This window comes from Micromonospora sp. CA-263727, assembly GCF_050942455.1.
In the GTDB taxonomy this organism is placed as follows: Bacteria; Actinomycetota; Actinomycetes; order Mycobacteriales; family Micromonosporaceae; genus Micromonospora.
Map to the genome: position 1 here is coordinate 1083835 of NZ_CP192031.1, position 461373 is coordinate 1545207.

The 461373-nt window shown below is 72.0% G+C and carries 394 protein-coding genes, 5 tRNA genes, 1 other RNA gene and 3 pseudogenes (2 of these 403 cut by a window edge); 245 read left to right on the forward strand and 158 right to left on the reverse strand.

Going from position 1 to position 461373, the window contains the following annotated elements; all coding sequences use genetic code 11:
• Both ACQPYA_RS05120 and xseA read right to left on the reverse strand, forming a co-directional pair.
• Positions 1-99 carry the beginning of an exodeoxyribonuclease VII small subunit gene (locus ACQPYA_RS05120; protein WP_433531487.1) on the reverse strand. 126 nt of this gene lie to the left of the window's left edge, so only the first 99 of its 225 coding nucleotides appear in the window; its start codon is at positions 97-99; its stop codon lies off the left edge, out of view.
• 72 nt (positions 100-171) lie between these two features.
• Positions 172-1395: an exodeoxyribonuclease VII large subunit gene (xseA, locus tag ACQPYA_RS05125; protein ID WP_433531488.1), complete on the reverse strand. Its 1224-nt coding sequence runs from the start codon at positions 1393-1395 to the stop codon at positions 172-174.
• A gap of 52 nt (positions 1396-1447) precedes the next feature.
• Here xseA and ACQPYA_RS05130 point away from each other — a divergent pair, with 52 nt between their 5' ends.
• Both ACQPYA_RS05130 and ACQPYA_RS05135 read left to right on the forward strand, forming a co-directional pair.
• On the forward strand, positions 1448-2440 hold the full coding sequence (locus ACQPYA_RS05130) for a 4-hydroxy-3-methylbut-2-enyl diphosphate reductase (protein ID WP_433531489.1): 993 nt from the start codon (positions 1448-1450) through the stop codon (positions 2438-2440).
• Between the two features lie 55 nt (positions 2441-2495).
• Positions 2496-2945: a hypothetical protein gene (locus ACQPYA_RS05135; RefSeq protein WP_433531490.1), complete on the forward strand. Its 450-nt coding sequence runs from the start codon at positions 2496-2498 to the stop codon at positions 2943-2945.
• 81 nt (positions 2946-3026) lie between these two features.
• Here ACQPYA_RS05135 and ACQPYA_RS05140 read toward each other — a convergent pair whose 3' ends face one another.
• The 6 genes from ACQPYA_RS05140 to ACQPYA_RS05165 all read right to left on the reverse strand — a co-directional run bounded on the left by ACQPYA_RS05140 (position 3027) and on the right by ACQPYA_RS05165 (position 13245).
• Positions 3027-6293, reverse strand: a complete 3267-nt coding sequence (locus ACQPYA_RS05140; protein ID WP_433531491.1) for a S8 family serine peptidase — start codon at positions 6291-6293, stop codon at positions 3027-3029.
• A gap of 160 nt (positions 6294-6453) precedes the next feature.
• A complete protein-coding gene (locus tag ACQPYA_RS05145; RefSeq protein WP_433531492.1) occupies positions 6454-7626 on the reverse strand; it encodes a DNA recombination protein RmuC in 1173 nt (390 codons plus the stop codon).
• Positions 7627-7714: 88 nt separating this feature from the next.
• The gene (gene ppc, locus ACQPYA_RS05150) at positions 7715-10501 is read right to left on the reverse strand and encodes a phosphoenolpyruvate carboxylase (RefSeq protein WP_433533382.1); all 2787 of its coding nucleotides are present in this window, start codon (positions 10499-10501) and stop codon (positions 7715-7717) included.
• A 162-nt stretch (positions 10502-10663) separates the two neighbouring features.
• Positions 10664-11692 carry a hypothetical protein gene (locus tag ACQPYA_RS05155; RefSeq protein WP_433531493.1) on the reverse strand — a complete coding sequence of 343 codons (1029 nt, stop codon included), beginning with the start codon at positions 11690-11692 and terminating at the stop codon, positions 10664-10666.
• Between the two features lie 66 nt (positions 11693-11758).
• On the reverse strand, positions 11759-12709 hold the full coding sequence (locus ACQPYA_RS05160) for a cyclase family protein (RefSeq protein WP_433531494.1): 951 nt from the start codon (positions 12707-12709) through the stop codon (positions 11759-11761).
• A 17-nt stretch (positions 12710-12726) separates the two neighbouring features.
• Positions 12727-13245, reverse strand: a complete 519-nt coding sequence (locus ACQPYA_RS05165; RefSeq protein WP_433531495.1) for a hypothetical protein — start codon at positions 13243-13245, stop codon at positions 12727-12729.
• A gap of 452 nt (positions 13246-13697) precedes the next feature.
• On the opposite strand from ACQPYA_RS05165, the pseudogene ACQPYA_RS05170 reads away from it, so the two are divergent.
• From ACQPYA_RS05170 to ACQPYA_RS05190, 5 genes and pseudogenes are all read left to right on the forward strand, one after another.
• A pseudogene (locus ACQPYA_RS05170) lies at positions 13698-13877 on the forward strand (hypothetical protein); the annotation flags it as partial.
• A gap of 105 nt (positions 13878-13982) precedes the next feature.
• Positions 13983-17597: pseudogene (mfd, locus tag ACQPYA_RS05175) on the forward strand (transcription-repair coupling factor); the annotation flags it as partial.
• A gap of 111 nt (positions 17598-17708) precedes the next feature.
• Positions 17709-18452 carry a hypothetical protein gene (locus ACQPYA_RS05180; RefSeq protein ID WP_433531496.1) on the forward strand — a complete coding sequence of 248 codons (744 nt, stop codon included), beginning with the start codon at positions 17709-17711 and terminating at the stop codon, positions 18450-18452.
• A 2-nt stretch (positions 18453-18454) separates the two neighbouring features.
• Positions 18455-19492, forward strand: a complete 1038-nt coding sequence (locus ACQPYA_RS05185) for a nucleoside triphosphate pyrophosphohydrolase (protein WP_433531497.1) — start codon at positions 18455-18457, stop codon at positions 19490-19492.
• 56 nt (positions 19493-19548) lie between these two features.
• On the forward strand, positions 19549-21168 hold the full coding sequence (locus tag ACQPYA_RS05190) for a DUF885 domain-containing protein (RefSeq protein WP_433531498.1): 1620 nt from the start codon (positions 19549-19551) through the stop codon (positions 21166-21168).
• A gap of 34 nt (positions 21169-21202) precedes the next feature.
• Here the strand turns inward: ACQPYA_RS05190 and ACQPYA_RS05195 are convergent, their stop codons facing one another.
• The gene (locus ACQPYA_RS05195) at positions 21203-21895 is read right to left on the reverse strand and encodes a hypothetical protein (protein ID WP_433531499.1); all 693 of its coding nucleotides are present in this window, start codon (positions 21893-21895) and stop codon (positions 21203-21205) included.
• Between the two features lie 221 nt (positions 21896-22116).
• Here ACQPYA_RS05195 and eno point away from each other — a divergent pair, with 221 nt between their 5' ends.
• From eno to ACQPYA_RS05215, 4 genes are read left to right on the forward strand one after another with little or no spacing between them, the layout of a single operon-like run.
• Positions 22117-23400, forward strand: coding sequence for a phosphopyruvate hydratase (gene eno / locus ACQPYA_RS05200; RefSeq protein ID WP_433531500.1), 1284 nt, complete (start codon positions 22117-22119; stop codon positions 23398-23400).
• Positions 23401-23429: 29 nt separating this feature from the next.
• Positions 23430-24056 (forward strand): FtsB family cell division protein, encoded by a 627-nt coding sequence (locus ACQPYA_RS05205; RefSeq protein WP_433531501.1) that lies wholly within the window; start codon positions 23430-23432, stop codon positions 24054-24056.
• A gap of 23 nt (positions 24057-24079) precedes the next feature.
• Positions 24080-24637: a DUF501 domain-containing protein gene (locus tag ACQPYA_RS05210; protein ID WP_433531502.1), complete on the forward strand. Its 558-nt coding sequence runs from the start codon at positions 24080-24082 to the stop codon at positions 24635-24637.
• Positions 24634-25173 (forward strand): amino-acid N-acetyltransferase, encoded by a 540-nt coding sequence (locus ACQPYA_RS05215; protein WP_433531503.1) that lies wholly within the window; start codon positions 24634-24636, stop codon positions 25171-25173. The genes ACQPYA_RS05210 and ACQPYA_RS05215 overlap by 4 nt, the downstream gene beginning before the upstream one ends.
• Before the next feature lie 122 nt (positions 25174-25295).
• On the opposite strand, the gene ACQPYA_RS05220 is transcribed toward ACQPYA_RS05215, so the two are convergent.
• Positions 25296-26552, reverse strand: a complete 1257-nt coding sequence (locus ACQPYA_RS05220; RefSeq protein WP_433531504.1) for a dihydrofolate reductase family protein — start codon at positions 26550-26552, stop codon at positions 25296-25298.
• Positions 26553-26835: 283 nt separating this feature from the next.
• Positions 26836-27669 (reverse strand): GntR family transcriptional regulator, encoded by an 834-nt coding sequence (locus tag ACQPYA_RS05225; RefSeq protein ID WP_433531505.1) that lies wholly within the window; start codon positions 27667-27669, stop codon positions 26836-26838.
• Between the two features lie 1422 nt (positions 27670-29091).
• Here ACQPYA_RS05225 and ACQPYA_RS05230 point away from each other — a divergent pair.
• The 5 genes from ACQPYA_RS05230 to ACQPYA_RS05250 all read left to right on the forward strand — a co-directional run bounded on the left by ACQPYA_RS05230 (position 29092) and on the right by ACQPYA_RS05250 (position 36692).
• Positions 29092-30864, forward strand: coding sequence for a glycoside hydrolase family 3 N-terminal domain-containing protein (locus ACQPYA_RS05230; RefSeq protein ID WP_433531506.1), 1773 nt, complete (start codon positions 29092-29094; stop codon positions 30862-30864).
• Positions 30865-30920: 56 nt separating this feature from the next.
• Positions 30921-31931, forward strand: coding sequence for an Ldh family oxidoreductase (locus ACQPYA_RS05235; protein WP_433533383.1), 1011 nt, complete (start codon positions 30921-30923; stop codon positions 31929-31931).
• 40 nt (positions 31932-31971) lie between these two features.
• Positions 31972-33564: a hypothetical protein gene (locus ACQPYA_RS05240; protein ID WP_433531507.1), complete on the forward strand. Its 1593-nt coding sequence runs from the start codon at positions 31972-31974 to the stop codon at positions 33562-33564.
• Positions 33561-35732 carry a hypothetical protein gene (locus ACQPYA_RS05245; RefSeq protein WP_433531508.1) on the forward strand — a complete coding sequence of 724 codons (2172 nt, stop codon included), beginning with the start codon at positions 33561-33563 and terminating at the stop codon, positions 35730-35732. The genes ACQPYA_RS05240 and ACQPYA_RS05245 overlap by 4 nt, the downstream gene beginning before the upstream one ends.
• 126 nt (positions 35733-35858) lie before the next feature.
• Entirely contained in the window at positions 35859-36692 is an 834-nt protein-coding gene (locus tag ACQPYA_RS05250; protein WP_433531509.1) for a sugar phosphate nucleotidyltransferase, read from the forward strand.
• Between the two features lie 116 nt (positions 36693-36808).
• Here the strand turns inward: ACQPYA_RS05250 and ACQPYA_RS05255 are convergent, their stop codons facing one another.
• Complete coding sequence (locus tag ACQPYA_RS05255) at positions 36809-36940, reverse strand: hypothetical protein (RefSeq protein ID WP_433531510.1); 132 nt, start codon at positions 36938-36940, stop codon at positions 36809-36811.
• Positions 36941-37181: 241 nt separating this feature from the next.
• Here ACQPYA_RS05255 and ACQPYA_RS05260 point away from each other — a divergent pair, with 241 nt between their 5' ends.
• The 10 genes from ACQPYA_RS05260 to ACQPYA_RS05305 all read left to right on the forward strand — a co-directional run bounded on the left by ACQPYA_RS05260 (position 37182) and on the right by ACQPYA_RS05305 (position 46312).
• Positions 37182-38123: an exopolyphosphatase gene (locus ACQPYA_RS05260; RefSeq protein ID WP_433533384.1), complete on the forward strand. Its 942-nt coding sequence runs from the start codon at positions 37182-37184 to the stop codon at positions 38121-38123.
• 114 nt (positions 38124-38237) lie between these two features.
• Entirely contained in the window at positions 38238-38735 is a 498-nt protein-coding gene (locus ACQPYA_RS05265) for an LppU/SCO3897 family protein (RefSeq protein ID WP_433531511.1), read from the forward strand.
• Positions 38736-38955: 220 nt separating this feature from the next.
• Positions 38956-39642 carry a dienelactone hydrolase family protein gene (locus ACQPYA_RS05270; RefSeq protein ID WP_433531512.1) on the forward strand — a complete coding sequence of 229 codons (687 nt, stop codon included), beginning with the start codon at positions 38956-38958 and terminating at the stop codon, positions 39640-39642.
• Between the two features lie 19 nt (positions 39643-39661).
• Complete coding sequence (locus tag ACQPYA_RS05275; protein WP_433533385.1) at positions 39662-40375, forward strand: uracil-DNA glycosylase; 714 nt, start codon at positions 39662-39664, stop codon at positions 40373-40375.
• A 79-nt stretch (positions 40376-40454) separates the two neighbouring features.
• Positions 40455-41174 carry a DUF4129 domain-containing protein gene (locus tag ACQPYA_RS05280; protein ID WP_433531513.1) on the forward strand — a complete coding sequence of 240 codons (720 nt, stop codon included), beginning with the start codon at positions 40455-40457 and terminating at the stop codon, positions 41172-41174.
• Positions 41175-41178: 4 nt separating this feature from the next.
• Complete coding sequence (locus tag ACQPYA_RS05285; protein ID WP_433531514.1) at positions 41179-41772, forward strand: hypothetical protein; 594 nt, start codon at positions 41179-41181, stop codon at positions 41770-41772.
• Positions 41772-42779 carry an AAA family ATPase gene (locus tag ACQPYA_RS05290; protein ID WP_433531515.1) on the forward strand — a complete coding sequence of 336 codons (1008 nt, stop codon included), beginning with the start codon at positions 41772-41774 and terminating at the stop codon, positions 42777-42779. The genes ACQPYA_RS05285 and ACQPYA_RS05290 overlap by 1 nt, the downstream gene beginning before the upstream one ends.
• Positions 42780-42786: 7 nt before the next feature.
• Positions 42787-44175 carry a DUF58 domain-containing protein gene (locus ACQPYA_RS05295; RefSeq protein ID WP_433531516.1) on the forward strand — a complete coding sequence of 463 codons (1389 nt, stop codon included), beginning with the start codon at positions 42787-42789 and terminating at the stop codon, positions 44173-44175.
• Positions 44176-44280: 105 nt separating this feature from the next.
• The gene (locus ACQPYA_RS05300; protein ID WP_433531517.1) at positions 44281-44844 is read left to right on the forward strand and encodes a hypothetical protein; all 564 of its coding nucleotides are present in this window, start codon (positions 44281-44283) and stop codon (positions 44842-44844) included.
• A gap of 154 nt (positions 44845-44998) precedes the next feature.
• Positions 44999-46312, forward strand: coding sequence for an NAD(P)/FAD-dependent oxidoreductase (locus ACQPYA_RS05305; RefSeq protein WP_433531518.1), 1314 nt, complete (start codon positions 44999-45001; stop codon positions 46310-46312).
• A 59-nt stretch (positions 46313-46371) separates the two neighbouring features.
• Here ACQPYA_RS05305 and ACQPYA_RS05310 read toward each other — a convergent pair whose 3' ends face one another.
• On the reverse strand, positions 46372-48261 hold the full coding sequence (locus ACQPYA_RS05310) for a hypothetical protein (protein WP_433531519.1): 1890 nt from the start codon (positions 48259-48261) through the stop codon (positions 46372-46374).
• A gap of 101 nt (positions 48262-48362) precedes the next feature.
• Here ACQPYA_RS05310 and ACQPYA_RS05315 point away from each other — a divergent pair.
• The 3 genes from ACQPYA_RS05315 (at position 48363) to ACQPYA_RS05325 (ending at position 49967) form a co-directional block, all read left to right on the forward strand.
• Positions 48363-48443 (forward strand) — tRNA-Leu (locus ACQPYA_RS05315).
• 191 nt (positions 48444-48634) lie between these two features.
• A complete protein-coding gene (locus ACQPYA_RS05320) occupies positions 48635-49468 on the forward strand; it encodes a Bax inhibitor-1/YccA family protein (protein ID WP_433531520.1) in 834 nt (277 codons plus the stop codon).
• 178 nt (positions 49469-49646) lie between these two features.
• A complete protein-coding gene (locus ACQPYA_RS05325; protein WP_433531521.1) occupies positions 49647-49967 on the forward strand; it encodes a hypothetical protein in 321 nt (106 codons plus the stop codon).
• Positions 49968-50084: 117 nt separating this feature from the next.
• Here ACQPYA_RS05325 and ACQPYA_RS05330 read toward each other — a convergent pair whose 3' ends face one another.
• From ACQPYA_RS05330 to ACQPYA_RS05340, 3 genes are all read right to left on the reverse strand, one after another.
• Positions 50085-51344: an acetyl-CoA C-acetyltransferase gene (locus tag ACQPYA_RS05330; protein WP_433531522.1), complete on the reverse strand. Its 1260-nt coding sequence runs from the start codon at positions 51342-51344 to the stop codon at positions 50085-50087.
• 64 nt (positions 51345-51408) lie between these two features.
• Entirely contained in the window at positions 51409-52212 is an 804-nt protein-coding gene (locus ACQPYA_RS05335; RefSeq protein ID WP_433531523.1) for an SGNH/GDSL hydrolase family protein, read from the reverse strand.
• Positions 52209-53261 carry an SGNH/GDSL hydrolase family protein gene (locus tag ACQPYA_RS05340; RefSeq protein ID WP_433531524.1) on the reverse strand — a complete coding sequence of 351 codons (1053 nt, stop codon included), beginning with the start codon at positions 53259-53261 and terminating at the stop codon, positions 52209-52211. The genes ACQPYA_RS05335 and ACQPYA_RS05340 overlap by 4 nt, the downstream gene beginning before the upstream one ends.
• Before the next feature lie 140 nt (positions 53262-53401).
• On the opposite strand from ACQPYA_RS05340, the gene ACQPYA_RS05345 reads away from it, so the two are divergent.
• The 5 genes from ACQPYA_RS05345 (at position 53402) to ACQPYA_RS05365 (ending at position 58515) form a co-directional block, all read left to right on the forward strand.
• The gene (locus ACQPYA_RS05345) at positions 53402-53758 is read left to right on the forward strand and encodes a YkvA family protein (protein ID WP_433531525.1); all 357 of its coding nucleotides are present in this window, start codon (positions 53402-53404) and stop codon (positions 53756-53758) included.
• 85 nt (positions 53759-53843) lie between these two features.
• Complete coding sequence (locus ACQPYA_RS05350; protein ID WP_433531526.1) at positions 53844-55214, forward strand: cystathionine beta-synthase; 1371 nt, start codon at positions 53844-53846, stop codon at positions 55212-55214.
• Positions 55215-55766: 552 nt separating this feature from the next.
• Complete coding sequence (locus ACQPYA_RS05355; protein ID WP_433533386.1) at positions 55767-56768, forward strand: glycoside hydrolase family 11 protein; 1002 nt, start codon at positions 55767-55769, stop codon at positions 56766-56768.
• A gap of 150 nt (positions 56769-56918) precedes the next feature.
• Entirely contained in the window at positions 56919-57818 is a 900-nt protein-coding gene (locus tag ACQPYA_RS05360; RefSeq protein WP_433531527.1) for an intradiol ring-cleavage dioxygenase, read from the forward strand.
• Between the two features lie 127 nt (positions 57819-57945).
• Positions 57946-58515 carry a hypothetical protein gene (locus tag ACQPYA_RS05365; protein WP_433531528.1) on the forward strand — a complete coding sequence of 190 codons (570 nt, stop codon included), beginning with the start codon at positions 57946-57948 and terminating at the stop codon, positions 58513-58515.
• A 123-nt stretch (positions 58516-58638) separates the two neighbouring features.
• On the opposite strand, the gene ACQPYA_RS05370 is transcribed toward ACQPYA_RS05365, so the two are convergent.
• The 5 genes from ACQPYA_RS05370 to ACQPYA_RS05390 form a co-directional block, all read right to left on the reverse strand.
• Positions 58639-59148: an N-acetyltransferase family protein gene (locus ACQPYA_RS05370; protein WP_433531529.1), complete on the reverse strand. Its 510-nt coding sequence runs from the start codon at positions 59146-59148 to the stop codon at positions 58639-58641.
• The gene (locus ACQPYA_RS05375) at positions 59145-60074 is read right to left on the reverse strand and encodes a ribonuclease Z (protein ID WP_433533387.1); all 930 of its coding nucleotides are present in this window, start codon (positions 60072-60074) and stop codon (positions 59145-59147) included. The genes ACQPYA_RS05370 and ACQPYA_RS05375 overlap by 4 nt, the downstream gene beginning before the upstream one ends.
• 398 nt (positions 60075-60472) lie before the next feature.
• On the reverse strand, positions 60473-61663 hold the full coding sequence (locus tag ACQPYA_RS05380; protein WP_433531530.1) for an osmoprotectant NAGGN system M42 family peptidase: 1191 nt from the start codon (positions 61661-61663) through the stop codon (positions 60473-60475).
• Complete coding sequence (ngg, locus tag ACQPYA_RS05385) at positions 61660-63558, reverse strand: N-acetylglutaminylglutamine synthetase (RefSeq protein WP_433531531.1); 1899 nt, start codon at positions 63556-63558, stop codon at positions 61660-61662. Before ngg ends, ACQPYA_RS05380 begins: the two co-directional genes overlap by 4 nt.
• A gap of 2 nt (positions 63559-63560) precedes the next feature.
• Positions 63561-65345, reverse strand: a complete 1785-nt coding sequence (locus ACQPYA_RS05390; protein WP_433531532.1) for an N-acetylglutaminylglutamine amidotransferase — start codon at positions 65343-65345, stop codon at positions 63561-63563.
• 404 nt (positions 65346-65749) lie between these two features.
• Here ACQPYA_RS05390 and ACQPYA_RS05395 point away from each other — a divergent pair, with 404 nt between their 5' ends.
• A complete protein-coding gene (locus ACQPYA_RS05395; protein WP_433531533.1) occupies positions 65750-71995 on the forward strand; it encodes an RHS repeat-associated core domain-containing protein in 6246 nt (2081 codons plus the stop codon).
• Between the two features lie 289 nt (positions 71996-72284).
• On the opposite strand, the gene msrA is transcribed toward ACQPYA_RS05395, so the two are convergent.
• Together msrA and ACQPYA_RS05405 are read right to left on the reverse strand one after the other, a co-directional pair.
• Positions 72285-72947 carry a peptide-methionine (S)-S-oxide reductase MsrA gene (msrA, locus tag ACQPYA_RS05400; protein ID WP_433531534.1) on the reverse strand — a complete coding sequence of 221 codons (663 nt, stop codon included), beginning with the start codon at positions 72945-72947 and terminating at the stop codon, positions 72285-72287.
• Between the two features lie 85 nt (positions 72948-73032).
• Positions 73033-73449, reverse strand: coding sequence for an HIT family protein (locus tag ACQPYA_RS05405; RefSeq protein ID WP_433531535.1), 417 nt, complete (start codon positions 73447-73449; stop codon positions 73033-73035).
• 168 nt (positions 73450-73617) lie between these two features.
• On the opposite strand from ACQPYA_RS05405, the gene ACQPYA_RS05410 reads away from it, so the two are divergent.
• The 4 genes from ACQPYA_RS05410 to ilvA all read left to right on the forward strand — a co-directional run bounded on the left by ACQPYA_RS05410 (position 73618) and on the right by ilvA (position 78364).
• On the forward strand, positions 73618-74760 hold the full coding sequence (locus ACQPYA_RS05410) for a cystathionine gamma-synthase (protein WP_433531536.1): 1143 nt from the start codon (positions 73618-73620) through the stop codon (positions 74758-74760).
• A gap of 16 nt (positions 74761-74776) precedes the next feature.
• Positions 74777-76186 carry an amidase gene (locus ACQPYA_RS05415; RefSeq protein WP_433531537.1) on the forward strand — a complete coding sequence of 470 codons (1410 nt, stop codon included), beginning with the start codon at positions 74777-74779 and terminating at the stop codon, positions 76184-76186.
• 124 nt (positions 76187-76310) lie between these two features.
• Entirely contained in the window at positions 76311-77147 is an 837-nt protein-coding gene (locus tag ACQPYA_RS05420; protein ID WP_433531538.1) for a DUF4328 domain-containing protein, read from the forward strand.
• Positions 77144-78364, forward strand: a complete 1221-nt coding sequence (gene ilvA / locus ACQPYA_RS05425) for a threonine ammonia-lyase (protein ID WP_433531539.1) — start codon at positions 77144-77146, stop codon at positions 78362-78364. Before ACQPYA_RS05420 ends, ilvA begins: the two co-directional genes overlap by 4 nt.
• A gap of 70 nt (positions 78365-78434) precedes the next feature.
• Here the strand turns inward: ilvA and greA are convergent, their stop codons facing one another.
• Both greA and ACQPYA_RS05435 read right to left on the reverse strand, forming a co-directional pair.
• Complete coding sequence (greA, locus tag ACQPYA_RS05430) at positions 78435-78932, reverse strand: transcription elongation factor GreA (RefSeq protein ID WP_433531540.1); 498 nt, start codon at positions 78930-78932, stop codon at positions 78435-78437.
• Positions 78933-79082: 150 nt separating this feature from the next.
• Complete coding sequence (locus ACQPYA_RS05435; protein ID WP_433531541.1) at positions 79083-79517, reverse strand: DUF4307 domain-containing protein; 435 nt, start codon at positions 79515-79517, stop codon at positions 79083-79085.
• 217 nt (positions 79518-79734) lie between these two features.
• Between ACQPYA_RS05435 and mca the strand changes: the two genes are divergently transcribed.
• The 3 genes from mca to ACQPYA_RS05450 all read left to right on the forward strand — a co-directional run bounded on the left by mca (position 79735) and on the right by ACQPYA_RS05450 (position 83671).
• Entirely contained in the window at positions 79735-80616 is an 882-nt protein-coding gene (gene mca, locus ACQPYA_RS05440; RefSeq protein WP_433531542.1) for a mycothiol conjugate amidase Mca, read from the forward strand.
• Between the two features lie 48 nt (positions 80617-80664).
• Entirely contained in the window at positions 80665-80958 is a 294-nt protein-coding gene (locus tag ACQPYA_RS05445; protein WP_433531543.1) for a hypothetical protein, read from the forward strand.
• A gap of 250 nt (positions 80959-81208) precedes the next feature.
• Complete coding sequence (locus ACQPYA_RS05450; RefSeq protein ID WP_433533388.1) at positions 81209-83671, forward strand: putative bifunctional diguanylate cyclase/phosphodiesterase; 2463 nt, start codon at positions 81209-81211, stop codon at positions 83669-83671.
• Between the two features lie 137 nt (positions 83672-83808).
• Here ACQPYA_RS05450 and ACQPYA_RS05455 read toward each other — a convergent pair whose 3' ends face one another.
• The gene (locus tag ACQPYA_RS05455; protein WP_433531544.1) at positions 83809-84840 is read right to left on the reverse strand and encodes a phosphatidylinositol-specific phospholipase C domain-containing protein; all 1032 of its coding nucleotides are present in this window, start codon (positions 84838-84840) and stop codon (positions 83809-83811) included.
• A 139-nt stretch (positions 84841-84979) separates the two neighbouring features.
• Between ACQPYA_RS05455 and ACQPYA_RS05460 the strand changes: the two genes are divergently transcribed.
• From ACQPYA_RS05460 to purE, 3 genes are all read left to right on the forward strand, one after another.
• Positions 84980-87019 (forward strand): thioredoxin domain-containing protein, encoded by a 2040-nt coding sequence (locus tag ACQPYA_RS05460; RefSeq protein ID WP_433531545.1) that lies wholly within the window; start codon positions 84980-84982, stop codon positions 87017-87019.
• 52 nt (positions 87020-87071) lie between these two features.
• Positions 87072-88265 (forward strand): 5-(carboxyamino)imidazole ribonucleotide synthase, encoded by a 1194-nt coding sequence (locus tag ACQPYA_RS05465; RefSeq protein ID WP_433531546.1) that lies wholly within the window; start codon positions 87072-87074, stop codon positions 88263-88265.
• A 107-nt stretch (positions 88266-88372) separates the two neighbouring features.
• Complete coding sequence (purE, locus tag ACQPYA_RS05470) at positions 88373-88864, forward strand: 5-(carboxyamino)imidazole ribonucleotide mutase (RefSeq protein ID WP_433531547.1); 492 nt, start codon at positions 88373-88375, stop codon at positions 88862-88864.
• 67 nt (positions 88865-88931) lie between these two features.
• Here purE and ACQPYA_RS05475 read toward each other — a convergent pair.
• Positions 88932-93873 (reverse strand): annotated as a pseudogene (locus tag ACQPYA_RS05475) (SCO7613 C-terminal domain-containing membrane protein).
• A 186-nt stretch (positions 93874-94059) separates the two neighbouring features.
• Positions 94060-95487, reverse strand: coding sequence for a UDP-glucose dehydrogenase family protein (locus ACQPYA_RS05480; RefSeq protein WP_433531548.1), 1428 nt, complete (start codon positions 95485-95487; stop codon positions 94060-94062).
• A gap of 248 nt (positions 95488-95735) precedes the next feature.
• Here ACQPYA_RS05480 and ACQPYA_RS05485 point away from each other — a divergent pair, with 248 nt between their 5' ends.
• The gene (locus ACQPYA_RS05485; protein ID WP_433531549.1) at positions 95736-96899 is read left to right on the forward strand and encodes an acyl-CoA dehydrogenase family protein; all 1164 of its coding nucleotides are present in this window, start codon (positions 95736-95738) and stop codon (positions 96897-96899) included.
• An 84-nt stretch (positions 96900-96983) separates the two neighbouring features.
• On the opposite strand, the gene ACQPYA_RS05490 is transcribed toward ACQPYA_RS05485, so the two are convergent.
• Positions 96984-97637, reverse strand: coding sequence for a hypothetical protein (locus ACQPYA_RS05490; protein WP_433531550.1), 654 nt, complete (start codon positions 97635-97637; stop codon positions 96984-96986).
• 23 nt (positions 97638-97660) lie between these two features.
• On the opposite strand from ACQPYA_RS05490, the gene ACQPYA_RS05495 reads away from it, so the two are divergent.
• Together ACQPYA_RS05495 and ACQPYA_RS05500 are read left to right on the forward strand one after the other, a co-directional pair.
• The gene (locus ACQPYA_RS05495; protein ID WP_433531551.1) at positions 97661-98179 is read left to right on the forward strand and encodes an acyl-CoA thioesterase; all 519 of its coding nucleotides are present in this window, start codon (positions 97661-97663) and stop codon (positions 98177-98179) included.
• Between the two features lie 209 nt (positions 98180-98388).
• The gene (locus tag ACQPYA_RS05500; RefSeq protein WP_433531552.1) at positions 98389-100419 is read left to right on the forward strand and encodes an acetoacetate--CoA ligase; all 2031 of its coding nucleotides are present in this window, start codon (positions 98389-98391) and stop codon (positions 100417-100419) included.
• 208 nt (positions 100420-100627) lie between these two features.
• Here ACQPYA_RS05500 and ACQPYA_RS05505 read toward each other — a convergent pair whose 3' ends face one another.
• Positions 100628-101317 (reverse strand): TIGR03089 family protein, encoded by a 690-nt coding sequence (locus tag ACQPYA_RS05505; protein WP_433531553.1) that lies wholly within the window; start codon positions 101315-101317, stop codon positions 100628-100630.
• Between the two features lie 151 nt (positions 101318-101468).
• Between ACQPYA_RS05505 and ACQPYA_RS05510 the strand changes: the two genes are divergently transcribed.
• Positions 101469-102614: a glycosyltransferase family 4 protein gene (locus ACQPYA_RS05510; RefSeq protein WP_433531554.1), complete on the forward strand. Its 1146-nt coding sequence runs from the start codon at positions 101469-101471 to the stop codon at positions 102612-102614.
• Between the two features lie 47 nt (positions 102615-102661).
• Positions 102662-103753: a mannose-1-phosphate guanylyltransferase gene (locus ACQPYA_RS05515; RefSeq protein ID WP_433531555.1), complete on the forward strand. Its 1092-nt coding sequence runs from the start codon at positions 102662-102664 to the stop codon at positions 103751-103753.
• Here the strand turns inward: ACQPYA_RS05515 and ACQPYA_RS05520 are convergent.
• Complete coding sequence (locus tag ACQPYA_RS05520) at positions 103722-104336, reverse strand: NUDIX hydrolase (RefSeq protein ID WP_433531556.1); 615 nt, start codon at positions 104334-104336, stop codon at positions 103722-103724. The two genes, ACQPYA_RS05515 and ACQPYA_RS05520, sit on opposite strands and share 32 nt — an antisense overlap.
• Before the next feature lie 320 nt (positions 104337-104656).
• Between ACQPYA_RS05520 and ACQPYA_RS05525 the strand changes: the two genes are divergently transcribed.
• On the forward strand, positions 104657-105646 hold the full coding sequence (locus ACQPYA_RS05525; RefSeq protein WP_433531557.1) for an ArsR/SmtB family transcription factor: 990 nt from the start codon (positions 104657-104659) through the stop codon (positions 105644-105646).
• A gap of 114 nt (positions 105647-105760) precedes the next feature.
• Here the strand turns inward: ACQPYA_RS05525 and ACQPYA_RS05530 are convergent, their stop codons facing one another.
• Both ACQPYA_RS05530 and cofD read right to left on the reverse strand, forming a co-directional pair.
• Positions 105761-106849, reverse strand: coding sequence for a coenzyme F420-0:L-glutamate ligase (locus ACQPYA_RS05530; protein WP_433531558.1), 1089 nt, complete (start codon positions 106847-106849; stop codon positions 105761-105763).
• Complete coding sequence (cofD, locus tag ACQPYA_RS05535; RefSeq protein ID WP_433531559.1) at positions 106846-107793, reverse strand: 2-phospho-L-lactate transferase; 948 nt, start codon at positions 107791-107793, stop codon at positions 106846-106848. Before cofD ends, ACQPYA_RS05530 begins: the two co-directional genes overlap by 4 nt.
• 97 nt (positions 107794-107890) lie before the next feature.
• Here cofD and ACQPYA_RS05540 point away from each other — a divergent pair, with 97 nt between their 5' ends.
• The 6 genes from ACQPYA_RS05540 to ACQPYA_RS05565 all read left to right on the forward strand — a co-directional run bounded on the left by ACQPYA_RS05540 (position 107891) and on the right by ACQPYA_RS05565 (position 114745).
• Positions 107891-109012, forward strand: coding sequence for a hypothetical protein (locus ACQPYA_RS05540; protein ID WP_433531560.1), 1122 nt, complete (start codon positions 107891-107893; stop codon positions 109010-109012).
• 23 nt (positions 109013-109035) lie between these two features.
• On the forward strand, positions 109036-111609 hold the full coding sequence (locus ACQPYA_RS05545) for a bifunctional FO biosynthesis protein CofGH (protein ID WP_433531561.1): 2574 nt from the start codon (positions 109036-109038) through the stop codon (positions 111607-111609).
• A 156-nt stretch (positions 111610-111765) separates the two neighbouring features.
• A complete protein-coding gene (locus ACQPYA_RS05550; protein WP_433531562.1) occupies positions 111766-112047 on the forward strand; it encodes a hypothetical protein in 282 nt (93 codons plus the stop codon).
• Positions 112048-112251: 204 nt separating this feature from the next.
• Complete coding sequence (locus ACQPYA_RS05555) at positions 112252-113646, forward strand: DUF4331 domain-containing protein (protein ID WP_433531563.1); 1395 nt, start codon at positions 112252-112254, stop codon at positions 113644-113646.
• A 14-nt stretch (positions 113647-113660) separates the two neighbouring features.
• Positions 113661-114017, forward strand: a complete 357-nt coding sequence (locus ACQPYA_RS05560; RefSeq protein WP_433531564.1) for a phospholipase — start codon at positions 113661-113663, stop codon at positions 114015-114017.
• A gap of 470 nt (positions 114018-114487) precedes the next feature.
• Positions 114488-114745, forward strand: coding sequence for a WhiB family transcriptional regulator (locus tag ACQPYA_RS05565; protein ID WP_013731688.1), 258 nt, complete (start codon positions 114488-114490; stop codon positions 114743-114745).
• Between the two features lie 137 nt (positions 114746-114882).
• Here the strand turns inward: ACQPYA_RS05565 and ACQPYA_RS05570 are convergent, their stop codons facing one another.
• On the reverse strand, positions 114883-115332 hold the full coding sequence (locus ACQPYA_RS05570; RefSeq protein ID WP_433531565.1) for a metallopeptidase family protein: 450 nt from the start codon (positions 115330-115332) through the stop codon (positions 114883-114885).
• Positions 115333-115531: 199 nt separating this feature from the next.
• Here ACQPYA_RS05570 and ACQPYA_RS05575 point away from each other — a divergent pair, with 199 nt between their 5' ends.
• Positions 115532-115897, forward strand: coding sequence for a DUF3499 domain-containing protein (locus ACQPYA_RS05575; protein ID WP_433531566.1), 366 nt, complete (start codon positions 115532-115534; stop codon positions 115895-115897).
• 47 nt (positions 115898-115944) lie between these two features.
• Here ACQPYA_RS05575 and ACQPYA_RS05580 read toward each other — a convergent pair whose 3' ends face one another.
• The 3 genes from ACQPYA_RS05580 to ACQPYA_RS05590 form a co-directional block, all read right to left on the reverse strand.
• Positions 115945-117321 carry an NAD(P)/FAD-dependent oxidoreductase gene (locus ACQPYA_RS05580; protein ID WP_433531567.1) on the reverse strand — a complete coding sequence of 459 codons (1377 nt, stop codon included), beginning with the start codon at positions 117319-117321 and terminating at the stop codon, positions 115945-115947.
• 80 nt (positions 117322-117401) lie between these two features.
• Positions 117402-118748 carry an aspartate aminotransferase family protein gene (locus tag ACQPYA_RS05585; protein ID WP_433531568.1) on the reverse strand — a complete coding sequence of 449 codons (1347 nt, stop codon included), beginning with the start codon at positions 118746-118748 and terminating at the stop codon, positions 117402-117404.
• Positions 118749-119097: 349 nt separating this feature from the next.
• Positions 119098-119610 (reverse strand): Lrp/AsnC family transcriptional regulator, encoded by a 513-nt coding sequence (locus tag ACQPYA_RS05590; RefSeq protein ID WP_433531569.1) that lies wholly within the window; start codon positions 119608-119610, stop codon positions 119098-119100.
• A gap of 206 nt (positions 119611-119816) precedes the next feature.
• On the opposite strand from ACQPYA_RS05590, the gene ACQPYA_RS05595 reads away from it, so the two are divergent.
• The 8 genes from ACQPYA_RS05595 (at position 119817) to ACQPYA_RS05630 (ending at position 127113) form a co-directional block, all read left to right on the forward strand.
• Positions 119817-121001, forward strand: a complete 1185-nt coding sequence (locus tag ACQPYA_RS05595; protein WP_433531570.1) for an extracellular solute-binding protein — start codon at positions 119817-119819, stop codon at positions 120999-121001.
• The gene (locus ACQPYA_RS05600; protein ID WP_433531571.1) at positions 121001-122155 is read left to right on the forward strand and encodes an ABC transporter ATP-binding protein; all 1155 of its coding nucleotides are present in this window, start codon (positions 121001-121003) and stop codon (positions 122153-122155) included. The genes ACQPYA_RS05595 and ACQPYA_RS05600 overlap by 1 nt, the downstream gene beginning before the upstream one ends.
• A 67-nt stretch (positions 122156-122222) precedes the next feature.
• Positions 122223-123137, forward strand: a complete 915-nt coding sequence (locus ACQPYA_RS05605) for an ABC transporter permease (protein WP_433531572.1) — start codon at positions 122223-122225, stop codon at positions 123135-123137.
• 55 nt (positions 123138-123192) lie between these two features.
• Positions 123193-124035: an ABC transporter permease gene (locus ACQPYA_RS05610; RefSeq protein ID WP_433531573.1), complete on the forward strand. Its 843-nt coding sequence runs from the start codon at positions 123193-123195 to the stop codon at positions 124033-124035.
• 103 nt (positions 124036-124138) lie between these two features.
• Positions 124139-125341, forward strand: a complete 1203-nt coding sequence (locus ACQPYA_RS05615) for a saccharopine dehydrogenase family protein (RefSeq protein WP_433533389.1) — start codon at positions 124139-124141, stop codon at positions 125339-125341.
• A gap of 1 nt (position 125342) precedes the next feature.
• Positions 125343-126356 (forward strand): agmatinase, encoded by a 1014-nt coding sequence (gene speB / locus ACQPYA_RS05620; protein ID WP_433531574.1) that lies wholly within the window; start codon positions 125343-125345, stop codon positions 126354-126356.
• 56 nt (positions 126357-126412) lie between these two features.
• Positions 126413-126805, forward strand: a complete 393-nt coding sequence (locus ACQPYA_RS05625; protein ID WP_433531575.1) for a type II toxin-antitoxin system RelE/ParE family toxin — start codon at positions 126413-126415, stop codon at positions 126803-126805.
• Positions 126802-127113, forward strand: coding sequence for a helix-turn-helix domain-containing protein (locus tag ACQPYA_RS05630; RefSeq protein WP_433531576.1), 312 nt, complete (start codon positions 126802-126804; stop codon positions 127111-127113). Before ACQPYA_RS05625 ends, ACQPYA_RS05630 begins: the two co-directional genes overlap by 4 nt.
• A gap of 96 nt (positions 127114-127209) precedes the next feature.
• Here ACQPYA_RS05630 and ACQPYA_RS05635 read toward each other — a convergent pair whose 3' ends face one another.
• From ACQPYA_RS05635 to ACQPYA_RS05645, 3 genes are read right to left on the reverse strand one after another with little or no spacing between them, the layout of a single operon-like run.
• Positions 127210-127611, reverse strand: a complete 402-nt coding sequence (locus ACQPYA_RS05635) for a DUF779 domain-containing protein (protein WP_433531577.1) — start codon at positions 127609-127611, stop codon at positions 127210-127212.
• Complete coding sequence (gene adh, locus ACQPYA_RS05640) at positions 127611-129116, reverse strand: aldehyde dehydrogenase (protein ID WP_433531578.1); 1506 nt, start codon at positions 129114-129116, stop codon at positions 127611-127613. Before adh ends, ACQPYA_RS05635 begins: the two co-directional genes overlap by 1 nt.
• Before the next feature lie 40 nt (positions 129117-129156).
• Positions 129157-130458 carry a GAF domain-containing protein gene (locus tag ACQPYA_RS05645; protein WP_433531579.1) on the reverse strand — a complete coding sequence of 434 codons (1302 nt, stop codon included), beginning with the start codon at positions 130456-130458 and terminating at the stop codon, positions 129157-129159.
• 163 nt (positions 130459-130621) lie between these two features.
• Here ACQPYA_RS05645 and ACQPYA_RS05650 point away from each other — a divergent pair, with 163 nt between their 5' ends.
• The 7 genes from ACQPYA_RS05650 (at position 130622) to ACQPYA_RS05680 (ending at position 137363) form a co-directional block, all read left to right on the forward strand.
• On the forward strand, positions 130622-131287 hold the full coding sequence (locus tag ACQPYA_RS05650; RefSeq protein ID WP_433533390.1) for a response regulator transcription factor: 666 nt from the start codon (positions 130622-130624) through the stop codon (positions 131285-131287).
• The gene (locus tag ACQPYA_RS05655) at positions 131284-132342 is read left to right on the forward strand and encodes a sensor histidine kinase (protein WP_433531580.1); all 1059 of its coding nucleotides are present in this window, start codon (positions 131284-131286) and stop codon (positions 132340-132342) included. The genes ACQPYA_RS05650 and ACQPYA_RS05655 overlap by 4 nt, the downstream gene beginning before the upstream one ends.
• Before the next feature lie 185 nt (positions 132343-132527).
• Positions 132528-133652 (forward strand): acyltransferase family protein, encoded by a 1125-nt coding sequence (locus ACQPYA_RS05660; RefSeq protein WP_433531581.1) that lies wholly within the window; start codon positions 132528-132530, stop codon positions 133650-133652.
• Positions 133653-133672: 20 nt separating this feature from the next.
• A complete protein-coding gene (locus ACQPYA_RS05665) occupies positions 133673-134722 on the forward strand; it encodes a threonine ammonia-lyase (protein WP_433531582.1) in 1050 nt (349 codons plus the stop codon).
• Positions 134719-135897 carry a D-alanine--D-alanine ligase family protein gene (locus tag ACQPYA_RS05670; RefSeq protein ID WP_433531583.1) on the forward strand — a complete coding sequence of 393 codons (1179 nt, stop codon included), beginning with the start codon at positions 134719-134721 and terminating at the stop codon, positions 135895-135897. Before ACQPYA_RS05665 ends, ACQPYA_RS05670 begins: the two co-directional genes overlap by 4 nt.
• A complete protein-coding gene (locus tag ACQPYA_RS05675) occupies positions 135894-136529 on the forward strand; it encodes a M15 family metallopeptidase (protein WP_433531584.1) in 636 nt (211 codons plus the stop codon). The genes ACQPYA_RS05670 and ACQPYA_RS05675 overlap by 4 nt, the downstream gene beginning before the upstream one ends.
• 147 nt (positions 136530-136676) lie before the next feature.
• A complete protein-coding gene (locus ACQPYA_RS05680; RefSeq protein ID WP_433531585.1) occupies positions 136677-137363 on the forward strand; it encodes a hypothetical protein in 687 nt (228 codons plus the stop codon).
• A 58-nt stretch (positions 137364-137421) separates the two neighbouring features.
• Here the strand turns inward: ACQPYA_RS05680 and gabT are convergent, their stop codons facing one another.
• Positions 137422-138693 carry a 4-aminobutyrate--2-oxoglutarate transaminase gene (gabT, locus tag ACQPYA_RS05685; RefSeq protein WP_433531586.1) on the reverse strand — a complete coding sequence of 424 codons (1272 nt, stop codon included), beginning with the start codon at positions 138691-138693 and terminating at the stop codon, positions 137422-137424.
• An 8-nt stretch (positions 138694-138701) separates the two neighbouring features.
• Positions 138702-140138, reverse strand: coding sequence for a gamma-aminobutyraldehyde dehydrogenase (locus ACQPYA_RS05690; protein WP_433531587.1), 1437 nt, complete (start codon positions 140136-140138; stop codon positions 138702-138704).
• A gap of 140 nt (positions 140139-140278) precedes the next feature.
• On the opposite strand from ACQPYA_RS05690, the gene ACQPYA_RS05695 reads away from it, so the two are divergent.
• Positions 140279-141718: an aldehyde dehydrogenase family protein gene (locus ACQPYA_RS05695; RefSeq protein WP_433531588.1), complete on the forward strand. Its 1440-nt coding sequence runs from the start codon at positions 140279-140281 to the stop codon at positions 141716-141718.
• Positions 141719-141781: 63 nt separating this feature from the next.
• Here the strand turns inward: ACQPYA_RS05695 and ACQPYA_RS05700 are convergent, their stop codons facing one another.
• A complete protein-coding gene (locus ACQPYA_RS05700) occupies positions 141782-143014 on the reverse strand; it encodes an SUKH-3 domain-containing protein (protein ID WP_433531589.1) in 1233 nt (410 codons plus the stop codon).
• Positions 143015-143273: 259 nt separating this feature from the next.
• Between ACQPYA_RS05700 and ACQPYA_RS05705 the strand changes: the two genes are divergently transcribed.
• The 7 genes from ACQPYA_RS05705 to ahcY all read left to right on the forward strand — a co-directional run bounded on the left by ACQPYA_RS05705 (position 143274) and on the right by ahcY (position 151437).
• Positions 143274-144542: a hypothetical protein gene (locus ACQPYA_RS05705; protein WP_433531590.1), complete on the forward strand. Its 1269-nt coding sequence runs from the start codon at positions 143274-143276 to the stop codon at positions 144540-144542.
• A 69-nt stretch (positions 144543-144611) separates the two neighbouring features.
• Positions 144612-145991, forward strand: coding sequence for a phosphomannomutase/phosphoglucomutase (locus ACQPYA_RS05710; RefSeq protein ID WP_433531591.1), 1380 nt, complete (start codon positions 144612-144614; stop codon positions 145989-145991).
• Positions 145992-146053: 62 nt separating this feature from the next.
• On the forward strand, positions 146054-146236 hold the full coding sequence (locus ACQPYA_RS05715; protein WP_433531592.1) for a Trm112 family protein: 183 nt from the start codon (positions 146054-146056) through the stop codon (positions 146234-146236).
• Complete coding sequence (locus tag ACQPYA_RS05720; protein ID WP_433531593.1) at positions 146233-147429, forward strand: SIS domain-containing protein; 1197 nt, start codon at positions 146233-146235, stop codon at positions 147427-147429. The genes ACQPYA_RS05715 and ACQPYA_RS05720 overlap by 4 nt, the downstream gene beginning before the upstream one ends.
• 99 nt (positions 147430-147528) lie before the next feature.
• Positions 147529-148482: a cation diffusion facilitator family transporter gene (locus tag ACQPYA_RS05725; RefSeq protein WP_433531594.1), complete on the forward strand. Its 954-nt coding sequence runs from the start codon at positions 147529-147531 to the stop codon at positions 148480-148482.
• Between the two features lie 3 nt (positions 148483-148485).
• Entirely contained in the window at positions 148486-149646 is a 1161-nt protein-coding gene (manA, locus tag ACQPYA_RS05730) for a mannose-6-phosphate isomerase, class I (RefSeq protein WP_433531595.1), read from the forward strand.
• 291 nt (positions 149647-149937) lie between these two features.
• A complete protein-coding gene (gene ahcY, locus ACQPYA_RS05735; RefSeq protein ID WP_433531596.1) occupies positions 149938-151437 on the forward strand; it encodes an adenosylhomocysteinase in 1500 nt (499 codons plus the stop codon).
• 73 nt (positions 151438-151510) lie between these two features.
• Here the strand turns inward: ahcY and ACQPYA_RS05740 are convergent, their stop codons facing one another.
• Both ACQPYA_RS05740 and ACQPYA_RS05745 read right to left on the reverse strand, forming a co-directional pair.
• The gene (locus ACQPYA_RS05740) at positions 151511-151669 is read right to left on the reverse strand and encodes a hypothetical protein (protein WP_433531597.1); all 159 of its coding nucleotides are present in this window, start codon (positions 151667-151669) and stop codon (positions 151511-151513) included.
• A complete protein-coding gene (locus ACQPYA_RS05745) occupies positions 151669-152694 on the reverse strand; it encodes an RDD family protein (protein ID WP_433531598.1) in 1026 nt (341 codons plus the stop codon). Before ACQPYA_RS05745 ends, ACQPYA_RS05740 begins: the two co-directional genes overlap by 1 nt.
• Before the next feature lie 41 nt (positions 152695-152735).
• On the opposite strand from ACQPYA_RS05745, the gene ACQPYA_RS05750 reads away from it, so the two are divergent.
• Positions 152736-153689 carry a stage II sporulation protein M gene (locus ACQPYA_RS05750; RefSeq protein ID WP_433531599.1) on the forward strand — a complete coding sequence of 318 codons (954 nt, stop codon included), beginning with the start codon at positions 152736-152738 and terminating at the stop codon, positions 153687-153689.
• A gap of 80 nt (positions 153690-153769) precedes the next feature.
• On the opposite strand, the gene ACQPYA_RS05755 is transcribed toward ACQPYA_RS05750, so the two are convergent.
• From ACQPYA_RS05755 to ACQPYA_RS05775, 5 genes are read right to left on the reverse strand one after another with little or no spacing between them, the layout of a single operon-like run.
• Positions 153770-155080: a DUF58 domain-containing protein gene (locus ACQPYA_RS05755; RefSeq protein WP_433531600.1), complete on the reverse strand. Its 1311-nt coding sequence runs from the start codon at positions 155078-155080 to the stop codon at positions 153770-153772.
• On the reverse strand, positions 155077-156063 hold the full coding sequence (locus ACQPYA_RS05760) for an AAA family ATPase (RefSeq protein ID WP_433531601.1): 987 nt from the start codon (positions 156061-156063) through the stop codon (positions 155077-155079). The genes ACQPYA_RS05755 and ACQPYA_RS05760 overlap by 4 nt, the downstream gene beginning before the upstream one ends.
• Complete coding sequence (locus tag ACQPYA_RS05765; protein WP_433531602.1) at positions 156060-157436, reverse strand: DUF4350 domain-containing protein; 1377 nt, start codon at positions 157434-157436, stop codon at positions 156060-156062. Before ACQPYA_RS05765 ends, ACQPYA_RS05760 begins: the two co-directional genes overlap by 4 nt.
• On the reverse strand, positions 157433-158023 hold the full coding sequence (locus tag ACQPYA_RS05770; RefSeq protein WP_433531603.1) for a DUF4129 domain-containing protein: 591 nt from the start codon (positions 158021-158023) through the stop codon (positions 157433-157435). The genes ACQPYA_RS05765 and ACQPYA_RS05770 overlap by 4 nt, the downstream gene beginning before the upstream one ends.
• Positions 158020-158865, reverse strand: coding sequence for a hypothetical protein (locus ACQPYA_RS05775; protein WP_433531604.1), 846 nt, complete (start codon positions 158863-158865; stop codon positions 158020-158022). The genes ACQPYA_RS05770 and ACQPYA_RS05775 overlap by 4 nt, the downstream gene beginning before the upstream one ends.
• 210 nt (positions 158866-159075) lie before the next feature.
• Between ACQPYA_RS05775 and mtrA the strand changes: the two genes are divergently transcribed.
• From mtrA to hpf, 5 genes are all read left to right on the forward strand, one after another.
• Positions 159076-159765 carry an MtrAB system response regulator MtrA gene (gene mtrA / locus ACQPYA_RS05780; protein ID WP_013731734.1) on the forward strand — a complete coding sequence of 230 codons (690 nt, stop codon included), beginning with the start codon at positions 159076-159078 and terminating at the stop codon, positions 159763-159765.
• 27 nt (positions 159766-159792) lie between these two features.
• On the forward strand, positions 159793-161538 hold the full coding sequence (gene mtrB, locus ACQPYA_RS05785) for an MtrAB system histidine kinase MtrB (protein WP_433533391.1): 1746 nt from the start codon (positions 159793-159795) through the stop codon (positions 161536-161538).
• Positions 161535-163337, forward strand: coding sequence for an LpqB family beta-propeller domain-containing protein (locus ACQPYA_RS05790; protein ID WP_433531605.1), 1803 nt, complete (start codon positions 161535-161537; stop codon positions 163335-163337). The genes mtrB and ACQPYA_RS05790 overlap by 4 nt, the downstream gene beginning before the upstream one ends.
• Positions 163338-163343: 6 nt before the next feature.
• Positions 163344-164078 carry a ComF family protein gene (locus ACQPYA_RS05795; RefSeq protein WP_433531606.1) on the forward strand — a complete coding sequence of 245 codons (735 nt, stop codon included), beginning with the start codon at positions 163344-163346 and terminating at the stop codon, positions 164076-164078.
• A 216-nt stretch (positions 164079-164294) separates the two neighbouring features.
• A complete protein-coding gene (gene hpf / locus ACQPYA_RS05800) occupies positions 164295-164918 on the forward strand; it encodes a ribosome hibernation-promoting factor, HPF/YfiA family (RefSeq protein WP_433531607.1) in 624 nt (207 codons plus the stop codon).
• Positions 164919-164983: 65 nt separating this feature from the next.
• On the opposite strand, the gene ACQPYA_RS05805 is transcribed toward hpf, so the two are convergent.
• Both ACQPYA_RS05805 and ACQPYA_RS05810 read right to left on the reverse strand, forming a co-directional pair.
• Positions 164984-166093 carry a GNAT family N-acetyltransferase gene (locus ACQPYA_RS05805; RefSeq protein WP_433531608.1) on the reverse strand — a complete coding sequence of 370 codons (1110 nt, stop codon included), beginning with the start codon at positions 166091-166093 and terminating at the stop codon, positions 164984-164986.
• Positions 166090-167235 (reverse strand): GNAT family N-acetyltransferase, encoded by a 1146-nt coding sequence (locus ACQPYA_RS05810; RefSeq protein ID WP_433531609.1) that lies wholly within the window; start codon positions 167233-167235, stop codon positions 166090-166092. Before ACQPYA_RS05810 ends, ACQPYA_RS05805 begins: the two co-directional genes overlap by 4 nt.
• A gap of 171 nt (positions 167236-167406) precedes the next feature.
• On the opposite strand from ACQPYA_RS05810, the gene secA reads away from it, so the two are divergent.
• Entirely contained in the window at positions 167407-170328 is a 2922-nt protein-coding gene (gene secA / locus ACQPYA_RS05815) for a preprotein translocase subunit SecA (RefSeq protein ID WP_433531610.1), read from the forward strand.
• A 127-nt stretch (positions 170329-170455) separates the two neighbouring features.
• On the opposite strand, the gene ACQPYA_RS05820 is transcribed toward secA, so the two are convergent.
• Both ACQPYA_RS05820 and ACQPYA_RS05825 read right to left on the reverse strand, forming a co-directional pair.
• Positions 170456-171070 (reverse strand): Rv3235 family protein, encoded by a 615-nt coding sequence (locus ACQPYA_RS05820; RefSeq protein ID WP_433531611.1) that lies wholly within the window; start codon positions 171068-171070, stop codon positions 170456-170458.
• Positions 171071-171211: 141 nt separating this feature from the next.
• Positions 171212-171439 (reverse strand): helix-turn-helix transcriptional regulator, encoded by a 228-nt coding sequence (locus ACQPYA_RS05825; protein ID WP_433531612.1) that lies wholly within the window; start codon positions 171437-171439, stop codon positions 171212-171214.
• Between the two features lie 221 nt (positions 171440-171660).
• On the opposite strand from ACQPYA_RS05825, the gene ACQPYA_RS05830 reads away from it, so the two are divergent.
• Entirely contained in the window at positions 171661-172179 is a 519-nt protein-coding gene (locus ACQPYA_RS05830; protein ID WP_433531613.1) for a DUF6912 family protein, read from the forward strand.
• An 89-nt stretch (positions 172180-172268) separates the two neighbouring features.
• Here ACQPYA_RS05830 and ACQPYA_RS05835 read toward each other — a convergent pair whose 3' ends face one another.
• Positions 172269-173402: a hypothetical protein gene (locus ACQPYA_RS05835; protein WP_433531614.1), complete on the reverse strand. Its 1134-nt coding sequence runs from the start codon at positions 173400-173402 to the stop codon at positions 172269-172271.
• Positions 173403-173702: 300 nt separating this feature from the next.
• Between ACQPYA_RS05835 and pruA the strand changes: the two genes are divergently transcribed.
• From pruA to ACQPYA_RS05880, 9 genes are all read left to right on the forward strand, one after another.
• Positions 173703-175331 carry an L-glutamate gamma-semialdehyde dehydrogenase gene (gene pruA / locus ACQPYA_RS05840; protein ID WP_433531615.1) on the forward strand — a complete coding sequence of 543 codons (1629 nt, stop codon included), beginning with the start codon at positions 173703-173705 and terminating at the stop codon, positions 175329-175331.
• Between the two features lie 180 nt (positions 175332-175511).
• On the forward strand, positions 175512-176027 hold the full coding sequence (locus ACQPYA_RS05845) for a PadR family transcriptional regulator (RefSeq protein ID WP_433531616.1): 516 nt from the start codon (positions 175512-175514) through the stop codon (positions 176025-176027).
• Between the two features lie 235 nt (positions 176028-176262).
• On the forward strand, positions 176263-177384 hold the full coding sequence (gene prfB / locus ACQPYA_RS05850; protein WP_433531617.1) for a peptide chain release factor 2: 1122 nt from the start codon (positions 176263-176265) through the stop codon (positions 177382-177384).
• A 118-nt stretch (positions 177385-177502) separates the two neighbouring features.
• Positions 177503-178183, forward strand: a complete 681-nt coding sequence (gene ftsE, locus ACQPYA_RS05855; protein WP_111219257.1) for a cell division ATP-binding protein FtsE — start codon at positions 177503-177505, stop codon at positions 178181-178183.
• Positions 178184-178252: 69 nt separating this feature from the next.
• Positions 178253-179128, forward strand: a complete 876-nt coding sequence (gene ftsX / locus ACQPYA_RS05860) for a permease-like cell division protein FtsX (protein WP_433531618.1) — start codon at positions 178253-178255, stop codon at positions 179126-179128.
• A 207-nt stretch (positions 179129-179335) separates the two neighbouring features.
• Positions 179336-179815 carry an SsrA-binding protein SmpB gene (gene smpB / locus ACQPYA_RS05865; RefSeq protein ID WP_433531619.1) on the forward strand — a complete coding sequence of 160 codons (480 nt, stop codon included), beginning with the start codon at positions 179336-179338 and terminating at the stop codon, positions 179813-179815.
• 106 nt (positions 179816-179921) lie between these two features.
• Positions 179922-180297, forward strand: a transfer-messenger RNA (tmRNA) gene (gene ssrA / locus ACQPYA_RS05870).
• Positions 180298-180461: 164 nt separating this feature from the next.
• Entirely contained in the window at positions 180462-181430 is a 969-nt protein-coding gene (locus ACQPYA_RS05875) for a hypothetical protein (RefSeq protein WP_433531620.1), read from the forward strand.
• A gap of 126 nt (positions 181431-181556) precedes the next feature.
• Positions 181557-182507, forward strand: coding sequence for an IS630 family transposase (locus tag ACQPYA_RS05880; protein ID WP_433529491.1), 951 nt, complete (start codon positions 181557-181559; stop codon positions 182505-182507).
• A gap of 82 nt (positions 182508-182589) precedes the next feature.
• On the opposite strand, the gene mdlC is transcribed toward ACQPYA_RS05880, so the two are convergent.
• Entirely contained in the window at positions 182590-184185 is a 1596-nt protein-coding gene (gene mdlC / locus ACQPYA_RS05885; RefSeq protein WP_433531621.1) for a benzoylformate decarboxylase, read from the reverse strand.
• Between the two features lie 403 nt (positions 184186-184588).
• On the opposite strand from mdlC, the gene ACQPYA_RS05890 reads away from it, so the two are divergent.
• On the forward strand, positions 184589-185179 hold the full coding sequence (locus tag ACQPYA_RS05890; RefSeq protein ID WP_433531622.1) for a YqgE/AlgH family protein: 591 nt from the start codon (positions 184589-184591) through the stop codon (positions 185177-185179).
• 100 nt (positions 185180-185279) lie between these two features.
• A tRNA-Ala gene (locus tag ACQPYA_RS05895) sits at positions 185280-185352 on the forward strand.
• A 236-nt stretch (positions 185353-185588) separates the two neighbouring features.
• Here ACQPYA_RS05895 and ACQPYA_RS05900 read toward each other — a convergent pair.
• The 4 genes from ACQPYA_RS05900 to ACQPYA_RS05915 are packed head-to-tail and all read right to left on the reverse strand — an operon-like array spanning position 185589 to position 189396.
• Positions 185589-185858 carry a hypothetical protein gene (locus ACQPYA_RS05900; protein ID WP_433531623.1) on the reverse strand — a complete coding sequence of 90 codons (270 nt, stop codon included), beginning with the start codon at positions 185856-185858 and terminating at the stop codon, positions 185589-185591.
• A gap of 14 nt (positions 185859-185872) precedes the next feature.
• Entirely contained in the window at positions 185873-187147 is a 1275-nt protein-coding gene (locus ACQPYA_RS05905) for an ATP-binding protein (protein WP_433531624.1), read from the reverse strand.
• On the reverse strand, positions 187104-187790 hold the full coding sequence (locus ACQPYA_RS05910) for a DUF6933 domain-containing protein (protein ID WP_433531625.1): 687 nt from the start codon (positions 187788-187790) through the stop codon (positions 187104-187106). The genes ACQPYA_RS05905 and ACQPYA_RS05910 overlap by 44 nt, the downstream gene beginning before the upstream one ends.
• A gap of 13 nt (positions 187791-187803) precedes the next feature.
• Positions 187804-189396, reverse strand: a complete 1593-nt coding sequence (locus tag ACQPYA_RS05915; RefSeq protein WP_433531626.1) for a plasmid pRiA4b ORF-3 family protein — start codon at positions 189394-189396, stop codon at positions 187804-187806.
• 33 nt (positions 189397-189429) lie between these two features.
• Here ACQPYA_RS05915 and ACQPYA_RS05920 point away from each other — a divergent pair, with 33 nt between their 5' ends.
• From ACQPYA_RS05920 to ACQPYA_RS05930, 3 genes are all read left to right on the forward strand, one after another.
• The gene (locus ACQPYA_RS05920) at positions 189430-190251 is read left to right on the forward strand and encodes a nucleotidyl transferase AbiEii/AbiGii toxin family protein (RefSeq protein WP_433531627.1); all 822 of its coding nucleotides are present in this window, start codon (positions 189430-189432) and stop codon (positions 190249-190251) included.
• A gap of 146 nt (positions 190252-190397) precedes the next feature.
• On the forward strand, positions 190398-190901 hold the full coding sequence (locus ACQPYA_RS05925; RefSeq protein WP_433531628.1) for a DUF3375 family protein: 504 nt from the start codon (positions 190398-190400) through the stop codon (positions 190899-190901).
• A 138-nt stretch (positions 190902-191039) separates the two neighbouring features.
• The gene (locus ACQPYA_RS05930; RefSeq protein WP_433531629.1) at positions 191040-191489 is read left to right on the forward strand and encodes a hypothetical protein; all 450 of its coding nucleotides are present in this window, start codon (positions 191040-191042) and stop codon (positions 191487-191489) included.
• A gap of 416 nt (positions 191490-191905) precedes the next feature.
• Here the strand turns inward: ACQPYA_RS05930 and ACQPYA_RS05935 are convergent, their stop codons facing one another.
• The 5 genes from ACQPYA_RS05935 to ACQPYA_RS05955 are packed head-to-tail and all read right to left on the reverse strand — an operon-like array spanning position 191906 to position 197145.
• On the reverse strand, positions 191906-192664 hold the full coding sequence (locus ACQPYA_RS05935; RefSeq protein ID WP_433531630.1) for a YwiC-like family protein: 759 nt from the start codon (positions 192662-192664) through the stop codon (positions 191906-191908).
• Between the two features lie 8 nt (positions 192665-192672).
• Complete coding sequence (locus tag ACQPYA_RS05940) at positions 192673-194049, reverse strand: multicopper oxidase domain-containing protein (protein WP_433531631.1); 1377 nt, start codon at positions 194047-194049, stop codon at positions 192673-192675.
• Positions 194046-195287, reverse strand: a complete 1242-nt coding sequence (locus ACQPYA_RS05945) for a hypothetical protein (protein WP_433531632.1) — start codon at positions 195285-195287, stop codon at positions 194046-194048. Before ACQPYA_RS05945 ends, ACQPYA_RS05940 begins: the two co-directional genes overlap by 4 nt.
• On the reverse strand, positions 195284-196426 hold the full coding sequence (locus ACQPYA_RS05950) for a hypothetical protein (protein WP_433531633.1): 1143 nt from the start codon (positions 196424-196426) through the stop codon (positions 195284-195286). Before ACQPYA_RS05950 ends, ACQPYA_RS05945 begins: the two co-directional genes overlap by 4 nt.
• Positions 196423-197145, reverse strand: a complete 723-nt coding sequence (locus tag ACQPYA_RS05955) for a helix-turn-helix transcriptional regulator (protein ID WP_433531634.1) — start codon at positions 197143-197145, stop codon at positions 196423-196425. Before ACQPYA_RS05955 ends, ACQPYA_RS05950 begins: the two co-directional genes overlap by 4 nt.
• A gap of 50 nt (positions 197146-197195) precedes the next feature.
• Here ACQPYA_RS05955 and ACQPYA_RS05960 point away from each other — a divergent pair, with 50 nt between their 5' ends.
• The 3 genes from ACQPYA_RS05960 (at position 197196) to ACQPYA_RS05970 (ending at position 199308) form a co-directional block, all read left to right on the forward strand.
• A complete protein-coding gene (locus tag ACQPYA_RS05960) occupies positions 197196-198011 on the forward strand; it encodes a DUF2249 domain-containing protein (RefSeq protein ID WP_433531635.1) in 816 nt (271 codons plus the stop codon).
• Between the two features lie 174 nt (positions 198012-198185).
• On the forward strand, positions 198186-198629 hold the full coding sequence (locus tag ACQPYA_RS05965) for a hemerythrin domain-containing protein (protein WP_433531636.1): 444 nt from the start codon (positions 198186-198188) through the stop codon (positions 198627-198629).
• 34 nt (positions 198630-198663) lie between these two features.
• Entirely contained in the window at positions 198664-199308 is a 645-nt protein-coding gene (locus ACQPYA_RS05970) for a nitroreductase family protein (protein ID WP_433531637.1), read from the forward strand.
• Positions 199309-199407: 99 nt separating this feature from the next.
• Here ACQPYA_RS05970 and ACQPYA_RS05975 read toward each other — a convergent pair whose 3' ends face one another.
• Positions 199408-200913: a nitronate monooxygenase gene (locus tag ACQPYA_RS05975; protein WP_433531638.1), complete on the reverse strand. Its 1506-nt coding sequence runs from the start codon at positions 200911-200913 to the stop codon at positions 199408-199410.
• 353 nt (positions 200914-201266) lie between these two features.
• Between ACQPYA_RS05975 and ACQPYA_RS05980 the strand changes: the two genes are divergently transcribed.
• On the forward strand, positions 201267-202847 hold the full coding sequence (locus ACQPYA_RS05980; protein WP_433531639.1) for a GDSL-type esterase/lipase family protein: 1581 nt from the start codon (positions 201267-201269) through the stop codon (positions 202845-202847).
• A gap of 282 nt (positions 202848-203129) precedes the next feature.
• Positions 203130-204068, forward strand: a complete 939-nt coding sequence (locus tag ACQPYA_RS05985; protein ID WP_433531640.1) for a lytic polysaccharide monooxygenase auxiliary activity family 9 protein — start codon at positions 203130-203132, stop codon at positions 204066-204068.
• Between the two features lie 21 nt (positions 204069-204089).
• Here the strand turns inward: ACQPYA_RS05985 and mgrA are convergent, their stop codons facing one another.
• Positions 204090-205085: an L-glyceraldehyde 3-phosphate reductase gene (gene mgrA / locus ACQPYA_RS05990; protein WP_433533392.1), complete on the reverse strand. Its 996-nt coding sequence runs from the start codon at positions 205083-205085 to the stop codon at positions 204090-204092.
• A gap of 71 nt (positions 205086-205156) precedes the next feature.
• On the opposite strand from mgrA, the gene ACQPYA_RS05995 reads away from it, so the two are divergent.
• The 7 genes from ACQPYA_RS05995 to ACQPYA_RS06025 all read left to right on the forward strand — a co-directional run bounded on the left by ACQPYA_RS05995 (position 205157) and on the right by ACQPYA_RS06025 (position 213653).
• The gene (locus tag ACQPYA_RS05995) at positions 205157-206125 is read left to right on the forward strand and encodes an aldo/keto reductase (protein ID WP_433531641.1); all 969 of its coding nucleotides are present in this window, start codon (positions 205157-205159) and stop codon (positions 206123-206125) included.
• 175 nt (positions 206126-206300) lie between these two features.
• Positions 206301-207545, forward strand: a complete 1245-nt coding sequence (locus tag ACQPYA_RS06000; protein ID WP_433531642.1) for a histidine kinase — start codon at positions 206301-206303, stop codon at positions 207543-207545.
• Entirely contained in the window at positions 207542-208192 is a 651-nt protein-coding gene (locus tag ACQPYA_RS06005) for a response regulator transcription factor (RefSeq protein ID WP_433531643.1), read from the forward strand. Before ACQPYA_RS06000 ends, ACQPYA_RS06005 begins: the two co-directional genes overlap by 4 nt.
• Positions 208193-208269: 77 nt before the next feature.
• Entirely contained in the window at positions 208270-209331 is a 1062-nt protein-coding gene (locus ACQPYA_RS06010; RefSeq protein ID WP_433531644.1) for a hypothetical protein, read from the forward strand.
• 229 nt (positions 209332-209560) lie between these two features.
• Positions 209561-211054, forward strand: coding sequence for a sigma 54-interacting transcriptional regulator (locus tag ACQPYA_RS06015; protein ID WP_433531645.1), 1494 nt, complete (start codon positions 209561-209563; stop codon positions 211052-211054).
• Positions 211055-211056: 2 nt separating this feature from the next.
• A complete protein-coding gene (locus ACQPYA_RS06020; protein WP_433531646.1) occupies positions 211057-213009 on the forward strand; it encodes a VWA domain-containing protein in 1953 nt (650 codons plus the stop codon).
• Between the two features lie 176 nt (positions 213010-213185).
• Entirely contained in the window at positions 213186-213653 is a 468-nt protein-coding gene (locus ACQPYA_RS06025; protein WP_433531647.1) for a hypothetical protein, read from the forward strand.
• 54 nt (positions 213654-213707) lie between these two features.
• Here ACQPYA_RS06025 and ACQPYA_RS06030 read toward each other — a convergent pair whose 3' ends face one another.
• Positions 213708-214658: an IS630 family transposase gene (locus tag ACQPYA_RS06030; protein ID WP_433529491.1), complete on the reverse strand. Its 951-nt coding sequence runs from the start codon at positions 214656-214658 to the stop codon at positions 213708-213710.
• A 180-nt stretch (positions 214659-214838) separates the two neighbouring features.
• Positions 214839-215816, reverse strand: a complete 978-nt coding sequence (locus ACQPYA_RS06035) for a GlxA family transcriptional regulator (RefSeq protein WP_433533393.1) — start codon at positions 215814-215816, stop codon at positions 214839-214841.
• A 1-nt stretch (position 215817) separates the two neighbouring features.
• Between ACQPYA_RS06035 and ACQPYA_RS06040 the strand changes: the two genes are divergently transcribed.
• Complete coding sequence (locus ACQPYA_RS06040; RefSeq protein ID WP_433531648.1) at positions 215818-217170, forward strand: MFS transporter; 1353 nt, start codon at positions 215818-215820, stop codon at positions 217168-217170.
• A 31-nt stretch (positions 217171-217201) separates the two neighbouring features.
• Here ACQPYA_RS06040 and ACQPYA_RS06045 read toward each other — a convergent pair whose 3' ends face one another.
• On the reverse strand, positions 217202-217900 hold the full coding sequence (locus ACQPYA_RS06045) for an RICIN domain-containing protein (protein WP_433531649.1): 699 nt from the start codon (positions 217898-217900) through the stop codon (positions 217202-217204).
• A gap of 149 nt (positions 217901-218049) precedes the next feature.
• Between ACQPYA_RS06045 and ACQPYA_RS06050 the strand changes: the two genes are divergently transcribed.
• From ACQPYA_RS06050 to ACQPYA_RS06070, 5 genes are all read left to right on the forward strand, one after another.
• Positions 218050-219432 carry an FAD-binding oxidoreductase gene (locus ACQPYA_RS06050; RefSeq protein ID WP_433531650.1) on the forward strand — a complete coding sequence of 461 codons (1383 nt, stop codon included), beginning with the start codon at positions 218050-218052 and terminating at the stop codon, positions 219430-219432.
• 156 nt (positions 219433-219588) lie between these two features.
• On the forward strand, positions 219589-220932 hold the full coding sequence (locus ACQPYA_RS06055) for a class I SAM-dependent methyltransferase (RefSeq protein ID WP_433531651.1): 1344 nt from the start codon (positions 219589-219591) through the stop codon (positions 220930-220932).
• A gap of 102 nt (positions 220933-221034) precedes the next feature.
• Positions 221035-221592, forward strand: a complete 558-nt coding sequence (locus ACQPYA_RS06060; protein WP_433531652.1) for a helix-turn-helix domain-containing protein — start codon at positions 221035-221037, stop codon at positions 221590-221592.
• Positions 221585-222436, forward strand: a complete 852-nt coding sequence (locus tag ACQPYA_RS06065) for an SRPBCC family protein (protein ID WP_433531653.1) — start codon at positions 221585-221587, stop codon at positions 222434-222436. Before ACQPYA_RS06060 ends, ACQPYA_RS06065 begins: the two co-directional genes overlap by 8 nt.
• A gap of 433 nt (positions 222437-222869) precedes the next feature.
• On the forward strand, positions 222870-224108 hold the full coding sequence (locus ACQPYA_RS06070) for a hypothetical protein (protein ID WP_433531654.1): 1239 nt from the start codon (positions 222870-222872) through the stop codon (positions 224106-224108).
• Positions 224109-224145: 37 nt separating this feature from the next.
• Here ACQPYA_RS06070 and ACQPYA_RS06075 read toward each other — a convergent pair whose 3' ends face one another.
• A complete protein-coding gene (locus ACQPYA_RS06075; protein ID WP_433529743.1) occupies positions 224146-225390 on the reverse strand; it encodes an IS110 family transposase in 1245 nt (414 codons plus the stop codon).
• Positions 225391-225629: 239 nt separating this feature from the next.
• Between ACQPYA_RS06075 and ACQPYA_RS06080 the strand changes: the two genes are divergently transcribed.
• The 4 genes from ACQPYA_RS06080 (at position 225630) to ACQPYA_RS06095 (ending at position 231765) form a co-directional block, all read left to right on the forward strand.
• Positions 225630-227168: a hypothetical protein gene (locus ACQPYA_RS06080; protein ID WP_433531655.1), complete on the forward strand. Its 1539-nt coding sequence runs from the start codon at positions 225630-225632 to the stop codon at positions 227166-227168.
• 186 nt (positions 227169-227354) lie between these two features.
• Positions 227355-229682 (forward strand): putative bifunctional diguanylate cyclase/phosphodiesterase, encoded by a 2328-nt coding sequence (locus tag ACQPYA_RS06085; RefSeq protein ID WP_433531656.1) that lies wholly within the window; start codon positions 227355-227357, stop codon positions 229680-229682.
• 39 nt (positions 229683-229721) lie between these two features.
• Positions 229722-230480 carry a MerR family transcriptional regulator gene (locus ACQPYA_RS06090; RefSeq protein ID WP_433531657.1) on the forward strand — a complete coding sequence of 253 codons (759 nt, stop codon included), beginning with the start codon at positions 229722-229724 and terminating at the stop codon, positions 230478-230480.
• A 181-nt stretch (positions 230481-230661) separates the two neighbouring features.
• Positions 230662-231765: a hypothetical protein gene (locus tag ACQPYA_RS06095; RefSeq protein ID WP_433531658.1), complete on the forward strand. Its 1104-nt coding sequence runs from the start codon at positions 230662-230664 to the stop codon at positions 231763-231765.
• A gap of 62 nt (positions 231766-231827) precedes the next feature.
• Here ACQPYA_RS06095 and ACQPYA_RS06100 read toward each other — a convergent pair whose 3' ends face one another.
• Positions 231828-232271 carry a MarR family winged helix-turn-helix transcriptional regulator gene (locus ACQPYA_RS06100; RefSeq protein WP_433531659.1) on the reverse strand — a complete coding sequence of 148 codons (444 nt, stop codon included), beginning with the start codon at positions 232269-232271 and terminating at the stop codon, positions 231828-231830.
• Positions 232272-232350: 79 nt separating this feature from the next.
• On the opposite strand from ACQPYA_RS06100, the gene ACQPYA_RS06105 reads away from it, so the two are divergent.
• Positions 232351-233580 (forward strand): multidrug effflux MFS transporter, encoded by a 1230-nt coding sequence (locus tag ACQPYA_RS06105; RefSeq protein WP_433531660.1) that lies wholly within the window; start codon positions 232351-232353, stop codon positions 233578-233580.
• 37 nt (positions 233581-233617) lie between these two features.
• Here the strand turns inward: ACQPYA_RS06105 and ACQPYA_RS06110 are convergent, their stop codons facing one another.
• Positions 233618-234052 carry a VOC family protein gene (locus tag ACQPYA_RS06110; protein WP_433531661.1) on the reverse strand — a complete coding sequence of 145 codons (435 nt, stop codon included), beginning with the start codon at positions 234050-234052 and terminating at the stop codon, positions 233618-233620.
• A 134-nt stretch (positions 234053-234186) separates the two neighbouring features.
• Here ACQPYA_RS06110 and ACQPYA_RS06115 point away from each other — a divergent pair, with 134 nt between their 5' ends.
• Complete coding sequence (locus ACQPYA_RS06115) at positions 234187-235188, forward strand: hypothetical protein (protein ID WP_433531662.1); 1002 nt, start codon at positions 234187-234189, stop codon at positions 235186-235188.
• Positions 235185-236060: a hypothetical protein gene (locus ACQPYA_RS06120; protein WP_433531663.1), complete on the forward strand. Its 876-nt coding sequence runs from the start codon at positions 235185-235187 to the stop codon at positions 236058-236060. Before ACQPYA_RS06115 ends, ACQPYA_RS06120 begins: the two co-directional genes overlap by 4 nt.
• On the opposite strand, the gene ACQPYA_RS06125 is transcribed toward ACQPYA_RS06120, so the two are convergent.
• From ACQPYA_RS06125 to ACQPYA_RS06155, 7 genes are all read right to left on the reverse strand, one after another.
• Positions 236057-236410: a nitroreductase/quinone reductase family protein gene (locus tag ACQPYA_RS06125; protein WP_433531664.1), complete on the reverse strand. Its 354-nt coding sequence runs from the start codon at positions 236408-236410 to the stop codon at positions 236057-236059. The two genes, ACQPYA_RS06120 and ACQPYA_RS06125, sit on opposite strands and share 4 nt — an antisense overlap.
• Positions 236411-236554: 144 nt before the next feature.
• On the reverse strand, positions 236555-238774 hold the full coding sequence (locus ACQPYA_RS06130; protein ID WP_433531665.1) for a peptidase M6 immune inhibitor A: 2220 nt from the start codon (positions 238772-238774) through the stop codon (positions 236555-236557).
• Positions 238775-239081: 307 nt separating this feature from the next.
• Positions 239082-239645 carry a GNAT family N-acetyltransferase gene (locus ACQPYA_RS06135; RefSeq protein ID WP_433531666.1) on the reverse strand — a complete coding sequence of 188 codons (564 nt, stop codon included), beginning with the start codon at positions 239643-239645 and terminating at the stop codon, positions 239082-239084.
• A gap of 76 nt (positions 239646-239721) precedes the next feature.
• Positions 239722-239895 (reverse strand): hypothetical protein, encoded by a 174-nt coding sequence (locus ACQPYA_RS06140; protein ID WP_433531667.1) that lies wholly within the window; start codon positions 239893-239895, stop codon positions 239722-239724.
• Between the two features lie 212 nt (positions 239896-240107).
• Positions 240108-240383 (reverse strand): DUF5919 domain-containing protein, encoded by a 276-nt coding sequence (locus tag ACQPYA_RS06145; RefSeq protein WP_433531668.1) that lies wholly within the window; start codon positions 240381-240383, stop codon positions 240108-240110.
• 52 nt (positions 240384-240435) lie between these two features.
• Positions 240436-240930, reverse strand: coding sequence for a flavoprotein (locus ACQPYA_RS06150; protein WP_433531669.1), 495 nt, complete (start codon positions 240928-240930; stop codon positions 240436-240438).
• Complete coding sequence (locus ACQPYA_RS06155) at positions 240927-242171, reverse strand: helix-turn-helix transcriptional regulator (protein WP_433531670.1); 1245 nt, start codon at positions 242169-242171, stop codon at positions 240927-240929. Before ACQPYA_RS06155 ends, ACQPYA_RS06150 begins: the two co-directional genes overlap by 4 nt.
• Before the next feature lie 233 nt (positions 242172-242404).
• Here ACQPYA_RS06155 and ACQPYA_RS06160 point away from each other — a divergent pair, with 233 nt between their 5' ends.
• The 7 genes from ACQPYA_RS06160 to ACQPYA_RS06190 all read left to right on the forward strand — a co-directional run bounded on the left by ACQPYA_RS06160 (position 242405) and on the right by ACQPYA_RS06190 (position 245850).
• Positions 242405-242659 carry a hypothetical protein gene (locus ACQPYA_RS06160; RefSeq protein WP_433531671.1) on the forward strand — a complete coding sequence of 85 codons (255 nt, stop codon included), beginning with the start codon at positions 242405-242407 and terminating at the stop codon, positions 242657-242659.
• Positions 242656-242916 carry a DivIVA domain-containing protein gene (locus ACQPYA_RS06165; RefSeq protein ID WP_433531672.1) on the forward strand — a complete coding sequence of 87 codons (261 nt, stop codon included), beginning with the start codon at positions 242656-242658 and terminating at the stop codon, positions 242914-242916. The genes ACQPYA_RS06160 and ACQPYA_RS06165 overlap by 4 nt, the downstream gene beginning before the upstream one ends.
• Positions 242913-243890 carry an FAD-binding oxidoreductase gene (locus tag ACQPYA_RS06170; RefSeq protein ID WP_433531673.1) on the forward strand — a complete coding sequence of 326 codons (978 nt, stop codon included), beginning with the start codon at positions 242913-242915 and terminating at the stop codon, positions 243888-243890. The genes ACQPYA_RS06165 and ACQPYA_RS06170 overlap by 4 nt, the downstream gene beginning before the upstream one ends.
• Before the next feature lie 100 nt (positions 243891-243990).
• Positions 243991-244596, forward strand: coding sequence for a DUF6879 family protein (locus ACQPYA_RS06175; RefSeq protein WP_433531674.1), 606 nt, complete (start codon positions 243991-243993; stop codon positions 244594-244596).
• A 128-nt stretch (positions 244597-244724) separates the two neighbouring features.
• Entirely contained in the window at positions 244725-244994 is a 270-nt protein-coding gene (locus ACQPYA_RS06180; protein WP_433531675.1) for a hypothetical protein, read from the forward strand.
• Entirely contained in the window at positions 244987-245601 is a 615-nt protein-coding gene (locus ACQPYA_RS06185; protein ID WP_433531676.1) for a DUF6879 family protein, read from the forward strand. Before ACQPYA_RS06180 ends, ACQPYA_RS06185 begins: the two co-directional genes overlap by 8 nt.
• A 57-nt stretch (positions 245602-245658) precedes the next feature.
• On the forward strand, positions 245659-245850 hold the full coding sequence (locus ACQPYA_RS06190) for a hypothetical protein (RefSeq protein ID WP_433531677.1): 192 nt from the start codon (positions 245659-245661) through the stop codon (positions 245848-245850).
• A 33-nt stretch (positions 245851-245883) separates the two neighbouring features.
• Here the strand turns inward: ACQPYA_RS06190 and ACQPYA_RS06195 are convergent, their stop codons facing one another.
• A complete protein-coding gene (locus ACQPYA_RS06195; RefSeq protein ID WP_433531678.1) occupies positions 245884-246807 on the reverse strand; it encodes a LysR family transcriptional regulator in 924 nt (307 codons plus the stop codon).
• A 53-nt stretch (positions 246808-246860) separates the two neighbouring features.
• Here ACQPYA_RS06195 and ACQPYA_RS06200 point away from each other — a divergent pair, with 53 nt between their 5' ends.
• The 4 genes from ACQPYA_RS06200 to ACQPYA_RS06215 all read left to right on the forward strand — a co-directional run bounded on the left by ACQPYA_RS06200 (position 246861) and on the right by ACQPYA_RS06215 (position 250204).
• Positions 246861-247931, forward strand: coding sequence for an NADP-dependent oxidoreductase (locus ACQPYA_RS06200; RefSeq protein WP_433531679.1), 1071 nt, complete (start codon positions 246861-246863; stop codon positions 247929-247931).
• A gap of 125 nt (positions 247932-248056) precedes the next feature.
• A complete protein-coding gene (locus ACQPYA_RS06205; protein ID WP_433531680.1) occupies positions 248057-248878 on the forward strand; it encodes an SDR family NAD(P)-dependent oxidoreductase in 822 nt (273 codons plus the stop codon).
• Between the two features lie 258 nt (positions 248879-249136).
• Positions 249137-249769 (forward strand): DUF6082 family protein, encoded by a 633-nt coding sequence (locus ACQPYA_RS06210; RefSeq protein ID WP_433531681.1) that lies wholly within the window; start codon positions 249137-249139, stop codon positions 249767-249769.
• Between the two features lie 66 nt (positions 249770-249835).
• Positions 249836-250204, forward strand: coding sequence for a globin (locus ACQPYA_RS06215; RefSeq protein ID WP_433531682.1), 369 nt, complete (start codon positions 249836-249838; stop codon positions 250202-250204).
• Positions 250205-250277: 73 nt separating this feature from the next.
• Here the strand turns inward: ACQPYA_RS06215 and ACQPYA_RS06220 are convergent, their stop codons facing one another.
• Both ACQPYA_RS06220 and ACQPYA_RS06225 read right to left on the reverse strand, forming a co-directional pair.
• Positions 250278-251297, reverse strand: coding sequence for a hypothetical protein (locus tag ACQPYA_RS06220; protein WP_433531683.1), 1020 nt, complete (start codon positions 251295-251297; stop codon positions 250278-250280).
• On the reverse strand, positions 251294-251644 hold the full coding sequence (locus ACQPYA_RS06225; RefSeq protein WP_433531684.1) for a PadR family transcriptional regulator: 351 nt from the start codon (positions 251642-251644) through the stop codon (positions 251294-251296). The genes ACQPYA_RS06220 and ACQPYA_RS06225 overlap by 4 nt, the downstream gene beginning before the upstream one ends.
• A 212-nt stretch (positions 251645-251856) precedes the next feature.
• On the opposite strand from ACQPYA_RS06225, the gene ACQPYA_RS06230 reads away from it, so the two are divergent.
• From ACQPYA_RS06230 to ACQPYA_RS06250, 5 genes are all read left to right on the forward strand, one after another.
• Positions 251857-253185, forward strand: coding sequence for an AAA domain-containing protein (locus ACQPYA_RS06230; protein ID WP_433531685.1), 1329 nt, complete (start codon positions 251857-251859; stop codon positions 253183-253185).
• Positions 253186-253350: 165 nt separating this feature from the next.
• Complete coding sequence (locus tag ACQPYA_RS06235) at positions 253351-254013, forward strand: hypothetical protein (protein ID WP_433531686.1); 663 nt, start codon at positions 253351-253353, stop codon at positions 254011-254013.
• An 18-nt stretch (positions 254014-254031) separates the two neighbouring features.
• Positions 254032-254292, forward strand: a complete 261-nt coding sequence (locus tag ACQPYA_RS06240; protein WP_433531687.1) for a hypothetical protein — start codon at positions 254032-254034, stop codon at positions 254290-254292.
• Positions 254289-254693, forward strand: coding sequence for a hypothetical protein (locus ACQPYA_RS06245; RefSeq protein WP_433531688.1), 405 nt, complete (start codon positions 254289-254291; stop codon positions 254691-254693). The genes ACQPYA_RS06240 and ACQPYA_RS06245 overlap by 4 nt, the downstream gene beginning before the upstream one ends.
• 218 nt (positions 254694-254911) lie before the next feature.
• Positions 254912-258187: an ATP-binding protein gene (locus ACQPYA_RS06250; RefSeq protein ID WP_433533394.1), complete on the forward strand. Its 3276-nt coding sequence runs from the start codon at positions 254912-254914 to the stop codon at positions 258185-258187.
• A gap of 70 nt (positions 258188-258257) precedes the next feature.
• Here ACQPYA_RS06250 and ACQPYA_RS06255 read toward each other — a convergent pair whose 3' ends face one another.
• The 6 genes from ACQPYA_RS06255 to ACQPYA_RS06280 all read right to left on the reverse strand — a co-directional run bounded on the left by ACQPYA_RS06255 (position 258258) and on the right by ACQPYA_RS06280 (position 263710).
• Complete coding sequence (locus tag ACQPYA_RS06255; protein WP_433531689.1) at positions 258258-259115, reverse strand: ABC transporter permease; 858 nt, start codon at positions 259113-259115, stop codon at positions 258258-258260.
• Positions 259112-260119 (reverse strand): ATP-binding cassette domain-containing protein, encoded by a 1008-nt coding sequence (locus tag ACQPYA_RS06260; RefSeq protein WP_433531690.1) that lies wholly within the window; start codon positions 260117-260119, stop codon positions 259112-259114. Before ACQPYA_RS06260 ends, ACQPYA_RS06255 begins: the two co-directional genes overlap by 4 nt.
• Before the next feature lie 287 nt (positions 260120-260406).
• The gene (locus ACQPYA_RS06265; protein WP_433531691.1) at positions 260407-261393 is read right to left on the reverse strand and encodes an aldo/keto reductase; all 987 of its coding nucleotides are present in this window, start codon (positions 261391-261393) and stop codon (positions 260407-260409) included.
• A gap of 91 nt (positions 261394-261484) precedes the next feature.
• Positions 261485-262336, reverse strand: coding sequence for an aldo/keto reductase (locus ACQPYA_RS06270; protein ID WP_433531692.1), 852 nt, complete (start codon positions 262334-262336; stop codon positions 261485-261487).
• A gap of 46 nt (positions 262337-262382) precedes the next feature.
• Positions 262383-262619 (reverse strand): Rho termination factor N-terminal domain-containing protein, encoded by a 237-nt coding sequence (locus ACQPYA_RS06275; RefSeq protein WP_433531693.1) that lies wholly within the window; start codon positions 262617-262619, stop codon positions 262383-262385.
• A gap of 158 nt (positions 262620-262777) precedes the next feature.
• Positions 262778-263710 carry a ParA family protein gene (locus ACQPYA_RS06280; protein WP_433531694.1) on the reverse strand — a complete coding sequence of 311 codons (933 nt, stop codon included), beginning with the start codon at positions 263708-263710 and terminating at the stop codon, positions 262778-262780.
• A gap of 299 nt (positions 263711-264009) precedes the next feature.
• Between ACQPYA_RS06280 and ACQPYA_RS06285 the strand changes: the two genes are divergently transcribed.
• On the forward strand, positions 264010-265635 hold the full coding sequence (locus ACQPYA_RS06285) for a M20/M25/M40 family metallo-hydrolase (RefSeq protein ID WP_433531695.1): 1626 nt from the start codon (positions 264010-264012) through the stop codon (positions 265633-265635).
• A gap of 54 nt (positions 265636-265689) precedes the next feature.
• On the opposite strand, the gene ACQPYA_RS06290 is transcribed toward ACQPYA_RS06285, so the two are convergent.
• From ACQPYA_RS06290 to ACQPYA_RS06300, 3 genes are read right to left on the reverse strand one after another with little or no spacing between them, the layout of a single operon-like run.
• Entirely contained in the window at positions 265690-266391 is a 702-nt protein-coding gene (locus tag ACQPYA_RS06290; protein WP_433531696.1) for a YqeB family protein, read from the reverse strand.
• A complete protein-coding gene (locus tag ACQPYA_RS06295; RefSeq protein ID WP_433531697.1) occupies positions 266388-267173 on the reverse strand; it encodes an ABC transporter permease in 786 nt (261 codons plus the stop codon). Before ACQPYA_RS06295 ends, ACQPYA_RS06290 begins: the two co-directional genes overlap by 4 nt.
• A complete protein-coding gene (locus ACQPYA_RS06300; RefSeq protein WP_433531698.1) occupies positions 267170-268111 on the reverse strand; it encodes an ABC transporter ATP-binding protein in 942 nt (313 codons plus the stop codon). Before ACQPYA_RS06300 ends, ACQPYA_RS06295 begins: the two co-directional genes overlap by 4 nt.
• A 133-nt stretch (positions 268112-268244) precedes the next feature.
• Between ACQPYA_RS06300 and ACQPYA_RS06305 the strand changes: the two genes are divergently transcribed.
• From ACQPYA_RS06305 to ACQPYA_RS06320, 4 genes are all read left to right on the forward strand, one after another.
• Positions 268245-269486, forward strand: coding sequence for a sensor histidine kinase (locus tag ACQPYA_RS06305; RefSeq protein ID WP_433531699.1), 1242 nt, complete (start codon positions 268245-268247; stop codon positions 269484-269486).
• Between the two features lie 89 nt (positions 269487-269575).
• The gene (locus tag ACQPYA_RS06310; protein ID WP_433533395.1) at positions 269576-270286 is read left to right on the forward strand and encodes a response regulator; all 711 of its coding nucleotides are present in this window, start codon (positions 269576-269578) and stop codon (positions 270284-270286) included.
• 116 nt (positions 270287-270402) lie between these two features.
• Positions 270403-270942, forward strand: a complete 540-nt coding sequence (locus ACQPYA_RS06315) for a hypothetical protein (RefSeq protein WP_433531700.1) — start codon at positions 270403-270405, stop codon at positions 270940-270942.
• 316 nt (positions 270943-271258) lie between these two features.
• A complete protein-coding gene (locus ACQPYA_RS06320; RefSeq protein WP_433531701.1) occupies positions 271259-271888 on the forward strand; it encodes a DUF6642 family protein in 630 nt (209 codons plus the stop codon).
• 36 nt (positions 271889-271924) lie between these two features.
• On the opposite strand, the gene ACQPYA_RS06325 is transcribed toward ACQPYA_RS06320, so the two are convergent.
• The 3 genes from ACQPYA_RS06325 to ACQPYA_RS06335 all read right to left on the reverse strand — a co-directional run bounded on the left by ACQPYA_RS06325 (position 271925) and on the right by ACQPYA_RS06335 (position 275418).
• On the reverse strand, positions 271925-273370 hold the full coding sequence (locus tag ACQPYA_RS06325; RefSeq protein ID WP_433531702.1) for a M20/M25/M40 family metallo-hydrolase: 1446 nt from the start codon (positions 273368-273370) through the stop codon (positions 271925-271927).
• 110 nt (positions 273371-273480) lie between these two features.
• Complete coding sequence (locus tag ACQPYA_RS06330) at positions 273481-274122, reverse strand: NAD(P)-dependent oxidoreductase (RefSeq protein WP_433531703.1); 642 nt, start codon at positions 274120-274122, stop codon at positions 273481-273483.
• Positions 274123-274185: 63 nt separating this feature from the next.
• Entirely contained in the window at positions 274186-275418 is a 1233-nt protein-coding gene (locus tag ACQPYA_RS06335; RefSeq protein WP_433531704.1) for a serine hydrolase domain-containing protein, read from the reverse strand.
• A 72-nt stretch (positions 275419-275490) separates the two neighbouring features.
• On the opposite strand from ACQPYA_RS06335, the gene ACQPYA_RS06340 reads away from it, so the two are divergent.
• The 4 genes from ACQPYA_RS06340 to ACQPYA_RS06355 all read left to right on the forward strand — a co-directional run bounded on the left by ACQPYA_RS06340 (position 275491) and on the right by ACQPYA_RS06355 (position 278342).
• Positions 275491-276087 (forward strand): pentapeptide repeat-containing protein, encoded by a 597-nt coding sequence (locus tag ACQPYA_RS06340; protein ID WP_433531705.1) that lies wholly within the window; start codon positions 275491-275493, stop codon positions 276085-276087.
• Positions 276088-276354: 267 nt separating this feature from the next.
• Positions 276355-277227 (forward strand): hypothetical protein, encoded by an 873-nt coding sequence (locus ACQPYA_RS06345; RefSeq protein ID WP_433531706.1) that lies wholly within the window; start codon positions 276355-276357, stop codon positions 277225-277227.
• Between the two features lie 161 nt (positions 277228-277388).
• Positions 277389-277703 carry a hypothetical protein gene (locus ACQPYA_RS06350; RefSeq protein ID WP_433531707.1) on the forward strand — a complete coding sequence of 105 codons (315 nt, stop codon included), beginning with the start codon at positions 277389-277391 and terminating at the stop codon, positions 277701-277703.
• Between the two features lie 360 nt (positions 277704-278063).
• Complete coding sequence (locus ACQPYA_RS06355) at positions 278064-278342, forward strand: adhesin (protein WP_433531708.1); 279 nt, start codon at positions 278064-278066, stop codon at positions 278340-278342.
• Positions 278343-278353: 11 nt separating this feature from the next.
• Here ACQPYA_RS06355 and ACQPYA_RS06360 read toward each other — a convergent pair whose 3' ends face one another.
• Positions 278354-279436 carry a beta family protein gene (locus ACQPYA_RS06360; RefSeq protein WP_433531709.1) on the reverse strand — a complete coding sequence of 361 codons (1083 nt, stop codon included), beginning with the start codon at positions 279434-279436 and terminating at the stop codon, positions 278354-278356.
• A 92-nt stretch (positions 279437-279528) separates the two neighbouring features.
• Here ACQPYA_RS06360 and ACQPYA_RS06365 point away from each other — a divergent pair, with 92 nt between their 5' ends.
• Entirely contained in the window at positions 279529-280413 is an 885-nt protein-coding gene (locus tag ACQPYA_RS06365; RefSeq protein WP_433531710.1) for a sulfotransferase domain-containing protein, read from the forward strand.
• Between the two features lie 89 nt (positions 280414-280502).
• Here ACQPYA_RS06365 and ACQPYA_RS06370 read toward each other — a convergent pair whose 3' ends face one another.
• From ACQPYA_RS06370 to ACQPYA_RS06380, 3 genes are all read right to left on the reverse strand, one after another.
• Positions 280503-281045, reverse strand: coding sequence for a PepSY domain-containing protein (locus ACQPYA_RS06370; protein ID WP_433531711.1), 543 nt, complete (start codon positions 281043-281045; stop codon positions 280503-280505).
• Positions 281046-281161: 116 nt separating this feature from the next.
• Positions 281162-282436 carry an ATP-binding protein gene (locus ACQPYA_RS06375; protein ID WP_433531712.1) on the reverse strand — a complete coding sequence of 425 codons (1275 nt, stop codon included), beginning with the start codon at positions 282434-282436 and terminating at the stop codon, positions 281162-281164.
• Positions 282433-283128, reverse strand: coding sequence for a response regulator transcription factor (locus ACQPYA_RS06380; protein ID WP_433531713.1), 696 nt, complete (start codon positions 283126-283128; stop codon positions 282433-282435). Before ACQPYA_RS06380 ends, ACQPYA_RS06375 begins: the two co-directional genes overlap by 4 nt.
• A gap of 103 nt (positions 283129-283231) precedes the next feature.
• On the opposite strand from ACQPYA_RS06380, the gene ACQPYA_RS06385 reads away from it, so the two are divergent.
• The 3 genes from ACQPYA_RS06385 to ACQPYA_RS06395 all read left to right on the forward strand — a co-directional run bounded on the left by ACQPYA_RS06385 (position 283232) and on the right by ACQPYA_RS06395 (position 285182).
• Entirely contained in the window at positions 283232-283720 is a 489-nt protein-coding gene (locus tag ACQPYA_RS06385; RefSeq protein WP_433531714.1) for a septum formation initiator, read from the forward strand.
• 256 nt (positions 283721-283976) lie between these two features.
• Positions 283977-284384: a hypothetical protein gene (locus ACQPYA_RS06390; RefSeq protein ID WP_433531715.1), complete on the forward strand. Its 408-nt coding sequence runs from the start codon at positions 283977-283979 to the stop codon at positions 284382-284384.
• Between the two features lie 405 nt (positions 284385-284789).
• Positions 284790-285182, forward strand: a complete 393-nt coding sequence (locus tag ACQPYA_RS06395; protein ID WP_433531716.1) for a cupin domain-containing protein — start codon at positions 284790-284792, stop codon at positions 285180-285182.
• A gap of 17 nt (positions 285183-285199) precedes the next feature.
• On the opposite strand, the gene ACQPYA_RS06400 is transcribed toward ACQPYA_RS06395, so the two are convergent.
• Positions 285200-286393: a threonine synthase gene (locus ACQPYA_RS06400; protein ID WP_433531717.1), complete on the reverse strand. Its 1194-nt coding sequence runs from the start codon at positions 286391-286393 to the stop codon at positions 285200-285202.
• A gap of 126 nt (positions 286394-286519) precedes the next feature.
• Here ACQPYA_RS06400 and ACQPYA_RS06405 point away from each other — a divergent pair, with 126 nt between their 5' ends.
• On the forward strand, positions 286520-287308 hold the full coding sequence (locus ACQPYA_RS06405) for an aldo/keto reductase (RefSeq protein ID WP_433531718.1): 789 nt from the start codon (positions 286520-286522) through the stop codon (positions 287306-287308).
• A 95-nt stretch (positions 287309-287403) separates the two neighbouring features.
• Here ACQPYA_RS06405 and ACQPYA_RS06410 read toward each other — a convergent pair whose 3' ends face one another.
• Positions 287404-288543: a GH12 family glycosyl hydrolase domain-containing protein gene (locus tag ACQPYA_RS06410; RefSeq protein ID WP_433531719.1), complete on the reverse strand. Its 1140-nt coding sequence runs from the start codon at positions 288541-288543 to the stop codon at positions 287404-287406.
• A 356-nt stretch (positions 288544-288899) separates the two neighbouring features.
• On the opposite strand from ACQPYA_RS06410, the gene ACQPYA_RS06415 reads away from it, so the two are divergent.
• Positions 288900-290006 (forward strand): FAD-dependent monooxygenase, encoded by a 1107-nt coding sequence (locus ACQPYA_RS06415; protein ID WP_433531720.1) that lies wholly within the window; start codon positions 288900-288902, stop codon positions 290004-290006.
• Positions 290007-290122: 116 nt separating this feature from the next.
• Positions 290123-291880 (forward strand): aa3-type cytochrome oxidase subunit I, encoded by a 1758-nt coding sequence (gene ctaD, locus ACQPYA_RS06420; protein ID WP_433531721.1) that lies wholly within the window; start codon positions 290123-290125, stop codon positions 291878-291880.
• 250 nt (positions 291881-292130) lie between these two features.
• On the opposite strand, the gene ACQPYA_RS06425 is transcribed toward ctaD, so the two are convergent.
• The 4 genes from ACQPYA_RS06425 to ACQPYA_RS06440 all read right to left on the reverse strand — a co-directional run bounded on the left by ACQPYA_RS06425 (position 292131) and on the right by ACQPYA_RS06440 (position 298056).
• Positions 292131-293396: an MFS transporter gene (locus ACQPYA_RS06425; RefSeq protein WP_433533396.1), complete on the reverse strand. Its 1266-nt coding sequence runs from the start codon at positions 293394-293396 to the stop codon at positions 292131-292133.
• 85 nt (positions 293397-293481) lie between these two features.
• The gene (locus tag ACQPYA_RS06430) at positions 293482-294051 is read right to left on the reverse strand and encodes an isochorismatase family protein (protein ID WP_433531722.1); all 570 of its coding nucleotides are present in this window, start codon (positions 294049-294051) and stop codon (positions 293482-293484) included.
• 24 nt (positions 294052-294075) lie between these two features.
• Positions 294076-295362, reverse strand: coding sequence for a nicotinate phosphoribosyltransferase (locus ACQPYA_RS06435; RefSeq protein ID WP_433531723.1), 1287 nt, complete (start codon positions 295360-295362; stop codon positions 294076-294078).
• A gap of 15 nt (positions 295363-295377) precedes the next feature.
• A complete protein-coding gene (locus ACQPYA_RS06440; RefSeq protein WP_433531724.1) occupies positions 295378-298056 on the reverse strand; it encodes a LuxR C-terminal-related transcriptional regulator in 2679 nt (892 codons plus the stop codon).
• Positions 298057-298343: 287 nt separating this feature from the next.
• Between ACQPYA_RS06440 and ACQPYA_RS06445 the strand changes: the two genes are divergently transcribed.
• The 11 genes from ACQPYA_RS06445 to rdgB all read left to right on the forward strand — a co-directional run bounded on the left by ACQPYA_RS06445 (position 298344) and on the right by rdgB (position 307662).
• Entirely contained in the window at positions 298344-299777 is a 1434-nt protein-coding gene (locus tag ACQPYA_RS06445; protein ID WP_433531725.1) for a hypothetical protein, read from the forward strand.
• Between the two features lie 157 nt (positions 299778-299934).
• Positions 299935-300225 (forward strand): ATP-dependent Clp protease adapter ClpS, encoded by a 291-nt coding sequence (clpS, locus tag ACQPYA_RS06450; RefSeq protein WP_093401920.1) that lies wholly within the window; start codon positions 299935-299937, stop codon positions 300223-300225.
• 120 nt (positions 300226-300345) lie between these two features.
• Positions 300346-300840, forward strand: a complete 495-nt coding sequence (locus ACQPYA_RS06455) for a DUF2017 domain-containing protein (RefSeq protein ID WP_433533397.1) — start codon at positions 300346-300348, stop codon at positions 300838-300840.
• 54 nt (positions 300841-300894) lie between these two features.
• Positions 300895-301383: a Mov34/MPN/PAD-1 family protein gene (locus ACQPYA_RS06460; protein WP_433531726.1), complete on the forward strand. Its 489-nt coding sequence runs from the start codon at positions 300895-300897 to the stop codon at positions 301381-301383.
• A 62-nt stretch (positions 301384-301445) separates the two neighbouring features.
• Complete coding sequence (locus tag ACQPYA_RS06465; protein ID WP_433531727.1) at positions 301446-301862, forward strand: MoaD/ThiS family protein; 417 nt, start codon at positions 301446-301448, stop codon at positions 301860-301862.
• 10 nt (positions 301863-301872) lie between these two features.
• On the forward strand, positions 301873-302838 hold the full coding sequence (locus ACQPYA_RS06470; protein WP_433531728.1) for a PLP-dependent cysteine synthase family protein: 966 nt from the start codon (positions 301873-301875) through the stop codon (positions 302836-302838).
• Positions 302839-303106: 268 nt separating this feature from the next.
• Entirely contained in the window at positions 303107-303853 is a 747-nt protein-coding gene (locus tag ACQPYA_RS06475; RefSeq protein ID WP_433531729.1) for an MBL fold metallo-hydrolase, read from the forward strand.
• A 74-nt stretch (positions 303854-303927) separates the two neighbouring features.
• The gene (locus tag ACQPYA_RS06480) at positions 303928-305067 is read left to right on the forward strand and encodes a glycosyltransferase family 4 protein (protein WP_433531730.1); all 1140 of its coding nucleotides are present in this window, start codon (positions 303928-303930) and stop codon (positions 305065-305067) included.
• A complete protein-coding gene (locus ACQPYA_RS06485; RefSeq protein ID WP_433531731.1) occupies positions 305064-306248 on the forward strand; it encodes a glycosyltransferase in 1185 nt (394 codons plus the stop codon). The genes ACQPYA_RS06480 and ACQPYA_RS06485 overlap by 4 nt, the downstream gene beginning before the upstream one ends.
• 10 nt (positions 306249-306258) lie before the next feature.
• On the forward strand, positions 306259-306990 hold the full coding sequence (gene rph / locus ACQPYA_RS06490) for a ribonuclease PH (protein WP_433531732.1): 732 nt from the start codon (positions 306259-306261) through the stop codon (positions 306988-306990).
• A 54-nt stretch (positions 306991-307044) separates the two neighbouring features.
• Positions 307045-307662, forward strand: a complete 618-nt coding sequence (gene rdgB / locus ACQPYA_RS06495; RefSeq protein ID WP_433531733.1) for an RdgB/HAM1 family non-canonical purine NTP pyrophosphatase — start codon at positions 307045-307047, stop codon at positions 307660-307662.
• A 99-nt stretch (positions 307663-307761) separates the two neighbouring features.
• Here the strand turns inward: rdgB and hutH are convergent, their stop codons facing one another.
• From hutH to ACQPYA_RS06525, 6 genes are read right to left on the reverse strand one after another with little or no spacing between them, the layout of a single operon-like run.
• Positions 307762-309297, reverse strand: a complete 1536-nt coding sequence (gene hutH / locus ACQPYA_RS06500) for a histidine ammonia-lyase (protein ID WP_433531734.1) — start codon at positions 309295-309297, stop codon at positions 307762-307764.
• On the reverse strand, positions 309294-310505 hold the full coding sequence (hutI, locus tag ACQPYA_RS06505; RefSeq protein WP_433531735.1) for an imidazolonepropionase: 1212 nt from the start codon (positions 310503-310505) through the stop codon (positions 309294-309296). Before hutI ends, hutH begins: the two co-directional genes overlap by 4 nt.
• Entirely contained in the window at positions 310502-311863 is a 1362-nt protein-coding gene (locus tag ACQPYA_RS06510; RefSeq protein ID WP_433531736.1) for a formimidoylglutamate deiminase, read from the reverse strand. The genes hutI and ACQPYA_RS06510 overlap by 4 nt, the downstream gene beginning before the upstream one ends.
• Positions 311860-313077, reverse strand: a complete 1218-nt coding sequence (locus tag ACQPYA_RS06515) for an allantoate amidohydrolase (protein ID WP_433531737.1) — start codon at positions 313075-313077, stop codon at positions 311860-311862. Before ACQPYA_RS06515 ends, ACQPYA_RS06510 begins: the two co-directional genes overlap by 4 nt.
• Before the next feature lie 11 nt (positions 313078-313088).
• Positions 313089-314741: a urocanate hydratase gene (locus tag ACQPYA_RS06520; RefSeq protein ID WP_433531738.1), complete on the reverse strand. Its 1653-nt coding sequence runs from the start codon at positions 314739-314741 to the stop codon at positions 313089-313091.
• 13 nt (positions 314742-314754) lie between these two features.
• Entirely contained in the window at positions 314755-315603 is an 849-nt protein-coding gene (locus tag ACQPYA_RS06525; RefSeq protein WP_433531739.1) for a MurR/RpiR family transcriptional regulator, read from the reverse strand.
• Positions 315604-315776: 173 nt separating this feature from the next.
• On the opposite strand from ACQPYA_RS06525, the gene ACQPYA_RS06530 reads away from it, so the two are divergent.
• Positions 315777-317636, forward strand: a complete 1860-nt coding sequence (locus ACQPYA_RS06530) for a trypsin-like peptidase domain-containing protein (RefSeq protein ID WP_433531740.1) — start codon at positions 315777-315779, stop codon at positions 317634-317636.
• A gap of 42 nt (positions 317637-317678) precedes the next feature.
• On the opposite strand, the gene ACQPYA_RS06535 is transcribed toward ACQPYA_RS06530, so the two are convergent.
• The 8 genes from ACQPYA_RS06535 to ACQPYA_RS06570 all read right to left on the reverse strand — a co-directional run bounded on the left by ACQPYA_RS06535 (position 317679) and on the right by ACQPYA_RS06570 (position 328562).
• Entirely contained in the window at positions 317679-318824 is a 1146-nt protein-coding gene (locus ACQPYA_RS06535; protein ID WP_433531741.1) for a glycosyltransferase family 4 protein, read from the reverse strand.
• Between the two features lie 82 nt (positions 318825-318906).
• Positions 318907-321018, reverse strand: coding sequence for an acyltransferase family protein (locus ACQPYA_RS06540; RefSeq protein WP_433531742.1), 2112 nt, complete (start codon positions 321016-321018; stop codon positions 318907-318909).
• 72 nt (positions 321019-321090) lie between these two features.
• Positions 321091-322443 (reverse strand): O-antigen ligase family protein, encoded by a 1353-nt coding sequence (locus ACQPYA_RS06545; RefSeq protein WP_433531743.1) that lies wholly within the window; start codon positions 322441-322443, stop codon positions 321091-321093.
• Position 322444: 1 nt separating this feature from the next.
• Positions 322445-323803, reverse strand: a complete 1359-nt coding sequence (locus tag ACQPYA_RS06550; RefSeq protein WP_433531744.1) for a lipopolysaccharide biosynthesis protein — start codon at positions 323801-323803, stop codon at positions 322445-322447.
• A complete protein-coding gene (locus ACQPYA_RS06555; protein WP_433531745.1) occupies positions 323800-324864 on the reverse strand; it encodes a glycosyltransferase family 4 protein in 1065 nt (354 codons plus the stop codon). Before ACQPYA_RS06555 ends, ACQPYA_RS06550 begins: the two co-directional genes overlap by 4 nt.
• Complete coding sequence (locus tag ACQPYA_RS06560; RefSeq protein WP_433531746.1) at positions 324864-325826, reverse strand: glycosyltransferase family 2 protein; 963 nt, start codon at positions 325824-325826, stop codon at positions 324864-324866. Before ACQPYA_RS06560 ends, ACQPYA_RS06555 begins: the two co-directional genes overlap by 1 nt.
• A 3-nt stretch (positions 325827-325829) precedes the next feature.
• Positions 325830-327125: a sugar transferase gene (locus tag ACQPYA_RS06565; protein ID WP_433533398.1), complete on the reverse strand. Its 1296-nt coding sequence runs from the start codon at positions 327123-327125 to the stop codon at positions 325830-325832.
• A gap of 366 nt (positions 327126-327491) precedes the next feature.
• The gene (locus ACQPYA_RS06570; protein WP_433531747.1) at positions 327492-328562 is read right to left on the reverse strand and encodes an LCP family protein; all 1071 of its coding nucleotides are present in this window, start codon (positions 328560-328562) and stop codon (positions 327492-327494) included.
• Between the two features lie 106 nt (positions 328563-328668).
• Here ACQPYA_RS06570 and ACQPYA_RS06575 point away from each other — a divergent pair, with 106 nt between their 5' ends.
• Genes ACQPYA_RS06575 through ACQPYA_RS06585 form a run of 3 tightly spaced genes read left to right on the forward strand, consistent with a single transcriptional unit; the run spans position 328669 to position 331423 of the window.
• The gene (locus ACQPYA_RS06575) at positions 328669-329502 is read left to right on the forward strand and encodes an O-methyltransferase (RefSeq protein WP_433531748.1); all 834 of its coding nucleotides are present in this window, start codon (positions 328669-328671) and stop codon (positions 329500-329502) included.
• Between the two features lie 4 nt (positions 329503-329506).
• Entirely contained in the window at positions 329507-330346 is an 840-nt protein-coding gene (locus ACQPYA_RS06580) for an MOSC domain-containing protein (RefSeq protein WP_433531749.1), read from the forward strand.
• Between the two features lie 54 nt (positions 330347-330400).
• On the forward strand, positions 330401-331423 hold the full coding sequence (locus ACQPYA_RS06585) for an expansin EXLX1 family cellulose-binding protein (RefSeq protein WP_433531750.1): 1023 nt from the start codon (positions 330401-330403) through the stop codon (positions 331421-331423).
• Here the strand turns inward: ACQPYA_RS06585 and ACQPYA_RS06590 are convergent.
• The 3 genes from ACQPYA_RS06590 to bcp form a co-directional block, all read right to left on the reverse strand.
• On the reverse strand, positions 331403-331951 hold the full coding sequence (locus tag ACQPYA_RS06590) for an N-acetyltransferase family protein (protein WP_433531751.1): 549 nt from the start codon (positions 331949-331951) through the stop codon (positions 331403-331405). The two genes, ACQPYA_RS06585 and ACQPYA_RS06590, sit on opposite strands and share 21 nt — an antisense overlap.
• 69 nt (positions 331952-332020) lie before the next feature.
• Positions 332021-332105 (reverse strand) — tRNA-Leu (locus ACQPYA_RS06595).
• A gap of 920 nt (positions 332106-333025) precedes the next feature.
• Positions 333026-333502, reverse strand: coding sequence for a thioredoxin-dependent thiol peroxidase (gene bcp / locus ACQPYA_RS06600; RefSeq protein ID WP_433531752.1), 477 nt, complete (start codon positions 333500-333502; stop codon positions 333026-333028).
• Positions 333503-333644: 142 nt separating this feature from the next.
• Here bcp and ACQPYA_RS06605 point away from each other — a divergent pair, with 142 nt between their 5' ends.
• From ACQPYA_RS06605 to ACQPYA_RS06620, 4 genes are read left to right on the forward strand one after another with little or no spacing between them, the layout of a single operon-like run.
• A complete protein-coding gene (locus ACQPYA_RS06605; protein ID WP_433531753.1) occupies positions 333645-334361 on the forward strand; it encodes an energy-coupling factor ABC transporter permease in 717 nt (238 codons plus the stop codon).
• The gene (locus ACQPYA_RS06610) at positions 334358-334774 is read left to right on the forward strand and encodes a PDGLE domain-containing protein (RefSeq protein ID WP_433531754.1); all 417 of its coding nucleotides are present in this window, start codon (positions 334358-334360) and stop codon (positions 334772-334774) included. Before ACQPYA_RS06605 ends, ACQPYA_RS06610 begins: the two co-directional genes overlap by 4 nt.
• Positions 334775-334781: 7 nt before the next feature.
• On the forward strand, positions 334782-335552 hold the full coding sequence (gene cbiQ, locus ACQPYA_RS06615) for a cobalt ECF transporter T component CbiQ (RefSeq protein ID WP_433531755.1): 771 nt from the start codon (positions 334782-334784) through the stop codon (positions 335550-335552).
• Entirely contained in the window at positions 335549-336340 is a 792-nt protein-coding gene (locus ACQPYA_RS06620; RefSeq protein WP_433531756.1) for an energy-coupling factor ABC transporter ATP-binding protein, read from the forward strand. Before cbiQ ends, ACQPYA_RS06620 begins: the two co-directional genes overlap by 4 nt.
• Here ACQPYA_RS06620 and ACQPYA_RS06625 read toward each other — a convergent pair.
• From ACQPYA_RS06625 to ACQPYA_RS06645, 5 genes are read right to left on the reverse strand one after another with little or no spacing between them, the layout of a single operon-like run.
• A complete protein-coding gene (locus tag ACQPYA_RS06625) occupies positions 336309-336707 on the reverse strand; it encodes a hypothetical protein (protein ID WP_433531757.1) in 399 nt (132 codons plus the stop codon). The two genes, ACQPYA_RS06620 and ACQPYA_RS06625, sit on opposite strands and share 32 nt — an antisense overlap.
• Positions 336635-337414: a hypothetical protein gene (locus ACQPYA_RS06630; protein WP_433531758.1), complete on the reverse strand. Its 780-nt coding sequence runs from the start codon at positions 337412-337414 to the stop codon at positions 336635-336637. The genes ACQPYA_RS06625 and ACQPYA_RS06630 overlap by 73 nt, the downstream gene beginning before the upstream one ends.
• Positions 337411-338127, reverse strand: coding sequence for a DsbA family protein (locus tag ACQPYA_RS06635; RefSeq protein ID WP_433531759.1), 717 nt, complete (start codon positions 338125-338127; stop codon positions 337411-337413). The genes ACQPYA_RS06630 and ACQPYA_RS06635 overlap by 4 nt, the downstream gene beginning before the upstream one ends.
• Positions 338120-338611 carry a MauE/DoxX family redox-associated membrane protein gene (locus ACQPYA_RS06640; RefSeq protein ID WP_433531760.1) on the reverse strand — a complete coding sequence of 164 codons (492 nt, stop codon included), beginning with the start codon at positions 338609-338611 and terminating at the stop codon, positions 338120-338122. The genes ACQPYA_RS06635 and ACQPYA_RS06640 overlap by 8 nt, the downstream gene beginning before the upstream one ends.
• Positions 338608-339198, reverse strand: coding sequence for a sigma-70 family RNA polymerase sigma factor (locus ACQPYA_RS06645; protein ID WP_433531761.1), 591 nt, complete (start codon positions 339196-339198; stop codon positions 338608-338610). The genes ACQPYA_RS06640 and ACQPYA_RS06645 overlap by 4 nt, the downstream gene beginning before the upstream one ends.
• Before the next feature lie 193 nt (positions 339199-339391).
• Here ACQPYA_RS06645 and ACQPYA_RS06650 point away from each other — a divergent pair, with 193 nt between their 5' ends.
• The 3 genes from ACQPYA_RS06650 to ACQPYA_RS06660 all read left to right on the forward strand — a co-directional run bounded on the left by ACQPYA_RS06650 (position 339392) and on the right by ACQPYA_RS06660 (position 342869).
• A complete protein-coding gene (locus tag ACQPYA_RS06650; RefSeq protein ID WP_433531762.1) occupies positions 339392-341056 on the forward strand; it encodes a copper resistance CopC/CopD family protein in 1665 nt (554 codons plus the stop codon).
• A 13-nt stretch (positions 341057-341069) separates the two neighbouring features.
• Complete coding sequence (locus ACQPYA_RS06655) at positions 341070-341828, forward strand: YcnI family copper-binding membrane protein (RefSeq protein ID WP_433531763.1); 759 nt, start codon at positions 341070-341072, stop codon at positions 341826-341828.
• Between the two features lie 120 nt (positions 341829-341948).
• A complete protein-coding gene (locus tag ACQPYA_RS06660; protein ID WP_433531764.1) occupies positions 341949-342869 on the forward strand; it encodes a hypothetical protein in 921 nt (306 codons plus the stop codon).
• 108 nt (positions 342870-342977) lie between these two features.
• On the opposite strand, the gene ACQPYA_RS06665 is transcribed toward ACQPYA_RS06660, so the two are convergent.
• Complete coding sequence (locus ACQPYA_RS06665) at positions 342978-344273, reverse strand: glycosyltransferase family 87 protein (protein ID WP_433531765.1); 1296 nt, start codon at positions 344271-344273, stop codon at positions 342978-342980.
• Between the two features lie 73 nt (positions 344274-344346).
• Between ACQPYA_RS06665 and orn the strand changes: the two genes are divergently transcribed.
• Positions 344347-344937: an oligoribonuclease gene (gene orn, locus ACQPYA_RS06670; RefSeq protein WP_433531766.1), complete on the forward strand. Its 591-nt coding sequence runs from the start codon at positions 344347-344349 to the stop codon at positions 344935-344937.
• A gap of 93 nt (positions 344938-345030) precedes the next feature.
• A tRNA-His gene (locus ACQPYA_RS06675) sits at positions 345031-345103 on the forward strand.
• Positions 345104-345233: 130 nt separating this feature from the next.
• Here the strand turns inward: ACQPYA_RS06675 and ACQPYA_RS06680 are convergent.
• Complete coding sequence (locus ACQPYA_RS06680) at positions 345234-346523, reverse strand: Ig-like domain-containing protein (RefSeq protein WP_433531767.1); 1290 nt, start codon at positions 346521-346523, stop codon at positions 345234-345236.
• Positions 346524-346648: 125 nt separating this feature from the next.
• A complete protein-coding gene (locus ACQPYA_RS06685) occupies positions 346649-347899 on the reverse strand; it encodes an Ig-like domain-containing protein (protein WP_433531768.1) in 1251 nt (416 codons plus the stop codon).
• Between the two features lie 187 nt (positions 347900-348086).
• On the opposite strand from ACQPYA_RS06685, the gene ACQPYA_RS06690 reads away from it, so the two are divergent.
• The 4 genes from ACQPYA_RS06690 to ACQPYA_RS06705 all read left to right on the forward strand — a co-directional run bounded on the left by ACQPYA_RS06690 (position 348087) and on the right by ACQPYA_RS06705 (position 352478).
• A tRNA-Lys gene (locus ACQPYA_RS06690) sits at positions 348087-348162 on the forward strand.
• A gap of 517 nt (positions 348163-348679) precedes the next feature.
• Positions 348680-349756 (forward strand): iron ABC transporter substrate-binding protein, encoded by a 1077-nt coding sequence (locus tag ACQPYA_RS06695; RefSeq protein ID WP_433531769.1) that lies wholly within the window; start codon positions 348680-348682, stop codon positions 349754-349756.
• Positions 349757-349827: 71 nt separating this feature from the next.
• Positions 349828-351366, forward strand: coding sequence for an ABC transporter permease (locus ACQPYA_RS06700; protein ID WP_433533399.1), 1539 nt, complete (start codon positions 349828-349830; stop codon positions 351364-351366).
• Complete coding sequence (locus ACQPYA_RS06705) at positions 351363-352478, forward strand: ABC transporter ATP-binding protein (protein ID WP_433531770.1); 1116 nt, start codon at positions 351363-351365, stop codon at positions 352476-352478. Before ACQPYA_RS06700 ends, ACQPYA_RS06705 begins: the two co-directional genes overlap by 4 nt.
• 215 nt (positions 352479-352693) lie before the next feature.
• Here ACQPYA_RS06705 and ACQPYA_RS06710 read toward each other — a convergent pair whose 3' ends face one another.
• A complete protein-coding gene (locus ACQPYA_RS06710; protein ID WP_433531771.1) occupies positions 352694-353101 on the reverse strand; it encodes a BlaI/MecI/CopY family transcriptional regulator in 408 nt (135 codons plus the stop codon).
• Positions 353102-353192: 91 nt separating this feature from the next.
• Between ACQPYA_RS06710 and ACQPYA_RS06715 the strand changes: the two genes are divergently transcribed.
• The gene (locus tag ACQPYA_RS06715) at positions 353193-354104 is read left to right on the forward strand and encodes a M56 family metallopeptidase (RefSeq protein WP_433531772.1); all 912 of its coding nucleotides are present in this window, start codon (positions 353193-353195) and stop codon (positions 354102-354104) included.
• Between the two features lie 141 nt (positions 354105-354245).
• On the opposite strand, the gene ACQPYA_RS06720 is transcribed toward ACQPYA_RS06715, so the two are convergent.
• On the reverse strand, positions 354246-354899 hold the full coding sequence (locus tag ACQPYA_RS06720; protein ID WP_433531773.1) for an ABC transporter permease: 654 nt from the start codon (positions 354897-354899) through the stop codon (positions 354246-354248).
• 305 nt (positions 354900-355204) lie between these two features.
• Here ACQPYA_RS06720 and efeU point away from each other — a divergent pair, with 305 nt between their 5' ends.
• The 6 genes from efeU to ACQPYA_RS06750 all read left to right on the forward strand — a co-directional run bounded on the left by efeU (position 355205) and on the right by ACQPYA_RS06750 (position 362843).
• The gene (gene efeU, locus ACQPYA_RS06725; RefSeq protein ID WP_433531774.1) at positions 355205-356083 is read left to right on the forward strand and encodes an iron uptake transporter permease EfeU; all 879 of its coding nucleotides are present in this window, start codon (positions 355205-355207) and stop codon (positions 356081-356083) included.
• Positions 356084-356101: 18 nt separating this feature from the next.
• A complete protein-coding gene (gene efeO / locus ACQPYA_RS06730; RefSeq protein WP_433531775.1) occupies positions 356102-357235 on the forward strand; it encodes an iron uptake system protein EfeO in 1134 nt (377 codons plus the stop codon).
• An 86-nt stretch (positions 357236-357321) separates the two neighbouring features.
• A complete protein-coding gene (gene efeB / locus ACQPYA_RS06735; protein ID WP_433531776.1) occupies positions 357322-358584 on the forward strand; it encodes an iron uptake transporter deferrochelatase/peroxidase subunit in 1263 nt (420 codons plus the stop codon).
• 48 nt (positions 358585-358632) lie between these two features.
• Positions 358633-359094, forward strand: a complete 462-nt coding sequence (locus tag ACQPYA_RS06740) for a hypothetical protein (protein WP_433531777.1) — start codon at positions 358633-358635, stop codon at positions 359092-359094.
• Positions 359095-359606: 512 nt separating this feature from the next.
• Complete coding sequence (locus tag ACQPYA_RS06745) at positions 359607-360869, forward strand: DUF4041 domain-containing protein (protein WP_433531778.1); 1263 nt, start codon at positions 359607-359609, stop codon at positions 360867-360869.
• 114 nt (positions 360870-360983) lie between these two features.
• Complete coding sequence (locus tag ACQPYA_RS06750) at positions 360984-362843, forward strand: exonuclease domain-containing protein (protein WP_433531779.1); 1860 nt, start codon at positions 360984-360986, stop codon at positions 362841-362843.
• Positions 362844-362981: 138 nt separating this feature from the next.
• On the opposite strand, the gene ACQPYA_RS06755 is transcribed toward ACQPYA_RS06750, so the two are convergent.
• The gene (locus tag ACQPYA_RS06755) at positions 362982-363692 is read right to left on the reverse strand and encodes an NADPH-dependent F420 reductase (protein WP_433531780.1); all 711 of its coding nucleotides are present in this window, start codon (positions 363690-363692) and stop codon (positions 362982-362984) included.
• A gap of 133 nt (positions 363693-363825) precedes the next feature.
• Between ACQPYA_RS06755 and ACQPYA_RS06760 the strand changes: the two genes are divergently transcribed.
• From ACQPYA_RS06760 to ACQPYA_RS06795, 8 genes are all read left to right on the forward strand, one after another.
• Positions 363826-364224, forward strand: a complete 399-nt coding sequence (locus ACQPYA_RS06760) for a winged helix-turn-helix transcriptional regulator (protein WP_433531781.1) — start codon at positions 363826-363828, stop codon at positions 364222-364224.
• Positions 364225-364415: 191 nt separating this feature from the next.
• Positions 364416-364904 (forward strand): SDR family NAD(P)-dependent oxidoreductase, encoded by a 489-nt coding sequence (locus ACQPYA_RS06765; protein WP_433531782.1) that lies wholly within the window; start codon positions 364416-364418, stop codon positions 364902-364904.
• A gap of 179 nt (positions 364905-365083) precedes the next feature.
• Positions 365084-365272 carry a DDE-type integrase/transposase/recombinase gene (locus ACQPYA_RS06770; protein WP_433531783.1) on the forward strand — a complete coding sequence of 63 codons (189 nt, stop codon included), beginning with the start codon at positions 365084-365086 and terminating at the stop codon, positions 365270-365272.
• A 68-nt stretch (positions 365273-365340) separates the two neighbouring features.
• Entirely contained in the window at positions 365341-365931 is a 591-nt protein-coding gene (locus ACQPYA_RS06775; protein ID WP_433531784.1) for an RNA polymerase sigma factor, read from the forward strand.
• Positions 365928-366635, forward strand: coding sequence for a hypothetical protein (locus ACQPYA_RS06780; RefSeq protein WP_433531785.1), 708 nt, complete (start codon positions 365928-365930; stop codon positions 366633-366635). The genes ACQPYA_RS06775 and ACQPYA_RS06780 overlap by 4 nt, the downstream gene beginning before the upstream one ends.
• A gap of 473 nt (positions 366636-367108) precedes the next feature.
• Positions 367109-369229 (forward strand): M48 family metalloprotease, encoded by a 2121-nt coding sequence (locus ACQPYA_RS06785; protein WP_433531786.1) that lies wholly within the window; start codon positions 367109-367111, stop codon positions 369227-369229.
• A 13-nt stretch (positions 369230-369242) separates the two neighbouring features.
• Positions 369243-369644, forward strand: coding sequence for an effector-associated constant component EACC1 (locus ACQPYA_RS06790; protein WP_433531787.1), 402 nt, complete (start codon positions 369243-369245; stop codon positions 369642-369644).
• Between the two features lie 25 nt (positions 369645-369669).
• Positions 369670-369888 (forward strand): hypothetical protein, encoded by a 219-nt coding sequence (locus ACQPYA_RS06795; protein WP_433531788.1) that lies wholly within the window; start codon positions 369670-369672, stop codon positions 369886-369888.
• A gap of 168 nt (positions 369889-370056) precedes the next feature.
• On the opposite strand, the gene ACQPYA_RS06800 is transcribed toward ACQPYA_RS06795, so the two are convergent.
• On the reverse strand, positions 370057-371577 hold the full coding sequence (locus ACQPYA_RS06800) for a non-reducing end alpha-L-arabinofuranosidase family hydrolase (RefSeq protein ID WP_433531789.1): 1521 nt from the start codon (positions 371575-371577) through the stop codon (positions 370057-370059).
• Positions 371578-372135: 558 nt separating this feature from the next.
• On the opposite strand from ACQPYA_RS06800, the gene ACQPYA_RS06805 reads away from it, so the two are divergent.
• Positions 372136-372546 carry a peptidase inhibitor family I36 protein gene (locus ACQPYA_RS06805; protein WP_433531790.1) on the forward strand — a complete coding sequence of 137 codons (411 nt, stop codon included), beginning with the start codon at positions 372136-372138 and terminating at the stop codon, positions 372544-372546.
• A gap of 18 nt (positions 372547-372564) precedes the next feature.
• On the opposite strand, the gene ACQPYA_RS06810 is transcribed toward ACQPYA_RS06805, so the two are convergent.
• The 5 genes from ACQPYA_RS06810 to ACQPYA_RS06830 form a co-directional block, all read right to left on the reverse strand.
• Positions 372565-373407, reverse strand: coding sequence for a carbohydrate ABC transporter permease (locus ACQPYA_RS06810; protein ID WP_433531791.1), 843 nt, complete (start codon positions 373405-373407; stop codon positions 372565-372567).
• A complete protein-coding gene (locus tag ACQPYA_RS06815) occupies positions 373397-374365 on the reverse strand; it encodes a carbohydrate ABC transporter permease (protein ID WP_433531792.1) in 969 nt (322 codons plus the stop codon). The genes ACQPYA_RS06810 and ACQPYA_RS06815 overlap by 11 nt, the downstream gene beginning before the upstream one ends.
• An 11-nt stretch (positions 374366-374376) precedes the next feature.
• Entirely contained in the window at positions 374377-375648 is a 1272-nt protein-coding gene (locus ACQPYA_RS06820) for an ABC transporter substrate-binding protein (RefSeq protein ID WP_433531793.1), read from the reverse strand.
• Between the two features lie 16 nt (positions 375649-375664).
• On the reverse strand, positions 375665-377290 hold the full coding sequence (locus ACQPYA_RS06825; RefSeq protein WP_433533400.1) for an FAD-dependent oxidoreductase: 1626 nt from the start codon (positions 377288-377290) through the stop codon (positions 375665-375667).
• 74 nt (positions 377291-377364) lie between these two features.
• Positions 377365-378375 carry a LacI family DNA-binding transcriptional regulator gene (locus ACQPYA_RS06830; RefSeq protein ID WP_433531794.1) on the reverse strand — a complete coding sequence of 337 codons (1011 nt, stop codon included), beginning with the start codon at positions 378373-378375 and terminating at the stop codon, positions 377365-377367.
• Positions 378376-378720: 345 nt separating this feature from the next.
• Here ACQPYA_RS06830 and ACQPYA_RS06835 point away from each other — a divergent pair, with 345 nt between their 5' ends.
• The gene (locus ACQPYA_RS06835; RefSeq protein WP_433531795.1) at positions 378721-379740 is read left to right on the forward strand and encodes a hypothetical protein; all 1020 of its coding nucleotides are present in this window, start codon (positions 378721-378723) and stop codon (positions 379738-379740) included.
• Between the two features lie 59 nt (positions 379741-379799).
• Here the strand turns inward: ACQPYA_RS06835 and ACQPYA_RS06840 are convergent, their stop codons facing one another.
• The gene (locus tag ACQPYA_RS06840; protein ID WP_433533401.1) at positions 379800-380627 is read right to left on the reverse strand and encodes a DUF72 domain-containing protein; all 828 of its coding nucleotides are present in this window, start codon (positions 380625-380627) and stop codon (positions 379800-379802) included.
• A 192-nt stretch (positions 380628-380819) separates the two neighbouring features.
• Here ACQPYA_RS06840 and ACQPYA_RS06845 point away from each other — a divergent pair, with 192 nt between their 5' ends.
• Positions 380820-381239 carry a zf-HC2 domain-containing protein gene (locus ACQPYA_RS06845; RefSeq protein ID WP_433531796.1) on the forward strand — a complete coding sequence of 140 codons (420 nt, stop codon included), beginning with the start codon at positions 380820-380822 and terminating at the stop codon, positions 381237-381239.
• A gap of 187 nt (positions 381240-381426) precedes the next feature.
• On the forward strand, positions 381427-382614 hold the full coding sequence (locus ACQPYA_RS06850) for an RICIN domain-containing protein (RefSeq protein WP_433531797.1): 1188 nt from the start codon (positions 381427-381429) through the stop codon (positions 382612-382614).
• 24 nt (positions 382615-382638) lie between these two features.
• Here ACQPYA_RS06850 and ACQPYA_RS06855 read toward each other — a convergent pair whose 3' ends face one another.
• Both ACQPYA_RS06855 and ACQPYA_RS06860 read right to left on the reverse strand, forming a co-directional pair.
• Positions 382639-384645: a hypothetical protein gene (locus ACQPYA_RS06855; RefSeq protein ID WP_433531798.1), complete on the reverse strand. Its 2007-nt coding sequence runs from the start codon at positions 384643-384645 to the stop codon at positions 382639-382641.
• 2 nt (positions 384646-384647) lie between these two features.
• Positions 384648-385670 (reverse strand): hypothetical protein, encoded by a 1023-nt coding sequence (locus ACQPYA_RS06860; protein ID WP_433531799.1) that lies wholly within the window; start codon positions 385668-385670, stop codon positions 384648-384650.
• A 156-nt stretch (positions 385671-385826) separates the two neighbouring features.
• Between ACQPYA_RS06860 and ACQPYA_RS06865 the strand changes: the two genes are divergently transcribed.
• Positions 385827-386354 (forward strand): sigma-70 family RNA polymerase sigma factor, encoded by a 528-nt coding sequence (locus ACQPYA_RS06865; RefSeq protein WP_433531800.1) that lies wholly within the window; start codon positions 385827-385829, stop codon positions 386352-386354.
• A gap of 10 nt (positions 386355-386364) precedes the next feature.
• A complete protein-coding gene (locus ACQPYA_RS06870; protein ID WP_433531801.1) occupies positions 386365-387552 on the forward strand; it encodes a S8 family serine peptidase in 1188 nt (395 codons plus the stop codon).
• 14 nt (positions 387553-387566) lie between these two features.
• Here the strand turns inward: ACQPYA_RS06870 and eccCa are convergent, their stop codons facing one another.
• The gene (gene eccCa / locus ACQPYA_RS06875) at positions 387567-391550 is read right to left on the reverse strand and encodes a type VII secretion protein EccCa (protein WP_433531802.1); all 3984 of its coding nucleotides are present in this window, start codon (positions 391548-391550) and stop codon (positions 387567-387569) included.
• A 134-nt stretch (positions 391551-391684) separates the two neighbouring features.
• Here eccCa and eccD point away from each other — a divergent pair, with 134 nt between their 5' ends.
• From eccD to ACQPYA_RS06935, 12 genes are all read left to right on the forward strand, one after another.
• A complete protein-coding gene (gene eccD / locus ACQPYA_RS06880; protein ID WP_433531803.1) occupies positions 391685-393082 on the forward strand; it encodes a type VII secretion integral membrane protein EccD in 1398 nt (465 codons plus the stop codon).
• Between the two features lie 3 nt (positions 393083-393085).
• Complete coding sequence (gene eccB, locus ACQPYA_RS06885; protein ID WP_433531804.1) at positions 393086-394474, forward strand: type VII secretion protein EccB; 1389 nt, start codon at positions 393086-393088, stop codon at positions 394472-394474.
• 66 nt (positions 394475-394540) lie between these two features.
• Entirely contained in the window at positions 394541-394840 is a 300-nt protein-coding gene (locus tag ACQPYA_RS06890) for a hypothetical protein (RefSeq protein ID WP_433531805.1), read from the forward strand.
• A 49-nt stretch (positions 394841-394889) separates the two neighbouring features.
• Positions 394890-395186: a WXG100 family type VII secretion target gene (locus tag ACQPYA_RS06895; RefSeq protein ID WP_433531806.1), complete on the forward strand. Its 297-nt coding sequence runs from the start codon at positions 394890-394892 to the stop codon at positions 395184-395186.
• Positions 395187-395206: 20 nt separating this feature from the next.
• Entirely contained in the window at positions 395207-395551 is a 345-nt protein-coding gene (locus tag ACQPYA_RS06900) for a hypothetical protein (RefSeq protein WP_433531807.1), read from the forward strand.
• 60 nt (positions 395552-395611) lie between these two features.
• Positions 395612-397894 carry a WXG100 family type VII secretion target gene (locus ACQPYA_RS06905; protein WP_433531808.1) on the forward strand — a complete coding sequence of 761 codons (2283 nt, stop codon included), beginning with the start codon at positions 395612-395614 and terminating at the stop codon, positions 397892-397894.
• Between the two features lie 27 nt (positions 397895-397921).
• On the forward strand, positions 397922-398338 hold the full coding sequence (locus ACQPYA_RS06910; RefSeq protein WP_433531809.1) for a YbaB/EbfC family nucleoid-associated protein: 417 nt from the start codon (positions 397922-397924) through the stop codon (positions 398336-398338).
• A gap of 5 nt (positions 398339-398343) precedes the next feature.
• Complete coding sequence (locus ACQPYA_RS06915; protein WP_433531810.1) at positions 398344-398661, forward strand: hypothetical protein; 318 nt, start codon at positions 398344-398346, stop codon at positions 398659-398661.
• 48 nt (positions 398662-398709) lie between these two features.
• Positions 398710-410931 (forward strand): hypothetical protein, encoded by a 12222-nt coding sequence (locus ACQPYA_RS06920; protein WP_433531811.1) that lies wholly within the window; start codon positions 398710-398712, stop codon positions 410929-410931.
• Positions 410932-411005: 74 nt separating this feature from the next.
• Entirely contained in the window at positions 411006-412037 is a 1032-nt protein-coding gene (locus ACQPYA_RS06925; protein WP_433531812.1) for a hypothetical protein, read from the forward strand.
• Positions 412034-415378, forward strand: coding sequence for an AAA family ATPase (locus ACQPYA_RS06930; RefSeq protein WP_433531813.1), 3345 nt, complete (start codon positions 412034-412036; stop codon positions 415376-415378). The genes ACQPYA_RS06925 and ACQPYA_RS06930 overlap by 4 nt, the downstream gene beginning before the upstream one ends.
• Before the next feature lie 51 nt (positions 415379-415429).
• Positions 415430-418327 (forward strand): helix-turn-helix transcriptional regulator, encoded by a 2898-nt coding sequence (locus ACQPYA_RS06935; RefSeq protein ID WP_433531814.1) that lies wholly within the window; start codon positions 415430-415432, stop codon positions 418325-418327.
• A gap of 42 nt (positions 418328-418369) precedes the next feature.
• Here ACQPYA_RS06935 and ACQPYA_RS06940 read toward each other — a convergent pair whose 3' ends face one another.
• The 3 genes from ACQPYA_RS06940 to ACQPYA_RS06950 form a co-directional block, all read right to left on the reverse strand.
• Entirely contained in the window at positions 418370-421183 is a 2814-nt protein-coding gene (locus ACQPYA_RS06940; protein ID WP_433531815.1) for a helix-turn-helix transcriptional regulator, read from the reverse strand.
• Positions 421184-421337: 154 nt separating this feature from the next.
• A complete protein-coding gene (locus ACQPYA_RS06945; RefSeq protein WP_433531816.1) occupies positions 421338-422084 on the reverse strand; it encodes a hypothetical protein in 747 nt (248 codons plus the stop codon).
• A gap of 121 nt (positions 422085-422205) precedes the next feature.
• Entirely contained in the window at positions 422206-423456 is a 1251-nt protein-coding gene (locus ACQPYA_RS06950; RefSeq protein ID WP_433531817.1) for a ricin-type beta-trefoil lectin domain protein, read from the reverse strand.
• A gap of 186 nt (positions 423457-423642) precedes the next feature.
• Here ACQPYA_RS06950 and ACQPYA_RS06955 point away from each other — a divergent pair, with 186 nt between their 5' ends.
• Positions 423643-424377, forward strand: coding sequence for a Clp protease N-terminal domain-containing protein (locus ACQPYA_RS06955; RefSeq protein ID WP_433531818.1), 735 nt, complete (start codon positions 423643-423645; stop codon positions 424375-424377).
• A gap of 39 nt (positions 424378-424416) precedes the next feature.
• Here ACQPYA_RS06955 and ACQPYA_RS06960 read toward each other — a convergent pair whose 3' ends face one another.
• Positions 424417-424935, reverse strand: coding sequence for a hypothetical protein (locus ACQPYA_RS06960; protein WP_433531819.1), 519 nt, complete (start codon positions 424933-424935; stop codon positions 424417-424419).
• Between the two features lie 90 nt (positions 424936-425025).
• Complete coding sequence (locus tag ACQPYA_RS06965; RefSeq protein ID WP_433531820.1) at positions 425026-425205, reverse strand: DNA repair protein; 180 nt, start codon at positions 425203-425205, stop codon at positions 425026-425028.
• Positions 425206-425378: 173 nt separating this feature from the next.
• Between ACQPYA_RS06965 and ACQPYA_RS06970 the strand changes: the two genes are divergently transcribed.
• Positions 425379-426038 (forward strand): GNAT family N-acetyltransferase, encoded by a 660-nt coding sequence (locus ACQPYA_RS06970; protein WP_433533402.1) that lies wholly within the window; start codon positions 425379-425381, stop codon positions 426036-426038.
• 194 nt (positions 426039-426232) lie between these two features.
• On the opposite strand, the gene ACQPYA_RS06975 is transcribed toward ACQPYA_RS06970, so the two are convergent.
• The gene (locus ACQPYA_RS06975) at positions 426233-426454 is read right to left on the reverse strand and encodes a hypothetical protein (protein WP_433533403.1); all 222 of its coding nucleotides are present in this window, start codon (positions 426452-426454) and stop codon (positions 426233-426235) included.
• 2 nt (positions 426455-426456) lie between these two features.
• Entirely contained in the window at positions 426457-427920 is a 1464-nt protein-coding gene (locus tag ACQPYA_RS06980) for a glycoside hydrolase family 3 N-terminal domain-containing protein (protein WP_433531821.1), read from the reverse strand.
• Between the two features lie 143 nt (positions 427921-428063).
• On the opposite strand from ACQPYA_RS06980, the gene ACQPYA_RS06985 reads away from it, so the two are divergent.
• Positions 428064-429239 carry an ROK family transcriptional regulator gene (locus ACQPYA_RS06985; protein ID WP_433531822.1) on the forward strand — a complete coding sequence of 392 codons (1176 nt, stop codon included), beginning with the start codon at positions 428064-428066 and terminating at the stop codon, positions 429237-429239.
• Positions 429240-429290: 51 nt separating this feature from the next.
• Here the strand turns inward: ACQPYA_RS06985 and ACQPYA_RS06990 are convergent, their stop codons facing one another.
• Positions 429291-430421: a hypothetical protein gene (locus ACQPYA_RS06990; protein WP_433531823.1), complete on the reverse strand. Its 1131-nt coding sequence runs from the start codon at positions 430419-430421 to the stop codon at positions 429291-429293.
• 400 nt (positions 430422-430821) lie between these two features.
• On the opposite strand from ACQPYA_RS06990, the gene ACQPYA_RS06995 reads away from it, so the two are divergent.
• Both ACQPYA_RS06995 and ACQPYA_RS07000 read left to right on the forward strand, forming a co-directional pair.
• Positions 430822-431664 carry an ABC transporter ATP-binding protein gene (locus ACQPYA_RS06995; protein WP_433531824.1) on the forward strand — a complete coding sequence of 281 codons (843 nt, stop codon included), beginning with the start codon at positions 430822-430824 and terminating at the stop codon, positions 431662-431664.
• Positions 431665-431744: 80 nt separating this feature from the next.
• Entirely contained in the window at positions 431745-432644 is a 900-nt protein-coding gene (locus ACQPYA_RS07000; protein WP_433531825.1) for a ribokinase, read from the forward strand.
• Between the two features lie 5 nt (positions 432645-432649).
• Here the strand turns inward: ACQPYA_RS07000 and ACQPYA_RS07005 are convergent, their stop codons facing one another.
• From ACQPYA_RS07005 to ACQPYA_RS07015, 3 genes are all read right to left on the reverse strand, one after another.
• A complete protein-coding gene (locus tag ACQPYA_RS07005; RefSeq protein WP_433531826.1) occupies positions 432650-433279 on the reverse strand; it encodes a hypothetical protein in 630 nt (209 codons plus the stop codon).
• 103 nt (positions 433280-433382) lie between these two features.
• The gene (locus tag ACQPYA_RS07010) at positions 433383-433862 is read right to left on the reverse strand and encodes a DUF6232 family protein (protein WP_433531827.1); all 480 of its coding nucleotides are present in this window, start codon (positions 433860-433862) and stop codon (positions 433383-433385) included.
• A 119-nt stretch (positions 433863-433981) separates the two neighbouring features.
• Positions 433982-434449 carry a DUF6232 family protein gene (locus ACQPYA_RS07015; RefSeq protein ID WP_433531828.1) on the reverse strand — a complete coding sequence of 156 codons (468 nt, stop codon included), beginning with the start codon at positions 434447-434449 and terminating at the stop codon, positions 433982-433984.
• 100 nt (positions 434450-434549) lie between these two features.
• Here ACQPYA_RS07015 and ACQPYA_RS07020 point away from each other — a divergent pair, with 100 nt between their 5' ends.
• Both ACQPYA_RS07020 and ACQPYA_RS07025 read left to right on the forward strand, forming a co-directional pair.
• On the forward strand, positions 434550-435323 hold the full coding sequence (locus ACQPYA_RS07020) for an enoyl-CoA hydratase-related protein (RefSeq protein WP_433531829.1): 774 nt from the start codon (positions 434550-434552) through the stop codon (positions 435321-435323).
• Between the two features lie 98 nt (positions 435324-435421).
• Positions 435422-437044: an acetolactate synthase gene (locus tag ACQPYA_RS07025; protein ID WP_433531830.1), complete on the forward strand. Its 1623-nt coding sequence runs from the start codon at positions 435422-435424 to the stop codon at positions 437042-437044.
• A gap of 25 nt (positions 437045-437069) precedes the next feature.
• Here the strand turns inward: ACQPYA_RS07025 and ACQPYA_RS07030 are convergent, their stop codons facing one another.
• Genes ACQPYA_RS07030 through ACQPYA_RS07040 form a run of 3 tightly spaced genes read right to left on the reverse strand, consistent with a single transcriptional unit; the run spans position 437070 to position 438202 of the window.
• Positions 437070-437483, reverse strand: a complete 414-nt coding sequence (locus ACQPYA_RS07030; RefSeq protein ID WP_433531831.1) for a PLD nuclease N-terminal domain-containing protein — start codon at positions 437481-437483, stop codon at positions 437070-437072.
• 30 nt (positions 437484-437513) lie between these two features.
• Positions 437514-437816, reverse strand: a complete 303-nt coding sequence (locus ACQPYA_RS07035; RefSeq protein ID WP_433531832.1) for a DUF202 domain-containing protein — start codon at positions 437814-437816, stop codon at positions 437514-437516.
• Complete coding sequence (locus tag ACQPYA_RS07040; protein WP_433531833.1) at positions 437816-438202, reverse strand: YidH family protein; 387 nt, start codon at positions 438200-438202, stop codon at positions 437816-437818. Before ACQPYA_RS07040 ends, ACQPYA_RS07035 begins: the two co-directional genes overlap by 1 nt.
• 64 nt (positions 438203-438266) lie before the next feature.
• Between ACQPYA_RS07040 and ACQPYA_RS07045 the strand changes: the two genes are divergently transcribed.
• From ACQPYA_RS07045 to ACQPYA_RS07105, 13 genes are all read left to right on the forward strand, one after another.
• Positions 438267-438683, forward strand: coding sequence for a hypothetical protein (locus ACQPYA_RS07045; RefSeq protein ID WP_433531834.1), 417 nt, complete (start codon positions 438267-438269; stop codon positions 438681-438683).
• Positions 438684-438934: 251 nt separating this feature from the next.
• On the forward strand, positions 438935-439714 hold the full coding sequence (locus ACQPYA_RS07050) for an electron transfer flavoprotein subunit beta/FixA family protein (RefSeq protein ID WP_433531835.1): 780 nt from the start codon (positions 438935-438937) through the stop codon (positions 439712-439714).
• Between the two features lie 12 nt (positions 439715-439726).
• Positions 439727-440686 (forward strand): electron transfer flavoprotein subunit alpha/FixB family protein, encoded by a 960-nt coding sequence (locus ACQPYA_RS07055; protein ID WP_433531836.1) that lies wholly within the window; start codon positions 439727-439729, stop codon positions 440684-440686.
• Positions 440687-440849: 163 nt separating this feature from the next.
• Positions 440850-442025, forward strand: coding sequence for a cysteine desulfurase family protein (locus ACQPYA_RS07060; RefSeq protein WP_433531837.1), 1176 nt, complete (start codon positions 440850-440852; stop codon positions 442023-442025).
• Positions 442026-442101: 76 nt separating this feature from the next.
• Positions 442102-443190 carry a tRNA 2-thiouridine(34) synthase MnmA gene (mnmA, locus tag ACQPYA_RS07065; RefSeq protein WP_433531838.1) on the forward strand — a complete coding sequence of 363 codons (1089 nt, stop codon included), beginning with the start codon at positions 442102-442104 and terminating at the stop codon, positions 443188-443190.
• A gap of 90 nt (positions 443191-443280) precedes the next feature.
• Entirely contained in the window at positions 443281-444282 is a 1002-nt protein-coding gene (locus ACQPYA_RS07070) for a methionine synthase (RefSeq protein ID WP_433531839.1), read from the forward strand.
• A 95-nt stretch (positions 444283-444377) separates the two neighbouring features.
• Positions 444378-444743, forward strand: a complete 366-nt coding sequence (locus ACQPYA_RS07075; protein ID WP_433531840.1) for a VOC family protein — start codon at positions 444378-444380, stop codon at positions 444741-444743.
• A 119-nt stretch (positions 444744-444862) separates the two neighbouring features.
• A complete protein-coding gene (locus tag ACQPYA_RS07080) occupies positions 444863-445867 on the forward strand; it encodes an ADP-ribosylglycohydrolase family protein (protein WP_433531841.1) in 1005 nt (334 codons plus the stop codon).
• An 83-nt stretch (positions 445868-445950) separates the two neighbouring features.
• Complete coding sequence (ligA, locus tag ACQPYA_RS07085) at positions 445951-448086, forward strand: NAD-dependent DNA ligase LigA (RefSeq protein WP_433531842.1); 2136 nt, start codon at positions 445951-445953, stop codon at positions 448084-448086.
• A gap of 156 nt (positions 448087-448242) precedes the next feature.
• On the forward strand, positions 448243-450807 hold the full coding sequence (locus ACQPYA_RS07090; protein ID WP_433531843.1) for a putative bifunctional diguanylate cyclase/phosphodiesterase: 2565 nt from the start codon (positions 448243-448245) through the stop codon (positions 450805-450807).
• 155 nt (positions 450808-450962) lie between these two features.
• Positions 450963-451268 (forward strand): Asp-tRNA(Asn)/Glu-tRNA(Gln) amidotransferase subunit GatC, encoded by a 306-nt coding sequence (gene gatC, locus ACQPYA_RS07095; protein WP_433531844.1) that lies wholly within the window; start codon positions 450963-450965, stop codon positions 451266-451268.
• The gene (gene gatA / locus ACQPYA_RS07100; protein ID WP_433531845.1) at positions 451265-452740 is read left to right on the forward strand and encodes an Asp-tRNA(Asn)/Glu-tRNA(Gln) amidotransferase subunit GatA; all 1476 of its coding nucleotides are present in this window, start codon (positions 451265-451267) and stop codon (positions 452738-452740) included. Before gatC ends, gatA begins: the two co-directional genes overlap by 4 nt.
• Positions 452741-452749: 9 nt before the next feature.
• A complete protein-coding gene (locus ACQPYA_RS07105) occupies positions 452750-454141 on the forward strand; it encodes an AAA family ATPase (protein WP_433531846.1) in 1392 nt (463 codons plus the stop codon).
• Positions 454142-454169: 28 nt separating this feature from the next.
• Here ACQPYA_RS07105 and ACQPYA_RS07110 read toward each other — a convergent pair whose 3' ends face one another.
• A complete protein-coding gene (locus tag ACQPYA_RS07110) occupies positions 454170-455675 on the reverse strand; it encodes an IS1634 family transposase (RefSeq protein ID WP_433528571.1) in 1506 nt (501 codons plus the stop codon).
• 136 nt (positions 455676-455811) lie between these two features.
• Here ACQPYA_RS07110 and ACQPYA_RS07115 point away from each other — a divergent pair, with 136 nt between their 5' ends.
• The 4 genes from ACQPYA_RS07115 to ACQPYA_RS07130 all read left to right on the forward strand — a co-directional run.
• Positions 455812-456420, forward strand: coding sequence for a DUF4276 family protein (locus ACQPYA_RS07115; protein WP_433531847.1), 609 nt, complete (start codon positions 455812-455814; stop codon positions 456418-456420).
• Between the two features lie 172 nt (positions 456421-456592).
• Positions 456593-457789, forward strand: coding sequence for an Ig domain-containing protein (locus tag ACQPYA_RS07120; RefSeq protein ID WP_433531848.1), 1197 nt, complete (start codon positions 456593-456595; stop codon positions 457787-457789).
• Positions 457790-458015: 226 nt separating this feature from the next.
• Complete coding sequence (gene gatB / locus ACQPYA_RS07125) at positions 458016-459509, forward strand: Asp-tRNA(Asn)/Glu-tRNA(Gln) amidotransferase subunit GatB (protein WP_433531849.1); 1494 nt, start codon at positions 458016-458018, stop codon at positions 459507-459509.
• Between the two features lie 259 nt (positions 459510-459768).
• On the forward strand, positions 459769-461373 hold the 5' portion of the coding sequence (locus ACQPYA_RS07130) for a transketolase-like TK C-terminal-containing protein (protein WP_433531850.1). It continues 753 nt past the right edge of the window; only the first 1605 of its 2358 coding nucleotides appear in the window; it begins with the start codon at positions 459769-459771; its stop codon lies off the right edge, out of view.

Sequence of the window (461373 nt, forward strand, 5' to 3'; positions counted from 1 at the left end):
GCCGCCGGCCTCCAGCCGCTCCACCACCGACGCGAGCTCGGCGCGGGCCTGTTCGTAGCTGAGCCGCTCGTCCGGCCCGCTCGTCTTCTCGTCAGTCATCGCGACCATCTCAACACAACCAACCGACACCTCCGGCGACCGCACCGCCCACCCGTGGCGGGCGGGCGGTGGTCAGGTGGTGACGGTGGCGGCGAGTTCGCCGTCGGCGAGGCGTACCCGTAGCGGATCGCCAGGACCGACCTCGGTGGCCGCGCGGACGACGTGACCGTCACCACGCTGCACGATGGCGTACCCACGGTCGAGCGTCGCCGCCGGTGACAGCGCGCGCAACCGGGCCAGGGTGTGCCGCAGGTCGTCGTCGGCGGCGGCGAGGCGGTGCTCCAGGCAGCGCCCGGCGCGCTGCCGCAGGGCGGCCAGCTCGGTGGCCCGCTGCTCCACCATCACCTGCGGTCGGGCCAGCACCGGCCGCGAGCGCAGCGCCTCGATGCGGTGCGTCTCCCGCTCGACCAGGTTGTGCACCGCCCGGCGCAGCCGGTGCCGGGCCTGCTTGATCAGGCGTACCTCCTCGGCCAGGTCGGGCACGACCCGCTTGGCCGCGTCGGTGGGCGTCGACGCGCGCACGTCGGCCACGTAGTCGACCAGCGGCGCGTCCGTCTCGTGGCCGATCGCGCTGACCACCGGCGTACGGCAGGCGTGCACGGCCCGGCACAGCGCCTCGTCGGAGAAGGGGAGCAGGTCCTCGATGCTGCCCCCGCCGCGGGCCAGGATGATCACGTCGACGCTCGGGTCGGCGTCCAGCACCTTGAGCGCGTCCACGATCTGCGGGACGGCGCTCGGGCCCTGGACGGCCACGTTCACCGTGCGGAACTCCACCGCCGGCCAACGGCGGCGCGCGTTGGTCAGCACGTCCCGTTCGGCGGCGCTGGCCCGGCCGGTGATCAGCCCGATCCGCTGCGGGAGGAACGGCGGGCGGCGCTTGCGGGCCCGGTCGAAGAGCCCCTCGGCGGCGAGCAGCTTCTTGAGTTTCTCCAGCCGGGCCAGCAGCTCACCGAGGCCGACCTGGCGGATCTCGTCGGCGCGCAGGCTGAGCGTGCCCCGGGCGGCGTAGAACTCCGGCTTGGCGTGCAGCACCACGCGGGCGCCTTCGCGCAGCTCGGGGGCGCCGGAATCGAGCACGTCCCGATTGGTGGTGACGGTGAGGCTCAGGTCGGCCGACGGATCACGCAGCGTCAGGAAGACCGTGCTCGCCCCGGGGCGGCGGCTGATCTGCGCCACCTGCCCGTCGACCCAGACCCAGCCCAGCCGCGCGACCCAGGCGCCGATCTTCTGGCTGACCACCCGCACCGGCCACGGCTCCTCGGAGCTGCTCGCCGCCGTTCCCCCACCAGTACTCACCCGCCCACCCTACGACCCGGCCGTCTCCAGTCGTGGCACGTACGATGGAGGGGTGACTGAGGCTGAGACGACTTCCCGGACCGGCAAGCGCGTGCTCCTGGCCAAGCCCCGCGGTTACTGTGCGGGCGTCGACCGGGCGGTGCAGACCGTCGAGGAGGCGCTCAAGCTCTACGGTGCCCCGATCTACGTCCGCAAGGAGATCGTGCACAACAAGCACGTGGTGCGGACGCTGGAGGCCCAGGGCGCGATCTTCGTGGAGGAGAACGAGGAGGTGCCCGAGGGCGCCACCGTGATCTTCTCGGCGCACGGGGTGGCACCCGAGGTCTACGAGCAGGCGAAGGAGCGGTCGCTGAAGGCGATCGACGCGACCTGCCCGCTGGTGACCAAGGTGCACCAGGAGGCGAAGCGGTTCGCCGCCGAGGACTACGACATCCTGCTCATCGGTCACGAGGGCCACGAGGAGGTCATCGGCACCGCCGGCGAGGCCCCGGAGCACATCCAGCTGGTGGACGGCCCGGACGACGCCGACCGCATCACCGTGCGGGATCCGAACAAGGTCGTCTGGCTGTCGCAGACCACGCTCTCGGTGGACGAGACCATGGAGACGGTGGCCCGGCTCAAGAGGCGGCTGCCGATGCTCCAGTCCCCGCCCAGCGACGACATCTGCTACGCCACGAGCAATCGTCAGCACGTGGTCAAGGAGATCGCGGCGGAGTGCGACGTGGTGATCGTCGTGGGTTCGCGCAACTCCTCCAACTCGGTACGGCTGGTCGAGGTGGCGCTGGACGCGGGGGCCGGTGCCGGGCACCTGGTCGACTTCGCGCACGAGATCGACGACGCCTGGCTGGCCGGTGCGCGGACGGTGGGCCTGACCTCCGGGGCGAGCGTGCCGGACGAACTGGTCCAGCAGGTGCTGACCCACCTCGCCCAGCGTGGCTTCACCGACGTGGAGGAGGTGGTGACCGCCAACGAACGGCTCACCTTCTCGCTGCCGCAGGAGCTCAAGCGCGACATGAAGGCCGCCGCCGCGGCGGCGCGGGGCTGATCCGTCGGCCCGCGCCGATGGAACGGCTGACCGGCATGCTGCGTCAGAGCTGGGTATGAGGACCCTTCGGATCGCCGCCACCGCGCTGATCGTCTGCACGGCGCTCGTCGCCTGCGGCGGCCAGGACACCGGGGGCGGTTCCGCCACCCCGACCCCGACTGGAGCGTCACCCGTGACCGAGCTGCCGACCCCGGATCCGACCGGCCCGGTGCCCGCCCCCTCCGACCCGGTGGACCCGACCGCTCCGCTCAGCCCGCCCGGCGAGCGCCCGGGTGGCGGCAAGACGAAGCCGCCGGCGACCGGTGAGCTGACCCTCACCGGCCGGATCGAGTCCGGGGTCGAGCCCGGCTGCCTGCTGCTCGACGGCTACCTGTTGCTCGGTGGTCCGCGCGACGTGCTGACCGCGGGGGCGTCGGTGACGGTCATCGGCCAGCCCGCGCCGGACATGCTCACCACCTGCCAGCAGGGCACCCCGTTCAAGGTGACCTCCGCCCGCCGGTCCTGATCCGCCGCCAGGGCGGTCGCAGACAGACGGGAGCCCGCCTCCGGAAAACCGGAGGCGGGCTCCCCTGTGGGTGGTGGTGGGTCAGTTCACCGAGCCGATGGAGACCGCGCCGCGGCCGACGACCGCGCCTTCCGTGGTCACCACGGCGAGTTCACCGGAGAGCGCCCGGCCCGCGGACGGGGCGGACTGGGCGGTCACCGTGCCCGAGAGGCTGCCGGTGGCGCCGTTGGCCAGGGTGATCGTGCTGCTCGACGCCGCGAGCGTGCCGAGCGCCGGGGAGGAGAACGAGTCCCGGTAGTCGTACGCGGTGCTACCACCGGCACCATCGACCGAGTACGCGTCCACGACGATCGTGTAGGTGCCCGCGACCGGGTTGTTCAGGGTCACCGACTCCTCCGAGGAACCGCTGGCCGAGTAGGCGACCAGCGTGCTGCCCCGGTAGACGAAGAGGTCGAGGTCCGCACCCGCGTTCGACGGGTTGCCGATGCGGGCGTTGAAGGTGGTCGCCCCCGCCGGCACCGCGACCGTGTACACCTGCTCGGCCAGCTCGACGATGGTCGGCCGCTCGACGTGCACGCTGGAGAGCGGGCCGCCCTGGCCGGTCACCGAGACCGGGCCGAAGGTGTTCTTCAGCGACCAGGTCACCGGGGTCGCGACACCGGCGGTGACCGCCGGCAGCTCGACCACGGCCGGCTCGACCGCGACACCCTGCACCCGCGCCTGGATCTGGTACGGGTTGTTCAGCGCCGGTGAGGTGCGCCGCGACTCCACCTCGATCTCCCAGACCCCCGGGATCGGGTTCTGGTATGCCCGCGCGAAGGCGTTGCAGACGACCGTGCTGACGAAGTTGGTGTAACAGGCCAGGCTGGAGGTGCTCTCCACCGGGACGCCGTACGGGTTGATGGCGATGAACCGGGTCTGCGACGCGGTGGCGATGCCGGAGAGGTTCACCTGCAACGCACCGGCACCCGGCGGCACCGTCACGAAGTACGACGTGGTGCTGTTGCGGTCCACCGAGCCCTGCGCCGAGTAGGCGAAGTTGGGCTTCGCGACGTCGTTCGAGGCCACCACCACGGCGGAGAACTCGAAGTCGATCGTGTTGGTGGCCGGGTCGTCGACGGTGACGATAGTGCCGTGCACGCCTGCCTTCTTGGGCTTGGCGGTGACCGTGATGGTGACGGTCCGGTTCAGCGGCAGGGTGACGTTCTTCGGCGCGGAGAAGGTGCCGTTGTTGTCACGCAGGCCGACGTTGTGCTTGATGTTGCCGGCCGGGCCGCTGGTCCGGGTCAGGCTGACCTGGTACGACTTCGACTCGTTGACCTTGTGGCCACCGTCGGCCGAAGCGCAACGGTTGTAGACGCCGGTGCCGCGGTGCGGCGTGGCCAGCTGGTTGCTCAGCGGGGTGCAGACCGGGGCGTCGGAGGTGTAGGAACGGGTCTGCACACCCTTGTTCAGCAGCTTCCAGGCGCCCGGCACGTCGAACATGCCGTAGCCCTGCCCCTGCGTCGGGGTGTCGGCGATCGGCTTGGCCGAGGTGTAGATCGCCCGGCGCAGCATCTCCGGGGTGACGCCCTTGTGCGTCGCCTTGGCGGCCGAGAGCAGCAGGGCAGCGGCACCGGTGGCCTGCGGCGAGGCCATCGACGTACCGTTGAACATGCTGTAGCCCGGCGGGAGCGCGTAGCCGGCCTCGGCGACCGGGCCGCCGGCCTGCCAGACCGGGGTGGTGGAGATGGCCGAACCCGGCGCGGCGATGTTCGGCTTGGCGCCGCCGTCCTCGCGCGGGCCGCGCGAGGAGAAGTTGAACAGGGCGTTCTTCTTCTTGACCACGGAGCCGTAGTTGGCCAGCCAGGTGTCCTTGCTGACGCTCGCCGCCACGCTGACCACGTTGCTCGACGCCGACGGGTCGCCGATGGTGTTCACACCCGGGCCGGAGTTGCCGGCCGAGATGAACATCTGCACGCCGTAGGTGGTGATCAGGTTGTTGTAGAGGGTGGCACGGGCGTTGTTGCCGTCGTTGAGCGCCGGCAGGCCACCGATCGACATGTTGATGACGTCGACCCCACGGTTGATCACCAGGTCGGCCATGCCGGTGGTGAGCGCGGCGTACGTGCAGCCGCCGCCCCAGGAGCAGGCCCGGGAGGAAACGATCTTGGCGCCGGGGGCGGCACCGTTGAACGCGCTGTTGCCCATCATGCTGTTGGCGGCGGTGATGCCGGCGACGTGCGTGCCGTGCGCGCTCTCGATGATGCCGATGTTGACGTAGTCGACCAGACCCGGGCCGCCGAGCGGAGTGGTGTCGACGTTCTTGCGGTACTCGACCACGAACGACATCCGCTCCTTGACCGGAGTCGCCGGGTCGTCGGTGCCGAAGTAGCCGACGTCGAACTTCTCCTTGTACGGCCGCATCACGGCCTCGTCGGTGAAGTCGCCGTCCTGGTCGGTGTCGACCCAGACGTTGTTGGTGGCCGGGTCGAAGAGGATGCCGAACTGGTCGGTGTTGTCGCCGTCGCGGTTGACGTCACCGCCGGGCTCGCTGGTGTTCGTCACCGACTCGCTGAACAGGTTGAACCGGTAGGTGCCGGCCGGTGCCGTCCAGGTGCGGCCCGCCACGGTGAAGGTGGGGCCGGTCACCTGGGTGATCATCGGCCGCCAGGTGGCGTCCTCGAACGGGTCGGTCGCGGTGACCCAGTCGACGATCTTCCGATCGCCGGTGGTGGTCTGCTGTAGCGCCGGGTGCTCCAGGTCGACACCCGAGTCCATGATGCCGATGGTGACGCCGCGGCCGTCCCACTTCTTGTTCTGCTTGACGAACTTGACCGCGCCGGTCTCGCCGGTCGGCATGTAGGGGTTGTCGGCGGGCGTCTTGGCGCCCGGGCCACTCAGCGTGGTGCCCTGCTTGTCGGCCTTCTTGCCGCCCTGGACGACCTCCGGCTTCGGGTCGGGTAGCTGGATCTTCTCGTCCAGGTCGACTGCGGCGACGCCGGGCAGGGTGGCCGCCTTGACCGCCTTGCCGGTCGGCACCTTGGCCAGCACGTAGCCGATGGTGTCGTAGCGTTCGGTGACCGCGGCGCCGAGTTCCTTGAGGTCCTCCGCGACGTCCTTCGCCTTACCCTTTTCGGTGGCGACGATCATCGTGACGGTGGGTGCCTTCTTCGCCTCCGCCTCGGCGAGCAGCTTGGCATCGTGCTGGCCCAGCGCCTCGGCGGGGGTGACCTGCGCGGGGTCGGCTCCGGCAGGAGCGGCGCTCGCGGTGGCGGCGCCGCCCACCACGGTCACGGCGCCGGCCGCCATGACCGATGCGAAGAGCGCGGCGGAGGTACGCCGGCTCAGATTCCGGGGTTTACTCACGTTCTCTTTCCTCCAGAGAACAGGGCGCCCTTAGATACGGGGCACGCGTGAGCGAATCTTTCGTGGTGCCGGCCATCGATGTCACTACCGACAAGGCCGTTGTGACCATCTCGTGACATTCATGACTTCCTTTGTCACATGGAGGCTTTCGAGGTGGCGATTAATTCGACCGACTTCGACCATCCGATGCGGAATGGTCGCTAAGCAGTTCCGGTGCCTGCGGCTGGCGGGGCGCCAGCTCCACCTGCCCCGGCGCGGCCAACTCCTGGTCGGAGACGCCCAGCTCGGCCAGCTTGCGGGCGCTGACCAGGACCCGCGCCTCCAGCGACCCCACCGCCCGGTTGTACGCGGTCACCGCACCGCCGAGCGAGGCACCGAGCTTGCCGACGTGGTCACCGAGCGTGGAGAGTCGCCCGTACAGCTCCCGGGCCAGCGAGTGCACCGCCATGGCGTTGCGGGCCAACTGTTCCTGACGCCAGGACCAGGCGACCGTACGCAGCATCGCGACCAGGGTGGCCGGGGTGGCCAGCACCACGTTGCGGGCGAAGGCGTGCTCCAGGAGCGTGGGATCGCGTTGCAGCGCCACGTCCAGGAACGGGTCGGCCGGCACGAAGAGCACCACGAACTCCGGAGTGGACTCGAACGCCGCCCAGTAGGACTTGGCGGCCAGCGCGTCGACGTGGGCCCGCAGGTGCTTGGCGTGGGCGTCGAGGTGGGTGTCCCGGCCGCGCTCGTCGCGCGCCTCCATGGCGGTCAGGTACGCGTCGAACGGCGCCTTCGCGTCCACCACCACGGTCCGGCCGCCGTGCAGGCGGACCACCAGGTCGGGACGGACCGTCTGGTGGTCGGTGGCGGCGGTGACCTGCTCGGAGAAGTCGCAGTGCTCCAGCAGGCCGGCGGCCTCGACGATCCGGCGCAACTGGTGCTCGCCCCACCGGCCGCGTACCTGCGGCGCGCGCAGCGCCGCCACCAGCTGCTTGGTCTCGGTACGCAGCTCACCGGAGACCGTGCTCATCGACCGCACCTGCTCGCGCAGCTCGGCGTACGCGTCGACCCGGGCGTGCTCCAGTTCGGCCACCCGCTGCTCGTAGCGGCGCAGCGTCTCGTGCAGCGGGGCCACCGCGCGGGCGACCGCCTCCTGCGACTGGGCCGTCGCCTCGTAGCTCAACGCCCGCATCGACTGTTCCAGCCGTCCCTCGCCCTCGCGGGTGGCGCGCAGGGTGGCGTCCAGCCGGGCGATCTCGGTGGCCGAGCGCGACCGGGCGGCCAACCAGCCGACCGCCCCGCCGGCACCGAGGCAGACGACGACAACCGCCAGGGTCGAGAACTCCATCTCCCGAGCTTGCCAAAGCCGAGCCGCGAGCGTTAAGAAGGGGCCCCTCCTCTACCGGAGGCGTTAAGAAGGGGCCCTTCCTTACACCTCAGCCGGTGTTGCGCATGCCGGCGGCGATGCCGTTGACCGTGGTGAGCAGGGCGCGCTCCAGGGCGGTGCCGTCGCCGGGGGCACGCCGGCCACCCGGCGCGGTGGCCACCGCGCGTCCGGCGGCGCCGGAGTCGCGGTACTGCCGCAACAGCGCCACCTGGAGGTGGTGCAGCGGCTCCAGGTAGGTGTCGCGCACCGCGAGGGTGCGTTGCAGCACCGGGGAGTTCTCCAGCAGGTCCGGTGAGTCGGTGACCGCCAGCACCTCCCGCCGGGTCAGCTCGTACTCCTGCTCGATCTTGTCGAAGATCGGGTGCAGCTTCTTCGGCACCAGGGTCTCCACGTACCGGCGGGCGATGCCGAGGTCGGTCTTGGTCAGCATCATCTCCACGTTCGACAGAAACGTGCGGAAGAAGTGCCAGTTGCGGTGCATCTCGGCCAGCACGTCGGCCAGGCCGGCCTCCCGGGCGGCGGCCAGGCCGGCGCCCACCCCGAACCAGCCGGGCACGATCTGCCGGGTCTGGGTCCAGCCGAACACCCACGGGATGGCCCGCAGCCCGGCGAGCCCGGCACCGGTGTTCGGCCGCTTCGCCGGCCGGGAGCCGATGTTCAACGCGCCCAGCAACTCGGTCGGCGTGGAAGCCCAGAAGTAGGCCGGCAGATTCGGATCCTCCACCAGCGACCGGTACGACCGGAACGCCGACTCGGAGACCACGTCCATCGCCGCGTCCCAGCGCTCCAGCATCTCGGCCGGCTGCCGGGGCGCGGTGTGCAGCAGCGTGGCCTGGAGCACCGCGGCGACGGTCAACTCCAGGTTCTCCCGGGCCAGCGCGGGCAGGGTGTACTTGTCGGAGATGACCTCACCCTGCTCGGTCACCTTGATCGCGCCGTCCAGCGTGCCGTACGGCTGGGCCAGGACCGCGTCGTGCGTCGGCCCGCCGCCACGGCCCACCGTGCCGCCCCGGCCGTGGAAGAGCCGCAGGTGCACCCCGTGCCGGGCGGCCACGTCCCGCAGCGACCGCTGGGCCCGGTGGATGGACCACTGGCTGGTGGTGATGCCGGCCTCCTTGTTGGAGTCGGAGTAGCCGAGCATCACCTCCTGCACGTCGCCGCGGGCGGCCACCAGCGCCCGGTACGCCGGCAGCGAGAGCAGCTCGTCGAGCAGTTCGCCACCGGCGTTCAGCTCGGCCGGGGTCTCCAGCAGCGGCACGAAGCCGACCCGGGCCCGGCCGCTGTGCACGTCGACCAGCCCGGCCTCGCGGGCCAGCACCACCGCGGCGAGCACGTCGTCCACGCCGAGGGTCATCGAGATGATGTACGACTCGATCACCTCGGTGCCGAACCGGTCCTGCGCCTCGCGGATGGTGCCGAAGACGTCGAACGTCTTGCGCGCGTTCTCGGTCAACGGGGTGTCCGCAGTGGAGAGCGGGCGGCGGCCGGTCAGCTCGTCGGCGAGCAGCTTGGTGCGCTCCAACCGGGTCAGCGCCGGGTAGTCGGAGACCTCGCCGACCGCCGTGTACAACTGGGCCAGCACCGCGTGGTGCGCCTCGGCGTGCTCGCGGACGTCCATGGTGGCCAGGTGCAGGCCGAACGCGGAGACGGTACGGATGGTCGAGGCGAGCCGGCCGACGGCGGTGAGCTGACCTGAGTTGCGGGCCAGTGAGGCGCGCAGCAGCTCCAGATCGGCGATCAGCTCGGCGGAGCCGCGATAGTCACGCCCCGGCACGTGCGGGGTGCCCTGGCGCAGCCGGGCCCGGGTGTTGGCCAGCTTGGCGCGTACGCAGCGGGCCTTGAGGCGGTACGGCTCCTCGGCGTTCACCCGGCGGAACCGGGGTGCCACCTCGGGCAGCGCATCGAGATCCGCGGCGAGGCTGGCGGAGAGGTCCAGCGACACCCCGCGCAGCCGGCGGGAGACGGAGACCTCGTTGATCAGCTCGTCCAGCGCCGCCTCGGTGGCGGAGAGGCCGTGCTCGTGCTGGATGGCCAGCACCTCGCGGGTCACCGTCGGGGTGACGAAGGGGTTGCCGTCCCGGTCGCCGCCGATCCAGGTGCCGAAGGTCAGCGGCCGGGCCGTCGGCGAGGTCTCCACGCCGAGGGTGCGCAGCGTCTCGGCGAGGTCGTCGAGCACCTGCGGGGCCGCCTCGGCGTGCAGGTCACGCAGGTAGTAGATGGCGTTGCGGGCCTCGTCGGTCGGGTCCGGCCGGTCCAACCGCAGCTCGTCGGTCTGCCACATCAGGTCGAGCAGCTCGGCCAGCCGCCGGTTCGCCGGGCCCTCGTCGCTGGCGCCGTAGAGGATCGCGTTGGCCGTCTCGGTGTCCAGCTCGTCGGCGATCGCCCGCAGCTTGGACAGGATCGACCGGCGGGCCGCCTCGGTCGGGTGGGCGGTGAAGACCGGGCGTACCGCCAACCGGCGGGCCACCGCGGCGATCTCCTCGGCCGGCACCCCACGCTCGGCGATCATCTTGGCCGCCTGGTCCAGCCAGCCGCCGTGCACCGCGCGTCGGCGGCGCAGGTCGCGGGCCCGGTGCACCTGCTCGGTGATATTGGCCAGGTGGAAGTAGGTGGAGAAGGCACGGGCCAGCTTGGTGCCGGTGGTCACGTCGAGCCCGCCCAGCCGGCGGGCGGCGGCCGGGGCGTCGGTGCGGACCTGGGCGCGGATCTCCTCGACGAGGTCGAGCAGGGGGCGTCCCTCCTGGCGGGCCAGGGTCTGCCCGAGCAGGGTGCCCAGGCGACGGATGTCGGCGCGCAGGGCGGCGTCGGGGCCGTCGTGATCGTGCTGGTCGGTCACCATGCGCTCCTTACGTGAGTACGAAGGACAGCGCTGTCCGACTACCCCGATCGTATCCGCGCGCACCCGGTTGTAAGGAGGGGGCCCTTGTTATCGCCTTTTGTATAGGAGGGGCCCCCTCCTAACGTCTGGGACCGCCGAGCGTGGGCCGGCGTGGCGGCGTCAGGGCTGGTGGGGCGGGCGATGGCGGCCGGGGCGGTCGGTGGCGTGCCGACCGCGTACCAGGGTCGCGGTGACCAATCCCACGATTCCGGCCGCCACCCAGATCGCCAGCACGGTGAGCGGCCATCCGGCCGCCCGGCGGTCGAAGTAGACCACCGACTTGATCAGGTCGGTGGCCAGTCCCGGCGCGTTCCAGCGGTGCACCCCGCGCAGCGCCGAGGGCAGGAACTCGGGGGCGTACACGCCACCGGAGCCCGAGTTGCCGAGCACCACCAGCAGCAGGATGACCAGCCCGGTGCCGAACACGCCGAGCCAGCCCTGCACGGCCGCGGCGACCATGGCGGCGGCGAACGCGGCGAGCGCTCCCACCGCGGCGACGGCCGGGATGTGGTGATTCCACACGCCCAGCACCGGGCCGACGATCACCGCGCCAACGATGCCGAGCAGGACGGCGTGCACCGCGAGGGAGGCGATCCGCAGCCCGGCGCCGCGTAGGTTGCGCGGCGTGGTGCCCAGCGAGACCCCGAGCACGGTCGAGGAGAGGTAGCCGCCGAGGACGACCCCGACCGCCAGGTAGAACGGCACCACCCCGCGCGGATCGTCGGGCGACACCGGCACCTGGTCGGCCACCTGGATCGACACCCCAGCCTGCTGGCCGGCCGTGGTCACGACCTGCTTGACGACCTCGGCGGCGGCGGGCGCGGAGGCGCTGGCCACGGTGAGGGCCAGGCCGCCGGCCGGGGCGCTGGTCAGCGTCGCGTACACCTCGCGGGCGGTCAGCGCGGCGTCGGCCGCCGCCGGGTCGGCGTAGGAGACCGCCTTGAGGCTCTCGGTACGCTCCCGGACGGCGGTGAGCAGCTCCTGCGCGGCCTGGTCGCCGCGGACCACCCCGACCGGCACGTTTCGGGGCTCGGGCGCGTGCAGGGCGCCGACGTAGGCGACGATGAAGGCGGAAGCCAGGACGAGCGTCCCGAGCAGCAACGCGACGGTACGCGGCAGCCAGCTTCGCACCGCGCTCTCCTCGCCCACGCCGCCAGCCTAGGTGTGATTCCACCCGATTTGTGGTCTTTCAGCGGGGGAAGTCGGGTGACGCGGTCAGGCGTCGAATGTGGCGAAGGCGCGGACCGGGAAGGTGCCCATCTGCGCCACCATCGGCGGGGCGGCGGTGAACCGGAAGCCGGCCGGTGGCAGGGCGTCGAGCCCGGTCAGGTGCTCCACGATCGGGATGCCGGCGGCCAGCAGGAGGCTGTGCGCGGGGCGCTCGCCAGCCGCCGTCGGGCCCATGTCGTCGATGTTGATCGAGTCGATGCCGACCAGGGCGGCTCCCGCGTCCACCAGCGCCCGGGCACCGTCGCCGGTCAGGTAGGGCGCCTCCGGTGCGGCGTACCGGTCGGTGCCGAAGTGCACGTCCCAACCGGTGTGCAGCAGCACGGCCTTCCCGGCGACGTCGTACGGCGCGAGCAGCAGGCGGTCCACCGCGCGGGTGCCGGCGGGCAGCCGCACCACGAGGCCGGGCAGGTCGGCGAGGCGGTCCAGGGCGGTGCCGGCCAGGTCGGCACCGTCGGCGTACCGGTGGGCGGGGGTGTCCAGGTACGTGCCGGTGTTGGCGATCATGTCGATCCGGGCCACCTGGAACTCGGTGCCCGGGGCGTAGCGCTCCCGGGACGCCTCGCGGGTCAGCCACTCGCCGATCCGGGGCGCCGGCCAGCCGGGCAGGGTGGTCATCCCGTCGGTGATCACGTGGCTCAGCTCGAACAGCCGTCGACCGGCGGTCCCGGCCGTGCCACCGCTGCTCGGCTTGGAGGCCGAGCGGGTAGCCGCGACGGCGCGACCGCCCTTGTGGGCCTCCTCGATGATCGTCTTGTTCCTGATCCGTACCTCGGCCACCATCAGCAGGCCGAGATGCCGGACGAAGAGCGCCGCCAGGTCGGCGTCGTCGATCCGGTCACCGGGGATGTCCAGCCGGAATCCCTCGGCCGTCAGCGCGCCGCCGTTGGCGAAGCTGACCTCCGCGTCGAACTGCACCCGCCATTGATCGTCAGTCACCCTGACATGATCCCCGCTCAGAGAATCCGGAAGCGGCCGGCGCTGTGGTATGCGACCGCCGCCACGATCTCTGCCTCCGGCCGGTCCGCGAAGGTCAACGTGGCGACCAGGCCGGAGCCGTAAATCGTGGTCAACATCCCGCTGTCCAGGGCGGTGTACGCGCCGAGGTTCCGTAGGACGCGCGGATCGTGGAGCGTGACGACCAGCATCCTTTCCAGACCCCACCGGCGGCGGGAGATCTGTGCGACGGCCGCCCAGGGCAGCCAGACCGCCTGGCCCCGGGTCGGCCGGGTGCGTATCCAGAGCCCCGCCGGGCCGAACGCCAGCACCGGGCCACCGGAACCGATCAGCCAGAGCTGTAGGCCCAGCGGCACACAGGTCAGGGCCAGCAGGCAGCCGAGGGCGCCGAGGATGCCGAGCAGGGTGGCGTCGCCGGGTAGGAGGCGCACGCCGACGAGGAGGGCGATCGGGAGGTTGAGCGTGAGCGCGAATCCGAGGAAGAGCAGGCCGCGCTTGGCGACGTCGGGGCGTACCACGAAGGGCTGGTCCTCGGGGATGCGCCGGCTCGTCAGTGCCGGCGGTGGTGCGGGCGTGTGCCCCCACGGCGGGGGATGCCCCGGCGGCGGAACGCCAGGCGGGTGTTGCGGCGGATAGCCCGGTGGCGGGGCTGCGTGCGGCGGATAGCTGGGCTGCGGGGCTGGGGGCTGTGGGTAGCCGGGCTGCGGGGCTGGGGGCTGTGGGTAGCCGGGCTGCGGGGCCGCGTGTGGGGGGTGGCCGGGTGGCGGCCAGGGTGGTGGGGTCGTCACCGGAGGTGCTCCCTGCTGCTGGACGGGCCGGCAGGGTTAGCCTAGGAGGTGGCAGCCACGACGCTCCGCACCGATCTGTGTCGCGGAGATTCGCTGGCGAAGCTACCCCTGGTCCGGCACGGACTCGGGGCATTTGTCGTGCGCTCACGCCGATTGCCGATTCCTGTAGGCACCGATTTCTCCTGGAAGTGGCTATGACTACGCTCGCCGGACTGCTCGCCGCCGCGCTCGATGACCCGGCCCTGGCCCGGGTCCGCGACCTGGCCCGCTCCGGTGCGGCGCAGGCCGACGGTCTCGACGTGACCGCCCCCGCGGCGTTGCGCCCCTTCGCGGTGGCCGCCATCGCCGCCGACCCCGGCGCGCCCGACGGGGCCGCCGAGTCTGGCGCGCTCGACGGGGCCGCCGAGTCCGGGGCGCTCGACGGGGCCGCCGAGTCCGGGGCGCTCGACGGGGCCGCCGAGTCCGGGGCGCTCGACGGGGCCGCCGAGTCCGGGGCGCTCGACGGGGCCGCCGAGTCCGGGGCGCTCGACGGAGCCGGAGGCGGCCGGGCCGCCAGGAGTGGCGGGGCCGGGCGGACGGTGCTGGCGGTGACCGCGACCAACCGGGAGGCCGAGGACCTTGTCGCCGGGCTGGGTAGCCTGCTTCCGCCGGAGCAGGTGGCGATCTTCCCGAGCTGGGAGACGCTGCCACACGAGCGGCTCTCGCCGCGCTCCGACACGGTCGGTCGGCGGCTGGCCGTGCTGCGTCGGCTCGCGCACCCGGACTCGGTGGACGCGCACGGGCGTACCGGGCCGTTGCGGGTGGTCGTCGCGCCGGTCCGGTCGGTGCTGCAACCGCAGCTCAAGGGGCTCGGCGACCTGGAGCCGGTGCGGTTGGCCGCCGGGGACGAGGCCGACCTGGAGCAGGTGGCGCGCCGGCTGACCGACATGGCGTACGCGCGGGTCGACCTGGTCACCAAGCGGGGGGAGTTCGCCGTGCGCGGCGGCATCCTGGACGTCTTCCCGCCCACCGACGAGCATCCGTCGCGGGTCGAGTTCTGGGGCGACGAGGTGGAGGAGATCCGCACCTTCGCCGTCGCCGACCAGCGCACCATCGAGCAGGTCCCCCAGCTCTGGGCCCCGCCCTGCCGGGAACTGCTGCTCACCCCGGCCGTCCGGGAGCGGGCCGCCGCGCTGGCCGGGCGGCACCCGGAGCTGGCCGAGATCCTGGACAAGCTGGCCGGCGGCGTACCGGTCGAGGGAATGGAGTCACTGGCCCCGGCGCTGATCGGTGGCGACTCCATGGAGCTGTTGCTGGACTGCCTGCCGGCCGGCACCCACGTACTGCTCTGTGATCCGGAGCGGATCCGCACCCGGGCGCACGACCTGGTGCGTACCTCCGAGGAGTTTCTCCAGGCCAGCTGGGCCGCAGCCGCCGTCGGGGGCCAGGCCCCGATCGACCTCGGCGCCGCCGCCTTCCGCACCCTGGCCGAGGTACGCGCGACCGCCGCGACCCTGCGCCAGCCCTGGTGGACACTTTCCCCGTTCGGCCTGGCCGGCGGCCTTGAGCCGGACCGGAGCGCCGGCCGGCGCGATGGCCGAGCGGCGGCCGGCCGGGACCGGCAGCCCTGGGAGGACGAGCCGGAGGCGGTCGATGTCGCCCCGGACGACGCGATAGCGGTGACCCTGACCGCCCAGCCGGCCCCGCTCTACCACGGCGAGACCGCCCGGGTGGTCGACGACCTGAAGCGGTGGGCCGGCGAGGGGTGGTCGATCGCGCTGGTCTTCGAGGGGCACGGTCCCGCCCAGCGGGCCGTGGAGGTGCTCCGCGACGGCGGCCTGGGGGCCAGGATGACCGAGGCGGTGCCGGCCGCGCCCGCCCCGGGCGAGCTGCTGGTCACCTGTGGCAGCCTGACCGGTGGTTTCGTCGACGAGGCGGCCCGGTTCGTGCTGCTGACCAGCAACGACGTCACCGGCGGCCGGGGCGCCTCGACGCGGGACATGCGCCGGATGCCGAGCCGGCGGCGCAACACCATCGACCCGCTGGAGCTGCGGGCCGGCGACCATGTGGTGCACGAGCAGCACGGCATCGGCCGGTACGTCGAGCTGGTGCAGCGTACGGTCAACGGGGCGTCCCGGGAGTACCTGGTCATCGAGTACGCCCCGAGCAAGCGCGGCCAGCCGGGGGACCGCCTCTTCGTCCCCACCGACCAGCTCGACCAGTTGAGCCGGTACGTCGGCGGCGAGCAGCCGACGCTGCACAAGATGGGCGGCTCGGACTGGCAGAAGTCCAAGGCCCGGGCCCGCAAGGCGGTCAAGGAGATCGCCGCCCAGCTGATCCAGCTCTACGCGGCCCGCAAGGCATCCAAGGGACACAACTTCGGGCCGGACACCCCGTGGCAGCGGGAACTGGAGGACGCCTTCCCCTGGCAGGAGACGCCCGACCAGCTCGCCGCCATCGAAGAGGTCAAACGGGACATGGAGCAGAGCGTCCCGATGGACCGGCTGATCTGCGGCGACGTCGGCTACGGCAAGACCGAGATCGCGGTACGCGCGGCCTTCAAGGCGGTGCAGGACGGCAAGCAGGTCGCCGTGCTGGTCCCCACCACGCTGCTGGTGCAGCAGCACTACAACACCTTCGCCGAGCGGATGAGCCAGTTCCCGGTGACCATCCGGCAGCTGTCCCGGTTCCAGACGCCGAAGGAGGCCGAGCAGACCCTGGAGATGGTCGCCAACGGCACCGCCGACATCGTCATCGGCACCCACCGGCTGCTGGCGGCGGCCACCCGGTTCAGGTCGCTGGGACTGGTCATCGTCGACGAGGAGCAGCGCTTCGGCGTCGAGCACAAGGAGCACCTGAAGTCGATGCGGGCCGCCGTCGACGTGCTGAGCATGTCGGCCACCCCGATCCCGCGGACCCTGGAGATGGCGATCACCGGGATCCGGGAGATGTCCACCATCGCCACCCCGCCGGAGGAGCGGCACCCGGTGCTCACCGCCGTCGGCGCGCAGGACGACCGGCAGGTGGCCGCCGCCATCCACCGCGAGCTGCTCCGCGACGGGCAGGTCTTCTACCTGCACAACCGGGTCGAGTCGATCGAGCGGGCGGCGCGGCGGCTGCGCGAGTTGGTGCCCGAGGCGCGGGTCGCGGTGGCGCACGGCCAGATGGGCGAGGACGCCCTGGAGAAGGTCATGGTCGGCTTCTGGGAGAAGGAGTTCGACGTCCTGGTCTGCACCACGATCGTGGAGTCCGGCATCGACATCCCGAACGCCAACACGCTGATCGTGGAGCGGGCCGACCTGCTCGGCCTGGCCCAGCTGCACCAGATCCGCGGCCGGGTGGGCCGGGGCCGGGAACGGGCGTACGCGTACTTCCTCTACCCGCCGGAGAAGCCGCTCACCGAGCACGCCCACGAGCGGCTGGCCACCATCGCCCAGCACACCGAGTTGGGCGCCGGCATGTACGTGGCGATGAAGGACCTGGAGATCCGGGGTGCCGGCAACCTGCTCGGCGGCGAGCAGTCCGGGCACATCGAGGGGGTCGGGTTCGACCTGTACGTGCGGATGGTCGGCGAGGCGGTGCAGGCGTTCAAGGGCGAGCGCCCGGAGTCCGACGGCATGGTGGACGATGTCCGGATCGACCTGCCGGTGGACGCGCACCTGCCGCACGACTACATCGGTGTGGAGCGGCTGCGCCTGGAGATGTATCGCAAGCTGGCCGAGGCCCGCGACGACGAACGGCTGCGCGAGGTGGCCGCCGAGATGACCGACCGGTACGGCGAGCCGCCGGCCCCGGTGCAGAACCTGATCGCGGTGGCGCGCTTCCGGCTGCTGGCCCGCCGCTACGGTCTGACCGACGTCAGCATGCAGGGCAAGCACCTCCGCTTCGGCCCGCTGCCGCTGCCCGACTCGAAGCAGCTGCGTCTCAAGCGCTACCACCCCGACTCGGTCTACAAGTCCGCGCTGGACCAGGTCAGCGTGCCCCGCCCGACGACCCGCCGGATCGGCGGCGACCCCCTCCGCGACCAACCTCTCCTCGACTGGTGCGCCCAACTCCTCTCCGACGTGCTGGGCCCCACCCCCACCCCGGCTCCGGCGAGTTGATCATGACGTTGTTGCCCCGACCCGTCGATCCGGGCGGCGGCAACGTCATGATCAACAAGGTGGGGCGGGGCGAGGCGGGTGTGGGGTGGGGAGCATGAGAGAGTTGCGGGCATGCGTGCTCGCCGTCTAGTCGCCGTCGCCAGCGTGGCGGTCGGCCTCGTCGCCCTCTCCGGTTGCCGTTCCGAGCCCGGTGTCGCTGCCTATGTCGGCGACCACCGGATCACCGAGGACGCGGTCACCGAGGTCATCGACGACGTGCGGGCGAAGAACGCGACGCCGACCGAGGCGGTCGAGTCGGTACCCGGGCAGGAGGTGCGGCTGCCGGGGCGGACCGAGGTGGTGAGCACCCTCGTGCTGGGTGAGGTCTGCGAGCGGGTCTCCGCCGCCGAGGGTTACCAGCCGCAGGGCCAGGTCGACCCGGAGCAGGTCGCCCAGCAGCTCGGCATGAGCCCCGAGACCGGGTACGTGCGGCAGGTCGCCGAGCTGTACACCTGCCTCTCCGGCATCCCGGTCGGCGCCCCGGTCGCGCCGACCGAGCAGGAGCTGGCCGCGCTGGTGGCGGCGGGCAAGCGGGCCGGGGCCATTCCGGCCGACGTGACCGTCGAGCAGGCCGCCCCGCAGCTCGACGGGGACCAGCTGCGCCAGGCCCTGGCCAACCGCAACTCGCTGGCCGGTGCGGTCGAGGCGCACGACGTGACGGTCAACCCCCGGTACCGGCCGGTGGAGTTCCCGCTGCTCAGCTTCACCGGCAATGTCGTCGCGGTGGGGGTGCCGCTGGGTGAGCCGGGCTCCAACGCGGTCACCGACATCTCCACCCCGAAGCCACGGCCGGCGGCAGAGCCGACCGACGGCTGAGCATGCCCCGGATCGTCCTGCTGGTGACCTCACCCCGGTTGCCGGCCGGTCTGCTGACCGCGTCCGCCTGGGACGTCGTACGGGAGGCACCGGTGTTGGCCGGGGCGGAGAGCGAGCTGACCACGGCGATCCGGTCGGCCGGCGCCGAGGTGCGGGTGCTCGACGGCCCGGCGGCGCCGGCGCTGCTGGAGGCGGTGGCCGCGGGCGGGACGGTGGTCTGGCTGGCCGGCCCGGCCGGTGACGAGACCCTGGCCCGGGAGCTGGGTTTGCGGCTGGCCCGGGAGCCGGGGCTGGCCGAGCTGGAGCTGATGTACGGATCGTGGGATCCACCCGGCGCCCGGCTGCTCGACGCGGTGGCCGTGCTGGACCGGCTGCTCTCGCCGGGCGGTGACCCGTGGAAACGGGCGCAGACCCACCACAGCCTGGCCGGGTTCCTGCTTGAGGAGAGTTACGAGGCGTACGACGCGATCAGCGCCGGGGACAGCGACGCGCTCCGCGAGGAGTTGGGCGACGTGCTGCTCCAGGTGGTGCTGCACGCCCGACTGGCCGAGGAGCTGCCCGAGGGCGAGCGGTGGAACGTGGACGACGTGGCCGGTGGGCTGGTCGACAAGATGATCCGGCGCAACCCGCACGTCTTCGCCGGGGCCGAGGCGGGCAGCCTGGAGGAGATCACCGCCAACTGGGAGCGGATCAAGCAGGCCGAGAAGGCCCGCGACTCGGTGCTCGACGGCATCGCGCTCAGCCAGCCGGCGTTGGCCCTGGCGGCCAAGATCCTGGAGCGTTCCGCCCGAGCCAACCTCACCGTCCCGCTGCCCCATCCCGATGCCCAGCCGGACCCCGAGTCCACCCTCGGCGCCACCCTCCTGGCGCTGGTTGCCCAGGCCCACGAGTCCGGCCTGGACCCCGAGGCAGCTCTCCGCCGCACCACCCTCGCCCACGCCCAAACCCTCCGCATCCACGAACCCACCCCCACCCCGCCCCCAACCTCCAGCGTCGATCATGAGATTGGCGGTTCGGATCCCGGCATTTCGCCCCGCTAACCTCATGATCAACGTAGGGCGGCGCAGGGAGGGGAAGGCGGGGTTAGGGTCGGGGGGTGGAGCGGTTCTCGGTGGTGGGGGAGCGGATTGTCGAGGCGCTGCTGGCTGGTCGGCCGGGGCTGGCGGGGTTGGCGGGGGACCATCGGGTCGACGATCGACTGCCGGATTTCTCCAGTGCTGCGGTTGTTGCAGATCGGGCCATGCTGGGTGATGCGGCGAGCGTGTTGTGCGAGGTCGATTCGGATGTTCTCGATCTCGACGAGCAGGTGGACCATGCGCTGCTCGCCGCCCTGGTCGACCGGGAACTCTTCGAGCTGACCGAGATCCGGGCGCACGAGTGGAATCCCCTCACGTACAACCCCGGCCCGCTGCTGCACGCCCTGGTCGCCCGCCCGTACGCCCCGGTCGACGTCCGGCTGACCAGCCTCGCCGGCCGGCTCGCCGCCGTTCCGGACGCCCTGGCCACCGCGCGGGCGACGCTGCGTGACATGCCGCGCGTGCACGCCGAGACCGCGGTCGGGCAGTTCACCGGCGTGGCGGCGCTGATCCGCGACGAGGTGCCGGCACTGCTCGGGCAGGCGCCCGCACTGGTCGACCGGGTCGAGCCGGCCGCCACCGCCGCGGTCGCCGCGCTGGAGGAGTTCGTCGCCTGGCTGCGGGGCGGCCTGGCCGCCGAGACCGGGCCGGGTCGGGACCCCCGGCTGGGCCGGCGTCGCTGGGAGGCGCGGCTCTGGCACACCCTCGACACCGAGCTGAGCGCCGCCGAGATCCAACGCCGGGCCTGGGCGAACCTCGACCGGGTCAGCGAGGAGATCCGCGCGGCCGCGGTCGAGCTGGTCGGTGGCCCGGCCGACGACGAGACGGTACGCCGGGCGCTGGACCTGCTCGCCGCCGAGCACCCCGACGACCACACCATCGTCGACCTGGCCTCGATCACCCTGGACGAGGCGACCGACTTCGTCCGGGCGTACGACCTGGTGACCGTGCCGGACGATCCCTGCGTGATCCAGGTGATGCCGCAGTTCGCCCGTGGTGTGGCGGTCGCCTACTGCGACGCTCCCGGCGCGCTGGAGACCGCCGAGGTGCCGACGTTCTACTGCATCGCGCCCACCCCGGCGGACTGGCCGGCGAGTCGGGTGGAGTCGTTCTACCGCGAGTACAACGACCACATGATCCGCAACCTGACCGTGCACGAGGCGATGCCCGGTCACTTCCTCCAGCTCGCCCATGCCCGCCGGCACGCCGGCTCCACCCGGGTCCGCGCGCTGACCCGGTCCGGGCCGTTCGTCGAGGGATGGGCGGTGCACGCCGAGGAGCTGATGGTCGGGCACGGCTTCGGCGGCCTACCGGTCCGGCTGCAACAGCTCAAGATGCAGCTGCGGATGACCCTCAACGCGCTGCTCGACCAGCTGGTGCACGCCGAGGAACTGCCCGAGGCCGAGGCGATGGCGCTGTTGACCGGGCGCGGCTTCCAGGAGGAGGGCGAGGCGGCGGGCAAGTGGCGTCGCGCCCTGCTCACCTCCACCCAGCTCTCCACCTACTTCGTCGGCTACAGCGAGGTGGCCGCGATCGCGGCGGCCCGACCGCACGACGTGTCGCTGCGCGACTGGCACGACGAGATGCTCGCCCACGACTGCCCGTCCCCGCGTCACCTGCGGACCCTGCTCGGCATTTGAGTGCGATCGCCCCGGCCCATCGTCCCCGGCGGGGTCAGGAGCCGGCGGGCCGGCGGTCGACCACGCCGGCGCCGGGCGGCAGCTCGAACGCCGCCCCGTCGACCTGCTCCCGGTAGCGGGTCAGCGCCACCTCCACCGGCTGGCCGTCGACCCGGCCGGTGAAGCTGCCCAGGGCGCCGGCCCCGGTCACGCAGGCGGTGAAGCTGTCGGCGTTCTGGCGTACGTCGACGCAGGTGGCGAGGGAGCCGGCGATCGTGGTGTCGCTCTGCGTGATGACCGCGCTCGGATCCAGCGCGGCGGTGGTCAGCAGCCCCATCACCATCGGTGGCGTGACCTGGCCCTCCCGTTCGGCCGCGGCGAAGACGACGATCGAGGGCTTGCTGTTGGGGGCGGGCGGCGCCTCGATGGTGCAGACCGTCCGGCCGCCGTCGGGGCCGCAGTGGGTGGTCGCGTCGGCGGTGACCGTCAACTTCCCGCCGGGCCACTCGTACGCGGACCGGGCCGGGTCCTGGGCCTGGGCGATGAACGCGGTCCGCCCGCCGGGGAGCTGGTACTCCGCCGAGTAGGTCAGTTCCAGTGCCCGGTCCATCCGGGCGGCGAGATCGTTGACGATGTCGGCCCGCCCCATGGCCCGGCCGGCATCGTCCAGGGCCTGACAGCCGGTGACGGTGAGCAACATTACGGCCGACACGGCGATCGCACGGAGGGGGGTCGAGGCGGCGGGCATGGCGACCAGCCTGATCGATCAGGTCCCACTCGTGCAAACCCGTTGCCGGTTGACGCACGAGAATCCGGGAATGTCCGACTCATCTGGGGCCGATCCGGCGGCCACCGCCCGCCCGGTCGCCGCGCCGGAAGGCGGGGACCGATACGCTGCGTTCAACACCTGCCTCAGCCGCACCGTCGCGGCCCATACCGCACGAGACGACACGAACGAGGAGCGACTCAGTGGCAACCATCGAGGTAATCGAGGCTCGGGAGATCCTGGACTCGCGGGGCAACCCGACGGTCGAGGTCGAGGTCGGGCTCGACGACGGCACGATCTCCCGGGCGGCGGTGCCCTCCGGCGCTTCGACCGGCGCCTTCGAGGCGATCGAGCTGCGCGACGGTGACAAGGGCCGCTACCTGGGCAAGGGAGTGGAGAAGGCGGTCGCCAACATCGAGGACCGGATCGTCGACCAGCTCATCGGCTACGAGGCCAGCGAGCAGCGGGTGATCGACCAGAAGATGCTCGACATCGACGGCACCGACAACAAGGCCGAGCTGGGGGCCAACGCCATTCTCGGGGTCTCGCTGGCGGTGGCCAAGGCCGCGGCCGGCAGCGCCGAGCTGAGCCTCTTCCGCTACCTGGGCGGGCCGAACGCGCACCTGCTGCCGGTGCCGATGATGAACATCCTCAACGGTGGGGCGCACGCCGACAGCAACGTCGACATCCAGGAGTTCATGATCGCGCCGATCGGCGCGCCCAGCTTCCGCGAGGCGGTGCGTTCCGGCGCGGAGGTCTACCACGCGCTCAAGTCGGTGCTGAAGAAGAAGGACCTGTCGACCGGGCTCGGCGACGAGGGCGGCTTCGCCCCCAACCTGCCCACCAACGCGGCGGCCCTGGACCTGATCGCCGAGGCGGTGGAGAAGGCCGGCTACCGGCTCGGCACCGACATCGTCTTCGCCCTCGACGTGGCGGCCACCGAGTTCTTCGCCGACGGCAGCTACACCTTCGAGGGGGTCGCCAAGACCGCCGAGGAGATGAGCGAGTACTACACCAAGCTCGCCGACGCGTACCCGATCGTGTCGATCGAGGACCCGCTGGCGGAGGACGACTGGTCGGGCTGGCAGACGCTGACCGCCGCGATCGGCGACCGGATCCAGATCGTCGGTGACGACCTCTTCGTCACCAACCCGCAGCGCATCGCCCGGGGCATCGCGGAGAAGGCGGCGAACGCGGTGCTGGTCAAGGTCAACCAGATCGGCTCGCTGACCGAGACGCTGGACGCGGTCGACCTGGCCCACCGGGCCGGCTTCAAGTGCATGATGAGCCACCGCTCGGGCGAGACCGAGGACACCACCATCGCCGACCTGGCGGTGGCCACCGGTTGCGGCCAGATCAAGACCGGCGCGCCGGCCCGTTCCGACCGGGTGGCCAAGTACAACCAGCTCCTGCGCATCGAGGAGGAGCTGGCCGACGCGGCGCGGTACGCCGGGGCGGGGGCCTTCCCGCGTTACCGTTCCGCCTGACGGGTGGTAAACCTCGGGGGAGGGGTGTGATGCAGCAGCGCCGCACACCAGGTGGTCAGCGCCCGGCCCGCCGGCCGGGTCACACCGGTCGGCAGGGCGCGGGCCGGGGCGCGGTCCGCGACGGCGGCGTCCGCGCCGAGTCGCGGGCCGCCGGCCGGGCACCGTCGACCATCCGCGGCGCCGAGGGCGTACGCTCCGCGAAGCGTCCCGCCGCGGCCCGGCGTACGGCGGCCGGCGGCGTCACGCGCCTCTCCGCACCCCGATCCCGAGGTCTCACCGGGCGGGCCACCGTGCTGTTCGCGGTGTTGATCGCGCTCGCTCTCGCCTACACCTACCCGGTCCGGGTCTACCTCGACCAGCAGGCCGACATCGAGCGGATGGAAGCCTCGCAGGCGGCCCAGCGGGAGCTGATCGCCGAGCTGACCGAGCAGGCGGCGAAGTGGGAGGACCGGGCGTACATCGAGACCAAGGCCCGGGAACGGTTCTTCATGACCCGGCCCGGCGAGAAGCTGGTGATCCTGCTTGAGGATCCGGCCGGTGCCGCCCGGGACGCGGGCGCCGCCGGTGACCCGGCGACGGGAGTCATGCCGGAGGCGTGGTACGACACCCTCTGGTCGAGCGTGCGGGCCGCCGACGCCAACATGATCCACGAGTGAGTACCGAACGAGAGAATGGCACCGTGACTGTCGTACCACCGCAGGAGCCGGCGGCGGCTTCCGTACCCCCACCGAAGCGGGAGCCGGCCACCGAGGCCGACCTGGCCGCGGTGGCCGCGCAGCTCGGACGCCCGCCGCGAGGGACCCGGGCGGTGGCCCACCGGTGCCCCTGCGGCCTGCCCGACGTGGTGGAGACGACCCCCCGGCTGGCCGACGGCACCCCGTTCCCGACGCTGTTCTACCTGACCTGCCCCCGGGCGACGGCCGCGTGCAGCCGGCTGGAGTCGGCCGGCCTGATGCGGGAGATGGCGGACCGGCTCGCCACCGACCCGGAGCTGGCCGCGCAGTACCGTGCCGCGCACGAGGACTACCTGACCCGCCGGGAGGCCATCGGCGAGGTACCGGAGATCGCCGGGGTCTCGGCGGGCGGGATGCCCGGCCGGGTGAAGTGCCTGCACGTCCACCTTGGCCACGCGCTCGGTGCCGGCCCCGGCGTGAATCCCTTCGGCGACGAGACGCTGGAGCTGGTCGAGCCCTGGTGGGCGGCCGGCAGCTGCGTCGACGTGCCGGACGCCGGGTGAGCGCCGCCCCGACACCGGCCGCGACCCCGCCCGACGACATCGTGCTCCGGCGGGCCCGGACCACCGACGTACGGGCGATCCGGCGGCTGGTGGACACCTACACCGACGATCGTCGGCTGCTCAGCAAGGCGACCGTGACGCTCTACGAGGACGTGCAGGAGTTCCGGGTGGCCAGCCGGGTCTCCGACGGCGCGGTGGTGGGCTGCGGGGCGCTGCACGTGATGTGGGAGGACCTGGCCGAGATCCGCACGGTCGCCGTCGACCCGGCCTGCCGTGGGCGTCGGATCGGGCACCGGATCGTCGCCGAGCTGATCGAGGCGGCCCGGGAGCTGGGCGTGGCCCGGATCTTCGTGCTGACCTTCGAGACCGGGTTCTTCGGCTCGTTCGGCTTCACCGAGATCGATGGTGCCCCGGTGCCGCACCCGGTCTACGAACAGCTGCTCCGCTCCTACGACGAGGGCGTCGCCGAGTTCCTCGACCTGGAACGGGTCAAGCCGAACACCCTCGGCAACACCCGCATGCTGCTGCGCCTGTGAAACGTGGCAGCCCTCGGCCTGGTCGAGGGCTGCCGCACCGGTGTGGGCTAAGGCCGGGTCGTGCGCGCGGTCGGCGGCGAGCATGTAGTCCTTCGTGGGCGGTCGACCACCGGTCTCGACCGTCACTCAGCGCGGTTGAGAGGGCCTGTCAGGCGTGCATAGCGAAGAAAGAGGTTGCCCTGCTCATCAAGCAATGACCGGGTGAGCCGCCAATCTCCAGAGGCTGGTAGCGCCTCGGGTCCGGCGGTGATGCGTGGGCCGGACACCGCGAGTAGCTGTGGTGCGATTGTCATGCAGACTTCGTTCAAGAGTCCTGCGCGGGCCATCTGGCCGGCGATGGAGGCGCCCCCTTCGCAGACGATGCGACTGTGGCCCAGAGCGTGTAGTTGTTGGATTGTGTGGCGTAGATCGACGTCGAGGTCGCCGCAGACCAGGATGTCCGCATGCTTGGCGATCTCGGGATTTCCGGTGGGCACGGCTGTGGCCGGGGTTATCAGGATCGGTCGCGGCGGAACATGGCGTCCCGCATGCTGCTGGAATAGCGGGCCGGTGGGATCGAGGTCCAGGCTGCGCGTGATCACGGCGATGGTCGGATACGGCTGGAGGCCGTTGGAACGGCGTCGGGCGACCTCGGGCGCTGACAAGAGCGTGGGACCGTAGCTTTCGGCCCGTGCCGTTCCCGCTCCTAGAAGCAGCAGGTCAGCGTCTCGTTTGATCAATTGATAGACGCGTTGGTCGCCCGGACTGGTGAGGGTGCCGCTGGCCCCCTCGACCGCTGCGAGTCCGTCGATGCTGGCGACAACGACCAGGCGGATATCGGGCTCGGTGTGACCGGACCAGGCGTATCGCTCGTGAAGCTCGTCCTCGTCAAGGTCGACCAGCCCGGCCACCGGCCACATGTCGCGGATGCGAGCACCGGTGCTGGGCACGGGTGGCCCGGCCAGCCGCCAGACCAGTTCTGCGAGCTGATCGGCTAGATCGTCTAGGTAGGGGGTCTTGGCAAGGTCCGCGCCAGCGCTCAGCTGCGGCTCTGGAGACGAACGATGGCCAACCGCCAGATACTCCATACCGGTGCGGTCCATGGCGTAGACGAAGTGCCGCTCGCTGTCCTCAAAGGAGACGCCGATGGCGTCCACTCCGAGATCGCGTTGCACCTCGATGATGCCGCGATGGATGCGGCACTGGCCGATCCAATGTTGAACAAGGTCGGAGGCGGTCTGGCCATCCAGAGCGCCTGCCAAGGTGTAGGGCACCGCGGGTCGTCCGGCCTGTCGGGTGAGCGTGAGTAGCTTGGGCACCGCACCCCAGCGCCACGCGGCGCTGAGCTGGCCGAGGGCTGACAAGATTGCGGGGTCTGCCTGCTCGCTGCGGAGCGTCATCGTGGGCCGTCCAGACTGCTAGTAGCGAGGGGTTGGGAGGTGGCCGGGGGCGCTGCGACGCGCTGGAACCGGGTGCCCCGCCAGCGGTACAGGTTCCGCCCGTAGACAAGGACGAAGGCCGCCGACAATGCGATCATTCCGTGCTGTTCGGTGGCTAGGCCGTAGGTAACCCATATGCCCTGGCTAGCTATGCCGTAGATCCATCCAGCGCGGGGGTTGATGCCGCCGATCCAGAGGCCAGCCATTGAGGCAGCAGCGGCAATCCACGACCAGAGGGCAGGACTCACCGTGCATCCCCGGAGAGCTTGACGTCGATCTCGTAGGCCACCCGGTCACCGGGCACGACTGCGGTGGATACCTCAACGGGCTCGCACGCCCGGTACAGCACTCTCCAGTGCTCGAAGACCGAGGTGCCGCCGGGGATGGCGAGATCGCTGACCTCTGCCGCAGTGGGAACACGAGACTCAAAAGCGAGACTCGCCCGGTCGACCGCGATTCCCCCGTTGATCAGGTGGGCGAGAGTGCCGAGGCCAGGACGCTCGTCATCAGGACTCTTCAGCCCGATTCGCGCGGCCGTCTCCGCTGGCATGTACGACCGCGCTACCTGGTGCGGTGTCCCATCGACCACGTATCGGAAAGACCTGACCAGCAGCCGGTGGTTCAGATCGATGTCGAGCAGCCGCGCGACCCGCTCCGACGCGAAGGCGACGTCATAGGACACCTCGACCTTTGCGTCAGCGCCGGTGATCGCCTCGAACAGACCCGCCTGCATCGACGCGCCCTGTCGTGCAGCCTCGTACTCCATCCGTAGCCCAGCGATCAGGTCGCGGCGCACCACCTGGCGACTGCGAACGTAGATCCCGGAACCGTGGACCACGGTGAGTAAACCCTCGGCGACCAGCTCACGTAGTGCACGGTCAAGCGCCGATCGCGACCGGGTCTCGTAGATGGTCATGAGATCGGCCAGTCTCGGGAGCCGGTCACCCGGCTGGTATCTACCCGATTGGATCTGATTGCGAAGATCGCCCGCAATCTCACCACTTCTGCTCGCTCTCAAGGCCAGCCTCCCAAAGAGTCCCGGGAGAGTTGTTGACTCCCCCGGCTTGTGGCGTGACACTAGCAGTGTCCCGGGACAATCCTAAAGGGTTGTTCGGAGCGGGACGAAGCCCGGCGCTCTGAACACCGGGCTTCGCCAGTCGGGTCGCTGACCTTGGGAGGAGCACGGCCCATGAACATTGTCCACGACCCCCGAGGGCCTGGTCACGGGCAGCAGGCTGTAACACCGCCTGTCACACGGCCCCGCACCAGCCTGCCGTCGGAGCGGGCGTCCGCCATCTCGCGAGCGGCTGATCAAGTGATGTCTGGCCCAGCTATCCATCCTGATCAACGCGCGATAGAAGATGTTGCTGCCTCCGCCTACCGCCCTGGTGATCTGGTTTGGGTCTGGCCGCCCTGCGACGCGCAGTGGTGTCCAGGCATCATCGACGCCGGCTCTCGCCTCGCAGTACTCGCGACTTATCGGCGTCCAGGCGGTGGAACCGGCGTTGACACGCTCCTGCCGCGATACGTCACCCCCCGCGCCACTTCGGATGCCGATCTCGAAGGCGTCGGCGCTGCCCTTCCGGTCCGCACGGCCTTCCCTGCGGCCAACCGTGACTACCCTTCGTGATCTTGCATCTACCGAGAAGGGATCTGGCTAGTGGATCACTCAACCTCAGCCCTTTCCAACCTCCTGGAGCACCCCACGTGGTGCAACCTGGCCGAGTGCAGTGCCCAAGGCCCAACCGAATTCCACCCCGAGTCGTTCCCACCGGCCCATTGGGGTCACCGATACGCCTGTAACCCGTGGCCGGGCCGGTACCCGACCGAGGCGGCCTTCCAACTCGTCCGGTTCGTTGATGACCCACCGCAGACCGACTTTCTCCGCTTGGAGCTGGGCAACTTCGAGGAACGGCGGTCGCACTACGTGCGCCTGGTCCAGGGAGTTGCGATGCGCGATGCCCTAGACAAGATCCTCGTGCAAGCCGGGGTGGGACAGGCCGAGACCAGCGGCATCCCGGCCGCCGGTCACGAGTCAGGGGCGTGACGTGGTGACGCGTGAGACGTATGGGCCCGGTCGGCTACCGCCCGCGGTGCCGGAGCCGATTCCGACCGACCCGGGCGAGCTGATCGACCGGTTGCGTACCACCGCGCCGCCGGAGGCCGGGCCGACCGCTCTGCTGGCCGCGGCCGTCAGTATCAACCGCTCTCACTACCTTGACCGGGACCAGCGGGCAGCGATCCGTGAGGTTCTGGCCAGCATCCCGGCCCTCCGTTTCGACGGTCAGGCCGTGGACATCATTGGCCGTCCCGGAGTCTCGGTGAGCCTGGTCGGGGTCCACTTCGACGCTGACGTTCGATCGCGTCACCGGGGCGCTGCTCGCATACGAAGAGGTCGTCGGTACGCCAGCGTCGCTGTTTCAGTGCGTGCTTTTTGAGCACGGTCGCCGGACGCATCCGGCCGAGTGATCCGTTCCAGGCAAGTGCGGGAGATGACGGCATGACATCAACGAGCGATGTCCTAGCGCGGTATGAGAGTGGTTGGCCGATCCGGTGGATCGCTGCCGAGGCCGGGCGCTCCTACGGATGGGTGTATCGGCAGCTCCAGGACGCTGGCGTGACCATGCGTCCTCGGGGCAGCAGCCGGCGCACGGCGGGCGAGGCTGATCCGCTGGTGGCGGGCGGTGAGGTGTCCACGCTGGTGATGAGGTTGGTTCGCCCGGGATTCCGGTGCCTGCTTGGTGATGAAGAGGATCGAAGGATCTCGGCGCGGTTTGGCGCTCCGGTGGGTCGGCTGTCGAAAGGCGCGGTGCCCACGGGTCGTGCCGCGCGAGCTGCGTTGGTTGGTGCTCTCGCTGGTGAGCCTCTTGCGCTGACGGTCAACCAGGAAGGAGGGCGACTCAACGCGGCGGACTGGCCGGACTTGAGCCTGTTGCCCGGTGCGATGGCGCTCGGCGCTGCGGGGGACCCCGGGTTGGCGCGGGAGGCAGGGGCGGCGATCGGCGGTCAGCTACGTGCTCTGGGGCTGACGTGGAACCTGGCGCCGGTCTGCGACCTGTATCTGGGTCGCGGGAATCCGGCGTTGGGCACGCGGTGTTTCGGCAGCGACCCTGAGCAGGTGGCCGCTCTCGCGGCGGCTTTCGTGGACGGCTTGGAGGGCGCGGGGGTCGCGGCGACGGCCAAGCATTTTCCCGGCCTTGGTGGTGTAGACGTTGACCCGCACGCCAAGGTCGGCAGACTTGATCGGCTGCCGCGCGGGGCGTTGTTGCCGTTCGAGGCCGCGATCGCGGCCGGAGCCAGCGCGGTCATGGTGGGCAGCCACGTGGTCGCCGACGTCGATGACCTGCCGGCGGTGTTCTCCCCGAGGATTGTGCGAGGGCTGCTGCGGGATCGGCTCGGGTTCGGCGGCGTTGTTGTGACGGAGAACCTTTCGATCCCGGCGCTCATCTGTGCTGCCGGGGGTATCGGTGAGGCTGCGGTGAGGGCGCTGGAGGCCGGCGCCGATCTGCTGATGGTGGATTCGGAGGTGTCTCGGCGTAAGCCTGCCGACGTGGCGCGGCACTCCAACACCGCTCTGGCGGTGCGGCGGGCCGCGGTCGTCGCCGCCGTGGTGGAGGCGGTTCAGCAGGGACGTCTGACCCGTGATCGGCTGCTCTCCTCCGCCGCCCGGGTCGACGCCCTCGTCAAGCGACACGGCATCGCCCAGCCAGCCGACCTCGGAGACGAGCTTGCGTTACGCGCCGCGAGTCGCACGGCATCGCAGGTCTGCCTCCGTGTCGCCCAAGCGGCGGTGACCGTGGTGAGAGGCAACGCCCGTATTCTGCCGCTCCGGATGCCGCCAGGTGGTGTGTTAGGCGTCATCCGTGTGCCCGCGGTGCGGGGTCTTCGTGCGGACAGCTCGTGGCAGACGCCCTATGTCCTGCCCGGTTTGCTCACCGAGTTCCACCCGCGCATCGAGGCCGTCACCGTGGACACGAACACCTCACCCGGCGTTCCCCATGCTGCCAAGTGGGAGGCAGTGGTCGTGGCGACGCACAACGCCTGTCACGGCCGCCACGACCACCGGATTACCATCGGCGCACTCGTCGGGCAAGGCCGTCCGGTCATCCACCTCGCCACAGGCGACCCCGCCGACCTGACCGACACACCGGCTCACGTCGCGATAGCCACCTACAGTCCCGACCCGGCCAGCGTCCGCGCTGCCGTCCGCACGATCTTCGGTGCCCATCACTCCACCGGAGCGCTGCCCGTTCCGGCAAGGGGAGATCGGTGACCGGGGTCGGCGAAGCGTCGCCGCCGGTGACGGTGCGTGTGCCGGTCGCCAGGCTGATGGAGTACGTGACTGCCTGCTACCTCCAGCGTGGCCTTCCGGTGACGGCTGCGCGGACAGTGGCGCGGATGCAGGTGGACACGGACCGGCGGGGCGTGCGGTCGCACGGCACCCGGAAGGCTGCCTCCTACCTCGCCAAGCTGGCCGACGGGAGCCTCAATCCGCGACCGCGAATTCGAGCTGTTGAGGGCGCGGGGATGTGCCTGCGGTTGGACGCGGACCGTGCGGTCGGGCCGTGGGCAGCGGCGGTCGCGGCACGACGGGCGGTGCGGTTGGCCGCTGTCGGAGGGGCAGCGGTGGTCGCTGCCGTCCGGTGTGGGCATATCGGCGCGGCCGGGTCGTCCGCCCTGCTGGGAGCGCAGGCCGGCATGGTCACGATCGTGCTCGGCCAGACGGGCAGTGCTTCCGCGGCCCCGCACGGCACGAACGAGGCGGTCCTCGGCACGATCCCGCTGGCGATCGCCATCCCGAACAGCGATCGGCCGCCTGTCCTGGCCGACTGCGCTACCGCATCAACCTCCTGGGGCACGCTGGCCAGCACCTACCGCGATGCCGGCCGCCGGCTGCCGGAGGGCTGGGCGTACGACGGGAACGGATATCCCACGCAGGACCCGCACCAGGCGGCGGTGCTCCGAACGCTGGGAGAAAAGGGCTCAGCGCTGGCCGTGGTCGCCGCCGTCCTCGTCGGACCACTCACCGGCGCATCAGCGCTGCCCTCCGCCGAGGGCCGAGGCTTACTCACCATCGCCATCTCGCCGACCGTCCTCGGCGTCGCCGACCAGTTCGGCGACAAGGTCGAGCAACTCGCACACACCATCCGGACCGCCCGCCCGGTCCCGCACAGCTGCGGAGCGAGGATGCCCGGCGATCGAGCCTGGACAGCCGTAGCCGAGACCGAGCGCAACGGCATTCGGCTCGATCCAGCACACCTCGAATCGCTGCTCGACGCCGGACGCGATCACGGCGTCGATCCTCGCCTGCTCACCGATCACCTCACCGGCACGACCTGACCTGCCGTCGTCCGACAACCCCCACCGTCTTGGAGGATCGATGACCAGCAGCACCACCGCCGGAAGTCCGCTCACCGATCCGGCCGTCCGCGCTCGTCTCTGCGACCGGCTGATGGACCTGCGGCCCCTGACAGACCCGTACCTGGCCGTCGAGGTCGCTCGCCTAGCCCACCAGGGCGGCGGCCCCACCGTCAGCAGCCACCTGGACAGCGCATTCGCTGCCGTTATCCACGACCGGATGCTGCACGAGCCGACCGAGCGGCGGGTGCCGTTCCTCGGAACCGCCAGCCGGATCGTCACCCCGCTCACCGCCACGCACCACCTCGCCCCGGTCGAGGTCGACGCGCTCCAGTTCGCCCTCCACCTGTCGTTTGAGTATCCGGGGCTCGTCGGCAGCCCTATGGCTCCGTTGGCGCTCAAGACCGACCTCGACCCCGGCTTTCAGCCCGTGACGCCGCTGCGGCAGATCCTCGAATCACAGCGCGCTGCCGGTCCCGACGGGTTGAACACAAGCTATCTGGTCAGCCAGATGAAGGGCGGAATGAGCGTCGACATGGGGATCGGCTGCCCGCTGATGTGCGCCTACTGCTACCGCCGTGAGGGCGACACCGTCAACGGCTACCTCGGCACGTGGAAGCCGATCGAGTTCATCGGGGCCGACGAAGCGGTCGACCGGCTCCTGGCCCACCCCTGGTTCACTCCGCACGTAACCCCGGTCGGCCTGCACATGTCCACCTCCGAGGCGTTCATCCCGCAGCTCTGGCCCCGAACCCTGCACGCCCTACAGCGCATGGACGCGCTCGGTCTGACCAACCGGGTCAGCTGCATCACCAAGTACGGCCTCACCGACCAGCAGATCGCCGAGCTGGAGGCGCTGCGCAACGTCGACCTCGACATCAACATCTGCTATGCAGCCATGCCCGAATCCGTAGAGCCACCGAACCGGGCCAAGCGCCTCGACTTCCTGCACCGCGCCCTGCAATCTCGGCTCAACGTACTGGCCTACTACCGGCCGATCGCCGAAGGACTCAACACCACCGACACGCACATCCGTTCCGTCTGGCACACCTTCAAAGACGCCGGCGCCCGCGTCGTCGTCCTCGGCGGCCTCAAGTTCTCCGACGACCACGTCAACTCGTTCATGTCCTACGGCCTACCGCTACCCGTCGGCAGCTTCACCCCCGGCAAGAAGCTGCTCACCCCTGACACCGAGCGGCGCATCATGACCATCTTCGACGAGGTGTATCGCGACGTGCCCGAGGCCGACCGGCCCGCGGTGCTCAAGCGCTCCTCCTGCGGACGGGTCGTCGTACGGGGCAGCTACCTGCCCGACTACAACGCCCACCACGACCAGCCGCAGACGAACTGCCGCCTGCGCTGTCCCCTGACCCAGCACGCCGTCTGCGCCTCCGCCGTCACGCCGACCTCCGAGCAGGTGCGTCACCTGCTGGCCCGCATGCAGCGGCCACACACCAGGTTCACCACCGCGGGCGGCGCGGTCACGATCCACGACGACATCAACCCGTTCGAGCGCACCTTCCTGCGGCAGAACCTGCTCTACCCGGTCGACACCGAGCACCAGGCCGCAACCAAGATCAGCCACACGCTGACGCTCGCGGAGATAGCGCGATGAACCCGGCCAGCCCACTGCTCACCCGCCCCGCACCGGTGACACAGCATCGAGCCCTCGCGCTCACCCTCGCCCGACACAGCACCAACCCCGCAGCGCTCCACAGCCTGCTCACCATCGGCGACCCGGAAACCGCCAACGCGCTCGCACAGATCCTCGACACCCGCGCGACCCTGCCCCTCGACGTCCTCACCGCCCTGGTCGCCCACCACCATGAGCTACAGGCCAGCACGAGCCGACTACGCGCCCTGCTGTTTCCCACCACCGACGGCTGCCACCGATTCGCCCGCACCATCGCCGCACTCGAACACCGACCGGACACCATCGACGCCGCATTCATCGCCACCGACCGGTTCCGCCGACACGCCGCCGCCGTCAACCCGGAAACGTTGGTGCAAACCCTCGCCGCCATGTTGGCCAGCGACCGACTCACCCCCGACCGGCTACCCACCGTCGAGGCTCTCCTCAACGCCCGCCACCGGCAACGACCAGACCCGTTCGCCGACCTCGCCGCACCGCTGGTGACCCGGACCCGGCACGCCATGCTCGTCGCACCACTGACCGAACTACGAGCCGCCATCCTCGATCACTACGCCGCCCAGCACGACGGCCTCACCCGGGCCGGCGAAGCCTTTCTCACCCGCGCGGAAGCTACCGTGCACACCGCGTCTGACCTGACCGCCGCCGCTGCGGCGATAGATGCCCTCCGGCACCAGACCTCCCTCCGCGCAGGCCACACGAGCACGTCCGCCGTCACCGCCGTACCCGATCCCGGCAACCCGGCAGGAGCCCAAGCGTGGGAAGAGGCATGGGCCGCCAACGCAACCACCAACGACGGCGCCGAATACGAGCCACACCAACGGGTCCTCGTCACCGCCTACCAACTCCTCGCCCAACACGCCCGCACCCACCCAGGTACGCCCACCGACTGCTGGGCCACCAACCCCGCCGGACGCCAACTGCTCCACGCCGTCGCCGACCGGCTCACCGGCTACCGCGGCCTTCGCCCCCTCGACCACTTCACCGACGACACCCTCCTGCTCGCCTTCGCCCGCGGCCTAGCCAAACTCCACCGCCACCGCACGCCAGACGACCTGCACATCACCGGATTCATGGCCGCCGTCAAAGCCGCCCGCTCCAAGAGCCACCTCATCGACACCACCAAACCCATCCACGTCGGCATCGTCATCCCCCTGCGCGACGAAACCCGACGCCTCACACCGCCCTCACCAGACAACCCGCACGGCCAAGACGCCGCCCGCGCCAAACTCGCCCAGCTCGCCTGGCTGATCAACACCACACCCGAGGCACGGGTCGGCATCCTCTTCGTCGACGAGAGCCCCACCGGCGACTCTGCCCTACACCTCCGCCGGATCCTGGCCAACCACCCGGCCACCCCTGGACTGGTGACCCATACCGCTGTCTACCCCTATCGAGCTGACGCGACCAGCGACGACAACGCCGCGCAACCCACCAGCGGTCCGGACTACACCGCGAAAGGCGGCGCGGTCCTGTGGGGCCTCGCACGCCTGCTCGACGCCGGATACCCCACCCTCGCCTACACGGACGCCGACCTCACCTTTTCCTTGGACCAGCTCGGGCTTCTCCTCCACGCCCTCACCGCAGCCCCCGACACCGGCGCGGTAATCGGCTCCCGCCGCACCCCCGACGCCCACGGCTACTACCCGCCCACCGGCCCCACCCCCACCAGCCAGCTATACCAACAGGCCATCGCCGAACTACTCGACCTCGACCACGTCAACGACCCCCAGGCCGGCTTCAAAGCCTTCCCCGCCGACCTACTCCGCGACATCATCCCCGCCACCCGCGACCGACACCTCAGCTTCGACACCGAACTACTGGCCCTCACCCACCTCGCCGGACGGGCCATCACCGAAACCGGAATCTGCGCCCTACACCAATGGACCAACCGCCACGTCGGCACACCACGCGACTACGACGCCATGCTCACCCACGTCCGCCAGCAAGCCCACCGCCACCGGTTCACACCCGCCCGTCGACCCACCCCCACCCTCGACCTCATCGCCGACGCCGGGGGCCTCGCACGTGCAGCACGGCGGCAGGCGGGCATCCCCGTCACGATCCGCCCGCTCCGGCGAGCAGACAAGCCGGCTACATCGAGCCAGGACGCCATCGGAAGCCCCACCTGACCGCAACGTGGACCTGCACGGAGCGACGGGACGAGCGCTGACTTCGGTAGACGCGCCACGCCCCACCTCGCCCCTACGTACACTGGCCACCGACAGGGCCAAAATGCGAAGGGGAAGACACTGCCTGTGGTTACCAAAGCCGTTATTGCCGTCGCGGGATTCGGTAGCAGATTTTTCCCCGTCGCGAAAACCCTCAACAAGTGCATGCTGCCCATCCTGAACAAGCCCGTCGTGCAGTACGCGGTCGAAGACTGTCTCTCGGCCGGCATTACCGAGATCGCCATCGTCACTGCCCCAGGTCAGGCCGGAAGCCAGGTTCGCCATTACTTCTCCCCGGATCCAGATACGGAAGCCTACTTCCGCAACAGGGGATGGGCTGACAAATGGGAACCGGCTGCTCGCCTCCAAGACCTCGCTGACTTCACGTTCATCGAACAACCCCGAGACAGCCGGTACGGCACAGCCGTACCCGCCATGGTCGCGAGGGACTTCATCGGTCGCGACGACTTCCTATTGTTGGCCGGCGACGACCTCCTACTCCGCACTGACGGCGGCAGCGATCTCGCCGACCTCATCACCCGCCGAGAACAAGCCGGCACACCAGCAGCCCTCGCCGCCGCCACCGTCGACGGAAAACAAGCCCACCGATACGGCGTTCTGTCTACTCGCGATCGCGATGCCACAACTCACATCCTCGGCGGGATGCTCGAAAAGCCTCAGGACTGGCAAAAGCCCACCTGCTACATCAACATAAGCCGCTATCTACTGCCCGGCGAATTTGTCACATACCTCGACCAACTCAAGCCGAACCCTATCACCGGCGAATACCAGACCACCGATGTAGTCGAGGCATACGCGGCCGACCGCGAGATGCTCGTATCACCCACCACCGGCAGCTACTACGACTGCGGCAACATCAACGGATGGCTTGCCGCAAACAACGCGGCAGCACAAATCTGATCAGTGAGCCTTTCCGCGTCCACACATTCCAAATGATCAACCAGTCGGCCGCCGCCTCCGGGGTTCGACACCCCCCGGCCCCACCGTAACCCTCCCCGACATCACTCGGCGTCACATCAATCGATGTGATCGCTGACTTTTGGGAAGTCTTCCGGGGTGCCGCCGCACCGCGGGAATGAAGACGGCACGAACCGTGTCCGGCTGGCGTCATGGACGGTGACGAGTTGGCCGGTGGTCTGCGCGCGCACGACCGAACCTTCGCGATTGCAAGACCACATGCACGCACATTGGCTAGGTCCGACGCCACGGCCAACAGAAGCGAACCCCACGATCAGACCGACACGTCGCCGATCGGCAGGTCAGCCGCAACGGCCGCCCGCACCCAGGGCGCAGTTTGGGATGCATCCCGCCTCGGGCGTGTCCACGGTGTTTCACCTGCGGACCTGACGAGCCCCGAGCGGACGGTAGGGTGCCGACGTGACGACGCGTGTGGCCGCCATCGACTGCGGCACCAACTCGATCCGGTTGCTGATCGCCGACCTGCCCGAGCCAGCCGGCGAGCCGGTGGCCGTGCCGCTGGTCGACCTGAGTCGGCGGATGGAGATCGTTCGGCTCGGGCAGGGGGTGGACGCCACCGGCCGGCTGGCGCCGGAGGCGATCGAGCGGACCCGGGTCGCGCTCGCCGACTACGCGGCCGAGATCGAGAAGCTGGGCGTCGAGCGGGTACGGATGGTGGCCACCTCGGCCACCCGCGACGCCGCCAACGCGGCCGACTTCCGGGCGATGGTGGAGCAGACCCTGGGCGTCGCCCCCGAGGTGGTCAGCGGTGACGAGGAGGCCCGGCTCTCCTTCATTGGCGCGGTGCGCGGGCTGCCCACCGAGATGCGGTCGCCGTACCTGGTGGTGGACATCGGCGGCGGCTCGACCGAGTTCGTCGTCGGCGGCCGGGCCGGCCAGGTCGACGCGGCGATCTCGGTGGACATCGGCTGCGTCCGGATGACCGAGCGGCACCTGCACGGTGATCCGCCCGGTCTGGCCGAGATCGCCGCCGCGCAGGCCGACATCGCGGTGGCCGTGGATCGCGCGCTGGTGGCCGTGCCGGGGCGGGCGGCGGCCACGCTGGTCGGGCTCGCCGGTTCGGTCACCACCGTGGTCGCGATCGCCCAGGGCCTCACCGGGTACGACCCGAGCCGCATCCACCACGCCCGGGTCTCCTACGAGCGGGTGGCGGAGGTGACCGCCGAGCTGCTGGCGATGACCCGTGAGCAGCGGCTGGCCATCCCGGTGATGCATCCCGGCCGGGCCGACGTGATCGGCGCGGGCGCGCTGGTGCTCCGCGTGATCATGGAGCGGGCGGGCCTGGCCTCGGTGGTCGCGTCGGAGCACGACATTCTCGACGGCATCGCCTGGAGCCTCGCGCCGACCGCTTGACGCCACACCCCGAGCCTGGGAATTGGCTGAACGGATGAGGGCGGCGGGGCAACGGGGGAAGCCGATGATCGCTTACGGTGTCGTCTGCTCATCCACCCGCTGGAAGGAAAATCCGTGTCAGAGCAGGTCGCACCGCCCCCTTCGCCGGACGCTCCGCAGACCCCGTCGAGCGTGCCGGCACCCGCTGGGGAGGCGGGCGTGCAGCCGGCGCAGCCGGTTGAGCCGGAGAAGAAGTCCGGTGGAAAGAAGAAGCTGCTCGGCATCGTCGGGGCGCTCGTGGCGTTCGCGGTCGTCGGTGGTCTGAAGTTCGGTCTCGCCGCCATGTCCGACAAGGACGAGACGGCCGAGGCAAAGGCCGGGGACTGCATCGCCGAACTGCCCGAGGCCCTCGGCGAGGAGGAGACCAAGGTCGATGGCGCGAAGGTGGTGGCCTGCACCGATGCCACCGCCGTGTACAACGTGGTCGGCCGGGTCGACGGGCAGACCGAGGCGCAGGCCAGCTCCGGGGAGGCCTGCAACCAGTACTTCAAGGAAGAGGACGACGGCTACATCTTCTACAGCATCAAGCCGAGTGGCACCGGCTACCTGCTCTGCCTCACCAAGAAGGCCTGAGGCCGACCGGGCGTCATCCCCACCACCGGCGACGGCGGCGCGCACCTCCCGCGCCGCCGTCGCCGCGCCCGCCCGGGGCTGACGCCGAGGCCGACGCGAACAGGAGGTGAATGCCACTGTTCCGGCATCTTCCGGCGGGCGTCACCGCGTGGCAGGCTACCGGCACGTATGAGCACTGGGCGACCAGCCAACGATGACTGACCGCTAGGAGGACGAGCCAATGGGCGAAATGGTTACCTACCGTGGCGGTGGGGGTACCGGCGAGGGATATCTCGCGATACCGGCCACCGGCACAGCCAGCCCTGCGGTCATCGTCATCCAGGACTGGTGGGGCATCGTGCCGCACATCCGGTCGGTCGTGGACCGGTTCGCCGAGGCGGGCTTCGTCGCCCTCGCACCGGACTTCCGGCACGGCGAGCCGGCCGGCCGGCCGAGCGAGCCCCGGCAGATGCTGAACGGGCCGCAGATGGACGAGGCGGCGCACGAGATCGCGGCAGCCGCCGACTACCTCGCCGGCCGTACCGAGGTGGCCGGCAAGGTGGGCTGCGCCGGCTTCTGCGCCGGAGCCAGCCTGGCGCTCTGGGCGGCGAGCTTCTCCGAGCGGATCGTCGCCACCGCCGCCTTCTATCCCCGCCTGCCCTGGGAGGGTATGCGCGCCGAGTGGAGCGACTACGCCGGCAAGGACGCGCTGGTGCACTGCGCGGAGGCGGACGGCACCTCCACCGACCCGGGGGTGCAGGCGGTACGCCAGGCCATCGAGGCCGCCGGCGGCAACTGCCAGCTGCACGACTACCCGGGCACCGCGCACGCCTTCTTCAACGAGGACCGGCCGGAGAAGTTCGACCAGCGCGCCGCCACCAGCGCCTGGGCCCGTACCCTCGAACTCTTCCGGGCGAAGCTTGGCTGAACCGCGTACGCCGGCCGAGGTGGTCGCCCGCGCGGCGCGGGCGACCGATCTCACCCATCTCGACGCGGCCGTCGCGGACTGTTTCGCCTGCCCACGGCTGGTCGACTGGCGGGAGGAGGTCGCCCGGACGAAGCGGGCGGCCTTCCGCGACCAGGAATACTGGGGTCGGCCGGTGCCCGGCTTCGGCGATCCCACGGCCCGGATCGCCATCCTCGGGCTGGCCCCGGCGGCCCACGGCGGCAACCGCACCGGCCGGATCTTCACCGGTGACCGCTCCGGCGACGTCCTCTTCGCCGCGCTGCACCGCGCCGGCCTGGCCAACCAGCCGACCAGCGTGGCCGCCGACGACGGGCTGGCCCTGCGACAGACGCGGATCTTCGCCGCGGTGCGCTGCGCCCCGCCGGACAACAAGCCCACCCCGGCCGAGCGGGACACCTGCGCGCCGTGGCTGCACCGCGAGGTGGCACTGATCCGGCCGACGGTGCAGGTGGTGGTCGCGCTGGGCGCGTTCGCCTGGGCCGCGTGGTGGCCGGTGCTGCGCGACGTGTACGGCCGCCGTCCGCCCAGCCCGCGACCGTCGTTCGGTCATGGGGCACACTGGTCCGGCACGGCCGTACCGGAACTGCTCGGCTGCTACCACGTCAGCCAGCAGAACACTTTCACCGGACGGCTGACACCAGGGATGCTGGACGATGTGTTCACCCGGGCAAAGCGATTGGCCGGCGTGGACTGAGGCTGCGGGGGCGGTGGCGATGGCGGACATGAACTGCGGTTGCCCGCCGTCCCTACCGGTGGCCCGGAGGTAGGCCAGCATGGACTTCCTGCGCAGGTGGTGGCCGGTCGCGGTGGTGGTCGGCCTGCTCGCCGCGACGGCCCTGGCTGCCGCCCACTCGTCGATCGGCGCGAGCCGGGTCCCGCCCGCCGTCCGGGACGCCCCCTTCGTGCTGGACTACCCGACCGACGATCCGCGCCCGTCGATTCCCGCCGAGCCGCGGGAGGCCGCCGAGCAGACCCGCACCGAGATCCCGTCCTGGCTCGGCCGGGTGGCGCTGGTGCTGCTCGGGGCGGTGCTGCTCGCCGTCCTCGGCTATCTGGTCTGGACGCTGCTGCGGGGAGCGGCCCGCCGGGTCACCCGGGCACTGCCCAGGAAACCGGCCCGGCGCAGCGCCGAGGGGACCGCCCGCGAGGTGGTCGCCGCCGTCGACGCCGGGCTGGTCGAGCTGGACGACCGCGCCACCGACCCACGGACCGCGGTCATCGCCTGCTGGGTACGCCTCGAAGAGGCCGCCGCCGGTGCCGGGGTGCCCCGGAAGACTGGTGACACCGCCACCGACCTGGTCACCCGGCTGTTGCGGGGCGACCCGTCCAGCGGCGTACCGGCGATCGTCAGCGCCGACGTGCTGGCCGAGTTCGCGCACGTCTACCGCGAGGCCCGGTACGCCACCCGCCCGGTCGACGAAGAGACCCGTGACCAGGCCCGCACCGCCCTACGCCGGTTGCGCGGCGAACTCGCCGCCACGGTGGCGAGGTGACGCCGTGAGCGAGCGGCAGAGTGGGGCCAGCATCGATGACCTGCTCACCTTCGAGGAGGAGCGGCCGGTCCGGCCGGGGCCACGCCGGGGCGGTCGGCTGCGTACCGTGCTGAGCGTCCTCGGTGTCACCGCCGCCGCCACCGTCGTCCTGGTCGCCGGGCTGCGTGCGGTCGGGTTGCGGGTGTCCCTGCCGGTGCTGGTCGCCGCGGTGCTCACGCTGCTGGTGGTACGCCGTATCGTCGCCACGCTCGCGCCGCCCCGGGCGAGTGCCGGGGTCTCCGCCCGCGGCGGGGAAGAGGACGGCTCCTACAACTGGGCCGCCCGGGACGCGTTGCGCAACGCGATCAACGGCTGGGAACTGCCGCTCAACTGGTCCAAGACCCATCCGGAGCGCTTCACCACGGTGATCCTGCCCCGCCTCGCCGAACTGGCCGACGAGCGGCTGCGCCTCAAGCACGGCGTGACCCGTGAGTCGGACCCGGCCCGGGCCCGGGTGCTGCTGGGCGACCGGCTGTGGAAGTTCCTGGAGAAACCGCCCCGCCGCACCCCCTCGCCGCGCGACCTCGCGGCGATCGTCGCCGAACTGGAGAAGACTTGATGAACGACGTCGACCGGACGATGCCCGTCGCCGAGGTCGGCCGTCTCGCCCGGGCGGTGCTCGACGCGGTCGGTCAGGTCGTGGTCGGCAAGCGGGACGCCCTGGAGTTGGTCCTGGCCGGCATCCTGGCGGGCGGGCACGTCCTGCTGGAGGACCTGCCCGGCCTCGGCAAGACGCTCACCGCCCGGTCCTTCGCGCAGGCGCTCGGGCTGGATTTCCGGCGTCTCCAGTTCACTCCCGACCTGCTGCCCGCCGACGTCACCGGCTCGTTCCTCTACGACCAGCGCAGCGGCGACTTCGCGTTCCGGGCCGGGCCGGTCTTCACCAACCTGCTGCTCGCCGACGAGATCAACCGGACCCCGCCGAAGACCCAGTCCGCCCTGCTGGAGGCGATGCAGGAGAAGCAGGTCTCGGTGGAGGGCGTGACCTACCGGTTGGACGAGCCGTTCCACGTGCTCGCCACCGCCAACCCCATCGAGTACGAGGGCACCTACCCCTTGCCGGAGGCCCAGCTGGACCGGTTCCTGCTGCGGGTGTCGTTCGGCTACCCGGAGCACGAGGAGGAGTGGGAGGTGCTGCGCCGGCGGATGGCCCGCCGCCGGGAGGAGGCCGAGATCAAGTCGGTCGTCGACGCCGGCACCCTGCGCGCCATGCAGGCCGCGCTGGAGGACGTGGTGGTGGAGGACTCGGTCGGCCGCTACATCGTGGCGTTGACCTCGGCCACCCGCGAACACCCGTCGGTGCTGGTCGGCGCCTCGCCGCGCGGTTCGTTGGCGTTGCTGCTGCTGGCCCGGGTCCGGGCGGTGCTCTCCGGTCGGGACTACGTGGTGCCGGAGGACGTCAAGGACGTGGCCGCCCCGGCGCTGGCGCACCGGATCACGCTGCGGCCGGAGATGTGGCTGCGGCGGGTCGATCCGTCCTTCGTGGTCGGTGAGGTTCTCGACGGCACCCCGGCACCGGCCAGCGGAGCGCTGCCCAGCTACGCGGCCGGCCGGCAGGGGCACTGAACCCGTTGTGAGCAGCCAGGACCCGTCGACCGCGGAGCGCTGGACGCCGACCCCGGCGTTCGGCCGGGCCGTGCTGCTCACCGGGCTGCTCCTGATCGCCGCGGTGCTGCTCGGCCGAGTCGATCTGGTCGTGCTGGCCGCCCCGTTCGCGCTCGGCACCGCCTACGCGTTGCACCGCCGGCCCACCGAGCTGCCCCAGGTGTGGATCAGTGGCGAGGAGGAGCACCTGGTGGAGGGGGGCGAGGTGACCGGGACGGTCAGCGTCGGCAACCCCGGCACCGTGCCCTACGACGTGGCGGTGCTGCGGACCCGGGTCTCACCCTGGCTGCGGATCGAACGGGCGAGCCTGGCCGGTGGCACCGTCGCCGAGGGTGGCCGGTCCGGCGGGACCCGCCGGCCGGCCGTGGCCGGCCGGCCGTTCGTCACCTCGGTGGCCCCGGACACCGCGGTCGACCTGGAGTTGGCGGGCACCGCGCTGCGGTGGGGGCGGCACCGGCTCGGCCCGGCCGGTGCCCGGGTCTCCGCCGCCCAGGGACTGCTGGTCTCCCGGGCGGTGATCGCCGAGCCGACCCGGACCCGGGTGTACCCGAAGACCGAGCCCTTCGATGCGGTCGAGGCGATGCCCCGCGCCGCCGGGCTGGTCGGAGCCCACCGCTCGCGCCGGCCCGGCGAGGGCGGAGAGCTGGCCGGCGTACGGGTCTTCGCCCCCGGCGACCGGCTGCGCCGGGTCGACTGGCGGGTGTCGCTGCGCGCCCGGCAACTGCACGTGGCGGCCACCCTTTCCGATCGGGACGCCGAGGTGGTCGTGCTGCTCGACGTGCTCGCCGAGGCGGGCCGCTCCGGCGGGATCAACGGGACGGCCTCGGTGCTGGACACCACGGTCCGGGCCGCCGCCGCCATCGCCGAGCACTATCTGCACCGGGGCGACCGGGTGGCGCTGCTGGAGTACGGCCCGAGCGCCCGACGGCTGCGCCCGGCGACCGGCCGCCGGCAGTACCTGACCGTGCTGGAGTGGCTGTTGGACGTGCGGGCCCAGTCCTCGCCGCACGAGCCGTACGACCTCGTCTTCGGGCCGCAGGTGCTCTCCGCCGACGCGCTGGTGGTGGTGCTCACCCCGCTGCTGGAGGAGCGGTCGGCGCAGATGCTGGCCCGGTTGGCCCGCTCCGGGCGGTTCGTGGTGGCCGTGGACACCCTGCCGGCCGACCTGTCCCCGCCCACGGACCGGGGCTGGGCCGAGGTGGCGTACCGGCTGTGGCGGCTGGACCGGGAGACGATGATCGCCCAGCTGCGCGAACATGGCGTGCCGGTGGTGCCGTGGGCCGGCGCGGGCAGCCTCGACCAGGTGCTGCGGGACGTGGCCCGGCTGGCCGCCGCCCCCCGGGTGGGTGGCCGGTGAGCGCGAGGAACGTAGCGCAGCGGAGTACCGCAGTCGTGAACGAAGGACTGGCCCGGTGAGCGCGAGGAACGTAGCGCAGCGGAGTACCGCAGTCGGGCACGAAGGGTGGGTCCGGTGAGCGGGCGGATCCGGGCGTTGCGGACGGCGGCGGGCCGGGTCACCCTGACCCCGCTGCTGGTCCGCGCCGGGATCTTCGTCGGCACGCTGGTGGGGCTGCTGTTGGCGTACCCCGCCGAGGTCGTGGCGGGGCAGGTGCTCGGTGCCCTGGTCGTGGTCGCGGTGCTGCCCGCGCTGGCCCCGCGCCGGCTCTGGCCGACCTTCGCGGCGCTGGTCACCGTCGCGGGATGGCTGCTCGCCACCGACGGCTACGACCGGCCGATCGCGCTGTGGCGGCTGATGGTGGTCGCGGCGGTGCTCTACCTCACGCACACCCTCTGTGCGCTGGCCGCGGTGCTGCCGTACGACGCGGTGGTGGATCCGGACCTGATTGTGCGTTGGCTCACCCGCGCCGCCGCAGTGTTGCTCGCCACGTCGGTGGTCGGGGTGCTGCTGGTCGAACTGACTCGGGTGGGTGGTGACAACATCGGCCGGCAGGCCGTCACGGTCGCGGGTCTGCTGATCGCGACCGCGGTGACCGCGTTGCTGGCCTGGCTGCTGCGACGCAGGTGACGCCTGGGTCGGCCGGCGGCGGGGTGCGGCCGGCGGCGGCTGGTGGAAAGTGACCCGGGGTCCCACGTTGTCCGGGTCACAGTGAGGTTGTGCTCGGTCACAGAAGCGGGCCGCGAGCAGGATTAGCGCCGCTGGTCGGGGAAAGATGGTAGGCGTGAATCCGAAGCGGATCCTTGTGGTGGGTGCCGGGCATGTCGGGCTCTACGCGGCGCTGCGCCTGTCGAAGAAGCTCAGCTCCCGAGAGGCTGAGGTCATCGTCGTCGACCCCCAGCCGCACATGACGTACCAGCCGTTCCTGCCCGAGGCATCGGCGGGAAACATTTCCCCGCGGCACTCCGTGGTGCCGCTGCGTCGGGAGTTGCGCCGGTGCAAGGTGGTGGCCGGCGCGGTGACGCGGATCGATCATGACCGCAGGACCGCCGTGGTGCAGCCGATCGTCGGCCCGACCCGGGAGATCACCTACGACCACGTGGTGGTCTCCCCCGGCTCGGTCTCCCGGACCCTGCCGATTCCCGGCCTGCACGAGCACGGCATCGGCTTCAAGACCATCGGTGAGGCCATCTACCTGCGCAACCACGTGCTCGACCGGCTGGACGTGGCCGCCGCCACCACCGACCCCGACGTCCGCCGCAGCGCGCTGACCTTCGTCTTCGTCGGCGGCGGGTACGCCGGCATCGAGGCGCTCGCCGAGATGGAGGACATGGCCCGGGACGCCCTGAGGTACTACCCGGAGCTGGAGCCGTCGGACATGCGCTGGGTGCTGGTCGAGGCCACCCAGCGGGTGCTGCCCGAGGTCGACCGGGACATGGGCGCCTACACGGTGCAGCAGTTGCTGAAGCGGGACATGGACATCCGGCTGGACACCCGGCTGGAGTCCTGCGTCGACGGGGTGGTCCAGCTCTCCGACGGCGACAGCTTCCGGGCGGACACCATCGTCTGGACCGCCGGGGTGAAGCCGTCGCCGATGCTGGACGCGACCGACTTCCCCCGCGAGGAGCGGCGTCGGATCACCTGCCTGCCCACTCTCCAGGTGGTCGACGGTGACCGGGTGGTCGAGGGCGCCTGGAGCGCGGGCGACTGCGCCGCCGTGCCGGATCTCACCAAGCCGCCGGGCAACTACTGCTCGCCGAGCGCCCAGCACGCGGTACGCCAGGCGCAGCGGATGGCCGACAACATCGTGGCCGTGATCCGGGGCCGGGCGCCGGTGCCGTACAAGCACAAGCACGCCGGCAGCGTGGCCAGCCTCGGCCTGCACAAGGGCGTGGCCCAGGTCTACGGCATCAAGATGACCGGCTGGCCGGCCTGGTTCATGCACCGGACGTACCACATGAGCCGGATCCCCTCCTTCAACCGCAAGGTCCGGGTGGTGGTCGACTGGACGCTGGCGTTCGTCCTCAAGCGTGAGGTGGTCGCCCTCGGCCAGCTGCACGACCCCCGCGAAGAGTTCGCCGAAGCCTCCCGCAAGTAAGGAAGGGCCCCTTCTTAACGCCTCCGGTAGAGGAGGGGTCCCCTCTTAACAGGCAGGGTTCACACCCGCCAGTACCAGGCGTCGGCGGCCCGGGTCGACGGGCCGTAGAGCGCCTCCAAGGTCAGGCGGAGGTTGTCGGCGTGCGGTGTGGCGGTCGCCAGTGCCAGGCAGGAGGCGTCCCAGTAGCGGACGTCCGCCTCGGCCTGGCGGCGCTGCTCCTCGCCGACGACGGGACGCAGCCCGCTGGCGGACACCTCGGCCAGCAGCGCCGAGGTGGGCCGCTTGGCGACACCCATCGCGGCGCTGCCGTCGAGGCCGTTCGGGCCGATGAAGAAGCCCTCCGGCATGCCGAACCGGGCACCCGCCGCGGTCGCCCAGCGCATCGGGCCCGGCTCCTTCGGCGTGGCCAGCGGCACCGGCACCAGCACGCCGCCCGGCTCGACGCAGGCGCGCCAGTGGCCGGCGGTGATGAACTCCGGCACCGGCGTGCGCGCGGCGGTGGGCAGCGGCGCCGGGACCACCGGCACCAGCGCCACACCGATCGCCGCCAGCACCAGCCGCCGGGGCCGGCCGGTGGCCCGCAACGCCCGGTCCAGGGCCAGCACCAGGATCGTCGCCACCAACGGCGGTACGGCCAGGGCGAACCGCATCGGTAGCGCGCCGTCGACCACCGGGAGCCCGGCCAACAACGCGTACGGACCGGGCACGCCGGTGCCCTCGCGGTCGAAGACGATCTCGGGCCCGAGCGAGAGCGCGCCCATCACCAGGATGCCGACGGCGCAGGCCCGCACCAGCAGGTGACGCCCCAGCCAGAGCGCGCACCCGGCGGTGACCAGCAGCAGCGGCCAACCGAGGAAGGTGTTGTACTCGGCCGGGCCGGTGGTCAGTTCGGCCGAGCGGTCGTTCCCGACCAGAGCGAGCGGCGAGATCGCCCACCAGCTGCGCAGATCGGCCGAGAAGTAGTGCGGGCTGAAGAGACCTTCCGCGACGCCCTGCGGCCCGGCGAACTGGAACCACAGCGGGCGGGCGAGCACGAGCAGGGCCAGCCCGGTGGCGAGCGCCATGCCGCCGGCGAAGGCGGGCAGCGCGCGGCGGGCCAGGTCACGATGTACGGCGATCACCGTCACCGCCATCACCAGCAGGGTGACCGCGCCGAGGAAGAGCACCTCCTCGCCGATGAACACCTGTGCGGAGACGGCCACGGCGAGCCCGACCGCCAGGGCGACCAGCCGTCGCGTCCCGGCCCATCTGGCACGGGACGTGGCCGAGCCGGCCCGGCGGTCCGACCCCCGCCCGCCTGCGGCGAATTCCGGTGACCCGCCGCCGACGGTTCCGGCGGCCCGGAGCAGGCCGACCACCAGCCAGACGATGACCGGCAGCAGCCACTGGGCGGTCATGTGCAGGTGGCTGTTGCTCTGCGAGACGATTCCCGGGCCGAAGCCGCACAGCGCACCGCCCAGCGCCGCGGCGAGCCGGTGGGCGCGCAGCGTACGGCGGTAGAGGAGGTACCAGGCGGTCGCCGTGCCGGCCAGGTTGCCGGCCGTGAGCAGGGCGAAGGTGACCGGTGCGCCGAACAGCAGAGTGGCCGGCGCGAACAGCACGCCGAGGGCGATGACCGAGGTGTTGGCCATCAGGTTCACCCCGTCGGGGGCGTTGAGCCGGTCGCTGAGCAGCCCGAAGTCGCCCAGCAGGGCCCGCGCGTCGACGGTCAGGAACCACTCGTACAGGATCTGGTCATCGGGGTTGAGCGCGAGCGTCCGGCCCGTCGGGTCGGGCCAGAGGCCGTGGGTGAGCCAGCCGGCCAGCGCCGCGAAGAGCAGCCCCACGAGCAGATCGCCCCGATGCCGGGTGACGGCCCGGGGCAGCCGCGGTAGGCGTACCCGATCGATGGTGTGGAGCGCCCGCGTGGCCACATCGTCGTCCCGGGCGGTCGGTGCGCGGCTGCTCACGGCCTCGACCCTAGTGCCGGTGGCCGGCAGGGGACGCCGCAGCGGCCGCGAACCCGCTACCGTGGCACTGCACCGCGCGTGCCGGCGCGTCGGGGTCACCCGCCCGGGTGGTGGAACGGCAGACACGGCCGCCTTAAAAGCGGCTGCCGCAAGGCGTGCGGGTTCGACCCCCGCCCCGGGCACGCAGCGCATCCGTGGCGGCTGACGGCATCGCCGCCCAGGACGCGCGGGGCGGCGGCTCCGACCGCCGTGGCCGGGGGTGTGCGGGCACTCTCAGCGTTCCCTCAGGATTCCGATCACCACCGGACTGTCCCGGACGTTTACTCTTGTAGCGCGCGTTGACGTGCCACGACCCCCTTAGGGAGGCCAGACAGTGAAGACTTCGAACCCGGTGCTCGCCCGGCTCGGCCAGGCGGCCGAGCGCGAGCGTGCCGCTGGGTACGCCCCGACCGGGCCCTACGGGCAGCCCGGATACCCACAGCAGTACCCGCCGCAGGCCGGTTACCCCGGCGCGCCGGGTTACCCGTCCGCGCCGCCGGCGGTCACCCCCATGTCGATCGACGACGTGGTGGTCAAGACGGTCACGCTCCTGGCCATCCTCGGCGCCACCGCCGCGGCGGCGTGGGTGCTGGTGCCCGACGCGCTGCTCGGTGCCGCCTGGATCGGCGCCGCCGTGGTCGGTCTGGTGCTCGGTCTGATCATCTCGTTCTCCCGGATGGCGAACCCGGCGCTGGTCGTCGCGTACGCCGTCGTCGAGGGTGTCCTGGTCGGCGCGATCAGCAAGTTCTTCGAGACGCGCTACCCGGGCATCGTCATCCAGGCGGTCGTCGCCACCTTCGGCGTCTTCTTCGTGATGACCATGCTCTACAAGTCGCGCGTCATCCGGGCGACGCCGAGGTTCACCAAGGGTCTGGTCGCGGTGATGGCGGGCCTCTTCGCCGTCATGCTGATCAACTTCGTGCTCTCGCTGTTCGGTTTCAACACCGGCCTGCGGGACGGCGGCGCGCTGGCCATCGGCTTCAGCCTGGTCTGCATCGTCGTCGCCTCGCTGAGCTTCGTGCTCAGCTTCAAGGAGGTCGAGGACGGCGTCCGGATGGGCCTGCCACAGCGCTACTCCTGGGTCGCCGCGTTCGGCATCCTGGTCAGCCTGATCTGGCTCTACATCGAGATCCTGCGCCTGCTGAGCTACTTCCAGGGCGACGACTGACAGCCCGACGACCGACCGGCGCCCGCCCCCACCCGGGGACGGGCGCCGTCGTCGTTCCCCCACCTTCCCGCCCCGTTGATCATGCAGTTGTGGTGCCCGACAAAGCTCACGATTTACACAAAACGCCCACCACAACTGCATGATCGGCGGCGGAGGGGTGGGCGCGTAGGGTTGGGGGGTGCGGGAGGTGGATGTGGGGCGGGGGGTGGAGTTGCTGGTGCGGCAGGTCGGGCACTGGCAACAGCCGAGATGGTCCGCCATCGCGTCGGGGGGCAACGTTTCCCGGGCGGATCTGGTGCACCGGTTGGTGCAGGAGATCGCCAATCTGGCCGCTGACGCGGAGGGCGAGCCGCGCCGGACCGTACCCCGGCTCGACAACGACATGGCGCTGCCCGATCAGCTCCGGGTGGTCGCGGCCGACCTGCTGGCCGCCGACCCGACCGACCAGATCCTGGCCCGGGCCGCCACCGAGGTGACCGCGACCCGGACCGCTCTCTAGGGGCCGCGGTGTAGGGCCGTGCTCCGGAGTTGCGACCCGGGCCGTGGTCTGGGCCTGGGTCCGCGGGATCTCGCTGGGCCGAGCCGAGATCCAGCGGACACGTCGGGATCGGCGACCTCAGCTGAGGCGTTCGAGGAGCATGGCCATGCCCTGCCCGCCGCCGACGCACATGGTTTCCAGGCCGATGGTCTTGTCGTGCCACTGGAGGGCGTTGAGCAGCGTGCCGGTGATCCGGGCGCCGGTCATGCCGAACGGGTGGCCGACGGCGATCGCGCCACCCATCACGTTCAGCTTCTCCTCGGCGATGCCGAGCTGGCGGTACGACGGGATCACCTGGGCGGCGAACGCCTCGTTGATCTCGACGAGGTCGACGTCGTCGATGGTCATGCCGGCCCGCTTGAGCGCCTGCCGGCTCGCCTCGACCGGGCCGAGCCCCATGATCTCCGGCGACAGCGCGGTGACGCCGGTGGAGACGATCCGGGCCAGCGGGGTGATCCCCAGTTCCTCAGCCCGCTGGGCGCTCATCACCACCACGGCGGCGGCCCCGTCGTTGAGCGGGCAGCAGTTGCCGGCGGTGATCCGGCCATCGGGGCGGAAGACCGGCTTCAGCGCGGAGACCGCCTCCAGGGTCACCCCGGCGCGCGGGCCGTCGTCGGCGCTCACCACCGTGCCGTCGGGCGTGGTGACCGGGGTGATCTCGCGGGCCCAGAAGCCGTCGGCGATCGCCTTCTCGGCGAGATTCTGGCTGCGTACGCCGAAGGCGTCCATGTCCGCACGGCTCACGTCGTACACCTGGGCGAGGTTCTCCGCGGTCTGCCCCATGGCCAGGTAGACGTCGGGGAGCGCGTCCTTCTCCCGCGGGTCGGTCCAGACCGGGGCACCGCCCTCGGCGCGGGCCGTGGAACGCTGGTGGGCCTCGGTGAAGCGGGGGTTCTCCCAGCGGCCCACCAGGGCCTGCGCCTCCGGCGGCAGGCCGTCGGAGTTGCCCCGGGCGTAGCGGGAGACGGCCTCGACTCCGGCGGAGACAAAGATGTCACCCTCGCCGGCCCGGATCGCGTGCATCGCCATCCGGGTGGTCTGCAACGAGGAGGCGCAGTAGCGGGTGAGCGTGGCGCCGGGCAGGCCGTCGAGGCCCATCAGCACGGCGACCACCCGGGCCATGTTGAAGCCCTGCTCGCCGCCGGGCAGGCCGCACCCGAGGTAGAGGTCGTCGATCTGTCGCGGGTCGAGCTGGGGGACCTTGGCCAGGGCCGCCTGCACGATGGTGGCGGCGAGGTCGTCCGGGCGGAGGTCGCGAAGGGACCCCTTGTGGGCCCGGCCGATGGGGGAGCGGGCGGTGGCGACGATGACGGCGTCGCGGGACGACTCAATCGGCATGGGCACACGTTAACTCGCCGGTAACTTGCGGCGGAAGTTTTCCAACGCCGGGAAATGTCACCCGTCAGCGACGGGGGGTGACCGCCGCCGCGGCGACCACCGCCGGCAGTAGGGCGTGGGCCCAGACCCGGTAGCCGTCGGCGGAGGGGTGGAAACCGTCGTGGCAGAAGGTGCCGGCATCGGCCCGGAAAACCGGCCCCGTCTCGGTGTCCAGGTCGACCACCGTCCCGCCGGCGGCCAGGACGGCACCCGTCTGGGCCCGGCCGACCCGGCGGCCGACCCAACCGACGACCTGACGCAGCGGTGGCGCGATCGCCCGTACCGCGCCGAGGTCCGGGCAGGTGCCGACCACGACCTCGACTCCCGCCTGCCGCAACCGGTGCACGGCCGCGCCGAGGTAGGCGGCGGCGTCGGCCGGACGGCGCAGGCTGGTGGCGTCGTTCGCCCCGACCAGGATGACGGCCACGTCCGGCTGCTCACCGAGCAACGCCCGGGCCACCTGGGTGGCCAGGTCGGTGGAGCGCGAACCCGAGACACCGACGCTGGACAGGTGAACCTGTCGCCCAGCCGGACCCTCGGCGAGCAACTCGGCCAGCTGCCCGCCGATGGTGTCGGCGAGGCGGTCGACCCCGACACCGAGGGCGGAGGAGTCGCCGAGCAGCACCAGACGCAGCGGTGGGGCGTCGGCCCGGCCGACGGTCGCCCGCAGCGCGAGACCCAGCTCGGGCTGGGCGTAACGGCGGTTACGGGCAATCACGGCCTGGCCGGCGAGCACGGCCGCGCCGCCGAGCGTGCCGGCGAGCAGGGAGACCGCCACGGTGCGGGCCACCCGCGCGGCGGCCCGGGCGCCCGGCGACAGGCTGGTCATGTGAGTCCCTCCACTGCGGGTGAGTCGGTGGCGGAGGCGGAGTGCGGCACCGCGCCGACGCCGAAGAACCCCCGGCGGCGCAGCTGCGCCCAACGACCTGCCGAACCGCTGTCGCTGCCGCGGATCTGCGTGCCGCTGACCTCCGTCCCCGGATGCCGAGCCGCCTCCTGAGCGGCCTTAGGCAACGACCGTACGCCTTCCACGCGCGTGGGCGAAGGCCTGCTTTCGGCGCCATACCCCATCGCGGAGAGCACCGTGGGCAGCAGGGCGGCGGCGGCCATGGCGTACCCCTCGGCGGAGGGGTGGAACCGGTCCCAGGCGAACATCCGGCCCGGCTCCGCGGCGAACCGTGGCCCGAGCAGGTCGCCGAGGGAGACCGTCCAGCCGCCGGCCGAGACGACGGCGACCGTCTGGGCGGCGGCGAGCTGCCGACTCCACCGGCGGGCCAGCCACCGCAGCGGCGGCTGGATGGGCCGGATCGCACCCAGGTCGGGGCAGGTGCCGACGACCACCTCCGCGCCGGCCGCGCGCAGTGCGCGTACCCCCTCGACGAGGTAGCGCACGGCCAGGGCGGGCGGCGTGCGGTTGGTCACGTCGTTGCCGCCGATCAGGATGACCGCGACGTCGGGATCGCACTCCAGGGCGGCCTCGACCTGGAACCGGAGACCGGCCGAGATGGCGCCCACCACGGCGAAGCGGTGCAGCCGGACCGGTCGCTGGAGCCGCCGGGACAGGCCGGTGGCCAGTAGTGAGCCGGGCGTCTCCCGTCGCCGGTGCACGCCGTACCCGGCGGCCGACGAGTCGCCGAGGATGACCATGGTGACCGCCGGGCCGGGAAACTTGGCGCCGTAGACCCCGTCGCAGCGCGGTGGCGGCGCCTCGGCCATCGGGATCGTCCGCCGGGCCTGACGGGCCTGGCCGAAGAGCACACCGGTGGTCGCCGCCGCGGCGGCCACGGTGGCACCCGTGCCGATCGCCGCCAGGCGGGCCAGCCGCCAGGCGCGCTGCCGGCGCGGACGATCCGGTACGACGGAACCAGCCACCCCCATACCGCGACACTAGCGCGCCCGTCCGACGGGCCGCTGTCGTCACCGATGCTGCCCCGGTGCCTGGAAAACGACCGCTCTGGGTACTTGGATGGTGAGTGTTGCGTCGGGTCGTCACGCTGCACATGGAGAGGAGCACGACGATGGCTAAGACGTTGAAGCGGGGTGCGGCGTTCGTGGCCCTGGCCCGGGCGCTGACCGCCGGCGCCCGGGGCGGCCCGTCGCTCGGCGCGCGGATCGGGGCGCTGCCCCGGATGATCGCGGCCACCGCACGGGGCCGCTACGACGGCGGCCTCCGGCTGGCCATGATGACGGCGGCGACGGCGTACGTCGTCTCTCCGATCGACGCGGTGCCGGAGATGTTCCTCACGGTGTTCGGGCTGATCGACGACGCGGTGATGGTCACCTGGTTGGCCGGCGCGGTGCTCGCCGAGACCGAACGCTTCCTGGAGTGGGAGGCACGTCGCAGCTCTGTGGTCCCCGGCCACGTGGTGAGCTGACCCGACGTACCCTGGGCGCGGGATTTCACGCGAGCAACCCGCCCCGGCCTGCGGCGCCGGCGCCGGAGGAGAAGGGCACAACGAGGTGCAGTACTACGACAACGTCGTCGAGATGATCGGCAACACCCCGCTGGTGCGGCTGCGCAACGTCGCCGAGGGCATCCAGGCGACGGTGCTGGCGAAGGTGGAGTACCTCAACCCCGGTGGCTCCGTGAAGGATCGGATCGCGCTGCGCATGGTGGAGGACGCCGAGGCCGCCGGGATCCTCCGGCCGGGTGGCACCATCGTCGAGCCGACCAGCGGCAACACCGGCGTCGGTCTGGCCCTGGTGGCCCAGCTCAAGGGCTACAAGTGCGTCTTCGTCTGCCCGGACAAGGTCAGCCAGGACAAGCAGGACGTGCTGCGGGCGTACGGCGCGGAGGTGGTCGAATGCCCGACCGCCGTCGCGCCGGAGGACCCCCGCTCGTACTACAACGTCTCCGATCGGCTGGCCCGGGAGATCCCCGGCGCATGGAAGCCCAACCAGTACGCCAACCCGGCGAACCCGCGCTCGCACTACGAGACGACCGGTCCCGAGCTGTGGAAGCAGACCGAGGGCCGGATCACCCACTTCGTCGCCGGCGTCGGCACCGGCGGCACCATCTCCGGCATCGGGCGCTACCTGAAGGAGGCGTCCGGCGGCACGGTCAAGGTCATCGGCGCGGACCCGGAGGGCTCGGTCTACTCCGGCGGCACCGGTCGGCCGTACCTGGTCGAGGGGGTCGGCGAGGACTTCTGGCCGGAGACGTACGACCGGGGGGTGGCCGACCAGATCGTCGAGGTCTCGGACAAGCAGTCCTTCGAGATGACCCGGCGGCTGGCCCGCGAGGAGGGGCTGCTGGTGGGCGGCTCCTGCGGCATGGCGACGGTGGCGGCGCTGGAGGTGGCCCGCTCCGCCGGCCCGGACGACGTGGTCGTGGTGCTGCTGCCGGACAGCGGCCGGGGCTACCTTTCCAAGATCTTCAACGACGGCTGGATGGCCCGCTACGGGTTCCTCGACAACTCGGGCTCCGAGCCGACCGTGGCCGAGGCGCTCGCCAGCAAGCCGGGCGGGCTGCCCGAGCTGGTGCACGTGCACCCGACCGAGACGGTCCGCGACGCGGTCGACTACATGCGCGAGTACGGCGTCTCCCAGTTGCCGGTGCTCAAAGCCGAGCCGCCGGTGGTCACCGGCGAGGTGGCCGGCTCGATCGCCGAGAAGGACCTGCTCGACGCGTTGTTCACCGGCCAGGCGCAGCTGCACGACACCATCGAGCGGCACATGGCGTCGCCGCTGCCGATGATCGGCGGTGGCCAGCCGGTTAGCGAGGCGGTGAACCTGCTGGAGAAGTCCGACGCCGCGCTGGTGCTGATCGACGGCAAGCCCAAGGGCGTGCTCACCCGCCAGGACCTGCTCGCCCATCTCGGCGCCCGCTGACCCACCGATCGACGGCCGGGCGGGTACGCCCGGCCGTCCTCGTCGGCGCCGCCCTTCGCGGGTCGGGCCACGCCGTCATGCCGTGCCGCTGAACAGTGCTGCGACCGTGCCGAGCAGTGCTGCGTGGTCAGGCAATGCGGGCCGGAAGTCTCCGAAACTTTCGGTGTTTCCTTGGTTCAGTCATGATCCATCGATCCGGCCCTGGTGGCCCGGGTCGAGAATTCGCCTGGTTGACGTTGCTACTGGCCAGGCTTGATGACAATCGGAGCCGATCGGTTGCGGTAGCAATGCTTCCGTAGTATTTCCGGAAGTTGTTGACAGTGTGACCGGGCCCGGCCAATACTGTCGCCATCGAAGCAGCTCGATAGCCGTCCGACGGTCGCCCCACCGCGACCCACTCCTCCGGTCGTGCCGGACAGGACGACCGGTCCACCACCACCGCGTAGTGCGATGCCGGCGGCCTCCGGCGGCTGCCACCTGGCCACCGCGAACCCCGCCGGCTCGTACGCGCTGCTGGCCTCCCGCCAGCCGTCACGAGGAGGAAGCACGCAGATGAAGAACATCCCCGTCCAACCGACAGGCCGCCGGCGCGGACGTCTCAGGATGCTGATCGCCGGGGCCTGCGCCGTGGCGCTGGTGGCGACCGGTGCCGCCGCCATCGGGGCCAGCCCCGCCTACGCCCAGACCGTGACGTCGAATTCCGAAGGAAACCACAACGGCTACTTCTATTCCTTCTGGAAAGACAGTGGCAACGTCTCGATGACCATGGGCAACGGCGGCCAGTACAGCGTCCAGTGGAGCAACGTCAACAACTTCGTCGCCGGTAAGGGCTGGAACCCCGGCACCCGACGGTCCGTGACGTACTCCGGCACCTACAGCCCGAACGGCAACTCGTACCTGACGCTCTACGGGTGGACGAGGAGCCCGCTCGTCGAGTACTACATCGTGGACAGTTGGGGCAGCTGGCGTCCCCCGGGTGCGAGTTCCATGGGCACGGTCACCAGCGACGGTGGCACGTACGACATCTACCGCACGCAGCGGGTCAACCAGCCCTCCATCGACGGCACCGCGACCTTCTACCAGTACTGGAGCGTCCGGACGTCGAAGCGGGTGGGCGGCACCATCACCACCGGCAACCACTTCGACGCCTGGGCCAGCCGTGGCATGAACCTCGGCAACCACTACTACCAGATCATGGCCACCGAGGGGTACCAGAGCAGTGGTAGCTCCAACATCACGGTGGGCGGCAGCGGCGGGGGCTCCAACCCCACCACCCCGCCGCCGAGTGGCGGCAACTGCACGGTGAGCGTCAACCGGGCCGACGAGTGGAGCGACCGGTTCAACGTGAACTTCTCGGTCAGCGGCACCAACAACTGGGTCGTCACCATCCGCACGAACGGCAGCCAGAGCCTCCAGAACAGCTGGAACGCGTCGGTCAGCGGCAGCAGCGGCACCCTCACGGCGCGCCCGAACGGCAACGGCAACAACTTCGGCATCACGCTCTACAAGAACGGCAACAACACCACACCCACCGCGACCTGCGCGACCGGCTGAGCTGGCCGGCAGAGCTAGGGGTGCCGGCCGCGTCGGCACCCCTGGCCCGGTGCACGGGCCCGGACGCACAGCGGGCTCACAAGAGCGGCAAAGTGTCCGCTTATCGGCCGTTCCTATCGTCGCTGCCAGGCACGACGACGGGAGGCAACGATGAGGTACGACCACCACGAGGGGCAGCGGGTCAGCCGGCGGCGCATCATCGCCGGGATCGGCTCGGTCGGGCTGGCCGGCCTGCTGGCGGCCTGCGGCCGGGACGGCGGCACCGTCACCACCTCGACCGGTGAGACCGTCGCCCCGCAGGCGACCACCGCCAACGATCTCACCTCGCTGTTCGACGGGGCGAACACCTGCACGCTGACGGCGAGCACCACCCAGGGGCCGTACTACTTCGACGCCGACAAGATCCGTAGCGACATCCGGGAGGACCGCGAGGGCGTACGGCTCCGACTGGCCATCCGGGTGCAGGACAGCGAGCAGTGCGGGCCGCTGCCGAACGCGGTGGTGGAGATCTGGCACTGCGACGCGGCCGGCCTCTACTCGGGTGCCGAGGCCCAGTCGTCCGGCGCGAACGGCGCCTCCGGCGGCGGCACCCCGCCCAGTGGCGGCCCCGGCGGCACCCCGCCGAGCGGTGCACCCGGCGGCGCTCCTGGTGGCAACTCGCCCGGCGGTGACTCCGGTGGCGGGGACATGGCCGATCTGACCCCGGCCGACGACCAGCGCTACCTGCGCGGGGCGCAGGTCACCAACGCCGACGGCATCGTCGAGTTCACCACCATCTGGCCCGGCTGGTACCGGGGCCGCACCGTGCACATCCACGCGATGGTGCATGTCGACAACGCCCGGGTGCTGACCACGCAGGTGATGTTCGACGAGACGCTGAACGCCAAGGTCTATGCCAACCAGCCGTACGCGGTGCACACCGGGCGGGACACCTTCAACGACAACGACTCCATCTTCGCCGAGAGCATGCTGATGACGGTGACCGAGGACGGCGACGGCTACCTCGGCGTAATCAACTTCGGCGTCGACTCCGACCAGGACGGAACCTGACGGCGGCGAGCCCCCACCTTCCGGTCTGGTTCAGTCGACGGATCGGTGGCATATCAATACCCTGGCCGATTATCGTAAGCCCGCACGGGGAAATTTCGATGCCGATAGTTGAGGCCGAGTCGACTCGGTGGCGCACCATCTGGCCGATCGCCTGCTGTCGATCATCAAGGTGCACCATCACACTCGCCAGGTGAGTAGCCCAAAGCCAAAGAAAAATGTAAATCTGCTCCTCAGTGTTGCCGCGGGCATCGTGGCCCTGTGTTGCTGCGGCGGCATCGTCAATGCGTTTTCCGACGACGACAAAGCGGCCAGGCCATCAACTGCGGCCGACGCAAAAATTGTTGACGAGATTTATGCGACGCTGAGCCCGGATGCGACGCCGGATCCGATCAGTACGGCGACAGTTGCGGCCACGCCAGGGCAGTCCGCCACACCGAAGCCGTCCAAGTCCGTCAGCCCCACACCGAAGTCATTCAAGAGTGTCAGCCCCACGCCGAAGCGGACCAGCACGGCACCGAGCGCCGCGGCACCGAAGCCGAAACCGACGCCGACGAAGACCACTGCGAGCGTGCAGCAGGGCGTGCATCCGGGCGCGTTCTGTTCCGTCCAAGGAGCGCGTGGGGTGACGAAGACCGGCAGGGCGATGGTATGCACCACCACCGCAACGGACAGCAGGAAAAGGTGGCGGGCTGCCTGACCAGCGCAGCATTCCTGAATTCGGGTCGCGGATACGAGATCTTGGACAGTTCCTGTTCGGCGCGAACAGGAACTGTCCAAGATCTCGAACGTCGAGCGGGTCGAGGACGTCGACCGGAGTGGGTCAGAGGGGGCGGGTGTAGCGCAGTTGCGGGGTCTGCGTGGTGCCGATCAGTTCGATGCGTTCCGCTCCGGTCGGCGACCAGCCGCCACGCTCGTAGAACCGGCGGGCGGCGGTGTTCTTGCGCAGCACCCAGAGCACCGCGCGACGCCAGCCCCGGGTCCGCATGGCCTCCAGGGCGTCGACCATCAACGCCCGGCCGATGCCCCGGCCACGCTCGGCCGGGGCCAGATGGATCGCGCAGAGCAGCCCGGTGTCCGGTTCGTCCTCGTCGTCCGGCCCGAGGTAGCTGAACCCGACCAGGGTATCGGCCCGCATGGCCAGGATCATCCGGTGGCTGTCGCGCTCCCAGGCCCACCGTTCGGCCCAGTATGCGCCCATGGCCTTCGGCGTCGGGGTGGCCAGCGCCTCCGGCGGCAGGAAGGAGGAGTACGCGGCGACCCGGGACCGCTGGTGGAGCTGGCCCACCGCCATCAGGTCGCCGGCGGTGGCGGGACGCAGCGTGACGGTCATCCGGCCGAGGGTACCCGCCGGGGCGGGACCTGAACCGTGGTCAGGTCCTCGGCGATCACCAGGTCGCCGTCGAAGTGCCGGCGGGCCTCCTCGGCGAAGCGGGTCGGGTCGGCGTACCGCTGGGAGAAGTGGGTGAGCACGAGGCGGCGTACCCCCGACTCGGTTGCCACCCGCGCGGCCTGGCCGGCGGTGAGGTGCCCGACCTCGGCGGCGAGGGCGGCCTCCGACTCCAGGAAGGTCGACTCGATGACGAGCAGGTCGGCCTGCTCGGCCAGCGCGTACACGCCGTCGCAGAGGCCGGTGTCCATCACGAAGGCGAACCGCTGCCCGGGGCGGGGCACGCTTACCTCCTCCCGGGTGACGCGACGCCCGCCGAGGTCGAGGTGGCCGACACGCTGCAACTCGCCGACCGCCGGCCCGACGATGCCGTATGCGGCCAGTCTCTCCGGCACCATCCGGCACCCGTCCGGCTCGACCAGCCGATAGCCGTACGTGTCGATCGGGTGCCGCAGCCGGCGGGCCTCCAGCGTGCCGCAGCGCAGCGCGATCCGCTGCCCGTCCGCCTCGATCGGCTCCACGGCCAGCTCGGCGGTCTCGTAGAAGGAACTGGCGTGGCGCAGCCGGGCGAAGTACTCGGTGCCGGCGGCGGGGAAATGCACCGGGACCGGGTGCGGCACCCGGTCCAGGGAGAGTCGCTGGATGATGCCGGGCAGGCCGAGGCAGTGGTCGCCGTGGAAGTGGGTGACGCAGATCCGGGTCAGATCGGTGGCGGTGACCGTGGTGTGCAGCAACTGCCGCTGGCTGCCCTCGCCCGGGTCGAGGAGGATCACCTCGTCGTCCCAGCGCAGCACGTACCCGTTGTGGTTGCGGACCCGGGTGGGGGCCTGGCTGGCCGTCCCGAGCACCACCAGCTCGCGCATGGACACGTCGATCTCCCCGGACCAGCCCGGGTCTGCCCGGGCATCAAGCGACCCCCGGGCCGGCCCGGCCACGAAGTGGCCCCCGGCCGACCCGGACATGAAGCGACCCCCGGGGCTTCCGCGCTGAAGCGGGCCGACTGGACTGGGCCGGCACCCCGGGGGTCGGGTGGCTGTCGTGGTTTCGCCGCACCGCTGCCACACGGTCTCGACGACTCTTACTGCCCGCCCGCGCAGGGACGGATCACTGTCGAGGACAGCGGCTAGCGGACAGCCACCTCACGAGTCCGATTGCTATACAAGTCTGGACCACCTCCTTTCCCGTGTATGGTCACGCTATCCACCGCCGGGGCCAGCGGCAACGGATTTCGATCACATTCGCCGGGCCGCCCCGGGCGGGCCGCCGGTCAGGCCGGACCGATGCCGATCGGGCCCTCGCGGGGGCCGTCCGCGCTGGCCGGCTGCACCGCCAGCGACGGGAAGTCGGCCAGGTCGCCCTCTGGCTCGGCGTCCCACTCCGGGAAGACCAGGTCGCTCTGGAGGTAGAGGCAGAGCAACTGGGCCAGCTGGCGTAGCCCCTCCAGGTGGGTGCGCTCGTGGCCGTGCGTGGCGTCGACGCCGAAGCCGAGCAGGGCCACCCGGGCGTGGGCCCCCGCCTCCACCGCCGCCGCCACGTCCGAGCGGTAGTAGTCGAAGACGTCCCGGACCAGGTCCACGTCGTGCTCGCGGGCGATCGCCGCCAGGTTGCGGGTCAGGTGGTAGTCGAACGGGCCGACCCCGTCGCCCATCGCCAGGGTGGCGGCGTTCTCCCGGGACTGCTGGCCGGGGGCGACCACCGCGGCGTCCACCGAGACGATCTCGGCCACGTCCGGGTCGAGGCCGTGCGACGCGCCGTGGCCGATCTCCTCGGTCACGGTGACCAGCAGGTGCGCGGTGACCGCCGGCTTCACCCCGGCGTCGACCATCGCCTTCATCGCGGTGAGCACCACCGCCACGCCGGCCTTGTCGTCCAGGTGCCGGGACTTGACGTACCCGCTGGGGGTGACCGTCGGGTTGGGCAGGAACGCCACGAAGTCGCCCGCGTCGATGCCGAGTTCCCGCAGGCCGGCGATGTCCTCCACCGGCTCGTCGACGCGTACCTCGACCTGCTCCCAGCCGATGCCCTGCTCGTCGACCGCGTTGTTGTAACGGTGACCGCTGGCCTTGAGCGGCAGCACCTGACCGGTGGTCACCCGATCCAGGTCGTCGGTGAAAATCCGTACATGGGCCCCTTCGGCGAACCGGGCGCTGTGCGTACCGATCGGCTTCAGCTCCAGCCGGCCGTTCTCCTTCAGCCGCTTGACCATCCCGCCGATTGTGTCGGTATGCACCACGATCGCCCGGTCCGCCCCGGTCTCCCGCGGGCCGGGCAGGCAGGCGCTGAGCGCGCCCCGGCGGGTCAGCGTCGACGGGATGCCGATCGCCGAGAGGCGCTCGCCCACGTACTGCTGCACGTGGTCGGTGCGCCCCGACGGGCTCGGGATGTCCAGCAACTCGATCAGCACCTGGCCCAGGTAGTCCAGGTCGATCGGCAGCCGAGTGATCTTGCGTACGGTCATGCCTGAGATGGTGCCGCACCCGCCGGGGTCCAGAGCCGCTGCGGTGCCCGGGTCCCAGGGAAGAGGAGATCCACGAAACGCTCGGCGGTGGGCTGCGGCTCGTGGTTGGCCAGCCCGGGTCGCTCGTTGGCCTCGATGAAGACGTGCTCGGGTCGGTCCGGAGCCGGCGCCAGCAGGTCCAGCCCGGTCACCGGGATGTCCAGCGCCCGGCTGGCGGCCACGCACGCCTCGGCGATCACCGGGTGCAGCTCGCCCGTGACGTCGTGGATGGTGCCGCCGGTGTGCAGGTTCGCGGTGCGCCGCACGGCCAGCGTCTGCCCCTCGGGCAGTACGTCGTGCAGCTCGTACCCGGCCTCGGCGACCACGTCCCGGGTCATGTCGTCCAGCGGGATGCGGGACTCACCGCCGGTGGCGGCGGCCCGCCGACGGCTCTGCCGCTCGATCAGCTCGGCGACGTCGTGCACCCCGTCGCCGGTGATCGAGGCCGGCCGGCGTACCGCGGCGGCCACCACCTCGTGGTCGATCGCCACGACCCGCAGGTCCTCGCCGGTGCAGCGCTCCTCCAACAGCACCTCGGGGCAGAACCGGGCGGCCAGCTCGACGGCGGCGGCCAGCGCCTCGGGAGTGCGTACCCCCACCGTGATGCCGTTGCCCTGCTCGCCCCGGGCCGGCTTGACCACCACCTGGCCCACCTCGGCCAGGAACTCCGCGTCCCCGGAGCCGCCGGTGGCGGTGCGACCGCGCGGCACCGACAGGCCGGCCTCGGTGAGGATCCGGCGGGTGACCCGCTTGTCGTCGCAGCGGCTCATCGCCACCGCCGAGGTCAGCTCGGAGAGCGACTCCCGGGTGAGGATCGTCCGGCCGCCGCTGGTCAGCCGCAGCTCGCCCCACTCCGGGTCGGTCACCTCCACCCGGATGCCCCGCCGCATCGCCTCGTCGGCGACGATCCTGGCGTACGGGTTGAGCCCGTCGTAACCGGCGGGCATGGCCGGCAGGAACAGCCGCTCGTTGATCGGGTTCTTCCGCTTCACGCAGAGCGTGGCGATGCGGTTGAAGCCGAGCCGCTCGTAGAGCCGGATCGCCCCGGCGTTCTCGGCGAGCACGGAGAGGTCGACGTACGCGCGGCCCCGGGCGACCAGCCGGGCGGCCAGCTCGGTGATCAGCGCCTGGCCGGTGCCCGGCGGGGCCTGGTTGAAGTCGACGGTCAGGCACCAGAGGCTGGCACCGCGCTCGGGGTCGTCGAAGGCCGCGACGTGGTCGATGCCGGTGATGGTGCCGACGATCTCACCGGTCGTCGCCTCCGCCACCAGGTGCAGGAAGGGATCGGTGGCGGCGTTGGCGACCAGCACCTCGACCGGCGCGGTGACCATGCCGTTGGCCGCGTAGATCCGGTTGACCGCGTCCGCGTCGGCGGCGTCGCGCAGCCGGCGGATCCGTACCCCGGGCAGCTCCGGCCGGCCGTCGTCGGGCGTCGGCGTGTCGGCGGTGCCGGCCTCCTCGGTGGTCCCGGTGGCCTGCCCCGGGCCGCGCGGGTTGTCGCCGAGCGGCAGCCGGTAGGTCAGCGACGGGTCGATGAAGAGCTCGTCGGGCAGCCGGGAGACCAGCACGTGCGGGTCGCGCAGGTAGATGCAGATGTCCCGGGCGCCGGCCGCCTCGGAGCGCAGCACGTCCGCGACGGCGGCCTGGTCGGTGAAGGTCTGGCCGAAGACCAGCCGGCCCCAACCGCAGTCGAGGACGATGCCCTCGCCGGCATCCGGGCGTTCCTCGTCGCCGGCCGCGTCCGTGCCGCCGCCCGCGGCCATCGGATCACCGCCCGGCCCGACCCGCTCGTACCGCCGGCCCGCGCCCCGACCCCGGTCGGTCCGGGCCACCCCGGTTGCCAGGGTGTCGGTCACGGTCAGTCGATTCGGTGGCTCTGGAGCCACATTTCCAGGAGTCCGAGTTGCCACAGCTTGTTTCCGTTCAACGGGGTCAGTTCGGCGTTGGGGGCGTCGAGCAGGGCGTTGACGTAGTCGGCGCGGAACAGGTCGCGGCGGCGGGCCTCGGGCGCGCAGAGCGCGTCGCGTACCCGGTCGAGGAGCTTGCCCTCCAGGTGGGTGAGGCCCGGCACCGGGAAGTAGCCCTTCGGCCGGTCGATGACCTCGTGCGGCAGCACCCGGCGGCCGATCTCCTTGAGCACACCCTTGCCGCCCTGGGCCAGCTTCAGCTCGGGCGGGCAGGCGGCGGCCAGCTCCACGAACTCGTGATCCAGGAAGGGCACCCGGGCCTCCAGCCCGTGCGCCATGGTCATGTTGTCGACCCGCTTGACCGGGTCGTCGGTCAGCATGATCTGCGTGTCGATGCGCAGGCCCGCGTCGACCGCCGTCTGCGCGCCGGGCCGGGCCAGGTGCCCGGCGACGAACTCCCGCGCCGGGTCGCCGTCGGCGAGCCAGTCGGGGTTGAGCACCCGGGCCAGCCCGGCCGCGTCGCGGTCGAAGAAGGCCCGGGCGTACGTGTCGAGCGCCCGCTCGCGGTCGACCCCGGCCAGCGGCGGGTACCAGTGGTAGCCGCCCAGGATCTCGTCGGCGCCCTGGCCGGACTGGACCACCTTGACGTGTCGCGAGACCTCCTGGCTGAGCAGGTAGAACGCCACGCAGTCGTGGCTCACCATGGGTTCGCTCATCGCCGCGACGGCGGCCTCCAGCGGGGGTACCAGGTCCTGTGCGGCGACCCGGATCTGGTGGTGGTCGGTGTCGAAGGTCTTGGCGATCACGTCTGAGTAGCGGAACTCGTCGCCCTCCCGCCCGCCGACGGCGTCGAAGCCGATGGAGAAGGTGGCGAGCCGGCGTTGCCCCGCACCGGCGAGCAGGGCGACCACCAGACTGGAGTCCAGACCGCCGGAGAGCAGTACGCCGACCGGCACGTCGGCGACCATCCGCCGGCGTACGGCGGTGGTCAGCGACTCCAACAGCGCGTCCTGCCAGTCCTTCTCGGACCAGCCGGCGTGCCCGGTGTGGCGGAGGAACGACGGGTCCCAGTAGACCCGCTCGTGGCGGTCGCCGTCGGGTTCGTAGACCCGGAGGGTGGCCGGGGGCAGCTTGCTGACGCCACGCAGGATGGTGCGGGGCGGCGGCACGATGCTGTGGAAACTGAGGTAGTGGGCCAGCGCCACCGGGTCGATCGTGGTGTCCACGCCGCCACCGGCGAGCAGGGCGGGAAGAGTGCTGGCGAAGCGCACCATCCCGGGCGACTCGGCCACGTAGAGCGGCTTGATGCCGAGCCGGTCCCGGGCGAGCACCAGGCGACCGGTGTCCCGCTCGCTGATCGCCACGGCGAACATGCCGATCAGGTGGTCGACGAAGTCGAGCCCCCACTCGGCGTACGCCTTGACGACGACCTCGCTGTCTCCCGTGGAGAAAAAGTGGTGGCCCCTGGCCTGCAACTCGGCGCGCAACTCGCGGTAGTTGTAGATGCAGCCGTTGAAGACGCCGGCCAGGCCGGCGGCGGAGTCCACGATGGGCTGGCCGCTCGCGGCCGACAGGTCGATGATCTTCAGCCGGCGGTGACCGAGTGCGACCGGTCCCTGGGCCCAGACTCCGCTGCCGTCGGGCCCCCGGTCGCACATCGTGGCGGCCATCCGTTCCACCGCGGCGACGTCGGCGAGCGTCGCGTCCCGTCGGAACTCCCCAGCCAGTCCGCACATGCCAGCCCATGCTGCCAGAGGTTGTTGCGATTCGCCTGTTGAGACCGTGACGGTCGGGTAACAGCGCTGCTAGAATCCGCGCCCTCGCGATCAAGTTCAACGACACGACACCGGCGACGCCGGCGTTTCGTGTCGCCCTCGGCGCACTCGCACCGATCGACCCCGCCCCGGCGATGTGATATTTGCCGCAATCCCCGTCCCGGGTCCGGGGTCGGCGGGGGCTTGCCGGCCGAGAATCACTGATCGTCCACTCGGCAAGAGCCGAACGGGCGATCTTCGATGGTGAATATAGGGATGCGTCGACGCCCTGCGCCTCATACCGTCTGACCACACGCTGTCACCACGGGGGAGGATCAGTGCGTAGTTCTACGACTATGCCCTTAAGACAAGCAACGTCACATCAGATGCCGCTCAGAGCGCAGCGATGGATCGGCGCCGGGCTGGCTGTCGTTCTCGCCGTGACCATGGCGGACTGGGTCGTGGCCCGGCCTGCTGCGGCGGCGCCGGAGCCGGCTCCCGCGCCGGCAGCCCCACAGACGCTGGAGCGGCCCGACGAGGCCGCTGCGGTGCAGACCGCGCGGCTCACCGGCAAGAAGGTACGAATCAGCGGCATGACCTCGGAGACGTCGGAGTTCTGGGCGTTGCCGGACGGCCGGGTGGAGGCGGAGGTTCACCTGGGCCCGGTGCGGATGCGTGACGACTCCGGTGGCTGGCAACAGGTCGACTTCAACCTGGTCAGGCAGGCCGACGGTTCGGTCCGGGCGAAGGCCCACCCGAACGGGCTGCGGCTCTCCGGCGCTGCCGGGGCGGGCGAGCACGACCTCGTCACGGTCGGCCGCGCCGACGACGAGTTGTCCCTCGGCTGGTCCGGTGCACTTCCGGAGCCGGAGGTGGACGGTGTCCGGGCCACCTATCCGGAGGTGCGTCCCGGGGTGGACCTGGTGGTCGAGTCGACCCGGACCGGGTTCGAGCAGTTCCTGGTGGTCAAGAACCGGTCGGCCGTCGCGCAGGTCCGCAGCATCGCCCTGCCGCTGCGTGGCAAGGGGCTCAAGGCGGTGGCGGACGACCGGGGCGGCTTCGAGATCCGCGACGCCGGCGGCGAGACCGTCGGCGCGTCACCGGAACCGCTGATGTGGGACGCGCGGGTCGATCCGCGCTCCGGCGAACGGCTGCGCCAGACCAGGGTCGGCAAGAAGGTCGGCGCGGCCAAGGGTGGCCGTCTCGCGGTGACCCTCACCCCGGACGAGGCGTGGTTGACGGACAAGGCGACCACCTTCCCGGTGACCATCGACCCCGCGGTGACGCTCAAGCCCAACTACGACGCGTTCGTGCAGATCGGCTTCACCAGCGACCAGTCGGCGGCCACCGAGTTGAAGGTCGGCACGTACGACGGTGGCACGACGAAGGCCCGCTCGTTCCTCAGCTTCCACAACATGGAGTGGTTGCAGGGCAAGCAGGTCCAGGCGGCGACGCTGTACCTGTGGAACCACCACTCGTGGTCGTGCACGGCACGCCAGTGGGAAACGTGGCAGACCAGCTACGTGACCACCTCCGCCCGGTGGACGAACCAGCCGACCTGGATGAGGCTGCTCGGCTACACCACCGCGACGAAGGGTTACAACTCCTCGTGTGCCGCGGGCCGGGTCAACGCCTCGGTCACCGGGGCCTTCGCCGACCAGGCCAACGGCGTCACCTGTTGCAGCACCGTCAACATCGGGCTGCGGGCCGCCTCGGAGACGGACAACCTCGGGTGGAAGAGGTTCCACTCGATGGAGGGTGCGAACGACCCGTATGTGACGCTGACCTACCAGACGCCGCCGACCGTCACGGCGCGGGCGACCGTGCCGTCACTGGCGTGTGCGACCAACCCGAACACGCCGTACGTCAACACGAAGACCCCGCAGTTGCGGGCGCAGATCACCGACGCGGAGGGCTCGCAGGTGCGGGCCGAGTTCGAGTGGCTCACCGGCGGCGGCACCCGCATCGGCGGCACCACCGTCGGCCCTGCCGCGTCCGGTTCCTGGCTCACCGCCACGGTGCCGGCCGGTGCCTTTGCCGAGGGCAGCACCTACTCGTGGCGGGTCCGTGGCAACGACGGCAGCGCGAACGGCCCCTGGACCGGCTACTGCGCGATGATCATCGACACGGTTGGGCCGTCGGCGATGCCGACGGTGTCGTCGACGGCGTACCCGGCCGGTCAGTGGGCCGGTGCGGTGGGGACGGCGGGCAGCTTCACCTTCGGCGCCTCCGGGGTGGGTGACGTCACGGCGTACGAGTACGGGTTGAACGTGGACGCGCCGAGCCAGACGGTGAACGCGCCGAGCCTGGGTGCGAACGCGACGGTGTCGATCACGCCGACGGTGGACGGTCCGCAGACGCTGTACGTGCGGTCGCGGGACCGGGCTGGGAACCGGTCGGCGATCCGCAGCTACACGTTCAACGTCGGCTCCGGGGCAGTGACGGCACCGAAGGAAGGCGACATCACCGCGGCGAAGACCGCGATCACCGGCATCGGCCAGGCGGCGGCCACCGGGGTGACGTACCAGTGGCGGCGTGGTGACGCGGACGCGTGGGTGAACATCCCGACCGGGCATGTCACGGTCGCGGCCGGTGGCGGCGCGGTGACCTGGCCGCTGCCGACCAGCGGCGGGGGCAACTTCGCCAAACTCAACTGGGACGTCGAGGCCACCCTCGCGGCGGCGGACGCGGCCTCGATCCCGCGTAGCGGCCCGTTGCAGCTGCGGGGCACCTTCACCGGAGGCACGGGCGGTACGTCCAGCGCGGTGAAGATCACATTTGACCGGGACCAGGCGTCGGCGGCGTCCCAGCAGGTCGGCCCCGGTTCAGTCAACCTGATCACCGGCAACTACACGCTGGCGGACACCGACGTGTCGGTCAGCTCTTTCGGCAGCGACCTGACGGTCACCCGCTCGTACAACACCCGGCGGGCGGCGGAGACCGACGCGGCGAACATGTTCGGCCCCGGCTGGGTCTCCGGCACGGTGGTCGAGGAGGCCGAGGCGCCGTACACCTCACTGACCGTCTTCGGTTCGCTGGTGCAGGTGGGGTTGCCAGAGGGCGAGACGATCGGGTTCACCAAGCGGACCGCGACCGCCTTCGACCCCGAGATCGGGATGGAGTTCCTGAAACTGGTCTACGCCAGTGGCAGCGACTCCTACACCCTGACCGACGGGGACGGCAACATCGTGGTGTTCAGCCGCGTCGCGGGCACCGCGGCCGGTAAGTACTTCCCGACATCGGTGACCGCGCCGGGTGACACCGAGAGCACCACCCTCAGCTGGGAGAAGACCACGATCGCCGGTAAGGAGATCGTCCGGCCGACCCGGATGCTCGCCCCGGTCGCGGCCGGGGTCGACTGCACCACGCTCGTCAAGGGTTGCCGGGCCCTGACCTTCACCTACGCCAGCACGGCCACCGCCACCGGGACAGGTGAGAGCCAGTGGGGTGACTATCCGGGCCGGGTCAAGGAGATCGCCTTCACCGCCTGGGATCCCGAGGCCACCCCGGCTGCGATGCGTACCGTCGCGATGGCCCGCTACGCCTACGACAACGCTGGCCGACTCCGCGCCGCCTGGGACCCCGGCCTCGACTGGAGCGACGAGGGCGGTGTGCGTCACCTGTGGAGCCGTTACGCCTACGACGGAGACGGGATCATCAACACGGTGACCCCCGCGGCGGAGGAGCCATGGCAGCTGTCCTACACCACCCTGCCCGACGACCCGGGTAAGGGCCGCCTCAAGGCGACTTCCCGGTCGGCGCTGAACGCCGGCACCGCGACGACGACGGTGGTCTACGGGGTGCCGACCTCCGGTGCGGGCGCGCCGTACGACCTGTCCGGCGCCCAGACCGCGCGGTGGTACCAGAACGAGGCACCCACCGACGCCACCGCCGTTTTCCCCGTCACCCAACTGCCGGGCGGAAACCAGGCCGCCGGCACGATGCCCACGTCCTGGGAACGCGCCCTGGTGATCTACATGGACGCCAACGCCCGCGAGGTCAACAGCGCCGAGCCGGGTGGCCACATAGCGACCACCTGGTACGACCAGTGGGGGCACGTCACCCGGGAACTGACCGCGGGCAACCGCAAACGTGCGTTGGACGCCTCGCCCACCGACAACGCCAGTCAGGAGGCGGAGCTTGCCCGTGACCGGTCCACGCTCAACGAGTACTCCGGGGACGGGCAGCGGCTGACGGCGACCTGGGAACCCGGCCACGAAGTGATGCTGGCCGACGGCAGCGTCGAACGAGGTCGCCCCTACACCACGTACACGTACGACGAAGGCGCGCCCGGCACGGGTGGGCCGTACAACTTGCTCACCACGGAGGTGCAGCAGCTGCGGGTGTGGGACAACAACATCGGCGGCTGGGTCACCCACGACCCCCGTACGACGAAGACCCAGTACGACTGGACGCTGCGCCAGCCGACCGCCACGATCGTCGACCCGGCTGGCCTCGCTCTGACCACCCGTACGCGTTACGACGCCTCGGGGGCGGTTGTCGCGACCACCGCGCCGGGTGGCGGCGGAACTGAGACGACGCCGTCGACCCAGGTGGTGGTCTACTACACCGGCACACCCAACTCCGCGTTCCCCGAGTGTGGGTCGCGCCTGGAGTGGGCGGGTCTGGTGTGCCGAACCCATGCCGGTGGCCAGGCGGCGACAGGCCCGCAGGTACCGGCTCGGGTGCTGACCTATGACATGTTCGGGCTGCTCCGCACCGCCGTCGAGAAGACCACGACGGGTGTGCTGCGCACCACCACGATCACGTACGACAGCGGGTACCGCCCGCGTGAGACCAGGGTGGAAGCGCCGGGCCTCGGCGAGCCGGTGTCGACCACCCGGAACGTCTATGACGTGGCGACCGGACAGCCGGTCCGGACCCAGTCGATCACACCCGGTGGTGCCGTTGCCGCGCAGGTGATTCGCGGCTACGACACGCTCGGCCGGATGATCTCGTACACCGACGCGGACGGGAACGTGTCCACCGTCGTCTTCGATGTGGCCAACCGGCCGACCAGCGTGAGCGACGGCCGGGCCACTCGGACCATCACCTACGACACCGGCGGCGAGCGGCGCGGCCTGCCGACCGCTGCGACCGACTCTCAGGCCGGACAGTTCACCGCGACCTACGATGCCGACGGCGCGTTGGTCGGCGAGAACTGGCCGAACGGGGTCCAGATCACGATCGGCAACAACGAGTCCGGGACGCCCGCGTCGATCAACTACACGCAGCCCGGCTGCGGTCAGGACGACTGCACCCTGTACACCGAAGCCCGGTGGGGCGACGCACACGGCCGGATCGTCCGCCGTACGTCGACGCTGTCCGGGCAGAGCTACAGCTATGACCGGGCAGACCGGCTCCGGTCGACGGCCGACACGATCGGTGGCCAGTGCACCACCCGTACCTATGCCTTCTCCTCCGCGACCAACCGGACCGGGATGGTCTCGTACGGCTGGGGTGCGGACGGTGTCTGTCAGACCGATTCGGTGTCCGCGACGCGTTCGTGGACGTACGACGCCGCCGATCGGGTGAACAGTGCCGGCTACAGCTACGACGCCCTCGGCCGCACGTTGACCATGCCCGCGGCGGACAGCGCCATCGCCGATGGCGGTGACCTACAACTGGGCTACCACGTCAACGACATGGCTCACACCATCATCCAGGGAACGCGCAGCGCCACCTACACCCTGGACGTCATCAACAACCGGTTCCGGTCCTGGCACGACACCGACAGCGGCGTCACCAGGCGTCACCACTACAGCGGGGACGGCGACAGTCCGGCCTGGACCGACGAGGGCGACAACACCATCTCCCGACCGATCGTCGGACTCTCGGGTATCGCCGGGGTGTTCAGCACCGCGGGCGGCCTTGTCTGGCACCTCACCAATTTGCACGGCGACTTCGTGGCCGGCATGACGGAGACCGAGCCGGGCCTGGCGTACACCAGCGAACAGGCCGAGTACGGCCAACCGCGCGATGCCGACGATGCCGGCTCGCGCCGTTACGGATGGCTCGGTTCGGCCCGGCGAGCCGCCGACACCCCGGGCGGCCTCGTCCTGATGGGTGCGCGCCTGTACGTATCCGGCACCGGCCGGTTCCTGTCGACCGATCCGGTGGTCGGCGGCAGCTGCAACGACTACGAGTACGGCTGCGGCGACCCGGTCAACAACATCGATGTGACTGGCTGCAATGTGTGCAAGGTGAGCATGCGGTCGACGTCCAAGAGTTGGCCGTGGTGGCGTAGCGCACGTAACGGCGACCGGGTCACCGGCAAGTGGGTGCACCTGTCCACCACCGCGTGGCAGGTCGGTTCGTGGCGCAACAGGCAGGACATCCTTGACCGGCAGCCCTGGCGCTTCATCTTCTACTGGGCCGGGAAGCTCGTGAAGGTCAAGGCCCTTTACCACCAGGACCGCTGGCAGACGGTCAGGCGGGCCCGCTGCATGTTGATCATGAGCGGCGGCAAGTGGTACGCGTGGTACGAAGTCTGGAGCGAGAAACGCCGGCAGTGGCGCGACCGCTGGGTCTACGACGTGTCCGGGCTGTGGACCTTCTCCGAGACGTCGGTGTGGATGAACAGATCATCGATCAACACCTACCAGAGGTCCCGGTGGTACGCCGGTTGGTAAAGATGTAGATGGGACGATCCAACCCGCTGGTATGGGTGGAACCGCAAGTGTTCCACCCATACCAGGGCAGGGGGACCTTCATGAGCAGCCTGGCGCGCTAAGGGAGACTGAATGAAGAAGGCGGGTAGTGCCCTCCTCGTTGTCGGCCTGGTGGTCGGGGCCCTCGGCTTGATACTCATCCCACTTCCTGGTCCCGGGCTCCCGGTTCTCGTCGGGGGGGCCGCGGTCGCGGTGGTGGGATTGATCGTCCGGTTGATCGGGGCGGAGCGGCCTCGGCGGTAGCGTCCGATCAGCCGGCGGTGCGCGCCACCCCGACCGGGCAGCTCAGCCCGTTCGGGCCGTGGTTGCAGTAGCCGTTGGGGTTCTTGGTCGGCGCGAGGTACTGCTGGTGATAGTCCTCGGCGAGAAAGTAGTCACCCAGCCGGCCGATCTCCGTGGTGATCTCACCCTTGCCGGCGCGGGCCACGATCGGCGCGAACGCGTCCCGGGACGCCTGCGCGGTGGCCAACTGGTCGTCCGTGGTGACGTAGATCGTCGACCGGTACTGGGTGCCCACGTCGTTGCCCTGACGCATGCCCTGGGTCGGATCGTGGTTCTCCCAGAAGACCTTGAGCAGGTCCTCGTAGCTGATTCTCGTGGGGTCGTAGACCACCTGGACCACCTCGGCGTGCCCGGTCTCGCCGGAGCAGACCTCCTCGTAGTTCGGGTTCGGGGTGTAACCACCCGCGTAGCCGACCGAGGTGGTGAAGACGCCGGGCAGGGTCCAGAACAGCCGCTCGGCGCCCCAGAAGCAGCCCATGCCGAAGACGGCGACCTGCGAGCCCTCGGGGAAGGGGCCCTTCAGCGGGGTGCCGAGCACCTCGTGCCGGTCGGCGACCGGCATCGCGATCGGGCGGCCGGGCAGGGCCCGGTCGGGGGAGATCATCTCGGCTTTCAGATGGCGGAGGAACACGGTGGAACTCCTTTCGTACCCTTCCCCGCCTGCAACACCGGCGGACCTGACTTCCTTACCCGCCCCGCGTCCGCTCAGGCCCCACTCACGCTCCGAGGGCGGTATGGACACGGTCCGCGTACGAGTCGGCCTCGGTGTCGTCGGCGTAGCGGGTCCGCGGCCAGAAGAAGCCGCGCAGCCCGTCGCCCTTGGTCCGCGGCACCACGTGGGCGTGTAGGTGCGGCACCGACTGGGACACCTTGTTGTTCATCGCCACGAAGGTGCCGCCCGCGCCCAGACCGGCCTCGACCGCGACGGCGAGCCGCCGCACCAGGCCGAAGTACCCGGCGACGGACCCCGGCGGCAGGTCGGCGAGGGTGACCAGGTGCGTGCGGGGCACCACCAGCACGTGCCCCTTGAAGACCGGCCGGGTGTCCAGGAAGGCCACCCCGTCCGGTTCGTCGGCGACCCGGAACGCCGGCACCTCGCCCGCCACGATCCCGCAGAACACACAACCTGCCATCGGCTCAGGCTATGGCCGACCGCGAAATCCCGCTCGCCGGTCTTCAGCGATCAGCTCTGCCTCAACCGACGCAATGGTCACCCTCCGTAGCCTGCCTTCGGGATGGAAGACGCGAGCCGGGCCGGGTTCCAGACGCTGGCACAGGTGGGAAGGACTAACGTCTGCGTAATGAACCACGGCTTCGACACGCTCGCCATCCACGCCGGCCAGGCCCCCGAGGCCCGCACCGGCGCGGTGATCCCACCGATCTACCAGACCAGCACGTACGCCCAGGACGCGGTCGGCGCGCCCCGGCTCGGATACGAGTACAGCCGCTCCGGCAACCCGACCCGCGACGCGCTCCAGGAGTGCCTGGCCGCGCTGGAGGGCGGACCGGTCGGGCTCGCCTTCGCCAGCGGCCTGGCCGCCGAGGACGCCCTGCTGCGTACCGTCTGCGGCCCGGGTGACCACGTGGTCATCCCCGACGACGCGTACGGCGGCACGTACCGGCTCTTCGCCAAGGTGGCGCAGCGGTGGGGGCTGGCGTACACCCCGGCGAAGGTCTCCGACCCGGACGCCGTGCGGGCCGCGATCCGCCCCGGCAGCACCAAGATCGTGTGGCTGGAGACGCCGACGAACCCGCTGCTCGGCATCGCCGACATCGCCACCCTCGCCGCCGTCGCGCACGACGCCGAGGCGCTGCTGGTGGTCGACAACACCTTCGCCTCGCCGTACCTGCAACAGCCGATCGCCCTCGGCGCGGACGTGGTGGTGCACTCCACCACGAAGTACATCGGTGGGCACTCCGACGTGATCGGCGGGGCGCTGGTGGCGGCCGACGGCGCGCTCGGCGAGCAGCTGCGCTACCACCAGAACGCGATGGGCGCGGTCAACGGCCCGTTCGACGCCTGGCTCACCCTGCGGGGCATCAAGACCCTCGGCGTACGGATGGACCGGCACTGCGACAACGCCGAGCGGATCGCCGCGTACCTGGACGGGCACGCCAAGGTCGCCCAGGTGCTCTACCCGGGGCTGCCGTCGCACCCGGGTCACGAGGTGGCCGCCAAGCAGATGCGCCGGTTCGGCGGCATGATCTCGTTCCGGGCCGCCGGTGGCGAGGAGCACGCCGTCGAGATCTGCAACCGGGCCGAGCTTTTCGTGCTCGCCGAGTCGCTCGGTGGGGTGGAATCCCTGATCGAGCACCCGGGCCGGATGACACATGCGAGTGCTGCCGGCTCGCCGCTTGAAGTTCCCGGCGATCTCGTGCGACTGTCTGTCGGCATCGAGACGGTCGAAGACCTGCTCGCCGATCTGGAGCAGGCGCTGGGCTGACCGCTGGCTGGGGAGGATGGCCGTGCAGGACATCATGCCGACCTGGGTCGGGGCGACCGCCAAACAGATCGCCCGGGGCGTACGTCGGGGCGACGTCTCCGCCACCCAGGTGCTGGCCGATCATCTCGACCACCTCGCCCAGGCCGACGCCGGCCTCGCCGCGTTCCGTGCGGTACGCGGCGGGGAGGCGGTCACCGAGGCGGAGAAGGTCGACGAGCAGGAGGAACTGGGCAACCTGCCGCTCGCCGGGGTGCCGGTCGCGGTCAAGGAGAACACCCCGGTGGCCGGCATGCCCACCTGGAACGGCTCGGCCGCGGTGCGTACCCCGGTGGCGGAGGCCGACCACGAGGTGGTCCGCCGGCTGCGCGGCGCGGGCGCGGTGATCCTCGGCGTCACCCGGATGCCCGAGCTGGGCCTCTGGGGCTCGACTGACGACGACACCGCGGTCACCCGCAACCCGTGGGACCTGGGGCGTACCCCGGGTGGCTCGTCCGGCGGCGCGGCGGCGGCGGTGGCGGCCGGGCTGGTGCCGATCGCCCACGCCAACGACGGGCTCGGCTCGATCCGCATCCCGGCGGCCTGCTGCGGACTGGTCGGCCTGAAGCCCGGCCGGGGCGTGGTGCCCTGCCAACTCGGCGCGGAGGACTGGTTCGGGCTGGCCGAGCACGGCATGCTCACCACCACGGTCGCCGATGCGGCCGTCGGCTTCCAGGTGCTCGCCGGCCGGGCCCAGGAGAAGCTGGTCCCGCCGCAGCGGCTGCGGGTCGGTGTGTCGCTGCGGTCCCCGGTGCGCGGCGTCTCGCCCGACGCGCCGAACCGGGACGCGGTCGCCGCCGCCGGCCGGCTGCTCGCCGCGGCCGGGCACGACACCGTGCCGGCCGACCCGGTCTACCCGACCTCCCTCGGCTTGAAGGGCATCGCCACCTGGTTCGCGGCCGCCGCCGCGGACGTGCGCGCGGTCGGGATCGACCGGCGCAGCCTGCAACGCCGCAGCCGACGGCACGTCGCGCTCGGCGAATGGGCGTGGCGGCGCGGGTACGTCCGGGAAGCCGACCGGCTCGGCTGGCGCGAACGGTCGATCGGCTTCTTCGCCGACCACTCGGTGGACCTGCTGCTCACTCCGGCCTTGGCGAGCGCGCCGCCGCCGGCCACCAACTGGTCGGCCCGGTCCTGGCAGGCGAACATGCTGGCCAACATCAGGTACGCCCCGTACGCGGCACCGTGGAACATCGCCGGCCTGCCCGCGCTGGTGGTGCCGGTGGGCCGCCGCCCGGACGGGCTGCCGCTGGCCGTGCAGCTGGTCGGCCCGCCCGGTTCGGAGCTGCTGCTGCTCGGCGTGGCCGGCCAGTTCGAGATGGAGGCCCCATGGCCTCGACACGCCCCGGGCTATCCCCGCGTCGGAACAGGCTCGCCAGCCACCGCGTGATCATTTACGCTCCCGGTGCCGAGCACCGGGAGGACCGTCGATCATGCGCTGCCCCACCTGCGACACCGAGACAGACGTAACCGCCAGGGAGTGTCCGACCTGCCGCACCCCCGCCGGTTCCCCGGTGCTGCATCCCGGCGCCCGGGTCCGGCCGGTCCAGGGCATCGGCCGCGCCGCCGCGGTGGCCGTGGGCGTGACCACCCTGGCCGTCCTGCTGACGCTCGCCATCCAGCCGGTCAACGCGATGGTGGCGCGACGGGCGGCGGCCTCGGCCGACGGCGACGAGCTGCTGCTGACCACCGGCCTGCTGGAGTTCGCGGCGGGGCTGGTGCAGATCGCGGCGTTGCTGGCGGCCATCGTGCTCGTCATCATCTGGAGCTGGCGGGCCCGGACCAACCTGGACGCCTTTCCGGGTGCCGGGCCGACCCTCTCCGCTGGCTGGGCGATCGCCGGATGGCTGGTGCCCTTCGCCAACCTGGTGGTGCCCTACCGGGTGGTGGCCAGCATCGCCCGGGAGAGCCTCTGGCGGCTGAGCACCCCGTGGCTGGTCAAGGTCTGGTGGGCGGCCTGGCTGGTCCACCTGGTCACCGAACAGATGGCCACGCGTTCCGATCTCGCGGACTTCGACGCCCTGCCGTACCCCGAGACCGCGGCCGACTTCGAGGCGTACGTCGACTACTACAGCGCCGCCACCCGGGCGTATCTCCTGCCCACGCTGGCCTGCGTGGTGGCCGGGGTGTCGCTGATCGTGCTGATCGTCCGGATCTCCGCCGCGCAGGCGGCCCGGATCGCCCGGGCGACACCCGCCGGCCCGATCCTGCCCGGCATGACCATGGCCGTGCCGTCCGATCCGGCCGGCACGGCGTCGACCGCGAGCGCGCCGATCGGCAGCCAGCCGGCCGGCGCACCGGCCCAGCCGCCGGCCGCGCCTGACGATCGGGGTGGCACGATCGGGGTATGACGGAACTGGTCAGCCTGGATGACGTGCGGGCCGCGCGGGAACTGCTCGCCGACGTCATCCGCATCACGCCGCTGGAGCCGTCCCGCCCGCTGAGCGCCGCGCTCGGCGGGCCGGCCTGGCTCAAGTGCGAGAACCTCCAGCGCGCGGGGTCGTACAAGGTGCGCGGCGCGTACGTGCGGATCTCGCGGCTGTCGGCGCAGGAACGGGCCCGGGGCGTGGTCGCGGCCAGCGCCGGCAACCACGCCCAGGGGGTGGCGCTCGCCGCCGGGCTGGTCGGCGCGCAGGCCACCGTCTTCATGCCGGTGAACGCGCCGCTGCCGAAGGTGGCGGCCACCAAGGGGTACGGCGCCCAGGTCGAGCTGGCCGGCGCCACGGTGGACGAGTCCCTGGTCGCGGCGCAGGCGTTCGCCGAACGGAGCGGCGCTGTGCTGATCCACCCGTTCGACCACCGGGACGTGATCGCCGGGCAGGGCACGGTGGCGCTGGAGATCCTGGAGCAGTGCCCCGAAGTGAAGACGATCGTGACCGGGGTTGGCGGCGGTGGGCTGATCTCCGGCATAGCGGTGGTGGCCAAGGCGCTGCGGCCGGACGTCCGGGTGATCGGGGTGCAGGCGGCGGGGGCGGCGGCCTTCCCGCCGTCGCTGGTGGCGGGCGAGCCGGTACGCCTGCCCGCCTTCGCCACCATCGCCGACGGCATCGCGGTGGGCCGGCCCGGCGACATCACCTACACCCACGTGCACAAACTCGTCGACGAGATCGTCACCGTCACCGAGGAGGACATCTCCCGGGCGCTGCTGATGCTGCTGGAGCGCGGCAAGCAGGTGGTGGAGCCGGCCGGCGCGGTCGGCGTGGCGGCGTTGCTGGCCGGGGTGGTCGAGGTGAAGGCCCCGGTGGTGGCCGTGCTCTCCGGCGGCAACATCGACCCGCTGCTGATGCTGCGGGTGATCGAGCACGGCCTGGCGGCGGCCGGCCGCTATCTGCGGATCACCGTATGCTGCTCGGACCGCCCGGGGCAGCTCGCCTCGCTGCTCGGCGAGATCGCCGAACACCGGGCCAACGTGGTGGACGTGGTGCACCAGCGGGCCAACCCGCACCTGCGCCTGGGCGAGGTCGAGGTGGCGTTGTCGGTGGAGACCCGGGGCGTCGAGCACTCCGACACGCTGATCGGTGCCCTGCGGGCCAGCGGCTATCAGGTGACCATCGCGCCAGAGGCGTGACACCGCACGGTGTCACGCCTCTGCACGAGCGGGTGGCCGGAGGCGGCGCGTGCCGGGCCGGCGGGGAGTGTCAGCCGGAGAACGGCTCGAAGCTGACCACGGTCACCTTGATGTCCGCGCCGCTGGGCGCGGTGTAGGTGCAGGCCTGGCCGGCCTTGCCGCCCAGGATCGCCTGCCCGATGGCGGACTCGGGGCTGTAGACCGTGAGGTCGGTTGTCGAGCCGATCTCGCGCGAGCCGAGCAGGAAGGTCTCTGTGTCGTCGGCGTCGTCGTCGAAGTAGATCGTCACGACCATCCCGGGTGCCACGGCGTCGACCGTCGGCGCCTCGCCGACCTGGGCCGTGCGAAGCAGCTCCTTCAGGTAGAGGATGCGCCCCTCGGCCTTGCCCTGCTCCTCGCGAGCGGCGTGGTAGCCGCCGTTCTCGCGCAGGTCGCCTTCCTCGCGCCGGGCGTTGATCTCGGCGGCGATGACCGGCCGGTTGGCGATCAACTCGTCGAGCTCGCCCTTCAGGCGGTCGTACGCATCCTGGGACAGCCAGGTGGCGGGCGCCTCGTTGCCATTGGACACAGGCGGTCCTCCTCGGTTGTGCGTGCTGGCTCGGGTGTGCGTGCTGGCTCGGTCGTGCGTGCTGGCTGACAGGTGAACCTTCAAGTTACCAGTGCGGTGCGACAGGAAGTGTCGGCGATCACGTCCCGTGCGTCGTCCCGGCGGGCGGCCTCAGGCGGCTGGTCGACAGCGGACGACCTCGCCGATGAAGGGCCGGGCGCTGGTGGCGAGGCGGTGCCGGACGGTGAGCTGGCGCTGTCCCGCCTCGGCCGTCACCGGCACCTCCTCGCGGGCCACCTCGGCGCCGGCGTTGTCCCGGGCCCGCAGCACGCACACCGCCGACCCGCCGTCCGGCAGGTTGACCCGGAAGTCGATCACCACCTGGCTGTCCGTGATGTCGGTGTAGGTGATCACCTGGGCGTCGTACGCCGGATCGCCGTACTGTCCGTAGAGCCGGACCGAGACGGCGGTGAGCGCCGCGACCACGGCGACCACGAGCAGCGCGGTCAGCACCGGCCGGCGGCGGCCGGGGGCACGGCGGTGGCCGTACCGGCCGGGCGGGAACACCGGCGCGTCCGGCGGAAGTGTGGCGTGCGTCTCGGTCACCGGCGGGTATCTCCTGGCGTTGTTGTCGGCGGCATCGGCAAGAATGACAGACGTCTGTCATCCCCACCCGGCTCGCAACGGTGGCTGGTGTCAAATACGACTGGTGTCAAATATGACAGGCCGACGCGGGCCGGTACCGCGACGGGGAGAATTCCGGCAGGTCAGACGGTTGGCCCGGGGCAGGGCCCACCGATGGCAGAGACGAGGAGCGCCAGCCTTGGCAGAACAACTTCGACTCATGGCCGTCCACGCGCACCCCGACGACGAGTCGAGCAAGGGCGCCGCGACCACGGCGAAGTACGTCGCCGAGGGGGTGGACGTGCTGGTCGTGACGTGCACCGGCGGCGAGCGTGGCAGCGTGCTCAACCCCAAGCTCGACCGGCCCGACGTGTGGGCCAACATCGCCGACATCCGGCGGGCGGAGATGGACGCGGCACGGGCCATCCTCGGCATCGACCAGGCCTGGCTCGGCTTCGTCGACTCCGGCCTGCCCGAGGGCGACCCGCTGCCGCCGCTGCCCGAGGGCTGCTTCGCCCTCCAGGACGTCGCGGTGGCCGCCGGCCCGCTGGTGCGCCTGATGCGCGAGTTCCGCCCGCACGTCGTCACCACGTACGACGAGGAGGGTGGTTACCCGCACCCCGACCACATCATGTGCCACAAGGTCAGTGTGGCGGCCTTCGAGGCGGCCAACGACGCCGAGCGCTACCCCGAGCTGGGCGAGCCGTGGCAGCCGTTGAAGCTCTACTACGACATCGGCTTCTCCAAGGGCAAGATCATGGCGCTGCACGAGGCCATCCTGGCCAGCGGCGTGGAGTCGCCGTACGCGGAGTGGCTGACCCGCTGGGAGGACCGGCCGGACAAGGGCCCGCGGATCACCACCCGGGTGGAGTGCGCCGAGTACTTCCCGGTCCGCGACGACGCGCTGCGTGCCCACGCCACCCAGGTGGACCCGGACGGCTTCTGGTTCCAGGTGCCGATGGAGGTGCAGCAGCGCGCCTGGCCGACGGAGGATTTCCAGCTGGTCCGGTCGATGGTCGACAGTCCGCTGCCCGAGTCCGACCTGTTTGCCGGCGTGCGGGAGACGGCCCGTGACCGCTGATCCGGCCGCGGTCTACCCTGGTGACACACCGCACTCCGGAGGAGTTCCATGCTGACCGTTGCCGAGGTGCTTGCCCAGAACAACTTCGGGGACACCCGCACGGGTGGCCTGGCCGGGCCGATGGGCCTGTTCCTCATCCTGGTCCTGGGCACCGCCACCGTGCTGTTGATCCGCAACATGAACGCCCGACTGCGTCGGCTGCCCGACCATTTCCCCGGTCAGGAGCCTGCCACCGAGACGGGCGCGGTGGAGCGGACGGTCCCAGATCCGACAGATGGGATCGTGACGACGGATTCATCCGCGGATCTTCCCAACGGGCGTCAGCAGCACCGCGACGGCTGATCGGGGCATGATTCACGTCGAACCGGATGGTCGCCCCCTGTTGCGACCATCGGGTTTGGCTTAGCCTCTCGCCGGGGGGACCAGAAGTCCTCCGAGCCGCGCGTGGGAGGGGGGCACCGATGACCATCACACTCGTGCCCGCCCTTCGTGTGTCCTGTTCCCGGTCGGCGGGAGGGGGTCGGTGACCTCCGGCAGGGCCGGTCATTCGCTCGACCGGCCCGCCGGCCGTGGTACACCGCTCAGGGTTCACCTGCTCACGGCCGCCGTGGTCAGCACCGCGCTGATCGCCGCCGTGGTCGGGCTGAGCCTGCCGGTACGGCTGCCGGTCGACGATCCGCTCGGCGGTCTGGCCCGATTCGGCATCGCGGTGGCCGCGTTCGCCCTGGCACAGCTGGCCCGGTTGCGGTTCCGGGCCGCGGCCGGCGTGGTCAGCATCACCTGGGGCGAGGCGGCGCTGGTCGTCTGCCTGTACCTCGTACCGCCCGGATGGCTGCCCGCCGCCGCGCTGATCGGCGTCGCGCTGGCCTGGACGGCGCTCTCCGTGGTGGACGAGGGACGGTCCACCTGGGACGTCGTTCGGATCGCCGGCGTGCAGGCCGCTGCCGTCGCGCTCGCGGTCTCCGTCACCACCGCCCTCGGTCAGCCGATGTCGGCCACCCTGACCCCGTCGCTCGCGCTCGCGCTCGCCGCGGGCGCGGTCACCTACCTGCTGGCCGGCGCCTGGCTGGGCGGGGTCATGCTGGCGCTACGGCACGGGATGCCGATCGGGCGCCCGCTGCTCGCCGCGCTGCGCGGCAAGCTGCTGATGTTCGTCGGCAACGTGCTGCTCGGCCTGCTCGTGGTGGTGCTGATCGAGATCGACACCCGGTGGCTGTTGCTGCTGCCCGCCCCGCTCTGGCTGCTCCAGCAGACCTACCGGCAGCGGCTGCGCGACGGCCGCGAGCGGCGCACCTGGCGGTCGTTCGCCGAGGCGACGGCCGCGCTCAACCAGCTCGACGAGCGCGGGGTGGCCGCCGCGGGCGTCACCGGCGCCCTGGCCCTGTTCGAGGCGGAGATCGTTGACGTGGAGGTGATCCGGGGCGACGGCCGGTGGCGTCGCTACCGGGGTGACCCCGGCGGTCAGGTGGTCGACCGCGAGATCGCGCCGCCGGGTGACGACGGGTCCGCCCCGGAGGAGTTGGTCCGCGAGCTGACCGTGGGCGATGTGCGGGTCGGCCGGTTGCGCGTCCGGTTCCCCCGCACGGCACCGCCCAGCGGACGCGAGCGGGACGCGCTGGCCGCCTTCGCCGACGCCCTCGCCGCCGCCCTGCACGACGCGGCCACCCATCGGGAACTGCGGCTGGTCAGCGCGCGTTCGTCCTATGAGGCGGTGCACGACCCGCTGACCGGCCTGGCCAACCGGGCGGCCATGCTCAGCCAGGGCGACCAGGCGCTGCGGCGGCTCGCCCACGACCACCCCGTCGCCCTGCTGCTGCTGGACATCGACCAGTTCAAGGAGGTCAACGACACGCTCGGGCACGCCGCTGGCGATCAGCTGCTGCGGCTGACCGCCAACCGGCTCGGCGCCCTGGGGCGCTCCGGCGACCTGTTGGCCCGGCTCGGCGGCGACGAGTTCGCCCTGCTGCTGACGTCGGTGCCGGTGGTGGACGACCGCACCGCCCCGGTGGCGTACGCCCTGCGTCAGGCTCGGGAGATCGCCGAGCGGCTGGCCGCCCCGGCCGAGGTGGCCGGGGTACGGATGTCCGTCGAGGTCTCCGTCGGTGTGGTGGTGGCCGCGGCCGGCACCGCCGACCTGACCGAGCTGCTGCGTCGGGCCGACATCGCCATGTACCAGGCGAAGGGCGGCGGCGGCAGCGTGGCCACGTACGACAGCTCTCGGGACGCGGCCAGCACCGACCAGCTGGCCCTGCTCGCCGAGCTGCGGGAGGCGTTGCTGACCGACGATCAGCTGGTGCTGGTGTTGCAGCCAGCGGTGGACCTGACCACCGGGGCGCCGACCGGCGTGGAGGCGTTGATCCGCTGGCGGCACCCGCGCCGGGGCTGGCTCGGCCCGGCCGACTTCGTCCGGTCGATCGAGAACAGCGACCAGTTGGGCGCCTTCACGCGCTACGTGCTGGACAAGGCGCTCGCGGTCGCCGCCGGCTGGGCCCGGGAGGGCCTGGACATCCCCATCTCGGTCAACCTCTCCGCCCGCAGCCTGCTCGACCCCCGGTTGCCGGCGGAGATCGCCGAGGCGCTGCGCCGGCACCAGGTGCCGGCCGGCCGGCTGGTCCTGGAGATCACCGAGACGGTGGTGATGAGCGAGCTGGAGGTCATCGACCAGGTGCTCACCGCGCTGCGGTCGATGGGGGTGCAGTTGGCGGTGGACGACTTCGGCACCGGCTTCTCCTCGCTCACCTTCCTCACCCGGATTCCGGTGGACGAGTTGAAGGTCGACCGGTCGTTCGTGCTCGGGATGGCGGACTCGCCGGCGGCGGCGGCGATCGTACGCAGCACCGTCGGGCTGGCCCACGAGCTGGGCCTGCGGGTGGTGGCCGAGGGCGTGGAGACCGCGGCCCAGCGGTCCGCCCTGGCCGAGCTGGGCTGCACCGCCGCCCAGGGCTACCACTTCTTCAAGCCGATACCGGCCGACAAGATCGCCGCCGTCCTCGGCTCCCTGGCCCGCCAGACCCCCACCAACGTCCTTCCGCTCCGCGCCGACGGCGCCTCCTAGCCCTGCCACCCCACCCCCACCCACCCGGCGGAGCCCGCCTCGCGCGGGTGATCAAGAAGTTCGGTCCGGGGAGAGCGCCCCGCAAGACGCAAACCTCTTGATCACCGCACGGAGGGGTGGGGACGGGATGGTGAAGGTCAGGCGCGGGGGAGGGTTTGGGGGGTTACCTGGGGGAGGGCGGCCCAGTCGGCGGAGGCGATGCTGGCGTGGCGGGCGGCCAGTTCGGTGAGGCGGGCGAGGGCGGCGTCGGGGTCGGTGTTGCCGATCGCGGGCGGTACCTTGTGCGCGTCGGTCATCACCAGCAGATAGTGGTTGGCGGAGTACCAGGCGGTGTCGATGCTGCCGGTGACGTACGCGGTGGCGTCGCCGTCGAAGATGACGAACCAGGGACGCAGGTTGGTCTCGGTGTACTGGCTGCGCGGGTCGCCGGCCCGTGCCCGGTGCACGGCCGGGAACGCCTTCGCGGCGTCGAGGTTGCCGGCCGCGTCCAGCGCGACCAGGTGCCGGGCGTACTCCACGTCGGTTCGGAGCACGTCGGTCGGGTTGCCGTGCTCGATGGTGCCCGGGATCAGGTAGACGATCACCTTTCCGGCGAGCTGCCGGCGGGTCGGCCAGGCGTTGGCGCGGGCAGCGGCGTCCAGCGTGGCGTGTCCGCCGCGTAGCTCGGCCGGGGTGAAGAGCCGGTCGCCGAGCCGGGCGGCGAGCGCGGCGTCGAGCTGGGCCGGACCCTGGCCGGTACGGGCGCTGAACCCCGTCTTCAGCTCGATCTTGAGCAGCAGCGGCCCGGCGTCCGGATGTGCGGCCAGCCAGAGCCGGATGTTGTCCAGGCAGTGCTCCAGGTTCCGGTTGCGGGTGCCGGTGTAGAGCTGGGCGGCGCTGGTGGCGGCCACGCAGTTGTTGTCGTTGCCGAGCGGGTTGGAGTGGCTGACCCGCCACTGGCGGGTGAGGATGTCCGGCCAGACGTCCAGCTCGATCAGGCCGGGCCGGGCGTCGAGCGCCTGCGCGAGGTAGGGGTAGGTGGCCCTCTCGTACGCGTTGTGGGTGCCGACGCCGGTGGTGGCCGAGATCCGGGTGTCCGGGTGGACGGCGGCGCTGGCCGGGGCCGGTGGCGCCAGCGTGGCCACCAGTACGCCGGCCGTGAGGACGGACAGGAGCCGGAGTCTGCGCATGGAATCCTCCTCGTCGCCGTGCCGGCGGGGGTCGCCGGAGGCATGTACAGATCTAAATAGGTCGAAGTGAACGAGGGAAGGCCGATCGGGGCACGGTGTCCGACCGGCGGCCGTGGGGCCGGCTGGATATGGTCTTCGGGTGAACCGACTCGCGGACGCCACCAGCCCGTACCTGCTCCAGCACGCCGGCAACCCGGTGGACTGGTGGCCCTGGTGCGACGAGGCGTTCGCCGAGGCGAAACGGCGGGACGTGCCGGTGCTCATCTCGGTCGGCTACTCCGCCTGCCACTGGTGTCACGTGATGGCGCACGAGTCGTTCGAGGACGAGGCGGTCGGCAAGCTGCTGAACGAGCGCTTCGTCTCGATCAAAGTGGACCGCGAGGAGCGGCCCGACGTCGACGCCGTCTACATGACCGCCACCCAGGCGATGACCGGCCAGGGCGGCTGGCCGATGACGGTCTTCGCCACCCCGGACGGCACCCCGTTCTTCTGCGGGACGTACTTCCCCCGCCCGAACTTCGTCCGGCTGCTCCAGTCGGTCAGCACCGCCTGGCAGGAACAGCGGGAGGCCGTACTGCGCCAGGGCGTCGCGGTGGTGGAGGCGATCGGCGGCGCCCAGGCCGTGGGCGGCCCCACCGCACCGCTCACCGCCGAACTGCTCGACGCCGCCGCCGACCAGCTGGCCAGCGAGTACGACGAGACCAACGGCGGCTTCGGCGGGGCGCCCAAGTTCCCGCCGCACCTGAACCTGCTCTTCCTGCTGCGGCATCACCAGCGCACCGGCTCGGCGCGGAGCCTGGAGATCGTCCGGCACACCTGCGAGGCGATGGCCCGGGGCGGCATCCACGACCAGCTCGCCGGCGGCTTCGCCCGCTACTCCGTCGACGCGCACTGGACCGTGCCGCACTTCGAGAAGATGCTCTACGACAACGCCCTGCTGCTGCGGGTCTACACCCAGCTGTGGCGGCGCACCGGGGACGCGCTGGCGCTGCGGGTGGCCCGGGACATCGCCCGGTTCCTCGCCGACGAGCTGCACCGCCCCGGCCAGGGCTTCGCCTCCGCGCTGGACGCGGACACCGAGGGCGTCGAAGGGCTCACCTACGCCTGGACCCCCGCCCAGCTGATCGAGGCGCTCGGCGAGGAGGACGGCCGCTGGGCCGCCGACCTGTTCGCCGTCACCGAGGCCGGGAATTTCGAGAAGGGCATGAGCGTGCTTCGGCTGGCCCGGGACGTCGACGACGCCGACCCGGCGGTGCGGGAGCGCTGGCAGAGCGTGGTGAGCAGGTTGCTGGCCGCCCGGGACGCCCGGCCCCAGCCAGCCCGCGACGACAAGGTGGTGGCCGCCTGGAATGGCCTGGCCGTCACCGCGCTCGCCGAGTTCGTGCGGCTCGTCGAGACCGCCGGCCGGATCGGCCCCGAGGGGGAGGCGAACCTGCTGGAAGGGGTCACCATCGTCGCCGACGGTGCGATGCGGGACACCGCCGAGTACCTCGCCCGGGTGCACCTGGTGGACGGGCGGCTGCGCCGCGCCTCCCGGGACGGCCGGGTCGGCGAGCCGGCCGGGGTGCTGGAGGACTACGGCTGCGTGGCCGAGGCGTTCTGCGCCATGCACCAGGTCACCGGCGAGGGGCGGTGGCTGGAGCTGGCCGGGCAGCTGCTCGACACCGCCCTGGCCCACTTCGCCGCCCCCGGCGGTTCGTTCTACGACACCGCCGACGACGCGGAGCAGCTGGTGACCCGGCCGGCCGACCCGACGGACAATGCCACCCCCTCGGGGCGGTCCGCGATCGCCGCCGCCCTGGTCACGTACGCGGCGTTGACCGGTGAGAACCGTTACCGGGAGGCCGCCGAGGCGGCGCTGTCCACCGTCGCGCCGATCGTCGGGCGGCACGCCCGGTTCACCGGGTACGCGGCGACCGTCGGTGAGGCGCTGCTCTCCGGGCCGTACGAGATCGTGGTGGCCACCGCAGACCCGGCCGGTGACCCGCTGGTCGCGGCCGCGTACCGGCACGCGCCGCCCGGTGCGGTGATCGTGGCGGGCCAGCCGGACCAGCCCGGAGTGCCGTTGCTGGCCGGCCGGCCGCTGCTCGACGGCCGCCCCGCCGCGTACGTCTGCCGGGGTTTTGTCTGCCAGCGGCCGGTCACCGGTGTCGACGACCTGGTGGCGCAGCTGCGCTGATCAGGTGACCGCCGGTCGGCTCCGCGACCGGCCCGGATAGGCTGGCGCCGCTATGGATTCCCGAACCGGTCTGCCCGTTGTCGGCATGGTGGGCGGCGGCCAGCTGGCCCGGATGACCCACCAGGCTGCGATCTCCCTCGGCCAGTCGCTGCGTGTGCTGGCGCTCACCCCGGACGACGGCGCGGCCCTGGTCGCCGCCGAGGTCCAGTACGGCGACCACACCGACCTGGCCGCCCTGCGTACCTTCGCCAAGGGCTGCGACGTGGTCACCTTCGACCACGAGCACGTCCCGACCGAGCACATCCGCACCCTGAGCGGCGAGGGCGTGAAGCTGTTCCCGCCTGCCGACGCGCTGGTGCACGCCCAGGACAAGCAGGCCATGCGGGAGCGGCTCGGTGCCCTCGGTGCACCGAACCCGGCGTGGCGACCCGTCGCCGCCCCGGCCGACCTGGTGGCCTTCGGCGACGAGGTGGGCTGGCCGGTAATGCTCAAGGCGGCCCGTGGCGGGTACGACGGCCGGGGCGTCTGGCCGGTCACCGACGCCGCGAACGCCACCGAGCTGGCGGAGACGCTGCTGGCCGGCGGCACCAGGCTCATCGTCGAGGAGCGGGTGGCGCTGCGCCGGGAGCTGGCCGTGCAGGTGGCCCGCTCACCCTTCGGGCAGGTCGCCGTCTATCCGGTGGTGGAGACGGTGCAGCGGGACGGGATCTGCGTCGAGGTGCTGGCCCCGGCGCCCGGCCTGCCGGAGGAGCTGGCGGTCTCCGCGCAGCAGCTCGCCATCGACCTGGCCACCGCGCTCGGCGTGGTGGGCCTGCTGGCGGTGGAGCTGTTCGAGGTGGCCGACCCGGCGGTCCCCGGTGGCAGCCGGGTCCTGGTCAACGAGCTGGCCATGCGTCCGCACAACTCCGGGCACTGGACCATCGAGGGCGCCCGGACGTCGCAGTTCGAGCAGCACCTGCGGGCGGTGCTGGACTACCCGATGGGCGACACCGCGTTGACCGCGCCGGTGGTGGTGATGGCGAACGTGCTCGGCGGCGCGTCGGGCGGCATGTCGGTCGACGAGCGGCTGCACCACCTTTTTGCCGCCGAGCCGACCGCCCGGGTGCACCTCTACGGCAAGCAGGTGCGGCCCGGCCGCAAGATCGGGCACGTCACGGTGCTCGGCGACGACCTGGACGAGGTACGCTCCCGGGCCGCCCGCGCGGCCCGCTGGCTGAGCGACGGCATCGGTGAGCGCGAGGAGTGAGCTTGCGAGCCCCGCAGTCGCGAACGAAGGTGGCTCGGGTGAGCGCGAGGAGTGAGCGTGCGAGCCCCGCAGTCGCGAACGAAGATGGCACGGAGGAGGGGGCCGGTATGAGCACCGTCGGCGTGATCATGGGTAGCGACTCGGACTGGCCGACCATGAAGGCGGCGGCCGATGCGCTCGCCGAGTTCGAGGTGCCGTACGAGGTGGAGGTCGTCTCGGCGCACCGCACCCCGGTCAAGATGATCGACTACGGTCGTGCCGCCGCCGGCCGGGGCCTCAAGGTCGTCATCGCCGGTGCCGGTGGCGCGGCACACCTGCCCGGCATGATCGCCTCGGTCACGCCGCTGCCGGTGATCGGCGTGCCGGTGCCGCTGAAGCACCTCGACGGGCTGGATTCACTGCTCTCCATCGTGCAGATGCCGGCTGGCGTGCCGGTGGCCACCGTGTCCATCGGCAACGCCCGCAACGCCGGCCTGCTCGCCGTCCGCATCCTGAGCACCGCCGACCCGCGGCTGCTCGACCGGATGTCGGCGTACCAGGCCGACCTGGAGCAGCTGGTCGCCGAGAAGGACGCCGCCCTCCGCGCCACCCTCCAGTAAGGAAGGGCCCCCTGTTAACGCCTCGTGTATAGGAGGGGCCCCTTATTAACAAGCGTGGCAGGGGCGGTTAGCGCATGCCGCGTAGGGCGGTCTGGAGGCGTTCCTGGGCACGGCGGCGGCGTTCGTTGCTGGCCCCGAGGAGCAGCAGCAGGAAGCCGACCGGGATCAACGCCAGCCACGGCCCGAGGCTGAACAGCGCGTGCACCGCCGCGATGGCGGTGACCGCCGCGCCGATGATCACCGGTGCCTGCTGCTGGCTCATCGACCCGAAGACCAGCACGGCGACGGCGCCGAGCAGCAGCAACACCTGTCGCAACGTGCTCGAATCGGTGGCCAGCACGATCGCCAGGGTGGGCACGAAGGCGGCCACCAGTGCCGGACCGTACGCCACCCAGCTGCTCAGGTCGGGCCGTTGGCGCAACTCCAGGACACCGACCAGCAGGGCCAGCGCGGCGAACGGCAGCGTGTACGCCTCGGGCAGCGCCACGTGGGCGACCCGCATCAGGATCCACCAGGCGGTGATCTCGCAGACCACCACGGCCCAGAAGAGGATCCGCCGTTCCATCGGCCGGCGGCCGGGCCGGGTCGCCGCGAGACCGAGCACCGCGCCCCAGGCGGCCAGCAGGGCGGCGATGTGTCGCGGCGAGTCGAAGGCCAGCGCCAGCGCGATCAGCGCGGCGGCGTACCCGGACCATTCCACCGTGGCCGCCTCGTGCCGTGCCTCCGGGCGACGCAGCCAGGGCAGGGTGGCGGCGAAGACCTGCAACGCCGCGCCGACCGCGAGCACCCCGAACGCCGACCAGACCGCGGCGAGCCCGGCGACCAGGCCCGCGGTGAGGACGAAGAGTTGCGCCATCAGCGAGGCGAAGAGCCAGCCGAGGATGCGCGCCCGTGAGGTGGTGCCGTACAGCGCCGCGACGACGCCGACGGCGACCGCGCCGCCGAGGGTGAACAGGGTCAGCTCCCGGGTGGCGAGGCTGCCGGCGAGGCCAGCCCCGCCGGCGGCCAGGCCGATGGCGAAGACGAGTATCCGGGCCAGCCGCAACGAGCGGGCCCGTTCCTCGATCGGCGGGGGTGGGGTGAGCGCCAGTCCCAGCATGGCGATGGTGAACACGGCCAGCGCCGACAGGGTGCTCGCCGGCCAGCCGCCACCGAGCGCGACCGGGGTGATCAACAGGGTCACCGCGGTCCCGGGCAGCACCACCGGCACCGCCCGGGACCGTCGGCCGCCGCTGAAGCCGGTGGCCGCCAGCGCCGCGGTCACGGTGAGCAGCAGCGCGGTGAGCACATGGGTCGGGTTGACCGCGGCCGGTGGCGGGGTGAGCAGTTCCGGAGGCGGCCCCTGCCAGATCCGCCGGAGCGTGCGATGCGGATCGACCAGAGCCGCCAGCAGCGCCGGGGTGATCGAGACCAGCGCCAGGACGGTCGGCAGGACGGCGGCGGCCAGCGCCCCCGCGGCCGGGCTCACCCGCCACCGGCGCGGGCCGCCGTCGTCGGGCAGCCGCCGCAGCGCCCCGTCGAGCAGCACCGTCCAGCGGCGGACCGGATGCGCCGCGCCAGCCGGCGGCTCGGTGGCCCCCGGACCAGTTCGGCGAGCACGCCGAGCAGGGCCGCGGCGGCGGCGTACACGCCGACCGGCAGGCCGATGGGTACGGCGGCCAGCGCGGTCACCGTCGCTCCACCGACCACCCCGACGCTCGCCCAGGGCAGGTACTGCGGGACCTGCCGACGGGCGGCGGCCACCGCGGCCAGACCGAGGCTGGACGCGGCCAGGCCGGCGGTCAGCACCACCTGGGGAGCGTGGCCGAACTCGGCGGCCAGGGTGGCGGTGGCGCCTGGTAACGCCAGCAACGCCGCGGCCACGCCCGCGCCACCGATCTGCGCCAGGTGCGGCGGCATCCCCTCGGCGTGGATGTCCTCGACGAGCGGCCCGGCCGTGAAGCGGGCCAGCGTGGCCACCACCGCACCGATAACCGCGATGCTGCCCAGGGCAAGCGCGGTGGTCCACGGACGGACCAGGCCGGCGCCGGCCGCGTGCAACGCGACCACTCCGGCGACCGTGATCCGGGACAGCGCGGCCCGGGGGTCGACGGAGGCGACGGCGGCCATCCCGACGACCGCGGCGACCATGCCGCCGATCAGGACCGGCGACCACCATGGCAGGTCGAATGCGGCGGGCGCGCCGATGGTGGCCAGCACGATCGCCGCGCCGGAGACGTCGTAACGCCAGGGCGGCGGCAACAGGATGCCGGCGGCCCCGGCGAGCAGGACCAGGGCGATCGGGCCCTGCCAGGTGGTGCCGCCGGTCGGCGCGGCCGGCCAACCGCTCAGGTCGCCGTGCCAGATCGGGCCCGGGGTGGCCAGCACGCCGACCCCGCCGCGCAGCGCCATCCAGCCGGCCAGCAGCCCGATCAGCACGCCGCCGACCGCGAGGCCGAGCACCGGCCCGCGCCGCGACTGCTCCGGCATCGCCCGTGCGGCCACGGCCACCACCAGGACCAGCGCGGCGGCGATGGCGAGTTGCCCGCCCGGCGCGAGCACCGTACCGATCCGCAGCAGGGTGGCGACCAGGGCCGCGGTCACCGCGGCGGCGGCCAGGTCGGAACCGTCCAGGGTGGCGTCGGAGCGACGGCCGGTGTCGATCGACGGGGCCAGGAAGAGGAGTACGGCGGAGACCAGCAGCAGTGCGGCGACCCAGGCGTCGGCGACGGTGGCCCCCGGGGCCCCGAACCCGGCCGCGGCGACCACCAGGGCGCCCAGGCCGGTGCCGACCGACAGTGGCACCGGGATCTGCCGTTGGGACACCTGGACGACGGCGGCGTAGCCCAGGGTGGCGCAGACCGCGAGGAAGCTGGCCGCCAGCACGGGCACCGTCGCCGCACGCAGGCTCCCCGGCGTCGGAGTGAGATCGACGGGCAGGGTGGCCGCGACGAAGGCGGCCACGGCCCCGGGCAGCGCGAAGGCCGCGCCCCCGCGGCCCAGGCCGAGACGGTGTCCGCGGCGGCCGGAGCGAGTCGGATCCGGGGGGCGGCGGCGATCAGGGCGCCGGCCAGGACGAGGGTGACCAGCACGGCGGCGGTTAGCGCCGGGCGGGCCAGGGCGGCGCCCGCGCCGGCCAACCCGACGCTGGCGGCGGCCACCGCATGGGCCAGCGCCGCCCGCGTGGTGCGGGCGGAGAGCCCGATCGCGCCGATGCCGATCGCGGTCAGCACCATCGGCCACGGCGCGAGCGTCCAGGCCAACCCGAAGGAGGCCGGCACGGCGAGGGCGGTCAGCGCGGCGCCGGTCACCGCGAACTCGCGGCGGATCTCCGGCGGCAGGGCCAGCACCGCGGCTGCGGTGAGCAGGAAGGCGCTGGCGGCGAGCTGCCAGGCGGCCGGGCCCGCCGCGGCGGCCAGTTCGGCCGGATACCGGTCGAGGTCCGCGGCCCAGGCCGGCAGGGCAGCCCTGATCGGGGCGATACCCGCGCGCAGGGCGCTGCCAGCGACCAGCACCCCGCTGACCGTCAGCGCCACCGCGGCGGCCAGCTGCGGGCCGCGACGGGCGGATTCCGGCACCGCGCGTACCGCCAGGCCGGTGACCGTGATGACGGCCGCGATCAGCAGCAGCGAGCGGTTGGGCAGGGCCACCGAGGCGACCCGGCCCAGCGCGCCGATGACGGCGAGGGTGAGCACCCCCGCGCCGATGTCGGGTAGCGGGGGATGCCGCAGCATCAACGTCCCGGCCAGGCAGACGGTGGCGGCCAGCAGCAACACCAGGCCGGCGCCGGTCGCGCCGGCCACGGTGGTGGTCCGCAGCAGGGCGGCCACCGCGTACGCGAGGCCGACCGCGACCGCCACGCCGTGCAGCGCCCAGGTCAGCTCCCGTAGGCCGGGCACCGGCCGGGTTGGTGGGGTCGCCTGGGCGTCGGTGGGGTCGAGCAGCTCACCGGACTCCTCCGGCGCCCCCTCGGGCCGCCCGTCGGCCAGCCGCTGCCGGGGTGTGCCTCCCGGGCCGGGAGGGCCCGGGGTCGGGCCGCCGGAGATCGGCTGCTCCACGGTGACCGGGGAGCGGGCCAGCCAGAGGTCGAGCACGGCCACCACGGTGAGCACCAGCGCCCAGCCCGCCGGACCGGTGATCCGGTCGTAGGCCAGCAGCGGCACCACCGGCTGGGCGGCCAGCACCGTGGCGAACCGGGGGGCGCGTAGCCGGGTCCAGCCGGCGTACCCGGCGGCGACGGCGGCGGTGACCGTGAAGATCACCCCGGCGAAGACGGTGCCGGAGGTGGCGCCGCCGCCGATCCACTCCACCGCCCAGAGCGCGTACCCGGCGAGCGGCACCAGGAGCAGGCCCACCGCGGCGATCGTCTCGGCGGTGCTGGTCAGCCCCCGCCTGACCAGCACCGGCGGGGCGAGCAGCATGAGCACGGTCGCGAACAGCAGGATGCCGAGGCGGGCCAGCGCGTCCATCGAGCTGGTCGCGACCACGGCGAAGACCACCGCGGCGACGCCGAGCAGCAACGCGCCGAGGCCGAGAGGGATGTTCTGGACCTCCCGCGAGGACGCCTCCGGCGGGTGCTCGGGGTCGTCGGCGTCCAGCCAGACGGGCGCGGTCGGTGGCGGCGGGGGTGGGTCATCCGTACCGAGGGTGGCGCCCTGGCGTGGCACCCGTGGTGGTGCGGTGCCCTCGACCGGGTGGTTTCGCAGCGGTGTGGTGCCGCCGTTGCCCGGCGACTTGCGCGGCGGTCGGCGTCGGAGCACCCGCCGGGGGCGGTCGGCCTGCTTGAGCCGTTCGTCGCCGCTGGTGCCGGCGTGCGCGAGGGTGTCGCGCTGGAAGAGCGCGGCCTGCATCTTGGCGGCGAGCTTCCGCTGCTCGCTGGCGATGTCGGCCTCGCGGGCCTTCATCTCCGCGATGGACCGTTCGATCTCCGCCAGGTGTTCGGCCCACTGCGGCTGGTGGGCGCCGCAGTGCGGGCAGCGCACCGCCGGCTTGATCTCCCGGCCGCACGAGGAGCACTGAAAGGTCGCCACGACACCCCTCCACCCGCACTGTGGATTCCCACTGTCGCAGCATGCCCAATGCGAGCCAGGAATTCGACCGTTGTCGGCGGGTCAGCCACCCCGGGAGGCAGCACAGCACGACGCGAATCAGCCGAATTAGACGGCGAGCAGGAAGGCGGCGGGCCGGAAAACCCCACCGCGAGGACTAAGGGAGGACTAAGGCCGGCCCAGGCCGCGGTACTCCCAGCCGGCCTGCGTCCACAGTGCCGAGTCGAGACAGTTCCGGGCGTCGACCACCCGGCGACCCGCGACCAGCTCACCGAGGAGGGTCGGGTCGGCGTTGCGGAAGTCGGCCCACTCGGTGAGGACGCAGACCAGGTCGGCGCCGGTCACCGCTTCGGCCATGTCGGGCTCGTAGGTCAGCTCCGGCACCGCCCGACGGGCGTTCTCCATGCCCTGCGGGTCGTAGACGTGCACGTCGGCACCGGCCTTGTGGAGCAGCGCCGCGACGGCGAGCGCGGGCGCGTCGCGTACGTCGTCGGTGTTGGGCTTGAAGGTCGCGCCGAGCACCGCGATCCGGGTGCCGGAGAGGTCCGGACCGGCCGGGCCGGAGCGGCGGCCGAGCAGCTCCGCGGCGAGCTGGAGCACCCGGGTCCGCCGGCGCAGGTTGATCAGGTCGACCTCGTGCAGGAAGCGCAGCGCCTCGCCGGCACCGAGCTCCTGGGCCCGGGCCTGGAAGGCACGGATGTCCTTGGGCAGGCAGGCGCCGCCGAAACCGAGCCCGGCCTGGAGGAAGCGGTTGCCGATCCGCGGGTCGTACCCGATGGCCCGGGCCAGCTGGGTGACGTCTCCGCCGGAGGCTTCGCAGACCTCGGCCATCGCGTTGATGAACGAGATCTTGGTGGCCAGGAAGGCGTTCGCGGCGACCTTGACCAGCTCGGCGGTGGCGAAGTCGGAGACCACCAGGGGCACCTCGCGGTCCTCGGTGGCGGCCAGGTCGAAGACGCCCTTGTGGGCCGCGTACAGCATGCCGTTGGCCCACTCGCTCTTGACGCCGACCACGATCCGGTTCGGCCGCAGCACGTCGTCGACGGCGAAGCCCTCCTGGAGGAACTCGGGGCTCCAGGCCACCTCGACGCCGAGGTCGGCCGGGGTGTGCTTGCCGACCAACTGCTCCACCCACTCGGCGGTGCCGACCGGGACGGTGGACTTGCCGACGATCAACGCCTTGCGGGTCAGGTGCTGGGCCAGGCTGGTGACGGACGCCTCGACGTACGACAGGTCGGCGCCCATCCCGTCGGCGCGCTGCGGCGTGCCGACGCAGATGAAGTGCACGTCACCGAAGTCGGCGGTCTCGGCGATGTCGGTGCTGAACCGTAGCCGCCCGGCGGCCAGGTTGCGCCGGAGCAGCTCGTCGAGGCCCGGCTCGTGGATCGGCACCTTGCCGGCGTTGAGTTTGGCGATCTTGTCCGCGTCGACGTCGAACCCGAGCACCTCGTAACCGAGTTCGGCGTAGCAGATGGCGTAGGTGGCGCCGAGGTAGCCGGTGCCCAGGAAGGTCACCCGGGGGCGGGAGGCACCCGAGGGCGGGGTCACCGCGGCGATGGCGGGCATCGGCTGGGTGTTCGGGTACGGGATGGTCACGCCTGTCTTCTCCGCTCGCACTGGCGCCGCGTGGTCGCGTCGCGTTCCGCTGCGGCGCCTGCCGGGGCACCGGTGAGAGTGGTTCTCTTGTCTTCCATCATCGCCGAGCGTCGCCGGTGCTTCGTCATGGCCGAGCCTACGCGCCGGTAACAACACCTGAACCGTGGCCGTTATTCTTCAGTCTGCGTGGTGGGCGCCCAGGTGACGCTACCGACTGCGCATGATAGCGGTGAAGGGGAGGGGCCGGCATGGCCGCAGAACAGTCATTCGACGTGTATCGGTTGCCTGAGGAGCACGAGGCGATCCGGGACGCGGTCCGCGAGGTCTGTGCGGCCAAGGTGGCCCCGCACGCCGCTGAGGCGGATGAGACCGGTGAGTTCCCGAAGGCGTCGTACGACGCGCTGCGCGCCGCCGACTTCCACGCGCCGCACATCCCGGTGGAGTACGGCGGTGCCGGGGCGGACGCGTTGGCGACCGCGATCGTGATCGAGGAGGTGGCCCGGGCCTGCGCCTCGTCCTCGCTGATCCCGGCGGTGAACAAGCTGGGCACCATGCCGCTGCTGCTGGCCGGTTCCGACGAACTCAAGCGCCGCTACCTGACCCCGGTCGCCTCCGGTGCGGCGATGTTCTCGTACTGCCTCTCCGAGCCGGAGGCCGGCAGCGACGCGGCGTCGATGACCACCCGGGCGGTGCGTGACGGGGATCACTGGGTGCTCAACGGCGTGAAGCGGTGGATCACCAACGCCGGGGTCTCCGAGTACTACACCGTCTTCGCGGTGACCGACCCCGCCGCCCGCTCCCGGGGCATCTCCGCCTTCGTGGTCGAGAAGTCCGATCCGGGGGTGAGCTTCGGCGCGCCGGAGAAGAAGCTCGGTATCAAGGGCTCACCGACCCGCGAGGTCTACCTGGACAACGTGCGGATCCCGGCGGATCGGATGATCGGTGCCGAGGGCACCGGCTTCGGCACCGCGATGCAGACCCTGGACCACACCCGGGTCACCATCGCCGCGCAGGCCGTCGGCATCGCCCAGGGCGCGCTCGACTACGCCAAGGGGTACGTCGCCGAGCGCAAGCAGTTCGGCAAGTCGGTCGCCGAGTTCCAGGGCGTGCAGTTCATGCTCGCCGACATGGGCATGAAGCTGGAGGCGGCGCGGCAGCTGACGTACGCCGCGGCCGGCCGCTCCGAGCGCGGCGACGCGGATCTCACCTACTTCGGCGCGGCGGCCAAGTGCTTTGCCTCGGACGCCGCGATGGAGATCACCACGGATGCGGTGCAACTGCTCGGCGGCTACGGCTACACCCGGGACTACCCGGTCGAGCGGATGATGCGGGACGCCAAGATCACCCAGATCTACGAGGGCACCAACCAGGTGCAGCGCATCGTGATGGCCCGCCAGTTGCTCAAGGGCTGACCGTTTCCGCCCGCACTGTTTCCGGCCGGTGGTCACCCGCCCGACACCGGGCTAGGGGTGACCACCGGCAGATCTCCGTTGGGGTCAGCTGGTGGCGTCGTCGCGTCGCGGCAGGCTGCCCGGCGGCGCCGACCAGGGCGAGGCGCTGCCGGTACGCCGGGGCAGCGGCTCGGTCGGCGTCGGGTCCGGGTCGGGGTAGCCCAGGCTCAGCGGCGCGGTCTCCCGTTCCGGCTGGCCGGCCGGCCAGTCGGCCAGGGTCAGTTCCTGCGTGGGTGTCTCGGCCACCGGGGGCGGCGTCGGTTCGGTGACCGGGCGCGGCCAACGTCGCCAGCGCTGCCCACTGAACGTCGCCATCAGCAGCAGCATGCCGACCAGGAAGAGCGTGCCGTTCTGCACCGGCAGCCGCAGTGGCAGCGGGTCGCCGAGGAACTCCCAGCCGCCCGGGATGAGGTCGCGTACCTGGAACGGCGCCACGAACAGCCCGACGTACGGGGTGACCAGCAGCAGCCCGGCCACCAGCGGACCGAGCGGCGAGATGCGCAGCGTGCCGAGCAGGCCCAGCACGATGCCGCCGACAGCGAGATAGACGGCCGGTTCGATGAGGTTGGCCGGGTTGGATGTGCCGATCTCCACCCACCGGTCGACGGTGCCGGCCGATCCGTCCTGCCCGAGGGTGAGCAGCACCCAGGTGACCGGTGCCACCACCAGCCCGGCGAGGAGGCTCCACAGATGTCGCATCCGCGCACCGTACCGTTTCCGACATGACCGAGCACCCCTCCGCCACCCCGCCCGGCAAGCCGACGTCGTACTCACGGGTAACCCTCAGTCGGATCATGACGGCGGTCGACGTGAACCTCTACGGCACGGTGCACGGCGGAGTGCTGATGAAATTCGTCGATGACGTCGCCGGGGCGGCGGCGGCACGGCACAGCGGCGGTACGGCGGTCACCGCGGCGATCGACGAGATCGTCTTCTCCGAGGCGGTCCGGGTGGGTGACCTGGTGCACGCGTACGCCCAGGTGAACTGGACCGGGCAGACCTCGATGGAGGTCGGCGTACGGGTGACGGCCGAGCGCTGGGACTCGGCCGAGGAGGCGCCGGTGCGGGTGGCCACCGCGTACCTCGTCTTCGTCGGTGTCGAGGTGGGCGGCGCGCCGCGCCCGGTGCGCCGCGTGCTGCCCGAGACGGCCGAGGACGAACGCCGCTGGCGGGAGGCGGAGATCCGGCGGGCCCACCGGTTGGCCCGCCGCCACGCCATCCAGGCCCACCGCGCACAGTGAGCCGGGTGTTGCCGAGTGCGTGTTAACAAGGGGCCCCGCTACTACCGCAGGCGTTAACAGGGGGCCCCTCCTTATATCCGGTCACGGCGGTGTGGGATGGGCACATGCGCTGGCCGGGGGCGGGTGCGGAGAATGGCGCTTCGAGGTAGGGCAAGATGGCGCCACGGCCAGCGCACAGCGTCGTGCCGGGCCAGGGGAGGAGTGGAGCAGTGACTGACGTGCTGTGGACGCCGCCGGCGGACGTGCTCCAGCGGTCGCGGATCGGAGCGTACCTGCGCTGGCTGGCCGAGCACCGCGGGCTGGAGTTCGTCGACTACGACGCGCTGTGGCGGTGGTCGGTGACCGACCTTGAGTCCTTCTGGGGCTCGATCTGGGATCACTTCGAGGTCGTCGCGCACACCCCGCCGACGGCCACCCTGGCCGGGCGGGACATGCCCGGTACCCGGTGGTTCCCCGGCGCCACGCTCAACTACGCGGAGAACGTGCTGCGGATGCCCGGAAAGGGCGACGACGACCCGGTGGTCATCGCGCACGGGCAGACCCGCGCGCCGGTGGTGCTGACCGCCGGGCAGCTGCGCGAGCAGGTCCGTCGGGTGGCCGCCGGGCTGCGCCGGCTCGGCGTCGGCACCGGGGACCGGGTGGCCGCGTACGCGCCGAACATCCCCGAGACGTACGTGCTGCTGCTGGCCACGGCGAGCCTCGGGGCGATCTTCTCCTCGTGCGCGCCGGAGTTCGGCACCCGCAGCGTCACCGACCGGTGGCAGCAGACCGAGCCGAAGGTGCTGGTCGCGGTCGACGGCTACCGCTACGGCGACAAGCCGGTGGACCGGCGCGCCGAGGTGGCCGCGATCCGGGCCGCACTGCCGTCGCTGCAACACATCGTGAACATCTCCTACCTTGATCCGGCGGGGAGTGCTGACCACGATCCCGTCTTCGCGTCCCTCGGTGGCGCCTCTGAGCGGGGGACGGCCGCGCCGCAGGGCACGATCTCCTGGGCCGAGTTGGCGGCGGAGACCGACGAGCCGCTCGCCTTCACCCCGGTGCCCTTCGACCACCCGCTCTACGTGCTCTACTCCTCCGGCACCACCGGGCTGCCCAAGCCGATCGTGCACGGCCACGGCGGCATCCTGCTGGAGCACCTGAAGATGCTCGCCCTGCACCACGACCTGGGGCCGGCCGACCGCTTCTTCTGGTTCACCACCACCGGCTGGATGATGTGGAACTTCCTGGTCTCCGGCCCGGCGGTGGGTGCGGCGATCGTGCTCTTCGACGGCAACCCGGGCCACCCCGACCTGGGTACGACGTGGCGGCTGGCCGAGGAGACCGGCACCACGTACTTCGGCACCTCGGCCCCGTTCCTGCTGGCCTGCCGTAAGGCGGGCCTGGTGCCACGCGAGATCGCCGACCTGTCCGCGCTGCGCGGGCTCGGCTCGACCGGCGCGCCACTGCCCGCCGAGGGCTTCACCTGGGTGTACGAGTCGGTCGGCACCGACCTCCAGCTCCAGTCGCTCTCCGGTGGCACCGACGTGTGCACCGGATTCGTCGGCGGGGTGCCGCTGCTGCCGGTGCACGCCGGGGAGATCACCTGCCGGGCGCTCGGCGCCAAGGTGGAGGCCCGGTCATCCGACGGCACCCCCGTCATCGGCGAGCTGGGCGAGCTGGTGATCACCGAACCGATGCCGAGCATGCCGGTCGGCTTCTGGAACGACCCGGACGGCGTCCGCTACCGGGAGGCGTACTTCGACCTCTACCCGGGAGTGTGGCGGCACGGCGACTGGATCACCATCAACTCCCGCGGTGGTTGTCTGATCACCGGCCGCTCCGACGCCACCCTCAACCGGGGCGGCGTGCGGCTGGGCACCGCCGAGTTCTACTCGGTGGTGGAGGGCCTGGACGAGGTTGTCGACTCGGTGGTGGTGCACCTGGAGGACGACGAGGGCGGCGCCGGCGAGCTGTTGCTGTTCGTGGTGCTCGCCGAGGGCCTGACGCTCGACGACGAGCTGCGCAGGAAGATCTGCCGCGAGCTGCGTACCGCCCTGTCGCCGCGGCACGTCCCCGACGAGATCCACCAGGTCCGCGCCGTCCCGCGCACCCTCTCGGCGAAGAAGCTGGAGGTCCCGGTCAAGAAGATCCTCACCGGTACCCCCGTCGACCAGGCCGCCGCCAAGGGCGCCCTCGCCAACCCCGAATCCCTCACCGCCTTCGCCACCCTCGCCCACCACCGCACCCCCACCCCCTGATACCCCCACCCCACCCCTTTCCCTTCCCGCGCCCCGTGCCCGCGCCCCGTGCCCGCGCCCCGCGCCCGCGGCCCGGCGTCGATCATGGAGTTGTGGTGCCCCGCACATGGGGCGAATGCGGCTCAACCGCCCACCACAAGTCCATGATCGACGGGGCGACGGGGCGATGGGGGCGTGAGGGGTGGGTGCGGGCGCGGGGTGGTGGGGGTTAGGGGAGGGTTTGGGTGGTTTTTTCGGTGGTTGTGCGGGTGGGCAGGTGGGTGGGGTCGGGGTGGGCGCAGAGGACCAGGGTGGCGCGGGCGGTCAGGGGGGCCAGGAGCCAGTCGACGGGGTCGGGGAGGGCGTCCACGTCGATCAAGACGCGGGCGCCGGGGGTGATGCCCAGCTCCGCGGCGCGGGCGGTCGCCCGGGCGTGCAGGGCGGCGTGGGTCGGGCCGCCCGGCGGGTACGCCCCGAAGTGGTCGCCGTGCGCGCGGACCTCGGTCACGTAGTCGGCGAAACCGGCCGGCACCTCCCGCAGCGGCAGCGCGAACGGGTGCAGCGCCAGGGCGTAGCGGTCGCCGGCCGACCAGGCGTCCGCCCCGGTGACCCGGTCCGCGGCGGCGAAGAGCACGTCCACCTCGCCCGGCTGCTCGACCACGGTCAATCCGGCGGACCAGCAGCCGAGCAGCACCGCGGCGGTCTGCCAGTGCGGCGGGAGCAACACGGCGGCGGTGTCGCCGGGGCCCAGGGCCAACTCGTCGACGAGCAGGTTGGCCGTCTTGGCCACCCAGTTCGCCAGCGTCGCGCCGGAAAGCTCGGTGCGCTCGCCGCTGGCGTCGTCGTACCAGGTCAGTAGCGGTCGGGTGGGGTCGGGCGCGATCGCATCGGCGAAGACCCGGGCAATGTTGTCGGCCATCGGCGCGAACGATACGCGCCTGTCGGACGTATTCGATGACAGCGACAAGTCGGCGTACCGTCGGGTCGCAGTCAGCGTCCGTACCCGGCTCCGGCGTAGGCTTGCCCGGAGTGTTGTTCCCCACAGTCCCGCCAGCGCAAGGAGTCGCCCCGTGACCGCCGGCAGCCCGCCCCGTGTGCTCATCGACGCCACGAGTGTCCCCGCCGACCGCGGCGGCGTCGGTAGATACGTCGACGGACTGCTCGGTGCACTCGGCAAGGTGTGCGGGTCGGCGGTGGACCTGGTCGTCGTCGGCCTCCGCACCGACCTGGAGCGTTACCGCAGGATGCTGCCAGGGGCGGAGATCATCCCCGCCCCCGCCGCCGTCGCGCACCGGCCCGCCCGGCTCGCCTGGGAGCAGACCGGCCTGCCGCTGCTGGCCCAGCAGGTCGGCGCGGAGGTGCTGCACTCGCCCTTCTACACCTGCCCGTTGCGGGCCGGCTGCCCGGTCACGGTGACCGTGCACGATGCGACCTTCTTCACCGAGCCGGAGCACTACGACAAGTCCCGGCGCACGTTCTTCCGCAGCGCCATCAAGACCTCGCTGCGCCGCGCCGACCGGGTGATCGTGCCCAGCAAGGCGACCCGCGACGAGCTGATCCGGCTGCTGGACGCCGATCCGACCCGGATCGACGTGGCCTACCACGGCGTGGACCATGACGCCTTCCACGCCCCCGGTGACGAGGAGAAGGCCCGGGTGCGCGCCCGGCTCGGACTGGGCGGCAGCAGCTACGTCGCGTTCCTCGGTGCCAAGGAGCCGCGTAAGAACGTGCCGAACCTGATCCGCGGCTGGGCCCGGGCGGTGGCCGACCGGCAGGACCCGCCCGCGCTCGTGGTCGCCGGTGGTCAGGGGCACGACGACGACATCGACCGGGCGGTGGCCGAGGTGCCGTCGCAGCTGAGGCTGCTGCGCCCGGGTTACCTTCGCTACGCCGACCTGCCCGGTTTCCTCGGCGGTGCCCTGGTCGCCGCCTACCCGTCGTACGGCGAGGGTTTCGGGTTGCCGATCCTGGAGGCGATGGCCTGCGCCGCACCGGTGCTCACCACGCCCCGGCTGTCGCTGCCCGAGGTGGGTGGCGACGCGGTCGCGTACACCAGCGAGGACCCGGACCAGATCGCCACCGACCTGGCCGCGCTGCTCGACGACGAGCCGCGCCGGTTGTCGCTGGCCAAGGCGGGCTTCGACCGGGCCAAGGAGTTCACCTGGGAGTCCAGCGCCGAGGTGCACATCGCGGCCTGGTCCCGGGCACGGGCCTGACGCACAACCGGTACGCCCGCTCCGGGCGGTTCGGGCATGATGTCCTAGTGATCTATGTCGTCATTCCGGCGGGTGGCAGCGGCACAAGGCTGTGGCCGCTGTCCCGCGCCGGCCATCCCAAGTTTCTCCATCCGTTCACCGGTACGTCCGCGTCGTTGCTCCAGGCGACGGTGGAGCGGGCGGTGCCGCTGACCACCCCGGAGCGGACCATGGTGGTCACCGGAGCGGCGCACGCCGCGGCCGTGGCCCGCCAACTGAGCGGTCTGCCGGAGGAGAACATCCTGGTCGAGCCCTCGCCGCGGGATTCATGCGCCGCCATCGCGCTGGCCGCGGCGGTGATCGCCGTACGGGATCCGGACGCGGTGATGGGCTCGTTCGCCGCCGACCACCTGATCGGCGACCCGCAGAGCTGGGTGGCCACGGTCCGGGAGGCGGTCCGGGGTGCGGAGCGGGGGCTGCTGATGACCGTCGGGATCACCCCGACCCGGCCGGAGACCGGGTACGGATACCTCCAGACCGGCGAGCCGGTCGGCGACGGCCCGATGCGTCCGGTCGTCGAGTTCAAGGAGAAGCCGAGCGCGGATGTCGCCGAGGCGTACCTCGCCTCCGGCCGGTACCTCTGGAATGCCGGCATGTTCGTCTGGCGGGTCTCCGCCTTCCTCGCCGAGTTGGCCCGCCAGCAGCCCGCCCTGCACACCGGGGTGACCGCCATCGCGGCGGTGTGGGGCACCGCGGAGCAGGACGAGGTGCTCGGCGCGGTCTGGCCGACGCTGCCGAAGATCTCGGTCGACTACGCGGTGATGGAGGGCGCGGCGAGCGCCGGTCGGGTGGCGACCGTACCGGGCGATTTCCGGTGGAACGACGTGGGTGACTTCCACACCCTCGGTGAGGTGCTGCCGGCGGACGCCGACGGCAACGTGGTGCTCGGCGTGGACGCGAAGGCCGAGGTGCTGCTCCGCGACAGCGCCGGCATGGTGGTGGTGCCGCAGTCCGGGCGGCTGGTGGCCAGTGTCGGCGTACGCGATCTCATCGTGGTCGACACCCCGGACGCGTTGCTGGTCTGCCCTCGCGACCGCGCCCAGGACGTCAAGGCGATCGTCGACGAGCTCAAGGCGCGGGGCGAGGACGAACTCGTCTGAAGGCGGCCAGTCCCGGTACGACGAGCCGGGCCGTCCCGCCGGCCAGCGGCTCTGGCAGTTGGTCCGGCGGGAACCAGCCGAGCGCCTCGGACTCCGCGCTCACCCGTTCGACCGCTCCCGCCGGGGCGAACACGGCGAAGCGGACGTCGTGGTGCAGCGAACCGCCCTGGCAGGCCACCGGGTGCACGTCCACGTCGATCGGTGCCGGATCGATGCGCAGGCCGGCGATGCCCGACTCCTCGGTCGCCTCGCGCAGCGCCGCTTCGGCCAGCGTCCGGTCGCCCGGCTCGCAGTGCCCGCCGAGCTGTACCCACCTGTGGAACTTGCCGTGCAGGCAGAGCAGCACCCGGGAGCCGGTCGCGTCGAACACCAGCGCGCTGGCGGTGACGTGACCGGCCCGGTGCTCGCGGCGCATCGCGACCGGTCCGGCGGTCAGCAGGTCGACGGTGCGCTGCCGGGCAGAAGCGGCATCCGGCCCGGTCGGCTCCCATCGGCTCAGCACCGCCACGGCGTCGGCGTGCAACGCCGTCCAGCTGCCCTCGTGGTTAGGAGGGGGCCCTTCTACTACACGAGGCGTTAACAAGGGGCCCCTCCTTTCATCACCGCACAGCGTACGGGGGAAGGTGGGGATCTTGTGGCTGGGTTGGGCTGGGCCGGCGGGCGGCACCCCTGCGGAATTCGTGAGCCGCAGACCCTCGTGGTGCCGCCCGGTCGGCCATCCCCGGGCACCACGGAGACTCGGCACGTCCCGACGTGCCCTGCCCCCGGTGGCACGGGAAGCATGGCGGACCCGACCGGCGGCCGTCGAGCTGTTTCAGCTGAGACTTAAGCGGATGTCGCGGCCCGGGTAGAGTGCAGAGGGTCGCCGGGCGCGCCCCCAGCCGGGCGATGGGGAGTCGTTCCATGCTGAAGATCCATTTCTCCGGCGAGGACATCCTGCGGACCCGTGTGGCTCCGGCGGCCGATCCGGTCTGGGAAGTGGTGCTGAGCCTGCACCTGTTGCCCGGGCAGAGCCGGGACCCGTTGCTGGCCGGCTGGCGGCGCGAGGTCATGCGCGACCTGCGCCGGCAGGAGGACGCCGACAGTCTGCGGTTGCTGTTCGCGTTGAGCCCGCCGCGCGGCTACTTCCCGGATTTCCTCACCCCGTACGAGAGCGTGGGCGGGTTCGAGGCGGGGATGGAGGCGTTGCGGCGCACGCCCGTCGCCCTGCTGCACCGCGATCTGACCCGGCTCGCCAGTGGCCGCCGCCTGCCCGCCACCGCCGCCGCCCTCGCCCGGGGCGAGCCGGACGCGCTGGACCAACTCGCCACGACCATGAGCCGCTACCGCGAGCTGGCCCTCGGCCCGTACTGGCCCCGGGTCCAGGCGGCGGTGGAGGCCGACCGGGCGCGGCGGGCGCGGGCCGTGCTCGACGGTGGCATCCAGGGACTGTTGACCAGCCTACGTCCGGGTGTGCGGTGGGAGTCCGGCGTGCTGGAGATCCCCAACTACCCGAACAGCCGTGAGCTGTACCTCCAGGGCCGCGGCCTGCTGCTGGTGCCGTCCTTCTTCTGCGCGGTCACGCCGGTGGCGCTGGTCGACCCGGAGCTGCCCCCGGTGCTGGTCTACCCGGTGGACCGGCTGGGCGGGTTGGCGCCGGCGGAGCCGGGGGCGCCCGACGCGGGGCGGGAGGCGCTGGCCGCCCTGCTCGGGCGCACCCGTGCGGCGGTGCTGGCCAGCACCGAGGACGGCAGCAGCACCGGGGAGCTGGCCCGCAGGCTGCGCATCTCACCGGCCGCCGCCAGCCAGCACACCTCCGTGCTGCGCAACGCCGGCCTACTGGTCAGCCACCGTGACCGAAACACCGTCCTACACACCCTCACCCCCCTGGGCCGCGCCCTCCTCACCCCCTGATCCACCGCACCCCCGCCCCCGCGCTGTTGAGCAAGGGAGGCGTGGGGGCCGGCATGGGGTCGTCGGTGGCGGTGACGCAGGGTCTCTGTCCCGCCGAGTTCCCGGACGCGCACTCTAGAGGGCGAGGGTGGCGGCGGCGGTGGTGGCGGCGGGCGGGGGGAGGAGTTGGGAGGGGACTTCCGCTGCCGCCAGGGCGGTGCGGAGGCGCTGGACGTCGGCACCGAAGCGGACCAGTTGGACCGGACCCACCGGGGTGGGTGGGGAGCAGAGCACCAGGGCCCGGGCCCCGGCCGGCCAGCCGGGCACGGTGGCGACCAGTGCGGCGCGTACGTCGTCGTCGGCGACCTGGGTGAAGACCGTGCCGGGGGCGATCACGTCGGCGACCGCGGCGATCGCCCGGCCGACCACAGCCGGGTCGGGCACGGCGCTGCCCGGGTGGTCCGGCAGCGTGGCGGCGGCGGCGAATCCGGCCGCCCTCGCCTCGGCGGTACCGAGTGAGAACAGGTCCATCGAGGCGTCCCGGACCAGGACCCGCGCGCCCTCGCCGTCGGCCGGCAGTGGTGCGGTCAGGTAGCCGCGGACCACCGCCACCGGCATCTGGTCGCACTTACCCTTGATCAACTCGCCCGCTCCGGCCAACTCGTCGACCACCGCCATCTGGGTCAGCGTCAGCTCGTTGCCGTACGGGTCGACCTCGCCCCGGTGGTCGCGGATGGCGTCCATCCCCGCCACGCCGAGCGCCACGTCGGTCAGTCCGTTGCGCCAGGGCCGACCCATGGTGTCGCTGACGATCACCGCGACATCCACGCCGTACCGCTCGCGGAGCCCGGCGCGCAGCGCCCGCGCCGAGGCGTCCGGATCCTCGGGGAGCAGCACCAGCCGGGTCTTGTCGACGTTGGAGGCGTCGATCCCGGCCGCGGCCATCACGAAGCCGTGGCGGGTCTGCACGATCCGGGTCGCGCCCCGGGCGGCCACCACCCGGACGGTCTCCGCCGCGAGTACCTCGTCCCGGGCGGCCTGCCGATCCGGGCCGTCGGCCGGCACGTCCACCAGCCGCCCCTCCGCCTTCGAGACGATCTTGCTGGTCACCACCAGCACGTCGCCGTCGCGCAGCCAGGGCGCCGCGGCCCCGATCAGCGCCGTCAGGTCGTCGCCCTCGGTCACGTGGCCGATGCCGGGCACCGGCAGGATCTCCAGCCTCACGTCAGCTCCACCGCCGCGCGGACCATCGCCGCCGTCGCCGCCTCGTCGGTCATCCGCAACGGCACCGCACGGACGGTCACGTCCGGCACCAACGTCTCCGTGTCCTCCTCGGCGACCAACCAGCCGTCGAGCAGACCCCCGGTGGCCCGGCTCCCGTACAGCCGACCGACCCCGGCGGCGCTGCACTCGACGCCGAGCACGGCCAGGCAGCGGTCGGCCATGCCCCGCACCGGCGCACCGCCGATGATCGGCGACACGCCCACCACCGGGGCGGGCCCCTCCGCCACCGCCTCCCGCAGCCCCGGCACGGCCAGGATCGGCGCGATGCTGACCACCGGGTTGCTCGGCGCGACCAGCACCACGTCGGCTCCGGCGATCGCCTCGGTCACGCCGGGTGCCGGCTTGGCCGCCTCCGCGCCGACGAATACGAACCGGTGGGTCGGGATCTGCGCCCGGTGCCGTACCCACCATTCCTGGAAGTGGATCGCCCGCTGCCCGTCATCGACATCGATCACGGCGTGCGTCTCCAGGCGGTCGTCGGTCGCCGGCAGCAGGCGTACGCCGGGCTGCCAGCGCTTCGCCAGCGCCTCGGTGACCTGGTGCAGGGGATAGCCGGCGTCCAGCATGGTGGTGCGGACCAGATGGGTGGCGATGTCCTTGTCGCCCAGCCCGAACCAGCTCGGCTCGGCCCCGTACGCGGCCAGTTCTGCCTTGACCGTCCAGCTCTCGCCGACCCGGCCCCAGCCGCGCTCCGGATCGGCGCCGCCGCCAAGGGTGTACATGACGCTGTCCAGGTCCGGGCAGATCCGGAGCCCGTGCAGGCGCAGGTCGTCGCCGACGTTGACCACCGCGGTCACCTCGGCGCCCATCTCACGGGCGTACGCCCGCACCCCGAGCAGGAACCGGGCACCGCCGATTCCCCCGGTCAGAACCACGATGCGCATCCGCCCATCCTCGCCTACGTGACGCCTTCGGCGGCGCGCCGCCCGGAGAGACTAGGCTCACGTCGGCATCTGTCCGCTTTCGCCTCAGGGAGAGCTCGTGACCAGCCCCGCCGAGCCACCGCCTAACGACCCGACTCCGGCCAGTCAGGTGACCCGACCGCTGCGCGAACTCGCCGCCACGGTGCTGCTCGGCGCGAACGCCGTCTTCCTCTTCGTCGGGCTGATCCGGCTGCTGGCCCCGCAGGGCCCCTACAGCACGGTGACCGGGCGCGCCGGCAGCTCGTTCTTCGCCTTCATCGGGGTGGAGGCGATCGTCCTGCCGGTGTTGGCCGTGCTGCTGGCGACCCACGTGGCTCCCGTCGTGCCGAGGGCGAAACCGATCACCCAGGTGGCGCTCGTCCAGTACGCGGCCAGTGCCGTGCTCGGTGGACTGACGCTGCTGGTCTGGATGGTCGGTCGACTGGCCGAGGCGCAGGTCTTCGACGCCATGACGGGCGTGCTCACCCGGACCGCCTGGGTGGCGCTGTTCGGGGTGGCCGTCTACGTGGTCTGGACGGTCTGGCAGCGGCTGTACCACGTGCCCCGGCCGAAGCCGGAACCCGGCGTGTACGGCACGCCGCAGCCGGGCTGGCCGCCGCCGGGTGGGCCGGGGCAGTCCGGTGGCCACCCCGGCACCGGCCAAGCCGGTCACCCGAGCGGCGGCTGGCCGACGGTGGGCCAGCCGAGCGGCTGGCCGGGCGGCGACCAGCCCACCGGCCACGCCACCAACTTTCCGGTCCCCGGCCAGCCCGGTGGCTACCCGGGTTCGGGTCAGGCTGGCGGCTTTCCGGTTCCCGGCCAGGGTGGTGGCTACCCGGGCTCGGGCCAGGCCGGTGGCTTTCCGGTTCCCGGGCAGGGTGGTGCTGCCGCCGAGGAGGGCCAGTCCGCCGGGTGGCCGGTGGCCGGCCAGGCGCCGACCCCGGCCGCCGGACCCTCCTCGGCCCCACACACCTGGCCGCCGCACGGTCAGCCGGCGGTGCCGCCGCAGCCGGCGGCACCCCCCTCGCCGCCGTTCGGGCAGCCCGCCTCGGCCGACCCGACCCAGACCATCCCGCGGCAGAGCGCCGATCCGACCCAGACCATCTCACCCGAGCACGCCGATCCGACCCAGGCGATTCCGCGGCCCGACGGGGACGCCGACCGGACCCAACGGATCGATCCGGGCGAGAACCCGGCCTGACCGGCAGCGCATAGGCTGAGCGGATGGTTGATCGGAGCGAGCCCGCGCCGGGCGAGGCGGGCGTACGGCGGGCGCTGCGCCGGGCCGCCGCCGGGCGGGCGCTCGACGTCGACGAGGCGTCCACCCTGCTGACCGCCCGGGGCCCGGCCCTGGACGAGCTGCTCGGCATCGCCGGGGCGATCCGCGACGCCGGGCTGCGTGACGCCGGCCGTCCCGGCGTGGTGACGTACTCGAAGAAGGTCTTCATCCCGCTGACCCGGCTGTGCCGGGACCGTTGCCACTACTGCACGTTCGCCACCGTGCCGCACCGGCTGCCGGCGGCCTTCCTCGACCGCGACGAGGTCCTCGCCATCGCCCGGGCGGGTGCGGCGCAGGGCTGCAAGGAGGCGCTGTTCACCCTCGGCGACCGGCCGGAGGAGCGCTGGCCGGTGGCCCGGCAGTGGCTGGACGAGCGGGGTTACGGGTCCACCCTGGACTACCTGCGCGCCTGCGCCGTGGCGGTGCTGGAGGAGACCGGGCTGCTGCCGCACCTGAACCCGGGCGTGCTCTCCTGGTCGGAGTTGCAACGGCTCAAGCCGGTCGCGCCCAGCATGGGAATGATGCTGGAGACCACCGCGAGCCGGCTCTGGTCCGAGCCGGGGGGCCCGCACTACGGCTCGCCGGACAAGGAGCCGGCGGTGCGGCTGCGGGTGCTCGACGACGCCGGTCGGGTCGGCGTCCCGTTCACCACGGGCATCCTGATCGGCATCGGCGAGACCCCCGCCGAGCGGGTGGACGCGATCTTCGCGATCCGGCGGGCGCAGCGGGAGTACGGCCACCTCCAGGAGGTGATCGTGCAGAACTTCCGCGCCAAGCCGGACACCGCGATGCGCGGCATGCCCGACGCCGAACTGCACGACCTCGCGGCGACCGTGGCGGTGGCCCGGGTGCTGCTCGGGCCGAGGGCCCGCATCCAGGCGCCGCCCAACCTGATCGCCGGTGAGTACGACCTGCTGCTGCGGGCCGGCATCGACGACTGGGGCGGTGTCTCCCCGGTGACCCCGGACCATGTCAACCCGGAACGCCCCTGGCCGCGGCTGGACGAGCTGGCGGCGCGTACCGCGGCGGCCGGCTTCACGCTGCGTGAACGGCTGACCATCTACCCGGAGTACGTCCGGGCCGGCGAGCCCTGGCTCGACCCCCGCCTGCTGCCGCACGTCGGGGCGCTGGCCGACCCGGCGACCGGGCTGGCGGTGGAGTCGGCCCGGCCGGTGGGCCGGCCGTGGCAGGAGCCCGACGAGACCTACGGCGGGCGGACGGACCTGCACGTCACCATCGACACCACGGGGCGTACCGAGGATCGGCGGGGCGACTTCGACCACGTCTACGGCGACTGGTCGGAGGTGGCCGCCAAGGCAGCCGTACCGCCGGCGCGAGCGGGCACTGGCGACGGCCCGGCGGCGGAGGCGGGCCGGCCGGTCGGCGGCGGCCAGGGGGCGGGCGCGGGTGACGCCGACCTGCGGGCCGGGCTGCGGCTGGCCGCCGACAACCCGGCGGCGCTGCTCGAACCCCGGCACGCCGACGCCGCGCTGGCGCTCTTCGGCGCGGACGGCCCGGCCCTGGACGAACTCTGCCGCACCGCCGACGAGCTGCGCCGGACCGCCGTCGGCGACGACGTGACCTATGTGGTCAACCGGAACATCAATTTCTCCAACGTCTGCTATGTGGGCTGCCGGTTCTGCGCCTTCGCCCAGCGGGAACGCGACGCCGACGCGTACCGGCTCTCGGTGGCGCAGGTCGCCGACCGGGCGCAGGAGGCGTGGGAGGCCGGTGCCAGCGAGGTCTGCCTCCAGGGCGGCATCGACCCGAAGCTGCCGGTGACCGTCTACGCCGACCTGGTCCGGGGGATCAAGGCGCGGGTGCCGGAGATGCACGTGCACGCCTTCTCTCCGATGGAGATCGTCACCGCCGCCGCCAAGGCCGGCGTGCCGGTACGGGAGTGGCTGGCCGGGCTGCGCGAGGCGGGGCTGGACACCATCCCGGGCACCGCGGCGGAGATCCTCGACGACGAGGTGCGCTGGGTGCTGACCAAGGGCAAGCTCCCGGCCGCCGCCTGGGTCGAGGTGGTCAGCACCGCCCACGAGCTGGGCATCCGGTCCAGCTCCACGATGATGTACGGCCACGTCGACCACCCTGGACAGTGGCTGGCGCACTTCCGGGTGCTGGCCGGGGTGCAGGACCGGACCGCCGGGTTCACCGAGTTCGTGGCGTTGCCGTTCGTGCACACCAACGCCCCGATCTATCTCGCCGGCATCGCCCGGCCCGGGCCGACCTGGCGGGAGAACCGGGTGGTGCACGCGATGGCCCGGGTGCTGCTGCACGGCCGGATCGACAACATCCAGTGCTCCTGGGTGAAGCTGGGTGACGCGGGCACCGCCGAGTTGCTCCGCAGCGGCTGCAACGACCTGGGCGGCACGCTGATGGAGGAGACCATTTCGCGGATGGCCGGCTCGGGCAACGGGTCGGCGCGTACCGAGGAGCAGTTGCGGGCCATCGCGACGGCGGCGGGACGGCCGGCTCGTAAGCGGACGACCGCGTACGGTCACATTGGCGCTTAGTGTCGAACCTTCGCGCGCCGCCGGCCGTACCTGTCGATGCCGGCGGCGGTAGCGGCGAGGACCGCCGCCGGCACCCCTCCCGGGGGCCGGCGGCAATCGGTCCGACCCCCGTCCGCTGTTGCGGGCGCGTCCGCGCCGCCGCTGGAAAGGTTGCCCATGAGAACTGAACCGCGCAAGCGACGTTGGCCGAAGCTGACCCGGCGTCAGACGCTGACGGCCGCGGCCAGCGCCACCCTCGGTGCCGCTACGCTCGCGGTGACGGGTCTGTCGGTCGCCGGTGAGCGTGGCGGTAACGCGGCCGGGCTCGATGAGACGATCGTCGTGCACCTGCGCGACGCCCGCAACGGCACGCTGGATGTCTTCGTCGGGGAGTCCCGCCTCCAGGTGCGGGACAAGGACCTGGCCAACCGGCTGCGCAAGGCTGCCGCCCGGCGCTGAGCCGGCGACCATCCCGAGTCTGCTCCGCCACCTCGGCCGATCTTCGGTGCGCTGCCCGTCGGCGCGCCGGTCTCCGTCAGCGGCGCTGAGCGTTTCCGTCGCCCCGTGGTAGCCGAACGGGCCGGCGTTCTCCGGCCCGGCGCGGGCTCTCGGCGCCCGGCCGGCCATCCGATTCATCATTTCGCCCAGTGAGGTGGGTTCGTCATGTCTTCACACCGGGAAGCGCCGGAGATCGCCAAGGATCCGGTCGCCGACTCGTCGGACCTCTACGCGTTCGTCACCCCGGACAAGCCGGACACGGTGACGTTGATCGCCAACTACGTGCCGTTGCAGCTGCCCTCCGGCGGGCCGAACTTCTTCGAGTTCGGCGACGACGTGCGGTACGAGATCCACATCGACAACAACGGTGACGGCCACCCGGAGGTCACCTACCGCTTCGAGTTCACCACCGAGATCACCAACCCGAACACCTTCCTCTACAACACCGGCCCGATCGAGGCGCTGGACAGCAAGAACTGGAACCGGCGGCAGTTCTACAGCCTGACCCGGATCGCCGACGGCAGGAAGCATCTGCTCGCCCGCAAGCTGCCGTGCCCGCCGAGCAACGTCGGTCCGCTCTCCATCCCGAAGTACGGCGACCTGGTTCGCCAGGCCACCTTCTCGCTCTCCACCGGTGAGAAGGTCTTCGCCGGGCAGCGTGCGGACGGCTTCTACGTCGACCTCGGGGCGATCTTCGATCTCGGTACGCTGCGGCCCTTCCAGCAGTTGCACGTGGCCGGTAAGAAGCTCTTCCGGGCCGCCGGTGAGCCGGTCAACGCCCTCGACCGGATGAACGTGCACAGCCTGTGCCTCCAGGTGCCGCTGGAGAAGCTGCGCCGACGCGCCAACCGCTACGGCCGGCGGGACGCCGCCTCGGTGGTCGGGGTCTGGACCTCGGCGTCGCGCCGGCAGGTGAAGGTCCTCGGGGAGAAGGTGGCGGCAGACACCAGCGCCGGCCCGTTCACGCAGGTGTCCCGGTTGGGCAACCCGTTGTTCAACGAGGTCATCGTGCCGATGGCGCAGAAGGACCTGTGGAACACCCTGCCGCCGTCGGAGGACAAGCGGTTCGCCAAGTTCGTCGAGCAGCCCGAGTTGGCGGCGCTGCTGCCCGTGCTCTACCCGGGCGTCTTCGCCAACCTCGACAAGCTGAACAAGTCGAAGAAGGCGCGGGCGGACCTGGTCGCCATCCTGCTCACCGGCATCCCGGAGGGGCTGATCGACGGCTTCAGCAACGCCACCGGCGACGTGCAGGCCGACATGCTGCGGCTGAACACCGCCATCGCGCCGGCTCGCCGGCCGAACCGGCTGGGCGTGCTCGGCGGCGATCTGGCGGGCTTCCCGAACGGCCGGCGGACCACCGATGACGTCGTGACGATCGCGCTGCGGGCGATCGCGGGGCTGACCGTGCCGCTGGTGGACAAGAACTTCAAGCCGGACGAGGCGGCGGCTGCGGTGACCCCGGGCTTGACCGAGGCGGACGTGACCGCGCCCTTCCTGCGGGCCTTCCCGTTCCTCGGCACGCCCTACGACGGGTTCAACAACCCGCCCGTGGCCGCCTGAGCTCGGGAGCGGAGATGACCGAGCATTCCCACGTCCACTCGCACTCGTACGGGCCGACGGCCACCGCGACCGTCATGCTCAACCTGGGTGGCGACACCGGTGCACTGATCATTCACACCGGACGGCAGTTGCTGGGCCGGGAGATCGAGGTGAGTCGGGCCGACCGGGAGGGCGAGCCGCGGACCCACGCCGCGGTGCGCGAGCGCCAGGTCCGGGACGGCACGTTCCACAGTGCCGTCCTTCCGGACCTGCCCGCGGGGGTATATACCGTCTGGTGGGACGACGACACGCCGGCCGGCACGGTCGCCGTGGCCGGCGGCGCGGTCGCCGAGTTCACCTGGCCCACCAGCACCTCTCCGGCTACCGGCTGACGCCGCCGAGGATACCGACGAGCGCGCCCCGTCCACAATGTGGACGGGGCGCGCTCGTCGTTCACCCGCCCGGCGGGCAGGGTTGGCGAAGTCGCGTTAACCTTGCGGGTCAAGATCAACCGATCTTGCCGGGTGGCTTTCCGGGGGCCGCCGCAGGGTCCGTCGCCTCCGGGCGTGCCGTGCGCCACGGGAGAAAACTCGGGCAACTCGCCGGGGAGGGCGTTACTCGGTCGGGGTCTGAATCGATAGGGCAGGGCGAGGCCGGGTGGTCCGGACGACAGTCCGGGTGTGCGTGTCGGGAGGGCGACTCCATTATCAAGTTTGGCTTGACGGCGCACGTATTACACACGTGTAATTTGAATGGGGTTGTTCGCACGGAACGCAACAAAAGGGGACCGGACGGACAAGCACGCCTTTCGCGTGGGGGGTTGCAGCGGCGATGACGCCGGTGCGCGACAAGGAGGCAACTGATGGACGGCCAGCTCGAGGCGGCCGACCTGCTCGGAAACGCGCCGGAGTGGCAGGAGCGGGCGTTGTGCTCGCAGACCGACCCGGAGGCGTTCTTCCCCGAGAAGGGCGGCTCGACCCGCGAAGCGAAGCGGATCTGCTCGCGGTGCGAGGTCAAGACGGAATGCCTCGAATACGCTCTCGGTCACGACGAGCGGTTCGGGATCTGGGGCGGGCTCTCCGAGCGGGAGCGGCGCAAGCTCAAGCGCCGGGCAGCCTGACAGGTCGGGCCTGGGCGGTCGGGGGGCGTCCGCCCGGGTCGGACCGGAGACCGTCGCGGTGGGGGCCGCGGCGGTAGCCGGGTGAGCCTGGCGCCGGTGCCCGGCCGGGGCGTCGGGCGAGACTGACCGGTGACGGCTCAGGACAACTCGTCCGGGTCGACGCCGAGCAGGTTCGCCACCTGCTCGATGATCACGTCGTGCACCAGGTCGGCGAGATCCTCCCGGTCCATGGCCCGGAACTCCAACGGACGCCGGTACAGCACGATCCGGGGCGGCGCCTCCTGCCGGCCCGGTCGTCCCGGCAGCAACCGGGCGAGCGGCACCTCGCCGTCCTCCAGCACGTCGGAGTCGTAGACGTTGAGGTCGGGCGGGACGTCCTCGACGGCGAACTCCACCCCGGCCAGCTCCTTGGCGAACCGGCGTTCGAGCGACTCGACGGTGTCCAGCACCAGGTCGTCGAAGATCTCCGCCTTGGTCCGCGCCAGCGGCACGGTGGCCGGCACCAGCCGCCCGCGCAGGCCGCGTCCGTGCCGGTCGCGGTGGGCACGCCGGCCGGAGCCGGGGCGGCGGTTCTCCGGGCTCGTCATGAGCCAAAGGGTAGCTTCCGGTCGGACCCGGCCACATCAGCGCCGCCATCGTGGCGCGCCGCGTCGCCGTCACCCGGTTCGCGTCTGCCCGCCGCCGGCTGGCGCGCCGCGTCGCCGGACGAGAATTGTGATCACCAAGACGGGCGTGTCGGAACGCGAAGCGGTGCGCCGAAGCCGGTAATGGAGATACCCTGCGCGCGTGAGGTCACCACGGCGCTGCTCCCGTAACGGCTGCCCCCGGCAAGCGGTCGCCACACTGACCTATGTCTACAACGAGTCGACCGCCGTGGTGGGTCCGCTGGCCGCCTTCGCCGAGCCGCACACCTACGACCTCTGCGAGCCGCACGCCCGGAGCCTGACCGCTCCCCGGGGCTGGGAGGTGGTCCGGCACGAGGGCGAGTTCGAGCCGCCGCCGCCCACCCCCGACGACCTGGTCGCTCTCGCCGAGGCCGTGCGCGAGGCCGCCCGTCCCGCCCCCCGGCCGCCCCAGGACGACCAGGACCAGCCCACCACGCCCCCCACCTCCCGCCGCGGCCACCTCCGCGTGATCCCCCCCAGCTACTGACCCCTTGCCGCGCTCCCACTCCCGGCCAACGCGTGGGAGGGGGCGGGTCAGTGGCCCAGGAGGCGGGAGAAGGCGGCGGCTCGGCGGGAGGGGCGGTTGGTGCGGGACTCCGCCTGGTCGGCGGAGGACATGATCCTGAGGCCGGCGTTCACCGCCAGCCAGCGCAGTGGCTCCGGCTCCCAGCGGGGGGAACGGTGGTTGACCCACGGGAGTCGGGTCAGGTCGGTGCGCTCGCCCCGGATCAGGTCGGCCAGCGTACGCCCGGCCAGGTTGCTGGTGCCGACGCCGTCGCCGACGTACCCGCCCGCCCAGGCCAGCCCGTCGGCCCGGTGATAGCCGACCGAGGCGGCCCAGTCCCGGGCCACCCCGAGCGGCCCGCCCCAGGCGTGCGTCAGCGGCACGTCCGGGCCGAGCACCGGAAACAGCTCGCCGAGCGTACGGCGTAGCGCGGCGAAGACCCGTGGCTCCCGGTCGAAGCCCGGCAGGATCCGCGACCCGAAGTGGTACGGCGCACCCCGCCCACCGAACGCGAGCCGACCGTTGGCGGTGCGCTGGCCGTAGATGATGACGTGCCGGTGGTCCGAGAAGGTCTCCCGCTCGGCGAGGCCGATCTGCTCCCAGGTGGCCGCCGGCAGCGGCGGGGTCGCGACCATCAGCGAGTAGACCGGTGCGATGGCGCGCCGGTGTCCGGGCAGGCCCGGGGTGTATCCCTCGGTGGCGCGGACCACCACCGGCGCGCGGACCGTGCCGGCCGGGGTCACCGCCGCACCGGACCGGATCGCCGTCACCGGGGTGCGCTCGTGAATGGTCACGCCCCGGCGTTCGACCGCCCGCGCCAGGCCACGCACCAGCCGGGCCGGATGCACGGCCGCGCAGTGCGGGGTGTACGTGCCGCCGAGTACCCCCTCGGCGGCGCATCGGGCCACCGCCTCGTCCGGTCCGAGCAGGTCGAGATCTGCCGGGCCGAACCCGAACTCCCGCGCCTCGGCGACCGCCGCGCGGGCCCGCTCAAGTTGCGGCCCGCTGCGGGCGAGCACCACCGTGCCGCCGTACGACCAGTGGCAGTCGATCTCCTCGGCCACGACGACCCGGCCGATCTCGCGCACGGTGTCGTGCATGGCGCGTTGCATGGCGATCGCGGCGTCCCGCCCGTGCTGGCGGGCCAGCGCCGGCAGCGACGTGGGCAGGAGCGCCGAGCACCAGCCGCCGTTCCGCCCCGAGGCGCCGAACCCGGCGACCTGACGCTCCAGGACGACGATCCGCAGCGTCGGGTCGGCCTCCGCGAGGTAGTACGCCGTCCAGAGCCCGGTGTACCCGGCTCCGACGATGACCACGTCGGCCTCGGCCTCGCCGGCCAGCGGCGGGCGCGGGGTCAGCGGCTCGTCCACGGTGGAGAGCCAGTAGGACAGGTCCTGGTAGCGCACGGTCGCTCCTGATGGTGCCAGCCGGGCCGCGCCGCAGTCGGCGGTCGGGCCCGGCCGGAAGTGGCTGCGGAGATCAGGGCCTAGAGGCGGGACCACGCCTCGGTCAGCACGGCCCGCAGGATCTGCTCGATCTCGTCGAAGTGCTGCTGCCCGGCGATCAGCGGCGGGGCGAGCTGCACCACCGGGTCGCCCCGGTCGTCGGCCCGGCAGTAGAGCCCGGCGGAGAAGAGCGCGCCGGAGAGGAAGCCGCGCAGCAGCCGCTCGGACTCCGCCTCGTCGAAGGTCTCCCGGGTGGTCTTGTCCTTGACCAGCTCGATGCCGTAGAAGTAGCCGTCGCCGCGGACGTCGCCGACGATCGGCAGGTCGTGCAGCTTCTCCAGGGTGGTGCGGAAGGCACCCTCGTTGGCGCGTACGTGCCCGACCAGGTCCTCACGGGCGAAGACCTCCAGGTTGGCCAGGGCCACCGCGCAGGAGACCGGGTGACCGCCGAAGGTCACCCCGTGGGCGAACATGCCGGTTTCGGTCAGGAACGGCTCCATCAGCCGATCGCTGGCGATCATGGCACCGAGCGGGGCGTAGCCCGAGGTGATGCCCTTGGCGGTGGTGATGATGTCGGGCTGGTAGCCGTAGCGGGTCGCGCCGAAGTACTCGCCGAGCCGGCCCCACGAGCAGATCACCTCGTCGCTGACCAGCAGGACGTCGTACTCGTCGCAGATCTCGCGGACCCGCTCGAAGTATCCGGGCGGCGGCGGGAAGCAGCCGCCGGAGTTCTGCACCGGCTCCAGGAAGACCGCCGCGACGGTCTCCGGCCCCTCCCGCTCGATCGCGCGGGCGATCTCCTCCGCGGCCCAGCGACCGAACGCCACCGGGTCGTCGCCGTGCTCCGGGGCGCGGTAGAAGTTGGTGTTCGGCACCTTGATGCCGCCCGGCACCAGCGGCTCGAAATCGGCCTTGATGCCGGGCAGGCCGGTGATCGACAGGGCGCCCATCGAGGTGCCGTGGTAGGCGATGTACCGGCTGACCACCTTGTGCTTGGTCGGCTTGCCGGTCCGCTTGAAGTACGCCCGGGCCAGCTTCCAGGCCGCCTCGACCGCCTCCGAACCGCCGGTGGTGAAGAAGACCCGGTTCAGGTCGCCGGGGGTGAGCGCGGAGATCCGCTCGGCCAGCTCCACGGCGGTCGGGTGGGCGTACGACCAGAGTGGGAAGTAGGCCAGCTCGCCGGCCTGCTTGGCGGCGGCCTCGGCCAGCTCGGTGCGGCCGTGGCCGGCGTTGACCACGAAGAGCCCGGCGAGCCCGTCCAGGTAGCGCCGGCCCTGCGAGTCCCAGACGTACGCGCCCTCGCCGCGCACGATCGTCGGTACTTCGCCGGCGGAGTAGCTCGCCATCCGGGTGAAGTGCATCCAGAGGTGGTCGGTGGCGTTGGCCATGTCAGCCCCATCGGTTCTCGGGCCGGTCAGGGGTCACCGGCCACTCTGCCCACGGTTATCCCACAGCCCCACGCCGAAAGGCAAGTGCTATCGGTTGACTTCGTGCCCTGATGCAACGGATTTAGCAAGCTGTTGCGACTTCCGCAACGGAATCCGCATCCGGCCTCGCCAACCACCCAACCGCGGCCCCTCCCCCTCCCCGCCTCGCGTTCATGATCCGCACAACTTTCCTGTTGGTGCTGTCTCAGCGTGCGTTGAGGCGGCAACATCCCTGAAGTTGTGGGGATCTTCGGGTCGGCGCCTTCGCCCCGGATGCCGGGCGGGCGTTCGTCGCCGGCACTCCGCGCCGTCAGGCGGTGCCCCAGCTGTAGGTCTGTTTGCGCAGCTTGAGGTAGACGAACGCCTCGGTGGAGAGCACGCCGGAGACCGCGCGCAGCCGTTGCAGGATCTCCAGCAGGTGTTCGTCGTTGCGGCAGACCACCTCGGCCAGCAGGTCGAAGGAGCCGGCGGTGATCACGACGTAGTCGACCTCTTCCAGGGCGGCGATCCGGTCGGCCACCGCCTCCAGGTCGCCGTCGGTCCGCAGGCCGATCATCGCCTGCCGGGGAAACCCCAGCTGGAGCGGGTCGGTCACCGCGACGATCTGCATCACCCCGGCGTCGAGCAGGCGCTGTACGCGCTGGCGTACCGCCGCCTCGGAGAGGCCGACCGCCTTGCCGATGGTCGCGTACGGCCGGCGTCCGTCCTCCTGCAACTGCTCGATGATCTGCTTGGCGACGTCGTCGAGCAGGGCGTGACTCGCACCCTCGCGCACGCTGACCCGGCGTCCACCGTTGCCGCTGTCCTGCTGCCGGTTCGTCATCGACCGCTCCCCATGTCCATCACCGGGCTGAGCCTAGTGGCATCGGGCAGTCTGGCGTAATTCGTCGTCCAGGGCTATCCCAGCAACGGAATCCCTTGTGAGAGAGGTCTCCTCATGTCAGGATCAGTCGTCCATCGCCATTGACCCTCCCGCCGGCGCGCCCACCCCCGTCCCGCCGCCGACGATGACCCTCTAGGAGTCGTCACATGCGTAGTGCCTTCCGGCCCCTCACCCGGCGTGGTCTGCTCACTGGCACCCTCGGCTCGGCCGCACTGCTCGCCGCGGGCGGCACCCTCGCCGGCTGCGGCACCAAGGGCGCCCAGCAGACCGAGGACGGCTGCGTCAGCGAGGACCTGTCCGGTACGGAGAAGAAATTGGCCTTCTCCAACTGGCCGCAGTACATGGACGTGGACGAGGACAACAACGCAAAGCGTCCCTCGCTGGACGAATTCATCAGTAAAACCGGCATCCAGGTGACCTACACCGAGGACATCAACGACAACAACGAGTTCTTCGGGAAGGTGCAGAACCAGCTCGCCGCCTGTCAGAGCACCGGGCGGGACGTCATGGTGCTGACCGACTGGATGGCGGCCCGGATGATCCGGCTGGGCTGGCTCCAGAAGCTCGACAAGGCCAGGCTGCCCAACGTCGAGGCCAACCTGCTGCCGTCGCTGCGTAACCGTCCCTTCGACGTCGACAACCACCTCGCCGTCCCGTGGCAGTCCGGCCTGGCCGGTCTCGCCTACAACGGCCGGGTCACCCAGGAGATCCGCACCGTCGACGAGCTGCTCACCCGCCCCGACCTCAAGGGCAAGGTGACCGCGTTGACGGAGATGCGGGACACCATGGGGCTGCTGCTGATGTCCAACGGGCACAATCCGGGCGACTTCACCGCCAACCAGTTCGACGACGCGCTCAACAAGCTCAAGAAGGCGGTCAGCTCCGGGCAGATCCGCCGGTTCACCGGCAACGACTACGCGCCGGACCTGGCCAAGGGGGACATCGCGGCCTGCATCGGCTGGTCCGGTGACATCGTCCAACTCGGCTTCGACGACGAGCAGATCAAGTTCGTGATCCCCGAATCCGGTGCGACGCTCTGGTCGGACAACATGCTCGTGCCGAACCGGTCCACCCACAAGGCCAACGCCGAAGAGCTGATCAACTACTACTACGATCCGGCGGTCGCCGCCCAGCTCGCCGCCTACGTCAACTACATCTGCCCGGTCCAGGGCGCGCAGGCGGAGATGGAGAAGATCGACCCGGAACTCGCCGCCAACCCGCTGATCTTCCCGGACGAGTCGATGCTCTCCAAGGCGCGGGTCTTCATGGCGCTGGACGAGAAGCAGGAGCGCGAGTACGAGACCAAGTTCCAGCAGGTTATCGGAGCGTGATGATGGCGCGGGAGACTCCGGCCGGCGATCTGCGGCTGGCAAACCTCACCAAGACGTTCGGCGCTTTCACCGCCGTCGACGACCTGAGTCTGACGATTCCGCAGGGCTCGTTCTTCGCCCTGCTCGGCGCGTCCGGCTGCGGTAAGACGACCACCCTGCGGATGATCGCCGGACTTGAGGAGCCGACCAGCGGGCAGGTGCTGCTCGGGGATCGGGACATCGCCCGGCTGCGTCCGTACAAGCGGCCGGTCAACACGGTGTTCCAGAGCTACGCGCTCTTCCCGCACCTGGACATCTTCGAGAACGTGGCCTTCGGGCTGCGCCGGCGCGGCATCCGCTCGTTCGACCAGCAGGTCCGGCAGATGCTGTCGCTGGTGCAGCTCGACGGCTACGAGCGACGCCGCCCCGCCCAGCTCTCCGGCGGGCAACAGCAGCGCGTCGCCCTGGCCCGGGCACTGATCAACCACCCACAGGTGCTGCTGCTCGACGAGCCGCTCGGCGCGCTGGACCTCAAGCTGCGCCGCCAGATGCAGATCGAGCTCAAGCGGATCCAGACCGAGGTCGGGATCACCTTCGTGCACGTCACCCACGACCAGGAGGAGGCCATGACGATGGCCGACACGGTCGCGGTGATGAACGCCGGGCGGATCGAGCAGCTCGGCCCGCCCGCCGAGATCTACGAGTTCCCGGCCACCGCCTTCGTGGCCAACTTCCTCGGCCAGTCCAACCTGATCGCCGGCGAGGTCACCGGCGGCAGCGGAGGCCAGCTCCTGGTGACCGCCCACGGCGCCCGGTTCTCCGTGCCGGCCGCCCGCGCCCGCACCGATCGGGGCCCGGTCCACCTGGGCATCCGCCCCGAGAAGCTGCACCTGACCGGCTCCGCCAACCAGGTGCCCGCCGGCTGCCAGTACCTCGAAGGGACGATCAGCGACGCCTCCTACGTCGGGGTCAGCACCCAGTACCTGCTGCGCACCGGCTGGGGCACCGAGGTGAGCGTCTTCGCCGCCAACAGCGGCGCGCAGCATCGGTTCGTGCCGGGCAGCCGAGCGGTCGGGTACTGGGACCCGCGGCACGCCTTCCTGCTCGGCCGCCGGGCCGACGACGACGACCGCACCACCCCCGTCCTCGACGAGCCGGTGGGGGCGTCCTCGTGAGCGAGCGAACCATCGGGCACCGCAGCGAGGCGTATCACGCCGCTGGCGAGCGGGGCGAGGCGGCGGCGTGACTGCGCTGGCTCACGTCCCCACGGCCTCGGGGCAGCCGGCGTCGCCGCCGCCAGCCGCCCGCCCGGGGCGGCACCGGTTCCTGCCGTATCTGCTGCTGCTGCCCGGCGCGGCCTGGCTGTTCCTCTTCTTCGCCGTGCCGCTGTTGCAGCTCGCCGCCGCCAGCCTCTACGACCCGGACGGCTCGCTCTCCACCGGCTACGAGCTGACCTGGGCGTTCGGCAACTATCCGACCGCGCTCCAGCAGTACTGGCCGCAGTTCGGCCGGTCGTTCCTGTACGCCGGCATCGCGCTGGTGCTGGGGCTGCTGATGGGCTACCCGCTGGCGTACGCGATCGCGCAGAAGGCCGGTCGGTGGAAGAACCTCCTGCTGGTCTGCGTGGTCGCGCCGATGTTCACCAGCTTCCTGGTGCGCACGCTGGCCTGGAAGACCATCCTGTCGGACAACGGGTGGCTGGTCGGGCTGCTGCGCGACGTGCACCTGCTCGGCCCGGACGGGCGACTGCTGGCCACCCCGATCGCGGTGGTGCTCGGCCTGACGTACAACTTCCTGCCGTTCCTGGTGCTGCCGCTGTACGCGAGCCTGGAGCGGCTCGACTACCGGCTGCTGGAGGCGTCGAGCGACCTCTACGCCAGCCCGTTGAAGACGTTCCGGCGGGTCACCCTGCCGCTGTCGATGCCCGGCCTGATCGCCGGCACCCTGCTCTTCTTCATCCCGGCGACCGGCGACTACATCAACGCCGAACTGCTCGGCACCCCGAACCAGTACATGATCGGCAACGTCATCGACTCGGCCTTCCTGGTCCGGCTGGACTACCCGCAGGGCGCGGCGCTCTCCTTCCTGCTGATGTCGGCGATCCTCGCGGTGGTCTTCGTCTACCTGCGCCGGGCCGGCACGGAGGAGGTTCTGTGAGCGCGAGGAGTGCAGCGCAGCGGTGCCCCGCAGTCGCGAACGAAAGGCAGGCGTCGTGACCCGCGTGTCCCGCTGGTTCGCTCAGCACTGGGTGATGGGCGTCGCGTTGCTGGTGCTCGGCTACCTGTTCCTGCCGATCGCGGTGGTCGCCGCGTTGTCGTTCAACCGCCCGTCCAGCCGGCTGTCGTACGACTTCAACGAGTTCACCCTCGACAACTGGCGCAACCCCTGCGCCACCTCGGACATGTGCGACGCGGTGCTGCGTAGCGTGCAGATCGGTTTCATCGCCACGGTGGCCGCCACCGCGCTCGGCACGCTGATGGCGTTCGCGCTGGTCCGGCACCAGTTCCGCGGCCGGTCCGGGCTCAACGTGCTGATCTTCCTGCCGATGGCGACGCCGGAGCTGGTGATGGGCACCTCGCTGCTCGCCCTCTTCGTGGCCGGCGGGGTGCCGCTGGGCTTCTGGACCATCGTCATCGCGCACGTGATGTTCTGCGTGTCGTTCGTGGTGGTCACGGTCAAGGCGCGGCTGGCCGGGATGGACCGGCGGCTGGAGGAGGCCGCGATGGACCTCTACGCCAGTGAGTGGCAGACGTTCCGGCGGATCACCCTGCCGCTGGTGCTGCCCGGCATCGTGGCCGCCGCTCTGCTGGCCTTCTCGCTCAGCTTCGACGACTTCATCATCACGAACTTCAACTCCGGCACCACCGTGACGTTCCCGATGTACGTCTGGGGTGCCGCCCAGCGGGGCATCCCGCCGCAGGTCAACGTCATCGGAACGGCCATGTTCCTGGTCGCGCTGCTGCTGGTGCTGGCAAGCTCGCTGCGCGGCCGGCAGGCCCGGCGGGCGGCAGTGGCCGCGCCCGTGCCGAAACCCCGGGCAGGCAGCCGGCCATGACCCCGTCCAGCTCACGTTCCGAGGCCCGTGCCGATGCGCGGGCGGGACGGCGCGACCGCTGGCTCCGTACTCTCGATCGGTTTGGTTTGGGGTTCGATTCGTGATGCGTATCCTGCTCGTCGGCGCGGGTGGCGTCGGCTCCGCCGTCGTCGCCATCGCCGCCCGACGCGCCTTCTTCGAGACCATGGTGGTCGCCGACTACGATCCCGGCCGCGCGTCGCGGGCGGTCGCCGACCAGGACTCCCGCTTCGTCGCCGCTGCGGTCGACGCCTCCTCCGCGGCGGCGGTCGCCGCGCTCTGCCGCGAGCACCGGATCACCCACGTGCTCAACGCGGTCGACCCGCGGTTCGTCATGCCGATCTTCGACGGCGCGTACGCGGCCGGCGCGGACTACCTGGACATGGCGATGTCGCTCTCCCACCCGCACCCCGACCACCCACACGCGCAGACCGGCGTGAAACTCGGCGACGAGCAGTTCGCGGTGGCCGGGCAGTGGGAGGCCGCCGGCCGGCTGGCGCTCTGCGGAATCGGCGTCGAGCCCGGCCTGTCGGACATCTTCGCCCGGTACGCCGCCGACGAGCTGTTCGGTGAGATCGACGAGATCGGGGTACGCGACGGGGCCAACCTGACCGTGGACGGCTACGACTTCGCGCCCTCCTTCTCGATCTGGACCACCATCGAGGAGTGCCTGAACCCGCCGGTGATCTGGGAGGCGGGCCGGGGCTGGTTCACCACCGAGCCGTTCAGCGAGCCCGAGGTGTTCCACTTCCCCGAGGGCATCGGGCCGGTCGAGTGCGTCAACGTCGAACACGAGGAGGTGCTGCTGATCCCGCGCTGGGTGCCGGCGAAGCGGGTCACCTTCAAGTACGGCCTCGGCGACGAGTTCATCGAGGTGCTCAAGACGCTGCACAAGCTCGGCCTCTCCGCGACGTCCCCGGTGCGGGTGGGCGGGGTGTCCGTCTCACCGCGCGACGTGGTGGCCGCCTGCCTGCCCGACCCGGCCACCCTCGGCGACCGGATGCGCGGCAAGACCTGCGCCGGCACGTGGGTACGCGGCGTCGGGGTCGACGGCCGGCCGCGCGAGGTCTACCTCTACCACGTGGTCGACAACGAGTGGTCGATGCGCGAGTACGGCCACCAGGCGGTGGTCTGGCAGACCGCGGTGAACCCGGTGGTCGCCCTGGAACTGCTGGCCACCGGCGCGTGGTCGGGTGCCGGGGTGCTCGGCCCGGAGGCGCTGCCGCCGACACCGTTCCTCGATCTGCTCACCGGCTACGGCTCGCCGTGGGGCATCCAGGAGCGGTGAGATGACCCGCTATGGCCCGATGTTCGGCCCCGACGTCACGTTCCTCGGCGTGCCGCCGTGCACCATCGAGGAGCCGGCGACGTACGCGGACGCCGACGTGGTCATCGTCGGCGCGCCCTTCGACGGCGGCACCTCGCACCGGCCCGGCACCCGGTTCGGCCCGTCGGCCATCCGGCAGGCCTGCTACCTGCCGCACGACGGCTCCCGACCGTCGCTCGCCCTGCGCGTCGACGCCCTGCGTGACCTGCGGGTGTACGACGCCGGTGACGTGGAGATGTTCTCCGGCGACATCGAGCGGTCACTCGGCGCACTGGAATCGGCCGTGTACGCGGTGGCCTCGGCGGGCGCGATCCCGGTGGTGCTCGGCGGCGACCACTCCATCGCGCTGCCCGACGCCACCGGGGTGGCCCGCCACCACGGGCTCGGCCGGGTGTCGCTGGTGCACTTCGACGCGCACGCCGACACCGGGGACATCGAGTTCGGCTCGCTGCACGGGCACGGCCAGCCGATGCGCCGGCTCATCGAGTCCGGCGCGGTACGCGGCGACCGCTTCCTCCAGATCGGACTGCGCGGCTACTGGCCGGGGCCGGAGACGCTGCGGTGGATGGCCGAGCAGCGGATGCGCTCGTACGAGATGACCGAGATCGTGGCCCGTGGCCTGGACTCCTGCCTCACCGAGGCGTTCGGGATCGCGACCGACGAGTGCGAGGCCGTGTTCCTCTCCGTCGACGTGGACGTGGTCGACCCCGGCATGGCGCCCGGCACCGGTACCCCCGAGCCGGGCGGCCTCACCTCCCGGCAGCTGCTCGACGCGGTCCGCCGGGTCTGCTACGAACTCCCGGTGGTCGGGGTGGACGTGGTCGAGGTGGCCCCGCCCTACGACCACGCCGACATCACCGCCTACCTGGGCAACCGCGTGGTGCTGGAGGCGCTGTCGGCCATCGCCCGCCGCCGCCGCGACGCCACCACCGGAACCCCCTGGAACCCCACCCAACCCCTCCTAGACGCCCGCTGAACCTGGGGGCGTGGCAGAGGCCAGCGGGAAAGTTTAGCTCGGGCTATAGTTGACGCATGCGTGCAGGACGCCGCCGTTGGCAGGTTCGGGTCACCGGAGATGTTCGCCGATGGCTTCAGGAACTGCGGCGACGTGATCCGGAAACCTATGAACGCGTCCGCGTGGCCGTCGACATGCTGGCGGAGACCGGGCCGGGACTGGGACGTCCTCTCGTGGACACGCTCCGCGGAAGCAATATCAGCAACCTCAAAGAGCTTCGGCCGAGATCGGGCCGGGAGGTGGCGATCCGTGTGCTCTTCGTGTTCGACCCCTGGTCGCAGGCGGTTCTCCTGGTCGCCGGCAACAAGTCGCAGAACTGGACGCGGTGGTACCAGGAGAACATTCCGTTGGCGGAGGTCGCGTACAAGGCGTGGCTGGACAACGAGCGCGAGCGAAGGGGGGAGCTGTGACCGAGTTCCACGACTGGGATGAGGTGCGTGAGGAGCTTGGCGGTGACGAGGCAGCCTACGAGAAGGAGCGGGCCAGCACCGAGGCGTGGGTTAACGCCTTTCACCTCGCTGAGGAACGCAAGAGGTTGGGGCTCACGCAGCGGCAGGTGGCCGATTTCATGGGTGTCACGCCGGGACGGGTCAGCCAGATCGAAAACGGTGACCTCGACGTGAACGAGGTGGCCACGTTGAGTCGTTATGCCAACGCGCTCGGTGCCCGGCTCCGCATCATCTTCGACTACGGCGACGATCTCCGTCAGATCGCCTGACAGCGCTGCCCGTCGCCCTGAGTCGATGGTGACCCCCCTCGACAGCCACGGCTGGATCCAGGCCGACGGAGGGATCACCGCCGTACGACGAGCGTGTCAGGGGGCTAGGGTGGAGCGGATCAGGAAGCGGAGGCCTTCGGGGGCTTCCAGGGAGAAGCCGCTGCCTCGGCCGGGGACCACGTCGACGGTGAGTCGGGTGTGCCTCCACAGTTCCCACTGGGCCGCCGACATCCAGAACTCCACCGGCTCTGCAACCCCCTCGATTTCCAGAGCCGCCAGCAGGACGTCGGACGAGCCGGTGCGGAACTCGCCGGCCGGGTAGCACATCGGGGCGCTGCCGTCGCAGCAGCCGCCGGACTGGTGGAACATCAGCGGCCCGTGCTGCCCCCGCAGCGACCGGATCAACTCGGCTGCCGCCGGGGTCACCGAGACCACTGCCGGAGCGACGGTGGCCGGCGGCGGCGCGGCCCTGCGGGCCGCGCCGTCCGGGGCGCTCATCAGAAGAAGCCCAGCTTCTTCGGGGCGTAGCTGACCAGCAGGTTCTTGGTCTGCTGGTAGTGCTCCAGCATCATCTTGTGGTTCTCCCGGCCGATGCCGGAGTGCTTGTACCCGCCGAACGCCGCGTGCGCCGGATACGCGTGATAGCAGTTGGTCCAGACCCGGCCGGCCTGGATCGCCCGCCCGGCCCGGTACGCGGTGTTCATGTCCCGGGTCCAGACGCCGGCGCCCAGCCCGTAGAGGGTGTCGTTGGCGATCTTCACGGCGTCGTCCAGGTCGGCGAAGGAGGTCACCGAGACCACCGGGCCGAAGATCTCCTCCTGGAAGATCCGCATCGAGTTGTCGCCCTCGAAGATGGTCGGCTGGACGTAGTATCCGCCGGAGAGTTCACCACCCAGGTCGGCCCGCGCGCCACCGGCGAGCACCCGGGCGCCCTCCTGCCGGCCGATGTCCAGGTAGGACAGGATCTTCTCCAGCTGGTCGTTCGACGCCTGTGCGCCGATCATCGTCTCGGTGTCCAGCGGGTGTCCCTGCTTGACCTGGCCGGTGCGGGAGACGGCCGCGGCCAGGAAGTCGGCGTAGTGGCCCTGCTGGATCAGCGCCCGGGACGGGCAGGTGCAGACCTCACCCTGGTTGAGGGCGAACATGGTGAAGCCTTCCAGCGCCTTGTCCAGGAAGTCGTCGGACGCGGCACTGACGTCGTCGAAGAAGATGTTCGGGCTCTTGCCGCCCAGCTCCAGGGTGACCGGTTTGATGTTCTCGCTGGCGTACTGCATGATCAGCCGCCCGGTGGTGGTCTCGCCGGTGAACGCGACCTTGGCCACCCGGGGCGAGGACGCCAGCGGCTTGCCCGCCTCGACGCCGAAGCCGTTGACGATGTTGACCACGCCCGGCGGCAGCAGGTCGGCTACCAGCGACAGCCAGTAGTGGATCGAGGCGGGGGTCTGCTCGGCCGGCTTGAGCACCACCGCGTTGCCGGCGGCGAGCGCGGGGGCCAGCTTCCAGGTCGCCATCAGGATCGGGAAGTTCCACGGGATGATCTGCCCGACGACGCCGAGCGGCTCGTGGAAGTGGTACGCCACGGTGTCGTCGTCCAGCTCGCCCAGTGAGCCCTCCTGGGCCCGGATAGCGCCGGCAAAGTAGCGGAAGTGGTCGATGGCCAGCGGGATGTCGGCGGCCAGGGTCTCGCGTACCGGCTTGCCGTTCTCCCAGGTCTCGGCGATGGCCAGGGATTCCAGGTGCTCCTGCATCCGGTCGGCGATCCGGTTGAGGATGAGGGCCCGCTCGGCGACCGGGGTGCGGCCCCAGGCGTCGGCGGCGCCGTGCGCGGCGTCGAGGGCCTTCTCGACGTCCTCGGCGGTGCCCCGGGCCACCTCGCAGAAGGTCTGCCCGGTCACCGGGGTGGGGTTCTCGAAGTATCGGCCGCCGTGTGGCTTGACGTACTCGCCGCCGATGAAGTGGTCGTAGCGGGACTGCCAGTGGGTGGGCGCGTCGTAGCGCGTCATGGTGCACCTCCGCCGTCGGTGTGGTGGTGATGGCGGGAGGCTAGTTACCGGTACGTTGCAGCGACGTTGCGTACGGCAGGCCGTACTCGATGCTGAGCTGGCGGATCCGCGCCACGGCGAGCGGCCGGCGGGGCGCGCCCGGCGGCAGCGCCCGGGCCAGGACCTGCCAGGCGGCCAGGTCGTCGGCACCGGCGGGCGTCGCCGTCCAAGCCGCGAGCAGCGCCGGGTCCCCGGCGGCCAGCACCGCCGCGCGGAGCTGGCCGTCGACCAGCCGGCGCAGTCGCGTCACTCCCGGCGCGTCGGAGCCGGGCAGCAGCGGTCCGGCGTACGCGTCGAGCGCCCCCGCCGGATCGCCACCGGCCAGCAGTTCGGTGACGGTACGGAAGTCGGCGCGGACGGTGCCGCGCAGCCGGTACGGGCGGGAGTCGAGCAGCTCGGGCCCGAGCACCCGGCGCAGCCGGGACAGCTCGGCGCGCAGGGTGACCGGGTGCAGCCGGTCGTCGCCGTAGAGGTCGAGGCCGAGCTGTTCGCCGGTGCGTCCCTCGGGATGGTCGAGCAGCAGCACGAGCAGCTCGCTGTGCCGCCGCCCGAGCCGGATCCGACGCCCGTCCACCCGCAGTTCCGCCTCGTCCCGGCCGAGCGCGGCGATGTGCCGGACGCCCGGCTCGACCGGCCCGTCGGCGGCGAGTTGCGCCTCGGCCGCTCGGGCGGTGGCCCGGACCAGGGCGAGGCTCTGCGGGGTGGCCAGGTGGTCGCCGCCGGTGATGTCGATCGCGCCGAGCAGCCGTCCGCTGGCCGGGTCGTGGATCGGCGCGGCGGCGCAGGTCCAGCGCTGCACCGGCCGGGCGAAGTGTTCGGTCGCGAAGATCTGCACGCTGTGGTCGACGGCCAGGGCGGTGCCGGGGGCGTTGGTGCCGGCGTGCGTCTCGTCCCACCGGGCGCCGGGGACGAAGTTCATCCGCTCGGCGTGCCGGAGCACGCCGGGATGGCCCTCGACCCAGAGCAGCCGCCCGTGCTCGTCGCAGACCGCCATCAGGTGGGCGCCGTCGGTGGCGATGCCGCCGAGCAGGTCGCGGAAGAGTGGCAGGACACGGGCGAGGGGGTGGGCCGCGCGGTAGCTGGCCAGGGCGTTGTCGGTCAGCTCGACCGGCGGGGTGGCCTCCGGGTCGAGCAGCCGGGCCGAGCGGTTCCAGGAGCGCGCCACCACGTCACGGAGGTGCCGGTCGGTGCGTCGGGCCGCCTCCGAGCCGCCGGTGAGGAACGCCTCGTGGGCCGCGCCGACCTGCGCGATCCGCTCTGCCGGATCGGCGCCGAATTCCAGGGCGAGCCACGGGTCGACCACGGGCGACCTCCTCGCGCCCATGGTGACCCAGCTCACCCCGGATCGCCAAATGGGTACGTCGGGCGGTGGCGTGGAGGATTGCTGCGGCAGGCGTTTACGTAGCCCTTAACTTCTGCCTGAGAACGTAGGTCGGATGGCGACGGGCCACGGGGGTGTGGAAAGCGTGCGGGTGCTGGTGGCGGACGACGAGCGGTTGTTGGCGGACACGGTCGCCGAGGGGTTGCGTCGCCTCTCCATGGCGGTCGACGTCTGCTACGACGGCGACGGTGCGCTGGAGCGGATCGGGGTGACCCGGTACGACGTGGCCGTGCTGGATCGGGACATGCCCGGGCACACCGGCGACGAGGTGTGCCGTGGCCTCGCGGCCTCCGGCAGCGGCACCCGGGTGCTGCTGCTCACCGCCGCCGCCGGCATCCGGGACCGGGTGGAGGGCCTGGGGCTGGGCGCCGATGACTACCTGACCAAGCCGTTCGCCTTCGCCGAGCTGGTTGCCCGGGTGCAGGCCCTCGGCCGGCGGTCCGCTCCGGCGGTGCCGCCGGTGCTGGAGATGCACGGCGTCGCGCTGGACGTGGCCCGGCACACGGTCACCCGGGACGGCCACCCGGTCAGCCTGAGCCCGAAGGAGTTCGCCGTGCTGCACGTGCTGCTGCGTGCCGGTGGCCGGGTGGTCAGCGCGGAGGAACTGCTCGAACAGGCGTGGGACGAGTTCGCCGACCCGTTCACCAACACCGTCCGGGTCACCGTGATGACCTTGCGAAAGAAGCTCGGCGCGCCGCAGGTCATCCACACCGTGCCCCGGGCCGGCTACCGGATCGGCGGCCCGGCATGACCCTGCGCTGGCGCATCGTGCTGATCGGCGCGCTCGCCCTCCTCGTCGGGGCCATCCTGCCCGGTCTGACGGTGGTGGTCTTCGACGAGCTGTCGTTCCGGGCTCGCGCGGTTTGCGACGTGGGGCTGCCGGGGTCCGGCGTCGTGTGCGAGGCGGCGCGAGCCCTCGCCGGCCCGGCCGTCCCACTGACCGGGCTCATCGTCCTGCTGGGTGTGCTGGCCGGGATCTGGGCCGCCGCGGTGTGGTGCCTGCGCCCGCTGCGCGACCTCGCCGGGCCGATCTCACACGTCGGGCCACAGAACCTCGGCCACCGGATCCGGCCGAGCGGCAAGGACGAACTGGCCCGGCTGGCCCGGTCGATCGACGAGATGATGGAGCGCATCGCCGCCGGGTACGAGGGGCAGCGCCGGTTCGCCGCGAACGCCTCCCACGAGCTGCGTACGCCGCTCGCGGTGCAGCGGACGCTGATCGAGGTGGGCATGGCCCGGTCGCCCACCGCAGAGCAGCTCGAACTGTTGACCGGTCAGCTGCTGGAGACCAACGAGCGCAACGAGCGGCTCATCGAGGGGCTGCTCGCGCTCAGCGAGAGCGACGAGGGGCTGCGGTCGCGCATCCCGCTGCGCCTCGACGAGGTCGTCAGCACCGTGCTCGCCGCCTACCGGGAGCGGGCCGAGGCGGCCGGGGTGACCGTGGAGACCCATCTCGTGACCCGGGTGGTCATGGGTGAGCGGGTGCTGCTGGAACGCCTGGTGACCAACCTGGTGGAGAACGCGATCAAGTACAACCGGCCGGGCGGGACGCTCACCGTCGCGGTCGGCCGGGATCCGGCGCTGACCGTGGTCAACACCGGCCAGGTGGTGCCGGCCGAGGCGGTGGCGGGGCTCTTCGAGCCGTTCCGCCGGCTGGCCCGGGACCGCACGAACCAGAGCGGTGGCGCGGGTCTCGGCCTCGCCATCGCCCGCTCGATCACCCAGGCGCACGACGGCCTCATCGCCGCCCGACCAGCCGAGTACGGCGGACTGCGGGTGGAGGTCCGGCTACCCAACGCACCCTGACCGCGCCGGCGGTCTGCCGGGCCAGCAACCCTGACCGCGCCCGGTGCGGCGTGAACGCGGCGAAGTACCCCCGGTGCGGAGTGAACCAGCGGGCTTCCGCACTCGACGTACCGCCGGGCGCGGCGTCCCGGCCTTCGGCGTGCCCGATACCGGCCAGCCCCGCCCATCCTGCGAGAGGAGACCCCGTGAGCAACAGCGAGCAGCCGGCGGCACCGGCGGGCGACCGGCTTGACTGGGCGGACGTCGCCAAGGGTGGCTGCATCCTCCTGGTGCTGCTCTGGCATGTGATCATGAAGGACTACCTCCAGATCGACTGGCGGCTCACCGTGCCGGTGGCCGGCGCCTGGGGGACCCTCGGCGAGTTGCTGCTGCCGATGCGGATGCCGCTCTTCTTCGCCATCTCCGGAATGTTCGCGGCGAACGCCGTGCAGCGGCCCTGGCGCGCGGTCGGCCGGCCACGGATCGCCCGCTTCCTCTACCTGTACGGCGTCTGGCTGCTGATCCACACCGCCGTGCTCGCCCTTGCCCCCGGCTTCCCGACCGACCGGGCGACCAGCCTCGGTGACCTGCTGGCACAGCTGACGATCACCCCGTCCAACCTCTGGTACCTCTACGCGCTGGCGCTCTATTTCGTGCTGGCCAAGGCGCTGCGACGGGTCCATCCGGCGGTACCGCTGGCGGCGGCGGGGGCGCTCAGCGCCGTCGCGGCGGCCGGGCTGCTCGACACTCCGGGCAACCGGGGCGGTCTCTACCAGAACCTGGTGTTCTTCCTGGCCGGCCTGTACCTGCGCGGGTACCTCCAGCGGTGGGCCGATGCGGTCACCGGCCGCCGGCTGTGGCTGGCGGCGTGCGCGTACGCCGCCGTGCTGGCCGCCGTGGCGGCGACCGGTGCCGCCCGGCTACCCGGCGTGGCGCTGGTGGTCTCGCTCGTCGCGGTGCTGTTCGGCATCGCCGGGGCGGTCCGGCTGGCCCGATGGTCGGCGGTCGGCCAGCCGCTCGCCGCCCTCGGCCGGCAGACGTTGCCGATCTACGTGATCCACATGCCGGTGCTGGCGTTGCTGCATCGACTGATCGCCGATCCGATCGCCGGTCTGGACGACTCCGCCCGGTTCGCGCTGGCCATCGGCTTCCCGTTCTCGCTCACGGTCGTCGTGCTGGCGCTCAGCCTCGGCCTGCACCGGTTGCTGCTGGCTGCCCGGGCGACGTGGTTGTTCGACCTGCCCAAGCGGAACTCGGCCACCGGTCGGCCGGCAACCCGGCCGTCCCCGCCGGTGGCACCAGCGCCGTCCGTGCCGGCGGCTCCGCGTTGACTGATCTTGAGGGAGTGAACATGTCCCATACCGACCCGTCCGGAGCCGCCGAGGCTCTGATCGACGTGACGGAGGCGGCCCGTTGGCTCGACGGCCGGGTGCTGCGCACCCCGGTGCTGCGGGCGCCGGCCATCGACCGGCTGGCCGGTGCCCGGGTGTTGTTGAAGGCGGAGAACCTACAGGCCGGCGGTTCGTACAAGATGCGCGGCGGGCTGTTCGCGGTCGGCCGGCTGGCCGCGGCCGGGCATGCCGGGGTGGTGGCGCAGAGCACCGGCAACCACGCGGTGGCGGTGGCGCTCGCGGCCCGGCGGTTCGAGTTGGCCGCCACGGTGGTGCTTCCGGTCGACGCGGCGCCGACGAAGGTGGCCCTGGCCCGCGCGGCGGGAGCGAGTGTGGTCCTGATGGGTACCACGGTCGAGGAGCGGCTGAGCGTGACCCGGCGGATCAGCGCCGAGACCGGTTACCCGATCGTCGACGCGTACGACCATCCGGACGTCATCGCCGGGCAGGGCAGTGCCAGTGTCGAGCTGATCGAGGAGGCCGAGCGGCTCGGTACCCCACTGGACGCGTTGGTGCTGCCGGTCGGTGGGGGCGGCGGGGTGGCCGGTGCCTGCCTGGCCGTGGCCGGTCGGCAGATCGAGGTGTACGGCGTGGAGCCGCGCGGCTGTGACTCGCTGGCCCGCAGCCTGGCGGCCGGTCGCCCGGTCCCGGTCGCGCCAGCGCCGACGATCGCCGACGGACTGCGCCCGTCCTGTGTGGGCGGGCTGCCGTTCGCCGTCCTGCGTGACCGTCTGCGCGGGGTGGTGCGGGTGGACGACGACGAGATCGCCGACGCCTTCCGGCTGCTCCTGATGGAGCTGAAGGTGCTGGCCGAGCCCTCCGGCGCGGCCGGGCTGGCCGGCGCCCTGCGGCTGGCGGCCGACGGCGCGTCGGGTGCCGGAGGGGCGTCCGGTGCCGGTGAGCGCCGGCAGCGCACGGTCGGTGTGGTGCTGACCGGCGGAAACGTGGAGGCGGACCTGGTCGCCCGGCTGGCGACCACCGCCCGAGTCGAGGAAGAGGTAACGGCATGAGTAGCGATCGTCAGCAGGCCAGGGACGGAGCGCGGCGGGGCGACGGCCAGCGACCCCCGGTTCGGGTCGGGGTCCTGTTCGGCGGGCCGTCGGCGGAGCACGAGGTGTCGTGTGCCTCGGCGCTCGGCGTGGCGCGGGCGCTCACCGGTGACGGGTACCGCGTGGTCGCTGTCGGGATCACCCGCACCGGTGGGCTGCGGCTGGTCCCGGACGCGGTGCTGGCCGGGTACCTGCATGGCAGCGGGGCGGAGCGGGCCATCGACGACCGGCTGACCGTGGCCGGACCGACCGTGGAGTTGCGGGCCGGGCGGCAGCGGGGCACCGCGGTGGTCACCGCGGTGGACGCGCCCGGCACGGCGCACGCCGAGTTGGACGTGGTCTTCCCGGTGCTGCACGGGCCGTACGGCGAGGACGGCGTGGTGCAGGGGCTGCTCGAATCGCTGGGCGTGCCGTACGTGGGATGCGGCATCCTCGCCTCCGCGGTCGGCATGGACAAGGTGGCGATGAAGCGGGCACTGCGTGCCGAGGGGGTGCCCTGCACGCCGCACGTCTCGTTCGACGGGCAGACCTACCAGGCCACCGAGGACCCGGAGAAGCTGGTGGTGGGCCTGCGCCGGCCACTGTTCGTCAAGCCGGCCCGGATGGGCTCCTCGATCGGCATCTCCCGGGTGGCCGAGGGAGACGACCTGGCGGAGGCGATCGAGGAAGCGCTACGGCACGACAACCTGATCATCGTCGAACAGGGAGTCACCGGCCGGGAACTGGAGTGCGGGGTCCTCGGTGGGGCACGCCCGGAGGCGTCGGCGGTAGGTGAGGTGCGGGTCACCGGCGGCTGGTTCGACTACCAGCAGAAATACCTCGGCGACAGCGACCCGATGATCGTGCCGGCCGTCCTACCCGACGATGTGACCGAGCGGATCCAGGACCTGTCGATACGCGCGTTCGCCGCGATCGGCGGTTGGGGACTGGCCCGGGTCGACTTCCTCTACGACGAGGCCGCCGGCGAGCTGTACGTCAACGAACTCAACACCATGCCCGGCTTCACCGCGCACTCCATGTACCCGAAGGTGTGGGCAGCGGCCGGCGTCGGCTACCGCGAGATCGTGGACCGGCTGGTGGCCCTCGCCTTCGCCCGACACGCGCAGCGGCCCACCGGCCCGCAGGATCCCCGATGATCCTGCTCTGCGACCCGCGAGTCGCGGCGGTGCCCGGATTCGACGACGGCGAGCCGCTGATCGACGTACGCGCGATACCCGACCTGCGGTTGGACGAGCGGGCGGCCGACCCCGCCGGGGCGTACGCCCGGTTACGCAAGGGGGTGGTGGAGCGGCTGCTGGCCGCACAGGACGCGCTGCCACCCGGGCTGCGCCTGCTGGTGGTCGAGGGGTACCGGCCGTACCAGGCACAGCTGGACATCTTCACCGGTTACCGGGACGAGCTGCGCCGCAACCATCCGGAGTGGACATCGGAGCGGGTCTACCAGGAGACCACCAAGTTCGTCTCGCCGGTCGAGGTGGCCCCGCACAGCACCGGGGGTGCGGTGGACCTGACGCTCTGCACCGGCGACGGTGTCGAGCTGGACATGGGTACCCCGGTGGACGCCACCCCCGAGGCCAGCCAGAACGCCTGCTTCACCGACGCGCCGACGGTCGGCGCGACGGCCCGGACGAACCGCCGGACCCTGGCTCGCGCGCTGACCAGCGCCGGCCTGGTCAACTATCCCACCGAGTGGTGGCACTGGTCCTACGGCGACCGGTACTGGGCACTGCTGACCGGGGCCGCCCGCACCCGCTACGGAGCGGTGTGAAGGGGGGCGGTCCGACCTGGGCCGAACGGCCGGCCGGAACGTTCAATCGAAACTTTGTTTTCGATACGGGTCACTGGGCTGAACTGGTTAACGCTCACAGGCCGTACCAGCACCTGAAGTCAGGCTGTGAGGACGGGAGGAAAACAGGTGAGGCTGCAGCGGAAGCACATGCTGGCGGCGGGGGTGGCGGTGGTCGCCACGGCGGCCGTGGCGGTGGGCACCGGACTCGGGTTCGCTGACAGCGCACCGGCCGGGCAGAGCGTGTGCCCGGGTTCGATCACGTTCTCGGCCGAGGGGGGCGCACCGGCCGCCACCAGCAACCAGTTCCCCGTGGGCACCCGGCTGCGGGTGACAAACCTGGACAACAACAAGGCGGCGGAGGTGACCGTCGTCGGCCCCTCGGGTAGCTGCGTGCTGCTCAACTCGGCCGCCATGGAGCTGCTCCGCGAGCCGGGCAAGAACGTCATCCGGCGCAACGTCGTCGAGCGGGTGGGCGGCGCGGTGGCGCAGCCGGAGCGACCGGGCGCGGTCGGCGACCGGCCGGGTTCGGCCTCGCCGCCGGCCGAGCGGCCCGTCGACGGGTCGGCTCCGAGGTCGGCCTGCCAGGGTGCGATCACCTTCTTCGAGGAGGCCGCCGGGCCGGCCGCCACCAGCAACCAGTTCCCGGTGGGCACCCGGCTGCGGGTGACCAACCTGGACAACAACAAGGCCACCACGGTGACCGTGACCGGCCCGTCGGGCAGCTGCGTGCTGCTCAACTCCGCCGCGATGGAACAGATCCGCGAGCCGGGCAAGAACCTGGTCCGCAACAACACCGTCGAGCTGCTGCGCTGAGCTGAGGGTCGGGTGGGTGCCGCGCGGTGCGGACGCGACATCCACCCGACCGGCTTGGTCAGCCGAACGCGGCGTCGAGGATCTCCAGGCCGCGGGCCAGTTCGTCGTCGGAGATGACCAGCGGCGGCAGGAAGCGCAGCACGTTGCCGTAGGTGCCGCAGGTCAGGGTGAGCAGGCCGGCGGCGTGACAGGCCGCCGAGACCGCCGCCGTGGCGGCCGGGTCCGGGGTGAGCGTGCCGGGCTGCACGATCTCGACCGCGAGCATCGCGCCCCGGCCGCGTACCTCGGCGATCCGCGGGTCACGGGCGGCGATGGCCCGCAGCCGTGCGCCCAGCACAGACTCGATCCGCCGGGCCGCGGCGGCCAGGTCCAGCTCGTGCAGGGTCTCGATGGCCGCGAGGGCGGCGGCGCAGGCGATCGGGTTGCCGCCGTACGTGCCGCCGAGGCCGCCGATGTGCACCGCGTCCATCAGCTCCGCCCGCCCGGTCACCGCGGCCAGCGGCAACCCGCCGGCGATCCCCTTGGCCAGGGTGATCAGGTCCGGTTCGACCCCCTCGTGCTGGCAGGCGAACCAGTCGCCGGTCCGGCAGAAGCCGGTCTGGATCTCGTCGGCGACGAAGACCACCCCGGCCGCCGTCGCCCACTCGCGCAGCGCCGGCAGAAACCCCTCGGCCGGTACGACGAAACCGCCCTCGCCCTGGATCGGCTCGATCAGCAGCGCGGCCACGTTCTCCGCGCCGACCTGCTTCTCCACCAGCTCGATGGCACGGGCCGCTGCGGTGGCGCCGTCCAGGCCGCCGTCGCGCAGCGGGTACGACATCGGCACCCGGTAGACCTCACCGGCGAACGGCCCGAACCGGTGCTTGTACGGCATGTTCTTCGCGGTCAACGCCATGGTCAGGTTGGTCCGGCCGTGGTAGGCGTGGTCGAAGACCACCACCGCGGGCCGCCCGGTGGCGTGCCGGGCGATCTTCACGGCGTTCTCCACCGCCTCGGCCCCGGAGTTGAACAGCGCCGAGCGCTTCTCGAAGCCGCCCGGGGTCAGCGCGTTGAGCCGCTCGCAGACCGCCACGTACGACTCGTACGGCGCGACCATGAAGCAGGTGTGGGTGAAGCGTTCGACCTGCGCGCGTACCGCCTCGACCACCCTGGGGGCGGAGTTGCCCACGTTGGTGACCGCGATGCCGGCGGCGAAGTCGATCCACTGGCGGCCGTCGACGTCGGTGATGGTGCCGCCGGCGGCGCTGTCCACGTAGGACGATATGACGCTGCCGACGCCCCGGGCCACGGCGGTGCCGCGCCGCTTGTGCAGCTCTTCTGAGGATGTCATCAGTGGTGTCAGCCCTCGATGTTGTGCATGACGTGCTTGATCCGGGTGTAGTCCTCCAGGCTGTAGACCGAGAGGTCCTTGCCGTGCCCGGAGTGCTTGAAGCCGCCGTGCGGCATCTCCGAGATGAACGGGATGTGGGTGTTCACCCAGACGCAGCCGAAGTCGAGCCGGCGGGTCATCCGCATCGCCCGGCCGTGGTCCTTCGTCCAGACCGAGGCGGAGAGGCCGTAGTCGACGCCGTTGGCCCAGCGCACCGCCTCGTCCTCGTCGGTGAAGCGCTGCACGGTGATGACCGGCCCGAACACCTCGTCCTGGATGATCTCGTCGTCCTGCCGCACCCCGGAGACGACGGTGGGGGCGTAGAAGTAGCCACGCTCGCCGACCTGCGAGCCGCCGGTCTGCACCGAGGCGTGGTCCGGCAGGCGGTCCAGGAAGCCGCGTACCCGGGCCAACTGGTTGGCGTTGTTCAGCGGGCCGTAGAGGACGTCCTCGTCGTCCGGCGCGCCGGTCCTGGTGTTGCGGGCCTGCTCGGTGAGGGCGGCGACGAAGTCCCCGTGCACGCCGGGCGCGGTGAGGACCCGGGTGGCCGCGGTGCAGTCCTGGCCGGCGTTGAAGTAGCCGCCGACCGCGATGGCCTCGGCCGCCGCCGCGATGTCGGCGTCGTCGAAGATCACCACCGGGGCCTTGCCGCCCAGCTCCAGGTGGGTCCGCTTCAGGTCGGGCGCGGCAGCCGCGGCGACCTCCATGCCGGCCCGGGTGGAACCGGTGATCGACACCAGCTGCGGGGTGGGGTGCGCGACGAGGGCCCGGCCGGTGTCCCGGTCGCCGCAGACCACGTTGAACACGCCCGGCGGGAGGTGCTCGGCGGCGATCTCGGCGAGCAGCAGCGTCGACACCGGGGTGGTGTCCGAGGGCTTGAGCACGACCGTGTTGCCGGCGGCGAGCGCGGGGGCGATCTTCCAGACCGCCATCATCAGCGGGTAGTTCCACGGGGTGACCTGGGCGCAGACGCCGATCGGCTCGCGCCGCACGTACGAGGTGTGCCCGGCCAGGTACTCGCCGGCCGAGCGGCCCTCCAGCAGCCGGGCGGCACCGGCGAAGAAGCGGAACTCGTCGACCGCGGGCGGCAGCTCCTCCTCGGCGGTGAGCTGCCGGGGCTTGCCGGTGTTGCGTACCTCGGCGTCGACCAGGTCGGCGGCCCGGGCCTCGACCGCGTCGGCGAGCTTGAGCAGCGCCTTCTGCCGCTCGGCCGGAGTGCTGTCCCGCCAGCCCTCGAAGGCGGTGGCGGCGGCCTTCATGGCCGCGTCGACGTCGGCGGCGCCGGAGACCGGGGCCTGGGCGAAGACCTCACCGGTACACGGGTCGATCAGGTCCGCGTAGCCACCGTCGGCCGGCTCGACGTACGCGCCGTTGACGAAGTTGCGCAGCTTCTGCTGGTCGGTCATGGCTGGATCACTCCGAGGGTCCGGGGGGTCACACGCGGCGGTTATCGCAATCTTCGTGCCATCTTCGCTACTGAATTCGCGGCAGACAAGGGTTGTGGCGACTATTTCCGTCGGCTTCTGGGTGGTCTAGGCTGCGCAGCGTGGAGCCCACACCGTTCTTCGTCGCCGGTCGTCCCACCCAGGGCGCCGGCGAGCTGTCCGTGCATCACCCGTACGACGGGCGCCTGGTCGGGCGTACCACCCTCGCCACCGCAGAGCAGGTCGAGGCGGCCGTCGCGGCGGCGGCCGGGGTGGCCGCCACGGCCGCCGCGCTGCCCGCGCACGCCCGCGCCGCGGCGCTGGACCACGTCTCGCGCCGGCTCGCCGAGCGGGCCGAGGAGATCGCCGCCCTGATCACCGCCGAGAACGGCAAGCCGGTCAAGTGGGCGCGCGCCGAGGTCGGCCGGGCGGTCTCCACCTTCCGGTGGGCGGCCGAGGAGGCGCGGCGCTTCTCCGGCGAGCTGCAACGGCTCGACACCGACCCGGCCGCCACCGGCCGCATCGCCATGGTGCGGCGGGTGCCGAAGGGGCCGGTGCTCGGCATCAGCCCGTTCAACTTCCCGCTGAACCTGGTGGCGCACAAGGTTGCCCCGGCGATCGCGGTCGGCGCGCCCATCATCGTCAAGCCGGCACCGGCCACCCCGCTGTCGGCGCTGCTGCTCGGCGAGATCCTGGCCGAGACCGAGCTGCCGGCCGGGGCGTTCTCGGTGCTGCCGCTGCCCAACGAGCGCGCGGCCGAGCTGGTCAGCGACGCGCGGCTGCCGGTCGTCTCGTTCACCGGCTCCGGTCCGGTCGGCGCGGCCATCCGCCGCTCCGCACCGGAGAAGCACGTGACGCTGGAGCTGGGCGGCAACGCGGCGGCGCTGATCTGCGAGGACTGGGCCGGCGACGAGGACCTGACCTTCGCCGCGCACCGGATCGCCACCTTCTCCAACTACCAGGCCGGGCAGTCCTGCATCGCCGTGCAGCGGGTCTACGTGCACGGGTGGCTCTACGACGGCTTCCTGCCCCGGCTGGTCGCGGCCGTACGGGAGCTGCGTACCGGCGATCCGGCGGACCCGCTGACCGACGTCGGCCCGCTGGTCTCCGAGGCGGCCGCCCGGCGCGTCGAGGACTGGGTGGAGGAGGCGGTGGCGGCCGGCGCCACCATCGAGACCGGCGGTCGGCGGGAGGGCGCCAGCTATGCCCCGACCGTCCTCAGCGGAGTGCCGAAGGAGGCCAGGGTCTGCACCGAGGAGGTCTTCGGGCCGGTGCTCGTGGTGGACCGGGTCGAGAACGACGCCGCCGGCTTCGCCGCCGTCAACGACTCGGCGTACGGCCTCCAGGCCGGCGTCTTCACCCGCCGCCTCGACGTCGCCTTCGCCGCGGCGCGGACCCTGGAGGTGGGCGGCGTGATCATCGGCGACGTGCCGTCGTACCGCGCCGACCAGATGCCGTACGGCGGAGTGAAGGGCAGCGGCGTGGGCCGGGAGGGGCTGCGCAGCGCCATGGACGACTACACCGCCCCCCGCGTAACCGTCCTCACCTCCGTCGATTTGTAAGGAAGGGCCCCCTGTTAACGCCTGCGGTAGAGGAAGGGCCCCCTATTAACGCCGGAGCGGGGTTCACCAGGTGCCGTCGTCGCGTACCCGGGCCGGAGCGCGGCCGAGCAGCAGGGTGGTGAGCGCGGCGTCGATGTCCGACCCGAGAAACCACTCACCGGCCTGGTCCAGCACGAAGATCCGGCCCTGCTCGTCCACCGCGATGATGCTGTGCTGGTCTTCCGTACCGATCGGGAAGAGGCGTGCCCCGATCACCGCCGCGAAGTCGGCCAGCGAGTCGGCGGTGTGGGCGACGGCAAGTGGACGGATGTCGAAGCGGGAGATCCACACCTGCTGACCGGGGCCCAGCCGATTGCTGGCCAGGCTCGGGAAGGCGGCGAGAGTCCGCAGCGCAGCCGGGAACGCCTCGTGTGAGTGGGTCCGCCCGGCGACGGCGACAACGCCTCTGACCTCCTCGGCGGCCACCGTCCGATCACCGAAGTGGGGACGCCAGCCGGCTGCGACGAGCGCGCTCGCCACGTCGGGTGGGAAACGTCCCGGGTCCGGGTCGGTCGCCGGCTCGGGATGGCACGGCTTTGTCGAACCGCGGTCGGCGCTGGGCAGCACGTTGACCTGGACGAGGAAGTTGAGGCAGGAGTCGCAGCAGCGTTTGGCGCGTCCACTGGCCGGATCGCCGGGCTCACGGACGACATAGCACTCGAAGCGGGCGTTGGCCAGGAGCGCCGCGGCGTCTGCGGCGTCCATCGGGGCGATGCCTTCGGCGGCGCGGCGGTGGTCGTACTCGTGCAGGACGTCGGAGACCACGACGACCTCCGCGTGCCGCTCGCCGCCGCGGACCAGATGCCCGGTGGGCAGTTCGTCGAGATACGCGCGGACCAGCGGATGGTGGTTGAGTTCCACGTCCCCCTTGGTGCCGTGCGCGGTGAAGATCCGCCCTTCGAGGGTGAGGTGTGCCGCCGTGGTCGGCGTGGGCAGCCGGTTGATCTCGCGCAGCAACTGGCCGGCGGGTTTCACCGTACGCGGCACCGGAGGGCCACTGTGCCGGTTGCGACGGTAGAGCCGCTCGACCACGTCGGGCGGGACCCGTGGCCAGGTGGTCACCTCGCCGGTCTGTTTGTCGACCACACAGGTCGGCAGGTCGCCGGGGAGCGATCTGACCTGTGTGGACGCTGTGGAGGTGATGACGTACCCGAGATCGAACTCCGCGACGACGGGACGGCATTCGTGCCCCAGCCGCACCGAGTCACGGCGGGCCCACACCGCGGCGATCTGCTCGGCCTGTTCGCGGTCGATCACACCGCAGAACCTATCGGACAACGCGATCCCGTGGCATTGCGTACGGCTGCGCCTACCGACGGTGAGCCGAGCGGTAGGTCTGGCGCGCCGAGCGGCATGGGCCGGGGCGGTCGGCCAGTGGCGTTCGGGGTCGCCGTCGGCCGGGGTGCGTCGGCGTGGCGTGGCGCACATGCGGGGTGTTCGATGATCGGGCGTCGTCGGGCCCCGGTAGTAGCCTGACCGGCGGTTCCCCCGTCCGGGGGAGGAACGGTGGTTGATCATGTCGGTACGTCGCCACGCTGCGCGGCTCGCGACGGTCTGCGTGTTCCTGGGCGGCCTGGTGGTGCTCGGCGGAGCACCCGCGCATGCCGACGAGGACCGGGTGCGGGTGCGGTCGGCGGGCAGCTTCACCGCGGGCCGTTCCGCCCAAGGCGTGACGGTGGAGGTGCGCAGGCGCACCGACGGCTGCGTACGGGTGCGCAGCGCGCTGGGGCTGAGCCTCTCCGGCGTCCGGCCGGACCAGGTGGCGGTGCAGGCCAACGTGGGCGGTCGCTGGGTGCCGGTGACGGTCTCCGGCGACGGCGGGCTGGTGATCACCAGCCCGGTCGCCCCGGTCCGGGACGAGCTCTGCAAGGGCAAGCGCAGCACCATGCGGTACCGCCTCGCCTTCGCTGCCGACGCGCCGGGCGGTCGACTCATCGTGACCGGCGAGGCCACCACGGCGCGGGGTGACCTGCTGGGCCGGGAAGTGGTGGAGTCCCGGGTGGTCGGCGGACGGGTCACGCCACCGTCGTCGTCACCGTCGTCGCCGTCCCCGTCGCCCACCCTTAGCGAAGAGGTCGCCGAGGAGGAGACCGCCGAGGCCACGCCGACCGTGGCGCTCGTCGCGGACGCGTCGGCCGACCTCACCCAGACCGCCAACCAGTCCTCCGGCGGGTCGCCGGTGATGTACTTCGGCATCGCCATGGTCGCCGCCGGCGCGCTGCTCATCGGGCTGCTCATCCACCGCTCCCGGAGGGACCGGCGGCAGGACGGCGGGTCCGACATCCCCCGGTCGGGTAATCCGGGCGGCACCACCTACCGCTCCGCTGGCGGCCCGGGGGCCGCGCCGGTCCGGCCTGCCCCGGGGGCCGCGCCGGTCCCGCCCGGTCAGGTGTACGGGACGAGCCGGCCCGGCACGCCACGGGTGTACGGGGGCACGCCCGCCCCGCGCCCGTCCGGTGGCCTGTACGGTGCGCGGCCAGCCGACGCGGGCGACCAGACCCGGGCGATGCCGCCCGGTGCGGGGTCCGCCGTCCCGCCGACCTCGGCCCCGCCGGCCGCGCCAGCCTCGACAGCGTCGGCCGCGCCAGCCTCGGCCCCGCCGGCCGCGCCGGCCTCGGCAGCGCCGATCTCAGCTCCGCCGGCCGCGCCGGCCGCGGCCTCCTCGGCCGCGCCGACCCCGGCGCCGCCGGGGCAGCCCGGCCACGGTGCGGTGCCGCGGCAGGACCCGCCGCCGCCCACCGGGGAGGGAGATGACCGGGGGCACGGGCGCGGGCTCTCCGGCTGAGCCAGGGCAGGGCCCGCCCCTCCGATACGCTCAGGTTCGTTGGCGGCCCGCAGTCGAGGAGTGGAACCGGTGTCTGATCTGTCCCGGATCGTGAAGGCGTACGACGTCCGTGGGACGGTGCCGGACCAGTGGGACGAGCGTGTCGCCGGGGCTCTCGGCACCGCCTTCGCCCAGCTGCTCGACGCCGCCGGCGAGCCCGGGAAGGCCGTGCTGATCGGGCACGACATGCGGGCCTCCGGGCCGGGGCTGGCCGCCGCCTTCGCCACCGGCGTACGCGCCGAGGGGCGCCCGGTCATCGAGATCGGGCTCGCCTCGACGGACATGGTCTACTACGCCTCCGGCTCGCTCGGGCTGCCCGGGGCGATGTTCACCGCCAGTCACAACCCGGCGCAGTACAACGGCATCAAGATGTGCCACGCCGGCGCTCGCCCCGTGGGGCAGGACAGCGGGCTGACCGAGATCCGCGACCGGGCGCAGGCACTGCTCGACAAGGACGAGCCGCTCGGTGCGGCGATCGCGCCGGCGCAGCGGCGGGACCTGCTCGCCGACTACGCGGCACACCTGCGCACCCTGGTGGACCTGTCCGGCATCCGGCCGCTGACGGTGGTGGTCGACGCGGGCAACGGCATGGGCGGGCACACCGTGCCGAGCGTGCTCGGTGACGCCGTCCTGCCCGCCCTGCCGCTGCGGATCGTGCCGCTCTATTTCGAGTTGGACGGCACCTTCCCCAACCACGAGGCCAACCCGCTGGACCCGGCCAACCTGGTCGACCTGCAACGCGCGGTGGTGGCGCACGGCGCGGACATCGGGTTGGCGTTCGACGGCGACGCCGACCGCTGCTTCGTGGTCGACGAGCGCGGCGAGCCGGTCTCCCCGTCGGCGATCACCGCCCTGGTCGCCGCCCGGGAGCTGGCCCGGCACCCCGGGTCGACGGTGATCCACAACCTGATCACCTCGACCGCGGTGCCGGAGATCATCCGGGAGCACGGTGGCGAGCCGGTGGTGGCCCGGGTGGGCCACTCGTTCATCAAGGCCGAGATGGCCCGCACCAACGCGGTCTTCGGTGGTGAGCACTCCGCGCACTACTACTTCCGGGACTTCTGGTTTGCCGACACCGGCATGCTGGCCGCGATGCACACCCTGGCCGCGCTCGGCGGACAGCCGCTGCCGCTCTCCACGCTGGCCGCCGAGTACGAGCGGTACGTCGCCTCGGGTGAGATCAACTCCACCGTGGCGGACCAGGCTGCCAAGGTCGCCGAGGTGCGGGCCGCGTTCCCGGACGCGGAGGCCGACGAGCTGGACGGGCTCACCCTGCGCTTTCCCGACGGGGCCTGGTTCAACCTGCGTGCCTCGAACACCGAGCCGCTGCTGCGGCTCAACGTCGAGGCGCCCACCGCGGAGCGGATGACCTCGCTGCGCGACGACGTCCTCGACCGCGTTCGCCGATAAGATCGCTCGCGCCGGTCGGCACCGTCGATCGGTGAAGCCGCATACGTGGAAGGAGCCGCGCAGTGGCCCTCGACCCGCAGTTGCTGGAAATCCTCGCCTGCCCGGACACACACCATGCCCCGCTCGACTACGACCCGCAGGCCCAGACGCTGACCTGCACCGAGTGCGGCCGGATCTTCGAGATCCGCGACGACGTGCCGGTGCTGCTGCTGGACGAGGCGCGCGGCCCCGCGGAGCAGTCGTGATCGACGGAACGGCCGGCGTCAGCGGCCACCGCCACGCCGACGACCGGCTCCTCGACGACCCGGAGGCGTTGGCCGAACGGGATCCGGGCGGCATGCTGCGGCACACCGCCTCGGCCGGCGCGCAGGTCCGCGAGTCGGCCGCGCTCGCCGCCGAGGCCAACCTCTCCGTACTCGCCGACGACGGACGTCCCCGGGCGGTGGTCATCGCCGGCATCGGCACCGCCGGGCGTACCGGTGACGTGCTGGCCACCGTCGCCGGGCCGCGATGCCCGGTGCCGGTCATCGCGCACCGCAGCGCGGGCGTGCCCGGCTGGGTCGGCGCGGCGGACGTGGTGATCGCGGTCAGCGCCTCCGGCCGTAGCCCCGAGGCGCTGGGCGCCGCCGAGGCCGCGCACCGGCGTGGTGCCCGGCTGGTCGTGGTGGCACCCCCTGACTCGCAGTTGCAGTCGGTGGCCGAGCGGGCCCGCGCGCCGTTCGTCCCGGTGCCCCGGCGGGCCCCGGCCCGCGCCAGCCTCTGGGGGCTCACCGTGCCGGTGCTGCTCGCCGCCCGGGCGCTCGGCCTGGTGAAGGTGAACGAGGCGGACCTGGCGGAGACGGCGGCCCGACTGGACGCCGACGCCGACCGCAGCCGCCCGAGCGCCGAGTCCTTCGTCAATCCGGCGAAGTCCCTCGCGCTCGGCCTGGCCGGGTCGATCCCGATCGTGTGGGGCTCGTCGCCGCTGGCCTCGGTCGCCGCCCGCCGCTTCGGCGACACGCTGTCGGCCAACGCCCGGTATCCGGTGGTGACCGGGGCGCTCGGTGAGGCGGGCCGGGGGCGGGTCGGTCTGCTCGACGGCGTCTTCGGCGGCCTCGCCGAGGGGGAGCGGGACATCTTCGCCGACCCGGAGGAGTCGGCGGGCGATTCCACCCGGCTGCGGCTGGTGCTGCTGCGCGACGGTGGCCTGAACGCCGAGGACGACGCCGACGAGCCCCTCGCGGTCGAGGAGCGGCGCGCCGACGCGGTGCAGACCCTCGCCGAACGACGCGGCGTACGGTGCGACGTGGTCACCGCCGAGGGCGGCTCGGCCCTGGAACGGCTGGCGTCCCTGGTGGCGGTGCCCGACTTCGCGTCGATCTACCTGGCGCTGGCGCACGGCCTGGACCCGATGGCGGTGCCGGCGATCACCGAGATGAAAGAGCTGTCCAACCAGTGAACGAGCGCGGAGCGGCGGCGTGAGCGAGCGTGGCGAGCGAACCATCGGGCTCAGTAGCGTGGCGTCTCGCGCCGCTGCGGAGCGCTGCGGAGCGGTGGCGTGAGCGCCGAGGGGGGCAACAGGGCGATCATCGCCGCGCTGCTGGCCAACCTCGGCATCGCCGTGACGAAGTTCGTCGCGTACCTGCTGACGATGTCGTCGTCGATGCTCGCCGAGTCGATCCACTCGGTCGCCGACTCGGGCAACCAGGCGCTGCTGCTGATCGGTGGCCGGCGGGCCCGGCGGGCAGCCACCCCGCAACATCCCTTCGGCTTCGGCCGGGAGCGGTACGTCTACGCGTTCATCGTCGCGATCGTGCTGTTCAGCCTGGGCGGGCTCTTCGCGCTCTACGAGGCGTGGCACAAGTGGTCGGACCCGCACGGCATCACCAGCTGGCAGTGGGTGCCGGTGACGGTGCTGCTGGTGGCGATCGTGCTGGAGTCGTTCTCCTTCCGTACCGCCATCAGGGAGTCCAACCTGGTGCGGGGCCGTGAGTCCTGGGTCAGGTTCATCCGCCGCTCCAAGGCGCCGGAGCTGCCGGTGGTGCTGCTGGAGGACTTCGGCGCGTTGGTCGGCCTGGTCTTCGCCCTGTTCGGGGTGGGAATGACCCTGGTCACCGGCGATGGTCGGTGGGACGCGGCGGGCACCGCGATGATCGGCCTGTTGCTGGTGACCATCGCGGTCGTGCTCGCCATGGAGACCAAGAGCCTGCTGCTCGGCGAGGGGGCTGAGCCGGCGGAGACCGCGGCCATCGAGCGGGCCGTCACCGCCGGGCCCGAGGTCGAGCGGATCATCCACATGAAGACGCTCTACCTGGGCCCGGAGGAGTTGCTGGTGGCGGCGAAGATAGCGGTGGCGCGTTGCGAGACCGCCGAGGAGGTGGCGCGGGGCATCGACGCGGTCGAGGCGCGGATCCGTGCCGCGCTGCCGGTGGCCCGGGTCATCTATCTTGAGCCGGACATCTACCAGGCCCAGGCCGGCCCGCCGGAGACGGCCGGGCAGTCCGGGAGCTGACCGGTGGAAGCGTTGTACGGGCCGATCAAGGACTACGCCTGGGGGTCCCGCTCGTCGCTCGCCGAGCTTCAGGGGCGGGCGACGAGCGACGGGCCGGAGGCCGAGCTGTGGCTGGGGGCGCATCCGGGGGCGCCGGCCGCTGTCGAGCGCGACGGCAGCCGGGTCGCGCTGACCGACGTGCTGGCCGCCGCCCCGGTCGACTGGCTCGGGCAGTCGGTGCTCGACCGGTTCGGGCCGCGGCTGCCGTTCCTGCTCAAGGTGCTGGCCGCGGCGGCGCCGCTGAGCCTCCAGGCCCATCCGGACGCCGAACAGGCCCGGTCCGGGTACGCCACGGAGAACGCCCGGGCCGACGGCCATCGCAACTACGTCGACCCGTTCCACAAGCCCGAGCTGCTGGTGGCGCTCGGGCCGATGGAGGCGCTGTGCGGGTTCCGGGCTCCGGCCACCTCGGCGGCGGTGCTCGCCGGGTTGGGCGTACCACAGCTGCGGCCGGTGCTCGACGCGTTGGCTGCCGGTCCGGCGGGGCTGGCTGAGGCCGTACGCCTGCTGCTGACCTGGCCTGCGGCGGAGCGGGCCGGTCTGGTGGCGGCGGTCCGGACGGCGGCGGTCGGCGGGCCGGACGGGGACCTGGTCGAGTTGTTGGCCGAGACGTATCCGGCCGATCCCGGAGTGCTGGTGGCGTTGCTGCTCAACCGGGTGCGATTGGCTCCGGGCGAGGCGATCTGGATGCCGGCCGGGAACCTGCACGCCTACCTGCGCGGCATCGGGGTGGAGGTGATGGCGGCCAGCGACAACGTGTTGCGGGGCGGATTGACCCCGAAGCACGTGGACGTGGCCGAACTGCTCCGGGTGCTCCGCTTCGAGGTGCTGGAGCAGCCGGTGGTGTCGCCGCGGCCGGTCGCGGACGGGGTGGTGAACTGGCCGGTTCCGGTGCCGGACTTCGCCCTGCATCGGGTGACGGTGGACGGCGGACGGCCCGAGGTGACGTTGCCGGTGCCCGGACCGCGGGTGGTGCTCTGCACGTCCGGCCGGCTCACCGTGACCGACGGTGTCGCGCCGGTGGCGCTCGACCGCGGGCAAGCCGCGGTGGGCCCGGCCGCCGCCGGGCCGCTGACGGTGACCGGCGCGGGTGCGGCGTACGTCGCCTCGACCGGCCTGGTCTGACCCGGCCCGCGACCCGGCAGCGCGATGCCCTCCCTGGACAAGTCCGACTTTTCCGGAATAGCTTGACTCTCCTCTTGCGGAGTGTAACTCTATGAGTGCGCAGCGTTGTCGCGACGACGGTCCGAGAACGCGCGGGGAACCAAACCGGGGGGATGCACGGGGCGGGCGGAGGTGGACGGCACACGTCCACGACCGACCGCCCCGTGCGCTGTCCGCAACCACTCCATCCGCCGTCCGCCGGCGCGCGTAAGGTGGGTGGTTGCGCAGCACCATCGTCCGACAGGAGCTTTCATGACCAGCACCCTCCCGGCGTCCACCAGCGGCACGTCGTCCGAGGTCCGGCCGCGCACCCTCGCCGAAGGCGACTACAAGGTGGCGGATCTGTCGCTCGCTGAGTTCGGACGCAAGGAGATCCGACTCGCCGAGCACGAGATGCCCGGCCTGATGGCGATCCGCCGCGAGTTCGCCGACGCGCAGCCGCTCGCGGGCGCGCGGATCACCGGTTCGCTGCACATGACGATCCAGACCGCCGTCCTGATCGAGACCCTGGTCGCGCTCGGCGCGCAGGTCCGCTGGGCGTCCTGCAACATCTTCTCCACCCAGGACCACGCCGCCGCCGCGGTCGTCGTCGGCCCGGACGGCACCCCCGACGCCCCGGCCGGCGTCCCGGTCTACGCCTGGAAGGGCGAGACGCTCGAAGAGTACTGGTGGTGCACCGAGCAGGTGCTCGACTGGCCCGACGGGCAGGGCCCCAACATGATCCTGGACGATGGTGGCGACGCCACCCTGCTCGTCCACAAGGGCGTCGAGTTCGAGAAGTCCGGTGTGGTGCCGCCGGTCGAGTCCGCCGACTCCGAGGAGTATGCGGTCATCCTCGGCGTGCTGCACCGCTCGCTCGCCGCCGACGGCCAGCGGTGGACCCGGATCGCCAGCAGCATCAGGGGCGTCACCGAGGAGACCACCACCGGCGTGCACCGCCTCTACGAGATGCACCGCGCCGGCACCCTGCTCTTCCCGGCCATCAACGTCAACGACTCGGTGACCAAGAGCAAGTTCGACAACAAGTACGGCTGCCGCCACTCGCTGATCGACGGCATCAACCGGGCCACCGACGTGCTGATCGGCGGCAAGATGGCGGTCGTGCTCGGCTACGGCGACGTGGGCAAGGGCTGCGCCGAGTCGCTGCGCGGCCAGGGTGCCCGGGTCGTGGTGACCGAGGTCGACCCGATCTGCGCGCTCCAGGCGGCGATGGACGGCTACCAGGTCGCCACGCTGGACGACGTGGTCGAGCAGGCGGACATCTTCGTCACCGCCACCGGCTGCTTCGATGTCATCACCAACGAGCACATGGCCCGGATGAAGCACCAGGCGATCGTCGGCAACATCGGCCACTTCGACAACGAGATCGACATGGCCGGGCTGGCCAAGCGCTCGGACGTCACCCGGGAGAACATCAAGCCGCAGGTCGACCTCTGGAAGTTCGACGACGGCCACGCGATCATCGTGCTCTCCGAGGGCCGCCTGCTGAACCTCGGCAACGCCACCGGCCACCCGAGCTTCGTGATGTCGAACTCGTTCGCCAACCAGACGATCGCCCAGATCGAGCTCTACACCAAGACCAGCGAGTACCCGACCGGCGTCTACGTGCTGCCCAAGCACCTGGACGAGAAGGTCGCCCGGCTGCACCTGGGCGCGCTCGGCGCCAAGCTGACCGCGCTCACCGCCGAGCAGGCCGCCTACCTCGGCGTCGCCGTCGAGGGCCCGTTCAAGCCGGACCACTACCGCTACTGACCGATCCGCACCGGGCCGGGCCGACCTCAGGTCGGCCCGGCCCGGCGTTTCCGCCCGCCCTCGACGGAGATGGTCAGCGGGGGCGATCGTGGCGGCGGGTGGGGCGGATCCAGGTCCAGACGCACCAGGCCAGCCAGGCCAGCGAGACCACCGCCGCCAGGGTGCGCAGCCGCAGGGCACTGAGCAGCAGCACCACCGCGAGCACGGCCAGCCACGGTCCGAAACCCCTCATCACGGCCTCCCCGCTGTCCACTCGGTGCCGGCCACCGGCACCATCTCCGCATCGGTCCCCGCCGGAGCCGGCGGTCGTACCCGTGGACCGGCCTGTGCCGGCGGCGGCGGTTCTACCCCGGTCGGTGGCGGTGCCGGCGGAGCGGTCACCGGTTCGTCCGATCGGTTCGCGCCGAGTTGCGGCCAGACCGCGGCGGCGAGCACCCGCTCGCTGGCGAGCCGGTGGCGGGCCCGCCGGTGCCGCTCGCCGAGAACGGCGGCCAGGTAGATCGGCTCCGGCAGCCCCGGCGGTGGCGGCGGAGCGGTCACCGCGGCGACCTCCCGCCACAGCCGCCGGCCCAGGTCGCCCCGGGCCGGCTCGGCAAACTGGTGGGACCGGGTCAGGTACTGCCGGGCGGCGAGCGCCAGGCCCGCGTCCAACCGGCTCAGATCGAGGGTGTACGCCCAACCGGCCAACGCCGGGACGGTGGCCGGCGTCGGGCGCCACCTCGTCGCGGCCCGGGTGTGTACCACCAGGGTCCCCGCCACCAGGTCACCCAGCCGCCGGCCCCGGGTGTCGGAGAGCATCACCGTCACCCCGGCGACCCAGGACAACAGCGGCAGCACCAGCCCCGGCCACTCCACGGCGACCCCGACCAGCGCCCGGGTCAGCGACTGCCGGAGCCCGACCGGTGCGCCGTCGACGCTGACCACCCGCAGCCCGACCGCTGCCTTGCCCGGCGTCCGGCCGTGGTTGAGCCGTTCAAAGCACACCGGATAGCCGACCAGCAACAGCACGAGCCCGATGGTGAACAGCGCCCGCTCCAGCGCCGCGTCGATCACGCCGTACGGCAGGGCGGCCAGGGCCACCGCGACCAGCGCGGCGAGCAGCAGGCCGAGCACCAGTTGGAGCAGGACGTCGAGCAGCAGCGCGAGCACCCGGGAGCCGATCCGGGCGGCCCGTACGTCCAGTTCCACCGCCTCCCCGCTGACCAGACCGGCGTCGCCCCAGGCCGGGGCGCTCCACGGCCGCAGTGAGGTGCTCACCCGGACAGTGAACACTATGATCGCGCGGACGGGGGTGGCTGGTGGCGGTGGATCTGGACGCGTACGTCGCGGAGCACGGCGGGGAGTGGCGCCGGCTGGAGCAGCTCTGTGGCCGCCGCCGACTCGACGCCGCCGAGATCGACGAACTGGTCGCGCTCTACCAGCGGGCCACCACCCAACTCTCCGTACTCCGCAGCAGCTCACCCGACCCGGCCCTGATGGCGGAGCTGTCCCAGATCGTGCTCCGGGCCCGGGCCCGGCTCACCGGCCGGCCACGCCCGTCCTGGGCGGCCGTGCAGTGGTTCGTGCTGGTCGGCTTTCCCGGAGCGGTCTGGCGGGCGGCACCGTGGTGGTGTGCGGTGGCGACCGCCTTCACCCTGCTCACCTTCACCCTCATCGGCTTCGTCGCCGACAATCCGGACACGGCGGCGGCGTTCATCGGCGACGCGGAGGCCGCCCATCTCGTCGAGTCCGGCTTCGCCGGCTACTACACCGAGTTCTCCGCGCCGACGTTCGCCTTCCACCTGTGGACGCACAACGCCTGGTTGGCGGCCCAGTGCCTGGCGGCGGGGGTGCTGATCCTTCCGGTCGGCTACCTGCTGTGGCAGAACGCGGTCAACATCGGAGTGGTCGGCGGGGTGATGGTCGCCTACGGTCGGGCGGACGTCTTCTTCGGCCTGATCACCCCGCACGGCCTGCTGGAGCTGACCGGCGTCTTCGTGGCTGCCGGGGTGGGCCTGCGTACCGGGTGGGCGTGGATCGCGCCGCCGGAGAACCTGACCCGGGGGCAGGCGGTGGCCCGGGCGGGACGCGACGCCATCCTGGTCGCCCTCGGCCTGGTCGTCCTCTTCGCGATCTCGGCGCTGATCGAAGCCTTCGTCACCCCCGCCCCCCTCCCGGCGGCGCTGCGCATCGCCATCGGCGCCACCACCTGGCTCGCCTTCCTCGCCTACGTCCTCCTCCTCGGCTCCCGCCCCACCCCCACCCGGCCCTGATCCCGGTTGAGCATGAAGCTCTCGTCACGACACGCCGGTCGAGGTCGCAATAACTCCATGATCAACCGCGTGGGCGTGGGCTAGAGCTGGGCGGTGGATTTCAGGTGGAGGTAGGTGTCGGCCAGGGCGGGGGCGAGGCGGGGGGCGGGGGCGTCGACGACGGTGATTTTGTGGTGGGTCAGGGCCGCCGCCAGGCGGTCGCGTTCGGCGAGGGTGCGCCAGGCGGCGGTGGCGGCGTAGGCGTCCTCGGGGCGGCCCGGCGGCCGGGCGGTGAGGGCGCCCAGCAGCGGGTCCTGTGCCGCCGCCACCAGCACCCGATGTCGGGCGACCAACCGGGGCAGCACCGGCAGCAGACCCTCGCCGAGCGCACCGGGCTCCAGCGCGGTGAGGAACACCACCAGGCTGCGCGGGCGGTGCCGCCGGAGCAACTCGCCCGCGATCAGCCGGAAGTCGGTCTCGACCAGCGCGGGTTGCAGCGGGGCCAGCGCATGCGTCAGCCGGCCCCATTGCGCCGGCCGCTCGGCCCCGGTGACCGACGCCCGCAGCCCGGTGTCGACGGCGAACACGTCCACCCGGTCACCCGCCCGCGCGGCCAGCGCGGTGAGCAGCAACGCGGCGTCGATCGAGGCGTCCAACCGGGGCTCGTCGCCGAGCCGTACCGCCGAGGTGCGCCCGGTGTCCAGCACGCAGACGATCCGCCGGTCCCGCTCCGGCCGCCAGGTGCGGACCAGCACCTCGGCGCGGCGGGCGCTGGCCCGCCAGTCGATGGAGCGCACGTCGTCGCCCGGCACGTACTCGCGCAGGGTGTCGAACTCGGTTCCCGCGCCGTGCCCCCGGCCGACCTGCGTACCGTCGATGACGCGCAACCGGGACAGCTTCTCCGGCAGGTGCCGGCGGGAGTCGAAGCGAGGCAGCACGCGCAGGATCCACGGCGGGGTGGCGGGCCGACCGGCCCGCTGGCGGAACGCCAGCCCGAGCGGCCCGAGCGAGCGGACGGTCAGCGCCACCGCGGGCCGGTCGCCCCGGCGGGTCGGGGTGAGCCGGCTGGGCAGCGCCGCCGCCGCACCGGGAGCGACCTCGACCACCTGGTCCGGCGGTACGTCCGGCCACGCCCCGGCCGACGGCACCCATGCGTCGCGGACCTGGGCGCGCAGCGTACGGCCGGAGGTGTTGTGCAGTTGCAGGGTGACGGTGGAAGTGCCGCCGAGCGGTACGGATCGGTCCCCGTCCCGCTCGACGGCGAGTGCCCGCAGCGGCGCGGCCAGCGCGAGGTCCACGGCGAGCAGCAGCAGGAGCGCGCCGGTCATCGCCGCCACCCCGACGAACGGTGCCGGCCACGCGGGCAGGGTCAGCGCGCCCGCCGCGAGCAGCGCCGCCGCCCGCCAGGTCATCGCGGCGTCGGCACGGCGGCCAGCACCGTGTCCAGCACGGCGTCCACCCCGACACCCTCCAGTTCGGCCTCCGGGCGCAGCCGCAGCCGGTGCCGCAGGGTGGGCCGCGCCATCGCCTTGACGTCGTCCGGCAGCACGTGGTCCCGCCCGGTCAGCCAGGCCCAGGCTTTGGCGGTGCCGAGCAGAGCCGTCGTCCCACGGGGAGAGGCGCCCAACTCCAGCGCGGGGGTCACGCGGGTGGCTCGGCAGAGGTCGACCACGTAACCGAGCAGGGATTCGGCGACGTGCACCCGCCCCACCGCCGCGCGGGCCGCGGCGAGGTCGGCCACGCCGGCCACCGGGCGTACGCCGGCGGCGGTCAGGTCCCGCGGGTCGAAGCCGGCGTGGTGGGCGCGGAGCACGCCGAGTTCCTCGTCGCGGCTGGGCAACGGCACGGTGAGCTTGAGCAGGAACCGGTCCAGCTGGGCCTCCGGCAGCGGGTAGGTGCCCTCGAACTCCACCGGATTCTGGGTGGCCGCGACGATGAACGGGTCGGGCAGCGCACGGCGCTCGCCCTCGACGGTGACCTGCCGCTCCTCCATCACCTCAAGCAGCGCGGCCTGGGTCTTCGGCGGGGTCCGGTTGATCTCGTCGGCGAGCAGCAGGTTGGTGAAGACCGGCCCCTCCCGGAAGGTGAACGCCGCCGTCCGCGAGTCGAAGACCACCGAGCCGGTGACGTCACCGGGCATCAGGTCGGGGGTGAACTGCACCCGCCGTGCCTCCAGGTCGAGCGCGGCGGCCACGGTACGCACCAGCAGCGTCTTGGCCACCCCGGGCACGCCCTCCAGCAGCACGTGGCCCCGACAGAGCAGCGCGACGATGAGCCCGGCGACCACGCCGTCCTGGCCGACGACCGCCTTGGCCACCTCGGCGCGGAACCGGTGCAGCGCGGCCCGGGTGGGGTCGGCGGCGAGCGGGTCGGCGGTCGTGACGGGTCGGGTCACCGGGTGTCTCCTTCGGTTCGAGGCTGCGGGATGCCGCCGGCCGGCGGGGGTGTGTTCGCGGGTGGCGGGCCGCTGGTGGTGCGGTGCAGCTCGCTGGCCAGCTCCAGCAGGTCCTGGTCGGTGGCCGGGGCGTCGCCGTAGAGCAGCTCGTGGACGGTGTCGGGGCGATCGCCGGTGCGGGCCGCCACCGCCGCGGCCACCCCGCGCTGCGGCGTGTCGGTCGGCAGGTGCAGCCGGCGCGCCAGCCGGGACCGGGCGGCGGCCCGTAGCGTCTGCGCGGCGTCCTCCAGGGCCCGGGCCCGTTGGTAGAGCCGGGCCCGGCCGAGCACCGTCTCCGCGGCGGGCACCGCCACCGGCAGCGGCTCGGGCGTGGGCGGGCCGAGCCGGCGGGCCCGCCCGGCGGCGATCAACAGGGCGGCCAGGGCGAGCTGCACCAGCAGTGCCCAGAACCAGGGCGGGAAGGCGGACCAGAGCGGATTGGGCGCCTCGGCTCCGGCCGGGCCGCCGGGGCCGGACGCCTCACCGCCGGGCCGGTCGCCGGGACCGCCGCTCCGGCCGTCGCCGCTGCCCAGCCCGTCCTGGCCGTCGTCGGGCTCGTCGTAGCTCTGGTCCTCGGGGTCGGGCAGCCGTGTGGTGGGGACCGGGCCTGGTCTGGGTGGTGGCGGCGCGGGGCCGTCGAGGTCGAGCCAGACCACCCGACCGGAGATGGCGAGCAGGCCGGTGGCGAAGCTGCGGTTGTCCCACTCGTCGATCCGGCTGTTGCGGAACGGGTCGCTGGCGCCGACCACCACGCTCTCCGCGGGGCCGGGCAGGCGGGCCAGGCCGGCCGAGAAGCAGAGGTCGACGCTGCCCGGCGCGCCGGTCGGGGCGTACCGCTGCTTGGCGACGGCGGCGGTCGCGGCGGCGCCGACCTCGGACAGCACGCAGCGCCCGGGGGCGTGCGGGTCGACGGCCTCTGCCGCCCAGCGTCGGCCGGCCGGTCGCAGTGGCAGCCCGGCGGCGGCCAGCACCCGCCGGGGCGGGTCGACCAGCACCAGCCGGGTGCCGACGGGCAGCCGGCCCAGGTCGTGCACGGTGTCCGGATGCAGCAGCTCCGGTGCCGGGACGAACAGGGTGGACGGGCCGGAGCGGGTGGCCCGTAGCGCCTGGATGGTGTCGGTCTCCCGCTGCACCACGATCCCGCGCCCCGCCAGGCTCGCGGCCAGCCGGCTGCCGCCGTCGTCGCCGGTCGCCACCGGGGAGAGGAAGTCCTTGTCAGCCTGGTCCGGCTGGTCGATCGCGTGGGTGATCAGCGTGGTGGCGAGCAACGACACGCCCAGCAGCAGCGGGATCAGCATCCGGTGCCGGCGCCGGGGCCGGCGTGGGACGGTCACGACGCGCCTTCGGCGGTCTTGTCGAGCAGCTGACGCAGTCGTTCGGCGTGATGCCGCATCCGGTGGTCGTGGTCGGCGGTGGCGGCACGCTGGGCGTACCACACCTCGGAGAAGATAGCCGCGGCGTCGGCCAGGGGTGCGCCGGCCGGCGGGTTGCTGGCGGCGGCGGTGGTGACCACCTCGGCGACGGTCATGCCGGGCCGGATCCGGACCACCTGGCGGGCGGCCAGGTCGCGCAGGATGGCGCGTAGCCGTTCCCGGACCGCCTCGTCGTAGCGGCCCTCGTCGGCCAGCCGGTCGGCCAGCCCGGCGGTGTCGACCGGCGGCGGCGCGTCGGTGGCCGGCACGGCTGCGGTGGGGATGGTGGACGACGGACGGCCGGCGCGCCGCTGACGCCGCGGACGCAGCCGGGGCAACCGACCCAACCTACGTAGCCGGGGTAGCCGGCGAGGCAGCCAGGCGGGGTAGGTGTACCACGCCGCCGAGGCCAGCGCCGTCACCAGCACCAGCAGCAGCGCGGCGAGCGGCAGGGGCAGCCGGTCGCCGAGGGCCGCGGTGGTCTCGGTCCACCACCGATCGAAGGTCATCGTCGCACCGCCAAGAGGGCCGCCGGCGGCATGCCGGCCGGGGCGCGGGAGAGGTGGATGTCCAGTCCCTCGGTGCGGATCCGGGTCTCCAGGTGGAGCACCGCGTCCAGGCAGGCCAACACGGCGTAGGCGACCGCGTTCACGGCCGCCCAGGCGAGCGTGGCCACGGTGACCGCCCAGCCCGACGCGACCAGGCCGAGCGTGGAGAGCCCGGTGAACAGGCCCCAGCCGAGGCCGACCCGGATGATCCACCAGACGAGGTAGCCCAGCACCCGCAGGGCGGCAGCACGGCCGTCGACGCGTAGCGCGAGCGTGGCGGAGCGGGCCAGCGCGCGCAGCGGCCCGACCCGGTCGAGCACCAGCGCCGGGGTCACCGCGCCGAGCAGGGCGAAGCCGACGAACCAGGCCGGGCCGAGCAGGGACGCGAGCAGCATCGCGGCGCCGACCAGCGGGCAGAGCAGGGCGGTGGCACCCCAGCGGGCGCCGGTGGGGCGGAGCAGGCGCCGGGTGGTGGCCCGGTGGCCGAGCAGCGCGCCGGCGGCGGCCCGGGTGGCCGGGTTGCCGAGCAGCATGATGATCATCGCCTCGGTCGCCGCGCCGACGCCGAGCAGGAACCAGAAGGGCGCGAAGTCGTTGAAACCGGATATCCACCACAGCGGCGGGTCGACGCCGGCGGCGGTGCGCAGCGGCAGCAGCAGGAGCTGCTCGCCGAGAGCCAGCGCGGCGGCGAGCGGGAGCAGGGCGGCCACCTGGCCGCGCAGCAGCAGGACGGCGGAGTCGAGCAGTTCGCCGACGGTGAGCGGGCGGCCGGGAAGTACGGCGGTCGGGCCGGCCTCGGGCACGCGTACTCCTGGATGCGGGGGCGGTGGCGCGCGGCGGCGCAGCCAGGGATCATGTTGACACGCGTGGTCCGTCCGGGTGGAGCCCCGCCCGGCACGGCGGCTCGCGCGGCGGTGTAACCGACCGGAGCTGGGCACAGCGCCCTTTGCGGCAGTAGCGTGCCGGGTGACGCCGAACCCACTTGACCTGAACGGGATGGAAACATTAACCCCATGAGAGCCCGGGTACTGGTGGTCGACGACGACCCCGCGCTCGCCGAGATGCTCGGCATCGTGCTGCGCAGCGAGGGCTTCATGCCCTCCTTCGTGGCCGACGGGGAACGGGCCCTGGCCGCGTTCCGCGACAACCGACCCGACATCGTCCTGCTCGACCTCATGCTGCCCGGAATGAGCGGCATCGACGTGGCGCGGGCGATCCGGGCCGAGTCGGGCGTGCCGATCGTCATGCTGACCGCCAAGAGCGACACGGTCGACGTCGTGCTCGGCCTGGAGTCGGGGGCGGACGACTACGTGGTGAAGCCGTTCAAGCCCAAGGAGCTGGTGGCCCGGATGCGGGCGCGGCTGCGACGGGGTGAGGACGCGGCGCCGGAGCTGCTCACCATCGGCCCGCCCGGCAACCAGATCGCCATCGACGTGCCGGCGCACACGGTCAGCCGCAACGGCGAGGAGGTGAAGCTGACGCCGTTGGAGTTCGACCTGCTGGTCGCGCTGGCCCGCAAGCCGCGTCAGGTCTTCACCCGCGAGGTGCTGCTGGAGCAGGTCTGGGGATACCGGCACGCGGCGGACACCCGGCTGGTGAACGTGCACGTGCAGCGGCTGCGCGCCAAGATCGAACCGGACCCGGAGCGGCCGGAAATCATCCTCACCGTGCGGGGCGTGGGCTACAAGGCAGGTACCGGATAACCTGGTCACACTGTGGCCGCCTCCCCGATGCCGGATCTCGACACGACGCCCCGCATGCGCGGTGCCGGGTGGGAGCTGTGGCGTGGGCTCAGTGGCCGGGCCGCCCGATTGCTCGCCGGGCTGCACCAGACCTGGCGGCGCTCGTTGCAGGTGCGGGTGGTGACCATCACGCTGGTGGCGTCCAGCCTGCTGGTCGGCGGGTTCGCGTACCTGATCGCCGACAAGATCACCAATATCCTGCTGGACAACGCCAAGACCGACGTGCAGCTGCGGCTGACCAGCGGCGCGGAGTACGCGGCGAAGCAGTTCAGCCTCTACAGCCAGCCCCAGGAGGCTCAGCTCCAGGAGACCATCGACGGGACGGTCAACTACCTGGCCGCCGGCGGCCCGCAGCAGACCAGCGGCGTGGTGGTGGCGATCACCGCGGAGAACGACGCCGGGGTCATCGAGCCGCGTACCTCACCCGCGGTGGACGTTCGGCCGCTGATCAGCCCGGAACTGCGGGCCGCGGTGGCCGGCGGGCACGTGGCCAACCAGATCCGGACCGGCCGCGTCACCGCCGACGGGGAGACGACGAAATACCTGGTCTACGGCTCGCCGGTGCCGACCCGGTTCGGTCAGGTGGAGCTGTACTACCTCGTACCGCTGACCCTCCAGGACACGACCGCCGGTCAGGCGCGCGCCACCGTGGTGGCCACCGGGATCGCCCTGGTGCTGCTGCTCGGCCTGCTCGCCGCGCTGGTGACCCGGCTGGTGGTGATCCCGGTGCGGGTGGCCGCCCGCACCGCCCAGCGGCTCTCCGCCGGGCTGCTCGACCAGCGGATGGCGGTCAACGGCGAGGATGATCTGGCCCTGCTCGGCGCGTCGTTCAACCAGATGGCCACCAACCTGCAACGGCAGATCCTGCGCCTGGAGGAGATGTCCCGGTTGCAGCGGCGATTCACCTCGGACGTCTCGCACGAGCTGCGAACCCCGCTGACCACGGTACGGATGGCCGCCGACCTGATCTTCGCCGAGCGGGACGAGTTCGACCCGGCGGTGGCCCGCAGCGCCGAGCTGCTCCAGGCCGAGCTGGACCGCTTCGAGGAGCTGCTGACCGACCTGCTGGAGATCAGCCGGTTCGACGCGGGGTTCGCGGTGCTCGACGCCGAGCCGACCGATCTGGTGCCGGTGGTGCACCGGGTGGTGGACCGGCTCTCCGGGTTGGCCGAGCGGGTCGGGGTGGCCATCGAGCTGGACGTGCCGACCGCCCCGGCGATCGCCGAGATCGACCCGCGGCGGGTCGAGCGGGTGCTGCGCAACCTGGTCGGCAACGCCGTCGAGCATGGTGAGGGTCGGCCGGTGCGGATCACCCTCGGCATGGACGAGACCGCCGTCGCGCTCACCGTCCGCGACCACGGGGTCGGGCTCAAGCCGGGCGAGGAAAAGCTGGTCTTCAACCGGTTCTGGCGGGCCGACCCGTCCCGGGCCCGGCAGACCGGCGGCACCGGGCTGGGGCTGTCGATCAGCCTGGAGGACGCCCGGTTGCACGGCGGCTGGCTGGAGGCGTGGGGGGCGCCGGGGCAGGGCGCCCAGTTCCGGCTCACCCTGCCGGCGCGGGCCGGTGACCGGCTGACCACGTCGCCGCTGCGCCTGGTGCCGGCGGACGCCACCCTGCCGTTCGGTGCTGGGCCGGCCAGCGGCCTGCTGGCCATCGGGCCGGGTCCGGGCGGGGCGTTGGCGGTCGGGCCGGCGACGGCGGGGCCGCAGCGGCGCGCGGAGGTGGGCTCGTGAGGCGGCGGCTGCTGGGTGGCGTGCTGGGCGGAGCGCTGGTCATGGCACCGGTCGGCTGCGGCATTCCCGACCGCACCGAGGTGCAGATCGAGCAGCGCGGGCCGGCCGCCGAGACGAACTCCTCGCTGGGTCGGGGCAGCGAGCCGCCGACGCGGGAGGCCAGCGGCAGCGACGCCGAGGCGTTCGTGCGAAACTTCCTGGCCGCGGCGGCGGGCGAACCGGATCGGGCGTACGAGCGGGTCAAGCGGTTCATCACGGTGGCCGACAAGGTCAGGTTGCCGGAGAAGCAGGGCAGCGAGGTGGCGCTGTCGGTGGTGCGGCTCACCGACGATCCGATGATCGAGACGGACGTCGACAGCATGAAGGTCACCATCACCGTGCAGCAGGTCGGCCTGCTGCGGGCCAACGGCATGCTGGTGCCTCCGCTGGCCACCGAGTCGACGTACGAGTTCCGGCTGGTCAGCGCCGGCCCGGCGGGTCAGGATGACGCCGGTTTCTACGTCAGCGATCCGCCGAACGTGCTGCTGCTCAGCGACGAGGCGCTGCGCCGGTACTACCGGGCCGAGTCGATCTACTTCTGGAGTTCCGATCGCACCCAACTGGTGGCGGACCAGCGGTACCTCTCCCTGGCGGTGCCGGTGGAGCGCCGGGTGAGCGAGGTGATCCGATGGCTGACCGCGGGGCCCTCGGAGTGGCTGCGGGTCGGTGTCTCCGGCCTGCCGGACCGGACCGAAATGATCAACAATGCCACCGGCGCGGACGGCCGGTGGGAGGTCAACCTCGACATGCCCGGTGCCGACGAGGAACGGCTGGAGCAACTCGGCATCCAGTTGGCCTGGTCCCTGCGCGAACTCGACGGCACCCTGGAAATCAAGATTCTCAACCAGCCCCGCAAGGAGATCGACCTGGCCGAGCAGCGGGCATCGTTCCGGCCGTACACGCTCGACGACGATCCCCAGCGGTACTGCGTCTACGAGGGGGCGATCCACCCGCTCGCCCTGGCCAACGAGTCCGCCGGGTTGGTGCCGGTGGCCGCCGAGGCGAACCGCAACGTGGTCTCCGCGGGGCTGCGCCGCGTCGACGAGGACGTCCTGGCCGCTCTGGTGGTGGCCGGGGAGGACGGCCGGCAGCGGCTGGCCATCGGCCGGGGCCGGAACGGGGTGGAGGTCCTCACGTCCGGGCCGGACGATCACGCCGCGATGGGGCGGCCGGTCTGGATCCGCGCCGGCGTCGGCCGGTCGTACGGGTTGGTGGTCGCCGACGGCAAGCTGTACCGCTTCGACGACCAGGCGGTGATACGGCCGGTGCAGCTCGGCCTGACGGGCCGGGTCAGCGCGGTGGCGGCGGCCCTGGACGGGCACCGGATCGCCCTGATCGTCGGTGGTGCGCTGCACGTGGCCGCGATCAGTTGGGAGGGTGGGGTGCCCACGGTCGGTCCGGCCCGGCGACTGGTCACCTCCCTGGTCGATCCGACCGCGGTGGACTGGGCCGGGGAGAGCCGGCTGGTGGTGGCCGGCTCGGTCGGCCGCCCGGCGATCTACGACGTCAGCGTCGACGGCGCACTGGAGACCCCGTTGCGCGAGGACGTGGGCACCGAGGTCACCCACCTGGCCGCGTACCCCAGCACGCCGCAGGCCCCCAGCACCCCGCTGGCCGGTTCGTTCATGTACGAGGCCAACGGCGTCTCCTATCGCAGCAACCCGTACGACCGGATCCAGCGGGAACAGGTCCAGGACGTCACGCCGCCGCCGGCCGGGGTGCGTGCCGGCACTCCCACCGCGCCGTTCTTCCTCTACTGAGCCATCGTGCTGGGCGGGCTGTGGGCGGACCTGGCCGACCTGGTGCTGCCCGCCGAGTGCGCCGGCTGCCGGGAACGCCGGTCGGGGCTGCGGCACGGGGTGTGCCCGGACTGCGTGGCCACGCTGCGGGTGTTGCGCCCCGGGCCGGTGCGGCCGGTTCCGGCCCCACCGGGGCTGCCACCCTGTCATGCGTTGGGGCCGTACGGCGGGCCGCTGCGGGAGACGTTGCTGGCGTACAAGGAGCACGGCCGGCACGCCCTGGCCCGGCCGCTCGGTGCCCTGCTGGCCGAGGTGGTGGCGGCGGCGGTCGGTTCGGTGCGCCCGGTGGTGCTGGTGCCGGTGCCGGACACCCCGCAGGCGGCCCGGGCCCGCTACGGCGACCACCTCGCCCGGCTGACCCGGCACTGCGCGCGGCGGCTACGCCGGGCGGGTTGGCCGGTGCGGACAAGCCGGCCGGTACGCGCGGCGGCGCGGCCGGACTCGGTCACGCTGGACAGCGCCGGGCGGGCGGCGGCGGCCACGGCGGCGTTCCGGGTTCGGGCGGGCGTCGGCCCGGCACCCGACGGATCGTGCGTGGTGCTGCTGGACGACATCGTCACCACCGGGGCCACCCTGGCCGCGGTGAGTCGGGTGCTCGCCGTGCACGGGCTGTCGCCGTCGGTGGCGGCGGTGCTGGCCGCAACGGAAAAAAAGGCACCCGTGGTGACCGAATGTGTTTCCGTTTCACCCCTTCGTGTGTGAGCTGTGGAAATTCCCGGGTGGTCTTGGCGACTGGGGGTGACGGCCGGGCAAACAGGAGTTAGCGTTTGCCTGTCGAGGGTAGGAAGGCAATCCCACCCACCCCCGGCGGTGAAAGGAGGCGTAGCCGTATTGACCGGTCGACGCCGAGTGGGGCCATCCCCGGGACGGTGCGACCGGAGTTCTCGGATCAACGACCGTCCGAAAGAGGGAGGTCACGTGGACATCGTGGTCAAGGGCCGAAACGTCGAAGTGCCGGACCATTACCGGGTGCACGTAGCAGACAAGCTCGCAAAGATCGAACGCTACGACCACAAGCTTATCCGTGTCGATGTCGAGCTGTTCCACGAGCGCAATCCGCGCCAGGCCGACCATTGTCAGCGGGTCGAGATAACCTGCTTCTCCCGTGGCCCGGTGATCCGGGCAGAGGCGTGCACCGACGACTTCTACAGCGCGCTGGACACGGCGATCGCCAAGCTCGACGCCCGGCTGCGTCGCGCCGCCGACCGGCGTCGGGTCCACCGCGGTCGGCACGCGCCGCTCTCGGTCGCCGCCGCCACCGCCGACCTCCCGGTGACCGACCTGCCCGCGCTGACCGCGGACGCCGGCACCGCCACCGCGGTCGCCGAGCGACCGCGGGAGGAGTACGACGACGACCAGCCGTGGCACATCGCGCGGGAGAAGGTGCACTCCGCCGAGCCGATGACCATCGACGACGCCCTGTTCCAGATGGAACTCGTCGGCCACGACTTCTACCTGTTCCACGACAAGGAGTCCGGTCGTCCGAGTGTCGTCTACCGGCGGCACGCCTACGACTACGGCATCATCTCGCTGGATATCTGATGTGACAATGTCGGCTCGGGTCGGCCGCTCCGACCCGAGCCGACGACCCGCCCGAGCCGCAGTGGTCAGGGCGCCAGGTCGCCGGGGAGCAGGCCGAACACGGTCGAGTCGGCCCGGCTGCCGGCCCGGCCAAGCAGCCGCCCGCGCAGCAGCCCTTCGCGCCGGAAGCCAGCCTTTTCCAGCACCCGCTGGGAGGGCCCGTTCTCCGGCAGGGTGCCGGCCCAGAGCCGGGCCAGTCCGACCTGGTCGAAACCCCACCGGGCGAGCAGCCGCACGCTGCGGGTCGCGTAGCCGCGCCCGCGCCACTGCGGCAGCAGGCTGTAGCCGAGCATCGCCTGGCCGCCGGGCTGGTCGTGGACCAGCGCACAGCCCCCGGCGACCGCCCCCGACGCCGCGTCCAGGATGGTCATGGTCGCGACCGTGCCGACCAGCCACTGGCTCTCCGCGCCGCGACCGCGTCGGTCGACCTCGTCCCGGGTGGGCGGCTCGGGCGGTACCCGGCTGGCCACCACCTCCGGGTCGGTGTGCAGGCGGTACATCTCGTCGCCGTCGGACGGGGCGAGCCGGCGCAGGATCACCACGCCGTCGGTGAGCCGACCGCCGGGCAGGTCCGGCAGCGGGCGTGGGGAGGGTCCGGGCGGGTCGTCGGCGAGGCGCACCCACACCGTCAGGTCTCGCCGGCTGCCGTCGGCGGACCGGCCGGCCGAGCGGCGTACCCCCTCGGGTCGGAACCCGGCGGCCAGCGCGACCCGCTGGCTGGCCGCGTTCTCGACGTGGGCGAGCAGCTCCAGCCGGGCGGTGCCGGTGGCGAAGGCGTGTTCGGAAAGCGCCCGGGTGGCCGCGGTGGCCACGCCCCGGCCGCGCGCCCACGACGCGATCCAGTAGCCGATCTCGGCCTGGCCGCGCTGCGGCACCGGGTGACTCAGCCCGACCGCGCCGAGCAGCCGGTCGGTGGCCCGGTCGGCGACGGCGTACGCGGCGCCGCCAGCGGTGAACGCCGCCGGCGCGCCCGTGGTGACCCAGTGCCGGGCGTCGGCCTCGGTGTACGGGCTGGGCAGGCTGTCGAGGTAGCGCTGGACCAGCGGGTCGGCGCAGCTGGCGGCGACGTCGGCGATGTCGGCCAGGCGGAACGGTCGCAGCCGCAAGCCGTCCGCCTCGATCGTCGGCGGGGTCATGCCAGATCCTCGGCGAGCAGTGCGCCGACCCAGGCGTCGACCCGGGCGCCCCGGTGGTTGAGCCCGCCCCGGGCCGTGCCCTCGACGGTGAAGCCGGCCTTCTCGGCGACCCGGCGGGAGGCGACGTTGCCGACGTTGGCCTGCCATTCGATCCGGGCCAGCCCGAGCGCGGCGAAGCCCCAGGCGGTCACCGCGGTCAGCGCCGCCGGCTGGTAGCCCCGGCCGCGGGCGTGCGGCGCGGTCATGAAACCGACATCGGCCAGCAGCGGATCGGTGGCCGACAGCCGCAGGTCGACCATGCCGGCGTAGCGGTCACCCGGGTCGGCGATCACGAAGCTGGCGGCGGTGCCGCCGGCCCAGCCGTCCCGGCAGAGGGTCAGGAACGATTCGGCCTGGATCCGGTCGTAGTTCTCCGGGACGGTGGTCCAGCGCAGCGTGTCCGGATCCTGGCAGGTCGTCACCACCGCGTCGAGGTCGCGTTCCTCCAGCGGGCGCAGGCGCAGCTCGTGTTGCCCGGCGGTGGCGAAGAGGATGGGCTGCGGCCGGCCGAAGAGGGCGGCCCGGCGGGCCTCCATCGTGCCCGGGCCGGCCGGCCCGAAGTCGCCGGCGGCCGGCACGTCGCCGGGCAGCAGCGAGCCGAACCACTCGTAGGTGCCGTGCTCCGGGTCGGCGGCGCGCAGCCGTCCCCCGATCCGGAAACCGGCCCGGAGGGCGACCAGCCGGGAGGCGTGGTTCCCGGCCATGGCTCCCCAGAGCAGCCGCCGCAGCTTCAGTTCCTCGAAGGACCACCGGGCCACGGCCCGGACGGCCCGCACGGCGACCCCCTGTCCGCGCGCCCACGGCGCGGTCCAGTACCCGATTTCGCTGAGTTCGTGGTGGCGGTCGACGGTGTTCAGGCCGCAGGCGCCGAGCAGCTCGCCGGTGGCGGCGTCACACACCGCGAAGGGCGCACCAAGGTCAAGCTCCCACTGCCGCGCCCGGTCGGCGACGAACCGCCGCGCGTGTTCGGGCAGGTACGGGCTCGGCACGCTGGTCCAGCGCTGGATGTCCGGATCCTGGCAGGCGCGGTACACCGGGTCGGCGTCGCCGTCTCGCCAGGGGCGCAACACCAGGCCGTCCTCGATGATCTCCACGGGCTCCATTCGATCCATCGTGCCGGATCGTTCGCCCACGGCGTAACCGGAAAAGCGGGGCGCAGGTGGGACCTCGCGCGTGTTATGTCGGTTTCGCGGTCACGGAGCACCGTCACCAGTGACCATCGGCCCGGTGGAACGCCTACGATGGTTCGAGACTGTCTAGGGGAGCGTTGATCCGTGTCGATTCTGGAAAAGGTCCTCCGCGCGGGCGAAGGGCGCATGGTTCGCCGGCTGAAGGCGATCGCCGCCGCCGTCAACTCGATCGAGGACGACTACGTCAACCTCACCGACGACGAGCTGCGTGGCATGACCGACCAGTTCAGGGAACGGCTCGCCGAGGGCGAGACCCTGGACGACCTGTTGCCCGAGGCGTTCGCGGTCTGCCGCGAGGCGGCGGCGCGGGTGCTCGGCCAGCGGCCGTACGACGTCCAGGTGATGGGCGGCGCGGCGCTGCACTTCGGCAACATCGCCGAGATGAAGACCGGTGAGGGCAAGACCCTGACCTCGGTGATGCCGGTCTACCTCAACGCGCTCTCCGGCAAGGGCGTGCACGTGGTCACGGTCAACGACTACCTGGCCCAGCGTGACGCCGCCTGGATGGGGCGGGTACACGAGTTCCTCGGGCTGACCATCGGCGTGGTGCTGCCCAACCGGCCCGCCACCGAGCACCGGGCCGCGTACGAGTGCGACATCACCTACGGCACGAACAACGAGTTCGGCTTCGACTACCTGCGCGACAACATGGCCTGGTCGAAGGAGGAGTTGGTCCAGCGCGGCCACAACTTCGCGGTGGTCGACGAGGTCGACTCCATCCTGATCGACGAGGCGCGGACCCCGCTGATCATCTCCGGCCCGGCGGAGCACTCCGCCCGCTGGTACGGCGAGTTCGCCGCCGTGGTGGCCCGTCTCCAGTCAGGCAAGGACGGCGAGGGCGACTACGAGGTCGACTACTCCAAGCGCACCATCGCGGTCACCGAGCGCGGCGTGGCCAAGGTCGAGGACCGGCTCGGCATCGACAACCTCTACGAGTCGGTGAACACTCCGCTGGTCGGCTACCTGAACAACGCGATCAAGGCCAAGGAGCTGTACAAGCGCGACAAGGACTACATCGTCAACGACGGCGAGGTCCTGATCGTCGACGAGTTCACCGGCCGCATCCTGCACGGCCGCCGCTACAACGAGGGCATGCACCAGGCGATCGAGGCCAAGGAGGGGGTGGAGATCAAGCAGGAGAACCAGACGCTGGCCACCATCACCCTCCAGAACTACTTCCGCCTCTACGACAAGCTCTCCGGCATGACCGGTACGGCCCAGACCGAGGCGGGCGAGTTCAACAAGGTCTACAAGGTCGGGGTGGTGACCATCCCGACCCACCGGCCGATGGTCCGCCAGGACCGGGCCGACGTCATCTACAAGACCGAGAAGGCCAAGTTCAACGCGGTCATCGAGGACATCGCCGAGCGGCACCAGGCCGGGCAGCCGGTGCTGGTCGGCACCGTCTCGGTGGAGAACTCCGAGATCCTGTCCCAGTTGCTGCGCCGCCGGGGCATCCCGCACTCGGTGCTGAACGCGAAGTTCCACGCCCGCGAAGCGGAGATCGTCGCCCAGGCCGGCCGGAAGGGCGCGGTCACGGTGGCCACCAACATGGCCGGCCGGGGCACCGACATCCTGCTCGGCGGCAACGCCGAGTTCCTCGCCGCGAGCGAGCTGCACCAACGTGGCCTCGACCCGCTGGAGAACGCCGAGGAGTACGACAAGGCCCTCGAAGAGGTCCTGCCGAAGTGGAAGCAGGCCTGCGACGCCGAGGCCGAGGAGGTGGCCGGTGCCGGCGGGCTCTACGTGCTGGGCACCGAGCGGCACGAGTCCCGGCGGATCGACAACCAGCTGCGGGGCCGCTCCGGCCGGCAGGGCGACCCGGGCGAGTCGCGGTTCTACCTGTCCCTGCAGGACGACCTGATGAAGCGGTTCCGCTCCGGTGCGGTCGAGGCGGTGATGGAGCGCTTCAACATCCCCGAGGACGTGCCCATCGAGTCGAAGATGGTCACCCGCCAGATCAAGGGCGCGCAGGCCCAGATCGAGGGACAGAACGCCGAGATCCGCAAGAACGTCCTCAAGTACGACGAGGTCATGAACAAGCAGCGCCAGGTGATCTACGCCGAGCGGCTGCGGGTACTCAACGGCGAGGACCTCTCCGACCAGGTCCGCAACATGATCGACGACGTGGTCGAGGCGTACGTGCGGGGGGCCACCACCGAGGGCTACGCCGAGGACTGGGATCTCGACCAGCTCTGGTCCAACCTCAAGCAGCTCTACCCGGTGGGCGTCACCGTCGAGGACCTGGAGGAGGAGGCCGGCGGTTCGCGCGCCAGCATCGACGCCGACTTCCTGGTCGCCCAGCTCAAGGAGGACGCGAACGCCGCGTACGACCGGCGTGAGGAGCAGCTCGGCGCCGAGGGCACCCGACAGCTGGAGCGGATGGTGCTGCTCCAGGTCATCGACCGCAAGTGGCGTGAGCACCTCTACGAGATGGACTACCTCCAGGAGGGCATCACGCTGCGGGCGTACGCCCAGCGCGACCCGGTGGTGGAATACCAGCGCGAGGGCTTCGCCATGTTCACCACCATGATGGACGGCATCAAGGAGGAGACGGTCGGCTTCCTCTACAACCTCGACGTGCAGGTCAACGAGCCTGAGCCCGAGGCCGAGGAGGTCCAGCTGCTGGACAAGCCGGTGGAGATCCGGGCCAAGGGCCTGGGTCGTGCGCCGCAGCAGCAGGGGTTGCAGTACTCCGCGCCGACCATCGACGGCGAGGCGGGTGCCGGTGGGGTCGCCGTGCAGCGCGACGACCAGCGTGCCCCGGCGCTCGGCATCGGCAGCCCGGAGCCGACGGGCCCGGGGCGGACTGCCCCGACCGCGCCCCAGCGGCCGGCCAGCGGCCTGCGTGGCCCGGGTGTCGCGTCGACCACCGCCCGTCAATCGGCGGCCCCGGGGCAGGCGAGCGCCAGCAACGGCCCGTCCCGCAACGCGCCGTGCCCCTGCGGCTCGGGCCGCAAGTACAAGCGCTGCCACGGCGCACCGGGCGGCACCTCGGCCAGCTGACCGAGGCCGGGCCGGTAGCCGACCGGTCCAGGCGCTCACCGTGACGATCTGACGGAGCCGTGGTCCTCAGTGACCACGGCTCCGGCGCGTCCGGGCCAAGGCGGACCTGGCGGGTGGGGCCTCAGGCTCAGAGGACGCGTAGGTCGGTACAGAGCCAGTTGCCGCGCCGGTGTTCCAGGCGCAGCGCCATCGCCCAGCTGCTGCCGGCGGTGCCACTGAGCACCGCCGCGGCCTCGATGGCGGCGGGGCGAGGCTCGCAGACGCGGAGCCGGCGCAGCCGGAGGCCGGGGCGGGTCGAGCGGCGACGCGTCGGGCTGTTACGGGCGGTGGCCCGGGCCAGCTCGGGCAGCAGCTGCGCGGACCGGGCCGGATCGAGTTGACGCCGGAGCTGCACCGGCGGCCGGAAGCCGTTGAACACCTCAAGGCAGCTGGCGACGAAACGGTGGGCGACGCGGGTGGCCGCCGGGGTGGCGGTGGCCAGGGCACCGGGCGGCAGCTGCCGGACCGGGTCGTGGCCCGGCCGGACGGGCACCGGCCGCCCTGCGCTGCGCCGGGCGGGTGGCCGGTCGGGCTCGCGCGGGATGGGCCAGTGCTGGACGGTGAAGAGGTCGAGGGCGAGCTGACCATCGCCCGGACCGGGCCAGCCGGCCGCGCTCTCATCGAGGAAAGGCAGGTCGAACGCGGGCGCAGGCCGTAGCCGCACGGGTGGACGGGCCGGTCCGGGCCGCCGGGGGTCGGTCATCGCGCTGCCCCTCACTCCTCGTGCTGACCGTTGATGCTCGTGTTGGCCATCAATCTCTTTGTTTGCTTTCGTTTGCCTCCGATAGGGTTCATTCTCGGCCATGGCAGAGCTTGTGGTCAATGGCTGGGTGGGGTCGGGCGGCTACTCGGGGTCGCGCTCGGTCAGCGGGTTGCCGCGTACCCACTCGGCGGTCTCCGCGTACTTGTGCTGGATGTATTCCTCCAGTCGGGCGCGTTCCACCCGCCACTGACCCCGCCCACCGATCTTGATCGCGGGCAGTTCGCCACTGCGCACCATGTGGTAGACCTGCGAGTCCGACACGTTCAGCTCGGCGGCCACGTCGGACAGGAGCAGGAACCTCGGCTCCACGAAAGCTCCCCGGGTTGGCGTCGTTTGCCTCAGTTTGCCATTGCTGGACCCTTCCGGCGTAACCTACCGGGGCTGGCCAGGCGCGGTCGACTGGCGCATCGGACACACCGGTCCGCCGCCGGAACTTCCACCGGGACGGGTGCCGGGTGTATGACGGTCACGGCGTACGGCGTGCGCCCGGCCGGCGGCGTCGGCGGCCAGCGGAGCGGAGGAGACCAACGGTGACCCACGAGCTTGTCCGGGTGTACGTGCCGGCAACCGTGCCGATGCTGGCCAGGCTGCCAGAGCACGGCCTCGCCGCAGCGCAGGCGCACGCGGTGACCCCGACACTGCGCGAGTGGTACGCCGAGGGCGACGAGGAGGAGCTGGAGTACGTCGCCTTCACCAGGGCCGCCCAGGACGCCCTGCAACTGATTCGCCACGACCCCGGCGCGCCACGCCGACGGGTGGTGGTCTCGGCGGACCTGCCCGCCGCCGCGCTCGGCCGGGGCGACGGGGAACTGGGCTCCAGCGTGCTGGAGCTGCGCGAGGCGGTGCCGGCCAGTGCCGTGGCCGCCATCCACGTGGACGGCGCGGAGGCCATGCCGGACGTGGCCGCCGCCGCGAACGTGGTGGTGGAGGCGTTGGCCGGCGACCCGGACGCCCAGTTCACCGTCGACGGTGCCGAGGACCACGAACTGGAGTGGTACGACCCGAGCGAACTGGAGTCGCTGCTGCGCGCCGCTTCCGGGCAGAGTTGACCGCGCCGCCCCCGGGCAGAGTTGACCGCGTCGTGCCCGGCCGCGTTGCCCCCGGCCGGAGCTGATCGCGCCGCTCTGGCCAGTCCTGGTCAGCGGGCGGTGGTGCCGGTGGCCGGTTCGTCTGCGGTGGCCGGCTCGGCGTCGTCGTCGCGGGCCGGGCCGAGGGTGCGGCCGAAGGTGACCAGCGCGGTCAACGCGCCGACGAAGAGCACCCAGATGCCGTTGTCGACCCGCGAGGTGCCCATCGAGGTCTGCGCCACCGCGTCCGCCTCGCTCAGCGCCGCGGCCAGGTCGATCAGCGAACGCCCACCGACCCGGATGATCACCTCGGTGAGCAGGAGCAGGAGCCCCGGGCCGGCACCGGCGACGAGGTACGCCGGCCAGCGCAGCCCGCTGGCACCGCTGCGGGCGGCCCGCCGTCGCGCCCAGGTGAGATAGCCGAAGGCCAGCCCGCCGGCGACCAGCCCGGCGAGCAGCGACTCGGTGCGGGAGACCCAGGTGGCCGCGCTGACCAGCGACTGCTGGCTGTCGCCGGCGCCGAAGAGGTCGAAGAGCGGGTCCCGGGCCACGCTGAAGGCCACGACGAAGAGCAACGTGCCCAGCGCGGCGGAGGCCACCGCACCGATCACCGCGCCGGTGCGGGCACCGGCCAGCGCCCCACCGATGATGGCCGCGGCGGCGGTGGTGCCGGCGATCGTGCGAGTGGTGGTGTTGTCGGCGTAGCTGAGGTCGATCGCGAGCGCGGCGCCGAGCCCGACCAGCAGGCCGGCGCCGACCGCCACCGCGAATCGCAGCGTCACCCCGTCGCGTCGGCGGGTGACCGCCTCGCCGGCCGCCAGCCCCACCGCGGCACCGGTCACCAGCGCGGCCGAGATCACGCCGGGCAGCGCGAAGGCCGACAGGCTGACGGCGGTGACCCCGGCGGTGGCCGAGTTGATCGCCTCCCGGGTGGACCAGAGCATCGCGGCCAGCCAGCCCACCGCCAGCAGCGCCAGCGGCAGGGCGCCCGGGGCGCGCGCCGGGGCACCCGCGTCGGCGCCGGCCGGGCCCGGGTCCGGCGAGGTGGTGCCGGCCGGGATCGGGGGCGTGGCGTCGTCGCCCGCTGCGTCGGTGGCGGTACCCGTCCGGTCGGCTGGCGCGGTGGCCGCCGTCCGGTCGGCCGGAGCGGTGGTCTCCGGCCGGTCAGGCTGCGCGGCGGTCGACCCGCCGGGCTGGTTGCTCATCGTCTTCCCTTCGCCGCCGGGCCGACGACCTGGCCCGGGTACGTCACCGGCAACCCAGCGTACGCGGCCACCCGGTGCCGGAGCCCGAACCCCGCTCGCCGCCGGCCGGGCCTGCCTTCCTTCGGTCAGGCGGGACTCCTGAATACGAATCCGTCCCGGACGCGGGTGGATGCCTCCTGATCAACGGCACCCTTGCCGGCCAGGGTGTGATCGACCACCGGTGGGCGTGGGAGGATTGGGCGAGGCCCCGCCGTGTCGGGGCCGGTTTCGCCACCGCTGTCGAGATCGCCAGGAGCCCTGATGGACGCCGTGTTCTCCGTACCCGAGCCACACAACGAGCCGGTGCACACCTACGAGCCGGGCAGCACCGACGCCGAACGGCTCCAGCGGCGACTCGCCGAGCTGGCCGCCGAGCGGATCGACCTGCCGATGACCATCGCCGGCGAGCAGCGGATGGCCGGCGGCGCGCCGATCCAGGTGGTGCAGCCGCACCGGCGCGCCCACGTGCTCGGGGTCACCGGGCACGCCACCCACGACGACGCCCGGGCCGCGGTCAGCGCGGCCAAGCAGGCCGCACCGGGCTGGCGGGCACTGCCCTTCGAGGAGCGGGCCGCGATCTTCCTGCGCGCCGCCGAACTGCTCGCCGGCCCGTGGCGGGACACCCTCAACGCGGCCACCATGCTCGGCCAGTCGAAGACCGTCGTGCAGGCCGAGATCGACTCGGCCTGCGAGTTCATCGACTTCCTCCGGTTCAACGTGCACTTCGCCCGCCGGCTCCTGGCCGAGCAGCCGATCTCCTCGCCCGGGGTGTGGAACCGCTTCGACCACCGGCCGCTGGAGGGCTTCGTCTACGCGATCACCCCGTTCAACTTCACCGCGATCGCCGGCAACCTGCCCTCGGCGCCGGCCCTGCTCGGCAACACGGTGGTCTGGAAGCCGGGCCCGACGCAGCAGTTCGCGGCGCACTTCACCATGCGGCTCTTCGAGGCGGCCGGCCTGCCGCCCGGCGTGATCAACATGGTCACCGGGCGGGGCGAGGAGGTCTCCGACGTGGTGCTGGCCGACCCGGACCTGGCCGGCATCCACTTCACCGGCTCCACCAAGGTCTTCCAGCACCTGTGGCGCACCGTCGGGGAGAACATCGCGGCCTACCGGGGCTACCCGAGGCTGGTCGGTGAGACCGGCGGCAAGGACTTCGTGGTGGCACACACCAGCGCCGACGTCGACGCCCTGCACACCGCGCTGATCCGGGGCGCCTTCGAGTACCAGGGCCAGAAGTGCTCGGCGGCCTCCCGGGCGTACGTGCCACGGTCGCTCTGGGCGGGCGGCCTGCGCGACCGGCTGGCCGCCACCGCCGACGGGCTGGCCTACGGCGACGTCACCGACTTCCGCAACTTCGGCGGCGCGGTCATCGACGACAAGGCGTTCTCCCGGCACACCGCCGCGCTGGAGCTGATCTCGACCGACGACAGCTGCCGGATCATCGCCGGCGGCACCGCCGACGACTCGGTCGGCTGGTTCGTCCGGCCGACGATCTTCGAGTGCGACGACCCCGCCCACGAGACCTTCACCACCGAGTACTTCGGGCCGATCCTCGGCGTGCACGTCTTCGACGACGCCCGCTTCGACGAGGTGGTCAGCCAGGCCGAGTCGATCGCCCCGTACGCGCTGACCGGGTCGATTTTCGCCACCGACCGCCGGGTGGTCGACGCGGTGGCCGAGAAGATGCGGTACGCCGCCGGCAACTTCTACATCAACGACAAGCCCACCGGCGCGGTGGTCGGTCAGCAGCCCTTCGGCGGCGCCCGGGCCAGCGGCACCAACGACAAGGCCGGTTCCTGGCACAACCTGGTCCGCTGGATGTCCCCCCGCACGCTCAAGGAGACCTTCGTCCCCCCCACCACCCACACCTACCCCCACATGCACTGAGATGTAAGGAGGGGCCCCCTATTAACGCCTGGTGTATAGGAGGGGTCCCCTCCTAACGGGGTGTCGGGGCGACGGCGCTGGTGGACCGTCGCGCGCCGACAGTGCACATAGGAAACCCCAATGGGTGGCGAAACCGTGAAATCCTGGACGCCGGCCCAGCAAAGTGGCAGCGTGAGGGGCATGGCGGAATCCGGAGTCAACCCTACGGCGGCGGCCCTACTCGGGCTGCTCCATGAGGGTCCCATGACAGGTGGCCAGTTGATGGCCGCCGCCGAGCGCCGACTGGCGCCGTACTGGTCGATGACTCGCAGCCAGGTCTACCGGGAGTTGCCGGTGCTGGCCGAGCGGGGCTTCGTCCGGCTGGGCAAGCCGGGGCCGCGGATGAGTCAGCCGTACGGGATCACCGCCGCCGGAAAGCGGACTTTTTCCCGCTGGCTCGCCGAGGACCCGGGGCGGGACACCATCCGCAACCCGATCGCCCTGCGCATCGCCTTCGGGCAACTGCACTCTCCGACCCAGCTCAAGAGCCTTCAGGCCGCAGCCAACGAATACCACACCGAGGCCCTGGCCCGGGTCCGTGAGCAGGTCAAGAACGCCAAGAAGGAAGGCGACGCGTACGACGCGAGCGCCCTCGAGTTTGCCGTCGCGTACCACAAGGCGGCCCTGTCCTGGCTGAAGACCGCCACCGTCGGCTGACCTCCACCGCCGACCTCCCGCCACAGATCGCGGGGCTCGCAGGTTCACCTCTCGCCCGAGCGGGGTTGGTTGGCTCGGATTGCGGGGCTTGCAGGTTCGCTCCTCGCCCGAGCAGGGCTGGTTTGGCTCGGACTGCGGGGCTCGCAGGTTCACTCCTCGCCCGAGCAGGGCTGGTTTGGCTCGGACTGCGGGGCTCGCAAGCTCACTCCTCGCCCGAGCAGTACGCTTGTCTGTTGTGACACCTGCCGACTACGCCGAACAGCTCAAGGAACTCGACGCGACGCTGCGCAACATCGAGGCGGTGCTCGACATCGACCGCCTGCGCGCGGACAAGGCCCGCCTGGAGCAGGAGGCGTCCGCCCCTGATCTCTGGGACGACCAGGCCCGGGCCCAACAGGTGACCTCGCAACTGTCGTACGTCAACGGCGAGATCGACAAGCTGGGTAGCCTGCGGTCGCGCCTCGACGACGCGTACGTGCTGCTGGAACTGGCCGAGGCGGAGTCCGACTCCGGGGTGCTCACCGAGGTCGAATCGGAGATCGGCGGGCTCGGCAAGGCCATCCAGGAGATGGAGGTCCGCACCCTGCTCTCCGGCGAGTACGACTCCCGGGAGGCGCTGGTGGCGATCCGGGCCGGCGCCGGTGGCGTGGACGCGGCGGACTTCGCCGAGATGCTGCTGCGGATGTACCTGCGCTGGGCCGAGCGGCACGGCTACCCGACCGAGGTCTACGAGACCTCGTACGCCGAGGAGGCGGGTCTCAAGTCGGCCACCTTCACGGTCAAGGTCCCGTACGCCTTCGGCACGCTCAGCGTGGAGTCCGGCACCCACCGCCTGGTGCGGATCAGCCCGTTCGACAACCAGGGCCGGCGGCAGACCAGCTTCGCCGGCGTCGAGGTGCTGCCGGTGGTCGAGCAGACCGACCACATCGACATTCCCGAGAACGAGATGCGCATCGACGTCTACCGTTCCTCGGGTCCGGGTGGGCAGAGCGTCAACACCACCGACTCGGCGGTGCGGATCACGCACATTCCGACCGGCATCGTGGTGACCTGCCAGAACGAGAAGTCGCAGCTACAGAACAAGGCGTCCGCGCTGCGGGTGTTGCAGGCCCGGCTGCTGGAGCGCAAGCGCCAGGAGGAGCAGGCGAAGCTTCAGGGTCTCAAGACCGAGGCCGCCGGCTCCTGGGGCGACCAGATGCGGTCGTACGTTTTGCACCCTTATCAGATGGTGAAGGATCTGCGTACCGAGCAGGAGACCGGCAATCCGAGCGCGGTCTTCGACGGTGAGCTGGACTCCTTCATCGAGGCGGGTATCCGGTGGCGTAAGCAGCAGCAACTCGCCGGCGACCGTGCGTGATCGATCGGCGGCGGAGTGCGTCCTCGATCTCTACCTGACGTGCTGATTCGATGACATGTCCCGCATCGGCGGGGCGTAGGACTTGGCACGACAGTTACACCGCGTAGACTCACCACCCGTGATTCAGCTTGAGCAAGTGACGAAGACGTACCCGAAGGCGTCGCGGCCTTCGCTCGACAACGTGTCCGTGTCGATCGACAAGGGCGAGTTCGTCTTCTTCATCGGTCCATCCGGCTCCGGCAAGTCCACGATCGTCAAGATGCTGCTGCACGAGGTGACCCCCAGCAAGGGGCGGGTCGTGGTGAACGGCAAGGACGTCACCTCGATGCGGTCCTGGAAGCGCCCGCACTTCCGCCGGTCGATCGGCTGCGTCTTCCAGGACTTCCGGCTGCTGCCCAACCGCACCGCGTACGAGAACGTGGCCTTCGCCCTGGAGGTGATCGGCAAGACCAAGGCGGTGGCCCGCCGGGTCGTGCCGGAGGTGCTGGAGCTGGTCGGCCTCGGCGGCAAGGAGCACCGCTACCCGCACGAGCTCTCCGGTGGTGAGCAGCAGCGTGTCGCGGTGGCCCGGGCGTTCGTGAACCGTCCGCTGATCCTGCTGGCGGACGAGCCGACCGGAAACCTGGACCCGGACACCTCCATCGAGATCATGCGCCTGCTGGACCGGATCAACCGCACCGGCACGACCGTCGTGATGGTCACGCACGACTCCAACATCGTGAACCAGATGCGGCGCCGGGTCATCGAGATCGAGAGCGGCCGCATCGTCCGCGACCAGGCCCGCGGCGTCTACGGGTGACGAGGCCGGCCCACCGCACCCAGATCTGACGACGAACACCTCACGCCGGAGAGCCGGAGGAAAATCCCGATGCGGATGAAATACGTCCTGTCCGAGGTACTGGTCGGACTGTGGCGCAACGTGACCATGACCATCGCGATGGTCATCACGATGGCGGTATCGCTGACCATGCTCGGCGCCAGCGGCCTGATCTACACCAAGGTCGCCGACATGAAGCAGCTGTACTTCGAGAACATCCAGGTCTCCATCTTCCTGAAGACCGAGGTCACCGAAGACCAGCGGAGCGGGCTCGCCGCCCAGCTCGAAGCCGACCCGCTGATCTCGGAAGTCACCTACGTCAACAAGGACGAGGCGTTCAAGCGTTTCCAGGAGATGTTCCGGGACTCCCCGGACCTGCTGAGCGCGGTCAAGGCGGACCAACTGCCCGAGTCGTACCGGATCAAGCTGGTCGACCCGCAGCAGTACAAGACCATCTCTGACCAGTACGCCGCGGTCGAGGGGGTCGACCAGGTGGTCGACCAGAGCCAGGTGCTCGACAAGATCTTCAACCTGTTCACCGCCGGGCAGAACATCGCGTTGGCCGCGGCGGCGGCGATGGCCATCGCCGCGTTGCTGCTGGTGGCCAACACCATCCAGGTCGCCGCGTACAGCAAGCGGCGCGAGGTCGCGGTCATGAAGCTGGTCGGCGCGTCCAACTGGTTCATCCAGGCGCCGTTCGTGCTGGAGGCGGTGGTCGCCGGTCTGATCGGCTCCATCCTGGGCCTCGGCGCCCTGATCGCGTTGAAGATATTCCTGTTCGACGGCGCGCTCAGCGCCTTGCAGGGCCTGTTCGCGCCGGTGAGCTGGGGCGAGGTGCTGCTGACCTTCCCGGTGATGGCCGGCATCGGCGGCCTGATCAGCGCGGCCACCGCCTGGGTCACGCTCCGCTTCTACCTGCGGGTCTAGGGCGGGCCGAGGCGGAGTCCGGGCCGTCGGGTGGGCCCACCGCAGGCCGGCCAGTTCCTATGGAACGCGCCCTGGCTTCCGGTACGCCATTGGCCGAGGGCCCTCCCGCGTCGGAATAAACGGCGCGGGAGGGCCCTTGTGCACCGGGTAGCATGATCTCCGCTCTCCGGCCGGTCGGGGACAGGAACGAGAGGAGGTGGCGCGGCGATGCCACGGGAAAAGGGACGTAAGGTCGTCGCCTCCAACAAGAAGGCCCGCCACGACTACGCCATCCTCGACACGTACGAGGCGGGTATGGCGTTGACCGGCACCGAGGTCAAGTCGCTGCGGGCCGGGCGGGCGTCGCTGGTCGACGCGTTCGCCCAGGAGCGCGACGGCGAGCTGTACCTGCACGGCATGCACATCCCGGAGTACGTGCAGGGCACCTGGACCAACCATGAGCCCCGGCGTACCCGCAAGCTGCTGCTCAAGCGGTTGGAGATCGACCGTCTGATCGGCAAGACCCGGGAGAGCGGGCTCACCCTGGTGCCGTTGCAGGTCTACTTCTCCGACGGCTGGGCCAAGGTGGAGATCGGCCTGGCCAAGGGCAAGAAGGCGTACGACAAGCGCCAGGACCTCGCCAAACGGGACGCGGACCGGGAGATCGCCCGGGCGGTCGGGCGGCGAGGTAAGGGGATGGAAGACTGATTTATCCGGTTCGCTCCCGGGGCTGTGTCGCTGACCGGGCTCGGGATGAATCCGGTTGCGGCAGGCGTTAGGCTTGTCGGAGCCGTCGGATCCGGCGGCCTGTCGAGGGGGTGACTGGTTTCGACTTCGTACGTTGCGGCAGGGGAAGCGAGCCGAGGAAGCCGACGTCGTCTCGAGAATCGTTCGTCGGAAACCAATAAGCGCCAAGAACAATCGCGCTGACTTCGCTCTCGCCGCCTGAGGCGAGTAGCAAGTCTGTCGGCCTGGGAGCGCCTTCGACCCAGCTAGCCGGCATCAGCTAGAAGGCTGGCCAACCGGACCCGGTCGCGGGGTCCGTGCGGCGAGATCAATCAGCGACTGGGCCCGTCACACCGACTCGCTCGCGTGATCGGAGGGGCCGAGTAGAGGCACAGCGAGCTGCGCTCGGAGAAGCCCTGACAAGGCGGCGAAGGACCCGGGTTCGATTCCCGGCACCTCCACCACCTGAACTGCGCGCCCCGGTCACCGACCGGGGCGCGCAGTCGTCTGCGTACCCTCGGGCTGGCTCGACCTCCGGGCTGGGTGGGCTCGACTCCCCGGCTGGGGCTGCCGGTGGCCGGCGGTCGGACGGCGGGAACCCGACCGGGCCGCGAGCCGTCGAACCGGTATGCGCAGATCAGTCGCCCTGCTGGGCCTGCCCCTGATGATGATCGTGGCTGGGTGTGCTCCGGCGGGCACCGGGCAAGCCGGCCCCGACCGTCCGAGCGACAGCAACGAGGCGTTCGACCAGCGGGCGACCGCGGTGGCCGAGGCATGGCAGCCGGGTACGGAGTGGAGCCGGGGCTACGTACCGTTGCAGGAGTCCACGGTGCTCGTCGGCGATCCCGAGTTCACCGCGGCGACCCAGACGGCCTTCCTGGCCGGCTGGTACCGCAACCAGGCCGGTCCGCCCGCCCGGCCGCCCGCCGACGGCACGATCCGCTTCTCCGACGGCGAACTGCGCGTGCCACTGATCAGCGCCGCCGAGGCGTACCGGCAGCTCGCCCCGGGTGATCCGCCGCCCTGCCCCGGCTCGCCCGTGCCGGCCACCCCGCCACCGGCCGTGCCGGGCGGACCGGACGACTCGGTGACCGGCCGGCCGCAGGGTGACCACTGCGTCCCGCTCACCGTCACCAAGATCGAGCTGGGCGTCGCGCCGCTACGCACCAGCCGGGGCGAGGCGCAGGTGCCCGCGTGGCTGTTCACGGTGCCGGAGATCAACGCCGTGATCGCCCGGGTCGCGGTCGCGCCCGGCGCGGTCGGTGCCCTACCCGAACCGACCCCGCCCTCCGGACCCGTGCCGGCCGACCTGGTCACCGCCCAGGACATCCAGGCCGTCGACGGGGCGACGCTGACCTACCGACTCGGCATCGGCAGCTGCGACACCGGGACCACCCCGTTGGTGCAGGAGCACGACCACGTGGTGATCGTCGGCGGCACGGTCGTCCGGGCCACCGGCGGCTGCAACGACATGCTGAACCTTGAACCGGTCGAGGTGACCCTCAAGGCACCGCTCGGCGCCCGGCCGGTCCTGGACGTGATCAACGGAACGCCCCTGCGGCTCGCCGCCGCGTCGCCCGGCTCGGGCGGTTATTGATGGGTAACCCAAACGTCCCGTGATCGTTGAGTGTGTATGGGTGTTGCGGTGACCGATGCGAGGCGGCTTTCCCAGCAGGCGCAAGAGGATCTGCGTCGGCGGGCGGTGGCTGCGTGGCAGGGTGGGATGTCGCAGGCTGAGGTGGCGCGGGTATTTCGGGTCGGGCCGAAAACGGTGTGGGTGTGGGTGGAGGCGTTCCGCCGTAAGGGGAATCGGGGGTTGAACGCCAAGAGACGTGGTCGGCGGCCGGGTGAGCAGAAGGCGTTGACGGCGCGGCAGCAGGCGCGGGTGCGGCGGGCGGTGATCCACCAGTGTCCGGACCAGTTGGCGTTGCCGGGGTTGGTGTGGACCCGTCCGCAGGTGCGGCAGTTGATCCGTGACTGGTTCGATATCGGGTTGTCGCTGGTCACGATCGGCAAGTACCTGCGGTCGTGGGGGCTGTCGCCGCAGAAGCCGATCCGTAAGGCGTACGAGCAGGATCCCGAGGCCGTCACGCGGTGGCTGGAGGTGACCTACCCGGCGATCGCCGGGCAGGCCAAGGCCGAGGGCGGTGTGGTGTTGTGGCTGGATCAGACTGGGCTGCGTTCCACCGCCGCGGTGGGCACCACCTGGGCGCCGGTCGGGCAGACCCCGGTGGTGGCCAGGACCGGCCGACGGTTCTCGATCAACGTGATGGCCGCGATCTCCAACAAGGGCGAGCTGTACTTCACCTGCTACCTGGGCACCCTCAACGGGGAGGTGTTCCTGAAGTTCCTGGACCGGCTCGTCCGCCACCTCGACCGGAAGATCCACCTCATCGTCGACGGACACCCCGTCCACCGCCGTACCGAAGTCCGCACCTGGGTCGCCGAACGTGTTGCCCAGCTTGAGATGCACTACCTGCCCGGCTACAGCCCCGAACTGAATCCCGTAGAACTACTCAACGGCGACATCAAACACCATGTCGCACAAGCCAATCCCGCCAACCAGCAGCAGCTGGCCGCGCAGGCTCGCACCCACCTCCGCCGGCGACAGAACCAGCCCGACCGGATCCGGAGCCTGTTCGGCAAACCAGAAGTCCGCTACGCCGCCGGATGACCACGGGACGTTTGGGTTACCCATCAATAATAGGGGCCCCTTCCTATACACCAGGCGTTAACAGGGGGCCCTTCCTTGCATCTCAGAGGATCGGGGGGATGTCGGTGCGGATCGGGACCGGCAGCACCGTCGGGCCGTCCGCGCGCAGCGCCATGGCCAGGGCCGCACCGAGCTGGTCGGAGGTGTCGACGACGGTGGTGGCGCAGCCGTAGCCATGGGCCACCGCCGTGATGTCGATGCCGGGCAGGTCCAGCCCGGGTACCCCGGGGGTGTGCTTGAGTTCCGCGAAGGCCTTGAGGATGGCGTACTGCTGGTTGACCGGGACCACGACGACCAGCGGCAGGCGCAACTGGGCGGCGGTCCACAGAGACTGCACGGAGTAGTGGAACGAGCCGTCCCCGATCACCGAGATCACCGGCCGGCGCCGGCCGGTGTCCCGTTGCGCCAACGCGATGCCGACCGCCGCCGGCAAACCGTAGCCGAGCCCGCCGCTGGCCATGGTGAAGTACGACCCGGGCCGGTTGAGGCGCAGCCGGCGGCGCAGCGCGGAGAGGTTGGACGGTGACTCCTGCACCAGCACCCCGTCCTCGGGCCAGTGCCGGGCCAGCGCGGCGAAGAGCGCGTCGGCGCTGAGCGGGACGGAATCCTCGGCCGGGGAGGTCCGGGGCCGGGCCGGTGGCGGTGGACGGTCCGCCGCCGGCATCAGGTCGACCAGGGCGGCGAGGGCAAGTCCGGCGTCGCCGAGCAGGCTGTCGCCGACCGGGGCGCGGGCCGCCTCGTCGGGATCGTCGGTGACGTGCAGCAGCCGGGCCCCCTCGGGCAGGGTCTCGCCGGGCACGTGTGGGTAGTAGCGGAACACCGGGGCGCCGACGACCAGCACCGTGTCGTGTCCGCGGAGCCGCTCGGCCAGCGGGCCGGCCGCGAAGGGCAGCACCCCCTGGAACTGCGGATGGTCCTCGGGGAATGCGCCGCGTTCGGGTGCGGGCGCCGACCAGACCGGCGCGACCAGCCGCTCGGCCAGGGCGACCGCGGCCTCCCAGGCGCCGGCCCGGTCCACGGCGGCACCGAACACCAGCGCCGGCGACCGGCTGGCCGCCAGCGCCCCGGCGAACTGACGCAGCCGCTCCGGGTCGGGGGCGAACCGGGTGGCCACCGTACGGACCTGCGGGGGCGGGTCGGCGGGCTGCGCCCAGTCGTCCAGCGGCAGGGAGAGGAAGACCGGCCCGGCCGGCGGCTGGACCGCGGTGGCGTACGCCCGCATCAGCGCCGCGGGGACGTCCTGCGCCCGGACCGGCTCGTGGGCCCACTTGACGTACGGCTGGGGCAGCTCGGTGGGATTGCGGGCGGCGAGCCGGGGTTCGAGGAGCAGCATCTCTCGGGTCTGCTGGCCGGCGGTGATGATCAACGGGGTTCGGTTGTGCCAGGCGGTGACGATGTTGCCCATGGCGTTGCCGGTGCCCGGTGCGGTGTGCAGGTTGACGTGCGCCGGTCGCCCGGTCGCCTGCGCGTACCCGTCGGCGATGCCGACCGCCGATGCCTCCTGAAGCGCGAGCACGTAGTGGAAGTCGTCCGGGAAGGCGTGCAGGAACGGCTCCTCGGTGGATCCGGGGTTGCCGAAGACGGTGGTCATGCCCAGGGCACGGAGCAGGTCGTAGGTGGTGTCGCGAACCGTTGCCATCGCCCCTGAATCTATCCGGGTAACTCGGATGTACAGGGCTTTTCGGCCGCGCCCGGATTCCCCACCCACCGACCCGAGGTGCGGAAAGTGATTAAGTGGTGCACCCAGAGCGACGGTGGCGTCCACGGGTTGGCCCGTGCGGCGTGCCGACCTCCCGCTCCGTGGCGCCGCCCAGCGGCAGCTGAAGCCCTGACCCGCCGATCACCGCAGGTCCCGCCGGGAGAGCCGTCGGACCCTCCGGTCCCCGCTGTCGAGCACCCGGCCGTCAGGCCTTAGCCACGGCCCGGGACGCAAGCTATGGTGCCAGGCATGGCATTGACAGCACAGACGGCACTCGTGGGGCGTGCCGTCCCGAGGTGTGACCGATTCCGCCTCCCGGTGCACGGCTGACGGGGCGCGCGGGATGCAGGGAGAGGGGCAGGCGATCGGCGGACGGACAACGGAGTCGATGACCGGGAAGCTGCTGGTGGCGACGCCGGCGCTGAAGGACCCGAACTTCGACCGTACGGTCGTGCTGCTGGTCGCCCACGAACCTGGCGGAGCGCTCGGTGTGGTGCTCAACCGGGCCACCGAGGTGCCGGTGGCGGACGTGCTGCGCGACTGGGGCGACCTGGCCCGCCACCCTGCGGTGCTGTTCGAGGGCGGCCCGGTGCAGCCCGACTCGGCGATCTGCCTGGCCCGGATGCGCCAACCGGTCCGCCGGCTGAAGGGCTTCCACCAGGTCGCCGGTGCGGTCGGCACCCTCGACCTGTCGGTCGACGCGCAGCGGCTGCGGGAGAGCGTGGAGAGCATCCGGGTCTTCGCCGGGTACGCCGGCTGGGGTACGGGGCAGCTGGAGCAGGAGATCGAGGAGGGCTCCTGGTTCGTGCTGGACGCACTGCCTGGCGACGCCTTCGTTGAGCGCCCCGACGACCTGTGGCCGATGGTGCTGCGCCGGCAGGGCGGCATGATGGCCGCGGTGGCGCACTTCCCGCCGGACGTGGCACTGAACTGACCGGTCCGCGTCGGGCTCGCGGGGCCACCCCGCGAGATGACCATGCCGAAGGGCGTGTGTATAGTTCTTCCAGTGCCCGGGCGACCGGGTAGGACAGCAAGGGGCCGTGGCGCAGCTGGTAGCGCACCACACTGGCAGTGTGGGGGTCAGGGGTTCGAGTCCCCTCGGCTCCACCTCGCGTTTATGCAGGTGAACAGGCATCAGTCATCGACTGGTGCCTGTTTCTTGTGATCTCGTGGTCACAGCCGTGGTCACCCAGCGCCCCACACTGCACTTCGCAGATCGGTGTTGAGATCTCGTCAGAACCGGCCTCTGAACAGGGATCTTTCGACTGCGTGTGTTGTCCGAGTGTTGCCAGGGCGGATTGTGGGCGCAGAACAGTGTGGTACCCGGGTGTCGGCCTGTGTCGTCAGATGCGGGAGCGCCGGTGTGCTGGCGTACCCGGTTGGTGCGCGGCGGGGTAGCGGGCCGTGATGCGAGTCGCGGCGAGCAGAGCGGTGAGTGCCTCGACCTGGGCGATCCGTCGGGCCAGGACGAGACGGTTGCGGCCGCGGGTCAGGGCCGCGGCGACGTCGTCGGCGATCTGGGCGTTGCGGGGCTCGTCGAGGGCCAGTCGCCGGTGGCCCTCGGCGAGCGCGCCGGCCGCGTCAAGGTCGACGTCGCCGCTGAATCGCTGCATGCATGCGCCGGTTGTCAGGGTTCGAGCAAGCAGAGCGGGATCACCGCGATTCCGTCAGCGCGGCGGTACGCCTCAGAACCGGTGGTGATGACCGCCGCATCGAGTAGATCGTCGCCGAGTTGTCCACGCAGCCAGGTGAGGTGACGGACGTCGTCATCGCTCACCGACGGAGACAGCTTGACCTCGAGCGCCACGATCCGTTGATCGGCGCGCTGGATGATGAGATCCACCTCGTGCCGACTGTCCCAGGTACGTAGGTGATGAACCGTGGCTTCAGCTGCCTGCGCGTAGACCCGCACGCTGAGCGTCACCAGCGACTCGAACAAGGCGCCCAGCAGGGGACCGGGCCGGCGGACGGGCGTGTCCGGTGCTGAATCGTCGAGCAGAGCGGGTGCGTCCACACCGAGGAGTCGGGCGGCGAGGGCCGGGTCGGCGAGGTGGTGTTTCGGTGCGGCGCCAAGTCTGCTGAAGGCGCTGCGGCTGGGCAGCCAGCCGGGCACGGGATCGAGCAGCCACAGTTGCGACAGCACGTCGCGGTACACGGTCGTTGTCGTCTTGGCGGGCTTGTTGGTCTCGCCCGGGGTGGCCGCGTCCAGGATGGCGTTGTAGGAACTGGTGGTTGCCGTCGCGGCGGCGTACGCGGCCAGCCACCCGCGCAGGGTGTCGGGGCGGCGTACCAGATGGCCTTGCTCGGGGAAGTCTCGTTCGGCGATACGGTTCAGGTAGCCGTCGAGCTGTGCCCTGCGAGCGCGCGGCGGCAGTTGACGGATGGCGGGGAATCCGGAGCGCACGATCTCCTCGGCGTAGTCGACCAGGCTCAGCGCGGTGCCTCCGCTCACGGCCAGCCGCCGTCCGGTAAGCAACTCCCGAAGACTGACCGTCGGCTCGACCAGGGCCCGCTCGGCGAGGCTCATCGGTCGCATCCGGAGCTGGACGATGCGCCCGGCTCCGGAATGTGTCGGCGCGGACGTGGGGGTGGCGCTGCCGGTCAACAGGAACCGGGCCGGTGCGGGATTACGGTCGACGCTGCGCCGCACAAAGTCCCAGACCGCCGGTTCGCGCTGCCACTCGTCGATGAGGACCGGCGCCAGGGCTCGGTCGAGGCGCTGCGGATCGGCGGTGAGCAGCTCCCGCTGTGTCGCGTCGTCCATGGCGAAGACGGTGGCGGCGCGACGCTGGGCCGTCGCGGTCTTCCCGACGCCCTTCGGCCCCTCGAGACTGATGGCAGGCAAACCGCCGAGCAGCTCATCCAGCTCTTGATCGACGGACCGCAGCTGATATGGCAGCATGCTGAAACGCTACCGCAGAAGCATCCCGAAGGCTACCGTTCACACATCTGCCATGCTCCCATACAGGCATGACTCCGAGACTCCCAACGGTGGGGTCGGCTCCGCCCGGCTCGACACCGACCAGCCAGCTTCGATCCCGCTGGATGGTCATGCCGCCCGCAGGAACGCCTGAGGCTCTCTGTCCGGGCTGGCGTGGTGACGATAGAGCGGGCTGCAGGGGCGTCGCGGCCAGTCTCTTGGCCAGCTCCAGCAGGCTGAGGTCGGGATCGCTACGCCGGTAGACGTCCGCAAGGAAGGAGAAATCCGTCATGAGGCCGACGCCTCTGCGGTTGGCGGTCGCAGCAAACCAGCAGTCACGCATCTGGCTCAATTCCCCGTCGACGAGAGGGACAGGAGCTTGAGGAGCGGCCAAGGCTGCGGCGATTTTTGGGCCGACCCGGGATGACGCGCTAACGGCCGCCGCCAGCGGCATCAGCACTGGCAGCAGCGTCTGCTCGTTGAACAGGAGAACCAGCTGACGCGGCCGCCAGGGGAGAATGGTCGGGCACCGGTCACCGAGCAGGGTGGTGGACGGCTCGTCGCTACCTTGCGAGGCTGAGCCGAGACGCTGGGGCAGCTCCTTGGTCGCGCGCACGATCAGCACAGCACCGACTCGTTCATCCCGCTGCAGCTCCGGACAACTGCTGATTGATCGCGACGAGATCGAACGGTGTTGCATGTCTGTCGCAGCCAGGGAACCAGTCCTCCTCAGGCGCATCGCCCTGGCCGCCGACGCAGGATGCCGAGGTCTCCGGCTCATCTACCTCGATGATCCGCTCGACCACGATGCGGTGCTCCCATTCATCACCAAGGTCGTAGACGTACGTCAGCTCGGCTCCGACACTCGGCGCCAGCTTCCCCAGCCGCGCCCGGGACTCGTCCGCGGTTCCAATAAGGCCGAAGAACGGATCGGCATAGCGTCGCCCGGCCACCGTGAATACGTGCAAATGATCGTCGTCCCAGTCGAAGACGATCTGAATCAGTCGGTGCAGCTCGTCCAAGGTCACGGCGGCTGGGAGCCGAACGCGTCGCCAGACCGGCGGCCGGATCCGAGTAAGAGAGATCTTCAACTGATACGTCGGGATCGGCGGCCCGCCCGCTGCGATGAGTTCGGCCAAGCCATCTCGCAGGGTCGGTTCGTCCGGATGCCCGCTGTTGCTCCAGGCATCGAGGCCGTCGCGCTCGCGAAGGACAAGGTATGCCTCGTTCGGGCCGTCGACAGCCAGCGCCGCAGCAGCGAACTCCACAGCGAGCCACCGCAGGTCGGCCGCGGCGGGCTCCGGCGGTTCATCGTCGTCGCCGTCATCGTCGAATTCGGCAAGCACGAGCCGGGCATGCGACGCCAGCGTCGACACCTCCGCGGCTTTCTGCCACGCGGGCAAGGCCGCATCTCCCAGGCCGGCCACCACGTCGACTGCCACGATCCGCTGTGCCGGCGGAGCCGTAGCCGCCGCGTCGAGCAACTCGGCGGCCGCTTCGCCCGTCTCACGCCCGGCCAGCCATGGCTCTGCTTGCTCCCACACCTCGTCGTCAGGCAAGGTGGCCAGCCGTTCGAGCACTTGAGCGGCAGACACATCGGGAGACAGCGGCGGCGGCCACTCCTCGACCAAACGCTTCCACATCCACCGACCCAACTCGGTCGGACGTCCGCCGTCGTCCACCGCACCGGCCTCGGCGAGCAGTTCGAGTCCGGCATCCACCGGCATGACACTCCGCCGAAAAGCCGAGTAGACCGCGCTCGCATCACCGATGTCGGAGTAGTGGAGCAACTGGTGAACAGCCTCAGAAACGTCGAAGCCAGGCGCCGGCTCGGCAGTCATAGCCGTCAGCAGCATCCGCATCAAGACTGGCGCTCCGCGGCCTCGGCCGTCGTGCGACTCGGCCTGCAGCACCGCCCGAACCGCCGTCCACCAGCGCTCCACCGGGTCATCGTCCGTCGCGGCAGCCGCGACCGCCCGGTTCCCTGAAACATGCAGCCACCCGATTGCCTCAGCCGCTACCCAGGGCCAGTGAACAACCTCGACATCCGCAGCGGTACGAACCCGGGCCGGAACCTTCACCCCCAGAGCGGCACCTACGACAGCGACATCAACCGGCCGCAACACTCCCTTCGGCGTTACCGGTTTCTCTTCGCCGACCCAGTCCGCCATCCGCCGGGCGCGGATGATGAGGCGACAGCTATCCGCCGAACGCTGCAGTTCGAACGTCACGCGGCGAGCATACGGAACTGGCGACGTGCCCAGGTGCAGCGCCAGCTTAGCGCCTTGGTTGTCACCGAAATGCTCTCCCGGGTCGAGCAGCCGATCAGCGGCCCACCACTGCTGGTCAAAGGTGGAACCGCGCTCGAGTTTCGTCTCGGGCTGTCCGCGTCGCGTACCTCCAAGGATCTTGATGCAGTCGTGCGCGGTGACCTCGATGACTTCATGTCCCTCGCGGACGAGGCCGTCAAGGTCCCGTGGGTTGGCTTCACCGGTCGGGTCACCCGCCGTGCCGAGGTGGATATCCCGGGCCTGACCGTCAAGCCCCGCCGTTTCGAGGTCAAGCTCAGCTTCCAAGGCAAGCCGTTCGCCACCGTCCCCGTTGAAATCAGCGCTGCTGAAGCAGGTGCGGCGGCCGAGTACGAAGAAGTCAGTGCGCCACCGCTTGACGGCCTCGGGTTCGAGCCCGCCGCACCGGTTCCCTGCCTGTCGATCCGCTTCCAGATCGCCCAAAAGATTCATGCCTGCACCGATCCGTTAACACCCGGTGTGGTGAACACGCGCGCCCGCGATCTGGTGGATCTACTGCTGATGGAACCACTCGTCGATGATGAACAACTTCCCGCAGTGAGGGAAGCGTGCGCGCAGGTCTTCGCGGCACGCGCACGTCATTCCTGGCCGCCGGTGCTGCAGGTACCCGCCGTCTGGGCGGACCTGTACCCGGCGGCAGCCGAGGGCCTCGAAGACTACGTACCGGCCGATGTGCACCGGGCCGCCACAGCGGTCCAGCTGCTCATCAGTCGCATCGACGCAGCCCAGTCCTGGCGACGGCCAACCAGAGATCGATCTGGCGTGGTCGGTGGATAGCACTCGGTAACAGAATTCCGTAACATCTGTGCGGTCACTGGACGCGGAGTGGAGCAGGAGCGGGCCGGAGTGGATTTCGACAGCCTTGACTGGCTTCGTCGAAACAGCCCCGCGTGGCGTTGCTCCGGGCCGACCACGCTCCCCTGGTGCTGTCGTTTCTGGGGCGGGTTTTTGTCGAGGAGAACATCCGCTCGATCTCTGCGGTCGAGTTGGCCGGGCGACTGGAGGACGAGCTCTTCGCGCTCAACGAGCGGTTCGGGGAGGGTACGTATCCGCGTACGGCAAAGGCGTACCTGGACGAGTGGGCACAGCCCGACGTGGGCTGGCTGCGCAAGTACTACCTGCCCGGATCGGACCAGGTGCACTTCGACGCCACGCCAGCGGTGGAACGCGCGCTTGCTTGGGTGCAGTCGCTGCGCGCCCGCTCCTTCGTCGGCACCGAATCGCGGCTGAACATCGCGCTGGAGTTGCTGCGGCAGATGGCGTTCGGTGCCGAGACCAATCCGGATGTCCGGCTGACGGAGCTGCGGCACCGACGCGAGGAGCTGGACGCCGAGATCGCCCGGGTCTCCGCTGGCGAGGTCGACCTGCTCGATCCGTCGGCGCAACGCGACCGATACCAGCAGTTCGTGACGACCGATGATCTATGAACACGGACTGATGGGAGCGGCCGAGCAGTATCTGCAGGAAGTGGGGGCACTTCCTCGCGGTTATTGTCAAATTGACCCGATGACTTGCACCGCCTAGTTGGGTAAGATAATTTATGGCGAGGGGTAGAGGTGGCTTGCGTGGTTGATGGTGTGCCTGAGCGGGATCGCGTGGAGTGGATTGTCCTGCCGTCATCGGCCGGCGACCCGCAGTTCCCGATGCCATGGAGTTTTGGCCCCCTTGGTGACCTCGTCTGGCTTGCGTTGCCATTCTGCCGCCCTGATCTGGTGGAGTTAGCTTGTCAGCATCTACATTCCTCTCTGCCGGTGCTGGAACCGCTTGGCAGAATCACCGATTTCGACCTGGTGATCCAAGTTGCCCTACCCTGGACGCGGAAGGTGCTGCTCGATCACGATCTGGCCTCTGAGCGCGATCAGCTAGTTAATTTCTTGGGGGCGGTGATCGAACACATATCCATGTTCGAGTACGCTATCGATATGTACTACCTTGACGGGTTGCGGGATCCGCCGTACCGGGAGGCTCTGCGGGAATTAAGCCCTAGACTTTATGAGTCTTTGCTTGATGACTGAATTGGCTCGGCTGGACGCCCTGGCTCGATGTGTGTTTGCCGCTGTTCGGCCAAGTGCGTCCAGCCGAGCCTGAGTTGGCCCACATTTCTGGAGCTAACAGTCTGAGCTGGCCATTCCGGCGTTGCATGACGGGGCACTACACCGCGGGAGGCGCAGATGAAGTTTCCTCTGTGACCACGGCACGAGGGAATCTCGTAACCTCTGCACGGATCCGGCATAGATGGTCACCGCCGGCCGCCGTCACAAGATCAGCGACAGACTTTCATCTCCGTACCTACCTGGGGACACCAACCTGTACGCCGACAGCAGGAACGCGAGGACCTGCGGCACCAGGTCTCGATCGTGGTAGCGAGGCGCTGTAGTTCCGGCAGGTCGGTAGCGGCGCAGTCGAGTAGCCGGTGGACGTGACCGCCTGTTCAGCTCGTGCTGGCGAGCAGCACGAGGGTGCTGGCGAGGATCTCGACGATGCCGACGTGTTTCGGGGTGAGCCTGCGTCGGGGTAGGACGGTGGCGCGGATGAGGAGGAGTAGGAACACGCAGAGCAGGGGGAGACTGAGCCAGGCGGCCAGGGCAACCGAGGCGATGTGATAGCCGACCGAGGCGTGGTAGTAGGTGGTGTTGCCACGTTCGCGGATCATCGTCTTGACGTACAGGACGGTGCCGGTGAAATAGGCGGCGACGGCCAGGAATGCGGTGACGACCGTGTCGGGAGGCTGGCCGGCGGCGGTGGCGCAGACGAAAACCATGAGGCAGCTCTGGGCGACGGAGGCGATGTCGTTGCCGAGAGCGCGTTCGGCTCGCCGCCGCGCGTAGACGATATTGACGACCAACAGGGTGGCGTAGGCGGGGGCGTACCACAGCAGTTCCGGGCGAAGGAGAAGGACGAGGCCACCGAGGAGTCCGGTCGGGATGCTGTAGGTCCACAGTTGGGCGCGGACGCGGACCGGGCGGCGCGTCTTGACGGCCTGTAGCAGGTAGTAGATGAGAAGGTAACCGGTGAGCCAGGCACCGAGTAGTGGCAGGTGTGGCCAGCGGAGTCCGACGGTGAAGACCGCGGCGAGCCATGGCACGAGCAGCATCGCCCACGCGCCGTGCTGAGGCGGGACGAACCGTCGGAGCCTGCGGCGCCGCGGCCGGGCGGCAGATCTGGTGGCGGTGTATCCGGGAGCGGTCATGGGCCCGCTCACCGAACCTGGATCACGCCGCGGGCGCCGCGTTCGGCGTCGACCATGGCATGGGTGACGAAGGGGTACTGACCCGGCTGGGGCAGAACTGTCTCGACGAAGCCGCCAGCGGCCGGAGCGAGGTCGAGAACCTGTGCCGCCCCTGGATCGCTGGGCCGCAGCTGCCATCTGCCCTCCGCGTAGACGGAGTCGAACTGGGTGCCGACGACGTGGAAGGCGCTGGAGCGGTTGGGGCCGGCGTTGAGCAGCCAGATACGGAGCCGTTCGCCGGTGCCGGCGGTCAACGGCTGGTGTGCGTACTGGGAAACGTAGCCGTTGAAGACCACCGCGTCGGGTCGTTCGGCCTGCATCTTGGTCAGGTCGCCGGGTTGGCCGTCAGCGCCGAGGTAGAGCTCGGACTGCACGAGGACGTATTCGTGGTCGACGGCGGGCAGGTCGGGTGGGTCGATGATGACCGCTCCGTACATGCCGTTGCCGATGTGGTGCAGCATCGGCATGGTCGAGCAGTGGTACATCCAGATACCGGCCTTGGTGGCGGTGAACCGGTAGATGAGCCGCTGGCCGGGGTCGATGGGCCGCATGGGCCGGTCGGGGGCGAGGGCGCCGGCATGGAAGTCGATGCCGTGGTCCATGGTGCCGTCGTTGATCAGGGTGACCTCGAAGGTGTCGCCGATCCGCCCACGCAGGACGGGACCGGGTGACCTGCCGTTGAAGGTCCACAACTGCTGCCGTACGCCGGGTGCGACCTCCCGTACGACCTCCCGCACCCGCAGTTCGACGTGGTGGACCCGGCCGGCCGGGGTGGGCGGGGCGGTGGCGTCGCGGGCGGTGAAGCCGGCCGTGGGCGCCGCCATCGCATCGATGAGCGGTGCGGGCGCCGGATCCGTCGTCGGCGCGGCGTGCTGGGCGTGGCGGCCGGTGTCGGCCGACGTCGACGTGGGGGTGATGGTCAGGGTCATGCCCGCTTGGCGGTGCCCGGGCAGTGAGCACCAGCCGGCGACGGCGGTGCCGATGATGCCGGCGTCCAGGCGGGTGGTGCCGTTGCGGGCGAGGGCGGGAGTCTTGACGCCGGTTGCCAGGACGAGGTCGTGGCGGCGTTGGTCGTTGTTGGTCAGTTCGATGATGAGCCGGTCCCCCGTCGGGACGGTGATGCGGTCCGGGTGGAATCGCATGCCGTTCGCGGTGACTGCGACGGTGGTGGTCTGCCCGGTGGGTGTCACGCCGACCGTCGCGGCGGTGTTGGTGGTGGCCGGTGCGGTGGCGCGTTGAGCGGCCACGCCGATCAGGACGGCCAGCAGGACCAGGGCGAGCCCGACCGCTACGCCGCCGATCGGGCGCGTCGCCGGGGTCGGGGGTGCGGCGGCAGGCGGTGTCACGGTTGTCTCCGGGAGGCGAGCAGGACGTGCACGGCGGGGACGAGGAACTGGAGCAGGGCGGCGAGCAGGAGCAGCGAGGTGGTGATCCGTACGGACGGGGGGACTGGCAGGACGAAGACGGCCAGGGCGGCGTTGGCCGTGGCGATGCGTTGTGGCCAGTGCCGGTCGAGTCGTTCGGTGCGCTCGCGTACCAGGGCTGGGCCGCCGCCGAGGGCCACGGGCAGCAGGTACGCCAGCGCGCCGAGGAGAACCTGGCCGACGAAGCCGACGAGGAACGGGACGAGCACGACACCGAAGCGGTCTGCCGCCGCAGCCGGGTCGGGCGCGGACAGCAGCGTCCAGGCGTCGACGCTGAGCGCGACGAGCAACCAGCCGGCGGCGGCCGTGATGGACCAGCTCGGGAAGGAGGCCGGGGTCTTGCGGCGGGCCGCCTGCCCGGCCTGCCCGGCGGTGAGCAGGATCGCCGTGGCCGTCAGTGCCAGCCCACCGGCGGCCAGCGGCGGCCACCAGGCCAGCACACCGATACCGAGCGCGGTGATCCCGGCGACCGCGATGGGCAGGGCCCGACGGGCCGTGGTGGCGGCGCCGTCGGCCATTCGGGTGCGCAGCACGGTGGGCCACAGGGTGAGCAGGGTGCCCAGCACGGTCAACGTCACCCAGCCCAACAGATTGACGTGCGCGTGGAACAGCAGCAGTCGAGGCCGGCTGTCGGCGTCGACGACGAGCATCCAGGCGCCGACCGGAATCCCGATCAGCAGGGCACCGGTGGCGGCCAGGTAGTAGTGCACCGTGACGGCGAAGCGGGCGGGCAGCGTCGCCCGCAGCCGCGCGAGCAACCACAGCAGGTGTGCCGTGACTGCGGCGAACACCGTGCCGGCGCCGATGACGCCGATCCACGGCTGGTCGACGAGGTCGTTGGCGAGCACGCCGGCGATGCCAAGGTTGAGCACGGTGAGCCGGATCCGCTCGCCGTGGCGGTTGGCCGGCGGCGGGCAGCGCAGCACGGCGCTCGTGAAGTGGGCGCTCCAGATCACGATGGCGTTGGTGGCGGCGCCGAGCAGCAGCAGATGAATGCCCAGCCACCGCCAGGACGGCAGGAACGGGTGGGTGAGCGCCACGGCGACGAGCGCGACCAGGTATGCCAGGGGCAGCATGCCGGCGCGGCGGTGCCAGCTCGCCCGGCCCGTGGGACCGCCGCCGCTGGCCGCCGCCGCATCCCTCGCCACGGTGGTTTTCACGACACACCCGCCGCGACCCGCGGCCGGGCCGGTGCCGGCGTCGTCCGCGACGACCGTCCGTGTCGACGTGACAGCGCGACGGCGCAGCCGGCGAAGCCGAGCACAGCGGCCACGTTGGCGACTCCGGCCCAGCGCCACACCTGCTCCACTCCGGCGGCGTCGCCGAGGCCGACGCGTACCAGCAGCGAGGTGTGCAGCACGGCGAGGGGCGCGTAGAGCAGCCGGTGGTAGGGCAGGGGCCGGCGCAGGATCGCGGGCAGGATCACCGGCGCGTGTACGAAGATCATGGACATGACGAAGCCGAGGAAGACCGCGTGCACCGTGGCGTCGTACCGGGGGCCGTCGGTCGCCGGTCCGGCGCCGGCCCACAGTACGCCGGCCAGGGCCAGCCACCCGTAACCGGACAGCAGACCGACCGCGACGTACCGGGGGAGGGCCCTCGCCCGGACGGTGTGGCGGGCGACGTCGAAGATGGCGAGCCACGCCGTCACGGCGAGCACGCCCGCACCCAGCAGATGCGGGCCGGTCGACGGCCACAGCGTGGTCGCCGTGGCTCCGGCCAGCAGGGCGGCCAGCACGGTGAGGAACCACCGTTCGGTGTGCGGGTGGCGCAGCGCGACGTGCGCCAACTCAAGGCGTTCACCGGCGATCGTGGCCACGACGAAGACCGTCAGCCACGGCACGGTCTCGGCGACGGAGTAGCCGGCCAGCCACAGCAGCGTGGCCGCGTACCAGGCGAACGCGCCGGTGGCCTGGGCGAGCAGCGCGACCCCGGGCTGGCGACGCCACAGCGCCCGGTAGATCCCGAGCAGGATCACCGAACCCGCCATGAGCAGCGCCTTGCCAGCCAGGCCCGGTCCGGCGGCCACCAGCACGAGACCGCCGAGCCCGGAACAGGCCGGGGCCAGCAGCGCCCATCGAGCGCCGAGCGCGACTGCGCGTTCCAGCGCGACCAGCGTGCCGACGAAGCCGAGGACCATCAGCGGTCCGTGCACCTGCTCCACCGCCATTGGCGGTGCGGGGATCGGCGTGCCGAGCAGCAGCAGGCCCGCGTACAGGCCGGCCAGCAGCGCGACGGCGGCGGTGGCGAGGGCGGGTAGCCGCCACCGGACGGGGGGCATCGCGGTCGAGACGCTCACGGCTGCTGCCCGGTCGCTCGCGGCGCCGGGGCCGGGGCCGGCAGTCTCACGACGCACGCGGCCGGCGCGCCGAAGGGTTCCAACACCACCGATGCGTCCGGTACGCCGTCGTGTTGCAGGACCCCCCGGACGACGCCGAGGTGCAGCCCGCACATCGCGTCAGGGTTCTGACCCACCAGTTCCAGGAACGGGCAGGTCCGTAGGTGCAACTCGGCCCCGGCATCGCCGTTCTCGGTCGGCTGTCGTTGCGGGCTGAAACCCAACCCGTCAAGCACCGTCAGGACGGTGTCGACCGGGTCTTCGCTGCGTGGCGCCGCGGCGGCCAACTGCCGGCCCCATTCTTGGCCCGCCTGGGCCGCGGTGGCCTTGACGTCACCGCGGCCCAGGCGGGACAGGTGTCTGAGCAGGGCAGCCGCCAGGGCCCGGTAGGTGGCCGGGGCTGGATCGGCCGCCGCCGCCCGGTACCGCCAGGCCGGACGGCCCGGCAGGCCGCCGCTGGCGCGTGCCTTGACCAGGAGCCCGGCCTCGGTGAGCCGGTCCAGGTGGGTGCGGGTCGTGGACAGGTGCTGCCCGGTGCGGGCGGCCACCTCGGCGGCGGTGACGCCGCCCTCGGCGGCCCGTACCAGACGCAGGATCGCCACTCGGCTGGCCGAACCCAGCGCCCGGTGACGCGGAGTGTCGATCGTCTCCCCGCTGGGGCCTATCCGCGGAGTTTCCATGTCGAATAACGTTACAACGCCAAAAGACGTAGAAACCCTGGGAGGGTCTCATGTCACAGTCCGAACTCGTCGCTGACGAACGGGCCGCGCGCGCGGTCGTGCGCCACCACAGCGAGCTGTCCGCCGCACTGACCGGGCATGTGGCGCGACTGGTCGATGCCGTCGACGCCGGTGTCACCAGGCCGGGGTGGACGCACCGCGACGAGTTGGTGACCTGGCTGCACGGTGAGCTGCTGCCGCACGCGTACGCCGAGGAGGCGGCCCTGTATCCGGCCGCCGCCGAGCTGCCGGCGGGCAGGCTGCTGGTGGAGGGGATGCTCGGTGAACACCGCGCCATCACGGCACTGGTCGCCGAGCTGGAGGAGACCACCTCCCCGACGGTGGCGGCTGCTGCCGCCCGAGCGCTACAGGCGGTCCTCGCCATCCACCTGGCCAAAGAGAACGATCTCCTGGTGCCCCTGCTGGTCGACGCCGGGACGGTGTCCCTGGCCGCGCTGCTCGACGGGATGCACGAACTCGTCGGCGCCGAGACCGGCTCGTCGGCAGGTGGCTGCGGCGGCGGTGGGGGCAGCGGATGTGGCTGCGGCGGGGACGCCGCGAGCGCGGCGGCGGACGCCCCGCTGCTGACCATCGATCCCCGGCTCGACGTGCGTGACCTGCCGCACGGGGAGCGTCACGCTCGGGTGCTCGCCGCCATCGATGCCCTGCCCGCCGAAGCGGCGATGGTCCTGGTCGCCCCGCACGCGCCCCGGCCCCTGCTGGCCGAGATCGACGCCCGTTACGCCGGTCAGGTGAGCGCCGAGTGGCTGCAAAACGGCCCGGACGTCTGGCAGATCCGCCTGCACCGGATGTCTGTCGCAGCCTGAGCGTTTCGGCGGCCGACGCCGGATGGTGGAAGGTGTCGCCCCGGCGTCGGCGGGACGATCGACGCCGGGCCCGGCGGCCCCGCCGCCGTGCGGCACAGGCCCAACGGCCCTACTCGCCCGAGGTTTATCGGGGCAACCTGGATGTATCACCACATCGCCGTCAGGAGATCGATCATGTGCAACTACTGCGGCTGCCGGGAGTTCCCGTTGATCGGTCGACTGACCATCGAACACGAGGCGATCGCCAATGCCGCCGGGCGGCTGCGCGCGGCGATCACCTCCGGCACGGGTCACCCCGTCGCCCTCCTCGACGAACTGCTCGCGCTGCTGATACCGCACACCGACACCGAGGAACGCGGCCTGTTCGTCGAGCTGCGCGCCGAGGGCAGCCTCACCGAAGCAGTGGACCAGCTCTGCGACGAGCATGACGACATCCACGGCGTCCTCGGCACCGTCGACCGCGCGGCACCGGACTGGGCGGCGGTGCTGGCCGCCCTGGATCGGCTGCATCGACACATCGACAACGAGGAGCACGGGCTGTTCCCGGCCGCGGTCATCGCCCTGCCGATTCCGGTCTGGGACCGACTCACCCCCCAGCGGCCCACCGCGGCGGCCTGACCGGCGCCGAGGAGGACGACAATCGGGAGGCGCGATGGCCGCCCTTCAGATCACCGGCCGGGACCACGGCGGACCGGCCGGCCGGAGCGAGCGTGTCCTGACACAGGCGACGAGGGCGCCGTCGGTGTTCAACGCGCAGCCGTGGAAATGGCGGATCGGCGGCGGGGTGGGTCAACTGTCAGCGGACCGTGGCCGGCAGATCCCGTCGATCGACCCGGACGGACGGCTGTTGGTGCTCAGCTGCGGTGCGGCGCTGCACCATCTGGGCCTGGGCCCCACGCCGGCCGCCCGGCCGGTTCCGCTCCGGGACTTCCTCGCGCACCAGGCGCGGACCTCGGTCGTACCCGATCCACCGCCCGTTGGTGACCAGCACGCCAGCTACGCGGTGCTGGCGACCGCCGGCGATCGACCAGGCGACTGGCTCACCGCCGGGGAGGCGCTGTCCGCGCTGCTCCTGACGGCGACGGCGCACGGCCTGTCCACATCGCCGATGAGCGACCTCGTCGAGGTCCCGGCGTCCCGGGCGCTGCTTCGCGAGCTGCTCGCCGAGGGTCATCCGGCACTCGTGGTGCGGATTGGCGTGCCCGCGTCCGATCCGCCGGCCACGGCCCTCGCGCCACGCCGTCGGGGCCCGGACGTGGTGCACGTAGCCGATTTTCCGGACCACGACGGCAGCTGACCGGGCCGGTCGGGCGGTGGACCGCCAACACGCAGCGCCGCAGCCGTCACCCGTCCGGCTCGCCGGGTGTCCGCTGCGGCTCTCGGCCGCCGGCAGCGCTCACTCCACGGGGCCCGAGACGGCCTGACGGTTCCGCGGCGACGCCCTGCCGAGCAGGTAGTGCACGACATCGGCGGCACCGTAGTCGTCACCAGTGCCGATCAGTTCCGGCAGGAACGCCAGATCCTGCCCGAGGGTCAGCAGCGGTGGCTCACGGTACCCGTCCGTTCGTCGCTGGCCCAGACCGACGGCGGCGACGAGGCCATTGCACAGGCACCGGCTCCCGACGGTGTCCTCCACCGCGCCACCCTTGCGCAGGTACTCGCTGACGGGTTCAGCGGGACAGCGGTAACCGACCTTGCCGTCGGGGCGCTGGTACGGGCTCCGGAGGTAGCCGAGGTCGCAGAGGCGTGCCCGGTCGGCGTAGACCTCCTCGTCCGCCGCCGTACCCGGCAGATGCACCACCTTGAACGGGAAGCCGGTGGGCGACACCTCGGCATGATTACGCACCACCAGGGAGCCGCGGGTGGCCTCGCGCAGCAATCGTCGGCGCAGCGTCACGTCGAGGCCCGACTCGCGGCACAGCGCGAACGCGGTCCCGATCTGCACGCCGGCGGCACCCGCGGCGCGGGCCGCAGACAGCTCACCGGAGCCGCACTGACCGCCGGCGATCCAGAACGGCAATCCCAACGCGGCGACCTTCGGCAGGTCGACGCGATCGCGCGGCCCGTACACCGGCTCCCCGTCGACGCTCAACCGCAACGCGCCGCGAGGTCGGGCGCTGTGCCCGCCGGCAAGTGGCGATTCCACCACGAAGCCGTCCGGCCGGGTGGTGTCGTCGCGGGCCAGGTAGACCGCGAGCGTGGCGGACGACACGATCGCCAGCAACCGCGGACGCCGTACCGGCTCGGGTGTGACATCCAACAGATCTTGCGGATCGAAGAGAACATGACGCTGCTGGTCGGCTGCCGCACCCTGGACCACCACCGGCAGCCGTACGGGACGGTGCTCAGCCAGAGCGTCGAGCAGGCGGGGGATCTCGGTCGGCAGCCCAGCGCCGATCAGCACGTAGTCGATTCCGGCGAGCATCGCACCGTACACCGCCGCCGGCGTAGCCATCTGGATCTTTTCCAGGTAGTTCACCCCGATCGGGCCGTCATGGCCGTCCTTGGCGAGCAGCACCTCGACGAAGTTCCCCAGCACCGCGAGTTCCAACCCGTCGCGACGGGGACAGACCCCCAGCCGCGGCACCGGCCGGTACGGCTTCCCATCCGGTATCCCGCCAGGCACGAAGTAGCGCTTCAGCACCCGACGTACCAGCGCAGGGACAGGAAAGTGCGCCAGTGCCTGCCGTACTCGCCCGTCCTGGTCGCCGTCCTGGAGTCGACGGGCGAGCAGCGCGTCCAGGGCCACCCCGGAGACCACGCCCAGCTGGCCGGTACGAGCCACCGCCCGGGCCAGCCGCCATCCGGAGACACCGACACCCATACCGCCCTGAATGATCACTGGGCTGGGGACCTGCGTCGGGCTGCTGCCGTACACCGCTGGACCCACCCGGTCCGTCATCTTCGTCTCCTGCCGCCGCTCATCGGTATCGTGCGCCGGTGCCCCGGCACAGTGGATCGCCACGCCCTTACGACCTTGAGGTGCTCGGTGAGCCTGCGGTGTCGTGGTCCGAGAGGAACAGAGCCTTTGGTCACATGACCTCGATCGCTACCGCCGATGTGCGGGCCTGCGCGGTGCACCACGTCACGCACATCTCGTAGCAGCGGGCGCAACGCGCCTCTTTGCGTAATTTCACGGTTCTGCGGCCGCCCGTCGCCTGCCTAGCATCCATGTCACTGATCGTCATGTGGCGATCACATGATGCTGGGAGGTGGCAAGTGACATCACGTAGAGCCGTGTCACCAGGGCGGCGTATGCGGTTGCTCGCCGCAGTCGCGGTCATCGGCGGGCTACTCGCCAGCGCACAGCCCGCGCTGGCCGGGACGCCGGCCGCCGATGACGGCGCTGCGGCCTTACCGGCCGCGCGGGGCGAGGGTTGGCAGCCCGATATCCAGACACCCGATCCGGTGACCCTTCCGGGCACCACCAAGAAGATCACGCCCTTCGCGACACCACTGAGCCCACGTCAGCCCGAGGCGCTGCCGGGCGCCACGAAGGGGCCCGGCGCCACGCTCAAGGCGGACAGCGCGGCCCGCGCGGCGATCCGTAGGGCCGACATGCCGACCTTCCGTGGGGCATCGCCGCAGGCCGGGCCCGACGACCCGCCAACCGGGCTGTACTGCACCGAGGCGATCACGCGGAGCAGCTCCGTCAGCGGCGCCCCCAACCAGACCAACTACGCGGCGAACATCTCCTACCTGGCGGAGTTCGGCTGCAACTTCTGGCTGAACGCGGCCTACATCGCCACCGGGGTGATCGATCGCGGTCGCTTCGACGGCCAGTTCCTCTACACCACGGCGCCCCTGTCGTACGGGCCGACCTACTACGGCGCGACCTCGGGCGGCGTCAGCATTCCCGGTGAGCTCTTCGACGGCGGCCGTAACGTGGAGATCGTCTTCGAGCTTTACCTGTTGGCTCCGGCCGGGGTCTACTGGGGCGGCTGCTTCCCCATACCGGGGCTGCGCTACCTGCTGTGCGAGGGTCTCGGCAGCAACCTGCTGCACATCGTGCTGGGCACCGGGCCGTTCGGGACCGGGCTCCAGTCCCCGGTGATCCGGCACGTCGCGCTGGGTGACTCCTACTCCTCGGGCACCGGCGCGCCACCGTACTCCGACGAATTGTGCCGACGGTCGAATGCGACCTATTCCAACCTCATCACGGGGACAGTCGTGTCGGGACTGCCGGTGGACCGGCCGACCCTGGCGGCATGTCATGGCGGGAAGATCATCGACCTGTACGTGGGCCAGCACCCCGGCGTGCCACCCCAACTGGACGCGATACAGCCACACACCCGGCTCGTCACGCTGACCATCGGCGGTAACGACCTCGACTTCTCGCTCAAGCTCACCGGCTGCTACCTGGGCGCCGACTGCTCCGCGGGAGGACCGTTGGTCACCCCGCAGAAGCTCGACCAGGTACAGGTCCAGCTCACGGCCCTGTACCGGCAGATCAGGTCGGAGATGCATCCCACCGGGAAGCTCATGGTGCTCAGCTACCCGGCCGTCGTGCCCAACCCGGACGACTCCGCGGACCCGCCACCGGCCCAGGACCGTTGCCCGGACCTCGGAAGCAACCTCATCGAGAGCGAACGGAGAGCGATCTACGACGCGACCGCCCAGACCGACCGGATGATCCGGGACGCCGTGGTGGCCACCGGCGACTCCCGTGTCATCTACGTCAACGGGCTGGAGTTGTTCCGCGGCCACCGGCTCTGCAGCACCAGCGGGGTGTGGGCCAACGGCCTCACCTCGCCGGTGAGCGACTCGTTCCACCCCAACGCCCCGGGGTACCAGGCGATGGCGACCCGGGTGGCCCAGGTCCTTCCGCCACTCTGACGGGCTCGGCCCAGCCGTCGGGCGCCCTGGTCCGCCACGGGCGCCCGACACCGGCATCGGGTCGCCGCCTCGAACGACGAGCGGCGCGTGGAGCGCTGCGGCAGCCAACCCTCACCGGTCGGTTGCCGCCCATCTCCACGAGCCTGATCGACTGCCATCGCGATCAACTGTTCGTCGGTGACCGCACCCGACGGATCGGTCGATCAGCCGCGATTTGTACGGCCCCGGCCGTCGAACTGTTGGCCCCTCCTGCCCGTACCAGTGTCTGGGAGGTCCACACTCATGGCCGTACGTCGAGTCGTCGTCGTTCTGCTGGTCGCCCTCGTCGCGGCGACGAGCGGCACGGCGCCCGCCGCCGCGCACGGCGCGCCGACGTACCCGGTCAGCCGGGCTGCCGCCTGCGCGCCCGACGGCGAGCACGTGGACACGCCGGCCTGCCGGGCAGCGGTCAGGGAGGGCGCCGCGCTGCGCGAATGGGACAACATCCGGGTGTTCGGCGTGAACGGCCGCGATCGGGAGCGGATTCCCGACGGGGAGTTGTGCAGCGGGGGACTGTCGGCGTACCGGGGGCTGGACCTGCCGCGTACCGACTGGCCGTCCACGCCGCTGACGGCGAGTGCGCAGTTCCTGGTGCGCTACCGGACCACGATCCCGCACAAGGGCACCTTCCGGCTCTACCTGACCCGCGCCGGTTACTCCCCGACGAAGAAGCTGACCTGGGCGGATCTGGACCGGGTGCCGTTCCTGCGGGCCACCGACCCGCCGGTGCGCGACGGGGCGTACCAGATGTCCGGGCAGTTGCCGGGCGACCGGACCGGCCGTCACGTGATCTACACGGTCTGGCAGAACTCCGACACCGCCGACACCTACTACTCCTGCTCCGATGTGGACATCCGGCCGGCGGGTCCGGGCGCAGGGGCCGAGGGCGAGCCGGCCGGCGCGGTGACGGAGGCCACCCCGGCCCTCGCCGAGGGCGACGCGCCACCCGCCGGGGCGGCCGGCGGAGACACGGCCGGTGATGCCTCGGCCGGTGGTCCCAACGTGCCGGTGGCGGCGGTGACCTACCTGGACGGCCGCCGGTTGCCGCTGATCGCCGGCATCGCGCTGGGCGCGCTGCTGCTCCTGTGGATCGGCATGCGGCTGCGCGGGTCCCGCAGCGGCCCGCCGCCGGGACGGCCCTGCACGGTACGCAATCACCGGGCCAACCCCCGCACCTGGTGACCGCGCCCTCGCAGGTCTTTCTCAGGCGAGCTGGGCTTCGATCTCGGTCAGGTCGTCGGCGGTCAGATCGAGGTGGTCCAGCGCGGCGATGTTCGCCTCCAGCTGCGGCACGCTGCTGGCGCCGATGATGAGGCTGGTCATCCGCGGGTCACGCAGCGCCCAGGCGAGCGCGAGCTGTGCGAGGGACTGGCCCCGGCGTCGGGCGATCTCACTCAGGCCGCGGATGGTGGCCAGCCGCTCCGGGCTCACGTCGCCCTCGCTGAGGAAGACGCTGGTGCGGACCCGGGAGTCGGCGGGGATGCCGTCGAGGTAGCGGTCGGTGAGCAGGCCCTGGGCCAGCGGGCTGTACGCGATGCAGCCCGCCCCGACCCGCTCCAGCGTGTCCAGCAGGCCGTCCTCCTCGGTCCACCGATTGAACATCGAGTACGCCGGCTGGTTGATCAGCAGGGGCGTGCCCAGGTCGCGCAGGATCGCCGCGGCCCGCTCGGTCTGCTCGGAGTTGTAGTTGGAGATGCCGACGTAGAGCGCCTTGCCGGAGCGGACGACGGCGTCCAGCGCGGCCATCGTCTCCTCCAGCGGGGTGTCCGGGTCGTACCGGTGGCTGTAGAAGATGTCGACGTAGTCCAGGCCGAGGCGGCGCAGCGACTGGTCGAGCGAGGCGACCAGGGACTTGCGGGAACCCCATTCGCCGTACGGGCCGGGCCACATCAGGTAGCCGGCCTTGCTGGAGATGACCAGCTCGTCCCGGTACGCCCTGAGGTCGCCGGCGAGCATCCGGCCGAAGTTCTCCTCGGCGGCGCCGGGCGGGGGGCCGTAGTTGTTGGCCAGGTCGAATTGGGTGACGCCGAGATCGAAGGCGCGCCGGACGATGTCCCGCTGGCGCTCGAAGGGGCGGTCCGGCCCGAAGTTGTGCCAGAGTCCGAGCGAGATCGCCGGCAGGCGCAGCCCGCTGGCTCCACTGCGCCGGTAGGTCATCTGGTCGTAGCGCGTGTCGGCGGCAAGGTACGTCACGATCACGACCATAGCCCCAGCCCGATCGCGCGGCTGATCGGCGGCCGTCGTGCTCTGCTGCGGGTACGGTCGGAGCCATGCGCTACGTGCGGCTCGACACGGCGAAACCCCTGTCCAAGATCGGTCTCGGCACCTGGCAGTTCGGCTCGCGGGAGTGGGGCTACGGCCCCGACTACGAACGGTTGGCGGCGGACATCGTCCGGCGCGCCGTCGAGCTGGGCGTCACCGTCTTCGACACCGCGGAGCTGTACGGCTTCGGGCGCAGCGAACGGATCCTCGGCGCGGCCCTGGCCGGCCACCGGGACAAGGTGACGGTGGCTACCAAGATCTTTCCGGTGCTGCCGGTCGCGTCGGTGGTGCAGCAGCGGGCGGTCGCCTCGGCGGCCCGGCTCGGCGTCACCAGCATCGACCTCTATCAGCTGCATCATCACAATCCGGTGGTCGCCGACCAGGCGACCATGCGGGGCATGCGCGCGTTGCAGGACGTCGGCCTGGTGGGCGAGGTCGGGGTGAGCAACTACAGCCTGCGCCGCTGGCAGGTCGCCGAGGCGGCGCTGGGCCGGCGGGTGCTGAGCAACCAGGTCCGCTACAGCCTGCTCGACCGCCGGCCGGAGGAGGATCTGCTGCCGTACGCGGAGCAGGCCGGGCGGCTGGTCATCGCGTACAGCCCGCTGGCCCAGGGGTTCCTCTCCGGGCGGTACGACGCGCAGCATGCGCCGGTCGGGGCGGTGCGCCGGGCCAACCCGTACTTCCTGCCGGAGAACCTGGCGCGCGGCACGGCGCTGATCGAGACGCTGCGCCAGGTGGCCGCCGCGCACGACGCCACGCCGAGCCAGATCGCCCTGGCGTACGTGCTGCGCCACCCGAACGTGGTGGCCATCCCCGGCGCGTCCAGCGTGGAGCAGATGGAACGCAACGCTGCCGCCGCGGAGATCGACCTGACCGAGGACGAGTACGCCGCGCTGGTCAACGCGGCGCGGGCGTTCCGCCCGGTGACCGGGCTGGCCGCCGTACCGCGCCTGATCCGGGCCCGCACCGGCCGCTGAACGGCGGAACCTGTCCACCCCTGCGCCGGTCGGCCGCGAATGCCCGGGGCGGCAACAGAGTGGAGAGGGACCGGCTCCGTGCTCACGGAGGGTGGTCGCCGTAGGGTGTCGCCGCCAGCCCGATCTCCCCGGCGTGGGGGAGCCGCCGGGCAGCGGGCGTAGGCATCATGGTGCGATGGACCCTCGTGCCCTGCTGCGGCCGCTGGTCGCCGGCAGCACCTGGCGGCGGGGCGTGTTCCTGCTGCTCGGCGGGGTGCTCGCCCTGCCGTACGGGGTGCTCGCGGTGGCCTTCGCGCAGCTGTTCGGCAACCCGGGAGCGCCCCGGCCGGTGGTGCTCGTGCTGCTGGTGCCGGCGGCCGTCATCGCCGTCGTGCCGGTCTTCCTCGGCGGCAGCCGGGCGTTGGAGATCGCGGCGGTACGCGGGCTGCTCGGTGTGGACCTGCCCGAGCCGGTGCCCGGTCGGCGGCTCGACCGGGAGACCCGACTGCGCGCCGCGCTCTGGATCGGGCTGCACCTGGTCAGCGGAGCGCTGCTGGTGGCCGCCCTGTTCAGCGCGGTGCCGATGGCCTTGGCGTTCCTCGCCGCGCAGGCCGGCCTGGACGCCGGGATTCCCGTCGACGAGCGATTCGGACCGTTCGACGCAGGAGACTCCGGTTGGTTGACGCTGATCGGCGTGCTCGTCCTGGTCGGCCTCGGTTACGCGGTCGCCGGGCTGGGCGCGCTGGCCGTGTCGATGGCTCCGGTGCTGCTCGGCCCCGCGCTGGCCGAGCGGATCGCTGCGCTGGAGGCCCGGACCGCCCGGCTGGCGGAACGCAACCGGCTGGCCCGGGAACTGCACGACTCGGTCGGTCACGCGCTGACCGTCGCCACCCTCCAGGCCGGTGCCGCCCGCGAGGTGCTCGACCGTGATCCGGAGTTCGTGCGCCGGGCGTTGACCGCCATCGAGGAGACCGGCCGGCGCGCGATGGACGACCTCGACCACGTGCTCGGGCTGCTGCGGGAGACCGGGGACTCGTCGGTCGTACCGCAGCGGACCCTGGCCGACCTGCCCCGGCTGGTCGCCGACACCCGGTCGGCGGGCCAACCCGTGCGTAGCGCGGTTCGCGGGTCGCTGGCCGCGGTGCCGCCGGTGGTCTCCCGGGAGGGGTACCGCATCGTCCAGGAAGGGTTGACCAACGCCGCCCGGCACGGCCGGGGGCCGGTGACGTTGCGGGTCGACGTACCCGCCGACGGGTTGGAGATCGAGATGGTCAACGGCCTGCCCGAGGCCGGGCCCGGCGGTGCGGCGGAGCCGGGCGGCGGCCGGGGCCTGGTCGGCATGCGGGAGCGGGTGCTGCTGCTCGGCGGCGGGATGACCGCCGGCCCGGACGGTGACCGGTGGCGGGTGCGGGTGCGGCTGCCGATCGGGTCGGTCGGATGAGCACCGGCGTGTTGATCGTCGATGACGACGAACTGGTCCGGATCGGGCTGCGGGCGATCATCGATGCCCAGCCGGACCTGCGGGTCGTCGCCGAGGCCGCCGACGGTGCCGAGGTGCCACCGCTGGTCGCCCGGCACCGGCCGCAGGTGGTGCTGATGGACGTACGGATGCCGGGCATCGACGGCATCCAGGCCACCCGGCGCCTGCTGGCCTCCTCCGCCGACCCGCCCCGGGTGCTGGTCGTCACCACCTTCGCCAACGACGAGCACGTCTACGACGCGTTGCGCGTCGGGGCCAGCGGCTTCCTGCTCAAGCGGGCCCGGCCGGCCGAGGTGGTGGAGGCGGTACGGGTGGTGGCGCGCGGGGAGTCGCTGCTGTTCCCGGCCGCGATCCGCCGGCTCGTCGGGGCGTACGGGCGGCGGGGCGCCGACGGGCTGCGGGCGGCCCGGCTCACCGATCGGGAGGCCGAGGTGCTGCGGTTGATGGCCGCCGGACTCTCCAATCCGGAGATCGCCGCCCGGCTGGTGGTCGGGGTCGAGACGGTGAAGACGCACGTCGGCAACGTGCTGGCCAAGCTCGGGGTGCGCGACCGCACCCAGGCGGTGATCGCCGCGTACGAGTCGGGGTTCGTCACTCCCGCTGGGTGACCGGCTCCCCCGCGTGGGGGAGCGGGTTCCCCGCCGGGCGGGAGGATTCCCGAACGTCGCCGGCCGAGGCTGAGGACATGACGACGGATGCCGTGCACCCACTCACCTCGCGTTGGCCGGCCCGGCTCGCCGCCGGCTGGCTCGGTCTCTGGGGCGTCCTCGCCCTGCTCGCCACGATCACCGGGGCGGGTTACCCGCTCGGTGCCAACAATCCGGGTGGCAGCGGGACGACTCTGCTCCGGCTGATCCCGGTCCGCCTCGGGCCACCGCTGTTCGCCGTGCTGTTGCTCGCGGCGGCGGTGGCGGCACTGGTGATGAGCCGCCCCACCGCCGGTGCCGCCGGCCGCTGTCGGATGCCGTTACTCAGCTTCGGCTGGGCGGTGGCGTTCGTGCTGGCGGTCGTGGTGCCGGACGCGTGGGTGCTGGTCATCCTCGGATACGCCCCGATCCTGCTGATCGGCGCGCCGTTCGGCTGGCCGCCGGTGGACTACGCCGACGTCTTCAGCTGGGCGCTGTTCGTGAAGGTCGCGGCGATGGTGGGCGGACTGCTGCTCGGTGGCGCCGTGCTCACCTGGCAGCGGCGTACCGCTGGGGCCTGTGTGGCATGCGGCCGGGACGATGGCGACGGGGGTTGGACGGGGCCGGCGGGCGCCGCCCGCTGGGGCCGGTGGGCGGCGTACCTGGCGGCGGCCGTACCCGCCTTCTACGCCCTGACCCGGTTCGTCTGGGCGGCCGGCATCCCGCTCGGGATCTCCGAGGGGATGCTCGCCGACCTGCGGGACAGCGGCGCGGTCTGGGGTGGCGCGGGGTTGGGCGCGTTCGCGATGGTCGGCGCGATCCTCACCCTCGGCCTGGTCCAGCAGTGGGGCGAGCGGTTCCCGCGATGGATGGTCGGCCTGGCCGGGCGGCGGGTGCCGGTGCGGCTGGCCGTGGTGCCGGCGGCCGTGGTGGCGGTCTCGGTGACGGCCGCCAGCGTGGGCTACCTGAGCAGCCCGAGCTTCTGGGCGTTGAGCGGCGAGATGATCATGGGCGCTGGCCCGATCCTGTTCTTCCCCGTCTGGGGGGTGGCGCTCGGCGCGGCGGCGTACGCGTACCACCTGCGTCGCCGGGGTGCCTGCGGTCGCTGCGGTCGGGGATGAGCCGCTGGCCGGCGGCCCGCACGGGGTGGCTGGCCGGCCAGCACCGCGTCGGACCGGTGGCGGGCCCGGGGTCGGGCCAACTGCGGACCCGGGTCGGGTCCGCCGCCGGTCCCGCCTCGACGTTGGCGGAGAGTTCGATCCCGAATCACCTCGTGTGCTACCCGGTTGGCCGGGGGAGGTCGGGTTTGATGAGGGAGGGTCCGACGGCTGGTGAGCTAGCGTTGGGCGGGTGAGTGCGTCCTCGGTGAACCCGGTCCCGCCCGCCGACCTGCCCGCCACGCTCGGCGCGCTGCGTACGGCCGGCCACCGGTACCGCACCGTCAAGCAGGAGATGCGCGACAACCTGCTGGCCCGCCTGCGCGGCGGCGGGCCGCGGTTCGCCGGCATCGTCGGGTACGACGACACGGTGCTGCCCGAGGTGGAGCGGGCGCTGCTCGCCGGGCACGACATGGTGCTGCTGGGCGAGCGGGGCCAGGGCAAGACCCGGCTGATCCGGTCACTGGTGACGCTGCTGGACGAGTGGACGCCGGTGATCCCCGGTTCGGTGCTCAACGAGCATCCGCTGCACCCGGTCACCCCGGCGTCGCGGGCGCTGGTCGCCGAGGCCGGCGACGACCTGCCGGTGGGCTGGCTGCACCGGTCGATGCGCTACGGCGAGAAGCTGGCCACCCCGGATACCAGCGTCGGTGACCTGATCGGCGACGTGGACCCGATCCGGCTGGCCCAGGGGCGCACGCTCGGCGACCCGGAGACGATTCATTTCGGGTTGGTGCCGCGTACCAACCGGGGCATCTTCGCGGTCAACGAGCTGCCGGACCTGGCCGAGCGGATCCAGGTGGCGTTGCTCAACGTGCTGGAGGAACGGGACATCCAGGTACGCGGCTACCAGCTGCGGCTGCCGCTGGACCTGCTCCTGGTGGCCAGCTCCAACCCCGACGACTACACCAACCGGGGGCGGATCATCACCCCGCTCAAGGATCGGTTCGGCGCGGAGATCCGGACCCACTATCCGGTCGACCTGGAACTCGAACTGGCGTTGATCCGGCAGGAGGCCGATCTGGTCGCCGAGGTGCCGGAACATGTGCTGGAGGTCCTGGCGCGGTTCGCCCGCGCGGTGCGTGAGTCGCCGTCGGTGGATCCACGATCCGGCGTCTCCGCCCGGTTCGCCATCGCCGCCGCCGAGACGGTCGCCGCCGCCGCGCTACGCCGGGCCAGCCTGCTGCTCGCCGCTGCGCCGGCGGGCGAGGTGTTAATAGGGGGCCCTTCCTCTACCGCAGACGTTAACAAGGTGCCCCTCCTTACAGCGGTGGCGCGGGTGGGGGATGCGGTGTCGGTGACGTCGACGCTGCGCGGCAAGGTGGAGTTCGAGAGCGGCGAGGAGGGGCGGGAGGTCGAGATCCTCGGTCACCTGCTGCGTACCGCCACCGCCGAGACGTTCCGGGCCCGGCTCGCCGGCCTCGACCTCTCCGGCTTCACGGCGCTGGTCGCCGACGGCCAGGTGGTCGAGACCGGGGAGCTGGTCTCGGCGGCCGAGCTGCTGCGCCAGGTGGGCACGGTCCCGGGGCTGGCCAAGGTGCTCGACCGGCTCGGCCTCGGTGACGCGCCGAGCCCCGACCAGGCGGCTGCCGCGATCGAGTTCGTGCTGGAAGGGCTGCACCTGGGTCGCCGGCTGGGCAAGGACGTCACCGACTCGGGACGCACCCGCTACGGCGGCCGGGACTGAGCATGGCCGGCAACCGGTTCCGGTACGGGCAGTGGCGCGGCGGCCCCGACCCACTGGCCCCGCCGTACGACGTGCAGGCCGCGGTGGACCAGGTCGGCGCGGAGGTGCTGGCCGGCGGCAGCCTGCGCCAGGCGCTGCGGGACCTGCTGCGCCGGGGCCCGCAGGGCCGGGGCGGCCTGGACGAGCTGACCGCCCGGGCCCGCCGGTTACGGCGCGAGGCGCTGCGCCGGGGCGACCTGGACGGCGCGGTGACCCGGGCGCGGGCCCTGCTGGACCAGGCCCTCGCCGCCGAGCGGGACGAACTGGCCGGACGCCGGGACGACGCGGCCCGGTTCGCCGAGACGGTGCTGGAAAACCTGCCCCGCTCCACCGCCCAGGCGGTTCGGGAGTTGTCCGGCTACCGGTGGGCCAGTGACGAGGCCCGGCAGACCTACCAGCGGATCCTGGACGGGCTGCGCGACGACGTGCTCGGCCAACGCTTCACCGGGCTGCGCTCCGGCGCGCAGCTGGCCGCCGACCCGGCGGTGCAGGAGCGGCTGGCCGAGATGATGCGGGACCTGAACGACCTGCTGGCCCGGCACGCCCGCACGGAGGACACCACCGACGCGTTCGCCGAGTTCATGCGCCGGCACGGCGAGTTCTTCCCGGAACGGCCGGCCAACGTCGACGAGCTGGTCGAGCTGCTGGCCCGGCGGGCGGCGGCCGGGCAGCGGCTGATGAACTCGCTCTCGGAGCGGCAGCGCGAGGAGCTGGCCGGCCTGATGCGCCAGTCGCTCGGCGACCGGCTTGCCGGGGAACTGGCCGCGTTGGAGGGCAACCTGCGGGCGTTGCGGCCGGACCTGCGCTGGGGCCGGGGCGAGCGGATGCAGGGCGGCCGGCCGCTGGGCTACGGCGAGGCGACCGGTGCGCTCGACGAGGTGGCCGAGCTGGACGACCTGCTCGACCAGCTGGGCCAGGCGCATCCCGGGGCCACCCTGGACGACATCGACGTGGACGCGGTGGCCCGGACGCTGGGCCGCGACGCCGCCGCCGACGTACGCCGGTTGCGGGAAATGGAGCGCGAGCTGCGCCGGCAGGGCTGGGTGACCCGGGACGCGGAGGGCCTGACGCTGAGCCCGAAGGCGCTGCGCCGGCTCGGCGGCACCGCGCTGCGGCGGGTCTTCGCCGAGCTGACCGCCGGGCCGCGTGGACGCCACGACCTGCGGTCGGCGGGGGCGGCCGGCGAGGTGAGCGGGGCATCACGACCCTGGGAGTACGGCGACGAGCAGCCGCTGGACGTGGTGCGGACGCTGACCCGGGCGATCCGTCGAGCCGGCCCGGAGGTGCCGGTGCAACTGGCCGTGGAGGACTTCGAGGTCGTCGAGACCGAACGGCGGGCGTCGGCGGCGGTGGCGCTCTGCGTCGACCTGTCGTACTCGATGATCTCGCAGGGCCGCTGGGGGCCGATGAAGCAGACGGCGCTCGCCCTGGCCCACCTGATGGCGACCCGGTTCCCGCAGGACGCCCTCCAGATCATCGGGTTCGGCCGGCAGGCGGCGACGTTGACCCAGCAGGAGTTGGCCGGGGTCGAGCCGGACCTGGCGCAGGGCACCAACCTGCAGCACGCGTTGCAGCTGGCCGGCCGGCACCTGCGACGCCATCCGGATGCCGAGCCGGTGGTGCTCGTGGTGACCGACGGGGAGCCGACCGCCCATCTCGACCCGGACGACGGGGAGGCGGTGTTCTGCTGGCCGTCGTTGCCGGAGACGATCGAGGCGACGATCCGCGAAGTGGACCGGCTCGGCCGGTACCGGGCGACGCTGAACCTCTTCATGCTCGGCGACGACCCTGGCCTGCGCCGGTTCGTCGACGCGGTGGCCCGGCGCAGTGGCGGCCGGGTGTTCACGCCGGACGCCGACGACCTCGGCGAGTACGTGGTCAGCGATTACCTGCGCGCCCGCCGCGGCCGCCGGTAGCGCGCCGCCCGGGAACGTTGCCAGTGCCGCGGCGAGGTCCGGGCGGCGACCCGGCAAGGCGCAGCCGTGTCCGGATATCGGTGTGGCATCCAGCCACGACGCCGACGCCGCCGCTCGTCGTCCGGACCCGGCGCGGTTCGGCAAACGTTTCTGGCCGGCGCACTATCCTCGGTGGGGTGGAGGTCGAGGGGCTGCGGCGGGCGTACGACGCGGTGCTGGCCGAGGTCGACGCGGGCGGTTTCGCGCCGCCGCCACCCGGGCGGTACAGCGCCGAGCAGATCGTGGCGCACCTGGTGGCCAGCGACGAGCTGATGAGCGAGGCCACCGAGGCGGTGCTCGCCGGAGCGCCCTACGCGTTCTACGAGCCGGACGAGGTCCATCGGCCCGAGCTGGACGAGCTGGCCGCCGAGGTCGGCGGCCTGGCCGGGCTGGCCGACCGGCTACGGCTGACCAGTGACCGGCTGATCGGGCTGGTGGCCCGGCTCGGGGCGGCGGCCGACACGCCGGTCGAGACGCACCTGCGTGAGGGTTTCGAGATCGTCATCGACGGGCCGCTGCCCTGGGGCCGCACCATCGACCTGCACACCCGCGTCCACCTGCCCCGCCACCGGGCTGAGCTGCGGACGCTACGCACCGCCGACTGAACCGAAGCCGGGCGAATCCGGGTGTTATTGATGGGTAACCCAAACGTCCCGTGGTCATCCGGCGGCGTAGCGGACTTCTGGTTTGCCGAACAGGCTCCGGATCCGGTCGGGCTGGTTCTGTCGCCGGCGGAGGTGGGTGCGAGCCTGCGCGGCCAGCTGCTGCTGGTTGGCGGGATTGGCTTGTGCGACATGGTGTTTGATGTCGCCGTTGAGTAGTTCTACGGGATTCAGTTCGGGGCTGTAGCCGGGCAGGTAGTGCATCTCAAGCTGGGCAACACGTTCGGCGACCCAGGTGCGGACTTCGGTACGGCGGTGGACGGGGTGTCCGTCGACGATGAGGTGGATCTTCCGGTCGAGGTGGCGGACGAGCCGGTCCAGGAACTTCAGGAACACCTCCCCGTTGAGGGTGCCCAGGTAGCAGGTGAAGTACAGCTCGCCCTTGTTGGAGATCGCGGCCATCACGTTGATCGAGAACCGTCGGCCGGTCCTGGCCACCACCGGGGTCTGCCCGACCGGCGCCCAGGTGGTGCCCACCGCGGCGGTGGAACGCAGCCCAGTCTGATCCAGCCACAACACCACACCGCCCTCGGCCTTGGCCTGCCCGGCGATCGCCGGGTAGGTCACCTCCAGCCACCGCGTGACGGCCTCGGGATCCTGCTCGTACGCCTTACGGATCGGCTTCTGCGGCGACAGCCCCCACGACCGCAGGTACTTGCCGATCGTGACCAGCGACAACCCGATATCGAACCAGTCACGGATCAACTGCCGCACCTGCGGACGGGTCCACACCAACCCCGGCAACGCCAACTGGTCCGGACACTGGTGGATCACCGCCCGCCGCACCCGCGCCTGCTGCCGCGCCGTCAACGCCTTCTGCTCACCCGGCCGCCGACCACGTCTCTTGGCGTTCAACCCCCGATTCCCCTTACGGCGGAACGCCTCCACCCACACCCACACCGTTTTCGGCCCGACCCGAAATACCCGCGCCACCTCAGCCTGCGACATCCCACCCTGCCACGCAGCCACCGCCCGCCGACGCAGATCCTCTTGCGCCTGCTGGGAAAGCCGCCTCGCATCGGTCACCGCAACACCCATACACACTCAACGATCACGGGACGTTTGGGTTACCCATCAATAATAGGGGCCCCTTCCTCTACCGCAGGCGTTAATAGGGGGCCCTTCCTTTCATGCTTGGCGGAAGGAGCGGCGGTAGGCGGAGGGGGCGACGCCGATGCGTTGGTGTAGTTGCTGGCGCAGGGCGGCGGTGGTGCCGAAGCCGCTGCGGCGGGCGATCTGGTCGATGCTCAGCTCGGTGCTCTCCAGCAGCAGCCGGGCGTGGTCGGTGCGTTCGTGCAGCAGCCACTGGGCCGGGCTGAGCCCGGTCTCCGCCCGGAACCGGCGGGTGAAGGTGCGTACGCTCATCCGGGCCTGCCCGGCCAGGTCGCGCAGGCTCACCGGCTCGTGCAGCCGCTGGCGGGCCCACTCCCGTGCCGCGGCGGTGCTGGTGTCGGGCGCCTGCGGCACCGGGCGTTCGATGTACTGGGCCTGGCCGCCGTCGCGCCACGGCGGCATCACGCACCGGCGGGCCGCCTGGTTGGCCACCTGGCTGCCGTGGTCGGTGCGGACCACGTGCAGGCACAGGTCGATCCCGGCGGCGACCCCGGCCGAGGTGAGCACCCGGTCGTCGGCGACGAAGAGCACGTCCGGGTCGAGGTCGACCTGCGGGTGCATCCGGCGGAAGCGGTCGGCGTGCGCCCAGTGGGTGGTGGCCCGCCGCCCGTCGAGCAGCCCGGCGGCGGCCAGCACGAACGCGCCGGTGCAGATCGACATGATCCGCGAGCCCCGGTGGTACGCGGTCCGCAGCGCCCCGGTCACCTCGGGCGCGACGGCGGCGAGCGTGGCGTCGCCGTGCACCCCGGGCACGACCACCGTGCCGGCCCGCTCCAGCAGCTCCAGCCCGTGGTCGGGCAGCACCTGGAAGCCGGCGCTGCTGCGTACCGGACGGGCACCGGGGGTGCAGGTGTCGACCGTGTAGTGGCGGGCACCGTCGGCGTCCCGGGCGGCGCCGAAGACCTGGGCCGGGGTGCCCAGGTCGAGGCCGACCACCTGGTCCAGGGCGAGGACGGCGACGCGGTGCGGGGTCATGGCCCGATTATTGCGCATCATGGCTTTCCGGCCACTCGTCGTCTCGGCCGCCGCACCGCAGACTCGCCTGGTGAACAGAGCTGCCCGCCGGCATCCGGCCTGGATCGTCGCCGCCGTCGCCTTCGTGGCGCTGGTCGGCGCGGCCGGCTTCCGGGCCACCCCCTCGGTGCTGCTGCACCCGCTGCACGCCGAGTTCCGCTGGCCGCTGGCCACCATCTCCGCGGCCGTCTCGGTGAATCTGCTGCTCTACGGGCTGACCGCGCCGTTCGCCGCCGCGCTGATGGACCGGTTCGGCATCCGCCGGGTGGTGGCCGCTGCGCTGGCGCTGGTCGCCGCCGGCAGCGGGCTGACCGTGTTCATGACCGCGAGCTGGCAACTCATCCTCTGCTGGGGCGTGCTGGTCGGGCTGGGCACCGGGTCGATGGCGCTGGCGTTCGTGGCGACGGTGACCGGGCGCTGGTTCGTGCGCCGCCGTGGCCTGGTCACCGGCGTGCTCACCGCCGGTGGGGCCGCCGGCCAGCTGGTCTTCCTGCCGCTGCTGGCCATCCTGGTGAGCGGGTACGGCTGGCGGGCGGCGGCACTGGTGGTGGCCGGGGCGGCGCTGCTGGTCGTACCGCTGGTGCTGCGGCTGCTGCGCGAGCACCCGGCGGATCTCGGCCTGCCCCCGTACGGCGGAACCGAGGTCGTCGCGCCGGCCAGGCCGGCCGGCGGGGCCGCCGCCCGCGCGGTCGGCGCGCTGGCCCAGGCGGCCCGGACCCGGCCGTTCTGGCTGCTGGCCGCCGGCTTCGCGATCTGCGGGGCGACCACCAACGGGCTGGTCGGTACGCATTTCATCCCGGCCGCGCACGACCACGGGATGCCGCAGACCACGGCCGCCGGGCTGCTGGCCCTGGTCGGCCTCTTCGACATCGTCGGCACGATCGCCTCCGGGTGGCTCACCGACCGGTACGACCCCCGGCTGCTGCTCGGCGCGTACTACGCGCTGCGCGGCGGGTCGCTGCTGGTGCTGCCCGGCCTCTTCGCGGCCACCACCGAGCCGAGCATGCTGGTCTTCGTCATCTTCTACGGCCTGGACTGGGTGGCCACGGTGCCGCCGACCGTGGCGCTGTGCCGGGAGTACTTCGGCACCTCCGGCGCGGTGGTCTTCGGCTGGGTGTTCGCCGCCCACCAACTCGGCGCGGCGGTGGCCGCGACCGGGGCGGGGGTGGTCCGCGACCAACTCGGCACGTACACGCTGGCCTGGCACGTGGCCGGGACGCTGTTGGTGGGGGCGGCCGTGCTGTCGGTGCTGCTGTTGCGCCGTCGCGGCGCCGCCTTCACCGAACCGGTGCCGGTCGCCGCCGCGCCGAAGGCGTGGAGCTACCGAGGCTGAGCGGGCCGGGTGACAGGCCGGGCCGGCGGCATCACTGGAGCGTCCAGCGCTGGGCCGGGTTGCCGTCGCAGGGGGCCTGGGTGACGTCGTCGCCGGGGTTCGTGCCGCCGTCGTGGACCTGGGCGCACTTGCCGCTGTGCACGGCCACCAGCACCGTCGTGCCGTCACCGGCGGGCTGGAGCCGCCACTGCTGGTTGGCCTCGCCGTGGCAGCGGAACTGCAACAGGCGGGCGCCGTCGTCGCTGCTGCCGCTCTCGACGTCGAGGCACTGGTTGTACGCGGCGTTGGTGAGCGTCACCGCGTCCGGGCCGAACGGGTTGACCACCCACTGCTGTTCCGGTCCGCCGGAGCAGTCGGCCAGTTCGGCGAGGGCCCGCTCGCCGTCGCCGTCGAGGCCGAGACAGCGGCCCGAGCCGACACCACGGAAGATCTTCGGGCCGGTGACCGCGTCGGGGTCGGCGGTGGGGGTGGCCGACGGGGTGGGCTCGGGCGTTTCCGTGGTGAGCGACAGATCGTCCTCGGTCGGACTCGGCTCGGCCGGCGTCGGGCCCGCCGCGGCCCGGGTCGGTGCCGGCGTCGGTTCGTCGCCGCCGAGCACGCCGGTGGCGAACAGCACCCCGGCCAGGACGCCGACCAGCCCGACCGAGAGCGCCGCCAGCAGCAGCGGGTCGCGGGGCAGTCCGGCGCGGCGGCTGCCGTACACGGTGCCCGATCCATCGGTTTCCGACATGCCGGCATCCTCACCCACGCCGGCCGGCGCGAGCCAGCCGGGGTGGGACCCGAGCTGGAGCCAGGATGCCCCGACTTGGCCTGTTGTCCACCAGGACTTCGTGGAACAGGCGGCCCGCTGGTGTCGCCGGTGGCGCGTATGGTGATCCCATGTGCGCGGTGCGTGATCATGAGCTGGCCGTGGCTCAGCTGCGACGGTCGTACGCGGCGGTGCCACCCGGCCAGCCGGTGCGGTTGGCCAAGCGCACCTCCAACCTGTTCCGCCCGCGCAGCGCTCCCCGCTCGACCGGCCTCGACGTCAGCGGGCTCGGCGGGGTGCTGGGCGTCGACCCGGTCGCCCGCACCGCCGAGGTGCAGGGCATGTGCACCTACGAACGGCTGGTCGACGCGACCCTGCCGCACGGCCTGATGCCGCTGGTGGTGCCGCAGCTGCGCACCATCACCCTGGGCGGGGCGGTGACCGGGCTGGGCATCGAGTCGACCTCGTTCCACAACGGCCTGCCGCACGAGTCGGTGATCGAGATGGACCTGCTCACCGGTGCCGGGGACGTGGTCACCGCCACAGCGCAGGGCGAGCACGCCGACCTCTTCGCCGCGTTCCCCAACTCGCTGGGCAGCCTCGGCTACGCCACCCGGCTGCGCATCGAGCTGCAACCGGTCCGCCGGCACGTGGCGCTGCGCAACCTGCGGTTCACCGACCTGGCCGAGCTGACCGACGCGATCGGCGAGATCATCGCCACCGGCTCCTGGGCCGGCGGGAGCGTCGACGCGATGGACGGGGTGATGTTCAGCCCCGGCGAGGCGTACCTGGTGCTGGGGAGCTTCACCGACGACGCGCCGTCGGTTTCCGACTACACCGGCCAGGAGATCTACTACCGGTCACTGCGACGGCGTCCGCACGACGCGCTGACCACCCACGACTACCTGTGGCGCTGGGACACCGACTGGTTCTGGTGCTCGGCGGCGTTCGGCGTGCAGCACCCGGTGGTGCGGCGGTTGTGGCCGGCGCGGTGGCGGCGCAGCGACGTCTACCACCGCATCGTGCGGCTGGAGCACCGGCACCAGGTGGCCGCCCGGATCGACCGGTGGCGCGGCCAGCCGGCCCGCGAGCGGGTCGTGCAGGACGTGGAGATCCCGCTGGAGCACATGGCGGAGTTCCTGCGCTGGTTCACCCGGCGGGTGGGGATGACGCCGGTGTGGCTGTGCCCGCTGCGGCTGCGCGAGCCGGCGGGCAAGGGATCGGCCCGGTCCTGGCCGCTTTATCCGCTGCGGCCGGGGCAGGACTACGTCAACATCGGGTTCTGGGGGAGTGTGCCGGTCGCCGAGGGCGCCGCCGACGGTGACGTCAATCGGGAGATCGAGCGCGCGGTGTCGGAGGCGGGCGGGCACAAGTCGCTCTACTCCGACGCGTACTACGACCGGGATTCGTTCGACCGGCTCTATGGCGGCGACGCGTGGCGCGCCGTGCGGGACCGGTACGACCCGGAGCATCGGCTGACCGGACTGTACGAGAAGGCGGTAGCACGATCATGAGCGATCGGAGTGAGCGAATCATCTGGCTCAGCGCGGATGTGCCTCATGGCGGCATGGAGCGAAGCGGAGTGCCGGCATGAGCGATCGGAGTGAGCGAATCATCTGGCTCAGCGCGGATGTGCCTCATGGCGGCATGGAGCGAAGCGGAGTGCCGGCATGAGCCTCATTGACCGAGACCAGGGAGCGGCCGGCGCTCCCGCCACGCCGCCACCGGGGGGTGGGCGGCGTGGTCCGACCGTCGCGGACGTCGTCCGGGCGGTGACCGCGGGTCCGCTGCCGGTCCGCGTCACCGCGTACGACGGCAGTTCCGTCGGCCCGGCCGACGCCGGGATCACCATGGCGATCAAATCCGAGCGAGGGCTGTCGTACCTGCTCACCGCCCCCGGTGACCTGGGCATGGCGCGGGCGTACGTCAGCGGGGACCTGGCCCTGGAGGGGGTGCACCCGGGCGACCCGTACGAGGCGTTGCGGGTGCTCAAGGACGGGCTGCGGATTCGGCCACCGGCGCTGGCCGAGGGGCTGGCCCTGGTACGCGGGCTGGGTTGGGAGCGGCTGCTGCCGCCACCGGCGCCGCCGCAGGAGGCGCTGCCGCGCTGGAAGCGGATCGTGGGCGGCCTGCGGCACTCGCGGATCCGGGACAGCACCGCCATATCGCACCACTACGACGTGTCGAACGCCTTCTACGAAAAGGTGCTCGGGCCGTCGATGACGTACACCTGCGCGGTCTTCCGCAGCCCCGACGACACCGTCGAGCAGGCCCAGGCGAGCAAGTACGACCTGGTCGCCGGCAAGCTCGCGCTGCGCCCTGGCATGCGGCTGCTGGACGTGGGCTGCGGCTGGGGCGGCATGGTCCGGCACGCGGCCCGGGAGTACGGCGTCAAGGCGCTCGGGGTGACCCTGTCCCGGGCGCAGGCGCAGTGGGCGCAGGCGGCGATCGAGCGCGAGGGGCTGTCCGAGTTGGCCGAGGTGCGGCACCTGGACTACCGCGACGCGCCACGGGAGCAGTTCGACGCGGTCTCCTCGATCGGCTTGACCGAGCACATCGGGGTGCGCAACTACCCGGCCTACTTCGGCTTTCTGCGTGATCGGCTGCGCCCGGAGGGGCGGCTGCTCAATCACTGCATCACCCGGGCGGACAATCGGGCGCCGCACCGCTCCGGCGCGTTCATCGACCGGTACGTCTTTCCGGATGGCGAGTTGGCCGGGCCGGGGCGGGTGATCGGCGAGCTGCACGACGTGGGCCTTGAGGTGCACCACGAGGAGAACCTGCGCCAGCACTACGCGCTGACCCTGGCCGCGTGGTGCCGCAACCTGGTGGAGCACTGGGATTTCTGCGTCGGCGAGGTGGGTGCGGGCAAGGCCCGGGTGTGGGGGCTCTACATGGCCGGCTCGCGGCTGGCGTTCGAGCGCAACGGCATCCAACTGCACCAGGTCCTGGCGACGCGCAACGGCCCGGACGGGGCGAGCGGCTATCCGCTGCGCCCGGACTGGCTGCCCTGACCGCCGCTCTGATCAACTGACGAAGGCCGCGCCGGACCGATCGGCGCGGCCTTCGTCGGGCTCATTGACAAAGAGATTTTGTACGTACAAACTGATTTTGTCATGAGAGATGTCCTGTACCTGGAGCAGATCGAGCAGGCCGAGGTGCTGCTCAAGCCGCAGCGTGTCGAGATCCTGCGCCAACTGGCCGAGCCGCGCACCTGCACGGAGGTGGCGACCCGGCTGGAACAGACGCCACAGCGCGTCTACTACCACGTCAAGCAGCTCGTCGCGGCCGGGCTGGTCGAGCAGGTCGACCAGCGCAAGGTGCGTGGCATCACCGAGGGCATCTACCGGGCGGCGGCCCGGTCGTACTGGCTCTCGCCCCGCCTGGTCGGGCGGATCGGGCTGCGCCGGGCCCGCGACGAGTTGAGCCTGGGCTACCTGCTCGACCTGATGGAGGAGGTCCAGGCCGACGTCGCCGCCCTGGACCGCACCGCCCCGGAACTGCCCTCGATCGGCGTCTCCGGCGAGATCCGCGTGCCGGCCGAGCGCCGGCAGGAGTTCCTGCACGACCTGCAGTCCACGCTGCAGGACCTGTTCACGCGCTACGGCGGCGCCGAGGGCGACGCCTTCAAGCTCGCCGTGGCCTGCTACCCGAAGGGGACCGACCGTGACTGAACCGATGACCCTCGCCGCCCGCCTCGCCGCGCCGATCACGCGGGTGCGTCGGGCCCTGACCGACCCGGCCGAGCTGCGCGTCTGGCTGGCCGAACACGCCGCGGTCGAGCTGCCCGAGCGGTACGAGTTCTGGGGCCGCTACACACCCGAGGGCGACGCCGCGCACCAGCGGGTGCTGCACTTTGACGACGACCGGCTCCGTTTCGCCTGGCTGCTCGACGGGGTGGAGACCACCACCGAGATCATCCTGCGTCCGGACGGGCCGGACGCCACCGTGCTGACCCTGTCGCAGTCCCACTTCGACTTCGCCGACGTGATCAACGGCACCAGCATCCGGGGCGTCCTCCAGACCTACTGGGCCCTGGCGGTCGCCAACCTGGCCGCCCACCTGGAGGGCCGCCCGTTGCTGCCGAAGACGGACTTCACCGGCACCGAGTTCCGCGGCGAGCTGCTCATCGCCGCCCCGGCCGACGCGGTCTGGCGGTCGCTGACCGACTCCGAGCAGGCCAGCGCCTGGTTCGGCTACCCGATCGGCATCGAGCCCTGGGTCGGCGGCCGGTACGCCATGGGCGGCTTCGAGAGCGGCCACGCCGCCAAGGTGATCGACCTGGAGCCCGGCCGGCGGATGTCCGTCGACTGGGGACCGCCCGGGGTGACCAACTGGGAGCTGGCCGAATCCGAGGGGAAGACGAAGCTCACCTTCGTGCAGAGCGGCTTCGACGAGCAGAACCCGCCGTACGCCGCCTGGTCCGGGACCGTCTCGGGGCTGGCCGAACTGCGTCGCTTCCACGAGATGCCGGACTGGCAGCCGATCTGGCTCCCCGAGGAGGCTGCCGCCGGATGACCACGCCCGCCCCCGCTGCCCGCTGATCGGCTCGCACTGCTGCGCCCCCTGCCGCAGCCCCGGCCCCCTGGCCCCGGCCCCGGCCCGTGGCCGTGGCTCTGGCCTCTGGCCCCCGGCCGCTGTCCCGGCAGCACCCGGTCGAGATCTTGGACAGTTTCTGTCAGCTGCTAACGGGAACTGTCCAAGATTGCGCGGGGGGTGTCCCATTTTGTGGGATGGCGTCGCGTTCGGATGGGAGGGGGCGGGGTGAGGGGCTGGGAGCGGTCGTTCAGGCGCGGCCGGGGCGGCGCTGGGGCGGCGGCAGCGTCCACGGGGATGCTCGGAATCGGTCGTTCTACTGGCTGGCATCGAGTGATGACCGCACGGTGATCGGTGTTGGCGGGGCGGCGGCGACGCGGGTGTCGGTGGGTTGTCGCGGCTATCGTGGCGTGTCGTGACGAGCAGCGAACGGCGACTGGCCGCGATCCGGGGCGGTGTGCCGCCGCGCCGGCACAATGCCCGCACGATTGCGGCGCTGACCGGCAATCCGGGCTGCACCCGGAGGGCGGTCCTGGACGGTGCCGGGGTGGACAAGCCGCAGTTGGCCGAGCGGGTCGGTTTCCCCGCCGGGTTCGGGCAGTCGCGGTTCGCCATCACCCGAGGTAACGCGTTCGAGGCGCAGGTGAAGGCCGGCGGCGGTGTCGAACTGCTGCGGTTGGTCGCGGAGCGGTTGGGCGTACCGGTGCCGGCCACGGCGAGCTGGACGGACCTCAACGACGGTGACGACCTGGCCGACCGGGAGCGGCGCTCGGCCGCGCTCCTGGCCGCCGCCCTCCCCGCCGCCGCGCCCGAGGCTGCCGCGCCGCCCGCCCCAGCCGCCGCGTCCGCCGTGTCTGACGCCGCCGTGCCAACCGCCGCGCCCGATGTGTCCGTGCCGCCCGTTTCCACGATCGCGTCCGACGTCGGCGGCGCGGCGTCCGGTGCCGGCGGGCCGGCGGCGCTGTTCGACCATCCGCTGCTGGGACTGGAGGTCGCCGGGCGGCGGGTGCATCTGGAGCCGGATCTGGTGGCCGCCCGGCTGGGCGGCCGGTTCCACGTGGTGGAGATCAAGTCGTTCCCGGTGATCGACGGGCAGGCGGACCCGGCCAAGCTGGCCGCAGCGGCGGTCCAGTCCGCCGTGTACGTGTTGGCCCTGCGGGAACTGCTCGCCGCGCAGGGCCACGATCCGCAGTTGGTGTCGCACGAGGTGGTGCTGGTCTGCCCGCGCGACTTCGCCAACCAGCCGGTGGCGCACCTGCTCGACGTCCGTAAGCAACTGCTGGTGGTCCGCCGCCAGCTGGACCGGATGACCCGGCTCGACACGCTGCTCGCCGCCGTGCCGGCCGACTTCACCGCCGACCCGGCCGCCGACTCGGCGACCCTGGTGGCCGCGCTGTCCCAGGTGCCGGCCCGCTACGCCCCCGACTGCCTGGCCAGCTGCGAGCTGGCGTACTTCTGCCGGCACGAGGCACGCGGGCAGACCGGGGCGCTCGGCCGCCCGGTCCGTGAGGCGCTCGGCGGAATCACCGACGTGGACGAGGTGCTGGCACTCGCCGCCGGCGCGCCCGCCGCCGACCCGGAGCGGGCCGAGGCCGCCGCGCTGCTGCGCACCGCCGCCCGCCTGCGCGCCGACGCCTTCGGCACGCCGGCATGAGCGAGCGCAGTGGGGCGCGGGCATGAGTTGCCCTGTGTCAAGCCACCGCTTGTTGATCTTGGTTGAGCAGTCGTTGGAGGGCGCCGTGGAGGGCGGGGTCGTAGGGGGTGTTGGTGGTCCAGCATTTCCGGATGATGCCCAGCCAGGCGCGGGCGAGGATGCGGACGGCGTGGGGGTGGTCGTGTCCCTTGGCGCGGGCCTGGCGGTAGAGATCGGCTGCCCAGGGGTTGGCGTGGCGGCTGTCGCCGGCGAAGTCGCAGACGGCGTCGCGCAGTTGTTTGTCGATGGCCCAGCGGAACGCGACGATGGTGACTTTTCCGGATTGTCGGGTCGAGGGGGCGACGCCGGCGAGGCAGGCCAGGGAGGCCGGGGTCGGGAATCGGCCACGGGCGTCGCCGATCTCGGCGAGCAGCCGGGCGGCGCGTACGGTGCCGGAGCGGGGCAGGCTGGTGAGGATGTCCCGGTCCGGGTGCAGGTCGAGGTTTTCGGTGATCTGCTGGTTGAGCGCATCGATCTGGGCGGTGATGGTGGCCAGGGCGGCCAGGTAGGCGCGGGTGATCGTGGCCAGGGTCCGTGCGTAGTCGCCGGTGGCGCCGCGGGGTGCGGCGGTGATGCGCTGGTGCAGCACGGCCGGGTCGGTGCGACCGCAGTAGCGTGCGCTCTTGAGCCAGGCGGCCAGGCGGGCCGGTGTCAGCCGGTCCAGGGCGTCCTGGGTGGTGAACCGGGTAAGGAACTGCCGGCTGATCGGGGAGTCGATCGCGTCGAACAGGTCGACGGCGGCCGGCAGGGTGGTGGCCAGGTGGGCGCGCAGCTGGTTGGCGACCGCGATGCGGTGCGCGACGAGGTCCTTGCGGGCGCGGCACAGCTTCCGCAACGCGGTGGTTGGTTCACTGTCGAGCATCAGCGGGGTGAGCCGGCGCCGGTCGGTGCGTACGGTGTCGGCCAGGACGTAGGCGTCGAACCGGTCGTTCTTGTTCCCGGCCGAGCCGTAGCGTCGGCGCAAGGCTTTGACCTGCGAGGGTGGGATCACGTAGACGGCCTGCTCGGCGGTCAGCAGGGCGTCGACGATCGGCCCGTCGGGGCGTTCGATCCCGATCGCGTCCACGTGATGCCGGTCGAGCAGGTCGATCAGCCGGCGCAGGCCGGTCTTGGTGTACTTCAGCGTGGCCCGCTCCAACGGCTCGCCGTCGGCGTCGATCACGCAGACCGCGTAGTCGTCCTTGGCCCAGTCCACACCTGCCGAGTTGGCTCGCGTCGAGTTGGTGGTGTCGGTCAAACTCATTGTTGCCTCTCCGCTGCGCTACCAGTGGGGAAGCACCTGGCGGTTCCGGGACACCACTGCCGGTCGCTCATTGAGCGGCGCTCGATGGCGCATAGCCCTGTTGCCAGTCGGGGTGTCCCGGGCCGCCGGGCCTCGCAGAACTCATGCTGGACCTCGAGGGGCGAGCAAGCTGGGCGATGGCCCGGCGGTCACCGGTGCGCCCAACCCATGATCGGATCGAGCGAAACAAGGGTGCACCAATGAGCACGTTGCGGGCGTTGGCGGCGGCGCAGGCGGTGGCCGCCGGGGTGGCCCAGCCGGTGGCCACCGTCCGGCACCTGCACCTCTCCACCCGGCCGTTGGTGGTGGTGCCGCTGGCCATGGCGGGCGAGGCGAACGCGCCGCTGGCCGCGATGGTCGGCGCGGCGCCGGGGGAGGGCCGGCTGCTGATCGTGCCGCAGCCGCGTAACCGGGACCAGCGGTTCGCGTTCGCCGCCGAGCTGGCCGCGATCGTGCTGCCGCATCTGGCGGCGTACCAGGGCGGCACCGAGGCGGTCGCCGTGGACCGGGGACGGGACGTGCGGTACCGGTACCTCGACGCGCCGCAGCTGCTGGTGCCGAATCCGGCCGGGGTGACGTTCCTGCGGCTGCTGGGCCGGTCCACCCGGTTCCGCCGGGTGGACGGGGAGTATCCGGTGCCGCCGCAGGTGCCGCTGCTGGGGCGCTGGCTGACCTTCTTCGCCGAGCGGGCCGAGCATCCCGGCTCGTCGGCGTTGCTGGCGCTGACCCAGGCGTTGACGCTGCACTGGGCGACCGGGCAGAGCGCGGTGGAGGATCTGCACCTGCCGGCGCTGCTCGGCTGGATCGCCCCGCCGGCCGGGCTGACCGGCATCGAGGCGGCGGCCCGGGCCGAGGACCCGACGGTGTGCCCGCCGGCCGGTCCGGCGACCGATCCGGGCTTCGACAACCGGCTGCTCGCCCCGGCCATCGAGGCGTACGACGCGGCCGGGGCGGACGAGGCGGCCCGGGGCGAGGCGTACGCGGAGTTGGAGCGGCTGCTGCGCGAACAGCTGACGCCCACCTGGGAGCTGATGTGGCGCGGTGTGGGGTTGCTGCGGGCCCTGCCGCCGGGCGCCCGGGTGGCCGGACGGTGGGACGGTGACCGGGATGCCTTCACCGCCCACGCCGAGCATGTTGACGACGACGGTGCGCCGCAGCCGCGCCGCGACGGTGCGGTGGCCGCCGCGGCGCGGCTGCACCGCCTGGAGCGGGCCGCGGCGACGTACGCGGTGCAGCGCGCCTACGACGACCCGCTGGTGATGGCGGAGTACCGGCTGACCGGTGAGGCGTTCGTCGGGGAGGTGGTGTTGGCCGATCCGGCCCGGGTGGACGACAGCGGCCGGCGGCCGGTGCTGCGTCCGCGGATCCAGTTGGTGACCACCGAGCCGGTGCTGGTGCCGGTGGGCGCGAACCTGTGCAGCCCGGCCCGGTTGCGGCAGAAGGCCCGGGTCGTCTTCGTCACCCCGGCGGCGGACGGCAAGACCGAGGTGGTGCTGGAGCTCTCCGGAGGGATGGGCCGGGGGCTGACCGCCAACCCGGGCAGCGTGCCCGAGGTGGGGGAGCGGTTGTGCTACACCACGCTGAGCGAGGCGTACGTGCCGAGCGGGGCGTTCCCGGCGGTGGAGGAGACCCCGTGGACCCACGGCGGCCCGCCGGTCGCCGGCCCGGTGGCAGAAGGTGTTGGTCGGGTGGCCGACGGTGATGTCCCCGCGTCGACGGCCGACGAGGAGTGGGCCTGACCGCTGCTCGCCTGCCTCGTCGGAGGGCCGGTGACGGATTCGGATCGACGAATGGCCGTCGGGTTGCGGACTCGGTACTGGTGGATCTGGCGGGGTGGTTGCCCACGTGGCTAGGCTTTCTGGGTTTGCCAGGACCGGGCCTCGCCGTCGAGGGTGCACGTACGAGAGAAAGCCGGAGCGATCGCAGTGTCGCGAAAGCACGTCGAGCAGGCCGCCGCGCGGTCGCCCGGGCAGAAGCGGGCCGGTCGGGTGGGGCTGGTCGGCGCGGCCGTGCTGGTCGCCGTCGAGGCGGCCTGGCTGGTGCTGGGACTGCCCGCCGGGGCGCTGGTCAGCGACCTGGGTGCGATCACGGTGGCGGGTTGGGTCGGGGTGGCCTGCATCGGGGCGGCCCGCCGGCACCCGGCGCCGCTGCGGCGGTTCTGGCTGCTGCTCGCGGCCACGATGGTGCTCTCCCTCGCCGGGCGCGCACTGTGGACCTCGCAGCGGCTGCTCGGGGAGAGCCTGCCGCACACGCTGCCGGTCGGGCTGATCTTCACGGCCAGCCTGCTGACCGGCACCGGCGCTCTGCTCTGCTCGGTCACCGCGCCGCGCAGCGTGGTGGGCCGGGTCCGGACCCTGCTCGACGGGGTGATCGTCGGGCTGGCGCTGATCCCGGTCGGCTGGCTGCTGATCTTCCGCAACGTGGTGATGGCGGACCTGGACGAGCCGTTGCGCACCGCCGGGCTGCTCTACCCGATGTTCGACCTGATGCAGCTGACCATCCTGGTCGCGGTGATCGGTCCGGGCCGCCCGGTGTGGCGTCCACTGACGCTGCTCGGGTTGAGCCTGATCGTACGCGCGGTGGCCGACGCCCTCTACGTGTCGTTGGTGGCCGCCGGCAGCTACCAGACCGGCACCCCCATCGACGTGCTCTGGCCGCTGAGCTACCTGCTGATCGGGTTGGCCGCCCGGATGTCGCCGCCGTCGCACTACGGCCGCCGGGACGAGGCGGGCGAGACGCCGCTGCCGCCGTGGTGGCGGGTGGCGCTGCCGTACGTGCCGGTGGGCGGGGCGGTGGTGGCGACCATGCTGGCCCGCGACGCCAGCGGCCACACTCCGCTGCCGGTCTTCCTGGCGATGATGGCGCTGCTCGCGGCGCTGGCGCTGCGGCAGGCGCTGGCAGCGAACGAGAACCTGCGGCTGGTGGCCCGGCTGCGGCAGCTCGCCTACGTGGACCAGCTCACCGGGCTGCCCAACCGGCTGGCGTTCACCCGCCGGCTGCGTACCGCCCTGCGCGGCGCCCGGCCGGTCGCCGTGCTGCTGCTCGACCTGGACGGGTTCAAGCAGGTCAACGACCGGTTCGGGCACACCACCGGGGACACCCTGCTGACCGGTCTGTCCCGGCGGATGCGCCGGGCGGTCGCCGGCGACGGAATGATCGCCCGGATCGGCGGTGACGAGTTCGCCGTGCTGGTCACCGGCGATCGCCCCGTCCCGCCGGAGCGGCTCGCGGAGCGGCTGCTGGCGGCGCTGCATCCGTCGGTCGGCGAGGAGGTCGTCGGGGTGCACCCGTCGGCGAGCATCGGCATCGCCGAGTACGGCCCGCAGCACATCTCGTACACCGATCTGCTGCGCGACGCCGACATCGCCATGTACGCGGCGAAGGCGGCCGGCAAGTCCGCGTACCGGCGGAGCACGCCCGCGCTGCGGGAGTCGGCGGTGAGCCGGGCGGAGCTGATCGCCGACCTGCGGCGGGCGGTCGACGAGGAGCAGTTGCACCTGGAGTTCCAGCCGATCGTGGACCTGGCCACCGGGGCGGTACGCAGCGCGGAGGCGCTGGTGCGGTGGCGGCATCCCCGGCTGGGCATGCTCAGCCCGGCGCGGTTCCTGCCGCTGGCCGAGGAGACCGGGCTGATCCTGCCGATCGACCGGTGGGTGATCCACGAGGCGTGCCGGGCGGCGGCCACCTGGCAGGACCGGGTGCCGGCGACGACCGTGGCGGTGAACATCGCCGCGGCGCACCTGCGCCGGCCGGATCTGATCGCCACGGTCACCGAGGCCACCGCGGGGGCGGGGCTGGCGCCGCGCGCGCTGACCCTGGAGCTGACCGAGTCGGCGCTGATCGAGGGCAGCGACGCGGTGCTCGACCGGTTGGGGCAGCTGCGGGAGCTGGGCATCCGGATCGCCATCGACGACTTCGGCACCGGCTACTCATCGTTGAGTTACCTGCACCGGATCCCGGCCACCGAGTTGAAGATCGACCGTTCGTTCGTGGCCCGGATCTCCGAGGACACCCGGGCGTACGCGACGGTGGAGATGGTGACCCGGCTGGCCGGCGCGTTCGACCTGGGCGTGGTGGCCGAGGGGGTGGAGACCGACCGGCAGCACGACGCGGTGGCCGCGATCGGCTGCGTGCAGGGGCAGGGCTACCGGTACGGCCGTCCCGCCGCCCTGGCGGAGCTGCGCACCGTCCTGGCCAAGGCCGGCCCGGCGGGGGTGACCGGCGTCGCAGAATCGGACTTGACCCTCACGTAGCGGCAGGCGGGACCGTGGTTCTGAGGAAGGGAGGGAACCATGGTTCACACGGTGGGTCAGGTGGCCAAGCTGGCCGGGGTGACCGTGCGGGCGCTGCACCACTACGACGAGATCGGGTTGCTGTCGCCGAGCGGACGCACCGGCGCGGGGTACCGCCGCTACGACGACGCGGACCTGGAGCGGTTGCAGCTGATCCGGTACTACCGCGAACTGGGGTTCCCACTTGAGGAGATCGCCGTGATCCTCGACGACCCGGCGAGCGACCCGGGCGCGCACCTGCGCCGGCAGCACGAACTGCTGACGGCGCGGATCAAGCGAATGCAGGAGATGGTCGCGGCGATCGAGTTCGCGATGGAGGCGAGCAAGTTGAACATCCGACTGACCCCGCAGGAGCGCTTCGAGGTGTTCGGTGACTTCGATCCGGACGCGCACGCCGAGGAGGCGGAGCAGCGGTGGGGTGGCAGCGACGCGTACCGGGAGTCGAACCGGCGGGCGTCGGGCTACACCAGGGAGGACTGGCTGCGGATCAAGGCCGAGAGCGAGGACTGGGGGCGGCGGTTGGTCGCGTTGATGGCCTCGGGCGCGCCGGCCGACAGCCCGGCGGCGATGGAGCTGGCCGAGGAGCACCGGCAGCAGATCAGCCGGTGGTTCTACGAGTGCTCGTACGAGATCCACACCGGGCTCGCCGACATGTACGTCGCCGACGAGCGGTTCCTCGCGCACTACGAGGCGATGGCGCCGGGGTTGGGCGGGTACCTGCACGAGGCGATCCACGCCAACGCCATCACCCGCGCCTGACCGGCGACCAGAGCAGCCATGCCGGGCGGGACGGCAAAACCACCGTCTCGTCCTTATTGGTCCACCGATCGGGTAATTCGCCCGGTGTTAGCCGTGTCCATCGCGCCGCCCGGGGCCGTTAACACTGTGACACCCCATCTGGTGGCCTGCGGTTGGTGGCATGCGCGGCGAAGGAGTCGGCGTGGCAAGGACTGATTCGACGGGTGCGACATGGCGGTACCGGTGGGCGCGCCGGCAGAACGAGCGCCGGCTGCGGCTGTTCCGCAGCGCCGAGCGGAGCTGGCGGCGACGCGACGACGAACTGCGCCGCCTGCGTACCCTGGCCGAGCAGTGTCACGGCTCGGCCGGAGCGGGGGACGGCCTCCCGCTGGAACTCGCCGCCGACGAGATCGTGCTGCGGGTGGTGCCGGCCGCGCAACTGGTCGAGGTGCGGCACACCGCGGTCCTGCCCGCCCCCGACCTGACCGTCGGCGAGCAGGCCGGCCGGCTGCGTCAACGCTGCCCGGACGGGGTCCGGGTGACCGACGCCGGGATGGCGGTGATCACCAACCGTCGGCTGGTCCTGCTCGGCGGGCGGGGCCGGCGCGACTGGGCGTACCGGCGGATGACCGGGCTGGCCCACGACCCGCACGCGCCGGTCACGCTGGTCCAGGTGCTGGACCGGCGGCGCACCACCGGGGTGCTGCTGCGCGCCGACGCGGCGGCCGACTTCCGGTTCGTGCTCACCCTGGCCTTCGCCGACGCCATCGAGCAACGCCACTCGGTCGTCGCCCAGCTCGACGAGCTGATCGCCGAACACGCCCGGCTGCGCCCGACCCGGCCGGGCATCGCCACGCCCGGACAGGCCCGGCTCTCCGCGCTGATCCCCGGCGGCCGGCGGACCGCCGTGGTCGCCGCCGCCCTCGCCGTGATGGTGCCGTTGGCGCTGGCCAACTCCGGCCCGTCGGATCCGACCGGCCCGGAACTGGCCGCCGCCGCACCGGCGCAGGCGGTCGCCGCGTCGAAGGCGCCACGGGCCACCGGCCTGCCCACGCCGCAGCGGCCCAGCCCGACCCCCGAGCGGCGCTGCGGCGCCCCGGCCAACCCGATGGGGTACGACTTCTGCGGCGGCGAGCGGATCCGCAAGCCGGCCCGCGAGGTGTGCGACCACTTCGACTGCGTGCCCGGGTTCTGGGAGGGCCGTGGCTACCTGGTGCAGTGCGAGAACGGCAAGGTCAGCCTGGCCGGTGGCAGCCCCCGCGCCTGCGGCACGCACGGTGGCGTCCGCCGCACCGTCTGGAGCTGACCGCGCCCGCACCGCGGCCCGGTCCCGCGGGGATCGGGGCGCGGCGGCGTGGCCGGGCCGGTTCAGCGCTGCTCGGCGGTGAGGTCGGTCAGGCGGGACAGGGCCGGCACGGCGGCGAGCAGCCGCTCCCGGTCCGCCGGGTCGAGGCCGACCAGCGCGGCGGCGAGCAGGTCGCGGCGATGCCGCTGGTAGGCGGCGATCCGCTCGCGCGCCGCGTCGGTCAACCCCAACCGGACGGTACGCCGGTCGGCCGGATCCCGGTCCCGGCTCAGCAGACCGGCCGCGGTCAACTCGCCGACCAGGGTGCTCACCGTGTTCGCGGCGGTGCCGAGGCGGTCGGCGGCCTCCCGGACGCTGATGCCGGGCTGCCGCTGCACCAGCCGCAGCACCTCCACCTGGGCGTCGGGCAGCGCCACCCGGCCCGTCCGCTGGCTGGCCGTACGCCGGAGCACCCGGTGCAGATCTCCCAGGGCGGCGGCGAGTTGGGCGAGCGTCTCGTCCGTCACAGTGCGACCCTCCCCGGGCAATACCTCTGCTAGCAGAGCTATCGTAACCGGGCGCAGCCGACCGCCGAGGGGACCGCCGATGCCGCAGACCGCCGCGCCCGCACGCCCACCGGAGCGCATCGCCGCACCCACCGGCCGGGCCGCCGTCGGGCTGCTGGTGCTGCTCGGTGCCCTCACCGCGATCGGGCCGCTGTCGCTGGACACCTACCTGCCGGCGTTCCCCGAGATGACCCGCGACCTGGCCGCCAACCAGGCGCAGATCCAGCTCTCCCTGACCACCTGCCTGGTCGGCATGGCCCTCGGCCAACTCGTCACCGGCCCGCTCAGCGACCGCTGGGGCCGCCGCCGGCCGGTGCTGGTCGGCGTCGGCGCGTACACCCTGCTGTCGCTGGTCTGCGCGCTCGCGCCGTCCGCCGAGACCCTGGCCGCGGCGCGACTCGCGCAGGGCTTCGCCGGCGGCATGGGCACCGTGGTCGCCCGCGCCGTGGTCCGCGACCTCTACGCCGGGCGGGCCGCCGCGAAGTACTTCTCCCGGCTCACCCTGATCTTCGGCATCGCCCCGATGGCCGCCCCCGCCTTCGGCAGCCTGGTGCTGCGGATCGGCGACTGGCGCACCATCTTCGCCGCCCTCGCCGTCATCGGCGTGCTGCTCACCATCGCCGCCGCGTGGCGACTCCCCGAGACCCTGCCCGCCGCGCGCCGCAACACCGGCGGCCTGGCCGCGACCGCCGCCGCCGGCCGCGCCCTGCTCGCCGACCGCGTCTACCTCGGGTACGCGTTGACCCAGGGCCTCGCCTTCGCCGGACTCTTCGCCTACCTCTCCGGCTCCTCGTTCGTCCTTCAGGACGTCTTCGGTCTCTCCCCCGGCACGTTCGCCCTCGTCTTCGGCGTCAACGCCCTCGCCTTCGTCGCCGTCGGCCAGCTCAACGCCCGGCTGCTCGACCGGTATGACCCCCGACCGCTGCTGGTCGCCGCCCTCGGCATCGGCCTGCTCGCCGCCCTCGGCGTGCTCGCCGGGGCGCTGCTCGGCACCCGGCCCCTGGTCATCGTCGCGCTGTTCGCCTTCGTCGGATCGTTGGGCATGGTGATGCCGAACGGCACTGCCCTCGCCCTCGACCGGCACGCCGCCCACGCCGGCACCGCGGCGGCCCTGCTCGGCGGCATCCAGGCCGTGGTCGCGGCCGGCGCCGCGCCGCTGGTCGGGCTCGGCGGAGAAGGCAGCGCGGCACCTATGGCCGTGGTGGTCGGCGGCGCGGCGGCCGCCTCGCTGCTCGTGGTGCTCACCCTGGCCCGCACCCGCTCGCGCTGATCCGCCCGCGGAGCCGGCTCTGGCTGCCCTTCGTCGATCAGGCGGCGCCGAAGTCGGGGACGGTGATCGAGCCGTCCGCCGCCAGCGGAAAGCCCGGGTTCCAGGCGATCTCCCAGAGGTGCCCGTCGGGGTCGGTGAAGTAGCCTGCGTACCCGCCGTAGGAGGTCTCGCGCGCTGGCCGGGTGACCGCCGCCCCGGCCCCGGCCGCCGCGACGAGCACCTGATCCACCTCGTCACGCTCCCGTACGTTGTGCGCCAGCGCGATCCCGGTGAACCCGCCGGCTTCTCGGTTGTCGAGACCGGCGTCCGCGGCCAGCGACTCCCGAGCCCACAGCACCACGGCGATCCCGCCGGCCTGGAAGAACACCGTCCGCTCGACCTCCTGGCCGCGCCAGCCGAGCCGCTCGTAGAAAGCACGGGCCCGGGCGAGGTCGGTCACCCCGAGCGTGATCAGGCTGATGCGCTGCTCCATCCCGGCAACCTAACCGCTCTGCAGGTGCTGGGCCCAGTGACCCCGACGGTGTTGACCGTGCTCGCCCGGCCACTTCATTTGCCGTCGAAGTATCTGAGGCACGGTGTATAAGTATTATCTGAGGAGGTGCGGTAATGCTTATATCGGCGCCTGTCTGGCAGGCTCTGCTGGATGCCGGGGTCGCGCTCATCCCGCGCGGCACCGCTCGCGTGGAGCTGGGCTACGCCGATGCCCGCATCATCCTGGCCGTCGTGGCATTTCCCGCGCCGTTGAACCCCAGCGACATCGCTGCAGTGACGAGCCGCCACCGGGAACCATGTCTGATCATCATCCCGGCGGCCACACCCGCCGTCCGAAAAGCAGTCGAAGCGACCGGCGGATCATGGGTGATCGACAGCGGGAACGACGTCACCGGTGTGCTGCAGATCGATGGCAGGCGGATCGTGCTGGGCACGCCAACGCAGAGAACCGTCAGACCCGCCAGGCGGGGCCGGGTGCCCTGGGGTGCCTTCACCGTCGTGCGCCGGATGATCCAGCAACCGCACGCCACCCAACGCGAGCTGGCCGCGTTCGCCGGCGTTTCCCAGCCGAGGGTCTCACAGGTAATGACGAAGCTTGCCGACATCGACGTCGTCCGGTGCATGCAGAGTAGGTGGACGTTGCACGACGTCGATGGCGCGATCAACTGGTGGCTGGCGAGCTATCCGGGGCCCGGTGGGATCACGACCTACTGGTACGGCCTCACGCCGATAGTCGAACAGGCCGCCAGAGTCACCAGGCTCCTCGAAGCGGCTGGGGTGCAACCCGTCGCCGTTTCCGGTGACGTGGCCGCTGACCTTCTCGCCCCATGGCGGGCGCCCGCAAGGGCCGTCATATACGCCGCCACCGGCGCGGACCTCGCCGCAGCCGACATCGTCCCCGCGGGGACCGGGGAAGCGACGATCGAGCTGACGGTGCCGCAGGATCCGGGGCTCTGGCCAACCGATCGGGCGACTACGCGGAAGACGCTGCCGCTTGCGGACCCACTCCAGATCCTGTGGGACGTCAAACGGGCCCCTGGCCCCGACAGCGAGGAAGCCGCGGAGCGGATACGGCGGGTGCTACGCCTTCGTCACGAACAGGAACGTGCAGCATGACCGACTCCACACCGGCGCATCGCACCCCGGCAGCGCCAAGGCCGATTGTCGTGACATCGACCAGCCGGGCCGCCGATGCCGGCTTCCGTACGCTCGCCGACCTGGCGGGGATCGCCGCCACTCTCGATGTGGACTACCGGATCGTCGGCGGCCACATGGTCACCCTGCTTGTCGCGCTACACGACGTGACGGAACAGGTGCCGCTACGGGAGACGGCCGACGCGGACTTCGCGGCGTTGCCGACGGTCATCGCCGACCCCCGTCTGCCGGCTGCGCTGCTCGAACGCGGCTATCGACCGCGCGAAGCCGCTAACAGGTTCACCCGTGATTTCACGGATACACAGGGCAACCTCAGCCTTGTCATCGACATCCTGGCGCCCTCGTACCTTGGCGGGCTGGTGCCCAACCAGCGTCACGGGGAACTCGTGGTCGACGAGGTGCCAGGGCTCGCGCTCGCGCTGAACCGTCCTCCCGAGTTGCTGGACGTCGAAGTCCGCCTCACCACGGCTGAAGATCTGAGGATGCGGCTGGCGTTACCGGACGTAACGTCGGCCCTATGCCTCAAGGCGTTCGCGTACCGCGGACGGTTCGCGGCGAAGGACGCGGTCGACCTCTGGCGACTCCTGAACGCGGCCCACGCGTCCGGGCTTCATGCCGCGGACTGGCTCGACCAGGGCTACCGGGCGTCAAGCCGCAGGGATCCTGCACAGGTTTTTCGGCACACCCGGGGCTGCGGGCCTTGCTCAAATGTCCGCGCACGCCGCCGATCGCACCCGCATGCAGGCGCTGGTGCGGCAGATCGTCAAAGCGGACTGACCACTCGCCGCCGCAGGACGCGATCCGAAGATCGCCACCCGAGGTCCGTGCGCTAGCCGAGCGGGACCTGGACGGCGACGTCGTGCTTGGGGTAGTACGCCGCGAACTGGTCCGCGCCGTACTTGTCGCGGAACATCGCCACGACGTGGTCGACCCGGTCGGCGTCGGTGATCGGGGTGGCGCTCGAACTCAACGCCGTGCCGTTGGCAGCCACCTGGATCATCGGGGTCCGCTGGACGTTCTTGTACCAGTCACTGTCCGAGCCGGTCACCGGGACCAGGAAGACACTCTCCTCCGCCAGCACGAACCACACCGGGTGCGAGATCTGCCGCCCGGTCTTCCGGCCGGTCACGGTTATCTCGACCTCGCGTACGCCCTGAAGCGCGTCACCGATCGCGTTCGTCACGACGTCCTCCGACAGTTTTCCCGGCCGATGTCCTCTCCGCCAGGCTAGGGAGCCACGCGGACGCGCGCTGCCGGTTCCGGCAGCTTCACCGGTAGGAACTCCCGGTGCCGCAGTCGTGGCACCGGGAGTTCCGTCAGGTGTCGGTCAGCTCAGCGGCGCGCCGCCGGGCTGCGCGACGTTGTTTACCGTCAACGTGTACGGCGCGTACTGGGTGACCTGCTCGGTCGGCTCGTCGTACGCGACGATCGCGACCACCTTGGGGAAGGCGCTCAGCAGCGCCGTCTGGGCCAACCCGAGGGTGAAGCTCGACTTGCCGTCGACCTCGACCTGTAGGGCCGTCCTGAGCTTCTCGTCGATGCCGACGAACCGGACGTTCCAGTTCGCCACCGGAGTCGGGTAGATCTCGGAGGGCGAATCGAACGGGGCGAGGCTCGACCCGTCGCTGACCAGCGTGCCGCCGACCGTGATGTCGTCGACCAGCAGGCCGCCCTCGTTGACGCCGCCGTCGCTGACGTAGCGGAAGCTGAGCAGCACGCTGCTGCCGGCGTACGCCGACAGGTCGAAGGTGTGCGGCTCGAAGCCGGCGGTGGTGCCGTTCAGGGCCGGGCCGAGCGGTCCGGCGACGGTCTTGTCGCCCGCGATGGCCGTGTACGTCTTGCCACCGTCGGTGGAGACGCTGACGTAGCCGAAGTCGTAGCCGGCCTCCGCGCCGTACTTGGCGAGGAAGGTCAGCGTCGGGTTGCCGGCCGGCACGGTCACCGACGTGACCGCGGCGACGTCGAGGCTGTTGCCGTTGCCGGACCAGAGCACCGAGTTGCCCGGACGGTCCGGGTCATCGGTCACCGTCTGCCAGGCCAACGGGATCGACGGCAGCGTCTTGGCGCCCTGGAACTTGACCGAACGCAGCTCGGCACGGCTCAACGGCTTGCCGTTGGCCTTCTGCAACGTGACGTAGTCGGCGCCGTTCGGTGCCGCGCCCGGCGCCGCGTACGAGGCCGGGTTGGCCAGGTTGACCGTGGCGTTGAGGCTGGCGGTGGTGACCCGTCGCTTGTCGACGCCGAGCATGATGCCGAGTTTCGAGTTGCCGACGATCCGGTCGACCAGGTTCATCGTCTGGTAGTCGTGGATCACGCGGTACATGTCGCGGACGCCCTCGTCCTTCAGTGCCGCCTCAAGGCTGGCCAACCCCTGCAGGTCGCCGTCGCGGTGCAGGTGCGAGATGAAGTCCAGGCCGTACCGGTCGTAGAGGAACAACACGAACGAGTACGCGTTGCCGTAGTCGGCGAGTACGGCGCTCGGGTTGCTCCCCTCGTTCCAGAGGTTGATCGAGTTCTCTGGGCCACCGCAGTCCCGCGGATTGGTGTTGTAATCCGTCTGGACGATGCCGAAGCCCTGGAAGCAGTAGATGTGACTGTCCGTGCCGGGCTGGTCGACCCGGGCGGTGGCGTCTACGTAGCCGCCGAGCGTCTGGGCGAAGTCGGAGAGGCCCTCGTTGAGCCAGATGGTCTCGAACGGGTCGGTGTAGTAGTGCGCCAGGTGCTGCCACTCGTGGATGAACGTGCCCTCGTACAGGTTGGGGCGGGCCGGCCGGCTGGTGCACAGATCGTTGGTGGGCTCGTTCGGCGGGTTCGCACCGGTACGGTGCGCCCAGTCGAACGCGTCGATCGTCATGATGTTGCGGTCGAGCAGCTCGTTGAAGAGCGAGAAGTGGAACCCGGCGATGTAGGTCGGAGCGGCCGGGAAGTCGTAGAAGTTGTCGTCCCGGACGTTGTCGACCAGCGTGACGGTCCGGTTGCCGGCCCCCGTGTAGTCGCCACCGATGGCCGCGTTGCTGCCGTCCCGCTCCGGCGGCGTGCTGAACGCGGCCGTCGACTTCGGGTACATGTTGGTGTCGAACTCGTTCACCAGGTGCGCGACCTGCGCGTCCGTGACCACCGTCGAGTTCGGAATCTGCCGGCGGCAGTCACCCACCGGGAACTCGGTGTCGTTGGCGACCCAGACCTCGATGTTGTCGCCCACGCCACGCAGCGTGTAGGGCTTCAGGTAGATGACGCCGAGGTAGTCGTCGAGCGCCAGCCACTGCCGCACCGTGCCGACCGGCGGCGTCTCGGCGGCAGCCTGCGCCTTCCGCGCCTGCGCACGGGGCTGATACTGGGTCGGCACCTCGACGGGCTTGCCGTTGAAGGTGAAGTCCTTCCGAGTCAGCTCACGGACGTCGGTCGCGCCCCGGGTGGCGGGCACCGGCGCGGGCTGAACCGCCGCCGGGGCCGGGGTGGCCGACGCCGGAGCCGGCTGGGCGACGACGTAGAGTAACGGTAGGACAATGGCGCTGGCTGCTATCCCCGCAAAGCGGCGGCGTGCCATGGAACCTCCTCCTCGATGGAAGACCCGACCGGCCCTGGTCGAACAGGCATCGGCGAATCTGCGTACGCTGATCAAGCGTCCTTCGTGACCTCAACACACCAACATCGATCCGGCAACCCTTGTGACGATCAATCGTCCTGAGAACCGCGCCGGCCTGAGCGAGTGGGTCAGCGGATGCAGCGATGGCCGACGAACCGGGCACACGGATCGCCCTTCGAGGTAAGGGCTCCGGGTGGCCGCTGCCGTATCGCGTCCGCCGCACGCCGCACAGCCTCGACCGCGATCGGCAAGAAGTCGCGGTACGAAGTCACGTCAGCCCTTGCACCATCGGTATGGGCAACGCCCTGGTGAGCACGATGAACTCTGGCGCATTGTCCCAACCGGGTCGCAGTCGGGCCTGCTGCGTCCAGCCCCACGAGTCGTAGGCGCGCCGGGCGATCGTATTGTCGGGACGAACGAGCAGCGTGGCACGCTTTTCGGTGCGGCCACCGAGCAGCCGGTCGTGAAGCGTTCGCGCCATGCCCTGGCGCCGCCACCTTGCCCGTACCAGCAGCTCGCTGATCGCGAAGGTCCGCCGACCGTCCTCATCGGTGAACCCGGCGGGTATGTCACCTCTGATGCCCTCCCACCATCTGGTTTGCGGCGGAAGCGGAAAGCCGTAGATGTAGCCAACCAGTTCGCCGTCGACAGCGGCGGTGACGAGCTGCCACCCGGTGCGTTCCCGGTGTGCGCCGAGCTGACGGCGGTAGCGGTCTTCGCCGTAGAACTCACCCTCGTCGGAGTGCACCTCAAGATAGAGCCCCACAAGCTCGTCGATGAGCTGCTCGGCCGCGTCGGAGTCGTAGGTCTGAAGCATGAGATTGGCGATCATTGCGTCACCTGCTCGTCGTAGTGCGTGAACTGGCAGACCGAAGCTAAACCAGCGGCATCGCTCGTCCTGTACCACGTCAGCGTGCGTCCGTCCCAAGGACGACGGGCTTTTGACTCGCCGCCAGGATGATGGGGCCAGTGAGTTCGGGCGTGACGGCGAGGGTCGTTGTGGAGGTGATGTCGTGGCGGGCACCGTTGCCGTCGATGGCGGTGTCTCCTGCCTCTCTGGCGATGATTACCCCGGCCGCCATGCCCAGGGATGGTTGGACAAGGTCAGAGCGGCGTCGAGGCTGCCCTCGGCGAGCCATCCCAGGTTGAGCGCCGTGCTGCCGGTCTCCTTATCCGCTGGACCTCGGCTGCCAGTTGGCCGGTCAAGGCGAGCCGCAGGCGGTTCCGCGCCTCTGCGTCAGGCCCCACCGCGTAATCTCCGATCGCCACCAGTGCCTGACTCATGCAGGTGGTGCTACTGGCGTTGATCGGCTGCCCATTTGGCGCGTGCACCCCGTCTCTTCGCGGCGGTGTAGGTCGTGGACAGAAGCGGAAGTTCGATGACGCCGACTACAGCCTCAATCCCCTCTACGAGCGCGAGCGACACGGCGCACAGCGGTAGGCCCGGAACGGCCTCCCGTTCCCGCGACTGGATCGACTCCCCGTCCGGTTCAAGGAACAGGCAGCGGACATGGGCACCCCGTTGCAGGAGTTCCAGCCAACGCCGGTCGGCGTAGTCCTGACAGAGCACGTTGAGTGACAGGCCGCCCGGACGACTCGTGCATCCTCAAGAGAGTGCCTCCCTATCGCGGGACATCGAGCGCGCTGGCAACAGTCCCCCAGCCCGACTCGTCGTCAAGGGGTACCACTGCGACACCCGCTTCCCGAAGTAGCCGCAGGTGCCGGTCGTAACTCGGGTGAGAGACAAGTTGCGCTTTCACGTTCGGGAACGCGTAGATCGGGATGCGCGCACCGAGCGTCTCGTTGAGGATGCCGAGGGCAGGGTTGTCGTTGATCCCCTGCGCCCATTTGTTGATCAGGTTGAACGTCGCTGGTACGACAGCAACGGTCGTTGCCGGCGGATGTGGCTCGGTCTCGCCGGGCTTGCGCCATTCCACCCGCACGGGATAGCCGGTCTGCTCTGCCAGTGCGTCCCGGTCGATCCAGGTTGCGGCGGTCGGTGTAGCGGTGAGGCAAACGGTCCAGCCGTCTTCCTGTAGCAGTTCGATCAGTTCACCGATCCGCAGCACCGGAGGTGCCGCGCAGACGATTAGGGCGAGCACGCGTGGTTGGCTCATGCCAGCAGCCCGGCACGCTCCGCAAGTGGTCGCAGCCCGGGCGTCGCCGCTCTCCGCTCTTTTGCCAACAGGTCAAGCAGAAGCGTGCGGGCTTGCACGTTCGCGTACACCATCTCGGCGGCTACCCGCTCCGCTTCGAGCAGGTGCAGCACGGCGACCGACCTGTCACGGGGCGACATCAACGCGGCTGCGGCCAAGTCGACGTGCACCTGTGCCCTGCGGCCCACCAGCACCGTTGGTAGCCGCGATGTGTCGAGCCGCGTTCCGATCTCCATGGCCTGGCCCGCATTGCCGGCTCGCACGGCCGCCGACACCGCGTGAATGACGACGTTCGTCGGACCGAAGCCGGTCCACAACCGGTTACGGTCGCAGCCCAACGTCGCCGCCAGTCCGTCGGCACGCGCCAGCAACTGGCCCGCTTGCTTCGCGTCGCCCTGCCCAGCAGCCATGACGGCAGCGAGAAGCAGCAGCGCCCCGTGAGCGGAGAGCAGATCGGGATCGGAGGCCCGACCAGCCGAAGCCAAGGCCTCGATGCTGTTCTTCACTACCTGCTCGGCCGCTTCCGCTCTTTCAGGCTGCCGCATAAGTCCGCAAGCCGCCTGGTAAGCGGCAACAGCAGCCAGCGCTTGATCGTTGGCGAGGCGGGCGGCGGTGGACGCACGGTCAGCTGTCAGCAGCGTCGCCTCACCGTCTCCCACCTTGGCCGCGAGCTTCGATGCGGCGATGTAGGCGGCGGCGAGCAACCGAAACGCACTGCTGCGGTGTATGCCGGAGGCGTTGCTGCTCAGGGCTGTCGCCTGGGTGAGCACATCCGGCGTCAAGCGGGCAGCTGACGTGTAGCTCGCCCGCTGGTAGAGGTTGTGCAACCTGCCCACGGCGCGCCGGACCTCGATGAGCGCGGGTGCGGGTGGGGCGTCGATGAGATAGCTGGTGAGGAAGGTCCGGAGGCCGTCCAAGAGGTCAGGTCGAGCAGCGGGGGAAACGGGATCACGCTCCATGTCCTTCACGGCCTGCCCTCGATGCGCTGCCACCGACACGTCGACGAGCATGTCGTCGAGTTGTTCGAGCGTAACCCCCAACGCGGAGGCAATGCCCGTTCGATGCCACGGCTGCGGATCAGTCTCCGCGTTTTCCCAGCGCACCACAGTAGATCGCTCCACGCCGAGAAGGTCGGCCAGGCGTTCCTGGCTGTACCCGAGCGCCTTGCGCCGCTGACAGAGCCGGTGTCGTTTCAAGGCCACGGTCGATCTCCCTCCGCCCTGTCGTCACTGTAGTAACACTGCGTCGACCATGCGGGTACGCAGACGCCTCATTTCTGCGTCACACAGGCTCCTTCGGCGCTGTAGTCCCTGGTCAGCTTCTCGCCGAGGCTGGGCGCATGGCCCGGGGCGGGTGCTGGGCTCCGGTGGCGTCGACCCGAACGACGTACGCCGTCCCCGCCCGCCTCGGTGCCGCACCACACCAGGGGAGGGACATGGATTCGATCGACGGGCTGCTCGGCGAGTTGCCGATGCCGCCGTACGTGACCGCCGAGGACGTCGGCTTCGCCGTCAAGGCGCTGACCGTGCACGCCGCCGAGCAGTGGCCCGACGGGCCGCGTTGCCGTAACGACCGCGCCCCGCACCCGTGCCGCCTGCACCGCTGGGGCCAGCGGGTGCTCGACCGGCGCGGCCTCACCGACCGGCAGGTCCAGACACTGATCGCCGAGCAGAAAGCACCACAGCGATGATCTACGTGACCGGGGAACGCCCGCAACCGCACGACCTCCGGGTCGCCGCCTTCGACCGGCGCTGGCGGGGCCTGGACCCCGCCCAGGTGTACGACTACCTCGACCGGGTCGCCGATGAGCTGGATCGCCTGCACCGGCAGCTCGTCACGGCGAACACCGAGGCCGAGCGGATCCGGCAGGCGTTGCGGCAGTGGCAGGCCAAGCATGCCGAGTGCCGGCCGGCGCGACACGGACACCCGGTGGGGGAGCGCCGGTGACCGAGGCGGCGGCACGGGAGGCGGTCACCCGTTGGCTGCGGCTGATCCAGGCGGACGCGGAGCTGTCGGCGTACCTCATCGGGGTTGATCTGGACCGGTTCACCGCGCACCTGGCCCGACAGCTCGTGGCCGGCGGACCGGTGCTGGAGGGTTGGCCGGGGCTGCCGGAGGCGCAGCGGCGGCGGGCCGGCGACTACCTGGCCGGGGTGCTGGCGGCGAGCAGCGACCAGGCGGTGATCGACGAGGCTGCCGCCCAGTTCCAGGCCGGGCTGGCGGGACACTGCCCGGGGCTGCTGCCGGAACCGGTGGGGACGTTTGTCGTGGCCGCGCTGGCCCGACTGGTCGGCGGCGGTGGTGACCGGGCCGCGCGGCTGGCGCTGCTGGCGGTGCTCGGCCGGGTGCACCGCCGGTACCGGCTGCGGCCCGAGCACGGTCCGCTGATCGGTGCCGCGCTGGCGCCGGTGGCGCCCCGCCTCTGCCCGCCGCCGGTCAGCACCGGCTGGGAGCGTCGGTGGCGGCGGGCCTGGGCGCTCGTCGAGCGCGCCGCCGGGCGGATGGGCGACGGGCCGGCATTCTGGCCGGCCGAGGTGATCGGCCGCGACCTGGCCGCCGAAGGCGTCGCCCTCCTGACGGTACGCCCGTGGCGGCGGCTGCCGTTCCGGCCCGGCCAGGCGGTGCCGCTCTGCCTGCCGAGGCACCCGGGCCGGTGGCGCTGGTACTGCCCGGCCAACGCGCCGCGCGCCGACGGGATGGTCGAGCTGCACGTCCGCGCGGTGCCCGCCGGCACCGTCTCCCGCAGCCTCGTCCACGAGGTACGCCCCGGCGACTTGCTCCATTTCGGCCCGCCGGTCGACGTCGGCCTCAGTCTGCCCGCCGGCCCCTCGTCGGTCCGCGCCTGGCCGTCCACCGCCGAGCCGGGCGCTACCGCCCGGCCCGGATCGTCGTGCCCGGCAACGGGAGGATCGCTGACCTGACCGCGTTTCGACCCGTGATCGATCCCGGAAGTTGCCATATGCTGAGTGCTCGATCCGTCACTGTGGGAGAAGATCATGGTGGTGCGGCGGAGTTGTGCGGATGCGTGAGCTGCTCAGGTCGACGGCGGGGGAGCGGTTGGGCCTCGCCGCGTACGACGCGGACTTCGCCGAGGCCGTGGATTCGGTCGACGGCCCGATCCTGCGGACCGAGCGGATCCAGACGCTGCGCGAGCCGGGCAATCCGGCCTGGGAGGCATTCACCGACGGCCGCTGGGACGACGCGTTGCGGATCGCGGCCGAGCCCGACCCGGAGAGCGCCCGGTTCTTCGCCCAACTCGACAAGGCCGGCTCGGCACTGCGCCGGCTCCGGATCGTGGAGCGTCCCCTCACCCCGTACGTGATCTGGGAGCTGCACGCCCTACGGCATCGCGCGGAGGCCGGCGAGCGGATCCGGGTGCTCGGCGCGGATCGACTGGTGGGCTTCGAGCAGCGGCACGGCCGGATCCCCGAGCTGATGGTGCTCGGCAGCCAGGTGCTGTACGAGGTCATGTACGACCCCTCGGGTACGCCGGTAGGCGCGCGGAAGCTGATCGAGCCGGGCGTGGTCCGGGCCTGCCGGGTGCAGATCGAGTCGCTGCTCGAAGAGGCCGAACCCCTCGACTCGTACTTTCGCCACGAGGTGGCCGGGAGGAAGCCCGGGCCGTAGCGCCCAGCCGGTGGCCTGGGCCAGGCAGATCAGCTTCGGCAGGCGCAAAATCGGTAGCTTCCTCGGTGAGGCGGTGGCACCCGGACAACTGTTCTGAGTGTTCGATCCGTGACTGTGGGGAGACGGCCATGGTGAGTCGATGGAAAGCGGACCGCGCTGCCACGTTCGCGCGCCGACTCGGTCGGTCGGCGACTGAACTTGGCGAGAGCGGTGGTACCACCACCTGCCCCGACATCTGGGAACTGTCCAATGGTGACGTGGCGGTCATCGGCCGAGACCTGACGGCGAACTATGCCGGTCAGTTGCCACCGGATGTCGTCGTGGGTGACGACGAGCGCTTGGTGGTCATCCCACGCAGCATGATCATCGCGGCGAAGTCGGACATCCCGGATGCGTGACCTGCTGCGAGCAGCGACCGGGCAGCGGTTGAGTCTCCCGGAGTACGAGGCGGACTTCTACGACACGGTGAAGTCTGTGGACGGGCCGATTCTCAAGACGGAGCGGATGCAGTCCTTCCGCGAGCCGGGCAGCCCGAGTTGGGAGGCATTCGCGGCCGGCCGATGGGACGAGGCGTTGCGGATCGCCGCCGAGCCCAACCCCGAGTTGGAGCGGTTCTTCGCCGACCTTGACGCCCTGGATTCGGGGCTGCACCGCCTGCGCATCGTGGAGCTACCCCTCACTCCGTACGTGAGCTGGGAGCTGAACTTTCTCCGCTTCCGCGCGAAAGCGGGCGAACGAATCGGCGTGCTCACCGCGGATGCCGACGGGGTCGCGAAGCTGGAGCGCGAGCAGGGGGCCGTGCCGGAACTGATGGTGGCAGGCAGTCGGGCGGTCTACGAGGTCCGTTACGACGAGACCGGAGCCCCCGTCGGTGCAGACAAGTTCGTCGACCATGCCGTGGTGGTGGGCTGTCGAGCGCAGGTCATGTCGTTGCTCGGCGACGCCGAGCCGTTCGAGTCGTTCTTTCGCCGCGAGGTCGACGGGCGTAGGCCCCCGGGCGGGTAGCTGTAGTAGCCTGCCTCCACCTGCGAGCCTGGAGGCGTCATGCCCCGACTCCGGACGGTGACCGGCCTGGCCCGCCGATCGATGATGCCGACCGCCCTGCTGCTCGTTGTCCTGTCCGCGCTCGTGGCGGTGATGCTGTCGCCGCTGGGCTTGCTCTGGATCGGTGAACGGCCCGGCTACGACTGGCCACTAGTAGGGACGGCGTCCGACAGATCTGCGGCGCGGGCCTCAGGGCGCGCCGCTGGCTGAGGCCGGTGGGACCGCGTGGAGGCAATCCGACGGTCATCGACGGACGAGGCAAGCCTGTGCCGACTGCCGGAACTGGTCGACGAGTGGGCTGGCGTCCCCCTGGCGAGTAGCGACGACAACGTGGCAGGGCTCGATTCCTTCGACGGTGACGGCGACAAGGTCGTCCCGCCGGGTCAGGCGCGGGTCGTTGGCGGCAACGAGTGCGACGGCTTGCCCGGCGGCGACGGCTTCGAGTTTGTCTTCGATGGTGTCGGCGAGCAGCGGGGCAAGTGGCGTCGGGTGATGGTCCGGGCGGGGTTCGAGTCGCCAGAAACTGGTCCACGTCGCCGGCACCCCGGCACAGGCCACCATCGGTTCGTCGGCGAAGTCGCCCGGGCCGACGCACTCCTTCTCCGCCAAGCGATGGGAGGCGGGCAGGACGAGCACCCGCGGCTCCTCGTAGAGCACGATGACATCGAGGCCATCGGTGGGGATCGCGAAGGGCGTGCGGCTGACCAGCGCGTCGACCCGGTGATCGGGCAGGGCACGGGCCTCGTGCCAGTCCAGGTGACGGGTGCGGACGTGCGCGTCGGGGTGGCGGCGGCGCAGGTCGCGGACCGCGGGGGTGACGACGAGGTCCTCGACGTAGCCGATGGTGATCGTGTGCGGCGACGTGGCGCGACGTGCGGCGCGTACCGCCCGGTCGGCGCCGTGCAGGAGGGCCTGCGCCTGGGGGAGGAAGGCTTCGCCGGCGGCGGTGAGCCTGCCGCCCCGAGTGGTGCGCTCGATCAGACGGACACCGAGGGTGTCCTCAAGCCGCTGGATCTGGCGGCTCAACGACGGCTGGGCGATGCGCAGCGCCGTTGCGGCGCGGGTGAAGCTGAGGTGCTCGGCGACGGCCATGAAGTAGCGGACAAGTCTCAGGTCCAGGTCGGGGCCGTTCCTGGGCGCTGCCGGGCGAGGCTCACGGTCGGCCATGTCCGTAGCCTACCCGTTATGTCAGTTCTGCATGACGGGGTGCGGAACAGGTCTTGGACGGCTGGTTCGTAGCCCTGTTGACTCAAGGCGGCGTCGGCGCCGGCCCGGCCACCGCGGAGCTGTTTCGCGGCGATGTGGTCGACCTCGGCCCGATCGATTCCGGCGAGGACCGAGAGTTGGGAGATCGTGTGAGTCGCGCCGTCATCTACGAGTCGTTCGGCGGACCTGAAGTCCTTGAACTACGTGACGTCGCGGAGCCGCATGCCGGTCCGGGGGAGGTCCGGATTCGGGTTGCGGCCGTCGGCCTCAATCCGATGGACTGGATGCTCTCGTCGATGCCCGCATTGGCGGCCAGTTTCGGTGTCACCCCGCCGGCAGGCTTTGGCCAGGATCTGGCGGGGGTCGTGGACGAGGTCGGCGCGGGTGTGGCGGGCTTCTCCGTGGGCGACCGTGTCTTTGGCAGCGCGCTGGGCCGCGCCGTTGCCGACGTCGCCGTGGTCAAAGTCGCCGTGGTCAAACTGGACGAAGCGCCACTGCGGCACACGCCCGCGGGCATCAGCGACGAGGTGGCGAGCACCCTGTGCGTCGCGGGCCTCACTGCGGACGCGGCGCTTCACGCGATCGGACTGCGCGACGGTGACACCGTCCTGATCGGCGGCGCCGCGGGCGGTGTCGGCGTGTTCGCGGTGCAGTTGGCGAGGCTCGCGGGCGCGACCGTGATCGGGACCGGCTCGGCGGGAACCGCCGAGTTCCTCCGGCAGCTGGGTGCGCGGCCCGTCACCTACGGCCCCGGCCTCGTCGAGCGTCTGCGAGCACTCGCGCCGCCACGGATCACCGCGGCCACGGCACTCGTCGGCACCGAGACCGTGGCGGCGGCCCTGATGCTCGGAGTCGCCCCGCGGCGGATCTCCACGATCGTCGCGGGTCCGCCGCAACCGACGGGGGTCCGGACGACCGGCGCGATCGATGCGACCCCGGTAGCGCTGGAACGGATCACCGACGCGATCGCCGGTGGCCGGCTGGTGGTGCCTGTCGCGGCGAGCTTTCCCATCGAACAGATCCGAGAGGCCGTGACGCTGCAACGGAGCGGGCACGTCCACGGAAAAGTCGTGATCACGCTGTAGCGGCTGGTCCGAACCGGACCCGGCGCTGCCGGCGGCACCTGCGCGTCGACGATCGGCCGGACGCAGCCACCCGCCGTCTTCTGACATCGACCCCCGGTCGGCAATTTTCTGAAAGGTAGCGCCCAATGACGATCGACTATCACGCGCAGACGGTTCTTCTCACCGGGGCGAGTTCCGGGATCGGCGCCGTCTTCGCCACGGCCTTGGCAGCGCGCGGTTCGGACCTCGTGCTTGTCGCTCGCCGCGCCGAGCGGTTGACGCAGGCGGCGGACGAACTCCACCGCACGTACGGCGTTCGTGTCGAGGCGATCCCCCTGGATCTCGCACGCCCGGCCGCCGCGGCTGAGCTTCGTGAGGCCGTCGCCGACCGAGGCGTAGCGGTCACCGCGCTGATCAACAATGCTGGGTTCGGCACGTTCGCCCGGTTCGCCGAGGCGGATACCGGACGCCTCGCCGCGGAGATCGCCGTCGACGTCGCGGCACCGGTCCAGCTGACGGCCGCGTTCATGCCGCAGATGCTCAGCGCCGGCAACGGCTTCATCATCAACGTGGCAAGTGTCTCCGCCTACTTTCCCTCACCCAGGATGGCCGTCTACAGCGCCGCGAAGGCATTCGTGCTCAGCTTTACCGAGTCCCTCTGGACGGAGCTGCGGGGCACGGGCCTCACTGTGTTCGCCGTCTGCCCCGGCGCCACCACCACGGACTTCACCACCGAAATGGGCACGGGCGCCAGCGTGCTGACCTCCGGGCGGACGCGGACGCCCGAGGACGTCGTCGCCACCGCCATGGCCCATCTCGAACGCCGGGACCCGGGCCCGTCGGTGATCGACGGGCGATCCAATCAGCTGGGTGTGATCATGAGCCGGTTCCTGAGCCGGCGGAGCAGCGCCGTGATGATGGAGCGGGTCTTCGACCCAGACCGTGGATCAAAGTCTGCAGCGGTCTGACATCGTCCAGCTATCCCTTCAAGTAGTCCTTCATGGACCGGGCCAGCTCCGCGATGGTCCAGCCGGACGCTGAGCGGTTGTACACGCACCCGCGCCCGGATACGCCGTTACGGTATAGCCGACGCCGCTGGACCTACCCGAACCGGCCCGGCCGGCCACCCGTCAGCGACGAGCTCCGGGACGTCATACTTCGGCTGGCCCGGGAGAATCCGCGTTGGGGACACCGCCGAATCCAGGGCGTTACTCGGCAGCGTCGGGGTGGCGTACGGCGCGGCGTCCGCGATCCTCGCTGGCCTGGCGCTCAGCGGTGTGGTGACTTCGCTGATCATCCAGGCGCGAGAGGCGAAGGCGGCTCGTGAGCAGACGCTTCGGGCTCTGCACACCGATCTGCTGAAGATGGCGATCGACGATCCTGGGCTGCTTGAGTGCTGGGGACCGATCGAGGAGTCGTCGGACGTGGAGTGGTTCCGTAAGCACGTCTACACCAATCTGATCGTCACCCACTGGCAGCTGATGTGGGAGGTCGATGTGCTGAGCGAACCACATCTCGAAATCCTCGCCGACCAGTTCTTCGAAGGCGCGGCGGGGCGGCGCTTCTGGGCCGAAGCGCGAGGGCCGCGGAGGAGGGCCGAGACGTCCCGTCGGGCCCGCCGCTTCACCGCCGTTCTTGACGAGAGGTATCTCGCCGCGCTTGTCGCCGGTCCTCCGGAAGACGGCCCAGGGCGCGCTCGAACGACAGACGAAGCGGCGTCGATCGCACTTCCCGAGCAGACGGTGGCCGAGCGGCACAGGGCCGGGCGGCTCGCCTGCCTTGCCGCCGGCGTGGCCGTCACCGCCGGTGCGGTCGCCGCTGGAGGGTACGTGGCTCGACGGTTGCGACGGCGCGGGTGAAGGCGCGGCCCGATGGGCCGGTGGTAGTTGCGCGGATGAACTGATCAAGTAGAACGGTCCGTATCCATGGGCATGCGGACGACGGAGTTGGTGGCCTGCCCCCGCAACGCCTTCGACTGGCTGGGGCCGGCCGGGGTGCGTGGCGTGGTGAGCCGTTGGATGCGTCTGGTGGCCTCCGACGCGGAGTTGGCGCCGTACCTGCTCGGGATCGACCGTCCACGGCTCGCCACCCACCTTGCGGCGCAACTCGGCGGGGCCCTGGGTGGTCCGGTCGGTGCGGCCGGCCCGGGCGGCGGTGCCTGGCGACGGCTCGGGTTGACCGAGGAGCAGCACTGGCGGGTGCTGGACTACCTGGCGGCGGTGTTGTGGGTGCTGGACCTGCCGGTCGACACGATCATTGCCGCTCAGCGCGTCACGGGTGCGGATCACTCGTAGCTTGGTGCCGGTGGTCGCTGGGCACGGCTGCTGGCCGGACCCGGAGGGCCGGCCAGCAGGTCACGGTGTCCGGTCAGCGGCGTTTGAGCAGGCGCAGGCCAAGCCGGATCGCGGCGTAGATGGCGGCTGCGGTGGCGGGCAGGGCGACGCCGTACGCGGCCCAGAGTTGGCCCTCGTCCGTCCAGCTGTTGAAGGCGAGAATCCCGAGGTTGATCGTGGCCAGCGCGGCGACCAGTTGGGCGCCGGTGCCGCTCCAGAAGGGCAGCTTCCGCTCCGGCTCGTGTTGGGCGAGGTCGCGGGCGTACTCCTCGACCGGCCCGAACTCGGCGGTGGGGGTGTTGCCGGTGGCGGTGAGGTGGTCGTGGGCCTCGCGGGCCAGTTCGGCGGCCCGTTGCGGCGGGAGGTCGTAGCGGCCGACCAGGAGGCCGGAGAGGCGCTGGCACCAGGCGGCGGTGTCGTCGGCCGGCGCGGTGCGCGGGGTGGGCGGGGCGTATTCGACCGGCTGCTTCGGTCGGGCCGGCTGGCGGGTCATCAGCCAGAGCAGGAGCATCGAGACCGTGACGATGGCGAGCAGCGGGACCCGGATGACCGGCTCCTTCGGCAGGAGCATGAAGCTCGCGACGCTGAGCGCGCCGAAGAGGCCGACGAGCGTGAGTGTCCAGTTCGCCAGGCGTGGGTGGCCGCTGGCCCGCACCGCCCGGGGCACGCTGCCGGCGAAGAGGGCCAGGCCGATCATGATCAGTCCGGTCAGGAACGCGGGCGTGGCGGCGAAGCTGAGGGTCCGTCCCAGGATGGCGTAGAAGACCGCGGTGGCCGTCCCGAGCAACACCAGGATGAAGATCGTGCCGCTGAGATAGTCGGTCGGCAGCATGCCGTGCCGGTCCACGTTCTCCCGCAGGTGCGCCGGCTGGTCGGCGGCTGCGGCCAGGGCGAACTCCTCGGGGGATCCGAAGGCGTCGTACGGGTTCTGCCCGCTGAACTCGCAGTGTGCCCGGACGTCCGCGATGATCGGGTTGGCGAGGTGGTAGCCGATGCCCTGGTCGCCGAGGGCGAGTCGGGCCGGTAGTTCCCATCGCTCGAACGGCTCCGTCATTTTCTGTCCTCCCCAGTTGCCGTGAGTAGCCGGTCGAAGGCCGCGGTGAAGTCGCCCCACTGGGCGCGCTCCGCCGCCAGCCGTTGCCGGCCCGCCGTCGTGATCGAATAGACCTTCCGCCCCGGGCCGCGGTCGCCGGGCAGCCAGTCGGAGCGCACTGATCCCTCGGCCTCCAGCCTGCCCAGCACGGGGTAGAGCGCGCCGCCGCGGATGGGGCCGAGGTCGAACTCGGCCAACCGTTGGGCCAGCGCGTAGCCGTGCCGCTCGCCTTCGGTGAGGACGGCCAGGATGGCCAGCCCCAGGCCCGCGCGGAGCCAGCCTGTTGCCGGGTCGACAGTGGCCCCCATCGCTTGTAGCACCGTCCTTCGAGTAGTCGCTTCATCGAGGTATTTTGCTTTCCTGACTAGTTGTACATCAGACTAGTCGGGTGTGGCAAGTAGTCGAGGAAACGGCGTCGGGTGGCGGCCTGGCCGGTGGCGCGGGACCAGCCGTCGGCGACCAAGGGCGGGGCAGGCCGGCCAGCGGTAGGGTGCGGGACGGCCGAATGGGGGTGGGATCGATGCGGTCGCAACTGGCGGTGCCGCCGGGAGTCGAAGCCGAGCAGGTGATCACCGTGGTCCTGGCCGACCTGCGGTCCGGCGGGCACCGGGGGGTGGTGGTCGATTCGCCGCCCGGTGCCGGCAAGTCGACCCTGGTCGTCCGGGCCGCCGTGGAGCTGGCCGGCAGCGGCGAGCCGCTGATGATCATCGCGCAGACCAACGAGCAGGTCGACGATCTGATCGACCGGCTCGCCCGGAAGGCGCCCGAGCTGCGCGTCGGCCGGCTCTCCGCCGGCGACTACCGGCCGTCGGAGCGGGTGCGGGCGCACGAGCAGGTCAGGGTCGCCGCGAAGGTCACCGACCTGTCCGCGTCGGCCGTCGTCATCGGTACGGCCGCCAAGTGGGCCACGGTCACCGAGGGCTGCTGGCCGTGGGCGATCGTGGACGAGGCGTACCAGATGCGTTCGGACGCCCTGTTGCGGGTGGCCGGACGGTTCGAGCGGGCCCTGTTCGTGGGGGACCCGGGGCAGCTCGACCCGTTCTCCACGGTGGAGGCCGGCCGCTGGGCGGGGCTGACCTGGGATCCGATGCAGTCGGCGGTGGCGGTGCTGCTGCGGCACAACCCGCAGCTGCCGGTGCACCGGCTGCCGGTTTCCTGGCGGCTGCCCGCCTCGGCCGCCCCGGTGGTGTCCCGGGCGTTCTACCCGTTCACCGGGTTCCGCGCCGGCACCGCGTCCGCCGACCGGGCCCTGCATCTGACCGGGGCCGGGCCGGGTGACGCCGTCGACCGGGCGGTGGAGCTGGCCGTCGCCACCGGCTGGGCGCTGTACGAGCTGCCCGCCCGGCACACCCTGCGTACCGACGCCGAGGCCGCCGCCGCGTGCGCCGCGCTCGCGCTCCGCGTGCTGCGCCGCGGCGCGATCGCGGTCTGTGAGCAGGCACCCGGCGGCGCGCCGGTCACCGCGGACCGGATCGCCGTCGGGGCCGCGCACCGCGACCAGGTCGCGGCCATCCGGGCGCACCTCGGCGAGGCCGGTGCGGCCGTCACCGTCGACACCGCCAACCGGCTCCAGGGCCGCGAGTACGACCTGACCATCGTGCTGCACCCGCTCTCCGGCCGGCGCGACGCGACCGCGTTCCACCTGGAGTCGGGGCGGCTCTGTGTGCTCGCCTCCCGGCACCGGCAGGCCTGCATCGTGGTGGCCCGGGCGGGCATCGGCGAGCTGCTGGACGCCCATCCGTCGACCGATGTGCCGCAGTTGGACGTGCCGGTCAGGTTTCCCGACGGCTGGGAGGCCAATCAGGCGATCCTGGCTCACCTGAATCCGGTGGCAGTTGCCCGACGGTAACTCCTGGCGGTGCCCTGGCCAGCGGCGATGCCATGCAGAATAAGCGAATTTACGCCAGCCTCGATCACCGGAATTCGTGTCGTCGTCCCGATAGAACGGTGATTCAGGTGATCTGTCGCCGCCGATAGCGTGGGGAATGCGCAGGCCGTCGAGGAAAGGCGGACCATGAAATCCCCATCAGCTCTGTTGTCCCGGCGCGGGTTGCTCGCCGGCACCGCGGTCGCCTCGGCCGCCGCCGTCACCGCACCCGTCGCCGCCCTACCCGCCGTCGCGGCCGTCCCGGCCGGCCCGGCACGACCGGCGGTCACCTACGACCGGATCGCCACCGCACGTCTGGCCGCCCCGGCGGCCCTCCAGCCCGACCTGCACGAGCGGCTGAGCGCCTGGCTGGCGTTCTGGTCGGCGAACTCACCGCGTGGCTGGAGCGTCCCGACCGAGATGGCCGGCCAGGCCGACCTCGCCGGGCACGCGTTCACCCTGCACGCCATCCGGGTGGTGGTGGACGACCGGCCGTCGGTCGCCTTCGCCGCCGGCCGGGTCGACGCCGCCCACCTGGCCACCCTGGCCAGCCTGCATCACCGGTTCGGGCAGGTCACCGTCGTGGCCGGCGGCGGGTTGCGGGTGGTCGACGGCGACGCCGGATTCACCGGATCGGCCGATCAGGTCGCCTTCGCGATCGCGGCCAGCCGGCAGTTGTGGGGCGTGCGTAGCGCCGGTGCCGCGACGTGGCGGCACCAGGTGGGCCACGCCGACGCCGCCTCCCGTTCCGGCTGGGCGGCCTTCACCAGGGCGGCCCTGCGGCGCGGGCTGCGGACCGACACGTACTGACGAACCGGAGGAAACAGCATGGCACGCCACGAGTTCCGCTTCGTGGTCGACGGCGTCGACCTCACATCCGAACAGCAGAGCCAGATCGCCGCCGAGATCCAGAAGGCCGGCCTGGCCGCGCTCTCGGTCGCCGGCGCCAAGCTCACCACCCCGCTCGCCCTCGGTCACGCCAACCTGCGGCTGCGACCCGAGTGGTACGGCCTCTGGGTGATCGACGGTCCGTTCGCCCAGGACCTCGGCCAGAAGATCAACGACATCGGCTTCTGGTTGCAGAAGTGACCCAGTCGCCGCAGGGGCCGGACCCGTCGGAGCGGATGTGCCCGAGCACGCCCGTGGCCAACGCCACGGTCTTCCTCGGCATGATCACCCCGGCGGGTCGGGTCGCCTACGTCACCCCGGCACTGCCGGCCGAGGTGGCCGTCGACGCGGCGGCGGAGGCGGGCGGTCCGGTGGAGGGGCGGTACCGGCTCGCCGGTCCCTGCGTCACCAGCCGGTGCGGCTTCTGGACCGGCGAGCACTGTGGCCTCGGCGAACGCCTGGTGTCCTCGTACGCGGAGACGGTCGGTCCGCCCGAGATCGACCTGCCGCGCTGCGCCATCCGGCGGACCTGCCGGTGGTACGGCGAGCAGGGCCCGGCCGCCTGCGCCGCCTGCGCCCACGTGGTCACCGACGCCCGCTGACCCTGACCGTCCACGACGCCCCGCGCCTACGGCAGGGCCGGGTCGTCCGGGACCGACGCCCGTCGACCTGTCGCCGGCCCACCGCCGGTCACCGGTCGGCGGGCGTCGCCCGGCCGGTCGGGGAATGCTCGTGGTGTCGGTCGGTTCGGCTACCGTCGGTTGCCATGAAGGCGCGGGGCGGCGGAGTCATGATCGGGCGGGAGCATCCCGCCGGCCTGCTGCGCGCCGAGGTCGACCGCGCCGCGCAAAGTCACGGCGGCCTCGTCCTGGTCACCGGCGAGCCCGGCATCGGCAAGACGACCCTGGTGACCGCCGCCGCCGACGAGGCCCGCCGGCAGGGTGCGCTGGTGCTCGGCGCGGCCTGCTGGGATTCGGCCAGCGCACCCGGATACTGGCCCTGGGTGCAGATTCTGCGCGGGCTGCGCCGGTCGCCCGACGACTGGGCGGTGGCCCGGGAGTCCGCCGAGCCGGCGCTCGCCCTGCTGCTCGGCGAGGCGACCGGCCCGGCGGCGGCCGACCCGGGCGCGCTGGCACCGGCTGGCGCCCATGGCGGCCCGCTGACCCCGACGGGCCCGCTGGCCTCGGCCGGTGCGCCGGGCGAGGGGGAGGCGGCCGAGCAGGAGGCGTTCGCCCTCTATGACGCGGTCACCACCGCGCTGGTCGCCGTCTCCCAGCGGCGGCCGGTCATGGTGATCCTGGACGATCTGCACTGGGCCGACGCGGCGTCGATGCGGCTGCTCCAGTTCGCCGCCCGGCACACCTGGTTCGAGCGGCTGCTGTTCGTCGGGACGTACCGGGACGCCGAGGTCGAGTCCGGCGGGCATCCGCTGCGCCCGCTGTTGATGTCGCTGGTGGCCAAGGCCACCACGGTTACGCTCACCGGCCTGTCCCGCGACGAGGTCGGCGCGCTGATGGCCCGCACCGCCGGCCGGGAGCCCACCCCCGACTGCGTCGACGACGTGCATCTGAGCACCGGCGGCAACCCCTTCTTCGTCGAGCAGACGGCCCGGCTGTGGCACACCACGGGCGCGGTGACCGGCCTCGCGCCCGGCGTGCGCGAGGTGGTGCGCCGGCGGCTGGACCACCTGCCCACGGCGGTGGTCGACGCGCTCACCGTCGCCGCCGTGCTGGGCCGGGAGTTCCACGGCGAGATCCTGGCGGCCGGTGCCGGCCTGACGCCGGCCCGGCTCGACCAGCTTCTCGACGTCGCGGTCACCGCGCGGCTCGTGCTCGACGGCGGCGACTGCCGGTACGCCTTCGCCCACGACCTGGTCCGGGAGACGCTCTACGACGGCCTCGCCGACGACGACCGCCGGGCCCGCCACGCCGCCGTGGTGCGCGCCGTGGATGGGCACGCCGCGCTCGGTCAGTTCCTGATCCCGGCCGACCTGGCCCGTCACGCCTGGCTCGCCGGCGATCGCCTCGACGCGGGGCGCGCCACCGACCTGCTGATCGCCGCCGCCCGGGATGCCAGCTGCCGGCTGGCGCTGGAGGAGTCGACCGTCCACTTCCGGCGCGCGTTGCAGGTCGTGCCGGACGCCCCCCAACGAGTCAAGATCATGATGGAGCTGGCCGACCGGCTGTTCCACACCGGCGACCGCGACGAGGCGCGCCAGTTGCTTGCCGACACCACCGCCCTGGCACTGGGTGTGGACGAGCCGGCCCTGTTGGCCCGGTTCGCCGTCAACATCCACCGCCACCACCAGATCAACCCCGGTCTCGGCGTCGACACCGACGCGCTGGTGCGGGAGGCGTACCGGCGGCTCATCGGGGAGCCGGAGCGCGATGCCCCGGTCGGCACGCTCATCACCGGCCTGATCACCACCACCGAGGCCGTCGCCCGTCAGGGCCGGGACGACGAGGCGCTCGCCTTCACCCTCTGGGCCCGGCACGACGCCACCTGGGGCATGGGCACCGCGGCCGACCGGGCCGCCCTCACCGCCGAGATCCGCGACGTCGCCCGGCGCGGCGGTGACCAGGAGGCTGAGCTGTGGTCCACCTCGCTGCGCTGGGTGGCGCTGCTGGAACTCGGCGACCCCGGCTACCTGACCGAACTCACCGCCTTCGTGACCGCCGGGCGGCAGACCGAGAAGCCCCGGCACCGGATGGCCACCGCTATCGACAACGGCATCACCAGCGCCTTCCGGGGCGACTTCGCCGGTGCCGAAGCCGACTACGCCGAACTTGACCTCGACGCGTGGGAGCACGCTGACCACGCCTTCCTCGGCCACCATCTGCGCTGGTCGCTGCGGCTGTTGCAGGGGCGGTTCGAGGAGGCCGATGGCGTGATCGACGGGCTCGCCACGACCGGCCACCCGCACCGGGAACTGCTCCGGGCGATCACCGCTGCCGAGCGCGGCGATCACCACACCGCCGCCCGGCTCGCCGCACAGCTAGAAGCCGCCGGCACCCGGTACAGCGGGTCGATCTCCCCACTCTGGCAGCGGCTGCGCGCCCAGGCCACCGTCGCCGACCCGGCGCGCTGCGCCGAGGCCCGGCAGGCCCTGCTGCCATACCGTGGCCAGTGGCTGGTGGCCCTGTATGGCTGCGACGTCAGCGGCCCGGTCGACCACTGGCTGGCCGTTGTCGACGCCGCCGAGCAGCGCTGGGACGACGCGGTCGCCGGATTTTCCGCCGCCCGCGACAGCGCCGACCGGATGGGTGCCCGACCATGGTCGCTCATCGCCCGCGCCGCTCTCGCCGACGCCCTCACCAACCGGGGCCGTCCGGGCGACGCGGCCACCGCCGCCGTGCTGCGCGCCACCGTCGAACCCGAGGCCCGCACCCTCGGCATGCGGCAGGTGCTCGCCCGGCTCGCCGACGCCCCGGCGGGCAGGACGACGGCGCCCGAGCCCACCCCGGCCGGGTCGGTGGGCACGTCGGGCGGCGCTGTGCCGGCTGGGGTCGCGTCGGGTGGGGCTGTGTCGGGTGGGGCGGGGATGGCCCTGGCCTACGAGTTCCGGCGCGACGGCGCGGTGTGGCGGCTCACCTACGACGGTGCCACGGCGCACCTGCCCGACGCGAAGGGGCTGCACGACCTGCGGCTGCTGCTCGGCCGCCCGGGTGTCGAGGTGCCCGCGGTCGAGTTGCTCGACCCGGCCGCCGGGCCGGAACTCGTCGCCGCCCGCCGCATGGGTGGTGACCAGGTGCTCGACGACGAGGCGAAGACCCGCTACCGGCGCCACCTGACCCGGCTCGACGACGAGATCGACCGCTCGGCCGCCCGCGGCGACCAGCCGAAGGCGGCCGCCCTGGACGCCGAGCGGCGTGCGTTGATCGATCAGTTGCGGGCGGCTGCCGGGTTGGCCGGGCGGACCCGCCGGCTTGGTGACGAAGCGGAACGGGCCCGCAAGACGGTCACCGCCCGCATCCGGGACACCCTGCGTCGCCTCGACGAGCGGCATCCCCCGCTCGCCGCTCACCTGCGCGCCGCGATCTCCACCGGCACCGCCTGCTGCTACCTGCCGCCCACCCCCATCCCCTGGCGTCTCTGACCACCCCCGACCGCCGGATCTTGGTACGGATGCGCCCCGGGCGGGGAGCTTCCGTACCAAGATCACGGGACTAGCGGCGGTTGTAGCGGTACATGGTGAGGGTGCCGAAGACCACCACGAAGACGGCGCTCCAGGCGATTGTCCACATCAGGCTGGAGGCGTCCGTGGTGCCGGCCATCGCGGCACGTACCGACGAGACCAGGTGCGTGATCGGGTTGGCCTTGACGAACGCCTGGAGCCAGCCGGGCATGGTGGACGGGTCGACGAAGACGTTGCTGAGGAAGGTCAGCGGGAACAGCACCATCATGCTGACCCCCATCACCGACTTCTCGCTGCGTAGCACGAGCCCGAAGAGGGTCCAGACCCACGAGAACGCGAACGAGAAGATCACCAGCAGGCCGATCCCGGCCAGCACCCCGAGCAGGCCGCCGTCGGGGCGGAAGCCGAGCACCAGCCCGACGGTGAGGATCACCACCGCCGCGAGGATGTAGCGGAGCACGTCCCCGACGATCATGCCGACCAGGGCGGCCGGCCGCCACACCGGCAGCGTCCGGAACCGGTCGAAGACGCCCTTCTCGATGTCGGTGTTCAGGCCGACGCCGGTGTACATGGTGATCATCACGACGCTGGTCACCATGATGCCCGGCAGGAAGAACTGCAAATAGTCACGCGGGTTGCCGGCGAGCGCACCGCCGAACAAATACGTGAACATCAGGACCATGATGATCGGGAACGCCGTCACGTCGAACAGTTGCTCCGGCACGTGCTTGATCTTCAGGAGGGCGCGCCAGCTGAAGGTCAGCGACGCCGACAGCGGGCTCGGCCGGGGCGGTCGTGCGCCCGGCGCGAGGACCGTCGCCAACGCTTCGGTCGAGGGCACGTAGACCGCCGCCGCCCGGTCGGCCGTGGTGGCGGTGTCGCTGCTCATCGGGCTGCCTCCAGCTCGTCGTCCCGCTCGGCCTCGGCGGGGTGGTCGGTCAGGGCCAGGAAGACCTCGTCCAGGCTCGGCTGGCCGAGCGAGAAGTCGTCCACCACGATCCCGGCGCGGGACAGCTCGCTCAGCGCCTTCGCGGCCTGCGCGCTGGCGTCCAGGTCGCTGCCGTCCCCGCCGACCCGGGCCGTCATGGCCACCGGATCCGGCTCCAACTGCACCGGTACGCCCAGCGCCGCCCGCAGTACCCGCTCGGCCTCGGGCCGCTGCCCCGGGTCCCGCAGCCGCAGGTGCACGGTGCCGGAACCGACCGACGACTTCAGCTCGCCCGGGGTGCCCTCCGCGATCACCCGGCCGTGGTCGACCACCGCGATCCGGCCGGCCAGCTTGTCAGCCTCGTCGAGGTACTGCGTGGTCAGCAGCACGGTCGTGCCGTGCGCCACCACCGCGCGGACGATCTCCCACACCTGGTTGCGGCTGCGTGGATCCAACCCGGTCGTCGGCTCGTCGAGGAACAGCAGGTCGGGCGTGTTGAGGATGCTCGCCGCGATGTCGATGCGCCGCCGCATGCCGCCCGAGTACTTCTTGACCTGCCGCCCGGCCGCCTCGGTCAGCCCGAACGCGGCCAGCAACTGCTCTGCCCGCTGCTGGGCGGCCGGCCTGCGGAGCCCGAGCAGGCGGCCCAGCAGGACCAGATTCTCGGTGCCGGTCAGGTCCTCGTCCACCGAGGCGTACTGGCCGGTCAGGCTGACCCTGGCCCGGACCGCGTCGGCCTCGGTGACCACGTCGTGGCCGAACACCCGCGCCTGCCCGCCGTCGGGGCGCAGCAACGTGGCCAGGACCCGCACCGCCGTGGTCTTGCCGGCGCCGTTCGGGCCGAGCAGCCCGTACACGGCGCCGGCCGGCACCTTGAGGTCGATGCCGGTGAGCGCCCGGGTCTCGCCGAACGACCGGGTCAGACCCTCGGCCTCGATGGCGAGGCCGGTGGTGCGTCTACTCATGATCTCTGAACATCCTTTCGCTCGGGGAACCTGCGGGGCCACGAGCGTCACGTCGCGACGTCTCCGCCTGCCGTCCCACCACAACGCACGCGTACGACAAAATTGCGCGTGGCCGGCCGCCTGCTACAACGACGGCGGCCGGCGGTGGTTGTAGGCCAGCTTCCCTCCGCTGGCGCGAGACGGTGAGCGGCCGCCGCTAGATCAGATCTAGCGGCGGCCGCCCGACGCCCGGCACACCGGTTCGCGCCACCCGCCGGCAGGGGCCGTCGGGCCGCTGCCGGCCCCCGTTACCAGGCGGTGTCCAGCCGGTGCCGCTGCTCGGGCGTCAGCTCCAGGTCGACGGCGCCGAGGCACTCCGCCAACTGGGCCACCGACGAGATTCCCACCAGCGGGATCGTCGGTATGTCACCGTCGATCAGCCAGGCCAGCACCACCTGGTTGACCGTCGCCCCGGTCTGCTCCGCCACCTCCCGCAGCGCGGCGAGCCGGACCGGTGCGCTCGGCAGGTCGTACGCCGGGCCGAGCGGCTTGTCCGGCCGGGTGTACGCCCCCCACAGCAGCGACCCGTACGAGATCAGGGTCAGGCCGGGCTCGGCCCGCAGGTAGCTGGTCAGGTCGCCGCCGACCGCACCCACGTTGCCGTCCCGGTCGAGGTCGGCCGGACCGTCCAACCGGCTCGGCAGGTAGCTGCGGTGGTACTGGAGCACCTCGTACCCGGGCAGGCCCGCCGCGGCGGCCAGCGCGCGGGCCCGTTCCACCCGCCACGACCGGTGGTTGCTCACCCCCAGCAGCCCCACCGTGCCCTCCGCGACCAGCTCGGCGAAGCCCTCCACGGTCTCCCGGAGCGGGACGGTGTGGTCCTCGATGTGGGCGTAGAGCAGGTCCAGCCGGTCGACCCCGAGGCGCTCCCGGCTGCGCTCGGCGGACTCCCGGATCACCTTCGCCGACAGCCCCTCGGGATTGTCGAGGTAACTGGTGCCGGGGGCCAGCGGCCGCGCGCCGAGCTTGGTGGCGACGACGATCTCGTTGCCGACCCCCCGGCTGCGCCGCCACCGGCCGAGCAGCTCCTCGCTCTGGCCGCCCTGACCGCCGTCCATCCAGAACGCGTAGTTGTTCGACGTGTCGATGAAGGTGCCGCCCGCCTCGACGAAGTGGTCCAGGATCGCGTACGAGGTGGCCTCGTCGGTCTTCGTGCCGAAGAGCATCGCGCCGAGGCTGAGCACGCTGACCTCGCGCCGGGTACGCGGGTCGGAGCCGATCGTGCGGTACCGCATGGGAACTCCTCTCCTGCGCCCGAGATGTGGACGCCGGCACCAGCCTGCGTCTTCGAGCGCACTCGAGGTCAACCCGGTACGGTGCCGGGACTCAGGTGGGGAGGTAGTCGAAGGTGTCCGGGTTGGCGCCCTGCCGTCCCGCCTCGCCCTGGTCCAGCAGGGTGACCTGCTCCATCGCGGCGTCGTCCAGCTGGAAGTCGAAAAGCTGGAAGTTCTCCTCGATCCGCTTCGGCGTGACCGACTTCGGGAAGATGACGTCGCCGCGCTGCACGTGCCAACGCAGCACGACCTGGGCCGGCGTGCGGCCGACCTGCTCGGCGAGGTCGGCGATGCTCGGGTCGCCGAGCACCGCACCCTGCGCGATCGGCGACCACGCCTGGGTGACGATGCCGTTCTTCGCGCCGTACGCGCGCACCTCGTCGTTGGTGAAGTACGGGTGCGCCTCGATCTGGTTCACCGCGGGCACCAGGTCCGCCTCGTCGGCCAGCCGCTCCAGATGCGGCACCTGGAAGTTGGACACCCCGATGGAGCGGGCCCGGCCGCCGTCCTTGAACTCCTCCAACACCTTCCACGTGGTGACGAAGTCGCCGCCGTAGCGGGTCGGCAGCGGCCAGTGGATGAGGAACAGGTCGAGGTAGTCGGTCCGCAGTGCGTCCAGCGTCGACCGGAAGGCGGCGCGGGCGTCGTCGGGGCGGTGGCAGCCGTTGTGCAGCTTGCTGGTGATGAAAACATCCTCCCGGGCCAGCCCCGCCGCCCGCACCCCCGCACCGACCTCGGCCTCGTTGCCGTACATCTCGGCGGTGTCGATGTGCCGGTAGCCGATGTCCAGGGCGGTGCGTACCGCCTGGGCGGTCTGTGCCGGGTCGATCTGGAACACCCCGAAGCCCAGTTGTGGGATGGTGGTGCCGTCGTTCAGCGTGATGTCCGGAATCATGCCTGCCATTCGCCCGGCATACCCGCTGGCGTCGACCTTCTCACTCGACGGAACGTCAGCGTTGCCGCAGGGCGATGGAGCTGAGCCGGTAGCCGATGGTGCCCTCCACGATCCGCTCGACCAGCTCGGCCTTGCGCAGCCCGCCGACGCTGCGCAGCCCCAGGCCCGCGGCCAACTCCCGCAGGGCGCGCAGCGGCCAGCCCGACAGGTACGCCGTACCGTCGGCGCGGCTGGTCATGGCGGCGAGCCGCTCGGCGGCCAGGATCGATGCCACGCCGCCCTGGCCGCTCATGCCGGCACTCCGCTTCGCTCCCGTGCCGTCATGAGGCACATCCGCGCTGAGCCTGATGATTCGCTCGCTCCGCTCGCTCATGCCGGCACTCCGCTTCGCTCCCGTGCCGTCATGAGGCACATCCGCGCTGAGCCTGATGATTCGCTCGCTCCGCTCGCTCATGCCGGCACTCGGGTGGGTTGCAGGTGGTCGAGGAACTCGGTGGCGAGATTCCGCAGCTCCTCGCGGACGGCGGGGACGGTGACCCGGTCGCGCAGCACCACCGGCACGCCGCGGGGGGTGTTCGTGGCATAGAGGGTGGCGTTCTCCCGCAGCGCGGTCGGGAAGACCGGAAGGTCCAGGTTGCGTACCTGGTCCATGTAGCGCTGGTGGGTGGCGATCGGCTGCCGGGCCAACAACTGGATCATCGTGAAGACCACGCCGGCCACGTCGGGGGCGACCTTCTGGTGCCGGCGTACGGTGGCGAATCGGCGGGCGTCGGCGTTGTACTGGTCGACCAGCTCCCGCACGTTGCCGTACAGGTAGTCGATGCCCAGGGTGGACAGGTAGTCGGCCTTGGCCGGGATGACCAGGTGGTCGCTGGCGATGATGGCCGACTGGGTGACCATGTTGAAGTTCGGCGGGCAGTCGATCAGCACCATGTCGTACGGGTCCAGGCCGTCGGCGAGCAGCCCCTCGTCGAGCGAGCCGCGCACCCGGAACAGCTCCGCGTCGTACTCCTCGCCGCCCGCCACACTGCGGGCCAGCGCCAGGTCGATGTCGACCAGTTGCAGATGCGAGGCGATCAGGTCCAGCCGGCCGGTGCCGGAGAGCCGGGCGTTCGCCGGGCCGGGCGACACCACCAGATCACCCAGGGTCACCGCGGCGGCGCCCTCGCGCAGACCGTCGTACCAGCGCTTGATGGTCCGGCTGTCGCGCAGCCGTTCCCGCCAGTCGTCCGGGTCGTAGAAGCCGAAGGTCAGGCTGGCCTGCGGGTCGAGATCGATGAGCAGCACCTTCATCCCGCGGTTGGCCAGCTCGGCCCCGAGGTTGGCGGTCACCGTGGTCTTGCCGACCCCACCCTTGTAGTTGATTACCGACACGACGTACATCGACGTACCTCCCCAGATGGGAGACGGTAGCGGGCCTGGCGGCGAAAGTTCGATCATCGCCACCGATCCTCGGCGGCCCGTAACCAGGCCACTTCGTACTGTCGACCGTTTTGCCGGCGGCCGGAGTCGCCAATGGACCGCGGCAATCCCCGAGACAGGTGCCGTGCTGGGCCGAACGTCTGTCCAGCACAGCTGAACAGGCACTTTGCCCTGGCATCGAGGTGCATCAAGATTGCACAAACATCCGGCGCACGGGGGTACGGGAGCCGGATGACCGCAGAGGAAGGACGTGGCACATCGTGGTGCCTTTCTCAGGTAGGAAGGTGCTCGCCGGTATCGCGGCCAGCACTCTCCTGGGCACGGTGGCGCTGGCAAGCCCGGCGTTGGCGAGCTCGAACAACAACTCGGTCCAGAAGCTGACCAGGGCGGTGACGGTCGGGGGCGTTATCAAGCACCTCGACAGGTTCCAGGCCATCGCCAACGCCAACAACGGCACGCGTGCCTCCGGCACACCGGGCTATGACGCGAGCGCCGACTACGTGGCCGGGCTGTTGAAGAAGGCCGGCTACCAGGTGACCCGGCAGCAGTTCGACTTCGCGTTCTACGAGGAGTTCGGCTCCTCCTTCGCCCAGGTGGCGCCGAACCCGACCAGCTACCAGGCTGGCGTCGACTACGACCTGATGGACTACTCCGGTGACGGGGTCGGGCAGGGGCAGGTCGTGGCGGTGGATCTCAACCTGACGCCGCCGCGCGCCTCGACGTCCGGCTGCGAGGCCAGCGACTTCGTCGGCGTCGACGTGGTCGGCAAGATCGCACTGATGCAGCGCGGCACCTGCGGGTTCGGCGACAAGGTCGCCAACGCCGAGGCGGCCGGCGCGGCCGGCGCGATCATCATGAACCAGGGCAACGGCACGCCGGAGGCCAACCCGGACCGCTACGACCTCTTCGCCGGTACGCTCAGCGCGCCGGTGGGCATCCCGGCGGTCTCCGTGTCGTACGACACCGGGGCGCAGTTCGCGGCGACGTCGGATCTGGTCCTGCGGATCGAGGCTGACACCACCTCGGAGGTCCGGAGCACCGAGAACGTCCTCGCCCAGACCAAGCAGGGCCGCACGGACAACGTGGTCGTGGCCGGGGCGCACCTGGACTCGGACCCGGCCGGTCCGGGCATCAACGACAACGGCACCGGCAGCGCCGCGCTGCTGGAGGTCGCGCTCCAGATGGCCAAGGTGAAGCCGAACAACGCGGTTCGCTTCGCCTGGTGGGGCGCGGAGGAGGCGGGCCTGATCGGCTCGCAGTACTACGTGGACAGCCTGACCGAGCAGCAGGTCGGCAACATCGCCCTCTACCTCAACTTCGACATGGTCGGCTCGCCGAACTACGTCTTCGGGGTGTACGACGGCGACGACTCGGCGCAGGAGGGTTCCGGCCCGGGGCCGGAGGGTTCGGCGCAGATCGAGAAGGTGTTCGAGAAGTTCTTCGCCTCCCGCAAGCTGCCCACCGTGCCGTCCGACTTCACCGGCCGCTCGGACTACGGCGCGTTCATCGACGTCGACATCCCGGCCGGCGGCCTCTTCACCGGTGCGGAGGGCCGTAAGACGGCCGCCGAGGTCGCGCTCTTCGGCGGCATCGAGGGGGAGTGGTACGACCCCTGCTACCACCAGGCATGCGACAGCCGTACGCCGGTCGCCGACGGCGCCGACGCCGCGCTGTACAAGGCGCTGGGGAAGAAGTACAAGCTCCACGGCAACGTGAACGTCTTCGCCCTCGACGTCAACTCCGACGCCATCGCCGCTGCGGTGATCACCTTCGCGTTCGACACCTCGGCCGTGAACGGCGTGAAGTCGCCGGGCAAGTCGCACGGCAAGGGTAAGGGCAAGGGCAAGTCGCACGGCCACAAGCACCACAAGCACGCCTGGAGGTAATCCGAGCGTCCGCTGGGCGGGCCGGGTCCCTCACCGGGGCCCGGCCCGTTCGCGTCAGTCGGACGGCCGGGCCGGCCGGGTCAGCCGCCAGTGCTGCCGTCTACCCTCGTCGCGTACCACCACGCCGTAGCGGCCCAGCTCCGCGCGCAACTCCCGGGCCTCGTCGCCCTGGTCGTGCTCGACCGCCTCCTGCCGCGCCCGGAGCAGCGCGTCCGCCCCGGGCGGCAGCCCCGGCAGGCCGGGCACCCAGCGCCGGTACGCCGCCCGGTGTGGATCCTCCGCCACCCAGGGCCAGCCCTGCTCGCGGAACGCCCCGGCAAGCCGGTCGGCGGGCAGGTCGGAGCGTTGCCGGGCCAGCTCGCCGTCGTCCGCGTCGAGCAGCACCAGATCCCGGCCGTCGACGAAGACCGCCCGGGTCTGCGCCCGGCCGACCTCCCGCTCGGCGCCGCCGTGCCGCAGCCGTGCCCGGGTGCCGTCCACCGTGACCCGGACCCGTTCGGCGGTGCCGATCCCGGCGATCACCAGCCCGGCCAGCACGCCGAGCCCCACCCCGCCGCCCAGGGCGTACCCTGTGGACACTCCGTCGACCAGGCGGAACAGGCCCTGCACCGGTGCCCAGGGCAGGCTGGCCACCCAGCCCGCGCCCGCCGCCAGCAGCCAGCCCGCCGCGCCTCCGGCCGCCGGGATCCCGCCCCAGAGCACCAGCAACTCCCCGCTGCCGCCGCTGACCACGGTCGGCGGGCCGTACGCCGTCACGTCACCTCCCGACGCATCGTGCGGACCAGCCCGGCGAGCAGCGGTACGCCGAGCCACACCAGCAACGACACCCCGAGCCGCCCCCACTGCCCGGCGGTCATCTCGGCCCCGAACAGCGACTCCAGGGTGCGTCCGGTGTCCAGCCACTCGGCGGCCCGCCGCAACGGCCGGACCAGCTCGCCAACGATCGACCAGGCGATCGGCAGCACCAGGTAGGTCACGATGGCCAGCGGGGTGTGCAGGAGGAGCAGGCCGAATCCCGCGCCCAGCAGCACGTTGGCCACCTGGAACACGGCGGCGTGCAGGATCAGCGAGCCCTCGATCCGCCAGCTGCCCGCGCCGCCGGTGGCATCGGCGATCAACGTTCCGACGGCGGCGAGGGCGAGGCTCGCCAGCACCGACGCCAGGGCCGCCAGCACCACGGCGGCGAGCTTGGCGGCGATCACCCGCTCCCGCCGGGGGACCAGCGCGAACGTGGTCAGCGCGGTGCGCTGCGACCACTCGCTGGTGATCGACAGGATGCCGAGCACCGGCAGCAGTACCCCGACCGGGAGCAGCGACGGGATGAAGAAGTTGACGAAGGTCTGCTCGGCGTCCGGCGTGTACACCAACTGGAGGCCGACGATGAGGGCGACGAGCAGGCCGATGGTGATCAGCAGCCAGCGGCCGGCCCGGGTGTCGACGAGCTTGCGCAGCTCGACGGCGGTCAACCGGGCCAGCGACGGCCGGCGCTCACCGGGCCGGACGGCGGGGGTGATCTCGGTGGCGGTGATCGTGGTCATCGGACGGCCTCCCTGGTCGGCGCGGCGTCGGTGCGGGTCTTGACGGTGCTGGGCCCGGCGTTGTCCGCCGCCGTGGTGAGGCTGAGGAAGAGCTGCTCCAGGCCCCCGCCACCGGCCGGCCGCAGCTCGGTCAGGGCGATCCCGGCCGCCGCGGCGGCCTGCCCGACCGCCTCCGGGTCGGCGCGGACCAGCAGCCCGTCGGTGCCCTCGTCGACCGGCAGTCCAGCCCGGTCCAGCGCGCCACGCAACGCGGCCCGGTCGCGGGCCCGCACCAACGTGCCGTCGCCGGCCAGCAGCTCGTCCTTGTCGCCCTGGGCCACGATCCGGCCACCCCCGATCACCACCAGCCGGTCCGCGACCGCCTCCACCTCGCGTAGCAGGTGCGAGGAGAGCAGCACGGTGCCGCCCCGGTCGGCGAAGTCGCGCAGCAGTCCCCGCATCCAGAAGATCCCTTCCGGGTCCAGGCCGTTGGCCGGCTCGTCGAGGACCAGCACCCGGGGGTCGCCCAGCAGCGCGTGCGCCAGGCCGAGCCGCTGCCGCATCCCCAGCGAGTACGCCCGGACCCGGCGCCGGGCCGCGACCGCGTCCAGCCCCACCCGGTCGAGCACCTCGCCGACCCGCCGTCGGTGCACCCCCATGGTGGTGGCCGCCACGGCCAGCGCCTCCCGCCCGGTTCGCCCGCCGTGCTGGGCCGAGGCGTCCAGCAGCACCCCGACCGTGCGGCCCGGGTTGGGCAGCTGCCGGTAGGGATGCCCGTCGACGGTGGCGTGGCCGGCGGTCGGCGGGGTGAGCCCGCAGATCATCCGCATCGTGGTGGACTTGCCGGCTCCGTTAGGCCCCAGAAAGCCGGTCACGGTGCCCGGTTCGCAGTGGAAGGACACGTCCTCGACGGCGGTGTGCCGCCCGTACCGTTTGGTGAGCTGGTTGACAGCGATCATGCAGGCCAGCCTGCCCGGGCCAACCGGCTGACCGCAGCGGCCGACGGTCGGTCTCGTCGCGACCAAGGTCGAGGCTCAGGTCTCGACTTTGGTAGCTGGTCCGGTGGCCGGACGGCTGCCTACCATTGCGCCTGTGAGCAGCGTCGTCGTACTCGAACACCCGTGGCTGCTGCCCGGGTCGCTGAGCACGACGCATCGTCGTTTCCGGCGGACCACCCGCGACTGGCTGGTCGACAGCAGCACCTTCCTCGTCGCCGTTCTCTGGGTGCTGGTGGTCACCCTGGACGCCGCCTCCCCGGCGCCGACCTTCGCCGAACGGCTGCCGTACCCCTGGATGATCGCCGCCGACGCGGTGATCGGCCTGGCCTGTGCGGCGGCGCTCTGGGTACGCCGCCGTTGGCCGCTCGGGCTGGCGCTGGTGACCCTGCCGTTGACGATGTTCTCCCTCGCCTCCGTCGCCGCGCTGTTGGTCATCTACTTCACGGTGGTGGTGCACCGGCGCACTGCGGTCGCGGTGGCGTTGACCGCGGCCGGTCTGGCCACGAACGCGGTCTTCTGCCTGCTGCGTCCCGAACCGAACGGCTCCTACTGGATAAACCTGGTATGGGGGACGCTGGCTGGCCTGCTGGTGCTGGCCTGGGGAATGTTCGTACGGGCCCGGCGGCAGCTGGTGCTGTCGCTGCGGGAGCGTGCCGAGCGGGCCGAGGCCGAGCAGCAACTGCGGGTGGCCCAGGCCCGGCAGTTGGAACGCAGCCGGATCGCCCGGGAGATGCATGACGTGCTGGCCCACCGGATCTCGCTGCTCAGCCTGCACGCCGGGGCGCTGGAGTTCCGCCCCGACGCCCCCGCCTCGGAGGTGGCGCGGGCGGCCGGGGTGATCCGGGGTAGCGCCCACGCCGCGTTGCAGGACCTGCGCGAGGTGATCGGTGTGCTGCGGGCCGAGGTGCTCCTCTCCGCCGACCCGGAACGCCCCCAGCCCACCCTCGCCGACCTGCCCGCGCTGGTCGCCGAGTCCCGGGCCGCCGGGGTCCGCGTCGAGTTGCGGGATCGGGTCTCCGCGCCGGACCGGCTGCCCGCCGGGGTCGGCCGCAGCGTCTACCGGATCGTGCAGGAGGGGCTGACCAATGCCCGCAAGCACGCGGTCGGCGCGGCCGTCACGGTGCAGGTCGGCGGTGGGCCCGGCGACGGCCTGACCGTGGAGATCCGCAACCGCTGGCCGCTGCGGGAGCCGGCCGGCGGGACGATCCCGGGCAGCGGCACCGGTCTGGTCGGCGTCGCCGAACGGGTCAACCTGGCCGGCGGGCGGCTGGAGCACGGCCGCGACGACACCGGCGACTTCCGCCTGGCCGCCTGGCTGCCGTGGCCGGCGTCGTGACCGACTCCGCCCGCGTCTCGTCCGGCACCGTGCCCGCCCAGGCCGGCCCGCCGACGTCCGCGGACGAGCCGATGCCCGTGGCCCAGCCGATGCCCGTGGCCCAGCCGGAGGCCGTCGGGCCGGAACGGCCGGCGCAACCGGCCCGGCCGGTGCGGATCCTGATCGTGGACGACGACGCGTTGGTGCGGGCCGGGCTGTCGATGATCCTCGGTGGTACGCCCGACCTCAGGGTGGTCGGGGAAGCGGCCGACGGCAGCGAGGCCGTCGGTGCGGTCGCGGCGTGCCGGCCGGACGTGGTGCTGATGGACATCCGGATGCCCCGGATGGACGGCCTCGCCGCCACCGAGGCGTTGCGCGCCCTGCCCCGGCCTCCCGAGGTGCTCGTGCTGACCACCTTCGACGCCGACGAGTACGTGCTGCGGGCGCTGCGGGCCGGTGCCGGCGGGTTCCTGCTCAAGGACACCCCGCCGGCCGAGATCGTACGGGCGGTGCGCCGGGTGGCAGCGGGAGAGGCGACCCTCTCCCCGACGGTCACCCGCACCCTGATCGAGCACGTCACCACGGGCACGCCGGCCGACCCGCGGCGGGAGCCGGCGGCCCGGCTGCTCGCCGGGCTCACCGAGCGGGAACGGGCGGTCGCGGTGGCCCTCGGTCAGGGCCGCACCAACGCCGAGATCGCGGCGGAGCTGTTCATGAGCGTGGCCACCGTCAAGGCGTACGTTTCCCGGCTGCTGACCCGCCTCGGCCTCAATAACCGGGTGCAGGTCGCCCTGCTCGTACACGACGCCGGACTGGTCTGAACACGTTTATCGCCAAGCGCTACGGCGGATTGAACGATCCCGCATTGGGAGCCGTACCAATACGTGAGGTGCGGTGCTCAAGCGCACCGCTACCGGAGCTGCGGGAGGGGCCTGCCGTGCGAGTTGATGAGCAGTCAACGGATCCCATCGATCAGATTCTGGGCGAGTTGCCGGTCACGACGCCATTGACCCCCGAGGATGTCCGGCTGGCGGTCCGGGCGGTGGTCGTGCACGCGGCGGAGGAGTGGCCCTCGGGGGCGCTCTGCCGCAACGACGGCGCCCGCTTCCCCTGCCGGCTGCACCGCTGGGGGCGGCGGGTGCTGCTGACCCACGGGCTCAACGAGCGGCAGCTCGACGCCCTCATCCGGCACGGCAACCCGTTCGTGCATGTGCCGTTCCCGTTCCTGGTGAACGGGCCTGCGCCGGCCCGTCCCCCGGCGGCCCGTCCGGCGGGCGCCGACCGGGGCGCCGCCGGTTACCCGCCGCGTACCGACCGGGGTGCCGGCTATCCGGCAGCCCGGGGTGCCGGCTATCCGGCCCGGGGTCCGGTGCCGCGGGTGGCCGCCCCGGTGGTACGGCCCGGTGCCCGCAACCCGGTCTCCGGCCGGCCGGTGGCACCCCCCGCCACCGCGCCGCGCTGGCCGAGGGCGAGCTGAGCAGGGATCGCCCCTCGGTGGTTCGACGCCGGCCCGGCACGCCCGGCCATTCCCCGCCCGCGTACCGGGCCGGCGTCGCGACCACGAAAGGCGGCCCGCTGGCCGCCAGTCGCTGCCGACGATGATTCCGTAACAATTGACAAGAACTGCCGTCATGATTCGCGATATCTGAGAATTGCGAACTGGGCATTGCCGCCCACCGTGCGGCAGAGGCATTGCTTCCGGGCGGAAAGTCGCAGCCGGGCGTACCGAGGGTGATGTTCCCTGGCCGGGGTCGGCCGGTAACCTCAGCGCGGGCGACGACCGGGAGGTGGGCGTGGCGCGCGGTGGCATCTTCTGTGTCGAGGGCCAGTGGCACCGGGATCTCAACGAGCGGGGATCCGTCCTGCCCACCCTCGAACTGCTGGAACGGCTGGGCAAGGTGCGCTTCATCCACAAGGACGCGGCGACCCGGGACGAGCTGTTCTACTTCATCGACCGCTGGCTGCTCAAGCAGTACGCCGACTACCGGCTCGGCTTCTTCGCCATGCACGGCGAGCCGAACCGGCTCTGCCTGACCGACTGGCACTCGGTCGAACTCGCCGAGGTGGCCGAGCGGATGGCCGGGCGCTGCGACGGCCGGCGGCTCTACTTCGGCAGCTGCTCGGTGCTGCGGGCCCCCGAGCCGGTGCTGCGCGAGTTCCTCGACGTCACCGGCGCGGCGCTGATCTGCGGCTTCACCCGCGAGGTGGACTGGGTCGAATCGGCGGCGTTCGAGACCGTGCTGCTCGACGTGCTCGCCAACGGCCAGCGGCACAACGCGGCCGAGCTGCGGATGGGCTCGGCGCACTGGGCCCCGCTGGCCTCGTACCTGGGCTTCCGGGTCATCTACGCCAACGGCCGGGCCTGGCGGCCGTCGGTGCGCCCCCGGGTGCCCAGCCAGCCGTCGGCCGGTCGCACCGCCTGACGGGGTGCAGGCCGGAGCCGCACCCCGTCGCCGGTGTCAGTAGCGGGCCGTGGCGTACGTGGCGCAGCCGATCAGCTCCATCGACACCTGGAGACGTTCCAGGCTGATGTTCTTGGCGATGGTGTCCTCCGGGCTGTGGTACGGCGGCTCCAGCAGCGCCGGAGACTCCTCACCCCGCCAGGAGAAGTTGGCGCTGGCGATGCCGACCTCCTGGAACGACTGGTGGTCGCTGGCTCCGCGCTGGGTGACCGGGGAGATCCGTGGGTCGTAGCCGAGCCGGCGGGCCGCGGCGGCGACCTCGTCGGTGGCCCGGTTGCTCTCACCGGTGAAGGAGAGGAGCCAGTACCGGGTCGCCGGGTCCCAGCTGGTGGCGACCATGTCGTTCTGGTAGACGGCGAGGATCCGGTCGCGCTCCTCCTGAGGAAGCTGAGCCACGTAGTAGCGCGACCCGATCAGCCCCTGCTCCTCCGAGCCCCAGAGGGCGAACCGCACGGTGGCGTACGTCGGAATCGCCCGCAGCACGCGGGCCAGTTCCAGGCAGAGCACCGTGCCGGAGCCGTCGTCGTTGGCGCCGGGCGCGCCGATCACCGAGTCGTAGTGGGCGCTGACCATGACCACGGGGGCCCGCTTGCCGGCCAACCCGCGCCGCTCGGCCAGCACGTTGTGCGAGGTCAGCCCGCGGTGCGCGGTGGTGGCCACGGTCAGCGTCAGCGGGCCGGCGGCGAGCAGCGCCCGCAGCCGGTGCTTCTGCGCCTGGGCCACCCCGACCACCGGGATCGGCAGCGGCGAACTGGCGGAGCCGGGCAGCGTGGGGGAGAACGCCGAGGCGCGGCGCGGCTCCACCAGGTCGGCCGGGAGGAAGACCACGCCGACCGCCCCGGCGGCCACGGCCCGGGCCGCCACCTGCTCGCGCTGGGCGGCGACGTAGTCCACCAGAACGATCTTGCCGCTGACGTCGGCGGCGAAGTCATCGGCCGAGCCCGCACCGACGTCGGCCACCGGGGCGGTGACCCTGGTGTCCAGCGCCGCGTGCGCGCTGGCCCCGACCTGCCAGTTCAGGTCGCCCGGCAGCCGGGTGGGCGAGCTGAGCTGGGCGAGGAACTTGTCGGCCACCGGGAACGGCTGCAACGTGGTGTCGTACCGCAGCTTGTCGAGCTGGCCGGCGATGTAGTGCGCGGCCCGGCGCTCCGAGTCGGTGCCGCCGATCCGCGGCCCGATCTCCTCGGAGAGCACCTTCAGATGCTGTAGGGCCCGCTTCGTCGACAGCTGGGCGACGACGAGGCGGTCGAAGAGGGTGAGCGCCGGCGGCCGGTGCGCGCCCGGCCGCTGGTCGGCGACGGCCCAGGCGGGCGCGGGCAGCGCCACGGTGGCGGCGGCGCCGCCGAGGGCGACGGTCAGCACCCGCCGCCGATTGAGAGAGCTGGATCCGGTGGAGCGGGACGAGTCGTGTGGGGGTGTCACGGTGTCGTCGAGCGAAGCCAAGACGGCGCCCTCCTGATTCGAGGTCGGACCCGGGGCGTCAGGGGTGTGGTAACCCAGGTCACAGAGACTCGAATCTATCCGGCGAGCTGCCGCTTCTCAAGATCAGGGGATCAATAGGCCACCGTGAAGCGCATATTCCGGAAACGTGGATTCTCGATCTCGTCGACCACCGCGACGGCGAGATCCTCGTAGCTGAGCACGCTTCGACCGTCGACATCGGTCACCGGATGTTCGGTTCCGGTCCGGTATTTCCCGGTTCGTTCCCCGGGATGGAACTCCAACGGCGGTGGCGAGACGTACGTCCAACTCACCCCGTCGGCCGAGGAGCGGTAGAGATCCAGCGCCGCCGCCTGTCCCAACGCCGCGTCCCGGTACTCCGCGGGAAAGTCGGGCTCGTCCAGCAGCCGCCCGCCGGCCGGCGTGAGCAGGGTGGCGCCGCCGCCCACATGGATCACGCGGGGCGCGGCCGGCATCTGCCGCAGCGCGTCGAGCAGGGCCCGCGCCGCGTCGGGCCAGAGCGTGTGATCACCGCCGCCGATCGCCACCACCAGCGCCTCCGCCTCCGGCGCCAACTCGCGTACGCTGCGCGCGCTGGTGGCGTCGCCGGTGACCACCCGGACCCCGGCCGGCAGGTACGACGTGGCCTCTGGCCGACGCACCGCGGCGACCACCCGGTGCCCCCGGCCGTACGCCTCCGCGACGATCCGCGAACCCGCGGTGCCGCCCGCCCCGAACACGACGATGTCGCTCACGGTCCCAGGCTATGGACCGACCCCGCCGGCCGCCGGCGGAACGGTGATCCCGGCCCCGTCTCTTCAGTCGACCAGCGCGGAGTAGACCAGCTGGCGAAGCTGCGGCCGGATCGGCCAGGTGCTCGACGGCATCAGCTGGGTGAAGAACATGGCGGTGATCTGCTCGGCCGGGTCGATCCAGAACGCGGTGCTGGCCACCCCGCCCCAGTAGTACTCCCCGACACTGCTCGGCACCCGGGCGGGGATCGGGTCGTCCACCACCGCGAAGCCGAGGCCGAACCCGACCCCGTCCAGGGTCGTCTCGGCGAACCCGCCGGTGGAGAGGATGCCCAGGTCCTGCCCGCCGGGCAGGTGGTTGCGGGTCATGAAGCGCACCGTGCGGGGACCGAGCAGGCGTACCCCGTCCAGCTCGCCGCCGCGCAGCAGCAACTGGGTGAACCGGTGGTAGTCGGCGGCCGACGAGATCAGCCCGCCGCCGCCGGAGAGCAGCGTCGGCTTCTGGTACGCCAGGTCGCCGAGCGCGTCGTGGCGCACGGCGCGCCCGGTCGCCGGGTCCGGCACGTACAGCGCGGCGAGCCGGGCGGCGTCGGTGCCGTCGACGTACCAGCGGGTGTCGGCCAGGCCCAGCGGGCGCAGCACCCGGTCGGTGAGGAAGGTGTCCAGGCTCTGCCCGGAGACCACCTCGATCAACCGGCCGAGCACGTCGGTGGCGACCGAGTAGCCCCAGGCGGTGCCGGGCTGGAACAGCAACGGCAGCTCGCCGAAAGCCCGGCAGGCGGTGGCCAGGTCGACGTCCGCCGGTGGGTACAGGTCGTAGCCGGCGGCCCGGTACAGGCCGTCGACCACCGAGGTCTGCATGAAGCCGTACGTCAGCCCGGCGGTGTGGGTGAGCAGGTGCCAGACCCGGATCGGCTCGACCGCCGGCACGGTGTAGGGCTTGAGCGTCGAGCCCTTCGAGTAGACCCGCATGTCGGCGAACTCGGGCAGCCAGCGCCCGATCTCGTCGGTCAGCTCGAAGCGGCCCTCCTCCCAGAGCATCATCGCCGCCAGCGAGGTGATCGGCTTGGTCATCGAGTAGATCCGCCAGAGGGTGTCCGCCTCGACCGCCGCGCCGGTCTCCCGGTCCCGCAGCCCGTACGCCGAGCTGTGCGCGATCTCGCCGCGCCGCGTGACGACCACCTGGAACCCGGCCAGCCGGCCGTCGTCGACGTACCGGCCGAAGTGCTCGTCGATCCGGGCCAACCGGGCCGGATCGAAGCCGACCTGCTGCGGGTCGATGCTGCCTGCGATGCTCACCCGACCGAACCTACCGGCCGGTACGCGCGCCGGGAAGGCGCGGGTGTCGGTGCCGACGGTTACCTTCGTGACATGCCGGAGCCGATCGAGGACGTCACCTTCCACGACGAGGACTGGTACGCCGAGGAGCTCTCCGACCGGCACTACCTCCGGTGCGCCTTCAACCGGGTCGACCTGACCGAGGCGACCAGCCGCGGCGCGGTCTTCGACGGCTGCACCTTCGGTGACGTGCTGTTCAACGTCTCCCGGCACACCGACTCGGCCTTCACCCGGTGCGTCTTCGTCCGGTGCAACCTCTTCGAGGCCGAGTTCACCGGCTGCAAGCTGGTCGGCAGCACGTTCGACCGGTGCGACCTGCGTCCGCTGGCGGTCACCGGGGGCGACTGGTCGTTCGTCACCCTCGCCGGGGCCGACCTGCGCGGCGCACGGATCACCGGCGTACGGCTGCGCGAGACCGACCTCTCCGGCGCCGACCTGACCGGGGCGACGGTGCACCGGGCCGACCTCTCCGACGTGCAGTGGCGCGGTGCCCGACTCTCCGGTGCGGACCTTCGCGGCAGCGACCTGACCGGTCTGGACCCGACGGCAGTGCAGCGCGCCGGGGCCGTGATCGACGCCGTGCAGGCCGCGACCCTGGCCCGCGCGCTCGGCTTCGAACTCCGCGACTGACCGCTTCGAGGGCCGGCCCGGTGAGCGCCGCCGACCGCACTTCCGGCGATCCGGCCGCAATTGGACGGACGGATCCGTCCGACTAGCGCGAAAGGTCCCCTCAATGCGAATGTGAGTCGGCCACACAATCGGGTCGAGCCTGCCGGCGCGAGCCCGGTCCGGCAGAGTGGAGGGTCGGTGGCGGAGGAACACCCCGCACGGGCGGCTGCCCCGGCGTCCCACCGTACCCGGGCAACACGTCGTGGGGGAGCCGCCCGGCACCGCTCGGTGGCGATCCAACGGCAGGCGCCCGGCCCGGAGAGCGAGACCCGCACCGCCAGCCGCCGGCTCGCCCGGGTCCGCCGGCGCCGCCGCTTCCTGGTGGAGGCGGTCGCCGGCCTCGCCGGCCTGCTGGCCCTGGTCGGGTACGTGAACTGGTGGTCGGAGCCCAGCCCGGAGGAGCCGGCGGATTCGGACGGCCTGCCGGCGGTGGTCGGGCGGCCGAGCCTGCCCAGCCCCGCCGCTCCGGCCGTGCCGGGGTTGCGGCCCCGCGAGCGCACGCCGAGCCCCAACCCCAGCCTCAGCCACACCCACGAGCCGGCGCCTCCGGCGGTGCCGTTGCTGCTCACCGTCAGCCGGTCGGACATCCCGGCGACGGTGGACCTGACCGAGGCGGGCCGGCGCGACTGGGTGCACTGGGGACTGGGCGATGCCGGGGCGACGGTCCGCAAGCGCGACGGCTCCGCCGAGATCCGCGACCTCGGCGGCGGTGGCGAGCGGGGCGGCTGGGACGGCAACCAGGAACTGTTCCGGTGGCGCGACGGCGCGCCGGTCAAGTCGGCCGACGCCACCCCCGACGGGGTCTACACCTGCGGCGCCGGCAGCGGCTTCAGCCTCGCCGTGGTCGCCGACGGACAGCCCCGGACCGCCACCGTCTACCTCGGCGTGTGGATGGCCCGGGGTCGGCTGGAGGCGCGGCTGAGCGGCGGCGGCCCGAGCCGGACGCTGCGGCTGGAGGAGCGGCACACCAGCCAGTCCGCCAGAGCGGCGGTCCGGTTCCAGGCGCCGAAAGGCGCGCGGCTGCTGCTCACCTGGACGGTGGAGGAGGCCTTCACCCCGCACTGCGGCAACGTCGGGCTACAGGCGGTCGCGCTGAGCTGAAGGCCCGGCGGTCGGGTCTGACCTGCGGTTACGGCCCGGTTGGCGGCCCGTCGCGGGTCCGGCGGCCCGGGTCGTCGGGACAGTTTGTCCGTCACGATGGGTCCGGTGCACCGTAACGTCCTGCTGTCCGTGTTCCACCGTCCTGTGTGGAGGCCAGGCCGATGACCAGCAGCCGTGCCGTCCGTCCGTTCCCGCCCACCGGCGAACCGGCCGGAGCGGGGCTGCGGGAGATCCCGCTGCCGCCGTACGTGACCGCCGAGGACGCCCAGTTCGCCGTCCGGGCCGTCGTGGTGCACGCGCCCCGGAGGTGGTCCGGTGGAACGGTCTGCCGCAACGACGCCAGCCCCCACCCGTGCCGGCTGCACCGGTGGGGCACCCGGGTCCTCGCGCTGCGCGGCCTGCACGACGCCGACATCGCCGCGCTGATCGAACGCGGCGACCCCACCGCCCCCATCCCACCCCCCACCCCCGCCTGAGGTGTAAGGAAGGGTCCCTTCTTAACGCCTCGTGTAGAGGAAGGGCCCCCTATTAACGTCGTCGACCGCGTGGGTTACCCACTCGGTTCGGGTTCATGCCGGCTTTTGGCATCGATTGCCGTCTACTTGACGGATCCTCCGGTGGCGTGCACCGTGGGCAGTGCAGGGGCCTTGAGGTGCCCCGAGGCGGCGGTGGGCGTCCACGGTCCCGGCGAGCCGCGCCGGGCGTGGCCAGCCCAGGGCGTCGCCACATTCGTGCCGGTGCACGGGCCGAGTCCGGCCCGCCCGCGGATCCGCAGAGCGGATCCGCAGAACGGGTGTTCGCACCGGGAGCCGAGCAATCTCACGAGGAGTCCCGTCATGCTCACGATGACCGACAATGCCGTCCTGGTGATCCGTGATCTCGCCAACCAGCAGGACGTCGCCGAGGGGGGCGGCGTACGCATCGCCGCGGACACCGCGGCCGGATCGCTCAGCGTCGAACTGGTCGCCGCGCCGATCGAAGGCGACCAGGTGGTCGACAACCAGGGTGCCCGGATCTTTCTCGACTCCGACGCCGCCGACCTGCTCGGCGAGGCTTCCGTCGACGCCACCGTCGACGACGACGGCGTCGTGCAGTTCGGTTTCACCGAGAAGTAGCAGCGGCCACGTCAGCCGGCGCGGCGGATCTCGCTGCCGCGCGGCGTACGGCCCCGGCGCGACGGCGCACCGGGGTGTCGGGCTCCGCCGCCGGCCGGCTCGGTCAGCTCGGCCAGCACGTGGGCCAGGTGATGCGAGGTGCTCCAGGCCAACCAGTTGGTCGCCGACCCGGCACCGGCACCCCGCCGGGCCCGGCGCAGGATCTCGTGGTCGCCCCAGGAGAAGCCGGCGCCCGCCGCCGGCCAGTGCGGCGCCGACACCAGGGCGCGGCACAGGTCGGCCACCCGCTCCTCGCCGCGCCCGCCCCGCCGGGACCAGCGGTAGACCCACCAGGCACCGTCACTGGCGTAGCGAACCGTCGGCAACCGGTCGCCGGTCACCTCCGTGCCCGGTGCCGCCGGAGCCACCCCGTAGTCGCCGAAGCCGATGCCGGGACCGGTCAACCGCTGCCAGAGCAGCCAATCCCAACGGTCAAGGCGGACCGGCTCGTCGGTGGCCAGTCGGGACACGGCCGGCGGCATGCCGCCGGCCGCCACGCTGACCGAGCGCCAGGCGTGCCGTCGCGCCCAGTCCAGCACCCGCCGGGCCCGGGGCTCGGTCGCCCGTACGTCCGCCGGGCAGCACACGTCACCGCAGTCGACCAGCAGGTCGCACTGTTCGGGGGCCAGTCGCGCGTACCGCCAGATCCGCTCCACGGCGGCGGTGGTGGCGTCGGGGCCGGCCCGGTCCTGCCTGACCCGCAGCCGTACCACGGCCTGCGCGGTGTGCGCCCGTGCCGCGACCCCGTGCGCCACCAGACGCCGCTCGCCGTCGGCCAGGCCGATCACCGGCACCACCGGTACGCCCCAGCGGGCCAACTCCGATTCCGTCCGGTCGGGCAGGGCGGTGACGTCGACGGCCGGGACGAGCCCCGGCGGCAGCCGGCGGATGGAATCCACCACGGAGTGGTCCATCATGGACAGTTGCAGGATCGGGGCGAGCATCGGGGCAAGGGCATCGTCGAGGTGGCCGAGCGCCTCCAGTTCTCCCCGCCGTGCGACGAGGATGGGGCGGTAGACCGGGTCCGCCGCCCGACCCCGGTTGGCGGGCACCATAATTCAATGTAGCCAGGCGACTACCTGTCGCACAGGGCATGTCGCCCGAAACTCCCCTGACAGCTGTCAGCTCCCCGACTAACCTCACCTCGGTGGCCGACGCCGTGATCCGATACCGCTCCTCCGACGAGGACAGCGCTCGCTGGCAGGGCTTTTCCCGCCGTCCGGGGGACATCGTGATCAGCACCCGCTCCAAGAGCGGGACGACCTGGATGCAGATGATCTGTGCGCTCCTGGTGCTGCGTACTCCGGAGCTGCCGGCGCCACTGAGCGAGTTGTCGCCCTGGCTGGACTGGCTGGTCGACCCGCCGGAGGCGGTGTACCGGCGGTTGGCCGCGCAGCGGCACCGGCGCGTCATCAAGACCCACACCCCGCTGGACGGCGTACCGTTCGATCCCCTGGTGCACTACATCGTGGTGGCCCGCCATCCGTTGGACATGGCGGTCTCCCTGCACCACCAGAGCCTCAACCTGGACCGGGCCCGCCTCGCCGAGTTGACCGGCCAGACCGGGGCACCGGAGCCGGGCCGGCCCCGGCAGCCGGTCGCGCAGGCGCTCGTACGCTGGATCGACGCGGATCCGGCCCCGCGCGAGGAATTGGATTCGCTGCCGGGCGTGATGTGGCACCTGCGTGACGCTTGGACCCGGCGGCACGCGCCCAACGTCCACCTCGTCCACTACGACGACCTCTCCGCCGATCTGGGCGGGCAGATGCACCGGCTCGCCGGGCTGCTGGGGCTCGAAGCGCCCGGGCCGGAGCTGGTCGAGGCCGCCACCTTCGACCGGATGCGGGCCCGCGCCGACCGCCTCGCGCCCGACCCGGTGGGGGTGTTGAAGGACCGCCGGGCCTTCTTCCGTACCGGTCGCTCCGGCCAGGGCAGCGCGCTGCTCGACGCCGCCACCCGGGCCCGCTACCAGGCTCGGGCCGCCGCGCTCGCCCCGCCGGACCTGGTCGCCTGGCTGCACCGCGACCGTTGACCGGGCCGCGACGTGACGGCGCCCCGGCGCGGCGGGTGCCGCGCCGGGGCGCCGTTGGTGGGGTCGTCGCCGGCCCGAGAGGCGTCCGGTCAGTCGTCGTACCGGTCGTCATCGTCGTCGTGCCGGTCGTCGTCGACCGGCTCCTGCTCGGCCTTGACCACCGCGCCGGTCTCCCGGTCGATGTCGATCTCGTGCTCGGTGTCGCCCTTGATGATCTCCACCTCCCAGACCGGCCGGCCGTGCTCCCGGTCCCGGTCGATCTCGGTGATCCGACCGCCACCGACGTGCGCCAGCGCGATCTCGCCGGCCCGCTTCAGGCTCACCGCGTCCCCGCCGGTGGCCGGCGCCGTGCTGCCCGGGGCGGCCGTGCTGCCGCTCCCGGTCGAGGTGGCGGCACCGGTCGGGGTGGCGGTGCCGGTCGGGTCGGCCGGCGTGCCGAGGCTGCCGCTGTCGGCCGGCGTGGCGTCGTCGTCCGGGAGACCGGCGGTCGTCGGGATGCCGGTCGCGGCGGTCAGCGTCGTCTGCCGGGCCCGGTCGGTGTCGGCCGCCGCGACGCCCAGGAGCACCCCGGCCGTCGCGAGCACCGCCGCCGCGCCGCCGACCGACGCCAGGATCAGGGGGTTGCGCTTCATCGTCTGCACCTTTCCTCGGTTTGTTGCATCGAGGATCGGTGCCAGCGCGATAGCAGCGCGCTGTCCGAACGCTAAGGCCGGGTAAAGAGCTATCCGCCCCGACCGCACGGGCGGTGTCAGGGGCGCGGCGGGCCGAGCCGGAGCATCACCTCGGCGCCACCGCCGGGCCGTGCGGCCAACTCCAGCCGGCCGCCGCTGGCCTGGGCCGCCCGTCCGGCGATGTCCAGCCCGAGACCGGTCGACCCGGCCTGGCTGGTGCCTCGGCGTACCGAGTCCGCCGGCATGCCGGGACCCTCGTCGGCCACCGTCAGCACCACCTGGTCGCCGGCCGGGGCGAGCCGCACGGCGAACGGGGTGCCGTCCGGGGTGTGCGCGAAGACGTTGCCGAGCAGCGCGTCCACCGCTGCGGCCAGCTCGTCGGCCGGCACTCCGACCGGCAGCGGGCCCGGCGCCAGGTCGAGGTCGACCGAGCGGCCGGTGTCCTCGGCCAGCACCGACCAGAAGGCCACCCGGTCGGCGACCGTCGCCACCGCGTCGGTGACCACCGCGCCGTCGGCGGGCGTACGCCAGCGGGCCTGCCGGATCAGGCCGGTCACCGCCCGTTCCAGCCCGTCCACCGCCTCGGTGATCCGGGCGGCGTCCTGCGGGTCGCGCAGCGACTCGGCCTCCAGACGCAGCGCGGTCAGCGGGGTCCGCAACCGGTGCGACAGGTCGGCCACCTGTTCCCGCTCCTGCACCAGCAACTCCTGGATCCGGCCGGCCAGATGGTTCAGCGCCCCGCCCACCTCGCGCAGCTCCGCCGGACCCGCCGGGACGACCCGCGCGTCCAGCTCGGCGTTGGCCAGCCGGTGCGACACCGCCGACAGCTCGCCGATGGGGCGGGTCAGGGTGCGGGCCAGCCGGTCGGCCACGGCCAGGCCGATCATCACCAGCAGCACCCCGAGCAGGGCCAGCACCAGCCAGGCCCGGCCCACTCCGGTGGTCATCTCGGCGTACGGCACGACCGTGCGGATGACCGCGGTACCGTCGGGTCGGCCCTGCACCGCGATCACCACCTCCCGGCCATCGGCGGACTGCACGGTGAGGCTCTGCCCCCGCCCCGCCAACTGCACCGCCGGCGTGGCCTGGGTGAGTGAGCCGAGCACGGTGCCGTCGGGCAGGAACACGCTCACCGGCCGGCCGGACTCCGCGGCGAGTTGCTCGACGGTCAGCCGGATGGTTTCCGCGTCGGCGGTGCCGACCACCGGGGCGAGGCTCTGTGCGTCGGCGGTGGCCCGTACGGTCACCCGGTCCTCGGCGGCGGTACGCAGCAGCAGCGCCAGCGGCACCAGGAAGGCGATCACGATGAGCACGCTGACCGCGGCGACCAGCAGCGCCAGCCGCGCCCTCATCCGCCGGCCCCGGGGGAGACCAGTCGCACCCCGACCCCGCGTACGGTGTGCAGGTAACGCGGCTGCTGGGCGCTCTCGCCGAGCTTGCGGCGCAGCCAGGACAGGTGCACGTCGACGGTCTTGTCCGCCCCGCCGTACGGGATCTGCCACACCTCGGTCAGCAGTTCCCGCTTGGTCACCACCTCGCCGGCCCGGGTGGCCAGATGCCGCAGCAGGTCGAACTCGCGGGGGGTCAGCTCGACCGGCTCGCCGTCGAGGCTGACCTGCCGTGACCGGGGGTCGATCCGCAGTCCGCCGACCACCATGGTCGGATCCTCGCCGGCCGGCCCGGCCGGCCCGCGGCGCAGCACCGCCCGTACCCGGGCATCGAGTTGGGCGGCGGTGAACGGCTTGACCACGTAGTCGTCGGCCCCGGCGTCGAGCACCCGGATGATCTCCCGCTCGTCGTCCCGGGCGGTGGCGACGATGACCGGCACCGCGCTGACCGCGCGCAACATCCGCAGCAACTCGCGGCCGTCGAGGTCGGGCAGCCCGAGGTCGAGCACGACCAGGTCGGGGCGGTCGTCGAGGGCGTCGCGCAGCCCGGTCATCGCGGTCGACGCCGCGGCCACCGCGTGTCCCCGCTCGCGTAGCGCCCGCACCAGCGGGGTACGGATGGTCAGGTCGTCCTCGATCAGCAGCAGGCGGGCCACAGCAGGCAGGGTATCCCCGCCGGTGGCGGAGCAGCCGGTCCGTTAACCCTTCCTTAGCGTTGCCCGAAGGTCGTCCCAACCCGTGATCGGGGATAGTCGGGTGATGGGCCGTCGTACGATCCTCGCCGTCGCCGGGTGGCTGGCCACCGCGGTGGTCGCCACCCTGATCGGAGTCGCCGCGATCCGCCTGGTGGGGGAGAGCCTCACCGGAACGCCGGGCGGTGTCCGCAGCCAGGAGGAGATCGCCCGCGCGCTGGCCGAACCCGCGCCGACCGCGCCGACCGCCCCGGCCACGCCGACCGGCGTCCCGACGTCCGCCCCGCCGGTGGTGACGTCGCCGGCCAGCCCGAGCGCAGAGCCCGGCAACCGGCGCAGCTACACCAGCCGGGGCGGTGGCGTGGTGGCGGAGTGTGTGCCCGGCGGGGCGTACCTGGTGTCCTGGTACGCGCACCAGGGCTACCGGGTGGACGACGTCGACCGTGGCCCGGACGACGAGGCCGAGGTGAAGTTCGTCGGCCCGGGGGGCGAGGACGAACTGTCGGTGCGCTGCGTGGGCGGCGTACCCATGCCGGAGCCCGACGATGACGACTGAGATCCGCTCATCTTGTTGCTTCGTCGCAGGTCAACGGCATGATCATCGGATCAACTGTCCTTGATCGGACAGCCGATCGCCTGGCTACCGGCCGGGAACGCGACATACGTTCGATGCACAAAGGGTGCTGATCGGCGTTGATGGCCCATTTGGGGGCCAGGTCCGCTGATCCCCATTTAGTTGCTACTTCGCCCCTTTAGTCACACAACCAACTCAACACGCCAAATGGCCGGCCGGCCGACTGGAGAGGAGTGCAATGTCCAGCGCGCGAGCCAGGAGCAGATGGGCGGGGCAGCCCGTGCCGGGGGACGAGGCCACCGCCCACGCCGACGCCGAACACACCACCTGCGCCGGCGTCGGCATGCCCCCGACCGCAAGAGTCTTGTTCGCGGTGGTCAACGCCAACGGCGTTCTGGTCCGAGGGCTGGGCGCGGCGACGGCCAACCGGCTGAGCACCGGGATGTACCAGGTCGTCTTCGACCAGGACGTGACGGGCGCCAGCTGCGTCGGCACCGTCGGCCTACCGGGTAGCACCGGCCTCGCGCCGGCCGGGCAGATCGCGGTCGCCGGCCGGACCGGTATCCAGAACGCCGTCTTCGTGACCACCTTCGACAGTGCCGGCGTCGCCGCCGACCGCCCCTTCCACCTGGCCGTGCACGCCTGACGCGCCCCCCCCGTCCGGAGCCCGTCTCCGCGAGGCGTCGCCAGCCCGGCGCAGGTGCAGCCAGCCTCGGCGGACGCCCAGTGCGAGTGGGGCTGGCCCGCGCACGAGCGCGCGGCGCCGTTCGACCCGGGGATCGAAACGTCGCCGCGCTCGGCCGTCTCCCACCGCCGCAGCCATCCGGCGGTACGTCAGCGGGGACCTGGCGTGACCGGACGGTGCCGGTCGGTGTGTCGATCCCCACCCGGGGCCGGTCCAAACCCTCGAACCGTGGCCAATTCCGCCATTTGCGAGTCCCGACCACCTCCGGCGTGGCCGAGTTCCGACCACCCCCGGGCCGGGTTCCGGCCGCGTGCCGCCGGGCCGGGTTCCGGCTTGGGCCGGCCCGCAACTGGGTATGTGCCGGACATGGAGCATTTCACTATCGCGACCGTCGCCGAGAAGAGCCCGGATTTCCGCCGCGTGCTCTGGACCGGGCAGCGGACCCAGTTGGTGATCATGACTATTCCGGCCGGCGGTGAGATCGGTGAGGAGGTGCACGAGGGCATCGACCAGATCCTCACCTTCGTCAGCGGCAGCGGCGAGGCTCGGGTGGCCGGCGAGAAGCGCGAGGTCGTCCAGGGCGACCTGGTGGTGGTGCCGGCCGGTACCCGGCACAACTTCGTCAACACCGGGCCGAACCCGCTGGTGCTCTACACCGTCTACGGCCCGCCGGAGCACGCCGACCAGGCGGTGCACCGGACCAGGGAGGAATCCGACGCGGCCGAGGCCGCCGGCGAGGACGAACCCCCGCACTCCTGACCACCTGCCGGGGCGGGTCAGCTGGGCAGGACCGGCACGCCGGAGACGTCCACCGTCTCCGGGTACTTCAGGCCCGCCCCGGTGTTCAGCACCACCACCCGCTCGCCGGCCCGGATCCACCCGCCGGCCCGCAGCTTCCGGGCGGCGGTCAGGCAGGCCGCCCCCTCCGGGCAGAGCAGCAGCCCCTCACGGGCGGCGAAGTCCCGCAGGTCGGCGAGGATCTCGGCGTCGTCCACCGCGATCGCGGTGCCGGCGGTGGCCCGCAGCGCGGTCAGGATCAGCTCGTCACCGAGCGGCGCCGGGACGGTGATGCCGAACGCCACGGTGTGCGCGTCCGCCCACGGCTCGGCGCGGTCATCCCCGGCGGCGAACGCGCGCACGATCGGGGCGCAGCCGGTGGACTGCACCGCCACCAACCGGGGCAGCCGGTCCTCCACCCAGCCCAGTTCCCGCAGCTCGTCGAGGGCCTTGTGGATGCCGATCAGCCCCACCCCGCCGCCGGTCGGGTAGACGATCACGTCGGGCACCTGCCAGCCGAGCTGCTCGACGATCTCGTACCCCATGGTCTTCTTGCCTTCGAGGCGGTACGGCTCGCGCAGCGTACCCGCGTCGAAGATGGTGCCGGCGGAGGCCGCGACGAGCGCGGCGACCTGGCGCCCGGCGTCGCCGATCAGCCCGTCGACCAGGCGCAGGTCGGCACCGGCGGCCACGCACTCGCGGCGGCAGATGGCCGGTGCGGAGAGCGGCATCGCGATCGTCGCGCCCAGCCCGGCCCGGGCCGCGTAGGTGGCCCAGGCGGCGCCCGCGTTGCCGTTGGTCGGCATGGCGATCCGCCGGATGCCCAGCTCCCGGGCCCGGCTCACGCCGACCGCCGCCCCCCGTGCCTTGAACGATCCGGTCGGGGTCAGCCCCTCGTCCTTGACCAGCAGTTCGTCGACGCCGATCTCGGCGCCGTACGCCGGAGCGCGCAGCATCGGCGTCCACCCCTCGCCGAGCGTGGTGACGCAGTGCGGGTCGGCCACCGGCAGCACCTCCCGGTAGCGCCACAGGTCGGCCGGGCGCAGCCCGAACCGCTCCGGCTCGACCACCCCGGCCACCGCGGCGAGGTCGTAGCGGGCCAGCAGCGGGGAGCCGCAGTCGCAGAGATTCTGCGGTACGCCGGCGTCGTGCTGCCGGCCGCAGCGCGGGCATTCGAGGTGGGTCAGGTACACGATGTTCCTCGCCGGTCAGCCACACCCGCATTCTCCGGCAAAGCGGTCCGGCGCGTCCGGTCCCCGGGCGGGCCGGCACGCCCGATTCCGGGCGTGGCGGCGGTCATCGCGGGTAGAACGGTCGGTATGGACCACGCTGACCATCCCACCGCCATCCTTCCCGGCGACGTCCGGATTCCCCTGCTCGGCTTCGGTACCTGGCAGGCCACCGGCGAGGCCGGGTTCAAGGCCGTGCTCGCCGCGCTCGACGCCGGCTACCGGCACATCGACACCGCCACCATGTACGGCAACGAGGAGGAGGTCGGCCGCGCGGTACGCGAGAGCGGGCTGCGCCGGGAGGACGTCTTCATCACCACCAAGCTGCCGCCCGAGCGGGTCGGCCGGGAACGGGAGACGATCGAGGCGAGCCTGCGTGCGCTCGGCCTCGATCATGTCGACCTGTGGCTGGTGCACTGGCCGCCGAGCGAGCCCGGCGACCTGATCCCGGTCTGGCGGGAGATGCTGGCCGCCCGCGACACCGGCCTGGCCCGGGCGGTGGGGGTGAGCAACTTCAGCACCAGCCAGATCGACGAGCTGATCCAGACGACCGAGGAGAACCCGGCGGTCAACCAGATCAAGTGGAGCCCCTGGCTGTACGACCGGCAGCGGCACGCCGAGCACCGCGACCGTGGGGTGGTGCTGGAGGGCTACAGCCCGTTCAAGACCAGCGACCTCTCCGACCCGGTGCTGACCCGGATCGCCGGCGCGCACAACGTCTCGCCGGCTCAGGTGGTGCTGCGTTGGCACATCGACCACGAGACCGTGGCGATCCCGAAGTCGGTGACCCCGGAGCGGATCCGGGCCAACGCCGACGTCTTCGGCTTCTCGCTGACCGCCGAGGAGATGCGCGACATCGACGCCCTCGGCAAGCTCTGACCGCCCACCCCCATCCCGAGCGAGCGGCGTCGGGCGCGCGTTAGGAGGGGCCCCCTCCTATACACGAGGCGTTAGGAAGGGGCCCCTCCTTACATTCAGGAGCGGGTGCAGGTGGTGCCGTTGAGGGTGAAGCTGGTTGGGGAGGAGTACGCGCCGCTCAGCGTGCCCTGGTAGCCGAAGCTGGCCGTGCCGCCGGGGGCGATCGTGCCGTTATGGCTCACGTTCCGGGCGGTCACCGACGAGCCGCTCTGGGTCACCGTGGCGTTCCACGTGTTGGTCACCTGCTGCCCGGACGGCAGCGAGTACGCCAGGGTCCAGCCGTTGACCGTGCTCGACCCGGTGTTGGTGATCTGCACGTCGGCGGTGAAGCCGTTGTTCCACGAGTTGGCCGTGTACTTCACCGCGCACGTGCCGCCGCCCGAGGGCGGGGGCGTGGTGGGCGGCGTGGTGGTCGGCGGCGGGGTGGTGGGGTTGCCGCCGCCGTTGACCGCGGCGGAGAAGCTGGTCACCGCCAGCCCGGCGCCGCCCTGCCAGGGCTCGAAGCCGGCCTGGATGCTGGTCAGGTACCAGGAGTTGGTGATCGCGCCCCGGTTGCGGGTGTCGTTGATGAAGGCCAGCAGGTTGAGGTTCGCGCTGCTGATCGCCGACGGGGCCAGGTACGAGATGACGTTGTTGGAGCCGTTGCTGCCCCGCCAGACCTCCCAGCTGCGGCCGTCGATGGTGGCGGTGCCGACCACGGAGCCGATGGGCTGGATCGGGCCCTGCCGGTTGAGCCAGATCATGATCTCCATCTGGTTCACCCCGTCCCGTCGGGGCGACGGGTCGAGCCAGATGTCGTACGAGGCGTTGTAGACGGCCCCGCTGACGTACCGGTAGTTGATGCTGCTGGTCGCGCTGCTGATCTGGCTGACCTGGATCGGCAGGTTGGTGCCGGGGGAGCAGTTGGTGTAGTGGCAGCCGAGGAAGATCGACGGGTACGCCGTCGGGGCGCCGTTGGTGGGGTTGCTGCCGTTCTGGGTGGTGATCTCGAAGCCGGTGGAGGTGACGTTGATGCACTGCTGGGCGCTGGTGCCCCAGCGGTTGTTCTGCACCACGTAGCGGCTCTGGATCACCGTGCTGCCGTACTGTTCGCAGATCTGGGTGTCGGCGGAGGCGGTGCCGCCGAGGGCCACGGCGACGATCGAGCCGGCGGCGAGCAGGCCGATGGCCAGGATGGCCCGCAGGGGACGTCTCATGATGCTCCTTGCGCTGCGGCGTCACCTGGACGCCGGGACGGGTTGCGGACGGAGCGGTCGGAAACGCACGCCGACGGGGTGGGCCCGGGAGCGCTCCCATGCTCATCGTCACATTTACATCCTTGAAACAATGGGCGCAACCGCTGCGGGTGATTAAGGGTAATTGTGAGGTGTGTCACGGCCCCTACCATCGGTCATCCGGCGACCCCCGGCCGGAGGTGGCCTGCGCCGACGGGCGGAGTCGAGGACGCCGAGGGATGTCACCGGCCGACCGGTTGCCTCTGGTGTGTGCCGATTGCGCCGAGTAGTGTCTTGCCTCCAACGCGTGCCGATTCCCTCCGGAGGCGTACACCCCCATGCGTGGCTCCCCCCTGCGCATCCTCGTCGTTGGCGCGGGCATCGCCGGCCTGGCCGTGGCCCGGGCGCTGCGCCTGGCGGGCTTCCGGCCGGACGTCACCGACAAGGCGCCGCCGGGTGAACTCACCGGCACCGGCCTCTACCTCCCGGGCAACGCGGCGCGCGCGCTGCGCCGGCTGGACCTGGACGGCCCGGTACGCCCGTTCGGGCAGGTCATCCACTGGCAGCGCTTCCTCGACGCGGCCGGCGCGCCGCTCTGCGAGGTCGACCTCGACACGCTCTGGGCCGGGGTCGGGGAGTGCCGTGCGCTGCCCAGCACCGACCTGCACCGGGTGCTGCTCAGCGGGGCCGGCGGCGCGGTCCGGCACGGTGCCGAGGTGTGCACCATCGACCTGCTGCCAGCCGGCGTCGGCGTCACCTTCGTCGACGGCACCCAGACCGAGTACGACCTGGTGATCGGCGCCGACGGGCCGCGTTCCTCGATCCGGGCGCTGGCCGCCCTCGGCGGGCCGCCCCGCCCCGCCGGCCAGGTGGTCTACCGCGGCGTCGTGCGCCACGGCCCGGTGGTCGACGAGTGGACCGCCCTGCTCGGGCAGCGCTGCGGCTTCCTCGTGGTGCCGATCGGCGCGGGCCGGCTGCACTGCTACGCCGACGAGGCCGGCACCGAACCGCCGGCCGACCCGAGGGCCCGGCTGCGCGAACTCTTCGGCGACTACGGTGGGCCGGTGCCGGAGGTGCTCGACGCGCTCGACCGGGTGCACGTCAGCACCACCGACGAGGTCGAACTCGGGCGCTGGTACCGGGGCCGGGTGCTGCTGGTCGGCGACGCCGCCCACGCCACCGCGCCGACGCTGTCCCAGGGCGCCGCGATGGCCCTGGAGGACGCGGTGGTGCTCGCCGAGTCGCTGCACGCTGCGAGCAGTGTGGAGGCGGCGCTGACCGCGTACGAGAGTCGCCGCCGGCCGCGTACCCGATGGGTGCGGGACCGGACCCGGGACCGCAACCGCACCCGCGACGTGCCGCCGGCGCTGCGCGACCCGTTGCTGCGCGGGCGTGGCGACCGCATCTTCGGCGAGCACTACCGGCTGCTTCTCGGCCCGCTGTGATCCACCCCCGGCGACCCCACGCGGCGCTGCCACCTGCCGGGGACTATCCTCCTTGCGGATAACGGCCCGTAGAGACTCGCGTGCCGAGCGGGACAACCCAGAACCGGAGGCCACTCGTGACCACCGTCGCACCCAAGCCGGTCGTGACCCGGCCCTGGCCGGTCCGGGATCCGGTCAAGGGGTCGGCCATCGCGCGGCTGCTGCGGACCACGGACGCGAAGCAGATCGGGATCATGTACATGGTCACCGCGTTCGTGTTCTTCATGATCGGTGGCCTGATGGCTCTGATCATGCGGGCCGAACTGGCCCGGCCCGGGCTGCAGTTCCTGTCGCCTGAGCAGTACAACCAGCTGTTCACCATGCACGGCACGATCATGCTGCTCTTCTTCGCGACGCCGATCGTGTTCGCCTTCGGCAACTACGTGGTGCCCATCCAGATCGGCGCGCCGGACGTCTCCTTCCCGCGGCTGAACAGCTTCGCGTACTGGCTCTACCTCTTCGGCGGCACGATGGCCACCGCCGGCTTCCTCACCCCGGGTGGGGCGGCGGACTTCGGCTGGACCGCGTACACCCCGCTGAGCACGAGCGAGCACGCCCCCGGTGTCGGCGCGAACATGTGGGTGGTCGGTCTGGCCATCTCCGGTCTGGGCACGATCCTCGGCGCGGTCAACCTGATCACCACGATCCTGACCCTGCGCGCGCCCGGCATGACCATGTTCCGGATGCCGATCTTCACCTGGAACATGCTGGTCACCAGCCTCCTGGTGATCCTGGTCTTCCCGCTGCTGGCCGCCGCGCTCTTCGCGCTCGCCGCCGACCGCCTCCTCGGTGCCCACGTCTACAGCCCGGACACCGGCGGGCCGATGCTCTGGCAGCACCTGTTCTGGTTCTTCGGTCACCCCGAGGTCTACATCATCGCGCTGCCGTTCTTCGGCATCATCAGCGAGATCATCCCGGTCTTCTCGCGTAAGCCGATCTTCGGCTACAAGGGTCTGGTCGCCGCGACCATCGCCATCGCCGGCCTGTCGATGAGCGTCTGGGCGCACCACATGTTCGCCACCGGCCAGGTGCTGCTGCCCTTCTTCAGCTTCCTGAGCTACCTGATCGCCGTGCCGACCGGCATGAAGTTCTTCAACTGGATCGGCACCATGTGGCGGGGCCAGATCAGCTTCGAGACGCCGATGCTGTGGGCCGTCGGCTTCCTGGTCACCTTCCTCTTCGGTGGCCTGACCGGGGTGCTGCTGGCCGCCCCGCCGCTCGACTTCCACATGCACGACTCGTACTTCGTGGTGGCGCACTTCCACTACGTGCTCTTCGGCACCATCGTCTTCGCGGTCTTCGCCGGCATCTATTTCTGGTTCCCGAAGATGTTCGGCCGGATGCTCGACGAGCGGCTCGGCAAGATTCACTTCTGGCTGACCATGATCGGTTTCCACACCACCTTCCTGGTGCAGCACTGGTTGGGCAACGAGGGCATGCCCCGGCGGTACGCCGACTACCTGCCCGGCGACGGCTTCACCACGCTCAACATGATCTCCACGGTCGGCGCGTTCATCACCGGTATCTCCACGCTGCCGTTCATCTACAACTGCTGGAAGTCGTACAAGGCCGGCCCGGTGGTCGAGGTCGACGATCCGTGGGGCTACGGCAACTCGTTGGAGTGGGCGACCAGCTCGCCGCCGCCGCTGCGCAACTTCGACCGGATGCCGCGGATCCGCTCCGAGCGGCCGGCGTTCGACGCGAAGTTCCCCGAACTGGCCGCCGGGCAGTCGATCGCCGGTCCGCCCGAGGGCGGTGCCAAGCCGCTGACCAGCGAGGCCGACGGCGGTGCCAGCTACACCGAGGACATCGCCAGCGACATCGACCGCCGCTGACCCACGCGCACCACACGTACGACAGGCGCTGGCCCTCCCCGGGGCCGGCGCCTGTCGCGCTCTCCCCACCCACCTGCCGCCGCGCACCCGGCTGCCCGGGGCCGGGTAGGGGCCGCGCGGTGAGCCTGCCGTGGGTCAGCAAGTCTGCGCGGGCAAGCAGGTTCGAGCTGGTCGAACACCATTGCGTGGGTTGGGGCAGAGCAAAGGGACCAAAACCGAGGTAGCAAGCGGCGGCCAGGCCGACGCCCCGCTACCGGCCGGCGGGGACGAGGGCGGGCGTGGCGTCGTCGTCGCGTACCGGCGCGGCAGCCGTGCTGGCGTCGCCGTCGGGGACGGTGGCCGCCGCCCGGTCGGCGCGGCGGTGACGTAGCTCGATCGGCAGCACCGCGAGGGCCACCAGCGCGCCGACCGCGCCGGTGACCGCGAAGCCCCACAGGGGTGCCGAGGCGTCGATGACCGCCCCGGCCAGCGGGGCGCCGACGGCGATGCCGACGGTGACCGCGGAGCCGTGCAGACCCATCGCCTCGCCGCGCACGCCGGCCGGGACCAGCCGGCTGACCGTGTCGGAGGTGGCCGCGATGGTCGGCGCGCAGAGCGCCCCGGCCGGAACCAGGGCCAGGCAGAGCAGCCACCAGTGTCCGCCGCCGAGCCCGACCGGGATGGTGCACAGGCTCAGCGCGCCCATCAGCGCGACCGGGGAGAACGAGCGGCGGACCGCGCCGTACGCGAAGCCGCCCACCAGCGACGCGACCGCCCAGACGGAGAGCACCGCGCCGGTGAAGCCGGCGTCGCCGTTCTCCCGCAGCACCGCGATCACCGCGACGTCGGTGCCGCCGAGCACCAGGGTGGCCGCGGTGCTCACCGCGAAGACGGCGACCAGCCGCGAGGTGAGCCACTGCCGGCGGGCGATCTTCGGCTGCGGGCCGTGCGCCGCCTCGCTGGCGCTGCGCACCGGTGGGTTGAGCAGCCACAGCACCACGCCGGCGGCAACGATGCCGGCGCCGACCAGGTAGAGCGTGGTGCGGGCGGTGATGGTGGTGACTCCGACCGTGGCGAGGGCCGGGCCGATCATGAACGACAGCTCGACCGACATCGAGTCCAGCGCGTACGCCGGCCGGCGTCGCTCCGGCGGCACCAGCGCGGCGATGGACTGCCGGATCACCGAGAAGATCGGCAGCGCCAGCGCGCCGGCCAGGAAGGCGGCCGACAGCAGCACGGCGTAGGAGAGCATCGGCGCGGTGGCCCAGAAGATCGCCTCGGCCACGGCGGTGAGGACCAGGACGGGGCGCAGCCCGCGGCGGTCCACCAGCCGGCCGAGCAGCGGCCCGCCGATCGCCGCGCCGACGGTGATGGCCGCGCCGACCAGCCCCGCCGCGCCGTAACCGCGCCCGAGATCCTGTACGACGTAGAACGTCAGCGTGACGCCGGTCGCCGTCAACGGGATGCGTGCCAACACCGCTACCAGCAGCAACGATCGCAGGCCGGGCAGGGCAAGCGCTTCCCGGTAAGGCTTCATGTTCACGTCGGTCCGTACCTCCGCCGGACATCCTCGACTGGAGGTGCGACCCTCGCCAACGAATTACCTGATCATGCGGTGCTGATCACAGGGCCCCGCGCACGGTGGTGATCCCGGCCCCCTCGAAGGCCCGCAGCGCGACATCGGTGGTGTCCGGGGCGACGGCCGCGGTCAGGTCCAGCAGCACGGTGGTGGCGAAGCCCTCCCGGGCGGCGTCCAGGGCGGTGGCCCGGACGCAGTGGTCGGTGGCGATGCCGACCACGTCGACCCGCTCCACACCCCGCTGGCGCAGCCAGTCGGCCAGGCCCTCGCCGCCCTCGGCGTGCCCCTCGAACCCGGAGTACGCGGCCGCGTACTCGCCCTTGTGGAAGACCGCTTCGATCCGGTCGGTGGCCAGCTCCGGGTGGAACTCCGAGCCCGGGGTGCCGACCACGCAGTGCCGGGGCCAGGTGCTCACGAAGTCCGGCGGATCGCCGAAGTGCGGCCCCGGGTCGACGTGGTAGTCCTTCGTCGCCACCACGTGGTCCCAGCGCTCCGGCTCGGCGGCCAGCAGCCGGGAGATCCCGGCGGCGACACCGGCCCCGCCCGCCACGGCCAGTGACCCGCCCTCGCAGAAGTCCTTCTGCACGTCCACGATGATCAGCGCGTTGCGCACCGACTCCGCTCCTTCCAGCGACTGTCACTCGGCCGGTACCACGGTGACCGGGATGGCCGGGTCACCGACGGAGAGCTTGAGGCCCTCCCACGGGATGGAGATCAGGCACTGGCGCAGGTGCTCCCGCGCCTCGTCCAGCGTCGGCAGGGTCACCGGCTCGCCGTCGACCACGTACGACCGTTGCAGCAGCCGGTCGTTGGGGCGCCGGTCCGGCACACCCTGCGGGACGATGATCTCCTCGGTGGCGGTGCCGGTGGGTTTGTGCCGGCGGACGGCGACCTTGCGGCCGCCGATGGTGGCCTTCTGCTCGGACCGCTTGACCACCGGGCGTCCGTCGACCTCGACCAACTTGTAGACCAGGCCGGCGGTCGGTGCTCCGGAGCCGGTGACCACGGCGGTGCCCGCGCCGTACATGTCCACCGGCTCGGCGGCGAGCGCCGCGATGCTGTACTCGTCGAGATCGCCGGAGACAATGATCTTGGTCTCGGTGGCGCCGAGCGAGTCCAGCAACTGCCGGGACTGCTGGGCGATCACGGCCAGGTCACCGGAGTCGATCCGGACCGCCCGCAGCTCCGGCCCGGCCACCTCGATCGCGGTGCGGATGCCCTGGCTGATGTCGTACGTGTCGACCAGCAGCGTGGTGTCCTTGCCCAGCGTGGCGACCTGCGAGGCGAACGCGGCCCGCTCGTCGTCGTGCAGCAGGGTGAACGCGTGCGCGGCGGTGCCCGCGGTGGGGATGCCGTACCGCTGGCCGGCGGCGAGGTTGGAGGTGAACCGGAACCCGGCCAGGTAGGCCGCCCGCGCCGCCGCGACCGCCGCCTCCTCGTGCGCCCGCCGCGACCCCATCTCGATCAGCGCCCGGCCCCGGGCCGCGGTCACCATCCGTGCCGCGGCGGCGGCCACCGCGCAGTCGTGGTTGAGCACCGACAGCACCAGCGTCTCCAGCACCACGCACTCGGCGAAACTGCCGGAGACGGTGAGGATCGGCGAGCCGGGGAAGAACAGCTCCCCCTCGGTGTACCCGTCGACATCGCCGGTGAACCGGTAGTCGGCGAGCCAGGCCGCGCCCGCCTCGTCCACCACGCCGGTCCGGCGCAGAAAGTCGATGTCGGCCGGGTCGAAGCGGAACTCCCGGATCAGGTCGACCAGCCGGGCGGCGCCGGCGACCACGCCGTACCGGCGACCGGTGGGCAGCCGCCGGCTGAACACCTCGAACACGCAGCGACGGTGCGCCGTGCCGTCCCGCAGGGCGGCACTGACCATGGTCAGCTCGTAGTGATCGGTGAGCAGCGCGGGACGACGGGTGTGCACGCCTTCAGCCTAGAGTCAGTTCGCCGATGTGCCGTCGTGGCCCGGGATCGTCCGCAGCGCCGCCTTCAGCTCCGACCGGCCGGTCACCCCGAGCTTGCTGTAGATCCGCTGTAGGTGGTTCTCCACCGTGCGGGCGGAGAGAAAGAGCTGCTCGGCGATGGCCCGACTGGTCTCGCCGTCGGCCGCGAGTCGGGCCACCTGCCATTCCCGGCCGGTCAGCGCCGGCGTGGCCGCGCGCAGCGGCGGAGTGTGCACCATGTCACAGCAGGCGAGCAGGACGGCGAGCCGCTCGCTGGCCGCGGTGACCTCCGGCGACCGGCGCTGCCGCAGCAGCTGCACCGCGCCGGCCGCGGCCTCTGCGGCGGGCAGCGCCAACCCCAGCTCCTCGAAGCCCTCGGCGGCGGCGAGCAACTGCTCGGGCGCCCCGTCGGCCGCCGCCCGGGCATGCCGGGCCAGCAGCGGCGGCAGGTCCCCGTCGACCTGCTCGGACAACTCCGACAATCGCTGGGCGACCGTGCGGCGGCCGCCGTCGGAGCAGGTCGGCCCGGTCGGCGCGGCGGCCTCGCCCAACCGCACCAGGTCGTGCAGCACCAGCGTCTCGTGCCCGGCGAAGCCGTCGAGGCGCAGCCGGTCGGCCAGCTCGTGCAGCCGTGCGACCGCGCCGGACAGGTCCCCGCCGGCGGCGAGCGTAGCCGCCCGGGCCTGCTCCAGCCACGGGTACAGCACCGCCATGCTCGGCGCGTGCAGGCGGTCCGCCTCGGCCATCGCCTCGGCCGCCTGCCGGGCGTCGCCGCGCAGCGCGGCGGCCTGGGCCCGTTCGGCCTGGGCCAGCCCGGCGTAGACCCGGCTGGTGGCCAGCACCGCGCAGGCGCCGAGCGCGGCCTGCAACGCCGCGTCGCTGCGCCCGCGCAGCCGCGCCGCGTACGCCCGCAGGATCGCCAGGTAGCCGGTGCCGAGCCGGAAGTCACCCGCGTCGGCCAGGTCGGCGAACTCGTCGGCGACCAGGGTGTCGATGCCGCTCAGGTCGCCGGAGAGGGTCAGCCGGGTGCCCCGGGCCAGCTCCACGGCCAGTTGCAGGTACGGCATGTCCGCCCGCCAACTGGCCGCCTTCGACTGCACCAGGTCCACCGCCGTGGCGCTGCGGCACAGCTGGCCCTGCACGGCCTGGAGGTGGGCGATGGTGCAGCGCGCCAGCTCGCGGGCGGCGACGCTGGCCGCCGGCCGGTCGAGCACGCCCTGGGCGAGCCGCAGCGCGGTCGGGGCGTCCAGCCGGTGCAGGCGCATGATCGCCTCGAAGGCGCGGATCCGGGCCTGGGCGGCGAGGTCGGTCAACTCGGTGCCGCGCCGAGCGATCTCCGCCACCGTGGACTCCTGACTCAGCCCCCAGTAGCTGACCATGCCGCGGGCCGTCAGCCAACGGCTGAGCCGCTCCTCGTCGCCGGTGTCGGTGGCGACGGCGTCGAGCACGCCGAGCGCCTCGGCCGGCCGGTCGGCGAACATCAGGATGGTGGCCAGCAGCTCCGCCGCGTCGAACCCGGCGCCGGCATCGAGCGCCGCGCGGGCCAGCCGGGTCGCCAGCGGCACGTCGTAGCGCGCGAACGCCTGCGCGGCCGCGGCGAGCAGCATCGACGGGTCCTGTGCGGTGCCGGAGTCCAGCCGCCACACCGCCACCCGCAGCAGATCCTCCCGTCGCCGGGTGCCGACCCCCTCCACCAGTTGGGCCAGGTGCGCCTGCAACCGGCGGGTCCGGCTGACCGGGCACTGCCGGCGTACCACCTCGCCGTAGAGGGGGTGGGCCAACCGGACGTCGAGCCGCCGGTCGGACTCCACCATGGTGACCAGTCCGCGTTCCTCGGCGGTCTCCACATCGGTCTGCTCCACCGCGCTGTTGAGTAGCCGCAGGCCCAGCGGTTCGCCGAACGCGACCAGCTCGACCACCGCACGCACGCCGGGGCTGAGCTGGCCGATCCGGATGTCGATCAGCTCGGTCAGGTTGGGCGCCAGCTCCAGACGCCCGGTCCAGGTCCAGATGCCGTACCGCTCGGTGAGCTCCTCACTGCCCTGGGCGGCGTGCACCAGCTCGCGCAGGAGCAGCGGGTTGCCGGCGCTGAGCCGGCCCAGCCGCTCCGACGAGCCGCCGTCGACCGGGCCGTCCAGAATGGCGGCGAGCAGCCCGGCGGTCTCGGTGGGGGCCAGCGGGCTCAGCTCGACGTTCTCGACCAGGCCGTCCGTCCACAGTGCCCGGATCGGCAACGGGATCTGCTCGCCGTCGCGCAGGGTGCCCACCACGCAGGCGTTCTCCGCGCGCGCCACGAGGTGCACCAGCGCGGCCGACGGCGGGTCCAGCAGGTGCGCGTCGTCGACGGCGAGCACGATCCGCCGGCCGGCGGCCTGCTGCTGCAACACGTCGAGGGCCCAACGCAGGATGCCCGCCGGGGAGAGACCCTGCGGCTGCTCGACGGGGAGCACCTGCACCAGCCCGCCGAAGGGCATCGCCGCGGTGGTGGCGCTGGCCGCGATCCACCAGACCGCGTATTCCTCGCCGGGAAGCGCGTCCACTCCCTGCCGGAGCAGGCTGCTCTTGCCGATGCCCGCGCTGCCGGTGAAGAAGATTCCCCGCCCCTCGGCACCGGTCACCGCCACCCGCAGACGGTTGAGTTCTGCCGTCCGGCCCACGAATCTCCACCGACCCATTCCCGCAGCATATCGATGGAACTGCGTCCCGACCGGTAGCCCGAGCGGGTTAAGTTGAGTAGTCGCAGAGTTACCGCTGAGTACCTGAATTGTCCCGTTCCCGATGCCGGCGCCCGTACTCTTCCGGAATCCGGGTGTCGTCACCGGATGTTCGCCGCGGCCGACCACGCCGGCCGCCCTTCCTCGGAGGCCGCCGCCTGATGAAGCCGGGCCCTCTCCACGACCTTGGCACGTCCGACGACGCGGCCGGGCCGCCCGGTCCCGGTCCGTTTCCGGATCGGCTCGGTGTGACCGGCGACGACCCGCGCGAGCCGCTCGCGGTGATCGCCGTGGGCCCCGCCGACGCCGGACGAGCGGGCGTACTCGCCGCGCTGCTGGAACTCGACGCCGGGATGCTGAGCGCGCCGGCCGGTAGTTGGCTGGTGGTCCGGCACTCCCTGCAGCCCACCCGGGCCGCCTACGTGCCCGGCTACCGGTCGCCGCACTCGTACCGCCCGGAGTCGCCGGCGGTCGGGCCGGCGCTGGCCCGGCCACCGCGCCGGGTCGAGTTGACCCTGCCCGAGCCGTTGCTGAAGCGGCTCATCCTGGTCGACACGCCGGACACCGCGTCGCTGGGGCCGGCCGGCGCCGGAGTGCTGCTCGACGCGGTGGGCCGGGCCGGCGCACTGCTCGTGGTGATCGCGGCGGACCAGTCCTTCGGCGCCGCGGAACTGAATCTGCTCTCCGAGGTCGCCGGGACTCCGATCCGGGTCTTCTTCGCCGTCACGCCGGGCAGCGGCGGGTGGGCGGCGGTTCCCGAGGGCACGTCGGCGGCGCAGGGCCCGGGGGAGTCCGGCGGCCCGGCGGTGGATCCGGTCACGGTCACCGTCGAGGCATCCCGGGCCGCGCTGCTCGCCGCCGTGCCGGGACTGGCCGACGCCCGCTGGTTCCCGATCATCAGGGACGGCGCGACCGACCTGACCCGGGCGCTGGTCGGCTGGGCCTCCGACGAGGGGCTGCGCCGGGCCAGCGTCGAGCCGCCGGAGGTGCCGGGCACGTACGGCCGGGTGCCGGTGCTGGCCGAACCGGGCGACTGGTCCGAGCAGCTCGACCGGAAGGTGCGGTCCTTGGCCCAGCGCATCCGTCAGCATCTGGCGCTGGAACTGGCCAACCTGCACCTGCGCGTGGTGCAGGAGATCGTTTTCGGTGTCGGCTGCGCCGGGCTGCCCCAACTGCTCGACCGCGAGCTGGAGGCGCTGTCGCTGCTGGCCACCGCGCAGTGCGACCACGCCGTCCGCGAGCTGATCGACGACACCGCCGGGCGGCTCTTCGGCGTGCCGCTGGCGGAAGGGGTCCGCCGCCGCATCAACCAGGCGGTCCGCTTCGGCATGGCCGATCACAACACCGGCCAGGATCTGGAGCGGGCGATGCTGGTCACCAGCAGCGCGGGCGTGACGGGGCTGACCGGCCCCGCAGCGATCGACGCGCTCTCCGCGTACCCCGCGCCGGCCCGCACGGAGGTGCTCCCGCCGGTCGCGGTGGCGCTCGCCGGTGGCTGCTGGCAGCACTGGCGTACCCCTGGCAACGACGATCCGAGCGCCGCCCGGGCCTGGGCCCAGCGGGCGCTGCGGGAGATCGAACTGGAGCTCTCCCGGGAGATCTCCCGCCGGTTCGAGGTGGTCCGTCTCTCGCTCGGCACGGTGCTGTCCGATGCTGCCGAACACGGCATCCTGCTCGCCTGACGGTCCCGCCGTCCACCTCGCCGGCAACGCCGACGGGGCGCCTGCGCACGCCCGGACCAGGACCGGGCGTGCACACGGCAGGGCCGAGGGTGGCGATCCGGGCCGGTCCGGCGTTCCGGTTCCTCGGTTCCGCGGATCCGGTGGCACGATGGGGGGCATGGCGGCTCCGCAGGTTGCACCGGTCGAGACCCCGGACACCGATGAGGTGCCGGCGGCCGACCGGCCGTGGGTGACGATCGTGTGGGACGACCCGGTCAACCTGATGACCTACGTGACCTGGGTGTTCCAGAAGCTCTTCGGGTACAGCCGGGAGAAGGCCGAGCAGCTCATGCTGGATGTGCACCACAAGGGTAAGGCCGTGGTCTCCAGCGGCGCCCGGGAGCGGATGGAGCACGACGCCTCGCAGTTGCACGCGTACGGCCTCTGGGCGACGGTGGACCGCTCGTGAGGGCGAGGAGTGAGCTGGGTTTGCGAGCCCCGCAGTCGCGAACAGGGGTGGCACCGTGAGCGCGAGGAGTGAGCCGGGTTTGCGAGCCCCGCAGTCGCGAACAGGGGTGGCACCGTGAGTATGTTCCGCCGCCGGGGCGACCGGTACGTCGCCACCTTCGCCGTCGACGAGGTGCGGGTGCTGCGCAAGGTCGCCTCCGAGGTGGTTGGCCTGCTGACCGACGGCTTCGACCACTCCGACCCGGTGGTGTGCCGGCTCTTTCCCGAGGTCTACCCGGAGGACGCGGCGGGGACCGCGGAGTTCCGCCGCTACACCGAGGGTGACCTGAAGACTTCCAAGATCGACCAGGCCGGGGCGATCCTGGCCGCGTTGCCCGGCGACGGCGGCGGGGAGGTCCGGCTGGACGCCGAGGCCGCCGAGGCGTGGCTGCGGGCGCTCAACGACGCCCGGTTGGCGATGGGCGTACGGTTGGAGATCAAGGACGGGACGGACCTGGGGGTGGAGCTCGACGACGCGGTCGCCGAGGACCCCACCTCCAGCCGGGTGTTCCAGCTTTCGGTCTACGCCTATCTGGGCTATCTCCAGGAGTCCCTGCTCAACGCCTTGATCGACTGACTGTGACCGGCACCGCCTCGCGGCCGGCCGCCGCCGGGCGCTACGCTTGTCGGCGTGCTGAGCATCGACCGGTCGATCGTTGACGCGATCGTCGCCCACGCCCGTCGGGATCATCCCGACGAGGCCTGTGGTGTGGTCGCCGGTGCGGTCGGCAGCGACGCACCGACCCGGCACATCCCGATGGAGAATTCGGCCCGTTCGATGACGTTCTACGAGTTCGACTCGATGGAGCAGTTGCGGGTGTGGCGTGAGATGGACGACCGGGACGAGGAGCCCGTCGTCATCTACCACTCGCACACCGCCACCGAGGCCTACCCCTCGCGGACGGACATCTCCTTCGCCGGTGAGCCCGGCGCGCACTACCTGCTCGTCTCCACCCGCGAGCCCGACACGGAGGAGATCCGCTCCTTCCGCATCGTGGACGGGGTGGTGACCGAGGAGCCGGTACGGATCCTCGACGCCGGGGTGGATCCGCACGCCGTGCAGTCCTACATGTTCGGGCAGAGCCCGGCGACGGTCGACTACGAGTGTTCGGGCCGCTGACCCGCTCAGCCCCGCACACCCTTTCCCGTCACCGAGCACACCCGATCGAGGAGTACGACACCATGGCCATCGAGGTTCGCATCCCCACCATCCTGCGCAGCTACACCGGCGGCGCGAAGGTCGTCGAGGGCAGCGGCGACACGCTGGACGACCTGCTGACCGACCTGGACTCCCGGCACGCCGGGCTGCGTGGCCGGCTGGTCACCGAGGCCGGCGCGCTGCACCGCTTCGTCAACGTCTACGTCAACGACGAGGACGTCCGCTTCCTCGGCGCGCTGGACGCCAAGCTGAACGACGGCGACGGCGTCACCATCCTGCCCGCGGTGGCCGGTGGCGCGTTCGGCTTCGCCGCCGCTGCGGCGATCAGTCAGCACAGCGCCGCCGCTGCGGCAATCGCCCAGCACACCGCCGCCGCTGCGGCGACCGCCCAGCACACCGCCGCGCCCGCCGGGCGTCGCGCGCCCGTCGCCGCGAGCTGAGGCGGCCGCGATGGCGCGGTACGACAGCCTGCTGGACGCCTGTGGCGGTACGCCGCTGGTGGGGCTCCCCCGACTGTCGCCGACGGTGCCCGACGGCGCGCCGCCGGTGCGGCTGTGGGCGAAGCTGGAGGACCGCAACCCGACCGGCAGCATCAAGGACCGGGCCGCGCTGTTCATGGTCCGGGCCGCCGAGGCGGCTGGCCGGCTCCGGCCGGGCGACACGATCCTGGAGCCGACCAGCGGCAACACCGGCATCTCGCTGGCCATGGTGGCCAAGCTGCGCGGCTATCGCCTGGTCTGTGTGATGCCGGAGAACGTCTCCACCGAGCGGGTGCAACTGCTCCGGATGTACGGTGCGGAGATCATCTTCTCGCCGGCGGCGGGCGGCTCCAACCAGGCGGTCGCCACCGCCAAGCAGATCGCCGCCGAGCACCCGGACTGGGTGATGCTCTTCCAGTACGGCAACGAGGCGAACGCCCGGGCGCACTACGAGACGACCGGTCCCGAGCTGCTGCACGACCTGCCGACGATCACCCACTTCGTGGCCGGGCTGGGCACCACCGGCACGTTGATGGGCACCGGGCGCTACCTGCGTGAAAAGGTCGAGGGCATCCAGATCGTCGCCGCCGAGCCACGGTACGGCGAGCTGGTCTACGGCCTGCGCAACATCGACGAGGGATACGTCCCGGAGCTGTACGACGCGACCGTGCTCAACCGGCGGTTCTCCGTCGGCACCCGCGACGCGGTGCTGCGTACCCGGCAGCTGGTGGAGGTGGAGGGCCTCTTCGTCGGCTTCTCCACCGGGGCGGTCCTGCACGCGGCGTTAGCCGTGGCGCACGAGGCGGTACGCGACGGCCGCCGCGCCGACGTGGCGTTCGTGGTCAGCGACGGTGGCTGGAAGTACCTCAGCACCGGGGCCTACGGCGGCACTTTGGCCGACGCGGAGGACGCCCTGGAGGGCCAACTCTGGGCCTGACCCAAGCGGGGCGAGCGACATCACGAGGGCCATCGGCAGACAGCCGGTGGCCCTCGTCGCGTCGGCCTGTCCGGGTCGGCCACTCCGGTAACCCGGAGTCGATCGGACGGCCGAAACGGGTGTCACGTTGATGACAACTTCCAGCAGATCATTCTTGCCTCTGCGCAGGCGGGCGTAGGCTGCGCAGCGTGGCGTACGCGTCGGTAGTGATCATCGCCGGAGCGGCGGCCGGCGCGATTACTACCTACCGTGACAGCGAGACAACTCGATGCGACTGACCGTCCTGGGCTGTGCGGGCAGCTTCCCCGGACCCGAGTCCCCCTGCTCGGCGTACCTGGTCGAGGCCGAGGACTTCCGGCTCCTGGTCGACTTCGGCCCGGGCTCGCTGTCCACCCTCCAGCGCTACGCCGGGCTGCACGCCCCGGACGCCATCCTCCTGACCCACCTGCACTGCGACCATATCCTCGACGCCGCGACGTACGTGGTGGTGCGGCGGTACGCCCCGGACGGCCCGTACCCGCCGTTGCCGGTCTACGCCCCTGCCGGCGCCCCGGACCGGCTGGCCTCCGCGTACGGGCAGGAGGACAGCACGGTCGAGGATGTCTACCAGTTCTATGCGCTGCAACCCGGCACCTTCCCGATCGGTCCGTTCAGCGTCACCGTCGACCGGGTGCTGCATCCGGTGGAGACCTACGGCGTCCGGTTGGAGCACGCCGGCCGGGTGCTCTGCTACTCCGCGGACACCGCGCCCTGCGAGGCGTTGCAGCGGCTGGCCCAGAACGCCGACGCCTTCCTCTGCGAGGCCAGCTACCTCGACGGTGTCGACAACCCGCCGGATCTGCACCTCACCGGCCGGGAGGCCGGCGAGGCGGCGGCCAAGGCCAACGTCGGGCGGCTGCTGCTGACCCACCTGGTGGCCGCCTGGGGCAGTGAGGCGCACACGGTCGCCTCCGCCGCCGCCGCGTACGCCGGCCCGCTGGAAGTGGTCCGCCCCGGCGCCAGCTACGACATCTGACCAGCCAGCACTGTTCGCCGGCCGGTCAGCCGGGCGTTTCCTGAATCTTCGCTGTGGCCAGCACGGTGGGTGCCATGCGGATCGCCATCGTGACCGAGTCGTTCCCACCGGACGTCAACGGTGTCGCGCACTCGGTCGTGCGGGCCGCCGAGCATCTCGTCGCCCGCGGCCACCAGCCGTTGGTCATCGCGCCGGCTCCGCCCGGGGCGCGCCGGCGCGACCTCGACCGCTACCCCTATCCGGTGGTCCGTATCCCGAGCGTGCCGCTGCCCCGGTACCAGGGCTTCCGGCTCGGCATGGCGACCAACAGCCGGCTGGCCGGCGTGCTGCTGGCACACGCGCCGGACGTGGTCCACCTGGCCAGCCCGTTCATCCTCGGGGCGCGGGCCGCCGTGGTGGCGGAGCGGCACGGGCTGCCCACCGTCGCCGTCTACCAGACCGACGTCGCCGCCTACGCCCGCGCGTACCGGGTCGGCTGGGGCGAGGCGGCGGCCTGGCGGCGGCTGCGGGAGATCCACAATTCGGCACGGCGTACCCTGGCCCCCTCCACCCGGTCCGCCGCCGACCTGGTCTCCCACGGCGTGCAGCGGGTCTGGCTGTGGCGCCGCGGCGTCGACGCGGAACGCTTCCACCCCGACAAGCGCTGCCCGAGCCTGCGGCGGGCGCTCGCCGGGGACGGTGAACTGCTGGTGGGCTACGTCGGCCGGCTCGCCCCGGAGAAGCGCGTCGAGCTGCTGGCCGCCACCGTGGAACTGTGCGGCGTCCGGGTCGTGGTCGCGGGAGACGGCCCCGCCCGCCGGCAGCTCGAACGGGACCTGCCCGGGGTGCGTTTCCTCGGTGTCCAGCACGGCGAGGCGTTGGCCCGCCTCTACGCCAGCCTCGACGTGTTCGTGCACACCGGCCCGCACGAGACGTTCGGCCAGACGTTGCAGGAGGCCGCCGCGAGCGGTGTGCCGGTGGTCGCCCCGGCCAGCGGTGGCCCGGTCGACCTGGTCGAATCCGGCGTCACCGGGCTGCTGGTGCCGCCGGCCGACTCCGCCGCCCTCGCTGCCGCCGTGGCGGAACTCGCCGCTGACCCCGTCCGGCGCGCCGCGTACGGCCGGGCCGCCCGGGCCGCGATCGCCCGACGTAGCTGGACCGGGGTGGGCGACGAGCTGATCGGGCACTACCGGGCGGTGTTGGCCGGCACGCCTGCGATGGGCCGGTCGGCGTGACGACGGTCGCCGCGCCGCCCCGTCCGGCCCGCATCGTCCGGGTGGCGAACTTCGTGACCGGCCGCTCCGGCGGCCTGCGTACCGCGCTGCGGCACCTCGGCGCGGGGTACCTCGCCGCCGGCCACGAGCCGGTCCTGGTCGTCCCCGGCGTCCGGTACCGCGACACCCGGCATCCCTGGGGGCGCGAGATCACGCTGCCCGGCCCGGAACTGCCCGGCACCGGCGGCTACCGGGTGCTGACCGACAAGCGGCGGCTGGCCCAGGTCCTCGATGAGCTGGCCCCCGACCGGTTGGAGGTTTCCGACCGCAGCACCCTGCGCTGGACCGGCGACTGGGCCCGCAGGCGGAAAGTGCCGTCGGTGATGGTCTCGCACGAGAGCCTGACCGGCCTGCTCGGCCAGTGGCGACTGCCCGACGCCGTCGCCCGCCGGGTCGCGGACCGGCTCAACCGGGAGACCCTGCGCCGCTACGACCGGATCGTCTGCACCACCCGGTGGGCCGCCGAGGAACTCGGCCGACTCGGCGAGTCCCCCGTCGACCTGGTGCCGCTCGGCGTCGACCTCACCACCTTCCATCCCCGGCACGCCGACCCGGTGCTGCGCGAGCGGTACGCCGACCAGACCGAGGTGCTGCTGGTGCACTGCGCCCGGCTGTCCATGGAGAAGCGGCCCGAACTGGCGCTGGCCGCCCTCGCCCGGCTGCTCCGCGACGGCGTACCCGCGGTGCTGGTGATGGCGGGGGACGGGCCGCTGCGACCGGCGCTGACCCGGCGGGCGGCGGGCCTGCCGGTGCACTTCACCGGCTTCCTGCCGGACCGGGCGGCGCTCGCCGCGCTGCTCGCCACGGCGGACGTGGTGCTGGCACCGGGACCGGTGGAGACCTTCGGCCTGGCCGGCCTGGAGGCGCTGGCCTGCGGCACCCCGGTGGTGGCCAATGCCGCCAGCGCGCTGCCCGAGGTGATCGGGCCGGGCGGGCTCGCCGCCGAGAGCACCCCGTCGGCCCAGGCCCAGGCCGTCGTCCGGTTGCTGGCGCGCCCCGAGGCGGCACGACGGGCGACCGCCCGCCACCGGGCCGAGGAGTTCGGTTGGCCGGCGGCGGTCGCCGGCTTCCTGCGCGCGCACGGCATCGCCGGCGGGCAGCCGGTGGACACCCGGGGACGGTCGGATCACGGCACCACATAGGGTGCAGGTCATGGCGCGACCTGACGGGCGGCGACCCGACCAACTTCGACCGGTGACCCTGACCCGGGGCTGGAGTTCCCATCCGGAGGGCTCGGTGCTGGTGGAGTTCGGCGCGACCCGGGTGCTCTGCACCGCGAGCGTCACCGAGGGAGTGCCCCGCTGGCGGCGAGGCTCGGGGCTGGGCTGGGTCACCGCCGAGTACGCGATGCTGCCACGGGCCACCAACACCCGCTCCGACCGGGAGAGCGTCCGGGGCAAGATCGGTGGGCGTACCCACGAGATCTCCCGGCTGATCGGCCGGAGCCTGCGCGCCGCCATCGACCTCAAGGCGCTCGGCGAGAACTCGATCGTGCTCGACTGCGACGTCCTGCAGGCCGACGGCGGCACCCGGACGGCGGCGATCACCGGCGCGTACGTGGCCCTGTACGACGCGGTGACCTGGCTCGCCGGGCGCAGGGCCCTGACCGGTACGCCGGAGAAGGTGATGCACCGGTCGGTGGCCGCGATCAGTGTCGGCGTGATCGACGGCGAGCCGCGCCTGGACCTGTGCTACACCGAGGACGTGGCCGCCGAGGTCGACATGAACGTGGTCTGCACCGGCACCGGAGACTTCGTCGAGGTGCAGGGCACCGGAGAGGCCGGCGTGTTCGCCCGCGAGCAGTTGGACGCTTTGCTCGACCTGGCCGTCGTCGGTTGTCTGGACCTGGCCGATGCCCAGCGGAAGGCGCTTTCCTCCCTGTGAAGCGCGAGGAGTGAGCTTGCGAGCCCCGCAGTCGCGAACGAAAGGCGGTCCTGCATGAACAAGGTCCTGCTCGCCACCCGGAACCGGAAGAAGCTCATCGAGCTGCAACGCATCCTGGACGGCGCGCTCGGCGCGCACCGGATCGCCCTGATCGGGCTGGACGACGTCGAGGCGTACCCGGAGCTGCCGGAGACCGGGCTCACCTTCGGTGAGAACGCGCTGATCAAGGCGCGGGAGGGCTGCCGGCGCACCGGCCTGCCGACGATCGCCGACGACTCCGGGCTGGCCGTCGACGCGCTCAACGGGATGCCGGGCGTGTTCAGCGCCCGGTGGGCCGGCCGGCACGGCGACGACCACGCCAACCTCCAGCTGGTGCTGGACCAGGTCGCCGACGTGCCGGACGAGCACCGGGCCGCCTCCTTCGTCTGCACGGTCGCGCTGGTGCTGCCCGGCGGCAAGGAGCACCTGGTGGACGGCCGGCAGGCGGGCCGGCTGCTGCGGGCCCCGCGCGGTGACGGCGGCTTCGGCTACGACCCGATCTTCCTCGGCGACGGCCAGGACCGCACCAACGCCGAGCTGACCCCGGCGGAGAAGGACGCGATCAGCCACCGTGGCAAGGCCCTCCGCGAACTGGCGGCCCTGGCCGCCAAGGTGCTCCCCACCGCACCCTGACCCACCCCGAGATCTTGGTGCGGATCGGCTCCGGGAAGGGCGCCGACGCACCAGGGTCTGCTAGCCCAGCGCAGCGGACCGACCAGGCCGGTCGCCCCGTCAGGTGAGGGGGCCGATTTCGGCCTCGATGGCGGTGCGCAGCCCGGGGCCGGAGACCACGGCCCGGGCGGCCTCCATCAGGGGAGCGAGGAAAACGTCGGGGCCGGGCTCGCCGGCGATGCCGCCGAGGGCCGCGATCGCCGCTCGTCCGGCCGGCGACGGGTTCAGCGGTGCGCGTAGCTGGAGCCCGCGTACGGCGGCCAGCAACTCGACGGCGAGCAGGCTGGTCAGGTTGTCCAGGACGGTGCGCAGCTTCTTTGCCGCCGCCCAGCCCATCGAGACGTGGTCCTCCTGCATGCCGCTGGTGGGCAGCGAGTCCACCGAGGCGGGCGCGGCCAGCCGGCGGTTCTCCGCGACGATGCCGGCCGCCGTGTACTGGGCGATCATCAGCCCGGAGTTGACTCCCGCGTCCGGGGAGAGGAAGGCCGGCAGGTCCCGGGAGCGGGTCACGTCGAGCAGCCGGTCCACCCGGCGCTCGGCGATCGCGCCCACCTCGGCGGCGGCGATGGCCAGGAAGTCGGCGGCGAAGCCCAGCGGCGCGCCGTGGAAGTTCCCGGTCGACTCGACCCGGCCGTCGGGCAGCACCACCGGGTTGTCCACCACCGACACCAGTTCCCGGCCGGCCACCGTGCGGACGAAGTCCAGGGTGTCCCGGGCCGCGCCGGCCACCTGCGGCGCGCAGCGCATCGAGTAGGCGTCCTGCACCGCGTGGGCCAGATCGTCGCGGTGCGAGTCCATCACCGTCGAATCCTGCAACAGCCGGTGGATGTTCGCCGCCGAGACGCCCTGACCGGGGTGCGGGCGGATGGCGTGCAGCTCCGGCAGGAACGGCCGCTCCGAGCCGAGCATCGCCTCGATCGCCAGCGCGGCGGTCACGTCGGCCATGGTGAACAGGTGCGCCGCGTCGTGGATCGCCAGCAGCAGCATGCCGAGCATGCCGTCGGTGCCGTTGATCAGCGCCAGCCCCTCCTTGGCGGCCAACTCGACCGGGGCCAGGCCGGCCCGGCGCAGCGCGTCGGCGGCGGGCGCCCGCTCGCCGTTCGCGCCGAGCACCCAGCCCTCGCCGAGCAGCACCAGCGCGCAGTGCGCCAGCGGTGCCAGGTCGCCGGAGGCCCCCAGCGACCCGTGCTCCGGCACCCACGGGGTGACGTCGTGGTTGAGCAGGTCCACCAGCGCCTCGGCGACCAGCGGGCGTACCCCGGAGCGGCCCAGGGCCAGCGAGCGGACCCGCAACAGCATCATCGCCCGCACCACCTCCCGCGGCATCGGCGCGCCCACCCCGGCGGCGTGCGAGCGGATCAGCGCGTGCTGCAATTCGGCCCGCCGCTCGGGGGCGACGAAGGTGTTGGCGAGGGCGCCGAAACCGGTCGAGACGCCGTAGACGGGACGGCCGGCGGCCTCGATACCGTCCACGATGGACCGGCTGGTCGCCATCGCGTCGACGGTCGCCGGGTCGAGGACGACCTTGGTGGCGCCGCGCGCCACGGCGAGGACGTCGGCCGGGGAGACCCCGGTGGGCTGGATGGTCACGGTCATCGCGCTACTCCGTTGTGCAGGACCTGGCGGATCAGGGGCACCCCGGGCCGGTAGGCCAGGTGCAGGTGGGACGGGGCGTCGAGGATGATCAGGTCGGCGCGGGCGCCGGGTCGCAGCACCCCGATGTCGTCGCGGCGCAGCGCCCGCGCGCCACCGGCGGTCGCGGCCCAGACCGCCTCCGCCGGGGTCATCCGCATCTCGCGTACGGCCAGCGCGATGCAGAACGGCATCGACGAGGTGTACGACGAGCCGGGGTTGCAGTCGGTGGCCAGCGCCACGGTGACCCCCGCGTCGAGCAACCGACGGGCGTCGGGATAGGGCGAACGGGTGGAGAAATCGGCGCCGGGCAGCAGGGTGGCGACGGTCGCGGTGTGGCCGCCCTCGGCGCACATGCAGTCGACCCGGGTCGAGGCGAGCGCGTCGACGTCGGCGTCGGTCAGGTGGGTGCAGTGGTCCACGCTGGCCGCGCCCAGCTCCACCCCGAGCTGCACGCCCGGTCCGGGACCGAGCTGGTTGGCGTGCACCCGCACGCCCAGGCCGACGGCCTGCCCGCAGGCCAGGATCGCCCGGGCGTGGTCGGCGTCGAAGGCGCCCCGCTCGCAGAAGACGTCGACCCAGCGGGCGTACGGCGCGGCGGCGGCGAGCATCGGGCCGCAGACCAGCCCCACGTACTCGTCGGGTCGGTCGGCGTACTCGGCCGGAACCACGTGCGCGCCGAGAAAAGTGGTCTCGTCGGTGACCTCGGCGGCGATCCGCAGCGAGCGGGCCTCGTCGGCGACGGTGAGGCCGTACCCACTCTTGATCTCGATCGTGGTGCTGCCCTGCCGCAACGCCTCGCCGTGCAGCCGGCGCACGGTGGCCCGCAGCTCGCTGTCGGCGGCGGCGCGGGTGGCACCGACCGTGGTCCGGATGCCCCCACCGGTGTACGGCTGACCGGCCATCCGGGCGGCGAACTCGGCGGCCCGGTCCCCGGCGAAGACCAGGTGCGCGTGACTGTCCACGAACCCGGGCAGCACCGCCGCCCCGCCCGCGTCGATCCGCCGGTCGGCCGGGGGCGCGTCGGCGGCCGGGCCGACCCAGGCCACCTCGCCCTCCTCGATCAGCACGGCGGCCCGGCGCCGGATGCCCAGCGGCCCGCCCGCGCCCGAGCTGGCCACGTTGGTCACCAGCTCCCCGATGTCGTCCACCAACAGGCTGCGTCCCGTCATCGGGAGGTCACCTCCGCGATGGACGTGGCGAGCTCCTGCGGCACGTCGACGGTCAGGTGGCGGCCGTCGCGGACCAGCACCCGGCCGTCGACCACGACCTGGACGACGTCGGCCGCGCTCGCCGCGAACCACACGCCCGCCGGTGCCACCCCGGCGGTGCGTACGCTGTCCAGCCGCACCGTGACCAGGTCGGCCCGGTCACCGACGGCGATCCGGCCGGCGTCGGTCCAGCCCAGCGCGGCGTGCCCGGCGGCGCTCGCCGCGGTCAGCAGCTCCGCCGGGGCGAAGTGGCCGCGCCGGCGGGTCCGCAGCCGCTCGTCCAGCTCCACCGCACGGGCCTCCTCGAACGGATCGATCACCGCCTGGCTGTCGCTGCCCAGGCTGAGCGGGATGCCGGCCTCGGCCATCCGGCCGGCCGGACCGATCCCGTCGGCGAGGTCCCGCTCGGTGGTCGGGCAGAGGCAGACCCCGGTCCGGCTCTCCCCGAGCAGGCTCACGTCGCCGCTGGTCGGGTGGGTGGCGTGCACCGCCGTGGTGGCGGGGCCGAGCGCGCCGTGGTCGGCGAGCAGCCCGGTCGGGGTACGGCCGTGCACCGCCCGGCAGGCGTCGTTCTCGGCGGGCTGCTCGGAGAGGTGCACGTGCAGCGGCGCGTCGCGGCGCTGCGCCCAGCCGGCCACCGTGGCGAGCTGCTCGGCCGGCACCGCGCGGACGGAGTGGATGGCCGCACCGAGGCGGGCGTGCTCGCCGTCCGGGGTGAACGCGCCGACCCGCTCCGCCCAGCGCAGCGCGTCACCGTCGCCGAAGCGCTGCTGCGGCCCGGCCAGCGGCTGACCGTCCACCGTGGCGGTCAGGTAGCAGGTGTCCAGCAGGGTGAGCCGGATCCCGGCGTGCGCCGCCGCCTCGACCAGCGCGGCGCTCATCGCGTTCGGGTCGGCGTACGGGGCGCCGCCCGGTCCGTGGTGCAGGTAGTGGAACTCGCCCACGCAGGTGATCCCGGCCAGCGCCATCTCGGCGTACACCGCGCGGGCCAGCGCCAGGTAGGTGTCCGGATCCAGCCGGGTGGTGACCGCGTACATCTGGTCGCGCCAGCTCCAGAAGTCGCCGCGTCCGCCCTGGGTGCGCCCGCGCAGCGCCCGGTGGAAGGCGTGCGAGTGGGCGTTGGCCAGCCCCGGCAGGGTGAGACCGGGTAGCCGGACGGCGTCGACCAGCACCTCGACCCCGGCGTCCGGCCGGCCGCCCGGAGTCAGCGGCGTGACCCCGGTGATCCGGCCGTTGACCGTCTCGATCAGCACGTCCGGGGTCGGTTCGGCCTGCTCGGGCAGCCAGGCGTGCTCGGCGAGCCAGCGGGTCGAGGTCATGTCGTCAGTTCCTCCAGCACCCGGGCCAGGGCGGTCACCCCGGCGGCACAGTCGGCGTCGGTGGCCGACTCGGCGGGGGAGTGCGACACCCCGGTCGGGTTGCGGACGAAGAGCATCGCCGTGGGTACCTGCCCGGCCAGCACCCCCGCGTCGTGCCCCGCCCCGGTGGGCAGCACCGGCGCGTCCAGCAGCCCGGCCAGCCGGTCGGCCAGCCCGCCGTCGAACGCCACCAGCGGCGTCGCCGACTCCTCGGTCAGGGTGACCGCGGTGCCGTCGCGCCGGGCCCGCTCGGCGACCTTGGCCCGTACCGCCTCGACCAGCCCGGTGAGGGTCTCCGGCTCGGCGGCCCGAGCGTCCAGCCAGCCGGTCACCCGGGACGGGATGGCATTGGTCGCGTTCGGCTCCACCGCCACCCGGCCCACGGTGGCGTGCGCGTCGCGCAGCCGGGCCTCCTTGTTCGCCGCGAGCACCGTGAACGCGTACGTCAACATGGGGTCGCGGCGGTCGGCCATCCGGGTCGTACCGGCGTGGTTTCCCTCGCCGGTGAAGTCGAAGCGCCAGCGGCCGTGCGGCCAGATCGCGCTGGCCACCGCGACCGGCGTGGCCTGGTCGACCAGCGCGCGGCCCTGCTCGACGTGCAGCTCCACGAAGGCGGCCAGCCGGCCGGTCAGCGCCGGGTCCGCGCCCGCCGGCCGGTCGCCCAGCGCCTCGGCGAAGCTCACCCCGGCCGCGTCCCGCAGCCGGCCCGCCCGGCCGGCGTCGATCTGCCCGGTGAGCAGCCGCGAGCCCAGGCACGGTACGCCGAACCGGGCGCCCTCCTCCTCGACGAACGCGCCGACCACGAGGGGCCGGGTCGGGTTGACACCGGCCGCACGCAACTCGTCGACGGCGAGCCAGGCGCTGACGATGCCGAGCGGCCCGTCGTACGCCCCGCCGTGCGGGACGGAGTCGAAGTGGCTGCCGGTGAGCACCGCGTCGCCGGCGGCCGGGTCGCCCCACCAGGCGAAGAGGTTGCCGTTGCCGTCCTCGGTGACCGGCATGGCCCGCCGTTGCGCCTGCTCGCGGAACCAGGCGCGCAGCCACAGCTCGGGTTCGGTGAACGCGTAGCGCAGGTAGCCGCCGCTGCGATCGTCGCGGCCGATCGGCGCGATCTCGTCCCACAGCTCGCGGAACCTGTTAAGAAGGGGCCCTTCCTCTACCGTATGCGTTAACAAGGGGCCCTTCCTTACTCCGACATTGGGATGCGGACGTCGGTGTGGGGGGTGGGGTATCCGGCGTCGACGTGCCGGATCACGCCCATCGCCGGGTCGTTGGTGAGCACCCGCTCGATCTTCTGCCCGGCCAGCGCGGTGCCGTCGGCCACACAGACCTGGCCGGCGTGGATGGAGCGGCCGATGCCGACGCCGCCGCCGTGGTGGATGGAGACCCAGGAGGCCCCGCTGGCGGTGTTGACCAGCGCGTTGAGCAGCGGCCAGTCGGCGATCGCGTCGGAGCCGTCGGCCATCGCCTCGGTCTCGCGGTACGGGCTGGCCACGCTGCCGCAGTCCAGGTGGTCCCGGCCGATCACCACCGGGGCGCTCAGCTCACCGGCGGCGACCATCTCGTTGAACCGCACGCCCGCCTTGTCCCGCTCGCCGTAGCCGAGCCAGCAGATCCGCGCCGGCAGGCCCTGGAAGGCGACCCGCTCGCCGGCCATCCGGATCCACCGGGCCAGGGGCTCGTTCTCCGGGAACAGCTCCAGGATCGCCCGGTCGGTGGCGGCGATGTCGGCCGGGTCGCCGGAGAGCGCCGCCCACCGGAACGGCCCCTTGCCCTCGCAGAACAGCGGCCGGATGTACGCCGGCACGAAGCCGGGGAAGTCGAAGGCCCGCTCGTACCCGCCGAGCCGGGCCTCGCCGCGGAGCGAGTTGCCGTAGTCGAAGACCTCCGCACCGGCGTCGAGGAAACCGACCATCGCCTCGACGTGTTTCGCCATGGAGGCCCGGGCCCGGTCGGTGAACTCGGCCGGCTTGGCCGCCGCGTAGTCCCGGGCCTCGGCCAGCTCCACCCCCTCCGGCAGGTACGACAGCGGGTCGTGCGCGCTGGTCTGGTCGGTGACGATGTCGACGGCGACGCCCCGGCGCAGCAGCTCCGGGAAGACGGTGGCGGCGTTGCCGACCACGCCGACGCTCAACGCCCGGCGGTCCCGCTTCGCGGCGAGGACCCGTGCGACCGCGTCGTCCAGGTCGTCGGCGATCTCGTCGAGGTAGCGGTCGTGCGCCCGGCGCTCCAGCCGGCTGCGGTCCACGTCCACGATCAGGCAGACGCCGCCGTTCATGGTGACCGCCAGGGGCTGTGCCCCGCCCATCCCGCCACACCCGCCGGTCAGCGTCAGTGTCCCGGCCAGGGTGCCGTTGAAGCGTTTCGCCGCCACCGCGGCGAAGGTCTCGTAGGTGCCCTGGAGGATGCCCTGGGTGCCGATGTAGATCCACGAGCCGGCGGTCATCTGCCCGTACATGGTCAGGCCGAGCTGCTCCAGGCGGCGGAACTCCGGCCAGGTCGCCCAGTCGCCGACCAGGTTCGAGTTGGCCAGCAGCACCCGGGGCGCCCACTCGTGGGTCCGCATCACGCCGACCGGGCGGCCCGACTGCACCAGCATGGTCTCGTCGTCCCGCAGGTCGGTGAGCGTACGCACCAGGGCGTGGTAGGAGGGCCAGTCCCGGGCCGCCTTCCCGGTGCCGCCGTAGACGACCAGGTCGTCGGGGCGCTCGGCCACCTCGGGGTCGAGGTTGTTCATCAGCATCCGCAGGGCGGCCTCCTGCGGCCAGCCCCGGGCGGTGCGCTCCGGGCCACGGGCGGCCCGGACCGGCCCGGCACCTGCTTGGGTGGATCGTGTCATGGCGGGAACCCTCCTAACCGAGGAACAACTGTCGACGGGCGGCGGAGGCTTCGAACGCCTCCAGCCGCCGCTGGGTCTCGGCCGGGGCGGCGTCGCAGATCGCCTGGAGCAGCACCATGGCCAGGGTCATCGGGGCGGTGTGCAGGTCGAAGACGAGCTGCGCGCCGACCGCGGCGGGCAGCACCACGTCGGCGTGCTCGGTCGCCGGGCTGACCGGCGAGTCGGTGATCGCGACCACGCTCAGCCCGGCGTCGCGGGCCTCGCGCAGCGTGTCCAGGGTCTCCCGGGGATAGCGGGGCAGCACGAACGCCAGCAGCGCCCGGGCACCGGCCTCGACTGCCTGCTCCAACCGGTCGGTGAGCAGGCTGCCCCCGTCGTCGAGCACCCGGACGTCCGGGTGCACCTTGGCGGCGAAGTAGGCGAAGTAGGCGGCCAGCGGCGCGGCGGCGCGCAGGCCGAGCACCGGCAGGGGACGGCTGGCGGCCAGCAGCCGCCCGGTGGCGGCGATCCGCTCCCGGTCGGCGAGCTGGCCGGCGAGCCGGTCCAGGTTGCCGATCTCGGCGCGTACCGCCTGCTGGAGTTCGTTGCCGGCGGTGGCCGGGCTCGGCGCGGCGGCGGTCAGTTCGCGCAGCCGGCGGCGGAGCGCCGGGTAGCCGTCGTGGCCCAGCGCCACCGCGAACCGGGTGACCGACGGCTGGCTGACCCCGGCCAGCTCGGCGACCTCGGCGGCGGAGAGATAGCCGACGGCGCCGGCGTGCTGCACCAGACAGTGCGCGATGCGCCGCTGCGTCGGGGTGAGCCGGACCCCGTCGAAGAGGCCGACGACCCGCTCGGTCGACGCGATGGCAGCCCCGTCATTCACTCTGTGAGTCTATGCATAAAAACTTTCATCGGGCAAGCGCTTCCGTCTCTCGCCAGTGGAACCGATCTGAGCTGCGGGTCCGATCCCGGCCCCGGACAGAGCGGCGACCGGTGGGCAGGACGAGGTGCGGTGACTCGATAGGATCCGCACGGCGGTCGAGCAGAGGAGTTGCCATGCAGCCGGACGGCCCCTACCGGTACACGCACCTGCTGGGCGGGTCACCGGTCGGCAAAGCGTGGGCGGCCGTCGACGGGCAGGGCCGTTTCGTCACGGTGGCCGTGCTGGACGCCACGGTGGCCGCCGCTTCGGGCTGGCGCGAGGCGTTCGCCGGCATCGCCGACAGCCTCGCCCAGACGGGCGGCATGCCCTTCACCTACGCGGACTTCTCGGCCGCCGCGCCATGGGTGGCGTATCCCGCGGAGGCGGGACGCGGCGCGGAGAAGCTCTTCCAGGCCCTCGGTGTGGAGTACACGCCGGTTCCAACCGCCGCGCCGCCGGTCTCCGGGCCACCCCAGCCCGTGTCTGGGCCACCCCAGCCGGTCTCCGGGCCACCCCAGCCGGTGTCCGGAGCGCCTCAGCCCGTGTCGGGCGCTTCGGTGTCGGGCGCCCCCGCTTCGGGCGCGCCCGTGTCGGCGGCTCCGGCCTCCCCCGCCGCCTGGCCCGGACCCGACGGGACCGATCAGGCGATGGCGCCGACCGGCGCGACGTACGGGCCTGCGCCGTCCGACCCGTTCGGGGCGCCGGGCCGCAGGATCAAGCCCTCGTCGCCGCCGAAACGGCAGACCGGGCTCTGGGTCGCCGTCGCCGCGCTGCTCCTGGTGGCTGCCGTCGGTGGTGGAGCGGGCGTATGGGCCATCTCGGCGAGCGGGCCGGAGCCGCCGCCGACGGCCGTCACCCCGACCGCCACCCCGCCCCCACCCGGGCTCAAGCCCTGGGCAGAGGCCCCGCCGCGCAGCCCGGAGGAGCGTGCGCTCGCCACCGTCGCGCCGTCGATGGTCTTCCTGGAGGCCGTCCTCACCGGCTTTGTCCGCAACAAGAAGGACGACGCCCTGCTCCACCCCGAACCGTTCACCTTCAGCCGCCGCTGCACGGGCGTGGTGGTCAATCACGACGGACACGTGCTCACCAACGCCCAGTGCGTGCAGCCCACTTCGGACATCATGCTCGAGCACGCGCTCGACGCCCTTGCCAGGACGCTCGTGGCGGACGACAAGTTGACGGCCGAACAGGTCAGCGGGTACGTCCGGGCCCGGCTGCCGACGACCGTCTTCACCGGCCCGGAGGCCGGTACGGAGCCGGGGGCCACCCTGCACGGGCAACTGAACGTGGCAGAGGGCGACCTCACCAACAGCCCCGCGATCTCCGGTGCCGTCGTGCGGGCCCTCCCGCTCGCCGAGGGCAATCTGGCGCTGGTCAAGCTCGACCAGGCGGACCTTCCCGTTGCCGAGCTGAACGCCTCCGCCACGATCGCCGGCGGGACCGAGCTGCGCGTTCTCGGGTACAGCACCACCGACACGGACTACCGCTCCGCCACCTACACCGTCCTGTCCAGGCCGGTGCAGGTGACCGAAGTGGACATCGAGTCGTCGACCTACCGGATCAGCGAGGATGTCGGGGCCTATTCCCGGGGCGGGATCGCGGTCGACCCGCAGGGCCGGGTGGTCGGCATGCTTGACAACGACCTGCTGCAACCCGGCCGACCGAACCGCCTCGTGGTGCCGGTGTCCCGGATGACCGGACTGCTCGGCGCTGGCGGCGTCGAGAACGGCCTCGGCGAACCGGACCGGCTTTACCGCAGCGCTCTTGACGCATACTTCGCCGGTGACGAGGCGAAGGCCGCCCCGCGGTTCGCGGAGGTCACGGAGCGGTCGCCGATGAACGCGTTGGCCCAGGTTTACCGTGAGGCGGCCGTCGCCGCCGGGGGCGACGAACCGTCCCGGCCCGGCTGGGCGGTGCCGCTGCTCGTCGGCGCCGGGGTCGCGCTCGCGGGCGGGCTCGGCGTGTTGGCCCTGTTACGGCGACGTACGAACTAGCGGTGGGCCGGCCGGGCGTGCCGCTCGGCCGGCTCAGCGCGGTCAGGTCTTCGGGGCCTGCCGCCTCATGGCGATCTCGCACACGTCGAGCACGCTGCGCACGGCGCTGTCCCAGGTGAGTGAGGAGCGGTGGTGTGCCACTGCTCCCCGGCTCAGACCGGCGTAGCGGTCCGGGCAGGCGAGCAGGTCGGCGATTTCGTCGGCGTACTGCGCGGCCGGGGCGTCGAGCGGTAGGAGCACCCCGCTGTGGCCGTGCCGCACGACATCCGGTACGCCGTCCACGGCGCTGCCCAGTGACGGGAGGGCATACGCCGCGGCCTCGGCGAAGACGATGCCGAAGGGCTCATTCCGGGTGGGCAGAAGGAAGAGATCGGCGGCGGCGTAGAGGCTTTCCAGTTTCGCCTTGTCCTGGCCGCTGTCCTTGTTCAGGAACCCGTGGTAGGTGACGTGGTCGCGCCGCCACGAACTGTCCGGCGGCTGGACGCCCACCACGTCGAGGAGGACCGGGATTCCCCGGCGACGCAGCTCGTCCGTGATGAGCACGCACCGGTCGATGCCCTTCCGTTCCCACCTCACTCCCACGGTCAGCAGCCGGGGCGGATCACCCATCCGGGACTTCGGTTCCGCCTCCACACCGACCAGGTTCGCGCCGAACCCGATGCGATGGACCCGGGACGGATCGAGGTGGTACCGCGAGATGGCGTCCTCGTACGCGACGGTCGAGGACATGACGACCGCGGCCATCTGGCGTAACGACTCACCCTCGACCGGCTCGACCCGTCGCCGGGTCCGGCCGGAAAGATGCTGCCAGTGCGGCGCCTTCTCCACCCGTTGGGCATAGGTCGCGTCGGTCCAGATCACCGCCGGCACGTCACCGTCCTCGACACCCAGCGTGTGCCAGCCGAGCAGCATAAGGACGTCGGCGTTCGCCCGCTGCGCCTGTGCCTGTACCTCTCGGGTCATGCGACGGACGAGCCACGGTTCCACCTCCCAGTTCACCTTGACGCGCGCCCGTTTCGACGCCGCCGCCACGACCTTCCCGAAGCGTACGAGCAGCGGCGACGGCTCGTCGAGCACCACGTACCCGGCATCGAGGTCGCGCATCGTCCGGATGACATTGGCCGGGATTCCCGACCAGGTGAGGATGTCGTCGACGCGCCCCTCGGCCGTGCACACGGCGATTCTCATGGCGGGGATTCTGCCGCAGGCGCTCCCCGGACGCGGCGACGACCCGGCCCGGGGCCGCCTGGGTACAAAGTGGATCGCCCGGTTAGTCCGGCGGCCTGCGGAGAATCGGTGCCAGGGCCTCGCCGAGCAGCGGGGTGAGTTTGCGCGCGTACTCGGCAGTGATGTGGTTCCCGTCGCGCCGGACGATGACGCCGCCAACGAAGATCGGGCAGCGCCCGGCGTCGCAGAACCACTCCGTGGTGGCGACGTGCCGCGAGCGGTTCCCGTTCCACACGCGCCGGTCGGCCTCCGCGTACGACCGGTACTCGTCGGAGAGCGTGGAGACGCAGTCGCGCGGGGTGGAGAGCCGGGTGATGCACGCCTTCGGGTCCAGACCCTGCGGCGGTGGTTGCAGGGCGACGATCCTCCCCGCTGCCGCGAGCCACTCGTCCCTGGCCGTAACGGCGGCCTGCTCCCACTCGCGCTGGGACGGATACCCGCCGTTGCTGGTGAACCGTTGGTGGTAGGCATTGCTCACGATCACCAGATCCGGCCTACGGTTGGTGACCAATGCTCGCACCGTCTGCCGGTGCCCGGGACAGGCCCGGGTGATGCTCTCGATGGGGGAGACCGTGCCCGAGGCGAGGAAAGGGCAGCCGGCATAGGTCAGGTCCTGGACCACCCACCCCGCCGGCTCCAGGGCACCCCGCACCAGCGGCAGCCAGGCGGCCCCGATGGAGTCTCCGACAACAACAGCCAACCTGCGGGGACGCGGCGTCGTAACGGCACAGTCGTTGCCGTCCGGGTTCGCCGGCCGGCACCCCTTGCCGTCTCCACGGGTGAAACCCAGGCTGTCCAGCTCGCCGAGGGGAGGTGTCAACACCGGCCAGTCGGCGGCATCCAGCGCGGCACGGATCTGCGTCGCCAACTCGGTCTGCGAGGTGACCGGTGCCGGTTGCCACGAAACCTCCGGAGACGGCGTGCGGATCGTCACCGTGGCGACCGCGGCCACCGTGGCGGCCATCGCCGCCAGGCCGGCGTACCGCCGGGCCCGCGCCGGACCGGTCCGCTGGCGTGGCGTCCCCGGTGGCCGGCGTGCCAACCACGACGACCGGCGGATCGGGTCCTCCACCAGGTGATACGAGAAGATCGAGAGCAGGGCCGTGGCACCGAGGGCGAGCATCGGTGTGGCGTACCCGCCGCCGGGCAGCGCGGCGCCGATCAGGATGAGCAGCGGGAAGTGCCAGAGGTAGAGGGAGTAGGAGATGTCACCGACGTACCGGACGACCCGGTTGGTCAGGGGGAACATCAGCCGCTGTCCGCCCACGCCCCCGGCGATGACCAGCGCCGTCGAGATCACCGGCAGCAGCGCGCCCGGAACCGGGAACGGAGTCTGCGCGGTGACGGTGAGCACCGAGACGACCAGCCCGACCAGCCCCAGCCACTGGTATGCCGGACGCACCGGTGCCGGTATGCGGGCCAACAGTGGCGCCGCCACGGCCAGCAGCGCGCCGACGCCCAGTTCCCAGGCGCGGGAGAAGGTCGAGAAGTATGCGACGGCCGGGCGGTGGCCGACCTCCCAGAGGGCGAACACGATCGAGCCGAGGACGATGATTCCCAGGATCGATCCCACCGCCCACCGCGATCGGTTCCCGTACCGACCCCGTCGGGCGGCGAGGCCCAGCAGCACCACGAGCAGCACCGGCCAGACCAGGTAGAACTGCTCCTCCACCGCCAGCGACCAGTAGTGCCGCAGCGGCGAGACCGGTCCGTCGGTCCGCCAGTAGTCGGTGCCGACGGACGCGAAGCGCCAGTTGGCCGCGAAGAGCCCGGCCCAGAGCGTGTCCCAGGCCGTCGACCGCACCCGTTCGCCGAGGAACAGCAGTGACGACGCGAGGTACGTGCCCACCAGGACCAGCATCGCCAGGGGCAGGATCCGCCGGGCCCGACGACGGTAGAAATCCGCGAAGGAGATGCGTCCGGTCCGGTCGTGTTCGTTGAGCAGCAGGCCCGTGATCAGGAAGCCGGAGATGACGAAGAAGACATCGACCCCGACGAACCCGCCGACCGGCCAGCGGAGGACGTGTTCGAGGATCACCACCACGACCGCGAAGGCACGTAGCCCCTGGATGTCCGGGCGGAAGCCCAGGCCGGCGGCGACGGGCTGCCGAGGGACGGCACGATGAACCGGCGCCGCGAGGGAGCCTGACGACATCGGGTCCTTCCTCACACCAGCGGATCTGCGGCCGTCCCGGACCGCGGCCCGGTACGTCGGGTGTGCTGCTGCTCAGTCTCGCGCATCGGCCGTGGTCCGACCGACGCCGTGCCCGCCGGACAGACGGAGAAACCGGGCCAGCGGTCCCGGTTGGTCGCCGGTCTCCACCGACTCACCACCCGGAACGGGATCCGTCGATCCTAACGTGGACGTGGTCAGCACCATCAGGACAAAGATCCAGGTCAGTCCGTCAACGGAGAGCGGGTTCCAGACCACCTCGGTGAACGAGTAGACGACGAAGAGCGCCGCCGGAGCCTTGGCGGAGAAGGCCCGGCCGTCGACGACCGGCGCGCGCAGCAGGGTGGCCAGCAGGAGGGTCCACAGGGTCAGCGCGACGAAGCCACCGGAGAAGATGGCCAGGACGTAGCCGGAGTGGAAGAAGTGGTACGGCGCCTCGCCGATGTCCCGGAGTTGGTACCACTTGGAGACGCCGACACCGGTGCCCTCCGCGCCGGCGATGTATTCCCGGACGTGGATCCAGATGTTGCCGCGGTTGCTCAGGGTGGTCTTGGACGCGCTCCAGGTCAGGTAGGTGGCCGTCGCCGAGGCCCCGACCGCCAGCGCCACGCAGAGGGCGAGGTTGATCTGCGGGTGCGCCCGCCTCCGCTCAAGCAGCAGGGCACCGAGCACCCACACGCCCACTGCGGCGAGGGCCAGGTAGCTGGTCCGGGATCCGGTCGCGACGATGATCAGCAGGCAGAACGCCGTCGCCGCCCACCGTTGCGCGCGGCGCAGCGCGCAAACGGCGGCGACCAGGGTGAACGAGGCGATCAGGGCGATGTAGTTCTCGGAGTTGTAGAAGCTCTTGAACAGTGCCCCGGCCAACGAGCACTTTTCCAACTGCCCGGCGGTGCAGTCCCGCCACGCCTGTCCGTAGAAGGCGGTCGGGGCCGTCAGCACCGACAGGACGGCCAGCCCGGTGTAGGCCATCGCGCCGAGGCTTACCCTGGCGCCGGCCCCCATCAGCCACGTCGCGAGCAACAGCAGCCCGGCGGCGGCGTACGCCGGCATTCTCGACCCGTACACGCCGTCGCCGGTGAGGACGTCCACGCCGAGGCACCAGACGAGCATGGCCGCGGCCAGTCCCAGGCAGATTCGCCGCCAGAGGCCGGATGGTCCCCGCAGCCGCTTCCGCCCGGCGACGGCCAGCCAGGCGACCAGTGCGAGCACGAGCAGGCCGATGAGCGCCGACGAGTGGTCACCGGCGATCACGGGCGCGGCGTTCGCGAGCACCGCGAACCCGACGAACGCGATGGCGGTGCCACTGCTGCCGAAGCTGGCCGCGACGGCTCGCCGGGCGTGGATCAGCCAGCCGGCCACCGCGAGGCCACCCGCGCTCAGCAGGACACCGAAGAGTGTGGTCACCTCAGACCCTTTCCCTGGGACGTACCGAAGGGGGCGTGCCCACCCGGTCGCGGCGCACGGCGGCGGTGAGGCATCCCCAGAGCAGTACGGCGAGCAGCGCGTCGCACACCAGGCTGGAGACGATAGCGCCCTGCCAGCCGTAGGCCGGGATGAGCCACAGGTTCAGCAACGCGTTGAACACCCCGATGCCGATCTGGCAGACGGTCCGCCGCCCCTGCATCCGAGCCCCCGACAGCGCGTCCGCGGCGAGGTAGTGCAGCGACTTCAGCACCAGCAGTGCGCTCAGCCCCTGTAGCGCCGGGATGGCCGCCTCGAAGTCGGACCCGAAAACCAGGGGCATCATCCCGGCGAAGGCGACCAGCAGCAGGCTCACCGGGACGCTGAACGCCAGGAAGCGTGGCACCAACCCCCGGGCCATCCGCAGTGCCTCCCGGGGGCCGCCCCGTCCCGCCTCGAAGAACCCGGGGTAGGCAGCCGCCCCCATGGAACGGGCCGGCGTGTAGGCGAGGTCGACCACGCGGTAGGCCGCGGCGTAGATGGCGGCGCTCTCGGGGGTGCCGAGGCGGGACAGCATGACCTTGTCGCTGTCGTTGTACACCGACTGGGCCGAGAGCCCCACGGCGAACAGCATCCCGGTCCGGGCCTGGGCGAGCGAACCCCGCACGCTCAGCGCGCGACGGGCGGCGCCGCGCAGGCCACCCAGGAGAACGGGAAGACACACGACGATGCTGATCACAGCGGACGTCGTCGCCCAGCCGTGCAGCGTGACCGGCCCCTCCGAGAGGGCCAGCACCGCGGCTCCGGCCAGCCGGCAGACGTGCAGCAGGGCGGGAATGAGCGCGGCGAGCATGATCCGGCCGCGGACATGGAACGAGGCTCCCACGGCCTCGACGAGCCGCCAGGCGACCAGGTCCGCGACCGCGAGACAGAGCAACTCGACCAGGCCGACGTGAGCGCCCCAGATGGCGAGACCCGCAGCGGTCACCAGTACCGTCGCGGCCGAGCCGAAGACCGTGGACAGGAAGAGGCCGCGGAGGAGATGTCGGGGCCAGTCGGCCGGTGAGTCCGCGTAGTTCTGGATGATCAGGCTCGGTGCACCGGCCGACGCGAAGGGCGACACCACCGCGATGAGCGCCGTGACACCGACGAAGAGGCCGTACGTGTCGATCGGCATCTCCCGCGCCAGCAGCACGAAGAGGGCGCCCTGCGCGAGGGTACGGAGCAGGTTCCCGGTGAGGAACTTGCCGGATTTGTGCAGGAAACTGTCGCCGCTGGACGGCCGTTGCCAGCGCGACCGCCGCGGGTGTCGGTCGCGGGCATCCGCCGCCAGCCGGTCGGCCTGCCCCGGAACGCGCGTCACGTCAGGGCCTCCACCCACCGGCGGCTCACCTCGGTCGGGTCCAGTGCCGCGCGGCGGGCATGCCAGGCCTTGTCGAAGTCCGCCAGGGCCGGCCGTCCGGCACCGGTCAGGCGGACGATCGCGTCGGCGAGCGCCGCCGGTGAGGTGTCTGCCGCCAGGGTGCCGGGCACGAACGTCGGGATCATCTCGTCCACAGCGGGCACCGGCAGTGCGGCGACGGGGAGCCCGGCCTCGGCAGCTTCGACGAGGCTGAACCCGAACGTCTCGGCGCGGGACGGATGCACCAGCACGTCCGCCTCCGCGAGCAGCCGCGCCACCCCCGGCACCCGGCCGAGGAACGTAACGCGATCCCCCAGCCCGAGCTGGCCCGCCCTGTCGTGGAGTAGATCGCGCTCCTCCCCGTCGCCGGCAAGGGTCAGGTGATGGTTCGCGGGCAGGAGCGCAAGCGCTTCGAGCGCGCAGGAGTGGTTCTTGTACGGGCGGAACGCGGCGGTGGTGAGCAGCTTGATCCGCTCGTGGTCGGCGACCTCGCGGGGCGGCACGAACGGGCTGGGCGGCATCGGGTTGGGAATCGTCACCACCCGCTGCCCGGGGACGGACTGCCGCACGGTCCGCGCTACCCCGTCGGAGACGGCGACCACCAGGCGGGGCCGCAATCCCCTGACCCGGGCCACCCGGGCGAGCGTGCGGACCCGGCCGTCGATGCGCAGCCGCTCCGGCAGCAGCGAGTGCTCCCAGGCGACATAGCCGCGGCCGGAGCCGGCCAGGGCGGCGCCGACCGGAACGCTGCCCCAGAGCCCGCTCGCCACGATCCGCACGTCCGCCGGAAGTCTCCGTAGCCGGAGTCGCAGCGGGGGTACCGCCTCCATCAGGCGGGTGATCCGGGTACCCAGCCCCAGGGCGTCGATCGCCAGGCCGTCCAGGGTGGGAGGCACCGACCGTGACAGGACGGTCGCCGACACCCCGACGCCCTGGGTTTGCAGGTGCCGCATGAGCATCGCCGCCGCGAGTTCCATGCCGTACAGCGGTTCCAGTTGGGGGAGCACGAAGTGCAGGCGCATCAGCGGAACCTGTCCGTCCGGGGTGCCGCGGAGCCGCCGGCGGCCCGCGACCCGCGCATCGCGACGCGTTCGAGGGTGGCCCTCGGCACGAGCCCGAGAGCCGCCAGAACCGCGTTGCGGACCGAGGGAGGGGAGTTACGGCGGATGGCACGCACCATCTCCCGGATGCCCTCCCGGTCGCGTGCCTGCACCGCATACCGGAGGGTCTGGGCCGCGACGAAGTCGGCGAAGGTCTTCGGCGCCCACACCCCCTCCCAGCGTTGCGCCCACTCCCAGGAGGTACGCCAGTCGACGCCAGCCGAGATCGACCCCGGACTGCCTACCGTGTAGAGCGCGGTCGCCTGCTCGATCTGCACGATCTTTGCTCGCGGGACCCGCGCCGCCCGGACGAGCCAGTCCCAGTCCTGGTGCCGTGGCAGCGACTCGTCCCACGGGCACTGCCGAGCGAGGTCGGCGGTCGTCAGCAGCGTCGAGGTGGGCAGCGACTGGCGACCGACACCGAGACGCCGCCGGCGGAAGAGGTAGTCCTCGGGCCGCATGCCGTCGGCGATCAGCGTGGTCGGCACGGCGGACGGAAGCGGGTTGCCTCCCGCCTTGCGTTGCCGCGTCCGGGAGGACACCACCGGCAGCCAGCCCTCTCCGGCCAGCCGTTCCAGGACGGGCAGTTGGGCGGCGAGCTTGCCGGGCAGCCAGGCGTCGTCATCGTCGAGGAACGCCACGTGACTGCCGGGGGCGGCATGCTGGACACCGAGGTTGCGCGCGTGGGATCCCCGACGGCCGCCGCCGGTGCAGACGATCTCGTCGATCTGGCCGCGCAGGTCCGTCACGCCGGTCGGCACGTCGGCCAGATCGCAGACGACCACCACGTGTACGGAGGCGCCCTGCTGCGCTCGGGCGGAGGCGACCGCTTCCGCGAGGCTGGCCCGGCCCGTCGTGGGGATGACTACTGAAACGTCCGGCATCGCTCAGCGACCGCCACCACGGAACACCTCGGCCACCGTCCGCATGAGGACCTTGGCGTCCAGCCACAGCGACCAGTTCTCTATGTAGTAGTTGTCGAACCGGGCCCGGTCGGAGATCGGCGTGTCTCCGCGCAGACCGCTGACCTGGGCGAGCCCGGTCAGCCCCACCGGCACCCGGTGACGCATCGCGTAGCTCGGGTACTCGGCGGAGAACTTCTCGACGAAGTAGGGGCGCTCGGGCCGGGGGCCCACCACACTCATGTCGCCCTTCAGGATGTTCCACAGCTGGGGCAGCTCGTCCAATGACGTACGGCGCAGGAAACGCCCGATCGGCGAGATCCGCCGGTCGTTCGCGATCGACCACGTCGTCCGGGACTCGTGCTCGTTCGCCGGCCGCATGGTGCGGAACTTGATGATATCGAACGGCTTGCCGTGCCGCCCGATGCGTTCCTGCCGGAAGAAGACCCCGCGGCCACCGTCGATGAACGCGAGGATCGCACAGAGCAGCAGGATCGGGCTTAGTACGAGCACCGCCGAACTCGCGAAGATCATGTCGGAGGCGCGCTTCAGCGCCCAGCGCGGCCCCGACAGGGTCGTGTCACCCACCTTCACGATGGGGATCGCGCCGATGTGGTCGCCGTGCGACCTGGACCCCCACAGCCGGGGCACCGCCCACAGGTCGCACGTGGCGACCAGCGGCTGACGGAGGAACTCCATCAGCACCGGCTCCGGACACTCCGGGTCGGCGATGATCAGCACCTCACACTCGACGAGCCGCACCAGCTGGGCGAGTTGGTCGAGCGTGCCGATCACCGGCACCGGAGGCATGGTTGCCGGCGAAGGGTCGTCGACGTGCCCGACGAACCGCAGCCCGTATCGGGGATAGCGGCGCAGCAGCCGGGCGAGTTCCACCGCGGTCGGTCCGCTGCCGATGACGATGGCGTTGTGCTCCACCCACCGACGCCGGCGGGCGAGGGTGGCGACCTCCCGGGTCGTCAGGCGCCCGGCGATCACCAGAACGGCGGCCATGGCCACCCCGCGGATGAACCCGACGAGGTGCTCCGCCGAGTCGTGGCGCAGCGCGGCGACGATGGCGACCACGGCGGCGGCGGCCAGCAGCCGGCCGCAGAGGCTCGGCAGCTCGTCGAGGATGCTCACGTGCCGGCGGGCCTGATAGAGCCCGCCGGCGGCGAATATGGCCACGGTCAGGACGGTCATGGCGAGCGTGCCGCGCCAGTGCTGCTGCGTGATGGCGAGCGGGGACAGCAGCGCGGCGACGTCGACCGGTGCCGTCAACATCCAGGCCCGCAGGGCGCGGGTGCGGGCCGACGCACGCGAGCCGGCGTACGGCAGCACCGCCGTCACGTCAAGGCTCGATCGTCCGGTACGGGTCGGCGTCGCCCGGTCGGGTTTCGGCTCGGCGGGGGCGGCCGGTGCCGGCGCGGGATCGTCCTCATCGGACTCGGTCAGCGTCTGCCTCTCCGGCGTCGACGCCCCGGGATCGTCAGGCGCGGTGGTGGCCGGGAGACCGACGACGGATTGCCTCGACATGTACAGTTCCTCCCCCGTGGAGCGACAGCGCTGGCGCCTGAGGAAAGCCACCGGAGCGAACGCAGGATACGAGCGCCCTGGAAACCGCGCCAGTGCCGCAGGGGCAATTGCTGATTAACGTCCGGTACGAAGTATCTCCTCGACCGCGTCCCGGCGGACCGCGTCGTAGAAGCTCGCCGCCTTGTCGTGGTCGTCGAAGACGACGCTCTCGGTGCCGACCCGCCCGGTCCCCTTGGTCGGGTTGGTCATGAACGTCAGATCGTTACCGCGCAGGCCGCGTAGGTCCATCGCCATGTCCACCAGGGACATCTTCTTGTCCACCGAAACGGCGCTCGACGTGGCGCGGACAAAGGAATTGAGCTTGGCGGGATTTGCCAGGACCCCACCGGAAGCGGCCTGATCCAGAATCGCCTTAATCACCTGTTGTTGATGCCGGATTCGGGCGAAATCGCCATCGGCGAACTGCTTGCGCTGCCGGGAGAAGTCCAGCGCGGTCGCGCCGTCCATCCGCTGCTTTCCCTGCTCGAACGTGCGGAAGGGCGGGTGGATCGAGGTGAATCGCTGCTCCGAGTTGATGTCGATGCCGCCGAGGGCGTCGATGATCTCCTTGAAGCCGCCGAAGTCCACCATCAACACGTGGTCGATCCGCACCTTGGTGTACTGCTCCACGGTCTGCACCATCAGCGGCAGGCCGCCCCAGGCGTACGCGGCGTTGATCTTCGCGTCCCGGCCACCGCGGCCTTCCTTCGAGCGCGGCACGGCGACCCAGGTGTCCCGGGGGATCGAGACGAGTTGCGCGCTGGAGCGGCCCTTCGGCACGTGCGCCAGGATGATGGTGTCCGCGCGCGAGCCGCCGGTGCTCTCCGGATCGCGTGAGTCGCTGCCGAGGATCAGGATGTTCAACGCGCCCTTGGCGACCACCTCGGGTCGGGTCTCCTCCGGTACCCCGTCGAACGCGTCGACCCGGTCGATGTCCGACTCGACCGACTTGAGGTAGAAGCCGCCGGCCACCACGGCGCCCACCCCGACCAACGTCAGGACCAGCAAACTGATCAGGGTGATCCGGAGCCACCGACGACGCGGCCTGCCCGCCGGCGCGCCAGCCGGCGTCTCCGGCCCGTCGGTGCCCCCCGCCGGCAGGGTGTCTTCCGAGGTGATGGTCCCCGCCTGCTCTCCACTCGACATGGCTGTGATGCTACTGATTTCATGTTCCGGTTGTTGCCCCCGGAATCGGGTGATTCGGGGTCCGTTTGTTACCTCGACGTTTCCCTTGGTCTGGTAGAACGCTGCCGTGGATGCTGTCAAGCTGCGGCGGGCGATCGCCCGTACCCGCCTCGCCCCCGTCGCCGCCTTTCCGAAACGCCTGGTCGCGGTGGCCCGCCACGACGCCAAGGTGCTGCGCACCTCGGCCCGCTGGCTGGTCGCCTCCCGAGAGCACCACAACTACACGTACGAGCTGACCAAGCTCAGTCGCAGCCACCTCGCCTGGTTCGTCAGCGTGGTCTGCGCCCTGCCGGTGCAGCAGGTCCGCGGCTACCTCGCGGAGATCGAGTCGGACGACGCGCTGCGGCAGCACATCGCCTCGGCCACCGCCGGCGCCGCCCGCCGTGGCCTGGCCGACAAGCAGGTCCGGTACGCGCGCCGCGTCGGCTGGTACGCGATCGTCCGGGCCCGCCGGCCGGCGCACATCGTGGAGACCGGCGTGGACAAGGGCCTCGGCAGCTGCGTGCTGGCCGCCGCGCTGCTGCGCAACGCCGCCGAAGGACACCCGGGGCGGGTCAGCTCCATCGACATCAACCCGGAGGCCGGCTACCTTGCCCGGGCCGCCCCCTGGTCCGAGGTGATCGACCTGGTCATCGGCGACTCGGTCGAGTCGATCACCGGGCTGGACCGGCCGGTCGACCTCTTCCTGCACGACAGCGACCACAGCCGGGCGTACGAGAAGCGCGAGTTCGACGCCGTGGAGCCGAAGTTGGCGCCGGGGGCGATCCTGCTCACCGACAACGTCACCCACACCAACGTGCTGGCCCAACACGCCGAGCGCACCGGCCGGCGGTTCCTCGCCTTCCGGGAGACCCCGGCCAACCACTGGTACCCGGGGGACGGCATCGGCGTGGCATGGTAGCCGGGTGCGGCTGAGCGAGATCAACACGTACCCGGTCAAGGGGTGTCGCGGGCTCCAGCATGACGCGACGGGCGTGCAGCCGTGGGGGCTCGACGGCGACCGGCGCTGGATGCTGGTCGATGCCGACGGCGTCGGCGTCACCCAGCGGGAGACCGCCGCGTTGGTCCGCGTCCGTCCCCAGCCGGTCTCCGGTGGGCTGCTGCTGCGCGCGGACGGGCACCCCGACCTGGTGGTGGCCGAGCCGGCCGGGGCCGCCCCGGTCCAGGTGCGCACGTTCCGCCGCCGGCTGCTCCGGGTCGACGCGCTGCCCGCCGGCCCGGCCGCCGACGCCTGGCTCGGCCGGGTGGTCGAGCGGCCGGTCCGGCTGGTCTGGCTCGCCGAGCCGGCCCGGCACATCGAGCGTGGCCGCAAGGAGTACGACCCGGGCGACCAGGTCAGCTTCGCCGACGCGTACCCGGTGCTGCTGGCCAGCACGGCGTCGCTGGCGGCGCTCGGCGACTGGCTGGTCGCGGCCGGCGCGGAGCCGGTGCCGATGGCCCGGTTCCGGCCCAACCTGGTGGTGGACGGCGCTCCCGCCTGGGCGGAGGACGGCTGGGCCGGCCGGCCGCTGCGCATCGGCGGCGTCCGCTTCCGGGCCGCCAACCCGTCGGCCCGCTGCCTGGTCACCACCACCGACCAGGAGACCGGGGTACGCGGACGCGAACCGCTGCGCACCCTTGCCCGGCACCGCAACGTGGACCGCCAGCTCCTGTTCGGACTGAACGTCGTACCGCTGGAGCCCGGCCGGCTGCGGCTCGGCGACCCGGTGGAGCCGACCGACCGGCCGCAACCGATCTTGTCTTAGCTTTCGCTTAGCTCGCTTGTCCGACCCGGTCGCCGTCGGGCAGAGTCTCTCCGCGTGACCGACGGTACCGACGGCCCCGCCGGCCGGGCAGTTGTCAGGCGTTCCCAGTTTGGCCGCTGGCTGACCGGCGGGGCCGTGGCCGCGCTCGCCACGATCCTCGGGCTCACCCTCGCGCTGCGTTCGGGTGCCGCACCCGCCTGCGCCGCGCCGGTCCGGCCCGGCTCCGCGCTGCCGGCCGCCGGCGCGCTGCTCGCTCCGCCCGCCGCGGGCACCCTGCACAAGGGCAAGGCCACCTTCTACGACTCGAAGGGCGCGGGCGGAAACTGCTCCTACCCGGCCGCGCCCGCCGACCGGCTCTATGTCGCGCTCGGCCCCGGCGAGTACGCCGACGGCGCCACCTGCGGCGGATACCTCGACGTGACCGGGCCGAGGGGCAAGGTACGCGTCATGGTCATGGACCAGTGCCCGGAGTGCGCCGCCGGGCACCTGGACCTGTCCCGGGAGGCGTTCGCCCGGATCGCCGACCCGGTGCAGGGCGTCGTCGGTGTCAGCTACCGCCTGGTGGTCGATCCGCCGCTGGCCGGCCCGCTCACCTTCCGGATCAAGGAGGGCGCGTCGCAGTGGTGGTTCGCCGTCCTGGTCGCCGGGCACGGTAACCCGCTGCGCTCGGTCGAGGTGCGCCAGGGCAGCTCGGGCGCGTGGCGGGCGGCCAGCCGGGAGAGCTACAACTATTGGCTGATCGCCTCCGGCGCGGGTCCCGGCCCGTACCAGATCCGGGTCACCGACACCCGGGGCCACCGGGTCACCGCCACCGGCGTGCGGATGTCACCCGGCCAGGTCCAGCGCAGCACGGTCCGGATGTACGGCGCCGGGGCGGCCGCGGTGACGGCGACGTCGCCGACCGCCTCCCGGTCCCCCTCGGCCAGCCCGAAGCCGAGCGCCAGCCCGAAACCGTCTTCTTCGGTCGCGCCGGTGGAGGCGGCGACCAGCGCGGCGACCACGGTCGTGCCGACCGATGACGTGGCGGAGCTGCCGGCCGTGCCGCTCGCCGCGCCGTCACCCGGCTGCGCCGGCTGAGTGTCCTCGCCCGGCCAGGTCGAGCCACATCAGGATCTCGTCGCGGTCGTCGCCGGGGGCGACCCGCAGCGCCCCGGGCCACCGCCCCACCTCCCGGTACCCGAGCCGGCGGTAGAACCGGTCCAGCCCCAGCCCGTCCCGCACGGTCACGTGCAGCGCCGCCAGCCCGAGGCCCCGGGCCACCCGTTCGGCCTCGCGCATCAGCGCCTCGCCGTACCCGCGGCCCTGGGCGTCGGGGTGGACCATCACCCGGGTGAGCACCCGCAGGTGCGTCTTCAGGTGGAACCGTGGATCGGTGAGGATCGCCATGGCGACGAGTCGATCGTCCTGGTAGCCCAGCAGCAGCCGGTCCGGCCCGTCCGCGATGCCGGCCAGCGTCGGGTCGGCGATCGTACGCACCGTCTCGGCGCTGACCGGTGCGACGAAGCCGACCGCGCCGCCGGCGTTGGTGGCGTCGACCCAGAGCGCGACGATCCGTGCGCGCAGCTCGGGGGTCAGCTCGGGATCGAGGACGAAGCGTAGGCCCACGCGGGTCATTCTGGCCCGCCGGTCATCATCACCACCCACGGTCGTGACGAGGCCGACAGCGGCACTCGGTGCGGGAGAGGGGATTTGAACCCCCACGTCCTTTCGGACAATAGGACCTAAACCTATCGCGTCTGCCGAGTTCCGCCACTCCCGCCGATGTGAGGGAGTCTAGAGCGCCCTCTGCGCGTGTCTAGCCCCGCCTCCCTCAGGATGAGCCGAACAGTGGGATGGCTGATGCCAGGCCCCTCCGTCGCACCTTCTGTCAACAGGCGTGCGATACGTGTCGCACCGAACTCGGGGTGGGCGAGGGCAAGGCGGACGACGGCGTCCCGGTACCGCTGGCGTATCGGTTGTTGACGGCTCGTCGGATGTGCGCGGATCGTGCCGGTCGCGGCGAGTCGCCGAATCAGGACGCGGACATGGTCGCGGGTGCATCCGATCCTGCGGGCCACTTCCACTGCTGTCAGACCGCCGGACCTGACCTGCCCGAGCTGCGCGACAACCTCCGTCTCGGTCAAGGGGCCTCCGTCGCCAATAGCCGGCTCGCGTCGGCCGGCTGACCCCCCGCGCTGTCTCTCGCCCGTCTTCCGGCCGGCGTAGGTGTTCGTCTGGCTGTGACAGTTGGGGCAAAGAAGCCGCAGGTTGGGTGGGCGGTTGTCGAGGAAGTCGCCATTGACGTGATCCACGTGCAGGGTCAGTGGCCGACCCTGCCACACCGGGCCGATGCCGCAGGTCTCACACTCCTCCGGCAGTCCGATGAAGGCGAGAGCTCGCTTCAGGCGCATGCCCGGCACTCGCCGTGCGCCGGGCGGAAGTCGGACGAGTACCTCGTGTGAGGCTCGTCGCCGACCGGTACGACCACGATTGTGGGCGCTGCCGGTGAAGTGTGAGGTGTCGACGCCGAAGCGTTTGAGCTGCCGGCTGATGTGTGCGTGCGAGCCGCCGCTCACGCGTACACCGAGCAGCCGCATCACCTCCGTGACGCTTCGGGCGGCGGCGGCCGCTTGGGCGAGCGCCTCGGGGGTGTACCGGTACCGAACCACACACGCACCGTAGTGGACCGGTGTGACGGACTCAGTCCAGGCCGAGGTCGCGGCGGAGCTTGGCGACGTGGCCGGTGGCCTTGACGTTGTAGAGCGCCCGCTCGATCTTGCCGTCCTCGTCGATGACGAAGGTCGAGCGGATCACGCCGGTCACCGTCCGGCCGTACGACTGCTTCTCGCCGTACGCCCCGTACGCGGTCAGCACCGCCCTGTCGGTGTCGGCGACCAGCGGGAAGGTGATCGCGTCGCGCTCGCGGAACGTGGCGAGCTTCTCCGGCTTGTCCGGCGAGATGCCCACCACCTCGTAACCGGCGGCCTGTAGCGAGGTCAGCGAGTCGCGGAAGTCGCAGGCCTGCTTGGTGCAGCCGGGCGTCATCGCGGCCGGGTAGGCGTACAGGACGACCTTGCGGCCACGCAGGTCGGCCAGGGTGAGCTGCCCGCCGGTGTCGGTGGGGAGGGTGAACTCGGGCGCCGGGTCACCGGGGGAGAGGCGAGCGGGTGCGGTCATGCCAGCGACCCTACCCCGCGACCGCTGACCAGGTCGGAGTGATCAATAGCATCCCTGTTGCCAGGTCTTGGCAACAGCATGGTAGGGGAAATAGGCTCACGCCTGCCGGCGTGGACAGGCCCGCCGACGCGTGGGAGGTCGCGTGGAAACCCTGGCGATGCACATCTCGAACGGGATCATCAACGGTCCCGTCGCCGCGATCTTCGCGGTGCTCGCGCTGGCCGCGATGGCGTTCTGTGTCATGCGCGGCCGGCAGGACCTGGACGACCGGCTGGCGCCGATGGCCGGCCTGGTCGCCGCCTTCATCTTCGCCGTGCAGATGCTCAACTTCCCGATCTTCACCGCCGGGGTCAGCGGCCACCTGCTCGGTGGCGCGCTCGCCGCCATGCTGGTCGGCCCCTGGGTCGGCGCGCTCTGCGTCGCGGTGGTGCTGGTGGTGCAGGCGCTCGTCTTCGGCGACGGCGGCGTGGCCATGCTCGGGCTCAACATCACCAACATGGCCGTCGTCGGCATCGCGGTGGCGTACCTGCTGATCGCGCTGCTGCTGCGGGTGCTGCCGCGTACCACGACCGGGCTGGCGGTCACCGCCTTCGTCGCCGCGCTGGTCAGCGTGGTGGTCGCGGCGATGGGCTTCGTGGTGCAGTACTGGCTCGGCGGCACCACCGACCTCGGCGGCAACCTGGCCGGGCTGGCCGGGACCATGGCCGTGTCCCACCTGTTCATCGGCATCGGCGAGGGCCTGATCACGGCCACCACTGTGGTCACCGTGGCGAAGGTCCGACCCGACCTGGTGTACGCGCTGCGCGCCCTGAAGCCGGCCGCGCCGGCGACCGTCCCGGCAGTCGGAGGTGTCCGGTGAGGAAGCGTTCCTGGGGGTTCGTCGTCGGCGGCCTGCTCGTCGCCCTGCTGCTGGCCGGCGTGGTGAGCAACTTCGCCTCGGCGCACCCGGACGGGCTGGACTCGTCGCTGCGGGAGGGCTGCACCTTCGACGCCGACGACGAGATCGTCGACGGCAACTGCCCGGCCCAGCAGGCGAAGGAGCACGAGATCGGTGGGCCGTTGGCCGACTACGGCATCGCCGGCCTGGACAACGACTTCCTCTCCACCGGCCTCTCCGGCGTGCTGGGCGTACTGCTGACCTTCGTGGTGGCCGGCGGCGCGTTCTGGCTGGTGCGCCGGCGCGGCCCGGAGCAGGCCGGGCCGGGGGACGCCGAGCAGACCGGGCCGCGGGACGCGGAGCGGCCGGGCGCACCCGCCGCGAGCCAGGGGTAGCCCACAGATGGGGGCCGGGCACGCCCACGTGCTGTACCGGGAGTCCGGCTCACCGGTGCACCGGCTGCCGCCGGAGGTCAAGATCGCGGCGATGGTGGCGTTCACCATCGCCGTGGTCGCCACCCCCCGCGAGGCGATCTGGGCCTTCGGCGCGTACGCCCTGCTGGTCGCGGCCGTCGCGGCGCTGGCCCGGGTGGACGCCCGGTGGCTGCTCGTCCGCTCGACGATCGAGCTGCCGTTCGTGCTCTTCGCCGTCGCGCTGCCGTTCCTCGGCGCGGGCGAGCGGGTGGAGGTGCTCGGGCTGGGCCTCTCCGTCGACGGTCTCTACGGCGGGTGGAACATCGTCGCCAAGGGCACCCTGGGTGTCTGGGCGTCGCTGCTGCTGGCCGCGACCACCACCACCCGCGACCTGATCGTCGGGCTGGATCGGCTGCGTTGCCCGCAGATCCTCACCCAGATCGCCACCTTCATGCTGCGCTACCTGGACGTGCTGGTCGGCGAGGCCCGCCGGATGCGGATCGCCCGGGTCTCCCGCGGCGACGACCCGCGTTTCCTGTGGCAGCTGCGCGGCTTCGCCGCCGGCATCGGGGCGCTCTTCCTGCGCGCCTACGAGCGCGGCGAGCGGGTCTACCTGGCGATGCTGTCGCGCGGCTACACCGGCCGGATGCCGACGGTGGGGCAGGGCGCGGGCGCCGCGACGACCGGGCAGTGGCTGGTCGCGGCCACCGTGCCGATCCTGGCCGGCAGCGTCGCCGCCACCGCCGCCGTGCTGACATGATGCCAGGCGTGCAGCCTACCGCTCCCCGCCTGGCGCCTCCCAGCCTGGCCGTTCGCGGCGTCCGGTACGCCTACCCCGATGGCCACGTCGCCCTGCACGGCGTCGACCTGACCGTGGCCCGGGGCGAGCGGGTCGCCCTGCTCGGGCCGAACGGCGCCGGCAAGACCACGTTGGTGCTGCACCTCAACGGCATCCTCACCGCCACCGAGGGCAGCATCGCCGTCGGCGGCCTGTCGGTGGGCCCGGACCGGTCGACCCTGGCCGAGATCCGCCGGCGGGTGGGCATCGTCTTCCAGGACCCGGACGACCAGCTCTTCCTGCCCACCGTCGCCGAGGACGTGGCGTTCGGGCCGGCCAACCTCGGGCTGCGCGGGGCGGAACTGGCCGCCCGGGTGGACGAGGCGCTGGCCGCGGTGGGCATGGCCGAGCATTGGGACCGGGCCCCGCACCACCTCTCCTTCGGGCAGCGCCGCCGGGTGGCGGTGGCCACCGTGCTCGCCATGCGCCCGGAGATCCTGGTGCTCGACGAGCCGTCGTCGAACCTCGATCCGGCGGCCCGCCGGGAACTGGCGGCCATCCTGCGCGGCCTGCCGGTGACCCTGCTGATGGTCACCCACGACCTGCCGTACGCGTACGAGCTCTGTGACCGCTCGGTGATCCTCGACGGCGGCCGGATCGTGGCCGACGGGGCGACTCCGGAACTCCTCGCCGACGAGCAGCTGCTCGCCCGGCACCGCCTCGAACTGCCCTACCGGTTCAGCCCGTCAGCGACGCAGGCGCGGGAGTAGACCGGGTGCCGGGTGCCGGAGCGCGGCCGGTGGCGTGCAGCCGCAGGACGGCGGCGGCGAGCGCACCGGCACCGGCGACGACGACCAGGGCGACGAGCACCCGGGCGACCGTCGGCGGCCCCGGCACCGGGGGCACGGCACGGGTGAACGCGGCGACGTTGGTCACCCCGGCGAAGAGCGCGAGACAGGCCCCGGCCAGCGCCACCCCGAAGTCGACGCCGGCCCGGCGGGTCAGCGCCCAACCGCCGGCGGCGACCGCGGCGAGCCCGGCCAGCAACCCCCACAGCGGGCCGGTCAGCAGCCCGGCCAGCACTCCGCCGACCCCCTCGGCCCCGGCGTCCAGCACCCGCCCGACGGTGAGCAGCACGGCCGCCACCCCGCCGGCGGCCAGCAGCCCGCCGAGTCCGGCCAGCGCCCGCCGGCCGGGGGCCGAGGCCGCCGGCAGCAGGCCGGCCGCGCCCACCGCGAGCGCGCCGAGCGTGACCACCACCCACCAGGCGTACCCGTCGGGGGCGGCACCCAGTCCAGGGTGCCCCGGATCTCCACCGGGCCCTCCGTGGCGCGCAGCGGCACCACCCAGTCGCGTACCCGGTGCTCGCGGTCGGGGGCGGCGCGGACCTGCGCGGGCGGCCCCGACTCGCGCCACAGCGCCCGCTGGTCGTGCCAGCGGGCGGTCGGGCCGTCGTCGACCCGCCGCCACTGCGGCGCGGCGGCCGGGTCGACCTCGGCGGGCAGCACGGTCTCCCCGGCGATGGTCCGGTTCAGGTAGGTGGCGGGGGAGCGGATGTTCTCGAACACGCCGTCCGGGCCGATCCGCAGGTACGGCTCGCCCGAGTAGCCGATCACCTCGACCGGCTCGCGGCCGGTGTTGGTCAACTCCAGCCGGGCGCCCGCCTCGACCAGCCGTACCCGAAGCTCCGGCCGGGCCGGGGTCACGGCGGTGACCTCGGCCCGGTAGTCGGTGCCGTTCGGCGCGTCCGCGCCGTGCGCGAGCGCCGGGGCGGCGGTGGCGAGGATCGCGGTGACCGTGCCGGCGAGCAGCAGCCCGGCGCGGGCCAGCAGAGCCCGGGTCACTTGCCGGCCGCCTCCACCGCGGCGGTGATGTTCTCCGGCGTCCACTCCTTCACCTGCTCGCCGTCGACCAGGACGGTCGGCGTGCCGGTGACGTTGGCGCGGGTCGCCTCCTCGGTGACGTGGGCGGTCCACGGCTTGAACGTGCCGTCCCGCACACAGCTGCCGAAGGTGTCGCGGTTCAGGCCGACCTCGGCCCCGATGTCGATCAGCTCGTCGTTGCTCAGCCCGGCGCCGTTCTCCGGCGGCTGTTTCTCGAACAGCGCCTTGCCGAACTCGGTGAACTTGCCGCCCTCGGCCGCGCAGCCGGACGCGGCCGACGCCCGGGTCGAGTACTCGGTGCTGGAGAAGCGGTTCAGGTAGGCCACCGGGTGGTACACCACCCGGACCTTGCCGTCGCTGATCAGCTGCCCGATGGTCGCGCCGCTGGTCTGCTCGAACTGCTTGCAGGCGGGGCAGAGGTAGTCCTCGTAGATGTCGATCGTCACCGGCCCGGTGCCGACCACGATGCCGTCGCCGCTCGGGTTGGCCCCGGGCGGCGCGGTGAACTCCCCGGACTTCTGGCTCGACCGGATGCCCCAGCCGACCAGGCCAGCGATGACCAGCACCGCCACCGCACCGATCGAGATCCACAGCGTCCGCTTGCGACGCTGTTCCCGGGCCAGCTGTTCCCGGACCACCCGGGCCGCGTCCTTGCGCCCCTTGCGACTACTCATCGTTCTCCTCTACCGGTTCACCCGTCAGCGCGCCGTCCAACGAGACGGCCGTCCGGGGCCAGATCAGCAGGAACCCGGCCAGCGCCAGGAAGCCCAGGTCCCGGAGGATCTCCGGGAGGTAGCTGGGGGTCTGCCCCGCCGCCAACTCGCCACCCGAGCCGAAGCAGCCGCAGTCGATCGCCAGCCCCCGCGACCAGGCCGAGACGATGCCGGCGATGAAGACCAGCAGCAGCGCCGCGGAGAACCCGGCGGCCAGCCGGGTGGCCAACCCGATCAGCAGCAGTACGCCCAGCGCCAGCTCGACGAAGGGCAGCACCGCACCGACCACCACCGACACGTCGTAGGGCATGAGCTGGTAGGCGTGCACCGCGCGGCCCGAGGCGGCCAGGTCACCGACCTTCGAGGCGCCGGCGTAGAGCCAGACGGCGGCGAGCCCGAGCCGGACGGCGAGCCCGAGCCAGCGGAGCAGCGGCTTCCCGTTCACCCGGCCAGCGCCTCACCGATGGCGTCGACCAGTTCGCTGCGCGCCCGGGCCACCCGGGACCGGATGGTCCCCACCGGCACCCGCTCCACCGCGGCGGCCTCGGCGTAGGAGAGGCCCAGCAGCTGGGTCAGCACGAACGCCCCGCGCCGATCGGCCGGCAGCCGGCGGAGCAGGTCGTCCGCGCCGAGCTGACCGGCCGGGTCGGGGTGCGGCGCGGCGGTGTGCGCCTGGGCGGTGAGTCGTTGGTCCAGCCGCCGCTGCCGGACCACCGTACGCAGATGGTCCGCGCAGGCCCGCCGCGCGATGCCGAGCAGCCAGGTCCGGGCGCTGGAGCGCCCCTCGAAGGCGGGCAGGGCGCGGAACGCGCGCAGGAAGGTGTCCTGGGTGAGATCGTCGGCGCTGTCCGGGTCGACCAGGGCCGCCGCGAACCGCCACACCTCGGCCTGGGTGGCCCGGACGAAGGCGGCCTGGGCGGCCCGGTCGCCGTCCCGGGCGGCCAACGCCCAACCGGTGGCCGGGTCCGGTGCGCGCCCGTCGGCCGCGCCGGTTGCGGCGGCGGCGGGGGTGTCGCGCGGGGCGGGGATCACGACAACCCAGGTTACGCGGCGGTGCGCTGGGCAGCAGGGTCCTTCGGCCCTTCATGCGGTACACCACCCCGGGAACTTTTTCCGCGTTCCGGCCGACTACCCGCTTGTGACCCTCGGCCTCGGATCCGCGCGCCCAAAATCGGGGCGCGCGACGGCAGGGGCGGGTCGCACCGAGGGGGTGTCGTCGGCGAGCATGACGGGCATGTCTGCCGCCCAACGCCGCTTCTTCGCCCGGCTCACCGCCGCCGCGGGTCTGCTGGTCACCGTCGTGGCCCTGCTGCTCGCCCCGGCCGGCCCGGCCAGCGCCCACGCCGTGCTGTCCAGCAGCAGTCCGGCCGCCTCGGCCGTGGTGCCCAACGCGCCGACGGAGGTGGTGCTCACCTTCAGCGAGCCGGTCCGGAAGGTACCCGACAAGATCCGGGTCATCGCGCCGGACGGATCCCGCGTGGACCGGGGCGAGCCTACCTTCGCCGACAGCGTGGTCAACATCCCCGTCGACACCTCCGGCGGTAACGGCACCTACCTGGTCACCTACCGGGTGGTCTCCGCCGACAGCCACCCGGTCTCCGGGGCGTTCACCTACTCCGTCGGCGCCCCCTCCGAGCCGCCGGTGGACACCGGCAACGACAGCCGGGCGGACCCGGTGGTCAGCACCGCGATCAAGGTCGCCAAGTTCACCGGCTACGCCGGTCTGCTGCTGCTGGTCGGCCCGGCGCTGGTGCTCGCCCTGCTCTGGCCGCGCCGGCTGTCCCGGCGGGGGCCGGCCCGGCTGGCCTGGACCGGCCTCGGGCTGGTGGCGCTCGCCACGATCGCGGTGACGCTGTTGCAGGTGCCGTACACCAACGGCGGCGGGCCGTTCGACATCACCGGCGTAGGGCTCAGCCTGGTGCTCGGCAGCGCCTTCGGGGCCGCGCACCTGGTCCGGCTCGGGCTGCTGGCCGCGGCGGCGTTCCTGCTCCGGCCGCTGCTGGCCGGGCCGGTGGGCCGCACCGACCTGGTGATCCTCGGCGTCCTCGGTGGGGGAGCGCTGGTCACCTGGCCGCTGGCCGGGCACCCGGCGGCCTCGCCCGCCCCGGCCGTGTCGGTGGTCGTCGACGCGGTGCACCTGGGCAGCATGGCGGTCTGGCTGGGCGGGCTGGTGATGCTCGCCGTGTTCCTGCTGCCCCGGGCCGACGAGCGGGAACTGGGCGCGATCCTGCCGATCTGGTCACGCTGGGCCGCCCTGGCGGTCTCCGCGCTGCTGCTCGCCGGCATCGTCCAGGCGCTGATCGAGGTGGCCACCCCGGCGGCGCTGGTCAACACCGGATACGGGCGGCTGGTGCTGGCCAAGACCGGACTCTTCGTGGCGGTGATCGCGGTGGCCGCCTACTCCCGGTACCTGGTACGCAAGCGGATCGCGGCCAGCCGGCCCGCGCCGGTACGCCGGGCGATCTGGGCGGAGCTGGCGATCACCGCGATCGTGCTCGGTGTGTCGGCCACCCTGGTCCAGACCACCCCGGCCCGCACCGCCGCGGCCGACGTGGCCGCCCAGGACAGCGGCTACTTCACCACCACGGTGAACAGCTCGCTCTACTCGATGCAGATCGAGATGGCCCCGGCCGAGCGGGGCAACAACTCGGTGCACTTCTACGCGTACACCCTCGACAACCGGCCGCAACCGGTCGTCGAGTGGAAGGTCACCGTCGCGCTGCCGTCGGCCGGTATCGAGCCGATCGACGTGCCGTTGCTGCCGCTCACCGACAACCACGCCACCGGGGAGATCAGCCTGCCCGCGGCGGGCGAGTGGGAACTGCGGGTGACCGCGCGCACCACCGAGATCGACCAGGCCACGGTGACCGCCACCGTGCCCATCCGATAGAGAGGTTCCATCGATGATCCGTCACCGGCGTACCGCAGGCGCGGCTGCCGCCCTCGCGGTCGGCGCCGTCGCCGCGGCCGTCTTCGGCTTCGCGGCGCCCGCCTCGGCCCACGTCACCGTCAACCCGAGCGAGGCCAAGCAGGGCGGCTACGGCCGGTTCGCGTTCCGGGTGCCGAACGAGAGCGACTCGGCGTCGACCACCAAGGTGGAGGTCTTCCTGCCGGAGGACGCCCCGGTCGGCTCGGTGTCCACGATGCCGGTGCCGGGCTGGACGGTCGCGGTGGAGAAGCGCAAGGTGGACCCGCCGGTGCAGGTGCACGGCAGCGAGATCTCCGAGGTGGTCGCCAAGATCACCTGGACGGCCGGTGCGGACGCGGTGATCGCCCCTGGCACCTTCCAGGAGTTCCCGATCTCCATGGGTCCGCTGCCCGAGGTGGACCAGATGGTCTTCAAGGCGCTGCAGACCTACTCCGACGGCGGCGTGGTGCGCTGGATCGACCCGCCGGAGCCGGGTGGGGAGCCGGCCGCCCCGGCCCCGGTGCTCACCCTCACCCCCGCCACGTCGGCGGAACCGTCGGCGTCGCCGGTGGAGTCCGCCGTCGCGGAAGGCCCGTCGGGCGACGACGACGGCAACGGGCTGGCCGTCGGGCTCGGCGTCGCCGGGCTGGTCGCCGGGCTCGGTGGGCTGGTGCTGGGCGGACTGGCGTTCGCGCGGACCCGCCGGGAGGGCGACGCCGGGGAGCAGGGCGCCGAGCCGGCCGCGACGTCCTGACCATCACCACCTCGCGGGCCCGCCGGTTTCCGGCGGGCCCGTGCCGTGGATATCCGCTGATCGGCGGCTCGGCCTGGGTAAGGTCGGCCGGGTATCTGGCTACGGAGGGGGACAGGGCGGATGCGTTTCGTGTGGGCGCTTACCGGAATGCTGCTGCTGACCATCGGCACGACCGCGCTGCTCGGCGCTGCCGCGCTCGGCCTGCTGACCGGTCACGCCGACCCCGGCGGGGCCTTCACCGCGCGCTTCGAGACCGTGCAGACGCCGGGGCACGCGGTGGTGGTGACCGACCTGGACGCGCTGGTGCGGCGGGAGGTGCCGTTCGCCGGCGGCGGGCAGTCCCGGCTGCGGCTGGACGTCCGTACCCCCGACGGGCCGGCCTTCGTCGGGCTCGCCCCGGCCGAGGAGACGCGACGCTGGCTGGCCGGTGCGCCGCACGCCGTGGTGCAGCGGATGGCGTTGGCCCGCGGGCCGCTGCCGGTCCGGCTGGAACAGGTCACCCCGGCGGAGGGCGCGCCGCCGACCGTCCCCGCCGTCCCCGCCGCACAGACTTTCTGGGTACGCGCCGGAACCGGCGTCCTGGAGTGGAGCCCCGACGACCTGGCCGGTCAGCGGCTGAGCCTGGTGCTGATGCGGACCGACGGCCAGGCCGACCTGGCCCTGGACCTGCGCGCCGAACTGCGGGCCGGGTGGATCGCCCCGGCCACCTGGGGCTCGCTGACCGGCGGGATGCTGCTGGTGATCCTCGCGGCGCTGGTCCTGCTGCGCCCGGTGCGCCCCCGTGAGGTGGTCTTCGTGGTCGAGCCGGACCAGGTGCCGGTGCTCGCCGGCCGACTCGGGGTGAGCTCGCTCGGCGGCCTGGGCGCCCCGCCGCAGCCCGGACCGCGCCCGCTGGCCGTGCGGCAACTGGTGTCGGTGGCCGGTGCGATGCCCGCCACCCCCCGGATCGCAGCCGCGATCGCCCCGGTGCCCCGCCCCGAAACCCTCGCCGACCTACCCGCGCCCCAGCACCCCCTGCGCCCACCCGCCCCGCCCCGCTGACAGCCGGTCCGGCGGGGGCGGGCGGCCCTCCGTGCTGCCGACGCGGAGGGCCGCCCTCACCGGGGGATATCGGTGCCCATCGGAGGGGATGAGCTGTTTGGGCCGAGATTACCGGTGAATGGAACTCTCGGGAAGAGTGTCCGCTTCGCGTGACCCATTCGGCGCGATGCCGGCTCCGGGGCGCACCGGCAAGGCGACCAGCAGCACCAGGCAGAGCCACACGTACGCGTTGCGCAGCAGGAACTCCCACGGTGTGTCGGTGCGCGACGGGGCCACCCCCCAGTCGTAGAAGGAGACCACCCCGTACACGATGATCGCGGAGGTGCCGACGGCGAGCGCCACCAGCCGGCGGCGTCGGCGCGCCCCGGCGACCGTGCGCGGGTCGGTGCTCAGCGCCGCGTCGGCCAGGATCACCACCGCCGGCACGAACCAGTAGATGTGGTGGGTCCAGGTGATCGGGCTGATCAGGGCCGCCACCAGGCCGGTCAGGGTCAGCCCGGTGAGCGCGTCCCGCGCCCGGGCCGCCCGCACCGCCCGCCACAGCCCGTACCCGACGATGGCCGCCACCAGCGGCAGCCACACCAGCCGGCTCGGCTCCTCCGGCGCGGTGACCCGGCTCAGCAGCCCGAACAGCGACTGGTTGCCGGTGTAGTCGGTGCGCCCGACCCGGTCGGTGGCCCACAGCTCATGGGTCCAGAAGCGCCACGAGTCACCGGGCGCGACGGCCGCGGCGAGCAGGGTCGCCCCGGCTGCGGTCGCGCTCGCCACCGCCGCCGCCCGCCAGCGCCGGGTGGCCAGCAGATAGACGATGAAGATGCCCGGGAACAGCTTGAGCGCCGTGGCTAGGCCGACGCCCACCCCGGCCCACCGGCTGTTCCGGGGTACGGCGAAGAGCAGGTCGGCCAGGATCAGCACCACCAGCAGCATGTTGATCTGGCCGAAGGTGATCGTCTCGCGGGTGCTCTCCACCGCGAGCACGAGCAGCACCCCCACCGCGAGGGTGAACAGGCGGGGCAGCCGATGGCGGCGGATCACCGGATCGAGCAGCCACCTGGTGGTGACCACCACGGCCAGCAGGGTCAGCCCGGTGAAGATCGCCACGGTCGCACCCAGCCGTAGCAGGGCGAACGGCAGCAGCAGCAACGCGGCGAACGGGGGATAGGTGAAGAACAGTTCGCCCTGCACCCGGTCGGGCTGCACGTAGTCGTAGAGCGGATTGCCGGCGGCCCACCAGTCCATCGCCGACATGTAGATCTTCAGGTCGAAGAAGTTGTGCACGGTGCCCGGCAGATAGAGCGCCGGCAGCACCGCCGCCAGCGCCAGCAGGCCCACCGCGCGCCGCACCGTACGGCTACCCGGGTCGTCGACGTCGACGCTGGACGGTGTGGCGGGTTCGGCGGGCACGGGGAAGACCCTAGCGGTCAGTGGTGGCGGCGGCGCGCAGCCACGGGGCTTGGGCTGCGCGTAGGCTGTCCCGATGGCTGATCTTCTCGTCTGGATCGACTGTGAGATGACCGGGCTCGACCTCCGGGGCGACAAGCTGATCGAGGTCGCGGCTCTGGTCACCGATCCCGATCTCAACGTGCTCGGCGAAGGCGTCGACGTGGTGATCCACGCCGACGACGCGGCGCTGGCCGCCATGCCGGAGATCGTCCGGACGATGCATGCCAAGTCGGGGCTGACAGACGAGGTACGCCGCTCCACGGTCACCCTGGCCGAAGCCGAGGACCTGGTGCTCGACTACGTCACCCGGCACGTCAAGGATCCCCGCACCGCCCCACTCTGCGGCAACTCGATCGCCACCGACCGCGGATTCATCGCCCGGGACATGCCCCGCCTCGACGCCCACCTGCACTACCGCATGATCGACGTCTCCTCGATCAAGGAGCTGTGCCGTCGCTGGTACCCCCGCGTGTACTTCGGCCAGCCGCAGAAGGGCCTGGCGCACCGGGCCCTGGCGGACATCCAGGAGAGCATCCGCGAGTTGGAGTACTACCGGCGCGCCATCTTCGTCCCGCTGCCCGGCCCCGACGTGGAGGGCGCCAAGGCGATCGCGGCCGGGCTCTGAACGTCCCGCCGCAACCCGGTGGACGCGGTCGGCCGTGGTGTGGGTATTATTTCTCCGCACCCGCCCGGACGATCGGCCCGGCGCGGCGGCATGGTGGCTGTAGCTCAGTTGGCAGAGCACCGGGTTGTGGTCCCGGTTGTCGTGGGTTCAATTCCCATCAGTCACCCAGATAGTGGAGCTACCCCACTGCGACTCAGGCCCCCTCTCCGGAGGGGGCCTGAGTCGCAGTGGGGGCCAGGTAGGGGAACCACGACGGCGGCGGCGTCTCCGTGGAGATGCCGCCGCCGGTCCCGGCCTCAGACGGTGGGCGTGGCGGTCGCGTCCGCTGATACGTCCGGGTCGGTCACGTCGTCGGCTGCCGCGTCGTCGTCGGCCGGCTCGTACGGCAGGGCGCTGCCCTTGACGTACTCGTCCCAGCTCACGTTCCAGTCGGTCCAGCCGTTGCCGAGCTGTAGCTTGCGCTCGGTGCCCTTGACCACGATCGGGTCACCGACCTTCGTGTTGTTGAACAACCAGGCGCCGTTGGCCATCGAGACGTTCACGCAGCCGTGCGAGACGTTGGTGGTGCCCTGCTGCCCCTCCGACCAGGGCGCGGCGTGGATGAACTCGCCACCCCAGGTCAACCGCTGGGCGTAGTCGATCTTCGTCCGGTACCCGTCGTCGGGGCCCAACTCGTCGTAGGTGTCGAAGACCGTCTTGCGCAGCTTCTCCATCACGACCATGGTGCCGCTGGAGGACGGGGTGCTCTTCTTGCCCAGGCTCACCGGGATCGTCTTGATCGACTCGCCGTTGCGGGTGACGACCATCCGCTTCGTCTTGTTGTCCACCGTCATGACCAGCTTCGGCCCGACCTTGATGTCGACGGTCAGGTCGGCCCGGCCGTACCAGCCGTCACCCAGCGGCAACCCGCCCGCCTGCACCCGGTACGACACCTTGCTGCCGGCCTGCCAGAACTCCTTCGGCCGGTAGCGGACCTCGGTGGGGCTGACCCAGTGCCAGATGCCCTCCTGGGCCGGCGTCGAGGTCACCGTCATCCGTCGTTGCAGGTCGGCCCGGTACTGCTCGGGGATGGCCCGGCCGAACTGCACGATCAGCGGCATGGCCACGCCGACGGTCTGGTCGTCGCCGAGGAAGCTGCTGACCCGCACCTGCTTGCTCGGCTGCGCCATCACGGTGAACGCGCTGGTGGCGGCCACCGGGCGGCCATCGTCGCCGGTCGCGGTGACGGTCGCGGTGTACGACCCGCCGTACGTCAGCGCCTTCGACGGCAGCCAGCTCAAGCCGTCCGCCGCCAGCTTGCCCTTGACCGCCTCGCCGCTGGCATCGGTCAACTCGACGGTGGTCTCCTCGGCCTCCTTGGTGGCGAAGGTGATCGCCGTGGAGGCCGGCACATCCTTCGCGTCGGCGGCCGGCTCGCTGATGCTCACCGACGCCTTCGCGGCCGGCTGATCCGCGCTGTCCTGCCAGCCCGGCCCCTTGTCGCCGCCGCCCTTGCCGCCGGTGCAGGCGGAGGTGAGCGCCAACGCCGCGGCGAGAAATCCCGCGGCGAGCATCCGCCGCCGGTTGCGCTGGTCCCGAACTCGCATGATGTCCTCACAGTCGTGGTCCGCTGCCCGTCCACATCACAGACGCACCGGAACACGTACCCGTTGCGGAAGGTGAACCGAAACACGTGGAGCGGGATGTCCGGATAGTGACATATCTGGCCCGGTCACAGGGCCGGACCGGCACCACCGTCCGGAACCGGCAGCGCGCTGCCTTTGACGAACTCCGTCCAGCTCAGGTTCCACGCCGTCCAGCCGTTGCCGTGCGCCAGCTTGCGCTCGGTGCCGGTGATGGTGATCGGATCACCGATCTTCGTACGTTGGTAGAGCCACTTGGCGTTCGTCATGGAGACGTTCACGCAGCCATGGGAGACATTCTGCCGCCCCTGGACATGCTCCGACCAGGGTGCGGCGTGAATGTACTCGCCACCCCAGGTGAGCCGCTGCGCGAACTGGATGTCGGTCACGTAGCGGTTCTCCGGGTTCGGGTCGTCCATCGTGTCGAAGACGGTCGCTTCCTTCTTCTCCATCACCACCAGCGTGCCGCTGGACGACGGGGTGCTCTTCTTACCCAGGCTCACCGGCAGCGTCTTGACCAGTTGCCCGTTCTCGTACACCCGCATCTGCTTGTCGGAGTTGGTCACCTTCATCTCGAAGGCCGAGCCGATCTTGGCGGTGGCGTTACGGTCGACGTTGCCGTACCGACCATTGCTCAACGGGATGCCGGCCAGCGCGATCCGTACGGAGAGCTTGGTGCCCGCCTTCCAGTACTCCGGCGCCCGGTAGAACGCCTGGGTGCCGTTGCCCACCCAGTGCCACGCGCCCGGCTGCGGCGGGTCGGTCTGCACGAACATCCGCTTCTGCACCGCCGCCCGGTCCTTCTTCGGGATGCCCGGGTGGAACTCCGCCACCACCGGCATGGCCACCCCGTACGTCCGGTCGTCGAACAGGTAGAGCCCGGAGGTGATCACCGAACTCGGCTTGGCCATCGTGGTGAACGTGCTGGTGCCCTCGCTGACCGTGCCGTCAGGCCGGCTCGCGGTGACCGTGGCGGTATAGCTGGTGGACCACTTCAACGGGGCCGCCGGCACCCAGGACGAGCCGTCCGTACGTAGCTTGCCCTTGACCCTCTTGCCCTTCGTGGTCAGCATGACCTGCGACACCGTGGCCCCGTCCGGCAACTCGGCGCCGATCTCCACGCTCACCGGCAGCTTCTTCGCCCCGTCCGCCGGGCTCACCGTCAGCGGCGGCCCGCTCGGCGTCCCCGGAGCCTCCGGCGCCGCCCCGCCGGTCGCCCCGGCTGTCGGCCCCGGCACGAACTGGGCCGCCTCACTCTCCTTGCCACACCCCGAAAGTGCCAGCGACGCCACCAGACCCAGGGCACCCACCAACGCCCCGGCCCGCGCGAACCTGCCCATCCCCCACCCCTGTCCTCCCGCACCTGCCGGACATCGTGCCGTATAGCTCCCGACCGGCATCAGCCCGTCCCAAGCCTTGTGCGGCCTTCCCGCCAAATGTCCGAGAAGCTCGGCCGAAGGGAGGACCCGAGTATCGGATTGGAACCCGGTTCAGGGCGCATGCTAGTGTTCTCCCCGTTGCCACCGAGCGCCGCTAGCTCAACTGGCAGAGCAGCGGACTCTTAATCCGCGGGTTCGGGGTTCGAGTCCCTGGCGGCGCACCATCAATGACCTGCGCGTCGATCCTTTTCGGATCGACGCGCTTTGTTGTCTTGGGCCTGTGGGAGGCCGAAGGGAGACCATCCGTCCCCGCAACGGCTTCGTCACTGACTGCTTCGATGGCGCGCGGCACGATGCCGGCTGTTCTCTCGGCCGTCTCGCCCCGCCTCGCGGGCGAGGCGGGGCGAGACGCTGGTGTACGTGTCACGGGCGCGGCGACCAATCCGCTGAAGTGCTGGTGACGTCTGCCGGATGCAGCGACTGTTGCTGGCGTTGGACTCGCGGGCGAGGTGGTGGAGTTGCTCGCGTAGCCGTTCCGGCTGTGGTGCGCGGTTGTCGATGTGGCCGTTCCGGTTTGTGGTCCGGCCCGCCGATCCACCTCTTCTTCTGGGGGCGGCAGGGGGAGGCGCGTGCCGAGCCAGGCCAACCTCACGCTAGCAACTAAGGTTAGGCTCTGCTAACTTCTACAGCCGGTAGAGGAGCCGGTTTCGGCTCCTTAGAACTATTTGAAGGAGCCTCGCTGTGCCAGCTTCCGCCCATCAGTCCAGGTCAGCGCTTGCGGCCGCGCTCGCCGCCGGTGCCCTCGTTCTCGGCCTCGCCGGCTGTGGCGGCGAAGGCGAGGCGGCACGCGACTCCGCGGCGACGCCGGCGGAATCAGACAAGAAGATCACCGTTTACAGCGGCCGTAGCGAGAATCTGGTGAAGCCGTTGCTGGAGAGGTTCACCCAGCAGACGGGGATCGCCGTCGAGGCCCGCTACGCCGGCACCGCCGCGATGGCCAGCCAACTGTTGGAGGAGGGCGACCGGTCCCCGGCGGACGCGTTCTTCGCCCAGGATGCCGGAGCGCTCGGCGCGGTCGCGAAGAAGGGCATGTTCGCTCCCCTCGACCCGGACGTGGTCGCCAAGGTTCCGGCGCCGTACCGCGCCAAGAGTGGGGAGTGGGTCGGTGTCACAGCCCGTTCGCGGGTGCTCGTCTACAACCCCGATCTGGTCCCGGCGGCGCAACTGCCGGCGACGGTGTTCGATCTGACCAAGCCTGAGTGGAAGGGCAAGGTCGGTGTGGCACCCACGAACGCCTCGTTCCAGGCGTTCGTCACCGCGATCGTGGTGCAGCACGGTGAGGCGAAGGCCAAGGAGTTCCTCGCCGGTCTGAAGGCCAACGACCCGCAGGTTCGTGACGGCAACGCGCCGATCGTGGAGGAGGTCGACACCGGCAAGCTCGCCGTGGGCCTGGTCAATCACTACTACCTCGGAGAGATCTCCAAGGAGCAGGGCAAGACGCCCGAGGCGATGAAGGCGAAGCTGCACTTCTTTCCCAACGGCGATACCGGCGCGCTGGTCAACGTGGCCGGTGTCGGCGTGCTGAAGAGCGCCGCGCAGGATCCGGACGTGCGGGCGTTCGTCGACTATCTGCTCGGCACGGATGCGCAGGCGTACTTCGCCGAGCAGACCTTCGAGTACCCGGTCGTCGCTGGTGTCGCGGCACCGGCGTATGTACCGCCGCTGACCTCGTTGACGGCGCCCGCGGTCGACCTCAACGACCTCGACCAGCTCGAAGCCACTATCGCCCTGATTAAGCAGTCGGGCCTCGTTCCCTGAACACGGCACTGACTCCTGGTCAGCGGATCCGCGCTCGCGGGTCCGCTGACCGGTGGCGGCCGGGCCTGCGCCTGGGTCGGCGGCGGCCGAGGCGGCCGGCGTTGCTGGCGTTCTCGGTGCTGGCCGTAGCGGTGGCGTCGATTCCGCTGGTGTACCTCGCGGTGCGTACTGCGGAGGCGGGCGGGGACCGGATCGCGGTGGAGCTGTTCACCGTACGGGTCGGCCTGCTGGCCGTGCGCACGCTCGGCCTGGCTGCGGTGGTGACCGCCGGATGCCTGGTCCTCGGGGTCGGCACGGCGTTCCTGGTGGCCCGGACCGACCTGCCGGCCCGTCGGATGTTCGGCGTGCTCGCCGCGCTTCCGCTGGCCGTGCCCACCTACATCGCCGCGTTCGCCTGGACGTCGACCGTGGACGGATTCGAGGGGTTCTGGGCCGCCGCGCTGGTGCTGACGTTGTGTTCGTACCCGTATGTGTTCCTGCCCGTCGCCGCGGCGTTGGTGGGCGCGGACCCGGCGCAGGAGGAGGTGTCCCGGTCGTTGGGCCGGGGCGCCTGGCGCACCTTCACCGGCGTGACGCTGCGGCAGATCCGTCCCGCGGTGACCGGCGGCGCGTTGTTGGTCGGCCTCTACGTGTTGTCCGATTTCGGAGCGGTCTCCATTGTCCGGGCCGACACGTTCACCCGGGCGATCTTCGTCGCGCTCGATCTGGGTTTCGACCGGACCGGTGCGCTGGTGTTGTCGAGTGTGCTCGTCGTGCTGACCGCGGTGGTCCTGGCCGGTGAGGCGGCCAGCCGGCGGCGGGCGGCCCGCTACGCCCGGCTCGGCGGCACGCCGCGTCCGCCGAACCGGCTTTCTCTCGGTTGGGCGAGGTGGTGGGCTGCCGGCGTACTCACCGCCGTGGCGGGTCTCGCGCTCGGTGTGACGGCGTTCAGCCTGGCCCGTCGGTTGGCCGACGGTGTCTCCCGACCCGGTACCTGGACCGAGGTGGCGACGGCGGCGGGTAACTCGTTGTGGTTGTCGCTGGCCGGCGCGGCGCTGACCATGCTGCTCGCGCTGCCCCTGGGAGTGCTCACCGCTCGTGCGCCGGGCCGGGTTACCGAAGTCCTCAACCGGCTCAGCTACCTCAGCCACGCGCTGCCGGGACTGGTGATCGGGTTGTCCCTGGTGTTCCTCGGGATCAACGTCGCCCGCCCGCTCTACCAGACGGCCTGGCTCCTCGCCCTTGGCTACGCGGCACTGTTCCTCCCCCTGGGGGTCGCGGCGGTCACCGGCGCCGCCGCGGCGGCGCCACCGGTGTTGGAGGATGTCGCACGGTCCCTCGGTCGGGGACCGCTGGCCGTGCTGTGCACGGTGACGCTCCCCCTCACCATGCCGGGCATCGGCGCCGGCACGGTCCTGGTCTTCCTCACCTGCATGAAGGAACTGCCGGCGACGCTGCTGCTCCGCCCCACCGGCACCGACACCCTCGCCTCGGAACTGTGGACCCACACCACGGTGGCCGCGTACGCCGCCGCCACCCCGTACGCCGCGCTCCTGGTGGCGTTGTCGGCGGTGCCCGCCTGGATGCTCGCCGCGCGTAGCGGAATTCTCGCGAAGGAGGTCCGGCCGTGAGCCGGCTGGTTGTCCGCGGCGTCGTCAAGCGGTACGGGCCGGTGACGGCGCTGGCCGGAGTCGACTTGGACGTGCCCAGCGGCAGCCTGGTCGCGGTGCTCGGGCCGTCCGGTTGCGGCAAGACGACGCTGCTGCGCTGCGTGGCGGGATTCGAGGTGGTCGACGGCGGCGAGATCGCCGTGGAGGGCCGGACGTTGGCCGGCCCGCGTACGAGTTTGCCTGCGCAGCGCCGAGGGGTCGCCGTCGTCCCCCAGGAGGGCGCGCTGTTCCCGCACCTGTCGGTCCGGGACAACCTCGGCTACGGGCTCAGCCGCGCCGAGCGTCGCACCGGCCGGGTGGACGAGATGCTGGAGCTGGTCGGCCTTCCCGGGTACGGCCACCGGATGCCGCACCAACTCTCCGGTGGCCAGCAACAGCGGGTGGCGGTGGCCCGGGCGCTGGCGCCCCGCCCGTCGTTGATCCTGCTGGACGAGCCGTTCAGCGCCCTCGACGCCGCGTTGCGGGCCGAACTGCGCCGCGACGTGCGGCAGGCGCTGCGGGCCGTCGGCGCGACCGGAATCCTGGTCACCCACGACCAGGGCGAAGCGTTGTCGGTGGCCGACCAGATCGCGATCATGCGTGACGGCACGATCGTGCAGTACGGCTCTCCCACCAGCGTCTACCACGAGCCGGCTGACCCGTGGGTCGCGGCGTTCGTCGGAGAGGCGGTGCTGCTGCCGGCTACGGTGCGCCTGGGGCGGGCCGACACGGCTCTCGGGGTACTGCCCGTCGCCGGCATGGACACCGACTCAGGCGCGGCCGAGGTCCTGCTCCGGCCCGAACAGATCCGGCTCGTTCCGCGAGCCGGTGCCGCGGTGACCGCCACGATCGAAGCCCACCACTTCTACGGCCACGACGCTCTGGTCACCCTCCGGCTTGACGACCAGATCCAGGTCGTCGCCCGGACACCCGGTACGACGTCGGCCGCCGTCGGCACCGCGGTCGGCGTCCAGGTCGACGGCCACGTACGCGCCTGGTCGACCGGTGCCCGCCAGCCCAAACCCGCCCCAGCTGCCGGCCCGGGCGACGGCCGTCGCCGCTGCCCGATCAACAACAGGCTGTCTTCTGCCTGATCTAGGAGATGGCGTGGGTGGCAGACGAGGAGCGGACACGATCGCCGGAAGGAGTGGGCTGATGGCCGAGGCCCTTGGCGATGTTTTCCTCGTCCTGCTACCCGGCCAGCCCAACGGCGTGGCCGGACCGCCCCCATGACATGAGTCGGGAACCGGATGAAAAGCGATTCGTCGTCGGTCCGGCTGGGCTTGCCCGTTCCTCGGCTGGCCGGGTCTTACGGGTCGGCGTCCTCGTTGAGCAGGGCCCGCAGGATCTGCTCGTCGCGCTCGTTGAGTGTGCTGACGAACCGTCTCAGTACCGAGGTGTGGTCCGGCTCCGCGACGAGCAACCGGCTCATCCGCTCCGCGACCAGAGCGGCGGCGTCGCGTATCGCGCCGTACCGGTACGCCCGGCCGTCTCGTTGGCGGGTGACGGCGCCTTTGTCGAACAGCCGGGTCAGGGTGGTTACGACCGCGCTGTAGGAGAGGGCGCCGCTGGCGTCGAGCCGATCTCGGACCTCGCCAGGGGTCAGCGGGCGGGCGGCCTCGACGAGGATGGTGACCACCTGTGCTTCGAGCTGGCCGGGGCGCCGGCGTTTGCCTTCGGCCGGGTCGCCCTCGGCAGGCGGCGGTGTTGTGCTCATCGCGGTGACTGTATCGGGCCAGCGGGTGGCCTTCGTCATGCCTGCCAGCATCGGCGGCGTGACACACTCGACCGGTTGCGGACGGAGAGGCATGTTTGATCATTTCGTGTGGTCGGTGGTGCTGGTTCCGCCGCTGATCGTGCTGGTGATGCGGCTGCTGGCCGACCGGTGTCCGCCGTCGGTCGCCGCTGTCACCATGGCCTGGTCAGCTGCGGTGGCGGGCGTGGCCAGCCTGACCAACCTCACGGTGTTCGCGCTCAAGGCGATCGCCGAGATTCCGGCGGTCGGCCGCGCGTTCGGCTGGTCCGACCGGGTGGTGGCGGACGACACCGCGCATGTGGCCTGGGTGCCGTGGTTGAGCGTGGCGCTGCTGGTCGTCGCTTCGGTGTCGGTCGGCTGGCGGTGGCGTCAGCACCATAGGGCGCTGCGGCTCGGCTACGACGCGCTGCCTGGCAGCGGTTCGCTGGTTCTGGTGCCCGATCCGGCGGTGCGGGCATTCGCCGTACCAGGTCGGCCGGGACACGTCGTGGTGACCACCGGTATGCGCCACCTGCTCACCGACGGCCAGTTCGAGGCGCTGATCGCCCACGAGCGTGCGCACCTGGCGGGAGGGCACCACCGGCTGGTCCGGCTGGCCGAGCTTGCCGCGGCGACGCACCCGGCGTTGTGGTGGGTGGCCCGGCATGTCGACTACCTGGTCGAGCGGGCCGCCGACGAGCATGCCGCCGAGCAGGTCGGCAGCCGTCGTACGGTCGCGCACGCCATCGGCGTGGCGGCGCTGGCCACGTCCGGCCCGCCACAGGTGCCGCACGGCCTGCACGCCGCGTCCCCCGGCGGGGTGGTACCCCGCCGGGTGGCCCACCTGCTGCGCCCCCGCGCCACCTCCCGCTCGCTCGTGCTCCGCGCCCTGCCCGTGTCCTTGGCGCTGGCGTCCCTCCTGTGGACTGGCGAAGCAATCTACGACCTGTTCGAACTGCTCGACGCGGCCCGTTCCAATCGCTAGACGGCCTGCGGCTGGGCCTGCCGCAGGCCGGCGGCGTCGCGGTTTGGTCCGGATACGGCACCGGTTTCCGGGCCAAACCGTTGCCTTGCCGGACCGCCGCCTGGACTCCGCCTCGGCTCGACCGCCCTTGTGAAGCGCGCCCTAGCGGTGGAGCACACCTCGGGCGATCAGCTCGACCGTGGCCGCGATCGCAACCGTCTCCACCGCGAGCAGCGCGACGAGGATCAGTAGCTGGGTTGCCCCGGCCTGGATCGGGCTCGCTCCGCCGAGCAGGACACCGACGAACGCACCGGGAAGCGTGACGAGCCCGACCGTCCGAGTCTGGTCCAGTGCCGGTACCAGGGCCTGGCCGGCGGGGATCCGGCAAATCTCCAGAGCGGCGTCGCGTTCGCCGAACCCGAGCGCGAGTCCCGCCTCGTACTCGCCACGCCGAGCGTGCAGCTCGTCCAGGGCACGCCGGCCAGCCAGCGTGGTGGCGGTCATCGCCCCGCCGATCAGGATCCCGGCCGTGGGCAGCACCGCCAGCGGCGTGGCGGGCAGCACCCGAGTCCCGACGAGGAGACCGAGGGTGGTAAACACCCCGAGGCCGATCGGTATCGACGCCCAGCAGGCACGCGTGAAGCCGATCCGGCGGGCCGAGGTCACCGAGGCCACGAGGTACATCACTCCGATGAACGCGCCCGTGCTCCACCAGGATGCCAAGACGGCCACTATGACCAGCGAAACGACGCCGAGTTGCAGCACGGCCCGGACTGCGGCCCGCCCGACGGCCGGACCGGATCCAAGCCGGGTCATCCCGAATACCGCTGCAGCGGACAAGGTCATCACCACCAAGACCGCGGCCAAGAGCGGTCCCACGGTGACGGCGGTGCCGTTCATCGGCGCGAGCCCGCCGACAAACCCACCACCAGCCGGTTACGGCCGGCGTCCTGACAGCAAGACACCTAGCGAGGATAGGTTAGCCTCTGCTAACTTCTACTGCCAGTAGATGTAAGTTGGGTCGCCGCCGGTCGTGTAGTCGCTCGCCGCCGGCCTCGGAAGCCCGAGCCAGGCGCGGCTGGTCCAGAGCGGTTCGCAGACGCCGGAAGAGGACGATCGCAATGCTCGCCACCTATCTGATCGGCCTGCGCGAAGGGCTGGAAGCCACCCTGGTGGTCAGCATCCTGGTGGCGTTTCTGGTCAAGTCGCAGCGGCGGGACCGGCTGCCGCAGGTGTGGGCTGGGGTCGGCCTCGCGGTAGCCGTCTCGGTGTTCTTCGGCTGGCTGATCGAGTACACCTCGTCCTCGCTGCTGGCCACGAGCGATCAGCGGGAGCTGTTCGAGGCGATCGCCTCAGTCGCGGCTGTCGTCTTCGTGACCTGGATGATCTTCTGGATGCGTCGGGCCGCCCGGTCGATCGCGGGTCAACTGCGCAGCCGGCTGACCGAGGCGCTCGCTGTCGGTTCGGTGGCGGTGGCGGTGGTGGCCTTCCTGGCGGTGGTCCGGGAAGGACTGGAGACCGCGCTGATCTTCTACTCGGCGGCGCAGGCGGCGGCGGACGACACCGGACCGCTGCTCGCGCTGATCGGCGGCGTCGCCACCGCGGCGGTGCTCGGTGTCCTGATCTACGTCAGCGCGATGCGGATCAACCTGGGTCGGTTCTTCACCTGGACCGGCGCGCTGCTGATCCTGGTCGCGGCCGGCATTCTGAAGTACGGCGTGCACGACTTCCAGGAGGCGGGTGTGCTGCCCGGGTTGAACGACCTGGCCTTCGACATCTCCACGATCCTCGACCCGACCACCTGGTACGCGACGCTGCTGGCCGGGATGTTCAACATCACCCCGGCGCCGACGGTGTTCGAGGCGGTCGCCTGGATCGGGTACGCGGCGCCAGCGCTCCTGCTGTTCCTCAAGCCTGGGCGGCGCTCGCCGGCCGCCAGCGAGTCGATCCCGCCCGCCGCCAGCCCGAGTTCCGCAGCGCCTGCCTCGCCGCGCGCCTGACCTGAGGAGAACCAACCGATGCATACGACCCGATCCCTGGCGGCCATCACCACAGCCGCACTCGCCATGGCCGGGCTGGCCGGGTGCGGCGACGGCAAGGAGGACGACACGGCTGCCGCCGGTGCGCCGATCGCCGTCAAGGCCGACGACCGCAGCTGCGAGGTCGCCAGCACCGACCTCCCGGCCGGGACCGCCACCTTCAAGGTCACCAACTCCGGTGCCAAGGTGACCGAGTTCTACGTCTACGCCGACGGCGACCGGGTGATGGGCGAGGTCGAGAACATCGCTCCGGGATTGAGCCGCGAACTGCGGGTGGAACTGCCGGCCGGCACCTACCAGACGGCCTGCAAGCCGGGCATGAGCGGCAAGGGCATCCGGGGACCGCTCAAGGTGAGCGGATCGGCCGCCCCGCTGACCGCCGACGCCGCCCTGGCCGACGCGGCCGACAGCTACCAGCGCTACGTCAAGAGCCAGACCGGGGCGCTGCTGGACAAGACCGGCGAGTTCGTCGCTGCGGTCAAGGCCGGAGATGTCGCCAAGGCGAAGGCGCTCTACCCGGTTGCCCGCACCTATTGGGAGCGGATCGAGCCGGTCGCGGAGATCTTCGGCGACCTGGATCCCAAGATCGACGGCCGGGAAGAGGTCATCGAGGAGGGCATGGAGTTCACCGGCTTCCACCGGATCGAGAAGGACCTTTGGACCACCGGCGACATCAGCAAGGACGGCCCCCTCGCCGACCGGCTGATGGCCGACATCCAGGAGATCGTGACAAAGGCCAACGCGGAGAAACTCTCCCCGCTGCAACTGGCCAACGGCGCGAAGGAACTCCTCGACGAGGTCGCCACCGGCAAGATTACTGGCGAGGAGGACCGCTACTCACACACCGACCTGTGGGACTTCAGCGCCAACCTCGAAGGCTCCAAGGCCGCCATCGCCGCGCTGCGCCCGGCGCTGCAGGAACGCGCGCCGGACCTCGTCGCCCAACTCGACGCGGAGTTCACCAACGTCGAAACGCTGCTCGGCAAGCACCGCGCCGGAGACGGCTGGAAGCTGCACACCGCCCTGAACCCGACCGAGCTGAAGGAACTCTCCGACGGCATCAACGCCCTCGCCGAGCCGGTCAGCAAGGTCGCGGCGGTCGTCGCCAAGTAGGCCACACCGGTCGAGGCGAGTGCGATGAGCGGGCGCACCGGTCGGCTCGGCGCGCAGCGCGGACCGACGACGAGCGAGGAGAGGACATGGGCGGGCGGCTGACCCGGCGGCGGGCGATGATCCTGGGCGGGACCGGGGTCGCCGGACTGGCCGGCGCGGCGGCGCTGGGCGGCAGCCGGCCCTGGGACCGGACCGGCACCCAGGACCACGCTGCCGCGGCGGTGCCGTTCCACGGCGAGCACCAGGCCGGAATCATCACCCCTACGCAGGACCGGCTGCACTTCGTCGCGTTCGACGTCATCACCAGGGACCGGGCCAGGCTGATCGCGCTCCTGCGGGACTGGAGCGGGGCCGCCGCCCGGATGACCGCCGGACACGACGCCGGCCAGATCGGCGCGGTCAGCGGCATCCCGCAGGCACCGCCCGACGACACCGGCGAAGCCCTCGGGCTGCCACCGTCCCAGCTCACCCTGACCATCGGCTTCGGCCCGTCCCTGTTCCGCGACGCCGACGGGCGGGACCGCTTCGGTCTCGCCGACCGGCGACCCGCGGCCTTGGCCGCCCTGCCCAGGTTTTCCGGCGACGCGCTGCGCCCGGAGATCTCCGACGGCGACCTGTGCGTGCAGGCGTGCGCCAACGATCCCCAGGTGGCCGTACACGCCATCCGGAACCTGGCCCGGATCGGCATGGGCGTGGTCAGCGTCCGCTGGTCACAACTCGGCTTCGGCCGCACCTCGTCGACCTCCCGCGACCAGGCGACCCCACGCAACCTGTTTGGCTTCAAGGACGGCACCGCCAACATCAAGGCGGAGGACACCGACCTGGCAGAGCAGCTCTGGGCGCAACCGGGCGACGGCCCGGACTGGATGACCGGTGGGTCGTACCTGGTCACCCGCAAGATCCGGATGATCATCGAGACGTGGGACCGGACCCCGCTCGGCGAACAGGAGCTACTGATCGGCCGGACCAAGGGCAGCGGCGCGCCGCTGGGACGCGACGACGAGTTCGACGAGATCGACCTCGACCTGCGCGGCCCGGACGGCGAGACGATGATCGCCGAGCAGGCACACGTGCGGCTCGCCCATCCGAGCCAGCACAACGGGGCGCGGCTGCTACGGCGGGGCTACAACTACGTCGACGGCTCCGACGGGCTCGGACGGCTCGACGCCGGCCTGTTCTTCATCGCCTACCAACGGGACCCACGCCGGCAGTTCGTGCCGCTCCAGACTCAGCTCGCCCGCCACGACCAGCTCAACGAGTACCTACGGCACATCTCCAGCGGCCTGTTCGCCTGCCCGCCCGGCGTACGCGACGGCGACGACCACTGGGGGCGCGCCCTCTTCGAGTGACGCCGCGCGGACTCCGGCGGCCACTACCGACACGCACCGAGGCGCCCGTTGGCGTTGACCGCGTTGGCGCTGCCCGCCGGACGGTTCGGTGGGATAGCGGCCGGCGTAGCCGGCGGGCAGGCCGACGAGTTCGAGGAGCTGACTGACAGCCGCGTCCCGCAGCTCGCGCCTGAGGCGCTGATGGACGGCCACCTGGCGGGCGAGAGCGGCGCCCACGGTGCGGGCGGGGTTGAGGGTGTCCAGCGGGTTCTGCGGGATGAGTTGGACACGCCGCTGCTGGTCGCGGGTGCGTCGACGGGCGGCGGATGCCACCTGCGCGCCGTCGAGGGTGATGGTGCCGGTGCCGGTGTTCCGAGTCGTAAGACCCCGCCGAGCAGGAATGCTGCCTTCCGTGAAGCCCGGTCAGCGCTGCCGGGGAGTCGCAACGCATCACCCGCCAACACCCAGGCTCTTCGCTCACTGGGCATGGACACCAACGTCCTGGTGACCAGGATGACAAGAGCCGTGTAACGAGAGAATTTACGCACGGTTCTGTGGGAGCCGGAGGGTGAGACTCCCTCCGGCCACCCGACTTCTAGCCCCGTGAGTTGAAAATTCCGTTACTTGGAAAGCAACACTCATGTCTGTCGGCAACCGGACTAAAGCCACTGCTTGGTCATCTGTGGCCGCCTGGATGGCTGATCTGCCGAGCTGAGTCGTCGATGTCTCTCCAAAGATCACGGCGCTATTTTCGTCGGCAATGGTCCTGGCTGGGGGAGACGATGGGATTCCGTTTCAACGCACCACCGAATTGGCCGGCGCCGCCTGCTGGGTGGATACCGCCGTCGGGCTGGACACCAGATCCTGCCTGGGGTCCTCCTCCGCCGGGGTGGCAGTTGTGGATCCCGGATTCACCGGCTCCGGCCCCGGCGGTGCCCGTCAATCCCGTCCCGCAGCCTGCTGATGCTCCCGCAGTCGTCCCGCCGCAGCGTAACGGTAGTCCAGACATTCCTCTGTTCGGTGCCCGGAGCAAGGCGCGTGAGTTGGCTTTGCAGAATGCGCAGCTCGGCAGTGAACTTGACCGGGCACGCGCCGAGCTGACGAGCCTGCGGGCGGACATGTCACGGCTCGGTGTGCTGTCGGCGACGGAGTTGGAGCAGCACCGGGCCCGACTCAGTCGGGAGATCGCAGACCTGGCAGCAAAGGGTGAAACCCAGAAAGCCGAGCTTGACCGGCGTCTGCGCGGACTCCGGCAGCACATCGTCGTCACCGAGGAAACCGCCCTGCTACAGGAAGCCGGTGTCTATCAGTACCGGCATCCTCTGTCGGACGCGGTCGCCTACCAGAGTCAGCTCAGCCGGCTTCAGGATCAGATCAAGGCTATGACCAGGAAGGATGGGGGCGCGGTCACGGCTGTCACCGGCTGGACTGTCAACGGCTCGGCTGCCGAAGGCCGGGCCATGGTCCGGGACTTCTCCAAGCTTATGCTCCGCGCCTACAACGCGGAGGCGGACAACCTGGTACGGGGGTTGAAGCCGTACAAGCTTGCCTCGGCCGTTGACCGGCTGGGGAAGGTGGCGGCGACCATCGCCAAGCTCGGCAAGACGATGGATATTCGGATTGCCGAGGAATTCCACCGGCTGCGGGTCGAGGAGTTGGAGCTCACCGCCGACTACCAGGAGAAGCTGGCGGAGGAGAAGGAACGGGACCGGGAGGAGAAAGCCCGGCTGCGCGAAGAGCGACGTGCCCAGCAGGAGATTGAACGCGAACGCGCTCGGCTCGACAAGGAACGCCAGCACTATGCCAACGCCTTGGCGGCCTTGCAGGCCAAGGGCGATGCCGACGGTGCGGCCCAGATGCAGGGTCGGCTGGCTCAGATCGACACCGCGATCCAGGACGTCGACCGGCGGGCCGCCAATGTCCGGGCCGGCTACGTGTACGTGATCTCCAACCTTGGTTCGTTCGGCGAGAAGATGGTCAAGGTCGGCATGACCCGTCGCCTGGACCCGCTGGACCGGGTACGCGAACTCAGTGATGCCTCGGTGCCCTTCAACTTCGATGTGCACGCCCTGTTCTTCTCCGAAGACGCCGTTGGCATCGAGGCGCAGATGCACGCACGGCTGGCCGACTGCCGCGTCAACTTGGTCAACCATCGTCGCGAGTTCTTCTACGCGACACCGGAGGAGGCCAAGGAGCACCTGCTGGCGTTGACCGGCAGCCTGCTGCAGTACCAGGAGGTTCCGGAGGCCCTGGAGTACCGGCAGAGCCTCACCCAGACGCAGGGGCAACCGGTCGCGACAACATGACATGCCGAGGTCCTTGGACGGCCTGTGCCCACTGGGCTGGCGTGTCCAACAGGTCATTCGTATCCGCAGCCGTTCGCCGTGAGTACGCGTTCCTGAGGGCCTAGCCGTCTACTCATGATCAAGTCGAATTGTCGAGATAAAGAGGTACAGATGTCGTCGGTTGGACTGTTCGCCTACGGGGCAGCGGGCGGAAGGGAAGGCGTCGACCTGGGTGAGGTCCCGTTCGTGGTGGTGGACGTGGAGACGACCGGGCTGTCACCGACGTCCGACCGGATCGTGGAGATCGCCTTGGTCCGCGTCGATGGTGGTCGGGTGGTCGATGAATGGGCCACCCTTGTCGACCCCGGTCGCGACCCAGGTCCGACTTTCGTCCACCACATCACTGCGGACATGTTGGCCGGAGCGCCGACGTTCGGGGACGTGGCCGGAGAGATTCTGTCCAGGCTCGACGGCGCCGTGGCGGTGGCGCACAACGCCCGCTTCGAGGAGGGGTTCATCGCGCAGGAGTTCGCCCGAGTCGGCATCAATACCGCCCCCCTGCCCGCGGTGTGCACCCTGCGGCTGGCCCGACAGGTCCTGGCCGCGCCGAACTTCCAGCTCCTGTCGTGCTGCACCGCGTACGGCATCGAGCTGCACGACGCCCACACCGCACTCGGTGACACCCGGGCGACTGCCCAGCTGCTACCCAGGCTCCTGGCCCATGCGCCCGCCCTGCGATTCCCCTCCGCTCCTGTCCCAATGCCGCAGTACCCGCGCCACACCCGAGCCCGTACGAGGGCCTCCGGTCTACGCAAGGGCGAGGACGGTTGGATCCATTCACTGCTTGGGAAGTTGCCCTACTCCACCAGTGACGCCGACCCTGCGTCCGCTGAGGCGTACCTCGCGGCAGTCAGTAGCGCACTCAGAGACGGCAAGCTGACCGGCGTCGAAGCCAAGGCGCTGGCACGACTGGCCGGGCAGTCCGGTATGGGCGCCCAGCAGGTGCGGCACCTGCACCAGCGCTACCTTGACGGTCTGCGGGACGCCGCACTCGCTGACGACATCCTGACGAGCACCGAGTACCGGCAACTTGTCACGGCCGCGCAACTTCTCGGCGAACCGGAGTACTTCGCGGACCTCACCGATCCCGAGGTGGGAACCACGAACCGCGCGCAGGCCAACAAGCAGAGGGGACAACGCGTCTGGTGCAGCCCGTCCGTGTCCACCGACGTCCGCGATCGCCTCACCCAGGCCGGCTTCGTACTGGCGCTGAACCTAACCCGCAACGTCGTCACCGCCGTAGTTGCTGCCGCTGACCAGGACAACCCGAAGGTCGCGCGAGCCCGCGCGCTCTCCATACCTATCCGCTCCGACCTGACTCTCGACGACGTGCTGGAGGCCACCGAAACGCCTTTCCTGACAGCCCAGCACCCCGCCGACACGGCCGCAGTGGAAGTCGAGGTGACCGAGTCCCCGACGGTGCCCACACCGGCTGCTACGGCGCACGTACCCATCCAGCGCGCACCGCAGGTCATCGCCGGCTGGTACCTGGACCCGTCAGGGCGGTGGACCTACCGCTACTGGGACGGCCAGGGCTGGACCGAAAAGGTCAGCGCCGGAGACGGCCGGACATGGTCGGATAGCACCGCCCTGCCGCTGTGGTGTGCACCCACGACAGACGGCCTGGTCGACGGCCAGCAGCCGCACACCCTCGTGGACCAGATCATGACAATGCAGAAGAATGACATCCGCGCGGCGCTGCTCCTGACCCTTCGATGCATCGACGCGGTGGAGAACGACTCACGGGCCAGCGGACACGGGGTCGCGCCCTGGTATTACGAGAGGGCCGCCATCATCCTCGCCCGACTGGGCAACCCCAATGCCGAGGTCGCCGTGCTTGAACGATTCGCGCGGCAGAAACATGCTCCCGGGGCCAAGCCGCCTCAACTCCTCGATCGTCTTCGCAGACGGCGTGAGGCTACTACCGGCGCATAGCAGCGACGAGACGTCAATGAAAGCGGATGGTCGCACATCCGGGGGTGCCCGCCGGGTGCTCGCGTGCCGTGGACAGACACTCGGGCGAACTGCAGGCTGTCACCGCGCTGCCCGCCGGTCATCATTGGCACTGCTGGATCAGGCTCCGGTGGCTGCGGCGAGTTCCCGTGCCTGAGCCAGCGGCACCGGTACGGGTAGCGCGGTGACGAACGCCTGCATCGGGTCTTCCGCGGGCGGCTCGGCCGGACGGAAGTATGGAGTGACGTAGATTGGGGTGTCCGGCTGCGACCGCCGCCCCTCGGCGAGTCCCCCGAGGTCCAACGTGTCGAACCCGATCGCGTCCAGAAACGCGACCACTTGTGCCTTCGCCTCGGCGTCGTCGCCCGCCACCGGGAGGGCGGTACGCTCTGGCGACCCGGCGGGGCGCGCGAGCTGGGGCAGGCGGATGAAGTCGACGTTGTTCAGCCCCTTCACGACCCGCGCGCCGGGCCACTGGCCCGATAGGAACTCAGTCGAGGTTGTCGCACCCTCGGCCAGCTCCGCGATCATCCCGTCCCGGTCGGGGTAGTAGTTGGTCGCATCCACGATCACCTTGCCCGACAGCGACACCTTCGGCAGCGCCTCGTAGGCTCCGAACGGCAGCGCAAGTACCACGATGTCGGCTCGCTCGATCGCGCCAACGACCGTATCGGCGGATGCCGTGTCACCCCACTCCGCGACCAACTCGCCCAGTGCCTCAGGGCCGCGAGAGTTCGCTATCACTACCGGCAGACCGGCGGCGGTCGCAAGCTGCCCTACGTCCTTGCCGATGTTGCCGCTGCCGATGATGCCCACCACAGAAGTGCTCATGTCCGTCTCCTCATAACCGGGGGTGCACACGGGTCCGTCATCCGTGTCACGAACAGATGCGGCAGCGAGGCTCGCCTTCAAAAGGATAGCACTTCTGATAGGGAAGCTGCATCGGGTTGCTAGTATAGCGGCCATGTCGAAGGCATTGGACCGCGCACGCCAGATGAGCGTCTTCGACCCTGGATGCACCTCACGTTCCGTCCTCGAACACGCCACCGGCCGTTGGGGCGGGCTCGTCCTCGCCGCGCTCGTTGACGGCCCGCTCCGCTTCGCTCAACTCCGCCGATCAGTGACCGGCATTGGGGATCGCATGCTCTCCCAGACGCTACAACGGCTGGAGGCCGACGGGCTGGTCTCACGCACCGAGCACTCAGCCATCCCGCCGCACGTCGAGTACGAACTCACCGACCTCGGGCGCCCCATCGCCGAACGCGTCTGCGACCTCATCGAAGCTATCTACCAACAGCTACCTGGGATCGTCGCGCACCAGCGCCAGTACTCCGCCCCAACTGCGGACAGCAAGGCAGGGTGACCCCTAGAGCGCGTTTTCTGACAGGAGACGGGCGACGTTCCGGATGAATCAGCCAGTCGGTGCAGGATGCGGTCGAGGTTGCTGGCCCGGTCGAGGGATCGCGCTGGTGGGTTCCATTTGGGGTCGAGTTCGTGCAGGTGCCGGCGTAGCCGGTTGACGGCACGCGTGCGTTCAGCGATCAGGTCCTCGACGTGCTGTACAACCACGCCGGCCTGCGTGGACAGGCCGAACTCGACTACGACGAGGCCGGTCTACTGGCCACGACCACGATCAACCTGCTGACCCCCATGATCCTCACCAAGCGGCTGCTGCCCCTGCTGCGTAAGTCCGCGGCCGCGTCGATCATCTACACCTCATCCATCTCGGGCCTCGGCGCCTCGGCCGGCCTAGCCATCTACGGGGCGACGAAGGCCGGGCTCATCAACTACATGAAGTCCGTCGCGGTCCTGCTCGGCCCGGAAGGAATCCGCGCGAACGCCATCTGCCCCGGCGCGACGAACACGGCGGGCATGGTGAACAACAACGCCGAGGAGGCGCGGACTGCGTTGGCTTTACGGATCCCGCTGCGGCGAATGGGCGATCCGGAAGACGACGCTGCGGTCGCGCTGTTCCTCGCATCCGACGCCGCCCGCTATGTCACCGGCGTTGCGCTCGCCGTTGATGGGGGCATGTCGGCATGAGGACCCGTCACGCTCGCTGAGCCACCGGCTGGGGCCAGGCCAGGCTACGCGGGCTGCTACGCGACAAGTCACCCCGCACAACCCGGCCCGCAGCGGAGACCAGACGCCCCGGTGACGTGGTCAACCGGGACTTCACCGCGGCCGGCCCGAACCAGCTGTGGGTCGCTGACCTGACCTCCGTGCGCACGAGCGTGGGCTGGGTGTACGCCGAGTTCGTCCTCGACGTGTACTCACGGCTGGTCGTCGGCTGGCAGGTGTCCACGTCGCTCTACACCGACCTGGCCCTCGACGCGCTGGAGATGGCGATCTGGCGCCGCGAGAATCAGGACGCTGACCTGGGCGGACTGGTCCACCACTCCGACCTCTGAACGTATTTTGAAACGTCTCGGAGCTGTCGAGCCAAGAGTGGGTGTCAGCAACAGGAAGGGGTTTGCGGATGGCCGCCCCCACGACAGCCGACGAGGCGTTTCGTCGGATCGCGGATGACCCGCACGTTTTCGAGGAGTTCTATCGGCGGCATGTGGAAGCGGTACAACGGTTCATCGCCCGCCGGGTGGAGGATCCCCACCTGGCCGCGGATCTGACGGCGGATGTGTTCCTCGCGGTCATCGAATCCGTGCACACCTACCACCCGGGTCGGGGAACGCCGATCGGCTGGTTGTACGGGGTCGCCCGCAACGTGGTGTCCGCCGATCGGCGGCGGCAGGCAAAGGAGTACCGAGCCGCCAGCCGAGTCGTGGGCCGTGCCCTGGTCGACGTTGATGATCTTAGCCGGATCGAGGAGCGCATCGATGCCGAGGCGTGCTCGCGTGAGCTGTATCGGTCGATGGACCGGCTGCCGGAGTCCGAACGGATGGTGTTGGAGCTTGTCGCTCTTGACGGGCTGCCGGTGACCGAGGCAGCCCGGGTGCTCGGAATCAAACCGTCGACGGCGCGGGTTCGGCTGCATCGGGCACGCCGACCCATCCGACGCCACCTCGCCGCAGTGCCGGCGCCACTTCAGCCAGCAACGGAGGTACCGGGATGAGTGACCCAGAGGGCCGGTTCGAGGAACGGCTGCTCACCGAACTCAAGACCGTCGTCGCCGCACGTCACGCGGCGGCAGCTACGCCGACGGCGTACCGTCCGGCGCCGTGGTGGTTCGGGTGGCGGGCGCGACTGGCGGCGCTCGGCGCGGCGGTTGCCACCGCGGCGGTTGCCCTTCCGCTCGCGCTCAACATCACGCATCCGCCGCAGGCTTCCACCACGCCCGGGTCGGCGCAGCAGGCGATGTCGTCCGTCGCCTACACCGTCGACGTCGAGGCGGACGGCTCGGTGACCGTGCGGATCAACCAGATGCGCGACGCCGAAGGTCTTGAGCGTCGGCTCGCGGAAGCCGGAATTCCGGCGAAGGTCGACTACGTCCCGGCCGGGAAGGTTTGCACGAACCAGCCCAGATACACCCACGCTCCGGAGAGCCGGGCGACCGAGGCGAGGTCGAGCATCCACACGCCGATGCCGAGCAACGAGGCCCGGCTGGTGGTCGACTTCGTCGACGAGATTGCTGTACAGGACCCGGGCGTCACCGTGTTCGCGGTCAAACCCGGTGTTCTCCGCGATGGGGAGACACTCGTACTCGAACTCTCCATGGCTGGGAATGCGTCGAGCGGCACTGCGACCGGCGTGGTGGTTGGCTACGGCGTTGCCCAAGGCCCGGTGCGGCCCTGCGAACTGGGCGGCATTCCGCAGTAGCTGGGGCGAGGCGGGATCAGCGGGATCGAGAATCACCTTGGTTCCGGCCGGTCCCGCCAGCTACTTCCTGCCGCTCGGGTGCGGCGAGGTGGCAGATCGTCCCGCCTGCCGTTCTGACCACTGTCCACTCTGCACCAACTGCCGGACTCGTGGATCGACTGAAGGCGTATCGCTGCGCTACCGGATAGCGAAACAGGCATAGATCGGAGTAAGGTCTGCCCTCACCCTGCGGATCGATTCTCTGAGCAAAACGCGGCCCGCTACCTGCTCGCGGAAATCAGTTCCGAGCGAACCGGATCGCCATTTGCCCTGTTCGGCCTCATGAAGGAGTTCTCGTGCAGCAGCACGATCCTGATGCGGTGCAGCCTTCCGGCGACCGGCAGAACCAGCTGGGCGACAGTTCCTCCCTGCCACCCGCGCGACCGCCCGATGCCGACGGCGACGCCACTCGCCCTGAAACCGAAGGCGGACGGTTGGCCAACCGTCCGCCTGGCTATCCGAACGCGCTCGTCTGGCTGCGCGTCGGGATCCTGCGTGACTGGCGCGGTGTGCTGGGCTCCTTCATCGCCGCCTGGTTCTACGTTCCGGTGGCGTTGTTCGCCGCGGTGGTGGCCGCGGTCGTCGCCGGCCTCGTCTTGGCGTTCACCGGCGGGGAAATCCTCAAAGATCAGTTCCCAGAGGCGGCTCGGGACGCCCCGGTCATCGGAGGCCTGATCAGTTCCTTCCTCCAGCAGTCCGGTGGTGCGATCGGTGCTTTCGTCGGCGCCGTGCTCGCGTTCCTGATCGGTCTGGTGGCCGTGCAGCTCATCCGGTTTCAGGAGGCGGACAGTGCCGCGGCCCTCTTCGCCGAGCTGGCCGGAATAGCGGCTGCGGCTGTCCTGGTGGGGGTGCTCTACACCCTGTACCGGGTGCTGCTGGAGCACTGGTTGCTGCGGGTGTCGGGCGCACGCGATCTCAGCCGCCGGGAGGCGGCACTGGTCATCCCGATCCTGCACGAGTGCGCGGCCCGGCTCGGCCTGCCCGGCGTGCCGCGACTGCTGGTCGAGGACGACCTGGTCACCACGAATGCGCGCACCTATGCCCGGCACATCGTTGTGACCACCGGCGTGCTCACCAATCCGCGGAAGGAGATCGCCGCGCTGCTCAGCCACGAGTTGGTGCACTGGCGTACCGGTGACGAGATCACCTCGGCCTTCGTCCGGGGTGTCGGGCTGCCGCTCGTCCTCGTGCACGCCGTACCGGCCTGGCTGGTGCGGCGGTTCGCCCACCCGGCCACGAACCTGTTCGTCTTCGTCTTCTTCTGGCCGGTCCTGCTGACCATGAAGTACCTGGTGCAGCCGTTACATCGAGCGGATATCCGAGCGGCGGAGTACCGGGCGGACATGGGTGCGGTCGTAGCCGGGCACGCCGAAGGTCTGCGCGCCATCCTTGAGCGCCGCAAATCGTTCGAGAGCGGGCGCAGCGGCTGGGACGAGGCCGTCTGCGCCGAGCACCCGCCGAACGAGCTGCGCCTGGACCGGTTGGAGAGGTTGCAGGCCGAGGGCGACGCCACCGGCCCGGACACGCCGCCGAGGCGGGTGGTCGGCACCGAAGAACTCTTCGGCGGGAACGACCCGGTCGATGTCCGGCGCCCGGCCATCATCGGTGGCGTCGCTCTGCTCTCCGTCTGCCTGCTCTCCAGCCTGCTTGGTGTCGTGCAGTGGGGCTTTTTCCGGCCGGCGGCTGCCGTCAACGGGTACTTCTCGGCTCTGGCGGACCGTGATCTGGACGACCTTGCCGGGTGGCTGAGTCCGGAGTCCGAGGCGGCGGTGTTGAACGACGACCTCTTCACCGAGCGGATCAAGTCGGCCGACTACCGGCCGCCGACCGACGTCGACATCAAGGCGATCGACCGGAAGGACGACGAAGCGACCGCCAAGGTCTCGTTCGTGATCGACGGGAACCGGATGGAGGCTGAGCTGAGGCTCCGGCGCGACGACGAGTCGACGGTCGGTGTCTTCAAGGGCTGGCACATCGACAACGGGATCTCCGCGATTCCCGTCGACGCCAGCCAGGAGGGCCTGATGATCAACGGAGTGCCGGTGCCGGCGGACGGAGGCCCGCAGACGCGGTCGATACTTTCCGCTCCGGGCATCCACGTTGTCAGCGTGGCGTCCAATCCGCTCAGCGAGGCGGCACCGCAGGTCGTCACCGTGCTGCCCGGATCCGAGTACACCCCGATCCAGGTCGTCCCGGAGCTGAGGTCTACCGCCCGGGGCAGCATCGAGGAGCAGGTGAAGAAGTATCTCGACGACTGCGCCCAGCAGGTCGTGGCCGAACCGCAGAACTGCCCCTTCCGGCTCAGTGGCTACCAGGGCGCCGAAAAGATCAAGTGGACGGTCAGCCGGTACCCCTCGTTACAGATCGACGTGCTCGGCCCGGCCGTCGCGCGGGTCTCGACGCCGTACGAGGCGCGGGGCGAGGTGCAGGTGAGCGGGACGTACCAGGCCTTCTACGGGACGACGACGTTCACCGAGAACTACTTGGTCGCCGTCACCGGGTTCGTCACCGTCACCGGGGAACGGATCTCCTTCCAACCGGGCGACGACGATTGAACAGGAGCATGCGATGACCGACGCGTACTCGCCGACGAGGGAGCCCGTTCGGCTACAGATGATCACGGATCTGAGGCAGCCGGCCCAGGTCCCGCTCATCGACTGGATCCACCGCCGCCCCGAGTTCCGTACCGGAGTGCGGGACCTGGGCGGTCGTACCGGCGGCGGGCGGGCCGGATTCAGCGAGGCCGTCATCATCGCGGTGGTGGCGCAGAGTCTGCTGCCCGGCCTCTTCGCCCTGCTCCAGACCTGGATCAGTCAGCAGCCCAGCGGCGCCACCGTCCGCATCCGGATCGGCGAGTCGGAGGTGGAGGCGCAGGTGACCGGGCGAACCGATCCTCGGCAGTTGCTGGAGCAGGTCGCCCGGACCATCCAGGAGAACCGTGACCCCGGTCCGGGCGACACCACCACCTAGCGTGGGTGGAGCTACGTCCCGGCGAGTGGGTACGGTTGCGCAGCCAGCAGCCAGCAGCCAGCAGCCAGCAGCCAGCAGCCAGCAGCTCGGCGCGAACCTGCTCAACGACCGCCTGGCCGGCGGTGACGACGGGTTCGAGATCCTGGAGCTGCGCGCCGCCACGGAACTGCGCGCGTCGCCACCGGTGCCGGCGCAACTGCCGGCTGCACCTCGGCTGCCGCAGTCGGCGCGTAGCGGCAAGTAAGCGTCGACGGGTGGGTTTTCGACGGGACGTGGGCGGGCCCGGCTTGCGCCGAGCCCGCCGCTCCGAATCATGATCAGGAGCCGTGACAACGCTCGCCCGACTCGTGTACTCCGTCGGCTGTTGGCTGGGGTTGTCAGGAGTAGTCGAGCCGGCCCTGCGGCGTGTCGTTCAGCGTTGCAGGGTCAGTACGCCGGGCCGGTAGGGCAGGAGGCCGTAGTCGCCGCCGGAGCTGGGGGAGCGTCCCTGGTAGAGCAACTGTAGGTGGCAGGGGTCGATGGTCATGGTCTGGTCGGCGTTGCTGCGGATCAGTTCGCCGTGGCTGATGTCGTTGGTCCAGGTGGCGCCGCTGTTGGCCTTGCCGGCGAAGGGGTTGCTCTCGGTCGCGGCCTGCGGTGTCCAGGTGCCGCCCAGGCTGGTGGCCGTGAACGAGCGGAAGTAGCGGCCCTGCGCGCCGATCGCCTCGACGAGCATGAGGTAGCGGTTCTCGCCCTGGAGCTTGTAGACCTGGACTCCTTCGAAGAGGTTGTTCGTCGTGTCGGTCATGATGATCGTCGAGGTGGAGCCGAAGCTGCCGGGGAAGTTTCCGATGGGCATGCTGGCCCGGTAGATCCTGCCGTTGTCGCCGGCGAAGAAAAGGTACATGTTGGTGCTGTCACCGATGACCGCCTGGTCGATGGGGCCGGTGCTGGAGTTGGCGATGCTCCCGGAGAAGAGCGTCTGCGCCGATGACCAGCTGTTGACGTTGGCGGGGTCGGTCGAGGTCCGGTAGGAGAAGGCGGGCCCGCCCCACTGGTAGGCGAGCACCCAGATGTTGCGTGGGGCGAAGTAGAACAGCGTGGGCGCGACGGCCGAGAAGGGCATCTGGTTCTGGCTGGCCGAGGCCATGTCGGACCAGTTGGTGAAGAGGCCGAAGTTCATCGATCCCCAGCTTGTTCCGGTGTCGTGCGTGGTCGCGTAGACCAGGTGCCGGCCGTTGTAGGGGGCGTGGGTGAAGTCCTTGAGCGAGACCCATCCCGACCTCGGGGTCGCCAGCGAGCCCGTCGATGACCAGCGGTACGTGGACGGGAGGCCGCAGGTGCCGCTCGGTGGCGGCGTGGTGGGGGTGCTGCCGCCGTCGACGCGGACGAGCTGCCACTGCTGGTTGTTGCCGTTCCAGTCGTCGTACTGCACGATGTTGCCGCCGTCGGCGGTCGAGGCGCCCTGCACCTCCATCACCTTGTTGCTGTTCCGGTTGATCAGCCGGACGTAGCCGTCGGCCGAGTCCGCGAGCCGGAACTGTTGGTTGGCGCCGTTGCCGTCGGTCCACTGCACGATGCTGGCGCCGTTGGCGGTCGACCAGTTGTAGACGTCCAGCACCTTGCCGGAGAGCCGGGACTTCAACCGGTAGTAGCCGCCACCGGAGTCGACGAACTGCCACTGCTGCTGGTTGCCGTTGTTCCGGGCCCACTGGGTGATCCGTGCCCCGTCGTTCGTGGCGAGGTTGTACACGTCCAACGCCTTGCCGCTGTTGCGATTCAGCAGCACGTACCACGCGCTCGTGTCGACCGTCGCCGCGGTGGCGGGCGTTGGCATCACCACGGCGGCGCCACCGACCACCACCGCCGCCACGCCGGCAGCCAATATCCGCGACAACCACCGACGCCGTCGTGACGGCGGCGCAATCGACGGGGACCTACCAAAGGCAGACATGATCCTCCTCCAACTGACCAAGAGTCGAACGGTCCGCCCGAGGTCGGGCGCACCGGGATGCTTGGCCGGGCGCATGCGGGGGAGAATGTCAGCGCTAACAGGGCCTCCGCATGCCCTGGCGCAACGCCTGATCCAAGGGGCCGACGAAGCAGGCTTGCCCGGTTAGCCGCAGGTATCGTCGTCCTTGACTATCGACTGTGAGCGATAACATGCTGTTCGTCAAGTCGTAATGTTCCGGGTCCGCCGGCCGGCGGCGCAGCACCGCGCGGCGTGACCGCACCGCACCGGTTTCCCGCCGGCTCGGCTGGGCGCGGCGTGCCACGACGAACCGCCCGCGTTGAGCTGCGGGTTCAAGAAAACCGCAAGACCTCGTGCAGACCCCCGGGGGCAGGCTGCACGCATCCCCCAGCCGTTGGGGGAGGCCCCGGAGGGGACGGCTCGCCAACACCCGTGGTCCTCGGCCGCCGACGAGCAGTTCGGCGCCGCGCGCCACCTCGGCCGCCGCCAACACCGCCACCTCCGGGACCAGTTGCACGACGTCTAGCCCAAGGAGTTGTGATGCTCACCCAAGCCCTACGCAGATGCGCCGTCGTGGCCGCCGCACTCGCCGCCGTGCTCGGCTTCTCGACCGTCCCCGCCCAATCCGCCGATGTCGGCCTGCTCGCATGGGAGTGCCCCAGCGGCAACGTGTGCTTCTGGAGCGGATCCAACGGCACCGGCTCCCGCTGCATCTGGAACGGCGACGACCCCGACTGGCGCTCCGGGAGCGCCATCTGCTCCTGGTCGGCGACCAGCCCCGTCAGGTCGGTCTTCAACAACGGCAGAGATCCCGCCTTCTCGGGCGTCGCCTACTACCTGAACACCAACTACGGCAGCCGGGTCGGCTGCACCCCGCAGGGCGCGCGTGGCAATCTCACCGGCACCTACTCACCGCGTTCGCACCAGTGGGTCAAGGGGTCCTGCGGCTGACTCCGCCAACCTGACCGCTCAACCCTTCAGGCCGGTGTGGGCCAGGCCCTCGATGAACTGCCGTTGCGCGATCACGAAGATCACCAGGATCGGGATGGCGGTCATCGAGGCCGCGGAGAGTTGTACGTCCCACATCGGCCCGCCGTAGGCGTCGACGAACTGGGTCAGCGCCTGCGGCAGGGTGAACTTCTCCGGCGAGGAGAGGAAGACGATCGGCTCCAGGTAGAGGTTCCAGCTGTGCAGGAAGGTGAAGATCGCCACCGCGCCGAGCGCCGGCCGGGCCAGCGGTAGGGCGATCCGCCAGAAGGTGGCGAAGCGGCCCAGCCCGTCGACCCGGGCCGCCTCCTCCAACTCGCCGGGGAGCGTGATGAAGAACTGCCGCATGATGAACGTGGCCAGCACGCTCGGCGCGCCGAGGATCGGTACCAGGATCAGCGGCCAGTGGGTGTCCACCATGCCCCACGAGTTGAACATCCGGAACAGCGGCACGATGGTCACCTCGCTCGGGATGAGCAGCCCGACCAGCACCACCACGAAGAGCGCCTGCTGCCCCCGGAAGCGGATCCGGGCGAAGGCGTACCCGGCGAGCGAGGAGACCGCCAGGGTGCCGACGGTGACCACGGCCGCGATGTACCCGCTGTTGAAGTACTGCTGCGCGAAGGGCTGTAGCTCGAAGACCCGCCGGTACGCGGAGAGGCTGGCGTCGGTCGGGATCAGCGACGGCGGGAAGGCGAAGATGTCGCCGACCGGCTTCACCGACGAGGTGACCATCCACCAGGTGGGAAAGACGAACGGGAGGGCCAGCAGGCAGAGCGCGCCGTAGAGCGCGACCTTCGCCCGCGCCGAGAGCCTACTGTTCATGGAAGACCCACCTCCTGCGCATCCGCCACTGCACGACGGTGAGCACCAGCACGATCAGGAAGAGCAGCACGGAGAGGGTGGCCCCGTAACCGAACTGGTGGAACTGGAACGCCCGCTGGTACAGGTAGTAGACGAGCACCGTGGTCGAGGTGCCCGGACCGCCCTGGGTGAGCACGGAGATCTGGGCGAACACCTGCAACGACCCGACCACGGTGATGATCGAGGTGAGCAGGATGGTCGGGCTGATCAGCGGGACGGTGATCCGCCGGAACCGGGTCCAGGCGGTCGCTCCCTCGACCCGGGCCGCCTCGTACAGCTCCGCCGGCACGCCCTGGAGGGCGGCCAGGAAGAGCACCATGTTCAGGCCGACGTTCTTGACCACCTGCACCACGACCACCGACAGCAGCGCCGTCCAGTCGCCGCGCAGCCAGTTCGGCCCGTCCACGCCGACCAGGCCGAGTGCTCCGTTCACGCCGCCGTTGTCCTGGAGCAGGAAACCCCAGACGATCGTCCAGGCGACGAGCGAGACGACCACCGGGGAGAAGAAGAGGGTACGGAACAGGACGGTGCCGCGTAGCCGCTGGTTGAGCAGCACCGCCAGCAGCAGGGCCAGGCTGAGGTTGAACGCCACCAGGCCGACCGAGAAGAGCGCGGTGACCCGCAGCACCGACGGCAGGTTGGGGTCGTCGGCCATCGCCCGGTAGTTGTCCGCGCCGACGAACTCGAAGGTGTCGGCGAGCACGTTCCACTCGTGCAGGCTGTACCAGACCACCAGCCCGAGCGGGATCAGCACGAACAGCACCGAGCCGACGAGCTGCGGGGTGACGAAGAGCAGGCCGGCGAGCTGGTCGCGGCGGCGGCTCGTCCACCAACCGCGTCGCCGCGCCGCGGCGTCCCCGGCGGGGGCGGACCGGCCGTCGCCGGCCCGCCCCACCGCGTCCCTGGTCAGGACCGACATCGGTGGTCGCCCTACTTCGCCAGCAGCGGGTTGATGGCGGAACAGACCCCGTCGAGTACGCCCCGGACGTCGGCGTTCGGCTGCCAGAGCGGGTCCAGGGCGGCCCGGACCGCCTGGTTCAGCTCGGCCTGGCCGGTGTGGCTGGGCTTCACCACGCCCGCGGCGATCCCGTCGATCACCACCTTCTGCAACTGCTCCGGGCTCAGCAGCGGGTTGGTCTTGGCGAGCGTCTCGGCGGTGAGCTGCGAGGTGCGCGGCGGCGGGAAGAACTGCGCCAGCTTCGCCGAGTTGGTGGGGTTGGTCAGGTACGCCAGGAAGCCGGCGGCGGCCTCGGCGTTCTTCCCCTTCTTCAGCACCCCCATGCCGCCCTGGCCGATCACCGCGTACTCGCCCTTCGGTCCGGCCGGCAGCGGCACCAGGTCCCAGCCGAACTTCTGGTCGGTCAGCAGGGAGGCGCGGGAGATCTGGGTGACGGTCATGCCGGCGTCACCGGCAAAGAAGTCGGCGGTGGTGCCCGGCCCGGGAAGCGCCTTGTCGACGAAGATCGCCCGGTGCAGCACGGTCATCGCCTCGACCATCTCGGCGGAGTTGAAGCCGCAGGTCTTCCCGTCCTCGCTCCACGCCTGCGCGCCCCAGCCGGTCCAGACGGTGGAGAGGAAGTCCCAGCCCTTGTAGTCGAAGTCGCGTACCACCAGGCCGGCCTTGCCGGTCTTGGCCTGCACGGCCGCCGCGGTGGCCAGCGCGTTCTGCCAGGTCCACTGGCCGGCGGCGATCAGCTCGGCCGGGCTCTTCGCGCCGGCCGCCGTCACCAGGTCGGTGTTGACGAAGATGCCGAACGGCGAGGTGGAGAAGGGGTACGCGTACAGCTTGCCGTCGGCCTGCCAGAGCTTCGTCGCGGCCGGCGCCAGCTCGTCGAAGTTGTACCCCTCGGTGCCCTTGAGGGTGTCGTCGAGTGGGACCAGCGCGCCGGAGCTGACGAAGTCGGGGGCCGAGTTCTCCAGCACCCAGGCCAGGTCGGGCGGGTTGCCGCCGGCGATCTGGGTGGTCAGCGTGGTGGTGTAGTTCTCGAACGGGATCGGATCGAAGGTGATCGCGGAGACCTTCGAGTCGGTCGCGGTGTATTCGGCGGCGATCTCGTTGAAGAGCTTCAGGTGGGCCTCGTTCGCCGACCAGGTGGTCATCCGCAGGGTGACCGGGCCGTCGGACTCGGCGGAGCCGCCGCCACAGGCGCTCAGGCCGAGCAGCGCGGTGAGCGCGACGGCGGCCGTCAACCGGATCCTCATCGATATATGTCCTTCCTCAGTAGCCGGCGATGTCGGGCCAGCGCAGCTCGACGCCGGAGTCGGCGAGGCGGTTCTGGAAGTCGGCCAGCAGGCCGGGGGTGTAACGCACCGCGCGGGGGGTGACCCGCCGGGCCAGGCAGAAGTCCGCGAGCAGGCCGGCTACCTCGCCGACGTTCCACTCCACGGGGTGCAGGCGGTAGGAGCCGTTGGTGATGTGTGTGGTGCCGATGTTCTTCCCGGCGGGCAGCAGGTTCTCCACCCGCCGGGGGATCAGGGCGCCGAGCGGGATCTCGAACGGGCAGGAGGCCACGTCGATGTAGTTGTCGCCGCCGGTGGAGGGGTGCAGGTCGATGCGGTACATGCCGACGCCGACCGAGTCGGCGTAGCTGACCGCGCCCTTGTCGCCGCGGATCTCCAGCGAGAGGTCCTGCTCGACGACCGTGTATTCGGCGCGGATGCGGCGCGACTCGCGGATGTAGGGGGCCTGGGCCAGGCCGCTGTGCGTGACGTCCCCGCCGGTCGCGGCGGTGCCGGTGCCGGTGACGTCGCCGCGCAGTCGCAGCCCGGGGAAGCCGGTGCCGCCGTCGGTGCGGGGCGCCTCGGTCTGCAACCAGTACAGCACCGACAGGGACAGCTCGCGGGCCGCCGCGATCTGCGCGTCCGGATCGGGCACGTCGATCACCGGCTGCTCGAAGTAGTCGATCATCGGCCAGTTGACCAGGCAGATGTCGCTGTCGTACGCGCCGGGCGTGAAGTTGCGCCGGGCGGCGATCCGCCGGAACGTCCACAGGTTGCCGTCGCCGGGGTTGACCCGCTGGTCGGCCTGGACCAGCCAGGGGTCGTCGTCCGGGTTCGGGGTGAAGCTGCGCTCGGAGATCTCCAGGGTGCGCGGGTTGGGGGAGCGGAACGACAGCATCCGGTCCCCCCAGAACGGCGGCCGGTACGCCCGCCAGAAGTCGTACGCGGCGGGCCTGTCGATGGTGTGGTCGCCGTCGACGTGGTCGACCGCGAAGCACACCGACGCGGCCTGCATGTTGGCCGGTTGCGCCTGCTCCGGGGCGCTCGGCTCGCCGGTGTCGGCGCGGGACTCGAAGCCGGTGACGTACTCGGTGCCGGTCAGCGGCAGCAGTTCGCCGGTCTCGGTGGCGTCCAGCACGTACGGCGCGGTCAGGTGTATCCGCTCCCCGGTGTGCCGGTGGGCCACGGTGACCCCGGTGACCCGGTCGCCGTCGGTGTCGGCGGCCACCGGCCGGTACGGCTGGAGCACCCGCAGCCGCCCGGACCCCCGGTACGGCGCCAGCATGCCCGCCAGCACCGTCACCGCCACCCGGGGCTCGTGGCAGAGCCGGCTGACGTGCCCGGCCCCGGGGTTCAGCGCGGTGGCCCGCCGGGCCCGGTCGGTGAGCGGGTACCAGCGCCGGTAGTACTCGCGGATGCCGTCGCGCAGCTCCCGGTAGCTGGCGGTGATCCCGAAGTGCTCCACCCAGGAGTGTTCGTCCGGCGGCACGGCCTGACTGGTGAGCTGCCCGCCGAGCCAGGCGTACTCCTCGGTCAGCAGCACCGTCCGGCCGGCGCGCAGCGCGGCCAGGGCGGCGGCCACGCCACCCAGCCCACCGCCGACGATCAGTACCTCGGCCTGCATCTCGGGCACGGTCCGTCCTCTCAGGGGTTGGTCGGGGCCGCCGGGCGCAGTGCGCGGCGGCCGGGGGTCGGTGGTCAGCGGCGGGGTGGGGCGAGGGTGGCGCCGTCGACCGGCTGGCACGGCAGCAGCCGCTGGGTCGCCGTGTCGGGCACCCCGGCGAGCAGCCCGGTGAGCAGCTCGACGGCCTGCCACCCCATCTCCCGGCGGGGGATCCGGAAACCGGTGAACTCCAGGTCGCTGCTGGCCGGCCGGGTCGGGTCGCCCAGGGCCAGGATGGAGAGGTCGGCGGGGACCGTCAGGCCGCGGTCGCGGGCGACGGCGGCGAGGGCGACGCCGTCGGCGTACTCCTCGACCACCACCGCGGTGACCTCGGCGGCGAGCAGCGCGTCGAGCAGGTCGGCGGGGGCCCGGTCGGTGGTCTCGTGCCGGCTCGGCAGCCCGGCCGCGTCGAGGGCGGCCCGGTAGCCGGCGTACCGGTCGGCGTGCGACTCGGGGCCGGCCCCCTGGCCGAGGTACGCCAGCCTGGTGTGCCCGGCGTCGACCGCCCGCCGGACCACGGCGGCGGTGGCGGCCGGGTAGTCCGCGCCGACGTAGGGCACCGGCCCGCCCGCGTCGTCGCGCCGGCCGACCGAGACGAACGGGTGTCCCTCGGCGACCAGCCGGCCCAGCTCGTCCTGGTCCAGCGAGCGGCCGAGCAGGACGCAGCCGTCGGCCAGCCGCAGCCGGTTGTCGTCGTGGAAGATCCGCCGCCGGCCGTCGACCACCGGGGCGCTGGTGAGCAGCAGCAGGTCGCAGCCGAGCCGCTCGGCCGACTCCTCGATGCCGACCAGGAACGGGTGGTAGAAGTCGCCGGTGCCGGTCGGGAAGACCGGCTCGTAGGTGAAGACGCCGAGGATCCGGTTGTGCCGGTCGGCGAGCCGCCGGGCCACCGGATCGGCGACGTATCCGGTCGACCGGATCGCGCCCAGCACCCGCTCCCGGGTCTCCGGGGCGATCCGGACGTTGCCGTCGTCGCGGCCGTTGAGCACCAGGGAGACGGTGGCCTGGCTGACGCCGGTCATCCGGGCGATGTCCTGCTGGGTCACCCGCCTACGCGATCCGGTCACTTTCCGTGTCCATTCGTTTCTGCGCTAATACGCATTAGCTACGTTGGTGTGAAATCCTGCGACCGGCCGTGGCCTGCCGTCAACCCCCGGCGATGGAAAATCTTCCCGACGCCTGCGCTTGATAATTCGTATTATCGCCTTGACGCTCGCCCTCGTCCGGCCGCAGACTCATCGATCACGAGGCTCGCTCCGCTGTGGAACGCGATCTCACGCACGGTTACTGGCGGTCGCCGGTGACCGGTGCCCATCCGCGCCGCCACCGTCTTGCCACCAGTCCCCAGCTCCGCCATCGACGAGCATCCCCCCTCACGATCGGAGACCCCCATGGACGACCGAACCCCGCCCCGATCCGCCGCGCTGAGCCGCCGCGGCGTGCTGCGCGGCGCGGCCCTGCTCGGCACCGCCACCGCGGCCGGCACCGCGCTCGGCGGCACGCTCGCCGCCGGCCCCGCCCTCGCCGGCCCGGCCGGCTTCCCCAACTACCGGTACGTCCGCGACGCGTTCGCCGGGCGGCTCGCCTACAACCCCACCGGCGAGATGATCTTTCCCTGCGTGCGCGGGGTCTACGACAAGATCTCCGGCGCGCGCGGGCGGTACTACCTCTACTACGCCCCGCACGACGCGCCCGGCGGCATCTGCCTGGCCTACGCCGACCGGCTCGAAGGCCCCTACACCGAGCACCCGGGCAATCCGATCGTCGACCGGGTGCTGCCCACCACCACGGTCAGCCACGTCTCCTCACCGCACGTGGTGTGGAACGCCTCCAGCCGGGAGTTCTTCCTCTACTTCCACGGCGAGAACTTCACCACCCGGGTGGCCCGCTCCCGCGACGGCATCACCTTCACCAACGAGACGCCGATCCTGAGCACCCGCCTGGTGCCGAACACCACCGAGACCTCGTACGCCCGGGTCTTCGAGCACCAGGTGGCCGGGCGGAACAATAAGTACGTCATGCTCTTCATGGGCGCGCACACCATCCGCCCCGGCACTCGCAAGATCTTCTGGGGCTGGTCGCCGAACGGCTGGGACCAGTGGCAGTTCGCCCCGAACCCGTTGATCTCGCCCGCCGGTGACGGGCTCACCGACATCTCCAGCCCGCACCTGCTCAAGCGCAACGGCACCAGCTACGTGGCGTACCACGGCAACGACGGCCGGATCCGGCTCACCGAGGTCGGCAACAACTTCGACCGGGAGGTGCACCTGGGGGTCTTCCACGCCCCGATCGCCTCGGACAACGGCCGGGTCGCCGCGCCCGCCTTCGGCACCGACGGTGGCGTCTCGTACATGGTCTACGAGGCCGGTCCCCGGCTCAGCGCCCGCATCTGCATCGCCCGCGCCGTCTGACCGGGCCCGGACGGGGATGGGCCCATCCGGACCCCATCCCCGTCCACCTGTCCCAGGGCTCAGAACAGGGTGGTGGGCGCGACCGGGATCGGCTCGGGCAACCGCGCCAGCCCGGGTACGCGGGCGCGTACCTCGTCGTGGAAGCGGCGGGCGAGGGTGGGCGCGTCGGCGTTGTCCGGGGTGTGGACGAAGACGGTCGGCGAGCGGCCCTCGCGGAGCCACCCGGCGGTGACGTCGATCCAGCGTTGCCACCCCTCGACGGTCCGGTCCGGGTCGTCGCGGCCGAGATACCGGACGATCGGCCGGTCGGTCAGCGCGACCGTACGCAGCGGCATCCGGGGCTTCTTGGTCCAGGCGTCCCGTTCCGCGTCGCTGGTCGGCGGGATGGTGAAGAACGCGGTGGTGTCGAAGGGGATCCACTCGGCGTCCACCTCGCCGAGCGCGGCCTCCAGCAGTTGCGCGGCGCGTGGATCGGTGAAGAACCCGGGATGCCGGACCTCCACGGCGGAGCGCTGGCCGGCCGGCAGCCGGCGCAGGAACCGGGCCAGGGTGGGTACGTCCTCCGGCCCGAACGAGCCGGGCAGCTGCACCCAGAGGGCGTGGGCGCGCGGGCCGAGCGGCTCGATCGCGTCCAGGAAGGCCCGCATCGGCTCGGTCACCTCGGTCAGTCGGCGTTCGTGCGTGACGACTTTCGGCAGCTTGACCACGAACCGGAAGTCGGGGTCGGTCTGCTGCGCCCAGGTGGCCACGGTGTCCCGGGCCGGGGTGGCGTAGAACGTCGTGTTCCCCTCGACCGCGTCGCACCAGCCGGCGTAGTGTCGCAGCCGCTCGTGCACCGGCAGGGGATGTGCCAGCAGACGGCCCTGCCACGACCGGTGCGTCCACATCGCACACCCGACGTGCAGCCGCATGCGCCCCCCCGCCCGTGACCGTCGGCTGGCCGGCCAGAGGGTCCAAGCCGCCGACGTACCGTATCTGGTCCGGGAAGATTAGCTGAGAGATCGAACCGTCCGGCACTCTCAACCGGAGTACGGGTCGACAGCCAGGCTCGGCCGAATCGAACGGGAGACAGCCACCGGATGAGCGCGCAGCGATGTGTCGCCGGCAGCGACGGCGGGCGGGAACGGCTGGCCCTCTACCTGCTCGGCTTCCTGCCGGCCGATGAGGAGTTCGAGGTCGAGGCGCACCTGCTGCGCTGCGCCGGGTGCCGAGCCGTGACGGCGGGGCTGAGCGAGGTGGCGGTCTCCGTCGCGACCCTGCCGGCGAGCACGGTCCGTGAGCTTGAGACGGGCGGGCCGGAGGCGGAGGCCAGCCCGATCGTGGGCGCCGAGCCGGGGTTGGCGCCATCCGGGTGCGGTGCGCCGGTGGCCCGAGGCGGTGCGCTTCCACCGGCCCCGCGCCGCGGCCGGTTCCGCCGGGTGCTCCGGCCCGCCCTGGTGCTGCTCGTCGGCGTGGCCCTGGCCACCGTCGCGTTCGCCCTGGTCGCCTCGGCGCTGTGATCCGCAGCCGGAACGCCACCCGGTGAACCCGGGACCGCTCCGGCACGTAGTGGCAGTGGCGCGGGAGCCCGGTAGTGGCGCGGAGGCCCGGTAAGTGGCGCGGGGGCCCGGTAAGTGGCGCGGGGGCCCGGCGGTGGCGGCTGCCAGGCCGGCCGCCAGGACCAGGACAGGACGTGGAGGCTGCGGCGTGAGGGACAACTCCAGCGAGGACTCCTGGGAGCAGGCCGCCGAATGGGAACACGCGGCCGGGGCGGACCACGACGAGTCGCATGGCGGCTGGATTCTCGGCGGACTCGACCCGGACGAGGTCACCCTCGAACCGGCCCCCGACCAACCGGCACCCGGCGCTGCGGCCAGTGCGCTGACCGGTCCAGCCGGGTCGACGGGGTCGACGGGGTCGGCCGGGCCGACGCGGTCAGCCGCTTCGCACGTGCCGGGTGCGTCGGCCGGGCCGGTGGTGGCCGGTCGGGGAAGCCCGGCCCGGGCACCGCGCCAGCGGCTCCGCGCGGTGCCCGCGAAGCTCCTGGTCGTCGCCGGGACGCTCGTCCTGGTCGCGGCGGCCGTCGGCCTGACCGCCGGGCACGGGTCCTCCGGGCAACTCGGCGTCACGCCGCCGGCCGGGGGCACCACCCCGGATGGCCCGCCTCCGGTCAGCCCGCCGACCGAGCCGGCCGACCTCCCGTCGGCCGCGCCCACCGTCGAGGTCCCGCCCACCGTCGAGGGCACACCGGCCGGGAGCGACGGTGCCGGGCCCGATGGCGGGGACGGGCGTGGCCGCGGTGACGACACCGGTGCGAACGGAGACGCCGGGCGCACCGCCGCGCCGCGCACCAGCAGCCAGCCGGGCGCAGGTGCCGCCCGGCCGACCCCGGCCGCGTCGCGCGCCGTCGCGCCGCCCGCCACCACCACCGCACCGGCGTACGCCGCCCCACGGGCCGACATCACCGTCCGGTTGGTCAGCTACGCCACCGGGAAGTCGGCCGGCGTGAGCGGCGGCTCCGGTGCGGACGGCGCACGGGTGGTGCAGAGCGCGAACGCGGGCGACACCGCCGCGCACTGGCGGATCCTCACCGGCCGGTCGGGCTGCTACCACTTGGTCAACGTGCGGAGCGGCAAGGCCTTCGACAACACCGACGGCACCTCCGTCAACGGCGTGCAGATGCAGCAGTGGAGCTACGACAACGGCAACCCGAACCAGATCTGGTGTTTCACCGGACTGGGCGGCAACCGATACTCGATCAAAAACATGACCAGCGGGTTCCTGCTCGACATTCGGGACGGCGGGACCGCCGACGGGGTGGCCGTACAGCAGTGGAACGCCGATCCCGCCAACCCCAACGTCAACCAGACGTGGCGGCTCGTCCAGGTGCCGTGACCGGGTGGGCCGACGGTCGCCTGCTCAGGCAGCGGGTGGTGGGGCGGTCCGATCTCCCCGGCTGGCCCGCAACCGGCTGAGCAGATCCTCGACGTCGAAGGGCCGGTCGGTGGCCAGGTCGGCCAGGTAGACCACGGTGGGGTCGCCCGCGTCGACGCCGAGCACCCGGAACCGACTGCCCGGGGCGAAGACGCAGGCCGGCCCGTCGGCGGAGAAGGTGGCGTCCAGGTGGCGGCCGGAGGCCGACCAGATGACGCAGGTCAGCCCGTCGGTGGTGGGCGGGCCGGGGGAGAGCCGTGCCCGGACGAATCCGGGCTCGACGATTTCGACGCCGGGTGCGTAGCCGATCTCGGGCCGGTCGATGGTGGCGAAGACCGGCCCGAACACCAGTGGCATCCGCGCCAGCGCCAGGGCGGTCGCCGCCCCGGCGGGGCCGCCGCCGGCCCACGCGCGCAGCGCGATCAGCGCCGGGTCCGTACCGCCGGAGCTGCCGTCGTCCCGGTCGCCCGGTTCCCCGGCGGTGACCTCCTCGGCCGGCCGGTGGTGGCCGTTGATCCGCCGACCGACGCGTCGCCGGCCGTCGGGCGGGCGCGGGGTCATCCGGGCCGCGAGAGCCGCCAGCGTGCTGGCGCAGGCGGTCGGCAGCACCGGGCCCACCGGTCGGGCGGCGGCACCGGGGGGATGGGCGGTGAAGCCACCGGCGGCGAGCAACGCACCGGCCACCGTCAACGCGGCCGGACCGGACGGCGCGTACACCGTGGCACCCCAGGCGGTCGCGAGGTCGGCGAGCAGCGCGGCCCGGACGGCCGTGTCCGGATCGACGACGACCAGCGGCATGCGGGCCGGGATGCCCGCCTCCAGCAGCAGGCTGGCCAGGCCCACCGCGCCGATCGTCGTGCCGTCCACGGTGAACCCGCGCCGGCCGGCGGCCACCTCGATGACGGTGGTGGCGATGGCGGCGACGAAACCGAGCGGCGGTGATCCGTCCGGCAGGAACGACCAACCCGCCGCGGTGGATCGGCCGGCGACCTTTCCCCGGGCCTGGGCGGCCCGGGGGGCGGCCGATGGCTCGGGGACCGGTGGAACGCCCGTCGGGGCGGGCGTATCGCCCGGGTCCGGCGCGGTCACTCCGGCGCGTTCGGGCGGCGCGGTGACGGCGTCGATTGGCAGCACGACACCGTCCGGGGTGACCGGCACGAGCCGTCGACCGGCGCCGGTCCGGGCCGGTACCGCGCACCGGAGCCGTACCGGCAGGTCGGCGAGGGCGGCGAGCCCGGTGCCGGCCGGCAGCGCGCCGGGCAGCAGCACCAGCCGGGTCGCCGGGTCGGGACGCAGGGCGGCCACCGCGGCGACGAGGTCGTCGACCGCCACGGGCCGGCCGCAACCGCCGACGAAGAGCGTCGCGGCGTCGGCCTCGCGGGGCAGGCTCTCGACCGTCCCCGAACACTCGGCCGGGGTGCCGGGTGGCAGCAGCCACAACCCGGCCGGTACGGGTCGGGCGACCAGCCCCGGTCCGTGCCAGCGTTGCGGTGCCGGCGTCTCCGGCCAGGCCGGTGTGGGTGACCAGGGTGCCTCGTCGTGACCGTCGCCGGCAGCGCTCCGGGTGTGCCAGCCCAGTGGACTGTCGTCGGGCGCGGCCGGCTCGGTGCGGCTGACGCAGGTCCCGTCGGCGGCGACGGTGACCCGGCCGAGCGGGCCGGTGACCGGGCGGCCGAGGCGGGTGGCGACCTCCCGGATCCCGGAGATCCGTGCCGCCCGGTCGGGCCCCTCCCCGAGCAGCACCAGCCGTACAGCCGGCCGGGCCGCAGCGGTGCGGTCGAGCGCCTCGGCGACGAGCCGGTAGACGTCGGCCCGGCCGGTCACCGCCGGTGAGGTCACCACGACCGTCTCCGGGTGGGCCCGGGCGAGCGCGGTCGTCACGGCCCGTAGCGCCGCCGCCTGCTTGCTGCCGGTGTGCAGCAGCAGCGCTCCGTGGATCTCCTCGAATCGGACCGGCGGGGCCTCGTCGCGGACCGGACGTCCGGTGGCCATGGTCACCACGGCGCGTCCCGCCCGGCCACGGTGAGCGCATCCAGGGCCTGGTGGGCCACGACGGGGACGACCGGAACGGCCCGGTAGCCGGCGGCCCTGATGTGGTGGAGGAGGTCGGCCTCCGGCGCCATCGAGTGGCGACGGAGGTAGTGGACCAGCCCGTCCGGCCAGACCCAGATCCCGTCGGAGCGGTAGCCCATCGGGACCACCCCCGGCGTGCCGTCCAGGACGTCGTCCATGGTGGACGTGGTGCTGACGATCGGGGAGCCGCCGGTGAGGAAGGCCAGCACCCGGTCGCGTTCGCCCTCCGAGAGCGCCTGCCGGCCCACCCCCGGCGGGGTGCCCGGGTCGAGCAGCCGGGCCACTCGGGGGCGGGTCAGCGCCGCCGGGTCGGTCCGGGCGAGCGCACCGGTCGGGTCGCTGGCCCAGATCAGCGTCGCACTCGCCAGCGCGGCCCGCTGATAGGGCGGCAGCAGCAGCGGGGCGGCGAAGACCTCCACCTGGGGTGCCGGCTCGCCCGCGTGCGACAGCACCTCCTGCAACCGGGCCGCGGTCATGGCGAGGAGTTCGCCGTCCGCCACGGCCAGGACGAGGAAGAGCTGCTTCGGCGGGGGATAGCCGGTGGCCCGGTCCGGCGCCCGCCACACCTGCCACACCGCTCGGGCCGTACCCTCCGACTCCAGTTCGACCGCCGCGACGCAGGCCGCGGCGGCCGGCCCGAGATCGGCCGGTGGCGCCGGGCCCGTTCCGGGGGCGGGCCGCGCCGGATCGGTGGTGCTGAACGAGACCGGCGGGAGGCCGGAGTGCCGTGCCCCGGCATCGGCCGCCGGTTCACCGGCGGCCGAAAGCAACACCAGGTCGGATTCGGAGAGCGGGATCCGGGCGGTGGCCCGCGCATGGTCCACGATCGCCGCCACCTCGTCGGCGGCGCCCCGGGCGAGTCGGTCCCGGGCGGTGGCGACCAGTTCGTCAGGAACCCATCCGGCGACCCGCAGCAGCAAGTGGTGGAACGCGGCGACCGACACACCCGCCTCCCGATCGGACGTTGGCGTACTTCGTGACCCCTACTTCGTCGCGCGGGCACAGAAGGTTCATCTCGCTGTAAAGAATCACTGCCCTCTGCGATGTTTCGTCGGCCAGCACGCGGGACCGTCGGGTCAGTCACTGATACGGAGGGCAACATGATCGCGACGGCCGGTTGCGTGGCCTCGGAATCCGCCGAGGTGAAGCTCCACACCCTGCACAAGCTGCACAGCGTGGCGCTGCTCAACTACCTGGTCAAGCTCACCCTGGGCGACCGCCTGCTGGCCGAGGACATCCTGCAGGAGACCTACCTGCGGGCCTGGCGCCACCTGTTGCGCAACGAGGCGGCTGACATTGCGATCTTCCGGCCGTGGCTCTTCACGGTGGCGCGACGGCTGGTCGTGGACATGCTCCGGGCCCGTCGGGCCCGGCCGACCGAGGTGATGGCCGAGGACCTCACCCGGATCTGTGCCGGCGAGGACCGGATCGACGAGGTGGTCGGGGCGCACGTCGTCCGGGACGCCCTGCGCCAGTTGAGCGTCGAGCACCGGGTCGTGCTGCTCGAACTCTACTTCTACGGCCGCTCCCCGACCGAGCTGGCGACGCTGCTGGGTATCCCGCTGGGCACCGTGAAGTCCCGGGCGTACTACGCCAAGCAGGCGCTGCGCGCCCAGCTCGACCGGTAGGGGGCGGCACATGCGACCCCGTACCGCCGCGAGGTCCGTCGCGGCAGCCTGCGCGGCGCTCGGACTGGTGGTGGCGGGCGCACCGCCGGCCGCCGCCGACCCGGTCGACCCGCCCGAGCTACCGACGGTGACCGACGGCTGTCTCGGCCCCTCCCCGGTTCCGGCCGGCGGGCCGATCTCCTGGCCGCTGGCCCGGTTGGCGCCCCACCAGGTGTGGCCGCTGAGCCGGGGTGAGGACGTGGTGGTGGCGGTCCTCGACTCCGGGGTCAGCGCCACCGCGGTCGGGCTGACCGGCGCGGTGCTGCCCGGCCGCGACGTCGTCTCCGGTGGCCCCGCGCGCTCCGACTGCCTGGGCCGGGGCACCGCGCTGGCCGGCATCGTCGCCGGCCGTGACCAGCCTGGCGGCACCGTCTTCGGGATGGCGCCCGAGGCGACCGTCCTGCCGGTCCGGGTGATCGACGCGCAGCGCAGGACCACCGCGAAGGCCCTCGCCGACGGCATCGACGCCGCGGTCGCCGGGGGCGCCGACATCGTCGTCCTGGGCACCGGCGTGCCCGCCGACAGCGGCGCCCTGCGCGCCGCGGTGACCCGCGCGACCGGCGTGGACGTGCTGGTCGTCGCGCCGGTCAACGACCGCGCCGCGACGGTGGCCGGACAGCCGCCACCGGCCTGGTTCCCCGCCGGGCACCCGGCGGTCCTCGCCGTCGGCGGGATCGACATCGACGGTCGGCCCCGGCAGCAGCCGGCACCGGACGGCGGCCCGGACGTGCTGGCCCCCGGGGTCGGCGCCGTCGTCCCCGGGCCGCAGGGCCCCGGTGTCTACACGGCGGACGGATCGGCGGTCGCCGCCGCCTACGCGGCCGGCGCCGCAGCGCTGCTCCGCGCCTACCATCCCGATCTCGACGCGGCACAGGTACGGAATCGGCTGCTCGCCACCGCCGAACATCCGCCGGGCGTGGCGGTCGGCACCGTCGACCCCTACAGCGCGGTCGCCGCCATCGATCCCGACGCCGGGGCCCGGTCCGTCCGGCACGGCGTCACGCCGGTCGTCGTTCCGGTCGCCCCGCCGCCGGACGGCGCGCTCGCCCGCGCCCGGGTCGTCACCGCCGCGATCGGCACGCTGACCCTGCTCGTGGCCGCCGTCTTTAGCATCCGCGGCGGCTGGCGGCGGAACCGGCCGGCCCGGCCGCCCGCCTGACCGGAGGCACCGCGTCAGCGGACCGCCGGCTCGGCGGCCGGCTCGGCGTACGGGGTCTGGATCATCCGGCTGCCGCGCCGGGTGCAGAGCAGCGCCCGCCCCGGCGGCAGGATCCTCGGCTTGGTGTTGCCCAGCAACGGACCCTCGTTCGGCGGGCAGGAGAGCACCACGTCGGGACTGTTGGTCTCCTGGAGCCGCCGGATGACCGGGTCCATCTGCATCCGCATCGCGCCCGCGGCGGCCCGGGTCAGGACGACGTGGAAGCCGATGTCGGTGCCCTGCGCGAGGTACGGGATCAGCGGCAGCAGCGGGCTCTCGTGCCCGCCGAGCAGGTCGTAGTCGTCCACCAGCAGGTAGAGCCGGGGCCCGGTCCACCAGTCGCGGGCCCGCAACCGCTCCGGGGTGATGTCGGTGCCCGGCATCCGCAGCTTGAGCCCCTCGATCGCCGACGCCACCGTCGACCGGGTCGACTCGACCGAGACGGAGTAGCCGACCCGGTACTCCTGCGGGATCCCGTCGAAGAGCGCCCGCCGGAAGTCCACCGCCATGATCCGGGCCTCCTTCGGGGTGAACCGGCGGGTCAACGCGGCGGCCACGTACCGCAGCAGGCTGGTCTTCCCGGACTGCGCGTCGCCGAGCACGGTGAGGTGGGCGAGTTCCCCGAAGTCGTGCCAGACGGTCTGTAGGCGCTCCTCGTCGACCCCGATCGGCAACCGCAGGTCGCCCTCGGCGGGCGGCAGCTCGGCGGCGGGCAGCACCGCCGGCAGGGTCCGCACCCGGGGCGCCGGCTCGCCGTCCCAGAACTCCCGGGCCGCGGCGGCGAGCGCCCGGGTGCCGTCGGGCATGCTGGCGTCGTCGGTGATCCCGTCGATCCGGGGCAGCGCACCCAGGAAGTGGGTCTTCTGCGTGGTGAGCCCACGACCCGGCACCCGGGGTACGGTCGCCGCCGCCCGCAGGTCGATCGCCGAGTCGACCGGGTCGCCGAGCCGCAGCTCCAGCCGGGTGCCGATCTGGTCGCGCAGCCCGTGGTGCACCTCGGACCAGCGGGCGGTGGTCAGCAGCAGGTGCACCCCGAAGTTGAGGCCCCGCGCCACGATCTGCCGGATCGCCGTGTCCACGGCCTCGAACTCCTGCCGCAGCGTGAACCAGCCGTCGACGACGAGGAACACGTCGCCGTACGGGTCGTCGACCGCCCCGGCCGCCCGCTGCCGCCGGTAGGCGGCCATGCTGTCGATCCCCTCGGCCGCGAAGCGCCGCTCGCGGTCCGCGATCAGGGCGCTCACCTCGGCGACGGTACGGGTGACCCGGTCGGTTTCGAGCCGCCCGGCGACGCTGCCCACGTGCGGCAGCTCGGCGATCGTGGCCAGCGTGCCGCCACCGAAGTCGAGGCAGTAGAACTGCACCTCACGGGGGCTGTGGGTGAGCGCCAGCGCACAGATCAGCGTGCGCAGCAGCGTCGACTTGCCGCTCTGCGGCCCACCGGCGATACCGAGGTGTCCGCCGATGCCCGACAGGTCGGCGGTGAGCAGCTCGCGGGCCTGCTCGAAGGGCTTGTCCACGTACCCGACCGGCACCACCAGGGCGCCGTTGCCGGGCCAGCCGACGGCCCGCAGCCCGGCCTCCGGGTCCGGCGCCAGCGCGGGCAGCATCTGGTCCAGGGTGGGCGGGCGCAGCAGCGGTGGCAGCCAGACCTGGTGCGCCGGCGGGCCCTGGTCGACCAGCTGCGCCGTGACCACCTGCAACACCGATGGTCCCCGGCCCTCCGGCGGCCCCCCGGAGGTCGCGGCGCCCTCCGCCGGGTCCGGCTCGGCAACCTCGGTCACCTTTTGCGGGGGCGTGTACAGCAGCCGGTACGGCACCACCTGCCGCTGCACCACGTCGAGGTCGAGGCGGTGTCGCTGGGCCCGGTGTGCCCCGGAGACGTACGCCGCCTTGAACCGGATCAGCGAGGAGACGTCGGCCCGCAGGTAGCCGTGCCCGGGCTGGGACGGAAGCTCGTGCGCGTCGGGTACGCCGATCGCGGTGCGGGACTCGATCGCCGAGAAGGTGCGCAGCCCGATGCGGTACGACAGGTGCGTCTCCAGGGCGGTGATCCGGCCGTCGTCGAGCCGCTGGCTGGCGAGCAGCAGGTGCACGGCGAGCGACCGACCGAGCCGGCCGATCATCACGAACAGCTCGATGAAGTCGCGGTGCGTGGCGAGCAGCTCGCTGAACTCGTCGACGACCACGAAGAGTGTCGGCAGCGGGTCGAGGGGCTCACCACCGGCGCGGGCCCGCTCGTACTCCAGCACCGAGGTGAACCCGCCGGCCTGCCGCAGCAACTCCTGCCGGCGGACCAACTCGCCGTTGAGCGCCTCCCGCATCCGGCCGACCAGGGCGGCCTCGTCGGCCAGGTTGGTGATCACGGCGGAGGTGTGCGGCAGCTGGTCGAGGCCGAGGAAGGTGGCACCGCCCTTGAAGTCGACCAGGACGAAGTTGAGGATCTCCGACGAGTGGGTCATCGCCAGGCCCAGCACGATGGTCCGCAGCAGCTCGCTCTTTCCCGAGCCGGTGGCGCCGATCAGCATGCCGTGCGGGCCCATCCCGCCCAGCGCCGACTCCTTGATGTCCAGCTCGACCGGCTGGCCCTCGGCGTCCACCCCGATCGGGATCCGCAGTCGCTGGGTGACCGACCGCGGCCCCCACTGCCGGGCCAGGTCGAGGTTGCCGACGTCGGGCACGCCGAGCAGGGTGCCGAGGTCGAAGTCGGTGCTCAGCGCCTCCGCCGCCGGTTCGGTGGCGATGCTCAGCCGGTACGGCGAGAGGATCCGGGCGACCGTGCGGGCCTCCGCCGTGGTCAACTCGTCCGGCCGGGCCAGCCGGGTCCGCACCTCCCGGCTGACCTGGTCGTGCTTGACCTGGTGCAGCCCCTCGTCGGTGAGGTCGGCCCAGAGCACCCCGCGCGGCACCGCCGGTGGCGGCGGCCCCAGGTCGACGAGGACGGCGTTGCGGTAGCCGCCGGAGGTCATCCGCGAGCCGGGCGGGATGCGACCGCCGTCGCAGACCACCACGACGTACGGCTCGTCGCGGCTGGGGGCGGCCCCCGCCTCCCAGCGTGGTCGGCCGAGGAATTCCGGGCCGAGCAGGCGCTCGATGGCGTCCACGCTCTCCGCCGCGAGCCGGGCCGGACCGGCGGCGTCCTGCTCGGTCGGGTGCTGCGCGTGCGGCAGCCATTTGATCCACTCCCACTCGGGCGTCGTCTCCTCGCCGACGCAGACCGCGACCAGCACCTCCTCCGGCGCGTGGAACGTGGCGACCTGTGCGATCAGGGCCCGCGCGAACGAGCGCCGCCGCTGCGCGTCGCCGGTGACCCGGATCTGGTGGAAGGCCGGTAGGAACAGCGCCACCGGGAGGTCGGCCACCGTGTTGTACGCGTTGATGAAGCGTCGCAGCGACTTGGCCGCCAACGGCTCCAGATCCTCGATCGGCTTGGTCTGCAACGGCGCCATCCGGGTCGCCAACCGTTGCTGGCCGGTGCCGATCCGTACCTCAAGGAAGTCGGGGTGGCTGGGTCGCCGCTCCCAGCGCCGGGTGGTCGACGCCACCGACCAGAGCGCGCCCGGCTCGGGGTGCCGCCACACGGTCGCCTCGCGCTGGGTATCGATCGAGCGGCGGACCCGCTTGCGCTGCTGCGACAGGTAGCGCAGGTAGTCGCGCCGATCGCCGCCCATCCGGCGCTTGCGTTCGCCCGAACTCATCGCCAGCTGCCCGACCACCATGCCGATCATGGCCACGCCCATCATCGAGGCCATCACCCAGGTGAGCATGCCGCGGCTGCCGCCGAGGAACATCATCACCATCACACCGGACATCAGCATCATCGGCAGGATCGTCATGACGCCGCGCAGCCCGCCCGGGGTCACCTCGGGCAGCACCGGCGGTTCCTGCAGGCTGATCTCGCCGCTGGGCAGTTCGGGCCCGGCCCGGCGCGCGGGACGCCGGAAATAGACGGTGCTCACGGTCACCTCCCGTGGCCGGCACCGGGTCGGGTCGGCCGGACATTACAACGCGGCCCGGCGTACCCGGGGATCATCCGGTTCCACTTTTTCCGCCGTTCGATGAACCCTGGGCGCGGGCGGACGTTGTCTACGCCATGACCGTGACCGCTGCCGGCGAGATGTGCCGCCTGGTCGTCTGTGGACCGACCCGCGAGGCCGAGGTGTCGGTGCCCGCGCACGTCGTGGTCTCGGACCTGCTGCCGGTGCTGCTTGAGTACCTCGGTGAGAACCTGGTCGAGACGGGCCTGCTGCACGGCGGCTGGGTGTTGCAGCGGCTCGGCTCGGCCCCCTTCCCGCAGGACTCGACGGTCTCCGCGCTGGGGCTGCGCGACGGCGACGTGGTCCACCTGCGACCGGGGGCCGAGCAGATACCGCCGGTCGACTTCGACGACCTCGTCGACGGGATCGCCCACGGCGTCAAGCAACGGCCGGGCCGGTGGACCCCCGCGCTGACCCGCTGGACGGCGCTGGCCGGGCTGGTCGTGCTGCTCGGCACCGGCATCGCCCTGCTCGCCCTGCCCGGACATGCCGGGCACCGGGCGCTCGCCGCCGGTGGGCTCGCGCTGGCCTGCCTCGTCGGGTCGCTCGTCGCCGGGTACGCCGTGGTCGACCGTGCGTTCAGCGTCACGTTCCTGGTCGCGGCGCTCGGGTACGCGGGTCTCGCCGGGCTCTCCGCGGCCGATCCGCGGCTGGGCGTGGTGGCGCTGCGCCTCGATCCGCCGACCCTGTTCACCGCCGCGGTGGCGGTCGTGGCCACCGCGGTCCTGGCCGCGCTGGTCCTCGCCGCGGTCCGGCCGCTGCTGCTCAGCATCGTCGTGGCCGGCACGCTGACCGCCGGTGCGGCGGCGCTGGCGGCCTACGCCGGCCTGACCGCGGTCCAGGCCGCGGCGGGGTTGCTGGTGGCCGCGGTGCTGGCCGGGATCCTGGTGCCGGTCGTCGCGTTCCGCCTCACCGGACTGCGGCTGCCGCCGCTGCCCACCCAGCCCGAGCACCTTCAGGAGGATCTCGACCCGATCCCCAGCACCGAGCTGCTGCCCAACGCTGCCACCGCGGACCGGCTGATGACCGCCCTGTACGCCGGCATCGCGGCGCCGACCGTGGTCGCGGTGGTGCTGGTGGCCGCCGCGCCGGGCTGGGCACCGGCGACCCTGGTCGCCCTGGTGGCGGCCGTACGCTGCCTGGCGGCCCGCCCGATGACCAGCGCGTGGCATCGGGCGGCGCAGCTACTGCCCGCGGTCGTGGGCCTGGTCGCCCTCGCCGTCGCGCTGTCGGCCGCCGCTGGCCCGCTCACCCGGCTGGTGACGCCGCTGGTCGTCCTGCCGCTGGGTGCGGCCGCGCTGTTCGCCGCCGCGCGGGTGCTGCCCGACCGCCGGCTCACCCCGTACTGGGGCCGGGTGGGCGACCTTGCCCAGACCGTCATGGCGACCGCCATCGTGCCGGTCTTCCTCGCCGTCCTCGACGTGTACGGGTTCGCCCGTGGAATCGGGGGCTGAGTCGTGCAGTCCCGGCGGGACCAGGCGCAGGCCCAGTCGTACATGGTGGGCCGGCTCACCGCTGCGCTGGTGATGGGCGAACCGGAGGCGCTGGAGAATCCGCACCGCCGGATGCTCACCGGAATCCTCGCCGGGCTGCTCATCGGCGGCCTGGCGGCCGGCGGTTTCGTCGTCTTCGGCCTGCTCCGTCCGGGCGGCGCCACCGGCTGGCAGAAGCCGGGCACGCTGATTGCGGAGAAGGAGTCGGGCGGCCGTTTCATCCTGGTGGACGGCCAGCTCCGTCCGGTGCACAACTACGCGTCGGCGGCGCTCATCTTCGGCGAGCGGCCGGCCGTGGTGCGGGCGTCGGCGGCGTCGCTGACCTCGGTGCCCCGGGGGCTGCCGCTCGGCATCGTCGGCGCACCCGACACGTTGCCCCCGGCCGACGGCCTGGCCGGGGTCACCTGGAGCGCGTGCGTGCTCGGCCCGGTCGGCGTCACCGAACCGGAGCGCACCGGTACCATGCTGATCCTGGGTCGGGACGGCGGCGGTACGCCGGTCCGCGCCGACGGGGGCTTCACCGTCAACGCGGGCGGGCAGACGTACCTGGTCGCGGAGGGCCGCCGGATGGCGCTGGCCGAGCCGTGGATTCCCCGGGTGCTGGGCTATCCGGCCGCGCCGACCGTACCGGCGGGCTGGCTGGACCAACTGCCGGCCGGGCCCGACGTCAAACCGATCGTGATCGCCGGCCTGGGCGAGCCCGGCCCGGTCGTGGACGGCCGGCCGACCAGGATTGGCCAGGTCTTCGTGGCCCGGGTGGTGGGTACCCCGGACCGCTACTTCGTGCTGCGCCGCGACGGCCTGAGCGCGGCCGGCGACACCGCCGTGGCGCTCCTGCTCGGTGACCCGGCGACTGCGGCGGCCTATCCCGACGAGCCGGTACGCCCCCGGGAGCTGACCGCCGGCGCGCTGGCCGGGCTCGCGGTGTCGGCCGGGGACCCGCTGCCCGCCGGGCTGCCCGTGCGACCTCCGGTACCGGTCACCCCGCCCACCGGGCAGACCTGGTGCGCCGAGCGACACACCCCGGAGGGGCCGGTCGTGATCACCACCCGGTCGGTGCCGGTCGGGATGGTGCCCGGGGACGTGCCGGGCTTCGACCGCGCCGGGCCCACGGCGGTCGCCGTCTCGGTCGACCCGGGCGCGGGTGGCCTCGTCCGCCAGGGCCGTCCCGGCCAGGCCAGCGGCACCAGCTTCTTCCTGGTCACCGACGCCGGGGTGAAGTATCCGATCGCCAGCGCGGACGCGGCCACGGCGCTGGGCTTCCCGCTCGACGCCGCGCAGACGGTGCCGGCGCCGGTGCTGGCCCTGCTGGCCACCGGCCCGGTGCTCGACCCCGCCGCGGCGAGGAGGTGATGCGGAAGTCGCTTTCGCCGGACCACACCGGCGCCACCCACCAGGACCCATCCGAAAGGCAGACAGATGAGTACGCAGTTCCAGAACCAGGTCGACGACGCCACGATCGTCAACACCCTCAACGCCTTCGAGACCACGATGGCCACCGTGAACGCGGCGATGCAGTCGGTCGAGGCGGTCGGCTCGTCGGTGCCGTGGACCGGCGTCGCGGCCAACCAGTACCGGTCCGCGCTGCAGGACTGGATCGCCGGGGTGAACCAGGTCCGCAACGGCCTCGAACAGCTGCGCACGGCGATGACCCAGCACCTCAGCATCTCGTCCAACGCCGAGGACGAGGCCGCCCAGCACGCCCAGTGGTACGCCTGACCCTCGCCCGTACCCATTAGGACCCGTACCACCAGGAAAGGACTCCGAAGTGGCAACGTACTCGCTCAACCCGAACGGCCTGCTCGACTCCGGCGCGGAGCTGCGCGGCGTGACGAACTCGATCCAGAACGCCATCAACGACCTCAACGGGTACGTGAACCAGTTCATCGCCAGCAACGCCGGTGGCGCCGCGAGCTCCTACCAGGCCGCGCAGAACACCTGGAACCAGGGGCTGGCCCAGATGAACCAGGCGTTGGACCGGGGCGCGCTGGCGATCGACCAGATCCGCGACAACTACCAGATCGCCGACTCGCAGGGCGCCGCCCTCTTCCAGGGCAACGTCTAGCTCGGGCGGGAGGTGCAGTCATGCCCATCAACGTGGACGACGCCTTCCTGCGTCGTGCCTCGGACGTGAACAGCCGGACCGCCGAAGAGGTGATCGTCGCCCCGGGCGGCAACATCGACTCGATCACGCTCCGGCCCGGGCACATCAATTTCGCGCTCGGCACCCGGGTGCAGACCGCGGTCTCCGGAGTCGGCACGGCGATGCACGCCCGGCTGACCGAGATCCGGGACACCGCCAACAACCGGTCCTCGCAACTGGACATGTACATCGCGATCTCGGACGACACCGAGGGCATCAACAACGTCTCGGCCGCCGAGTTCCTCTCCGCCACACCCGCCTGGAACGTCCCAGGCTCCGCTGCCTGACCTGCCGGTCGGCACGGCCGCCGCGGCCGTGCCGACCGGCGCCGACCCGAAGGGACGACGATGACGCAGCCGCTCGAGTGGGCACCGACGATCCGTACCGTGCTCGGGGCCGAGGCCGACATCGACCCGTCCCGGATCATCGACTGGGTCTGGATAACCCTGGACATGTCGTTCTGGGAGTCGCGGGAGAGCACGGAGGGCCACACCGCCCGGCCGTGGCGGCACCCGATGCCCAACGGCACCGACTGGAACAAGATCACCCTCTACCGGTACCGCAACCTCGGCAGCCGGAACACGATCAACTTCCAGCTCATCCGGGCCACCGTCAACTTCTACGAGGGCGGTAACAACTCCCCCCGGAACAACGCGGACCTGCTCATCAACACGAGCCGCGCGATCATCGACGGCATCCGCGGTAACCAGCACCTCGATCCGCAGATGTTCCGCGACGTCGCCACCTACTTCCGGAACCTGCACACCTACCTGACCGGAGCCGGCCAGACGCCGCTGCGATCCCTCCACGACGAGATCGAGGACGGCGGCGCGATCGAGGGCTCGGCGGCGGACGCGTTCGCCTGGGCGATGCGGGACATGGCGCTGGGCATGGAGCAACTCGCCGAGAACATCAGCGGGCGCTTCGAACTTCTCTACAACCACTACCTCAACACCGGCTGGCCGTACGTGCTCGACCAGACGGCGGCGGCGATCGACAACTTCCGGGAGCGGATGGAGGCCGCCTGGACGTCGTTCGTGGGGTGGACGAACCACGATCCGAACCGTCTCGTCCGCGAGCTGCTGCTGTCGATGGAGCGCCAGGTCGACGACGCCCCACGTCGTGGACGGACCGGGAACCGGCAGGAGGCCTGGGTCTTCGACTTCGGCGAGGTCCTGCCCAACAGCGGCAACTCCAGCTACGACCTGATCCAGTTCGCTGAGTGGAATCGGCTGGACTCCGATCTGCGGACGGAGTGGATCAACGGCTACGAGCAGCTCAACGAGGCGTCACGGACCGCCACCCGGGTGCTGATCAACAGCTACAACGACCTGCTGGATGCCTTCGCCCGGGGCGTCATCGCGCTCCCGCACATCCCGTACCCGGGAGCCAACCCGTTCGGCGGTGGCGACGGCGGTGGCGGTGGCGAGTTCGGCGGTGGCGACGACGGCGACGGCGAGTTCGGCGGTGGCGGTGGTGCCGAGTTCGGCGGTGGCGGTGGCGGTGGCGAGTTCGGCGGTGGCGGTGCCGAGTTCGGCGGCGGTGGCGGCGCTGGCGGTGGTACCGACTTCGGTGGCGGTTCGGAGTTCGGTGGTAGTGGCGCGGGCTCCGGTGGGCTGGGCACCGGCGGCCTCGGCCTCGGCGCAGCGCGGCCGGACGGAACCGGTGGCCTGGGATCTGGTGGCCTGGGATCTGGCGGCTTCGAGTCCGGCGGCTTCGAGTCCGGCGGCAGCGGCAGCGGCGGCACCGGGTCCGGTGCTGTCGGGTCGGGTGCCGGCTCCGGTGCCTTCCTGCCCGGCGGGGCGATCGGCGGCGGCACGATCGGCGGGATCGGTGGCGGAGGCGTGCCGGGCCGTTCCGGCACCGGGTCGGGCTCCGGTGGCTCGTTCCCCGGATCTGATGATCGCGTTCCCGGCGCGGGCAGCGGGGGTGTGGTCGGCGGATCACCCTCCCCGCTGGTGCCGGGCGGCTCGGGGTTCGAGTCCGGCGGTCTCGGCTCGGGCGGTGCGGGCCAGGGCTCCGGCGGCTCCGCCGGCTCCGGCTCGGGCTCCGGCGGGTCCGGGTTCGACCTGGGTGGTCTGGGGCCGGGCTCCGGCTCGGGCTCCGGCGGCTCCGGCCTGGGCTCCGGTGGGTCCGGGTTCGACGTGGGTGGTCTGGGGCCGGGCTCCGGTGGCTCCGGGTCCGGCTCGGGCGGTACCGGGTCCGGCGGTGCCGGCGAGTTCGCTTCCGACCGACCGGCCGGCTTCGCGCTCGGGCCACTGGGCACCCCGCCGGCCGGTCACCTACCCTCCCCGCTCGACAACTACTCGGCCGCAGCGCTCGCCGGGGGCGCGGTGGCCGCCGGTGGCCACAACGCCGGCACGCTGCCCGGCGGTATGGGCGGTATGCCCTTCATGCCGATGGGCGGCATGGGCAACCCGGGCGGCCGGGAGAACGAGAAGGAACGCGAGCGCACCACCTGGCTCGCCGAGGAGCAGGACGTCTGGGGCACCGAGGCGGACGTCACCGCGGCGGTCATCGGCCGCGAGGACCACCAGACCGAGACGGCCGACCAGCCGACCCGGCGTCCGAGCACCGCGCGCCCCGGCCAACCGACGTACGAGCCGACCCGCGGGCGCGGCACCCGATAGCACCGTCACACAGAGAGGCAGGCAGGCATGTCGACGTCGTGGCATGAGGAGATCGAGCGGGCGTACGCCGAACTGGAGCGCAGCCAGCAGGCGATAGCCCAGGTACAGCGGGACATGTCGGAGCGTACCGTCACCGTCACCGCGCCGAACCGGGCGCTCACCGTGGTCGTCGACGCACAGGGCTCGATGGTCGACCTCACGTTCCCCACCCGCGCCTACCGGTCGATGGCGGGGCCGGAACTCGCCGCGCTGCTCATCGAGACGATCGCGGAGGCCCGGCGACGGGCGACCGACGAACTGGCCGCGATGTTCTCCGCGGTGCTCCCCCAGGGCGCCCCGATCGTCGACATGCTCAACGGCACCGCCGACATCGACCAGATGATCAACGACGCGGTACGACTGGTCCGTGACCAGCCCGGCGCGCCGAGCACCGGACGGGGGTGACCGACATGGCGGTCTACGCGGACACCGATCTGCTGCGCGCCGACTCGTTCGCCGCCTTCGTCGAGCACATGCAGGGGGTGATCGACGCCCTCGAAGCCGCCCTCGACAGCAACCTGCCGGTGGCCGACTCCATCCGGGACGAGTCCGACCGGGCCCTGGTCGACGGCATCGCCGCCCAGATCGAGCAGATCCGGCTGATCCTGGTCGGGCTGCGCGACCTCTCCCGGGGCGACGCGAACCAGGTCGAGCTTCTGAGTCGGCTGCTCAGCCAGGTGGAGGAACTCAACACCGACGTGGCCAGGTTCGGCAGGACGACCACCTGACCACCGGTACGTCCGGAACAGCGCAGCGCACCGACGAAGGGCACGGCCGTGGCCATCGAGATCTCCGACCGGCTTGCCGAGTTCCTCTATTGGGTGACCGGGGAACGCTTTCCCGGCACCAACGAGGATCGACTCTTCGCGCTCTCCGATGCCCTGAAGACCGCCGGTGACGGCGTCGACGAATCCCGCCCGCAGTTGGCCTCCGCCGTGCGCCGGATCCGCGAGGGCGTCGGCGGCAACTCGCTGGAGGCGTTTCTGGTCAGCATGAACGACTACGTGCGTAGCCCGGGGTACGTCACCACCTCGGCCGAGCACATCCGGTCGATGGGCCGGACCACCCGGGACGCGGGCACCCAGATCCAGTACCAGAAGATGATGATCCTGGCGTCGACGATCGAGATGTTCGCCTCGTTCCTGCTCGCCTTCGCCTTCGCTCTCGGCAATCCCGGCCCGGCCATGGCCTGGCTCTCGGCCCGCATCGCGGTGTTCCGGTTCGTCACCCGGACACTCTTCGCCCGGCTGCTGACCGCGGCGCTGCTGGTCGTCGGCAGCGAGGCGGCGCTGGAGGGCCTTCTCGACGGCATCATCCAGCGGATCCAGATGCGGCTGGGCACCCGGGACGAGTTCGACGAGGCGCAGTTCTGGCAGGCGGTCCGCGACGGCTCGATCGCCGGGGTCATCACCCTGGCGCTCGGTGCCGCGTTCAGCGGACTCGGCAACGTCCTGGCCCGGGGCAACCTACCCAACAACCTCCGCCGGAACCTCCCGGACGGGCCGAACACCCCGCCCCGGTCCACACCGGACCGCACCCCCGACCCGACCCCGTCTCCCACGCCAACTCCCACCCCCACGCCCACGCCCACGCCGACCCCCACGCCCACGCCGAGACCGACTCCCACGCCGACTCGCACTCCGACCCCTACGCCCTCGCCCGCCCCGTCGCGTCCGCCGACCCCCACGCCGTCGCGTGTCGAACCGACGCCGGACCTGGTGCCCGTCGGCCGCGACCGGTCCGACCTCACGCCCGGCGGCCAGCCACTGAGCCGTGGGCAGCGGTTTCTCGACAGTGCGGGCGGGTTCGCCGGAGAGGTCGGTAGCTCGATCGTCACCGAGGTCGTCGTCGAGGGCAGCCTTTCGGCGATCAACGGCCAGGGCTTCTCCGTGCACGGTGGAATCGCGACCTCGGCCGCCATCGGCAGCACCCTCGACATCGGCGGGACAGCCAGCGGCGAAGCCCTGAACCAGAGGTTCAACAACCCCGCAGGGCGGCCCGGGAGCGCCGGCACCGACGGGACCAGTCCATCCACAGTCGATGGACAACCTTCGCCGGCGGCCGCGCAACCCGATCCGGAGGAGCCGGTCGACCCGGACAGCAGGGCGGGCCGGGATGCCACCCCTCAGCCGGCCGGCACCGACGGTCGGGATGCCGGCGACACCACCGGTGCCGATCGCCGGAGCGACACTGGGCACGACACCAACTCCGGTGGTGCCGGTTCCTCCGGTCCCACGTCCGCCGGGTCCGGGGGCGGGGCGTCGGGGGTGGGTGGTCAGGGGCCGGGAGGACCCGGTGCGGGCGCCTCGGGAGCGGGTGGTTCGGGGTCCGGTGGCGCCGGGGCCTCCGGGGCGAGTGGCCCGGGGCCAGGGGAGGCCGGCGCCGGGAAAGGCGGCTCCGCGACGGAGAGCGATGGCGGCCGGAGCGTGGAGACCGGGGCGGAGCAGGACCTCTCCACCGGCACCCGGGGACCGACCAACGGGTCCGCGACCGGCCTGCCGGCGGCGACCGACGGCACCAACCCCGCCGCCGATCTCGACGGCAACGGCCCGGCCGGCAACCCTGGCCGCGACACCGTTCAACCGAACCCCGACGCCAGTCACCCCGCCGGCGGTCACCCCGCCGGCAGCTCCACCGGCGGCAGCTCCACCGGCGGTCCCAACGGGGACCGTCCCACCGGCAGCCCCCACGGCGGCAGTTCCGACCACAGCAGTTCCGACCGCATCAGTCCCGATGGCGGCCCTGCGGCGGTCAGCCCGGACGACCGCGCCGACCACGATGTCGACGGGGACGGCGTGGATCCGGGGCCGGACGGCGTCCGGCGGTCGCCAGCGGCGACCGAACTCGGCACCGAGGGACCGGTGACACCCGGCTCGGCCGAGCAGCCCGACGCACGGTCCGCCGATACGGACGGGACGCCGGAGCGGCACACCGCCGAGGTCGTGGCGACCGGCGCGAACCCGACCGCGCTCGGTGTGCCGGCGACGGGACCGAGCAACGGGCTGGCCACCCCGTCCGCCAGCACGGCGGGCTCTCCCAGCGCGGTGGCCCCTGCTGCGAATTCACCCGCATCGCAGCAGGGGCCGGTGAGTCCGACCCGGTCGTTGCTGGAGGGCGCCGGCAACGGGCGGCTACACCCGTGGGACCGCCCGGTCTCCGCCGAGCCGGATGGGAAGGTCGCCGATCTGGAGCGCTGGCTGCACCGGAGGGCTGGCCGCGAGGACGCCGTGATCGGTGATCCCGCCGTGGACTGTGTGCCCCGGGCCTGGGATGTCTTCGCGGAGATGCACGGCCGCCGGTCCAATCCGCTGCCGGGCAACCTGACCGCCGGCTCGGGCGTGGCGGAGACCCTCGCCAAGGGCACCACCGCCATCGACGCGAACGAGTTGGTCCGTACGCTCGGTGGCGAGACACCGACCACCAACGACGGTGCCGCCGTGCTCGACTTCCTCGACGGCGCTCCGGGCGCGATGGCGCTGGTGGTGGCGCGCCCGCGCAAGGGCCGCTCGCACGTCTTCTGGCTGGTGGCCGACGGCCGGGACGGGCCGGTGGTGCCCCGGTTGGTGGATCCCCAGCAGCACGGGATCTTCGACCATGACGCCCGGTCGACCAGCCCGGAGACCGAGTTCTGGGCCCAACAGCTACGCTCGCCCGACACCAGGATCCTGGTTCTCGGGCCCGACGGCCGACCGGTCGACCTCGCCCTACGGCCGCGCGACCTGACGGTGGCCGGTCTGACCGACGCGCCCGCCGGTGCCCGGGCCGCCGCCGGACTCCCCGATAAGGGCAAGGGCAGGGTCCAGCGGACGCCCGAAGAGGAGGAGCCGACCGACTCGGAGCCGCTGGGTCAGGTACCGGCCGAGCACGGCACGGTCGAGCACGGGGCGACGGAGCACGGCACGACGGAGCACGGGGCGGTCGACACCGGGCAGGCCGTCGAAGACATTCCGCTGAGCGCGGCGGAGTACCACTTCCAGGCCGAGCAGCAGCGGGCCTACCAACGCCGGCTGTTGACCCCCGACGACCCCCTCTACCTGGGCTCCGCCGGTGCGGGCACCTCGACCGCGCCAGCGTTCGAGGGCGGCACTGCCCGGTTCGCGGCCTGGCGCTCGCCGGCCCGGCATCTGCCCGACTCCGACGATGGCGAGCGGGACGGGGCCGAGCCAACCCGCCGTGCACTGGGCCACGAGCCACCCGTCGACGAGTCACCAATCCACGAGTCACCAATCCACGAGTCACCGGTCGACGAGTCCTCGGACGACGACTCCATCACCACGACGACTGCGGAGCGGCTGCCGTCGCAGGACCGGGCATTCCTGCTCGGCGACGGGAATCACCTGCTGGCGGCGGTGCTCTACGGGGATCTCGACGCGGTCGAGTCGCAGGTGCGGTGGAGCCCGGAGGCCAGCGCCGAGCTGTCGAGCCTGCGTGCTCGGCGCGACGAGGGCCGTCGTACCGTCAGCACCACGGCGCTCACCCACGCGGTGGGCGACCTGCGCCGCCACCTCTCCAACCGGATCGACCGACTCGGCCCTGCCGACCTTGAGGCCCTGCGCCGGGTCGACAGCCCGCTCCTGCGTCGGGCCCAACTCGGTGACGACCGTGCCCTGCGCGGCGCGCTGCGGAACCTGCTGGACGCCGACGCGCCGCACGACTTCTCCGCCGCCGGTCCGATGCTCATTGGTGCGCTGCTGGGCCGCCCGGTCGTGGTCGATGACGGCACGGGCGCGACGCTGCTGCCCCGACCAGGGGCGACCGGCGAACCGATCCGGCTCTTCCAGCGGGTGCAGAACGGCACCGGGACCGCCGAGTTCCACGCTCATCTCGAGTCGGCGACACCGCCGGCGGCCACCCTGCCGGCGCCGCTGCTGCCGACGAGGCCGCCACCGGTGGACCCGACGACGGTCAACCAGCCGAGGGCCGCGGTTCATTTCGCCCGTGGCCGGTACGGGACCCTCGCCCCCGGCCAGCATCCGACCCTGGTGGCCACCCAGATCGCCGACCGGATCGTGCGGGTGGCGGCCAACCGGCCCGCCGACGGGGCGCCGATCGTGGTCATGATCGAGGGCGGGGGCAACACCCGACGCCGGTGGAGCGCACCGTTCGACATGGGTGCGCGGCGCGCGGCGACCGTCGCGGAGCTGATCGAGCCGGCCGTCCGGGCCGAGCTGAACCGCAGGCTCGGCGCACTGGCGCCGATCGTCGCGTTCCGGCAGCGCTCCCGTGGCGACCAGCCGGCCGACGGGATCACCGACCCGGGCGACGCGCCCGGCGCGGCCAACCGGGCGGTGACGATCGACATCGGCGTGCGCGACTCGTGGCAGGCCAACCGCGCGCCGGTCAACCCGGGGTTCGCCCCGAACACCGCCCAGTTCCGGGCGGATGACTGGAAACTCGACTCCATCGCGTTCGCCGCCGGCATCCCCGCGCACACCCTGCCCGACCTGCAACGCCTGACCACCCGGCTGCGGGAGATCGGCGACCAGCACCGGGTCGATCTGGACGAGGCGGCCTGGGAGCAGCTTTCCGGCCATCTGATCAACAACTACCGGCACCTGGTCGGCGACGGCATGGTGATCTTCCTCGGCAACATCGAGGTGCTCGTCCGGCTGGAGCCCACCGGCCCGCGTCGGGAAACAGCCGTGGCCGAGACACCGCAGCAGGTGACCACGCCCGACCTGGCGAAGCCGAGCGCCAGCACACCGCCGGCCAGCCCGGCCCGGCCGGACCCGTCGAGCCGGACCGCCCAGGTGAAGGCCACCGAGACCATCCACGGGGCGTTCCAGGTCGGCGCGCACAGCGAGAGCCGTGGCGCGCCGACCCAGTACACGAGCGGCGGCTTCTCGATCGCCGGGGCGATGGGCGTCGCGCCGACGAATCTGCTCTCGGTACGCCTCGGCATCGCGATGCGCTTCATGAGCAATCTCGTCTCGCGATCCACCGGCACGGTGCGGGACGCCGAGGTCGGGCGGGTGGAGGACACCCGGTCACCCGCGACGCTCCTCTCGGCCGCCGCCACCTACCACATCAAGGTGCGTGACCGGGCCGAGCAGACCTGGGAGGCGATCACCAGCGAATCGCTCGGCGCCACCGAACGGCTGACCATCGCGCTGCCGGAGAATTACCTGGAACGCGGTGAACCGGGGCTGGCCGGCCAGATCGCGGAGGCGGAGCGGCCCCGCCGGGCAGCACCGGCCGGCGCCGCCGGTCGCCTGCCCAAGGTGATGTACGCCTCCGGCCTGACCGGCACGCACCTGCTCGCCGACGACATCGTCCGGCAACTGGAGGCGATCCGTGGCCGGATCCCGCTCGGCCACCCCATCCGGGCCGCCGTCTGGCAACGGGTGTCGAACCTGGACACCCACCTGGACAAGGCGGTCAACCGGCACCGGGGCTACCAGTTCACGGTGGTCGAGCAGGGCCGGGTCATCGCCGACGTGCGGATCCACAGCCGGCGGCGCGGGTACGGCGAGGCGGTGAGCGCGCCGCACGACAGGTCGCACATCGAGGAGGTCCGGACGGCGATCAGCGGGACCACCTCCGGGCAGACGGTCAGCAACGACACCAGCGTCGAGCCGGGCCTGGACTTCGTCCTCGCCGACGCGGGCGTGCCGGCGTTGCGGTTCGGGATCAAGGCGCCGTTCCTCAAATGGAGCTGGAGCAACCGGGACGGCAACAACTCCGGCCGGCTCGGGCTGTGGGTGCTCGTGTCCCGGTTCGCCGGCTTCACCACGGCGTACAAGATGGACTTCGAGCACCAGGCGACCGTGCACGTCCGGCAGCGCCGCAACGTGCTGCGCCGGCACCCCAAGGGCACGCCCCTGGCGGTCCGGATGCGCCGGAACCTGCAACGGGGGCACCAGCCGCCGCACCAGCCGCGCATGGTCCTCGGGCGCGCGATGGTCCGGATGCCCACCGCCGACGCGGTCACCCACGGTGTCGAGCGCCCGCCCCCGACCAACACCGTGGCCCCCACCGTGCCGCCGACGACCTTCACCACGAAGACGCCCCCCGCCGTGCCGCACCATGCCCAGCAGGGTCGTGGGGTCGGCAAGGGGATGGTGGAGGTCGACCCGCAACTGATCGATCACCTGGTCGACGAGATCGAACGTGAGCTGGAGAAGCACGGCTATCTCGTGGTCGACCCCGACGAGCCGTTCGAGTCGCGGTCGCGGTGGAGCCGGAAACGGGACAGCCAGATCAACAACGGGGCGTTGCTGCGGAAGCTGCTCTCCAACGCCAGCCTGGAAGCCAACTACGACGGCATCCACCAGGACGGCCTCCCGATCACCCTCCGTAAGCGGCACACCGGCTGGTTCACCTTCTACCGGGTGCGCACGGCACGGGTGACGATCAAGGCGGAACCGCCCCGGGACCTGCTGGACGACGGCCAGCTCGGCCCGGTCCAGGCGTCGACCGGCAACCCCCGGCTGACCAAGGACAAGCAGCTCGTGAACCTGGAGATGGGGCTGGACTCGGCCGGCTCCTCCGCCGGTGGCGGGAAGCGGATCACCGGCGGGGTGCGGGCCCGGTTCGTCCCCACCAGCCGGGGCAAGGAGCTACAGGGTGCCGGCGTCGGGATCGAGTACGACCGGGGGGTGTCGGGAAACCAGTCGGTCAACCACGTCAGCAACATGCCCCGGCTGATGGAGTACCAGGGCGAGCTGACCGAGTTCGAGTCCACCAGCGACTACCAGGTGAGCATCGACTACGGGCGTACCTGGTCGTGGCGGCGGTTGTCGTTGTGGACCAGGCCGTCGTACGTGGGACAGCGGATCCGCAGCACCGCCCTGGCCCGGGTGGTGCCGGCGTTCAACTCGAAGGACGGCCACGGCCCCGCCCACCGCCGGACCCTGCCCGGCGATCCGGCGACGCCGGCCTCGGTGCTCGAACACGCGGCGGTCAGCTACCTGGACACCACCGGCCTGATCCCGCGGGGCCGGGAGGCGGTCGGCGCGATGGCCCGACCTGGCGGCTCCGCCGACGAGGAGGTCTCCACCTTCCTCGACCACGCGCAGGTGATCTCCCACCTGCAGGAGATCCTTGCCGGCCGGTACACCACCGACGCCCTCTTCGAGGGCCAGTTCTGGCGGGACAAGTTCCGGACCCTGTCGGTCCGGGCGGAGCTGGGCGCGTCGGAGTTCGTCGGGGCCACCGACGACCCGTACGTGCTGGGTCTGATCAAGCTCTCGCTGACCCAGGCCGGCACCTCGTCCAGCCGTAGCTACGGCACGGGGGTCAGCCCGCTGGACCTCGCGGCCGGCGGCGACCCGCAACGGTCGGACGTGGTCGGGGTCAGCGGTTCGTTGGGTCACGGGATGCGCTGGGGACGGGAGCGTGGCAAGGCCGCCAAACAGACCGGTGGGCGGGAGCTGCTGGAGTTGAACTTCCACCGGGCGTACGCCTTCCGCGCGCCGATCGACTACTCGATGGTCACCGGCAAGACCAAGCGGGCGAAGCTCTTCCCGAACAGCGACTACGTGCCGAGGCAGGAGCCGGTCTCGGCGGAGCCGATGATCTACGTGCTCTCCGAGCCGGACGCGCTCGAACACTACGCCAACGGTGAGGTGCCGCTCGACAACGACCAGCTGCTGGACGTGCTGACCCGCTTCAGCAGCGGCGAGCTGAAGCTCTCGCACCGGCTGATGGCCCGCGTCCTGGCCCGGTGGGACCGCGCCGCCCCGACCGGTGACCCGTTCTCCGGGTTGCGCGCGGACGCCGCCCGGGACCTGGCCCGCAGCTACGCCTGGTCGGATCTGGAGATGCCGGCTCAGGTCGCCACGGACTTCGCCGACGCGTTCGGCGTACCGCTGCGGCGGGATCCGGCCGCGACCGTCCGGCGTCTCGGCGTGCCCGACTACCTGCGGCCCGGCAACGGGCAGATCTCGCTCGGCCACACCGGCGTGCACTCACTCGACTTCGATCGGGGCCGGGAGCTGTCGGACCTGGTCTCCGAGGCGGTGCAGGCGTTCGAGCCCGGCCTGCTGGGCAGGACCCACGGTGATCTGCCGACGGCGGAGGACACCGGACTACGCCGCTGGTGGCACCGGGCTCCGCAGGTCCGTCCGTTCGTCGGCCGGTTGCAGGGCGGTCTCGACGCCATCCAGTCGATCTTCGACGGGGGCCGCGCCAAGCCGCTGCTCGAACAGCTGCTGGATCCCGAAGGAGTCACCCTGACCCTCGCGAACCCGCACGCCTGGATCGCCCAGGACATGATCGAGGTCAAGGTCACCGCGCGGCTCACCAGCGCTCCCGAGTACCGCGACTACGTGCCGGAGAGCGGACTGGAGACGTACCGGCACCGGTACGTCGAGCGGCAGGAGTCGAGCCGGGGCCAGTTCAGCCGGGGCACCGGGCTCGGCTTCAAGATGACCATGGACGACCGGTCGGCGGACGAGCCCACCCTGCAGGAGAAGCGCGACGACAACGAGATCAAGCTCACCGGCGGCCCGGGTGTGCGCTGGGCCGACGGGGTCAGCCGTGGCCGTACGGCCACGGAGCAGTTCACCTACGAGTCGACCGTCTACGACTGGGGTGACCACTACCGGGCCGAGGCAGGTGTCGCGATCACGGTCGAGGTGCGCCGGGTCAAACTGGGCGGGCGGCGGCCGACCAACTGGCTGACCACCAGGATCAACCGGTTCGGTGTCTGGACCGGCTGGCAGCCCCGCATGCTCGGCGTCACGCACACCGCCCGGACGACCGGGACGGTCACGCTCAAGGTCCCGAAGAGCGTCGCCGAAGCCACCCCGATGGACCCGCCGACCGGGCTGCGCGGCGTCATCAACCCGCCGCACCTGCCGCCGGACGTCTTCGTCGACGCGGTACAGCTGCACGACGCGCACGACGCGAGCCGCAACCTGCTCGGCGCGCTCTTCTCCCGCCAGGTCAAGTGGGACCGCTGGTGGCCCTCGCGCTGGCCCACCCGACGCAACTACCACACCAGCCCGGCGATGCGGGCCCTCGCGACCCGGGACATGCTCGCCGCCAACCTCGTCCCGGCGCTGGCACCCGATGGCGTGACCATCGCCGAAGGGGTGTTCCTGCCGGGCCACTCCAGCCGCCGGGCGGACATCCGCCTGCGCGGCCGGCTGGAGGAGATGGTGGCGGTCGCCGAGCTGGAGAACACCGGGACCGGGCGGTACGTGAAGTACCAGCAGGGGGTCAGTGCCAACACCACGCACAGCACCCCGTACGTCGCGCTCTCCGGCTCGGCGGGCGGGCCGGTCCGGGTCGCGGTCGCCGACGAGAACAACCCGGGGGAGCCGTACGGCGCGCACCGCAGCGAGGGAGACACCGACAACAGCCGGCAGGCGCCCAGGTCGCACGGTGACACCACCGCCGACGCGTACCGGCGGGAGAACCACGTGAAGCAGCAGGGGCCGGCGGTCCTGGTCCGGATGCGCGGCCGGTACTGGCTCGACGGCAGCAAACACATCATCCACCGGCTGCGCGCCACCTCCCAGGGCCGGCAGCGGATCAGCGACGAGTTCACCGGCGACGTCTACGTGGTGATGTTCAAGGCCGACTACGAGGAGATGGTCGCCCAGCAACGTCAGTCCGAACTGACCCGGCCGGTACCCCGGATCGGTCGTCAGGGTTCGCCGATGGTCGACCTGACCGCGGCGCTCAGCCGGCTACCGGCCGCGGTCACCGGGGCGACCGTGCCGCCCGGACGTGGCGACATCGCCCTGCGCGACCACCTCCGGGCGGTCGCCGCCGGCCTGCGGGTCGGCGCGAACGACGTCCTCGTCGCCGAGGTTCACGACGCCCAGCGGGAGCGCCGGCTCGCCGAGGTCCTCGATGCCTGGGCACGCCCGCACCTCGACCCCCGGCAGATCACCGACCTGCACGAGCGCCGCCGCCGGAACCCGACCGGCCCGGACCTCTTCACCCTGATGGTCGACGCGGTCAACGCGGTCCAACCCGGCGGCCAGCGCCTCGAACCCCCACTGCTGGCCCGGCTGCACCACGACCCGCTGGGCGCCGCCCGCGCGCTGGCGCTGGAACTGCACGCCCCGGTCGAGCTACGGCAGCGCGGTGCGACCGGCACCCTCGACCGCCGCTTCGGCATAGACCGGGACGGCTGGTACGTCGAGCTGACGCCGACCGCCGGCAGCCCCCGTCCGGCGGCCGCCGAAGAGGCCGTCAACCTGCTGCCGAGGTCCCTGCGGGACGAGGCCGCCCGGCTGGGCATCGGCCGCGACGAAGTGGTCGCCCTCCACGACGGCGAGACCCGCCTCTCCGACCAGGTCCAGGATCTGGTCCAGGGCCGCCGGCAGTCGACCGCGCCCCGGCCGTCGGCGCCGTTGACCGACGCCCAGGCACAGGCGCTCGCCGCGCGCCGGCTGCGGGAGCTGGACCAGGCGACCGGCCGCACCGCCTGGCTACAGGCGCTGATCACGACCGCACAGCAGCACCCGAACCCGCCCGCGGCGGTACGGCAGGTCGCGGCGGCGACCGTCGACGACCTCCGCAGGTCGATCGCCCAGCGTCGCGGGCTCGCCGACGACGCACCCCTGCCCTCCCGCGCGGCCGTCGCCGCCACGCTGGGCATCCAGGTGGAGACCATCGACGCCAGCGGGACCGGATCGATCGCCGGCACCGGTCCGGCGACGGGCCCGGCAGCGGAGCCGCCACTCACCGTGGTGGCGGTGGGGGACGGCCACTACCGGCCGACCGAGCCGGTACCCGTCCCGGTACCGCCAATGCCGCCGCAGCCGCCGAAGCTGGGGTCGGAGCCGAAGCTGGAGCCGAAACAGGAGCCGGAGCCGAAGGTCGAGCCGATCCGGGAGCTGGAGCCGCCACCGGCCGCCGAGCTGGCACTCGCGCCGGTGCCGCCCAGGCTGCGGCGACTGAGCCTGACGCTGGAGGGTCTCGACCCGCCCGCACTCGTCAGGTCGCCAGGCATACCGTCGCCGGCCAGCGAGCCGACGGCCCCGGTCCTGGACAGCCCGTCGACGCAGCGGGCACCGGTCGACCAGCAGCCCGTCGAGGAACCGGCCGTCCGGTCGTCGCTCCAGTCGACCGCCGCGCAGCTGACCGCCGAGACGTCGACGACGCCGTTGAGCCGGTCCCTGGGCGACCCGCGAGAGCTGGACCGGCAACGCGAACAGGTGGAACGGGAACTACGCGAGTATGTCGCCCGCAATCCGCGTGCGCAGGAGCGGCTGACCACCATCAACCTCCACACCTCGACACCGACGTCGCAGAACGTCGCCACGACCAGCGAGATGATCGGGATCCTGCGGAGGTTGCTGTCGGACTACCAGACCGAGGATCGGGGTCCGCGCCCGTCGGTGCTCCGGCTGGGGGCCCCGGCGCTGTCCCGGACGGCTGAATCGCCGGACTGGTGGTACGCGGGGGAGCGGAACCGGCCCGGTGAGCCCTACGCGCCGGACCAGGACCAGCAGGACTGGCTCAGCGTGAACGACCGGGCGGTGGGTTGGGTCGAGGCGAACGGCGACTGCGCCTTCGCCGCGGTCCTGGAGACCCTCTCCGCCGCGCGGGTCAGCACCGCGGCCAACCTGGTCGCGGACGCGACCGGCCTGGAACAGCCGGGCCAGATCTCGGATGCGCCCGCGTTGCGCGACTTCCTCGCCCTGCTCGTCGAGCACGCCCGGACAAACCCCGATACACACCGTGAGCTGCGCCTGACGGACATGGGTGTGGTGCCTGTTCCGGAGCAGGACCAACTCGACGCGGCCGCCTTCGCGACCGAGCTGCGGCAGCACGGCAGCTACGGCAACGAGGCGGGGGTCCACTTCACGAACCTGCTGGGCCAGTTCCTCCGCTGGGGACAACGCCTCGCCCGGGCCGACGGGGGTGACCTCGATGTCGACTTCGAGGTGCTGACCGCCGACCGGGTCGAGGTGGAACGGCTGTCGGACCCGAACATGCACGTGATCGTCCTGGTCAACGAGCACTTCCTGCCGACCCGCCGGCGGGCCGCCGAAGACCCACCGGCCAACGGTGGCCAGGCCGGCGGCACCAGATGAACCGGTGCGCCGATCCGGCCGTTGTCTCCGGGACACGCCCGGGTCCCGGAGAGCCGGCCGAGAGGGGGAGCGACGTGACCAGCCCGACGAAGGCCGGTGCCGCCCAGACGCTGCCGATCGCTCCGGTACCGCCAGGCAACGACACACCCGAGGCGGTGAGCGCTCTGCAGGGCGTACTGGAGGCGGACCGGTGGACCGGTCGCTTCACCGCCGCGCTGGCCGTGCCGCGTACGCCCGCGCTGAGCGTCGACGCCGTACCGGTGATCGAGCCACCGCCGCCGCCCGCCCCGGCACCGGCCGGGCCTCCGCCCCCGCCGCCGGGGGCCGGGCCGCCGTCGGCACCCGCTCGACCGAGGTGGATCGACGTCGACCGGTGGGGCGCGGAGGACCGGGCACGGCTGCGTCGCGCGCTGACCGACCGCTATGACGCGTACGCCCGGGTGGTCACCCGTACCCTCGCTGAGGAACCCGGGTTGCGGGCCGCCGGTGGCGGTGCCGACCTGGTCGGCGACCTGGTCGCGCTCTGCGCGTACGGCGCCGATCGGGACGCGGTCAACCGGGTCCTGCGCGGTGCCGACGGCGGCAGCGAGGTGCACAGCCTGATCGCCCGGGGCGCGGTGAGCGGGCTGCGGCGACTGCCCACCGTGATCGGTCCGGTCTACGCCACCGGCTCGGCGAGCGTCGCGGCCGGCTACCGGGCGGGCGACGAACTCGTCGAACCGGCCTTCGTCGACGTCGGTTTCACCGGCGGCAGCGGGCCGGCGGTGGCGGTCGAATACCTCATCTGGTCGGTCAGCGCGCGCCGCGTCGACCAGTTCGCCCCGGCCGCTCGGCCGGCGGCGACGTTCCCGCCGGGCAGCCGGTTCGCGGTCCTCGCGGTCGACGAGCCCGCCGACGACCAACCGTTGCGGGTGCTGCTGCGGGACCGGACCGGTGAGCGACCGAGCGGCGGCAGGTGGCGGGAGGAGACGCTGCGCCGGCTGCGGCGGCACGACCGGGTCACCGTCGAGCCGCCGCCCGGCATCGGGTTCCCGCTCGGCCTCGACCCCCAGGGGCACCCCTATCCGGCACAGTCACCACCGACCAGCGGAGGGCCGCGACCATGAACCAGGCCGTCGTATCGGTGTCGCACAACGAACCGGGCGGGCTGCCGCGGATCGGCGACGCCCTGGCCGTCGCCGGAGTCGGGACGACCATCATGCTCCAACCCGGGGTGTACGAGGAGGAGTTGCGGATCATCGGCGATGTCACGTTCGTCGCCGAGGATGGTCCGGGCACGGTGACCCTGCGGGCCCCGAGGGCGCTCGCCGTCTTCGTCGGGGCGGGTACGGTCACCCTGCGCGGCATCGTCGTCGTCGGCGGCGGTCCCGAATTTCCCGCCGTACAGGTGACCGGCGGGACCCTGCGGATGATCGACTGCGAGGTGCGCGCGGACGGTCTGGTCGGGCTGCACGCCCGGGGCAGCGACCTGGACCTGCAGAACTGCGTGCTGCGCAACGTCTCGGGCGCGGGCGCGCTGTTCGAGGGCGGGACGACCGGCACGATCCGGGCCACGACGGTACGCGACGTCGGTGGTGCCGGCGTCGTGCTGGCCAGCGACGCCGACCCCCGGATCGTCGACTGCGTGATCACCGACGTCCGCGGGCCGGGCCTGCTCTGCACCCGCAACGGCCGGGGCAGCCTGGTCGACAGCGACCTCAGCGCGATCACCGGCCCGGCGATCGCCGTCGAGGAGGGCGGTGCCGTCGCCGTCCGGCACACGGCGGTCCACGACACCGGCGGCCCTGCCGTCGTGACGATCGGCGGCACGCCCTCCTTCGAGGACTGCACGATGGACGCGACCGCCGGGCACGGGGTGGTGATCGCCGGTGATGCCGCGCCGAGCCTGTCGCGCTGCCGGGTCTCCGGCACCGGCGGGCACGCGGTGCTCGCCCTGGAGGCGGGCACCGGCAGCCTCACCGACTGCCAGCTCTCCGGCACCGGCCCGGTCCTCGCGGTCGCCGGCACGGCGGCGCCCGTCCTGCGGCAGTGCCGGATCGCCGGCACCGGCGAGGTGACCGTGCTGTTCGACGCCGAGGCCCGCGGCTCGCTTGCCGGCTGCGAGATCAACGGTGGCCGCAGCGGGCTGGTCATCCGCGCCGACGCCGCGCCGACGGTGGTCGACACCGCCATCGCCGGCTGCGCCGAGTACGGCGTCCAGTGCGTCGACGGTGGACAGGGCGCGCTGCGTAGCGTCACCGTCGACGAGTGCGGGGTGGCCGGGGTGCGGCTCGCCGCCGGTGGGCGGTTGGCGCTTACCGACTCGCGCCTACGGGGTGGCCGCTTCGGCGTGGTCGTCGGTGGGGCCGGCACGGCGACCGTCATCTCGTCAGAGATCGGCGTCGCCAGCGAGGCCGGGATCGTGGTGGAGAGCTCCGGTGACCTCGTGTTGCGCCGCAGCCGGGTGCGCGGCGGCGGGGCACTCGGCGTACGGTTCGCGCCCGGCTCGCGGGGGGCCCTCGTCCACTCGGAGATCTTCGAGAACGGCACCGACGGGGTGCTGGTGGAGACCGCCGAACCGGTGGAACTCTCCACCGCCTCGGTCTCCGGCAACCGCCGGGAACAGATCCGCCGGGCGGGCGCCGCCCTGCATCCGCCGGCCGACCCGGGTACCGTGCCGGCCGCCGATCCGTTGCCGGTGCCCGGCGCCGGCACCCCGACGCGCCCCGACGAGGTCACGGCGGGAGGCGCACCCGGCGGTGCCGCCGGACCGCTGACCGTGGCCGCGGATGACACCGTGACGCCGCTGCTCGCCCAACTGCACGAGCTGGTCGGCCTGGCCGCGGTCAAACAGGAGGTGGCCACCCTCGTCGGGCTGCACCGCATCGCCCAGCGCCGGGCCGAGGCGGGCCTACCCCGCCCGCCGATGTCGCGGCACCTGGTCTTCGCCGGTGCGCCGGGCACCGGCAAGACCACGGTCGCGCGGCTCTACGGCCAGATCCTCACCGCCCTCGGCGTGCTCACCTCCGGTCAGCTGGTCGAGGCGTCCCGGGCCGACCTGGTCGCCGAACACATCGGCGGTACGGCGGTGAAGACCACCCAGAAGTTCACCGAGGCGCTCGGCGGGGTGCTCTTCATCGACGAGGCGTACACCCTCAACCCGGTGGACGGCGGCGGCAGTGGGCACGACTTCGGCCGGGAGGCCGTCGACACGCTGGTGAAGCTGATGGAGGACCACCGGGACGAGGTGGTGGTCGTGGTCGCCGGCTACTCCCCGCAGATGCGTCAGTTCATGGCCGGGAACCCCGGTCTCGCCTCACGTTTCTCCCGCACCGTCGAGTTCGACAGCTACCGCACCGACGAGCTGGTCACGATCGTGGAACGGCTGTGCAGCACCCACCACTACGCCCTGGAGTACGACACCAGGGCGGCGCTGGCCCAGCTCTTCGACGGGATGCCGCGAACCGAGTCGTTCGGCAACGCCCGGGTCGCCCGCCAGGTCTTCGAGGAGATGATCGGGCGTCAGGCGTTCCGGCTCTCGTCCGCCGGCACCGGCGACGGCGTCGAACTGGCGCAGCTGCTCCCGGAGGACGTGGGCGTCACGGCGAGCGGGTCCGGTCCCGGGGCGGAGGCCGCCGACGGCGGCCGGGCCTCCGAGACGGATGCGCTGCTCGCCAGCCTCAACGGCATGATCGGGCTGGCCGCCGTCAAACGTGAGGTCTCCGACCTGGTTGACCTGATCGCCAATGCGCGGACCCGGGTGCGCGCCGGCCTTCCCGCCCCGGCGATCTCCCGACACCTGGTCTTCTCCGGGCCACCGGGCACCGGCAAGACCACGGTCGCCCGCCTCTACGGCCGGCTGCTGGCCGCGCTCGGCGTGATCAGCGCCGGGCAGGTGGTCGAGGTGGCCCGGGCCGACCTGGTCGGCGAGTACATCGGACACACCGCGCACCGGACCCGGGAGGCGTTCGACAAGGCCCGTGGCGGGGTGCTCTTCATCGACGAGGCGTACACGCTCAGCCCGCCGGAGGCCCGCAACGACTTCGGCCGGGAGGCGATCGACACGCTGGTGAAGCTGATGGAGGATCACCGGGACGAGGTGGTCGTGATCGTGGCCGGGTACGACGAGGAGATGGCCACCTTCCTCGACGCCAACGCGGGTCTGCAATCCCGGTTCACCCGGCACATCCACTTCACCCACTACGCCACCGACGAGCTTGTCGCGATCTTCCAGAATCTGGCCGGGGCCAACGGGTACGACTGCCCGTGGGAGGTGCTCGACGGGCTGCGGACCCACTTCGACGCCGTGCCGCGGGGCCGCTCGTTCGGCAACGCCCGGTACGCCCGCCAGCTGCTGGACGAGGCGGTCACCCGGCAGGCCAGCCGGCTGCGTGGGCGTGCCGATCCGTCCGTCGAGGAGTTGAAGACCCTTCAGCCCGCCGACATCGCCGCCGCCGTACGCGACTGACCGGGCGGCCAGCTCCTAGAATGACTCGCCGAGGTTGGCGAGGAGGCGACTGTGTCGGACCGTTTCGCCGGCGGCATCGACGACCGGCACACATCGGACCGGCCGGTGGCGTGGTCCCGGCCCACGACACCGGTCGTGCTGATCGGCCGCGAGGCTCCGCTCGCGGTGTTCGACGAGGTCGTGCAGGAGTTCGTGCGCGGTCGGGGCCGGTCGGTCTGGGTCGACGGCGAGCCCGGCATCGGCAAGACGGTGTTCCTGGCCGAGGCGCTCGGCAGGCTCGACATCATGGGCAGCCGCCTGTTCGAGGCACGCAACCCGGACACTGTCGACTTCTTTCCGCTGCGGGCGTTCCTCGATGCCCTGCGCATCCATCCGACGGTGACCGACCCCGACCGGGCCGAGATCGCCGACCGGCTGTGGGGCCGGGGAGCGGGCCCGGACCGCTCCGGCGGCGCCGTGACCGCCGCCGCGGAAATGTTGATTCTGCTCGTGGAACGCTTGTGCGCGGCGGGACCGGTCGTCCTGGCGATCGACGACATGCAATGGGCGGACGATGCCACCCAGGCGGTGTGGGCCCGGCTCGCCGAGGCGACGCGACAGATGCCGTTGCTGCTCGTGGCCGCGGCCCGCCGGATCCCCAGGCGGGCGGAGATCGACCGGCTCCGCCATCAGGTGTCCGCTGCCGGAGGCGTCGACATATCGCTCGATCCGCTCGACGACGAGCAGGTCGACCGGCTGGTCCGCCAGATCGCGTCGGCCCCTCCGGGAGCGGGCCTGCGGGCACTCGTCCGGAGGGCGGGCGGCAATCCGCTGTATGTGCGGGAGCTGCTCGGCGCGCTCATGAAGGGCGAGCGGGTCCGGCTCGCCGACGACCACACGCTTGAGTTCGCCGACGGCGATGCCTCGGCGCCTAGGTCGCTGACCGCCGCGATCACGGCCGGGCTGGGCTACCTGACCGGCCCCACCACCCGCGTGCTGCGGGCGGCGGCCGTGTTGGGTGTCGAGTTCCGGCTGGAGCTGCTCAGCGTCCTGACGGCCGAGTCGACGATGGCCCTGTCCGAGGCGGTCGAGGAGGCGATCGCGGCCGGTGTGCTGGCCGACACGGACGAGGTTACCGGGTTCCGGCACGTGCTGATCCACCACGCCCTGTACGAATCGACGCCGGCCGCCACGCGGCACGCCCTGCACCGGCAGGCGGCCCGAACGCTGGCTGACGGCGGTGAGCCGGCGGAGGATGTGGTCACGCACATCCAGTCGGCGCCGGGTCCGGTCGGCGACTGGGTGTTGGACTGGCTCATCCGGGTGGCGCCCTCGATCACGACGCGCGCGCCGCAGGTCGCCGTGGAGCTGCTGCGCCGGGTCCTGGCGCAGGCCGATCGTGGTGACCCGCGCCGGGTCGTGATCGAGTCGCAGCTGGCCGACGGGCTCTTCAACCTGGCCGACTACGCGGAGTTCCACCGGGTCGCGATGCCGCTGCTGATCGACGCGGCCGACCCCCAGGTGATCGGCCGGCTGACCTGGTTACGGGTCTACGCGTCCATGCTCGACGGCCTGCACCAGGAGGCGCTGGAAATCGGTCGGGCGGCACTCGCCGGTGCGCGGCTGCCGGCCAGCTGGCGAGCCCGCACGCTCGCCCTGAACGCCGCGAGCCTCACCGTGCTGGGCCAGTTCGACGAGTCGCTCGCGATGGCCCGGCAGGCCGAGCGCGAGGGCGAGCAGGCGGCCGACCGGCTCGCCGTCGGCTGGGCGTTGTGGTCCCTCGCCCGCACCACGGGCATCGCCAAGGACGACGCGGTCGCCGTACTGGAGGTGGTCGAGCGGGGCATGGCGATCGCCGGTGACGATCCGGCCTCGACCGAGCTGCGGCTGTTGCTGGGCTCGACCCGGGCGACCGCGCTGTGGAACCTCAGTCGCCTGGCGGAAGCCCGGCGGGCACTGGGAACGGCACTGGCCCTGGCCGAGCGGATGGGCAGCCCGATGCGCCTCGCCGGCCTACGGACGCAGGCGGCGGAGTTCAACTTCCTCACCGGGCGGTGGGACGACGCGCTTCCGGAACTCGATGCTGTGCTCGGCGCGGTCGGGCCACGGAACGCGACCCGGGCGATGCTCGCCGGCATCGGCGCGTTGATCGCCGTGCACCGTGGCGACGACGCGCTGCTCGACAGGTACCTGGCCGCGGGCACGGAGCTGGCCGTCGACACGGCAGGGTTCTCGGAGAATCTGCGCGCTGCCCGGGCGCTGATCGAGGAGCGGGACGGACGCCCGGAGGAGGCCCTTGCCCTGCTGCTCGCCCTGCTCGACCCGGACGGATCCGGCACCTTCCCGAACCTGACCTCCCATCGGTGCGTGCTGGTCGCGGCCGTCGTCCGGCTCGCGATCGGCCTCGGTCGCCGGGACACCGCCGAGGCCGCCGCCTCGGCATGTCTCGCCGAGGCGACCCGGCGACCGGAACCCTCGAAGCTGGCGGCGGCGGACCACTGCCGGGGGCTGGTCGACCAGGACGCCGCAGCTCTGCTGGCCGCAGCCGAGGAGTACGCCCGGGCCGGGCGTACCCACTCGCGGGGTGAGGCGCTGGAGGACGCGGCCGAGGCCCTGGCTCGCGGCCAGGATCTGCTCCGGGCCCGGACCGCACTCTTCGATGCGCTCGACATCTACGCGAACCTCGATGCCCACCGGGACATCCGTCGAGCGCAGGCGCGTGGGCGGAGATTCGGCGTGCGGCGCAGCGCGCGGGGGGCCCGGCTGCGGGCAAGCACGGGTTGGGCAGCGCTGACCCGGTCCGAGGTCACGGTGGCGAGGCTCGCAGCGGCTGGCCGGTCCAACCCGGAGATCGCGGGCGAGCTCTATCTGTCCCGCAACACCGTGCAGACCCACATGTCGCACATCCTGATGAAGCTTGGTTGTCGATCACGTCAGGAGATCGCCAGGTTCGCCGCCAGCTTCGACTGACCCCGAGGCGCCGGGCGGGTGGCCAGCGGGTCACCGGGCTGGTCACTCGGATCCGGCCGCCAGCTCGGCGTGCCGGGGGTACTCCCGGACGACCTCGATCCGGGACCGCATGCCGAGTTTGGCCAGGATGTGCGACACGTGGGTCTGCACGGTGTTGCGGGACAGGTAGAGTTCCGCGGCGATGTCGGGATTGGACATCCCCGCCGCGATCATCCGGACGATCCGCCGCTCGCTCTTGGTCAACGCGGCCCAGCCGTGGGTGGCCCGCTGGCGTACACCGCCGGGGCCGCGCCGTACCCCCAGCGGACGCAGGCGGGCCTCGGCCCGGCGGATCCGCCAGGCGGCGTCGATCTCGGTGTAGAGACGTACCGCGGTGGTCAGCGCGGATCGGGCGGCCCTGACCTGACCGCTGCGCGCCAGCCGGACGGCGGCCTCCTCCAACGCGAAGGCCCGCATCGGCATCCAGCCGTACTGCTGGCACAGCTCGGACTGGGCCAGCAGGCCGTCGGCGTCGTCGGCGAGCATGGCCTGGCAGCAGCCGGCGACCACCATGTCGAACCGGCTCGGCTGGGTCGTCGCTGTCACGCAGGCGGTCGCGGCCGCGGCCACGTCGGGCTCGCCGACGTCGAGCGCCAGCCGCACGATGTCCGGCGCCAGCTCGACGCAGTCGGCCTGCCGCGCCGGTGACAGGTCGAGCCAGAGCTTGCGCAGCGCCAACGCCCGGACCGGATCGCCGAGCGTCTCGGCGTGCACCGCGAGCGCGTCGCCGGCCACCAGGCGTTGATGGAACGGCAGGTCGGCCAGCTCGACGCCATCGGCACAGCCGGCCAGCCGAAGGTGCTCCTCGGCGAGGGCACGTTGTTCCCGGGAGTACGCGATGGTGGCCACGAAGCCGTGCAGGTAGGCCAGGGGGTTGCCGTTCATCTGGGCCGGGATGCTGGCGACGTGCGCGATCGCCTCATCCCACCGGCCGCGCAGGAAACTGGCGAAGGTCGCCTCTCCGGCGATCCACGAACCGCGTACCGTGCCGGTCTGCTCGGCCATCACCAGTGCCCGGGGCAGCTCGGCGTCGTAGTCGCTCCACCGTGCGTCGGTGGCCAGCGCCGCCAACTCGCGGGCCACCAGCACCAGGCGCAGGTCGACCGCCTCCGGATCGGTGGACTCGGCGCCGAGTACGGTCATCGCCTTGTCCCGCAGTTCGTACCCTGCGGCGGGATCCAGGATGGACAGAGCGTGGTAGGGGAAGGCACTGGCGAACGCGTCGTCGCACTGGCGGGCCAGCGTGAACGCCTCCTCGGCGCGTACACGGGCCTCCTGCTCCTGTTCGAGGTCGACCAGGAGCAGCGTCGACAGCGCGGCCAGCCGTGCCCGCCAGCGGGGTGGAATGGCCGGGTTCGCCAGGCTGGACGTGACCACGGTGAGCGCGTCGGCGAACCGCCCGAGCCGACCGGCCGCGCGGACGAACTGCACCCGCGCCACCCCGTCCACCTCGCCGCCCGGCGCGGCGCGGAACACGGCCTGGGCATTGCTGGCCGACTCCTCGAAGCGGCCGAGCCAGAACTGCGCCTGCGCGAGCCGGCAGCGCAGCGTCGGCAGGGCCGCGTCGGGCTGGCCGGCCTCGGTGACCGCACGGGTGAGCAACTCGGCGGCGACCGCGGGCGCGGTCCGCACCATCGTCTCCGGGATGCCGGCGAGCCAGCTCGCCGCCCAGGCGTCGAGACGCCCGGCGGCCAGCAGGTGCCGGGCCACGACGTCCCGCTCGTAGCCGGCCTCGGCGAGCACCCGGGCCATGCCGCGGTGGAACTCCTCGCGCACCGCCGGTGGGGACTGCCCGACCAGTACCTGCCGGATCAGCTCGTGCCGGAACCGCAGGCGTCGTCCTTCGGCCCGCAGGACACCGGTGGCGATCGCCTCGTCGACCACCTCCGACAACTCCTGGGTGGATCGGCCGGTCACCACCGAGCACTCCGCGATCTCGAACTCGGTGCCGAGCAGGGCGGCCACCCGCAGCGTGCGGTGGGCGAACTCCGACAGGAAGCCCAGCCGTCCGGCGACGGCGGCCACCAGGGACTCCGGGGTGGCGCCCGCCGCGCCGACGAGTTCGGCCACGCCTGCGGTGATCCGCAACAGGGTGTCCCGGGACAGGGCCTCGGTCAGCTCACGCAGGTAGAGCGGGTTGCCGGCGGCCCGGTCGAGTTCCGCGGTCAGCAGCGGGCCGGGACGGGCACCGAGCACCGTGGTCGCCAGGGCCGACGCCGCGGTCCGGTCGAGCGGTCCGAGGTCGATGACGCACGCGCCGAGATCGGCGACGACGTTGCGGAGCCGGCGCAGCGCCCGATGCGTGGGTACCGGCCGGCAGCCGGCCATCACCAGCAGCGGGATCTGGTCGACCGACCGGGCCAGCCGGTGCCACAGCCCGACACTGGCCTCGTCGGCCCACTGGAGATCGTCGAGCGTCAGCACGACCGGGCCCGTGGCGCAGAGCCGGTCGATCAGGGCGATCATCCGTTCGCCGACGGCACCGAGCGACAACACGCCGGCGGTGTCGCCCTGCAGGATGTGGGCGAGTTCGGCCCGGTCCGGATCGGTGGCCCGGGTGGAGACCCCCAGGCACTCCGCCATCAGGCGTAGCGGAAACTCCGCCATGAACTCGTCGCCGCCGGCGCTCAGCACGGTGCAGCCGGCGTCGCCGAGGCGTCGCATCACCTCGCCCAACAGGGTGGACTTGCCGATGCCCGACTCGCCCTCGACCCAGACCACGTTGCCGCGGCCGTCGACGAGCCCCCGGACCAGCTCGTCTAGAAGGGACAGTTCCCGTTCTCGGCCGGCCAGACGTGTCACCTGGGGAAGGGACATGGGCCCACCCTAGGGGCGTGCGTGAGCTACCCGCCATGGCCGCACAGCCGATTTCGATACCCGACTCGACCCGTCCACTGCCCGCGAACGCCATCGCTTCGATGTGGACGCCGAAGCGGCGCGTCGGGTGCACCGCGCGGGATGGTGCGGCGGATCAGCGGCCGGCGTCGGTGCGTTCGACGGTGAGGGTGGAGACCCCGGCGGTCGCGTCGAGGTCGTAGCGGTCGGTCGTCGACGTCCACTCCGGCGGGGTGAAGGTGCTGCCGCCGGCAACGCCGGAGTGGGTGACGCCGTCGACGGTGACTGAGCCGGCCCCGCCGCCCGCGCGTACCTGCACCGGTGCGTCGTCGGCCAGGCGTACGACGACCTGGCTCGCCCCGCCGCTGAGCACGGTACGCAGCGTGCCGTCGGGCGAGGGGAGGGTCAGCTCGATCCGGTTGGCGCCGGCGGTGAACTCGACCCCGCCGAGCCGGGCGGTGCGCAGGTCCAGGTGCTGTTCCTTCGCGCCCCCGCTGAGCCGGACGTGCCAGCGCACCGATTCGTGCAACACCACCTCGACCAGCGCCGGGCCGTCCCGGTCGGTGCCGCGCAGGCTGGTCAGGAGGTTGCCGTCGGAGAGGGAAACCACGGGACGGACGCTGGCGTCGCGGGGTGTCGACACCCGGTAGGTCTCCTCGCCCAGGTCGGCGGTGCGCAGCCGGACCACGTCGGCGCCGTCGAGCAGCACGAAGGTGGCCTCCCGCAGGTCGCCGGTGGCGCCGGTGACGACGTGCCCGCCCCGGCCGTCATCCCGGACCGTCACCCATGTCCAGCCGGCGACCAGCACCACCACGGCGAGCAGCAGCGCCCCGCCGAGCCACCACCACAACCGCCGCCCGCCTGCCGGATGAGCGTTCTCCACGTCGCCTCCCGCGCCTCGCTGACCGTGCGGGCTACTACCCACCGTGCCCGTCACCGACTCTTACGCGCGAAACGGCGCGTGGGCTCACCGCCCGACGGCGGTGAGCCCACGCGTGCGGGGGTCAGGCCCGGGACCACTTCTGGTTCGGGGTGCCGGCGCAGTCCCAGAGTTGCAGCCGGCCGCCGTTGTTCGGGTTGTTGTCCCGGACGTCGACGCACCGGTTCGCGCTCAGGTTGACCAGGTCCCCGGCGGCGCTGAGGGTGAAGCGTTGGGCCGGGTTGCCGTTGCAGGTGACGAGGTTGACCTCGGTGCCGTTGGCGGTGCCGGCCCAGGCCGGGTCCATGCACTTGCCCATCGCGCGGATGGTGCCGTCGGCGGCGAAGGTCCACGCCTGCGCGGCGGTGGTGTTGCAGTCCCAGATCTGCAACGGCGCGCCGTCGTACGGGTTGGCGCTGGGGATGTCGATGCACCGGCCGCTCTGCTGGCCCCGGATCCGGGTGGTGCCGCCGTTGTTGCCGTCCGGCACGTAGCCGTAGACCCGGACGTAGTCGACCAGCATCTGCTGCGGGAACTGGGTGCTGCCGTCCGGGTAGCCGGGCCAGTCACCGCCGACCGCGACGTTGAGGATCATGAAGAACGGGTGGTCGAAGACCCAGCGGTTGCCGCCGAGCCGGCCCGGGTCGACCCGGAAGAACTCCACGCCGTCGAGGTACCAGCGGATGATGTTCGGCTCCCAGTCGACCCGGTAGGTGTGGAAGGCGTCGGCCAGCGGCTGCCCGATGGTGCGGCTGCCACCGATCCCGCCCCCGCCGGAGTAACCGGGCCCGTGGATGGTGCCGTGCACGGTGTTGGGCTCCCGGCCGATGTTCTCCATGATGTCGATCTCGCCCGAGGCCGGCCAGCCGACGCTGCCGAAGTTGTTGCCGAGCATCCAGAACGCCGGCCAGATGCCCTGGCCCCGGGGGATCTTGATGCGCGCCTCGAACCGGCCGTACGCCTGGTTGAAGGTGGCGGCGGTGAGCAGCCGGGCCGAGGTGTACTCGCACCGGCCGTAGTGGCACTGGTAGTTGGCCGGGTTCTCCCGGCGGGCGGTGATGACCAGGTTGCCCTGGCCGTCGTGCACCGCGTTGCTGGTGCTGTTGGTGTAGTACTGCCGTTCGTTGTTGCCCCAGCCGTGGCCGCCGATGTCGAAGCGCCACTTGGACTGGTCGACCGGCGTGCCGGCCGGTGCGTTGAACTCGTCCTGCCAGGTGAGTCCGCCGATGGCGGCGCTGGCCGGTGCGGCGTTCACGGGTACGACGAGCGCGCTGGCGACGAGGGCCGCGGCGAGGACGGCGGCTCCCCGTCGGAGCCTGCGGGAGATGGCGGACACGATTGATCTCCTTGGGGTGGACGGACGAGGCGGGTGCCCTGGCGAGGGAGAGCGCTCTCCAAATCGCAGTCTGTCGATTTAGCGAGCTTTAGTCAAGGTTGTTAACAGCGATCATGGTTGCGGTGTGCGGTCGGTGATCGTCAACCGGGGGTTGACGGGAGCGGGTCGTCAACTTAAGGTTGACGCATGACGAATCCCGTCCAGATGAACAACCCGGTCCGGCTCGACGACCTGATCCAGACCATCAAGCAGGCCCACAGCGACGCGCTCGACCAGCTCACCGACGCGGTCATGGTGGCCGACCACATCGGCGAGATCGCCGACCACCTGATCGGCCACTTCGTCGACCAGGCCCGGCGCTCCGGTGCCTCCTGGACCGAGATCGGCCGCAGCATGGGGGTGAGCAAGCAGGCCGCGCAGAAGCGCTTCGTGCCCCGGGCCGATGCCGCCCCACTGGACCCGCAGCAGGGTTTCAACCGCTTCACCCCGCGCGCCCGCAACGTGGTGATGGCCTCGCAGAACGAGGCCCGGGTCGCCGGAAACGCCGAGATCGGCCCGGTGCACCTGGTGCTCGGGCTGCTGGCCGAGCCGGAGGCGCTGGCCGCCAGAGCGCTGACCGCCGGGGGCGTGTCGGCCGAGGCCCTACGCGAGGCCGCCACGGCCGCGCTACCGGCGTCGTCCGGCGAGGTCCCCGAGCTGATCCCGTACGACGCGGCCGGCAAGAAGGTGCTGGAGCTGACCTTCCGCGAGGCGCTGCGGCTCGGGCACAACTACGTCGGCACCGAGCACATCCTGCTGGCGTTGCTGGAGCAGGAGGACGGCGCGGGGGTGCTCACCGGGCTCGGCGTCGACAAGGCCGCGACGGAGGCGAACATCGTGGCGACCCTGGCCGCGATCCAGGCATTCCCGAAGGAGGCGTGACCGCCGATCGGGCGGTGATCGACGGTCCCGCCACGGTCGTCAGGACTCGGTGGGGAAGCCGTACCGGGCGGCGTGCTCCGGGTCGGCCGGCTCGATCTGGCGCAGCCCGGCGTCGGCGAGGCGCTTGTTGACCTCGTCCAGGTGCTCGCGTACCAGCCGGGCCTCCTCCTCGGTGACCCGCCCCCGGTGCGGCTTGCCGGCGTGCTCGACGGTGCCGTAGTCGATCTTCTCGGTGGCCCGGCGGGTCTTCGGCGGGCGTACCCGCTCGGCGGTCTTCAGTAGCTGGGCCATCGGCACGTCGGTGGCCATGGCGTCGAACTCGCTCGCGGTCAGCACCACCCGGCGCGGTTCGCCGTGGCCGTGCCGGTCGTGGATCTCGACCACCGCCACGTCCAACGCGGCATCGTCGAGGCTCTCCACCTCGACCGGGGTCGCCTCCAACTGCACGGGCCCGGCCACCAGGTCAGGGTGCTCCAGGACGACGACGCGGACCGCCTCGTCGTCTGGGCGCAGCACCGTGCCGCTGAAGTCGGAGACGTGGATCGTCTTCTTGCCCATGTGCGCAGCAGCTCCTGTGGTAACCCGGTCAAAGGACCAGAAGAAGTTACCCGACAGGTGTGCGAAAGCCCGCGTCGCCTCGCCGGCCGGTCAGAGGGGGTTGAGGTGGTGCCCGGCGGGCAGCTTGTTCAGCTCGCGCCAGGAGAGGATGCCGACGTGGGCGCGCCGACCGCGGTAGGGCGGCTGAACCGGGAACCGCCCGGCGGTCGTACGACCGAGCCAGGTTCGCTCGATGTGCTGCTGGTAACGGTCGTTCGGCTGATTCGGCATGACCCCCACCGTTCCAAAGAAATTTGTCCAGGTATGGAAATGGGTATGACGGTTGATCGATGGATGGGGTTCCCCGCGCGGGCAGCCATCGCCGGATCGGTACGCCGGGTCGACGCGCCCGTCGTACCGTGAGCGACGTCGAGGCGGCAACGACGGCGCGCGGGAGGTGGGTCATGCTCGACCGGCGGTTGCACCTGCACCTGGCGACCTGGCTCGGGCAGTGGCCGGCCGGCCGTGGGCGGCACGTCGTGGGATCGGCGCGGCGGGCCCGACCGGCCTGGGACGGCCGACTCCGCCCGGCCATCGCGATCACCGCTGGGGCGAGCACCGTGCTCTCCGTGGCCCCGGATCGGGTCGCGGCGGTGCGTGAGCTGGTCCGGCAGCCGGGCCAACTGCTAGCGGCGCTGCCGGCGGCGGTCGGCCATCCCGGCTGGGCGATCCACGACGACGTGTTCCGGTGGAGCGTCGCGCCCGCGCCGTTGCCGGATGCCGGCGAGTGGATTCCGCCCACCGCCGTCGGGCTGCCCTCCTGGCTGCGCCTGTTCGACCAGCCCGTGCTGGTGGTCCGGGACGAGCGGGGCCGCTACCTGGCCGGGGTCGGGATCAAACGCCACGACCGGTACGGGCACGAGTTGGCGGTCGGCACGGTGCCGGCCGCCCGGGGGCGCGGACTGGCCCGGCGGCTGGTCGCCCAGGCCGCCCGCCGGGTGCTCGACGACGGCGGTGTGCCGACCTACCTGCACGACCGGCGCAACGCCGCCTCCGCGCGGGTGGCCGAGGCGGCCGGCTTCCCGGACCGGGGCTGGCGGTCGTACGGGGTCTATCCCAGCTGAGCACTGACGGCAGGGCGCGGACCGTGAATCCCGGGCCGGATCCACGGTCCGCAGCCTCCCCCCAGGTCCGCATGATGCCGGATGGCGATCACGCTACGTATCCAGATGCCCGTCGGCAAGCTGCCAGCGCTGCTTCGGCGGTGTCCAATAGTGGACTTGACCTGCCTTTACGCGCCGGATGTCAGTCGAGTGGATCAGTGACGCAGGGTGCGAATCAGGTCGAGAACCTGCCGGGTGACCGGGCGCAACACCCGCAGCCGGGACAGCGCCACCAGCCGGTCGATCAGCGGCACCGCGCCGTCGATCAGCCGGCGGGTCCTGGTCTGTCCCGGTGAGCGGTCGTAGACCCAGAAGAGCCGAGGTTGAGCAGGTGGAACCCGACCACCAGGAGATTGTTCACGGCAGGAGTTGAACACGTTCAAGAAGAAGCTCGGCCGGTCAGGCCCAACGCCTCGGCGGCGGCCCGGCCGTTGGCGTGGCTCGCGCCGTAGGTGGTGACGAACGCCCGCGCGCTGGCCGGCCGCCAGTCGGCCGGCCAGCCCATCTCGACCACGGTCACCGGGTGGGTGGCGGCCAGCGCGTCGGCCAGCTCCGGCCCGCCGGGCAGCCGGTGCAGGTGCCGGCCGACCAGCACGATCGGGCGGGCGCCGGCGAGCCGGCGCAGCGCGGCCGGGTCGGCCTCGGCCGCCAACACCCGGATCTCCTCGGTGCCGTCGAGGTGCGGGCCGAGGCCCCACGGCACCCGCCCCTCGGCGATCGTGGAGGCGGCGTGTACCTGCACCACCAGCGGATGGTCCAGCCCGGCCAGCACCCCCTCCACCCGTACCGCGCGGCGGGCTGCCGCGTACCCCAGGTCGGTGGGGGTGGCGATGGTCGGTCCGGCGGCCCGGGTCCAGGCGGCGAGTTCCGCGGCGCGGCCGGCCGCCTGCTCGACCCGGGCCCGGTCCAACCGGCCGTCGCCGAGCGCGGCCACGATCTCGGCGGCCACCCGCTCGACCAGGTCGGCGTCGACCTTGGCGCCGATGCAGAGCAGGTCCGCACCGGCGGCCAGGGCCCGTACGGCACCGGGTGGGATGCCGCCGGCGGCGAGCGCGGCACCCTTCATCTCCAGCGCGTCGGTGATCACCGCGCCGGTGAAGCCGTACTCGCCGCGCAGCAGGTCCACCAGGACGGCGCGACTGAACGTGGCCGGGCCGTCGCCGGTCAGCGCGGGCACCCGGATGTGCGCGGTCATCACCGCCTTCGCTCCGGCGGCGACCACCGCGGCGAACGGCGGCAGGTCGCGCTGGCGCAGCAGGTCGAGCGGGACGTCCACGGTGGGCAGTTCGTGGTGCGAGTCGGCCACCGTGTCGCCGTGACCGGGGAAGTGCTTGGCGCAGGCCGCCACCCCGGCGGCCTGGAGGCCGGCGGCCGCGGCGGCGGAGTGCGCGGCGACCCGGACCGGGTCGGCGCCGAACGACCGGGTGCCGATCACCGGGTTGTCGTCGGCGCTGTTGACGTCGACGGTGGGCGCCAGGTTGACGGTGATGCCGAGGGCGGCCAGCTCCGCTCCGATGGCCTGGTAGACCCGGCGGGTCAGCGCCACGTCGCCGATCGCGCCGAGCGCGGCGTTGCCCGGGTACGGGCTGCCGGTGGCGTGCGCCAGCCGGGTCACGTCGCCGCCCTCCTCGTCGATGGCGACGAGCGCGTCGGCCCGGCCGGCGCGCAGCGCGGCGGTGCTGGCCGCCACCTGGGCCGGATCGTGGATGTTCGTGCCGAAGAGGGTGTGCCCGGCCAGCCCGTCGGCGACCAGGTCGACCGCCCAGTCGGGCGGGACCGGCCCCGGGTACGCGGCCAGCAGGGTGCCCAGCGCGAGCCGGCGAAGTCCTGGATCCAACCCCACGTGATCTCTCCTCTCGGTGCCGGCCGGCGCGGATGTCGTACCGGGTCGGCGGAGAGCCGCGCTCCCACGCGGCCGATACGCTACGGCTACCCGTTCGCAGGTCGGTTTACAGTTAGCAAAGTTTACTAAAACGAGGACATGGCATGAGTGCGACCCGGCTCCCCGGCACCCCACGTCTGTTGCGGGCCCTCAACGACCGCGCGGCGCTGGAGCTGCTGCTGGAGCAGGGGCCGCTGACCCGCGCCCGGATCGGCGAGCTGACCGGGCTGTCCAAGGTCACCGCCTCGCAGTTGGTGGAGCGGCTGGAGGAGCGCGGCCTGGTCGCCCGGGTCGGCGAGCAGGCCGGCGGGCGGGGGCCGAACGCCCAGCTCTACGCGGTGCGACCGGGCAGCGCGTACGTGGTCGGCGTGGACGTCGGCCCGGAGCGGGTGGTGGCCGCCTGCGCCGACATCACCGGCGCGGTGATCGGTCGGGTGGAGCAGTCCACCCGGGACACCGACGACCCGGTGGGCGTGGTGCACAACGCCGTGGTCCGGGTGGCCAGCAGCGCGGGGGCGCAGCTGTCGAGCGTACGCCGGGTGGTGCTCGGCACCCCGGGCCTGGTCGATCCGGGCACCGGCGACATCACCTTCGCGTTCAACCTGCCCCGCTGGCACCGCGGCCTGCTCGCCGCGCTCCGCGACGACCTGGACACCCCGGTGGTCTTCGAGAACGACGTCAACCTCGCCGCGGTGGCCGAGGCGCAGTCCGGCGCGGCCCAGGGCCTGTCGGACTTCGTGCTGGTCTGGGTCGGCGCCGGCGTCGGCCTGGCCATCATGCTCGGCGGGCGGCTGCACCACGGCAGCAGCGGGGCCGCCGGCGAGATCGGCTACCTGCCGGTCCCCGGCGCCCCCATCCCGCGTGACGTCTCCCGCCGGGCAAAACCGGCGTTCCAGCAGGTGGCCGCCGCGGACGCGATCCGCGCGCTGGCCCGGGAACACGGCTATCCGGACGGTGTCGCCGCCGACGCGGTGCGGGCCGCGATCGCCGACGGCGCCGCCGGCGGGCCGATGCTCGACGAGGTGGCCCGTCGGCTCGCCCTCGGCGTGGCCAGCACCTGCGTGGTGCTGGACCCGCCGCTGGTGGTGCTCGCCGGAGAGGTGGGCCAGGCCGGCGGGCCGGCGCTGGCCGAGCGGGTGCAGCACGAGGTCGCCGCGATCACGCTGGTGCGTCCGCGGGTGGTGCCCACCGGGCTGACCGAGGAGCCGATCCTGCACGGCGCGCTGCGCACCGCCCTGGACGCGGTCCGGGACGAGGTCTTCGGCTCCACCGTCGGCTGAGTTCGGCCGAGGAGGCGATCCGCCCATCCAACGACGGCGTGGGGGCCTGCTTCAGGAGAACAACAGCACCGACTTGCGGGTGGCGGCGCCGAAGCTGAGGTTCCGGCCGCCGGTTCCGGCTGTCGGGGTGACCGCCACTTCGAAGGTGAGGGTCGTGCCGGCGGGAACCTGGTGGTTCTCGTTGGCGCTGATCGTCACGAAGCCGCCGCCGATGAGGGCCGGGTCGACCGTCACGGTCTGCTGGTTCAACAGCTGGATGGTCGACTTCGGATTGCCGGGGAAGGTGTAGACCGCCCTGAGCCGGATCAGATCGCCCTGGTGCAGGCCCACCAGGTCGACCTTCGACTGGTGACCGATGAGGCCGGTGGCGGTGATCCGGTAGGCGGTGTTGCCATCGCTCCATCGGATCGGGTGGAAGGCGCCGTCCGCCGGAATCGTGAAGCCGGGGGAGATGGTGACGATAGAGACTGTCTGCACGTCCGTGCCTCCTGCCGTGGTAGCGCCGATCATCACCGCGAAGGCGGTGTCCGTGCCCCGGAACGCGCTCGCGTCGCAGGTGTGCTGCGCGCCGATCCGGGCGGTGCTGGTGTACTGCCAGATCCGTGGTGCGGCGGACGGGACGCCGTACGCCTCCCAGCCGGGACCGGTGTCCCCGCCGGCCCTGGTGTAGGCGGTGGTGAAGCTCTCGTCGAGGTTGTGTGGGTAGTTGGCGTTCCAGCGTGGAAAGTGGCCCAGGGGGCTGAATCCGTACTGGCCCTTGGAGGCGTACATCAGCGCGGCCTTGTTGGTCCGTGCCTCCAGTTCGGCGCCGACCTGGACGCCGACGGCCGGTGCGACGTCGTCGTAGGGCCACCGCTCCAGGTCGATCTGCCAGAAGAAGCCGGGCCAGGTGCGCCACCAGGACAGGTGCGCGTCGGCGTAGGCGATCGCGGTCTGCGCCTGGGTCGCTGCAGGCACCCCGGAACGGACCACGACATACATTCCGAGGTAGGGGATGTCGGCGTCGCGGCCGGCGGCCAGGATCCAGCCGCAGCTCCGGCTCTGGAACACGTTGGACGGTGAATGTTCCGTCCCCTTGCTGGTGAGAAAGTGGATGCCCAAGCCCGCAGCGGCGGCGACCCGGGCCGGCGTCAACCCCCTGCTGACGTCGTAGTCACTGGTATCCCATCCATAGAACGTCACGGGCCGCACCTCCGGCGCCGAACATCGACTGGTGACGGGCGGGCAGCTCAGGCCGTCCGGTGGAAACGCTGCCGCGGCGGTGGCGGAATACGACATCTCCGTACCTCGTCACGAAGCGTTGTCTTAACCTTACGTCGCCAAAGGGGTGATAAAACTCCTGGTCAGGGGCTCATTTCGGTACGTGCGAATTGCGGCGCCGGCCCCCAGGTCGGCGTCGAAACCGTCGACGGCGACCCGCCGGCCCCGGCGCGCGCTGTGGAAGGTCTTGCGGAGACCCTCGATCTCGATGACCCCGCTCACAGGCGTCCTCCGGAGGGGTGAGCAATGACACGGCGCCTCACCCCACGGCCGCTGCGCACACCCGTGGGGGCGACGCGGCGCTGCGTGGTTGGATGGGCGGGTGACTGGTGACCTGATCCCCGGCGCAGGCAGCGCCGCACCCGCCCCCTCGCCCGTGGACGCGGATCTGGTGGTCAGCCTCGACGGCGTCGGCGTACGCCGGTCCGGCACCGCCCTGCTGCACGACGTCGACTGGCGGGTGGAGCTGGACGAGCGCTGGGTGGTGCTCGGGCCCAACGGCGCCGGCAAGACCACCCTGCTCAACCTCGCGGCCGGGCGGCTGCACCCGACCAACGGCATCGCGCACGTGCTCGGCGAGCGGATCGGCCGCACCGACGTCACGGAGCTGCGTACCCGTATCGGTCTCTCCACCGCCGCGCTCGCCGAGCGGCTGCCCGCCGAGGAGCGGGTCCGCGACGTGGTGATGACCGCTGCCTGGTCGGTGGTCGGGCGCTGGCGGGAGAGCTACGAACCCGCCGACGAGGCCCGGGCCCGGTCGCTGCTGGACCAGCTCGGCGTCGGCATGCTGGCCGACCGGACGTACGGCACCCTGTCGGAGGGCGAGCGCAAGCGGGTGCAGATCGCTCGCGCCCTGATGACCGACCCGGAGCTGCTGCTGCTCGACGAGCCGGCGGCCGGGCTGGACCTGGGCGGCCGGGAGGATCTGGTGGCCCGCCTCGCCGAGCTGGCACGGGATCCGGACGCCCCGGCGTTGGTGCTGGTCACCCACCATGTGGAGGAGATCCCGCCCGGCTTCACCCACGCGTTGCTGCTGCGCGACGGCGCGGTGATGGCCCAGGGCCTGTTGGACGACACCCTCACCGCCGACAATCTCACCAAGACCTTCGGCGTGCCGCTGCTCGTCGAGCGCACCGCCAACCGCTACACCGCCCGCGCCGCCTGAGGTGTAAGGAAGGGCCCCTTCTTAACGCCTCCGGTAGAGCAGGGGCCCCCTATTAACAAACGCGACCGCAGGAGGCACGCGTGCGACAGACCCGGGTCGCGGTGGTGGGCAGCGCGAACATGGACCTGGTCGCCACCGCGCCGGCCCTGCCCCGGCCGGGAGAGACGATGCTCGGCACCGACTTCGTCACCGTGCCCGGCGGCAAGGGCGCCAACCAGGCCATCGCCGCGGCCCGGGCGGGCGCCGCCTGCGCCTTCCTCGGCGCGATCGGCTCGGACTCGTTCGGTGTGACCCTCCGGGCCCGGATCACCGCCGCCGGGGTCGACACCAGCCAGCTCCGCACCACCTACGGCGTTTCCGGAGTGGCGCTGGTCATGGTCAACGCCGAGGGCGAGAACGCGATCCTGGTGACACCGGGCGCGAACACCTCGCTGACCGCGCTCACCGAGCCCGAGCTTGCCGTCGTACGCGACGCCGACGTGCTGGTCGCGCAGCTGGAGATTCCGGTGGAGACGGTGACCGAGGCGGCGGTGGCCGCCCGAGCCGCCGGCACCCGGGTGGTGCTCAACGCGGCGCCGGCCCTGCCGCTCCCGCCGGAACTGCTCGCCGCCGTGGACCTGCTGGTGGTCAACGAGAACGAGGCGCAGGCGTACACCGGTCGGGGCCGGGAGGAGCCGCATGCCCTGCTCGACCTGGTGCCCCGAGCCGTGCTGACTCTCGGTGCGCAGGGGGCCTGGTACGGCGACCGGGACGGCACTGCCGTGCACGTCCCCGCGGTCAAGGTGGACACCGTCGACTCGACCGCCGCCGGGGACGCCTTCACCGGCGCGCTCGCCGTGGCCTGGGGCGAGGGTCGGGACCTGGCCGACTCGGTGCGCTGGGCCGCGGCGGCCGGCGCGGCCTGCGTCCGCCGGCTCGGCGCGAGCGTGTCGCTGCCGCACCGGGTCGAGATCGACCAGCTGTACGCGCCAGCACCCTGACCCGGTCAGCCGGCGTCGTCGCTCAGCTTCTCGCCGCGCCGGCGCAGCATCGCCAGGCCGGGAATGCCGGCCACGGCGAGCTTGAGATCTCGGGTTACGTCGAGCAGGTCGTGCAGGTCCGGGCCGACCTGGTCCAGGGTGGCCAGGATCGGCAGGATGTCCGAGGTGAGGTGTTGCCGCAGCTTCGGCAACTCGTCCACCAGCCGGACCGCCGCGGCCAGCTCCTCCTCGCTGAGCTGCTCGACGAAGTGGTTGGCCATCGGGGCGGCCCGTCGCAGCGCCGGCTCGTACGCGGCGAGCAGTTCGGCGGCGGAAGCCGATGCCTGCTCGGCCTCGCCGACCACCACCGCGGCGGCGGCGGTGACCTTGGCGGCGTCCTGCACGGCGGCGGTGGCGGCGGCACTGATAACCGCCACCTCGCGGACCGCGGCCTCGGCGTCGTCGAGCATCCGGTCGGTGCGGTCGAGGGTCTGCTCGACCCGGTCCACCACCCCGTTGATCCGGGCCAGCAGCGCTTCCACCCCGTCCAGCACGGCGAACGCCCGGGCCGGGATCGCGGCGAAGGAGGTGGCCTGGTCGAGGGCGGAACGGGTGAGACCGACGACCGCGGCCGGCCGGGGGAGGGGGATTGGCATGGGTCAAGTGTGCGCCGGCCACGCCCGGCCCGCCCGACCGCCGCTCACCGGTGCGTGGCCCGATGGACCGTGAGGTCCGACGCCGGGGCGGCTCGGGATGGCTTCAGTGGTCGCCCTGCTGTTCGACGGAGCGCTGCACCGCCCGGTAGATCTGCCCGAAGCGCAGCGCGTCCGGGGTGCGCAAGACCAGCACCTCCTGCCCGCGGTACTGCACCCACAGCTCCTGCACCCGGTTGCCGCGCTCGTAGGAGCGGTCCAGCCAGCCGAGGGGGATCTCCAGGAACGGCACCAGGGCCAGCGCGATGACCACGCAGGCGACGAGCACGATCAGCGCCGGCAGCCACTCGCCCCGGTCCTGCGCCGACCAAGCCAGCGAGAGTACGCAGACCAGCCCGACCAGCGGCGGCAGGGAGAGGAGCAGGACCAGTACGCCCCGGCCGAGCACCCGCCCGCGTACGGCCAGCGTGGTGCGCCCCTTCTGATGCCAGACGTAGGTGACGTCGTTGATCGGGATGATCTGACCTCCGGCCCGGATCGACTCCGAGGTCACCTGCACCGCGTCGTCCCGGTAATAGAGCGCCATCACTAAGCCTAACCACTTCAGGGCAACCTGTGGCTGTCAGGTGGCTGCCCGACTTTGAGGGGGCGCTGTTAAGAGGGGACCCTTCCTCTACCGGAGACGTTAATAGAGGGCCCCTCCTTTCACTTCGGGGCGGACTGGTCGGCTTCGATGGCGCGTTGGACGGCGCGGTAGATCTGCCCGAAGCGCAGCGCGTCGGGGGTGCGCAGTAGCCGTACGGGGTGGCCCCGCCAGCGGATCCAGACCTCGCGCGGGCGGCTGCCACGGGCGTACGAGCGGTCGAAGTACTCGAAGAGTTGGTCGGCGATCGGCCCGGCGGCCAGCCCGATCAGCACGGAGACGCCGATGATGGCGACGGTGACGGTCGCCGACCCGTCGAGCCAGACGCCGAGCGCGATGCCGATGACGGCGAACACCAGCGGCCCGGCCATCGCCGCGCCGAGCGCGCCCCGGCCGGCCAGGACCCGCCACGACAGGCTGCCCCGGTGATGCCAGACCTCGCTGATCTCGGTCACCGGGTAGGCGTCGCCGTTGACGGTGACGGCGGTGGAGGTGACCTGCACGGACCTGTCGTCGTAGTACGTGACCATCGTGGGAACTCCGGGTCGCGGGACTGGCAGCCAGGATACGTGCCGACGGCGGCGGGTCGTAAGGTTGGCGGGCGACTTCGACGAGGAAGTGAGGGCCAGCGTGGGCGAGTTCGTGCGGCTGGAGACCAAGGACGGCATCGGCACCATCCGGCTGGAACGGCCGCCGATGAACGCGCTCAACACCCAGGTGCAGGAGGAGTTGCGGGCCGCCGCGACGGCCGCCACCGCCGACCCGGAGATCCGCGCGGTCATCGTGTACGGCGGGGAGAAGGTCTTCGCGGCCGGTGCGGACATCAAGGAGATGGCCGACATGTCCTACGTGGACATGGCTGGGCGGGCCGCCGACCTGTCCAGCGCGCTCGGCGCGATCGCCGGCATCCCCAAGCCGGTGGTCGCCGCGATCACCGGCTACGCCCTCGGCGGCGGCTGCGAGCTGGCGCTCGCCTGTGACTGGCGGGTGGTGGCCGAGGACGCCAAGCTCGGCCAGCCCGAGATCAAGCTCGGCATCATCCCCGGTGCCGGCGGCACCCAGCGGCTGGCCCGGCTGGTCGGGCCGGCCCGCGCCAAGGATCTGATCATGTCCGGCCGGATGGTCGACGCGCCGGAGGCGCTGCGGATCGGCCTGGCCGACCGGATCGCCCCGGCCGCCGAGGTGTACGGCGCCGCGGTGGCGCTGGTGCGGCCGTACCTCAACGGGCCGGTGCAGGCGCTGCGCGCGGCGAAGCTTGCCGTGGACGGCGGCCTGGACATGGACCTCAACTCCGGCCTGGCCTGGGAGAGCCAGCTCTTCGCGGCGCTCTTCGCCACCGAGGACCGGCGTGAGGGGATGGCGGCGTTCGTGGCGAAGCGCAAGCCGGACTTCACCGGCCGCTGAGAGACGGTCGCCGGGGAGCGAGGAAGGTTCACATTCCACTTACCGGCCAGTAACGTGTGACTCCGGTCAGGCGACGACGGCGACGAGAAGGAGTGGGTATGACGGAGCGGATCGAAGGCCACGGCGGAGAGCTGGCGCTCGCGGCGCTGCGCGCGTACGGGGTGCGGGAGATGTTCACCCTCTCCGGCGGGCACGTGTTCCCGCTCTACGACGCCGCGCACAAGACCGACTTCCCGATCTACGACGTGCGGCACGAGCAGTCCGCCGTCTTCGCCGCCGAGGCGGTGGCGAAGCTCCAGCGTCGCCCCGGTCTCGCCGTGCTCACCGCCGGCCCCGGCGTGACCAATGGCATCTCCGGCCTGACCAGCGCCTACTTCAACGCCTCGCCGGTGCTGGTGCTGGGCGGGCGGGCCCCGCAGTTCCGCTGGGGCTCGGGCAGCCTCCAGGAGATGGACCACCTGCCGCTGGTCGCCCCGGTCACCAAGCACGCCGAGACGGTGTTCGGCGCGGACGACATCCCACGGGCCGTCGCCGCCGCGCTGACCACCGCGCTCACCCCGCACCGCGGCCCGGTCTTCCTCGACTTCCCCCTCGAAGCGATCTTCTCCGTGGGCGACGCCGAGGTGCCGGCCGGCCCGGCGATCGCCCCGATCGAGGCCGACCCCGACGAGGTGGCGACCGCCGTTGGCCTGATCGCGGGCGCGGCGCGTCCGGTCATCATCGCCGGCTCCGACGTCTGGACCGGGGACGCCGTGGCGGCCCTGCGGGCCGCCGCCGAGGCGCTCACCGTGCCGGTCTTCACCAACGGCATGGGCCGGGGCGCGTTGCCGCCGGAGCACCCGCTGGCCTTCGCCAAGGCCCGCCGGGTGGCCCTCAAGAGCGCCGACGTGGTGGTGGTGATCGGCACCGCGCTGGATTTCCGGCTCTCCTTCGGCGACTTCGGCGACGCCAAGGTCGTGCACATCGTCGACGCGCCCAGCCAGCGCGCCGGCCACGTCCAGCCCGCCGCCGCCCCCGCCGGTGACCTGCGCAACATCCTCAGCAGCCTGGCCGGCTACCCCGGCGACCGGGCCGACCACGCCGACTGGGTCGCGCAGCTGCGTACCGCCGAGGACGCCGCGAAGGCCCGCGACGCCGAGGAGATGGCCGCCGAGACGGATCCGATCCGCCCCGCCCGGGTCTACGGCGAGCTGCGCCGGGTCCTGGCCGGCGACGCGATCACCATCGGGGACGGCGGCGACTTCGTCTCGTACGCCGGGCGCTACCTGGAGCCGGCCCAGCCCGGCACCTGGCTCGACCCCGGCCCGTACGGCTGCCTCGGCACCGGCATGGGCTACGCGATGGGCGCCCGGGTCACCCACCCGGAGCGGCAGGTCTGCGTGCTGATGGGCGACGGCGCGGCCGGATTCTCGCTGATGGACGTGGAGTCCCTGGTCCGGCAGCAGTTGCCGGTGGTCATCGTGGTCGGCAACAACGGCATCTGGGGTCTGGAGAAGCACCCGATGCGGGCCATGTACGGCTACGACGTGGCCGCCGACCTCCAGCCCGAGCTGCGCTACGACCGGGTGGTCAGCGCGCTGGGCGGGGCGGGCGAGACGGTTGCCAAGGCGGCCGAGCTGGGTCCGGCTCTTCAGCGGGCGTTCGACGCCGGGGTGCCCTACCTGGTCAACGTGCTCACCGACCCGGCCGACGCGTACCCCCGTTCCTCGAACCTGGCCTGAGCCCGCCGACCCCGCCCCCGACCGGCTACACCTCGGGGCGGGGTTCCTCGCGCGGCGGGTCGCCCTCGCGTTTGCGCAGGTCGTCCTCGCGCTTGCGCAGGTCCTCCTCCCAGCGGCGGAAGAGTTCCTGGTCCTCCTTGCGGGAACTCTCCTCGATCGAGCGGAGGAACTCGGGGTCGTCGTCCGGGGCGAGCGGCCGGGCCGGCCGGTGCTCGGCGGGTCGCAGGCCCGTCGCCCACGTCCTGCTGCCGGCCCTGCGCTCGCGCCCGGCGACGAACCAGGCGATCGAGCCGACCAGCGGGAAGAACAGGATCATCAGCACCCAGACGATCCGGGGAAGGTGACGGATGTCGTCTTCCTCCGCGGAGAGGCAGCTGATCAGGGCGCAGACGGCGAGGACGACCTGCACCACGAAGAGGAGGATGTAGAGCCGGGCCATGTACCCATCATGGCCTACCCGGCACAGCGGTCACACCCCGTGCAGCACCAGCACGATGCCGATCAACGCGAAGCCGCTGGCACCGAGGCCCACCACGGCGAGCGTACGACCGCCGGCGCCGGGCCTGCCGCCGCCGGTGCCCCGCCGCCAGAAGAGCGTGACCGTGGCGGCCCAGCCGAGCACGGCCAGCAGCGCCAGCGGCGCACCGGACGGGCCGCCGGTGAGCGCGAGCCGGACGGTCAGCATCGCCACCACGGTCAGCGCCAGGGCGGTGCGCCGCCAGGCGAGACGGGTCCGCTCGGGTTGCAGGCCGGGATCGCGGGTCGGCTTCATCAGTTGACCGCGCCGGCCAGCACCGCCACCACCAGCAGCAGCGCGCCGAGGCCGACGATGAGGGCGAGCACCGCCGGGAAGCGGGAGGTGGGCAGCTCCCTGCCGAGCCGGATGGCCCGTTCGATCCGGGCCCAGTGGTCCACGGCCCGGACGGCGACCGCGCCGCCGAGCAGCAGTAACGCCACGGCGATCGCCTCCCGCAGGTGGACCAGCGACATGGTGGGCAGGAACTGCGCGGCGGCGAGCCCACCGGCGACCAGCGCGAGCCCGGTGCGCAGCCAGGCCAGGAAGGTGCGCTCGTTGGCCAGCGAGAAGCGGTAGTCGGGGGTGCTGCCCACCGACCGCAACTCGCGGGGGTCGAACCAGTTCCTGATTCTCTGCCACACGGTGATGATTATCCGGTTTCGGCGGGCCTACGGCCTGCGTCACGACGACCGGCGTCTACACTCCGTGATCATGACGCAGCGGCTGACGGACGAGGAGAAGCTGACCCTCAAGACCGGCGCCTTCGGCGCGGTCTTCATGGTCTCGAACGCCGAACCGGGAGTGCTCGCCGTGTTCCGGGAGAGCTTCGCCGCCTCCGGGGCGATGGCCGACGCCAGCGGCGTGGTGAAGGAGGCGCTGAGCGGCGGGCCGCTGCCGAAGTTGCCGCGGGACTCGGCGCTGGAGATCGAGGCGGTGGTGCTGCCGGCGCTGGGCCGGGCGATCGAGATCCTGACCGAGAAGGCCCCGCAGGACGTCCCGGTCTACCGCGCGGTGGTGCTGGCCGCCGCCGACCGGACCGCGCGGGCCCACCACGGCGTCAGCCCGGCCGAGGCCGAGGTCATCGAGCGGATCAAGGGCGTGCTGGGCGTGGCGGCGGCCTGAGCCTGCCGGTCGACGTGCCGGCCTGGGAGACTGTCGGCACACCGCGCGGCGGGCGCGATCGCCGGCAGAAGGCCGGTGAGCCGTGTCACCCCGGGTGGCCCGGAAGGCAAACCTACTGACAGGTAACATCGTGGCCGTGGGCAACCGCACAGCCGCTTACGATTGACTTAACGGTCGCTAAGGGGCGAGGCTGCGGCCCACAGGCCGGGTGAATGATCACACCACCACAGCAGGAGGGTCGTCGAAGCGCGATGAATATCGTCGTACTCGTCAAGCAGGTGCCTGATTCGGGCGCGGACCGCAACCTGCGTTCTGACGACAACACAGTCGACCGCGGTTCGGCGAACAACGTCATCAACGAGATGGACGAGTACGCCATCGAGGAGGCGTTGAAGATCAAGGAGGCGCACGGCGGCGAGGTGACGATCCTGACCATGGGGCCGGATCGGGCGACCGAGTCGATCCGTAAGGCGCTGTCGATGGGCCCGGACAAGGCGGTGCACGTGGTGGACGACGCCCTGCACGGCTCGTGTGCGGTGGCCACCTCGAAGGTGCTCGCCGCCGCGCTGGGCCAGCTCAACGCGGACCTGGTGCTCTGCGGCTCCGAGTCGACCGACGGCCGGGTGCAGGTGCTGCCGCACATGCTGGCCGAGCGGCTGGGCGTGGCCGCGCTGACCGGCGCCCGGAAGCTCACCGTCGACGGCGTCACGTTGACCGTGGAACGGCAGACCGAGGAGGGCTACGAGGTGGTCACCGCCGCGACCCCGGCCATCGTCTCCGTCTGGGACACCATCAACGAGCCGCGGTACCCGTCCTTCAAGGGGATCATGGCCGCGAAGAAGAAGCCGGTGCAGACGCTCTCCCTGGCCGACCTCGGGGTGGCCGCGGGCGAGGTGGGCCTCGACGGCGCGACCAGCGTGGTCGTGGAGCACAGCAAGCGCCCGCCGCGTTCGGCCGGCGTGAAGGTCACCGACGAGGGTTCCGGCGGCGTCCAGCTGGTCGAGTTCCTCGCCACCGAGAAGTTCGTGTGAGGGGTGTGGGACATGTCTGAGGTTCTCGTCGTCGTCGAAGCCACTCGGGAATTCGGCGTCAAGAAGGTCACCCTGGAGATGCTCACCCTCGCTCGCGAGCTGGGCACCCCGTCGGCGGTGGTGCTCGGCGGTGCCGGCGCGGCCGAGGCCCTGGCCGGGAAGCTGGGCGAGTACGGCGCGGAGAAGATCTACGCGGCCGAGGGGGACCAGATCGACGGCTACCTGGTGTCGCCGAAGGCCACCGTGCTGGCCGACCTGGTCAAGCGCGTGCAGCCGGCCGCCGTGCTGCTCGCCTCCTCCCAGGAGGGCAAGGAGATCGCCGCCCGGCTGGCGGTGAAGCTGGACAACGGCATCCTGACCGACGTGGTCGCCCTGGCCGCCGACGGCACCGCCACCCAGGTGGCCTTCGCCGGGTCGACCATCGTCAAGTCCAAGGTCACCCGTGGCCTGCCGCTGGTCACCGTCCGGCCGAACTCGGTCACTCCCACCCCGGCCGCGGCGACCCCGGCGGTCGAGCAGCTGACCGTGACCGTCACCGACGCCGACAAGCTGGCCAAGGTCGTCGACCGGGTGGCCGAGCAGAAGGGCTCCCGGCCCGAGCTCACCGAGGCCGGCGTGGTCGTCTCCGGCGGTCGTGGGGTCGGCAACGCGGACAACTTCAAGCTGGTCGAGGAGCTGGCCGACCTGCTCGGCGGCGCCGTGGGCGCGTCCCGCGCGGCGGTCGACTCCGGGTTCTACCCGCACCAGTTCCAGGTCGGCCAGACCGGCAAGACCGTCTCGCCGCAGCTCTACATCGCGTTGGGCATCTCCGGCGCGATCCAGCACCGGGCCGGCATGCAGACCTCGAAGACCATCGTCGCGGTCAACAAGGACGGCGAAGCGCCCATCTTCGAGCTGGCCGACTTCGGCGTCGTCGGTGACCTGTTCAAGGTCGTTCCGCAGACCGCCGACGAGATCCGCAAGCGCAAGTGAACTGACGGTGCGGAGCTGATCGGCGGGCCGGGGAGCTGAACCGGCCCGCCGACCAGTACCTGCCAGTATGGCAAGGCCGGGCAGCACGTGTCCGCCCATCCCCTGCCACATCCGGCACTCCGGTCTGCGGTCGTGGCGGGCCCGGTCGTTAGGCTGAATCGTGATGGCTTACCTGGATCATGCCGCGACCACTCCGATGCTCGACGAGGCACTGGAGGCGTACACCGCCACCGCCCGCGAGGTCGGCAACGCGTCCTCCCTGCACGCGTCGGGCCGACGTGCCCGGCGGCGGGTGGAGGAGTCGCGGGAACGGGTGGCCGCCGCGCTGGGTGCCCGGCCCTCCGAGGTGATCTTCACCGGTGGCGGCACCGAAAGCGACAATCTGGCGGTCAAGGGCATCTTCTGGGCCCGGCGGGGTGCCGACGCCCGACGTACCCGGGTGGTCTCCAGCGCCGTCGAGCACCACGCCGTGCTCGACGCGGTGGGCTGGCTGAGCCGGCACGAGCAGGCCGAGGTGGGCTGGTTGCCGGTGGACGGCGCCGGGCGGCTGCACCCCGACGCGCTCCGCGCCGAACTCGCCGAGCACGGCGACCAGGTCGCGCTGGTCACCGCCATGTGGGCGAACAACGAGGTCGGCACGGTCCAGCGGATCGGCGAGCTGGCCGCCGTCGCCGCGGAGCACGGCGTGCCGTTCCACACCGACGCCATCCAGGCGGTCGGTCAGGTGCCGGTCGACTTCGCCGCCAGCGGCGTCGCCGCGCTCACCGTGACCGGGCACAAGCTCGGCGGCCCCGTCGGGGTCGGCGCGCTGGTGCTGGCCCGGGACGTCGCCGCCGTACCGCTGCTGCACGGTGGCGGGCAGGAGCGCGACGTGCGGTCGGGCACCCTCGACGCGGCCGGCATCGTCGCCTTCGCGGTCGCCGTGGAGGCGGCGGTCAAGGGCCAGCAGGAGTACGCCGCCGGAGTCGCCGCGCTCCGCGACGACCTGGTCGAGCGGGTCCGGCAGGCGGTGCCGGAGGTCGTCTTCAACGGCGACCCGACCGACCGGCTGCCCGGCAACGCGCACTTCTCCTTCCCTGGCTGCGAGGGCGACGCCCTGCTGCTCCTGCTGGACGCCCAGGGCATCGCCTGCTCGACCGGTTCGGCCTGCTCGGCCGGGGTGGCCCAGCCCTCCCACGTGCTGCTGGCGATGGGTGCCGACGACGACCGGGCCCGCTCCTCGCTGCGCTTCTCGCTGGGCCACACCAGCACCGCCGAGGAGGTCGACGCGCTCGTCGCCGCGCTTCCGGGAGCCGTCGACCGGGCCCGGCGCGCCGCCGCCCTGCGTACCCCCCGCTGACCCGGCGGGGCGGGACGGTGAGACGGGTGTGCGTCGTCGCGGGGATAGGCTCGACGTCGAAGGGAGAGTGGTCCGGGTGAGGGTGTTGGCGGCGATGTCCGGCGGCGTCGATTCCGCCGTCGCGGCGGCGCGGGCGGTGGAGGCGGGTCACGACGTCACCGGCGTGCACCTGGCCCTGGCCCGCAACCCGCAGACCTACCGCACCGGGGCGCGGGGCTGCTGCACCCTGGAGGACTCCCGGGACGCCCGACGCGCCGCCGACGTGCTCGGCATCCCGTTCTACGTCTGGGACATGGCCGACCGGTTCCACGCCGACGTGGTTGACGACTTCGTCGCCGAGTACGCGGCCGGGCGTACCCCGAACCCGTGCCTGCGCTGCAACGAGAAGATCAAGTTCGCCGCGGTGCTGGACCGGGCGGTGGCCCTGGGCTTCGACGCCGTGGTCACCGGCCACCACGCCCGGCTCGGCGCCGACGGGCTGCTGCGGCGCAGCGTCGACGCGGCGAAGGACCAGTCGTACGTGCTGGCCGTGCTCACCCGGGCTCAGTTGGACCGCTCGATCTTCCCGCTCGGCGACTCGACCAAGGCCCAGGTCCGGCAGGAGGCGGCCGGTCGGGGGCTGGCGGTCGCCGACAAGCCGGACTCGCACGACATCTGCTTCATCGCCGACGGCGACACCCGCGGCTTCCTGGCCCAGCGGCTCGGCGAGACGCCGGGCGACGTGGTCGACTCCGGCACCGGCGCGGTGGTGGGCCGTCACGCCGGGGCGTACGCGTACACCGTCGGTCAGCGGCGCGGCCTGCACCTGGACCGCCCCGCGCCGGACGGCCGGCCCCGCTACGTGCTCTCCATCACGCCCAGGACCAACACCGTGACCGTCGGCCCGGCCGAGGCGCTGGAGGTCTCCGAGGTTCGGGCCACCCGCCCCGTCTGGACCGGCGCCCCCCGCCCGGACGGCCCCATCGAGTGCGAGGTCCAGCTCCGCGCCCACGGCGCAGTCGTCCCCGCCACCGTCACCGCCACCGCGGACACGCTCCACGCCACCCTGCGCCACCCGGCCCGCGGCGTGGCCCCCGGCCAGGCCATCGTGGCGTACCGCCCCGACCCCGCCGGCGACATAGTCCTCTCTTCCGCCACCATAACCGCCCCCGCCTCGTTGGTTTGATCATGAAGTTTGCGTCCCGATCCGGCCCGCTGGCGACGCAAACTTCTTGATCAACAACGTGGTGGGCGTGGTGGCGGTTAGGCTTCGGCGGTGAGTGATCAAGGGTGGCCGTGGGGGGCGGGGGCGGCGACGGGGATCGGGTCGTTGCCGGGGACCGACATCGCCGAGGCGCAGCGGGTGGTGCTCGGGGAACTGCCGGGGCTGCCGCATCTGGCGGAGCTGCCGGGCCGGGGGCCGGGGGCCGACCTGATCGGGCGGAGCGCCGGACTGCTGGTCGAGTTGCCGGTGGAGCTGTACGCCGCGCGCTGGCGGGTCGCCCCGCGCCCCGGCCGGGACCTGCGCCGGGCGCGCGACCTGATGGAGCGGGACCTCGACCAGCTCGCCGAGCAGGCCGAGGAGTACGCCGGCCCGCTGAAGATCCAGGCGGCCGGGCCGCTCACCCTGGCCGCCTCGGTGGAGCTGCCGATCGGCGGCCGGATGCTGCGCGATCCCGGCGCGGTGCGGGACCTGGCCGGGTCGCTCGCCGAAGGTCTGCGCGGCCACGTCGAGGCGGTGACCCGCCGGCTGCCCCGGGCGTCGGTGCTGCTCCAACTCGACGAGCCGTCGCTGCCCTCGGTGCTCGCCGGCCGGGTGCCCACGGAGAGCGGCTTCGGCACCTACCGGGCCATGGAGCCGGGCGACGCGCGCTCGCTGCTGCACACCGTGGTCGAGGCGGCCGGGGTGCCGACCGTGGTGCACTGTTGCGCACCGGACGTACCGCTGGAGCTGATCCGTACCAGCGGCGCGGTCGGGGTGGCGCTCGACCTGAGCCTGGTCACCGACCTCGACCCGCTGGGCGAGGCGATCGACGCCGGACTCGGGCTGCTGGCCGGAGCCGCGCCGGCCACTCCGCCGGCCGGTCACGCGCCGACCTCCGCCCAGGTCGCCGACCGGGTACGCGGACTCTGGGACCGCCTCGGGTTCCCCCGCCGCCAGCTCGCCGGGCAGGTGGTCGTCACCCCCGCCTGCGGCCTGGCCGGAGCCACTCCGGCGTACGCCCGCGCGCTCCTCGCCGCCTGCCGTGACGCCGGCCGCCGGCTCGCCGAGGACTGAGGTCTCCCGGCCGGCCGGGACGCTCGCCGGGACCCGGTCTCCCCGTCATGCCCGCGGGGTGGCTCCCTGTCGTACCCGCAGGGCAGCATGGCCACATGATTGGACAGCTGCGTACCACGGTGATCGACTGCCCCGACCCGCGTGCGTTGGCCGGCTTCTACTCGGAACTGCTCGGCCTGCCGGTGGTCGAGGAGGGCTCCGACGACGAGTGGGTGGTGCTCGGCGGTCCCCGTGGGCACCAGCCGCGACTCGCCTTCCAACGGGCGCTCGACCTGCGTGCGCCGGCCTGGCCCGATCCGGATCGGCCACAACAGTTCCATCTCGACGTGACGGTCGACGACATCGAGACCGCCGAGCCGGCGGCGCTGGCCCTGGGCGCCCGCCGGCTGCCCGGCGCGGGCGAGGGCTGGCGGGTCTACGCCGACCCGGCCGGCCACCCGTTCTGCCTCTGCTGGGACTGACCACGGCGCAGGCTCGCCGCCGGCGGCCGGGCTTGCCGGTGGCGGCGCGGGCTTTGGGGGCGGTGGCGCGGGCTCGCTGCTGGTGGCCGGGCTTGCCGGCGGCGGGCATCATCACCTTCATGACTCGCCCTCCGCTCCAGCGGGCCGCCGGCTCGCTCTTCGGGCTCGCCTACGGTGACGCCCTGGGGAAGCCCACCGAGTTTCTCGACGTTGCCGAGATCGAGCGGCGCTACGGACCGTCCGGTCCTCGGCAGCTGGTGGGCGACCCGGCGCTGGTCACCGACGACACCCAGATGGCCCTCGCGGTGGGCTGGGCGCTGCACGACGCCCCTCGGGGCCCGGCGGAGGTGGTCGAGCCGCTGCTGCGGCAGCGCTTCCTCGACTGGGCGGCCAGCCCGGAGAACAACCGCGCACCCGGGATGACCTGCCTGCGGGCCTGCGCCGAGCTGTCCCGGGGGCTGCCCTGGCAGCAGGCCACCCAGGCCGGCTCGAAGGGCTGCGGGGCCAACATGCGGGTCACCCCGGTCGGGCTGCTCGACGTCGACCTGGACACCTTCGCCGGGCTGGCCCAGCTCCAGGCCGGCCTGACCCACGGCCACCCGACCGGCCTGACGGCCAGCGAACTGACCGCGTACGCCGTCCGGCTGCTCCGCGACGGCGCCGCACTGACCGAGCTGCCCGGCCTGCTCACCGAGCGGGCCCGTGCGCAGCGCACGGTCTACCGGGCCGACTGGCTCGGTGACCTGTGGCAGCGGCCGGGCGACCGCACGCCGGCGGAGTTCATCGCCCGGGGCTGGGACGAGTGCCTACGGGCGCTGGCCCGGCTCGACGCCGCGCTCGCCGCGCCCGACGACGGCGGCGATCCGTGCCGGCTCACCGGTGCGGGCTGGATCGCCGAGGAGGCCCTGGCGACGGCCCTCTACTGCGCAGTCCGGCACGCCGACGACCCGGTCGGCGCGCTGGCGCGGGGCGCGCGGACCGCCGGTGACTCCGACTCGATCGCCGCCCTCGCCGGTGCGTTCGTCGGCGCCGCCCAGGGCATGGCCGCCTGGCCCGCGGAGTGGGCCGGCCGGATCGAGTACGCGGACCAGCTCGCCGCCCTCGCCGCCACCTGGGAGCGGTAGCGGACCGGACCGGAGGGGGAGTGGGCGAAGTGTCCCACCGGCCGGATACCGTGCCCGGGTACGCAGTCACAGGAGGTCACGGCGTGTCCGAGGAAGCGGTACCCCAGCAGGTCAGCGCGGCTCAGGAGGCGGCGGCCGGCGCCGAGCCCACCCCGCGGGCGCGAGAGCGGCACGCCACGGTGAGCCAGGAGCTGACCGAGCACCAGTACCGCTACTACGTGCTGGACGCGCCGACCGTCTCCGACGCCGAGTTCGACCGGCAGCTGCGCGAGCTGGAGGCGCTGGAGGCGGAGTTCCCCGCGCTGCGTACCCCCGATTCGCCGACCCAGCGGGTCGGTGGCACCTTCTCCACCGACTTCTCCCCGGTCGCCCACGCGGAACGGATGATGTCGCTGGACAATGCCTTCGCCGACGAGGAGCTGGCCGCCTGGGCCGAGCGGGTCGAGCGGGACGCCGGCGGGCCGGTGCCCTACCTCTGCGAGCTGAAGGTCGACGGGCTGGCGATCAACCTCACCTACGAGGGGGGGCGGCTGGTCCGCGCGGCGACCCGGGGCGACGGCCGCACCGGCGAGGACGTCACCGCCAACGTCCGCAGCATCCGGGACGTGCCGAGCCGGCTCACCGACTCGGCGGAGTACGGCCCGGTCCCCGAGTTCATCGAGGTGCGCGGCGAGATCTACTTCCCGGTGGCGGGCTTCGCCGATCTCAACGCCGGCCTGGTCGAGCAGGGCAAGGCGCCCTTTGCCAACCCGCGCAACGCCGCCGCCGGCAGCCTGCGGCAGAAGGATCCGCGGATCACCGCGTCCCGGCCGCTGCGCCTGGTGGTGCACGGCATCGGCGCCCGCCGCGGCTTCCAAGCGGTCACCCAGTCCGAGTCGTACACCGCGCTGAAGGCCTGGGGGCTGCCCACCAGCGACCGTTGGCGGGTGGTGCCCGACCTGACCGGCGTCCGGGAATACATCGCGCACTACGCCGCGCACCGGCACGACGTCGAGCACGAGATCGACGGAGTCGTGGTCAAGGTCGACCCGGTGCCGATCCAGGGCCGGCTCGGCTCGACCAGCCGGGCGCCACGCTGGGCGATCGCCTTCAAATATCCGCCGGAGGAGGTCAACACCACGCTGCTCGACATCGAGGTCGAGGTCGGCCGTACCGGCCGGGTCACCCCGCGGGCCGTGCTCCAGCCGGTCCGGGTGGCCGGTTCCACCGTCGAGTACGCGACCCTGCACAACGCCCGCGAGGTCGAGCGCAAGGGCGTGCTGATCGGCGACACGGTGGTGATCCGCAAGGCCGGCGACGTGATCCCCGAGGTGCTCGGCCCGGTGGTCGACCTGCGCCCGCCGGAGGCCCGGCCGTTCGTCATGCCCACCAGCTGCCCGGCCTGCGGCACGCCGCTGGCGCCGGCCAAGGAGGCCGACGTCGACATCCGCTGCCCCAACGCGCGCAGCTGCCCGGCGCAGCTGCGCGAGCGGGTGTTCCACCTGGCCGGGCGCAACGTCTTCGACATCGAGGCGCTCGGTTACAAGAGCGCTGCCGCCCTGCTCGACGCGCAGATCATCACCGACGAGGGCGACCTGTTCTCGCTCGACGCCGATCAGTTGGCCCGCGCCCCGTTCTTCGTCAACAAGGACGGCAGCCTCGGCAGCAACGCCGTGAAGCTGCTGGACAACCTCGCCATCGCCAAGGAACGCGACCTGTGGCGGGTGCTGGTGGGGCTCTCCATCCGGCACGTCGGGCCGACCGCCGCGCAGGCGCTGGCCCGGCACTTCCGCTCGATCGAGGCGATCGACGAGGCCACCGCGGAGGAACTCTCCTCCGTGGAGGGGGTCGGGCCGACCATCGCCGAGAGCATCCGCGAGTGGTTCGCCGTCCAGTGGCACCGCGATGTGGTGCGCAAGTGGGCCGAGGCGGGCGTACGGATGGCCGAGGAGGCGGTGGAGGAGGGACCGCGTCCGCTGGAAGGGGTCTCCGTGGTGGTCACCGGCACCCTGGCCGGGTTCTCCCGCGACCAGGCCGCCGAGGCGATCCAGTCCCGGGGCGGCAAGGTCAGCGGCTCGGTGTCGAAGAAGACCGGCTTCGTGGTGGTCGGCGACAACCCGGGCTCCAAGGCGGAGAAGGCGGCCAGCCTGAAGGTGCCCATGCTCGACGAGGCGGGCTTGCAGGTGCTGCTCGACGCCGGTCCGGACGCCGCCCGTGAGGTGGCCCGGGTCGGGGAGTGAGCCCAGCATGCCGATCTTGAGGGCTCTCGTCCGGATACCAACTTAATTACGACTACGACCGATTCGTGACTGTCGCGGCGGGAAATCCGGGGCCAGGGGCGTTTGATGGGGTCACGGCGCGTGAACCCACGCGCCGGGTCTCGCACGGGAGGTGCGATGGAGCCGCCCGACCCGCGCAACCTGGTCCCGCCCGGACGCGCGGCCCACTTCTCGGCCTTCGTGGCCGGCGTGCTGGCCGTTGCCGTGCTGGTCTCGGCCCACGCGTTGGTGTCGCTGGCCACGACGCTGCCCGAGTTGCCGGCGGCCTTCTGGACGATGGCGGCGCTCGCCGTGGCCTGCGACGCCCGCCCCTTCCTCCCACTCGGCCGGCGGCAGTCGTCGTCGGCCGTCTTCCCGTCGACCTGCTTCACCTTCGCGATCCTGCTCGGCTGGGGGCTCGGCCCCGCGGTCGCCGTGCAGGCCGTCGCCGTGCTGGTGTCCGGGGTCCGGATGGGGCACGCCCCGTGGCGCACGGCCTTCAACGCCGGCCAGTACGCCTGCGCCCTGGCCGGCGCGTACGCGGTCACCCGGCTGGGGCCCGGCGACGTCTTCGCCGGTGGCCCGCTGCGCTGGACCGACATCGCGGCGATCGGCGGTGCCGGAGTTGCCTGGTTCCTGGTCAACTACGGCCTGGTCACCGCCGCCGTGCGGTTGCGTTTCGGCGAGCGGTGGTGGCCCAACGCGTGGCACGGCCTGCCGTTCGAGCTGCTCTCCACCGGGTCCCTGCTGCTGCTCGCGCCGGTGCTCGTCACCGCCGCGCGGGCCAGCGCGGCCCTGGTCCCGTTGGTGCTGGTGCCACTGTTCGCGGTGTACCGGATGGCTCGGCTCACCGTCGAACAGCACCAGCTCGCCTCGCTCGACCCGCTCACCGGGCTGCCCAACCGCAAGGCGCTGCTGGCCGAGGTCAACGAGCAGGTGCACCGGCACGCCGAGCGCGGCGCGCGGGGCGAGCCGGACGCCCGCCTGGCCCTGCTGCTGATCGACCTGGACCGGTTCAAGAACGTCAACGACGCGCTCGGGCACGCGGTCGGCGACCGACTGCTGGTCGAGGTGAGCGGCCGACTGACCGATGTGGTCGAGCCGCCGGACCTGGTCGCCCGCCTCGGCGGCGACGAGTTCGCGATCGTGATGACCGGGCTGGCCGACGTCGCCGAGGCCCGGGCGCTCGCCGACCAGGTGGTGCGGGCGCTGGCCGAGCCGGTAGCGCTGGACGGGCTCCCGCTGGACGTCGGCGGCTCCATCGGCATCGCTCTCTACCCTGAGCACGGCGAGGACTTCGCCACCCTGATGCGCCACGCCGACGTGGCCATGTACGACGCGAAGCACCGCAGCGACACCGTCGCCGTCTACACCGCCGAATCAGACCACAACTCGGCCGAGCGGCTCGGCCTGCTGGCTGACCTGCGTCGGGTGCTGGAGGCGGGGACGGCGGGGCGGGCGGAGGGCGGTGACCCGCCGGCCCACGCGCCCGCCGTGCGCGGCGGGGACGGCGCGGTGCTGCCGATGGACGAGCGGGCCGGCCTGCGGTGGTGGAGTTGGCGACGCCGCCCCCGGCCGGTGGCGCAGGACGACGAGCTGATCGCCCGGATCGTCACCGGAGCGGACCCGATGCTGCGCCGCGCCGCCTGGCCGGCCGCCCCGCCGGCGGCACCCACCGCCGAGCAGTGGGCCCGGCCCGTCCCGGCCGACGGTCAGCCCGGGTCGGCCCGCGCCGACGGTCAGTCCGGGTCGGCCCGCGCCGACGGTCAGCCCGGGTCCACCCCGGACGGCAGTCGGGCCGGCCCGGTCCGAAATGACGGTCAGGCCGGGTCCGGGCGGGCCGACGGCCTGGCGGGGGGAGGCGGGCGACCGGAGCTTCTGCCGCCCGGCGTCGAGCGCGGTGCCGAGCCGGCCGGGGACGTGGGCGAGATCATGATGTATTACCAACCGCAGATCGCGATCGCCACCGGCGAGATGGTCGGCGTCGAGGCCCTGCTGCGCTGGCGGCATCCGCGCCGGGGGATGGTCGACCCGGAGGAACTGATCCGGGTCGCCGAGCAGAGCGCGGTGATGCGCCTGCTCACCCGCCGGGTCGTCGACGACGTGGTGGAGCAGCTCGCCAAGTGGTCGGCGGCGGGCCTGCGGCTGCGCGCGGCGGTCAACGTTAGCGTGCGGGACCTGCACACTGGCGAGATCGCCGACCAGATCGCCGACCGGCTCGCCCGCTACGGCGTGGCGCCGGAACGGCTGCAACTGGAGATTACCGAGGGCGCGTTGATGGCCGACCCGCGTCGGGTGCTGACCACCATCACCCGGCTGCACCGGATCGGCGTGGGCATCGCGCTGGACGACTTCGGCACCGGATACTCCTCCCTGCAACACCTGCGCCGGCTGCCGCTGTCGGAGGTGAAGGTCGACCGGTCGTTCGTCCTCGGCATGACCGACGACCCCGACGACGCGGCGATCGTCCGATCGACGATCGAGCTGGCCAAGGCGCTGGGCCTGCGGGTGGTGGCCGAGGGCGTGGAGGACGAGCGGACCTGGCGCATGCTGCACGCGGCCGGCTGCGACGTCGCCCAGGGCTGGTTCTACGCGCGGCCGATGCCGGCGGAGGAACTGGTCGCCTGGCTGGCGCGGTACCGCCCGCTGCGCCCGCTCGGCGGCCACGACGGGGCGGACGCGGACCGCCGGCCCAGCCGGTGATCCGGCGGGCCACTCCGGGCCGTGGCGCCGGCGTCCGGGGAGCCGGGAGCGGCCGGCCGGGCGCGGAACAATAGACTCGCTGCCGTCACCGCGGGTCGCGCTCCGCCGACCGGGTGGACGTACTCAGACGCAGGACAGCCACGAAGGGGGCACCGATGGCCGCCATCTCCCGCGAGGAGGTCGCGCACCTGGCGCGACTGTCGCGGCTAGCCGTGACGGAGGAGGAGTTGGACACCTTCGCCGGCCAGCTCGACGTGATCCTCCAAGCGGTCGCCCAGGTGGGCGAGGTCACCGCCGCGGACATCCCGCCGACCTCGCACTCGGTGCCGCTGACCAACGTGCTCCGGGACGACGTCGTGACGCCGTGCCTGACCCCCGCGGAGGCGTTGTCGGGCGCGCCCGACGCGGAGGAGCAGCGGTTCCGTGTACCGCGGATTCTGGACGAGGATGTGGCATCGTGACCGAGTTGACGAAGCTCAGCGCCGTGGAGATCGCCGGACTGGTCGCCGCCGGGGAGACCTCGGCCGTCGAGGTCACCCAGGCGCACCTGGACCGGATCGCCGCCGTCGACGACCGGGTCAACGCGTTCCTGCACGTCGACACCGAGGGCGCGCTGGCCGCCGCGCGGGAGGTGGACGCCCGTCGCGCCGCCGGGGCGCAGCTCGGCCCGCTGGCCGGGGTGCCGGTCGCGGTCAAGGACGTGCTGACCACCAAGGGCGTGCCGACCACCGTCGGATCGAAGATCCTTCAGGGCTGGCGCCCGCCGTACGACTCGACGATCGTGCAGCGGCTGCGCGCCGCCGGCACGGTGATGCTCGGCAAGACCAACATGGACGAGTTCGCGATGGGCTCCTCCACCGAATATTCCGCGTACGGGCCGACCCGCAACCCGTGGGACACCGACCGCATCCCGGGCGGCTCCGGCGGGGGCAGCGCCGCGGCGCTCGCCGCCTACCAGGCGCCGCTGGCGATCGGCTCGGACACCGGCGGCTCGATCCGCCAGCCGGGCGCGGTCACCGGCACCGTCGGCGCCAAGCCGACGTACGGCGGCACCTCCCGCTACGGCCTGGTGGCCTTCTCCTCCTCGCTGGACACGCCCGGCCCGTGCGCGCGTACCGTGCTCGACGCCGCGCTGCTGCACGAGGCGATCGGCGGGCACGACCCGCGCGACTCCACTTCCATTCCGGCGCCGGTGCCGGACGTGGTGGCCGCGGCGAAGCTCGGCGCGACCGGCGACCTGACCGGGGTGCGGCTCGGCGTCGTCACCGAATTCGCCGGCGAGGGTGCCGAGCCGGGCGTGCTGGCGGCCTTCAACGAGGCCGTCGACACGCTGACCAAGCTGGGCGCGGAGATCGTCGAGGTGTCCTGCCCGCACTTCGGGTACGCGCTGCCGGCGTACTACCTGATCGCCCCGAGCGAGTGCTCCTCGAACCTGGCCCGCTTCGACGGCGTCCGGTTCGGGCTGCGGGTCGGCGACGACGGCAACCGGTCGCTGGAGGAGGTCATGTCGCTGACCCGGGAGGCCGGCTTCGGCGCCGAGGTCAAGCGGCGCATCATGATCGGAACGTACGCGCTCTCCTCGGGCTACTACGACGCCTACTACGGGCAGGCGCAGAAGGTCCGTACGCTGATCACCCGCGACTTCACCGCCGCCTTCGAGCGGGTCGACGCGCTGATCTCGCCGACCACCCCGTTCGTGGCCTTCCCGCTGGGCGCGCGCACCTCCGACCCGTACCAGATGTACCTGGCCGACCTCTTTACCATCCCGACCAACCTGTACGGCGGACCGGGGATCTCGGTGCCGTGCGGGCTCTCCGACGGCCTGCCGGTCGGCCTCCAGGTGATGGCCCCGACGATGGCCGACGACCGGATGTACCGGGTCGCCGCCGCGCTGGAGAGCGCCGTGGGCACCCTCACCCCACCGGCGTTGTGAGGCGGCGGGATGCTGACGCGGATCGAGATCGATGGCTTCAAGTCGTTTCGTAGCTTCTCGTTGGACATCCCGCCCTTCCTGGTCATCATCGGCCGTAATGCGGCAGGGAAGTCGAACTTGTTCGATGCGATTCAGTTTCTGAGTCGATTGGCCGGAGACCCTGTCATGGAGGCCGTCCAGCACATGCGGGGCGACGTGGTTGATCTTTTCCACCGCCCCACAACTGGACCTCCCGTTGACGAGATGACGTTTGCGGCGGAGGTTCTCCTGGACCGATCAGTCACTGACGCGTTCGGGGATACGGCAGAGGTCAATCACTCGCGGCTCCGCTACGAGCTGACGATCCAGTTGCGCTCCTCCGGTCATAGCGGGTCGCAACGGCCGTACGTCGTTCGGGAGGCGGTTCGCCGGATACGCCGAGCGGACGACAACTGGATGAGGCTGCGTTCTGCGGACCAACGGAAGCGGTTGGCGACCTACCGTTCCGGGGCAGACCCGCTGGAGACCGAGGACGACGACGCCGGGCGGCCGGTATTCAGTATTCGGCAACAAGGCAACCAGGGCCGTAAACGCAAACTTCCGGCAACGTCCGCTACCGCAACCGTGCTCTCCAGCCTGACGACCGCTACGGACTTTCCCCTCCTCTATGCGCTCAAGCGGGAGATGCAGTCGTGGCGGCTGCTGCATCTGGATCCGAGCGCACTGCGGGCCCCGGACTCCTACGACGACCCGGACGGCCTCTCCGCCAACGGCGGGCACCTCGCCAACACCCTCCGTCGTCTAGCGGACGAGACGGCGACCCCAGATCGACCCGAAGGGGTCCTGAACGATCTGTCCGCCGATCTGGCGGCAGTTGTTCCTGGCGTGATCCGGGTTCGACTGAGTGAGGACGAGGCTCGCCGCCAGCGGCAGGTCATGGTGGTGACCCGCGATGAGGCCCCGTTCTCGGCGCGTGTGGCGTCGGACGGCACGCTCCGGGCGATCGCTCTGCTCGCCGCGCTCTACGACCCACGTGGCGCGGGACTGATTTGTTTTGAGGAACCCGAGAACGGCATTTTTCCGCAGCGACTGGCTCAGTTTGTTCGGTATCTGCGAAACCTGGTCGATCGTGCGCTGAACGAGCCGTCCGACGGTGCGGCGCTTACCCAGCTGATCTTGAGCAGTCATTCGCCGGCCATCCTGCGCGCGCTGGATCCGGCGCAGGCGCAGAAGCGTCCCGACGCCGTCTTCATGGACGTGGTGAGTCGTGTCCAGCGAGGGCGTGCGCCGAGTCGGATAAGCCGTTGGCGCGCCGTCGCGGGCGCCAAGCAGTTGACGCTCGATGACGTACTCGACGCGGCGACGATGGTCAGCCCCAGCGAGATTGCGGAGTTCGAGGTGCAGGCGGAGCTGGGTACCTGATGCGTTATCTGACCTGAGTTGTAGCGGTTTAGTGACCACTCCAGCCGAGGTCGGTCAGGAGGGTTCGGGTCTCGGTGGGGATGCGCGGGTGGGCGGTCACTTGCTGGGTGCCGATGGTGATGGTGGCTGAGCGGAGGGGCCGCAGGGTCTTGAGGATCTTGTTGATGCTCAACCCGGAACGGGCTTGCGCTTCGCGGGAGATGGCCAGGGCAGCGAATACGATGGTCAGGTGGGCTTGGATGCTGTCTTCGAGGCGGTGGAAGACCGGTCGTGCGGCCAGGTCGGACTTGGTCATCCGGAAGGAACGCTCGACCTGGTAGAGGTCGTGGTAGGCAGCGACGACGGCGGGGCCGTCCATCCCGGCGGCGTCGATGTTGGTGACGTAGCCCTTGATCCCGATCAGGGCGCGTGCACGTTCGACGAGGTCCCAGTTCACGCTGGTGGTGCTGTCGGTGAAGGTGACGAAGCGGTCCTTCTTCAGCGGTCGTTCGCCGGTGGCGACCTTCTCGGCGCGTTCGACCATCGCGTTGATCGCGCGGTTGTCGTGCTGGGCTCTTTTGAACGTGTACTGGTAGACCACCCGTCGGTCACGGGCCTTGGTCCCGGTGCCCATGCGCCTGGTGGTCTCGATCGTCGCGCCGTCGGGCAGGTGGTTGCCGTGCCTGTCGACGTGGGCCTGTAGCTCGTAGGGGATCTTGCCGGTCTTGGAGCCGACGATGAACCGGAATCCGTTGTCTTCCAACGCCAGCAGGTTCGCCGCGGACAGCATCCCGGCGTCGGCCACGACGACGAGGTCGCGGGCCTGGTGGCGGTCGCGGAACCGGGTCAGGACCGGGATCAGCGTCTTGGTCTCGGCCTTGTTGCCGGCGAACAGGTCCACCTCCAGCGGGAACCCGTCGCCGGTGGTGAGCAGCCCGACGGTGACCTGTGGGTCGACGCGGCGTTCCTTGCTCAGCCCAACCTTGCGCAGCCCGTCTTCGCGTTCGACCTCGAAGTGCAGCGTGGTCACGTCGTAGAGCACTATCGCCAAGCTCCCACCCCGCGTGGCGTGCCGGTGACAGGCCTGCGCGATCACGGCCCGGTAGTCACGCTCGACCACGCGCTTGAGACAGCGCATGAACGTCACCCGATGCGGCGAGGCGACCCCGATCTCGGTCAACACCCGCACGGTGTCCGCCTTGCTGGTCGGCTCGATCACCCGGCCCAGCACCAGCGCCCGGAACGCGTCATCACCGAGACGATCCAGGCCGAGGTCGTCGTAGAGGCTGTTCAGAACCTCCCACAAGATCAGCGAAGACGTGCCCTCAACCACCGCAGATGCCCCGACCGCGACCGCGCCCGCACCGTCCAGGTCCAGGGTCAACTGCCCGCCATGAAGGCGTTCCTCAGCGACCTGCAGCAGCAGCGCCAACTCGTCGTCGGTGTGGGCCGAGCCGATGTGCTCGATACTCAACACGCGTCGGCCTCGCTTGTGCACGATCTGGACCGCGGTCGCTCCCGAGGCGGTCTTCACCCGCCGCACGAAAGCGCCCACCCCGCGAGACTACCCACGCAGCCAAGCCACGTTAGTGACCACATCAGCGCCGATCCGCGAGCAAACGCCCACGTCAGCGGCACCCACGATCACAAGATCACCAAAACGCTACAACTCAGGTCTGACCTCTGCGCTGGTGTCGGAAGGAAACTCTGACGACCAGTTCCTGCCGAGGTTGCTCGGCCGGACGCTGACTCAACTCTGCCTGACCGAGTTTGAGGACGCGGTCGACGTTGCGGACGTGCAGCCGCTCCGTGGTCGAAGTGGCCCGCCGTCGGTTGCGGACGTGGTCCAGCTCGTTGACGAGAACCGGGCGGCCTTCTCCCTCGTCTTCTTCCACCGCGATCAGGGTTCGGGTGCGGATAGAGTCGCCCGGGAGTGGATCCAACCGTTGCGGGAGCGATGGGGAGACCGCGCCGAGCAACTCGTGACGCTGGTGCCGGTGCGCGAGACCGAGGCGTGGTTGCTCGCCGACGGCGATGCCCTGCGCAGTGCCCTTGGCGTGCCGCATTGGAATGACAGGTCGATGGGGCTGCCGGCGCAGCCGGCGTCGGTGGAGCGGCTGCCCGATCCCAAGCGGGTGTTGAATGACCTGATGCAGCGTGTCAGCCGTTCTCGGCGGGATCACTTCGTGCAACTCGGCGAGCTTGTCTCACTGGACCGGTTGTCCGAGGTTCCGGCCTTTCGGCGATGGTGGGAGGAGACCTGCGACGCTCTGGTGTCGCTCGGCTACCGACGGGGCTGAGCGGAGGGTGCTAATTGACGGGCCCGGGAGCTGCGCGGTCGAGAGGTAACGAAGTAGTGGCACACGGTCACCGTTCGGGCCATTACGGGTGGCCGTGTGCCCTGGTTGGATAGAGTTCCAGCCGCTGGCGAACGCGAGCACTGGTTTCTCCTGAACGAGCCCTGGAAGTGCGATGAGGACGCTGCGCCCGGTCATGGCCCTGTCGGCGCTCATGCTGCTGCTCGGCACCGCCCAGCCAGCTGCCGCCCGGCCGTCATCAAGCCAGCAGACTCCTGCCGCGTCGGCTCTCGCCGATCCGGCGGCGGTTGCCACCGTCACGGTCACCTCCGGTGCGCCGGCCTCGCCGGTCACCGCCCACCAGGCGTATCCGGCGCACACGTTCACGGCCTCGGGTGGCGCGGCTCCGTACAGTCTCTCGTTGCGGTCGGGGTCGTTGCCGGTGGGGATGACGTTGTCGTCGGCGGGGGTCTTCTCGGGTACGCCGACCACGCCGGGCAGCTACACGTTCGGCATCCGGATGTCCGACGCGGACGGGGAGTTCGCCGAGCAGAGCGTCACCGTGGTGGTGGTCGCGCCGACGATCACCGTCACCTCGGACGCGCCGACCTCGCCCTGGTACACCGGGCAGCCGTATCCGGCGCACACGTTCACGGCCTCGGGTGGCACGGCTCCGTACAGTCTCTCGTTGCGGTCGGGGTCGTTGCCGGTGGGGATGACGTTGTCGTCGGCGGGGGTCTTTTCGGGTACGCCGACCACCCCGGGCAGCCACACGTTCGGCATCCGGATCAGCGACGCGCACGGCTTCTTCGCCGAGCAGCAGGTCACGGTGGTCGTCGCGGCACCGGCGACCGCCATCACGTCGGGCGAGCCGCCCCGCGGCACGGTCGGTAAGGGGTACTCGTTCCGGTTCACCGCCGAGGGTGACTCCGACATCCGGTTCAGCGTGACCGCCGGAGACCTGCCCGCCGGGCTCACCCTGGCCCCGGAGGGTCGGCTCGGCGGCACCCCCGGCGCCGCGGGCATCTTCGCCTTCACGGTCCGGGCGGCCGGCACGGCGACGAGTGCCACGGTCGAGGTGTCGCTGGTCGTCGCCGCCGCACCAGCGCCGTCGCCTTCGCCGGGCACCCCGTCGGCGACCCCGAGCGAGCCGACGCCGACGCCGACCGAGCCGGCCGAGACGCCGACCGCGACCCCGACCGCGCCGAGCCCGACGGCGTCGCCGTCGCGGACGACCGGGGCGTGGCTTCCGGTCACCGGATCGAGTTCGAGCCTGGTGCTGCTGCTCCTGGCCGTCGTGGCGTTCTGCGTCGGCGGAATCCTCTTCGTGATGGCCTACGAACGCCACCGGCGGTTCACGACGCCCCGGTGATGCGACGCCCCGGTGATGCGCCGCCCCGGTGATGCGCCGGCCTGGTCACGTGCCGGCCTGGTCACGTGCCGGCCCGGTGATGGGCCGGCCTGGTGACGCGTCGGCTCGCTGACGCGCCGGCCGAGTGACGCCCGGCCGAGGCGGGGCAGGCCGAGCGGCTAGGCTTGGCGACGTTGTGTCCGGATGCCGTCGCGGCCCGGCTACCGCCTGCAAAGCTGGAGTTCCCATGACCACGACGCTGCCCGCGTACGACGAGGTCGTCGCGCGCTACGAGCCGGTGATCGGCCTGGAGACCCACGTCGAGTTGGGCACGAACACGAAGATGTTCTGCGGCTGCCCGACCGACTTCGGCGGCGAGCCGAACACCCGGGTCTGCCCGGTCTGCCTGGGCCTGCCCGGCTCGCTGCCGGTGGCCAACAAGGCGGCCATCGAGGCGACGATCCGGATCGGCCTCGCGCTGAACTGCTCCATCGCGCAGTGGTGCCGGTTCGCCCGGAAGAACTACTTCTACCCGGACATGCCGAAGAACTTTCAGATCAGCCAGTACGACGAGCCGCTCTGCGTCGACGGCTACCTGGACGTCGAGGTGAACGGCGAGATGGTGCGGATCGGCATCGAGCGGGTGCACCTGGAGGAGGACACCGGCAAGACGCTGCACGTCGGCGGCGCCACCGGCCGCATCCACGGCGCGACCGAGTCGCTGGTCGACTACAACCGGGCCGGCATCCCGCTGGTCGAGATCGTCACCAAGCCGATCCCCGGCACCGGTGCGCTCGCGCCCGAGATCGCCCGCGCGTACGTCACCGAGCTGCGGGACGTGCTCCGTTCGCTCGGCGTCTCCGACGTACGCATGGAGGAGGGCTCGCTGCGCTGCGACGTCAACACCTCGCTGAACCTGCCGGGCGAGGAGTGGGGCACCCGCACCGAGACCAAGAACGTCAACTCGCTGCGCTCGGTCGAGCGGGCGGTCCGTTCGGAGATGCTGCGCCAGGCCGCCGTGCTCGGCGCGGGCGGACGGATCACCCAGGAGACCCGGCACTTCCACGAGGACACCGGGGACACCACCCCGGGAAGGTCCAAGGAGACCGCCACCGACTACCGGTACTTCCCCGAGCCGGATCTGGTGCCCCTCGCACCGGACCCGGCCTGGGTGGCCGAGCTGAAGGCGGCCCTGCCGGAGCTGCCCCGGCTGCACCGGCGCCGGCTCCAGGAGGCGTGGGGGCTGTCCGATCTCGACATGCAGTCGGTGCTCAACGCCGGTGCGGTCGAGCTGATCGAGCAGACCGTGGCCGCGGGTGCCTCGCCGGCCGCGGCCCGCAAGTGGTGGCTGGGCGAGCTGTCCCGGCGGGCCAACGAAACGGGCGTGGAGCTGGCCGACATCGGGGCCACCCCGGCGCAGGTCGCCGAGTTGCAGAGCCTGGTCGACGCCGGCAAGCTCAACGACAAGCTGGCCCGTACCGTGCTGGAGGGCGTGGTCGCCGGCGAGGGCTCGCCGACCGAGATCATGACCAGCCGCGGGCTGGAGGTCGTCTCCGACACCGGCGCCCTGACCGCCGCGGTCGACGAGGCGATCGCCGCCAACCCGGAGATCGCCGACAAGATCCGTAGCGGCAAGGTGGCGGCGGCCGGGGCGCTGGTCGGCGCGGTCATGAAGACCACCCGCGGCCAGGCGGACGCGAAGACCGTCCGCGAGCTGATCCTCTCCCGCCTCGACGCCTAAGGTGTAAGGAAGGGCCCCTTTTTAACGCCTCAGGTAGAGGAGGGGTCCCTTCTTAACGCCACCACCGCGCCGGCCGGCACGCGACGGCCGCGCGCACGGCGGCAGAGGGCGCGCCGCGTTGGGAACGCACCGACGGGCGGGCACCTTCGGGCGCACGCCGCGTTGGGAATGCGCTGCGCTGGCAGGTGCGCCGGCTGAACGACCACCCCCGTCCCCGACCGGTCGTCAACGACGACGTACCGGAGTCCTGGAGTCCACCGTGAACCAGCACGACCTCGATGTCCTCGACGAGATCCAGCGGCGGGTGCTCTGGCTCGCCAGCCGGATCGTGGACGCGGCCAACCACGAGCGCAGCACCGGCGACGGGGTGAAGGTCGGCGGGCACCAGGCATCCAGCGCCTCCCTGGTCACCGCGATGACCGCGCTGTGGTTCGCGCACCTGGACGCCGAGGACCGGGTCGCGGTGAAGCCGCACGCCTCACCGGTGTTCCACGCCATCCAGTACCTGCTCGGCAACCTGGACCGGTCGTACCTGACCCGGCTGCGGGCCCGGGGCGGTCTCCAGTCGTACCCGTCGCGGACGAAGGATCCCGACGAGGTGGACTTCTCCACCGGCTCGGTCGGGCTCGGTGCCGCCGCGCCGCTCTTCGCCGCGGTGACCCGGCGCTACGTCGACGCGCACTTCGGCGCCCGGCCGCACTCCCGGTTCGTCGCGCTGATCGGCGACGCCGAGCTGGACGAGGGCAACATCTGGGAGGCGGTCGCCGACCCGGCCACCACCGGTCTCGGCAACGTGATGTGGGTGGTCGACTTCAACCGGCAGTCGCTGGACCGGGTCGTCCCGGGGGTACGGATCGACCAGTGGCGGGGCCAGTTCGAGGCCGCCGGCTGGCACGTGGTCGAGGTGAAGTACGGCGGCAAGCTCGCGCAGGCGTACGCCCGGCCGGGCGGCGAGGCGCTGCGCGACTGGATCGACGCGATGCCGAACGAGCAGTACCAGTCGCTGTTCGGGCTGACCGGGCCGGCGTTGCGCGGGCAGTTCCTGGACGGCGCGCCGGCCGAGGTGGCCGCGTTCGTCGCCGACATCGCCGACGAGGAGTTGCGCCCGCTCGTCACCGACCTGGGCGGGCACGACCTCGCCGCGCTGCTCGACGCGTACGCCCAGTGTGACGCGGTGACCGACCGGCCGAGCGTGGTCTTCGCGTACACGGTCAAGGGGTGGGGTCTGCCCATCGCCGGCAATCCGCGCAACCACTCGGCGCTGCTCACCGGCGAGCAGGTCGACGCACTGCGCACCGCGCACGGGCTGACCCGCGACACCGAGTGGGACCGCCTCGACCCGGCGTCACCGGCCGGCATCCGGGCCGGGCAGCGCCGGGAGGCGCTGTCCCGGGCGCCCCGCGAGCGGGCGCTCGGGGTCACCGTCCCGCAGAGCACGCGGGTACGCGCGAACAAGCCGGTCTCCACGCAGGAGGTCTTCGGTCGGGTGCTGGTCGACCTGGCCCGGGATCCGGAGGTGGGAAAATACCTGGTCACCACCGCGCCGGACGTGGCCACCTCGACCAACCTGGCCGGGTTCATCAACAAGACCGGCGTGTTCGCCCCGACCGCCCAGCGCTCCTGGTCGGAGGACCGGATGCTGCGCTGGACGGAGAGCCCCGACGGGCAGCACATCGAGCTGGGCATCTCCGAGATGAACCTGTTCCTGCTGCTCGGCCAGCTCGGGCTGGCCTGGGACCTGTCCGGGCAACCGTTGCTGCCGGTCGGTACCGTCTACGACCCGTTCGTGCTGCGTGGCCTGGATGCCTTTCTCTACGGCACCTACTCCGGCTCCCGGTTCGTGGTGGCCGGTACCCCGTCCGGC

Bases quoted from the DNA above. Each gene is read 5' to 3' on its own strand.
- ACQPYA_RS05585 (WP_433531568.1), bottom strand. From the start codon at position 118,748: ATGGCCAACGCCACCGACCACCTCTGGATGCACTTCACCCGGATGGCG.
- ACQPYA_RS05525 (WP_433531557.1), top strand. From the start codon at position 104,657: ATGCTGAAGATCCATTTCTCCGGCGAGGACATCCTGCGGACCCGTGTG.
- ACQPYA_RS06535 (WP_433531741.1), bottom strand. From the start codon at position 318,824: ATGAGAATCGCCGTGTGCACGGCCGAGGGGCGCGTCGACGACATCCTC.
- ACQPYA_RS05245 (WP_433531508.1), top strand. From the start codon at position 33,561: ATGAACCCGGCCAGCCCACTGCTCACCCGCCCCGCACCGGTGACACAG.
- ACQPYA_RS06855 (WP_433531798.1), bottom strand. From the start codon at position 384,645: ATGGCCACCGGACGTCCGGTCCGCGACGAGGCCCCGCCGGTCCGATTC.
- ACQPYA_RS05360 (WP_433531527.1), top strand. From the start codon at position 56,919: ATGAGGTACGACCACCACGAGGGGCAGCGGGTCAGCCGGCGGCGCATC.
- ACQPYA_RS06265 (WP_433531691.1), bottom strand. From the start codon at position 261,393: ATGCGGTACCGCACGATCGGCTCCGACCCGCGTACCCGGCGCGAGGTC.
- ACQPYA_RS06955 (WP_433531818.1), top strand. From the start codon at position 423,643: ATGACGAATCCCGTCCAGATGAACAACCCGGTCCGGCTCGACGACCTG.
- efeO (WP_433531775.1), top strand. From the start codon at position 356,102: ATGCATACGACCCGATCCCTGGCGGCCATCACCACAGCCGCACTCGCC.
- ACQPYA_RS05195 (WP_433531499.1), bottom strand. From the start codon at position 21,895: ATGCCCGCCGCCTCGACCCCCCTCCGTGCGATCGCCGTGTCGGCCGTA.
- ACQPYA_RS06985 (WP_433531822.1), top strand. From the start codon at position 428,064: ATGAGTGCGACCCGGCTCCCCGGCACCCCACGTCTGTTGCGGGCCCTC.
- ACQPYA_RS05615 (WP_433533389.1), top strand. From the start codon at position 124,139: ATGCGTATCCTGCTCGTCGGCGCGGGTGGCGTCGGCTCCGCCGTCGTC.
- ACQPYA_RS06680 (WP_433531767.1), bottom strand. From the start codon at position 346,523: ATGCGAGTTCGGGACCAGCGCAACCGGCGGCGGATGCTCGCCGCGGGA.
- ACQPYA_RS06035 (WP_433533393.1), bottom strand. From the start codon at position 215,816: ATGCGCAATAATCGGGCCATGACCCCGCACCGCGTCGCCGTCCTCGCC.
- ACQPYA_RS05335 (WP_433531523.1), bottom strand. From the start codon at position 52,212: ATGACCAGCCTGTCGCCGGGCGCCCGGGCCGCCGCGCGGGTGGCCCGC.
- ACQPYA_RS06005 (WP_433531643.1), top strand. From the start codon at position 207,542: ATGAGCACCGGCGTGTTGATCGTCGATGACGACGAACTGGTCCGGATC.
- ACQPYA_RS05280 (WP_433531513.1), top strand. From the start codon at position 40,455: ATGGACTTCCTGCGCAGGTGGTGGCCGGTCGCGGTGGTGGTCGGCCTG.
- ACQPYA_RS05330 (WP_433531522.1), bottom strand. From the start codon at position 51,344: ATGCCGATTGAGTCGTCCCGCGACGCCGTCATCGTCGCCACCGCCCGC.
- ACQPYA_RS06710 (WP_433531771.1), bottom strand. From the start codon at position 353,101: ATGAGCACAACACCGCCGCCTGCCGAGGGCGACCCGGCCGAAGGCAAA.
- ACQPYA_RS06415 (WP_433531720.1), top strand. From the start codon at position 288,900: ATGCGTGGCTCCCCCCTGCGCATCCTCGTCGTTGGCGCGGGCATCGCC.
- ACQPYA_RS05395 (WP_433531533.1), top strand. From the start codon at position 65,750: ATGCCGCTCAGAGCGCAGCGATGGATCGGCGCCGGGCTGGCTGTCGTT.
- ACQPYA_RS06255 (WP_433531689.1), bottom strand. From the start codon at position 259,115: ATGAGCAGCGACACCGCCACCACGGCCGACCGGGCGGCGGCGGTCTAC.
- ACQPYA_RS05995 (WP_433531641.1), top strand. From the start codon at position 205,157: ATGCGCTACGTGCGGCTCGACACGGCGAAACCCCTGTCCAAGATCGGT.
- ACQPYA_RS06340 (WP_433531705.1), top strand. From the start codon at position 275,491: ATGCCGGAGCCGATCGAGGACGTCACCTTCCACGACGAGGACTGGTAC.
- ACQPYA_RS05490 (WP_433531550.1), bottom strand. From the start codon at position 97,637: ATGCGACATCTGTGGAGCCTCCTCGCCGGGCTGGTGGTGGCACCGGTC.
- ACQPYA_RS05135 (WP_433531490.1), top strand. From the start codon at position 2,496: ATGAGGACCCTTCGGATCGCCGCCACCGCGCTGATCGTCTGCACGGCG.
- ACQPYA_RS05975 (WP_433531638.1), bottom strand. From the start codon at position 200,913: ATGACGGACCGGGTGGGTCCAGCGGTGTACGGCAGCAGCCCGACGCAG.
- ACQPYA_RS06175 (WP_433531674.1), top strand. From the start codon at position 243,991: ATGCGTGAGCTGCTCAGGTCGACGGCGGGGGAGCGGTTGGGCCTCGCC.
- ACQPYA_RS06180 (WP_433531675.1), top strand. From the start codon at position 244,725: ATGGTGAGTCGATGGAAAGCGGACCGCGCTGCCACGTTCGCGCGCCGA.
- ACQPYA_RS05985 (WP_433531640.1), top strand. From the start codon at position 203,130: ATGGCCGTACGTCGAGTCGTCGTCGTTCTGCTGGTCGCCCTCGTCGCG.
- ACQPYA_RS07080 (WP_433531841.1), top strand. From the start codon at position 444,863: ATGACTCGCCCTCCGCTCCAGCGGGCCGCCGGCTCGCTCTTCGGGCTC.
- ACQPYA_RS06040 (WP_433531648.1), top strand. From the start codon at position 215,818: ATGGCTTTCCGGCCACTCGTCGTCTCGGCCGCCGCACCGCAGACTCGC.
- cbiQ (WP_433531755.1), top strand. From the start codon at position 334,782: ATGGGGGCCGGGCACGCCCACGTGCTGTACCGGGAGTCCGGCTCACCG.
- ACQPYA_RS06410 (WP_433531719.1), bottom strand. From the start codon at position 288,543: ATGAGACGTCCCCTGCGGGCCATCCTGGCCATCGGCCTGCTCGCCGCC.
- efeU (WP_433531774.1), top strand. From the start codon at position 355,205: ATGCTCGCCACCTATCTGATCGGCCTGCGCGAAGGGCTGGAAGCCACC.
- ACQPYA_RS06805 (WP_433531790.1), top strand. From the start codon at position 372,136: ATGCTCACCCAAGCCCTACGCAGATGCGCCGTCGTGGCCGCCGCACTC.
- ACQPYA_RS06215 (WP_433531682.1), top strand. From the start codon at position 249,836: ATGGGCATGCGGACGACGGAGTTGGTGGCCTGCCCCCGCAACGCCTTC.
- rph (WP_433531732.1), top strand. From the start codon at position 306,259: ATGGCGCGACCTGACGGGCGGCGACCCGACCAACTTCGACCGGTGACC.
- ACQPYA_RS05960 (WP_433531635.1), top strand. From the start codon at position 197,196: ATGTCACAGTCCGAACTCGTCGCTGACGAACGGGCCGCGCGCGCGGTC.
- ACQPYA_RS06395 (WP_433531716.1), top strand. From the start codon at position 284,790: ATGGAGCATTTCACTATCGCGACCGTCGCCGAGAAGAGCCCGGATTTC.
- ACQPYA_RS06205 (WP_433531680.1), top strand. From the start codon at position 248,057: ATGACGATCGACTATCACGCGCAGACGGTTCTTCTCACCGGGGCGAGT.
- ACQPYA_RS06940 (WP_433531815.1), bottom strand. From the start codon at position 421,183: ATGTCCCTTCCCCAGGTGACACGTCTGGCCGGCCGAGAACGGGAACTG.
- ACQPYA_RS06475 (WP_433531729.1), top strand. From the start codon at position 303,107: ATGCGACTGACCGTCCTGGGCTGTGCGGGCAGCTTCCCCGGACCCGAG.
- ACQPYA_RS06620 (WP_433531756.1), top strand. From the start codon at position 335,549: ATGATGCCAGGCGTGCAGCCTACCGCTCCCCGCCTGGCGCCTCCCAGC.
- ACQPYA_RS06715 (WP_433531772.1), top strand. From the start codon at position 353,193: ATGTTTGATCATTTCGTGTGGTCGGTGGTGCTGGTTCCGCCGCTGATC.
- ACQPYA_RS05370 (WP_433531529.1), bottom strand. From the start codon at position 59,148: ATGACCGTCACGCTGCGTCCCGCCACCGCCGGCGACCTGATGGCGGTG.
- ACQPYA_RS05935 (WP_433531630.1), bottom strand. From the start codon at position 192,664: ATGACCGCTCCCGGATACACCGCCACCAGATCTGCCGCCCGGCCGCGG.
- ACQPYA_RS06000 (WP_433531642.1), top strand. From the start codon at position 206,301: ATGGACCCTCGTGCCCTGCTGCGGCCGCTGGTCGCCGGCAGCACCTGG.
- ACQPYA_RS05970 (WP_433531637.1), top strand. From the start codon at position 198,664: ATGGCCGCCCTTCAGATCACCGGCCGGGACCACGGCGGACCGGCCGGC.
- ACQPYA_RS06355 (WP_433531708.1), top strand. From the start codon at position 278,064: ATGCTCACGATGACCGACAATGCCGTCCTGGTGATCCGTGATCTCGCC.
- orn (WP_433531766.1), top strand. From the start codon at position 344,347: ATGGCTGATCTTCTCGTCTGGATCGACTGTGAGATGACCGGGCTCGAC.
- ACQPYA_RS07025 (WP_433531830.1), top strand. From the start codon at position 435,422: ATGACGGAGCGGATCGAAGGCCACGGCGGAGAGCTGGCGCTCGCGGCG.
- ACQPYA_RS05180 (WP_433531496.1), top strand. From the start codon at position 17,709: ATGCGTGCTCGCCGTCTAGTCGCCGTCGCCAGCGTGGCGGTCGGCCTC.
- ACQPYA_RS05270 (WP_433531512.1), top strand. From the start codon at position 38,956: ATGGGCGAAATGGTTACCTACCGTGGCGGTGGGGGTACCGGCGAGGGA.
- ACQPYA_RS07005 (WP_433531826.1), bottom strand. From the start codon at position 433,279: ATGCCAATCCCCCTCCCCCGGCCGGCCGCGGTCGTCGGTCTCACCCGT.
- ACQPYA_RS06660 (WP_433531764.1), top strand. From the start codon at position 341,949: ATGCGTTTCGTGTGGGCGCTTACCGGAATGCTGCTGCTGACCATCGGC.
- ACQPYA_RS06030 (WP_433529491.1), bottom strand. From the start codon at position 214,658: ATGTCGCAGGCTGAGGTGGCGCGGGTATTTCGGGTCGGGCCGAAAACG.
- ACQPYA_RS05690 (WP_433531587.1), bottom strand. From the start codon at position 140,138: ATGACCGACCAGCAGAAGCTGCGCAACTTCGTCAACGGCGCGTACGTC.
- ACQPYA_RS05380 (WP_433531530.1), bottom strand. From the start codon at position 61,663: ATGACCGTACGCAAGATCACTCGGCTGCCGATCGACCTGGACTACCTG.
- ACQPYA_RS07030 (WP_433531831.1), bottom strand. From the start codon at position 437,483: ATGGCCCGGCTCTACATCCTCCTCTTCGTGGTGCAGGTCGTCCTCGCC.
- ACQPYA_RS05705 (WP_433531590.1), top strand. From the start codon at position 143,274: ATGTCGGTACGTCGCCACGCTGCGCGGCTCGCGACGGTCTGCGTGTTC.
- ACQPYA_RS07035 (WP_433531832.1), bottom strand. From the start codon at position 437,816: ATGAAGCCGACCCGCGATCCCGGCCTGCAACCCGAGCGGACCCGTCTC.
- ACQPYA_RS05205 (WP_433531501.1), top strand. From the start codon at position 23,430: ATGCAGCAGCGCCGCACACCAGGTGGTCAGCGCCCGGCCCGCCGGCCG.
- ACQPYA_RS05635 (WP_433531577.1), bottom strand. From the start codon at position 127,611: ATGAGCGCCCCGGACGGCGCGGCCCGCAGGGCCGCGCCGCCGCCGGCC.
- ACQPYA_RS06760 (WP_433531781.1), top strand. From the start codon at position 363,826: ATGTCGAAGGCATTGGACCGCGCACGCCAGATGAGCGTCTTCGACCCT.
- cofD (WP_433531559.1), bottom strand. From the start codon at position 107,793: ATGCGCATCGTGGTTCTGACCGGGGGAATCGGCGGTGCCCGGTTCCTG.
- ACQPYA_RS06060 (WP_433531652.1), top strand. From the start codon at position 221,035: ATGAGAGATGTCCTGTACCTGGAGCAGATCGAGCAGGCCGAGGTGCTG.
- ACQPYA_RS05890 (WP_433531622.1), top strand. From the start codon at position 184,589: ATGCAGGGAGAGGGGCAGGCGATCGGCGGACGGACAACGGAGTCGATG.
- ACQPYA_RS05770 (WP_433531603.1), bottom strand. From the start codon at position 158,023: ATGACCTTCGATCGGTGGTGGACCGAGACCACCGCGGCCCTCGGCGAC.
- ACQPYA_RS06130 (WP_433531665.1), bottom strand. From the start codon at position 238,774: ATGGCACGCCGCCGCTTTGCGGGGATAGCAGCCAGCGCCATTGTCCTA.
- ACQPYA_RS06440 (WP_433531724.1), bottom strand. From the start codon at position 298,056: ATGGGTCGGTGGAGATTCGTGGGCCGGACGGCAGAACTCAACCGTCTG.
- ACQPYA_RS05415 (WP_433531537.1), top strand. From the start codon at position 74,777: ATGGCCGTGCAGGACATCATGCCGACCTGGGTCGGGGCGACCGCCAAA.
- ACQPYA_RS06480 (WP_433531730.1), top strand. From the start codon at position 303,928: ATGCGGATCGCCATCGTGACCGAGTCGTTCCCACCGGACGTCAACGGT.
- hutH (WP_433531734.1), bottom strand. From the start codon at position 309,297: ATGACCGTGACCATCCAGCCCACCGGGGTCTCCCCGGCCGACGTCCTC.
- ACQPYA_RS06390 (WP_433531715.1), top strand. From the start codon at position 283,977: ATGTCCAGCGCGCGAGCCAGGAGCAGATGGGCGGGGCAGCCCGTGCCG.
- ACQPYA_RS05755 (WP_433531600.1), bottom strand. From the start codon at position 155,080: ATGACCTGGCGGGCGGCGGCGCTGCTCGCGGCGGGCGCGCTGACCCTG.
- ahcY (WP_433531596.1), top strand. From the start codon at position 149,938: ATGACCAGCACCCTCCCGGCGTCCACCAGCGGCACGTCGTCCGAGGTC.
- ACQPYA_RS06260 (WP_433531690.1), bottom strand. From the start codon at position 260,119: ATGAGTAGACGCACCACCGGCCTCGCCATCGAGGCCGAGGGTCTGACC.
- ACQPYA_RS06090 (WP_433531657.1), top strand. From the start codon at position 229,722: ATGGTTCACACGGTGGGTCAGGTGGCCAAGCTGGCCGGGGTGACCGTG.
- pruA (WP_433531615.1), top strand. From the start codon at position 173,703: ATGGACGCCGTGTTCTCCGTACCCGAGCCACACAACGAGCCGGTGCAC.
- ACQPYA_RS06160 (WP_433531671.1), top strand. From the start codon at position 242,405: ATGGATTCGATCGACGGGCTGCTCGGCGAGTTGCCGATGCCGCCGTAC.
- ACQPYA_RS05655 (WP_433531580.1), top strand. From the start codon at position 131,284: ATGACCCTGCGCTGGCGCATCGTGCTGATCGGCGCGCTCGCCCTCCTC.
- ACQPYA_RS06845 (WP_433531796.1), top strand. From the start codon at position 380,820: ATGAGCGCGCAGCGATGTGTCGCCGGCAGCGACGGCGGGCGGGAACGG.
- ACQPYA_RS06570 (WP_433531747.1), bottom strand. From the start codon at position 328,562: ATGTCGAGTGGAGAGCAGGCGGGGACCATCACCTCGGAAGACACCCTG.
- ACQPYA_RS06775 (WP_433531784.1), top strand. From the start codon at position 365,341: ATGGCCGCCCCCACGACAGCCGACGAGGCGTTTCGTCGGATCGCGGAT.
- ACQPYA_RS06835 (WP_433531795.1), top strand. From the start codon at position 378,721: ATGGACGACCGAACCCCGCCCCGATCCGCCGCGCTGAGCCGCCGCGGC.
- ACQPYA_RS06520 (WP_433531738.1), bottom strand. From the start codon at position 314,741: ATGACACGATCCACCCAAGCAGGTGCCGGGCCGGTCCGGGCCGCCCGT.
- ACQPYA_RS05835 (WP_433531614.1), bottom strand. From the start codon at position 173,402: ATGAGCAACCAGCCCGGCGGGTCGACCGCCGCGCAGCCTGACCGGCCG.
- ACQPYA_RS06565 (WP_433533398.1), bottom strand. From the start codon at position 327,125: ATGTTGACGGCACCGGTCGACGTCGCCGCGCTGCTGTCCCCGCTCGCC.
- ACQPYA_RS06110 (WP_433531661.1), bottom strand. From the start codon at position 234,052: ATGGAGCAGCGCATCAGCCTGATCACGCTCGGGGTGACCGACCTCGCC.
- ACQPYA_RS06865 (WP_433531800.1), top strand. From the start codon at position 385,827: ATGATCGCGACGGCCGGTTGCGTGGCCTCGGAATCCGCCGAGGTGAAG.
- gatC (WP_433531844.1), top strand. From the start codon at position 450,963: ATGGCCGCCATCTCCCGCGAGGAGGTCGCGCACCTGGCGCGACTGTCG.
- ACQPYA_RS06555 (WP_433531745.1), bottom strand. From the start codon at position 324,864: ATGCGCCTGCACTTCGTGCTCCCCCAACTGGAACCGCTGTACGGCATG.
- ACQPYA_RS05570 (WP_433531565.1), bottom strand. From the start codon at position 115,332: ATGACGAGCCCGGAGAACCGCCGCCCCGGCTCCGGCCGGCGTGCCCAC.
- ACQPYA_RS05185 (WP_433531497.1), top strand. From the start codon at position 18,455: ATGCCCCGGATCGTCCTGCTGGTGACCTCACCCCGGTTGCCGGCCGGT.
- ACQPYA_RS06810 (WP_433531791.1), bottom strand. From the start codon at position 373,407: ATGAACAGTAGGCTCTCGGCGCGGGCGAAGGTCGCGCTCTACGGCGCG.
- ACQPYA_RS06470 (WP_433531728.1), top strand. From the start codon at position 301,873: ATGGCGCGGTACGACAGCCTGCTGGACGCCTGTGGCGGTACGCCGCTG.
- ACQPYA_RS06965 (WP_433531820.1), bottom strand. From the start codon at position 425,205: ATGCCGAATCAGCCGAACGACCGTTACCAGCAGCACATCGAGCGAACC.
- ACQPYA_RS05405 (WP_433531535.1), bottom strand. From the start codon at position 73,449: ATGGCAGGTTGTGTGTTCTGCGGGATCGTGGCGGGCGAGGTGCCGGCG.
- ACQPYA_RS05545 (WP_433531561.1), top strand. From the start codon at position 109,036: ATGGTTGATCGGAGCGAGCCCGCGCCGGGCGAGGCGGGCGTACGGCGG.
- ACQPYA_RS07055 (WP_433531836.1), top strand. From the start codon at position 439,727: ATGTCTGAGGTTCTCGTCGTCGTCGAAGCCACTCGGGAATTCGGCGTC.
- ACQPYA_RS06465 (WP_433531727.1), top strand. From the start codon at position 301,446: ATGGCCATCGAGGTTCGCATCCCCACCATCCTGCGCAGCTACACCGGC.
- ACQPYA_RS06370 (WP_433531711.1), bottom strand. From the start codon at position 281,045: ATGAAGCGCAACCCCCTGATCCTGGCGTCGGTCGGCGGCGCGGCGGCG.
- ACQPYA_RS06960 (WP_433531819.1), bottom strand. From the start codon at position 424,935: ATGGGCAAGAAGACGATCCACGTCTCCGACTTCAGCGGCACGGTGCTG.
- ACQPYA_RS06360 (WP_433531709.1), bottom strand. From the start codon at position 279,436: ATGGTGCCCGCCAACCGGGGTCGGGCGGCGGACCCGGTCTACCGCCCC.
- ACQPYA_RS06685 (WP_433531768.1), bottom strand. From the start codon at position 347,899: ATGGGCAGGTTCGCGCGGGCCGGGGCGTTGGTGGGTGCCCTGGGTCTG.
- ACQPYA_RS06150 (WP_433531669.1), bottom strand. From the start codon at position 240,930: ATGAGCCAACCACGCGTGCTCGCCCTAATCGTCTGCGCGGCACCTCCG.
- ACQPYA_RS06655 (WP_433531763.1), top strand. From the start codon at position 341,070: ATGATCCGTCACCGGCGTACCGCAGGCGCGGCTGCCGCCCTCGCGGTC.
- ACQPYA_RS06905 (WP_433531808.1), top strand. From the start codon at position 395,612: ATGACGCAGCCGCTCGAGTGGGCACCGACGATCCGTACCGTGCTCGGG.
- ACQPYA_RS06045 (WP_433531649.1), bottom strand. From the start codon at position 217,900: ATGTCGGAAACCGATGGATCGGGCACCGTGTACGGCAGCCGCCGCGCC.
- ACQPYA_RS05595 (WP_433531570.1), top strand. From the start codon at position 119,817: ATGCGTAGTGCCTTCCGGCCCCTCACCCGGCGTGGTCTGCTCACTGGC.
- ACQPYA_RS07060 (WP_433531837.1), top strand. From the start codon at position 440,850: ATGGCTTACCTGGATCATGCCGCGACCACTCCGATGCTCGACGAGGCA.
- ACQPYA_RS06510 (WP_433531736.1), bottom strand. From the start codon at position 311,863: ATGACCTCGACCCGCTGGCTCGCCGAGCACGCCTGGCTGCCCGAGCAG.
- ACQPYA_RS06195 (WP_433531678.1), bottom strand. From the start codon at position 246,807: ATGGCCGACCGTGAGCCTCGCCCGGCAGCGCCCAGGAACGGCCCCGAC.
- ACQPYA_RS05340 (WP_433531524.1), bottom strand. From the start codon at position 53,261: ATGGGGGTGGCTGGTTCCGTCGTACCGGATCGTCCGCGCCGGCAGCGC.
- ACQPYA_RS06280 (WP_433531694.1), bottom strand. From the start codon at position 263,710: ATGTACGTCGTGTCGGTAATCAACTACAAGGGTGGGGTCGGCAAGACC.
- ACQPYA_RS05625 (WP_433531575.1), top strand. From the start codon at position 126,413: ATGCGTGCAGGACGCCGCCGTTGGCAGGTTCGGGTCACCGGAGATGTT.
- gatB (WP_433531849.1), top strand. From the start codon at position 458,016: ATGACCACGACGCTGCCCGCGTACGACGAGGTCGTCGCGCGCTACGAG.
- ACQPYA_RS05740 (WP_433531597.1), bottom strand. From the start codon at position 151,669: ATGAGGGGTTTCGGACCGTGGCTGGCCGTGCTCGCGGTGGTGCTGCTG.
- ACQPYA_RS06405 (WP_433531718.1), top strand. From the start codon at position 286,520: ATGGACCACGCTGACCATCCCACCGCCATCCTTCCCGGCGACGTCCGG.
- adh (WP_433531578.1), bottom strand. From the start codon at position 129,116: ATGACGCGCTACGACGCGCCCACCCACTGGCAGTCCCGCTACGACCAC.
- ACQPYA_RS05240 (WP_433531507.1), top strand. From the start codon at position 31,972: ATGACCAGCAGCACCACCGCCGGAAGTCCGCTCACCGATCCGGCCGTC.
- ACQPYA_RS06185 (WP_433531676.1), top strand. From the start codon at position 244,987: ATGCGTGACCTGCTGCGAGCAGCGACCGGGCAGCGGTTGAGTCTCCCG.
- ACQPYA_RS05675 (WP_433531584.1), top strand. From the start codon at position 135,894: ATGATCCTGCTCTGCGACCCGCGAGTCGCGGCGGTGCCCGGATTCGAC.
- ACQPYA_RS06635 (WP_433531759.1), bottom strand. From the start codon at position 338,127: ATGAGTAGTCGCAAGGGGCGCAAGGACGCGGCCCGGGTGGTCCGGGAA.
- ACQPYA_RS05230 (WP_433531506.1), top strand. From the start codon at position 29,092: ATGACATCAACGAGCGATGTCCTAGCGCGGTATGAGAGTGGTTGGCCG.
- speB (WP_433531574.1), top strand. From the start codon at position 125,343: ATGACCCGCTATGGCCCGATGTTCGGCCCCGACGTCACGTTCCTCGGC.
- ACQPYA_RS06560 (WP_433531746.1), bottom strand. From the start codon at position 325,826: ATGCCGGACGTTTCAGTAGTCATCCCCACGACGGGCCGGGCCAGCCTC.
- ACQPYA_RS07090 (WP_433531843.1), top strand. From the start codon at position 448,243: ATGGAGCCGCCCGACCCGCGCAACCTGGTCCCGCCCGGACGCGCGGCC.
- ACQPYA_RS06300 (WP_433531698.1), bottom strand. From the start codon at position 268,111: ATGATCGCTGTCAACCAGCTCACCAAACGGTACGGGCGGCACACCGCC.
- mtrB (WP_433533391.1), top strand. From the start codon at position 159,793: ATGCCGGATCTCGACACGACGCCCCGCATGCGCGGTGCCGGGTGGGAG.
- ftsX (WP_433531618.1), top strand. From the start codon at position 178,253: ATGCGGATGAAATACGTCCTGTCCGAGGTACTGGTCGGACTGTGGCGC.
- ACQPYA_RS06650 (WP_433531762.1), top strand. From the start codon at position 339,392: ATGACGGGCATGTCTGCCGCCCAACGCCGCTTCTTCGCCCGGCTCACC.
- efeB (WP_433531776.1), top strand. From the start codon at position 357,322: ATGGGCGGGCGGCTGACCCGGCGGCGGGCGATGATCCTGGGCGGGACC.
- ACQPYA_RS05810 (WP_433531609.1), bottom strand. From the start codon at position 167,235: ATGGAGCCCGTGGAGATCATCGAGGACGGCCTGGTGTTGCGCCCCTGG.
- ilvA (WP_433531539.1), top strand. From the start codon at position 77,144: ATGACGGAACTGGTCAGCCTGGATGACGTGCGGGCCGCGCGGGAACTG.
- ACQPYA_RS06350 (WP_433531707.1), top strand. From the start codon at position 277,389: ATGACCAGCAGCCGTGCCGTCCGTCCGTTCCCGCCCACCGGCGAACCG.
- ACQPYA_RS06310 (WP_433533395.1), top strand. From the start codon at position 269,576: ATGCCCGTGGCCCAGCCGGAGGCCGTCGGGCCGGAACGGCCGGCGCAA.
- ACQPYA_RS06790 (WP_433531787.1), top strand. From the start codon at position 369,243: ATGACCGACGCGTACTCGCCGACGAGGGAGCCCGTTCGGCTACAGATG.
- ACQPYA_RS05875 (WP_433531620.1), top strand. From the start codon at position 180,462: ATGCGCAGATCAGTCGCCCTGCTGGGCCTGCCCCTGATGATGATCGTG.
- ACQPYA_RS05345 (WP_433531525.1), top strand. From the start codon at position 53,402: ATGGCTAAGACGTTGAAGCGGGGTGCGGCGTTCGTGGCCCTGGCCCGG.
- ACQPYA_RS05455 (WP_433531544.1), bottom strand. From the start codon at position 84,840: ATGCGCAGACTCCGGCTCCTGTCCGTCCTCACGGCCGGCGTACTGGTG.
- hutI (WP_433531735.1), bottom strand. From the start codon at position 310,505: ATGACGGGACGCAGCCTGTTGGTGGACGACATCGGGGAGCTGGTGACC.
- ACQPYA_RS06050 (WP_433531650.1), top strand. From the start codon at position 218,050: ATGTGCGCGGTGCGTGATCATGAGCTGGCCGTGGCTCAGCTGCGACGG.
- smpB (WP_433531619.1), top strand. From the start codon at position 179,336: ATGCCACGGGAAAAGGGACGTAAGGTCGTCGCCTCCAACAAGAAGGCC.
- ACQPYA_RS05670 (WP_433531583.1), top strand. From the start codon at position 134,719: ATGAGTAGCGATCGTCAGCAGGCCAGGGACGGAGCGCGGCGGGGCGAC.
- ACQPYA_RS07010 (WP_433531827.1), bottom strand. From the start codon at position 433,862: ATGGCGCTCTATTACCGGGACGACGCGGTGCAGGTGACCTCGGAGTCG.
- ACQPYA_RS05485 (WP_433531549.1), top strand. From the start codon at position 95,736: ATGGCCGCAGAACAGTCATTCGACGTGTATCGGTTGCCTGAGGAGCAC.
- ACQPYA_RS06755 (WP_433531780.1), bottom strand. From the start codon at position 363,692: ATGAGCACTTCTGTGGTGGGCATCATCGGCAGCGGCAACATCGGCAAG.
- ACQPYA_RS06385 (WP_433531714.1), top strand. From the start codon at position 283,232: ATGGGCCGTCGTACGATCCTCGCCGTCGCCGGGTGGCTGGCCACCGCG.
- ACQPYA_RS06220 (WP_433531683.1), bottom strand. From the start codon at position 251,297: ATGACGGAGCCGTTCGAGCGATGGGAACTACCGGCCCGACTCGCCCTC.
- ACQPYA_RS05390 (WP_433531532.1), bottom strand. From the start codon at position 65,345: ATGTGCGGACTGGCTGGGGAGTTCCGACGGGACGCGACGCTCGCCGAC.
- ACQPYA_RS06870 (WP_433531801.1), top strand. From the start codon at position 386,365: ATGCGACCCCGTACCGCCGCGAGGTCCGTCGCGGCAGCCTGCGCGGCG.
- ACQPYA_RS06080 (WP_433531655.1), top strand. From the start codon at position 225,630: ATGAGCACGTTGCGGGCGTTGGCGGCGGCGCAGGCGGTGGCCGCCGGG.
- ACQPYA_RS06120 (WP_433531663.1), top strand. From the start codon at position 235,185: ATGACCGACTCCACACCGGCGCATCGCACCCCGGCAGCGCCAAGGCCG.
- ACQPYA_RS06105 (WP_433531660.1), top strand. From the start codon at position 232,351: ATGCCGCAGACCGCCGCGCCCGCACGCCCACCGGAGCGCATCGCCGCA.
- ACQPYA_RS05220 (WP_433531504.1), bottom strand. From the start codon at position 26,552: ATGACGCTCCGCAGCGAGCAGGCAGACCCCGCAATCTTGTCAGCCCTC.
- ACQPYA_RS06890 (WP_433531805.1), top strand. From the start codon at position 394,541: ATGAGTACGCAGTTCCAGAACCAGGTCGACGACGCCACGATCGTCAAC.
- ACQPYA_RS05145 (WP_433531492.1), bottom strand. From the start codon at position 7,626: ATGGAGTTCTCGACCCTGGCGGTTGTCGTCGTCTGCCTCGGTGCCGGC.
- ACQPYA_RS05445 (WP_433531543.1), top strand. From the start codon at position 80,665: ATGCTGACCGTTGCCGAGGTGCTTGCCCAGAACAACTTCGGGGACACC.
- ACQPYA_RS06235 (WP_433531686.1), top strand. From the start codon at position 253,351: ATGAAATCCCCATCAGCTCTGTTGTCCCGGCGCGGGTTGCTCGCCGGC.
- ACQPYA_RS06780 (WP_433531785.1), top strand. From the start codon at position 365,928: ATGAGTGACCCAGAGGGCCGGTTCGAGGAACGGCTGCTCACCGAACTC.
- ACQPYA_RS06075 (WP_433529743.1), bottom strand. From the start codon at position 225,390: ATGAGTTTGACCGACACCACCAACTCGACGCGAGCCAACTCGGCAGGT.
- ACQPYA_RS05465 (WP_433531546.1), top strand. From the start codon at position 87,072: ATGGATTCCCGAACCGGTCTGCCCGTTGTCGGCATGGTGGGCGGCGGC.
- ACQPYA_RS05820 (WP_433531611.1), bottom strand. From the start codon at position 171,070: ATGACCGACCCCCGGCGGCCCGGACCGGCCCGTCCACCCGTGCGGCTA.
- ACQPYA_RS06115 (WP_433531662.1), top strand. From the start codon at position 234,187: ATGCTTATATCGGCGCCTGTCTGGCAGGCTCTGCTGGATGCCGGGGTC.
- ACQPYA_RS05290 (WP_433531515.1), top strand. From the start codon at position 41,772: ATGAACGACGTCGACCGGACGATGCCCGTCGCCGAGGTCGGCCGTCTC.
- ACQPYA_RS06140 (WP_433531667.1), bottom strand. From the start codon at position 239,895: ATGGCGGCCGGGGTAATCATCGCCAGAGAGGCAGGAGACACCGCCATC.
- ACQPYA_RS07105 (WP_433531846.1), top strand. From the start codon at position 452,750: ATGCTGACGCGGATCGAGATCGATGGCTTCAAGTCGTTTCGTAGCTTC.
- ACQPYA_RS06135 (WP_433531666.1), bottom strand. From the start codon at position 239,645: ATGATCGCCAATCTCATGCTTCAGACCTACGACTCCGACGCGGCCGAG.
- ACQPYA_RS05845 (WP_433531616.1), top strand. From the start codon at position 175,512: ATGGCGGAATCCGGAGTCAACCCTACGGCGGCGGCCCTACTCGGGCTG.
- ACQPYA_RS05555 (WP_433531563.1), top strand. From the start codon at position 112,252: ATGTCTTCACACCGGGAAGCGCCGGAGATCGCCAAGGATCCGGTCGCC.
- ACQPYA_RS05560 (WP_433531564.1), top strand. From the start codon at position 113,661: ATGACCGAGCATTCCCACGTCCACTCGCACTCGTACGGGCCGACGGCC.
- mtrA (WP_013731734.1), top strand. From the start codon at position 159,076: ATGAGAGCCCGGGTACTGGTGGTCGACGACGACCCCGCGCTCGCCGAG.
- ACQPYA_RS06455 (WP_433533397.1), top strand. From the start codon at position 300,346: ATGTTCCGCCGCCGGGGCGACCGGTACGTCGCCACCTTCGCCGTCGAC.
- ACQPYA_RS05955 (WP_433531634.1), bottom strand. From the start codon at position 197,145: ATGGAAACTCCGCGGATAGGCCCCAGCGGGGAGACGATCGACACTCCG.
- ACQPYA_RS05600 (WP_433531571.1), top strand. From the start codon at position 121,001: ATGATGGCGCGGGAGACTCCGGCCGGCGATCTGCGGCTGGCAAACCTC.
- ACQPYA_RS06240 (WP_433531687.1), top strand. From the start codon at position 254,032: ATGGCACGCCACGAGTTCCGCTTCGTGGTCGACGGCGTCGACCTCACA.
- ACQPYA_RS06530 (WP_433531740.1), top strand. From the start codon at position 315,777: ATGCAGCCGGACGGCCCCTACCGGTACACGCACCTGCTGGGCGGGTCA.
- ACQPYA_RS05565 (WP_013731688.1), top strand. From the start codon at position 114,488: ATGGACGGCCAGCTCGAGGCGGCCGACCTGCTCGGAAACGCGCCGGAG.
- ACQPYA_RS05900 (WP_433531623.1), bottom strand. From the start codon at position 185,858: ATGCAGCGATTCAGCGGCGACGTCGACCTTGACGCGGCCGGCGCGCTC.
- ACQPYA_RS06900 (WP_433531807.1), top strand. From the start codon at position 395,207: ATGCCCATCAACGTGGACGACGCCTTCCTGCGTCGTGCCTCGGACGTG.
- eccD (WP_433531803.1), top strand. From the start codon at position 391,685: ATGACCGTGACCGCTGCCGGCGAGATGTGCCGCCTGGTCGTCTGTGGA.
- ACQPYA_RS06165 (WP_433531672.1), top strand. From the start codon at position 242,656: ATGATCTACGTGACCGGGGAACGCCCGCAACCGCACGACCTCCGGGTC.
- purE (WP_433531547.1), top strand. From the start codon at position 88,373: ATGAGCACCGTCGGCGTGATCATGGGTAGCGACTCGGACTGGCCGACC.
- ACQPYA_RS05965 (WP_433531636.1), top strand. From the start codon at position 198,186: ATGTGCAACTACTGCGGCTGCCGGGAGTTCCCGTTGATCGGTCGACTG.
- ACQPYA_RS06720 (WP_433531773.1), bottom strand. From the start codon at position 354,899: ATGACCCGGCTTGGATCCGGTCCGGCCGTCGGGCGGGCCGCAGTCCGG.
- ACQPYA_RS06815 (WP_433531792.1), bottom strand. From the start codon at position 374,365: ATGTCGGTCCTGACCAGGGACGCGGTGGGGCGGGCCGGCGACGGCCGG.
- rdgB (WP_433531733.1), top strand. From the start codon at position 307,045: ATGAACAAGGTCCTGCTCGCCACCCGGAACCGGAAGAAGCTCATCGAG.
- gabT (WP_433531586.1), bottom strand. From the start codon at position 138,693: ATGACATCCTCAGAAGAGCTGCACAAGCGGCGCGGCACCGCCGTGGCC.
- ACQPYA_RS06820 (WP_433531793.1), bottom strand. From the start codon at position 375,648: ATGAGGATCCGGTTGACGGCCGCCGTCGCGCTCACCGCGCTGCTCGGC.
- ACQPYA_RS06825 (WP_433533400.1), bottom strand. From the start codon at position 377,290: ATGCAGGCCGAGGTACTGATCGTCGGCGGTGGGCTGGGTGGCGTGGCC.
- ACQPYA_RS05905 (WP_433531624.1), bottom strand. From the start codon at position 187,147: ATGCTGCCATATCAGCTGCGGTCCGTCGATCAAGAGCTGGATGAGCTG.
- ACQPYA_RS06910 (WP_433531809.1), top strand. From the start codon at position 397,922: ATGTCGACGTCGTGGCATGAGGAGATCGAGCGGGCGTACGCCGAACTG.
- ACQPYA_RS06225 (WP_433531684.1), bottom strand. From the start codon at position 251,644: ATGGGGGCCACTGTCGACCCGGCAACAGGCTGGCTCCGCGCGGGCCTG.
- ACQPYA_RS06055 (WP_433531651.1), top strand. From the start codon at position 219,589: ATGAGCCTCATTGACCGAGACCAGGGAGCGGCCGGCGCTCCCGCCACG.
- ACQPYA_RS05665 (WP_433531582.1), top strand. From the start codon at position 133,673: ATGTCCCATACCGACCCGTCCGGAGCCGCCGAGGCTCTGATCGACGTG.
- ACQPYA_RS05550 (WP_433531562.1), top strand. From the start codon at position 111,766: ATGAGAACTGAACCGCGCAAGCGACGTTGGCCGAAGCTGACCCGGCGT.
- ACQPYA_RS05980 (WP_433531639.1), top strand. From the start codon at position 201,267: ATGCGGTTGCTCGCCGCAGTCGCGGTCATCGGCGGGCTACTCGCCAGC.
- ACQPYA_RS07120 (WP_433531848.1), top strand. From the start codon at position 456,593: ATGAGGACGCTGCGCCCGGTCATGGCCCTGTCGGCGCTCATGCTGCTG.
- ACQPYA_RS06750 (WP_433531779.1), top strand. From the start codon at position 360,984: ATGATCAAGTCGAATTGTCGAGATAAAGAGGTACAGATGTCGTCGGTT.
- ACQPYA_RS07050 (WP_433531835.1), top strand. From the start codon at position 438,935: ATGAATATCGTCGTACTCGTCAAGCAGGTGCCTGATTCGGGCGCGGAC.
- ACQPYA_RS05805 (WP_433531608.1), bottom strand. From the start codon at position 166,093: ATGACCCCGCCGACGATCGAGGCGGACGGCTTGCGGCTGCGACCGTTC.
- ACQPYA_RS06375 (WP_433531712.1), bottom strand. From the start codon at position 282,436: ATGAGGGCGCGGCTGGCGCTGCTGGTCGCCGCGGTCAGCGTGCTCATC.
- ACQPYA_RS06930 (WP_433531813.1), top strand. From the start codon at position 412,034: ATGAACCAGGCCGTCGTATCGGTGTCGCACAACGAACCGGGCGGGCTG.
- clpS (WP_093401920.1), top strand. From the start codon at position 299,935: ATGGCGGCTCCGCAGGTTGCACCGGTCGAGACCCCGGACACCGATGAG.
- bcp (WP_433531752.1), bottom strand. From the start codon at position 333,502: ATGACCGCACCCGCTCGCCTCTCCCCCGGTGACCCGGCGCCCGAGTTC.
- ACQPYA_RS06010 (WP_433531644.1), top strand. From the start codon at position 208,270: ATGACGACGGATGCCGTGCACCCACTCACCTCGCGTTGGCCGGCCCGG.
- ACQPYA_RS05410 (WP_433531536.1), top strand. From the start codon at position 73,618: ATGAACCACGGCTTCGACACGCTCGCCATCCACGCCGGCCAGGCCCCC.
- ACQPYA_RS06020 (WP_433531646.1), top strand. From the start codon at position 211,057: ATGGCCGGCAACCGGTTCCGGTACGGGCAGTGGCGCGGCGGCCCCGAC.
- ACQPYA_RS05355 (WP_433533386.1), top strand. From the start codon at position 55,767: ATGAAGAACATCCCCGTCCAACCGACAGGCCGCCGGCGCGGACGTCTC.
- ACQPYA_RS06275 (WP_433531693.1), bottom strand. From the start codon at position 262,619: ATGAGCGGCCAGGGCGGCGTGGCATCGATCCTGGCCGCCGAGCGGCTC.
- ACQPYA_RS05495 (WP_433531551.1), top strand. From the start codon at position 97,661: ATGACCGAGCACCCCTCCGCCACCCCGCCCGGCAAGCCGACGTCGTAC.
- ACQPYA_RS06230 (WP_433531685.1), top strand. From the start codon at position 251,857: ATGCGGTCGCAACTGGCGGTGCCGCCGGGAGTCGAAGCCGAGCAGGTG.
- ACQPYA_RS06540 (WP_433531742.1), bottom strand. From the start codon at position 321,018: ATGTCGTCAGGCTCCCTCGCGGCGCCGGTTCATCGTGCCGTCCCTCGG.
- ACQPYA_RS06915 (WP_433531810.1), top strand. From the start codon at position 398,344: ATGGCGGTCTACGCGGACACCGATCTGCTGCGCGCCGACTCGTTCGCC.
- ACQPYA_RS06270 (WP_433531692.1), bottom strand. From the start codon at position 262,336: ATGGCAGGCATGATTCCGGACATCACGCTGAACGACGGCACCACCATC.
- ACQPYA_RS05880 (WP_433529491.1), top strand. From the start codon at position 181,557: ATGTCGCAGGCTGAGGTGGCGCGGGTATTTCGGGTCGGGCCGAAAACG.
- ACQPYA_RS05505 (WP_433531553.1), bottom strand. From the start codon at position 101,317: ATGGCCGACAACATTGCCCGGGTCTTCGCCGATGCGATCGCGCCCGAC.
- ACQPYA_RS06840 (WP_433533401.1), bottom strand. From the start codon at position 380,627: ATGTGGACGCACCGGTCGTGGCAGGGCCGTCTGCTGGCACATCCCCTG.
- ACQPYA_RS05590 (WP_433531569.1), bottom strand. From the start codon at position 119,610: ATGACGAACCGGCAGCAGGACAGCGGCAACGGTGGACGCCGGGTCAGC.
- mdlC (WP_433531621.1), bottom strand. From the start codon at position 184,185: ATGGCAACGGTTCGCGACACCACCTACGACCTGCTCCGTGCCCTGGGC.
- ACQPYA_RS06295 (WP_433531697.1), bottom strand. From the start codon at position 267,173: ATGACCACGATCACCGCCACCGAGATCACCCCCGCCGTCCGGCCCGGT.
- ACQPYA_RS05235 (WP_433533383.1), top strand. From the start codon at position 30,921: ATGGAGTACGTGACTGCCTGCTACCTCCAGCGTGGCCTTCCGGTGACG.
- ACQPYA_RS06970 (WP_433533402.1), top strand. From the start codon at position 425,379: ATGCTCGACCGGCGGTTGCACCTGCACCTGGCGACCTGGCTCGGGCAG.
- ACQPYA_RS06425 (WP_433533396.1), bottom strand. From the start codon at position 293,396: ATGAAGCCTTACCGGGAAGCGCTTGCCCTGCCCGGCCTGCGATCGTTG.
- ACQPYA_RS07075 (WP_433531840.1), top strand. From the start codon at position 444,378: ATGATTGGACAGCTGCGTACCACGGTGATCGACTGCCCCGACCCGCGT.
- ACQPYA_RS06800 (WP_433531789.1), bottom strand. From the start codon at position 371,577: ATGTCTGCCTTTGGTAGGTCCCCGTCGATTGCGCCGCCGTCACGACGG.
- ACQPYA_RS07015 (WP_433531828.1), bottom strand. From the start codon at position 434,449: ATGGTCACGTACTACGACGACAGGTCCGTGCAGGTCACCTCCACCGCC.